Here is a 443415-nt window from a genome sequence, read left to right as displayed (position 1 = left end):
CTGCCGACGGCCTACATGACGGCCTTCCACATGCTCCGGCGGGTCGAGGCCGGTCCGGGCGACCTGGTGTTCGTCCCGGGCGTCACCGGCGGCGTCGGTGTCGCGGGCGTGCAACTCGCCGACGCGCTCGGCGCTGACACTGTCGGCACCTCCTCCTCTCAGGACAAACTGGACCGCGTCGAATCGCTCGGTCTGGACCACGCAATCAAGAGCACCGACCCGGACGAGATTCGGGCGGCAGTCGACGATGTCGGCACAGTCGACGGCGTGCTCAATCACCTCGGTGGTGAGTACACGCAGGTCGGCCTTGACGTGCTGCGACGCGGCGGCCGGATGGCGGTCTGTGGGCGGACGGCCGGCGGCACGTCCGAAATCGACATCCCGGACCTGTTCCTCGGGCATAAACGTGTCATCGGGAGTACGATGGGGACGCAGGGCGACCTAGAGCGACTCGTCGGCCTCGTTGCTGACGGCTCGCTCTCCCCCGAAATCGAGGAGACGTACTCGCTTGAAGAGACCGGTACGGCGTTTGTGGCAATGCAGAATCGCGATAGCGTTGGCAAGCTCGTCGTGACGCCGTAGTCACTCTTGCGACCCGCAAGACTTTCGAAACTAACTCTGGCACAGACGGCCGGTGTCCCGTCGCTGTCGGTGCTTAGGGCAGTCTGTCCATCGGTCGCAGCTGCCACCACTTATCGGGCGATAATGACTGGAACAGGCGAGTTACGGAACACTTTCTGAGCGACGTTCCCGACGACCAGCCGATCGGCTAAGGAGCCGCCGTGCGTTCCGAGTACGACCGCATCGAAGTCGTCAGCTCTATTCAGAATCGCCCGGACCGGGTGGCCCAGTTGCACTTCAGTGGTTATTTCGACATCGTACTCGGCGGCGCGCTCACGAGCCTCGTCGAATACTCCTTCCGCACGCCTCTCGGCAGCCGCTTCGACATCATCCTCAAGAGCAAGTGAGGTGGCCGCTCCCCCCAACGGCGACGGTCCGCCCACGACGTGTAAGACAGTAATCTCCGCGTCAGGATGGTTCTCAAGGGCGTACCCAAGCGCTCGCCGGGCCATTTCCGAATCGTCCATCGGAACGAGAATCCGTGCGATCATATCGTGACTACGGTCAGCCTGTGGATAAAATGGTGGTGCGCCTTGTTCGGAGACACGACGCAGTCCCGTCGGCTGTGAACGCCTCTCGGTCTTGCCGGCGGCAGCTGGTCGGTTCGCCGTCCGTTGACCGAGGCGTGCAAGATGCAGTACACCTACGAGCACAGGGCGGTCGTAAACTCACTCTGCAACGTGGCGGGAATCGAACGTAGTGTTAAATCAATAGCCTGTCAAACCGTGGCTATGAGCCACACGATCAACTCGATTCTCGTGCCGACCGACGGCAGTGACGGGGCACGAATAGGGGCTCGGCGAGCTATCGATCTCGCAGCTACAATCGGTGCCGACCTCCACGTACTGTCAGCAGTTGACGCCCGTGACATCGAACCGGAGCTGAATTCTGACGGGCAGACCGACCGGGAGCGTCTCCTCACGGAGGCGGCTGAACGGGCGGTAGACTCCATCGCGAGACTCGCCAGGGCGCATCTCTCCGGGCAAATCACTACCGCCGTCGAGTCGGGGATTCCGTTTCAGGCGGTCAACGACTACGTCGATGCTCACGACATCGATCTCATTGTTATGGGGACGCAGGGACGGACAGGGTTCGAACGGGTTGCACTCGGGAGTGTTGCAGAAAAGACGCTGCGGACTGCCGCTGTCCCAATCGTCACGGTCACTCCGGATGGGGATATCGTCGAAATCGGCGAGCAACGGTACGAAAACATTCTCGTCCCGACTGACGGCAGCGAGGGGGCAACACTCGCAATCGAATGGGGGGTCACGCTAGCGGAGCTGTATGACGCAACCGTACACACGCTCTACTCTGTCGACACGAGCCGGTTCGGCGGCGCTGAAAGATCAGCAGAGATTCACGAGGCGCTTGAGCAAACTGGCCAGGAGGCACTTGCGACGGTCCATGAGCGTGCCAGCGACGCAGATGTCAGTGTCGCAGGTAACATCGCAAGCGGCCCGGCTGCACGCGCGATTCTCTCCTACAGCGAGGAACACGATATCGACCTCATCGCGATGGGAACACACGGCCGCTCCGGCCTCACGCGATACCTGACCGGAAGCGTCACCGAGACCGTTGTCCGTAATGCGTCTGTCCCGGTCTGCTGTGTCCCGATGCAGTGAGGGGCCTTCAGTCTCCGCTTACGACGCTCGCTGTCGCGATGCCCCGGACGCGTGCTGTTTCGCAGTGGTGTATGCCTCCCGGACGCGCTTGAACTCGTCCTCGTTGCCGCCGTGGTCCGGATGGACCTCCTTGACGCGCTCGCGGTAGGCCGATTTCACGTCGTCCAGCGACGCGCTCTGTGTCAGTCCCAGTTCGCTGAACGCCTGGACTGTCGGGTGTGGTTCCTCTTCGGGATCCGGGCCGAGGTCAACTTCGGGCGTTTCGAAGGGCAGGCGTGCGCCGAGATAGACGCCCGGCATCTCGTGTTCGACCAGTACGGGAATAGTCGGGGACCGCTCGATGCGGTAGTACGCTCGGGCGTCGAACGTGATTGCCACGTCCCGCTTGGGGAGATAGAAGGCGACGTGTTGCCCCTCGACGAAGTGGTTCTCGGCGAACTGCTCGTCGATAGCGGTGAGGTACTCGCGCAGCTCTGCCCGGCGTCGCATCTCCCCGCCGTCTGTCGCCTGCCGGTTCGGCCGCTCGGCCGGAAACACGCGATTCGCGAGGACGAATAGTCCGGCGACAACGAGGGTTCCGGCGATGCCGAGGGCGAGCCCGAGGACCAGCCACTCCGGCGGCATACCCGGTTGTGTCTGCACGGCCACGAATTAGGGTCCAGTGGTAAAGAAATTCCCGCTCTCCGGCAACAGGTGACTGCTTCAGGCGGGCTCCCACCAATCAGTTTCGGAGGGTACCGGCTCCGCCGTCGGTGACAGCCGAGACACGGGGACAGAAATCCGTCTTAACCGATGTATCTGAGGTCCTCGTCGGTGGGCGACGGGGAGTTCTGCTGTTCCATCTCCTGAATCTTCCGGACGACCTCCTCCATCTCGTCGGCGCGGTCCTCCAGCGAACTGTAGTCGACCTCGAACCCGATGACGTCTTGGAGGATTTCGAGAACGGCCTGCGCGCTCTTGGGATCGACCAGATAGCCCGAGGTCTCGCCCATGAGGCAACTGGCCGGCACGTCGCGGCGCTTGCTCAGGCCCAGCAGCAGGCCGGAGACGCCGACGATGCCGCCCGCAGGTTCGTCCTCGCGGAAGGCCACGCCAGCGTCTTCCAGCGTTTCCTTGAAATCCTCGGTTGTCGTCGCGCCGAGCACGTCGTACTCCTCGATGAGCTCGCCGGTCGGGACGCCGCCGAGAGCGAACACCCGCTGAACGCCGAACTCGTCGGCGATGTCGAGGAACGTGTCGGTCAGGCCATAGTGGCCCTGGTTGTCCTGGGCCTGATGATTCCCGGAAAGCACGAGCAGGTCTTGGCCTTCCTCCGGGGTCACGGCGTGGAACTCTGCGCAGGCAAGTTCCGCCTGTCCGTCGTCAATGCTGACCTGTGGCGGGAAATGTGTTGAGTAGACACGCCGAACGAGTTCGCTTTCGAGTTCCTCCAGTAGGTGTTCGGCGGCGAGTTTGCCGACGTGGCCGACGCCGGGCAGCCCCTCGACCAGTACCGGGTCGTCGAGGTCGGGGTCCGCTACAGTCTCGATGTCGAATTCGTCCATACGGCTTATTCGCGGCTGCGGCGCTTAAGAGAACGTCGATACTCGCCGTAGCTGTCTTCAGGCGAGAACGGCGCGGGTACGCTGTTGACTGCTTCGGCCCCGCAGTCCGGACAGGTGTTGTCCAGCGTGTACACCGGCCGGGCGTGCTCGGACTTCCAGGCAGTGCAGACGCGGATATCCGATTTCATCGGTAGTGATTCACTGAACGACAACCGGCTTACTCGTCGTCTTCGCTGCGCTCACGGTGGAATTGTCCCGTTCCACCGTGTTGCTGGACGACCGCCGCGGCGCGGTCCGCGCTCTCTTCGAGCGCGTCCTCGGCGGTCTTGTAGTCGGGCGCTTGCACCTGGATGCGGTACTCAGGTGAGCCGACGTAGGTCACTTCGAGTTCGATTTCGTCGGGGACCTCGCCGTTGCCCTCGGCGGCCTGCAGTGCTTCCTTGATGATGTCGACGCCGTCGCTTTCGGGACAGGACAGGTCGACATAGCCGGTGACCTGAACGTACGGCACAGAGACGTTGTTCCGAGCCGTCTGCACGATGGCGTCGATTTCCTCCTCGGAGAGGTCGACCTCTTCGAGGGCGTCGTTGCCGTGGATTGCCGCTGATTCGAACCCGTCGTACATCGAGCCGAACTCAGCCAGCAGTTCGTTTGCGATGGCGGCGTAGGTCTCGTCGTCTAAGTCCTCGCCGAAGGCCAGTTCCATCCAGTTGTCGGCCTTCTGCTCGTTTTTCCACTCCTGAATCTTCTCCTTTCGCTGGTGGTCGTTGACGTCCTTGATCGAGAGGTCGATCTGCTGGGCGCTCTCGTCGACGTCAAGCACCTTGGCAACGACTGTCTGCCCTTCGTTGACGTGGTCGCGGACGTTCTTGATCCATCCGCTGGCGACCTCGGAGATGTGACAGAGGCCGCGCTTGCCCTCGTACTCGTCGAGGTCGACGAACACGCCGAAGTCCTCGATCTCGTCGATCTTGCCGACGACGAGTTCGCCCGGTTCGGGCCAGCCGCTGTATTTCATCCTATCGGGCCTCGACGACGGCGGTCACTTCGCCTTCGATGTCGGCCTTGCCGCCCGTCGGGCGGGCGATTGTGTGGCCACAGACGGCACACGAAACTTCGCTCGCGGCCTTCTCGAAGAGAGTCTGTTCGTTCTCGCAGTCGGGGCATTCGACGGTAATGAAGCTTCCTGCCATCGTTACTCCTGGAACTCCAGTCGGCCGGCGCGCCATCCCTCGCGGAGGTGGGCCTTCCCACACTCGCCACAGCGGTACTTGAGGTCCGTCTTCTTGGTGGGCTTGTCGCCACCCGGGACCTTCGAGAACTTCCCGTCGTTCCCGATGCCGGAGTTGCGTTCGCGCTGGCGGTCGATCCACTTCATGCCGGTCTGGCGGCCGCTCCGGACTTTCTCGACCTCGTGTTCCTGGTGCTCGTTACAGTGCGGACAGTACGTATTGAATCGTCGTGGCATCTGCATAGATATCGGCCTTACCGAGCGATTTGACGTGACCGCTTAAAACCCGTTTGGTTCGCACCTGCGGTTTGCCCCACTTCCCGCGTCTGTCCGCCCGACCCACCCCATGACAGCCTACTGGAACCGCGCGGCGGGACCGGTCGCTTTGATGCGGACCGCGCCGAACACGTCAGCGGCGTCCGTTCCACCCATGAGTTCGAGATTCACCGCTTCGCCAGCGGAGAGTGACCTCAGTTTCTTTGCCAGTTCGTCGTCGATGTAGTCCACGACCTCGTAGGTCTCGTCGGCTTCGACATCTCGGAGTTCCATCCGTCCGTCGTCGTCCATCGGGCTGACGACGACTGAGGCCCGCTCGCACGACCGCTGGTGTTGTTTCAACATACACGACTGTCATCTACTCGGATATATAAATCTCCGCTATCATGGTGTTAAGCATCTAACCACAATCGGCAAGAATATAAGGACATTCTAGTTACAGGCCGGTTCACGGTCGCTCTCTGTCGGTTGGTGCGCTGTGTCGCAATCGGCTTCGAAGTCACTAAGTACGCTGTTGGCAAAGGAACGCGCATGAAGAAGCTCATTATCCACGGCGACCCGGGGCTGCGCAAGGGCGGCCGCATCGAGTACGACGACGAGGAGTACGAGGTGTTCTCGGTCTCACGGCAGGGCGACTGGCACGGCCCGGACCGGCCACAGCTCTGGTGTACTATCGGCTCGGAGGACGAGGAAGAGACGTTCAAAACCCAGGAGTACATCCCGATGCACCTAGATACAGACGACATTGAGGCAGAAGCCGTCACCGTCCTCCGCGAGCGCGCACCGCCGAACGCCGAGTCCTGATCGGCCCGACACTGCGCGCTGAGTAACTGCCGTTCGCCCGCAGCAATCCGCTCTCCGTTTTCAGAAGTACTCCGGTCGCACCTGATAGATAGTGACGCCGTCGGCCTGTTCCGCCACGGTCACGCCCTGTAGCTGGTCGACAGTTACGTCGCCGTAGCGGGCCCGCTCTGCGGGGCCGACGTAGACATAGCGCACGTCGTAGGCTTCGAGGAGGCGACGCTGCTCGGCCGGCTCGCCCGTGTAAATCGTCGCCACGTCGTCGACGCGGCGGTCGTACACCGTGTCGTTGCGGTACTGGGCTTCGTGGGTCCAGCCCGCGACGGTCGGCAGCCCGGTCAGGCTCGACGGCGCGCTCGCGCCCTCGCCCTCGGCGGCGTCCCACTCGTAGTCAGCGGGGGCGGCCGTGACGATGGTCGGCCGTCCGGTCGTCGTCTCGTCGAGCCACCGGATTGCCTCGGCTTCCGCGGGGTGGTCGTCGTCGAGGTACGCCAGCCCATCCAGCGTCGGGTCGCCGGCGTACTCGACGTGGTTCGAGAGCGCGAACACGCCGTACAGGGATGCCGAACAGACAAGCAGGGCGACGAACGCTCGGACGCCGATGTTGGTCCATTCTCGTGCCTGCTTGCCGGCCGGCCGCCAGCGGGTAAGCAGCCACGCCAGCACGGGGCCGGCGGCGACCCCCCAGAGCACCCACACCTGCATATACGTCTTGAAGACGGTGTTCATCCGGCCGATGTTCTCCCTGACGAAGACAAACTCGACGAGCAGGACCAGACCCGCACCGGCGAGAATCAGCACGGACTCGAAGCCGACAGGTCGGTCGCCACCGTCAGCGAGCGCCGGGACCGCATCGACTGTTCTGGCAAGCGTCGGTGAGCGCGCGAACAGCCACGCGCCCAGCAGTAGCGGACCAAGCAGGCCGACCGCCGCGATGTCAAGCGTCGCCGCCAGCGCCGCCGTGCCAACGGCCACGAGACCGACAATTCGGGCCGTACTTCGCTTGACGGCTCGCCCGGTCTGGGCGTACAGGTACAGCCAGAACGGGGCGACGAACAGGCCGTGGACGGCCAGCAACTCCAGCAGCGAGGTCCGGTCTGGCAGGACGGCGATCTCGCGTCCGCTCGCCGGGCCGAGCCAGAACGGCAGCGACCAGAGCAGTCCCAGCACCAGAACGACAGCAGCGACGCCCAGTCCCATTCCGATCCGGACACCCTCTTGCCCCGACCCGTTCAGCCGGAGTCGCTGTCCGATGGCCTCTGGTAGGAGCGTCGTTGGGTCGGCCGGCGCGACGGTTACTGTCAGCAGCGCCAGCCCGCCCGCCGATGGGAACGACCACGTGTTCGTCACGGCCATGATGCCCGCGACGGCCGGGAGCGCAGCGAAAAGTAGTCCGAGCCGCCGCCGGCGTTCGGCGGCCGGCGTCTGGTAGTAGCTGAAACAGAGCGCAGCAGCAAGTAACAGGAATCCCGTGCTCATCATGTGGGCGTGCATATCGCCGTTGAGCCAGGAAAACAGCGGGAACTCATCGATGACTAGCGCCACACTGGGCTCGTATGTGCCGAAATCAGATGCCGTGTCTTCGATGACGCGGCTCGCGTCCCAGTAACTGAACGAGTCTGGCCCCGCCGCGAGCCCTTTCAATTCGTAGCCGGCCCGTTCGGCGACGCTCTGGCCCAGCCCTCCGGGCAAGAGCCAGATGACGAACTTGACCGGTGTCGATAGGTTGCTGGCAAACCCGACACAGAACGCCGTGAGGCCGGCCGCTAGCCGCCGCGGGAGGCCGCGTTCGCTCGCGACAGCGCCCGCCAGTCCGTACGCCGCTGTGACCAGCGTGGCGTAAAACCCCGCTAGCGCGAGATTGTACGCGAACTGCCCTTCGGTCCCCGTTATCCTGGTGAGAATCGCTGTGATGAGATGCCCGCCGTAGTAGTACGCGACCGGTTCGCCGGCGAACCACATGTCCTCCAGCGGGAGGCTGTCAGCCCGCACGAGCGACTGTAATAGTCCAAAATCGAGGAACTTCTCGCCGCCGATGGGGACGATTGCAGGGTCGAACGCTCGGATGCCAACAAGAAACAGGAACCCGACGGTGAACACGCCCGCCGTTTCGGCGTACGTTCGGAGGTCGAGTGCGCCGTCGACCCGCCGGACAGCTACCGTACTCGTCGCGAGCACGGCGACGCCGAGCCAGACGCCAAGCGTCAGCGAGAGGCGACCGACGAAGTAGGTGACCAGCCATAGTATCGAGACGGCGACCGGGACGCCGAAGGCGAGTCCGCGGTCGGCAAAGCGGGGAAACAGCAGTCCAGCGACGGTTCCGCCAGCGTACAGTAACAGGAGGTAGAGGGCGAGCCAGGTGGCGAGGAGCCCGTATTGCATCAGTGAAGGGACCGGTTCGCTGGCCTATACGCTTTTTTGTTGCTCCCGCGATTATCGACTGGTTAGGAACCGGCAGCTTCGAACTGTTTTTAGTTCCGCCTGTCCCACTATTCGGCAATGTCGCGTTCCGTCGGGGTAGTTCTCCCCGCCTACCGTCCCGACACAGAGCAGTTCGGGACCTATATCGCCGCTATCGACGATGCTCTTGAACCGCAGACTATAGTCGTTGAACTTGATGCACCCCGGGACGGTGTTCCCGCACGGCTCCGCTCGCTCCCAGCCGAAGTCCACACCGTGCCCTATCGCCGCGGGAAAGGTGCAGCTATCACTGCCGGGTTCGAGCGGATGGAGACCGACGTGCTGGCCTTTGTCGACGCCGATGGATCGACACCGGTCGCCTCGCTCGAACGGATACTGGCCCCGGTCACCGAGGGGCGGACGGACCTCGCCGTTGGCTCCCGTCGCCACCCGGATGCCATCGTCGCCAGCCACCAGACGTTCGCTCGCCGATTCCTCGGCGACGGCTTCGCGTGGCTGGCCGGCCAGTTGCTCGACGTACGGCTGTATGATTACCAGTGCGGTGCAAAAGCCATCGATGCGGCCGCCTGGGAGCGCGTCCGCGACCATCTGTACGAACCCGGCTTCGCGTGGGACGTCGAACTGGTAGCCATCGCCGCGGCGCTGGACCTGTGTATCGAGGAGGTCCCCATCGAGTGGGAGGACAAGCCCGGCTCGACGGTGTCGCCGATACGAACGTCGATAGACCTGCTCGAAGCGCTGTTGACGGCTCGCCACCGCTCGAAGCAACTGCGCGACGACGGGTTCCACACCGCCCTAGCCGAGCACCTCGACGAGCCGACCGCCCTCGTCGAGAAGGACCGATGACGGACCTCGAACGGCGGGTCCGACGCCTCGTCCCGGACCGGTTCGAGTCGCTGGTCTCGGGCGTCCGGTTCGGCCAGTTCGTCTCCGTCGGCGTCGTCGGCGGGATAAGCGACAACACCGTCCTCGCCGTGCTCGGCCTGGCCTTCGGCGTCAGCGACATGTGGGCCAAAGCCGCGGGCGTCGAGACGGCGATTCTCGTGATGTTTCTGGTCAACGAACACTGGACGTTCGCGGGTCAGGGTGAGACCGGTCGCCGGTCGTTCGCAAAGCGCCTCGGCAAGTCCCACTTGGTCCGGTCCGGCGGCGTCGCGGTCCAGCTCGCAGTTTACTGGCTACTCACGCAGTGGCTGATGATCGAACTCGTTGTCGCTGGAACTGACCTGTGGTTCATCGCCGCGAGCCCGCTCGCGATTGGGGTCGCGATGCTGGTCAACTATGTCGCCGAGAGTCTCTTCACCTGGCAGGTCCACGCGGACGGGTGACCGTAGCGCGTTACTAACTCACGGACGGCACTCGAATCACAACCCTTAATGAGGGGACCGAACTACGAGAAGGTAGCGGGATGGGATAGCCAGGAGATTCCGGCGGGCTCATAACCCGCAGATCGGTAGTTCAAATCTACCTCCCGCTATCATTTTGCCGAACTCACTCCTCCAGCGAGGCGTTTCATCGCCGAGCGTCGCTGAGTTCGGCAATTATTGGCCAGTAGATTTGAACGAGAGAACGCCGAGCGGTAGCGAGGGGCTCGCGTTGTTCAAATCTACCTCCCGCTATATTCTGTCGCTCATAAATCCGTGAGCGACTGGAGTGGTCCAGTATGCCTGATGCGCCTCGCGAGCTGCTGGAGCGTGTGGCCTGAACGGATTCAAGTCTTCTGTCATACGCTACGACGCTGTCGGCTGCTCTGAGTATCCCGCCGCCGTGTCTCACCGCTCTGGAGGGACGCTCCCACGGCTGTGTGTACTGGTGCGACCTACAGGAACCGTATCAACAGCCGTTCTAGTCGTCGCCGTGCTCGTCGACGATAGTGACCTCGCCGTCGATGACCTGGACGTTGATCAGCGTCTTGGCGTCGTAGCCCGCCTCGTCAAGCTTGTTCGTCCCGTCGGCCTTCTTGATGACACAGACGATGTCGCGGATGTCAGCGCCAATGTCTTCGAGCGCGCCCGTGAGCCCGGCTAGCGTCCCGCCGGTCGAGAGCACGTCGTCGAGCACGAGCACCTGGTCGCCCTCGTACACGTCGTTGACGTACATCTCGCTCTCGGAGTAGCCAGTTACCTGTGACAGTGATACTTCCCCATCAAGCCCGTACTGGCGCTTTCGGACGACGACGAGTGGGATATCGGTCATCAGCGAGACGGCTGTCGAAATATGGATACCCATCGCCGCCGGTGTGACGATCTTGTCGACGTCGTCGAGTTCTGCCTTCCGGATGATCTTGATGACGATTTCACGCAGAAGTTCCGGTCGAAGCATCGGGACCCCGTCGCTGATGGGGTGGACGAAGTAGTGATAGCCTTCCTTCTCGATGATTGGCGCTTCGAGTAGGGACTTCTTGAGTCGGTCCATGCTGGCGGTACTACAAGCCCGTACTAAAATTCTCCGTCACCGACTCAGTAGAGCGTCAGCAGCTCACCGAGTGCTCGCATCATCGGCAGGAGGTGTGCATCACCCAGTGCGTAGTACTCGACGGTGGTTAGGAGTAGAAACACAGCCGCTACACCCGTTGCAGCACCGAGAAGCGCTGCACCGACCTGCCCGGCTCGACCTTTGGAGCGACCGCACAGCGCCCAGATACTGAGTGGGACAGCAACGCCAAGCGCGAGCAGCGCGTGCAACTGGAACGCTTCGCCGATACCGTTCACCGTCAGCGCAACGAACACTACGGTCAGCTGCCCGCCGATCAACACTGTTCCTGCAACTGCCCAGAGGAACATGTGCCAGTGGTCTGCGAGAGTCTGGCGTACCGCTGGAAGCCGCACAAGCAGATACACGCCGAGTGGGTAGAGGGGGAACAGATACCGGGCAGTCACCTGCGCGTGCAGTGGCAAGCGGTTGTTGTACAGCAGGATAACGCCGACGAATGCCGCTATGGCAAACGCGTCCACGACGCGGTCGGCACTGAGTGTTCGGTCAGCTATCGACGATGGCAAACGCAATCGTCGGACGACCGGGAGTGTACCGGCGATGGCGACGAGAACCGGCGCGGATTCGAGCACTGAGAGGTTGACGGATTCCTCGCCGGTCTTATCAAGCGCACCGCCTGCACTTCCTGACCGGACGAAGGCGTGATACACGTCATCTGGTTGCTGCTGGAGCGCTTTGAATCCTGACGCGAGTTCGCCGCCCAGCAACAGCAGTGGACGCATTCCGCTCTCTATGGGCCCAAGCAGCGGTGCCAGCGGTGTAAGCAATCCACCAGAGGCACCACTGCCGCCGCTACCGCCGCCACCGCTTGCACTGCTCGCAGTACCGCCGCCCAGAGAGCCACCGCGGGCAATCAATCGCGGGGGCTTAACCGGAGAGCCCGAGATAACGATGTTAGTGATAACGAACGGCAGCAAGGAGAGGCCGAAAACGACGCCGATACGAGCGAGCGTTCGCGGACTGTTGTCCGGTGCTGTCGGGATATCGACCAGCGCCAGGGCGACACAGAGCAGGAGCGCTTCCGGCGCATGCACCCACGCATACAGTCCTACCAGCGCGTAGGCGAGCGCGCGGAAGGTCTGTTGCTTTGTGATGACTCCCCCATCTGTTGGCTTGCGGCTCCGATAGAGGCAGTACGCGATGCAGACGACCACTGTCCCGGTGACGGCGTGGCGCTTCGGCACGGATGCCCAGAACGCGAGCGGTGTCCCAGCCGTGAGCACCACGGTGTTCAGGAGCCCCAGCCGACGTGTTTGCATCCGGCTCAGGAGCCGATAGAGAACCACCGGCGTGAACGCCGCAATGAGGAGATGCGTGAGTTGCAGCGCGTACAGATGGATTCGACCGGCGTCGAGTGGCTGGGCCAGTATCACGTTCAGCCCGAACAGTCCCAGAACGGCGACAGTACCGCCGTAGAGAATCCAGTCGTCGTCGGTGTAGTAACTGCACTGGACCACCAGCGCCAACAGCGCGAGCGACCAGAGCGCGACCAACGCAATGCGGAGCTCGACGATGGTGGTGAGCAGGTCAAGCACGAACACGAGCGGTAGCGAGAGGACAATGACGCCGTAGTTTCGCGCGTGCCACTGGCCGCCGTAGTTATTTGCCCCCGGCGTGTTGAGTCCAGGGCCGTAGGCAGCTTCAGTCATCGCTAGCTGTCCGTTTGAGAGGCTGTACAGCCCATTCGCCAGCGTGTAGGAATCGTTTATCAGGAACGCCGTCCGCCACACCAGCCCGAACAGCACGACTGTCGCGAGAAACACGATCAGGCCGAGCCGGTCGCCAAACAGCACAGCGTACGCTGTCTCGCGAGTGTTTGAGAGGGCGGGCGTCCGCCGTCGAAGACGTCCGACAAACTCTGTTGCCGTCATTTGACCACCGATATCGTGACGTTGCGCGTCGCCACCACGCCGTGGCCCGCCCCGTCGCGCTTGCTCACGGTCACCGTGCCGTTGTACTGTTCGCGCTTGATCTCCCCGTCGGTGAACGTGTCCGACGCCAGCGTCAGGTCGTACGTGTCACCGGTCGAGTCGTCCAAGAAGTGATTCGTCGTCCGCGTGTACCCCAGTTCCTCGATTGTGAGTTCGTAGACGAGTGTCGGCTGTCCGGTTCGATTCGCGAACTGTATGCGGACCGGTGGCGCATCGAGGTAGTAGCTCGCCGCCCCGTAGGACCCTTTCTCAAGCGTTACTTTCTCAGGCATTTCGACTGCAGAAACCGTGACGTTGCCAGTTTCTAGTGCGACTGGCTCCGGCTCCGTTGCCAGTGTTACGCCGGGGACCAGCGGGCCGGAAAGCAGTGTAACGCCGAGTATAATGGCGATTACACTGGTGGTAATGGCCCGCGTTTTTTCCATTGTTACCAGTCACTAGATATCTGGCAATAAAAGTGTCGTGGAGAGAATGCTGCAGCTTGTTACCTTGATAAAACAAGAATAGAGACGCAGTTATGCGTCAGGTCCGCTGTCGGAACCCAGTGTTGCAGACGAATCGCCTTCAGGTGGTTCATACACGACATTGACATCGTAGTTGCTATACACACCAACATCCAGAGTTGAGCCGGCTGAAACCTCGCTATCCTTGGCACCGTAAGCCGACGTACTGGACCATGCTCCATCATCAGCATCGTAGTCTGCCTGATCCGGGCTGGAGTCTAAGCCTTCAGTTGAGAGGTCTGAGTCTGTCACCATGTTCTCTCCTCGGATATACAGGCTGCCTGCCTCAATGGTATCGCCACCATCATGCGAGACCGTTAGGAGGCCAGAATCGGAATTTGAACCTGCACTTGCGTCATACTCAAAACTGAAACTTGCCTGCGGCGTGGCCTGCTGCGCCTGGTCACCGAGACCAAGCACAAAGGAGGCGATTACTGCGGCCAGAATGACCGTGATTGCGACCATCAGGATGACCCCGATGACCGGCGACACTGCGTCGTCGTCGTGGATGAGTTGTTTGATATCCATGGTTTGTTCGACGCACACCGCGAGCGTGACCCGAGTAGGAAACCCCTATAGTTTGAAGGATTTCCTTACTGGCTCGCGGGGTGTGCTGCTTCAACCACATGAGAGGGACCCACTTATACACACAGCACGTTTTAGCCGTTCAACGTTGCCTTGAAAGCCTTCAAGGGTGGCTGTACCGCCGAAATTTGATATAGCGCTGCATGAATAGTTCAGCGCTAACCAAGACAAACGAAACAATGAACACCGTGAAATAAACAGAAGTTTAGTTGTCGGACTCGGCTTCCTCTGCCACATACTCAGTCAGAGTCATCTCACGACCAGCGTAGGTGTGATAGCCTGCGGAGACGCTGAGCACAATCGCGATCAGCGTGGCCCAGACCAGCGGTGGAATGACCGTGAACGGGTAGACGCCGACCCAGAGAATCGTCACGATTGCTAGACTGACCGCGCCGAGCGAGAGATAGTACTCGCGCCAGGGGAACTCGCTTCCCGGCACGATTTCGAGATAGACAGTGAGTTCCTCCGTGTGTGCCGTCTTGGAGATCGTCCCGTTCTCGTCGTCATAGTCGATGATACCCGTCTCATGCATCCGCGGAAGATGAGACTGCTGTAACGTGGTGTAGACACGCTTCCGTTGGGCGCTCGTGACAGCCGTGTTCGGGCAGTCGTACTCCTGTGCCGCGACGTGTGACGCAAGGTCGCCGAGCTGTACTGGCCCGTCGTGTTCTCGTAGATACTGAAGCGTGTACCGACGCCGCTCATTCTGCAGTACGTCGAATATTTCGCCTTTTGAAAGATCGTCGTCCCCAGCGGAGTCCGACCGTTCTACCTGCTTGCTCATATTATTCTCTCCAGTCCCCACCACCCATCGCAGGGAATACAGCGAACATCAGGGTGTCCATCAATTATAAACTCACGGGTTTCGGTGCCGGAAAAAATGAGATACCGCGGGCTTATGCGTCCGGTCCGGATGCAGTGGCGAGTGTCGCAGAGTTGTCGCCGGTAGCCGACTCGTAGACAACGCTGAAGTCGTAGCTATCGCCAGAGACCATGACAGCGACTCTGTCACCTGCAACGACTTTGCTGTTACTGCTGGCGTTGGCACTCGGCCACTGCTCGTTATTGCTATCGATTTCATTAGTAGCAGCAGCACCGGAGTTGAATCCGCTCCCTCTGAAGTAGAGGTTGCTTGCCTTGATCGAATCACCACCGTCGTGAGTTACCGTAACCTCGCCCTTATCTGAGTCGTAGTCCGTACTGAAGCTAGCCTGCGGTGCCGTGTTGCTGACCTGATCGCCCAGACCGAGGACGAATGTTGCGATAACGGCCGCGAGGATGACCGTAATTGCGACCATCAGGATGACCCCGATGACCGGCGACACAGCATCGTCGTCGTTGAAGAATCGTTTGAGTTCCATTGTCTTGTCCGCACGCATCAACAGGTTCCCCTGTTATGCCGTGCTTACCGAATCGTGGCTATGGAGCTATATAAGTCTGCACCTGTATTATCAGAAACTGTAATTACCCTGTCTGTTAACAGCTATTCTTTGGTGTTTGAAACCAGATACGGCCGATCTAGTACGCAATTATCGCAGAAGATGTTTTTGAATCTTCATGAAAGGGCCAGCAGCGCTACCGTAACGAATACTGCAAGAATGAGGATGCTGAGTCCGATGCCGGCCCGCATCGGATGCACGAGACTATCGTCGTCACGGAGCCGCTGAATAACGTCGTCCGGGGAAGTCACTGTCTGCGTGACGATGCTCGTGGCCCGAACCACTACGCGGTCTACGGCGGCGTACAGTTCGGTCACTCCAACAACGAGACCACGAGACCCGTAGAAGATAGCCGGGTTGTACAGCGAATCGACGTCCGGGACCCGTCCGAGCTTCGAGAGGGGCTTCTTTGTCACCGCGAAGCCGATCAGCCCGAGGACAGCGAGCACGACTCCCTCGATGAGATGGGGAATAGTGTAGGTCTTGTAGACGTGGTCGACGACTGCTCCGCTCGTCACGTCGAACGGAAGGATGGTGAACAGTGCCGTGTCGTACACACCGTAGATGATACAGAGCGCGGCTACGGACACCATTGCGACGCTCTGCAGACGGTTCGCGTCCGGGACGCCGCTGTCGTACTCGCCGTGGAAGAACGCGTAGTAGCCGAACTTGATGAACGACATGAATGTGCCGACGCCGCCCAGCAGCAGCATCCACTCGAGCGTATAGAACTCACCCACCGGGAGCGGTCCTTTGCTGAAAGTATAGTGGCTCCCGGAGATAATAATCCCTTTGCTGACGAACCCGTTGAAGCCGGGGAAGCCAGCGATAGATAGCGCAGCGACGGAGAATGCACCTGCCGTGATTGGCATCTCTCGCCAGAGACCGCCGAGTTTCTTCAGGCTCTCCGTCCCGGTCCGGTAAATAACAACACCGGCGGTCATGAACAGCAGGCCCTTGTAGAGGATGTGGTTGAACACGTGGGCGAACGCGCCAGCCTGAGCCAGTGACGACCCGATCCCGACGCCGGCGACCATGTACCCGACCTGCGACTGGATGTGATACGAGAGGAGCCGCCGCATATCGTTCTGGAACAGTGCGAACAGCGCGCCGAAGATAGCCATCCCGCCGCCCATGTACGCGATGGCTTCGTGGCCGTTGGGGAACGCGCGGTACATCCCGTAGACGCCGGTCTTGGTTGTGAACACACAGAGGAAAACGCTAGCGGCGATGTGCGGGCGCGGATAGGTGTCTGGTAGCCACGCGTGCAGGCCAATGAAGCCGACGTTGACGCCGATACCGATGGCTGCGAGCGCGGCGGCCAGTCCGGACGTGATGCCGGCCGTTTCCGGACCGCCCGGCACTGACGCGAACAGGAACGTCTCCACCGCGACGTAGTGCCGGAGGATAGCGGCCATCAACAGCGTGCCGCCAAGTCCGTGTAGCAGGGCGTACCGGAAGCCGGCCCGGACCGCCCTGCCGCCGTAATGCCACACCAGCAGCGTACTGGTGATGGCCATCAGCTCCCAGAAGAAGATGAGTGTCAGCCAGTCGCCGGCGAAGACGGCTCCAAAGCTGGTCGCGACGTACGAGAGCGCGTACCCCGTCTGTGTCGTGTCCGCCTCGCTGGCGTAGGAGTAGAGTACAGCAACCGCGGCGATGAGCCCGAAGATGATCCCCATCAGCCGCGAGAACGGGTCGACGTTCAGCAGGACGGCTTCGAACCCGAGGAAGCTGTCTACATGGAGATGTGCACCTTCAGGGACCATGACCGCCCACGGCACCGCGAGCGCTGGTACGAGCGCACCGACCGCGTGACCGGCACGCCGCGGGAGTCGGGACACGACGATTGCCAGCGCCAGTAGGACGACGACTGGCGGAACCGCTGTAAGCATCGACATCAGGCCATCACCCCCGGAAGATTACCGACGATGGTGTCGACGATCCGCAGGAAGACAGCGGTGTACGGCACTGTCCCCAGCAGGAGCGACAGCGTGGCCGCAGTGAGAATTGGCCCGAGCATAAACCACGTACTCTCGCCGCCGCGCCAGCCACGGTCGTCCCAGCCCCCTGCGGGGGGGCCGCCGTGATGTTCGTGCTCCTCGTCGTGTTTCCCGAGGTGGTCAACGTGTTCCGGCTTCGGCACCTCGTCCTCGTCGGAGTGACCGCCGGTAGCGTCCGAGTCGTGGTCCTCACCGCCGTCGGCCCGAATCTCGTCTCGTCCGCCGAATGGTCCCTCGATGAGTGGCTTCTCGTCGTGGCTCTCCGGCGACTCGAAGTACGCCTGATAGACGATGGGCCAGAAGTACGCGATGTTGAGGACGCCCGAGACCAGCAACGCAGCGGCGAATACGAGCCCACCGCTTTCGAGACTCAGCGCACCGATGACGAGATACCACTTGCTGACGAAGCCAGCGACCAGCGGAATCCCGGCCATCCCGGCCGCGGCGACGGCGAAGGCGGCCATCGTCAGCGGCATCCGCTTCCCGATTCCGGCCATGTCGCTGATGTCGTCGGTGTGGGTCTCGACGTGAATCGCGCCAGCACAGAAGAACAGGGTGAGTTTCATGAACGCGTGGGCGGGGATGTGAAGCAGTCCACCGGTCAGCGCCTGTCCGTGGAGCAGCCCCAGTCCCAGCACGATATACGATAGCTGGCTGATCGTCGAGTACGCCAGCCGGCGCTTGAGGTTGTCCTGCCTGAGTGCGATGATACTCGCTGTCAGGAGAGTAAAGGCCGCAATCGCGGCGAGCGGGAGGCCGACGCCGAGTTGCTCCATCGTCCCGGTTCCGTACACGTCCAGCACCACGCGAGCGATGCCGAACACACCGCTCTTGACGACTGCGACGGCGTGGAGCAGACCCGACACCGGCGTCGGCGCGACCATCGCGTCCGGGAGCCAGGAGTGCATCGGCATCAGGGCAGCCTTGACGCCGAAGCCGGCCGCCAACAGGGCGAACGCCGCCCGTGCCAGCGTCGGGTCGGCTGTCGCGAGACCTTCGAGCCCGCCCGGCGTGAACGCGGTCGTCCCAGCGAGGACGAACACGAGGACAGTCCCACCGAGGACTGCGACCCCACCGCCGAAGGTATACGCGAGGTACTTCCGGCCGGCGGCGCGGGCCTCGTCGGTCTCGTCGTGGGTGACGAGCGGGTACGTCGACACCGTCAGTAGCTCGTAGCAGACGAACAGTGTCAGCAGGTTCGACGCGAACGCGACGCCGACCGCCGATGCGAGACTGGCGGCGAACGAGGCGAAATAGCGCGTCTGGGCGTGTTCGTCCAGCCCGCGCATGTAACCGATGCTGTAGAAGCTCGTGACGATCCACAGCAGGCTCGCAAGCAGGCCAAAGAGCAGCCCAAGCGGATCGACGGTGAACGCCAGTTCAATACCAGTGGCGAACTGTCCGATGACGAATTCGTACTCCGTTCCGCTCAGGACGCCGGGGACCATGCTCGCAATGATCGCGAACTTCGCAAACGCGACGGTCAGGGTCACCCCCTCTCGCAGATTCGGCCGTCGTTTGAGCGAGAGAATCACGGGGATAGCCACCGCCGAGACGAGGATTGCCAGGATTGGGCGTAGCGACTCAGTCATTGGTTTAGAAGGGGTGGAAGCGTTTCTTCGAGCACTCTCTGCAACTCCGGTACGGCTGCGGTCAGCGCGACTGCGAGTGCGGCCGCGACGACGACGACGGCGATCATCCCGAACGAGACCGCCTGTCCGCTCCCGTCTGTGACGGGTGCCTCGTCGGGTTCCGCGTGGATGGTCGGCTCGGCGAAGTAGAGCCGCTCGACGAGGCGGGCGAAGTACGCCAGCGTCAGGAGCGTACTCGCGAGCAAGACGGCCACGACGGGCCAGTTCTCGGCGTTGACCGCGCCGAGGACGATGTACCACTTGCCGACGAAACCGACTGCTGGCGGAACGCCGACCATCGCCAGCGAAAGCACGGCGAAGGCAAACGCCGAAACCGGGACGCGGCTCCCCATCCCAGCGTAGCCGTTCACCGTCGTCGCACCCGTCTTGCGCTCGATAATGCCCGTCGCAGCGAACAATCCACCCTTCATCACTGCGTGGCCGAGCAGGTGGACAGTCGCGCCGACGACGGCCAGCGGGGTGGCGATGGCGAACCCGGCGACGACGAGGCCGAACTGTGACACTGAGGAGTACGCCAGCATCCGCTGAACGCTGTCCTGCGAGACGGCGAGCGCGCTCCCCGCGATGATGCTCACGCAGGCCAACCCGACCAGCGCCCAGCGAGCGACGGGCACAGCCGTCAGGAACTCAACAGTGAACACAGAGAACAGCAGGCGGGCGAGCGCGTACGCCGAGACCGTCGAGACGAGCGCGGAGATGAACGCACTCACCGTGTCCGGCGCGTTCGCGTAGGCGTCGGGCTGCCAGGTGTGCAAGGGGAACAGGGCGACTTTCACCGTCAGTCCGCCGACCATCAGCCCGAACCCGGTCAGGACGAGCGTCGAGTCGTACGCCGCCATCTCCCCGAGCTTCGCCGCAAGGTCGGCCATGTTGAGCGTGCCTGTCGCCGCGAGCAGGTAGCCGATGCCAAGCAGGTACAGTGAGGCCCCGACGGTCCCGATGATGAGGTATTTCAGCGCCGCGACGGCGGCACTGGCGTCCCGGCCGCTCGCCACGAGGCCGTACGCCGCAAGCCCCGTGATTTCGAGGAACACGTAGAGATTGAACACGTCGCCAGTGACCGTCATGCCCGTCAGGCCGGCGACCAGAAGCAGGTACAGGCCGTAGAAGGGACCCGAATGTGGGCCGGCCTGTCGAGCGTACGCGAGCACGCCCAGTGACACGACGGCCACGAGCACGGCGACGGCCCCTGAGAGGCCGTCGACGACGAGTTCGATACCGTACGGGGCGGCGAAACCACCGACCGCGTAGGACACAGTCCCGCTCGTGCTGACAGTCCACGCGAGCAGTCCGGCCAGGCCGGCCTGGACGACGAGCGTCAGCGTCGCGACTGGCCACCCTGCCCGCTCGCTGACAAGGCTAGCGACCAAAGGTATCGCGCCGCCGACGATGGGCAGGACCACCAGCAACACAGGGATTTGTTCAATCATAGTAGAGCTGTTTGAGTTTGTCTTCGTCCAGCGTGCCGTACTCGGCGTAGATGCGGATAATGAGCGCAAGCGCCACCGCGGTCAGGCTCACCCCGACGACGATAGCGGTCAGAATGAGCACGTGCGGGAGCGGGCTGACGTAGGGGCCACCACCATCCTTGATAATTGGCGGGTTCCCGCCGGCCCGGAACGCGAGCGTGATGAAAAACAGGAAAATGCCTGTCTGGAAGATATTCATCCCGATGACCTTCTTTACTAGGTTCCGAGACTCAATGAGCATATACAGGCCGATGCCAAGCAGCAGCATCACCGCGAAGTAGTTGTAATGTGAGTTCAGCAGTTCAAACATCAGCTCTCATCCTCCGGTGAATCGACGGCGTGGCCGAATCCCGCCGCGAGCAGGAAAAAGAGGCCGATGGCAACGCTGGCGACGATACCACCGATGGCCAGTTCGACAAGCTCGATGGCGTAGGCGACCACATGCGAGATGAACTGCTCGTACAGGTGATACTCGAGGAAGTTCCCGCCCAGAACTATCGTTCCCAGCCCGATGGCTGCGAACGTGAGCACACCACCGGACGCGAGCGCGGCAACGACGCGAACGTCGAGCCACTCTCGAGCCGCGTCAATACCGTAGGCGAAGGCGAGCATCATCACGACCGACCCGGCGATGACTCCGCCCTGGAAGCCGCCGCCGGGGGAGTTCGCCCCGTGGAACATCACGAACAGAGCGAAGGTGAGTACGAACGGCGCGACGACCCGCACCGTCGTCATGATGATGGTACTCTCGACGTAAAGCCCGGTACGCTCGTCGCTACTCATGCGAACACCTCCTGTCTGAGGACGGTCAGCGCCGCGACGCCGGCCGAAAAGACCACCACGGCCTCGCCCAGCGTGTCGAACCCACGGTAGGCCGCGAGCACTGCCGTCACACCGTTTTTCACTTCCGTGTCTTCGTAGGCGTTTTCGAGGTAGTACTGCGTTACGTCGCCGCTGACAACGGGGTTCGCAGCGCCATCCGCACCGACGGCAGGCAGCGACGGCACGGTCGCAACCATGACGATGACGAACGCGCCGACCAGCACGACGGTTCGAACGCTGATCGACTCGAACAGGCCGTTCTCCTGTGGCCGCACGGTGTTTGCCAGCGCCAGGATGAACAGTATCGTCATGATTCCGGCCCCGACAGCCGCTTCGGTCAGCCCCACGTCGGGGGCCTCAAGCATCACCCAGATAATGGAAATACCGAGGCTGTAGGCAGCAAACGCCATCAGTGACGCCAGCACGTCACGGAGTACGGCCGCACCGATAGCACAGCCCAGCACGAACACCAGCAACAAGCCCTCGATGAGTGAGAGTGTCATGACTTCCCCTCCTCATCGCTGGTGGTCCACGGCTCGATACCCTGGTCCTGTGCCGCCCGGGCGATAGCGTGGGCGGCGGTGGGGTTCGTCAGAAACATAAACACCAGCAGGAAGACGGCCTTGATAGTCGCGAGGTCGGTCTGAATCGCGAGCGCGGCGGCAGCAATACTGAGGACGGCTCCCAGCGTGTCGCTTTTCGATGCCGCGTGAGCGCGCGTGTACACGTCAGGCAGCCGCACGATTCCGATTGAGGCGACGCCGCCGAAGAACGCCCCGACAAGCGCGAGCGCGACAATCGCCCACTCTGTCGGCGTCATAGCACACCTCCGTGCTCGACGTTGAACTTCGAGAACGCTATCGAGAGCAGGAAGTTCAGCAAGGCGTACACGAGCGCGATATCGAGGAACAGCGGCTTATCGAGCGCGCCGGAGACGAGCGCAATTGCGATGACGGTGTTCGTCCCCATCACGTTGACCGCGATAACTCTGTCGTGGTCTGTCGGCCCTGCGAACACACGGTACAGCGCCACGATAGCGAACAGGACGAACGCGCCGGCGATAGCCAACAGTGCCGCTTCGAACTCAATCATCGTCGGCCACCTCCGGGTCGCCGATATCGCCCTCGACCGCGCCGTCGTCCCCCTGTCCTCGCTCGCGTGGCGAGGGAATCGCTGCTGCCTCCCGGCCGTAGAAAACGAACCGGACGGCTCGTTCGAGGCCGCCGTCGAACAGGTCCTCTCGGGCACTGCCGGTGAGCGAATGGATATCGAACGCCTGCTCAGAGACGCTGACGGTGAGTGTCCCGGGCGTCAGCGTGATGCTGTTTGCAAGCGTCGTCACTGGTCCGTCTCCCCAGATGGCGGCCTCCAGTTCGACCATCTTCGGGTCGATAGGCAGTGACGGGTGCAAGACGACGTAGGCGATTTCGAGGTTGGCGACGGCGATTTCCTTGAGCAGGTACGGAACGTAAATCGCCAGCCGTGCGAGCTGTCTCGGAACCCGTGTCAGCGACGGCTGGCGGCTGAACGCGATCGGTGCAAGCAACGCAGTGACAATCGTCGCCGTTATCGCGCCAGTGAGGAAATCCAGCGGTTTGTACGAACTCAACAGCATGTAAAACAGATACGAGGTTCCGAAAATGGTGAGATACTTTGGGAGCGTCGCGGCGCGAGCAAGCGCGGTCGACCGCGCTGGCCGCTCGACGGGCGCGGTCTCGACCTCGATATCGCCCCGGACGAGTTCGACTTCGAGCGGCCGAAGCATCGGCGTCGTGCCGCCCGGGTTGAACTCCGGATCGAGGACGACCCGTTCGATGCTGTGTTCGTCGGCGTAGGTCAGAATTGCGTCGGCGTAATCACCGGGGCTGAACAGGTAGCGGTCGGCACCGATGACGCCCAGTTCAACGTCGAGATTCGACGGCGGGACAGCACCCAGGTCTTCGTCGAGCCAGACCTCGATTCGGTCGAGCAGGTCCTTTGCCTGGCCAAGTTCCGTCTGGGCGTCAGGGTCAACAGCGCGCGTGCTTGCGACGGCGACGAGGTGCAGCGATATCTGTTGTTGTCCCTCTTTGGCCGCCGATTCGGCCTGTTCAACGGCGTAGGCGACGGTGTTACGGACCGTCACCGAATCAGCTACTGGCACGAGCAGGCGACGGGGTGGTGGTACAGTCACAGTCTCTGTTTAGAAACTCCGAATAGGCGGTTCGTCGGGCAGTACTGTCGTTATCGGACCGGAGCAACGGAACACGCAAAACTATTTCGTAATCGGTTACGCTCTCAGTCACGACTGGACAGATGGTCACCGAGTTCGTCGGCGACACGGGCACCCAGCCCCTGCTTTTCCCCGATGTACTCCGTGGCCGAGTCTCCGTCGACAAGTATGGCACGCGTCTCGTCGCCACCCATCACGCTCGCGTCGTTAGCGACCACGAAGGTCAGCCCGGTCCGCTCCCGTATCTCGCGGGCGCGCTCGATTAGCGTCCCGTCGTCGCCCTCTGTCTCGACTTTGAACCCGACGATAGGGAGGTCGGGGTGATCCGAGCGAACGGTGTCGATGAGTTTCGGCGTCGGCTGCAGCGTCAGCGTCAGCTCCGCCTGCCCGCTCTTGATTTTCTCGGGGGCCTCCTCGACGGTGTAATCCGAGATGGCGGCCGCGGAGACCAGCGCGTCGGCCGAGTCGGCGACTCGACGGACGGCCTCGGTCATTTCCTCGGCGGATTCGACCTGCTCCACAGTGGCGTACGGCACATCTGACCCGTCGTGAACGAGCGTCACGTCGGCTCCACGAACGTAACAAGCCCGTGCGACTGCCCGCCCGGTCCGCCCCGAAGAACGGTTCGAGAGCGTCCGAACCGGATCGACTGACTCTGTGGTCGCACCCGCAGTCACGACGACGTGCTTGCCTGCAAGCGGTCGGTCGCCCGCTGCCCGGGCGGTCGCCGTGACGATGGCCCCCTCGGTCGCGATTTTGGCCTTCCCCTCCTCGATTCGCGGGTCAACGAACTCGACGCCCCAGGACTCGACGCGGTCGATTGCCTCCAGTACGCCGGGGTGGTCGTACATCGGCTCGTGCATTGCCGGTGCGACGACGACCGGCACGCCCGCGCCGAGAGCGGTCGTCACACACGTCGTCACGGGCGTGTCGTCGATTGCCGCGGCGACCTTGCCGACAGTGTTTGCCGTTGCAGGCGCGAGCAAGAATACATCGCCCCAGCCCGAGCGCCCGCAGAGGTCGACGTGTTCGACGTCGCCCGTGATTTCGGTAATCACCTGATTGTCCGTCGCGAACGACAGCGCCCACGGATGGATGATACCCGTCGCGCTGTCGGTCATCACCGCCCGGACGGACGCCCCCTGTCGTCGGAGTTCGTGTGCGAGTTCAACCGTCTTGACGGCCGCGATAGACCCCGACACCCCCAGAACGACGTTGACTCCGGTCAGCATACCTGCCGGTTCGCGGTGCGTGGGTAAAAGCCCCTGTCTCTCCGGCGGCACTAGTCGCTGTCGCCCGCGATCTGCTCACTCCGATTGCCGCTCTCGTCACTGCTGATACGTGGCCTCCCGTCGTGCGCGTTCAGTGCGAGGCTGAACGCGGCTATCGCCAGCAGAACCAGCCCGAGTGCGACTACCGAACTGAACGAGAGTCCGGTCGACGGAGTCGGAACCGCGACCGGGATGAGTACGTATCGAACGACCAGCACAAGGAGAACGGCCCCGGCGAGGATCGCCGCAGTTCCGGTGACGTGGACGAACTGGCTGTCGGTCGTGTCGGCGTCCCGGCCCAGTTGTTTCCCGATACTGCTTGCGTGCGCGCCGGTGTCCCAGACCAGTAGCGCCGCCGCGCTCCCGACGAGGACGAGTATCGGTGCGAGTCCGCGCTCAGCCCCGAACAACGTCACGATGAACAGGAGCGCGCTTCCAGCTGCGAACCCTGCCGTCTGCCGGGATAGCAACTCTGAATCGACCAGCTCAGCCAGTAGTGTGACGAGTCCACGGAGGACGACGACCGAAATCAAGACGCCGAGGAGCAACACAGTAGCCGAGCCGTAGTGGCCGCCCCCGGCATACGTGGGCGCTATTCGCCGGGTCACGCCAGCGGCTGTAAGGATCAGCGCGCCCAGCAACAGCACCACAGGGAGCACGATACTACCGGTCTGCCGCGCCAGCAACCGTCCGGGGTTGTCCCCCAGCCACTGTAGCAGCCATTGCCGGAGCCGTTCGACGACGAGAATACACAGTACGGCCAGGAGCCCGACTGCAAGGGGGAGATGGAGCAGGCCACTGAAGGCGACCCGCAGAGCCGGCCCGAGCACCGGGAGACTGTGGAGAAAACGGTCGAACAGTCCCTGTGCTGTCGGTATAAACGCCACGAGCAACTGCAGGCCAACGGCGGCTTTGAGCGAGATGTCGATATCCCACCAGCTTCGTCCCAGCAGGTCCAGCCGCCCAAGCGCTCGGTCTGTCGTCGCCGCGGGTGCCGGAATCCACGACTCCAGCGTCTCCTTCGCCCGGTCCAGCAACAACAGGGCGGTCAGGATCCCGGCCTGTAGCGTCACGAAGCCCACGAGCGGATGGAGAGAGAAGCCGGTGACGACATGTACGAGCACCCGGGGCAGCCTGACGGTAGCCGCGACGGCACAGACGATTGTGATGAGGATGCCGGCCACCAGCATCACGAAACTCTCGTCGAGCATTGTCGAGAGTTCGTCCGATGCCTCAGCCGGCGGCACTAACCCGCTACTCGCGTCGATAACGACGAGCGTGGCGGCCAGCGGGAACCCGAGCGCCGCAACGAGTGACCGGTAGTCAGCCGCCAGCAGCGCGGTCCCACAGAACACGCCCGCACCGATGACGATGGCGACGCTGCCGCAGGCGATACGCTTGTGGGCCTCGCTGCGGAGCGCCCAGACTCCGGCCGCGATGCAGAGTCCGCCGACGAAGCCGGCCAGCACTGGTATCGCGTCCGCGACAGCGAGGCCGAGGACGAGCGAAACGAGCACCGCGACTGTCCCGGCCAGCGCCGCGCTCGATGCCGCCGGTCGACTGTCGAGTTCCGTCATGCCCACCGCTCCGTCGCGCGAATGAGGGCTTTAGCGAGCGGTTCCGTGGGCGTCCAGTCGACGACCCGGACTGAGCCTCGAAGAGCGTCGAGGCGGGCTGTTCGGTCGATTTGCTCGACGGTACTTCCCGGACTGTCGCCGGTCGTTATATCGGGACTGACGACCGTAACCGCGTGTCCGTACGCGGCGAGTCGTTTCGCCGAATCGGCCGCCCGGTCGTCGAGCAGGGGTGTACAGAATACGATCTGTGATTCGCTCGGTATCGAGCGGTCGAGCGTCGCCACCGCGTCCCCGCCGTCAGTGATACCGTACCGGTCTGCTGTCTCGGTCGGCGACTGCATTCGCCGAGTGCGGGTGTCGGTGTCGAGCAGCCACGACTTACGGGTCCCCGTCGGCCTGTCGGCCGACCCGTCCACAACCGCTTCCAGAAACGCCTCTAATCGCTGCTCCTGTGCCCGATTAGCCGATGGCTGCAGCGTCTCGCAACTGTCGTAGACGGCGGCCCCGACGCGGTTGTCCGTCGCCAGAAGCGCCGCGCCGACCTGCTGGGCCGCGTAGACGCAGAACTGGACGGCCGTGGGCGCGCCTGCGTTGCCTGCAACGGGATGTCTCGAATCTACCAGCGTGACAACGGTGGCCGCTCGTGTCTCCTTGAACTCGACTGTCGCCAGTTCATTCGTCTTCGCGAAGCGGTTCCAGTCGACGCGGCTCATCGGGTCCGAGGACTGATGCTCGCGGATCGCGTAGAACGCGAGCCCGTTCCCCCCGGCGTCCGTCGGCACACGCCCCGACTGTGAAAGGGTCTGGCCCGAAAGCGAAACGGTGTCCACACTGGCACTGCACGAGAGCGTCGTCTCGGCGGTGACCTGCTCGGCGAATTCGACGGTCCCGGTCAGGTTCCGGCAGGCGATTGCCACGTCGGTGAACGCGTGGTCGCCACGCCGGGCTTCGACGGTGTAGGTGACCGAATCCGACGCACCGGCTTCGAGGTGGGTCCCGAACCGCGGTGAGCCGTCGATGACCTCGAGCCGCTCCGGGACGCCGTCGAGGACGCGAACGTCGGGCAGGGTCGCGCCCCCGTCGTTCGTGAGCGTCAGCGTCACTGTCACCTCTGTGCCGGGGAGCGGGTCGGTCGGCTCGATGCGCCGCTCGACTGTGAGCGTCGGTTCGGGGTCGCCGATAGCCGTCTGATAGGCCGCATACACCAGCGCCACTGCCGCGACCATGAAAACCGCCGGGTTCCCGGTGACGATGCCGGCTCCGCCGGCAACCAGCGCGGCCGAGACGCCGACGTTGCGCTGTGTAGTCTCGCGCGTGCTCACGACTGCTCACCCCGCTGGAGCCGTCGTATCTCTGTTACCGCCGCCTCGACCTTTCGGTCGAACCCCGCACCGCTGGCCCAGTCCCGTAGCTGCATCTCGATAGGTGGGTCAGGTGCGTCCGGGCCGCCGAGGAAGGCTATTGCCCGGCGGTCGTCCGTCCACGACCCAGCCCGAACTTCTCGGGCTGCTGCCTCTGTCGACAGCTCCGCCGTTTCGACCAGCACCTGTCGCGCGGCTTCACGGAGTCTGTTCCTGATTTCCGACGCGTGACTCGCTTCGAGGCCGTTGTAGGGGTCAACACGCCCGTCGATTTTTTCGAGCAATTCGTCGATGTCGTCGCCGACCAGCGCGCCGGAGTCTGCCTGTGTCGCTTTCGGTTCCAGTAGCTCATCGAGCAGCTCTGTCGACTCGTCGCCCGAACCGTCGTGATACGGTTCACGCGGTTGTTTCCCTCGTACCGGCGGCAGCGTCGAGTCCTGTGTCCGAACAACAGTGTACAGGCCAAAAAGTCCGATGGCGGCGGCGCTGACGCTTGCGACGAGCTGTAGTTGCCTGGCCGACCCGCTCCCGACGTTCGGAAGTACTGATGGGAAGGTGACGACGAACACAGCGCCGGCAAGTGCAGCGAGTCCCAACAGGGTGTATCGGACGAACCTGGACCCCGGTGTCGGGCGGTCGACGCTGACATCGATGGTCGCCCGGGCGGTTCCCGCTTGCTCGTTCCGCGATTCCGCGCCATTCATCAGTTGTCACCTCGGTTGAAGAGGTCTCTGAGGGCGTTCCGAGCCGATTCTGTTCGCTCTCCGGTCGCCGACCGCCCGCCGTATTCGACTTCCCGGAAGAGGGTCGTTAGCTGGCGGATGGGCGCTTCCGGAAGCCCGCTGTCGATAGCCCGGCGAGCGTACTCCCCTGGCGTCGCCGTCTCGGGGTCCGGGACTGACACGCGGTCAGCCAGCAGCGCCCATGCCTCCCGCACCGACAGTGAATCGATGTCCGGCCCCTCGTCCGCCTCTGCCGTCGATTCGGCGGCCGCTGTCCGCCCGGACGCTGTATCCGACGACCCAAACAGCGACGGGCTGTCGACGCCACTCCGAACTGAGGCAAGGAAGCCGCTGGACCCACCGAAGCCGCTCAGCGCTCTGAACGGCGCAACTGAGAGCGACCCGAGCGCGCTCGGCAGACCGGCGACGCCCCGCAGTGACATCGTGCCGACCGACCCGAACCCCGTCGCCAGTCCGGACAGGATACCGCCGGAGACGGCAGCGAGACCGGCCCCGACTCGTGCGAGCGCCGACGATCCCGAGAGTAGCGCGGCGGTCGTCACCTTCGGAATCCGGGCGAGAGTCCGCCCCACCGCGCCGTCCGAAACTGCTGAGACCACTGTCCCGAACAGCGAATCCAGAATCGGATGCAGGTGGAGTCCAGCCGCTGTCGACCCGTCACCCTCGGCGTCCGATGCGGCACGAATAACACTGACTGCGACGACGCCAAACCCGCCGATAAGCGCCAGCCCGAGCAGTTTCACCAGCACTGGAGACCCGCTGTCTTCGCCTTCCCCGGCTCCCGGCGTCTCTGTCGCCGTCTCCGTCGGTGTTGGCGTCGCTGTCGCCGATGGAGTATCGCTCGTCGCTCCCGGCGTCGTCTCTGTCCCATCACTGGTCGCTACCGGTGTCGGCCCGCCGTCGACTTCGCCGGGGGCTGTTCCGTCGGGCGTGACCGGCTCGCTCGCTCGACTGTCGAGGGGGCCGCTCGACTCGAATTCGACGCCGAGCGCGCCGGGAAACAGCGCTGTGCCGAACAGGACAGCGACCGCACAGAGGAGGGCGAGGGCGGCACGTACCAGCTTTGTTGACACTACGGCCCCGTTCCCGGCGGCAGAGTAAATACTTTCCCTCACTGATAGACTGTCTGAGCAGAAAACCTTTCATCCGCTGTGGGTATAGCAGAACTACCACTATGCGGACACTGACCCGCCGGATGCTGTGGACCCTCCTGCTCCTCCTTGCCGTCGACATCGCTGTGGTCGCTACCGCGGCGGTGCTTCTGACACCCTGGCTTGCGCCGGTTCGGGACGCCGTTGCCACCTCCCTCCCGTTCGGTGGGGCGTCGGCACGCATCGCCTGGTGGGTGGCTGTTCTCGCCCCCGCACTCGTGGCGTTTGTCTGGGCTCAGCTTCGATACACCAGTGCCCAGACGATGGCTGAAGTCGACGCTCGAATCGTCGGCCCCGAGGAGTACCCCGCCCTCCACGAGCGAGTACAGCGGCTCGCGCAACTGGCCGACCTCACGCCGCCACGGATTGCCGTCACAGACGCCGAGGTACCGAACAGTTTCGCCATCGGAACGCTCGGTGGCGCGACGGTGGTCGTCAGCGAGGGACTGCTGTCGGTTCTTGACGGCGACGAACTCGACGCCGTGCTGGCCCACGAACTCATGCACGTCGCCAACCGCGACGCGACTGTCATGACGCTGGCCAGCTTCCTCCCGTCGCTGACAAACGGCGAGTACGACCCGCTTGCGGACCTGCTCCCGGGCGAGAGTCGTTACGCGCCCGGATTGGTCGCGCTCGGTCTCGCATATGTGTGCAGCGCCCGGGTGCTTGAGGCCCCGTTCGGAAGCCTCTCGTTCACGCTCGGGTTCCTGTTCCTGTTCGCGGTGACAGTCCTGTTCGGCGGCGTCGCGCTGGGCGTGTTCACCGCTCCCGTCGTTGTTCTGGGGCGGTCGCTGTCGCGCGCTCGGGAGTTCGCCGCCGACCGGAGCGCGGCACAGTTGACCGGCGACCCCGCCGCGCTCGTCGGGGCGTTAGAGACGCTCGACGGAGATGACGACCGCCCGAGGACCGACAAGCGCTCGGCGCACGCGGGCGTCCGCGGCCTGTGTTTCCTCCCGTACGGGTTCGATTCCGACGGGCCGACGGACTCGCTGGCCATCGAAACACGGTCCCACCCACCGACAGCCGAGCGGATCGAGCGACTGCAGGCGGTCGCACGCTCGCTCGAACAGGGTCAGTCTGACTCCTGATCGACGCTCGGGTGCATCGTCGGCTCGCCCGGCATCGGCTCCTCGAAGTACCGCCGCATGACCTCCAGTGACTCCTGTTCACGTTGCTTGCGCTCTGTCTCGTCGATTTCTTCACAGCCCGGCGGAACCGGTCGGTCGCGGCCGGTGAAATACCCCTCCGGGGCGGTCCAGTCGTGATAAAAGTCGACGTCGGAGTCCTCTATCAGTGTAAGCCCGACTTGTGCGCCGTGGCCCGCGGCGACGATGGTCTGGTGATGCTGCTCGGCCAGCCGGCCGGCCGCGTACAGCCCCTCGATATCGGTCCGGCCCTGCTCGTCGGTCGAGATGAACTGCTTCGACCCCCGGTCGACGAGCGAGATGTCCAGCCCGTTCAGATACGACGGGTCCGACCAGGACGCAGCGATGAGGTACGTCGCGTCGTATGAGTCGCCACCGGCGCAGGTCACGTCGAACCCTCCCGCAGTCTCCGCCACCTGCTCGGCTTCGCCGTCGATGAACCAGACGCCGGCGCGCCGCGCCTGTGCCCGAATGAGTTCGAGCAGGAGCCGGGGGTTGATTCCCGCCGGGAATCCGGGATAATTCTCCAGATGTGCGTTGCGGTTCAGTATCGACTCGCCGGTCGAGATGATCCGGGTCGACAGGCCGGCGCGAGCGGTGTAGATCGCCGCCGACAGCCCGGCGACGCCCCCGCCCACGATGATGACTTCTTCGCGGTCGGTTGGCATAGACAGATGTTTCCAGTGGGGGCAAAGAAACGTGCCGGTTTGAGACCTATAGACGGGGAGCGGCCAGTAACAGCCCCTACAGGGCACACACCGGGCGGTACAGTTTCTGAGGTGACCCGAAGCCTCATAACGATACACCCACTAAAGGCGTCGTAATGACCGACACCGTCGACGAGGTCGATATGCCGTACGACGATGACGCGTCTCAGCAACAGAAGATCGAGGCGCTGCAGGAGCGGCTAGAGGTGCTCGAATCGCAGAACGAGGAGATGCGCGACAAACTGCTGGACGCGAACGCGGAGAACAACAAGTACCAGCAGAAGCTCGAACGGCTCACACACGAGAACAAGAAGCTCAAACAGTCACCGCTGTTCGTCGCGACCGTTCAGGAACTCTCCAGCGATGGCGTGATTATCAAACAGCACGGCAACAATCAAGAGGCCCTGACAGAGGTCACTGACGAGATGCGGGAGGAACTGGAACCCGACGACCGCGTCGCCGTCAACAACTCCCTCTCTATCGTCAAGCAACTGGACGACGAGACCGACGTTCGCGCCCGCGTGATGCAGGTCGACCAGTCGCCGGACGTGACCTTCGCCGACATCGGCGGCATCGAAGAGCAGATGGAGGAGGTCCGCGAGACCGTCGAGATGCCGCTGAAGAGCCCTGAGATGTTCGAAGACGTGGGTATCGACCCGCCGAGCGGTGTTCTGCTGCACGGCCCGCCCGGCACCGGGAAGACGATGCTGGCGAAAGCGGTCGCCAACGAGACCGACGCCACCTTCATCAAGATGGCCGGCTCCGAACTGGTCCACAAGTTCATCGGCGAGGGCGCGAAGCTCGTCCGGGACCTGTTCGAACTGGCCCGGCAGGAGGAGCCCGCCGTCGTCTTCATCGACGAGATAGACGCTATCGCGGCCAAGCGGACGGAGTCGAAGACCTCCGGCGACGCCGAGGTCCAGCGGACGATGATGCAACTGCTCTCGGAGATGGACGGCTTCGACGACCGCGGCGACATCCGCATCATCGCGGCAACGAACCGCTTCGATATGCTCGACCGCGCCATCCTCCGCCCCGGTCGCTTCGACCGTCTCATCGAAGTCCCGAACCCCGACCTCGAAGGTCGCAAACAGATTTTCCAGATCCACACTCGCAGCATGAATGTCTCCGACGACGTGGACTTCGAGGCACTGGCCGAAGAGATAACGGACGCCTCCGGTGCTGACGTGAAAGCCATCTGTACCGAGGCTGGGATGTTCGCCATCCGCGACGACCGGACCGAGGTCACCATGGCGGACTTCCACGACGCCTGGGAGAAGATTCAGCAGGAGGAGACCGACGACGAGGACGTCTCCCGGACGTTCGCCTGATTTCGGCAGCGTTTCCATCCGGTTCTCCACGCTTTTGTAGGTCTGTAGTCACCGCTGTGACGCGCAACTGCGCTGTCGTCTCGCCCGTTTCAGAACACAGTTACCACTCCGGTCCTGACCTGCTAGTATGGCCGTCGCAGATACACTCCAGTCGCGTGCCCGCGCTCGTCCGCGGCTCGTCACCGCCGTCGTCTCGGTCGTTGGCTACGCGCTCGTGTTCGGCGCGTTCGGTGGCGTATTACCCCTCCCCGAGCTCTCGAACGGCATCGTCATCCTGCTTGGCGACGCAATCGCCGTCGTCAACAGCGTCGCGCTGCTGGCAATCGTCGCCGGCGTCTACTTCATCAAGAACGACCAGGTCCAGAAACACCGCGCGGCGATGCTGACGGCGTTTACCCTCATCATGGTGTTCCTGACGCTGTACATCCTCAAGGTCGGTGGCGGCTTCGAGAAGGAAATCGTCGCCGAAGGGTTCGTCTGGACGGCGTACATCGTGATGCTCGCCGTCCACATCCTGCTGTCCGCGGTGTCCGTGCCCGTCGTCGTCCACGCGGTCGTCCTCGGGCTGACCCACTCCCCGGCGGAACTCAGGGAGACGGTCCACGCTCGTGTGGGCCGCATCGCCGTCTCCGCCTGGGGGCTGAGCCTGTTTCTCGGGCTCGTGACCTACGTGATGTTGAACCACATCTACGGCTGGGTGCCCCGGTAGCGACCCCGCGCCGCGCGTGCGGTGGCGAACGATTTTGCCGGCCGCCGCCGTAGGCCCGGGCAATGACCACAATCAAGGACAGCGTCCACGACCACATCGAGGTCCAGGGCGTCGCGGCGGCGCTGCTCGACACGCCGCCGGTCCAGCGGCTCAGACACATCTCACAGCTCGGGACCGTGACGCTCGTCTACCCCTCGGCGAACCACACCCGATTCGAGCACTCGCTGGGGGTCTATCACCTCGCCGACCGGGCGCTGTCCCACCTCGGCATCGAGGGCCAGCAGGCCGAACGGGTCCGCGCCGCGGCCCTGCTCCACGACGTGGGGCACTCGCCGTACAGCCACAACGTCGAGGCGCTCATCCACCGCCGGACGGGCAAGTACCACGACGACGTGGACGAACTCCTCGGCGACGGCCCGGTCGCGCGGGTGCTGTCCGAACACGGGCTCAACCCCGACCGCGTCGCCGGCCTAGTCGCAGGGGAGGGCGAACTGGGCCAGCTCGTCTCCGGCGAACTGGACGTCGACCGGATGGATTATCTGGTCCGTGACGCCCACCACACCGGCGTCCCCTACGGCACTATCGACCACGAGCGGCTGGTCCGGGAACTGAGCTTCGTCGACGGCGAACTCGTCTTGGACGAGGGGAACGTCCAGACGGCCGAATCGCTCCTGCTCGCGCGGGCGCTGATGAACCCGACCGTCTACCAGCACCACGTTGCCCGCATCGCCAAGTCGATGCTGCGCCGCGGAACCGAGGAACTGCTCGCCGCGACCGACACGACCGCTAAGACGCTGCGCCGGTGGGACGACAACGACCTGCTCGTGGCGCTGCGACAGTGCGACGCAACGGCGGCCTACGCCCGGCGGCTGAGCCAGCGGGACCTGTACAAACGCGCCGTCTGGGCGGAGTGGCAGGCCGTGCCCGAGGAGGTTCTGACGGCCGACCACGAGGCGGTCGGCGCGATGGAACGGGCCATCGCCGACGAGGCGAACGTCGACAGCGACGCCGTTATCCTCGATATCCCGCCGGAGCCGTCGATGACCGAGTCGAGCAGCCGCGTCCTCGTCAACGGCGAAGTCCGCCGGCTCGGCGAGCAGTCGACGCTTGTCAACGCCATCCGCGCCGCCCAGCGCGACCAGTGGCGGCTCGGTGTCTACGCGCCAGAGGGCGAAAGCGAGCGGGTCGGCGCGGCGGCCATCCGCGAACTGGGACTGGACCTCGACGGGGCCAGGGTCCGGGACGTGCGGCCCGGCTTCCACGCGACCCTCGATGAGTTTAACTGAGAGAGCGGGCGAACAGGGAACATGATTGTTGAAGGGACGATTCTGACGGGACGGTCGTTCGAGGCCGTCGAGGGCCGCGTCGTCGTCGAGGACGGCGAGATAGCCGCCATCGAGGAGTCGGCGGTCGACAGCGACGACATCGTGGTGCCGTCGTTCGTCAACGCCCACACCCACATCGGCGACTCGATTGCGAAGGAGGCCGGCGAGGGCCTCTCGCTCGAAGAACTGGTCGCGCCGCCGGACGGTCTGAAACACCGGCTGCTCCGGGATGCCGACCGGGACGAACTGGTGGCCGCGATGGCGCGGTCGCTGTCGTTCATGCAACAGGCCGGGACCGGCGCGTTCGTCGAGTTCCGCGAGGGCGGCGTCGAAGGCGTCGAGGCCATCCGGGACGCGCTGGCGGACGCGTCCCTAGAGAGCGTGATTCTCGGCCGCGAGACGACCGACGCGATGGAACTGGCTGACGGGTTCGGCGCGAGCGGGGCCAACGACAGCGAGTTCGGGGCGGAGCGCCGCGCCACCCGAGCGGCCGGCAAACTGTTCGGCATCCACGCCGGCGAGGTCGACAGCTCCGATATCAATCCCGCGCTTGACCTTGACCCGGACTTTCTCGTCCACATGGTCCACGCCGAACCGCTGCACCTCCAGCGGGTTGCCGACAGCGAAATCCCGGTCGTCGTCTGCCCGCGGTCGAACATCGTCACCGACGTGGGCCGCCCGCCAATCGAGGAACTAGCCGACCGGACGACCGTCGCGCTCGGGACGGACAACGTCATGCTCAACAGCCCGTCGATGTTCCGCGAGATGGAGTTTACCGCGAAACTGTATGACCTCTCGGCCCGCGAGGTGCTGCGGATGGCGACAGTCAACGGGGCCGAGATCGCGGGTCTCGGCGGCGGACTCGTCGAGCCCGGCCACCCGGCGCGCCTGCTCGTCCTCGACGGCGACTCCGACAACCTCTCCGGGGCACGAAACCCCGTTCGGGCGGTCGTTCGTCGGGCAGGGTTGGCCGATGTCCGACGAGTCGTCCATCCGACGACGGACTAATTCTTATCACTGCGGAAATAGTATGTACGGGCAATGCCCTCCACCACTGACCGCGCCCTGAGCACACCGCTGAAGATACTCCTGTACGGGCTGCTAGGGCTTGTCTCGTTCCTCGTTGTTATCGCAGCTGTGAGGTTTGCGTTCGGGCTGTTCTTCGGTCTCATCGGTCTCGTTCTGGGACTGCTCTCGCTGGCCGCCACCATCGGGGTTCTGGCGGCTATCGGCTATGCTGTATACTGGGCCGCGTCGACCGTCTTCAGTCAGGACGAGGCGACGGCGTCGGCGACTGACGCGTCACGAACGCAGGCCGCACACGCAACAGATGCGGCCAGTGCCAGCGAGATAGACCCCGTCGAGCGGCTCTCAGAGCGCTACGCCAACGGGGAAATATCCGAAGCCGAACTCGAACGACGGCTCGAACAGGCTCTCGACGAGCCGTCGCTGGACGGCTCCGGGGCAACAGAGGCCGAGCGGAACCGAGAGTTGAACTGAGCCAGCGTCTGTTCGGCTGTTGTGTGCTACCTGTTACCAAACTATATCTGTTCAGCCAGTCAACAGTACAGTATGTACGACAGGATACTGGTGCCAACGGACGGGTCGCCGGGGACACGGGCGGTGCTCACACACGCTGAAACGCTTGCAACAACTCACGACAGCGAGATTCACGCGCTGTACGTCGTTGATACCGGCCGATTTTCGACGCTCCCGAACGAGCCGACGTGGGAGAGTGTCACCGACTCGCTCCATCGCGAGGGCGAGATGGCGCTGGACATGGTGAAGCGTCTCGTTGCCGACGATTTGACTGTCACACGGGCCACGGCCGAGGGAAGCCCGAGTCGAGAAATCGTCGACTACGCGAGCCAGAACGACTGCGACCTCATCGTAATGGGGACCCACGGACGCGGCGGTATCGACCGCCTGCTACTGGGGAGCGTCGCCGAACGGGTCGTCCGGTCAGCCCACGTCCCCGTTGTCACTGTTCCGGTAGAGACGACGACGCAAGATGTCTCGGAAGACGAGCAGCCTGCCGGCGTCCCACAGTGACCCGTCTTTCGCCGTCGCGCTCACTCCGTAATCGGGCGGAGGTGTTCACAGTCGCCCGCGGAAACGATTTCTGTCCCAGAGTCTGTCTCGATGACGAGCGCACCCGGAAACTGGATGTCTACAGCTTCACCCTCGATGGTGCCACCCGGCGTCTCGACCCGGACCTGTTTGCCCAGCGTCGTGGCGGACTCCCGCCACGCCTCGACGACGTTCGCCGGGTCCTGTCGGAGCGTGTCGAACTCCTCCAGCAGCCGCTGGGTGAACAGCCGTCTGTCGACCGAGTCGCCTCGCTCAGCGAGCAGGCTCGTCGGCTCCGCCTCTGCGGGCAAGTCCGCCGGATCGACGTTCGCGTTGACGCCGATGCCGACGACGACCCACGAGACTCGATCGGCTTCACCTTCCATCTCGGTGAGGATGCCGACCAGTTTCCGCTCCGCGTCGCCGTGGCGGACCAGCACGTCGTTGGGCCACTTGATGCTTGCCTCGACCCCGGCCTCGCGTGCCGCCCGGGTCACCGCGACAGCGGCCGCGAGCGTGAACACCGGCGCGTGGGCCATCGGCACGTCGGGTCGGAACAGCACCGAGAGCCAGACCCCGCCGCTGGGCGAGTGCCAGTCGCGGTCGAGCCGTCCCCGGCCGCCGGTCTGTTCGTCGGCCAGAACGACGGTGTCTGACGCCCCATCTGCCGCACAGTCACGAGCGCGTGCGTTCGTGCTCGGAATGCTGTCGTGGTACTCGACAGAAAACGGTGCGTCCAGGCCGTACTCGACCGCGCTCGCCCCGAACTCCGGCACCGAATCGAGGGTGTAGCCCGCGTCGCTGCTCCCGATTTCGAACCCCTCCTCGCGGAGGGCTTCAACGTGTTTCCAGACCGCAGAGCGGGAGATGTCCAGTTCGTCGGCGAGGGCCGGCCCCGAGACGGGGCCGTCGGCCAGCGCGTCGAGCACCCGGTGGCGCGTCTCGTTCATACCCGGCGTAGCACGGCGAGGGTACAAAGCAGTTGGCAGAGTTGGGCGACTGCTGTTGCAGTAGGACTGCTTTCAGTGTTTGTCGACATCCTCAGCAGCGGATATATCCGGACTCGGTGTGGTCAGTGAAGATAAGACACTTACTGATGACGGGTCATTCGTCAAATGATGAAGCGACGATCACTGCTGTCGCTCTCGGTCTTACTAATTCAATTTGCTGGCTGTTCCACAGAGACTGATCCGGATGTTGCAGAAGACATTTTCGTCGTACTCGATAATGAGAGTCCGGAACAAGCCACAGTGGCGGTATCAGTCGTAACAGGCGACTCAAGCGTGTTTGAAGGCGAAACAGCGGTCAATCCCAGTAACAGGAAAAATGTGTATCCAGGCATCACAGACACTGGCGACTATACGCTCACAATTTCCCTCGGTGATGGACGTGAACAGGAGTATCCATTCAATATCGAAGAGTACGATCTCCGGATGGGATCGAACATCATCGTCTCGATAAACCAGACTGAGATTGAATTCAGTATCCAAGAGTGACTAGCGTCCCGTCTCTTGTCTGTTTGATATGCCAATCAATCCGCAACCCTGATTGACGGCTGTTTCACGCGAGAAGGTGTGTGAAGAATAGGGTTTAAACAGAGCCTTTTTTCCGAAAGCCCCCTCGCTGCGCGCGGCCTGCGGCCGTGCTTGCGTCGGTTCGGCTCACGAGCGCTCGGCCCCTTTTCGATTTCCCACCCTACAGTGGCTAACCAGTCGGTTTTCGCGTAGCTAAAGGCAACCATTGCACAGAGTAGGAGCAGTAGCGGAGCGGTGAGCAGCATACCGCGAGCGCCGACGGCGCTCGGAGCAGTTTTGTACTAAATGTTGCAAGGAGCGGTTCGAGCGCGCCCAAAGAGCGCGACTCGAACCCGACGCAGTAAGATTTAGCCGATAACGAACAGCAGGTCGCCCATGTCGACTGATTCGCCCTCGCTAACGGCCACGTCGTTGACAGTGCCGCCTCGTTCGGCGACGATGTCGTTTTCCATCTTCATCGCTTCGAGCACACAGAGAACGTCGCCGGCCTCGACCTCGTCGCCCTCCTCGACGTTGACCTCCAGAATTGTCCCCTGCATCTCTGCGGCGACTTCCTGACCCTCGGCGGTAGAGGCACTGCCGCCGCCGCTGTCGGAACTACTGCCGCCCCGCGGCCGCTGTGGCTGATTGCCGCCGTCGGCGTCCACGTCGCCGACGTTGATGGGCGGTGCGCCGCGCTCTTCGAGGTCGACTTGGAATCGCTTGCCGTTGACCTCAACGGTGAACTCACGCTCGACGACCTCCTCGTCCTCGTCGCCGTCGGACTCGGTGACGGTGCCCCACTGCTCCTGGGCCTCCTCGATGCGCGAGCGGTCGAGTTGCTCGTCGAGGTACTTCGTGGTGTGGGTGCCGCCGACGAACCGGTCGTCGGTGAGCATCAGGCGGTGGAACGGGATGACGGTCGGGATCCCCTCGATGTCGAAGTCCTTGAGCGCCCGTTTCCCGCGCTCGATGCACTCCGCGCGGTCCCCGCCGTAGGTGATGAGCTTCGCTATCATCGAGTCGTAGTCGGTGACGAGGTCGTCGCCCTGCCGGAGCGCGTCGTCGAGGCGGACGCCGATGCCGCCCGGCGGGTCGTAGGTGTCGAGGCTGCCGCCGGTCGCGGGGGCGAAGTCGTCGGCGGCGTTCTCGGCGTTGATGCGGAACTCCATCGCGTGGCCCTCTATCTCCACGTCGTCCTGTGCGAAGGTTATCTCCTCGTCCATCGCCACCCGCAGTTGCCACTTGACGATGTCGATGTCGGTTATCTCCTCGGTGACGCAGTGCTCGACTTGGATGCGGGTGTTCACTTCGAGGAAGTAGAAGTTCGCGTCCTCGCCGAGCAGTTCGCCGGGCTCGCGGTCGGGGTCTTCCTCGACGAGGAACTCGACGGTCCCGGCGTTGTAGTAGTCGGACTCGCGGACGCCACGGCGGGCGGCGTCACCGATTTTCTCCCGGAGAGCGTCGTTCAGGGCCGGCGACGGTCCCTCTTCGATGACCTTCTGGTGGCGTCGCTGCAGCGAACAGTCACGCTCGCCCAGATGCCGGACGTTGCCGTGGTGGTCGGCGATAATCTGGACCTCGATGTGGCGGGGGTTCTCCAGATAGCGTTCGAGATAGACGGAGTCGTTCGAGAAGTACGCCTCTCCCTCCCGCTTTGCGCTTTCGAGTTGCTCCTCAGCCTCCTCCGGGTCGTGGACGATTTTCATCCCGCGGCCGCCGCCGCCCCCTTCGGCCTTGATGGCGACCGGGAAGCCGTTCTCCTCGCCGAACTCGACGACCTCCTCGGGATCCTCGACCGGGTCGGTCGTTCCCGGGACGATGGGCACGTCAGCCGACTGCATGATCTTGCGGGCCTTCGTCTTCTCGCCCAGTGCCTCCATCGACTCGCTCTCGGGGCCGACCCAGGTGACGCCGTCCGTTTGCTGAACACGCGCAGCGAAGTCGGCGTTCTCCGCGAGGAAGCCGTACCCGGGGTGGATGGCGTCGGCATCGGCCTGTTTGGCGGCGTCGATAATCGCTTCCTGGTCGAGATAGGAGTCGGCGGCACGGGCCGGGCCGACGTTGTACGCCTCGTCCGCGTACCGGACGTGCCCGGCGTGCTTGTCAGCGTCAGAGTAGACGGCCACTGTGCCGATGCCCAACTCCTCGCATGCGCGCATCACGCGCACCGCTATCTCCCCGCGATTAGCGACGAGCACCTTATCGAACATACGCCCTCATACTGAGAGTCGGCCCATAAAACTATGCGCAGATAGCGGCCAATCTTACACATATAATCATGTTAGTATGGAACATGGCCACAAACCCGTTCAGGGCGTCGTCAAATAACTGACGGACGGACTGACCACCATTAGAACCGCTCGGCGCGGCCGGCGGCACTCCAGGGGTCAGTCGGCGCGTCCGAGCGGACTCGAACGGACCGTTTCTGCGTGGCTTCCACGCGCCCGGAGAACGACCACTGCTTGCCGTCCCAGGAGTCGCCGTCGTCTGCCGCTGCAGCCGCCGCGGCCGCTGCCGCCGCGCGCTGGCGGTCGGTGAGGTGTGCGCCGATAGCAACGGCGATCGCAGCCGCCTCGTCCGTCGACGCGTCGTCGAGCTGTGCAGCGATTTCCGCGACAAGTTCGGCGTCGACCGCCGAGTCAGTGTCTGCCGCCATCGTCACAGTGGGATGTTGCCGTGCTTGCGGTCGGGCTGGTCCTTGCGTTTCCCCCGCAGGAGGTCCAGGTCGTCGATGAGCCGCGGGCGGGTCTCCTGCGGTTCGATGACGTCGTCGACGAAGCCGCGCTTGGCCGCCGTGTAGGGGTTCGCGAAGGCGTCGCGGTACTCGTCGATGAGTTGCTGGCGGCGGGCTTCCACGTCGTTGGCGTCTTCGAGTTCGTCGTCGTAGAGGACGTTCACCGCGCCCTGTGGCCCCATCACGGCGATTTCGGCGGTCGGCCAGGCGTAGTTCATGTCCGCGCCGATGTGCTTCGACGCCATCACGTCGTAGGCCCCGCCGTACGCCTTCCGCGTGATGACGGTCACCAGCGGGACGGTGGCCTCGGAGTAGGCGTACAGGAGCTTCGCGCCGTGGTTGATGATGGCGTTGGTCTCCTGGTCCTTGCCGGGCATGAACCCGGGCACGTCGACGAACGTGAGAATCGGGATGTTGAACGCGTCACAGAAGCGGACGAAGCGCGCGCCCTTCCGCGAGGCGTCGATGTCGAGCGTGCCGGCGTTGACCCGCGGCTGGTTGCCGACGACGCCGACGCTGTGGCCGTCCATGCGGGCGAAGCCGATGACGATGTTGCGCGCGAAGTCCTCGGCGACCTCGAAGAAGGAGTCCTCGTCGACGATGCGCCCGACCACGTCCGTCATGTCGTAGGGCTTCTGTGGCGCATCAGGAACAGCCGTCTTCAGCCCCTCGTCCCGGCGCTCGGGGTCGTCCCAGGGCTCGACGCGGGGCGGGTCCTCGACGTTGTTCTGTGGCAGGAACGAGAGCAGGTAGCGGATGTCGTCCATCGCGTCCTTCTCGTCGGCGGCCGTGAAGTGGGCCACCCCGGACTCGGAGGCGTGGGTCTTCGCGCCGCCGAGTTCGTCGAAGCCGACCTCCTCGCCGGTCACCGTCTCGATGACGTCCGGCCCGGTGATGAACATGTGGCTGGTCTCCTCGACCATGTAGACGAAGTCCGTGATGGAGGGGGAGTACACCGCGCCGCCGGCACACGGCCCCATGATGGCCGAAATCTGCGGGACGACACCGCTGGCTTGCTGATTGCGGTGGAAGATGTCGGCGTAGCCCGCCAGCGAGTCGATGCCTTCCTGAATCCGCGCGCCGGCGGAGTCGTTCAGGCCGATGATGGGCGCGCCTGTCTCGATGGCCTTGTCCATCACCTTACAGACCTTCTGTGCGAAGGCCTCGCCCAGCGATCCCCCGAAGACGGTGAAGTCGTGGGCGAAGACGTACACCTGTCGACCGTCGACCTTGCCGTAGCCGACGACGACGCCGTCTCCCGGTACTTTCTTGTCGGCCATGTCGAAGTTCGTCGAGCGGTGTTCACGGAGCGAGTCGATTTCCACGAAGGTGTCGTCGTCGAGGAAGTAGTCGATGCGCTCACGCGCGGTGAGTTTCCCGCGGTCGTGTTGGGCCTCGATTCGTTCTTCGCCACCGCCCCGCTTGGCCTCGGCTTTTCGTTCTCGAAGGTCCTCGACACGGTCGTCGTGGCTCACGCCACATCACTTCTCCCGGACCGGAGCATATCCGACTCCTTGCGGGCATCCGAGAAAAGCGTTATCAAACTTAACCATTATTTCCCGTATTCGGTGGCCGAAACCGGCGGAGTTTTGAGCGGCGACCTGCTGCTATCGCGCGTGAAGAACGTCACGGCCCGCCAGCACAACCCCTTCGGCTTCGACGCCCCGTGTGAGCCGTTTGTACCGGGGTACGGCGATGCCAATGCCCACTTCCACGTCATCGGCGACCACCCCGGCGTCCACGGTGGCGAAACGTCCGGCATCCCCTTTACCGACAATCCCGCGGGCGAACGTCTCCAGCGGGCGCTCGTCGAGGCCGGACTGCTCGCCGAAGTCGGCACTCCGCCGACCGTCGAGAAGACGTACCTGTCGTATCTGTATATGTGCGGCGGCGAGCCGCCGACGGACGCTGACTACGAGGCCCAGGAACCGCTGTTCGACACGGAACTTCGGGCTATCACCGCGCACGTGCTCCTGCCCGTCGGCGAGCGCGCCACGCGGCACGTGTTCGCCAACACGACCTCGGAGCCGACCAAGCCGATAGACATGGACGCCCGCCACGCCACGGAAGTCCCCGGGAGCGGCTGGCTCGTCGTCCCCATCAAGGAGCCGGCGGAGTGGACCGACGACGACGAGACCGCCCTCGTCGACGCACTGACGGCGCTGCTGAAGACCGACTATCGCCGCGAGGCGGACCTCGGGCGGTTCCTGCCGAACGACGACCCGTATCTGGTCCGGTAGCGACTCGACTGATTCTCACACGGCTCTGACAACCAGAAACAGTAGCTACAGCGACCACTCGTCCGAGAGCGGCTCCGCGGACGCCCAGTACGTGTCGAACGTCTCGATCGCCCACTCGCGGACGGCCGGCGCGGTCGTATCGACTGACGCCTGTAGCACGCCGTTGTCGTCCCGCAACAGCAGATGCACAACGTCGTCAGCGATCATCACCGCGAGTGGCACACCGTCGTTTCGTACCCGGACCGACGCGTTCGGTTCGGAACGCAGCGATTCGAACCGACTCCGGAGCCGGTCGTCTGCTGCCAGTGCGTCTATGGCGCTGGGCGAGAACACGCCCGAGAACCGCTGTTCGCCGGCGGTGGCTCGATCCTGAACGACTCGGATCGCCTGGTCATTGAACGCATGGGAGAACGTCCGGACCTCCTCGGCGTCCCGAAGCAGGTCAAGGAGTCGCTGGACCGGCGCGTTCGGGCGCGTCTGGCTCGGGACAGTTATCGTCGCGTCGGCCAGGTGTTGCAGGTCGAAGTCCATCGCATCGGTGGGCAGATACTGGACGATGTCGCGCAGTCGCTGCTCGGTTTCGAGGCTGTCGAGCAGGTCGGTGAACCCGTCAGCGACGATGCGCCCCGTCGCCGTGGCGACGTACTCGCCCCCCGTTCGGCGGATCCACGACCGGTCCTCGAAGTCCGCGATGATACGCCCGAGCGTCGCCTGCGACGCGCCGGTTTCGGTCGCGAGCTCCCCGCGCGAGTGGGGTTCCGCCGCCAGGAGCCGCAAGACCTCGACCCGGTTCGACGAGAGCGCGAGGAACTCGATCTCTTCGAGCGCCGATTCCATACCGCCGCGTTGGGGGTTCCGTGCTAAAGCGCTTTCGTACTATGAAATAATTTCATACCGTGAATATCAGCCACGGGTATTCAGCTGTTTCGCGTCATGTAATATTTTCTAAACGGAACTATACGTCCGGATATCATACTATAGAGTACGATGACTCAGGTCTCTCCCCGTGTTCTCTCTGTCGGCTGTGCAGTTATTTCAGAAAACACATACGAGGTGGTGGCATGATTTCGCGCCGGACGTTCGCCCTCGCTGCCGTTGCCAGTGTCCTGCTTGGCGGGACCTTCGTCGGCGCGAAGGCCGGGCTGTCGTACCTCCCGCCGCTTCTGTTCGTCGCCCTGCGGTTCGATATCGCCGCCGTCGTGCTCCTCGGCTACGTCGTCGTGACGCGGTCCCGGGACGACCTGCTCCCACGGACCCGCGGTGACGTGCTTGGGATTCTCTCGACGGGTCTGTTCGCGCTGGGTCTCACGAACGCGCTGATATTCGTGGGCCAGCAGTCCGCCACCAGCGCGGTCGCCGCTATCGTGTTCAGTCTCAATCCGATACTGACGCCGGTGTTCGCTGCGCTCCTGCTCTCCGACGAGCGACTTTCGGCCCGCGGTGGTCTCGGCATGGTTATCGGCCTGCTCGGCGTCGGCCTCGTCGTCAGTCCCGACCCGGCGATGCTCTTGAGCGGGGGCATCGGCAAAATCATCCTGTTCGGCGGCGCGACCAGTGCGGCGCTTGGCAGTGTTCTCATCCGCTGGTCCGATGGTGGCCTGTCGAGTACGGTCCGGACCGCGTGGGCGCTCCCTGTCGCCGCCGCGTTCTGTCACGCGCTGAGCGTCGGTATGGGCGAATCGGCAGCTACGGCGGTCTGGTCGCCGACCGCGGTTGCGGCCCTGCTGTACGTCGGCATCTTCGCCGGCGCAATCGCCTACATCGCCTACTTCGGCCTGCTCGATGTCACCGGTGCAATCCAGGCCAACCTCATCTTCTACGTGGTCCCCGTCGTGTCGACGCTCGGCGGGTGGGCCTTACTTGGCGAGGCGATCACCCCGACCGCAGTGGCGGGTTTCCTGACTATCTTCACTGGGTTCGTGGTGCTCGGCAGCGAGTCGGTCGACACCCACGCACTGCTCTCGGGTACTACCGAAGAGGCTGACACTGTGTCGGACAGTCTGGGGATTACGGACGAACCGTGCGGGTTCGAATCGGACTGACATATACTCTGGGTGTCGTATGCCTGCTGGCAACCGCCCAGACGATTCGTGAGAGTCGCACCATCCCGTGAAAAGATGGCTGGCCTTCTGATGGGCTACTGTCACTGCGACGACCACACACTGGGCGGTCACTACAGACCGTCGCGAAGAATGTCTGCGGGAAACCGATGTCGTACGTCGGTTATATCGGCGGGATGATTGCGGGGTCCTCAGCGAGGAGGAGCGTCTGTAGTCCGAGGCCCAGCGTCAGGATGACACCGAGGATGACTACTGTCCGGACCATCCAGAGCCAAGCCGGGCCGAACGCCCGGAGCCCACCCGTCCCCTGTCGGAGCTCGGCAACCGCGTTCGAGGAGAGCACCCAGCCGACGAACACGAGGATAAGCAGCACTGACAGCGGGAGGAACAGCTTGTACGCGAGCGTGTCGAACCAGCCGAACCACGCCAGGTCCCAGGCTGACGGGAATCCGAGCACGAACAGCACGGCCCCGAGCATCGCCGACAGCGACACCCGCGAGTAAGGCGTGTTGTCGACGCCGTAGGAGACTGCAACTTCGAGCAGGCTAATGGCAGAGGAGATTGCGGCGATGAGGACGACACCGAAGAAGACGACACCGAGGAGCCGTCCTCCCGGGAGCTGTGGGAACGCCGATGCCATCGCGACGAAGATAGCTGACGGGCCGCTGGTGTCGGGACTGATGCCGATGGCGAAGAGAATCGGGAACACGACCAGCCCCGCCAGCACACCGACGAGCGTGTTCGTCACGACGATGATTCCACCATCGACCGGGAGACTCTCGTCGTCACCGATGTACGAGGAGTACGTAATCATGGCTGCCATCCCCAGCGAGAGGGTGAAAAACGCCTGACCCACTGCGAACGGAATCAGGTCGCCAGCGTTCGCTGCCAGCGTGGAGAAGTCCGGGGAGAGGAAGTAGCTGTAGCCAGCCCCCGCTCCCTCGAGGGTGGTGACCCAGGCCGCCATCCCGAGCATGAGGAGAACGATGCTGGGGACCATCACCTTCGTCGCCTTCTCGATCCCGTCCTCAACACCCACTGCGACGATGCCGACACAGATGAGCAGGAACAGCGCCTGTCCGACGACGGCTTCCGGGCCACTGGAGATGGCTCCGAAGTACTCTGCGGAGTTTCCGAAGTATGCGCCCGTTGCGCTACCGAGAATATACCGCATGACCCATCCGCCGACGACGTTGTAATACGAGAGAATCCAGAACCCCGTGAAGACGCCCAGGCCACCGACGACCCGCCACTGCTTGAATCCGAGTTCAGCGAACGCGTCGACGGCATTACGGTTCGTTCGCCGTCCGATGATGAACTCTGCTAACATTGCCGGGAAGCCGATGAGCAACACGGCGACGAGGTAGAAAACGAGGAACACTGCGCCACCGTTTGTCGCGGTCTTGAACGGGAACTGCCAGATGTTTCCGAGACCGACTGCGCTACCGATCGCTGCGAGAAGGAACCCGAGCCGTGAGGCCCACGTTTCTCTGTCACTCATTGTGATGCGGCATATTATGTTGGGGTATAAAAACCACCGTGATTCCAGTTCGCGATACGGGCCGATAGTGTCTGGATTGAAACACGCCTTCAGAAACTGCGTGGCAGCAACTTGGCGAGCCGTCTTGTTGATTTTTGACTGTTTTTCGGGTGTGTGACCGTGCGATATGAAGGGCTGGCCCGAACCGATTGCGGGTCAGACCTCGCCGTACACCGGAACCGCTGCGCCGCTCGTCACGGTTGCGGCGTCCGAACAGAGAAACAGTATCACCGCTGCGATGTCTCTCGGGTCGACCCACGACTCGGTGTCGGCGTCGGGCATCATCTCGCGGTTCATCGGGGTATCGATGACGCTCGGCATGACAGCGTTAGCCCGGACGGATCCGAGGTTCTCTTCCGCGATAGTCTCGGTCAGGAGTCGGATGCCGGCCTTCGTCGCCCGGTAGATGCCGTCGCCCTCACCACCCTCAAGTGACGTTCGCGCAGACACGGAGACAATCGCGCCTTCTGTGTCCCGCAGGTGCGGAATCGCGTGTTTCGACGCCAGGAACATCGTCTTGAGGTTCACGTCGAACAGGAAATCGAACGTGTCGAGGTCCGTCTCGTGAATCGGCGTGCCGCCGCGCCAGGTGCCGGCGACGTTCAGCAGGTAGTCGAGCCGTCCGTGTTCGTCGACGACCGCCTCGACCGTCTCGGCCACGTCGGCCTCGTCGCTGAAATCCGCCTGGTAGAAGTCGACGCGCTCGGGTTCAGCCAGCAGGAAGTCCTCGGTGTTCGGTTCGATGATGTCGCTGCCACAGACGGTCGCGCCGGCGTCGAGGAAGGCGTCCGCGACCGCGCTCCCCAGCGCTCCGCCGACGCCCGTGATTAGCGCTACCTCGCCGCCGAAGTCAAAATCGGCTGACATGTATGTGACAACGGCTAGCAGGGAAATAAATCTCCGTCCGCGAGGCACCGGGTCCGGTTTCGCGAGCACCAGCGGTCGCTCGGCTACGGTGTGACGACGAGTTTGCCGAGGAAACTGTCGTTCAGTACGTCGTCGTGGGCGGCCGCCACTTCGTCTAGGTCGTAGCGGCGGGCGACGACCGGCGACAGGTCGCCGTCGGCCATGAGGGTCGCTAGCCGGTCCAGTACCGCGCCGAACTCGGGCGTGTTGAACATCGAGACGTGGTGGACGCTGAGGGCCTTCGCCCGGCAGCGCGGGACGTTCTCGAACGTCGCCGCGAGGTCGGTGTTCCCGATGGCGGCGATGCGAGCGCCCTGTGTGGCCACCTCTGCGTCGAACGCGAGGTAGTCGTCGAGCCGGTGGTCGAGAATCACGTCCGGCGCGCCGGCCTCGACCACGGCGTCGCTGAGGTCGTCACGGCGGTAATCGAACACGTCGTCCGCGCCGAGGTCGGCCAGCCGGTCGTGGTAGTCCGGCGACGCTGTCGTCGTCACCTGCGCTCCGTTCGCCGCGGCCAGTTGGACCGCGACGTGGCCGACGCCGCCGCTCCCGCCGTGAACCAGCGCTCGCTCGGCTGGCTCCAGCGAACAGGCTGCGACGAGGGTCTGCCAGGCGGTGACGCCGACGAGCGCGACGGCTGCGCCCGCCTCGGCGGAGACGCCCTCGGGGAGCCGCGCCAGATGCGACTCGGGGACGGTGGCGTACTCCGCGCAGGTCCCCTGGAGCCAGTTGCCCAGCCCGGTGGCAAACGCCCGGTCGCCCTCGGCGAAGTCAGCCACGCCCTCGCCGGTCGCGGCGACGGTCCCGGCGCAGTCGGAGCCGGGGACCCAGGGCAGTTCGCCGGGTTCGTAATCGCCTGTCCGGAAGTACGTATCGACCGGATTGACCGCCGCCGCCTCAACTTCGAGCAGGACCTCCTCCGGACCCGGTGTGGGTCGTTCGACGTCGTCGACACGGAGTACGTCTGTCGGGCCGTATTCGTGGAATCGTACAGCACGCATTGGCGTATGCGTCTGGTGGTACCGGGAAAACCTTTCCCCACAGCCTGGGTGAGTTCAACTCCGGTTCTCTGCACATCGCGGGCCGGGATGCGACATCGCCGACAGCGAACGGGTCAGGTCGGTGCTCAGTCCGGTAACTGCAGTGTACACTATCCAAACGCCAGATCTTACACCGTTAGCTGTGCCGGGGCGACGGATTACCACAGTTGGCCATGTCGTTTATCAACGGTGAAAATTGCGCACCAACCCTTTATTAGGATGTTTGCATAGCATTGGATGATGGAACCAGATAGGGACTCGCCGCTCCCGAGTTTTATTGCTGGCAGTTACGCTGCCAGACTCGGGCTGGCACTTTCATTTGCGATAATTGTCATTATCGCTGTTGGGGTCCTGACAAGCGTGCAGGCGTCCGCCACTCTCGAGGAAGACGTGGCAGACGACATTACGGCGCTGTCAGAGACGCAAGCCGAACAATTGGACGAATGGCTGACAACATCGCGCCGGAATGTCCGGTCGGTGTCACGACTTCCCGTGTTTACTGACGGAACGGCCACGGAGAAACAGCAACGACTGGAGGAGCTCCGGTCCAACGAGGAACTGCCACCCGGTGTCGTTGCAGTGCACTACTTCGACACCGAGACAAACGAGATTCGCGCCAGTTCGAATCAGGACTTCGTCGGGGTCAACGCTGCCGAGCAGGGGGCCCCGTTCGCGACGGACCCGCCACAGTTCAACGACGCCGATGATACCCACGTGACAGAGCCGTTCTCTGTCTCGGTCGTCGACCATCCGATAGTTGCTGTCGTTTCGCCCGTTCCCGGAGACGATGACAGGGCGCTCGTGTATATGATCGACCTCCGAGAGAAGGCCGATCAGATATCGAACCAGCGCGATGGGTCATTTACCACGGTCGTCAACACCGAGGGCGAGTTCGTTTCCCACCCCAACATCTCGATGATCGGGTCGACAGCACCGATTTCACAGATGGAGTCGAACCCGCTGGGGACACTTGAACCCGGCGAGAGCGCCTTCCACGAAACAGACCGTATGTTGATGGGGCTGAACCGCCTCGAATCGAAGGACTGGGTCGTCATGGTCCACTCCGACCCGGAGGTCGCCTACGCGCTGAGCGATCAGATCAACTCCGACCTCATCGCGCTCATACTACTCGCTGTCGTCAACCTCGGGCTCATCGGGGTCACGATCGGTGGAAACACGATTGCGTCGCTACGGCGGCTTTCGGTGAAGGCCGAATCGATGGCCGATGGTGAGCTTGACGTCGACCTCGATACGTCGCGCGAAGACGAGTTCGGAACGCTGTACACGGCCTTCGACAACATGCGGACGAACCTCCGAACGCAGATTTCCGAGGCCGAAACTGCCCGGCAGGAGGCCGAAGAGGCCAAAGAGCAAGCACAGGCGGCTCGCGAGGAAGTCGAATCCGAGCGCAACGAGATGGAGGCGCTGACCGGCCACCTCGAACTCAAGGCCCAGCAGTACAGCGACGCGCTGGAGGCCGCCGCCGATGGCGACCTCACCGCGCGGGTGGACACCGACAGCATGAACGAGGCGATGGCCGAGGTCGGTGAGGATATCAACACCACGCTGGATGCGCTCGAAGACACCATCGCGGACATGAAGGCGTTCGCGGCCAACGTCATCCAGTCTAGCGACCGCGTCAACTCGAACGCGGAACGAGTTGACCAGGCCAGCAAGCAGGTGTCGAAGTCGATAAACGAGATTTTCGAGGGCACGACCGAGCAAAACGAAGGCCTCGAATCGGCGGCTGCCGAGATGCAGAATCTCTCGGCGACCGCACAGCAAGTCGCCTCCTCTGCTCAGCAGGTCGCCGACACGTCCCAGTCGGCCGCAGAGGTCGGCGAGGACGGCCGCGAAGCCGCACAGGAAGCTATCTCGGAGATGAGTGCCATCGAGGACGAGACCGGCGAGACCGTCGCGGAGATCAACGCGCTTGACGAGGAGCTCGACGAGATCGGCGAAATCGTCGGCGTCATCACAAGCATTGTCGAGCAGACGAACATGCTCGCGCTGAACGCCTCCATCGAGGCCGCCCACGCTGACGGAGACGGCGACGGGTTCGCCGTCGTCGCGGACGAGATCAAGGGCCTCGCTGAGGAGACCAAAGAGGCCGCCGCCGACATCGAACAGCGCATCGAGGGCATTCAGGAGCAGGCCGGCGACACCGTCGAGACGATGGAGTCGACCAGTGCCCGGATCACCGAAGGCGTCTCGACGGTCGAGGAGACCGTCGACGCGCTGGAGACCATCGTCGAGTACACCGAGGAGGTCGACACCGGCATTCAGGAGATCGACCGGGCGACCGAGGAGCAGGCCCGGACTGCACAGGACGTGATGGGGACCATCGACGACCTGACGACGATCAGTCAGCAGACGGCGACGGAGGCCGACACCGTGGCCGGTGCCGCACAGGACCAGTCCGCGTCCATCGACGAAGTGTCAAACTCCGCGACAGAGCTCCGACAGCGGGCTGACGACCTCGAATCGCTACTGGACCGCTTTACCGTCGAGAGCTCCGCCGGGACGGGTTCTGATAGCACGGCCGCAGTGGGGGACGACTAACAATGGCAACGATAACGACCTGGTTCACACTGGGACTACTGGGTGAACTGCTCGGGACGGCGGTGCTGGCGTACGGCTACACGCTCGTCCCAGAAGAGACACGGAAGCGGTACCTGCTGTTGATCGCAATCCCGGGTATCGCCATCGTCGCCTACGCGCTGATGGCGCTTGGCTTCGGGTCGATACAGAGTGGTGGCCATACGGTGTACGTGATCCGTTATGTCGACTGGCTATTGACGACGCCGCTCAACGTCTGGTTCCTGGCACTGCTCGCTGGCGCGAGCCGGCAGGACACGGTGAAACTCGTCGTCCTGCAGGCGTTGACTATCGTCTTCGGCTTTGCCGGTGCCATCACTGCGTCGCCAGTGAGCTACCTGCTGTTCGCGGTCGGCGCAGCGCTGTTCGGTGGCGTCATCTACCTGCTCTATGGCAACATCGCGGTGGCTGCGAAGTCGACTCTGTCCGACATCGAGATCAGCCTGTACCGCACGCTCCGGAACTTCGTCGTCGTTCTCTGGCTGGTGTACCCAGTTGTGTGGCTGCTCGGTGCGGCGGGACTGGGGCTAATGGACGTTGAGACTGCGACGCTCGTGATCGTCTACCTTGACGTGGTAACCAAAGTCGGCTTCGGCGTCATTGCTTTGCTGGCGATGATTGATCTCGGCTCAGTCGGTGAGACTGCCGAGGAGCCGACAGCGGTTGCGGGAGACTAGCGAGAGCGACCACTCTGAAAGACACGCACGGAGAACCCGGGAGGCGTGTGCGGTAAACGGCTCCCGAAAATGCGAACGCCGACGGGGTTGTGTGGTCCTCGTTCTGCGAGAGAGTCACTCTACGTCGTTGTAGCGCCTCAGAGTGGGTGCCAGTCAGGATTGCTCCTCACTGACGGTCCCGCTGGTCTCTGTGTCGTCAGTCGCGCCGGCGACCTCGGTCTCGTCTACGGTAGCAAGTGCGTCTGGAAGCCGGTCTTGGATCAGCCAGAACGTCAGCCGGTAGACGCCGTACCCGAGCAGGACGAACAGCACGAGGTCGATAAGATACAACTCGACGAATTCGAGGAGCGAAATATCGCTGAGCGCGAGGTTGCCGGACAGGATGAGAAACTCAAGTGTCGCGAGGACAAACAGCGCGGGTGCAAAGAGGATCACCAGCCCGATGACGAGGAGTGCGATCCGTTTCTGCGAGGGGGAAACAGGCATACCGACAGTTCGCTGCCCAGACAGATAGCTCTACACGTTCCGTGCTACTGTACCGACTGCCTGTGCCGTGCTACAGCTGGCAGTACCGTACGAACAGCGGAAGCGAGACCATCGAGTGAACAGAGCGCGGCCAGTCAGTGGATGCCCATCGCTTCGATCTGCTCCTGATACCGGTTCCGGATGGTGACCTCCGTCACCTGGGCCACGTCGGCGACCTCGCGCTGGGTCTTCTTCTCGTTACAGAGCAGCGAGGCGGCGTAGATGGCCGCAGCAGCGTAGCCGGTAGGTGATTTCCCCGAGAGCAGGCCCTGCTCGGCGGTAGTGTCGATGATTTCGTTGGCCTTCGACTGGACCTCCTCTGAGAGTTCCAGCTCGGACGCAAACCGCGGGACGTACTGCTTGGGGTCGACCGGCTCCATCTTCAGTTCGAGTTCCTGGGCAACGTACCGATAGGTCCGCCCGATCTCCTTCTGCTCGACCCGGGAAACGTCCGACACCTCTTCTAAGCTGCGTGGGATGCCTTCCTGACGACAGGCCGCGTACAGGCAGGCGGTGGCGACGCCCTCGATGGAGCGTCCGCGGATGAGGTCCTCGTTGAGCGCGCGCCGGTAGATGACCGAAGCGACCTCCCGAACCGAGCGAGGAACGCCGAGTGCGCTGGCCATTCGGTCGATTTCCGACAGCGCGAACTGCAGGTTCCGCTCGCCGGCGTCTTTGGTCCGGATGCGTTCCTGCCACTTCCGGAGGCGGTGCATCTGGCTCCGCTTCTCCGAGGAGAGCGACCGACCGTAGGCGTCCTTGTCCTTCCAGTCGATCTGTGTGGTCAGCCCCTTATCGTGCATCGTCTGGGTCGTGGGGGCTCCGACGCGTGACTTGGACTGGCGTTCAGAGTGATTGAATGCCCGCCACTCCGGCCCGCGGTCGATGTTCTCGTCTTCGATGACCAGGCCACAGTCCTCGCAGACGAGCTCTCCACCGCCGTCGCTAGATATGGACTCCGACTCACACTCTGGGCAGGTCTGCTGGCCCGTGCTCTCGGACTCCTCCTCGCGTTCCTCCTGTTCAGAATCCCGCTGGCGCGTCGGCCGTTCCATGTGTTCTTTTACGGAGAAAAGCCAATCACGTATAAATGTTTGGGCGGGCTTGATACTTTTGCCTGATTTGGACGCCGATTGCGAATGCTAGGTCGAATAATTATGTTAAATTTACCTAGAACTGTCTACGTTTCGAGTCACCACAGCGTGTAACCGGTTCGGGCACCCGTCTCACACCCCGGGGCTACGATGGAGCGCGGACGGGCCGGCACTGTTCGTCCGACACATCGCGCTCTTTTAGTCTGGGACTCTCCCATCTTGAGATATGGGCAAAGTCAATATCGGGCTTCGGGGCTGGCGTTTCGACGAGGACGTGCTCGGGTCGGACGGACGGGTCCGGCCGCTCAAGACGATGGAACCGGAGACCCGACAACGGTTGCTGGTGCTCGCAGAACGGGTCGTCGACCCCTGTGACGCCTGCTGGCTGATTCACGGTGACGAAGACATCGAACAGTGCAACGTCGCGGACGCGATTTACGGCGAGCCGATGGGCGAGGTGGTTGTCTGCTCGGACCACGAGACAGACTTCATCTACTGGTTCCGCGAGGCGGGTGGCGAGACCTACGCCGGCGATACTGAGCTGGCCTCGGCCTTCCACGAGTGGTTCCTCGACGGGAATCGCGCCCCGGAGGGGTACGTCGGCCTCGAACACGTCGATGAGGAGCCGACAGCGCTGCCGGAGGCCCCCGACAGGGACGAAGCGATTCCGGGGCTCGAAGAGGAGGTCAAGCAGATGGACGAAGCGGACCTCGACACAATCGACATGGACCTCAGCGACCTGGACGTATGATATCTGTCGCTGTCGTCGACGCGGAGACGCCGGGCAACGTCGGCACCATCGCCCGCTCGATGAAGAACTTCGGCCTCTCAGAGCTGTTGCTCGTTGACCCACCGGAGCTAGACCCGGACGGCGAGGCGTACGGCTTCGCCGGGCAAGCCCGTGACGACATTCTGCCGAACGCCCGGACAGTGACGTTTGACGACATCGTCGAGAACTACCACACTGTCGCCTGCACGGCGACGACGAACGAGGACCCGGCCAACCACGTCCGGTATCCGGCGACGACCCCGGCCGACTTGGCTGACTCGCTCCGGGATGTCGAAGGAGACATCTGTGTCGTCTTCGGTCGCGAGCGTGTCGGACTCTCCAACGACGAACTCGCACAGCTGGATGTTATCTGCTCTATCCCGGCCAGCGCGTCGTATCCGGTGTTGAACCTCGGGCAGGCGGCCACCATCGTTCTCTACGAACTCCGCGAACTGACTGTCGACGCGAACCAGCACCCCGAGGAACTGCACACCCTCGCCGAGACGCCGGCCGTCGAGGGACTACACGAGGAGTTCGACCGGTTCCTGCGGGCTATCGGCCACCCCAGAGAAAAACAGCACAAAGCCCGCCGGCTGTTCCGTCGGGTACTCGGGCGTGCGCAACCGACCGGTCGGGAGACGAAGACGCTCCGGGGCCTGTTTCGGCAGGCCCGGCAGCGAATCGAGCGTGCCGAAGACGACTAATCTTCAGTCGAGTGTCTCGGGGCCGCTTCCGGAGTCAAACAGCGCCCCGATGACGGCGTCGTGGGCTTTCCGCAACCGGTAGTGCAGGGTCGGCGCAGAGATGTCGAGCGTCTCGGCCAGTTCCTCCGCGGCGCTCCCTCGCGGCCAGTCGTAGTAGCCGCGTGCGTAGGCGGTTTTGAGCGCGGCGGCCTGTTTTGGCGTCAGCCGGTCGCGTATCCGTGTCCGGAAGTCCGTCACCGTCGAGACCGGCTGGTCGACGTACTGCTTGCTCCGGAGCTCCGTCCCGGGCGTTACCTCTTGGACCGCTTCAACGACGGCGCGGACGTTGATATCTGGTGCCATCTCTGCTGTGAACTGCAGGTCGCCGTCCGCCGCCACGGCCTGCCGCACCGCCCCGCCGTAATCTATGAGAGTGTCAAGCGGCGATGCGGATATCTTGTCGAGAGTGACTTCAAGCAGGGGCGCTCGGTTCTCCGACGCAGTCTCGACGACGGCACAGGATTCGACCGACGGCAGCCCAGTGAGCGCCTGGCTCACCTGGTCAGTGTCGACCCCGCTGACGCGAACGTAGTGGAGGCTGCGTCCGGAACTGGTCGGGACGCGCCGTTCGAGTGTGAACGAACAGTCAAGCATCGCGGAGAGGCTGGCGAAGATGTCGTCGGAATCTGGCGTCAGGAACTCTAGCTCGACGGTCGTCGCCGACTGCAGCGACTGCTGACTGTGGACGCGCTGGATGGACAGTGCGATAAGCCGCCCCAGATCGCCAAGGATGTCCGACTCACGACAGCCAATCGTGGTGTCGGTCGATGCGTACACCATCAGGACGCCGTACGTGGTCTGGCCAGTTGTCAGGGGAACTGCCGCGACGGAGCAGTGGGCTGCGATTAGCGGGCGGTCCATCTCGGTGTCCGACTGGGTCGACACGTCGGCGATGTCCGCAACGACCTGTACCTCACCGGTCTCGATAGCATCTATGGCAAGACTGTGCTCGCCGGGCGAAATCTGCTCCGGCGTCGCCGTGGCAATCCCAGCGGCGGCACCCAGTGTTATCTGGGTTGCACTCCCGCGGCTTCCGGCCCACACGGCTTGGTACAGGTCTGATTCAGTGAGGTGTGCACACACCGCCGATTCGATCTCCTCGCGCGTCTGTGTGTCCTGTAGCGCTTTCGCAATTTCTCGACCCAGTACGTTGAGCCGCTGTGCCTGTCTGAGTTCGTCACGCTGGCGTTCGAGTTCGGCCTCGCGGTCTTTGTGAGCGGTGATGTCCCGAGCGACGAAGATGACAGTATCGAGGTCGTACGCGCGACTTTGCAGCGGTGCAACCCGCGCTTCGAACCATCGCTTGTCACCGGGAGTCTGCAGTCTGTACTCCACGGACTGAAACGACCCGGTCCGCAGGGCTACACGAACAGTCGCCAGTAGCGAATCAGCGGTGTCGCGGGGAAGAAACTCGTGTAGCGTCTGGCCGACAAGCGTGTCCGTCTCATCTACCTTCAGCATCGTCTCGGGGTCGGTCAGACAGTCGAGAAATCGCCCCTCCGCGTCGATAATGTAACTGGGGTCCGGAAGGGCGATGTTCAATGCATCGCGCTGTTCCGTGTGGCGCTGTCGTTCGAGTTCGTAGCCCGCCCAGTCGGAGAGCAACCGGACGAACGTCAGGTCCCACTGCGTGTACGGCGCCGCGCGCGGCTCCAGTCCGTAAAAGCAGAACGTCCCGTACACGGCCCCGTCAACGACGACGGGCGCGCCAATGTAGTTCTCAATGCCCCACTCCGAGTCAGCGAGCGCCGGGGCGTCCGCTGCAACATCGCCGATAGCGAGCGGTTCGCGGTGTTCGACGACGTGTCTGCAGTTCGGGAGTGTCTCGATGCTGGTTGTTCTGCCGGCTTCGAGGTCGGCAGACGACGGTGTAGTGACTGCTTCGAACACGTACTCGTCGCCGTGGACCCGGGAGAGGGTCCCGAACGGCGAACCGAGCGTTTCACAGCCGAGTTCTAACAGCGCGTCGAGCTGGTCAGTGAACGTCCGGTCCGAGTCGGTACAGACCTCGTAGGCCGATTCGAGGGCCAACTCCCGCTGTTTCCGGGCTGTGATGTCGATATGTGCGATGGACGCAAACGTCGCACCGTCGATAGTGAACGGAGCGGCGTACAACCGGAACCACCGTTTCGCCGACTCAGTGTGACACGGGTATTCAAGTTCGAACGAGGCCTGCTCGCCAGCGAGGACGGCCCTGATGCCGTCCGCCGCCTGTTGCCCGGTCGTATCGTCGGCCGTGTCAGCAACGTTGAGATAGTTCCTGCCGAGCGTACTCGGCGTCAGCCCTGTTCCGTTTGCCCGACCAAACTCGTGCCACGTCTCGTTCGTCGAGAGGATCACCCCGGACGAATCTACAATCGCAAACATGAGCGGCAGTGTATCGATGGCTGGCCCGTACAGGGCAGGGATATCGTGGCCATCCACGACACTTGGAACCATGCATCAACTGTAGCGGCGAGCTACTTAACGCCCGGTGTCTAGTTAGATTGTTAATATTTCTTCCGAACACATGCACGCGATGAATACATCTCGAATAACGGTCTATCGGGCTACGAAAAGCCGTAACTGAATGCCGACCTGACAGAGAAAGTACCACATATTCATATACTAACTACTAATCGAGTGGCCCGGATATATCAGCCATGGTTCGGGTTTGCTCCGATTTATTCTAGGGGCCTAGAGAGAGTACTTAGGACAGTTACCGCTGTAGCGATCCACAGGATACGCACCACCTCACTATGGATTCCACTGTCAATCCTGTTCGCGTCGAACTGTTCTTCCGGTCCCTGTGTCCGGAAGACGCAAGACAACACCAGCACTACGTGCTCGACCGGTTACAGGCTCTCGAAAGCGCTGGCCGTATCGAGGACCTGTCGATACTGATCTGGGGACGCCGGATCGAACCACGACTCGCACAGCGGACTGCGGAGGGCCGACACCTGCTGGAGCGCCTTTCGATGTTCGAACAGTGGGAGCGCGACTCCGATGCCTCGCTTGACGCCTTCGACTGGCAGCACCCGGTGACGAACATGGTTTCCGACGAGTCGGTCAATGTCATCACGCTGCCGACGCTTGCCCTCGCTGAATACGCTGACGGAGACCTCCAGCACGTCGCACCCTGCACGCGAGATGGAACGGTCCACCGCGTCGTCGACCGTGTCAACGCCCTCGCGGATACCGGAGACGTTGCCGACGACCGTGAGCACGAGCGTACCGTGGCCCAATAGCATTCGAACCACTCCAAACCTGACACGATACCTGTCCCCATCCAGTTCCATACCAGACAAAATGAATACGAAACAAACCGAGATTCCCGACTCGCTTCCGCTGGACGACCGACTGTCGCTCCTGTCGTCGCACTATCGGCGATACCTTCTGTACGGGCTGTCACAGTACACGACACCGGTTTCACTGGCTGTGCTCGCGGACACGGTGACCGAGTTCGAACACGGAACACCGGCTAAACAGTACCGCGACGAGCGGCTCACGATTTACACGGCACTCTATCACAACCACCTTCCGCGGCTGGTCGATGCCGGTGTCGTCCAGTACAACCAGTCGGAAGATATCGTCGATATCGGGCCGAACGCGCCGGCTCTCGTTCCGCTGCTCGAATCGACACTCGAGCACGACCTGTCGGCAAGCGGTAACGGACTGACCTCGAACGCCGTCGATATCGACTCCTTGCAGCCCGAGCGAAGCAATTAAGCCCGCTTCTGTATCTCCGAACGCAACACGTCGCTCACCGTATCGCCGTCAGCTTTGCCGCGGAGTGCGCCCATGCACTCGCCCATCAGCGCCGAGAACGCGCCCATTCCCTCCTCAGCGACCTGGTCTTCGTGACGCTCGACGACATCGACAACGGCGTCCCGGACCTCCGACTCGTCGACGCCGCCCAGTCCCTCCTGTTCGACGGCTTCCTCGGCCGTCAGCGACGGGTCCTCGGCGAGCGCCGTCAGCAGGTCCTCGATGCCCTCTCGGGGCACGTCACCGCCGTCGACCAGCAGAATCGCCTCTCGAAGGTGCTCGTCGGTGAGGTTCTCAACGGGCACGTCGTCGCGACGGAGTTCGGTCAGCGTCGACTCCAGCGTGCCGGCGGCCAGCGTCGGGTCGACACCCTCACCCTCGACCAGCGCCTCGAACAGCGGCCATCGCTGGCCGTAGGCGACCTGCTCGGCGAGGCCGGAGCCGAGGTCGAACTCGCTTTCGTACCGGTCGACCTTCTCGGTGAGCAGTTCCGGCGTCTCGACTTCGGTTACGTCGGGCTCGACCGGGGGCACGTCTGTCTCGGGGTACATCCGCGCCGCGCCCGGGAGCGGGCGGAGGTACCGCGACGTGGCGTCCTCGTTCGCATCTCGCGTTTCTTCGGGGACGCCTTCGAGCGCGGTTTCGGCTCGCTCGGCAACGGCGTCGATGGCCAGCTCGGCGGTTTCTGGGTCGTCGGCGACGATGGCGACGGCGTCCTCGGGACCCGCGCCGACGGCGTCCCGCAGGGCCTCGACCTCTGCCTCGGTGACGCCGTAGGCCGGGAGTTCGTCGGTGTGGAAGATGCCGCCCGCGCCGTGGCGCTTGGCGTGGTCGGACAGTTCTGTCCCGAGCCGCCGGTCGGGTTGAATCTCGCGGCCGACGAGGCCGTCAAAGCCCGAAAGCAGGAGGCCCTGTACCTCGCCGCCCGAGGAGAGTGCGCCCTCGATAACGCCTGAGTCCGTATCCTCGAACACGTCGGTCACGTCCTGTGGCTCACCCACCGAAGCGTCGCGCGCAGTGAGTTTCTCGGCGATATCCAGCAGTTCGACCTGCCGGCGGACCTCGTTGCGGACGAGGTCGTCGATGTCGTCGAGGCTCTGGACGCCCTTCAGTTCGATGCGCGCGCCCTCGGCGATGGAGACGTTCACGTCCTGGCGGATGGTCCCGAGGCCGCGCTTGACCTTCCCGGTCGATCGGAGCAACATCCCGATACGCTCGGCGGCCTCGCGGGCCTGTTCGGGCGAACTGATGTCCGGCTTGGTCCCGATTTCGACCAGCGGGATGCCCAGGCGGTCCAGGGAGAAGCGCACGCCGTCGTCGGTCTCCTCGACGCGCTGGCAGGACTCTTCCTCCAGCAGTATGTCCTCGATGCCGACCGGGCCGGCGCTCGTCTCGATGGCTCCGTCGTTGGCGACCAGCATCGAGCGCTGGAACCCCGTGGTGTTCGAGCCGTCGACGACGATTTTCCGCATGACGTTCACCTGGTCGACGACGGACATATCCAGTAGCTGGGCGATTTCGAGCGTCGTCTCCATCGCCTCACGGTCGACGCGGTGGGGTGGCTCGTCGTCCTCCTCGACGAGGCAGGTCGTGTCATAGGCTAGGTACTCGAATTCGCGGTCGACCATGCTCTCTTCTAGCGCCGCCTCGTCTATCTCCCCGAGTTCGCTCTTGGTCGGGTGCAGATAGCGGGTAAAGGAGCGCTCGCTCTCCTCGGGTTCGCGGGTCGTCGTCGGACAGTCACAGAACAGTTTCGTCGCGGTGTCGAGTTGCTGGTGGATCTCCAAGCCGGCGACAAGCCCCAGCTCCTCGTAGTCGTACTCAGTCATTGTCGGGGTGTCCGGGACCGGGGGCCAAAAAACGCACCCTTCCCGCGCTCGCCGCCGCGCTTTTGACCGTGTCTCCCTCACTGTCAGTATGCGCTGGCTGTCGACAGCTGCGGTGACTGTCCTGCTCCTGACAGCCGGCTGTAACGCCTTTGTCGATGCTGACAACGCCGACCGGCCCACTGTCACGCCGGCCCCGGTTCCGACTGCGGCGGAGTCGGACACGGTACCGACGCTGGACCCGCCGCCCGGCGTGACTACCGACCGGCTCGAAAACATCGCCCTCTTGGCGGCGGCTCATCGGCAGGCGGTCAACGGCACTACATACACGCTGAACGAACGCTACAGCGAGTTCAGGATCGGGAACGACAGCAGTTCCGTCCGGCGCGCCGAAACTGTTACCGTCGAATCGCCAACGCGGTACCGCGACGAACTGGTCAGGATGACGACCGACTCGAACGCGACTGTCGAGCGGTACGAACAGTCGACCTACGCCGACGGCACCAACTGGTATGAACGCCGTGACAACGGCACTGTTGAACGCCAGCGCGGTGAGGTGCAGTTCAGCCGAGACAAGTACGCCTACCGGACAGCATTCTACCTGAACCGCTACGCGGTGGTCAACCAGAGTACCACGACCGTCGTCACGCGGGACGGCAGCCGAGCCTACCGGATTCGTGGGTCCGGCGGCGATATTCCGGCGACCGAACAGCTGACGGAGTTTCGTGTCGAACTGCTGGTCGAGCCTGCCGGCCTCGTCCGCCGATTCAGCGTCTGGTACCGAACCGAAGATCGCATTGTCGAATACAGCTTCTGGTACGAGGACATCGGCGAGACGACAGTGCAGCGGCCGACGTGGCTCAACGAATCGACGCCAGCGAACTGAGTGCGGACAGCACCCGACACCACAGCCCAGCGGCTACAGACGGTCTGTCTCGGTTCGAACTTCGTCAGTTCCGGACGTGCTCCCGGCCCGGTCGTCGTAGTACTTCCGGCCGATGAAGTCGTCGTCCAGATTCCCGACCAGAGAGTTGTACAGCCCCTCTGGGGACTGGTAGGTGGCCTCGCTGGTCCGGGCCAATACTTCACTCATTTCGACCGAGTCGCCGTTCTGGGCGACCAGTTCGACGTCGCCGAGTTGCTGAACGACAGCGGCGTGGTCAGCGGGGAACTCACAGGCCTGGTCGAACAGCTGCAACGTTTCGGAGTAACGCATTTGTCCCACAGTTCAGAATCTCTAATCAAAAAACATTATGAATACATATGTCCAGCACCCGGTTTTGCCGACCATACCCAGTCGGTGAGGCAAGACCTGCTATCTCGCACCACTTGACGCGGGAAAACATTTCACAGACTATGACATACGTTTTCACATGACAATCAGACTGGCAACTCCGGACGATGTAACGGCCATCAATCAGGTCGCGACAGCGGCCTGGAAGACGGATTACCCGGATATCCTCACCCGCGAGACGGCCGAGGACGGCGTTCGAGACTGGTATTCGACCGAACAGATCGAATCGGAACTGGTCGAATCGCAAACCATCCTGCTGGTCGCAGAGCGCGAAGAGCGCGTCGTCGGGTTCGCACACGCGACGTGGCACGAAACCGACCGTGCGGGGTATATTCTCCGGCTGTACGTCCATCCCGACTACAGGCGCGAGGGAATCGGCCGGTCGCTGCTAGAACGGACCTGCGAGGAGCTGTTCGAGCACGACATCGAGCGGGTCAACGCGATGGTGCTCACGGCGAACGAGCCGGGAGCCGAGTTCTACGAGGGATTCGGGTTCGAGTTCGCCGACCAAAGCGAAACCGAGATCGGCGGCGAGCGCTACCCCGAGAGCCGCTACGTCCTCGACGACGAGTCCCACGTATAGACATCGGTCGCGGTGGCCCGATGCTGGTTCCCAGCCGTTCGCGTTATCGAGGGCCGCTCCCTCCGGTTGCGCCGCTCGCATTTTCGAGGAAGCTCCCTACGGTCGCTTCCTCGCTACTCGTCGCCGAGGATACCACGCTTCGTCATCTTCTCGGGGTCGAGCACGTCGTCGACCTCGTCCTCGTCGAGATAGCCCTCTTCCAGAACAACCTCGCGGATGGTCTTCTCCTCGGCGAGTGCTTTCTTCGCGACCTTGCTCGCCTTGTCGTAGCCGATGGCAGGGTTGAGCGCCGTCGCCAGCGCCATGCTCTGTTCGACGCGCTCGGCGCAGTGGTCGGCGTCGGCCTCGAGCTTGGCGACGAACTTCTCGCCGAACACCGCGCTGCTGTTGGCGATGAGCTTGGCCGACTGCAGGAAGTTCGATGCCAGCACGGGCTTGTAGAGGTTCAGGTCTATCTGGCCCTCGGCCGCGCCGGCCGAGACGGCTGCGTCGTTGCCGACGACCTGTTTGTGGACCTGATTGACCGCCTCAGCGACGACGGGGTTGATCTTCCCGGGCATAATCGAGGAACCGGGCTGGTTCTCCGGCTGGTCGATCTCGCCGAGGCCGTTACGCGGGCCGGAGGCGAGCAGTCGGAGGTCGTTGGCGATCTTGTTCAGCGAGCCGGCGACCGTCCGGAGCGCACCGTGGGCTTCGGACATTGCGTCGTGGGCGGCCTGGGCCTCGAAGTGGTTGTCCGCTTCGCGGAACTCCAGCCCGGTTTCCTCGCTGATGTACTCGGCGGCCTTCGCCGGGAACTCGGGATGCGTGTTCAGCCCGGTCCCGACCGCGGTCCCACCGAGCGCGAGCTCGGAGAGGCGACCGTGAACGTCTTGAACGCGGGAGATGCCTTTCTCTACCTGCGTGCGGTAGCCGGAGAACTCCTGACCGAGCGTCACCGGGGTCGCATCCTGCAGGTGGGTCCGGCCGGTCTTGACGACGTTCTCGAACTCGTCTTCCTTGGCTTTGAGTTCGTCGCGCAGCGTCTTCAGGCCGGGAATTACGTCTTTCTCGACCGCCTCCAGCGAGGCGACGTGCATCGCCGTCGGAATCACGTCGTTGCTGGACTGGCCGAAGTTGACGTGGTCGTTCGGGTGAATCTCGCGGGTCCCGATGTCGCCGCCGTACAGTTCGGTGGCGCGGTTCGAGATGACCTCGTTGGCGTTCATGTTCGAGGACGTGCCCGACCCGGTCTGGAACACGTCGACGGGGAACTGGTCGTCGTGCTCGCCGGCGATGACCTCGTCGGCGGCTTCAACGATACAGTCCGCTTTGTCCTCCGGAATCGTTCCGAGGTCGCGGTTCGCCTGTGCGGCCGCCTTCTTCACGACGCCGAGGGCGCGGATGAACCGCCGCCCGAAAGTAACGTCGCTGATTGGGAAGTTCTCGACGGCGCGCTGGGTCTGGGCCCCCCAGTACGCGTCGGCTGGCACCTGCATCTCACCGAGGCTATCCTGCTCTGTCCGGTACTCGTCGGTCATACGTCCGGGGGGTGGTCCGCCCGGTCGTAAAACCCACCGGTACGAGTCGGGACAGCACTCGGTACAGCCCCGTAACCGCCGGGACAGTCACTCACGGGCTGCACCGAGTCCCTAGTCAGCCAGCAGAGACCGTGGGGTTCAGAACTCAGGACTTGGATAAACGTGTATTATCATTCGGAAATATTAAGTAGAATCTCTCTCCACTTACCATGAGTTCGACGCCACAGAGACGTTCATGACCGATGCCCCACGACATCCGGTGACTGCAGTGTGTTGCTGCCGTCGTCGGCTGTCGGGGCCAATGGGACACCGACGGACGTGACCCTCGCGATCGCTCGCAGCCGGTGTACCCGCCGCGTTGCAACCGCTCGCCCGTCCGGCACGACGACGGGATGGCACACCCGTCACCCAGCGTACCCACGTCGGCCGCCAGCCTGTGTTGGTGCGACAGGCTGTGCGGATCGCGTGGTTTCCGCGCGTGCTGGCTGGCGAGCCTATGTGACTGACGACACATCCGTCGGGACGATGGACGGCGAACTCACGTCGGCGAACCACTGACAAACCATGCGCGAGATACTCAGTAGACTCCTCGCCACCGGGGGTCGGCTCCGGTCGGCGGTATCGAGAGACGAATCGGACGGCGATCAACTGGCAACAGACGGCGGAGCGACGGTGAAAACGACCCGGAGAGACTCGATCCGGAACTCACTGCCGGTCGAGTGGGAACTCATCGAATCCGCCCCGTTCTGGCTGCCGCCAGTCCTGTTTGCGGGCTTTTTCGTCTACGGCGCTATCGCCTGGAACTTCCTCCTGTCGCTGACTGACTACAACGGTCTTGGCGGTGCGCAGTACGAGACTTTCGACTTCAGCATGTACAGCCGTCTGCTGAGCGATGGGGCGTTCTGGCAGGCGGCACAGAACACGGTAGTGTTGCTTGTCGTGTTCACCGTCCTCTGTCTGGCGCTTGGCCTGTTCGTGGCCATCCTCATCGATCAGCAGATACGTTTCGAGAATACGTTCCGGACCATCTACCTGCTCCCGATGAGCCTCTCGTTCGTCGTCACGGCGACGATGTGGGCGTGGGTGTACAACGCCCGCAACGGCGTGCTCAATCAGTTCCTCCGGTTGTTCAACCTCGAAGGAGCCATCGTGGGACTGCTCCGCCCGGCCGGGGTCAACGCCGAGGTTATTCAGTGGCTCTCCTGGAACACGACCGCGCTGGCGGCGGTCATCTTCGCGCTCATCTGGCAGTTCAGCGGCTACGCGATGGTCGTCTTCCTCGCTGGCCTCCGAGCGATTCCGACCGAACACTACGAGGCTGCGCGGGTCGACGGCGCGTCCACAGTGCGGCTGTATGCACGGGTAATCATCCCGCAACTCCGCGCCTCCGCCGTGTCTGCGTCAGTGGTGCTGATGGTGTTTGCGCTGAAAGCGTTCGACTTCATCTACGCGCTCCGTGGCTCACAGCCGGGGGCGAATATGGACATTCTGGCGACGATGATGTATCGGGTCGCGTTCGACAGCCTGCAGTGGGCGTACGGGTCCGCCGTCGCTATCGTGCTGTTTGCTCTCGCACTGCTGGTCATCGGACCGTACCTCTACAGCGAATACCGACGGGGTGAACTATGAGCATTAGAGACGGAGGTTTCATCGACGAACTCCGAAGTACAGAGAATAGCCGTCTCGGCCTGTATGCCCTCCTGCTGGCGGGCATCGTCTTCTACCTCTTCCCGGTGGAGACGGCCGTGATGACGATGTTCAAGACCGAGAGCGCGTTCGCCCGAACGCTCCCGTTCGCGCCGCCGGGCGGTGACGGCTTCACACTCAGTGCGCTCGCCACTGCCTGGAACACGCTTCGGCCGGGACTGCTGAACTCGCTGCTGATGGCGATTCCCGCGACGCTCATGTCGGCGCTGCTCGGGAGCCTGACTGCGTACGGACTGACGACGATTAGCTGGCGCGGCCAGGTCGGCGTGGTCGTCCTCATCATCGCGGGCATCTTCATCCCCTATCAGGCCGTGCTGGTCCCGCTGTCACAGTTTTGGTTCCAGGTGCTTCCGGGGCTGCTCAACGGCTTCGTCAACACCGTCTTTGGCTTCATCACGGGCGGTAACTGGCAGTATCCGAGCCGTAACGGGTACGTACAGCTGCTGCAGCTGTCGATCACACACGCGGCGTACGGTATTCCGATCTGTACGCTGCTGTTCCGGTCGTACTATCAGACCATCTCCGACGAGATGATTGAGGCCGCTCGCCTCGACGGCGCGAGCGCGTTCAGCATCTACCGCAACATCATCCTCCCGCTGTCGCTGCCGATGTTCGCGGTGACGCTCATCTACCAGTTCACGCAGGTGTACAACGACCTGTTGTTCGCGCTCGTACTCGTCAACGAACCGGCTTCGCAGGTGGCGACCCAGCGCCTCGCGGCGCTCACTGGCGGGGTCGTCCAGTCGTTTAACACCACGATGGCAGGGGCCATCGTCGCAGCACTTCCGACGCTGCTCGTCTACATCCTGTTCGGCGAACAGTTCGCGAAAGGCGTCGCTGGAGAATAATCACGGAGACATTCACAATGGCACAACTCACACTGGACGAGGTAACGAAGACGTTCCAAGACGACGACGGCGAAATCATCGCGGTTGATGAGGTATCGGTCGACATCGAGGACGGCGAGTTCCTCTGTGTCGTCGGTCCATCTGGCTGCGGGAAATCGACGACGCTGCGGATGATTGCCGGGCTCGAAGACATCACGCGCGGCGAGATCCGGCTGGACGGCCAGATCATCAACGACCAGCCGCCGGCCCGCCGGAACGTGGCGATGGTGTTCCAGTCCTACGCCCTGTACCCCCACATGACCGTGCGGGAGAACATGGCGTTCGGGCTGGAGGAATCGACGGACATGCCTGACGACGAGATCAACGAGCGCGTCGAGCAGGCGTGTAAGGACATGGGCATCTTCGACCTCATCGACCGCAAGCCCGGCGAACTCTCGGGCGGCCAGCAACAGCGCGTGGCGCTGGGCCGCGCGATTGTCCGGGACCCCGAAGTGTTCCTGATGGACGAGCCGCTGGCGAATCTTGACGCGAAGCTCAAAGCCGAGATGCGGACCGAACTGCAGGAGCTCCAGCACGACCTCGACGTGACGACGGTGTACGTCACCCACGACCAGACGGAGGCGATGACGATGAGCGATCGCATCGCCATCCTCAACGACGGCGTCCTCCAGCAGTGTGCGACGCCCCTGGAGTGTTACCACGAGCCGAACAACCTCTTCGTCGCCGGCTTCATCGGCGAGCCGTCGATGAACTTCTTCCCGATGACGCTGGAGGGGTCGACGCTCAAAGGCGAGTGGTTCGAGTACGAACTCAGCGACGAGACGGTCGCTCAGGTGGAAGGAACGACTGACATCACGCTTGGCATCCGACCCGAAGACATCGAGTTCGTTCAGAGCGACGCCGGTCCGAACGTGTTCGACTCGACGGTCCACGTCGTCGAGCCACGCGGGAACGAGAACACGGCCCACCTGCAGTTCGACGAGTCGATGGACGACCAGTTCATCGCGACGGTCGGTGGAATGAAACAGCTCAAGGCCGGCCAGCGCGTCAAAGTCCGGTTCCCCGAGAACGCGATTCACCTCTTCGACACGGCCAGCGGCGAGGCCATCCGGAACCGCACGCTCGACGAGATCGAAACGGTCGAATCGGTCGTCTGAACTGAAATCGTCCGGAGTCGTTTTTAGTGCGCTACTGGTCGGCCGTGGCTTTTCGCTGTCACGCCCACCGGTCCAGCCCGGTCTGGACGAGCGATTCGTCGATGCGCTCGAACCCGCGGGCGACCTCGTCGGCGTCGACCTCCCACTGCTCGGTGACGAACGCGCGGGCGGCGTCGACGTCCGGGTCGAGGCTGTCCGGAATCTCGTAGTCGTCGGTGACGGCGGGGTCGAGAAACAGGTCCCGGATGCGGTCGGCGTGGTCGATGTGGTCGCCGCGGGCGTCCAGCACGGCGTAGAGGTCGCCGTGCTCGCGGAGTTCCTTGACCGCAGTCTTCGGTCCGATGCCGGAGATGCCCTCGTTGAAGTCCGTCCCCATCAGGATGGCGGCGTCGACCAGTTGCTCCCAGGTGAGGTCGTGGGTTTCGAGCGTGGCCTCGAAGTCCATCAGCTCCGGGTCGCCCTTCGACGTAATCTGGCGGAGTGTCATCGGCGCACCGAAGAGCAGGGCGTCGTAGTCCTCGGTCCCGACGTAGTCCACGTCGCCCCGCCGGGCCATCACCGACGCCTGCCCCTCGCCTTCCGCCGGAGCGTCGACAATCGGGACATCGAGTAGCGCAAGCAGGTCCCGCGTCGTATCGACGATAGTGTCGGTCAGTCGCTGGGTTCGCGAGTCGAGCTTGGCGACACGGGTGCTGTCACCCGCTTCGCGGGCCGCTTCGAGTTCGGACTCGTACCGCTCTCGCTGTTCGCGGCGCTTCTCGACCTCATCGTCTTTGAGATCGGTGACTGCCCCGTCGAAGACGAACACCGGCGTCATGTCGTGTTCGAAGAACTTCGGCAGGCCCTGAACGACGCCGATGAGGTTTGCCACCTCCTCGCCGTCGCTGGTGGTGTATTTCGACTCACTGGTGAACTTCACTGTCGTCGTCAGATAGCGATAGAGCCAGTTGTGGGCGTCCACCGCAACGACGCTCCCGCCGAGGTCGCCGAACGACACGTCCGACAGCGCCGCAAGCGACCGTAAATCAGCGTTTCCCATTGACTGGCCTTCGGCCGACAGCCGCTTGAATCTCCCGGAGATGGGACGACTCCAAGCCGAGATGATACGGGTCGAGCGGTTCAGTCAGTCCGTGCGGCCGACCGGTCGGCCCAGTCGTCGAGGATAGATGGCGGGTCGGTGTCGGCCTTCGCCGCGAGGAACGACTCCTCTTCTGGAGAGAGGTCGCGCTCGCGGAACAGGTCAAGCCCGGCCTGATACCGCCCGGTACTGCGGTCGCCTGGCCAGACGAGGTCGAGTTCGGCCATCCCCGACTCCGCGCCGCTGAAGCAGAACCCGGCCCGGTAGGCGGCCTGATACGAAAAGGGGTTGTTGACGCCGATGGACACCCGTTCGAAACCTCGGTCCGTGGCCCGTTCCCGGACGAATCGGAGGAGACGGGCACCGAGCCGGTCCCCCTGCCGGTCCTGCCGAACGGTGATGTACCGGACACAGAGCGTGTCGGGGTCCGTCCGGTCGGCATCGAACGCAGCCGCGGCCACGACCCCATCGTCTCCGACGACGGCCTTTCCGGTCGAAGTCATCACGAACTTCCCCGCGTACGCGAACTGCTCGTGGTCCAGTCGGAGTCGGTGCCCGTCCTCGGGCCAACTGAGCAGTGTGAACTCCATGGTACAACTGAACGGCCCGCCCAGTGTAATCAGTACTGGTCCCTATTCCAGGGAACCAGCCGCCGTCGTCGAATCCGGGAGAGCGAAGTGTCCGGAGCCGGAACGTCCTGTATGAGCGTCTCGACGGTGGGGAACGGTCGTATCGAACTGTCCACTCGGACGGCACTGCTCGCTGTCGGCGACCTGCTGGCGATTGCCGTGTTCGTCGGCGTGGGCGAGGTGACCCACGGTATCAATCCGATACTCAATCCCGGTCGGTTCGCCGGGACGCTGACGCCCTTTTATATCGGCTGGCTCATCGTCGCGGGATTTGGGGGACTGTACACCGCCGCCGCAACCGCGACGGTTCGAACCGCTCTCGGGCGCACTATCGTGGGGTGGACGCTGGCAGTTGGGATCGCACAGGGCCTTCGGTCAACGGCGCTGTTCCCCGGTAATGCGGCGCTGACATTCGCACTCGTATCCGTGCTCGTCGGTGGCGTGCTGCTGGTGCTCTGGCGGGGCGCGATTGCAATCGCAAAATAAGGGCTCGCAGCGGAGATGCGGTGCCGATGACGGACTATCGCAGGTCGGTGACTTCAAGCGACTCTGTCGACTGGATCCATGCTTGGTGGTTCTCTCGGTCGTAAATTACGAATTCCTCGTCCCCGATGTTCAGTTCGGCGTATCGTCGTTCTTCGTCGTCGGTCGCGGCGTCCGTCGTGTTGTCCGTTGCGTTCGTGCTCATTGTCTCGTTTGGAATCGGTGTTCCGTTTTTCTCCGATTTAACGTATCCTTGCGTACCTAATAAGCACATGGACCCAGTTATCATCGGAGAAAATAGGCGGCATTATCACGGCACTAATCCGCTAATCTAGTTCTCAAATTCTGAAAAAAGGCGTGTAGGTGGGTTTTATCCCGAGAAACAGATAGCTGGTACAACGGTTACTGTATACTGGTTCGTAGCCACTTAGTTTCGTTTTTGTGTGAAGATACCACTGGCAGACTGTGGCCGCGGACTAGCGATACCTGCCCGCTTTGTCCTTATATTGTGAACCGTACACAGGAATTATAATACATATACTTTCCCCCGCTATCCCACTCATAACTTATGAGATTGTTACCTGACGGGTACTGAGTAAATTTGTAGGGGCCACTGTGTGCATTATCCCGTGTTTTAGGGAAACATTCATATACTCCGCTGCCCTAAAATAGCTTATACTTATGACGGGTTATTACGACATCATTCTCGGGCTCATTCCGCTCGCCATGGCTGGCATCACTGCCTCTCTGCTCGTTGCCGGCTTCGAACTGACGACGGCGATTCCGATGGCGTCTGTCGTAACAGTTGGCCTCATCGGCCATGCGATGTTCGTCCGTGCCCCCGTCGACCCGGTCCCAAGCGACGCGTCGACCCAGCAAGGCGCGCAGTCAGACCCGCTACAGACAGCGGATTAGACGGCACCCCGTCGATAACTTCTCCTGTTTTTGATAGACATCCGCTGACCGTGCGCCGCTCGAACAGATTGGTCACCGCCGGACAGTATAAGAGTCGGTCGCCCAAACGACGGAGTATGACAACAGATGCGACAGCGCTGTTCCTGCAGAGCGACGAGGTTGCCGACCTCGCTGAACCCGCCGAGTACGTCGATGTCGTCCGGGAGGGGTACCGCCAGCGTGGCGACGGTGCCCCGGCGACGCCCAGAACAACGTTGTTTTCGGACGAACCCGCCGGTATGTTGACGGGCTATCTCGCGATTCTCCCCGACACCGGTGCGATGGGTGGGTACACCTACGCGGCCGGCTTCAACGGACGGGATGCACACTTTACGCTCCCGATCTTCGACGCCGACAGCGGCGACCCGCTTGCTGTCCTTGACGGTGCAAGTATGAACCCTCACAAGACCGGCGCAGCCGGGGCCGTCGGTGTCGACGCACTGGCCCGCCGCGACGCCAGCGACCTCGCGGTCATCGGCAGCGGTGCACAGGCCCGCGGCCAAGTCCGTGCGACAGCGACGGTCCGCGACTTCGACCGCATCGAGGTGTACTCGCCGACGGCCAGTAACCGGGAGTCCTTCGCCGCGGAAATGAACGACGCGCTGGACCCGACAGTGGCGGCCGTCGCGTCCCCGGCCGCAGCAATCGAAGGGGCCGATGTCGTCATCACGGCAACCAACGCGAGCGAACCAGTGTTCGACGGCGACCTGCTCGAACCGGGAACCCACGTGACTGCGATGGGCCAGTATCACCCCGAAAAGAACGAACTTGACGCGACGACAATCGAACGCGCCACGTACGTTCCGGACTTGCACGAACGGGTGACACAGGATGCCGGGTCGTTCATCAACGCCCTCGACGCGGGAGTTGTCGACGAAGACCACGTCCATGCTGAACTCGGTGACATCGTTGCCGGAAACGCGCACGGGCGGCAGTCACCTGAGGAGATTACAGTCTTCGACTCCGGTGGTACAGCCATCGAAACCGTCGCTGCCGGTCATCTGCTGTACGAGCGGGCGAAGGCAGAGGGCCGAGGCGAGGAGATCGAATTCGCACCTGCGAGCAAAGCCCTGACCGGTCGGTAACAGTCGCAGGACTTAGAGGTACGGACCAAGTCCGAGAGCGTCGACCAGACTGATGCCGGCGGCGAGTGCGCCGATGACGTAGCCGGCGATAGTTCCACCGTTCAACAGCGGGAGGCCTGCGTGTGCGCGCCCTTTCAGCACCATCCACAGCAGTATCGTCAGGCCGACGTAGGACCCGACCATCGCGGTCAGCGCCGGTAGCGGGATGCCAAGTACCGTCAGTACGTCCGACGAGGCGAAGAACGCGGCGCTGGCGACGAGTATCGACGGGATGATGGCGTCACCGAGACCGATAAACAGCGCGTCGCGCTCCAGCGGGTCGGCGTGACCGTCGGCACTCTCGTCTGCTTCGTCGGGATGTTCCGCCGGCTGGCTCCCATCCGCAACTGCTGGACTATCCGCGCCGGCCCCGGACTCCGCGGTCGCCGGCCCCCCGGCCGTATCGTCCGCCGTTTGGGACCCGTCACTCGTCTCGTCTTCTGCCATCGGGTCCGGTGTCGTTGCGTCGAGATAGGAGTACGACAGCGTCATCGGAATGACGAGGACAACGGGGACCCTGAGGTCCATAACGCCCGAGGCCAGCGTGAGCATGTGCTCAGTCCCGTAGACGCTGATCGCATCGTACACTGCGAGAACAGTTAGCAGGACGAGCGCTGGCAACACCCCGAAACTGATACCGAACAGGCCGGCGGCGCCGGCCCCCATCACCGCACCGGCACCGTTGATGACGTACCACTCGGGATAGACCAGCAGCGCCGTCCCCAGGCCCAGCGCTAACAGGCCGGCAACGACGTTGATGCCGCCGAAGGTGACCACCGGTGGCACCAGCACCTGAAACACGTACAGAGAGAGCCAGGCTGCAGAGAAGATGATAAGCCCGCGGATAAGCTGGTCCACGTCGTAGCGGAAGGCAAGCAACATAACGGCCGTCGCGACCAGAATCGCCCCGATGTACATGAGGCTGTTCGTGGGGTCAGACGGGTCTTCGACGGCCTGGTAACCGGCCGATTCGAAGGGCTGGACCAGCGCCAGCGCACCGAGCTGGACGAACAGGAAGATACCAGCGATGAGGCCACAACCGCCGAGGATTCGCCACCGTCGCTCCATGCACACACGTCCTGCAGGAACCGGTTTGAGCGTTACGAAGCAGGTGTGGACAGGTCAGAAGGTGTCACCTCGCGTACAGGACCGTACCGACCAGCGCTGGAAGATGTACGCCATCGTTCGGCGAAACTGCGAGATACGGGCGTTCGACCGGACCGAACACGTCGACAACGGAGCCAACGGCCTGGAGTTCCTCGTCGACCACGTCGGTTCCAACGGATGCGTACTCGTCGTCAGGTGCCCGGACGACGGCCAGCCCCTGTGCGACCCGCGAAACGGTGCCGAGACGCTTCATTCACGGAGCGCCTGCATGTAGGCTGCCACAGCCCCGAGCAGGTCGCTTTTCGTCGCATCGTCCGCGTCCTTAACGACGACTCGCCCGCGGGCCTCGTACTCCCGTGGATACGCCTTGTCTCGCTCGATGACCGCGTCGTACCCGACCTGCTGGACAGCTTTCGCGATCTCGTCGACAGTCGGCTCCTCGACGGCCAAATCTAGTGCCACACGACGCCCGTCGCTTCGCGAACGGTTGGCGTCAAGCGCCGCCGGCCAGATAACGTTCTCGACCATACCGGCAGTGGCCGCCCGTGGCATATATGGGTTATCGTCACCGCCGACAGCGGGAAGGTGATAATTGAATGAAATATATGAAGAATCAAGCTTACATACCTCTGTAATCTACCCGTGGCATATGGTAAAGAAAGGGTTACTCGCTATTGCTGCCGTGGTGCTCCTCGTGGCTCTAGGGACAGGCGTTCTTATCGGAGCACAGTTTGCAGGCGGGACAGCGGACACACCGACACAGACAACGGATTCACAGAGCGATACCGGGGGTAGTAATGGCGGTAGTTCAACGGCGACGGCGACAGCCGGTAACAGTACGACGCCGACAGCAACGCCGGAATCAAATGGGACACTGACCGAGACAGCGACCCCACAGCAGGAGTCGATCCCGGCACGGGAGTTCAACGAACAGAACGTCTCGAGCTACATCCGGCAGTTCCTCAACGAGGAACGCGAAGCCGCGGGTGTTCCACCGTTCGAATCTGGGCTTCGGACCGAAAACGACCTCAATGAGATGGCAAAGAACCACAGCAAGCAGATGGCCATCGAAGGGAAGGCAATCCACAAGGTTGACGGTGTCTCCAGTAAGGACCGATACGAGAACACCGGCCTCTACGACCGGTGTACGTTCGACTCCGCAGAGGGCGAGTACATAGAGCAACCGGATCGGAACCGGTTCGAGGCGGTTGAGAAGACAGTCGCCGGCCAAACGTACGAGGAGAACGGCGAGGAGCAGTTCCACGCCACCGACAAGGAAGTCGCAAGGCAGATTGTCGATGACTGGATGGCGTGGCCGGACTACCGCGAACGGCTCACGCTCCGCAACGCCAACCTCGTCGGCATCGGCGTGGAGATAACCGACACCGGCAACGTGTACGCGACTGCCAACATCTGCGGATAGAGGCCGGTCTGGACGACCGACGCGGCAATTGTTCTGACCGCCGGGCTGCTCGTGAGTGCTGTCTTGCTGCCACCGTTTCCTCTCTGTTCAGATTCTACGCTTCCGTCCAAATGCAAGCAGTGCCGTCGCTGTCCCGTTGTTCTCTGCGATCGGTTGGGAACTCGCTGGTGGCAGTACTCAATCAGTCTATAGCGTTCCCCGGCATGCTGGCCTCTCATAGCGTGGCTAAACCAGTAGCTGTTCTCCTGCCCCTCACAAGACACTTACACAACCGGTCTCACCAGCTATCATGAATCGCCGACAGTTCCTCTCAATCTCTCTCCGGTTGTGGCGGGTGGACCTTTGACGGTACAACCGAAGACGACTCTTCAGCACCGAAGGCGACAGAAACGCCGAGCAACACCGACACTGAAACCGGGATGCCGCCTTCCGAGGTAGCGACAGCGGAACGCTTACTATCGATGTGTGCCGGATCGAAACTCGTGACAGTCCAAGTCGCAGGTGCTTTTTCGGGCGACGTTGTGCTAATCCGCACCTGCGAAAAAAGGAGGTTTCAATACAGCAAAGCGAATCAGTCCGGACCAACCGCGAGGTAGACACTGAGACCTGTCGAATCAGCCTATCTGCCGACAGCAAGGAAGTAGTCAGTGAGAGGTCACCAGCCACCAAAGCGTGAATCTGACAGCGGACTCAAACGGCGAAGTAACTGAAAGATGGAGCGTTCAGTGACAGAATGGCAGGTCGGCTCAGTCGTCTCTGCCTTCGATTTCGTCTGACCTATATTCACCGTCACCGTGCCGGAAATTCGCGGTTTTTTGGATGAGCGTGATACTCCGTGACTCGGCAGCTCTCGAAACAAAAAGCCGCTCAGTTACCGCGTTACTCGCTGCTGCCTTCGGAGTCGCCGCCGCTCTTTTGTTCTGCCAGCCAGTCCTCGTACTCGTCCTGCGGGACGACCTCAACGGTTCCGAGCATCTGTGAGTGACCCGAGCCGCAGTACTCGGCACAGTAGAGCTGGTATGTGCCGGTATTACTCGCGCTGGTTCGGAGACGGTTGTACTGACCGGGGAACGCATCGGACTTCAGTCCGAGTCCGGGAACGTGGAACGCGTGTAGCCAGTCAGCCGATGTCACGCGCAAGGATACGTCCTGGTTAGCCGGTATCTTCAGGTCCGTTCTAGTGGTCACTTCCGCCTCGCCGTCCCAGCTCGATTCGTTGTAGTAGAACGTCCAGCCGTACCGCTGGGCCTCGACGGTAATGAGCTCAGTGTCCTGTTCCTGCAGTGCAGCCTGATCACCGGCCTCAGCGGTGACGTACGGGCTGGCCATCACCTGATAGGAAGCGACGCCGACGAACAGGAGAATGATTGCCGTCGCGATGGTCCAGGTCACTTCGAGTCGGCGGTTCTCCTGTGTGGGAAGCGCCTCCTCCTGGTTACGGAACCGCCAGACGGTGTAGATCAGAATCCCTTCGACAAGGACCGTAATTGGGATAGCGACGTACAGGAGATTCATGTTCAGCCCCCAGATGAGGCTATCCGTTGTCGAGTCCTGAATCTGTGCGGCGGCGGCCGGCTCGGCGGCGAGTGCGAGCAACGCAGCACCGAACAGAGCGACCAGACCGGCGCGTTTCCGGGTCATGGGTGCGGCTTAGGATTTCGGAGATAAATAACTGCTGTCTTCTCCGTAGCCCCTCGATTTGCAGCAATAGGGAAGCAGCACCGCTCCGGATAGAGACAGCGGAATCGCGAGGTCTAAGTGGCCAGCATCGAAGGATACAATAATGGCAGAGAGCCGGACCTTTACCGGGCTGCTCGCCGCGACCGCTGTCGGCGTGTACTTGTTAGTCCTCGCCGGCGCGACAACAACGCTCACGGACGCGGCAGCAGCCTGTACGACCTGGCCGCTGTGTGACGGACCGGTCGACGTGACGAACACGGCCCTGCTGGTCGCCTGGGGCCACCGACTCGTCGCGGCCGCCGTCGGCCTCCTCGTGGTGGCCGTCGCCGTTATCGGGCTTCGCTCCGGCTGTCGTGGCCGTGTCAGGGCAGCTATCCTCCTCGGCACTGCGCTGTACCCGGTCCAGATTGCGCTGGGAGCTGTCGTCGCGACGAGCACCGAGACGGCACTCCCCGGTGCCCACCTCGCGCTGGGGATGGGCATCTTCAGTTCGTTCGTGCTGGCTCTGGCGTGGCACCTCGAAGCTGAGACGGGCAGTGACGACGAGACTCCGGTGAAGAACCCGACACCTGCGCCGGAACCGACCGGAGGCGAAGCCGCCGGCCGGCCCACGACACTCTCCCTCCGCGAACGCCTCGTCGGGACCGCGTCTGCGTACTTCCGCCTGATGAAGCCCCGGCTGATGTGGCTTCTGTGCTTGGTCGCCGCCGCCGGGATGGCGCTCGCGGCGGGCCAGACGCTCACCGTTCGGACGGTGCTACTCACCCTCGGGGGCGGCGTCCTCTCTATCGGCGCGTCGGGGACGTTCAACCACGTTCTCGAACGCGATATCGACAAGCGGATGGACCGGACCTCGGACCGTCCTATCGCGACCCACCAAGTGCCGGTCCGGAACGCGCTGGCGTTCGGACTCCTCCTGTCGCTCGCCTCGCTGTGGCTGTTCTGGCAGGTGAACGCGCTCGTGGCCCTGCTCGGACTGACCGCGATTGTGTTCTACAGCGTTATCTACACGCTCGTGCTGAAGCCTAACACCGTCCAGAACACTGTCCTTGGCGGGGCTGCGGGTGCACTGCCGGCACTTATCGGCTGGGTCGCCGCCGACGGGTCGGTCGGCCTCCCCGGCGTCGTCCTCGCGGTGGTCATCTTCCTCTGGACGCCGGCGCACTTCTACAATCTCGCGCTCGCGTACAAGGACGACTACGAGGCTGGCGGCTTCCCGATGATGCCGGTCGTCCGCGGCGAGACGGAGACGCGCAAGCACATCGTCTACTATCTCGGAGCGACGCTCATCGCAGCAGGTGTTCTGGGCGTGCTCACGCCGCTGGGCTGGCTGTACGCCGTCACGTCGGTGTTGCTTGGTGCAGTGTTCCTCTGGGCAGTTATCTTACTCCACCGCGAGCAGACTGAAGCGGCGGCGTTCCGAGCGTTCCATGCGTCGAACGCCTATCTCGGAGCGGTCTTGATAGCCATCGTCATCGATGCACTGGCCCTATGAGCACCACGACAGCGACCCTCCGAGACGCGATACCGGACACGCGCTCGCTGGTCATCTTGGCGGCCGTCTTGAACGCGGAGGTCATCCTCATTCTGGGCTATATCGTCAACACGGCTCAGCCCGCGACGGACCCGTTTCTGCTGGCGTTCCCGTTCATCTGGCTCAACATCGCCGGCCTCGTGTTCCTGCGAGTGCGTCCGGAACTGCCCGGCCGCCGTCGGACGGTCGGCAGTGTAGTTATCGCTCTTGGCTATCTGTTCGTGCTGGGGTACGTCGGCGGCGTGTACGGAACGGGCGGTCAGGGAACCGGTCTCCGACTGGTCACGCAAGCCCCGCCCGGGTTCTCGCCGACGGTGGTGTTCAGCGGCGCGACCCTCAGCGTGGTGCTCATCCCGTGGAAGGTCGCCGGCTACCTGACGCTCTCGTATCTGGTATTCGTGACCGCTGTCGACGCGAGCGGCGGTGCGGTGGGCGGCATCGTCGGTCTCTTTTCCTGTGTCTCCTGTGTCCTCCCGATTATCGCGTCGATACTGGGCGGGTTCGTGGGTGTTGGCGCAACGCTGTCGCAGGCGGCGCTGTCTCAGTCGTATGGGCTCTCGACGGTGGTGTTCGTCACCTCGGTCGGTTTGCTGTACGGCGTCCATCGGTTCGACGTGACGCTCGTCGGGCGACTCCGAACGCTGATCGGCCGACGATAGAGCTTTCAGGCCGACAGGCGTGGAAGACGGTATGAGTACTGTCGAAATTGAATACTGCGTTCCCTGTGGCTTCCGTGAGCGGGCAGTACGTGTCCAGCAGGCGATTCTGTCGGGACTCGAGCGGGAACTCGACAGCGTCCGACTGGTCATGGGTGACCACGGCGTGTTCAGGATCAGTGTCGATGACGAGACTGTCTACGACAAGGCCGAGGCCGGCGACGAGTTCGACGTGGACGCTATCGTGCGTGAGATACGGTCGCACGTCACGTAGCAGGCCACAGTAAGACCGGTAATAAACACTGCGGCGAAGCCACCACCTGTTTGTGAAAGAGTGCCACACAACAAGCTATTTATTGTTCTGCTGTGACACTTCCGGCACATGGCGACGAAAACCGAATTCTGTGACCACTGTGAAACCAGCGTACCAGTCGTCACGGACAAGCCGTGGCTCCCCGCTGTCTGTCTGGAATGTGGCCGCAACGTGTAGCCCTTAGTCGCACGAGAACGGAACTGCTTTCGGCCACCCGACCGGACGAGGGCGCATGGACGAGGTACTGGTCGCGTCGGATGTCGGGCGGCGCTACGGCGATACGGTCGCACTCGACGGTGTGTCGCTGACGGCGACCACTGGAGAGGTGCTCGCGCTGGTCGGTCCCAACGGGGCTGGCAAGACCACCCTGGTACGGGCGTTGACCGGAACGACGGACGCGACTGGCGACGTACGACTGTTCGGCCAGTCGCCCAGAACGGTCGCTCGCGACCGAATCGGCCTGTTACCACAGTCGTTTTCGCCCCACGAGCGGCTGACGGCGCGGGAATTGCTGGAATACTACGCCGGCCTGTACGACGGGACCCGCGATGTCGATGCCGTGCTTGACGATGTGGGGCTGGCCGACACCGCCAGCACAACATACGAGAACCTCTCGGGTGGGCAGCAGCGGCGAACCTGTGTCGCGACGGCACTGATAAACGACCCGGACCTTCTCGTACTGGACGAACCGACCACCGGTATCGACCCGGCCGGTCGGCGGGACCTCTGGCGACTGCTGGAAGGGCTCGCCGACCGCGGCGTGACGATACTCGTCACGACACACTATATGGAGGAGGCCCAGCGCCTCGCGGACCGCGTCGGTCTCCTCGCTGACGGGACGCTCATCGCACTCGACTCTCCGGACCAACTCGTGGCCGAGCACGGCGGTGACAGCCAGCTCATCGTTGATGGGTCTTTCGACGAAACTGCCGTTTCAGCCATTGACTACCCAGCGGAGACGGCAATCCGGAACGGTCGGCTGGTCGTCTACGGCATCCGTCCGGAGTCTATCGGAAACATCACCGAGGAACTGGGGCAGGCGGGTATCGAGTACGACAGCCTGACCTGGAAACAGCCTGACTTAGAGGACGTGTACCTCGAACTCACTGGGACGGCCGTCGGCCAGCGCGGTGAACCACAGCAGACGGGACCGGTCGCGGGTGGTGCCCAATGAGCCGACTGGGGCGACTCACAGCGGAGACGCGTGCGGCGTCGCTGGCCTTCCTCCGGCGACGGACAGCCGTCTTCTTCACGTTCTTCTTCCCGGTTATCATCGTCGTCATCTTCGGCGTGCTGGTCCAGACCCAGCCGGGCGGTGGCGGGCTGTTCACCGAGCCGCCGAGCTTCTATGCGCCGGGGTATCTGGCCGTCGTCGTCCTGTTTACGCCGCTGTCTCGCGTCGGAAGCGAGGTAGCCCGTCATCGGGACGGGAACCGCTTCGAGAAGCTGGCGACGACACCGCTGACCCGGACCGAGTGGTTGCTGGCACAGACACTCGTCAACGTCGTCATCATTGGTATTGCCGGTCTCCTGATTCTGGGCCTGATGGTGTGGCTCACCGGCGCGACAATCCGCCCATCCGGTCTGTTGCTGCCCTTCGTCGGCCTTGGTGTCGCGCTGTTCTGTGCCGTCGGCGCGATGCTGGGGAGCCTTGCGGACTCACAGGATGGCGTCATCGCGGCGAGCAACGGTCTCGCGCTCCCGCTGCTCTTTCTTTCGGAGACGTTCGTCCCGCAGACGCTTCTGCCCGCGTGGTTGCCGACGTGGCTCTCGCCGCTGACGTACTTCTCGCGTGGCGTCCGTGCGGCGACGACCGGCACTGGCGATGCGCTCGGCCCGCTGGCTGTTCTCGCAGTCTGTGCCGCCGTCGGCTTTGCGGTCGGTGCGCGTCTCCTTCCGCAGACAGATTGAACTCCGACGCTCTCTTCTACAGGCGTGCGACTGATGATAGCAGATCGGACAGTTCTGCTTCAGTCGCGTTGCCCGATTTAATAGCATCTCTGGGGTCGCGGCCCATCTCCTGTGCGGTCTCGATGGCGCGGTCGGGACCGTAGTCGTAATGATACACCAGCCAGGCAGCGAGTACCTGGCCGGTGCGACCGATACCGGCCAGGCAATGAACGACGACCCGTTCCTCTGTCTCGCAGGCGTCAACCAGGAACGGCAGGATATCGTCGTGGAGGCGGTCTTGAGAAATAAGTCGGTGGTCGGGAACCGGTACGTGGCGGACTGATGACGCTCCGAAGGCCTCCCGATAGCGCTGAATATTGGCCCCAGCGTCGTCGAGTTGTTGCCCGGGAAGCAGACAGCAGACCCGCTCGATGTCGTGTGCCTGCATGTGTGCGACCCACTCATCGAGGGCGTCCTGATGCGTGGCGGCCGTATGCCAGCCCGGCGCACAGGAACCGTAGACGTACTCTTCGTTGGAGGCTGCAGGCGCGAAGCGGTGTGGATTCACGATGGGCATAACACCCGTTACCCTGCCTATCTTACCGACCCTCTTCATTCTACCCACCCAGTTCTCAGCTGTGATTCTCTGAATAGAAGGGTATTCCTAGAAGGTCGCTTTCCAGACCTCATCAGTGTCAGTGACCACGTTTATACTGTCAGTTCCCTCTACGTCGAGACATGGTGACGTTTCTTGCCGGCGGGACGGGAACGCCGAAGCTCCTCGCTGGTGCCGACGACGTGTTTGCGGCGGCGGCGACGACTGTCGTCGCCAACACCGGCGACGACATCGAACTGGGAGGCCACCTCGTGTGCCCGGACCTCGATACTGTCCTGTTCTTGGAGGGTGACGTCCTCGACCGGGAGACGTGGTGGGGTATCGACGGCGACACCGCCGAGACACACGCCGAACTAACGCGGCTCGCTGACGCTGCCGAGCTTGACGGCGGGCCACGATACCTCTCCGACGAGGCACAGACAGCGGGGCGTGACATCGCTCGCTGGCGGCGCTTCTCCGGTGTCGCGGAGTTCATGCACATCGGCGACCGCGACCGCGCGATTCACGTCACGCGCACCTCGCTGCTTGATGAGGGCCGATCACTGACCGAGGTTACGCACACGCTCGCCGACGCGTTCGAACTGGACCGGACGCTGCTCCCGATGAGCGACGACCCGGTCGCTTCCATTATTCACACGCCGACCGGGCCGATGCACTTTCAAGAGTGGTGGGTCGGCCATAACGGGGAACCGCCGGTCGAGGACGTGGTGTTTCGTGGCTCAGACGCGGCCAGCGCGACGGACGCCGTTCTGACCGCGCTCGACGATACTGTTGTCATTGGTCCGTCGAACCCTGTAACTTCGCTCGGCCCGATGCTGGCCATCAACGACATTGAGCAGGCACTCCACGAAACAACGGTCGTCTCTGTCTCCCCATTCATCGAAGACACGGTGTTCTCGGGGCCAGCGGCGGACCTGATGGCCGGCGTCGGACTTGAGCCGAGTACCGCTGGCGTGGCCGAGGCATACCCCTTCGCTGACGCGTTCGTACTGGACGACGACGACTCAACGCCGCTTGACGTGCCGGTCGTTCGGACCGACACCACCCTTGACGACGCGGCCGACGCCGAGCGGGTGAACCGCGCCGTCGAGGAGGCGCTCGCGGAGGTGACCTGATGTTCGAGCCGCGAGTCGCCCTCGCGAGTCTGAGCGGCGAGGCCGACGTATCGTGGGCGTGTGCGGTCGAGTCCCACGTCGGGTGTGCGTTCCTCGGCGGCATCGCACTCGACGAGCAGACCCGCGACGCCGCCCGGGCGATGGTGGACCGCGACCGCTCCGAGTTCCTGCCCGACGACCCGGTTGCGTTTGTCGACGACCAGTTGGCTTCGCTTGTAGACGCACCGCTTCGTCCCGCGTTCAACGTCCGGAGCACGACACTCGGCCCCGTCGAACGTACTGCTACTGTTTGTCAGCGCCACAACGCAATCATCGAGATCAATGCCCACTGCCGGCAGAACGAGATGTGCGCCGCCGGTGCTGGCGAGTCACTACTCCGGGAGCCGGACCGACTGGCGACGTTCGTGGAAGCAGCAGCGTCGACAGGGGCGACGGTCTCGGTGAAAGGGCGTGCAGAACTCGACGGTGTCTCACTCCCGGGTGTTGCACAGGCAATCGAAGAGGCCGGTGGTGACCTGTTCCACGTCGACGCGATGGATTCAGAGTCCGTTATCGACGAGGTGACCGACGCGACCGACCTGTTCGTCGTCGCGAACAACGGCGTTCGTGGGGCAGAAACCGCACGGGAGTACCTCTCGTACGGCGCCGACGCCGTCAGCGTCGGTCGCGCGAGCGACCGGCCGGCGGTCCTCGACGAGGTCCGGGCGACGACAGCGGAGTGGTTCGCATCGGAGGTGTCACCGTGACAGAGCGGTCGGTCGGACAGAACGCCCAGCTGGCGCTGCTGCTGGAGGTCTCCGGCACGCCGAAGCCCGGCAACGTCGACCGCGAGCGGGAGTACGACGATCTCCGGTTCGAGCACTTCGTCGCCGGGGCTGTCGGAGCGCGACCGGGGCTCGACCGCGCGGCCGCGGGCGACCCCATCGGTCCCGCCTTCGAGGCCGCGGTCGAAGGGATGTCGGGCCAGTCCGGCGGAAATACCCAGTTCGGAGCCCTGCTGGTGCTTACGCCGCTTGCCGCCGCAGCCGCGGACGGGCGACTGACGCCGTCGGGCGTCGACGCCGTGGTCCGCGAGACGACCGTCGAGGATGCGGCGGCGTTCTACCGTGCTTTCGAGCACGTCGACGTAGCCGTCGACGACCCGCCGGACGGACTGGAGCCGCTCGACGTTCGCCGCGGAAGCGACGCCGTCCCGGAACTCCGAGCGCGCGAGATGACGCTGTTCGACGTGATGGCGTCCAGCGCTGATGTCGACGGCGTGGCCGCAGAATGGGTCTCCGGTTTCGAGCGCGTGTTCGACGCCAGCGAGACGATACTGGCCGGCTCCGGCCCGGTCGCCGACCGCGCATCCGACGCTTTCCTCGAACTGCTCGCGGCGGACGTAGACACTTTCGTCGTCACGCGACAGGACCGCGAGACCGCCGCCGAAGTACAGCGCCGGGCGCAGGCCGTTCTCGACGGCGAGGAGGACGCCACGGCGCTGGCCGAGGAGTTCGTCGAGCGGGACATCAACCCCGGGACGACCGCCGACATCGTCGCGGGCGCGCTGTTCGTCGCGCTGGAGCGGGGGCTGGACGTGTGACCGGGGAACCGTCGGCGGGTGACGGGGGTGACTCCAGTAGCTCCGTGACGGCATGGCCCGTCGCGCTCGCTGGCGTCTCCGAGACCGTCGTGACCACGCTGGGACCGAACGAGCGCTGGAACGTCGCCGCCCTCGGTGTCCACGCGCCCGACGGCGAAGGGCCCGCCACGGCGACGACGTGGGGCCGGACCCGGACCTGGCGGAACTTCCGGGAGCGTGGCGGCGGCTACGTCCAGTTCACCCGGGACCCGGTGGACTTCGCCGAGGCGGCGCTGTCGGTTCGGGAAGCAGACGAGCCGATTCTGGACAGTGCGGACGCGTGGGTCGAAGTGACCGTCGTCCGGCGAGACGCCGGCACGGAGGGCGACACCCAGTGGGTCGAGTGGGCGCTCGAACCCGTTGACAGCGCCGTGGAGCGACGCGTCGTGCCGACGACGAACCGCGGCCACGCCGCCGTCGTTGAGGCGACCGTCGCGGCCTCGCGGCTGGACGTGCCGAGCTACGACCGCGAGACGCTGCTGGACCGGATCGCGTACTTCGAGTCAGTTGTCAAAACAGCTGGTAGCGAACGCGAACAGGTGGCTTTCGAGCGGGTCCGCGATCTGGTCGATGCCGAGTGGTAGGTGGGCAAGCAGGCGACACACGCTATATCATGACAGGCTGTGTCGCACTTCCGCGGGACCTGCCACGGCGACAGTCAGCGCACGGTCCCGGCTCGCTCCGTTCCTCCTGATAAACGTTCGCGTGCGTGGTCCGTTCCGAACCCTTTTTGAGTGCGACCAAGCAAGTAGCGCGCATGGCAATCAAACCCGCCTACGTCAAGAAGACCGGGACGCTCCTCATGGAGCGATACCCCGACGCCTTCGGCGCAGACTTCGAACACAACAAAGACGTCGTCGAGGAACTGACAAACATCGAGTCCAAGGGCGTCCGCAACCGCATCGCCGGCTACGTCACCCGGAAGATGAACAACCCAGTCGAAGCGTAACTCGGTTCTTTCTCTCTGTCTCCCGCGGCATCTGAGCGGCCGCTCTCTTCAGTTACTGCCCGCTACTGTTCTGGCTGTGCACGCTGGCTGTCACTCTGGCGTTTCCGGTGGATGATGCCCTGCATATTCGCCGTGCGGGCGGCGATATCCCGGAACGACTCGCCGACATCGCTGTTCTCGTCGAGGACCAGCGGCTCCCCGGTCGTGCCCCCTTCCCTGACTTCGGGGTCGAGCGGAATCTCGCCGAGGAACGGCATCTCCGTCTCGTCGGCGAACTCGCGGCCGCCGCCGCTGCCGAAGATGTCGTGCTTGCCGCCACAGTCCGGGCAGACGAACGACGACATGTTCTCAACGATTCCCAGCACGGGAGTTTCGTGGCGGCCGAACATCCGGAGCCCCTTGCGGGCGTCGTCGAGCGCGACCTCCTCCGGCGTGGTGACGATGACGGCTCCTGAGACGGGCACCTGCTGGAGCATCGTCAGTTGCGTGTCGCCGGTCCCGGGCGGCAGGTCCACAATCATGTAGTCGAGTTCGCCCCAGAGCACGTCGTCCCACAGCTGGGTGAGGACGTTGTCGACCATCGGGCCGCGGAAGATGACCGGGTCGTCCTTGCCGACGAGGAAGTCCATGCTCATCAGCTTCATCCCGTGTTTCTCCACAGGGATGATCTCCTCGTCTTCTGTCGCACGCGGCTGCTCATCGGCGTCAAGCATCCGGGGGACGTTCGGGCCGTACACGTCGGCGTCGAACAGGCCGACGCGGGCACCGAGCCGCGCGAGACCTGCAGCGAGGTTCACCGCGACGGTCGACTTGCCCACACCGCCCTTGCCCGAGGCGACCGCGATGACGTTTTTGACTTTCGGAAGTGGGTCCTCCGCTTCCGGGACGCCACGGTCGACGCTCGCCGAGAGATCTATTTCGCGGTCGGTGTCGCCCAGCGCCTCGCGGACCTCGTTCGCGATGCTCGTCTCAGTCGGCGAGTACGGCGCACCGAGCGCCAGGTCGATGCTGACCTCGTCGTCAGTCACGTCGATGCTGTTAATCAGCCCGAGTGAGACGATGTCGGCTCCCAGATCCGGGTCCTCGACCGTTCGCAGGCGCTCGCGTACGTCGTCTGTATTCATGCACAGGAGTAGGTCCCGGAGGTGCGATAAGGATTGTGACACCGCCGGACACGGCAGCCGTCGAACGACGCCAGCGGTGTGACGAACTCTCTATCGCGCATGCGGGCACGCGATCAAGCGGAAACGTACAGCGGCGATGTTGGATCAGGGGCGTCGAAACACGTAGGCGCCGCCGTTGTCAAGTTCTGCGCGTAACTCGCCGCTATCGTGGTTGAACACGAGCCGCTCCGGCATCCCGTCGAACGAGTGTAGTGGCATTCCGGTGTCGATTGCTCCGTCGGGAGTCACTGCGATGTGTGTTCGGCCACTGAACTCAGCCCGGAGCGTTCCGTCGTCTGCCTCGGTCACAGCGGCAGGTCCTGCGAACTGTTCCAGCTGGTCGCGGACCGCCGTTCGGTTGGTCGGGTCGACGGTGCTGCCGCCATCGGCGACGCGCCGGTGCATGTGTGGACGCACGCAGTCCCACGGGGAATATCTTAGGCCGCCGTCTACATGGTGGGACTTGGTATTACATGTCTCAGTGGCCATGTTGAACACTCACGCGGCAGACCACCTTCGTTGCGTTTAAATACAACCCCGGAATAGAATCGGATAGACTCGTGTAGGGGGATTGGCCCCCGAGTCCGCGTGCCGCGGGCGCGAGTGTCATAGAACGCGTGTCGTGGTAGCCAAGCCTGGCCCAAGGCGCAGGGTTGCTAACTCTGTGGCGTACAGCCTCCGGGGTTCGAATCCCCGCCACGACGCTCACCCATCAGTACCTACATATGAGTGCAGAAGACCCCAACGCGGGCGAGGACGCGGATGCCGAAGAGGAGGAAGACATCCGCTATTTCGTCCGTATCGGACAGACAGACCTCGACGGGACGAAATCCGTCGAGCGAGCACTGACAGAACTGAACGGTATCGGCCATCGGGCCGCCCGAATCATCGCCCAGAAAGCGGATGTCGACCGGCGCGCTGTCTTCGGCAAACTCGACGACGACGTCATCGAGCGCGTTGTCGACCACGTCGAGAACTTCGCCGACGAGGTGCCCGAGTGGATGGCCAACCACCAGAAGGATTACTTCACTGGTGAGACCACCCACGAGACCGGCAACGACCTCCAGCTTACCCGCCGGCAGGATATCAACCGCATGAAGATGATCGACTCCTACCGCGGTATCCGCCACAAGCGCGGCCAGAAGGTCCGTGGACAGCGAACCAAGTCCACTGGCCGGACGGAGGGTACCATCGGCGTCAACGTCGAGGCGATCAAAGAAGAGCAGGCCGAAGATGCCGCCGCGGAGGATGACGAATAATGGCACTTGGCTCAAACACGAAGTTCTACGAGACGCCGAACCACCCCTTCCAGGGCGAGCGCATTGCCGACGAGGCCAACCTCATCGGCCGCTACGGCCTGAAAAATAAAGAAGAGCTCTGGCGCGCACAGTCCGAGCTTCGTGGCTACCGTCGTGAGGCCCGGAAGCTGCTGGGCAGCGCCGGCGAGCACGAGACTGAGTCCGAGGAGTTCCTCGCTCGGCTCAAGCGCTACGGCATCCTCAACGAGCAGGACCAGCTCGACGACGTGCTGTCGCTCGACGTGACCGACGTGCTGGAACGCCGCCTGCAGACGGTCGTTTACCGCAAGGGCTACGCGAACACGCCCGAGCAGGCCCGCCAGTTCATCGTCCACGGACACATCGTGCTGGACGACGCTCGAGTTACCCGACCCGGAATGACGGTGGAGACCGCCGTCGAGAGCTCGGTCGGCTTCGACGAGCACAGCTCGCTGTCGGACGAACTCCACCCTGAGCGCGCGGAGGCCCAAGAATGAGCGAAGACACCGAAGACATCTGGGGCATCGCCCACGTGCACGCATCGTTTAACAACACGATCATCACCATCACCGACCAGACCGGGGCAGAGACGCTCGCAAAGAGCTCCGGCGGGACGGTCGTCAAGCAGAACCGCGACGAGGCGTCGCCGTACGCGGCGATGCAGATGGCTGAGGTCGTTGCGGAGAAGGCCCTCGACCGTGGCGTCGAAGGCGTCGACGTTCGGGTCCGCGGTCCCGGCGGCAACCTCCAGACCTCGCCCGGCCCGGGTGCGCAGGCGACGATTCGCGCACTCGCCCGAGCGGGTCTGGAGATCGGTCGCATCGAGGACGTCACGCCGACCCCGCACGACGGTACTCGTGCACCCAAGAACTCCGGATTCTAACCAATGACACAGGACTACGAGGTTGAGTTCGTCGAACGCGGCGAGCGCGAGGCCCGCATCCTCGTGCGCGGCATCACGCCAGCTTTCGCCAACGGCATCCGGCGAGCGATGGTCGCGGACGTACCGACGTTCAGTATCGATACCGTCCGCGTCATCGAGAACACCAGCGTGATGTTCAACGAGCAGATCGGTCTCCGACTGGGACTGGTCCCGCTGACGACCGACCTCGACGACTTCGAGATCGGCGACGAGGTGACGTTGTCGCTGTCCGTCGACGGGCCGGCCACGGCCTACTCCAGTGACCTCGTTTCCTCGGACCCGATGGTCGAGGCCGCTGACGACAACATCCCGATCATCGATCTCAAGGAGGGCCAACGTCTTGAAGTCGAGGCCGACGCCGTCCTCGACACCGGTCGGGAACACGCCAAACATCAGGGTGGCGTGGCCGTCGGCTACCGACACCTCCAGCAGGTGGAGGTCGTCGGCGACCTCGGCGAGTTCGAGGACGACGATCCGAACATCCTGCGTGGCGTCATCGAAGAGCAGGCGGCCGAACACGCCGCCGGCGACGCCACCAACGGCGAACTCGTCGCGACAGACGAGTTCGACAACGACCTCCGGAACCGCTACCCCGGCAAAGATGTCGAGGTTTCAGACGTGCCGAACGCGTTCGTGTTCCACGTCGAGACGGACGGGTCGTTCACCACCGAGGAACTGGTCCTGCGCGCGGTCGAGACGCTGCGTGACCGCGCGACCGAACTGAAAGACGCAGTCCAGCTGTAACGATACAATGCCCCGATACACCCCACCACGGCCGATGACCGCCCGCTCCCCGAGCGCGAGGACCGAAAGGGGTTTTACGGGGCACGCAAAACGAACAATCGCGCGCAGGGATAGCCAAGTTTGGCCAACGGCGCAGCGTTCAGGGCGCTGTCCCGTAGGGGTCCGCAGGTTCAAATCCTGCTCCCTGCACTTTTCCCACAACGGAGGAATCATATGAGTAAGACGAACCCGAGACTCAGTAGTCTCATCGCCGACCTGAAGTCAGCCGCCCGCAGTTCGGGCGGTGCTGTCTGGGGCGACGTCGCCGAGCGCTTAGAAAAGCCACGGCGCACACACGCGGAAGTCAACCTCGGCCGTATCGAACGATACGCCCAGGAAGACGAGACCGTGGTCGTGCCCGGCAAGGTGCTTGGCTCCGGTGTCCTGCAGAAGGACGTCACCGTCGCCGCTGTCGACTTCTCCGGAACCGCCGAGACGAAGATCGACCAGGTTGGAGAGGCTGTATCACTCGAACAGGCAATCGAAAACAATCCAGAAGGCTCCCACGTCCGGGTGATCCGATGAGCGTCGCAGAGTTCGACGCGGATGTCATCGTCGACGCCCGCGACTGTATCATGGGCCGCGTCGCATCACAGGTCGCCGAACAGGCACTCGACGGCGAGACGGTCGCCGTCGTCAACGCTGAACGCGCCGTGATCACCGGCCGAGAGGAGCAGATAACGGAGAAGTACAAGAAACGCGTCGACATCGGTAACGACAACGGGTACTTCTACCCCAAGCGACCGGACGGCATCTTCAAGCGCACCATCCGCGGCATGCTGCCCCACAAGAAGCAGCGTGGCCGCGAGGCGTTCGAGAACGTCCGTGTCTACCTCGGCAACCCGTACGACGAGGACGGCGAGGTTCTAGACGGCACGTCGCTTGACCGACTGTCGAACATCAAGTTCGTCACGCTGGGCGAAATCAGCGAAACGCTTGGAGCGAACAAGACATGGTAACGAACACGTCTGGCAAGAAGAAGACCGCCGTCGCCCGCGCGACCGTACGCGAGGGCGAGGGCCGCGTGCGTATCGACTCGCAGCCGGTCGAACTCGTCGACCCCGAGCTGGCGCAGCTCAAGATGCTGGAACCGTTCCGCATCGCCGAGGACGACCTCCGCGGCGAAGTCGACGTCGAGGTGTCCGTCGAAGGTGGCGGCGTCATGGGGCAGGCAGACGCCGCCCGAACCGCCATCGCTCGCGGCCTCGTCGACCACACCAACGACGCCGAACTCCGCGACGCGTTCATGGAGTTCGACCGCTCGCTGCTGGTCAACGACGTTCGCCAGTCCGAACCCAAGAAGTGGGGCGGCCCCGGTGCGCGGGCCCGCTACCAGAAATCGTACCGCTAAGGTGATACAGGTATGATGGTACCGGTTCGGTGTTTCACGTGCGGTAACGTCGTCGGCGAACACTGGGAGGAGTTCAAAGCACGCACCCGCGAGGCCGAGGAACCAGAGGACCCGGAGAAGGTCCTCGACGAACTCGGCGTCGAGCGGCACTGCTGTCGCCGGATGCTCGTCTCGCACAAAGACCTCGTCGACATCGTCTCACCCTACCAATGAACGCACAGGAAAGCCGCTACGAGAAGGCCCGCAAACTCGGCGCACGAGCGCTGCAGTTGGCCCACGGTGCTCCCGTGCTCATAGAGACGGAACACACCCAGCCGATACTCATCGCCGCCGAGGAGTACGACGCTGGCGTCCTACCGTTTACGGTCAACAGGAGTGACTAACGATGACGCTCATCACTGACATCCGACTCCGCCGCGTCCTCGACTCCCGCGGGAACGCGACCGTCGAGGCCGACGTTCTCACCGAGAGTGGGGGCTTCGGTCGTGGCAAGGCACCGAGCGGCGCAAGCACGGGCGAGTACGAGGCCATCGAACTCCCCGCCAACGAGGCCATCGCCAACGCCCGCGAGGAAGCACTCCCGCGGCTCATCGGCGAAGTCCACGCCGGGAACCAGCGCGACGTCGACGCGGCGCTCCACGCCGCTGACGGTACCGACGACTTCTCCGGTATCGGAGCCAACAGCGCCGTCGCCATCTCCATGGCGGCCGCGAAGGCCGGTGCCGACGTGCTCGGCGCGCCGCTGTACCAGCACCTCGGCGGCACATTCCGGGGCAACGAGTACCCGACGCCGCTGGGCAACATCATCGGTGGCGGCGAGCACGCCGCGGACGCGACCAACATCCAGGAGTTCCTCGCGGCCCCTGTCGGCGCACCGAGTGTCGAGGAGGCCGTCTTCGCCAACGCTGCGGTCCACCAGGAGGTCCACGACATTCTGGCCGACCGCGACCTGCCAGCGGGCAAGGGCGACGAAGGCGCTTGGGCACCGTCCGTCTCGGACGACGAAGCGTTCGAGATCATGGACGAGGCCGTCGAAGCTGTCGCCGACGACTTTGGCTTCGCAATCTCCTTTGGCCTTGACGTCGCCGGCGCGGAACTCTACGACGACGAGGCGGACGGCTACGTCTACGACGACGGCGTCAAATCCACCGAAGAGCAGATCGAGTACATCGCCGGGAAGGTCGAGGAGTACGACCTCGTCTACGTCGAGGACCCCCTCGACGAGAACGACTACGAGGCCTTTGCGGACCTGACCGCACAGGTCGGGGACCAGACGCTCGTCTGTGGCGACGACCTGTTCGTTACGAACGTCGAGCGCCTGCAGGCCGGTATCAACGCCGACGCCGGGAACTCCATCCTGATCAAGCCGAACCAGATCGGGACGCTCACCGACGCCGTCGACGCCATCGAACTGGCGACGGCAAGCGGCTACGAGTCCGTCGTTTCCCACCGCAGTGGTGAGACGGAAGACACGACAATTGCACACCTCGCTGTCGCCACTGACGCACCGTTCATCAAGACCGGCGCGGTCGGCGGCGAGCGCACAGCCAAGCTGAACGAACTAATCCGTATCGAGGACAACGCAGTATGAGCGGCAACGAAAAAGAAGGTCTCGACGCGTCCGATTCCGACTTCGACCCGTCCGAGGAGGACGACGAAGCGGTCGACGCGGAGACCGAAACGGAAGCCGAACAGCCCGCCGACGACGCCGAAGAGGCGACAGAGGCCGAACCAACTGACGAAAACACAGACGCCGACGAAGCGGCTGACGAGGCCGCCGGTCCACAGCTGGACGAGGACGTCATGCCCGACGAGCAGTCGGAGGCCGACCTCCTCATCCCCGTCGAGGACTACCTCGGCGCTGGTGTCCACATCGGGACCCAGCAGAAGACCCAGGACATGGAGCGGTTCATCCACCGCGTCCGGACCGACGGGCTGTACGTGCTGGACGTCTCGATGACCGACGAGCGTATCCGCACCGCCGCGGACTTCCTGGCCAACTACGAGCCGGAGCAGATTCTGGCCGCGTCGTCGCGCCAGTACGGCCGGTTCCCGGCCGAGAAGTTCGCCGAAGCCATCGGGGCGCGCGTCCGCACCGGCCGGTTCATCCCCGGCACGCTGACCAACCCCGACTACGACGGCTACATCGAGCCGGACATCGTGGTCGTCACTGACCCCATCGGTGACGCCCAGGCCGTCAAGGAGGCCATCACGGTCGGCATCCCGGTCATCGCGATGTGTGACTCCAACAACACCACGTCGAACGTCGACCTGGTCGTCCCGACGAACAACAAGGGGCGCAAGGCGCTGTCGGTCGTCTACTGGCTGCTGGCCAACGAGACGCTCGACCGCCGCGGTGCCGAGCCGACGTACGGACTCGACGACTTCGAGTCCGACCTCTAACGTCGCTGAACTGTTTCGTTTTCCGGCCCGCTGACCCACGAGTGACAACGCCGGTGTCGCCAACACAAGACCTACCACGGGGCCCGGAGTACCACCGGGAAATGGGAGAGGGAGACACGTTCGTCAACGCCGTCATCGGTGCCGTCGCGACCGCACTTCTGAGTGGGTTCGTCCCGCTCGCGCCGCTGCTCGGCGGTTGCATCGCCGGCTATCTTGAAGGGGGTGAGCGAGACGACGGAGTCCGCGTCGGACTGCTCTCGGGCGTCGTCGGGCTGGCGATTTCGCTGGTCTTCTTCGTTGTCGTGTTCGTCTTCCTGGCCGCGTTCCTGGCGGTCGTTCCCGAGGCGCTCGGTGTGTTCGGCGCGGCGGGCTTGTTCGTGCTCGTCCTGGGAACGATCACGGCGGCCGCGTATTTCCTCGGATTGAGCGCGGTCGGCGGCTGGCTGGGCAACTACGTCAAGTATGACACGACGTTCGGCGACTGACAGCCCGAAACTGTCGGTAACTACATCAATCGAGAGCGCACTACGAGCAACGCGTATGCGTGAGTCGGTGACCAACGCTGGTATCGGGGCACTCGTCACGATTGCGCTGTCGTTCGTTCCCTTTTCGTCGGTGGCTGGCGGCGCAGTGGCCGCGGCGAACCACGGCAGCGGCGGCTACCGGACGGGGCTCTGGCTGGGAACGCTTGCTGGCGTCTGTGCGATGGTTCCCTTGCTCGCGCTCTTCCTCCCGGCGCTGTACATCGCCGGCCTCCTCGGGTTCGGGATTCCACCCGGCGCACCGGGGTACGACCTGTTTCTGGCGCTCGTGTTCAGCTTCTTTCTGCTGTACACTGTCGGGCTCAGCGCCCTCGGTGGCCTCGGCGGCGTCTGGGTATCGGTACACACCAGCTGGGACATAGACGCCGACCGCTGGCTCTGAACCGCGCGCTTCCAGCCATTTGGCACACCATTCAAGCGTGTTCGACACTAACAGTAGTCGATGTCAAAGACGCCGCCCGGACCGAAGGGCGAACCGCTGTTCGGCAGTAGTCGCACGTACGCTCGGGACCCGTTCCGGTTCATCTCAGCGCTGGAGCGGGCCTATGGTGATGTTGCCCGCTTCGACATGGGGCCGATGGATACGGTCATGCTGTGTGACCCAACGGCAATCGAGCGGGTACTGGTTTCAGAGGCCGAGCGGTTCCGCAAACCCGACTTTCAGGGAGATGCGCTCGGGGACCTGCTGGGAGACGGACTGCTGTTGAGTGAAGGCGAAACGTGGGAGCAGCAGCGAAAGCTCGCCAATCCAGCGTTCTCGATGGCTCGACTTTCGGGGATGGCTGACCGCATCACCGGCCACGCGGAGGACCGCATCGCCGACTGGTCTCACGGCGATGTTATCGACGCCGAGCAGTCGATGACCCGAGTGACGCTGGACGTGATCTTGGACCTGATGATGGGCGTCGAACTCTCCGAACAGCGAGTCCGCACAATCGAGGAACAACTGTTGCCACTGGGCCAGCGGTTCGAGCCCGACCCCATTCGGTTCGCCATGCCACAGTGGATGCCGATGCCTGACGACGCCGAGTTCAACCGCGCCGTGCGGACGCTGGACGAGGTGCTGGACGACATCATCGAGGTCCGCGAGGACTCGGTCGGGACAGCTGAAGACGGTCCGATGGACTTCCTGTCGGTACTCCTGCGTGCCCGCGACGAGGGGAATCAGTCGCCCGAGCAACTGCGTGATGAGATGATGACAATGCTGCTTGCGGGCCACGACACGACGGCGCTGACGCTGACCTACACCTGGTTCCTGCTGTCGGAACACCCTGAAGTCGAACAGCGAGTCCACGAGGAACTGGACGATGTTGTCGGCGACGACCGGCCGGGGATGGAACACGTCCGCGAACTGGACTACCTCGAATGGGTAATTCAGGAAGCGATGCGACTCTACCCGCCCGTGTACACCATTTTCCGGGAGCCGACAGAGGACGTGACGCTGTCCGGCTACGATGTCGAGGCCGGGACGACGCTGATGGTTCCACAGTGGGGCGTCCACCGATCCGAACGGTTCTACGACGACCCCGAGTCGTTCGACCCGGAGCGCTGGAAGCCCGAGCGAGCGAGCGAGCGGCCGCGGTTCGCCTACTTCCCGTTCGGTGGCGGCCCGCGTCACTGCATCGGGAAGCACCTTGCAATGCTCGAAGCACAGCTCATCACCGCAACGACGGCCAGTCAGTACCGACTGGAGTTCCAAGGCGAGACGCCGCTGGAGTTGCTACCGTCGCTGACTGCCCATCCCCGGCAGGAAATGTCGATGCGAGTGCAGGAGCGGTAGCGCGGACTCCGACGGGACTACTCCGACGTCACTGTTGCCTCCCGCAGTGGGCGCTCTACGTGACCGTCGGCGAACTGTCCGGCGGCGGCATCCGCCTCGCCTTCGCCGATGTCGACACCGTTTCTGCATCGTATTCCGACAGCCGTCCTGACCATCGACTCCGAAAACGCCTAACGCCCTGGGTGCACACGGGCGGGTATGGTCACGTCGAGCGCTCCCGGAAAAGTGTATCTGTTCGGGGAGCACGCAGTCGTCTACGGCGAGCCGGCGGTGCCCTGCGCCATCGAGCGGCGGGTGCACGTGACGGCAACTGAAATCGACGAGGGGTTACGCATCCACGCAAATGACTTGCAACTGGACGGTTTTACCGTCGAATACTCCGGTGACGGAGAGAGCCATCCAGACGTGGACGTCGCTGAATCGCTTGTCGAGGCTGGCATGGGATACGTCAACGAGGCGGTGGCACAGGCCCGCGACGCGGCCGACGCGCCGGATGCGGGCTTCGAGATCTCTGTTGAGGGCGACATCCCGCTCGGCGCGGGGCTGGGGTCGTCGGCCGCGCTCGTCGTCGCGGCGATAGACGCGGCAACCAGAGAACTCGGCGTCGAACTGCCGGCGAGCGGAATCGCCGACCGCGCCTACCAGGTCGAACATGAGGTACAGGACGGGCAAGCCTCGCGGGCGGATACGTTCTGCTCAGCCATGGGCGGGGCGGTCCGCGTGGAGGGCGACGACTGCCGGCGGCTGGACGGCATCGACACGCTCCCCTTCGTCATCGGTTACGACGGCGGGGCCGGCGACACCGGGGCGCTGGTTGCCGGCGTCCGAGACCTCCGCGAGGAGTACGACTTCGCCGCCGACACCGTCGCGACAATCGGCGATATCGTCCGCGAGGGCGAGGCGGTGCTGGGAACGGGCGACTACGAACGGCTCGGGGAGCTGATGGATTTCAACCACGGCTTGCTTTCGGCGCTGGGCGTCTCCTCGCGGTCGCTGGACTCGATGGTGTGGGCGGCCCGCGACGCTGACGCACACGGCGCGAAACTCACCGGGGCCGGCGGCGGCGGCTGTATCGTCGCACTGGACGAGACGGACGACGCACTCACGGCGCTGAAGTACACGCCGGGGTGTGAGGATGTCTTCCGGGCCGAACTGGACACCGACGGGGTCCGGCAGGAATGACGGTCGTCCTCAAACTCGGGGGGAGTGTCATCACACAAAAAGACGAGCCCGAGACGGTCGACCGGGCCGCCCTGTCGGACGCGGTGTCTGCCATCGCCGAGTCGGCGGTCGGCGACGACATCGTCGTCGTTCACGGCGGCGGGAGCTTCGGTCACCATCACGCCGCCGAATACGGCGTCAGCACGACCGAAGGGACCCACGACGGTGACGGTGTCCGGGCTATCCACGGGGCGATGTGTCGGCTCAACGCCGCTGTCGTTGAAGCACTCACTGACGCGGGTGTGCCGGCGGTTCCGGTCCACCCGTTCTCGGCGGCCGCACGCGACGCCGACGGCGGCCTCTCCCTGCCGACGGCACAGGTCACGACGCTTCTCGGTGAGGGGTTCGTCCCGGTTCTCCACGGTGACCTCGTCGCACACGCCGGTGCGGGCGCGACGGTCCTGAGCGGCGACGAACTGGTCGTCGAACTCGCGCCGGCCGTCAACGCCGACCGCGTCGGCGTCTGCTCGACTGTTTCCGGCGTTCTCGATGACGACGGGACAGTCATCGACCGTATCGAGACGTTCGAGGCCGTCGCATCGGCACTGGGCGAGAGCGAGGCGACGGACGTGTCGGGTGGGATGGCCGGCAAAGTACATGCGCTGCTTGCGCTCTCCGCCCCTGCCCTCGTGTTCGGTCCCGATGCGTTGCCTGCCTTTCTCGCCGGCGAGAGTCCGGGGACGACCATCGCTGGTGGAGACGCCGACTGACTTGTGGTCAACAGCCCCGTCCCAGAGCACGCTGTAGTCGATGTCGACCCAAGACTTGCTGCTGAAGTGGTATCACTGCTTGACTCCGGAAGACTGGTAGCTTAAATATCACTTCAGCAACTGTCGTAACATATTTGTCCTCTGTTAGCAATTATGCGACTATGTCTGCAGTAGGTCTGACCGACGTCTATCGATACGGAACGAGGTTTCTTGGGACATTGCTTGTCGTCGCCGGCGTCGGTGGCGGCCTCATCGCTGCAGGGTACGTGTTGATACAGAACGGCTCGCTCCGCTCACTTTCGGGGACCGCGGGCTACCGTGCGGTACTCGGTATCGTCGTCGGTGCGCTCGGTGGGCTCCTGTTGCTCTCCGGCTTGCTCGGCCTGACCCACAAGCTCATCGCCGACGCGACGATGGCGGGCACGCTCGCGGTACAGACAGCACAGCGTGATGCGGGCGATGTGCCAGCTGCCAGTTCCTCAGCGAGCGGACAGACAGCGACTGGCACTGTCGAAGGTAACGCTGCGCCCGCTACCGAATCGACTTCGAAGTCCGACGAGCCCACGCCGGAGCCGGCTGAGTCTGATCCGGCGGTTTCACAGAGCACCGGTCCGGCTGCTGACCCGACGGCTGTCGAGCCGGCGACTGACCAGTCCGAAGTGTCGGAACCGGTCGCTGACTCCGAGCCAAACGCCGACCCAGCCGGTGAATCGGGAATCCACGCGCCCGAACAGCACCACTCCCACCAGTCTGACACAGCAGCGCCGTCTGCTACGTCCGAGACTGCGGCGACCGGGACTGATGACACTGCGGTGTCGGCGGCCGACGAGAATCCGCCGGCGGATGCTGACTCGGCGACGGCCGCTGAGCCGGTGGCAGACGATGTGCCGGCGACAGATACGGACCGTCGTGATGCCGATGACACTCCGGAACCACCGTCGGCCGACGAGACGATGGCCCCGGCGACAGATGGAGAGACAGCCCCGGCAGCGCAGGATGACCAGATATCGGAGCCACAGCCAGCTGAAAACGTTGCCGGACCAGAATCTCAGACAGTGGACGACACCACTGCGGAGCCATCTCCGGCGGAGTTCCCCGACGATTCGGATCCGGTCGCACCTCAGTCCGAACCCAGCGAGCAGTCGGACCGTGATTTGCTCGCTGAGGACGCCACCGAAGAACCCGAGCCGAGTACGGAACCACAGGAATGGACGCCGCCGGACCCTGCGGAGTTCGACACGCAGAGCGAGGACCCCGCGGCGGCTGACGACTGGGAAGGGGACGAGCCAGCACCGGCCGACGACTGGGAAACTGAACCCGAAGCCGATACCGAACCCACTGGCGTCGACTCAGCCGGTGCTGACGAAGCGGATCAGCACGACGCCGTGACTCGAGACACCCGACTACTCGATGAAGCTGGTGAGACGGACACGTCCGGTGGCCCACGGACGACGGACGACCTGTTCGGTGGCGCTGATACCGAACACTCTGGAACCGACGCTGACGAGAGCGTGCAGGGCGAGTCGAAGTCACAGGACACAGAGACGACCGCTGATGATGACTCGACGCTCGCGGACGACGGTGTCACTGGCTTCGATGTCTCCGGTGATGACGACCCGCTCTCGGACCCCTTAGACGACGAGTAGCGACGAACCCACACCGTTTTAAGAAGCGCCGTTGTAGACCGACGTAACCGAGCGCACGGCCGCCCGTGGACTGCGGTTCGGCGGCCGGCAGACGGCGGATGTAAGTTGCGGGACGGAAGTCCCTCCCACTGCGGTTGCACAGGCTACGGGCGTACCCGACTGGCCTGGAGCGCCGACGCGGACGAAGTCGCCTACATTGCAGATACCGTCGTTGCCGTGCCCCACCGGATGCCCGCGGCCGGCTTTCCACTCGGAGCTACAACCATGGAAGTCGAAATTGCGACAATTGGCGGTTACGAGGCTGTAGGCCGACAGATGACGGCCGTCCGTGCAGGGGACGACGTCGTCATCTTCGACATGGGCCTGAACCTCTCGAAGGTACTGATTCACGACAACGTCGAGACGGAACGGATGCACTCGCTGGACCTCATCGACATGGGTGCCATCCCGGACGACCGGGTCATGTCCGACCTGGAGGGCGACGTGAAGGCTATCGTGCCGACACACGGTCACCTCGACCACATCGGCGCGATATCCAAGCTCGCCCACCGCTACGACGCACCTATCGTCGCGACGCCGTTTACTATCGAACTCGTCAAACAGCAGATCAAGAGCGAGGAGAAGTTTGGCGTCCAGAACGACCTCGTCAAGATGGACGCCGGCGAGACGATGTCCATCGGCGAGCGCAACGAGCTTGAGTTTGTCAACGTCACTCACTCCATCATCGACGCCATCAACCCAGTCCTCCACACGCCGGAGGGTGCGGTCGTCTACGGACTTGACAAGCGGATGGACCACACGCCGGTCATCGGCGACCCGATCGACATGAAGCGGTTCCGAGAGATCGGCCGCGAAGGCGAGGGCGTCCTCTGTTACATCGAGGACTGCACGAACGCGGGCAAAAAGGGCCGCACGCCCTCCGAGTCCGTCGCGCGTCGCCACCTCAAGGACGTGATGGACAGCGTCGCCGACTACGACGGCGGCATCGTCGCGACGACGTTCTCCTCGCACATCGCCCGCGTGAAGAGCCTCGTCGAGTTCGCCGACGACATCGGACGCCAGCCGGTGCTGCTGGGCCGCTCGATGGAGAAGTACTCCGGGACAGCGGAGCGACTGGACTTCGTCGACTTCCCGGAGGACCTCGGGATGTACGGCCACCGCAAGTCCGTCGACCGGACGTTCAAGCGCATCATGAACGAGGGCAAGGAGAACTTCCTCCCCATCGTCACCGGCCATCAGGGCGAACCGCGCGCGATGCTCACACGCATGGGCCGGGGCGAGACGCCCTACGAGCTAGACGACGGCGACAAGGTCCTGTTCTCGGCCCGGGTCATCCCGGAGCCGACCAACGAGGGCCAGCGCTACCAGTCCGAGAAGCTCCTGGGCATGCAGGGCGCACGCATATACGACGATATCCACGTCTCGGGCCACCTCCGCGAGGAAGGCCACTACGAGATGATCGACGCGCTCCAGCCGAAGAACATCATCCCGGCCCACCAGAGCCTCGAAGGGTTCGCACCGTACGTCGACCTCGCGGAAGACATGGGCTACAAAGCCGGACGGGACCTCCACATCACCCGCAACGGCAACATGATCAAGCTCACCGAGTAAATCGATGTCCGAACGCCATCAGCAGGTCGAAGACGCGATTGTCGCCCGACGAGACCGGGTCAACGACGCTCTCCCGGAGGACCTCCCGGTGCAGAAACCGGACCACCTCTACGAGGCGTCGCGGTACCTGCTGGACGCGGGCGGGAAACGGCTCCGCCCGACGGTCCTGCTGCTGGTCGCGGAGTCGCTGCTCGACGTCGACCCGCTGACGGCAGCCTACCGTGACTTCCCGACGCTCGAAGGCGGGCGGGCCGACGTGATGTCGGCCGCCCTCGCTATCGAGGTCATCCAGACGTTCACGCTCATCCACGACGACATCATGGACGACGACGCGCTCCGGCGCGGGGTGCCCGCCGTCCACAAGGAGTACGACCTCTCGACGGCGATTCTCGCCGGCGACACGCTGTACTCGAAGGCGTTCGAGTTCCTGCTCGATACGGGCGCGGCCCCCGAGCGGACCGTCGACGCGAACAAGCGGCTCGCGACGACGTGTACCCGGATCTGTGAGGGCCAGTCGCTCGACATCGAGTTCGAGCAACGCGACGTGGTCACGCCCGAGGAGTACCTGGAGATGGTCGAACTCAAGACGGCCGTGCTGTACGGCGCGGCCGCCTCGATTCCGGCCACGCTGCTGGGGGCCGACGAGGAGACTGTCGACGCCCTGTACAACTACGGGCTCGACGTGGGGCGGGCGTTCCAGATTCAGGACGACCTGCTGGACCTGACGACCCCCTCGGAGAAGCTCGGCAAGCAGCGGGGCTCTGACCTCGTCGAGAACAAGCAGACGCTCGTGACGCTGCACGCCCGCCAGCAGGGCGTCGACGTCGGCGAACTCATCGACACGGACTCCGTCGAGGCGGTCTCGGAGGCCGAAATCGACGCCGCCGTCGAGCGCCTGCGGGAGGTGGGCTCCATCGAGTACGCCCGCCAGACCGGGCAGGACCTCATCGCGAGCGGGAAGCAGAACCTCGAAGTCCTGCCGGACAACGAGGCCCGCTCCCTGCTCGAAGGCATCGCCAACTACCTCGTCGAGCGCGACTACTGAGGGCCTTCACTGGCCCGTTCTCCGGTCCGGTCGTCTACCCGACCTTGATAGCTGCTGGTCAGCAACTAAGACGCGTCGCTCCCTAGCGACGCCCGTGACTCGATTCGTCCTCTACGGCGGCAAGGGCGGCGTCGGCAAGACGACGGTGGCGGCGGCGACCGGCCACCGGTTGGCAGCGGCGGGCCACGAGACGCTCGTCGTTTCGACAGACCCCGCACACTCGCTTGGCGACGCCGTCGAGGCCGAGGTCAGCGGCGACCCGACGGAAATCCGGCCGGGGCTGTGGGGCGTCGAGGTGGACCCACAGACCGGCATCGACCGCTACCGCTCGCTGTTCGAGGCGCTGGCGGCGGAGTTCTCCGACGCCGGCATCCGGATGGACGAGGACGAGGTCGCGGAGCTGTTCACCTCCGGCGTGATGCCCGGCAGCGACGAACTGGCGGCCATCGAGGGCATGGCGACGTACGTCGAGAGCGACCGCTGGGACCGCGTGGTGTTCGACACCGCGCCGACCGGCCACACGCTCCGCCTGCTGGACCTCCCGTCGGTGCTCGACCGCGGCGTGGCGACGGCGATGGACCTCCGCGACCAGGTCCGTCGAAAGGTCAACACCGCCCGGACGATGATGTTCGGCCCGATGGCGCGTCGCCGCGACGACGGCCCGGACGACTTCACGGCGATGCGTGAGCGGATGGAGCGGGTCGGCACAGTGTTGCGGGACCCCGACCGGACCGCGTTCCGCGTCGTCACCATCCCCGAGACGATGGCCGTCCGCGAATCCGAGCGGCTGGTCGAGCGACTCCGCGAGTTCGAGGTCCCGGTGACGACGCTCGTGGTGAACAAGGTCATCGAGGACGCCGGCGACTGCGAGCGCTGTCGGGGCAAGCAAGCAGTACAGGACGAGGCCATCGAACAACTGCGGACGTCGCTGCCGGACCTGGACCTGTGGACGGTTCCCGACCAGTCCGGCGAGGTGACCGGGGTTGAGGCGCTGGAGAAGATAGGGGCGCATATAGCTGGGTAAAAGAAACGATGGGTGGAGACGAGCATCCGCCGGCGAAGCCGGCGGTTCACGGGCCCGAACAGCGTGGGGGCTCCGCTTTTTCGCCCACGTTTTTCGAGGAGCGGTTCGCGCGGTCAGCGCGAACCCGACGCTGAAAAAGGTGGTCCGACGGCGTTTTGACCCTCCCAGTCGCAGGTCCCGGTAATGGACGACGAGCTGCGAGACCGAATCACGGAGGCGGCGGAGACGAACGCCCTCCTCAACGCGGTCAAACACGATAGCGAGGCACAGGTCGGCGCAATAATGGGCCCGCTCATGGGCGAGAACCCCGAGTTCCGCGAGTACGGCGACGGGATTCCGGGCGTCATCGCTCCGGTCGTCGAGCGGGTCAACGGCATGGACGCCGACGAGCGCCGCGAGCGACTGGCCGAACTCGCCCCCGCGAAGCTCGAAGAACTGGAAGCCGAAGACGAGGGTGAGGACCACCCGCTACCGGACCTGCCCAACACAGAGGAGTACGACACCGTGCGGATGCGGGTCGCGCCCAACCCTAACGGCCCGTGGCACATCGGCCACGCGCGGATGGCCGCCGTCGTCGGGACGTACAAGAAGCGCTACGACGGGGAGTTCATCTGCCGCTTCGACGACACCGACCCCGAGACCAAGCGGCCGGATCTGGACGCCTACGACGCGATACTGGACGCAATCGACTATCTGGGCTTCGAGCCCGACGATGTGGTGAACGCCAGCGACCGCGTCGAGACGTACTACGAGCACGCTCGCGACCTCATCGAGTTGGGCGGGGCCTACACCTGCTCGTGTCCCCAGGGTGAGTTCTCCGACCTGAAAAACAGCGGCGAGGCCTGTCCTCACCGCGAGAAGGACGCCGAGACCACCCGCGAGGAGTTCGAGGCGATGGTCGACGGCGAGTACGAGAGCGGCGAGATGGTCCTGCGGGTCCGCACCGACATCACCCACAAGAACCCGGCGCTCCGGGATTTCGTGGCCTTCCGGATGATCGACACACCACATCCACGCGAGGCGGCCGAAGAGTACCGCTGCTGGCCGATGCTGGACTTCCAGAGCGGGCTGGACGACCACCTGCTCGGCGTGACCCACATCATCCGCGGCATCGACCTCCAGGACTCCGCGAAGCGCCAGCAGTTCGTCTACGACTACTTCGGCTGGGAGTACCCCGAGGTCATCCACTGGGGCCACGTCCAGGTCGATGCTTACGACGTGCCGCTGTCCACGTCGAGCATCGCTGAACTCATCGCGGACGGCGACCTCGCGGGCTGGGACGACCCCCGCGCGCCGACCGTCGCCAGCCTCGAACGCCGGGGCATCCGCGGCGAGGCCGTCGTCGACGCGATGATTCAACTGGGCACGTCCACCTCGAACGTCGACCTCGCGATGTCCTCCATCTACTCGAACAACCGCGACCTTGTCGACGACGCCTCGGACCGGGCGTTCTTCGTCCGGGACGACGAGGCTCACGGCGGCCTCGTTGAGCGCCAGGTCGTCAGCGGTCCCGAGGCCGGTGAACCGCCGCTCCACCCCGACTTCGAGGAGCGTGGCCGCCGCGAGATTCCGGTGACCAGTGGTGTTGCCGTCGAAGGCGACGACTTGCCGGGACACGGCGAACGGGTCTGGCTCAAGGGATACGGCTGCGTGCGCCACACTCGTGACGCCTTCGAGTACACCGGCGACGACATTGACGCGGTCCGCGAGGAGGGCGTCGACGTGATTCACTGGGCACCGGCCGACGGCCCACGCCTCCGCCTCCGGACAATGGACGGCGACGTGTCAGGTGTGGCGGAACCCGGCCTGCTCGATTACGACGCCGACGAGGTCGTCCAGTTCGAACGTATCGGGTTCGCCCGCCTCGACGAGGTCGCGGACGACCCGGACGCGGAGTCCGTCGCGTACTTCGCACATCCCTGACACGCGCGAGTCGCCGGTCCCGCTGGCCTGACTCCGGCCTCTGTACCGTAACGGTTCGCTTACGTTCTAGCTGTTGTGTGTTATCATTTATCAAAATTAGTAAGATTTTTTACGAACCACAACACTAGTGTCAAATGGATACGAGGTGATGGCCAATGGCCCTGCCAACGACCACACCGAGTTCCTGGATGCGCAGCTTTGACCTTCCGTCCCGCTTGTTCGAAACAGGTAGCGACGACTACGAACTGTACGAAGAGGACGACGAGTTCGTCCTCAACGTCGAACTCCCGGGTTTCGACGTCGGGGACATCGACGTCTCCTGGGACGACGGCATGCTGAACATCGCTGCCGAGCGCGAGGACGAACAGCGCGGCGAGCGTCGGACGTACCACCGACGCTTCCGGTTCCCGAAGCGCATTGACGACGAGGGTATCGCTGCGAACTACACGAACGGTATCCTCGAAGTGCGTCTGCCTGTCGAGGCAGGCGCGACGGCCCGCGGCAAGCAGATAGAGGTCGAAGGCTAACCGTCGGGCCACAGGCGTACCGCTCGATAACCGAGTTTTTTTGTTCCACTACCGATGCAACTGACTGTCAAGCCACTCAAGAACAGAGAGCCGGGGAGTGGGATGGCAGTCATCGACCGGCAGGTCCTGGAGGACAGTTCGCTAAGCAGCGGTGACTTCGTCCGCATAGAGGGACGCACAAGCGACCGGTCGGCCATCGCCAGAGCATGGCCGAGTGACCGCAGCGACGCCGGCCGCGGGTACGTCCGTATTGACGGCCAGTTGCGGAACACGGCTGGCGTCAGCGTCGACGACCGCGTGACCGTCGAACCGACCACTGTCAGTGAGGCCGAGCGGGTCACCCTCACCCTGCCCGAGGGGCTCCGGATACAGGGCGACCTCGGTCCCCACGTCCGGGAGCAGCTGGCCGACCAGGCCGTGACTGTCGGCCAGACCATCGCGCTCCCGCTCGGATTCGGGTTGCTTTCCAGACAGTCTAACCGACGGGTGCCCGCCCAGGTCGTCGACACCACGCCGTCCGGGCCGGTCGTCGTGACCGGGTCGACCGCGGTCGACCTCGCGGACCAGCCCGCCGACACCGTCGACGTCGAACGCGCGGACTCGCCCGAACCGGAGATGCCCGGCGTCACCTACGAGGACGTCGGCGGTCTCGACGACGAGCTCGAACAGGTCCGGGAGATGATCGAATTGCCGATGCGCCACCCCGAACTGTTCCAGACGCTCGGTATCGAGCCGCCGAAGGGCGTCCTGCTGCACGGCCCGCCCGGCACCGGCAAGACGCTCATCGCCCGCGCTGTCGCCAACGAAATCGACGCACACTTCCAGACGATATCTGGGCCGGAGATCATGTCGAAGTACTACGGCGAGAGCGAGGAGCAGCTCCGCGAGGTCTTCGACGAGGCCGAGGAGAACGAACCGGCCATCGTCTTCATCGACGAACTCGACTCCATCGCGCCCAAACGCGAGGAGGTCAGCGGCGACGTCGAGCGCCGGGTCGTCGCCCAGTTGCTCAGCCTGATGGACGGCCTCAAAGAGCGGGGCCAGATTACCGTCATCGGGACGACCAACCGCGTCGACAGCGTGGACCCGGCGCTGCGCCGCCCCGGCCGCTTCGACCGCGAAATCGAAATCGGCGTCCCTGACCGCGATGGCCGCAAGGAAATCCTACAGATTCACACCCGTGGGATGCCGCTGGCAGAGAGAATCGACCTCGACACCTACGCCGAGAACACCCACGGCTTCGTCGGGGCCGACATCGAGAACCTCGCCAGGGAGGGCGCGATGCACGCGCTGCGCCGGGTCCGTCCCGAACTGGATTTAGAAGAAGACCGCATCGACGCCTCGGTGCTCGACGCTATCGAAATCACCGACGATGACTTCCGTGCAGCGCTTCGCAGCATCGAGCCCTCGGCGATGCGCGAGGTGTTCGTCGAAGTGCCCGACGTGACGTGGGACGACGTCGGCGGCCTGGCCGAGGCCAAGGAGCGCCTGCGCGAGACCGTCCAGTGGCCCCTGGAACACGGCGACGCCTACGACCACGTCGGCCTCGAACCGGCGAAGGGAGTCCTTCTCTATGGCCCGCCCGGCACTGGGAAGACGCTGCTTGCCAAGGCCGTCGCCAACGAGGCCCAGTCCAACTTCATCTCCATCAAGGGGCCCGAACTGCTGAACAAGTACGTCGGCGAGAGCGAAAAGGGGATCCGTGACGTGTTCAGCAAGGCCCGCGAGAACGCCCCGACTGTGGTGTTCTTCGACGAGATTGACGCCATCGCGGCCGAGCGGACCGGCGGCGTCGGCGACTCCAACGTCGGCGAGCGCGTCGTCTCGCAACTCTTGACGGAACTCGACGGCCTCGAAGAACTGGAGGACGTGGTGGTCATCGCCACCACGAACCGCCCGGACCTCATCGACGACGCGCTCTTGCGCCCCGGGCGACTCGACCGCCACATCGCCGTGGAAGAACCCGACGAAGACGCGAGACGCGACATCTTCGCGGTCCACACCCGCGACAAGCCCCTGGCCGACGACGTAGACCTCGACGACCTGGCCGAGCGGACCGAGGGTTACGTCGGGGCCGACATCGAGGCCGTCTGTCGAGAGGCGGCGGCCGCGGCCGTCCGCGAGTACGTCGGGTCCGACGGCGAACTCGACGACGTCGCTCTGACGATGGCCCACTTCGAGGACGCCCTCGCGGAAGTCGGGGCCGGCGGGGCCGAGGCGTCGCTGGCCGCTGGCGGTGTCGACACAGCATTCAACCCCGACTCAGAGGGGGTCGAGAGCGAATAGCGTCGGGCTTAAGCCCGTGACGGCCCGACCGTTGCCCGTGACAGACCCCGCTCCCGAGTCGGTGACCGTCCAGCGCGACATCCCGTTCCAGGAGGTCGACGGCGAGACGCTGACGCTCGACCTGTACGACTCGCCGGCGGCCAGCGGCCCGAAGCCGGTCGCCGTGCTCGTCCGCGGCGGCGCGTTCGCGTTCGGCGACAAGGGCGAGTTCGCCCGGCACGCGCTCGACCTCGCGGCGGACGGCTTCCTCGTCGTCGAACCCCAGTACCGCCTCGCACCCGAGTGGACCTTCCCCGCGGCGCTGGTGGACGTGAAGGCCGCTATCGAGTGGGTTCGGGCGGAGGGCGAGAGCTACGCCGCTGACACCGACCGAATCGTCGGCGTCGGCCACTCTGCCGGCGCGAACCTCGTCGTCCTGGCCGCGCTGACGGCCGACGAGCCCGGGTTCGAACCCGAGCTGTACCCCGGCGCGTCCTCCCGCCTGTCGGCCGCCGTCGGCTACGCCGGCGTCTACGATTTCCGCGCGCTCGACGCCGAGATGGGGGAGGGACAGCGGTTCCACCGCCAGTACCTCGGCGGCGGGCCCGACGACGAGCCCGCGGCCTACGACCTGGCCTCGCCGGTCGCACAGGCCGACACCGACGCGCCCCCGACGCTGTTGCTCCACGGCACCGAGGACGAGACCGTCCCGCCGTCCCAGTCCGAACTGCTGGCCGACGCCCTCGGACCGATGACCGACGTGGCTCACGAGTCGGTGTCGGCGGACCACGGGTTCCCGTTCCACGGCGCTCACTACGACGACGTATACGAGCGGACCGTCGAGTTCCTCCGGGGAGCCGTCGCCGGGCCGGACGCCGCCGACGCGGTCGACGACACCGGAGTGCCTGGCGGCGACCTGCCGGACCCGACCGACCGCATCGGCGACCCCGGGCCGGCGGGCGGCAGGGGTCTGGATCGCTCCGACGGCCCCGGATTCTGACGGTCAGGTCGAAAAGTTAAGTAGCTTTCAAAAGTGAGATAAGATACCAATGGCCATAGACCCGGAGTTCGAGGAGAACCGCGACGTTGTCGAACAGCACGACGGACACGACGTCTGGGGACCGGTCGACGAACCCGAGGAACTGGGTATCCACGGGACACACGTCGCCGTCGATTTCGACATCTGCATCGCCGACGGCGCGTGTCTGGAAGACTGCCCCGTCGACGTGTTCGAGTGGGTCGACTCGCCGGATCACCCGGAGAGCGAAATCAAAGCCGACCCCGCTCACGAGGACCAGTGCATCGACTGTATGCTCTGTGTCGACGTGTGTCCGGTCGACGCTATCGACGTGGACCCGGGCCGCGCTGGTCGTATCTGAGTTCCCGAATCCGCCTGTTTTCACGGGTTTGTAGTAGCCATGTCATGAACATAAACGGCCCGTAGCTGTCAGTCCGCGGGTTCCTTTGGGTTGCTGGACTCTCTGCCCGCTGAGACCTGTCATCGAGAATTGTAAACATACATTTATTATATATTCTTGTGTGACATTCACTTACGAGGATCATACTGCCATGCACTCAGTCGTTATGACCAAAGGCGTCCCTGATTTCCGCGAGGGACAGGTATCGTTCGACGAAGACGGCCATCTCGAACGGGGCGAGACACCGACGGTGATGAACCCTAACGACAAGCACGCGTTACGGGCCGCGTTCCAGACGAAAGTCCGTAACGGCGGTCACGTCTCACTGATGAGCATGGGGCCGCCGGGGTACAAAGAGGTGTTGCAGGAAGGGATGGCAGACGTGTACGCTGACGACCTGTATCTCCTCTCGGACCGGGAGATGGGGGCGGCGGACACCTGGGCCACCGCGATGACAGTCGCTACCGGCCTGCAGAACCTCGACGAGCAGCCCGATCTGGTGTTTGCTGGATTCAAGACGGCCGACGGCGAAACGGGCCACACCGGCCCACAGACCTGCTGGTGTCTGGACTGGCCGATAATTACCCACGTTCTCTCGCTCGATATCGACGAGGATGGTGGCACCGTCCGGGCGAAGCGGCTGGTCGACGGCGACATCTCCGAAATCGAGACCGTCGAAGCGCCGATGCCGTGTTTCATCGTCGCCGACCCCGAGTTCGAACCGACCTACCGGCGGGCCAGCCACCGGCTGAAACACAAGGACCTCCGCGCCGAGACCAAAGAGCGCGCCGAGGAGTACGAGGACCACCTCACGGTCTGGGACCACACCGACCTCAACCTCGACCCGGACTACATCGGGCTGGACGGGTCGCCGACCATCGTCGCGGGCGTGGACCCGATTCCCAAGGCCCCCTCCGAGCGGGAGGCGACGGTCATTGAGGCAGACGAACGCGAGGCACTGGGACCGGTGCTGGACGAACTCGCGCCGTACGCGGCGGGTGACTGACAATGGTCGAAATCGACCCCACAGAGTACGAAATTGCCGACCTCGGACCGAAAATAAAGGACGTCGACGACGCCGACGAACTGCGGGCGATGCTGGAACTGGAGGAAGGCGGCGAGGACCGTGTGCCGGTCAAGACACTCATCGAGGACCGCATCGAGAAGGTCGAAGACGAGGGCGACGGAGAGATAGACCCGGAGACCGTCGACCTCGGCACGCTGACCGTCGCCGACGTGGCGAACATGGTCCGGGACATCGACGACGCCGCGGTGCTCCGGGACCTCCTGGAGCGCGAGCAGGCCGGCGAGGACCGCAAGACGGCGAAGTCCCAGATAGAGAGCCGCATCGAGTCCGTCGAGGGAACCGACGAGGAAGAGACCGATGAGGCCGAGTACGTCCCGCCGGAGGAGAAGTACCCCGACCTCGACCACCCGACCAACGACAAGCAGTGGGTCGAGGGGACCGTCGGCGCAGAGTACCGCGACATGTGGGTCTACTGCGAGACGCAGGCCGGCGACCTCGTGGACGTGTCAAAGGAGATGCTCGGGAAGGCCCGCGACCTGATGGACACCTACAACTCCGAGTACGATGCCGACGAGCACGTCGTCGCGGTGCTCATCGGAGCCGACGCCAGCGACCACGTCGACGACGTCATCGCCTACGGGGCCGACCTCGTCCTCTATCACGAGGACGACCGCCTCGAACGCTTCCGCCACCAGCCCTACACCGAAATCTTCTGTGACATGGCCCGCGCGGGCGGCGACCTTGCCTCCGAGGGCCGCGAGGAAGTCGACTGGAAGGACTACCACGAACCGCGCTACACGGTCTTCCCGGCCACGAACAACGGCCGCGACCTCTCGGCGCTCGTCCAGGGCGAACTCGACTCCGGACTAGCGTCGGACTGCTCGGGGCTGTACATCGAGAACGCGATGATATCCAACCCCGCGAAGGTCGGCACGGCCGGCGACAAGAAGGAGTTCGAGCGCGTCCTGCACATGAAGCGCCCGGACTTCTCGGGCTTCGAGTACTCGACCATCCTCTGTATCGACAAGCCCAACCGGGATTTCCACCCGCAGGGGGCGTCCGTCATCCCGGGGAGCTTCGAGATTCCCGACCCCGATTACGAGCGCGACAGCGAGGTCGTCGACTACGAGATGGACCTCGAGGATGCGTGGTTTCAGGTCGAAGTCGAGGAGTACGACCGCCTCTCCGGCGGTGTCGACCTCACCGGCCACGACGTTATCGTCGCCGTCGGTCGGGGCATTGGCGACGACCCGACGCGGGGCATCGAGCAGGCGCTGGACCTCGTCGACGCCTTCGAGGACGCCGACCTTGGGCTGTCCCGCGGGGTCATCACCTCGTCGTACTCCTTCGACAGCCACGTCGAGCAGTACGTCACCGAGGAGCGCCAGATCGGCGAGTCCGGCCAGGCGGTCGAACCGGACGTGTACATCGCGGCGGGCATCTCCGGCGCGATTCAGCACAAGGTCGGCTGCGACGAGTCGGACACGATAATCGCCATCAACACCGACCCGGACGCCGACATCCGCGACTTCTCGGACTACCTCATCGAGGGCGACCTGTTCGAGGTCCTGCCGCGCCTGACGGAGGCGGTCGAAGCCGGCGACCTCGGCGCGGTCGTGGGGGAGGTCAGCGATGACTGACGCAGCCGAGAAGTACGAGGCGGTCGTCGTCGGCTGTGGCCCCGGCGGGGCCGCGGCGGCGGCGAACCTCGCGCGAAACGGCGTCGAGACGCTCGTCCTCGAACGCGGCGTCGACGCCGGGTCGAAGAACGTCTCCGGCGGCCTCATCTACGCCGAGGAGTCCGCGCCCTACACCATCGACGGCCTGTTCCCCGGCTTCCGCGAGGCGGCGACCGAGCGGCCGGTCACCGAGAACTACATCCACAACGTTGCCGGCGAGAAGGTCAAGACCTTCGACATCGGCGACCTCCACCACCACGACACGGCGTGGGCCGACGCGGTGCTGCGCCGGAAGATGGATTCGTGGCTCGCCCAGCAGGTCCACGAGCGCACCCGCGAGACCGGCGGCGGCCTGCTGACCGAGGTCCACGTCACCGGCCTGCTGCGCGAGCGGGGGGAAATCGTCGGCGTGACGACGGAGGAACTCGACCCGATCAAGGCCGACCTCGTCGTAGCCGCCGACGGCGTCAACTCCGAACTCGCGCGGGACGCGGGCCTGATGGACTGGGAGGAACCGGAGGAGTGGTTCCAGGGCGTCAAGGCCGTCGTCGACGTGGAGCCGGATGTCATCAACGAGCGCTTCGACGTGGACCCGGACGACGGCGCGGCCCACCTGTTCTCGGGCGACCTCTTCGACGGCGTCCGGGGCGGCGGCTTCCTCTACACCAACGAGTCGTCCCTTTCCATCGGCACCGTGTTCCACCTCGACTCTATCGCCGAGGAGGAGGCCGAGCCCCACGAACTGCTGGACGGCCTGCTCACCCACCCGCTCGTGGCCCAGTGGCTCGGCGACGAGTACGACGAGCGCGAGTACAGCGCCAAACTGGTGCCGGACTCGAAGAAAGCGGCCCACCCCTCGCCCCACGAGGACCGCCTCGTCCTGGTCGGCGACGCCGCCGGGCAGATGCAGGCCCAGGGCCCCATCATCAAGGGGATGAACCACGCGGTCACAGCGGGCGCGCTGGCCGCTGAAGCCTTCGCCGACGCGCGCTCGCGCAACGAACCCCACCGCGCCGGCGAACTGTACGAGAAGAAGCTGCACGACGAGGGCGTGATGGACAAGCTTCGGCCGACCCGCTACGAGGTGTTCGGACGGCTCGGCGAGCTCGGGCCGGTCGACGACTTCTCAAACGCAATCGCCGAGTCCGCCGTCGGTCGCTTCGGCGTCCGGGCCGCGTCGGGCCTGCTCGAACGGGCCTACGCCTCGCCGACGCTGGTGTCGATGATTCCGGACACCAAACTGCCCTACGTGACGCTGCCGACGGTCATCGCCGAGGAACTCGGCGAGCGAGTCGAGGACGAGAACACCGTCTCCCCGCCGGACCTGGCCGACCGCATCGGCGACCTGACCTACGACGTGGGCGACCCACACATCGAACTGGTAGACAAGTCATTCGAGGCGTCGGGGACCGCTGTCACGGCCTGCCCGGTCAGTGCCGCGGACTTCGGCGGGGGCTGTTACCGCGACGAGATGGTCCAGACCAACGGCAGCAAGGAACACCTCGTGAGCCTTGACACCCAGCCCTGCGTGGAGTGTGGGACCTGCGCGGTCGTCGCCGACACCGAGTGGGAACACCCCGCCGGGGGCAAGGGCGTCGAGTTCGAGCAGGGCTGAGAGCCGTGAGCCACCAGTATCACGACCGGATACGCGCGCTTGCCCGGCGCGCCGAGACGGCCCGCGAGTCGCTGGACCCGGACCCGCCGGACGACGAGCGCGCGATGGCCCTGCTCCGGGAGGGTTTCGGTCCCACCGTCGCGCTCTATTGTGAGGCCCGCACCGGCGGCACCTGGGTCCGGTTCACCGAGTCCGAGTTCGAGCGCCTGGAGGCGACGATGAACGACTGGCTGGACTGCTACGCCGCCTGCTACGGCGTGGAGTTAGCCGGTTCCTACGCCATCAGGGAGGCCGCGGAACTGCTCGTCGACACCCACAACGCCCGCGACGTGGCACAGGTGCTGACCGGCGTTCCGGAGCGGTAGCGACCGTTTACCGAGACGTACATTGTTTATGATAAAGGATTAAGTACTGTGTCGTGGTAGCAGATACCATGGAGTTGACAGAGCCACTGCAGTTCGACCACGAGGACCGACGGGATATCTACGAGTACGTCGAGTCACACGGATCGGTGGAACCGAGGGCTGCCCGGTCGGCGCTACAGATGGACCCACGACCGTTCGGCCATCACGTCGCGATACTCAAACGCGACGGCGTACTGGAGGAGATCGACGGCGAACTCCGCGTCGCCTACAACGACACCGTCGAGGAGGAGTTCGAGGCCGACGACATCGAGTTCACCATCCGCCAGGCGCGACAGGAGGATCTGACTGGCCTCGTCGGGGCCATCCGGGCCGCTATCGGCGGCGGCGAGTACGTCGACGCGGAGACCGTCGCCGACGTGGTGGACAGCGAGGGTGTGCTGCTCCGGCACAATGAACTGGAGTCGCGCATCTTCTTTGTCGCCTGCATCAACGACGACGTGGTCGGGTGGGTCCATCTCAAGCACCCGGAGGTCGAGAAGCTCAGTCACACGGCAGAGCTAACGCTGGGTGTGCTCGAACGGTATCGGGGCCACGGCATCGGCTCGCAGTTGCTCGCCCGCGGGACCGAGTGGGCGGCGTCGAACGGCTACGAGAAACTGTACAATTCTGTCCCATCGACGAACGGTGACGCAATCGATTTCCTCGAAGGCCACGGCTGGGACACTGAAGCCGTCCGCGAGGACCATTACAAGTTCGGCGACGAGTACGCCGACGAAGTGATGATGGAGATCGATCTCTAGCTCGGTCCCAGCGCGCGAATCGTCGTCCGAGCCAGTTCCCCGTCGACCTGCTGTGGCACAGTTAGCAGAAGGCGGTCGATGACATCTCTGTCCGCAATGCTATCTCGTTTCTCCCGCGCCTGTGCTGGCGTCCCTGCGATGCCGAGGTCAGTCGTCATTTCGTCGGTGACGAGTTCTGTTGCTTCGCCCCGGTCACCCGCCTGCCAGGCGTCGGCGATGCGTTCCGCCCGGTCCGGATACGTCTCTGCGACCGCCCGGCGGTAGCCCTCGCCGCTGCCGACGTAGTAGGCGATGTGCTGCCGGAGTTCCTCGCGCGCTCGCTCGGACTCCTCGTGGACCACTGCCGGCACGTACGGCGCGACCGTAATCTCGCTCGGGTCGCGGTCGGCATCGCGTGCGGTCCCGGCGATGTAGTCGAACGCCGACTCCAGTTCGGAGAACGGAATCATGTGCGGGAGCCAACCGTCGGCGAGTCTGGCGACGACCCGCCTGTTCGCTGGCCCGAGGGCAGCGTGGTACACCGGCACGTCACGGTCTAGCGGCGGCACGCCCCTGACCGAGACCACTTCGCCGTCGTATGTCACGCGCTCGTCGCTGGTCATGAGGCGTTTCACGATGTCGATGGTCTCGTGGGCGCGACGGACTGGCCGCTCGAACTCCATGCTGTGCATGTTCTCAATGGACCGGGCTGTACTCGTTCCCAGACCCAGCACTGCCCGCCCGTCCGAGACCCTGTCGAGGGTCGTCGCTGTCATCGCCAGTACGGCCGGCGACCGCGAGAAGACGTTGAGTATCGCGCTGCCGATTTCGATGTCGTCGGTTCGGGTCGCGATGTCCGTGAGTTCGACGACGGAGCTAGCGCCCCACAGTTCGTTCAGCCAGACCGAGTCGTAGCCGTGGTCTTCGGCTTCGACGGCCAGGTCGATTGTGCTGTGGTCCTCGACGCGTGGCACGACGACTCCCAGATGCATGGTGTGACCGACTGTTGGAACGCTAATAAAGAATCGTGCTAATACTGTCCCGGCGCTCCACAGCCACCGCCGCGCTTACTCCTGGCCGATCATCCGCTCTTGTTCCTGCCAGTACTCCTCGCGGAGCTCGTATTTCTGGATTTTTCCGGTCGCCGTTTCGGGGAGCGAGTCCCGGAAGTCGATGCCTGAAGGGACCTTGTAGCTCGCGACGCGCTCTCTGAGGAACTCCAGAATATCCTGTTCGGTTGCATCGCTGTCGGCCGTCGGGACGACGATTGCCATCGGGGTCTCGCCCCAGTCCTCGCTCGGGGCCGGAATGACCGCGGCTTTCAGCACATCGGGGTGGTCGTACAGCTCGTCTTCCAGTTCTATCGAGGAGATGTTCTCGCCGCCGGAGATGATGATGTCTTTCCGGCGGTCCATGATCTGTATCATCCCGTCGTCGTCCCACGTCGCGAGGTCGCCGGTGTGGAAGTACCCCTCGATACGGTCGTTGAACGCCTCCTCGGTGATTTCGGGTTTGTTGAGATAGCGGTCCATCACCTGATTGCCCTGCACCACGATCTCGCCGATAGTCGCCCCGTCGCGTGGCACGTCGGTGCCGTCCTCGTCGACGACCCGGATGTCGGTACACAGCGTCTCCGAGCCTTGCTTCACCTTGAGTTCACGGCCCCGCTCGGCGATGCGCCGCGGGGAATTGCTGGTCGTGATGATAGGGGCTGTCTCGGTCAGGCCGTAAATGTGGATGATGCGCCAGCCGAACTCGTCTTCGACGCGCTCGATGGTCGCCGTTGCCGGGGCGCTGCCGGCCGTCGCGATTCGCACGTCGCGGTCGCCCTGTGTCACTACGTCGCCGTCGCTGGCCCGGTAGTGCTGGATGAGTTTGTTCAGCACCGTCGGCGCGCCGCACATGAACGACACGTCGTACTCACGGACCCGGCGGAAGGTGTCCGCGGCGTCGAAGGTACGCTGACAGACGTGGGTCCCGCCGGTCCCGGTGATGGCGTAGGTGTGGCCCCAGCCGTTGCAGTGGAACATCGGCAGCGTCCAGAGATACGTGTCGTCGTCGCGTATCTCCATGTGTTGGTTGAGCACCAGCGCGTGCCAGCTCTCGGTCCGATGGGTCCTGACCACGCCCTTCGGGTCCCCCGTCGTTCCGGACGTGTAGTTGATGCTGGCGTCGTCGTCCTCTGTCAGGTCTGGTCGGTCCGGTTCGGCTGTCGGTTGCCCGTCGAGAACATCGCTGTACCCCTCCCATTCCCCGTCGATACGGTCCGGCTTGTAGCCGATGAACGTCTCCGCTGGGATGTCGTCTCGTACCGGCTGGACTTTCTCCGCGAAATCGTAGTCGGCGATGACTGTTGCGGCTTCGCAGTCGTTCAGAATATACTCGATTTTCGCAGGGTCGAGCCGGTAGTTCAGCGGGACGAACACGGCACCGAGTTTGTTTGCTGCGTACAGCGTCTCGATGAAGTAGTGCGTGTTCGGGGCGAGGAGAGCGACGCGACTTCCCTTCGAGACACCGCGGTCCGACAGCGCGTGTGCCAACTGGTTGACCCGCTCGTTTACCTCCGCGTACGTGTACTCGGTGCCGTCATGTGCGACGATACCGGTCACGTCGTCATAGATGTCCGCTGCACGGTCGATGAAGTCGGTGGTGAGCATCTCGCGTTTCATGATAACACGCCTCACTTGTCGTATTCAAACCCAATTATTATTATATTTTCTTCGAGAACAGTTGACAGCCTGCGAATTAAATACCTTCGTGTGAACTAATACGGCTATCGGGAGAACAACAGTCTACGGCCACTCGTCCTCGTGGCCGTCCATCGGCGCTGGGACGACGCCGTCTTTTTGCGCCCAGACGCGGGCATGGTCCGGACACACCGCTCGGTTCGCGTCCCATGGGATGTGGAGTTCGACCGCGGCCTCGGTTTCGCAACCGTCCACCGCGCACTGTGTCATAGGAGCGCGACAGCGACCATGGTGACCAGTATCGATGCCGTCAGCAGGGCCTGCACAACGCTTGAGGCCAGCATCCCAGCGGTCGTCACGAGGGCAGCCTTCGCGCTCCCGCGAGCGTCCTCTTGCCGGTAGAACTCGACGACGAACACCGTGCCGGCGACGCCCAGCAGGATGCCGAGCGGGCCGGTAACAAAGAAGAGAACGAGTGCGACGACGCCAGCGAGGGCCGCTGTCCAGTTCGACGCCCCGCCGACGCGTGCAGCGACGGCCCCACCCGCGACATCGACAGCCCACGTCAGCAGCCCGACCAGCGTCAGCAGGGCCAGCAAGAGCGCCCCGGGGTCGGACATTCCGCTTGCAATCCAGTAGAGATAGACGCCGGCGAGCGAGACGAGCGCGCCGGGGACCTGGGGCGTGAGACTGCCGACGACGCCCCCGACCAGCAGGGCGAACGCGAGTACGAACAACAGCGTTTCGAGGCCAAGCAGGCTCATTGGTGTCTGTCGAGTTCCTCCTGTACCCAAAGGTCGCCGTACAGACGCGTCAACCTTTCGACTATTCCACCGAGTGTCCGCATGCACTCACGCTCAGAGACGAATCCCAGTTCCTCGGCGACTGTCGGCCACGGCTGTGCTTGCAACACCTTCTTGACCAGCAGGCGTTCCTCCCGCGGCGCGAGCGCGGTCGCGTCGGCGGGGGCCGACAGGTGCCGGCGGGCGAGTTCACGGAACGGCTTCGGATTCGTGTCGAGAACCGACGCGCCGCCGGGGACGCCGGCAACCAGTCGCCACTCCCACTCGGAGAGGGAGAGGGACGGCTCTCCGTGGGTCGCTCGAAGCACTGTTCGAACCACGTCAGGGTCGCAGTCGTCGAGCGGGTCTGACAGCACTGCGGGGATGCGGTCCTGAAACCACGTCCCGTGCCGCGCCGCGAGCGACGCCCCGTCATCGGAACACGGGTCCACCATCACGACAGAGTACTCGCCGCTCGTCGCGTTCCGCGAGGTGGCGAGGTGTACCGTCTGATATCCGTTATCAGCCCAGAAGCGGACGAGTTCCGGCGTCGCGCCGTACCCGACGCCCAGCCAGTCCACGTGGTCGGCGAACTCCGCTCTGATTTCCGAAAGGAGTTGGGAGCCGAGCCCGCGGGACCGGACCGCGGCGTGGGTTGCGATGCGGAGGACCCGCTGGCCGACCGGGATTCCGGCGGCCTCGTCACGGAGCTGCGTCGACAGCACGTCCGGGAGCATATTTCCCCGCACCCGTCCACCCTCGTACATCACAGCTCGCGTATCAGCCGAGAGCCCGCCCTCCTGTGCCAGCAACGCCACAGCAACGACGTGGCCCTCGTGGGTCAGCGCCCGGACAGCGAGATTGGGTGCGTCGAGCAGTCGGGCCAGGTCCGAGGGTTCCGTCCGGTAGTGCGCCAGCACGAGCAGGCCAAACACCTCTCGGAGCAGGTGTTCGTCGGCGAGCAGGTCTGCCGCCGAGAGCCGGCGGTACTCGGCGGTCTCCGGCGTCGAACCGTCGATGAGCTGGTCGACCGGCGGGCGGGCATCCAGCAACAGCGCCCGGAACGCCCACACCTCCACGGGGTCGGCGTCGCCGTACCGAATCGGTGTCGTCATCGACACGTCGGTGACGGCGTGGTCGCTTTCTTCGAGCCGGTCGCGGAACCGGACAGAGAAGCCTCGGCCCGCCCCCTCGTAGCCGTGGACAGTCGTGGTGAAGGCGACTGCCGGGGCGTCGAGGAACTGTTCGAGCCGTCTGACCGGCAGGGCCGCAGCCTCATCCACGATGACCACGTCTGGGCCATCCGGAAGCAATGCAGCTTGCTCCGGCGGCGCATACCGCACACAGCCCGCCCCGGAAACGTCGAGCCGCTGGGGGTTCGACGCCCGGTCTCGCGCGAAGTTACTGCCGAGTACCTCCAGCAGGTGTGCCGCCCGCGTAAACACCTCGCCGGCGCTCCGGTACTGTGGTGCGGTCACCAGCACGTCCCGCCCTTCGACAGCGAGGGTTCCAGCGGCCAGCCCGGCAGCGCTTGACTTTCCCCGGCCCCGGTCAGCCTCGACCACGAGTGCCTCGCTGGCGGTTCGTAGCGACTCGAACGCCCGGACCGCGTCCCGCTGGTCGTCGGTGAGACACTGAGCGTAGGTCTCGGGGCGGAACTGCGCGTCGGCGGGCGGGGTCGGGCTCTGAACCGGACGGCTCGGTGGCGGGTCCGTCAGCCCGTCTTGCTCGACAGTGCCCGTGTCGGCGTCGACGATGGCGATACCCCGGTGTACCCGGAGCGTCTCGACAAACCGACGGCGGAAGTGACCGGTCACGTCCTCGACCTCGAACGGCGGGACTGCGAGCGAGGCGTCGAACCCATCTCGCACCTCGGGCCACGTCTCCAGCGGCGGCGCGAGGAGGACGTAGAGGCCGCCGCCGTCGACGGCACCGACGGTCCGCCCGAGCGCGTCGGGTCGCAGTTCCTCGTGTGCATCGAGGACGACAGCTGTCCGAGTCCGGCCCAGAAGCTCCTCGGCGCGGGACTGTTCGTGCTGCTCACACGCGAGGAACGGCTCCGGACCGACTACTGTCGTCTCCGCGCCGGGAACGTCCGCCGCGTCGAGCGCTGCTCTCGCTCGCTCCCGCGTGCTTTCAGGGTCGCCCGCCAGAACGAGGAGCCGCCGCTCGTTTGCGCGGCGGGCCTCCGCTCGGAGCGACCGCGCGATGTCCATACCGGTGGTGGACGGTGCGCCGACATGGGCCTGACGGTCACAGCGCTCCCCAAGTGCGCTTTTCACTGGACCGGACACAGTCGCCGGTGTGTCTCCCCGCCAGACCCCGCTCTGCCCCGAGCGGGTATCGATTATCCAGTCGTCCAGACAGCGATTGGGCGCGTCTCGACGACGGCCCTGACCGCAGCAGTCGCAGACGTGCGGGCCGTGCTGGCCGACGCGTCAGCGGCCGCAGAACAGGCAGACCCCCGACAGCACCTGTGTGGCGGGCTGGCACGCGATTTCGGCTTCGAAAGCGCTTTTAGGGCCGGTAGCACAGAATGGGGTACAGCCTGCGCCGAGTTGATGATGCTCCCAGCCTTTTCAGGATACACACCACCACGGTGTGACGGGCCTCGCGGCCCGGACACGGCGGGGGAGCCTGAGCTCGCGCGCAGGAGGTGAACATACAAATGCCAGTATACGTAGATTTCGACGTTCCCGCGGACCTCGAAGACGACGCCCTCGAGGCGCTCGAGGTCGCCCGGGACACAGGCTCGGTAAAGAAGGGTACAAACGAGACGACCAAAGCTATCGAGCGCGGCTCCGCCGAGCTCGTCTTTGTCGCTGAAGATGTCCAGCCCGAGGAGATCGTCATGCACATCCCGGAGCTCGCCGACGAGAAGGGCGTCCCCTTCATTTTCGTCGAGCAGCAGGACGACCTCGGTCACGCCGCCGGGCTCGAAGTCGGCTCGGCCGCCGCAGCCGTCACCGACGCCGGTGAGGCTGACGCCGATGTCGAGGACATCGCCGACAAGGTCGAGGAGCTTCGGTGAGGTGACCTCGGATGAGCGCTGAGGAATCCGAAAGCAGCGGTTCCACGCCCGCCGAGGTCATCGAAGTCGTGGGCCGGACGGGGATGCACGGCGAGGCCATGCAGGTCAAGTGCCGCATCCGCGAAGGCGAGAACCAGGGGCGCATCATCACGCGCAACGTTCTCGGCCCGGTCCGCGAAGGTGACGTGCTCCAGCTCCGCGAGACGGCCCGCGAGGCCGACACTATCGGAGGGCAGTAACCATGCCCCGGACACGCGAATGTGACTACTGCGGCGCGGACATCGAGCCCGGCACGGGCACGATGTTCGTCCACAAGGACGGCGCGACGACGCACTTCTGTTCCTCGAAGTGTGAGAACAACGCCGACCTGGGCCGCGAGGCCCGCAACCTCGAATGGACCGACACCGCCCGCGGCGATGCCGGCGAGGACGAAGCCGAAGCCGAAGCCGAAGAAGTCGAAGCTGACGCCGACGAGGCAGAAGCTGAGGCCGAGGCGGCTGCGGACGAGGCTGACGAAGACGCCGCTGCCGACGAGGCCGACGCGGAGGCTGAGGACGAGGCTGACGAAGAAGCTGAGGAGGCTGAGGCCTGATGTCAGAGCACGAACGCACCTTCGTGATGGTCAAGCCTGACGGCGTCCAGCGTGGTCTCATCGGGGACATCGTCTCCCGCTTCGAGGACCGCGGCCTGAAGATGGTCGGCGGCAAGTTCATGCAGATAGACCAGGACCTCGCCGAGGAACACTACGGCGAGCACGAGGACAAGCCGTTCTTCGACGGTCTCGTGGACTTCATCACGTCCGGCCCCGTGTTCGCGATGGTCTGGGAAGGCCAGGACGCGACCCGGCAGGTCCGAAACATGATGGGCGAGACTGACCCAGCCGAGTCCGCGCCCGGCACCATCCGCGGCGACTACGGGCTCGACCTCGGTCGGAACGTCATCCACGGCTCCGACCACGAGGACGAGGGCGCAAACGAGCGAGAAATCGAGCTGTTCTTCGACGAGGACGAACTCGTCGACTGGGACCAGATCGACGCGTCCTGGCTGTACGAGTAACGCCAGGTCGACTGCCGTGTTTTTTCGAGCACAACCACCTTGAGGACAGCGTCCGTAACGCCGGTATGAGCCTGACGCTCTACCAACTCGACGGCTGTCCGTACTGTGAGACGGTCGCGGACCGACTGGACGAACTCGGTATCGATTACGACAGTGTCTGGGTCGAGGCGCTGCACTCGAAGCGCGACGAGGTAAAACGGGTCTCCGGCCAGCGCGGCGTCCCGGTGCTGGTCGACGACGACCGTGGTGTCACAATGGCCGAATCCGGGCGCATCCTCGAATTTATCGACACGACCTACGCGCCAGAGGTCCAGTCGGCGTAGAGATACCGAGCGGCCGCGCCGAGACTCGCAAATACGAGCGGGAAGAAAAACAGCAGGATGAGGAGCCACAGCACTGCCGGTGCGGCCTGTCCCTCGGCCCCGCTGTCGAACATGACCGTCCGGACGAACACGAAGCTCCCCGCGAACCCCGTTGCGACATAACCGAAGCCGATGCTGGTACCGACGAGCGCCGCCTCTTCGAGCATGCTGTCCGACCGGGTATCGCCGCGATAGCGTTCGAACAGCGCGCCGACGACGAGCAAGGCGACAATCGGAATCAAGAAATAGACGAGCGGCGGGACGCTCGCACCCTGTGCGCCGTACAAGACGTTCCGGGCGGCCGAGCCGTACACCTCTGCGTCCGACGCCGTCACCAGCGTCGGCACGTGGTGGGCGTTGTACAGCACGAACCCGTACTGGATTAGCCGGTCCGACAGCTCCGGGAAGTCGACCGACGACGGGCCGACGAGAAAGAGCAGTGCGACGAGCAAATACTCGACAGCGAGCGTCCCGATTGCGACACCGGCCGCGCGGAGCCACGGAAACGTCCGGAGGCTCTCAGCTAGCAAGTGGCTCTCCGGCTGTGGCTGTTCGGCGGTGGCAGTCGGCGGCTCGTCGACTAGCGACTCGTCGACCAGCGACTCGTCGACCGGTGGTCCGGCCCCCTCGTCGCCGGCCTCGTCGGTCCCGTGTTCAGTCACGTCTAGCCGTATCAACTTCAATGACGGAAAAAAGGGTTCCGGTGGTCGCTACTCCGACTCGAAGTCAAGCGCCGCACCGTTGATGCAGTACCGCTTCCCGGTCGGCTCCGGTCCGTCATCAAACACGTGACCCAGATGACCGCCACACTCGGCACAAACGACTTCTGTTCGCTGCATCCCGTGGCTGTTGTCCGCCCGTGTCTCGACGTTGCCTTCCTGATACACGTCCCAGAAGCTCGGCCAGCCGGTCTCTGATTCGAATTTTCGGTCGCTATCGAACAGTTCCGTCCCACAGCCGGCACAGGTGAACACACCCTCGCCTTCTACGTCTATGAGGTCACTGCTAAACCGCGGCTCCGTTCCGGACTCGCGGAGGATTCGGTACTCCTCGTCAGAGAGTATTTCGCGCCACTCCTCGTCGGTGCCCGGCAGTTCTTCTTCGGATTCACTCATACCCTACCGTACGCCCTCCAGCGGTAAAAACGTAGACCCATCTGGCAGTCTCACCCACGCTGGGGGTCCAGCGATGCGACATATCTGGGCCGTCAGTGAAGGCGTACAGTGGTTGCCAGTGTGGCAGTCACAACTTCTCGTCGCGGGGTCCCGTGTCCGGTTCCGGACCGAACTGGCGAAGCCAGGGGTGGGATTTGAACCCACGAACTCTCGATTACAAGTCGAGTGCTTGGACCACCCAAGCTCCCCTGGCGCGGTTGCATACCAGCGTTGTGTGGGGACCATTTAGAGAGTATCGTTTTCGGTCGGCTTTTCGAGCTCGATTCGATGTGGTGTGTAGCCGTGTGCGCGATATAACTGTCGGGCGGACTCGTTGTCCGCCATTGCTTCCAGCGCGAGGATGTCCGCACCAGCCTGGCGGAGTAGTTCTTCCGCCGTATCGAGCAGTTCGCTGCCGATCCCCCGGTTTCTGTGGACCGGTTCGACGAAGATGTTCTCGATGATGCCCCGTGTCTTATCTTGTTCGTACCGGCCGCTGTCGATAGTCACCATGACGAACCCGACGACGTGTCGGTCTATACGGGCGATACAGACGTTTTCGGCGACGATTCGCTGTACGACAGTCTCCCGGACCGCGGTCCGGTTCCGGTCCCCGAACAGATGTGACCCGTGAGCACGCTGGCTCTCCGCCAGTCGGACCCACAGGTCGACGATGGTGTCCACGTCATCCATCGAGGCGGTGGCAATCTCCACGGTAGTACTCCGTGGCGTACGGTCAAAACAGTTCGGCCACGCCGCCGTCTCTGTCTGCTGTGAGCGCAGAGGCCCGCCAGCGCGGCTCAGACATCACGACAGTCCGAACAGAGGAGTTGCCCGTTGAACGACGCTAGATCCCGTGTAAACGTGCTGCAGGCAGAACAGATACCCTGATTATCGAACGAATCCTCGGCGGCGGACTGCATCCCATCGGTGGTGGCTTCTTGACCGGTCGTTGCAACCGGCGAGGGCTGCTCGACAACGCTCGTCGACTCGCTCTCTAGTCTCGCGGTCGAGAGGATGTCATGCTCAGTCAGCGTTCCGAGCGGTTCACTGTCCGCCGTGACCAAGAGGAACTCGGCGGACCGCGTCGCCATTCGGTCGCGGGCCTCCGGAAGCCCGGCGTCAGGGTCAATCGTTGGAATGGACTCGCGCATCACGTCGCCGACTGTGGCGGTGTCCGGGTCGCCCCCATCGACGATGTATGCCAGCACGTCCCTGTCCGTCGCGACGCCGACCGGTTCGTTCCCCCGCAATACGAGAATCGGGTGCTGGTCCTCACGGATCAGCAACTCCGTCGTTTCGAGGAGGTCGTCGGACTCGCTCGCACCGACGTACTCTCGGTTCATAACCTCCCGCACAGTGACCTCACCGTTCATGTGTGCGGTTACCACACGACCGGTCTAAAAGATACCTCCACTACGTTTATATCGCGTGACTCACAAATTACTCAGTTGTTTCGGTTTCGATGGTGACGGCCTCGCCGGTCGCTCGACAGGTCTCTAACGCGTGCTTGGCGTCCATCCCGGCCGTAGCTGCCGTCCGTCCGCGTCCGACGCCGACTTTCAGCTCCACATCGACGGCGTCGCGGACGTGGTTGATTGCATCGTGGTAGTCCGCCTCGTCCAAGTCCGGGCAGACTGCGATGACGTTATCACCGCCGACGAAAAACGATAGCGAGTCGTGGGCCTCACGCATATACTTCATGAGTGCCGCGTACCCCTGCTCTATCTGGATGAAGGTGTCGAACTCATTGAGCTGGTCTGTGTACTTCTCGGTGGCGTCGTCGACATCGAAATGCGCGAGTTGTACGTCTGTGGGCTTCCGGAACTCATCGTCGATCGTCTGGCCGCGTAGCACTTCTCGCCGCCCCTTGTCCTGCGCACTCCCGGCCTCCTGAAGTTGTTCCGTTGCCGTCCCCAGCGCCGAGACGGGTGTCGTTCCCGTCGCGACCGAGAGGCTCATCGTCACCGGGTAGCGATTGCCGACGGACTCCTGAATGAGTGCGTGTGCCGCCTCGTCCAGTCCGTTCGTCACGGCAATCATGTTGTCGAACCGCGAGAAGAAGATGTAGCCGTCGCGGTTCCCGAACAGTTGTGCGAGGTCAGCGTACAGCCGAGATTGGAGTGTTTGAAGATCGACTTCACGGCGAGGTTCCGGCGTCACGGTCCACGGGCCGTAGTTGTCTATCTGTATATGGGTTATCTGGGTGTTAGTCACTGTCCATCGACAGTTTGGAAGCAACGGGTATTGCTCTATCGAAATGTACCGGCAGCGGGGACTGTGATCCGGTCCGATCGGTGTCGGATTCCGGACGCGCAACCCAGTATCAACAGTGGTCAGTCGGTACTACGTCGCGCTGCTGTATCTCGACAGTCCCGACCATTGAGTTGTACGCAACGATGTCTGTCGCCGTCAGCTTTGGAAGGTGTTCGGTGAACAGTTCCTCGGTGAGTTCGGCTCTCGCAGTGTCCGGGACTGCTGTCGGCTCAATGTCACGCTCGGCTGCCAGAACCGCCGCGGCGAGGTCTGACACGACGACCGGCTCATCGCGGTCAGCCAGTATCGACAGCGCGCGACGGCGAGTGTCGTTCGACAACAGGTCAGCAATAACGTCTTCGGGAAGCCCCTGTCCGGTGCGGCCACCGTTTGAAGATGTCGTCGCCATACGCGATGCTACACCGGCCACCCACAAGTATGTGTCGTGCCCACACACTACACAGTCAGGCCTGTTCGAGTCTGTACGGCCACCAGTCCGCCTCGCGCAGCGCGCGCCCGAGCGATTTATGAAAGTCCGGGAAGTCCTCGAACTCCTCTTGGTCGACATATTCGAAGATGTCCGCCACGCTAACGACTGTCTCGTAGTCGATCCGAACCGGGTGGTCGCCGTACTGCTCGACGTATTCCTCGGCGGTCAGTGGGAAGTCCTCGTCCTCATCGACTTTCTTCGCCAGCACAGCGTGACCGTACTTGCGCCGGCCCTCGCTTCCTTCCTCACCGTCCGGATCGTGTGGCCAATCCATACGCGGTTCTCTGGACACTGGCATAAAAAGGGTTTCTCTCCCCGTCTACAGTTCGAAGCCGCTGTCGTTCCGGCTGCCGCTCCGTCGGAGAATCGCGATGACGACGCCGAACAGGAGTAACGCACCGAGCAGCCCGCCGATGATCAGCATCGTACTGATACCCATGACTGTCGCCGGGAGCGGCCCGAGTCCGTCGCCACTACCGACTGCGGGTTCAGTCTGGACTGCTGGCTCCGTGCCTGTCGGTTCCGCCTCTGGTTCGGCACCGCCGTTTCCGTCGGTCTGGACCTCACTCTCAGTCACCCGAATGTCGCCGGCGTTGACATCGTTGAACTTGATCTGGAACTGTCCCGGTGTCGTCACGACCGTCGACAGCGTGACTGTCCGCTCGCCGTCTGCTGGCACAGTTACCGATGTCCGATTGACGACGTCACCGTCCACCTGCATCCGTGCGTCGTAGGTTCCTTCGATACCGCCGCTGTTGGAGACCGTTGCTTCAACGACGACCTGCTGCCCCTCAGAAACTTGCTCGCTGACAACCGCGGTTCGCGTGATGCTGAATGCAGGCTCGATCTTCCCAATCGCGTAGGCCGATGCCCCCGCCGTGTCCGCCTCGTAGACGACTTGCTCGGTTCGCTCCTCGACAACGCTCGTTTCGGCGGCTCGCCATGACCCGTTCACACGGTGATACACGCGGACCGCCGAAGCGTCGATGCCAGCCGACTGGAGATTCGAGCGGTTCAACACGAACTGCATTGACGACGGCTGGACCCCCGCCGACGATCCGACGGTAACCACGCCGAACACTGATGCGTCGTCACCGGATGGCACTGGGATGTTTGCCGAGCTGGGATCGGTGTACTCCGTCACGTCCTGCGTGAAAGCCTCTTGTGACGCGTTGACCGTCCAAGACTGAAGCGTGAATGAGCGATTCGCTGGCCCCGAGACGTTCATCACGTATGGTTCGTTCGTCGGGACCATCCCACCGCGTATTTTGAGTTGCCGTGTAGCCGGGTCCATCCGAGTTGGCTCCACAATTGCGGGCTTGACTTTGACTCGTCCGGCGGACTTCCCCGGGCTCTGGACCTTAATCCTGTACGTTCCAGGACTATCCAACTTCAATGCCTGTGTTCGCTCAACTGAAGAACCGGCGTCGACGACGACTCGCTCAGTCACTCTAGTTGTACCGTTTACTACATACTCAATGTTCATTGCACCGCCCGAGCTGCCGGTGTTTTGGACTGTCGCGGTGACGTTCACCGAGTCACCGGCAAGTATCGTATTTGTACCTTTTGACGCCCCGGACACAAATAGACTCGGTTCAGCAACAGCGGGCCCTGCCGCCGACACTGCGAGAAGGAGAGCGATGATACACACCGTCAAGAGGCCCGAAAAGTGCCGTCTTGTGGACCTATCCTCACGTACCATTATACGGATATAATCCGGACCATCGACATAAAACCGCCCGATTGCCTCGGTTCAGTAAACTGTCCTTACGACTCAGAAAGATGCGACTTCTGTGGTTCCCCGTTGCGGTGTTGTTGCTCGCGCCGTCTGTTGATTCAGGCCCGACGCACTCCAGAGCAAAGCGATCACACTCACTGCGTTCGGGCGACGGGACTTGCAGGGTTCAAATCACAGCTGGCGTACTTGCCACTCACGGTTTGTTCGTGGCAAAATACGGTGGGACTGGGATTTGAACCCAGGAATCCGTGAGGATACCTGCTTTCAAGGCAGGCGCAATAGGCCGCTCTGCCATCCCACCGCAGTCAAGCATATTCGGTGGGCCTTCTAAGGCCTGTCGGTCTCTCGGACCACACTCGGCTCGTCATCGTCGTCGATAACGCGTATTCCGAGGTCGTCGAGAAATGCCATCGTCCGTTGCGGTACGACCCGACCAGCCCGGTTTCGGGCGCGTAGCAGCGGCACGATGGTCTTGAGATCGGCTCGTGTTTCGAGAGTGGGTGTCGATGGGAGAAAGTCTACATCGAGACCGGCGTCGGCAGCACGCTCACCGATAGTTTCGATTGCCGGGGTAGCGTAACTGTCCTCGAAATCTATCGGTTCGCCGAAGCCGGCGTAGTAAACGCGGCCGCTCGAAGCAGGGCCGAGAACCACGCCGCTGGACCGAAGTTTCATCGCCGCACTGTCGATAAGTTGGCGTGTCAACAGCGCCGCTGTCGGTTCGACGGCGGCGACAGTTGCGACGTCTTCCCGGTCAAGGAGGTGCGTCACTGTGTTCCCGACCCGACCCGCGAACGTCGAACCGACCTGTACCTCGAACCGAGCGTTGCCCGGTGATTCGAGCGCCTCCGTCACCGGCTCTCGCACCGCGGCCTCGGGGTCGACGCCGTCCGGGACCTGTTCCGAGGGTCGGTAGTTCACCAACAACTCGGCACCGCTGATCTCCACTGCACGACAGACGTCGAGCAACATGGCCTCGTATAGCTCAGCAGCCTCGGCGTCGTCTACAATGCCGCCAGCCAACTCCTGTAACACGAACCCTTCAACTGGCGGGTCAGCCAGCACAGTTACCGTAGTCATACTGTCTTCTCGGCCCGACTGTGATTAGTCCCTTGTGTTCCCGTGCAGCGACAGAACAATTATAAGATGTGAGTAGTATTTGATAACTAAGAGAAACTATATGGAGCAATCCCAGACCTACAAATGTGATGGATGTGGGTCGGAGTACCGTGTTCTTGGGGAGTCGCAACCGAAGATTGTGTGCCGCGACTGCGAACGCGAAGCCACGCTGTCCGGGACCGCAGCGGCACAGCGGGCGTACCATGTCGGCTACATCCGGTATCGTGAGGCGCGCCGCCAGCTATCCGACGCACTGGAGACCGTCGAAGACGGAGAGATGGCGCTCGCTCGGGGCGGGTTCGACAGTGCCGCAGCGGACTTCGAGGAAAGCGTCGAGGAGTTCACAACGGCTGTCCGTGAAGCAGACGATAACGGGCTGGCCGAGTTGTCGGAACGCGCGCGTAAGAAGGCGACCTGTCTCTGGCAGGCCGCCGAGTGGCTCAGCGGGATGACCTACGCCAGCGAACAGGGTGAGTCGACACAGGCGAGCCAGTACCGCCACGACGCCGAAAACCGGCTACAGGCAGCAACAGAGTACGGGACAGTGTCGAGCCCGGACGAGTTGCTTCAAGACGTTGACACCGAAGTCCGGTCTGACACCTGACTACCGCCCGCGTCGGCCTTTCGTCTGTCGGTAGTCCTGTCCGAGCGTCTCGCTGAAGTGGTCCAGAAATGCCGTCCGTTCCGCGTCGGTCTGTTCGGCGGGCGGGAGCATCGGCAGGATTTCGAACCCGCGACCGCGGATCGTCGTCGCATGCCGGTCTTCAATGTCGAGTTCGTCTTCACTCATCGTCGTGTACTCGAAGGCTAGCTCTTCGAGGGGTCGCTGCCCAACTGGCAGCAGAATCTCGGGGTTTATCATCCGTATCTCGCTGTTGAGATAGGGTTCGCAGTTGACGACCTCCTCGTCGGTTGCCGCTCTGTCTGGATGGCGACAGCGGGTCACGTACGTCAGGAACGTGTTCTCCAGCTGCGGCCTGTCGGCGTCCGGGTCCGAGCACATGTCGACCGCCGCGAGAATGTCGAGCAGTTCGCGCTCGCGCTCGTCGGTGAAGGGGATGCCAGACTCGTTCGTGCCGACCGAGGGCGAGTCACCGAGGACGATGAACTCGGCACCCACGTCGCCGTAGCCGTGGACGACGTTCTCGCGCGTCTCACAGAGTGCGGGGCAGTTCTGGCACTCCTCGTCCATCCCGAACGGGTTCGACTTGGACTCCTGATGTGCGTCCATGTTAGTCGTCGTCGATGGTTTTCGCGTGGGTGTCCGCGTCCTCGGGGTCGTTCTGCGGGCTGGACGGATGGTAGTCGGTGTCGTACTCGCCCGGCCGGTCGTCGAGTCGGTCGGGGTTGATGCGCCCGCCGAGCAGCATGAAGTCCAGTATCGTACAGGCGAGCATGGCCTCCACGACCGGGACCGCCCGCGGCGGCAGAACTGGGTCGTGGCGGCCCGTGACCGTTATCTCCTTTTCCTCGCCGGTCTCCCAGTCGACGGTCTTCTGGGTCTTCGGGAAGGAGACGGGCGCGTGCCAGGTGACCTCGCCGTAGATGGGGTCGCCCGTCGTGATACCGCCCTGGAGCCCGCCGTGGTCGTTGCCCACGGGGACCGGGTCGCCGTCGGCCGAGAACTCCCAGTCCTCGGTGTACTCCGACCCGGTGGCGGTGCGGGCCTCGCGGCCGATGCCGAGTTCGAAGTCGGTGACCGCCGGGATGGAGTACATCGCCTGGCCGAGCCGCGAGGGAATCGAGTCGAAGCGGGGCGCGCCCAGCCCGCGGGGGACGCCGCGACACTCGAAGTAGATGGCCCCGCCGATGGAGTCGCCCTCCTTCTGGTACTTGTCGGCCAGTTCCCGCATCTCCTCGGCGGCCTCGGGGTCGCCACAGCGGACCTCGTTTTCCTCGCTGTGTTCGAGCATCTCCTCGAAGGTCACGTCGTCGGCCTCTACGTCGCCGATCTGGCAGACGTGGGCCTTGATCGTCACGTCGTAGTCGGACTGTTCGAGCACCTGCTTTGCGACGCCACCGGCGGCGACCCAGTTGACCGTCTCGCGGGCCGAGGAGCGGCCGCCCCCGCCCCAGTTCCGGGTCCCGAACTTCGCGGAGTAGGTGTAGTCGCCATGTGAGGGCCGCGGAGCCGTGATGAACGGCTCGTACTTGCCCGAGCGGGCGTCCTTGTTCTGGATGACCATCCCGATTGGCGTGCCCGTGGTGTAGCCGTCCTGAATTCCGGACTGGATGCTCACCTTGTCGGGTTCTCCCCGCGAGGTGGTAATCATCGACTGGCCGGGCTTGCGCCGGTCGAGGTCCTTCTGTATCTCCTCCTCGGAGAGTTCGACGCCCGCCGGGATGCCGGAGACGGTACAGCCCATCGCATCCCCGTGAGACTCGCCGTAGGTCGTCATGCGGAACAGACGACCGAACTCGTTGCCGTTCATTACAGTGGTGTCGGGGTTCAGGGCATTTGAACCTTGTAGATGCGCCCCTCAGTCGTCGAGCCACCTGACGCGGTCGAGTAGCTGTATCGTCCCTGTCGGCTCGACCTGCTTTTCGAGGACCGAATCGAACACCTCGCCCGCGCCGTCTTCTCCGGTCTCCCAGGCGTACCGTACCAGCGACGTGTCGGGATATGTCGCCTGAACCTCGCGGGCGAATCCGTGCGCTGACGTGATGGTGCGCTTGCCACCGACGACGACGTACTCGAACTCGCTGTCGTCCAGCAGCGCCTTCGCCCGGTCGGTATCCGGCGTCGTCGCTAGTTCGATTCCCTCGCGTTCGGCGGCGATGTCGGCCTGCAGGTCGAGCAGCAACTGGTCGTCGTCGAGGTAGAGAACTCTCGTGGTGTCCGTGGGGGAGTGCGCACCGTCGTCTAATTCGTTCACAACGTTCGTTGTAAATATTCTTCGCGGGTGATAAGGGCACTTATCTGTTAGCTACCTACCAATTTTTTATGGCAAAACTCTGTGCGTCCTCAGCCCTGTGATTTACCGCCCGACGGCCGCGCCCAGCGATTCGAGCACGTCGAAGAAGTCCGGGAAGGACACGTCGACGTGTTCCGCGCCGGTCACCGTCGTCTCGCCGTCGGCGACGAGGCCGGCGACGGCGAGTGACATGATGATGCGGTGGTCCGCCCGGCCCTCGACGGTCGTGCCGACGAGGTCGCTGTCCCCGCCGTAGACGACCAGTTCGTCCTGTTTCTCCTCGACCTCGGCACCCATCTTCGTCAGTTCCTCGGCCATCGCGCTCACGCGGTCGGTCTCCTTGTACCGGACGTGCTCGGCGTCGGTAATCCGGGTGACGCCGTCGGCGGCGGCCCCCAGCGTCGCGATGGTCGGCAGGAGGTCCGGCGTGTTCTCGACGCCGACCTCGATGCCGGTCAGTTCGGACTGCGAGACGGCTATCTCGCCGTCGTCCTCGTCCCAGTCGAGGTCGGCCCCCATCCGGTCGAGGACCCCGATGATGGCCGAATCGCCCTGGGCGCTCGGGTAGGCCGACGTGACGCGCAGGCCGTCCTCGGCGGCGAGCGCGCCGGCCGCGAGCAGGTAGCTCATCGACGAGAAGTCGCCGGGGACGCTGTACTCGCCGCCGGTCGGCGCGTAGGACTGGCCGCCCTCGACGGTGAACCCGGCGTCGGTCTTCGCGGCGTCGACGCCGAAGTCGGCAAGCACCTCAAGCGTGATATCGACGTACGGCGACGACTTCAGCTCGGTCGTCAGGTCCACGTCGATGCCCTCCGGCGAAACGGCCCCGGCCATCAGCAGGGCCGTGATGTACTGGGAGGAGACGTCGCCAGGGATTTCGACCGCGCCGCCGTCGACGCCGCCCCCGACCACCAGCGGGGCCTGCCCGTTCCGGCGGGTCGACTCGGCGTCGCCGCCCAGCTGTTCGATGGCGTCGAGCAGCGGCCCCTGCGGGCGCGACCGGAGGGACTCGTCGCCGGTCAGCACTGTGAGATCGTCCTGCAGCGCAGCCGTCGCGGTGACGAGTCGCATCGTCGTCCCGCTGTTGGCACAGTCGATGACGTCGTCCGGGGTCTCCGGCCGGCCGTCGAAGCCCGTCACCTCGACCGACGATTCGTCTTCGGCCAGCGAGACGCTGCCCCCGTAGGCCTCGACTGCGCGCATCGTGGCTTTCGTGTCCGCGCTCACGAGCGGGTCGCGGACGACCGCGCCGCCGGCGTAGCCCGCGGCCAGCACCGCCCGGTGCGTGTAGCTCTTCGACGGCGGCGCTTGCGCCGTCCCCTCGACCGTCGACTCGGCAATGGTGATGTCCATGCCCGGTCGGTAGCGGGCGTTCGACAAGAGACTACCGCTCCCACCCAACCGAGGGTGAGAGCAACGACCTTGTGGCTGGCAGCGGTACCCCCGCTATGGTCCCAGCGATGGACAGCGCAACCGCTGTCGTCACGGGTGCGAGTAGAGGCATCGGCGAGCAGATAGCCCACGCGGTAGCGGATGCGGGCGCACAGACGGTCATCTGCGCTCGTGACGCCGAGGCGCTCGACGCGGTCGCAACCGACATCCGGGACGCTGGCGGCTCCGTGACTGCGATTCGGACGGACGTGCGCGACGAGTACGACGTGGAACGGCTGTTCGAAACTGCCACGCGCGCCGGCAACGGTGCAATACAGTACGTCGTCGCCAACGCCGGCGTCTACCACGGCACCGCCGGCGAGACACCGCTTACCGAGGAGTCCTACGCCGCCTTCGACGACCACCTCCGGACGAACGCCCGCGGCGTGTTCTCGACGATTCGCGAAGCCGTTCCGCACCTCGGTCCCGACGCCCGCATTGTCGTCCCCACGGGCGTCGTCGCCCGCGAGGGGATGCCCGGGTACGGCTCCTACGCCGTTTCGAAGGCTGCTGCGGAGGCTGTCGCCCGCGGGTTCGCGGCTGACCTCGATACGCCGGTCGGTGCAGTCGACCCCGGACAGGTCGCGACGGACCTCTCCGGTGACGGCGGTCGTGACCCGGAGTCAGTCGCCGAAATGGTTCTCTGGGCACTCCGCGAAGCGGACCCGACCGCGCTGGACTCCAGTGTCCTTGACTGGGGCGACTATCGGTCAGCGACCCGATAACCGCCATCGATGGGTTTATTAGCAATAGGCCGGTGATTGTAGATAATGTCTATTAACTCAAACCCGATTTTTAATAACACTGGCAGTGTGTCCGCGACTGGCCTCGCGAGCGTCGTCGGCCTGCTGATCCTGTCGGCTGTCGCAGTCACTGGCGGAGCGAGCAAAGTACTCGTTATCTCCTGGGTTGCGTTCGTTGCAATGGCATTGGGCGCGTGGCTCGGTGCGCGGGCCGACGAAACGAATCCCTACCGACTGGTCTGGGGCTACGGGCTCGCGAGCGGGGCAATGGTCACGTCGGCAGCCATGTTCCTGGTCCCGCAGGCGATGGGGCTTGGCGGGCAAGCCGGTGCTGCGCGAATCGGCGGCGTCGGTATCGCCGCCGGACTGGTCGTCGGCTACGGCACCCACACCATCGGTCACCGGCTCACCCACGTCGAAACGTCCTTCGATATGACGACACTGGCTATCGCGGCCCACGCGCTTTCGGCCGGGCTGGTCATCGGGCTGGTCTACGCCTCAATGCCGGAGCTGGGTATCCTGCTCGGGCTTGCTATCGTCTCGCACAAAGGGCCGGCCGGCTACGCCGCCGCCCGGCGACTCGGACGTAGCGACAAGTCCGCCACGGCACTGTTGCTTCCCGCGGCCGGCGTCGGTCTGACGGCGATCCCGTCCGCGCTGCTTCCGGTTCCGGAGTCTGCGCTCCTCAACGCAGTCATCTTCGGGTTCGCCGCCGGCATCTTCCTCCACGTCGCGATGGATTTCCTTCCGAACTGCGAAGCCGGCAGCGAAATTGACGAAGTCTGTGAACTCCACGACCACTCCCACGACCTCCTCGACGAACTCCGGACGCACGCTGTCGGCTCAACGGCGGTCGGGGCTGCTATCATTGTGCTGGCATGGGTCGCTATCTGACGCCCGCGGTCACCGAACGGGGATAGTCACGGCGATTCTGGTCCCGTCACCATCGGTCTGGATGTCGATATCGCCACCGACGTAGCTGATAAGCCAGTACGCGAACCACAGTCCGAGCCCGGACCCGTGTTCGAGCGGCTTTTCGTCTGCGGCTTCGATGACCCGCCGCTCTTGATCTGGGATCCCCGGTCCGTTGTCCGCAATTGTCACCGTTGCTGTCGAGCCGTTGCGCTCCGTCCGGACGTCGACCCGCGGTGCCGAGGCGTCCGAGTGCTTGATACCGTTCTCGATGAGTTCCTGCAACGCCGGGACGACCTTTGCGTCTATCGTCGGCGGCTCGGAGCCGCTTTCGACGACGAACTCGGCGTCGGGGTACGCTGCGGCCAGCCCGTCCGTGATGTCACTGAGCACGTCTTCGAGTTCCCGTTCGACATCGTTGGTCAGCGAGTCCGCGAGCAGTTCCTGAACATGGTGGGCTTTCTCGCTGATATCGAGCAGGGACTGTACGTTCGCTTTGATCGTCTCAAGATGGCCAAGAGCGTCGTCGTCCTCGACTAACTCTGACAGGATATCTGCGCGCCCGCTGATCGTCGTGCCGTTGTTCCGGAGATTGTGCCTGAGAATCCGATGAAAGACGGTGAGTTGTTGCTCGCGCAGCCGACGACCAGTGATTTCGTCCTGCATCCCGACAAATCCCTGAATCGTTCCATCCGCATCCTGAATCGGGGCGATGGTCTGGTTGATGATGAACCGCTCGCCGGACTTTCGCTCGTTTACGATCTCGCTCGTCCAGACCTCGCCGCGACAGATCGTGTCCCAGAGCCGTTCGTAGAACTGTTCGCCCTGTTCGCCGGATTTGAGTATCCGCGGCGTTCGGCCGATTGCCTCGTCCGCGCTAAACCCGGTGAGTTCCTCGAACGCGGGATTAACGTACTCGATAATACCGTTCGTGTTCGTTATCAGAATCGCGTGGCCCGCGTGTTCGACGGCGTTTCTGAACCGCCGGAGTTCGTTGTTCTGCTCTCTGAGGTCCTCGACGAGGTCCTCAGTGCGACGCCGGCGCGCGAGGAGGTTCACGATGGTTCGAAAGAGCGCCTGCGTGTCAATCGGTGCTGTCACGATGTCGTTCACGACGAGTGGCTGCTCGGCAGCGTCGATGTCTGGGAGGTCAACCCTTGCTCGGGACCTCTCGCGGCGGACCAGAATCACGGGACAGAACACCGGATCTGCCCGGTGTTTGTACGCCTCTATCGCCGCTCTGTACTTTGGAAACGATGACTCGTCGACAATGTGGAGGTCGGCCTCCTGGAATTCGTCGTCCGTGAGCGGCGTGTGGTGTTCGGCGACGACGGAGGCGAGTGCCTCCCGATTGCCGTCGCCAGCTAGTAGTAACTGGATGTCAGCCATCAGTAGTTAGCGAGTGGGCGAGCGTCCGTCGCTGTCTCCGTGCTGTTCAGGAACGCCCTCGAACACGCCGTGCATCCCTGAGACGGGGTCACCGACCTGCAGGCCGTCGGCGGTTATCTCGAAGCGGCGCGGGACCGCCTCGAACCCGCCGACGCGCTTTTTCAGCGCGCCGACGACGCGCTGGAGTTCGCCCTCGACCTCGATGTAGTTCTCAAAGAGGATGTTGTCAGCGAGGTAGCTGACGTTCTCGCTCGTCGGTTCGCGCAGGCCCGTCACATCCCTGCGCTGGTCGATCAGAATTACTGCGGTGTTCCTGCGCGTGAGATGCTGTGTCAGGGCGTGGAGCCGCCGGCGCAGTTCCACGTCGTCATGTCCGTGCTTGATCGCGTTCTTGTAGCCCGCGATGCCGTCGATTACGACGAGTTCGGCTCCACGCTCCTCGGCCTGGGTCTTGACGCGGTTGGCGAACTCCTCGGGTGACAGCGCCAGCGACTCGACCTCCTCGACGAGCAGTGTTCCCTCCTCACGCAATCGCGAGAGCGGCATCCCGAACGTCTCACAGCGGTGCGTGAACGTGTCGATTGATTCGTCGAACAGGTAAGCGAGCGCCGGGGACCCGTCCGCCGCTGCGGAGGCGAGGAACTCCGTCGCCGTCGTCGACTTGCCGACGCCGGAGGGGCCGCTGAGAATCGTCACCGTCCCGCGTTCGAGTCCGCCGTCGAGCAGCGAGTCCAGTTCCGGTATCCCGGCGGAAAACTGCGTTGGGTCGAACGACCGCGTCCGCTGTTCCGGTTCGAGCGCCGGGTAGACCTCGACGCCGGACTCGCGGATTTCCATCCCGTGTGAGCCGTCCTGCTGGCCGATACCGCGATGTTTTCGCAGTCGAATCCGCCGCCCTGCCTTCTCGTCGCCGTAGCTGAGCGAAATGATGCCGTCGCTGAGTGACCTGAGCTGGCTGTCCATCTGATTGCTTGGCGTCTTGGTCGCCAGCACGGTCGTCTCCCTGTCCTGCAGAAAGCGTGCGAAGGAGATGACGCGCTTGCGGAACTGGTACTCGGTCGGTTCGAGGTACTGGAAGTGCGTTATCGGGTCGATGAGAACGCGGTCCGGGTCGACCGTCTCGATGGCCTCGCGGATGTCGGAAATCAGGTGGCCGTCTTCGACATCCCGCGGCTTGACCACGTCGTACGACTCGGCCTCCTCGAAGAACTCCGAGTCGGGGCCGACGTCGAGAAACGTCGCCTCGCTGATGTCGATGCCGAGTTCGGCGGTGTTGGCAAGCAGGTCCGTGGCCGACTCCTCGGCGTGGATGAACAGCACGTCGTCGCCGGCCTCAAGCCCTGCTTCGAGAAACTGCGTGCCCAGCAGTGTTTTACCGGTTCCGGGCGGCCCGATAACGAGATAGAGTCGCCCTTCGACCAGTCCACCCCTGAGAAGCGAATCAAGGCCAGAGATACCGCTAGAAAGCTGCGTGAACTGCCGCTCGAAAGAGGACATAGAAGGAGTATCGGACGGGGAGTAATAAGCATCTCGCGAGAAACCGACGCGTGATAACGGCGGACGCCGCGGCTACGTTAGTCCTCGCCGAGCAACTGCTCGGCCAGAATCGGGACGAACGTCCGCAATCCACCTTTTTCGGCGTCGGGTCGCGCCCGCCGGCCGCGACCGCTCCTTGAAAAACGTGGGCGAAAAAGTCGACCACTCGCTCTGCTCGTGGTCGCGCTACTCCTCGTCGAGCAACTGCTCGGCCAGAATCGGGACGAACGTACCGATGTCCGTCACCATCCCGACGGCCTGCGCGGACCCGCGGTCGAGGAGTTGCGTGACCGTCGCGGGGTTGATGTCGACGCAGACGACCCGCGTCGTCGACGGGAGGCAGTTCCCGACGGCGACGGAGTGCAACAGCGTCGAGAGCATCAGCACCATGTCGGCCTCGTGGGCCTGCTCGCGGATGGCGTTCTGGGCCTCGACGGCGTCGGTGATGGTGTCGGGCAGCGGGCCGTCGTCGCGGATGGACCCGGCCAGCACGAACGGGCGGTCGTTGTCGACGCACTCGTACATGACGCCGGACTCGATGGTCCCCGACTCGACGGCCGCCTCGATGCCGCCCTCGCGGATGACCTCGCTGATGGTGTAGATGTGGTGCTTGTGGCCGTGGCGGGGGTGGTCCAAGCTCTCGGTGTCCATCCCGAGCGACGTGCCGTAGATGTCTCGTTCGATGTCGTGGACGGCGAAGCCGTTGCCGGCAGACAGCATGTCGACGTAGCCCTCGCGGACGAGCCGCGCGAGGTCCTCTCGCGCGCCGGAGTGGATGAGCGCCGGGCCACAGACGGCAAGCACTTTGCCGCCCTCCTTTTTCGTCTCGCGGATGGCGTTGGCTATCTTTCGGATCGTCGACTCCGAGGGCCGCTCGGACGAAACCCCGCCCTGCATAAAGCCGAACGCGCCACCGGCGTCACGGGGCCGCTCCGGCGGCTGGACCTTGATGCCGGTTTCGTCGGTGACGACCAGATCGCCCTCTTCGATAGCGTTGAGGACCTTGGTGTAGGCCCGAGTGGAGTCGCCGTCCTCGACAACGACGGCGCAGTCCATCTCCATGTCCTCGACTTCGACCCACTCGCCGTCGTGACGGATGTATGTGGGGTGGTTCGTCGTCGAGTAGAAGCCATGCGGGACGACCTGGTCGTCGGGCGCGGGGACGAGCGTGGCGTCTTTCGGGTCCGAGGGGTTGACGCCGTGCTGGTGGAGTTCGTGGACAATCGACTGGAGCTGGTCTTCGTCGTCGGCCTCGACGAGCATCCGGGCGTATGACTCCTCGTCTTTGTGACGGCCGATATCGAACTCCTGAACGGAGAAAGAGCCGCCCAGGTCCATGATGATGCCGAAACAGGACTGCATCATCCCGGAGTCGATGATGTGGCCCTCTAGCTCGACTTCGCGAGAGACGGTCATGGCGAACACATGGAGGCAGGTGTGTAAGACGGTTTTGGGTCTGCACTCTCTCGGCCGTCCGGCTACTGCCCGTCGACGTGTCGCTGCACCGTCCACGACCCCTCTGTGCAGGTTTCACACAGGCGCTCGAAGAAGCGCTGTAGCCCGGCAGACTCCGTGGTGGGCAGGACGTGCAGTCGCACCGTCCCGTCTCGGACTGCGACGCGGAACACATCGGTCGTCTCCTCGTCGCGGACCAGCCACAGCGGCATCGGCAGGTCGTGGAAATCACCGAAGCGGTAGGGCCCAGCCTCAAGCATATTGGCGACCGTCTCGGCGAGGGCTGGCGTTGCCCGCTCCTGTTCCGGGATGAGTCGGAACTCCGTCCCGCCCTCGTATTCGACCCCGTTCCCGTGTGGAAAGCGCCGCTGTGGGTGTGCGGGGATGCTGAACGAGGGGTCCGTGGTCATCTGTCACGTAATTGGGCGCTGTCGGATTTAAATTCGCGGGCCGTGCAGCCCTCGGTTGTCTCTGCCCGCCTCGTGGCTGTGGTACCCCCACGCGGTCTAGCATGGCCGGCGGCGAACTAAAGTCATGAGCGTGACTTGACGTACGCGTGAGGAATCAGTATGCGCGTTAGTCTGGCGGTGGTAGACCGTCTCGTCGCGAACGGTATCGATACCGTCTTTGGAATCCCCGGAAAGCAGTCCCTCCCGCTGAACGAAGCCATCGGCAAGCGAGACGATATCCGCTTTGTCGTGGCACGACACGAAACTGCGGTCTCACACCAGGCCTGGGGCTATGCAGAGACGAGCGGAGAGATAGCGAGTACTGTCGTCGTCCCCGGCCCCGGCGATATGAACGCGATGAACGGCCTGAAAAACGCGCTGAACGACTGCACGCCACTGGTGCATTTCGCTATCGAAACCGAGCCGACGCTCCGGGGCGGTGATGCGATTCACGAAACCCCACCGGACACCTACGACAACGTCGTTAAAGAGAACATACTGCTGAAAAACCCCGAAACGACAGCGGCGACGATTGACCGGGCGGTGCAGGTCGCTCAAACACCCCCAAAGGGGCCAGTCAGGGTCGGAATCCCCAAGAATTATCTGCAGATGGACGTGCCGCTCGCTGGTGCAGGCACACCTTCGGCTCCGTCCGCAAGCACCGTTCCGGAACAGGAAGTTTCGACAGCCGCCGAGCACCTGCTCGCGGCCGAGCGGCCGCTTATTCTGGCCGGCGGCGGTGTGCGAGTGGCGGACGGCTCGTCGGCGCTCCGAAGCCTCGCCGAGCGGCTTGCTGCACCCGTCGTGACGACGTACAAGGGTAAAGGCGTGCTCCCCGAGGACCACACCCTCAGCGCCGGCGTGTTGGCCGGAAGCGCGAGCCCAGAGCTACTGGACTGCCTCGCCGACGCCGATGCCGTGCTCGCCGTCGGATCCGACCTTGACGCACACGGGACACGCGGGTGGTCCGTCGAACTGCCTGAGACGCTCGTTCACGTCACCATGGACGCTGACGACCTCGGAACGGGCTATAATCCGACCGTCGGTATCCTCGCGGATGCCGCAGAGACGATGGCGGCGATTGAGGACAAAATTGCGGCGGCTGACACCGCTCCCGCCTCGAAGGCGGACGGCACTGAACGCGCACAGGCTGTCCGTGCTGCCACTGCACGTCGAATCGACCCACTCGTGGATTCGGAACCGCCGTTGACCTCCGTCCACGTGTTGCAAATCCTTCGAGACGCACTTCCTTCTGATGCTATCACGGCCGTCGATGCCGGGGGGTTCCGCGTCTGGGCGCTGAATACGTTTGAGGCGCACGGGCCACGCAGCTACGTCAACCCCGGGTCGTGGGCGACGATGGGGACGGGACTGCCGTCGGCGATTGGAGCACAGCTAGCGAACCCGGACACGCCCGTCGTTGCGCTGACTGGTGATGGCGGTCTCATGATGTGCGTACACGAACTCCATACTGCGGTCGCAGAGGACCTCCCGATCACCGTCGTCGTCCTCAACAACGACGATTACGCGATTATCAGCGAGGAGGCCGGGCGCAGCTACGACCTCGACCAGCAGGCATACGGATGGGACACGACGCCGATTGACTTCGGAACTGTCGCTGCCGGAATGGGGATGGAAGCCATGCAGGCCGACACGCCGTCCGAAATCCACACGGCGGTTCGCGAAGCGGTGCAGACGGACGCGCCGACGCTCGTCGAGGTCAGGACCGACCCGACGGAGCCACAGGCGAGCGAGTGGATGAGCGAGTAGTGGATTTATCCAGTGGGAACGCCAAAAGCAGGTCATGTGTGGCCGCTACAGTTTGTTCTCTCCCCGCGAGGAAATTGAGACGCGGTTCGACGCCGAGTTTTCCTTCGACTACGAGCCGCGATACAACGCCGCTCCGAGTCAGGACCTGCCAGTCATCACCGGCGAGTCGCCCAGCACCATCCAGCGGCTAGAGTGGGGACTGATTCCGAACTGGGCAGACAGCCGAACGGACCATGGACACATCAACGCCCGCGCCGAGACCCTGTCGAAAAAACGCTCGTTCGCTGAGGCCTACGAGTCCCGGCGCTGTCTGGTTCCCGCTGATGGATTCTACGAGTGGGTCGAGACGAGCGACGGCAAGCAACCGTATCGCGTGGCGCTGCCGGACGACGACCTGTTCGCGATGGCGGGGCTGTACGAGCGGTGGGAGCCGCCACAGCGCCAGGCCGGACTAGGTGAGTTTGGTGCAAGCGGCGACGATTCGGGCGGCGAAGACGATCTCGTCGAGTCGTTCACGATAGTGACAACCGAGCCAAACGAGGCCGTCGCTGACCTCCATCACCGGATGGCCGTCATCCTCGACCCCGATGAGGAGTCGACGTGGCTCCGGGGTAGCGCCGGTGACGTATCGGCACTGCTTGACCCGTACGACGCCCCCATGCAGACCTATCCGGTTTCGTCAGCGGTCAACAGTCCGGCCAACGACTCGCCGGAACTCATCGAACCGGCCGGGTGATGACGGCGTTACTCGCTTGGCGTGTTCTGGCGCTTGAACTGGTGCAGCATTTTCCAGAGCGTCTCTTCGTCGACCTGATTTTCCGCGGCGGATAGCTGTCGGTACAGGCCTTCTGAGACGGTAATCTCGGGCATTACTGGACACATCGGACGGGGCCGACATAAGCTTCTGGAGACTCGGAATCGAGTGAATGTCTTCAACCCACAGTATTCTGGGTACTCCGTTACGGGGGCCACTGGCCTTCTCCCGATGTATGCAGTCGTACGCCCAGCGAGATGACGACGGCACTGTCGCGGCCAGCGTGACCGACCTTATCGGCGATACGCCGCTGGTCTGTCTCGACGGCTTCGCAGACAACCTACTCGGGAAGGTCGAAGCGGCAAACCCCTACTCGGTGAAGGACCGCATCGCGCTGTACATGGTCGAGGCGGCCGCGGAGTCCGGGGCTCTCGCCGACGACGGGACGGTCGTCGAGGCGACCAGCGGTAACACTGGTATCGGACTGGCCGCTGTCTGCGCTGCACGGGGGTACGACTGCGTGCTGACGATGCCAGAGTCGATGAGCGAGGAGCGCCGGCAGTTGCTGTCGGGGCTGGGCGCAGACCTCGAACTCACGCCGGCCGACGACGGAATGAGCGGCGCTATCGAGCGGGCGAACGAACTCGCAGACGCCCCTGGCACCGTCCGCGCCCGGCAGTTTGAGAACGAGGCGAACCCGCGCGCCCACCGCGAGACGACGGGGCCGGAGATCTGGTCGGATACGGGCGGTGACGTGGACGCCGTCGTCGCCGGTGTCGGGACCGGCGGGACGATCACCGGCATCTCGGAGTACATCGAGGAGGAGGTCGGTACGGACCTCACCTCGGTCGCCGTCGAGCCGGAACAGTCGCAACTGCTCTCGGCAGATGACCCGGACAGCCACGACATCCAGGGCATCGGGCCCGGGTTTGTTCCGGACGTTCTCCGGCATGACCTCATCGACGAGGTGCGGACCGCGAGCAAGGCGGCCTCCACCGACGCGGCCCGACGACTCGCCAGTGAAGAGGGCATCATGGTCGGTATCTCATCGGGCGCAGCGCTACACGCGGCCGCGGAGTACGCCACCGAGAATCCCGACGAGACGGTGGTCGTCGTTCTGCCGGACACCGGCGAACGATACCTTTCAACGGGTCTCTGGGACTAAGCGAGAAACGTAGCTCCGCCGCGGGGAAAACAGCCGTTATGCGACCCGGCCGAACGCCAGCGTGCCGCTGATGCTCTCGATGTAGGCGTCGACGACCTGCCCTTCTCGCGCTCCGGAGACGAAGATGGTGTACTTCCCTTTCTCGGCGACGCCGTCGCCCTCGCGGCCCGTGCCGGTAATCTTGACCTCGTAGGTCTCGCCCTCTTCGAGCGTGGGTCGGTCCTGCTGGGTGTTCGAACTCGCGCCCTTGGCGACCGGGCGGAACGCACCACAGGCCTGACAGCGCAGCATGTCGACGCCGTCCTCGTTCTTGAGGACGGTGTCGGGCAGGCCACACTCGGAACAGGTGACGTATTCGGCGACGTACGCGTCGATAGCGGCCTCGAAATCAGCGGTGTCGAACGACCCGTTGTAGCGGGCTTCGCCGCCGTCGAACTGGCCGTTGGTCCCGAACTCGCGCTGGATGGCTCGGTGGAGGTGCTGGGCGTCCCGCGAGACGGCGTCAGCGACTGCCTCCAAGTTTGTCAGGCGTGTGAACGCACCGTCAGTTTGGCCTTCGGGGTCCGGAATCGAGAGCCGTTCACCGGCTTCCCGGGGCTGGTCTGGTAGCACGTCATACGCACGCTGTAGGGCGGACTCGTAGTTCATACGTTTTAGACGGCACTGACACGTAAATGGATTCCGTCACATCTGCGATTACCCAGCGGCCAATGACGTTAATACTGAGAGTGGATAATTGTTTGACATGGATCAGCACGAACAGCCTGCGGAGACGCCGGGACTCACGTCCGAGCGACTCGATACGCTATTACGGGCGCTGGCAGCCGAGCCCCGGCGGATGATATACACTTACCTCACCGAACACGACTCGGCCTCGCTCGCGGAACTCACTGATGTGTTCATAGGCTGGACGAAAGCGCGTGGGCGAGCCACCGACGCCTGCAACTGGGACGATACCCGCACGTCGCTCCACCACCGCCACCTCTCGGTTCTCGATGACGCTGGCATTGTTAGCTACGATGCTGACCAGCAGACCGCGACGCTGGTGTCGCTGCCGCCCTCAGCGACCGAGGTTCTTGCAACGATAATCGATCTGGATGGTGGGACAGACCGCGGAGACTGACGAGAGGCGATGACAGTCAGCACGCTTCTTCGACGGTTCGAGCGCTCGGACGTAGCGGTGACTGTGTATGGCCCGTCCGAAGCGACCGCTGTGGTTGAGCGTCTCGAAAGCCAGGGTCTCACCGCCACTTGGCGGAGGCTCCTGACCGGCCAGCAAGATGCGTTTGCCGTCATCCGTCGGGACGGCGTGTTCGCCGAGGCAATCCCCCTCACCGCGCTGCAGGCATTTCTGTGCAAGCTGACGGTCCGCTCCGGCGATAGCGGACCGCCTGACAGTGACCCGGGCCGACAGCTGCTCTACTCGGCGCTTGCGAACACGCTCCTGTCATCGCTCACGCCGGCACAGTTGCTTGAAACGTCCCACGAGTTCGAGGACAGAGCCTACCGTGTCGGGGAAGGTACCCTTCGAGTGAGCTTCCAGTCGCTGTCGATCTTCCGCTCTCAGCGCGCCCGGTATGAGACGCTCGCCAGCGACACGACCCTCGATATCCACGTCTACGGACAGGACGACTGGGAGCCGCCGAGTTGCGGCATTACCTTCCATCCGCTCACAGGCACCGCCCTCGAACAGGTGTGGTTGCTGGCATTCGACGCTGCCGGTGACAACCAGAACAAGTGTGCGCTTGTCGCCGAAGAAACGGATGATGGCCCGTTCCGGGGCCTCTGGACGTACAGCCCACGGCTCGTCGACGAAATAATGGCCGCGGTTGTGGCTGTTGATAGGTAGCAGCCGAACCCGCACCAAGTCGGAAACACACAACAGATGTTATGCCGGACACGACAGCGGAATCCGGAGTCTACGGCCGGCACGGTCGATACGGTCGATAGCTGTTCCGAAGGGCCGAGAGCGCTCTCGTACTGTCTCACGAAGCCACGCCGCTACCGCGCTGTCGGCGCGTCTGACCTGCGTGTACGCGTTCTCGACCGGCGTGAGTTCGAGCGCGGCCAGCTGCCCGGCCTCGATGTGCAGTTCGAACAGGAAGCTCCGGTCGTTGCGATAGCCGTCCTTGACCGCGTAGTCGTCGACGAAGTTGCCGGTGTCGTACATGATGGGGCGACCGCGATACACCTCGATCCCCTGAATAACGTGGGCGCTGTGGCCGTGGACCACGTCGGCCCCGTTGTCAATCAGCCAGCGGGCGAACGCCTGCTGTGTTTCGGCTGGCTCTGTCACCCAGTTTGGTCCCCAGTGGGTAGTGGCGACGAGCAGGTCCGGGTCGGCGTCGCGAGCCGCCGCCAGCGCGCTCCCGACGCGGCGGCGAGTCAGCGGGTGGCTCGGGTCAAGCGGTGCGTAGGCCGTGCCGGGGCTGTCCCGTCCGGCGGCGTAGCTGGGCGACTGGTCAGTGACGGCCACGACGGCGACAGAGAGACCGCCGATTTCGACGGTTGCTGGCTCGAATGCCGTCTTTCTACCGGCCCCAGCCCCGGCTGAGGCGATGCCAGCGTCGGCGAGGTGGGTCGGCGTGTCCACGAGCGCTGCCGGGCCGAAATCGAGCAGGTGGTTGTTCGCCAGTCCGACACACGAGACGCCGACGCGGTCTAGCGCGGGTACGGCCCATCCCGGGCTCGCTCGGAAGTGGAACCTACGGCCGGGCCGCGGTTCGCCACGGTCCGAGAGACAGCATTCGAGGTTCGCCACCAGCCCATCGAGCGACTGGAGCCGGTCGAGCATCGACCCCCAGACGGCGGTCGGTCCGTCGGGGGCATCGCGCCAGCGTTCGTCGACGCTCCGGCCCAGCATGACATCGCCGACGAAGCCGATGCGCAGCGACGCGTCGGTCGGGACTGAGGGCGGACACGACACGTCCGCGTCGCCGGCACCCAGACAGCCTGAAACGGCGGTGAGACTCCCGAGTGCGGGACCACCGCTGGCGAGGACGGTCCGGCGAGTCGGTGCCACAGTGAATAGAGCGTCGGCGGGGACCGTCTTGAATCTCGGTGACATAAAAAGCCACCTGGAGTGTGCCGTGTCGGGACACACTCCAGCTGATTACTTTCAGTTACCGACACTCTGTTAACGTATGTCAAGCGATACTGCACGCGACCACGACAAGGACGAGGAGTGTACGACCACGGAGTCGTTTGCCGATCACGGCCTCAAGGACGGCAGCGTCCTCATCAGCCGGACGTACAACCGAATCGCGGCGGACGGCGAACCCACGTTCGAACCGACCCCGGAGTTCTTCGACACGCTGGAGGCGGCGTTCATTTGGGCCTACATCGGTACGATTGACGAACCCGGAGTTCCGCCGCACGTCGACGCGGCCATCGAAGACGCGCGCGAGTTCACGCGTCAAGAGTTCGCGGACGACCCTGACGCGGACCTTAGAACAGACGTGATTCCGACGTTCTACCAGCAGGTCGCCGGCTTCCACTGCGCCTACCGGGATTAACAAAACAATCGCGAACAGACTGCGTAACGGACCGGCCTATTCGAGGTGGTGGTAGTCGAGTTCGTAGCCGACATCGACTGCCTCGCTGACTTCGTCGCTCGGCTCGCCGACGCCGCGAGTCGTCAGTTCGAGCCCGGTGTCGCCGCGGTTCACGAGGATGTTTCTCCGCCAGTCGGGGTCCACGTCGGAGGCGTCGGTGCGGTAGTGTGCGCCGCGTGACTCGTCGCGCTCGCGCGCGCTCAACAGCAACGCCTCAGCGACCGTGAGGCTGAACGAAAGGTCGACAGCGAGTTCGAACGACAGGCTGGTTCGGTCGCCGTCGACGCCGATGTCCCCCGTCCGCTCGCGCAGGTCCCGAAGTTTCTCCAGCCCGGCCGACAGCGAGTCCTCGGTGCGGAGGATGCCGGCATGCTCCCACAGCAAGTCGCCGAGGTCCGCGAGGAGTTGTTCGGGAGTCTCATCGCCGTCCGAGGCTGCCAGTTCCCGCAGCGACCGGAACTCGCGCTCGGCGACGGCACGCTGTCCGTCCGGCAGGGCGTCGTCGCGGTCGTCATCTGTTACCTGCGCCGCGACGTGGTCGCCGACGAGCGCTCCGATGGCGACCGTCTCCGCAAGTGAGTTCCCGCCGAGGCGGTTCGCACCGTGAACGCCTGCGACTGTCTCACCGACAGCGTAGAGTCCACCAACGCCGGTTTCCCCGGTCTCGAAGTCGATATCGACGCCACCCATCGAATAGTGGGCTGTTGGCGCGACTTCCATTGGCTTCTCTGTGATGTCGACGCCGAGGTCCATGAACCGCTCGTACATCCGCGGGAGCCGCGATTTGATGTACTCGTCGTCACGATGGGAGATATCCAGATAGACGCCGCCGTTCTCCGTTCCACGGCCTTCGCGGAGTTCCTGTGCGATGGCGCGGGCCACCACGTCCCGCGCGTCGAGTTCCATCTGGTCCGGGGAGTACTCCTCCATGAACCGCTCGCCCTTGGCGTTGAGCAACCGACCGCCCTCGCCGCGGACCGCTTCGGTGACGAGTCGGCCGTCCCAGTCCTCGCCGTAGCGGTCGCCGACCATCCCCGTCGGGTGGAACTGGACGAACTCCATGTCCATCAGCGACGCACCGGCGTCGAGCGCCAGCGCCGGGCCGTCGCCGTTGTTCTCCTCGTCGCGCGAGGAGTGGCGGTTGTACAGTGCGGAGGAGCCACCCGCCGCCAGGACGACGTGGTTCGATTCGAAGAGAATGAACTCGCCGCTCTCCATGTCGTAGCCGGCCGCGCCGTAGACGCGGTCGCCGTCCGAGAGCAGGCGCGTAACCATCACGTTGTCGCGGTAGGGAATTTCGAGCGACTGGGCCCTGTCGACGAGCGTGTCCAGCATCGCCTCGCCCGTGCGGTCGCCGACGAAGCAGGTCCGGCGGAACGACTGCGCGCCGAAGTACCGCTGATTTATCTTGCCGTCTTCGGTGCGGTCGAACGGCATCCCCCAGTCGTCGAGTTCCCGGATGCGGTCGGGCATGTGCTTGGCGGTTAGCTCGACCGCTTTCGGATCGTTGATGAAATGCCCTTCGTCCAGCGTATCCGCCGCATGGATGGTCCAGTCGTCTTCGGGGTCCAGCGACCCCAGCGAGGCGTTGATACCGCCGGCCGCCCACGTCGTGTGGGCGTCGCCGTGGTCCCGCTTGCCGATGACCAGCGGCTCGACACCGTTCTCGGCAAGTCCGATGGCAACCCGCGCCCCGGCAGCGCCAGCGCCGATGACCAGCACTGGAACCGACACCGTCTCGTAGTCGACTGCCGGGCCTGCGTCGCTCGCCCGACCGTCGGCAGCCTGCTCGCCGTCAGCGGATGGCTTCTGTGGTGACATCATGTCGTGTAAGGGCTGTGCACTTATCAGGGCTTCGCGCGCACGCGCACGCGGAGCCGCCGAAGCCTGCCCTTACTGTCGGTGGTCAGGGCCGTTAGTCCTCGCCAGCCGTCACCGACCCAGTGCCACCGGACTGCATGGCCGTCTCGTCGGCGTCAGCTCGGTCCGCAGAGACAATCTGCCAGCCGGTGACCCCCATGAACAGCAGTACGAGCGGCGAGAGGAAGCCAAAGAAGTAGTACGGTGCGTATTCAAGCGTCGGGACCCCGAGCGTGCCGGCCATGAACAGCCCGCCGCTGCTCCACGGAATAAGCGCACTCGTCGTCGTGCCCGACGCTTCGATGGCCCGGGAGAGGTTCTGACTATCGAGTCCCTGTTCGTTGTACAGATTCCCGAGCGTCATCCCCGGGACCACGATACTCACGTACTGTTCCGCCGCGAGGATATTCATCGAGACGGCGGACACAGCGGTCACGCCCGTGAGGCTCGCAACGCTGTGGCAGAGTCGGCCGAGATGGTGGGAAAGGACCGCCAGCACACCGGCCCGTTCGAGCAACCCGCCCAGCGCGAGCGCAGCAATCGCAATCGTCACAATCCACGCGCCGCCGGTCAGCCCGCCGCTCTCTAGGAGTCCGTTCACGAGTTCCATGCCTGTTTCTGGGGCCGTCCCGGACTGTGCCGCCGACCAGGCAGCGCCGAATCCGGTTCCCTGCACGAGCATCGCGGTCCCGACGCCCGCGAAGACGCCTGTTCCGAGCGTCGGCAGGGCGGGGATGCCACGCAGCGCAAGTCCAAAGGTCACGACGACCGGCAAAAATACGAGCGGCGAGACGACGTACGTGGTTTCAATGGCCGCCTGAATGGACGCAACGCGGTCCGCGGGAATGGCCCCAGCGGCCCGCAGTCCGAGGCCGGCGTACAGGAGGACGGCAATCGTGAACGCGACGAGCGTGCCGGCCCGCATCGCGTTGATGTGTTCGTACAGGTCCGTGTCTGTCACTGCGGCGGCCAGATTCGTCGTATCCGAGAGCGGGGACTGCTTGTCCCCCGTGTAGGCCCCGCTGAGGATCGCGCCGGCGGTCATCGGTTCTGAAATGCCCAGCCCCGACCCGATACCGATGAGCGCTACCCCGAGCGTGCCGGCCGTTGTCCACGAGGAGCCAACGGCGAAGGAGATGATCGCGGAGAGGATAGCCGCCACCGGGAGAAACACCGTCGGTGTGAACAACTCCAGCCCGAAGTACATAAGACTGGGAATCGTGCCCGCCTGAATCCACGACGCGATGAGCGCGTACACGGTGAACATGATGAGAATCACACGCATGCCCATGAGCAGGCTGCTGGCGATCCCGTCGTACAGGTCTTCCCACGTCAGCCCGAGGTGATACCGTGCGAACAGGCCGGTGAAGGCAATCCCCCAGAACAGCGGGAACTGTGGGTCCAAGTCGAAGGCAATGAGGCCCACACTGAGGAACACAATCATTCCCGCGATTGGCACGAGCGCGGCACCCAGCGACGGGCGCTCAGACGGGTCGATATCGTCGAAAAGCCGGGGTTCGAACTCGACCATCACCGCCCCCCGTCGCGCCTATCCGGCAGGACTCTGGCGTGGCTCTGGTCTGGAACCGGTGCTTCCCGCCAGCCCTGTCGAGACGCTCCGATACGCCCGTTTCGAACAGTTGCGACGGCACCGCGTGTCATACTGATATCGGCGATAGCCACAGGTGGGTTAAAACAGACTTCATTCCGGTGCCGGCGTGTGGATTGGTAGCTTACGACTGCCTGTCGACGATGTGGGTGTCTGTCGGGGCAAAACCGACAGTCACGGTGCCGGTCGGCGGGTCTTCGGCTCGCAACAGGAGTTCTCGGCCCTTCCAGTCGAGGTGCACACGCGTGGTCTCCCCGAGGAACTCCGCGCTCGTGACGGTCGCCGTCAGCGCGTTTCGGTCGGCGTCGACAGCAAGCCGCTCCGGCCGAACGCAGAACGTGAGTTGGTCCCCGGACGAGACCGTCGCCGGGTCGCCGTCACCTTCCAGAGCAACTGCAAGCGTCGTCCCGTCGACCGTCACGTCCGCGATGGGTTGGCCACTCTCAGCACCAGAATCGCCGACGTCATCGGTCGACCGCACCGTGGTTACCGCACCACTGAGAACGTTGTTGTCGCCGACAAAGGTGGCGACGAACTCAGTCGCCGGCTCGCGGTAGATGGTCCGCGGTGGCGCGACCTGTTCCGGTGTCCCGTCGCGCATGACTGCCACGCGGTCGGACACGGCCAGGGCCTCCTCCTGGTCGTGGGTGACATAAATCGTCGTAATACCCAGCTCCTGCTGAATCTCGCGAACCTGCACACGCAACCGTTCCCGGAGCTTCGCATCGAGGGCGCTCATCGGCTCATCGAGCAAGAGCACGTCGGGGCCGGGAGCCAGTGCGCGGGCCATCGCTACTCGCTGTTGCTGACCGCCGGACAGCGTGTCGGGGTCCCGGTCAGCCATCCCGCCGAGGTCCACCAGTTCAAGCAGCTCACGCACCCGGGCCTCGTCGCTGCCGCCGCCCGGCGGGTCGGTGAAGGAGAGTCCGTAAGCGATGTTCTCCCCGACGGTCATGTGCGGGAACAGCGCGTAATTCTGGAAGACGACGCCCACGTCGCGGTCCTCCGGCGGGACGCCGGTGGCTGACGTGCCGCCGAATCGGACTTCGCCCTGTGTGGGGTCTTCGAACCCGGCGATAAGCCGGAGTGTCGTCGTTTTCCCACAGCCGGAGGGACCGACCAGCGTGAAGAACTCGCCGTCCTGAATCGACAGCGAGAGGTCGGAGACGGCGGTCGTCTCGCCGTAGTGTCTGGTGACGCCGTCGAGTTCGACCGCCGGCGGGGCAGTCCGGTTCACGGCAGCACTGTCTGATCGGGGTCCCTTAGAACCCAACGTCGTCACCTCCCAGCCGGTCGATGAGCAGGAAGCTCGCGCTGGTAACCACGAGCAAAACGACACCCATCGCTGTCGCGGGACCGAGGCGGCGACCGATGAACCGCTCGATGGCGATTGGCATCGTGAACTGGTTCGTCCCCGAGGCAAGCACAATCGTCGCCGAGAACTCCCCGATAGAGATAGCGAACGCGAAGGCGGCCCCAGCGATAACGGCTGGCCACACGAGCGGCAGTTCGATGTCCAGCAGCGCTCTGGCACGCGGCGCGCCGAGCGCGCGGGCCGATTCGACCAGCGTGTGGTCGATGCTTTCGAGGCCGGGCGCGACCGTCCGAACGACGAACGGGTAGCCAGCGACGGCGTGGGCGGCGATGATAGCGAGACCGCCACCGACGGCGAGACGGGTGCCGCCGATTTCGAAACCGAAAACGAGGCCCCGGAGCAGGCCGAGGCCGACGACGATGCCCGATACGGCGAGCGGCGCCATCGCGACGGCGTCGACGACCTTTCGGCCGCGGTAGTCCCGCGTCGTCAACACGGCCACGACGACGCCCATCGGCAGGGCGACGGCGAGGGAGGCGACCCCGAACAGCAGCGAGTTCCGAACGGCGTCCCACGGCTGAACCTGGAACGACGCGCCGGTCGTCTGCCGCTCGACGAGGAACCGGTAGTTCGACAGCGTCAGCCCCTCCGGCCCGCTGAGGCTGGCCAGCACCATGCTCGCTATCGGCGCGACGAACACCGCCAGCGCGACGACGGCGTAGGCGGCGAGCCCGACTCTGGGGAGCAGTTCGCGGGGCGAGAGCGACGGCGGGACCAGCGGCCGGCGCGGCAGCGGCCGAATTCCCCGCGACCGGACGGTATGCTTGGCTTCGTACCGGAGATACGCGTACAGCAGGCCCAGCGAGATGCCGAGTTCGATGAGCGCGAGGGCGGCCGCTTCGGCGTACTCCAGATCGCGGATGAGCCGATAGACGAACACTTCGACGGTCGCCAGCTGGAAGCCGCCCAGCGCGAGGACGATGGGAAACGTGCTGAAGGTGAACACGAAGGTAAGCGCCCCGCCCATCAGCACCGACGGGTACAGTTGCGGGGCGACCACGTCGCGGAACGCACGGAGCGGGCTCGCGCCGAGGCTCCGGGCCGTCTCGACCGCGCTGGCGTCGACGGACTCCCAGGCGGCGGTCGTCACCCGTGCCACCAGCGGCGCGTTGTAGAACGCGTGGGCGACGACGACGGCTTCGAGCGTGAACAGGAGATTGACCGGCCCGAGGCCGAGCGCGCCGAGAACGGCGTTGAGCGTCCCCCGCTGTCCGAACGTGGCGACGAAGCCGACGGCGACCATGATGGACGGGAGGACGAACGGGAGGATGGTCAGCGACCGGAGCGTCCGCCGGCCGGGGAACTCGTAGCGGGCCAGCAGATACGCCGCCGGAAGACCGAGTGCAACGCTGGCGACCGTCGACAGCGCCGCCTGGTACGCCGTGAAGCCGATGACGCCCAGCCGTCGGCCCGGCGAGCGGACGCTCTCGATGACGGCTCCGACTGGCTCGCCGGCGAGCACCCGCGCCGGCTCGCCGAGGTAGAACGGGTCCCGGAGTATCGAGACGAACACCCGCGCTGTCAGGCGGCCGTCGACGAGGACGCTGTCGACGAACACCGTCGCCACCGGGTAGTAGAAGATGCCGAGCAGCAGGGCGACGGTCCCCGCCGCGAGCGCGACGAGGGCGCGGCGTTCGACGCTGTCGCGGATAGCGCGGCGCCGAACGCCGTCGCCACTGCCGCCAGCCTCGCCGTCTCCGCCGCCGTCGGAATCTCGGGCCACAGTCCGTGGTCGTTAGTTCGAGGCGAACTGCCGTTCCCAGTCGGAGATCCAGCCCGAGACGGAACCCTTGAGTTCGTCGTAGCCGAAGGTGACCGGCTCCGGGGGCTCCTGTGCGAGCTCGGCGTAGTCCGCGGGGAGTTCGGCGGATTCCGTCGCCGGGAACTGGACGTTCCGGACGGCGATTTCGCCCTGAATCTCCGGCCGCAACAGGAAGCCCATGAACTCCCGGGCGAGGTCGGGCGTGTCCGCGCCCTCGAAGACCGCCATCCCCTCGGGGTTGGCGTAGCCCTGGTCGTTCAGGAAGCGAATCTGGTGTTTCGCCAGGTTGGCGTCGTTCTGGTCGGCAAACACTTGGTCGGTGGAGTAGGAGACGACCATCGGCGCTTCGCCGCCCGACCACGCGCTGTATGCGTCACTCCAGGAGCCAAGCACCCGAACGTCGTTGTCCTGCAGGTCGCTCCAGTAGTCCAGATAGCCGTCCGGGCCGAACTGCTTGATTGTGTGCAGCAAGAACGCCCGCCCGGTCGCGGAACTGGCGGGGTTTTGCGTGATGAGGTCGCCAGCGTGTTCCTCGGCCAGCAGACCGTCGAACGTCTCGGGTGCCGTAGTGGCTGTGCCGTCGAACACCAGGCTGATGTAGCCGGTGTCGTAGGGAATCGCCCGCCCGTTGGGGTCGAACTGTAACCCCGGCTTGATGTCGTCCTGCCCGGCAACGTCGCCGACCTCGGCGAACAGCCCGTCATCGAGATTCTCGTCGACCCGGACGAGGTGGTCCGTGTTCAGTCCGAGGTACATGTCGGCCTCGATGTCGACGCCGGCGTTGCGGCGTTCGATGTAGTGGTTGACCTCGTTGCTCGGCGTCTGCCAGATCAGGCGGGCGTCGAACTCCTCCTCGAAGCGCTGTTTCACCCACGCACCCGGACTCGTCGACGGCGAGTCGACGAACGCGCTGTACGTCCCGACGACCAGCGTCTCGTCGGCACTCCCGGCGTCGCTGGTGCTCGTCTCGGTGCCCGTCGACTCGTCCGTGCTCGATTCCTCGCCACCGCCGCCCAGCCCGGCACAGCCGGCCGACGAAACCGACACCGCCGCGCCGGCCGCTGTCAGGAAGGAACGCCTATCCATTACTCCGTGGTCACACCCAGTGGTACTTAATCTCGGTGTTCCTGAATTCTAAGGTCTCAGACGTTCAAATACCTGCAGCGGCCGTTATTATCCCGCGGTACTGCAGGATGGCGATTGAGTTGTAGGCGACGACCGCGAGCGTCACTACTGCGAACAGGGCGAGAAAGACCGTCGCGTTGCGCTCGGAGAGCAGTCGCCACCCGGCGACCAGCCACAGCATCGCCCCGAACTTCACGACCCAGAGGCCCGCCAGCCCGAACTCCGCAAGCATCGTGCTGACGACGACGTTGCCCTCCTGCAGGCCGACCGTGAGGCCGGTCATCGTCAGGAGGACGTCACCGACTGTTGCGACGAGGATGACTGTCCAGAGCACCGCATGCGTAGGCGACAGGTGGTGTTCTCGCCAGAGTGTCCCCCTCTCACTGTCTGCCTCCGGACCCTCTTTGCCGAGCATCATGGCTATGTTGGGCGGAAATGGCATGAATACTCGGGCCAGATTGTCGGTGCGTGCTGGAGTGGCTTGACTGACCAGAGCCGAACACAGCTTTTTGACGGTCCTCTCCGAGGGTAGAATACGAAATGACACAGGACGTTCTCAACCGAGCGCCTGACGACCGTATACAGGCGCTCGATTCAGAGGGTGAGATCGTCGACCCGGACCTCATCCCGGACCTGTCTGATGAGGAACTGGTGTCGATGTACCGCGATATGCGCTTTGCCCGCCGGTTCGACGAGCGGATGATAAGCCTCCAGCGACAGGGTCGGCTCGGCACCTACTCATCGCTGGCGGGCCAAGAGGGGGCACAGGTCGGGTCGACGTACGCGCTGGCCGACGAGGACACCATCTTCTACCAGTACCGGGAACACGGCGCGCTCGTCGCCCGTGGGCTCCCCTGGGAGTACGTTCTCTACTGGATGGGTCACGAAGCGGGTAACGCCGCTCTCGGCGACGTGAACGTGTTCCCGCTGAACATCTCCATCGGCGCGCATCTGCCCCACGCCGTCGGGTGGTCGTGGGCGGCGAAAAAAAATGGCGACGAGCGAGCGGGCGTCGTCCACTTCGGCGACGGGGCCACCAGCGAGGGGGACTTCCACGAGGCGATGAACTTCGCCGGCGTGTTCGAGACGCCGACGGTGTTCTTCTGTAACAACAACCAGTGGGCCATCTCCGTGCCGCGGGAGCGCCAGACCGCCAGCGAGACGCTCGCGCAGAAAGCCGACGCCTACGGCTTCGACGGCGTGCAGGTCGACGGCATGGACCCCCTTGCGACCTACACCGTCACCGAAGCCGCCAGAGAGCGGGCTGTGGGAGCCGACGGCGGGGAGCAGGAGCCCATCTTCGTCGAAGCCGTCCAGTACCGCTTCGGTGCGCACACGACCGCCGACGACCCGGACGTGTACCGGGACGAGGCGGAGGTCGAGCAGTGGCGCGAACGCGACCCGCTGGACCGCATGGAAGCGTTTCTCCGGAACTGCAGTCTACTGGACGACAGGAAACTCGACGTGATGGACGACACCATCGACGAGCGCCTCGGCGAGATTATCGACAACGCCGAGGCCCACGCCGCGGACCCGACGGACCTCTTCGCCGACGTGTACGCCGAGTCGACGCCGAATATCGACGAGCAACGCGAGTACTTCGAGAGGCTCCGAGAACGCCACGGCGACGACGCGCTACTGGAGTCCGAGTAGCCGACCGAGCCTGTTATTGCCGTCCCCGCGCTCCCGTCTACTGTGACTGAGTGGCCACCGGCGGACCCCGCCGACGCAACGGCCGTTGCACAGCAGCGTGACGAACTGGTCGCGGCGGTCCGCGACCACGCCGGACAGGTCGCCTACCAGCTCGCCCGGCTGGAGGGCGGCGACTACGGACAGGCGGATATCGAGACCGACCGCGGCGAGTGGACCGTAAAATACGAGGGCGGCGACCTGGAGTATCTCCGATTCTCGCCCTCGCGGGGCTCGGACACGTACGTCATCTCGACCAAACAGCCACCGGAGCCGGAGCCGCTGGCTGACGCGCTCGCAGACTACGACGCCTTCGTGGCGGGGTTCAACGACTACGTCGCGTCGCTCGACGGCGTACTCGATGATGTGTCGACAGAGTTCCCGGACATCGCAACGACCGACGGCGTCGTGGCCGAGCGGGACCGTGTCCTCGGGCGAATCCGTGAAATCTGTGACCAGATCGCGCGGGAACTCCAGCGCTACGAGGGCGGCGACTACGGGACCTTCACCAGCCGCATCGGGGGCACGCGCTGGGAACTGAAGTGGGACACCGACGGGGCGTCGTATCTCCGGGTCGGCGGGAGCAGCGGGCTCTATCTCCTCTCGCAGTACGAGCCCCCCTCGGCAGCCGACATCCGCGAATATGCCCCACAGTTCGCGGATTTTGTCGACGCGTACAACGACCACGTCGAGGAACTGGAATCGGACCTCGGAGCCGTCGACCTCTGACCGGCCGGTCCCGCTTTCGACATTGCCTCCGCCGAGCGGCCGGTGTGTCTCTCGATTAACACCAGTCTCGAATAATCGCCATACAGCGACCGGATTACTGCAGAATACCACCGAAAGATATGTCGGCAGAGTTTTCAGGTGGCCTCACCCAAGCCGGAGGTATGAGTTCGACCGAGACCGTCGATAATTCGGCCGTGAGCAAGGGCACGATTGGTGACTACGTCGAGGCGATGGGGCCGTCTTGGATCGCGGGGGCAATTGCCGCTGGTCCGGCGACGATAGCCAGCCTCGTCACCGCGGGCGGCGCGTTCGGCTACAGCCTCCTCTGGGTCGTCGTCCTCTCCGCCGGGGCGGGGGCGCTGGCCCAGTATCTCGCCATGCGGCTGGGACTGCTGACCGAGCGGGGCATCGTCGGCGTCGTCGAGGACCACCTCGGTGAAACGTGGGCGTGGCTGCTTGTCGGCGACGCAGTACTTGCCGCCGGCGTGGCACAGTTGGTCATCATGAAGACCGTCGCCACGGTCTCGGCGACGGTGACCGGTATCGATGCGCGGGTCTGGGGCGTCGTCTGGGCGCTACTGCTCGCCGTGGGGCTGGCCGGCGGCGGCTACCGCTTTCTGGAACTGGGCGCGAAAGTCCTCGTCCTGCTTGTTGTTGTCGCGTTCGTCGCCAGTCTGTTCGTCGTGCCCATCGACGCCGGCGCGGCGGTGACCGGACTGATACCGTCCGTCCCCTCCGGGAGCGCGCTGGTCGCGGCCGGCATCCTCGGCGGTGCGGTCCACATCACGCTCATCACGATGCACTCCTACACGATGCGGGCGCGGGGCTGGACTCGCGAGGACTACGACCTCGCGACGGTCGACGTGGGGGCGTCGATGTTCGTGGCCTTCGGCGTCTACAGCCTCGCCATCTTCCTGGTGACCGCGAGCGTGCTGACCTCCGGGGACCTCACGACGGTCGGCGCTGCGCAGGCGCTGGGCCCACTGGTCGGCGACAGCGCCCGCTGGCTGTTCCTGCTCGGTCTGTGGGGCGCTGCCGTGTCGACCCTCGGCGGCAACACCATCGTCCCGCCGTTCCTGCTGGCCGACAAGCTCGGCTGGGGCACCACCATCGAGGACAGCCGCTACCGCGGACTGCTGGTCGCCGCTGCGCTGCTGTCCGCGCCGGGGGCGTTCATCGGCGGGAACGTGCTGGGCCAACTCGTCCTCGTGCTCGCGCTCGGGACCGTCGGCACGCCCTTCGTAATCGCCGTCGTCCTCTATCTCCTCAACTCCGACGCGGTCCCGGAACCGAACTCGACGCTCGCCAACGTCGGCGGGCTGGCCCTGCTCGCGGTCTCGGGCGGGCTCGCCGGGAACTTCGTCGTCGAACAGCTCGGGGGCGGCGTCGGCCCGCTGTCCGGGTTCGTGCTGGCCTTCGCCGTCGCGCTCGGCCTCGCCATGGCCGGCCTCGGCGGGAAGTTCCTGCGGGAGGAACTCCTCGCGTGACCGGCGTCGAGGTCCCGCTCTCGGGGTCGACGCTGGTCGTCGGCCCGTCGAACGTCGGCAAGACGCGGACGACCGCCAGCGCCCTCGACACCTGGCTCGACCGTGAGGGGTCCGACGGCGTCGTCGTTCTCGATTTTGCGCCCGAACTCCAACGCGACGGGACCGTCCTCGGCGGTCGCCTCGACCGATTCACCACCGTGCCGGAGTCGGTCTGGGTCGGCCGCATCGACGCCAGCGCCCCCAGAGCCGAAAGCGAGACGGCCGACGGGGCGGTCGCGCTCGCCCGGGAGAACGCCCGGCGTGCCAGGCGACAGATGGATGCGCTCCCGGCCAACCCGCGGGCAGTGTTCGTCAACGACGCGACGATTCCGTTCCAGCACGAGGCCGCTGCGGTCGACCGGCTCACCGCGTACTGCGACGGGGCGGACGCCGCCGTCCTCAACGCCTTCGACAGCGACGAACTGGGCGTCGACGACCCGGTCTCGCGGGCCGAGCGGGACGCCCTCAACCGGCTCCGGCGCTGGGCCGACCGGACCGTCGACCTGTCGTAGCGGCGGTCAAAGCCGGACCGAATGGGTTAGCGGCTGGCTACGACCCGCCACGCTTCCGGAACCAGACACGCTCGCCGACCGGGCTCTCGTTGTCACCGATGTCCAGCCGACTGATAAACAGGTCGCGAACGGCCATGGTAACGACGAGTTCAGTTGGCTCGCCGGACTCGTTTTCGACGGTGACGACACAGTGGCCGTCTCGCTCCGCTAGCTCGGCAATTGTGCCGACCGTCCAGCGGTCGCGGTGGTGTGACGGTTCCTGGGCGTGAATTCGGTCGTGATTCATGAGGACTGCTCCGAGTTATCTCAGCGGTTCCACTCGTAGAACCACCATGCTCCACCGAGCACCATCAGGCCGATTCCGAGTGTCGACGTCGCAGGCTCCGGGATGATAAACAGCACGAGTCCGATGAGCACCATCCCGACCGGTTCGAGTTCGTCGAGATACTGGGTGATGTCCATACGCGGTGGTTCACCCGCCTGCCGTATAGAGGTTCGTCTGGCTATCGGGGAGTGAGAATGAACCGGGAACAGCAACTGGCTCAGCGGAAGCGGAACGTTTCGAGGTTCTCCGGCGCGAAGGTCCGAATGTTCTGGTCGTGGTACAGCGACGAGGAGAGGTCCTGTGTCGCCGATTCGTCGCCGTGGACACAGAGGATTTTCTCGGGCCGAGGGTTCATCGTCTTCACGAAGTTCTCTAGCCCCTGGCGGTCGGCGTGGCCGGAGAAGCCGTCGACCGTCTCGACGGTCATCTCCAGCGGGACCGTTTCGCTGCGCCCGCTGCGACCGACGGGCACCTCGTCGACACCGCGCTGGACTCGGTTGCCGAGCGTCCCCTGTGCCTGGTAGTCGACGAAGGTAAGCGCCGAATCCGGGTCGGGGCCGAGCTGTTCGAGCCAGGACATGACCGGGCCGCCGGTGAGCATCCCGGACGTAGAGAGTATGATACAGGAATCGCCGTCAGCGATTTCAGCCCGTTCCTCGTCGCCGCCGTCGATCGGGTTGAACTGGTCTGCCAGAAACGGGTTCTCGTCTTCGTCGAAGATGCGGTCCTGCAGGCCGTCGCGGAGATACTCGGGGTAGGTCGTGTGAACGGCTGTCGCCTCCCAGATCATCCCGTCGAGATGGACCGGCATCTCGGGGATGTCGCCGTTCCGCATTGCCTCTTCGAGGACGAGCATGAGTTCCTGCGACCGCCCCGCAGCGAAGGTCGGAATGAGGACCTTCCCACCACGGTCGTAGGCGTTCTGGATAATCTGCTTGAGCTTTCGCTCCGAGTCCTCCTGGTCGGTTTGGTAGTCGTTGCGGCCGCCGTAGGTCGACTCCAGCACGAGCGTCTCCACTCGCGGGAAATCGTTGACAGCGCCGTCGAACAGGCGCGTGTCGTCGTAGTGGATGTCACCGGAGAAGGCGACGTTGTACAGGCCGTCGCCGACGTGGAAGTGACACACCGACGAGCCGAGGATGTGGCCGGCGTTGTGCAGCGTCAGCTTGATATCGGGCGCGATGTCGGTCACGTCGCCGTACTCTAGTGGGATTGTGTGTTTGATCGCCTCGCGGACCATCTCGGAGTCGTACGGCGGGGTCCGGCCGTCGTCCGCGGCGGTGTCGAGGTAGTCGAGCGTCAGCAGTCCCATGAGGTCCCGCGTCGGCTCGGTACAGTAGATGGGCCCGTCGTAGCCGTACTCGAACAGCAAGGGGACCAGCGCGGAGTGGTCCAAATGCGCGTGGGTCAGGACGACGGCGTCGATACCGTTGGTCCCGGCCCCGAACGCCTCCGGAATGTCCAGATACGGCTGCTCGCCGTTCGCGCCGGGCTTGTTCCCGCAGTCGATGAGGATTCGCGTATCCGGCGTCGAGAGGATAAACGCGGTGCGGCCGACTTCACGACAGCAGCCAAGCGTCGTGATGCGGACGTACTCGTCGTCGGACATCGGCTCGCGGTGGATCTGCCGGCCGACGCGTTCGAGGATGTCACGACGGTCTTCGCGCTCTTGCTTGAGGAAGTTCCGGACGTTCTCGACCGTCGAGGACTCGATTGGTGGCGTTCGAACGACTTCGGGCGTCCACCCGACCTCCTGTGTGATCTCACGCAGGGTCGCGCCGCGCCGGCCGATGACGACGCCGGGCTTCTGTGCCTGAATGACGACTTCGCCGGTATCAGCGTGGAAATTCAGGTCCATGACGCCGGCCTCCTCGGGGATAAGTTCCCGAATCGCCGCCTCGGCCTCGGCTGGCGGGGCCAGAACGTCCGGGTCCGGGCGAACTGTGATGCGTTTGCGGAGTTTCGACGCGAGCCGGCGAACGAGGTCGCTGTTCGCGGCGAACTCCTTCGGGTCCCGCGTGTATATGACGAGTTCCGGTCCCTCGTACGTGACATCCGAGACGGAGATACGGCGCGGGACTTCCTCGTCGATCGTTGCTTTCACGTCTTCGAGTTGCTTGTCTACAGTGCTCATAGCTCAAAACGGGGAGTCATCCCGGTAGCGGGGCCGTCCACGGCTGGCGCGGGCCGACCTGGTGCCGCGGGATGTACGCTCTCTAATAAAGTCATCAGTTATCGGTGAGTTGCCTCCGGACGTGGAGAGATGTCCGGAAAACCGTCCTCTATTTCTCAGTATTCCCCTCGTGTTATAAAAGCCTTCGCAATACGGAGGTCGGACCTGTCCCACAGTCGCCGTTGCGCGCGCCCATAAGCGGTAAGCGGCCTCCACGTCAGATGCCGACATGCGACTGACACCTGAAACCGTCGACGAGGAGTACAAGCGGGTGCAGGACCGGGCCAGCGATGTCGTCCCGCTGATAAACGACACGCGGGCCCACCTGGGTTCGCAGTTCGGCGTCGACGTTGACATGCTCACAGACGACGCTTACACGGCCGCCATTGACGAGGTGTTCGCCGACGGCGACCGGGCGGTCAACGTCGCCGCGCTGGTCCGTTTGCTCCGAACACTGGACGTTACAGGCGATTACCCGGGCTTTGTTATCGACGAACTCCTTGGCCGCGAGTTAGCGGCGATGATTGCCGGCGAGCAGCCGCTCCGACTGCTCGCGGAAGCGACCTTCCACGTCGCGGACGTGCGAACCCACGGAGCCGATACAGCGACCGCAGGCGCTGACGATCTCGATGCCGCGCTCGCGGCCGGGGTCCAGACGCGAGTCCCGGGCTGGCCGTGGCAACAGGCCGAGAGTCCGTTCGGTGTCGAATGAGGTCGGCCTTGTTGCGTGTGTCCCCATCAGGTATTGCCGTCATTTGCGCCGCACGCTACTGAGATTGACTGAGGGAAACTATCTTAGTGATAGCTGAGAATTATATCTCAAACAGATAATAGCCTCTGATGTCTAACTCCAAAATCCCAGGACAGTGCCCGAGGTGTGGCTCGGTGAACGTTACCGTAATCAAGGTGGCACCGTCGGACCACGACCGCGGTGACGGATGGGCGACCCGCACGGAATGCGACGACTGCCAAGACTACGTCGAATGGATTGACTGATTGTGGTCAGGCACCCGAAAATGAGAACGACGGCGTTGTCAGGAACGCCGTCTCGTACCCCTCGTGACGGGACACCTGCGGCGGGGCGACGACGTCGACGCCGACGGACGGTTCCTCCACTGTCGTCTCGACGACCGCGCCGTAGTGGTACCCGAGGTCGGGGTGGACCGCGGCGGTCAGCGCGTCCTCGAACACCGTGTCGCCGTCGGCCTCTACGGTTCCGTCGAGAGACATCATCGGCAGGGGAACGCGGTTGTACGGCGTCCGGGCGGACACGGCGAGATACGACTGCCCTTCGGTGAGGAACGCGGCGTCCTGCAGCCACATGACGGCGTAGACGCCGTCGCTTCCTTTGTTCGTCCCAAGCACGGTCCCGGGCAGAGCAGACACTTCAGGGACCTGCGAGGTTGGCATCATGTCCATGTTCATCAGGTCGACTGCTGCGCGTTCGCCCTGTGAGTCCGGGAACTCATCGAAAGCGAGCTGGTCGCGGGTGCTCTGTGCGAAGTCGAATTCGACTGTTGCCTCGCCGGCCTCGTCGAATCGGCCGTCGAAGGCTCCGAGCCTCCGCTCGTTCATGCCGTTGACGCGGACCGAGAGTTGATAGACGCCGTCGCCGTCGAGCGCGTAGTTGTCGCCGTAGTGAAAGCCCATGTTCTGGGAGATCATCGGCCACGGGGACTTGTCGGTGACCGTCTCGCCGTCACGCTCGATGGTGATGGAGAGGCCGGCGGACACCGGGAGGACCGTCTCCGTCTCGGGGTCCCAGACAGTCGCCATCAGGTGGATGCTGTCTTCGCTCCGGATGGTGACCTTTTCGGCCGTCGTCCCGGTGACCGTCCAGAAGCGGTGAGGAAAAGAGTAGCTCAGTCCGACCATGTACTCACCCGCCTGTGCCATCCCGGCCATTCCCATCCCCTCGGCGTGGGTAGGGCGGTACGTGGCATCGGGTCGGTTTTCGACCAGCGGTGGGGCGCGTGTCGACTGGGAACTCAGCGAACCACACCCCGCCAGGACCGTCGTGCCGGCGAGGCCGGTACTGGCGAGGAACTGTCGGCGATTCATGAACCGCCTTTCGGTCCTCATCTGAAAGACCGTTCTGGTACGGCGGCCGAAAGCCGGACTGTGTGGCTCCGCCTCCCGCTCACGCGTCCGGGTTCGCTGGCGGCAGGGACCGTAGCGACCGCGGCGGGAGCAGGTAGTTCCCGCGCCGCGTGACTGTCATGTACTGGAGAATGCCGTTGTTCACCTGCTGACCGACGGCGGACTCGTTAGCGACGTCCGTTCCGTTCATCGCCTGTTTCGTGGCGACGAAGTCGGCGATAGAGCGCTGCAGCGAGAGGAAGTGCAGTCCCGCTTCGCCGCCGTCGGTCGAATCGAAGTCCCGGCGGAGAATAGTCGGTGTCCCGTCCTCTCTGACGCGGGACATCTTCTGTGCGTGACCGACGACGCCCTTCCGACGGCCGCTGTCGACCACGTCGTCGGGACACTCGCCGGCACCGTTGTCGGTGCCGAGGTTCTCGCCGACGCCTTCGACCTTGTCCTCGGCGGCGTGGGCCGGACAGAACATCTTCGAGACGCGCTGGTCCCGGGAATCCTGTTCGTACCACTGCTGGAGTTGCAGCCGGATCTTCGAGAGGTGCTGTGTCGCACCGCCGGCGAACGGTCCCGAATCGACCGTCACTCGGTCCTCGGAGGCCTGGTTTTCCTTGAACCCGGACTTGAACCCCATGAACAGCGGAGCCTCTTCTGGGACCGGGTCGGAGTCCGGAATCCCGTCGACGTCCTGATTCTCGGCGGGCAGGCCGGCCCCGACGAACCCCGTCCGGCGCTCCGCCTCACCGAGGACGCCCTCGAAGGTCGCGCTCATTTCTTGGTCGTTGGCGCTGTCGCGATTGCCTTTCAGCGCCTCTTCGGCCTCGATGACGACTCGCTCGTCGTCACTGGCGAGATGCAGGAGCGCGTCGGGCGTGTCGAGTTCGGGGTCTTCGAAGGGGGCGAGCGCCATAGGCTCTGGCAGGTCGACGCCAGCCACGTCGGCATCGAAGCGGTCGAAGTAGGCCGGGCTGTACCCGAGCGTGAACAGCAACCCTTCGTTGCTCCATTCGTAGGCCCGCTCGAGGTCCCGAAGCGCCGCTTCGACCTGCTCGCGGTCGCTATCCGACGGTATCCCGTCCTCAGTGTAGTCCAGTAGCAAGAGGACGTGGTGTCGCGACAGCCGATGGTTCCCCGCGTCGTCGGTCGCCAGCGACGCGTCCCATGCGTGCTGGCGGTCCGGAAGCGACGCGGGGTCGTCGGTTCCCTCGGGTATCGTCCCTGACCCGCGGTCGAGACAGGCGGCCAGCGCCGCGGTGCCGCCGATGGCGACGGCGCTCTTGGCGAACTCGCGTCGGGAAATCCCGCGTTCAGTCATCACCCACTCTATGGCCTGCTTGTCCAATTGGATTGTGGTACGGGACTCGAAAGCACCCCTGTCCGGGCAGTTGAGCTAGCCGCCCTCGAAGAGGCGGTCGAGTAACCGGGTGAAGCGGTCCGACAGGCGGTCCGAGGCCGTGGGGTCGACCGCCGCGAGCAGTTCGACAGTCGAGTCCGGCCGGCAGAGCGCCAGCGTCACTCGTCCCTCGCTCCGGCGCTTCTCGACGATATCGTGCTCGGTCAGGCTGCTGAGATGGTGTTCGAGCGTACTCCGCGCGATGTCGAGGTGGTCAGCCACCTCCTCGGGGCGAGCGGTTTCGCACTCCATGAGCGCGACGAGAATATCTCTCGCCGTCTCCCGCTGGAAGAAGGCGATGGCGTGGCGTTCCCAGGGGTCGAACGACGTCGTGTAGTAGTGTGTCCGTCCGTTGACCGACTCGCTGTGTACGCGGTCGAGCCGAGCCAGATGGTACTGTACCTGTCCTGTTGCGAGGTCCAGCGCCCGCGTTAGCTCTCGGAAGTGGACACCTGGATTGGACTTGATATGCTGGTAAATCCGCGCTCTGGTATCGTTCATAACCCCTCCTCGTCGAGGCGCTTCTCGACTGTTCGCGCGTAGTACACTGCACCGAGGACGAGGGCGACGAAGAGGGTATCGAGCACGTGTTCGAGGAAGTGGTGTGTCGGTCCCGAGACCAGCGAGAACCCCGACAGCAACGCGACGAGCGGGCGGGCAAACAGCGCGGTGAGCGCGAGCGAAATCAACAGATACGCACGCGTCCCGCGCTGTCGGTACGCGGCCAGGGCGAGCCCACACAGGACTGCTCCGGCCACAGCAGAGAGGACAACGACGGCGGCGATGTCCCAGCTCCCGGTGCCGAGGTGGCCCCAAGTACTGAGCAGTTGCATCAGATATCCACTTCGGAGCCACGACGCCTCAGTCGTTCGGTTTTGCGCGACTTTTTTATCGGACCGCTGAGATGTGGCGGTATGGACTGCATCGGCTTCATCTGCGAGCCTGAACACCCGGTGTTCGGTGCCGTCGCAGAGCGGCTCTCCGCCCGGGGGTTCGATGTCCAGTTTCTCCGCCCCGGAAATCCGGTGGCCAAAGCCGATATCGACGACCTGGCTGCGCTTGTCAACACGACGCTTCGGCCCGAGTCGTTCAGCGCACTGTGGTACGCTGACAGAACCGGTACCGAGACGTGGAACGGCTTCCTGCCGACGACGGCGCTCGCCTGTCGGCTCGTTGCCCTGCACGGACTGGAGCAGGTCGGCTGTCGGGTCCCGGCCGTCTGGTTCGAGAAGCCAGACTGTGACTACACTGCCCGGACTCGGTACTCGTGGGACGGTGTGCCAGCGGACAGCGACGAGGGCGATTTCTATCAGGCCTGTGTTCGGGAGGAACCGGTCGAGTACAAGTACTTCGCCGTCAATGATGGCCGCGAGACCCATCTGCGAGCGATTCAGGTCCGGTCGGAAGTGTCCGGGCTGGACCGCGTCATCAGCGAGGAGACTGTCGAGGTGACGCTCGCGGCCCGCGTCCGCGAGTTGCTGGACCGCTTTGGCGCGCGGGCGCTCTGCGTGGAGTTCGTCGAAAGCGAATCGGAAGTGTACGCACAGGCTGTCGACCCCGTTCCGGGATTCACCGGGACTGGTATGGAACGCCGCGTCGCCGACTCCATTGCCTCGTTGACGACGATTGGTGCCTGAGCGGGCGGTGGCGCCGGACACATTCGACACTGTCTCCCTGTTATCAAGGCACAAGATTATACAGGCGCACCGACGTGGTAGCGACCGGAGCTTCACATGAGCACGTTCGTTCATCTCATTGCGGATTACGGCCCCGCTGACCCGGCCTTCTCAGAGGTCGTCCACCGTCTCACTGCCGCCGACCCGACGATGACTGTCCAGTCGAGCGAGGTACAGCCGTTTTCGACGGTCGCCACCGGCTTCTGGATCGCGCAGCTCGGTGTCCACAACCCCGCCTTCGACGACCTGCTGATTTACTCGAACACGGCACCGCGAACGACGGAATCAACGCCAGAACGGGCCGATACCGGCGGCCCACTGTGCTATCTCGAACTGGACAACGGCGTTCCTGTCGTTGCCGTCGACGCCGGCTACAACCTCTCGTTTGTCGCCGACCACGCCACGACCTTCCGCGAGGTCGAACTGCCGGCCGACACCGGCCAGTTCCGATCACGAGACCTGTTCCCGCGTCGCGTCGCCGAGATAGCCAACGGGGACCGCTCGTCGCTGGGCGCGGAGCGGTCGCTTGCGGACGTGCCGGCCCCGCCCGAGTCCGTAGTCTGTCACGTCGACGGCTACGGGAACGTCAAGACCTCGATTCGGACCTCGGTGTTTGACCCGGGAAGCGACACGGTCGTCGTCGAACTCAACGGCGAGTCCCGTGAGGTCGTCGTCAGAGAGGCCGTGTCGGACGTTCCGGAGGGGTCCCTCGCTATCGTCCCGGGGTCGGCCGGCGGTGGCGACCCGTATCAGGAGCTGTTCCTGCGCGGCGGCTCCGCGGCGGCGGCCTTTGGCCAGCCGGAGTCGGGCGACGAACTCACAGTCCAGTCGGTGCGGGATTGAACCCTCGCTGGCACACGGCACGGTGCGGACCCGCTCCGGTCGGTGTGCCAGCGGCTCACCACCCTTCGGGGAGTTTATTAGCGCCCTGGGCCAGGACACACCTAATGAGTGGCGAGCAGGAACTCGGTATCACCGAGAGCAAGGAGCATTCACCCGGCGAGTGGTACGCCGAGGTCGTCCAGAAGGCAGGCCTCGCGGACTACGCCCCCATGGGCGGGTTCATTGTCACGCGTCCACGCGGCTACGCTATCTGGGAGCGTATCCAGAACAACCTCGACGGCTGGTTCAAAGACACCGGCGTCCAGAACGCATATTTCCCGCTTTTCATCCCTGAGAGCTATCTGGAGAAAGAGAAGGACGTGGTCGAGGGGTTCGACCCCGAGGTCGCGTGGGTGACCCACGGCGGCCACGACGAACTCGAAGAGCGTCTCGCTGTCCGGCCTACCAGCGAGTCTATCATCGCGCCGTTCATGGCGCAGTGGACCCGCTCGCACCGAGACCTCCCGATGCGGCTGAACCAGTGGTGTTCGGTCGTCCGGTGGGAGGCCACCGAGACCAAGCCGTTCTTCCGCACCAAGGAGTTCCTCTGGCAGGAGGGCCACACCGCCCACGCCGACGAGGACGGCGCGTGGGAGGAGACGATGACCCGGCTGGACCAGTACGCCCGCCTCTACGAGGAGGTCATGGCGATGCCGCCGCTGAAGGGCCGCAAGCCGCCCCACGACAAGTTCCCCGGGGCGCACACGACGACGACCATCGAGACGCTGATGCCCGACGGCAAGACCGTACAGGCGGCCACCTCCCACTACCTCGGGACCTCCTTCGGCGAGGCGTTCGACATCACCTACGCCGACGCCGACGAGGAGGAGAACACCGCCCACACGACGTCCTGGGGACTGTCCTGGCGCGCGATGGGCGCGCTCATCATGACCCACTCCGACGACCAGGGGCTCGTGCTCCCGCCCGCGCTCGCGCCCGACCAGGTCGTCGTCGTCCCCATCTGGCAGGAGGACAACAAGGACGAGGTCGTGGAATACGCCGCGGACCTCGCCGCAGAACTCGATGAGGCCGGCGTCCGCGTCGAACTCGACGACCGCGAACATCGCAATCCCGGCTTCAAGTACAACGAACACGAACTCCACGGCGTCCCGCTCCGCGTCGAAATCGGCCCCCACGAGGTCGAGGACGGCGAGGCGACGCTCGTCCACCGCCCCGACGGCGAGAACGCGACCGTCGACCGCGACGGCATCGCCGAGACGGTCGAGGAGCACCTCGACACCGTCCACGCGAAGCTCTACGCCGACGCCGAGGAGACGCTGGAGGGCGAAATCCGCGAGGCTGAGTCCCGCGAGGAGATTCTGGGGACCATCGGCCAGCACGGCGGCTACGTCAAGTGTGGCTGGTGTGGCGACGAGGACTGCGAGGAGCCCATCAAGGACGCTATCGCGGCCGAAATCGTGATGGTCCCGCTGGACCGCGACGAGGAGCCGATTCACGACGAGTGTGCCATCTGCGGCGAGGAGGCCGAGGAGACGGCGTACTTCGCCAAGAGTTACTGACTAGGCGGTTCAGTTGCGTCTTCCGGCACCTCATCCAGAAACGCGTCGGCTTCGGCGCGGCCCGTTTCCATGAGCTCCTCGATGAACCGAGGGTCGCGGTCGCGTTTCGAGGCCGCTGTCAGCGTCGTATCAAGCACCAGTCGACGTATTTCCACGTGTTTGAAAGCCTCCGGGAGATACCCCTTTTCGACCCAGTCGTTGACTTTCCGGACGAAGAACAGTTCCTGATTCAGCGAGAGATTCCCGGCTAGTTCCTGCCGACGGTCGGTGATCTCTGCCAGCGATGTCGGACGGTCGTTGCGGGTCTGTGGCTCGATCTGGATGACCCAGATCTCGTCCGGTTTCGGTCGGTCGCTGGTCAGGAACTCCCGGATCGGTGGGTTCTGTGAGAACAGGCCGTCCCAGTGCCAGTGACTGTTCAGTTCGACAGCTTTGTACAGCAGCGGGAACGCGGCCGAGGCAAGCACTGCCTTCGACGTGGCGGTAGCATCGGTGAACGTCTCGAACACGCCGCTGTTGACGGTGACCGTGCCGATGGTTACGTGTGGCGGTGCCTCGTCGGTGAGGTTGTCGAACTCGTCGAACGCGATGTGGCGGTCAGCAGTGACAGGTACCAGTCGTGGCCGACCGCGCCAGGCGTCGCGTAGGGCGAGATATCGGCCGCGGGGAGCATCCGGTTCTGCAGTCGCTTGTGCCACACGAGAGATTCGTTCAGCAGGAATGAGGGCGGTGTTGTTGCGGCGACATCACACCAGACATCCTCGAGTAGCTCCCCGGCATGGCCGGGGCCTTCACTGAGCAGGCCGTACCAGGCCGTGACCGCACACAGAGCACCGCCGGAGGTGCCACTCAATCCCACGAGATTGTACTCGGTGTCGACCGCTGGCAGGAGTCGTTGCAGCGCACCGGCGGTAAACGCACTGTGGCTGCCGCCGCCCTGACAGGCGATGGCGACGCTGGGGCCATGACCAGACATGGTTTAATTCATATACGAAGAGCTTGCATAGATAACTGCCGGCCCACCGATACTGCCGGCTGTGTGCCCGTGAAATATGTTGCTACCGAGAGGTGGCACGTCTCTTCATGACGGCACAGCCAGTAGTATGAAGGAAGGATGGGGTCGGGGAGCGTGTGACATTTTCCTCCGTGCCCCCGATGACCACTGCTGGCCCTATGTATATAAATCGCCGTCAGACTAGGGTCATACAAACGCCAAACGGCGAACAGATACCGTCGTGGGAACTACGATTCAGCCGACCGCTTGCGACGGCAACGGGACCTCGACAGCCCCGTGATGGTCGAGCAGTCGGCACGGGCAATCGGAGATAGCTGGCAACTTCTTGAACGGCGGATTCATCGCAGTGACCGAGCATATTAGGACCTTATATATTCCTCAGGTGGTGGAATCGACAGATATCCGGAACCAACACGGTTATATCAAGTCCCATGTTATCAGCTGCCATGGAAGACGTGTTTGTCGGACGAATTATGTCATCGCCTGTCACCACTGTTGCCGCCGATGCGAACGCGAAAGCGGTCGCCAAGCGGATGCTCGACGAGAGCATCAGTTCTGTTGTTGTCGTCGACGCTGACGGAGAGTTGCGGGGGATTCTCACCTCCACAGACTTCGTCGAGATCGCCGCGGAGGGCGGCGATACGACGGGGCTAGCCGTATCTGACTACATGACGACGGACCTGATTACAGTAACAGCAAACGACTCCGTCGAGGCGGCCGCAAGTCTGATGCTGGACCATACTGTCCACCATCTCCCGGTCGTCGACGAGGCGGAAGGTGTCGTCGGAATGTTGACGACAACTGACATGACGGCATACGTTTCGGGCATCGAGCAGTCATCTGCACCCGTGCTCGGTTGAACACCGTGTAAACCGACATCCATCGGACAACGGTTTATAAATGATGATACAGTTCAAACAATCATGACGAATATATACTCCCTAATGTGGGGTTAAACAACACTAATACCATTAGGATTACCCTCTTATAGTGGCATCCCCAGTCGTGAAACACATGGTTGAGCGACAGACAGGTCTCTCTGCAGGCGACGCCGGGCTTGCAGATCCCACGGACGAACGGTCGAACTGTGGTGTCGGGGTCGTCATGGACCTCGACGGCGACAGCGACCACTGGGTTGTATCGGACGGACTCGAACTCCTCGACAACCTCGAACATCGAGGGACAACAGGGGCCGAGCAAGATACGGGCGACGGGGCGGGCATCATGCTCCAGATTCCACACGAGTTTTTCACTGCCGAAGTCGACGCCGACCTGCCGCCCGCTGGCGAGTACGCCGTTGGCACGCTCTTTCTCCCGCAGGACGACGAAGTCGCCGACAGTCTGAAAGACCTCGTTGAGACGGAACTCGCCGCTGAGGGTCTCGATGTCATTGACTGGCGCGACGTTCCCACGGACAACAGCGACCTCGGCGCGACGGCGCTTGAATCCGAGCCGGACATCGTCCAGTTCTTCGTCACCTCCGCGACGGGCAAGACCGGCGACGCCTTCGAGAACCAGCTGTACGTCGGCCGCCGGGCGCTCGAAAACACTGTCGAGGAAGAGAAACCGGCGGGCCACGAGCGGTTCTACGTCGTCTCCCTCGCCACCGACGTCGTCGTCTACAAGGGCCTGCTCAAGGCCGAACAGCTCGAAGACTATTACCCTGACCTCGAAGACGAGCGGATGCAGTCGACGTTTGCGATGGTCCACGCCCGGTTCTCGACGAACACGCTGGGCGCGTGGCATCTCGCGCACCCGTATCGGCGCGTCATCCACAACGGCGAGTTCAACACGATTCAGGGGAACATCAACTGGATGCGCGCTCGGGAGACTGACATCCAGAGCGACGAGTTCGAGGGCGACTTAGAGAAGATCAAGCCCATCATCGACGACCCCGAGCAGTCAGACACCGCGAGCGTCGACAACGCGCTCGAACTCCTGCTTCAGGGCGGCCGCGACCTCCCCCACGCTCTGCGGATGCTCATCCCCGAAGCCTGGCGCGGCGAGATGAACGACGTGACCGGCGACCGGCGCGACTTCTACGACTACCACGCCTCGCTGGTCGAGCCATGGGACGGCCCGGCGCTCGTCGCCGCGACCGACGGCGACCGTATCGGTGCGGTGCTAGACCGGAACGGCCTCCGCCCCTGCCGTTACGACGTACTTGAGGACAACACGCTCGTGATGTCCTCAGAGGCCGGCGCGTTAGAACACGACGCCAGCGAGATTCAAGAGCGCGGCCGCCTCCAGCCGGGCCAGTGCTTCCTCGCCGACCCCGAGGAGGGACGGGTCATCCCCGACGCGGAAGTCTTCGACGACATCACCGACGACAAGTACGGCGAGTGGGTCGCCCAGGAGCAGGTCGACATCGACGACGTGGCCGACCGCGAGGACAACGCGCCCCGGAATCCATCGGACGCGCTCCGGAGCCACCAGGCGATGTACGGCTACACCTACGACGAGGTCGACCACCTCATCGAGCCGATGGCCGAGAAGGGCAAAGACCCCGTCGGCTCCATGGGCGATGACACGCCGCTATCGGTGCTGTCGCAGTTCAACCGCCCGCTTTTCACCTACTTCAAGCAGCTGTTCGCCCAGGTGACGAATCCGCCGCTTGACTACATCCGCGAGGAACTCGTCACCTCACTGGAGTCTCGCCTGGGCCATCAGCGAAACATCCTCGACGAGAGCCAGGACCACGCCCGCCAGCTTGTCCTGGACTCGCCGATCCTCACCGACGAGGAGACGGCGTGCATCAAGGACCTGGACGAAAACGGCATGTCCACGAAGGTCATCGACATCACCTACGAGAAGGGCGGTGACCTCCGCCAGGCCGTCGAGGACGTGCGGGCCGAGGCCGACGCCGCCGCCAAGGAGCACGACGTCCTCGTGCTCTCCGACCGTGGCGCGGACGAGGACCGCGTGCCGATACCGAGCCTGCTGGCAGTCGGTGGCGTCCACCACCACCTCGTCCGCAACGGCCTCCGCAACCACGTCGGGCTCGTCGTCGAGTCCGGCGACCCGCGAGCCGTCCACCACTTTGCGACGCTCATCGGCTACGGGGCCGGTGCCGTCAACCCCTACCTAGCCTACCAGACCATCGAGGACCTGGTGGCCGGCCCGGACGGCGCGGACCTCCCCGACGCCATCGACGCCTACATCACCGCCGTCGAGGACGGCCTCCTGAAGACGATGGCCAAGATGGGCATCTCCACGGTCGAGTCCTACCAGGGTGCCCAGATCTTCGAGGCCGTCGGCCTCTCTTCGGACTTCGTCGCCGAGTACTTCGAGGGGACGACCTGCCGGACCGAGGGCATCGGCATCGAGGAAATTGAGGACGACCTCACCCAGCGCCACGAGGTCGCCTGGAGCGAGGAGGAACCCGACATGCCCCGCCAGGGCGAGTACGAGTTCCGCTCGAACGGCATCCACCACCAGTGGAACCCCAACACGGTCGGCAAGATTCAGCAGGCCGTCCGGATGGGCGACTACGACACGTACAAGGAGTTCGCCGAGCTGGTCAACGACCAGAACGAGGAGCTCCAGACCCTGCGTGGGCTGCTCGAGTTCGATTCCGATCGCGAGTCCATCCCCATCGAGGACGTGGAACCGGTCGAAGACATCGTCGAGCGCTTCGAGACCGCGGCGATGTCGCTCGGGTCGCTGTCGCCCGAGATGCACGAGAACAACGCCATCGCCATGAACCGGCTCGGGGCCAACGCCAACACCGGCGAGGGCGGCGAGCCGCCCGAGCGGTTCGACACCGAGAAGGAGTGTACGACCAAGCAGGTCGCCTCCGGTCGCTTCGGCGTCACCTCGGATTACCTCGCGTCGGCCGACGAACTCCAGATCAAGATGGCACAGGGCTCGAAGCCCGGCGAGGGCGGTCACCTGCCCGGCAAGAAGGTCAACGAGATGATCGCCCACGTCCGGTACGCGACGCCGGGCGTCGGCCTTATTTCGCCGCCGCCGCTGCACGACATCTACTCCATCGAAGACCTGAAACAGCTCATCCACGACCTCAAGGCCTCGAACCCGGAGGCGGACATCAACGTCAAACTGGTCTCCGAGGACGGCATCGGGACCATCGCGGCCGGCGTCGCCAAGGCCAACGCCGACGTGGTCCACATCTCGGGCCACGACGGCGGCACCGGCGCGTCGCCCAAGACCTCCATCAAGAACGCCGGCCTCCCGTGGGAACTCGGCGTCTCGGAGGCCAACCAGATGCTCCGGGCCACCGGCCTGCGCTCGCGCATCAAGGTGACCACCGACGGCGGGATGAAGACCGGCCGCGACGTGGCCGTCGCCGCCCTGCTCGGTGCCGAGGGGTACACCTTCGGGACCGCCTCGATGGTCACCTCCGGCTGCGTGATGGCCCGGCAGTGCCACGAGAACACCTGTCCAGTCGGCATCGCCACCCAGAACGAGAACCTCCGCGAGCGGTTCCCCGGCGAGCCACAGCACGTCATCAACTACATGACGTTCGTGGCCCAGGAACTCCGGGAGATCATGGCCGAACTCGGCTTCGAGACGATCGACGAGATGATCGGTCGGCCGGGCGTGCTGGCACAGCGCGACGACGTGTCCCAGCCGAAGGCCCAGAAGCTCGACCTCTCGTCTGTCATCGCAGAGCCGGCCGACAACGACGGCCGCTACAAGCAACGCGAGCAGACCCACGAGGTCGACGAGCAACTCGACTGGGACCTCATCGACGCCGCCGAGGACGCCATCTACCAGGGCGACCCGGTCGCCATCGACGCCGACATCACCAACGTCGACCGCGCGGTCGGGGCGACGCTCTCGAACCGCATCTCCCGCGAGCACGCAAGCGACGGCCTCGCGGACGACACCATCCGGGTCGACTTCGACGGCACGGCCGGCCAGTCCTTCGGCGCGTTCCTCGCACAGGGCGTGACGATGGAACTGACCGGCACGGCCAACGACTACGTCGGCAAGGGGCTCTCTGGCGGGAAGCTCGTTCTGAAAACGCCGGACAACGCTCCCTTCGACCCGACCGAGAACATCGTCATCGGCAACGTCGCGCTGTACGGCGCGACCCAGGGCGAGGCCTACGTCAACGGGATGGCCGGCGAGCGCTTCGCCGTCCGCAACTCCGGGGTCAAAGGCGTCGTCGAGGGCGTCGGCGACCACGGCTGTGAGTACATGACTGGCGGTGCCATCGTCGTGCTGGGCGAGACGGGCAAGAACTTCGCGGCCGGCATGTCCGGCGGCGTCGCCTACGTTTACGACCCCAACGGCGAGTTCGAAACGAAGGCAAACACCGGTATGGTGTCCCTGTCCGACACGCTGGAGGGTAAGGACCGCCAGATGATTACCCGACTCGTCGAAAACCACGCCGCCTACACCGACTCAGACCGAGCGGCGGAACTGCTTGAGGACTGGGACGCCGAACTGGAGAACTTCACGAAGGTGATGCCCGACGCCTACGCCGAGGTCATCAGCGACCGTGAGCGAGACGACGTGCGCAACGAACCGCCGGCCAAGGCCGCGCCGAGCGCTGAAGCCGCTGAGGCTGACTTCATCGCCTCCACCGACGACTGAAGCGCCGCCGGTCGGCACTTTCGTCCACGCAGTCGCCATCGCTACTTTTCTTGTGATCGCGCTTCGAAGGAGCTCCAGCAGCCGCGATGTGAGGCCGTGGCACGCAACCGCTGGCTCTATAGCTGTCGGGCCAAAGTGCTGGACATGGTCCCCGTACAACCACCCGCCGTATCACATCGGAGCACAGCATGAGTGACATCCCCGGTCCCGATCCCGATTCCGGGTCGGACATCGACGTCGACGTCGGCCGCGGCCTCCGCATCGCCGCCAGTGTCGTTGTCGCCCTCGCCGTCGTAACGGCGCTGTTTGGCGGCTATCACCAGGTTCCCGAAGGCCACGTCGGCGTCCAGAAATCGTTCGGTGCGGTAACCGGCGCTGAACTCCAGCCGGGCGCACACATTATTGTGCCTGTCAAGGACACCGTCCAGGACGTGGAGATCCGGCCACGGACCTACACCATGGCCAACACCGAGGGCGAAGGCGACAGAGCGGCACAATCCGACGCCGTGACGGTCCAGACGATCAACGGAACGACGGTCGATATCGACATCACTGTCCGGTACAAGGTGGACGAAGCAGACGCGTCAGGGTTCGTTATTCAGTGGCGGACCGTCGAACAGGCAGAAGAACGACTTATCCGACCGTCCGTCCGGTCGCAACTCCGCGACGAGGCTGCCGGTATCCAGACAAGTGAGATATACACCAGCAGCGGCCGCGAGCGGCTTGGCGAGGCAGCACAGCAGAAACTTAAATCTGCGTTCGAGGGCGAAGCGCTCGTCCTCGAAGAGGTGCAGGTCCGTGACGTCGACCTCCCGGACTCGTACGATCAGGCGCTCAACGACAAAGAAATTGCAAAGCAACGCGTCGAAGAGAAGAAATTCGAGATTCAACAGGCCGAACGCGAAAAGGAACGACAGGAGATTCGGGCCGAAGCCGACGCCCGGGTCATCGAAATCCGCGGTGAGGCGCTGCGGGACAATCCGGTCGTGCTGAAACAGCAGTACGTCCAGAGCATCGACGACTCGGATAAGGTCATTCTGGCGACTGACGACGAAGGGACACCGATCATCCTGCAGACTGGCAGGCACAGCGGTGGAAACACTTCCAGTGCCGATACTGGGTTCTCGACAAACGTGACGAACGCGACGGGCGGCAACTGACTGCAGACGCGAGGGTACGCCTCGTTTCGTATTTTATTTCGCTGTGTCACCTGTCGTAGAGGACGACCATCCGTGCACAGCATGGTAGCGATATCGGGACAGGCCGTGCAGAGTCCCTGCCGAATCAGGCCGTTAACTGCTGTCGAATAATAACCGCGTTTGATGGGGTGTGCACAACTCGGACGGTCACTGTGTCGCCCGGCCGCAAGTCACAGTCCCCGCCTGCGATCCGGAAAACGATCACGTCTCCGGGGCGGAACTCATCTGTGACCAGTGCCCCGGTAGTATCGGCACCGCGTTCCGTGAGCGAGCCAGTGCTCTCGTCGAAGATATCGTCGCCCTCGATATTGTCACCCTGTGGCCGATCGCCGGATTTCGCTGGGAGATTGACTAACCGCCCGTGCTTTTCAGTTCCGTCGCCGCCACAGTCAGCACTGACAGCCACTTCAATCTCCGAGACACGAATGACATCCCCGGCAACGTGTGTGATACGGACGATGCCTCCGCCGAACCCATCCTGTGGGGTAAACGCACCGTCGGATTGGCCGACCACGGGCGCTGTGTCATCCAACTTCTCTGCGAGGCCAAGCGTCGCCGCTGACAGCACTGCTGTGAGAACGACAGTGACCGCCACGAGGAGGATAACCGAAATCACCGAAGAGACAGCACGGGACTGATCTGTCACTGGGCCTGCTACTGTCTGTGTATACAAAAATATCCGCAACAGGAGCGCTACGAGATGTCGTCCTGAACCATACATGGCCGCCCCTCCCGCCCTGTTCTTCAGCGGGGCATCGGTCGTGATGTATCTCCAGCCAAACACTTGGCGTCAACTGTCGGACCCGCGGCAGACGCCCACGGTGAGCCACACTGTTTTGCGGATTCCGTCCGAGCACGGTGTATGGACAGTGTCCTCGTCATCGGCGGTGGGCGGTTCATCGGCCGGCACACAGTCACAGAGTTCCGAAACGCAGGCTACGACGTGACGATGCTCACCCGCGGCCAGCACCCGAACCCGTTCGCTGACACCGACGTCGCCCACATCGAGGGCGACCGAAACGACCGGGAGAGACTTGAAACCGCACGCGAGCGGGTCGACCCGGACGCTGTCGTCGACTGCGTGGCGTACTTCCCGCGCGACGTGCGAGAAGCGACCGACGTGTTCGCCGACGCCGAGGCGTACGTCTACGTCTCCAGCGGCGCGGCCTACGGCGTCGAGCGGACGCCCAAGCGGGAGGGCGAGACGCCGCTCGCGGGCTGTACCGACGCGCAGGCGACGACCGACAGCCGCGAGACTTACGGCCCGCGGAAAGCCGAGGGTGACCGCGAGGTATTCGCCGCCGCGGCCGACGGCGTGCGGGCGATGAGCGTCCGGCCGACCGTGGTGTACGGCCCCCACGACTACACCGAACGGTTCGCCTACTGGGTGGACCGCGTGGCCGAGTACGACCGAATCGTCGTCCCGAGCGACGGGCTCAGTCTCTGGCAGATGGCCTACGTCGAGGACGTGGCAAGTGCGCTCCGCCTCGTCGCGGAACGAGGGACGGCCGGCGAGGCGTACAACGTCGGCGACGAGCACGCGCCGACGCTCCGTGAGTGGGTCGACCTGCTCGCCGGCGTACACGAGACGGACGTTGAGACAATCGGCGTCGGCGAGCGTGAACTCGCGACCGCGGGGCTAGAGCCAGACGACTTCCCTATGTACCGCGATTCGCCGCATCTGCTATCGACGGCCAAGCTCCGCGACATAGGCTGGTCGTCGACGCCGCATGAGACGGCACTGGCCGTGACCGTCGCTGAACATCGGGAGAACGACCGAACCGGCCGCGAGTTCGGCCCTGACCGGGACACGGAGACTGCGCTCATCGACCGTCTGACCGAGTGACCGCTACGCTCGACGCAGCCGTCGTGTGCTTGACCTCGTAGTCCTCCAGGAACGCGCCGTAGCCGCCGACGGTGATGCGTTCGCGCCCGGTGTCGACGACCAGCGAGTTCTCGAAGCCGAAGTCGCTGTCGTGCGGCTCGGCGAGGTTCTGCCGGACATCGACGATCAAGCCGGTTATCACCCTGAAATCGGCGTCGGACCCCGTCGCCCGGGCGTAGAGGTCGGCGACGAGAGCGTCGCCGGCCCGGAGCGCGAGCGTGGTCGCGAACACGACGGGGCGGAACATGTCGTACCGGGCCGGGAGCGAGGGGGGCCGCGAGACCAGCACCTCCTCGCCGATGGGCCAGTAGTTGCCCAGGTAGGACCCGACGAGCACCGCCGCGACGGCCTCCTGTGTGAACGTTATCGCGTTCGTCTCGTCGTGGTCCCAGCTGGGTATCGTCGCCCGACAGGGTCAGGAGCACGAGGATGCCACGCTCGCGGGCACGGCGGAGCGTGTCGCGGATGTCGGGGAGCAGGTCGGCCGGGACCTGGAGCACGACCTCGCAGTCGGCGGCCTCGATGTGCCGTTTCAGGCGCTTGATGATGGTTGGTCTGGACTTGCTGACCTCGAAAGAGTGGTCGCCGGGCGAGCCGTCCTCGTACCGGGTCTGGACTGCCGTTTCGAGCGTGTCGAGTTCGCGTTTCAGCGCGTCGAAGGCCTCGAAGGAGCTAATCGCCACCTGCGTCATCTGGCCCGCCTTCTGTCCCAGCGTGAGGTCGTCGACGAGCGACCCGATGTCCGGTTGCGCCGCGGCGGTGCCAACACCCGCGCCGGTCGCGGCCGCCGCGCCGGCTACCCCGGTCGCCTTCAGAAATGTCCGTCGAGACGCCCGCATGCCGTCGTCAGTCGTGCCACTCCCATGACAACCCTACCCAAACCCCGACCTTAATAATCGTTTTCGGAAAGCTGGTGTGTGATAGTTGTCAAAACGTTTGCCGGAACATCCCACGCACCTAAACTGTTTTCACGCGTGCCCGGGGACAGGCAACCATGTTCGAGAAACGTACCTGGATTCGCCTGCCCCGAAACGTCGTGGTTGGGCATGGTGTCCTCGGCCGGACAATCGAGGCCGTGAGCGAGCTTCACCTGACCGGTCGGCCGCTCGTCGTCTCCAGTCCGACGCCACACGAGGTCGCTGGCAAGCGGGTCGTCGAACAGTTCGAGGACGCGGGGTACGACCCCTCGGAAGTCGTTATTGAGGAGGCCAGTTTCGACGCCGTCCAGCGGGTCATCGACCACGCCGCCGAGATAGACGCGGGCTTCCTGCTGGGCGTCGGCGGCGGGAAAGCCATCGACATCACGAAGATGGCGGCCGACGACCTGGGCCTGGGCTTCGTCTCGGTGCCGACGGCCGCGAGCCACGACGGCATCGTCTCCGGGCGCGGCTCGGTCCCCGAGGGCGATACGCGCCACAGCGTCGCTGCCGAGCCACCGCTGGCCGTCATCGCCGACACCGAGGTGCTGGCGGAGGCCCCCTGGCGGCTGACCACCGCCGGCTGTGCCGATATCATCTCGAACTACACCGCCGTCCGGGACTGGCAGCTCGCCCACCGGCTCAAGAACGTCCCCTACTCCGAGTACGCCGGCGCGCTCTCACAGATGACCGCCGAGATGCTCGTCGAGAGCGCCGATTCGATAAAAAAGGGCCTGGAGGAGTCGTCCTGGATTGTCGTGAAGGCGCTCGTCTCCTCCGGCGTTGCCATGTCCATCGCCGGCTCCTCGCGCCCGGCCAGCGGCGCAGAGCACCTGTTTTCCCACCAGCTGGACCGGCTCGTCCCCGACGGTGCGCTCCACGGCCACCAGGTCGGCGTCGGCTCCATCATGACCGAGTACCTCCACAGCGGCCAGAAGGGGAAGTGGAAAGACGCCAGGGACGCCCTGGCCGCCATCGGCGCGCCGACGACCGCGGACGAACTCGGCATCGACGACGAGACGGTCATCGAGGCGCTGACGACGGCCCACCAGATACGCGACCGCTACACGGTGCTCGGCGACGGGATGAGCGAAGAAGCGGCGATAGAAGCGGCGACGGTCACCGGCGTTATCTAAACCAGTTCTGCGACCGCGACGTCGCTGGCGTCGTCCCATCGAATCGACGCTTCTGTCTCGTCGACCGCCTCGGTACCATCGCCGTCGTTGAGCGCAGCACCGTTGATTTCGGCGTCGAACACGATACTGAGTCGGTACACCGTCTCGGCGTTCGAGTCCGACTCGTTTCGCACGCCGCAGATGGTCGCCCGAACCGCGTCCCGAACCGTACACTCGACGCCGGCGGTTTCGGTGACGACCCGCCTGACCGCTGCCGCCGGCCGCTCGGCCCCCTGTGTCTGGCCCTTGGGGACTTCCCAGGATCCGTCAGTGTCCCTCAGCAACACGTCACCCGACTCGTTGTGGACGAACGCGTGGACGTCCACCTGCCCCTCTCGTGAGCGCTCGACAGCACGCTGGTACGCTTCCCCACCCACCGAAAAGGTGGTCTGGTCCACCGGTGTCGAGCCGAACTCCTGTTCGAGGCGGGCGAGGCGCTCTCGGACCCGCGCTCGCGAGCGCTCGGCTATCTCCATACGAAACGCTGCTTCGGCAGCATCATAAAGCCGCCTGAACGTTTTCGTCGCTTGAAACGCCCTTTTAAAAACGCCGTGCCGTCGCCGTCGCCGGGTTTCTGTCGTAACGCTCAGACGTGGTCGTCGAGGAATTCGACGACGGCGGTGTACGCTTCGATTCGGTTCTGGCGTTTGCTGATGCCGTGGCCTTCGTCGTCGAAGACGAGTTTCTCCACGGGAACGCCCCGCTCGGCGGCCTGCTCGGCGATCTGTTCGGCCTCGCTGACCGGGACGCGCGGGTCGTTTGCCCCATGGAGGACGAACAGGGGCGCGTCGATGCGGTCGACGTTGTTGATCGGCGAGATGGATTCGAGGAACTCCCGATCCGTCTCGAGAGACCCGTATTCGGCCTCACGGAGTTCCCGCCGCCAGTCGCCGGTGTTCTCCAGAAACGTCACGAAGTTGGCGATGCCGACCACGTCGACGCCGGCCGCCCAGAGGTCCGGGTACTCGGTCAGCGCCGCAAGCACCATGAACCCGCCGTAGGACCCCCCCATCGCCACAATTTTGTCGGGGTCGACGGCCGGCTGGTCGTGGAGCCAGTCGACGCCGGCCCGCAGGTCTTTCACCGAGTCCATCCGTTTTTCCACGTCGTCGAGGTGCGTGTAGGCCTTCCCGTAGCCGGTCGACCCCCGGACGTTGGGCTCGAAGACGGCGTAGCCCCGCGAGAGGAAGTACTGGGTCAGGCCCGAGAACGACGGGCGGCGCTGGCTCTCCGGGCCGCCGTGGATGTCGACAATGACCGGGGTGTCTCCGCCAGCCCCGGTCCCGCCGGCTGCACCGTCCGGCAGCGAGAACAGCGCCGGAATCTCTCGCCCGTCGAAGGATTCGAACCGGACGACGTCTGGCTCGATGAACGTCTCACGCGGGATGCCGGCCGTCGAGGCGGCCGTCCACTGCTCGCTCTCGCCGGTCTCGGCCTCCACGACGAACACGTTAGTGTTGACCGTCCGCCCGGTGACGCTGACGGCGAACCGTTCGGCATCGGGTCCCCAGGAGACGCCGCCGGCCAGCCCGCCCGGCAGGTCCGGCGTCGGGAACGTCTCGACCGTGGTCGGCCCCGTCAGTTCGCCGACGGTGAGTTGGTTGAAGCCGTCGACGTTGCGTGAGTACACGAGGCGACCGCTGTCTTTGTCCAGTGCGACGCCGTCGATGTTCCACTGGTCGTCCGAGCGCACGATGTCGAGGTCACCCTCAAGCGAGAGGCGGGCGAGTTCGAGCGTGTCGCTCTCGGCATCGGTGACGAGATACACCGCCTCGCCGTCTGGTCCCCACGACGCGCTCGTGTAGCGGATCGTCCCCTCGTGTGGCGTGAGATGCGTGAGGCTCTCGCTGTCGATGTCTAGCACGTAGATGTCCTGGTCGAAACTGGACTGGGCTTCGCTGACTAACAGTCGCTCGCCGTCGGGCGAGAACCCCCCCACGGAGAGCCAGCCGTCGCCCTCCCAGACCAGCTCCGCGTCGCCGCCGGTCGCGTCGCGGTCCTGGACGTAGATGTCGAAGACGGACTCGTCGCGGCGGTTCGAGGCGAAGGCAAACTGCTCGCCGTCCGGCGACCAGCCGCCCCAGCGGTGTTTCGCGTCGGGCATCCCGGTGAGTTCGTGGACGCGCCCGTCGTCGTCCAGACGGTACAGCTGGGCCCGCTCGTTGCCGCCCTCGTCCATGCCGAAGACGAGTTCCTGGCGCTCGGGCGAGTAGTCGACGAAGCTCACGGTGTCGTCGTAGAACGTCAACTGTTCGGGCCAGCCGCGGGGCTCCGACAGCGACCAGAGCTGGGCGACGCCGGTCGTGTTCATCAGGAAGGCGAGCGTTCCGTCCGGCGCGAACGAACTGCCGTAGGCGCTCCGGACGTTCAGATAGCGAGAGAGGTCGTACGCGGTCACACCGGGAGGGAGGGTAGCGACCGGCAAAACCCTTTGTGGCGGCCGTGGTCTGATTCAGCTGAACGCGGCGGCTGTTATCCAGAGAGTCGCTTGAGTGGCTCCTCACCCTGCCAGCGGGCGTACGCGTACGAGGCGACGAGGAGGATGCCACCCAGTACGAGGAACGAGAGGGTCCGGGCGAGCGTATCGAGCCCCTGCGTGTCGTAGAGGAACACCTTGGTCGTCACCAGGCCGAGGACGACGACGCCCCGGAGCCGACGACTGCGGTCGTCCAGCGCGAGGCCAACCCCGACGAACGCGAGCCCCAGGACGGCCCACGCAACCGACAGCCCCGCCCCCGAAAGCTCCAGTCCCAGAAGCACCACCGCGAGCCCGGTCGCCGTCCAGGCGTACGGCGCAGCCACCGAGAGTTCGCGGTCAGTGCTTGGCACCGTCGCCGATACGCCGCCGAACCACCGACCGAGCGCGTAGAAGACCGCGATTCCCAGCAGGTATGCGGCTGGTCGCCCCATCGCGGTCGCCAGCGGGTCCGCGAGCGAGAACGGCGGTAATTCGGTCGCGTCCACGGCGAGCAGTTTGGCGACGGTCCCGACGGCGACGAGGTGCCCGCCGAGCCGAACCGCTCTCGCGTCGCGGCGGGACCCGACTGTCAGCGCTCCACAGAGCAGGCCGAGAAGCCCGGCGGTCGCGAGGAACGGGTCGGCCGCGAGGACGACGCTGACGGCGAGTAGCACGACGGCCAGCACCCCAGCCACGCTGTCTTGCTGTCCGAGGCGTGACTCCGTGACGGCGTAGACGCCGCCGAGGGCGAGTCCGACTGCGCCGACAGCCACCCCATCTGGCGCTGTCGGAATGAGTCGACGAACGACGTCTTCCAGCAGGATTACGACGAACACGGCGTTGAGCCCGGTCGTCGCCTCCACCAGTCGGCGGTGCCATCGGTCCGTTCGGTCGCTCGCACGGAGCACGTACACACCAGCGGCGTAGACGGCGAACGTCGCGACGAGAACAGCGGTGGCGACTGCCTCTGGCGGCTCCAGCCGCTCCAGCCACGCGAGGTGGAGCACGTAGGCCGGGAGGACGCTGCCGAGGACGAGCCGGCTCCACGGCCGGACGACGGCGATGGTCACCAGCCCGGCCGTGAGAAGCACGACGTAGGCCGGCGAGACGACGAAGGACGCGGCGTCGAGTCCGACGTAGGCCGTGACGTATCCCAGCAGGAACGCCTCACCGGCGACAGCCGGTGCGTGGTCCCGCACCGAGACAACCGCTGTGGCGGCCACGAGAGCTGTCAGAACCAGCAGAACCACCCACAGCGGCGCTCCGATGGCGGCTCGATACGACTCGAAACCGTAGGCCGCGTAGACGCTGAAATACGCGATGGCGAGGCCGGTCCCCGCGACGAGCCGACCCCATCGGCCGTAGCCCTGCCGCTCGGCGGCGTATCGACCGCCTGCGAGCAGTATGAGCCCGCCTGCTGTGCCGGTGAGCACACGCCCGAGCGGGCCGAGGTAGCCCGCTTCGATGGCCAGACGAATGAAGAAGACAACGCCGACCACCAGCGCGAGCCCGCCGACCCCGCCGAGCCACTTCATCCCGATGTCGCGCTCCCAGTTCCGCTCGTCGACAGGCGCGTCGCTGACGGCTGTCTCGCCGGTCTCTGGCGCTGTCCCCGAATTTTCTGTGGGCTCCGATCCGGGAGCCGCTGTGTCCGCTTCAGTGGTTGCAGTTTCGTCCCCGACAGACGGAGGCGGGTCGGTGTCCAGTTTCGATTCCAGGGCGGTGATGCGTGTCTGGAGGGCATCGACCTCGGCGCGGAGGTCCCGTACTTCCGCTTCGAGGTCGTCATCATCGCTCATACACTGACACGTTGCAGAGTCGCTGTAATAAACATCCAGTCGAACGACAGTTCCGACGGCTAATCCGCCATCTGTCGTCGTCAACCGCGAACGGGTGGATTTTTGAGCGGCCACGTTGTCGCTCCTGTATGCGTGTCGCGGTCGTCGCCATGGAGACGAGTCAGTACCGGGACACAGTGGGCCGGACCCGGCTAGAGCGGGTGGCTACCGAACTCGCCGCTGCCGGCCACGACGTGACAGTGTTCTGTTCGCAGTGGTGGTCGGGATTCGATAATCAGCGCGAGCGCGACGGCGTCACCTACCGTGCCGTCACCGTCTCGCCGACCACCCCCTCCTTCTGTGTCCGCCTGCCGGTCATGCTCGCCCGGTTCCGTCCAGATGTCGTCCACGTCCACCCGACGCCGTCGTCGGTCGCACTCGCGGCCAAGGCCGGTGCAACGCTGTCTCGCGCGCCGCTTCTCACGGAGTGGTATGGGGACGAGGACGTGCCCGAGAGCCGCCGGGCCGACCTCGCGCTCCGCGCGTCGGATTGCCTCGTCACACCGTCCGAACTCGTCCGCACGCGAGTCCGCGAGCGGGGAGCGACGGCGGACCAGACCACGATTCTCCCACAGAGCATCGACATGGACCTCGTTAGAGAGACCGATGCCGGCGAGGAGATCGACGTGGTGTACGCCCACCGACTGGACGGCAGCGCGAACGTCGAGTCGCTGCTGCTCGGGCTGGCGGAACTCAGACAGAAGGGCTGGTCGGCGACGATCATCGGCGACGGCCCCGAGCGAGCGTACTACGAACAGGAGGCCGCCGACCTCCGCATCGACGACCGCGTGACCTTCGTCGGTGCGTGCGACGTAGAGGAGCGCGTCTCGATTTACAAGGGCGCGCACGTGTTCGTCCAGACGGCGTTTCGCGAGTGTTTCGCTACCGACCTCCTCTGGGCGATGGCCTGTGGCTGTATCGGCATCGTGGAGTACCAGGCTGAGTCATCAGCCCACGAACTCATCGAGCAGCGCAACCGTGCGTTCCGAGTGACGAACCCGCAGGAAATCGCCGACAAAATCGCTGAATCAGCCGGATTCGAGCGCCGGACGGTCGACGAATCCTGTGCCGAATTCGACCACGCGCAGGTCCGAGCAGAGTATGAGGACCTCTACGAGAAGCAAATCGAAGATACCGGTCTTTTCTAATCGGAACGTCGCTCAGACGCGCTGGCGACGTGGACAAATTGCCGCCAGTCAGTACGGGATGACGCGGAACCCTTCGGGAAGCACCAGCCCGAACACGAGGAACAACACGGCCGCGATACCAGCCGCGATGAGGGCATAGGGTGCTTGACTTCTGACGTGAACCATGTGGTCGCTTCCGCTCGTCGACGACGCCAGCACGGTCGTGTCGCTGATGGGTGAGGTATGGTCGCCGAAGATGCCGCCGCTGAACACCGCGCCGAGGACGAGCGGGAGGTTCGCACCCGTCGAGAACGCCAGCGGGATGGCGATGGGGAACATGATCCCGTAGGTCGACCACGACGACCCGTCTGAGAAGCTGACAAACGAGGTTACGAGGAAGACACCGACCGGAATGACAAACGCAGGCACGCCGCCGAAGACGTTCGTCACGAACGACGAGATGCCCAGTATCGTCACCGCGTTCTGGATGGAACTGGCGAACATCAGGATGACAGCCGCGAGGAGGATGCCTTTGAAGCCGACCATCATCGCATCGGTCGCGTCGTCGTTGGACGGGATGTCGCCCTTCCAGCGATACAGCAGGAAGGCGACGATGAGCGCGGAGAACGAGGCCAGACCGAGCTGGACGCCGCCGATGTTGAACGCCCACGGCCCGCTCGGCGGCGTGATTAGCTGCCAACTGCCGAGCTGGAGCAGTGTGGTCCCCATCCCTTCCTTCCCCTTGACGTAGATGACGGGGCTGGCTCGCCAGAACATCGCGCCGAGGCCGACGACAATCATCGTGAGGATCGGCCAGGCGAAGTTCCGCCAGTCCGGTGTGGCGGTTTCGGACACCTCGTATTCGTCCATCTCTGCGGAGATCATCGGGTCTGCGTCGTCTCCGACGACCTTCCCTTCGCTTCTCGCCCGGGTCTCTTCGGTCCCCATCCCGTAGATGTTTGGCACGACCTGCCACGCGACAAGGCCAGCGAGGCCGAGCGCAATCCACGAGTAGAAGCCGGTAAACAGCGTGTTGAAAAACAGCGGCCAGACAGCCCCGGTCGCCGCAGTGACCTGCTCGCCGCCGGTGTTGACGAAGTTGGTCATGCCCGACGGGAGCGTTCCCTGCTGCTGTGCCTCGACGAGACCGCCACCGATGAAGCCGACCATCGCCGCGCCCCACGTCGAGTAGAACGCGAGCCGTGACGCTGGCGACCCCGCTGAGTCGACGTAGTAGGCCAGTTTAGCCCGCGAAACGTCGAACTTGTCGGTCAGCGGCCGCATCATCGAGCCGACCACGAGGCAGTTGAAGTAGTCGTCGATATGGATGGCGATACCGGCCAGGAAAGCGGCCTTCTCGGCGTCTGCGGCGGAGTCGGCCCGCGCCACCAGCGACTCCAGCACGCCCTGTATCGCCCCAGCTCGAATCATCAGTCCGATCAGCCCGCCGATGGCGAAGATGGCGAGGAGGACGTTCTTCACGTACCATTCCCCGAACAGCGGGGCCGTGGCGATGATTTCCGGCACGAGCTTCAGCCCGAAGATCGCTCCGAGTACGATGCCACCGACGCCGACTGTCCAGGGACTCCCGTCCTCGGCCTGTGGCTGGACGGTGGCCACCTCACCGCCGGCAGTGATCAGGTCCGACGGGACCCCGACAGCCTGGGGGTGTAATGCGCCGACCAGCACGCCTGTGATGACGATGCCCACGAACAGCCCGATAAGGGCGTCACGGGTGTACCAGGCGAGACCGATGGCGACGAGCGCAGGGACGATAGACCACGGTCCAGCCGCGATTCCCTCAACCATGCCGGCACGTCTAGGTGGCGCTATATTAAGGTATGTATTCGCAGCCGCGTCAGGGATTGTCCAGACGAAACCCGTTTGAGCGTCGGTCCCCTCCACTCGGTAGTGACAGTCGAGGAGCCAGCTGACCGAGACGACGACTCGGATGCCACCACGGAACTCGAACTCGACGCCGTCTACGACGCCATCGATGCTGTCGGCCGCCCACATCTGACGGCGACGGAGCTCTCCCGCAAAACGGATCTGACGCCCGACGAGGCGCGGGCGGCACTGGAGGGGATCGCCGACGACGGCGACATCGAGCGCCAGGACGTGTCCGAAGTCGAGTCTGTATGGTATCCGACGGACATCGCAGAAGTGACCGACCGCGAGCGCGTCGTCCTGTTTCCCGACCGCCGTGAAGTGGTGGTCGAACACCCCGACCAGTTCACGCGTGCGCAACTCTCGCAGTTCGCCCGACTGCAGGACACCAACCGCTCGGGCGGCTACGTGTACGAACTCCGCGAGGAGGACATCTGGGCTGCACCCCACGAGTCTCTGGAGGACCTGCTCGCGACGATGCGAGACGTGCTGGGCGAACGCTCGCCACACCTCGAAGAGTGGGTGACGAGCCAGTGGGAGCGCGCCCGGAAGTTCCGCCTGAAGACCCACGAGGACGGCTACGTCGTGCTCGAAGCCGAAAGCGACGATCTGATGGGCAACGTCGCCCGGCCGAAACTCGACGACGACCACCTCCGAGCCCCCATCTCCGACTCGGAGTCGTGGGTCAACGAGGACGCGACCGCCGAAATCAAGCGCACACTGTACGAGGCGGGCTATCCGGTTCGGGACGACCGCGACCTCGAAACGGGCGACGCTATCGAGATGGATCTGCGCCTGCGCCTGCGGGACTACCAGCAGGACTGGGTGGAGCGGTTCACCGAGCAGGGCTCGGGCGTGTTCGTCGGCCCGCCGGGGTCGGGCAAGACCGTCGCCGCGATGGGTGCGATGGCCGCTATTGGCGGCGAGACGCTGATTCTCGTCCCCTCACGCGAACTCGCGACCCAGTGGCGCGACGAACTGGTCCGGCACACCTCGCTCACTGACGACGACATCGGCGAGTACCACGGCGGCGAGAAGTCCATCTGCCCGGTCACCATCGCCACCTACCGCACCGCCGGCATGGACCGCCACCGGAAACTGTTCGACCAGCGCAAGTGGGGGCTCATCGTCTACGACGAGGTCCACCACGTCCCCTCGCCCATCCACCGGCGGAGCGCGGACCTCCAGACCAAACACCGCCTGGGCCTGACCGCGACGCCGACCCGCGAGAGCGACGACGAGGAGGAGATATTCACGCTCGTCGGCCCGCCAATCGGGACCGACTGGGGCAAACTGTTCGACGAGGGGTACGTCTCCGAGCCGGAGGTCGAAATCCGCCTCGTGCCGTGGGGCAACGAGACCGAACAGTCAGAGTACAGTTCCACGTCGGGCCACGACCGCCGGCAGGCCGCCGCCAGCAACACCGGGAAGGTAGACGAGATTCGCTACGCGCTGGCCGAGAACCACGCCGCGAAGGCGCTGGTGTTCATCGAGTATCTCGATCAGGGTGAGGCCATCAGCGAGGCCATCGACGCACCATTTATCAGCGGTGAGACGCCACACGCCCGCCGAGAGAAGCTGTTCGACGAGTTCCGCCGCGGGGAGCTGACCACGCTGGTCGTCTCCCGCGTCGGCGACGAGGGTATTGACCTGCCGGACGCCGAACTCGCCATCGTCGCCTCCGGGCTTGGCGGGTCCCGCCGCCAGGGCGCACAGCGGGCCGGTCGAACGATGCGCCCCGCCGGCGACGCCCGGATGGTCATTCTCGCGACGCGAGGGACGACTGAAGAGGACTTCGTCCGCCGGCAGATGCGCCACCTCGCTTCAAAGGGCATCCGCGTGACAGAGACGGAGGCCGAGGCCGTCGAGCCGCCGGCCGAGACGGAGTGAGCAGAGATGGGACTACGCTCGCGCCCGGAAAAACGCGAACACCCCACCGAGTTCGTCGTCGACGGTTTCGACACCGGTGACGGAGAAGCCGGCCTCAGTCAGTAGCTCGCGATTGCGACTGCGCCCGTAGAAGCTCCAGGCCATCTCGGTATCGGTCCCCAGCCAGTTCTCGTTGGTGCCCGCCCACTGTTCGTCGCCCAGCGCGGCCAGGAGTCGACCGCCCGGCTCGAGCACGCGTTCGAACTCGGCGAAGACGGCAGCGTGTTCCGCTCGCGGAACGTGGATGACCGCGTGCAGTGAGACGACCGCATCGAACGTGTCTGCTGGGAACGGCAGCGCTGCCAGGTCCCCCTGACAGAGCCGCGGTCCGGGGACCCGCTCGCGCGCCGTTCGTAGCTGCTCGCGAGAGATGTCCAGTCCGGTGACAGTGTGCTCGGCTGCGAGACTGTCCATCGCGGGCGTTCCGGCGCCACAGCCGGCATCGAGAACCCGGCTTTCGGCAGGCAGGCGATCCGCGAGGCTTGCGACCAGATCGCGCTCGCGACCCTCACCGTCACGCTCGGTCGCGTAGGTCGCGGCGATATCGTCGTAGCCCTCGCGGACGATGTCGCGTCGATTCATACGCGGTGCTCTCGACAGTCCGGAATAGCTCTTTGGGTGGTGTGGGAGCGGGTACAACCCGGGCACCACAACACTACGTGGCTCAGCGGGAATCGAAGTTGCGCCGTTCGGTGTCGAGTCGACGAGCGGTCTCGGCCACGTCCTGTATCTTCTCTGTCTGCCGTTCGTTCGTCGCTGCAAGGTCGTCGAGCTGTGCCGACATATCGTCGATACCGCTCGACAGCTCGTCGATCATGCTGGCGACTTCTTCTGTCGACGCCGCCTGGTCATCGGTCGCCGCAGAGACCTCCTGAATGCCCTGTGACGCCTCGTTGACCGCCGAAACAATCTCTTCGAGCCGTTCAGCTGCCGTCTCGACCTGATCGATGCCCTCCGTCACCTGTTCGGTCACGGTTTCGAGGCTCTCGACGGCGTCGACGGTCTCGTCCTGAATCTCCGTGACGGTGTCTTCGATCCGGTTCGCGTGTTCCTGTGAATCCCCGGCGAGCGTCTTGATTTCGTCGGCGACGACGGCGAACCCATCGCCCGCCTCGCCGGCGCGTGCGGCTTCGATGGAGGCGTTCAGCGCGAGCATGTTCGTCTGGTCCGCGATGTCGTTTATCACTTCGACGATGTCATCGATTTCGTCGGCCTGCTCCTGTAAGCCCGCGATATCTTCCGAAACCGTATCGACGGCGTCGTCGACGTCGTTCATCATGGCCGCAGCCTGCTGTGCGGCTTCGTTCCCACGTGCAGCCTTCTGTTCAGCTGACGTGCTGGTACTCGCGACTTCCTCGGCGGTCGACGCAATCTCCTCGATGGTCGCGCTCATATCCGCGACCTCGCCCGCCACCTCGTCCATCGACTCGGATTGGGTCTCGGCTGTCGCAGTGATCTGCTTGTTCGTCTGAGCGACCGCCTCAGCGGAGGTGCTCAGTTCGTCGATAGGTTCCTGGAGCCCGCTCTCGACCTCCTCCATCAGCGCCTGCTGGTCATCGATTGCCGATTCGAGCCGCTGGCTGTACGAGTCGATGTAGGTGTCCATCGCGACCTGCTGGTCGAGATTGAGGAGTTTGAACACGGAGAGCGCCCGCGACTGCATTTCTTCGAGCGCTTCGTCCCGGGCAGCGTCGCCCGATTGCAGGTCCTCGACAATTGTCCGCAAGAAGTGCTCGAAATAGATGCTGTAGGCCCCGAGATAGATTTTCGGCCCGAGGTCGAGCATATCGTGAATCTTCCCGATACGGGCCCGGTTCTCGAAGTACTGTTTGTCGTAGCTCCCGGCGACGAGGTCCCGGAGGTACTGCGTCTGCGTGTTCTTGAGTTGGTCGACTGACTTGGTGGACCGCCCGAAGATCTCGACGGTTTCATCGTACGACTGGAGATGATCGTAGAAATCGTCGACGACAGATTCGGCCCGGGCGTTCGTCTCGTCCGCCATCGCGGTGAGATTGTCGACATCCGACTCGTCAAACCCAGTGAACTCCTTTCGCCAGCGTATCTCCCCGGCGTCCAGTCCGATACGGTCTGTCAGTGTCCCGCCATCGACGCCAGCCCTATCAGATTTAGTGATCCGTTTTCGAGAGCTTGTACTTTCGCTCTGAAATGCCATGGCGAGGAGTCAACCGACATAAGGGTTATATGTTCGCCCCTAATTCTCATCGTTGAGAAACATAAATAATTGGAGGGAATATCCGGGTATGGCGGTATAGTCTGGCGGTTGTCCGACTGTCTGTTTGGCTGGCCGACTCAGTCCTCGAACTTCTGTGGATCACGGGCCGCCTCGGCGACGCGAACGGCAGCAACGTTCTCCGGGACGTCGTGGACACGAACGATATCGGCCCCTCGTTCGGCCGCCAGCGTCGTCCCGGCGATGGTCGCCTCCAGACAGTCGCCCGCTTCCTGTCCGGCCAGCCTGAACAGCGACTTGTGAGAGTGTCCGACCAGAATAGGGCAGCCAAGCGCCTCGAACTCTGGCAGTCGGTCGAGTAGTTCGAAGCTCTCTGTGGCCGACTTTCCGAAGCCGATGCCCGGGTCGACGATAATCTGGTCGCGGTCGAGTCCGGCCTTTTCGGCGAGCAAGACACGCTCGGTCAACTGGTCAATACAGTCCTCGACCACATCGTCGTAGTGGATGTCGCTATCCGGGTCGACCGGCGTCTCGATGGAGTGCATCACGACCACCGGCACGTCGTACTCGGCGGCGACGAGTCGCATCTCGGGGTCTTCCAGCCCGGACACGTCGTTCAGGATGTCTGCCCCGGCGTCGAGTGCCGCCCGCGCGACGGGGGCCTTCCGCGTGTCGACGGAGATGGCGACGTCCAGCTCCGAAAGCGCCTCGATAACCGGGACGACGCGGTCAATTTCCTCCTCGACCGGGACCGGTTCGGCACCGGGTCGGGTCGACTCCCCGCCGATGTCGAGAATGTCCGCGCCGGCCTCGACCATTTGCTCGGCGCGGGCGACAGCGTCCTCGACGGCGTTGTACTCGCCGCCGTCGTGGAAGGAGTCCGGCGTGATATTGCAGATGCCCATGACTGCCGTGCTGTCGTCCCAGGGATACACTGTCGACGTATCCGGCTCGGGCTGCTGGATAGACAGCGCGGCCCGTAGCTCGTCGGCGAACGACGCGAGCCCGTCGGACTGGCCGTCCAACTTCTCCGCGAGGCGTCTGTACTGCGCCATCGTCGCCATCATGACCACATCGATGGCTTCCTCGTCCTGACCGCTCAGGCCGGAAATCGCACATTCGCCGCCCAGCGACAGCAGTTCCTCCTTGAGATACTGGGCCTGTCGCGGCTGGACGCGGGTGCGCAGGACGCGGTGGACGCCCTTGCCTCGCATCCGCTGGGTCCCGGCCGCGGTAACGTGGGCGCTCTCCATGGTCTCGCGGGCCTCGGCCAGCGAGTCGACCTGTTTGGGGACCAGCGAGCGCGACCAGTTGGTCCGGGCCTCCCGCACAGCGTACAGCGACCCAACCACGAGGACCGCATCGCCTGCTTCCGCGGCGTCGAGTGCGATATCCAGCGCCCCCGCAACGTCGCTGCGCGTCTCGACCGTCGCGTCGGTCGCGTTCTCCACTGCGGCCGCGACAACGCGGTGGGACTCCGCCCGGTCGATGTTAGGCCGGCAAGCGACGACGTGGTCCGGGTTCGGCAGCGCCGCGGCGATACGCTCGTGGTCCTTGTCGACCATCGCGCCGATGACGACGTGGAGGTCGTCGTAGTCGAACGAGGACAGCGTCTCCGCGGTGCGCTCGATGCTCCCGGGGTTGTGTGCCCCATCGAGGACGACCAGCGGCGACTCATTCATCACCTCGAACCGACCGGGCCAGTGGGCGTTTCGCAGGCCCCGTTCGAGGTCCGTCTGTGAGATGTCCGCGACTTGCTGGCACAGCGTGGCTGCGATTCCGGCGTTCTGCGCCTGGTGTGCGCCCAGCAGCGGGAGGTAGGTATCGACGCTCCAGTCGGAACCGTCGACCGAGACCGACCCTTCCAGTCCCTCGCGGCCGTTATACGTCGCCGTCACGTCGTCGTCGCCCTCTCCGACAGTCACAACATCGCCGGCAACCTCGCGGACGGCCGCGAGCGCGTCGCCGGTCGTTCCGGTCACCAGTGGAGCGTCTTCGGGGGCGACGTGGGCCTTGTCGTGGGCGATTTCCGCGACAGTATCGCCGAGAATGTCTGTGTGTTCGAGCGTTACGGACGTGACAGCGCTGGCGACTGGGTCGACCACGCTTGTAGCGTCGTACCGACCGCCGATACCGACTTCCAGCACCGCGACGTCTACGTCCTGACGGTCGAACTCCCACAGCGCCATCGCGGTCATCGTCTCGAAGAAGGTAGGCGAGTCGTTGGCCGCGCCCTGTTCGGTCACGTACGTCCGGATCGCTTCAACGAACTCGACGAGGGCGGCCTCGGAGAGTTTCCGGCCGTTGATACGAATCCGCTCGCGCACGTCGTCGAGATGCGGCGAGGTGTACAGCCCGACATCGAGGCCGGCTTCCCGCAACGTTCGTTCGACCATCCGCGCGGTGGACCCCTTCCCGTTGGACCCCGCAATCTGGACGCAGCGAAGTCCCTCCTGTGGGTCACCGAGCGACGAGAGCAGGTCCTGCGTGGCATCAGTACCGGGTCGTGGGGCGAACCGGCGCAACTCGAAGAGGAAGTTCGCGGCCTCGTGGAACTCCATGGTCGGGCTATCAGAGCCGTTCGCTTTAGCCTGTCGGACTGTTGCGTGTCTCCGGCGCGAAGACGCCCCGAACGCCCGCTTCCCAGACTAGCGCCACGGCCTCGCAGCGACAATTACGCCTGTTCGCTCCGGTCGCGCGTGGCCCACCGACCGAGCGCGCTCGACAGAATCAGGAACGCGGCACCCAGCAGCGGTGCCGGGTCGATCTTCGCACCTGGTCGGTCTGCCGTGTCCGTCTCCTCTGGCTCCCCCTCCGCTGGTGTCTGGGTCTCCGGGCCGGTGACGCCAGCCGGCTCGGTCTCTTCCTCGCTGTACTGCTGCCGGTACCCGGACTCCGTCTGTGGCTCCTCTCCGGCCAGCGCAGTTTCCTGTGTCTCCGGAGTCGGCGTGTCCTCGGCTTCTGCGACCGCTGCTGGCGGCTCGAACTCCGTGTCGACCGGCGATGGCGTGTCGACGGTCGGCTCAGCCGGTGGTGGCGTCTCGCTTGCACGTTCCGCGGCCCATCCCGACGTGTCCTCATCGGTGCTCTCGACAGCAGTTTCATCGGCATTTCGGCGGCGGTACCACCAGAGCCCGGCCGTCGCTGCGCCGAGCGCGATAAGCGACACCCCAGTGCCGAGCAGCCCCCACTGTCGCCATAGCGACCCGAGACGGTCCGTGAGACTGGGACCGGAATCCTCGGCTCCATCCGGCCCTTCCAGTCCAGATACGGGGACAGCAGTGGCGTCGTCGACAACAGCGACGCCGGGGACGGCGTCGAGCACCGAGGCGACGGCGTCCCGCTCCACCTCGACTTCGAGAAACGTAGGTGTGTCCATATTCGACCAGTCGTCGGGCGAGCATGTAAAACCCGCTCAGTATTATTCCCGGGCCGGTTCGTACTCGGCATCGGTCGCCGTGGTCCGCGATAGGTCGGTTTCGATACCGGCGGCGTCTTGCGGTTCCCTCCCCGGGTCCTCGTCTTCGTCGAGAAGCGTCCGCAGTTCCCGTTCGTATTCGGCCTCAGAGAGTTCCCCCTCGACGTACCGGCGCGTCAACGCCTCGTGTCGCTCCTCGACGGTCGGCTCCGGCGGCGCGAACACGTCCGAGAGACTGAACGACGCGAGCGGTGGGACGACGGCTTCGAGACGGGCGAGTCCATCAGCGACGCGCTGGCTCTTCGGCACCGACGCCCGCCGGGCCAGCGCACGGACCAGCGCGACTGAAAAAACGATGTCGACACCCACAAGTAACAGTGTGCCAAGCAAGAATCCGGCGACGGTCTGGACAACCGCGCCGCCGCCGAGAAGCGCTCCGACTGTCGCGACGACACCGACGATTCCCAGCCCGACAGCCCCCAGTGTCGTCAGAACGACAGCGGCAAACAGAAGCAGCAGGCGGTTATCTCTCACCCAGTTCACACATACGATAGCCGGAGGGCGTTGAAATGGTTTGTGTCAGCGCTCGTTCTCTCGCGATTCCGGATCGCTTCGGGGGATCTCCTCAGTTGCCGGCACGTACGAGCGGCCAGAGGCGGACCATCCGCCCCATATCCACTCCCGGATAGTGAGCTGGCGCTTGGACCCTTCATCCCGCGCCGTTTCGAGTCGTCGCTCGGTCGTGTGGAAGTAGTTGACGACGGTCACGAGGACGACACCACCGACGGAGTTACCGATGAGTACCGGCAGGACGAACTGCCAGAGACCGACGGACAGTGCCAGTTCGCCGATGAACACCAGGTAGAACATCTCCGTCGCAGAGACGACAACGTGGTAGAGGTTTCCAAACGGGATCGCAAGGAACGAGATGTAGATCAACATGAGCCGCGAGATGCTGTCCCGTAGCGAGTAGTCGACCCAGACGACGCCAGCGACGATGAGGCCGGCAAACACCGCCTTCGAGAACAGTGTTATCTGGGATGTCTCGATGGCCTTCTCCGCGAAGCCGGCGGCGGCCGCCGCCGCGTCGGCGGAGAGAACGTTCGTCGTCGCCAGTGCGAGTGCGCCGAGCATGCCGCCGAAGACGTTTGAAAGCAACACGACACCCCAGATGCGAAGCAGCGACGGGAGGCTCGATAGCCGCTCGAGGACGAGCGCGACCGGCGGGAGCGTGTTCTCGGTGTACAGCTGGTAATCCCCGAGAATAATAAATATGAACCCGAGTGGGTACAGCAGCGCACTTAGTATCGGGTCGCCACCGGTCGTGCCGTACAGCGACGCGTACAGCAGGAACGTCACTGTGATAGCGAAGCCGCCGGCGAGTCCGCTGAAAAAGAGCTCCCGGGTTCCGGACGTCACCTCCTCGTCGGCCGCGACGATGATACGCTGGAAGATTTCGTCGGCGGAGAACCGGTCACGGATGACGCTGCCACCTGCCGGCGCACCGCTTCGAGAGACGTCCACGGCATCGCGGACAGCCTCCTCCCTGTCGTCGTTGTCTGCCATCAGTCGCCCGTTCAATAGCCGGTATGAAACCTCTTTCGTTGCCGACAGTCAGCCCGGCGACACATCATAAAAAGTCCGCCCTCAGCCGTGAGCCGCCGATAGCCTTGCAGTACTTGTCACTGAGGTTCAGACACTCGTTTCTCTTGGTCAGTCGTGTCTGAACGACCGCTGACCGGTGAACACCATCGCCATGTCGCGTTCGTCCGCGGCCTCGATGACGCTCTCGTCGTTCTTCGAGCCGCCGGGCTGGATAACCGCCTCGATACCGGCGTCGGCGGCCTCTTCGATACCGTCAGGGAAGGGGAAGAAGGCGTCGGAGGCCATCACCGCTCCGTCCGCGTCTTTCCCTTCGGCGTGTTCGTCGGCTTTCATCGCGGCGAGTCGGACGGCGTCGACACGGGAGACCTGCCCCATGCCGATGCCGACCGTCTCCGTCCCGTCGGCGAAGAGGATGCCGTTCGATTTGACGTGTTTGAGCGTGTGCCAGGCGAACAGCATCGACTCGATCTGCTCGTCGGTCGGCTCGCGCTCGGTGACGACTTCGAGGTCGTCAGCCGAGAGGTGCTGGGTGTCACGCTCCTGGACCAGTCGACCCCCGACGAGGGGCTTCTCAGTCAGCGTGTCCGTAACCTCGAAGTTGTCGTTCACGTCAAGAACCCGGAGATTCTCCTTCTCGAAGAGGACGTCTAGCGCGGCGTCGGTGTAGCCGGGCGCGACGACGACTTCCTTGAAGGAGTCGATAATCTGCTCGGCGGTGGCGGCATCGCATTCGCGGTTCAGCGCGACAATACCTCCAAAAGCGCTCATTGGGTCCGTCGACAGCGCCTTCGCGTAGGCGTCGGCCACGGAGTCAGCCGTCGCACAGCCGGCCGGGTTGGTGTGCTTGATGACCGCCGCGGCGGGCTCCTCGAACTCCTTGATGAGGTTCAAGGCACCGTCAGCGTCGTTGTAGTTGTTGTACGACAGCGCCTTCGCGCCCTCGTTGAGCTGGTCGGCGTGGACGACGCTGGCTTCTGAGACGGTCGTATCAGTGTACAGCGCGGCGTCCTGATGTGGGTTCTCCCCGTAGCGCAGGCTCGCGGCGAGATCGTCTGAGACGACGCGGCGGGCGGGGAAGTCGCCGCCGTCGTCGCCCTCGACTGAGACCGTGCCCTCGTCCCAGTCGATACTGACGCGGCCCTCCGCGAACCACTCGATGACCCGGGGGTAGGCGGTGAACTCACCCTCGTAGAGCACGCGCTCTTTGAGGCTGTCCTCGTCGTCACCTTCGAAGACGGGAATGGGTTCCTGCGTGACGATGGGGCCGCCGTCGACGCTCTCGTCGAGGACGTGGACGGTACAGCCCGTCACCTTCACACCGGCGTCAAGGACCTGTTCGTGTGCGTTCGCTCCGGTGAAGTTCGGCAGGAGACTCGGGTGGATGTTCAACGCGGTCGGTGTCTCGTCCAGGAACGTCTCGCTGAGGACGCGCATGTAGCCGTCCAGCGTGACGAGGTCGAAGTCGTACTCCGAGAGCGCGTCGAGAACGCGCTCTTCGTGGGACTGGCGCGACTCGTCACCGTCGCGCTCGACGACCTCGGTTGGGATGCCGCGCTCGGCTGCTGCTTCCAGTACTGGCGCGTCCGCGTCGTTCGTCAGAACGACAGCGAAGGACGCCCCACCCGGGGCGCGGTCCGCGATGTTCATGAGGTTCCGGCCGCGGTTGCTGGCCATACCGGCGAGTTTCATGTGCGACCGACGGACCGGCCGGTGCAAAGTTGTTGCGAAACCCCCTTCGGAATATTGTGGTATGCGACCGAGCCACGCTATTTATGTCCATGGTGTCGGTGTCTATCGGTCCGGTGCGCATTTGTAGCCCGCCGCCAACTCGCCCGTATGGCGAAGCTTCGGTGTCAGCGCGCTGGCGCGGTCGCTGCCGTTGGCGGTATCGTCTGGATCGGCTGGGCCGCGGCGCTGTCCGCGACCGGCCAGACAGCCACGAGCCTGCCGATTATCGCTGGAACCATCGTCTCCGCACTCGGCGTCGTGGCCGGCCACTATGCCATCGAGGACTTCTACGGTGCACGGATGAAACGACCCGGGACCGTCGGCGCGTGGGCCGGCGGCCTCGGCGGTCTCGTCTTCGCGGCCGGGCAGCTGGTCCGTCTCCTCTCCGGCGACGGCGAGGCAATCATCGGGATCGGCGTGCTCGTGCTGGTCAGCGGGTCACTGCTGGTCGCCGCCGGTCTCGTCAGGACGCGGATTCAGCCGCCGTGGCTTGGCGTGGCGCTGGGCCTCGGGACTATCGCGTTCCTCGGATTCGAGGTCCAGCCTGCGACGGCAACTGCATACGGCCTCGCGTGGGTCGCACTCGGACAGGACCTCTACCGCTTCGATCCGCCGGACGGCCGCTTTGGCGATGCCGATGGCGACTACGGCTGGCTGAGTTGAAGCTTACCCGCTAGTGGGACCAGGTCCTCACTCTCTCGAAGGTATTTCGGCGTGAGCGACCGTCGAAACTCCTGACACGTTGTATCGGAGCTGGCCGTTGTATGCGTAGAAGTAAACGGAAATTAGACTTATTTATAGAGCACTATATTCCTCAAAACTGGCGCTTCAGTAGCTCCGTCGCACGTTAGTTATGTAGTTTAAAACCATAATGTTCATTAGTAAGATACCCAATGTTAATACTGTAATGCAGGCAGTACTACTAGAAGAGTTTCAGGAGCCGCTAACAGTACAGGACGTCGACCGCCCCGAGCCGGAGCCGGACGGCGCTGTCGCAGAGGTCATCGGCTGTGGTATCTGTCGGTCCGACTGGCACTGCTGGCAGGGGGACTGGGACTGGTTCGGCTACCGGCCTGACCCGCCACACGTCCTCGGTCACGAGCCGACAGGCCGAATCGTCTCTGTCGGCGAGAACGTCGAAAACATCGAGGAAGGACAGGAGGTCGCGATCCCGTTCAACTTCGCCTGCGGGAGCTGTGACCTCTGTCGGAACGGACGCGAAAACATCTGTGAGAACCACATCGGTCTCGGATTCATGAATCAGGCCCCCGGCGCATTCGCCGAGGAGGTCCACATTCCCAACGCCGACCTCAACGCCGTTCCGCTCCCGGACGGTATCGACGCCGAGTCGGCCGCCGGGATGGGCTGTCGGTTCATGACCTCGTTCCACGCGATGGCCCACCGCGCACCGGTCAGTGCCGGCGACGACGTGGTTATCCACGGCTGCGGCGGCATCGGGCTCTCGGCGGTTCACATCGCGAACGCCCTCGGCGGCAACGTCATCGGGGTGGACCTGATGGACGAGAAACTGGAGCGCGCGGAAGACCTCGGCGCTGTCGCCACTGTCAACGCACAGGAGGTCGATGACCCCGCGAAAGAGGTCAGAGATATCACTGACGGCGGGGCCGACGTATCCGCAGATGCCCTCGGTATTGCAACGACGTGTCAGAACGCGGTGAACTCGCTCCGGAAAGGCGGTACGCACGTCCAGATCGGACTCACTACCAGCGAGGAGGAGGGGATGGTGCCGCTCCCGACCGACGAGTTCGTCGCCAAAGAAATCGACTTCAAAGGGTCGCTCGGCCTCCAGCCGTCGCGGTACAGCGAAATGCTCGATATGGTCGAATCGAGCAAACTCGACCCGACCGCGCTGGTCGAGGACACGGTGGATATCCATCAGGTGCCCGACGAGCTGGCCGCGATGAGCGACTACAACACGGTCGGTATCCCGGTCTGTAACGAGTTCAGCAACTGACGGCGCGACTGCCCCCTCACCCGAACCCCGACTCTCTCTTTTTCGCCGTCACGCGTCGCTGCCGCAGCGCGTCACGGTTGCAGGAGAACGACACGCTTTTTCGCGCCTCCCGCGCACACTCGGGTATGACCGACAGAGGGCCACTGGCCGCCGTCTCGCCGCTCGACGGCCGATACGCCCGCTACACCGAACCGCTCGTCCCGTACGCCAGCGAGCGGGCGCTGATGTCCGCCCGCGTGGAAGTCGAAGTCGAGTATCTCATCGCGCTCGCGGACCTCGACGCCACGCCGCTTTCCATCGACGACGACCAGCGCGCGACGCTCCGGGCGCTGTACGAGGAGTTCGACGACGAGGACGCCGCCGTCGTCAAGCAACTGGAGACGGAAGGGTACGGCGAGTACGCGGCGACCAACCACGACGTGAAGGCCATCGAGTACTTCATCCGGCTGGGCATGCCAGAGGGGCTGGACGCCGACAACTGGATTCACTTCGGGCTGACCAGCGAGGACGTGAACAACCTCGCCCAGCGGCTGCTCGTCAAGCCCGCCGCCGAGGACGTGCTCGTCCCGGAACTCCGCGAGATTCGGGACGCGCTCGTGGAGATGGCCCACACCTACGCCGACGTGCCGATGCTGGCCCGCACGCACGGCCAGCCCGCGACGCCGACGACCTTCGGCAAGGAGATGGCTGTCTACGCCTCCCGACTGGGGCGGGCTATCACCCGCGTCGAACGCGCTGCAGAGGGTCTTTCCGGGAAACTGGCTGGCGCGTCGGGGACCTACGCGGCCCACGTCGCCGCCTACCCCGACGTGGACTGGCCGGCGTTCGCCGAGGACTTCGTCGCCGACCTCGGCCTGGAACACGAGCCGCTGACGACGCAGGTCAACCCCTGTGACGACCTCGCGGTCCTGTTCGACACCCTCCGTGGCGCGAACAACGTCCTGCTGGACCTCGACCTCGACGTGTGGCTGTACGTCTCGGACCGCTACCTCGGGCAGGAGGCCGTCGAGGGCGAAACGGGGTCCTCGACGATGCCCCACAAGGTCAATCCCATCGACTTCGAGAACAGCGAGGGGAATCTCTCGAAGGCGAACTCCGATCTCGTGTTCCTCGGGGACTACGTCACGAACTCCCGGCTCCAGCGGGACCTCTCGGACTCGACGGTCAAGCGCAACATCGGGGCCGCCTTCGCCCACTGTCTCATCGGCTACAGTAAGTGCCAGAACGGGCTGGCGAAGGTCGTCCCCAACGAGCAGGTGATGGCCGACGACCTCGCGGCCACGCCGGAAATCATCGGCGAGGCTGTCCAGACGATCCTCCGGCGCGAGGGGTACGCCGACGCCTACGAGCAGGTCAAAAAGGCAACACGGGGCCGGGAGGTTACCATCGAGGACTTCCACGACATGTTCGCGGACCTCGACGTGAGCGACGACGTGCGGGCGGAACTGGAAGCGCTGACGCCGACCGACTACACTGGCATCGCGGAGCAGCAGGCCGACGACAGCTGAGAATCGCTACTCTGCCGCCGTTTTCATGTTGTCACGTCCCATCGCGGCGAACGCAACTATCACGAGTGTGGCCGCCTTCGTCAGTGATAGATGGTTCTCGGCACTGGCACGCGGGTCCTGACGCTGGCGTTCGCCCGGATGGCAGACGCGCTCGGCAACTCGTTTCTCATCATCGTCCTCCCCCTGTACATCGCCAGTGGTCAAGTGTCTCTCGCCGGCATTGCCGGCCAGCAGATATTCGGATTCACGCTCCAGACAGAGACGCTCATCGGGCTGGTGTTGTCTCTGTTTGGCCTGCTGAATAGCTTCGGCCAGCCCGTCACCGGGCGGCTCTCGGACCGAACCGGCAAGCGCCGGGTGTTCGTCCTCACCGGACTGGTGCTGTTCGCCATCGGTAGCGCGGCCTACCCGTTCCTCTCCTCGTACTGGACGGTGCTTGCCGCGCGGGCGTTCCAGGGCCTCGGTGCAGCCTTTACGATTCCGGCGACGGTCGCACTGGTCAACGACTACGCGGCGAGTGACGCCGAGCGCGGCGGGAACTTCGGCGTGTTCAACACTTTTCGGCTCATCGGCTTTGGCTTCGGACCGATTATCGCCGGTGTCGTCATCACCGGCGGACTCGCGGCGAACGACGTGGTGACCTACCGAATCGCCGGCACTGCGGTATCTGGCTTCACCGCCGCCTTCGCTATCGCCGTACTGGGCGCTGTTGTGAGCTTTGCCCTCGTCTGGGCGCTGATTCGGGACCCGCCGTTCGAGGCCGACGCGGGCAAGGACCTCTCGATAGCCGTCTTCGACCGGGAAGGCGAGGGGCTGGATTCGGTGTTCGTCCTCGGCGTCGGCACGTTCATGATGGCATCCACTATCGCGCTGTTTGCCACCCTCGAAGGCCCGATTCGGATGCGACTGGACGAGTCGACGCTGTTCTTCAGCGTCCAGTTTGCTGCCGTCGTCATCGCGAACGTCGTCTTTCAGGTCCCCATCGGCCGAGCGAGCGACCGGTTCGGTCGGCGACCGTTCATCGTCGCCGGGTTCGTCATCCTTGTTCCGTCGGTGTTTGCACAGGGTGTCGTGACAGGACCGTGGAGCATGCTCCTGGCGCGGTTCGTTCAGGGCATCGCCGTCGCGCTCGTGTTCGCTCCGTCCCTTGCCCTTGCCGGTGATCTGGCCGGCGCACGCGGGTCCGGAACGACGCTGTCGGTCCTGACGATGGCGTTCGGCCTCGGCGTCGCTATCGGGCCGCTGGCGTCGGGCCTGCTGTACAACGTCGGCTCGTTCAGCACGCCCTTCACCGCCGGGGCCGCGCTCGCGTTCGTTGGACTCGTCCTGACGTACACACAGGTCGATGAGACGCTAGACCTTGGGCCGGAGTCAGACCAGCCGGCACCGCAGGACTGAGCCCGAGAACGCCACTGACTGCTCACCCGCCAGTCACGGTGACCACTGACCGGAATGATTAGGATGTACGACTCCATATGATGGGGTATGTTCACAGACCGCTCGGATGCGGCGCAACAGCTCGTGGCTGCGCTGCGCCGGCGGGATGCCGTCGCCGATATCGTCGTCACGCTCGCACCGGACGGTGTCCCTGTCGGCACCGTGGTCGCTGACGAAACTGGGCTCCCGATGGACGTCATTGTAATACAGCGCATACGGGCCCCAAACCATCCAGAACTGACTATCGGGGCCGTTGCGCCGGGTGGCTTCTCGTGGATCAACAGCCCGATGATGCGGTTTCTGGACGTGAACTGGGAGTACATTCAGGAGGCGAAGATTCACGCGAGCGACACTGTCGAGTCACGAGCGGTCGACTACGGCGAGACGTGGGGGCCGCTTGACGTGGCCGGCAAACGGGTGTTGTTGGTCGATGACGGGATTCCGACGGGTGCGGCGATGCGCGTCGCAATCCAGCGTCTCCGGAAAGGAGGTGCGAACGAGGTTATCGCCGCTGCCCCTGTCGCGCCGCCGGACGTGCTTGAGGAGGTCCAGCGGTGGACGGACGACGTCATCGTCCCGCTGAAACCGACAGCGTTTCAGGCTACTTCAGACTACTACGAAGAGTTCGATAGCGTGACAGACGAAGACGCGACGACAGCGCTCCCTGACCTCGTCCAGCGACGGTCGGCGTAGGTCCTAATTTGCCGCCTCAGACAAGTCGTTCGACCGTCTCCCGCACGGTTCGTGCGGCAGTTCGCACATCGGAGAGGCGGACGTACTCGCGTTTCGAGTGAGCGACAGCACCCAGTTCGTCGCCCAGGTCGCCGGGGCCGAACACCACGGTCGGGCCGTGTTCGGCGAAGTACGAGGCCTCCGTCGCGGCCCCGAACTGCCGAACTGCGCCGCCGCTGGCGTCCTGTAGTGTGCGGACCAGTTCCGCATCGGTGTCGGTCGCAAACGCCTCGGGGAACGGCGTGTCCGGGCGGATGAGGTCCACGGTGAGGCCCATGGACTCCGGAAGCCACTGTTCGAGGTGGGCCTGCAGGTCGCCACAGAAGGTCTCGCTCGTCTCCGGCGGGACGCTGCGCCGGTCGAATGTGATGGTACATTCGGCCGGGACCTGATTGGTCGCCTCGCCGCCCTCTATCATCGACGCCGTGAGGATGGGGTGGCCGAGCGTCTCGTGTTCACCTGGCCCTTTCTTTTCATCGTATGCCTCCATCGCCTGCAGAACCGGCGCGGCGGCCCGAATCGCGTTCTGCCCGCTGCCGGGGTCGGCGGCGTGGGCGCTCTCACCGTGGATAGTGACGGTCCCCTCGAACTGCCCGCGGGCGGCCGTACACACGTCGAGCCCGGTCGGCTCGCCGACGATGTAGCCGTCGGCGTCGACGGTCTCGGCGAGGTGTGCCCCGCCGGTCTGGGTGGTCTCCTCGTCTGTCGAAACCGCCAGCGTGACCCGGCCGTCGTCGGGCGTGACGGTGAGAAACCCGTCCAACAGGGCCGTGAGTGGCCCTTTCGCGTCACAGGCCCCGCGGCCACAGACGATGTCGCCGTCACCGTCGCCGCCGGTGCCGTCGACGGCTTCGCCCGGCCCCGGCGGCTCCGTCCGCCGCTCGTAGGGCAGATGCGGCGGCACGGTGTCGATGTGCGTGTTGAGGAGGATGTGGGTCCCGTCGGGATCGCCTCGCGAGGCGATGACGTTGCCGAGGTCGTCTATCTCCGGGTACTCGCCGGCGTCTTCCAGCGTGTCGACCAGCAGCGAGCGCATCTCGTCGACGCGCTCGTGGGAGGGCGTTTCGACGGCCCGCCGGTGGAACGAGGGGATGTCGAACGACATTACTGTTCCATGCGGGTCACGTCCGCCAGTGTCTCGCGCTTCCTGACAACTCGCGTCTCGCCGCCCTCGAAGCCGACCTCCGCTGGCCGGGGCTGGGAGTGGAACTGGTTCGCCAGTTCGTAACCGTATGCGCCGGCGTTGCCGATTGCCAGCAGGTCGGTCCGCTCGGGTCGGGCGACGGGCCGGTCAGTGCAGAACACGTCGGCGCTCGTACAGCAGGGGCCGCCCACGGACACCGGTTCGGCCTCGCGGTCCGGCGCGGTGACGTTCCGGATCGGGTGGTAGGAGCCGAACATCGCCGGCCGGATGAGCGTCGCCAGCGAGGCGTCGACGCCGACGACCGTCGCCGCGGGCGTCTCCTTGATCGTGTTGACCTCGGTCAGAATCAGTTCGGCGTCGGCGACGACGTAGCGGCCGGGTTCGAGTTTGACCTGCGCGTCGAGATCGCCGACGGCCTCGCGGACCTTCTCGCCGACCACGTCCATGTCCAGCGGCTCGGTCGTCTCGCGGTACGGGACGCCGAAGCCGCCGCCGAAGTCGACAAAGTCTAGCGCCGCGCCGTCGGCGATGACCTCCCGACCCATGTCTGCGACCTTCCCGATGGCCCGGCAGTGGTCGTCTAGGTCGTCGTGGAGGACGCCGCTGCCGGCGTGGGCATGCAGACCGACGAGATCGAACCGTTCGCGTACGTCCGCGGCGACCTCGGGGACCTCGTCGTAGGGGATGCCGAACTTCGCGTCCTTGCCGGTAGCGACCTTCTCGTGGTGGCCCGTGCCGATGCCGGGGTTGATGCGGATGGCGACCCGTCCGTCGTAGCCCCGCTCTTCGAGGCGGTCGAAGGTGTCCCGCGCACCTCCTGTAATCGTCAGCCCGGGATTCTCGGTGGCCAGCTCGACGGCACGGTCGAGGTCGCGATCCGGCGGGTTGACAGCCGTGTACTGGAGCGTATTCGGGTCCGCGCCGGCGTCGATGGCCCGCTGGAGTTCGCCCCAGGCGGCACACTCGATGTCGGCCCCGGCTTCGAGCAGTTTCGAGAGGACGGCCTGCCCAGTGTGGGCCTTCGCGGCGTACATTACGTGGGCGTCGGGAAACGCCGCAGCGAACCGCTTGTAGTTTGCTGCGACCCGGTCGAGGTCGACGACGTACAGCGGCGTGCCGTACTCGGCGGCGACTACCTCCAGGCGCTCGTGGTCCCAGTCCGCGAGACGGCGGACTGGCGGCGAGTCGTGGGTCATTGAGGAAACAACGGTGTCGGCGGCTAACAAGGGTTCCGTTTCGAGACCCAACGACGCCGGCCAGCGGCGACGAAAGCGGCGACGCGCCGGCTTCGTGCCCGTCGGCCGACGGCACGTCGGCCACTGTCAGGCCCCGCTCGCCACGCGCTCCGGGTCGTCGCGCGCCCTGACCGCGGTGTAGGTCTAGCCGAGCAGCAGGCCGTACACGAGATGGGCGACGCCACGACGAGGAAGTTCCCGAGCAGGCCCGGCAGCGGGACCAGCGGCTCGGTAAACGACTGGATCCCCAGCGCGCTCATCGACACCGGAAGCAGGAGTCCCGTCGAGAGCAGGCCGATGGCGGCGGCGAAGACGACGCCGGCCGCGACGCTCTCACCGACGGATGCAATCTGGCCGTGAAACACCGGCCGGGAGACGACGAACGCGAACAACAGGCCCGCGAAGACGCTGTGCAGCAGGTGGACGACCCACCCGCCGACGACGGTCGGCCAGCCGTACAGCGCCCCGACGAACGGCATGAGGTTCGCCCCGCGTGGAACACGACCCCATGCCGACGCCGGCGACCAGCCCGCTTGCACTGCCAGCGACCCATCTGTACCTCGCCACCGCCGAGACGCGAGAGACGGTGTGTCCCTGGCTCATGCGACAAAGTTTGTAATATGGTACCAAATATACAGGCGATTGTTCACGCCGCGGTAACCGGTGCTTGTTCGCATGGCCACAGCAGCACGCCCGGTGAGGGTACCCACCCTCACCCAGATACGGCACGTCACGGCTCACGATGGTCGCCCGTCGTCTACCGAGAACCGCTCCCGACGGTCGCGCCTCACGGCTTCGCCGTTCATCCCGTTACTCCACGGTTCGCTTCGCTCACCGTTCCGTCGAGGCTCGCTCACTGCGTTCGCGCGCCTCGCTACTCCCGAAGCGCGTCCTCTCGCTCCGTCGCTTCCAGCGTCTCCTCCTCCACGTCAGTCGCCACGACAGCGGGCTTGTACGCGCCCCCGGGGATGAGGTCGTTCTCGCCGACGGAGGAGTCGACGAACCGCTGGAATGCGCGCCGCTCCGGCGGGAGTTCGCCGTACAGCACCTCGCCCTCGACGAGGTCGTACACCGGAATCCGCGGTGTCAGAAGCGTGTTCTCGCCGACAATCGAGCCCTCACCGACGACAAAGCCGCTGGTGACGCGACAGCCAGCACCCAGCGATACTTCGTCCTCGACGATGACCGGCGCGTTCTCGACCGGTTCGAGGACGCCGCCGATGAGCGTGTTTGCGCCGAGCTTGACGTTCTCGCCGATCTGGGCGCAGGAACCGACGGTGTCACAGGAGTCGACGAGCGTGCCGTCGCCGACGTAGGCCCCGATGTTGACGAAGGAGGGCGACATCATGATGCAGTCCTCGCCGAGGTACGCGCCCCGGCGGATGGCGGTCCCGTCCGGCGTGTTGCGGGTCCCGCGCTCGCCGAGGTCCGCGGTCTCGCGCAGCGGCAGTACGTCGTGGTAGTCGACGCCGCCGTACTCGCGGGCCACCGTCTCGCGGAGGCCGAAGTTCAGCAGAATACCCTGCTTGACCCAGGCGTTTGCTTCCCACTCGCCGCCGGACTTCTCCGCGGCGCGGACCTCGCCGGCTTCCAGGGCCGCGAGGAACTCGTCGAGGATGGCGAGGTGGTCGTCGGTCGCGTCGGCCGCTGAGAGGCCGTCCTGTTTCCGTTGCCAGAGGTCGTCGATATCGGCTTTGAGGCTCATGAGAGTCACTATTTCTCGGATGGTATTACTTGTCGGGGTTTCGACTCGGGGCGACCGCTTCTGCACAGTACTGCCGGGGTCGGAAAATGGTTTTAATGTAACATAACCGCCAGGATGCACGACTGTCAGCTGACCTGGAAAAAAGTTTATTAAGATTATTGTAAATTTACAACCCGGATGACTGACGACGATTGGCACGATCGTTCGGTGAATCGGCGTGACTTCCTCAGCGGTCTTTCAGGGCTGGTGGCAGCCGCAGCGTACTCCAAGGAGGTCCCCGATGCGGTGGCAGCGCAGGTAACCGCTGGTGACGCTTCCGATACCCAGCAGGTGACATCTCCAGATAGCACTATTACGGTGACTATCGATGTCTCCTCGGGCGTCCCGCAGTACGAGGTTGCGTTCGGCGGGACGACGTACATCGCTCCGTCCCCGATCGGGTTCGAGTTCGCGGACCAGGCGGCCTTTGGCACAGCCGTCAGCGGGTCTGGACCGGACATCACTGTCACGGGAAGCGAGAGCGGAACCACCACAGAGACGTGGGAGCCGGAATGGGGTGATTTCGCGACAGTCTCCGAGGAGTACAGCTATCTCCGGGTCGGCCTGGAAGAAACGGCGAGCCCCGGCCGGTCGGCGAACATCGAAGTGCGTGTGTTCAACGACGGCCTCGGCTTCCGCGTCGCGTTCGACGACGACTTCGGCGACTTCACCATCAGCAGCGAGACGACGGAGTTCAATTTCAGCGGCGATTACACCGCGTGGTGGATCGAGAACGAGTACGTCAATCCCCGCTTTGAGCAGGAGTACACCGAAAGCTCGCTCAGCGACATTCCGGCCGGGAATAAGACGATCCGTCCCAACGACAACGTCGTTCGAGCCGGTGCACACACCCCGCTGACGATGGCGGCCGGCGACGGGACGTATCTCAGCGTTCACGAGTCGAACCTCGACGACTACGCGTCGATGGCACTCGCCTCCCAGTCCGACAGCGGGAGCAAGGAGATGGCCGTCGACCTGGCCCCGCTCCCGGACGGAAACAAGGTGTCGGCGTCGGCACCGCACGTCACGCCCTGGCGGACTGTCCAGATCGGGACCTCGCCCGGCGATCTCGTCGAATCACAGCTGGTGCCACTGCTCGCTGACCCGCTGGATGAGAGCGTGTTCCCGACGAATTCGGACGGTACAGCCGACACCAGTTGGCTGGAAAGTGGCCGGAAGTACACCGGTATCTGGTGGACCATGATCGCAGGCAGCGCCAACTGGGAGTACAAAAGCGACAGTGAAATCGAGAGCAACGGCAACAACCCCGCCGAATACGTCCACGGAGCGCGGACCGAGCGGATGAAGCGGTACATGAAGTTCGCCGACGAGCACGGCATCGACAGTGTGCTCGCCGAAGGGTGGAATCAGGGGTGGGACACCTACCCCGGGGACGGTACCGGGCTGGAGATGGCCGTCGACGAATCCTATCCGGATTTCGACGTTCAGGAGGTCACCGACTACGGTGCAAGCCGCTCGAACCCCGTCGAGATGACGATGCACAACGAGACGGCCGGAAACATCGTCACTTACGAGGACGAAATCAACACCGACAACATCTTCTCGGGCTACGAGAACGCCGGCATCCGGTCTATCAAGAACGGCTACGTCTCGGACCCCGGACTGGGCTTCGATGGCGACGGCTCGACCCCGTCGCACAACCAGCACTGTCAGACTGCGGTCAACCACCATCGCTTTGTCATCCAGCAGGCCGCCGCGAACCGGCAAATGCTGGAGATTCACGAGGGCATCAAGCCAACCGGGGAACTCCGGACCTACCCGAACGTCGCGGCCCGCGAAGTCGTCAAGGCGCAGGAGTACGACGGGTTCGACTCGCTGGGTGCGAACGTCGGTCGGGACCACCACGTCCTTCTCCCCTTTACCCGGATGCTGGCCGGTCCGACGAGCTACCAGCCCGGCATCTTCGACATCACGTTCAACGACAGCGAAGGCGACCAGATTCAGACCACGCGCGCCAAACAGCTCGCGATGTACCCGAACTATCTGGGCGGCATCCAGATGGCCGCCGACCGGATGGAGGCATATATCGACGAGTCGTTCGGAGTCGGTGAGTTCGTCCAGGCCCAATCAGGGACACTGAACGGCATGATTACTGCCGACCGCTGGCGCAATGCCTTCGGCGCGCACTACGTTCCAGTCGATCCGAACCGCGAGCCAGAGGGCGCGACGGTGCGTTTCACCGTCACAGATGTCCCCAGTGCCGGAACCTACGACCTCCACTTGCGCTATGCCGCCGACCAGGAAGACAATTCGACAGCGGTTCAAAACAACGGGAGTCCCGAAGCAACCCTCGTCGTCAACAGCACAGAGCAGACACTTACGCCGTCGTTCACCGCGTACTGGGACACCTGGGACATCCACACAGTCTCGGTCCAACTCGACGCGGGCACGAACAGGCTCGCTATCAAACTCGGGCCGAACGATGTCGGTGGCTTCAACCTCAACACCGTCGGCGTCACCGAGCAGGGTGCCGGCGCACCGTTCCCGGCTGCCTACACCGACTTCACCGACAGCGTCGCCGCCGCCGAGAACTACGACACCGAACCGGAGTTCGACTTCATCGAGACCGTCCCCGTGAGCTGGGACGAGACGGTCGCTGTCGACGGCCAGGTCGGGGACTACGTTGTCACGGCCAAGCGCAGCGGCAGCGAGTGGTATCTCGGCGCGATGACCGACGGAACTGCCCGCGACGTAACCGTCTCACTCGATTTCCTGTCGAGTCAGACTGACGGCTGGACTGTCACCGAGTACGCCGACGCTGCCGAGGCTGGTGTTGACAACAACCCGACAGCGGTCGTCATCAGCGACTACGACGTGACCGCAGGTGAAAGCGTGACCCTCTCGATGGGCGCAAGCGGCGGGACCGCGATGCGAATCGTCCCGTCCGACGGCAGTGACACGAACGACATCGTCTCCGGTGAAGCGTACGTCCTCCGGAACGAGAACAGCGGGAAAGCGCTGGATGTCGAGTTCGCTTCGACCAGTGACGGCACGAACGTCCACCAGTACGAGTACAGCGGCGGTGAGAATCAGCAGTGGGTCGTCACTGACCTCGGCACCGGCTACTACAAACTGGAAGCCGTCCACAGCGGGAAGGCGCTGGACGTCGAGGCGGCTGCGACCGGCGATGGCGCGAACGTCCACCAGTACGAGTACAGCGGCGGCGAGAATCAGCAGTGGGCCATCACGGAGAACGCCGACGGCACCTACCGACTGCTGGCACGCCACAGCGGAAAGGCGCTGGATGTCGAGGCAGGCGCAACGTCTGACGGCGCGAACGTTCAGCAGTACAGCTACGTCGGTGGTGACAACCAGAAGTGGACGTTCGAACAGCTGTAACCCTCGTATCGCCGCCCGCCGACACGTAATCGTCCTGTTCGCAGTTCTGTTTCGATGCGGTCGACCGCGAGCAGTGCAACCGAACCGGTTCGCGGCCAGGTACCAGGACCTCGGCGCGAGCTAATCCCGCTTCAGTCGGCCCCGTGGCCGGGAATGTAGCCGCACTCCGGGCACATACTGATTCGCAGAGCCGTTACTTCGAACGAGGTTGCACATCGGGGACAGTCAGACGCGGGGAGTCGAACGGATTGGTTCGTAGCCATGCGAAATTGTCGCACAGACCTACATATAAGTATGCTTCTAATATTTATCGCAGTGTACTAGTCCATATAATTAGATATGTACTGTGCAGCGTAGCCCGTATTACGCGTCTACAACGTCGCCGAAGGCGTACCAGCCGGCATCACGGCCGACGAGCCACGCCGCCGCATCGAGTGCGCCGGCGGCGAACACGCCGCGGTCTTCGGCCCGATGCGAGAGCGAGAGGACTTCGTCGTTACCGGCCAACACGAGTTCGTGCTCGCCGCGGACATCGCCGGCACGGCGGGCGAACACGCCGATTTCGTCCGCCTCGCGCGGGGCGTGTCCCTCCCGGCCGTACACCGGCTCAACGTCGCGCTCTTCCTGAATCACGTCGAGGATACTGGTGGCTGTTCCCGACGGGGCGTCGACCTTACGGTTGTGGTGGGTCTCCATGAGTTCGAGGTCGTAGTCCTCGAGCGTGTCGACAGCCTCGCTGACGAGGCGCTGGAGGACCTGAATCCCCTGCGAGAAATTGGTCGCCTTCAGCAGCGGAATCACCTCGCTTGCGTCTTGCAGGCGAGCCAGTCCGTCCTCGTCGAAGCCGGTGGTCCCGACGACCATCGGCACGCCTGTTTCGGCGCAGGCCTCGGCGACGGTCAGCGCGCCCTCGGGGACGGCGAAGTCGACGACAACGTCCACGTCGTACTCCCGGAGCGCTGTGGCGGCGTCGGCCGGGTCGACGACCGGGACGCCCTCGACGGCATCCGTCTCGCTGGTGGCGAAGCCGACCACGACCTCGCTGTCGGTGGCGGCCTCGATGACAGCGCCACCCATCTGGCCGGTGACGCCGTTGACCGCCACCCGCGTCATCGCTCGGCCTCCGCGTACTCGTCTTCGAGATCCTCGGTTTCGAGCGTGGCGAGTACGTCACGCAGGTGGTCGAGGTGTTCGTCCGAGAGGCGAGTCAGCGGCGAGCGGAGATGTGCCGGGCCGTAGCCCCGGATCCGCATGGCCTCCTTGACCGGAATGGGGTTGGTCTCGACGAACATCGCGCGGAACAGCGGACCGAGTTCGTGGTGGATCTGGCGGGCGCGCTCGAAGTCGCCAGACAGCGCTGCGCCGACCATCGCGCAGGTGCGCTCCGGTTCGATGTTGGCCGAGACGGAGATACAGCCGGTGCCGCCGACCGACAGCATCGGCAGCGTCATCCCGTCGTCACCGGACAGCACCGCGAAGTCCTCGTCCCGGGTGCGCTCGATGATCTCTGAAATCTGGTTCATGTCGCCGCTCGCGGCCTTGTACGCCCGGATGTTCGGATGCGACGCGAGCTCGACCGCCGTCTCGGGTTCGATATTCTGGCCCGTCCGCGAGGGGACGTTGTAGACGATCTGTGGCAAGTCGACGGCGTCGGCCAGCGTCGTGTAGTGGTCGATGAACCCCTGCTGTTCGGGCTTGTTGTAGTACGGCGAGATAAGCAACAGAGCATCAGCACCGGCTTCAGCGGAGCGCCGGGATAGCTCCAGCGCTTCCTTGGTGTTGTTCGAGCCCGAGCCGGCGATGACTGGCACGTCGTCGACGGCGTCGATGACCGCCTCGACGACCTCAATGTGTTCGTCGTGTGAGAGCGTCGCCGACTCGCCGGTCGAGCCGACAGGAACGAGGCCGTCGACACCAGCGGATTCGAGCCGCTGAGCGTCCTCTCTGAGTGTTTCGAAGTCAATACTGCCGTCCTGGTGAAACGGCGTGCACATCGCCGGGAACACGCCGCGGAAGTCGATAGCTGTCATTGCTGTGTGTCGAGTGTCGCTGTGGGTTCGGTTCTCCGGTCGGAAACGGTGCGACGGCCGACCGAGACGGCCGGCTGTTGGTTGTCAAACGACCTGACCCGAGACGGAGTCGCCACGTCCGCCACGAGTCACTAAAACGTTGGCTTGCGCTTTGCGCGGACGACGCCCTCACCGGGGAGCCATGAGGCGGTTCCGGACTGAAGGCGTTGTCGCATGGTCGAGTAACTGCGTGTGACCGACTTAGCTTTTGTGTTCTCGCTGCCGCCGTTCACGGTCCAGCTAAAGTGCTATCGGGGCGTTGACGGAGCGACTACGGTTTAGTTATCTCACTGTTGTCTGAAACAACCGGTCAGTGGGCAGGTATCTTACTGAAACCCGATTACTCGCGTTCAACCCCAGATTGATTCTGGAACAGAGACGAGGAGAATCACGAAGAGAACGAGGGTGCCGAGACCGAGGGTTCGCAGCGCGCCCGCTGCACGCCGTCGGTCCGGGGGCAGGAACTCAGCGAATCCAGAGAGTCCGAACGCGATGCCTAAAAAAAGCATATTGTGAGGGCCGTCGAGTACAATCCCGAAATACACCCACCCAAGGATGCAGATGAGTGAGAAGAGTGAGAAGAGGAGACCCTGCTGCCGCCCCTCTGGCTCACGAAATACCATTCGTTGAATTGTCACCATACGTACTGACAGACGGTTGACCCAATAAATCGTTCGGCTGCACTACCGTATATCCGGTCCGTAGATTGATACATTCGGGCCGCGAGTATAACTGCTGAATCTACAACAACTGGGTAGTTGGGGCATAAATGCGCCGCTGTTTCACGTTTGTATCCCGAAAGCATATTCGGGCCGATAGCCAATACCTGATATGACAGTTTCCCAGCCGGGACAGCGCGTGGCCGTACTGGCCGACGCGCAAAACCTCTACCACACTGCCCGGAGTCTTTACTCGCGGAACATCGACTACGAGGCACTACTGGAAGAGGCCGTTGACGGCCGCGAACTGACTCGTGCTATCGCCTACGTCATCCGGGCAGACTCGCCCGAAGAAGAGACGTTTTTCGAAGCGCTCGTCGACATTGGCTTCGAGACGCGCATCAAGGACATCAAGACATTTCAGGACGGGTCGAAGAAGGCGGACTGGGATGTCGGAATGAGCCTCGACGCGGTCTCGCTGGCGAACCACGTCGATACGGTAGTGCTCTGCACCGGTGACGGGGACTTCGCCCGTGTCTGTCGGTATCTCCGCCACGAAGGCTGTCGCGTCGAAGCGATGGGCTTCGAGGAGTCGTCCTCCGAAGACCTCAAAGCGGCCGTTGATGGGTTTATCGACATGAGCGCCGATTCCGACAGGTTCCTGCTATAGCTACGCCAGCATGTGGGCTGCCGCTGTGACCACTGCTGGTTCACCCACGAGCGACATGCCCTCCCGCGGCTTCCCGTGGCTCGACAGACTCACAGCTACGGTGTTTGGGTTGTTATCGAAAAAATCGGCGGTTAGACCGGGCGACCGTCTTCTGACGTTCCAACGAGGAGGGCACCGGCGGCCAGTCCCAGTGCAGCAAGCGCTCCGGCGGCGGCCGGGATGCCGATGTCGATTGCCCCTGTACCAAGGATGAGCACAGTGCTGATCACCAGCAGTGCAGCACCCAGCATCACTTTTCGCGTGTCAGTAGCCATATCACCCGTTTCTAAGAAGTCATCCGGTATAAATTTCCCCAAAACCGACGGAGGAAAGTATGGCACAAGGCAGCAATGCACATTTTTCTGCGATATCGCCGCCGCTCTAGCATGATAATTTCGGCCCACCTTCATGACTGAAGCAGCAAACACATCCCCTTGTAGTGCCCCCAACCAGTTGGGTCACAGAGACGGTATGTTGCCACGCGCTGAGGATAGTCGAGACACCTCGCGGCTGCTCGTCACGAGCCAGGCGCGAGACGGAGACCCACTGCAGTTCCAGGCATCGTAGTCGGTCCTCCGACCACGGATTGGATACAGAGGCACGCGCCCCGTGTACTCGGGCCGGGGCGACTGACGGAGCGAACCAATGGCATTCCGGTTCGGGGCCGTCACCCGTCGGGCTGGACCGTTGATTCGGAACGGATCGGGGGGAGTGGCATTCTCATTGCCACACGATTTTGCCGGCCGTGGTCCGGGCAGCCACGGTCGGGCACACATCTCATTTCGAACTGCGCCGGATAGTGGGGCAGACAGAACCGAAAGGCGGTTTATGACCCGGCATCGAACACGAGCAATGAGTGACGACGAGTTCCGGGGGCTCCGGCGTGCGGCCGACTACCAGTTCGGCGGTGGCGGCGGGACGGCGCTGTTCGCAGGCCCTGACGCCCTCGACGTAACACACACCAGCTCCGGCCGTCCGCGACAGGTCCATGCCACGGACGGCCGCATCGCCACGTACGGTGCCGACGGCCGCTTTCGACTCGGGCTTGCCGGCGGGACCCGGCTCCTCGATGCGTTCGACACGCCGCGACACCGCGTGGTCGTCGGCGACGAGAGCGAGCCGTTCATCCGCGAGGGCCGCAACGCCTTCGCCAAGTTCGTCCAGTCGGCCGACCCGACGCTCCGACCGGGCGACGAGGCCCTCGTCGTCCACGAGGACGGCTCTCTGCTTGCCGTCGGCCGCGCGGAACTGCCCGGCAGCGGCATGGACGACTTCGAGACGGGGATGGCCGTGAAGGTCAGGCAGGGCGCAACGGACTGAGACGGAGTCTGTAGCGCCTCCCGGTACGTGTCGACCTTGGAGTTGGCACGCTCCGGCCCTGCTCGACACCGTCTCGTGTGACAGAAAGCATTTGCTGCTCCCGTCGGGACGAGCGATATGCGCCGCCGTACGCTCCTCGCCGCGCTCGCGCTCTCCCCAGTCGCCGGCTGTGTCGCACCCGGTGACGACACGGCGATGAACGGCTCGACGCCATCGACAGCGACAGCGACGCCAACAGCACAGTCGACAGCACCGACGACTGGAACATCACAGGACACACCGACAGTAACGCCCGCTCCTGACGACCCAATCCTGTTTGTCGTCGACAACGACACGGGCAATGAGCAGACCGTCACGCTCACGATCACACGCGACGAAACGACGCTCCTCGATGAGACGGAGACGCTGGCCGCTGGCGACTCGGTCGAGTACGACCCGATGATCGGTTCGACCGGGACGTACACGATTACCGTCGCGGTTGCTGGCGGTCCCAGCCGGACTCTCGAACGGACTATCGGCCGGTTTGCGGTCAGCAGCGGCTCGAACCACTTCGTTGACATCACCGCTGGCGAGATCAGGATATACTGGGAGGAGTAGTCACAACACGAGCCCGGACTGCAGCAGCCACACCAGCAGCGTGACTGTCACCGCGCTGGCGACGGTCGTCAGGAACACCGTCGCGCTGACGAGCTCACCCGGCGAACGGTCCCCGGTCCCGTGGCTGAACGCACCGACGAGGATGATGGTCGTCACGCCGGTTGGCGTCGCGAGCAGGAGCACGACCACCCGCGCGACTGTCTGGTTCTGGAACCCGACGGCAAGTACTGCGGCGAACGCGAGCACCGGGGCCAACAGGAGTTTCAATGCGCTGGCGATACCGACGGACTGGAAGTCGCTGTTCCCGTCGACGTTCGAGAGCTGTATCCCGAGGATGAGCAACATCACCGGAATCGAGGCGTTGCCGAGCAGTTCCAGCGTCTGCATCACCGTCGACTCCGTCGGCGGGACCGCGCCGAGCCAGCGGAGGCCGAGCGCGACGACGACGGCGTAGACGAGCGGCACACCGAACACGCGACGCATATCCGCCAGCGGACTGCTCGCACTGCCTCGGGCGGCGATGTAGATGCCGACGGTGTAGAGCAACACGCCCTGCAGCGCGGTCACGAGGACGGCGGTGCTCCGTCCTGTCGCACCAAAGGCGAAATCCGCCAGGGGAATGCCGTAGTTCCCAGTGTTGGGGAAGATAGAGACGAGGACGAACGCGCCCAGCAGCGGTTCGGAGTGTCCGGTCAGACGGCCGACGCCTTCCGCGAGGAGGAGCATCGCGGTGGTAAACAGCACGACAGCGAGGACGACGCTCAGAATCGTCCCGCCGGCCAGCGTCGACGTGGCCAGGCTATGGACCACCAGCGCCGGCGCGAGGACGTACACCGTGATGGTGTTGAGCGCGTCGGGGTCGGTGTCCTTCACCCGACCGAGTGCGAAGCCGGCCCCAGCGACGGCGACGACCGGGAGGATCGCCGTGGCGAAGATAGACAGCAGTGACACGGCGGGGATGCACGGGCGAGCCTTAGAACCGTTACGAAGCCGTGTGCGCGTGCCGGTTTTGTCCGGTCCGCCGGCCTGTCCTGTGACGAACACCTGTCCGGGTCCGGGTCGCTACGCTTTTCTGCCCTGCCCCGCCAGTCCTACGTATGTTTGGCGGAGGCGGCGGGATGAACCCGCGCAAGATGAAACAGATGATGGAACAGATGGGCATCGACATGGAGGACATCGATGCGCAGGAAGTAATTATCCGCACACCCGACGAGGAACTCGTCTTCGACGACGCGGAGGTCCAGCTCATGGAAGCCCAGGGCCAGAAAACGTACCAGGTCGTCGGCGAGCCCGAGAGCCGCGAACTCGACGCCGGTGAGGGCTCGGCCGCGGCCGACGACGCTGATGAGTCCGAGAACGATTCCGGCGTCGACGAGGACGACGTCGAACTCGTCGCCATGCGTGCTGGCGTCGACGAGGACACCGCGCGAGAGGCGCTCGAAGCCAACGACGGCGACCTCGCGGACGCGGTCGACCAACTGGAGTAACGTGGCGTACCTCTTCGTCCACGAAGACCGCGAGTACCTGCTGGACCCCGGCGAGCGGTTCGAATCCGACCTCGGTATTTTGGAGGTGCCCGAAGACGTTGAACCGGGCGATGTCGTCGAGACCCATCTGGGGACCAGCTTCACCGTCCGTCGGCTGCGCGGCCCGGACCTGTTCACCCACCTCGAACGCACTGGCGCGCCGATGATGCCCCGCGACGTGGGGCTGGTCGTCGGCAAGACCGGCGTGGCAGCGGCAGATCGCGTCCTCGACGCCGGTACCGGAACAGGCATCCTCAGTGCGTACATGGGCCGTATCGGCGCGGACGTGGTGACCTACGAACAAGACCCCGAGTTCGCGGAGGTCGCGCGCCAGAACATGGCGGTCGCGGGCGTCGCGGACACTGTGGAGGTCCGGACCGGCGACATCACCGATGACCTCGACGAGCTCTCGGGCTTTGACGTGCTGACCCTTGATACCGAGGATGCACCGACCGTGGTCGAGCGAACGCCCACGCTGCTGGAACGGGGCGGGTCACTGGCGGTGTACTCCCCGTTCGTAGAGAACACGCGCGAGGTCGTAGAGACGGCCACCGAGGTCGGCCTCGACGGCGTCGAGACGCTCGACACCATCCAGCGGGAGATGGACTTCGACGACCGCGGCTCCCGCCCCTCGACCGGCGGCGTCGGCCACACCGGCTATCTGACGTTCGCGCGGCGTCCCTGACAGAACCTGTCAGTTCTGCCGAACCCCTGTTGTTGGGGTCGACTTTAAACATGTATGAGTACGTATGGGATACTGCATGAGCGAATCAGAGACGCCGATGGAGACGACAACCTGGCCAGACCTCGCAATCGGTCTCTACGACCGCCTGACCGGACGCAATGCGGAAATAACGTACGACTTCGACGACATGGAAGTCGACGTCCCGAGCAAGGCCGGCGAAGACGCCGAGCACGCTCGCTGGCGGGTCGACGGCACGCTGACTATCACGACACGCGATAACGACTGACAGTGGCCACGACGACGAAGGCGGTCGGCGATCTGTTCGACCTGCTCGAGCGAAAGCCAGACCTCCTCGTCGACGCCGATCTGACCGTCGAGCGGGACGGGGTCGCGTTCACCGTCCGGGGATACGACGACTTCGTCGCCGTCGACCTGCCGTCACTCGGGGCGGCGGTCGCCATCTGGCGGGACCGGCTGGTCGGAGGACCGGACGCCGCCGCGGCGCTGGCTGCTGCCGGACTGACGGCCGAAATCCGGGTCCGAGGCGCACCCGTCGCCCGCCTCGGTGTGGACGCCGTGCCGAGTTCGCTCGCGAAGCGACTTGGCCTCGGGCCGGTCCAGCTGTTCCTCGACGGCGCGCTCCTGGCGATTACGCCACGGCGCGGATGAGGGCAAGCAGTTCGGTCCGGTAGTCCGACGGCGACCGCCGGAGCCGCTCCGGCGGGTTTTCGACGTTCAAAAGTGTCGCCAGCGACCGGTCAGGGTATGCGCCGGCGGCGATGCGGAACCCATCGCCGTGCCAGACGCCGACCCAGCCGGTAATCGACAGCGTCGCATCGACCGGTTCGAGGTCGAGTTCGGCGCTGTAGGTCCGGAGCCGCGCCCGGTCGCCGCTGTCGACGCGGACCCGTTCCCGCCGCCCGCGCTCGATGGATTCGAACCCTCTGTCGGCCAGTTCCTCGGCGAAGGCCGACTGTGCTTCAGAGCGGACCGTCGGGAGAATCATCGCCGGCCCGACGCCGGGCGCAAGCGGCGGTGTAAACGACAGTGCGGTGGCGAAAAAGAACCGCCACTGGTGGTCGAGTCCGATTGCTTCCCGGACCGCCGCGCGTGTCTCGGCGGCGTCGTACACTTTCGTCGCTCCCTGGACGCGCGCCGTCGGTAGCTGAAAGACCGTTTCGACGCTCTCGTCGACGAGCTCCCAGCCGCCGTCGCGTAACTGGTCGGCGGGCACATCCGGGAACGCGGGGTCAGTGGGCACGGTCCGGCCTCAGTGGTCGTCCTCTCGCCACTTGTGTTCGCACTCGGTGCAGGTGAAAAAGCGTGTTTCGGACTCGTCGGCCGCGCGTATCTGCTTCATCTCGTAGAACGCTCGCTCGTTGCCACACTCTGGACAGCGTGCGCCCGTCGTCGGCCCCATGTCTTCGGCATCGACTTCGGAGGTGTCGACGACTTCCGACTCCTCCTGGCCCTGCGTGGTGACGGCCATTTCCTGTTCGGTCTCGGCGTTTCGAGCCTTCTCGTAGCCGCAACTGCCACAGACCCAGCGCTCGTCGTCCGTTTTCATCATCGAACCGCATTCGTCGCAAAACTCCATTGTAGTACCACCATTTGCTTGCCGGCCGTGTTAAACACCCGGTTTTGACCGAACCGCTCTGTCTCTCCGTGTCGCCGTACGCTGTGAGACGAACAGCAAAATCGGACTGGCGACCGTCTCAGTCGTTGCGAACCCACGCCGAGCAGGCTTCCATGTCGTCCATGACCTCACCGTGGAACGAACAGTACGGCTCGATGTCGCCGTCCTGCATCACGTACTCGAAGTGTCGGCAGTTCCCGCAGTAGGTGTCTGGCTCGCCCTGATGGACCGCCGTCTCGGTAATTGCGTCGTGCCCCGTCGTCGCCGTGCCGCCATCGGTCGACGGCGAGGCTTCCGGGCCGGCCTCAGCTATCCTCGGGTCGAGCGCGTTCTCAGAGGGCCCACTCTGGTCCCTTCGACGCGACGCGGTGTTTTGCTGCCCGGTGTTCGAGCGCGCGTTTGCCTGGCGGCCCGACTCCGTCGCTGCGCCGCTGTTCGACCGTCGCTGGGACCGCGTGTTGCGGTCAGACTGCGTGTCGGTCGACGGTTGGCGGTGGCGGCCGTTGACCGTGCGCGCATCATCCGAGGGCTGTCCGGTCCCGCCGTCGCTGACAGCACCGCTCGCTCCCGGTCTATTCGTCTGCGTCTCGACTGTGCCCTCCGGGTCCTGTCCGAAAAACCCGATGCCGCCCAGCCCCGGGAGCGTTCGGGCTTCCTCAACGAGGCGAATCGTCCCTTCCTCGGTCACTTCCATGCGTGCCGTCCCACCGGGGTCGTTTCGCGTCTTGAACGTCGCGAGCGACGCGAACAGACACCAGAACGTCGTCACGATGCCGGCGAAGTAGACGACGCCGGTAAGTAGTGCCAGCAGCGGGTCGCTGCTGGTCCAGCTGTAGGGATACAGCGACTGGAACAGCCAGACGCCGACCGCAGCGACGCCTGTCCCGCCAAGGGCAGTCAGCCGGATTCGTCGACTGGCCGGCAACACTGCGAACACGCCGAGGATAACCGACGGCAGCCCGAGGCCGGCGATGATGCCGGCGATTTGTCTAGCTGCGTAGGCGTCCAGCCCGTATCTGTTGCCGACGGTGGTCGTTGCGAGTGCGATTGCCCCGACGAGTCCGGCAACACCAACGAGAAACAGGGCTGTCCCGACGAGTTGCTGGCGGCGCGATGCGACGCGCCCAACCTCCCCTTCGTACACGTCGGTGAGACTAGTCATGCAGTATACTACTGCTACATCCGATAAAACTACCCGTCAGACACACGCATGACGCGGGCACGCGCGAACGCGGCTCTGAGGGACACGCGAGCCGTTCCGAAAGCACTAATCGGACCCACGGGCACTGTTCGGGTATGAGCGACGACGAAAGCGAGGACGCGGAGGAGCCGGCTGTCGAACTCGGCGACGGACCTGACGTTGCCGGTGCGCCGCTGGCCCGCGTCTCGGCCCGGCTCACCTGGGGCATCGAACATAGCACTATCGTCGACCGCGAGGGGGACACGACGATCCGGACGCCGGACGGCCCGCAAAAACTTGAAACGGTACTCGAGGACGTCGACGTGCCGTACTTCGCTGAGCGTCAGGAGTTCGAGAGCGCAGTCCGGGACGTCATCGGGACGGGCCCCATCCCGACCGAGTAAGCCGGGTAGCGGACTTCTGTGGCACCAGCACGACCCATCCTAGTTACAGCTGCTGTGATCTGTATGGCGTGTGTTATTACTTCTCACACTCGCGGTCCGATATCGCGTCGAACCACAGGCTTTGATACCGTCTGTTGCGGAGACAGCGTGTGTTCCACAGAAGTGGCCTCTCCTGGAAAGAGCGGACCGCATTCGCGATCTGGGGACTCGGGGTTATCATCGTTCTCCGAACCCTGTATGATGTCTTCGGCGTGGAGGGGCGCGAATTAGCTATCGTGGCTGTTGTTCTGTTCTTTGGCTCGTTCTACGGCGTGTTCATGCCAGTCTGGCGACGGCTCTCTGCGGAGTGAAGCACAAGAAGAGCGTCTGTGCGGTCACAGCGGGTCAGCGGTCCGACGCAGTACGGTTCGCTACCGTAGCGCCACAACACAACAGCGTACAGTTACCGCATATTTTCGAGCGCACACACTGTGTCGGAGATAATCCACTCCGTCTCACAGTCGGCGTGCTCGATACTGAGCGCGTTGAAGGTCTCTCGTCCGTCATCGACCGTTATTTCGAACGCTCGGCTACGAAGCGACTCCGGGTGGGGACTCGGTGGGGACACACATCCCCCTCATAGGGTGGGACCGATAAACGAGTCGATTCGCGGCGAGAGGGCCGTAACACGCCGATTGGCCGCTGTCTGGCGATTGGTCAGGATTCGGTTCGGTCGCTCACTTCGGCTCTGCCGCGGCGCTTCCCAAACAGGTACGCGGCGACAATGAGCGCCAGGGGGACAACGAGAAACAGCCCCATCATGATGAGGAGGATGACCAGTTCGATAGCCCCGGGCATACCGGGAAACAGGAGGAGGGCCACATCCGCCGTACATCCGCCTGTCGCAAAAAGCCACCTGCCAGGCGAGCCCGGGGACTCGCTCCTGCGGTGTCCGATTCAGACGTGTGGCTTCGGCAGGAGGTCGTCGAACGCTTGCGCGTCCAGCCACTCACAGAGCCTGACGAGCTGTTCGGTCGCGGCCTCGAACATCTCCGCGCCCTTTTCGGCCGTGGCATCGGTCTGGTCGCCCAGAACACCGTTATCGGTGTTATCAGCGGCGTCGTAGAAGGTTCGCGAGCCGTACTTCTTTGTCTCGGCTGCCGCAACGCTCGGAATCCCACCGTCCCGTGCGTCTTCGAGGCGGTCGTCGTGAACTAGGTCGGAGCGCAGGTGTTGAATCATGGCCGTTTCTTTCGGGCCGCCGTGTGGTCCGTTCTGTTCGAACAGGTCGTCCACGAGGTCTGGGATGCTCTCGTCCCACATCCACTCGATGGCGTACAGCACTTCGTCGTCCCGGAGCCGACGGCCGACCTCACGGAGGTGCTCGACGTTCCCACCGTGAGCGTTCACGTAAATGACCCGGTCGATGCCGTGGTAGGCCAGATTCCGTGTGAATGACTCGACGTAGTCGCGAAACACCGGCGCGTCGACCCACATCGTCCCGTTGAACTGTCTGTGATGGGGGCTCACGCCGACGTTGATGGTCGGGGTGCAGAGGTAGCCAGTCCTGTCGGCGGCTTCTCTGGCGAAGGCTTCCCCGATGAGGTGGTCCGTCGCCAGCGGGAGATGCGGCCCGTGTTGTTCAGTCGACCCCAGCGGCACGAGCGCGAGCGACTCCGTCTCGAAATAGTCACCGAGGTCCGGCCAAGTCTCGTCGGCAAGGTACATACCACTGCTGGTGACGGGCGCGTCTTGAATCTGTGCCTCTTGATGACCGTTTCGGTGGGAGTGCCATAGGGCGACGGTTGTCAGTCGAATAGCTCGTAGACGCGAGCCTCATACGGTGCAAGCGTCACCGTTTCCGGATCTGCGTCGTCGCGGTCGTAATTGCCCTCGAGCAGCGTCGCATCGGCGTACTCGACCGGGAGTGCAACGGTTTCGCTCCCGTCATCGAAGTGCAAGACGACCAGAACACGCTCGGTTCCCGCGTCCGTCGACAGCGACCGCGTGAACGCGAAGACGGTTTCGTGGTCGGGGAGCAAGTCGGTGTAGTCTCCGTACACCAGCACGTCCCTGTCGGAGCGCAACTGGATGAGTCGCCGGTAGTAGTTGTAAACGGAGTCTTCGTCCGTTCGCTGGGTAGCGGCGTTGATATCCCTGTAGTTCGGATTGACCTTTATCCAGGGGTCACCGTCGGTGAAGCCGGCGTTTCGGGAGTCGTCCCACTGCATCGGTGTCCGGGCGTTGTCGCGGGTCCGGTAGCCGACGACCTCTCTCACGTCCTCGTAGTCCTCGACATCGTCTTGCCCGAGGAGTTCCCGCGCGTGGTTGATGGCGTCCACGTCACGGAGGTCGTCCATCGTCTCCCAGTCGGCGTTCGTCATCCCGAGTTCCTGCCCCTGGTAGATGTAGGGCGTGCCACGGAGCATAAGGACGAACGTCCCGAGCAGCGTCGCGGATTCCCGGCGGTAGTTCTCGGGGTCGCCGTAGCGGGAGACGCTCCGCGGCTGGTCGTGGTTCTCCCAGTACAGGGCGTTCCAGCCGTCCGCCGCCAGCCCGTCCTGCCAGCGGTCGACGATGGTTTTCAGCTCCGGCAGGCTCCAGTCGCCGACCGACCACCGCTCGCCGCCGTCGTAATCGAGTTTCGTGTGCTGGAAGTGAAACGCCATGTCCAGCGGGCCGTCCGTGCCGGCGTACTTGCGGGCCGACTCGACAGTGAGCTGTGGCATCTCGCCGACAGTCATCACGTCGTAGTTCGACAGCACCGACTCGTCCAGTGCCGTCAGATACGACGACAGCTCCGGCCCGTTGATGAAATGCTCGGAGCCGATCCATTCGCTGTCCGGCTCGCCGTCGGGCAGCCCCTCGACTTTCGACAGAAGGTTGATAACGTCCATCCGGAAGCCGTCGATGCCCCGCTCCAGCCACCACTCGATGGTGTCGAAGACGTCCTGCCGGACGGCGTCGTTGCGCCAGTTCAGGTCCGGCTGTGAGGTGTCGTACAGGTGGAGGTAGTACTCGCCGCGCTCCTCGTCGAACTCCCAGGCGGAGCCCCCGAAAAAGGACTCCCAGTTGTTCGGCGGCACGGGCTCGCCGTCCGCGTCAGTGCCGCCCTCGCGCCAGATGTAGTAGTCCTCGTACCCCGGGTCGCGCTGTCGGGACTTCTGGAACCACTCGTGTTGGTCTGACGTGTGATTGACGACGAGGTCCATGACGAGCCGCATATCTCGGTCGTGGACTTCCGCGAGCAGCGCTTCCCAGTCGGCCATCGTTCCGAACTCGTCGTAGATTGCCTGATAATCGCTGATGTCGTAGCCGTTGTCTTCCTGTGGAGAGTCGTAGACTGGATTGAGCCAGATAACGTCGACGCCGAGGTCGGCGACGTAGTCCAGTCGGTCGACGATGCCCTGCAGGTCGCCGACCCCGTCGCCGTCGCTATCGCTAAAACTGCGTGGGTAAATCTGATAGACGACTGCTTCTTTCCACCATTCGCGGTCCAGTTCGCCGTCGGAAAGCATCTGCGATGACATCATTGTTGCTCTGAGAGTTCGTAGAGGCGCGCTTCGTAGGGCTGCAGTTCCAGGTCTGTGCCGTTGTGGCTGCTGGATTCGACCGCCGCGTCCAGTTCGTTCCCGAACAGCGGTGTTGCCTCGGCCTCGACCGGGACCGAGACGCGTGTGGCCGTCGGTGAGACGTTCAAGACGACCAGCACGTCGTCGACATCGACCGCCGGGTCGTCGAGCGTGCGCCGATAGGCGTACACCGTCTCGTGGTCGGGCAGTAATAGTTCGTATTCGCCGTACACGAGCACGTCCAGGTCGCTCCGGAGGTCGATGAGGTCGCGGTAGTACGACAGAATACCGTCTTCGGTCGCCTCGGCCGCAGCGACGTTCACCTCCTCGTAGTTTGGATTGACCTTTATCCAGGGGTCACCGTCGGTGAATCCGGCGTTCCGGGAGTCGTCCCACTGCATCGGCGTCCGGGCGTTGTCCCGCGAGCGGAACTCGACAACGTCGCGTGCCTCGTCGTAGTCGTCGATATCACCCGACTGCAGGGCGAGTTCGACGCGGTTGGACGCGTCCGCGTCCCGGATCTCCTCGACTGACTCCCACGGGCAGTTCGTCATCCCGATCTCGTCGCCCTGGAACAGGAACGGCGTCCCCTGATGTGTGAGCAGGAAGGTCGCCAGCAGCGTGGCCGACTCCTCGCGGTACGCCTCGTCGTCGCCGAAGCGGGAGACGATTCGTGGCTGGTCGTGGTTGCCCAGGTAGACGGTGTTCCAGCCGTCGAGTTCGGTCTGCCACTCGGCCATCACCGACTTCAGCTCGGGCAGCGACCAGTCTTCGATAGTCCACCACCCTTCCTGCTGGTCCAGCAGCATGTGCTCGAAGTGAAACACCATGTCCAGCGGTCCGTCGGCGCTGACGTAGTCACCGGCGGTGTCGACGTCGATATCGACGCACTCGCCGACCGTCATCGAGTCGTAGTTGTCGAACGTTTCGGCGGCCATTTCTTCGAGGAACTCCTGTGTCCGAGGCCCGTTAGCGAACTGCTCGATACCGACCCATCCGGTGTCCGGGTCGCCGTCGGGCAACCCTTCCGGCTTGGATATCAGGTTGATGACGTCCATCCGGAAGCCGTCGATGCCCTTCGCCAGCCACCAGTCGATCATCTCGTAGATGTCCGAGCGGACCTCGGGATTCTCCCAGTTCAGGTCCGGCTGGCGCTCGTGGAACAGATGGAGGTACTGCGCCCCGACCTGCTCGTCGTAGGTCCAGGCCGACCCGCCGAAGCCGGTGGTCCAGTTGTTCGGGGGCGCGGGGGTACCGTCCTCGTCGGTGCCGCCCTCGCGCCAGATGTAGTAGTTGCGGTAGCCATCCTCGTCTCGGCGCGAGCGCTGGAACCACTCGTGGTCGTCGGAGGTGTGGTTGACGACCAGGTCCATGACGAGTTTCATGTCCCGGGCGTGAATCTCCTCGAGTAGCTCCTCCCAGTCTTCCAGCGTGCCGTACGCCTCGTGGATGGCGCGGTAGTCACTGATGTCGTAGCCGTTGTCGACCTGTGGTGACTGATACACCGGGTTGAGCCAGATGATGTCGACGCCGAGGTCAGCGACGTAATCCAGTCGGTCGATGATACCCTGCAAGTCGCCGACGCCGTCGCCGTCGCTGTCGTTGAAGCTCTGTGGGTAGATCTGGTAGACGACCGCTTCCTTCCACCAGGCGCGCGCTGCGGTCATACACAGGGGTAGCCTGAGCCGTTCCTTAAACCCACGGATTCATACAACACCTGTTGTAAACACTCTCTCCACAATCGGAAACAGTGTTCCAGCGCCGCTACAGCTCAAGCACCGTGTGCCGCGGCAGTTCGAGGTCGTAGCCGACCGCCGAGACCGTCTCAGTCGGCCAGTCGCCGGTCCCGGACAGCAGTTCGACGTCGTCTGCAGAGACGAGATACGTGTCCTCGCTCTTCGTACCGGCGATAGTCGGATTCCAAGCGTACCCGTGTGGCAGCGCGACCTCACCCTCGTGTCCGGGCGTGGCGATCCATTCGCGACCGGCGAAGCCCGTCGCACCGCCCTGATGATGATTCTGCCACTCGCCCTCCCAGCCGACCTCGGCGTAGGCGTCCTGTATCGCGCCGAATACGTCGCCCGCTGTGCCGCCATCTCGGCCAGCAGCCTGTGTCGCAGCCAGCGCAGTGGTTTCGACGCGGGCAGCCTTGCGGGTGCGCTCCATGAGCCACTCCGGCGGGTCGAACGCGACCGCTCGGGTGGTGCTGACGTGGAGGCCGTTCCGCTCGACGGTCACCGACATGAGCGCGTAGTCACCGAGTTCAGCGTCTGTCGGGGTGTAGTGTCGGTAGGATTGTGCTCGCTCGGCGCTGCCGACGAGCACGACGGGTGTGGCGATGCCCCGGCCTTCGAGCTTCTGTCGGAGCACCGCGGTCACATCAAGCTCGGTGTGCGACGGCTCGACGTTCCGCGCGACAGCCTCGACTGCTTCGGCCGTGTCTCGCGCGAGTTCGCGGCACTGCTCAATCTGGGTCTCGGTCAGTGGCTGACGGAGACGCGCGGCGTCAACTGATTCGAAGCCGGGGACATCGAAATCAGCCGCCGCCGGGGTCGGACTCGCTTCAGCGACGGCTTCGGCCAGCGACTGTGCGTGCCAGTCGAATGTCTCGACGGCCACGTCGCTGTCGAGTTCCTCGTCGCGGAGCCGCGGCGCTTCGATGTTGTCGGTGACGACCCGTACCTCGTCGCCGTCGTAACCTGCGGCGGCGACGCCAACGCCGACCTCCCGGTCGACGACGTTGTCACCACCGCCGGTGAGCCACGCGAAGGAGTTCGGTCGGGCGAACCAGACGGCTTCGAGCCCCGCTGTCCGGAGGTACCGGTCGAGACGGTCTGTAAGCGTCATACCCTGACATGCCGCCGGCCCCCAGTAAAAACCAGGGACAACACGCGGCACCGGGACTGGTGCCACAGGTCTCACACAGCGGCAACGACGACACACCGTCCGTTACTCTCGTGTTCGCCTCCGCTCCTGACTCACTCGGTGATGCCGCTGTCGGGGTCTCGGGACTGGAGCAGCGAGTACATGACTGACTGGAAGGCGTCGCTATCGACGGACTCTACGACGTGGGTATTCGGGTCGCTGTCGGTCACACCGTTGACATCGACGCTGGTGTACCCACGGGTGAGTCCCTCGCGGTCGTCCACCGTAACGTGATACGTCGACACCGCCTCGCGGAGTTCCGGGTACGCAAACAGCGCGGCGGTGACACTGTCCGGGAGTGCCGTCCACCCGGGGTCATCAGGGCCCTCACTGTTGAACGCCCGGGCCTGCGCTGTCACCGACTCGAAGAACGACGCCAGTTCCGTGTCGAACGCCGATACCGCCTCGAACTCGGGAGTGCCGAACACTGCGTCCCGAAGGCACACGCCCCAGTCGACGAGCGTCACCTCGAAGGCGTCGAACACACGCTTGGCGGCGTCGGGATCGACCCACAGATTGAATTCCGCGGCGGGGGTGACGTTCCCTGCACAGTTGACGTTCCCGCCCATTACCCACACTTCATCGACGAGGTCTGGCAGCTCGGGCTCGCGGGCGTACGCCAGCGCCAGATTGGTCAGCGGGCCGATACAGAGCAGCGTGATTTCGCCCGGGGCCGCCCGACAGCGGTCGACCATCTCGTCGGGGCCAAACCCCGCCGCCGATTCGATGCCGGTGTCGGGGAACACGTCCCCGCCGAGGCCGTCCTCGCCGTGAATGTACGTCGCGTGTTCGAACTCCTTGAGAAGCGGCTGTCTCGCCCCTTCGTAGACGGGCACGTCGAGTGAATCGGCGAGTTCGAGCGTATACTTCGCGTTCTCGACTTCTCTGTCGAATGGAACGTTGCCGGCAACGACCGTGATTGCGTCGACAGTAATCCGGTCACTGAGACAGGAAAGCAAAATTGCCTGTGTGTCGTCGCCCGCGGTATCCGTGTCGATGATGACGCGTCGCATACCCCCTCGTCGGATGGCACATACAAATGATACCGGGCCACAACTGCGTGCCACATCGACACTTCGTCGCTCGATACCACTGTAGAGCGACTACCGGTGCTGTAGACCGGCGTACTTACACCATTTCGAGGCGGTGTCCGCTGTCGTCACCGAGCGATTCGTACACGATACGTGCGGCAGCGATGTCCTGAATCGCGAGGCCGGTCGAGTCAAAGACGGTATTCCCGGACAGGTCCTCGCGACCCGACGCGCTCCCGACGACAATCTCGCCGAGTTCGGCGTCAATATCCGACTCGTCGATATCGCCTGTGCTCCATGGAACGTTTATCTCGCCGGAGTGGGTCGTCTGTTCGAAGTCGTCGATGACAAGTGTCGCCTCGCGGATAACATCGGTGTGGAGTTCCTGCTTCCCTTCGGCGTCGGCACCCATGGCGTTGACGTGGGTGTGCTCCCCGAGGTCCTCAAGCGTGACGATGGGGTCTTCGACCGGCGTGACCGTCGACAGGACGTCACACTGGGCCGCCTCAGAAATCGTGCCGGCGCGCACGTCGAACTCGTCGCCGAACGTGTCGATAAACCGCTGGACCCGGTCGTCATCGAGGTCGCTAACGACGACGGACTCGATCGGTCGCACCTGCGAGATGGCCTCCAGTTGCGTGTAGGACTGGACGCCGGCACCGATGATGCCCAGCGAAGATGCCCCCTCGATAGCGAGGTGGTCCGTCGCCACGGCGGCGGCCGCACCGGTTCGCTTCATCGTCAGCGTCGTCGCGTCCATCACGGCAAGCGGGAAGCCGCTCTCGGGGTCCGTGTATACGAGTGTCCCCATCACGGTCGGTAGGTCGAACTCGTCGGGGTTGTCCGGGTGCACGTTCACCCACTTGATGCCCGACGCCTCCCAGTCGTCCGTTTCGAGGTATGCCGGCATCGACCGGAAGTCCCCGTTGTGCTGTGGCAGGTCGATGTAGGACTTCGGTGGCATCTGCGCCGTGTCGTTTTCGTATGCGGCGAATGCGGCCTCGATGGCCGGGACGAGGTCCGCCATCTCGACGGTCGCTTCGATGTCCGTACTGGGAACGATAGTCGTCTGGTTGTGCTGTCGTGCTGTGGAATAGAGTGAATTGCTCATATGCTGTGAATCTCTTATATCGGTTTTATCGGTCGCGCTATACTGGCTCGCTGCACTGTTCGGCACTCTGTGGCACTGCTAGAACGACCCCTGCGACAGCGTCTTCCGGTGAGTGACCCGGCCGCGGTGCTCGGCGTCGTCGAACGACTCGACCGTTGCGAGCACGCGACAGCCGACGATATCCGCCTCACCGTTTTCGAAGTAGAGGCGGGTCTCGCCGACCTGTGCGACCAGCTCGCCGGATTTCTCGTCGAGTTCCGTGACGTACACTTCTATTTCTTCGCCCGCCTCGAACGTCGGCGTGGTCGACCTGAAGGACATCCCGGTGAGGAACTTGCTGAGCATGCTCATAGACGGGTCACATCCTTGGATTTGCGGTCAGTGGTGTACTCAAGGCCGAAGCCGGTCAGCGCGGAGAGGAGGAACACACCGAACAGGAACCAGCCGTGGAAGACGTACGGCCACACCTGGACGGGGTTGACAATCATCGCGCTGGTGAACCATTCGTACTGCTCCGGGAGGCCCTGTAGCGTCGCGAAGCCGATGAGAACGCCGCCGCCCCACGGGAAGATGTACCCGAGCGCCGAGGTGTTCGCGTCGAGGATATTCGCCCGTCGGTAGCTATTGATGTTGTACCGCTGGCCGATGCGAGCGATGTACGGCGCAATCGCGATCTCTGCTGCCGTGTTGATCGTAATCATCGAGTTGACGAGGGCGGTCCCAACCACCATCGTCGTCTCGGCTTTTCGGACGCCCGTTGCGACATTTTCGAGAAGCCATTCCTGTATCGCTTCGAAGCCACCGCCACGGATCATGATCTCCGACCCGGCGACGATGAGCAACACGAGCACGATAAGCGGGAAGAAGCCGGCTGCACCGTTGTAGATCGAGCCGGTCACGCCGGCGTTTTGCGGCGCGACCACTTCGGCAACAGGGAGCGCACCGGCCCAGCTCGCGGCTGCTGACGTTTCGGGAACTTTGAACAGCAACACGTCACTCAGCGGTGCGAGATCGAAGATGACGTTGAACACAACCGCAACGATGAGTCCCCACGAAATGGCCTCGACAATGTGTCGGCCCATGACCGCCGTCACGATGACGACGAGCATGGAGATGAGATGCAACAGTCCCGCTGGTTCGCTGTTCTGGACGAACAGGTCCTGTGCTTGCTGGGAGATGTCCAGCCCGGCCATCGCGTTTCCGGCGAAGACGTACGCCGCAAGCGCCAGTATCGCTGCGATAACAGCGTACTTGAACCGCGACGCGACGACGCCGCCGATATCGGCGTCCTGCGTCACTGCGCTCACGATCGTCGTATCACTGACTGGCGCGAGGTTGTCCCCGAAGACGGCCCCGGAGAGAATTGCTCCGAACAGCAACACCGGATTCGCCCCGAGCAGGATGCCGGCCGGGAAGAAAAGCGCCGAGAACGCGACTGCCGCGCCGTAACCAGTACCGATCCCGGTCGTGAACAGCGCTGCGAGGATGAACGTGGCGGCTGGGAACAGTGCGCCCCCGACGTCGGCCGCGTTCGCTGCCCAGACGAGTCCGCCGACGAAGCCGCCTGCCTGGAGCGTGCTCGAGAACATCCCTGCCCAGAGCCATGCGACGACTGCTGTCGCGGCGACTCGCTTCGTCATCCCATCGAAGATGGTGTTCGCGTAGTTCTTCCAGTCTCCTTTGGCGAAGAACATCCCGACGATGAGCGCCACGAGCATTCCCGCGACAAGACCAGTCGTATCCCCGATTCCGAACAGGCCACTCTGGACAATCGCCCACAGGATAAACAGCCCTATGGGAATAACGCTCATCCACCGTCCGCCGTAGAACTCGATTGCTTCGACATCTGGGCCAGAGATCTCCTCGATCTCAGTCCCATCGCCGCTATCCGTGTCTGACATGCATTCTGTGCCTCGTCAAATACACACGCAAAAGTTCATGATAATAGCTAACTCAGCGGTAACAAATCATCGGAGCCGCCTCTGGTAAATTCTCATCCCGTCGCCGTCGCTGTAGACATATAAAAATCCGCTAGGATTGGAATTCGAGTGGTGTATTACCCCTGAATATCGTCCAGATTGAACTGAGTGGACACAATTTCAGACATGTACTCTAAAAATATAACCCGTGGCAATCACTAGGCCGAGTACTATCAGCGAATGGTATAATATCGACAGAACCTGTTCCACTATGACCGGACTTTTTTATACTGGTGTCGAGTCCACTGTGGTATGGACAGCTCTAGCGGTCGTCGTCTCCAGACGACCGAAACCTCCCTCGCGATCATTGATGCGGTAAACGAGCTGGGGGAGGCGCGAATGAGTGAGCTTGCGGACCGGCTGGACCTCTCGACGAGCACCATTCACGTTCACCTCAGGACACTCCTGGATCAGGAGTATCTGGTCAAGCGGGGTGAGCAGTACCGACTCGGCATGAAACTGTTCCACCTCGGAGAGGGCGCCCGGACCCGAAACGAGTGGTACGAGGTCGCCCGTCGCAAAACACACGAACTTGCCGATAGCTGTGGTGAGGAAGTCACGTTTGCCATCGAAGAGTACGGGCGTGCGATAACGTTGTTCAACGTCGTCGCTAACGTCCCGTCGAAAGGGTTCCAGGTGGGACGGTACTACTACCTGCACAACTCGGCAGTCGGGAAGGCGATCCTCGCCGGGTTGCCAGAAACCCGTGTCAACGAGATTCTCGACCGGTGGGGACTGCCCGCCGAGACGGAGTACACAATCACCGACCGCGACGCCCTCATGGAAGACATCGAACGCACGAGCGAGCGCGGCTATTCGGTGAACGATCAGGAGGCAGTCGAGGGGCTTCGGTCCGTCGGCGTGCCGGTCACCGCCCCACACGGCGGCGTTCTCGGCGCGCTCGACATCTCCGGTCCGCTGTATCGGCTCCCACCGAACGAGGAACTCGCATCGATGTTGCAAGACGTCGTCGAGGAGCTGGAATCGGAACTCGGAGTCCAGTAGCGCTCTGTCGCGCCTGTCGTCGCAAGCTTGGAACGCTGCCACCTGCTCTGTGACAGGAGACACGACAACTGGCAAGTGGGCCGAGACGCTGTGTTGTCGTCAGCCCCGGTCGGCGTCTCTCGGACCGAGAAGCGTGGCCTCGACTTTCCGGAGGTGTTCGTGAAACGTCGTCTTCGCGATACCGAGCTCGTCGGCTAGCTCGCTCCCGCTTACCTCTCTCGGGTAGTCGTAATAGCCGCGTTTGCGGGCCAGTTCGAACACGTCGCGCTGTCTGTCGGAAAGCTGTCGGACCGCCAGTTCGTCCCGCTCCCTGCTTCCGGTGGTCGCGGACGTAATCTGGGTCACGGTGATCGTCGCGTCTTTCTGTGCGCACACGGCGTCGAGCTTCTCCTGTATTGTCGTCCGCGATTCGTCGATAGCGACCGTCCAGTACTCGGTCCCGTCGCGGATTCGGATCGGCTCTTGATTCATGAACCCGTGTGAGACCAGCGCGTCGTGGATGCTCTCTTCGGGGCCGTATTCGACGAGAAGCGTGCGCGTCGCTTTGTTTACCGGTGCCGATATCCCGCCGAAGCTACGACGAGTATCCATTTCTGTGACTGCATGGGTGTGGTCGGATGCCCGGGTCGCCGCAACGAGCGCCTCGACCGCGGCCGCCGACTCAGCGTATGCGACGACGTGGGCTTTGACCTTCCCGTCGACCAGATACGCCGCGTTGACCAGCAGTTTGGCTGCAGTGGCCGCCGTCACTTCCCGCATCCAGCAGTCGGGATGCTCCAGTTTGAGTGTCAACTGGAGACCGCCGCTGGACGGGGACGCGGCCATATCGGAGCCGTCAGTGGCCATCGTTCTCTCCGGGTTCTGTGACGCGATAGCGCTCGCCTGTTCTTGCTTTCATTACCGGTTGTCGTCCTCCAGTACTCTCAGTGGAGGCCACACATGTAAGGCTCTGGTTTGTCAGTCACGCCCGCAGTGTCCTTCAGTATGGACTTGCGGCGAAAATACGACGAAGGCACGCCCGCCGTTGTGCTCGCGGAGGGGGAGTTCGGACAGCCGGAAGGTAAGACGGCCAACGGTATCGTTATGCACGGAGAGCTGTTCGACGCGCAGGCCGTCGTGGACTCGACGTGTCCGAGCCCTCACGCCGGAGCGGCTCTTGAGTGGCCTGCTGCCGACAGCGTCCCGGTCGTCGAAACCGTCACCGAAGCGCTGGATCGGGCCCCGGACGCGGCCGTCCTTGTCATCGGCGTCGCGCCCGCTGGTGGTGACCTCCCGGAGTCATGGGCCGAGGCAATCAAGCACGCGATGGAGCGGGGCTGTGATATCGTCTCTGGCTTGCACGTCTTTCTGAGCGAGCGCCCGGCCTGGACCGAGCGCGCACAGCAACACGGTGTCGACCTCGTTGACGTTCGGAAACCTCCAGCCGTCACCGATCTGACGCTCGGTGACGGCCGCGGGGCTGCGGCCGACGCAGACGTCGTCCTGACGATGGGGACTGACTGTGCAGTCGGGAAGCGAACGACGACCTTTGAACTGTACCGGGCCGCGACCGATGCCGGACTCGACGCCGGCTGGGTCGCGACGGGACAGACCGGCATCCTCGTCGGCGCGGACCGCGGCGTCGTCATCGACCGGGTCCCGGCTGACTTCGTCTCGGGCGTCGTCGAGGACATGGTGCTCGACGTTGCGACGGACCACGACATCGTGTTCGTCGAAGGGCAGGCCGCCCTCACGCACACCGCATACGGCGGGGTGACGCTCGGACTGCTCCACGGAGCGGCCCCCGACGCAGTCGTACTGGCCGATGACCCTTCTCGGGAGGCCCGGTCCCACTTCGATGACCTCACTGTAGCCGGTGTCGAGGCCGAATGCCGCGCGATTACCGCCCTCACAGAGACGACAGTCGCCGCCCTCTCGACCTGGGGGGACCCGGAGGCGGAAACCGCCAGAACAGGGCTTCCGGCGGCGAACATCTACGACGATGACGGCCCGGAGACACTCCTCACAGCTGTTCTGGAGGCGCTATGACCCGTATCGACCGTGTCTCTGTCGAATCGCTCGATCGCGAACTCCGCGAGCCGTTCGAGATCTCGCTCGGAACTCGTGAGAAAGCGCGGAATCTGGTCGTTCTGGTCGAGACGGACTCGGGCGTCGTCGGCCACGGGGAGGGGTCCCCGTTACCGCCAGTGACCGGCGAGACGCAGCCGGCTGCCGTGGCGACTGCCCGGTCGGTAACGTCGATGCTTGAGGGAGCGTCCCTCGCCGACTACCGCGAACTCGCCGGTGAGGTGCGGGCCGCAGTACCCGGAGCGGTTACGGCACTGTTCGCCGTCGAGACGGCGCTGCTCGACGCGTACTGTCGCGACCGCGGTATCCCGCTCTCGGAGCTGTTCGGCGGAGCGCCGACCCCAGTTACCACCGATATTACCGTTCCGATAGTCGCGCCCGACGCGGCAGCCGAGCGAGCCACCCGTGCCGCGGCCGCGGGCTTCGACCATATAAAGGTCAAAACCGGCGGCGCGATTGACGACGACGTGGCCCGAACCGTTGCGGTCGCAGACGCCGCACCCAACGCAACGATTACCGTGGACGCGAACCAGGGCTGGACGCCGAAGGCTACAGAGCAGTTTGTCGACGAGGTGGCGACGGCTGGGGTCGACCTCGCTCTGGTCGAACAGCCGACGCCGAAGGACGATATCCGCGGTCTTGCGAGGACCCGCGACAGACTCTCGGTCCCCGTCGCCGCGGACGAGGCCGTATTCACGCCCGCGGACGCAACTACCGTGGTTCGCGACGGGGCTGCCGACGTGATCAACGTCAAACTCGGGAAGTCCGGGCTCCTCGGGGCAGCGGCAATTGCGGCCATCGCTGAGGCCGCCTCGCTCGATTGTATGCTCGGCTGTATGCTCGAAGGCGCGACCGGGATTGCGACGAGCGCTCACCTCGCCGCTGGGCTCGGTGCCTTCGACTACGTCGACCTAGATGGCCACCTGTTGCTCGACGAAACGCCGCCATCGATGGCGTTCGGTCCGGGCATCGATATCGACGGGCCGGGCCACGGAGTTTCGCTGCCGGCGGCTGTGAGTGGTGCGACTCAGAGCTGATGCTGTGGCGGGACGGTTCTCACGCAAAATAGCGTCCGGGCAGTTACTCTGCGGACTCCGCCGCCTCTTCGACGTCGGAATCGGCTTCTGAAGCATCGCTGCCAGTCGGTGCGCCAGTCCCATCGCCGCCGTCGGTTGCCGCGCTGTCCGCAGTGGCAGCGGTATCGTCCGCTGTTACATCAACCGCCGGATCGGTATCGTTGGACTCGCTCTCTTCGGTGGCTGGCTCCGTAGTGTCAGTATCAGATTCAAGCGATTCGGCCATTTCCGCCATCGCCGCAGCGGACTCGTCCGGCCGGTCCAGAACCGCTTCGGTGTGCATTCGCATCTCTTCGCTGGCCCGGATCGTCCCGTCGACCGTCGCGTTCTCGTGGAGTTCGACGGTCGTCCCCGAGATGTCGCCCCAGACCTTCGCGCCCGGGCCGACGCGGACGGTCCCGTTGCGGGTCGTTACGTCCCCTTTGATCTCTGTGCCCCGGCCGACCACGATGTCGGCTTTCGCGCGGAGGCTTCCGAAGACAACCGTGTCACGGCCGACTTCGAGTGATTTTGCACGGATATTTCCGTGGAGCCGGCAGTCGTCGCCGACCGTCGCTGGCGTCGACACGCGCCAGGCGTCATCCGAGACGCTCGCGCCGCGTGGAATCAGAACCGGGTCGTGCTCGTCACTGCCGTCGTCTAGCATCTCGTCGATTACTTCCTCGGCCGCGTCTTCCTCGCCGATGCGGAGGAGTTGTGAGAGGTAGACGAACAGGAAGACGATGGTCGGCATCGGATTGCGGATGACGATCCAGCCGTTCGCCTCGAACCCGTTCTCGATGTCCACGTCGTCGCCGATATCAAGGTCGCCCGCGACACGGAGTTCGCCGCCGATGTGTACTCGTTCGCCGATGTAGGCGTCCTCGCCGACCAGCACGTTGTCCGCCACGTCACACCACATATCCAGCCGACAGTCACCTTCGGCTTCGATGTGGCCGCCAAAGCGGACTCGCTCGTCGGCAATGACTGTCCGCCCGCGCACACCGAACTCCACGGTTGACTGGCCGCCGACGATGACATCACCGTCGGTCACCAGGTCGTGTTCCTCGACGGTTGTTCCGTCGGGAATGTCGAGTTCGGACAGCGGGTCGGAGCCGAGTGGCACGGTTCCTATAGCGTTTTCGTTCGTATTAAACCCTCATGACGTGCATGACGGGCGTCTGACGCGGGTCGGACGGGACCGGCATCGCCGCAGTCTCGCGACGGCAGCGGGACGGTCATCGAGTCCGTGTATACCCTGAAGCCGGACGGAATCTGACAGCTGAACGGCCATAACGAACTAACCCACTGATACAGTGGCACCGATATGTCTCTCGAACGCCGTCATCTCTCGCTTGCACTCGCGGTGCTACTGATAGCGTCCGCTGGCTGTAGCGGGCTGTTGGGCACTGAATCGGGTACAGCTGGAACAGACACCGAAATAACATCGACCTCGGCTGACGTCAACGGCCCCGCACCCGGCTCGTCCGGCTTCGATGCGGCGGCTATCGAACGCGGACACTTCGAGCGGCTGTCGAACTCGTCGTTTACCACGTCGCTGTCGTTCCAACTTTCGACGGTCCGCGACGGCGAGAACCGGTCGGTGTTCATCAACCGAACCGTTGCTATCGACCGTGCGAACGACCGGTCGCTAGCGCAGGGCGAACTGGTTCAGGCCGGCGGCGACACACTGGTGACAACGACGTACACCGCCGATGGAACCACCACACAGCGCCGTGTCCTCACCCGCGGTGAGGAGGCGATGACGGAGATCCGGGCTGCGTCACCGCCGTACGACGGGTCGGTCCAGCCGGTCAACGAGAGCAGTGTCATCGACCGCTCGTTGCTCCAGTCACTGGGGTCGGACATCAACTGGACGTACGCCGGTACCGAGACGGTCGACGGTGACAGGGTCTCGCGGTTCGAAGCGACAGGGGGTAACGTTACTGGCTTCGCGGCCGACGACGCTGTCTCGACGACCGTCTCGGCCAACGGGACGACGGACTCGGCCAGTGCAACCGTCCTTGTTGACGAGGATGGCGTCATCCGGTCGTTCCAGTACCGGGTGACCACTGAGCGGGACGGCCAGCCGGTGACGGTGACGCTGTCGCTTTCCGTTTCGCAGGTCGACGATACCACCGTCGCGGAGCCGGACTGGCTGTCGAACGCGTAGCGCCGGTAACTGACGGCCCCCTACGGTGACTGCCCGGGGCTGAACTGTCTGGCGACCCACTGTGAACTGTCGAGCGCTTCGGCGCTTTGCTGCAAGCGCGCCAGCCGGTCTGCTCTGTCCGCTTCCTCCAGTTCCAGCGCCCGCTCGATGGTGTCCGCAATCGCACCGATATCGTGCGGATTGACTGTTAGCGCGCCGTCGAGATGGGTCGCCGCGCCGGCCAGTTCACTCAGTACGAGTGCGCCGTCACCATCAACACAGGCGACCGGATACTCGTGGGCGACGAGATTCATCCCGTCGCGGTGTGGCGTCACGACCATGACCTCGGCAGCCCGGTACAGCCCGGCCAACGTCTCGTTGTCGAGGGTGGCTTCGGTGTAGACGATGGGCTGCCAGTCATCGGTCCCGAAGCGGTCGTTGACGCGTTCGACGGCATCGACGACGTCCGCTCGGTACCGTCGGTAGGCGGCAATCCCCTCCCGCGTTCGACTTGCCTTCTGCACGTACGTGAACTCCCCTCGCAGGTCCGGTCGCCGGTCCCAGAGGTGCGCCAGCGCCTCAATCCGCTCGGGGATGCCCTTCGAGTAGTCGAGCCGTTCGACGCCGAGCGCGAGGCGGATGGACGTGTCCGAGCGACTGCCGCCCAGCACGGTATCGCGGATACTGCCCACGTCGGCAGCACGCGCTCGGTCCCGGACCCCCTCGGCATCGATACCTAGGGGGTTCGCGACGACTCGCGTCCGCTCGTCGTTCCGGGTGACTGTCCCGGTGTCCGTGTCGATGGTTGCCGCGGAGAACGCACTATCGACGCAGTGCAGGAACTGCTCGGCGTACCCTGCTGTGTGAAAGCCGATGACGTCACACGCCAGCAGTCCGTCGAGTAGCGCGTCGCTGTGGGGACAGTGCTGGAACACCGACGGCGCGGGCCAGGGGATGTGCCAGAACTGCAGTAGCCTTGCCTCCGGCCGTCGCTCCCGGAGCAGTTTAGGGGCGAGCGCCAGATGATAGTCCTGGAACCAGACCGGCTGGCCCGCGTCAGCGACCGTGTCGACGGCCTCGGCGAACTGCTCGTTGACGGCGCGGTACTGCTCCCAGTAGGCTGGTTCGGCCCACATCCGGCCCGTATCCTCGTGACAGAGGGGCCAGAGCACTTGATTGGCGTAGCCGTAGTAGTAGCCCTGGACCGCCGCGTCGGAGAGCGGGACGCGTTTCAGGTCGTAGGCCGGGTCCGACGGCGGCACTTTGACAATACCCTCGTGGGCGACAGCCATATCGGCGTCGCCGCTGCCCCAGGCGACCCAGGTGCCACCCCGTGACTGCATCACCGGGTCGAGTGCGCTCGTCAGGCCACCCGCGGCGGACTGGACCCGTATCTCGCCGTCGTCGCCCCGCTCGTGGCTATACGGTTCGCGGTTCGAGACGATCACCAGCGAATCCGGAACTGCACCGTCTTGCGCATTCACCGACAGTTCCGGGACCATTTGTCCTCCGTAAGGACTGCCCCGTCTTGAGGCTGTCGCGGAGTGCTGGCGTAGCTACGGGGTGGAACAAGTTATCGCTGCCCGTGAGGTCCGCCATTCGTGTCTGACGGTAAGAGAAAACTTATACCGGAGGCCTCGAAAGAAAGGGGTGAAAGCCGAAAGGGCACCCGGGTAGGGGTACACGGACGTGCCATTTCGGCTCAACTCGGTTTATCTGGCCACGAATCCGGTAGCGACAGCAACGCTCCGGGCCAGTGACAGCGTCGTGCAGTGTGACTGACCGGGGAAACAAGACAGAAGCATGTCCACTTCGTGGCGTCTGATAACAGATGGAATTTCACACCTGGGAGCCAGTGTATTCGGACATTCTCGACGACTTCGGGTACCCTCGTGACGGCGACGAGCTCGCCTGTGACCGCTTCGTCGAACTGCTCGGCGACGATAGCACATACGACCCGACGACCCTCGGACTCGACGGTGCATCGGTGGCTATCGCCGGAGCCGGCCCGTCACTGGAAACCGAGGCCGACCGTGCAGCCGACGCCGACGTGGTCCTCGCGGCGTCCACTGCTGCCGACCGTCTCCAGGCGGCAGGCGTCGCCGTCGACTGTATGGTTACGGACCTGGACAAGAACGCTGATACCGGGCGGAAACTGACTGCCGCCGGGACGCCGGTTGTCGCCCACGCCCACGGTGACAACATCCCCGCACTGGAGACACACATTCCGGCCTACGACAGTGAGTTCGTTGTACCGACGACGCAGGCGACACCCGCCCCGCCGGTCCGCAACTACGGCGGCTTCACCGACGGCGACCGCGCCGCGTTCCTCGCGGACCACTTCGGCGCTGCCTCGCTGGTATTCCCCGGATGGGACTTCGAGGATCCGTCCGTCACTGCTGAAAAGCGGCAGAAGCTTCGCTGGGCCGAGCGCCTGCTTCGCTGGCTAGAACAGCGCCGTGGCGAGCGCTTCAACGTTCTCGATGGCCGTCGCGACGCCATCGAGCCGGTAGTGACCGACTGAAAGCCACTCCCCACTTCAGGGTGCTAACACGTCGATGGTCGCGTCGATAGTGTCCCGTTCCGCAGCGCGGGGGAACGAGATGTTAATCGCGTCCACGCCATCGATAGTCTCGAACTGTGCGATACGGTCACGACATTCTTCAGGTGTCCCGGCAACGGCAATGCTGTCCAGTAGCTCGTCACTGATCGCGTCGACGGCGGCCGCTTTGTTGCCCGACCCCCATTGCTCGGCGATCTCGTAGGCGGTGTCCTCGTACCCCTGCCGGGCCAGCGCGTCGCGGTAGAACGTCCCCATCCCGCCGATGTAGAACGCGACGTGCTGACGGGCCAGTTCGCGGGCCTGCTCCCGGTCGTCCATCGCACAGCACGTCAGCGACAGCGTTACCCGCTGGTCGGCGCGGTCGCGGTCGCCGAGGTCCGCGCCGTGCTCGAAGTCTTCGAGCCGGTCCCGAAGGCCGTCAGCGGTCAGCATGAGCGCGTGCCAGCCGTCGGCGAAGCGACCGGCGAGTTCGACTGATTTCGGTCCGAGACCGCCGGCATCCACGGGGGGCGCGGGTTCGGGCGGTTCACAGCGCAGCCGGAACCCGGACAGCGAAAAGATGTCTCCGTCGTAGTCGACGGTCTCCCCGGAGAGTACCAGTTTCATGATGTCGACTGTCTCTCGGGTGTACTTGAGGGGGCTCTCGAACTCACGGCCGTGCCAGCCTTCGATGACGATGGGCCCGGACGGGCCGACGCCAGCGCGGAAGCGGCCGTCTGAGACCTCCTGCAGTGTCGCTGCGGTCTGGCCGAGCAGCGCCGGCGACCGCGAGTACACGTTCAGAATCGATGAGCCGAGGCCGACCGCCGACGTGTGTTCGGCGATGCTGGTCAGCGTCGTCACTGCGTCCCGCCCCCACGTCTCCGGGAGCCAGACCCGGTCGTAGCCGCTGTCCTCGGCCTGCTGGCTCATCCCGACAAGCGTGTCGACCGACGGCTGGGCTGCGACCGGGAGATACACGTCTCGCGCTGTCATCTGTCGCCCTCCACGCGTCGAGCGGCGACCGGCCGTACTCCTGTCGGCTGGAACGTATGTACCTGAAACATGGCTCGCAGTGCGGCCGCACGGGAGATAAAGCCACATGAGAGGGGGAGTGTCGCCCGTTGTCCGCGGTTTATTCACAGGACGGTCAACTGGGCCGGGAGCGTCTCGGAAAGGGGACTGGTGAGGTGACGACAGTCGAAATGTATCGTATCTGTCCACAATTCTCGACGAGTGAACCCATACGCCTTCCTCGGAGCCGTGATTGTGTCCGAACTGCTCGGGACAACGTCGCTGAAACTCTCAGAAGGGTTCCCACGTCCCGTTCCCCGTCTCGGCGTCGTCTACGGCACCTGGGCCGCGCTGGGAATCGTCGGTGTCGTGGCGATCGGGACTGTCGTGTTCGACCGGCCTATCGACCTCCCCGGTGCCGTCGGGATATTGCGCATCATCATCGGCGTGTACTGTGTCACCGTCCTCTCGGAGACGTCTGCGCACTGAGCGGGAACCGGCCACAACACGCCCAGCGTCGTGAGTCTGCCCGTGCCGAACAGCTGTGCGTCCGGCTCGGCGACCGGCTATATGAGGCACCCGGTTCTACGGGGGCCTATGTCGTTCGACCCGGACCGCGTAACGACGATTACGTTCGACTCGTACAGCACCATCGTCGACGTTGAGGCGGCTCAGAAAGCCCTCGCCGACCGGGTAGATGACCCCAAACCGGTATCCCGGCTCTGGCGCTCTCGTTCACTGGCGTACACGTTCCTCGCTAACCAGATCGACGCCTACAAGCCGTTCTACGAGATGAACCGCGACGCGCTCCAGTACGCCCTCGATGTCCACGGCGTCGACATCACTACCGAGGAGCGCGACGAGATTCTCGCCGTCTACCACGAACTCGACGTGTTCGACGACGTTCGTGACGGCATGAACAAACTCTACGACGCCGGCTACGACCTCTATGTCGTCTCGAACGGGAACCCCGAGATGCTCGACTCCATGGTTGATTTCGCCGGTATCGGCGGCCTGCTCGAAGACACTGTCAGTGCCGACGAGATCCAGACGTTCAAGCCGGCGGCGGAACTGTACCGTCACGCATCGGACCGGACGTCGACTGAGATCGAGGAAATCGCCCACGTCACTGCAGGGTATTTCGACGTGTACGGGGCGATGCACGCCGGGATGCAGGGCGTCTGGGTCAATCGCGATGACGGCCCCTGGGACTCGTTCGCCGGCGAGCCGGATCTCACTATCGCGTCGTTCCACGACCTTCACGATGAGCTGATGTGAAGCGTCGAAAAGGCATGTCGCGGTTCTGGTTCCGCGGATAGTCAGGGAAGTCAGGAGATGGCGTCGCAGGAGTCTCAGAAAAAATACCGGCTACTCAGAACAGCCGCTCAAGCAGGCCGCGGTCGCGGCGTTTCTCCGCCAGCAGGACGGAACACTCCACGTCGTCGACAACGTCCAGCACGAGCGACTTGGAGACGAGCCGGCGAAGTAGACCCTCCTCGGTCGCGCCGATGAGGAGCAGCGTCGAATCGGTGGCAGCGTTCCGGATCGCGGTCTCGACATCGCCGGATTTGACGAGGCGCTCCGCGTCTTCAAGCCCCTGCTCGGCCGCCCATTCCCGCAAGAATTGCTTGCCTGCCTCGCGGTCGTCGTCGACGTTAAGCAGCGTCACGTCGGAACCATATTCGGACTGTAACAGTTTCGCGATGGCGGCCGACAGCTCGGAGTCCGGCCCACCGGCTGTCGGAAGCAGGATACGCGAGGGGTCGAACCCGCGGTCACGGAGCACGAGGAAGTCACAGGGAACTGTCTCTGTGAGTTCGTCCATGGCAGACTCCGCCCGCCCGGGCGAGCCGTGCGCGTCTGGCCCCCATCCCATCACGACGAGGTCCGCCGTCTGCGTGCGGGCGGCGTCGAAGATAGCCTCGTAGGACTTGTGCGAGAGGACGGTGTGTGTTTCGACATCGACGCCGAACGTCTCGGCGTCCTCGCGAGCTTTATCGAGCAGTTGCTGTGAGCTCTTGTCGATCTCATCGGATCGGTCGGCGGCAGCCGAAAGCGCCGTCTGGTCGGGGACGGTGACGATGTGGGTCGCGATTACGGTTCCGCCGCGCTGTTTGGCGATGGCGCTGGCGAGCGTAATGAGGTCCTGTTCGTGTGCAGGATTGGCTAGTGGGACCATCACGCGGTACTGCCCGCCATCGGGCTGGACGCCGGCGGCCGCGCTGACGGCCGCGTCCGGCATTTCGTCGGACCGCGAGATGATGTGTTTCGACAGGATGCCCTGTTTTTCGGTGCGCGACCGAGCGTAGAACCCGTACCACAGTATCGCTGCGGCGGCGATGCCAAAGGAGAGCAACAGGGCGTCGCTGGCAACGAACACCAGTAGGGCAAAGGAGAGCACGACTCCCAGAATCGGCAGTAGAGGATACAACGGCACCACGAAATCCGGTGCGTACTCCTCCGGATTCACGTACCGCATGACGATGAGTGCGACGTTGAGTAATCCGTAGATGATGAGATGCAGGCCCGACGCAGCGCCCGAGAGCAGCGTCAGGTCCCCGATGATGATAAACAGGAGAATCAGGCCGCCGGTAATGCCGATTGCTCTGTACGGCGTCCCGTAGCGGGGATGTATCTCGTTGAGGGCCGGCGTGACGATCCGGTCACGGCCCATCGCGAAATTGATGCGTGACGACGCGAGGATGGAGGCGTTCGCGCTGGACGCTGTAGCGAGCAAGCCGCCGAACAGGAGCGCACCCCCCATTACAGCCCCCTGAATGTAGCTCCCGACCTCGACGACGGCGATCGGGTTCTCGGCGTCGGAGCTGATGATGTCCGCGATGAACCCCTGCGGAACGGCCGCGCTCATTATCACGAGGACGAGCGCGTAGATGACAGTCACGATGACGACGCTGCCGATAACTGCACGCGGAAGGTTCTTTCCGGGGTCTTTGATCTCTTCGGCCACGCTCGTAATCTGGACGAAGCCGAGATAGGAGACGAAGATGAGTCCCGTCGTCTCCAGAGTCGTAACCACGTCAGTAGCGGCCGGCAGGTTCGACGGCTCTGCCCGGAGCGTTCCGAGGAGTGTGAACACGGAGAGAATGGCGATAAGCAGGACGACGATGATGTTCTGCAGTCGCCCGGTTTCCTTCGCGCCGACGTAGTTGATGAGGACGAAGAAGGCCCCGCCGACGAGTGCGATAAGTTTCACGACGGTGAGCGATATCGGACCGACGCCGACGCTGCCGGAGAGACCGAAGATGCGGGCGATGTACCGGCCAAACCCGACCATGTAGAACGCGCTCGCGAAGGCCAGACCGAGCCAGTTGGCCCAGCCGGCGACCGAGCCAAACATCGGCCCGAGCGCGTGGTTGACGTAGTAATAGGCCCCGCCCGAACGCGGCATCGCTGTGCCGAGTTCGCTAGCCGACAACGCCGTGAACATGGCGATAACGCCGCCCAGAATGAACGCCACGGACGCCAGCGACCCGGCCTTGAGGATGGCCTCGCCCGGGAGGACGAAGATCCCCGCGCCGATCATCGTCCCGACGCCGATAGTCAGCGCCGCCAGCGGTCCGAGGTCCTTGGCAAGGTCTTCCTCGCTCATGTTCCATCCTCTCGGGGGAGTGCAATGACGGGCCGGTCCGAATTTGTCACCAGTTTCAGGGAGACGTCACCGGAGAGAAACTGCATGAGTCGGTTCCCGCCACGGGACCGATAGGCAATAGCGCTGGCGTCCACTTCTGCAGCGGCCTCGAATATCGTCTCCGCGACATCTCGGCCGTACGCGGTGTGTTCGCTGGCGTCAGGGAACACTGTCCGGACGGCAGCGTACGCCTCTGTGGCCAGTTCTTCGGACTGTTCGACCGGCGTCTTGTCCGGAACGCCACCGCCCTTTTCGACGACATGCAAGGCGGTCACGCTCCTTGGTTCGTACGGTTCGAGCGCCTTCGCCGTCGCCAGCGCGTCATCCTCGTCGGTGACGGGAAGAAGTACGTGGCCGAGGAGACCCTCGTCCGTGGGCTCACTGGTCATAGTGGTGGGAGAACCTACTCGCTGTTAAGCGTGTGTATCCGCTTTCTCGCATACGAATAAATAATAAGAGATGCTGACTATCAGGCTGACAACTCGGTCTGTTACCCGCGCATGAGATTCAACACTTCGTCGACGACATCGGTTTCGACGGCGAGAATATACTGCTCGTCAGGCTCCAGCACCGTCTCAGCGCCTGCGAGTTCCGTTCGGTCGGCCGTCGAAATCAGGAGACTGCCAGCCGGAAGCGCGATCTCGTCGAGACGACGCCCTGCAACGGGGGCCGACGGAGCAACACTCACCTCGATGATATCGAGGTCAGCGGTTGGGTAGACGAGCGTTCGGATATCCTCACCGGTCAGTATATCGGCCGCGTAGTCTCCACCGAGATATTCGGGAAGTAGCGTTGCGTCGACGACTTCACCGTACTCCTGGTCCGTCTCCGTCTCTGCTCTCGCGATGGTCCGAATCGAGGGTGCGTACTGCTGTGCCTCCATACAGATGGCGAGATTCGTGCCCGGTTCGTCAGTGAGTGCGGCGATAGCGTCAGCCTCCGACAGGTCTGCCTGTTCCAAAATTGACGGTCGCGTGGCGTCCCCGTGGATAACTGGGCCGATATACGCATCCGATAGCGCCTCGACGCGTTCCGCATCGGACTCGATCAGTAGGACGTCGTGCCCCTGTTCAACGAGGTTTTCGGCGGTTTGTTTCCCGACGCGGCCGCCGCCGGCGATGACGAATCGCTTTGTCCGGGCCATTGTTGTACTGTTATCGATGTGTTATCTTCAATGCCCCGCCAGTTCTAACCGAGCGGGAACGCAACTGGCTGAATCGGCGGTCACGCGGCAGAAGGCTTAATGAAATCCCATCACAGTTCTTACAATAGGAGAACTCCCCCCGGTACTCAAATGGACCGAGCGAAGCACATACAGCGTACGATGGACAGCGCGCCAGTTACAACCAGAACGCAATGAGCAAGAGCCAGACGCGGTCGCCCGAGGCTGAACTCGGACTCCTCGACGCGACGATGATCGGGATGGGTGCGATGATTGGGGCCGGTATTTTCGTGTTAACGGGACTGGCCGCCGAAATCGCTGGCCCAGCCGCGATTCTCGTCTTCGCACTGAACGGCGTCGTGACGGCGTTCACAGGACTTTCGTACGCGGAACTCGCCGCTTCGATTCCAAAGAGCGGCGGTGGATACGCGTTCGTGCGGGAGATATTCGACGACTTCGCCTCGTTCATCATGGGCTGGATGCTCTGGTTCGCCTACATGATTGCGGGAGCGCTGTATGCACTGGGATTTGCGCCGAACTTTCTCGAACTGTTGCACGTCTACGGCGTGGTCCCGTCACCGGACGAGGTCGGCGCCGTTGCAGTTCCGGTCATTGATACAGCGCTCCCGCCGGCCTTTTTGCTGGCGTTTATTGCAGTCCTTGGTCTCGTGGCGCTCAACGCCGTCTCGACGGCCGCCAGCGGTAGTGTCGAGACGATTTTCACAATAATCAAAGTGTCTATTCTGGTGGTATTCGTCGCGTTCGGGTTCGCGTCACCGATGTTTTCGGGAGCCGAATTCCAGCCACTGTTCCCGGAGGGGAGCGGAGCGGCTGCCGTCTTGCCGGCGATGGGGCTCACCTTCATCGCCTTTGAGGGGTACGACCTCATCACCACTGTCACGGAGGAAGTACAGAACCCGCGGGAAAACATCCCGAAAGCGATCTTTATTAGCCTCGCTGTGACTGTCGTCGTCTATCTGGCAGTTGTGACAGTCGCTATCGGAACGCTCGGAGCCGAGGGACTCGCCGACGCTGGCGAAGCCGGTATCGCCGCGGCCGCGACGTCGTTCATGCCGACCGGGCTCCCGGTTATTCAGAACGGTGGGGCACTCATCGTCTTCGGGGCTGTGTTCTCGACGCTTACGGCCCTCAACGCCGTCGTCATCGCGTCGTCGCGCGTCGCGTTCTCGATGGGGCGCGAAGGGCAGTTACTCCCTTCGATTGGCCAGATACACCACCGCTACGGGACGCCCTTCGTTGCTATCCTCACCAGTGCCGTCGTGATGCTTGGCTCAGTTGCACTGCCGACACAGAGCGCCGGCAATATGTCGAGCCTGTTCTTCCTGCTCTCGTTTATCATTGTCAACGTCGCGGTCATTAGACTCCGCAGGGAGCGACCGAACATGAATCGGCCGTATGAGATGCCATACTACCCGGCACCACCGATAATCGGTATCGCACTCAATCTGATTCTGACCGGGGTGCTGATAGAGTTTCTGCTCCGGACGGATCCACTGGCACTGGCACTCAGCGTCGCATGGATCGTGCTCGGCGCAGTCGTGTATTTCGCCCTCAAACGGGTAAAACAGCAATCGGACCGCGAGCAGGCGACTGCCGCCAGCGAAATAACACCTGAGGCTGAAGACTAACTCATGACCCGAACACTTGACATTATCATCGCAGGCGGTGGCCGCGTCGGCTTCCAGACAGCTGAGATACTTGCCGACCGCGGGCACGACGTGACGATCATCGAACGGGACGAACGGATGGTCTCGGAAATCGCCGATCAGTGGGTCGCGACGGTTATCCGAGGCGACGCGACGAATCCGGAGATCATCGAACAGGCAGGTATCGACCGAGCGGACGCGATTGCCGCGCTCACGGGTGAAACCGGGCTGAACCTCGCGGTGTGTTTAGCTGCGTCGGAATTGACACCAGATATTCGGACGGTCGCGCGAATCGACCGCACAGCCGGTAAGGCGTACACCCGATTTGTCGATGCGGTGGTCTTTCCCGAACGGGCTGGTGCGAGGGTGGCAGCGAACGAAATCCTTGGGAGTGATGTCCAGACGCTTGCCGACGTGACAGGCAACCTCGATATCATGCTCGTCCGCGTCGCTGACGGTGCTCCAGCCGCCGGAAAAGCACTCACAGACGTACGCTTTCCCGAGGGGACGCTGGTTGTCTCCGACGATAACGGTGAGCGGATCGCCCGTGCCGACACGACCTTGACGCCAGGAAGCCGCTACGTTATCGCGGTTGAACCTGATGTTGTCGATGAGGTCTTGAATTTGATGCGCGGCTAGTGACTTTTTCGACTCGCAGACCGCTCCGCGTAATTCGCTCGTCTCCACGGACAGCCACTGTGGGACCGCTGCGGAGTAGTCTATGAAAATCCCGTCACTTGCAAGTACGGACCAGCCGCGGTGCCTACACCCGCCGGGACAGCGAGGCCCGTAGTTCGCCGGCAAGCTCCCGGTGTCCGTCCTCGGCGAGGCTGTCGGTGACGACCTTCAGCGCAGCCGCGGCACCACCGACGTAGAGGCTGCCGCTGTCTTTCTCGACCACCACTACGTCAGTCACCTCGGCGACAGCCCGGATACTCGAGCGGGCGTCGTCGGTCAGGTCGCCGAGCAGGAACGTGAGCGTCGCGCCGTTGTCGGTGCCGCCGGCGACCGTCTCACCGAGGGCCTGATGGCGCGCGACCTCACGCAGAGACACGTCTGTCAGTTCCGACACGGTGGGGCCGGAGTCGGTCTCAGCCCGCGTCGTCCGCTCGTCACCGAGCGCGTCGGCCACTTTGACCACGTCATGTGTCTCTTGCGTATCGTGTGTTCGGATGATGTGTGCGCCGCGTTCGACTTCCATCGTCGCTGCGGCCAGCGAAACGGCGAGCTGGTTCTCCGTCTCGGGCTGGTCGGCCAGATCGCCGAGGAAGTCCTCACGGTTGGTCGCGGTGAGCATCGGCCGGTCGAAGGCACGGAACTCCCGCAGCCGACGGAACATCTCCCAGTTGTCCTCGAACTCCTTGCCGTCGTACCAGCCGCCGAAGGCCGGGTCGATGATGGTTCTATCCGTGAACCCGTCTCGCTGAAGCGCCTCGAAGATGTCGTCGATAGTTTTCAGTGCGCCGGGTCGCGAGAGGTCCGGCGGGCTGGCCATCTTGACGACCGGCATATCGTGGTCCTCGACGACGCCTTTCATCTCCGGGTCGGCGAAGCCACACACGTCGTTGATGAGGTCGAAACCGTGGCCGATGGCCTCTTCGGCCACCTCAGCGTAGCGCGTTTCGAGCGACAGCGGCACATCGGCGTCGAGTTCGTCGACCAGCGGCGCGACCTCTTCGAGCCGGTCTTTCTCCATCTCGACCGGTTTGGACTCGTATTTGGGGTTCGCCGACTGAAGGCCGACATCAATGATATCTGCCCCAGCGGGGACGAGGTTCTCCTCGATAGCGTCGGCGGCTTCGGCTGGGTCCAGATACACGCTCGGTTTGTACCCGGAGTTCGAACTCATATTCAGCACGCTCATGACGCGCGTTGGGTGGCCATCACCCACCGGGAGGCCGTCGATTTCGACCGTTCGCATACTGCTTCCTGAGGACTGTGCATACATAGGTCCCGCGACATCGGCGGACTGGCGACGCCGTGTAACGTATCACTGACACAGAATCACCGAGTTTTATATACTGAGTTGCATGATTTGTACGGGATGGGTGGGGAGTTAACCGTTACATTCGATCTCGATTCGTTCGAGGCTGTAACACGACAGCTGATGGCTGCGGAGTCCGAGCGAGAGATCTGCGAAATCGCAATGTCGGGGATTTCGTCTGTGTTTGACCTGCCACTCGGAGCACTGTGGCTGTATGACAGCGACGCGACGGAGCTACAGCTGGCCGCGTCGACGGAGCGGGCGGACGAGGTGTTCGACTGGCCGGTTACCTACCGACCCGGCAACAGCCTCTCGTGGGAGGCGTTCGAGCAGGACGAAGTGCGGACGTACTCGGAACTCGACGACGAGCAGCGCCAGTACAACGAAAACTCCCCCGTCAGCAGCGAGATCATCCTCCCGCTTACCGAGTACGGCGTTATCAACATTGGGTCGCTAACCCCCGTTACGTTCGACGATGAAACGGTTCGACTCGCGAGGATGTACGCGACGCACGTTCAGGCGGCACTACAGAAAGCCGAGCGCGAGCATGACCTCCGCGTCCAGCGCGACCGGATGGAACAGTTCATCGGTGTCGTCTCACACGACCTCAGAAACCCGCTTCACGTTGTCGAGGGACGCATTGAACTCGTCCGAGAGAGCGGTGACCTGTCCCACCTCGACGACGCGGCGGAAGGCGTGGCTCGCATGGAATCACTCATCAATGACTTGCTAACACTTGCCAAGGAGGGGTATGCAGTCGAAGACCGCACTGCCATATCGCTTGACACCATTGTCGAACAGACATGGGAGATGGCCCGAACAGCCGACGCGACGTTGCAGATCGAAGGGTCCGCCCCGGTGTTCGGTGATCAGAACCGCCTCAAACAGGTGTTCGAGAATCTCTTTCGGAATGCGGCGGACCACGCGGGCGACGACGTGACCGTCTGGGTCGGCCCACTTGTCGACAGCGGGGCAGCCGATATCGGCAGTGCGGATGCGCGGAACGAAGGCCGAGTAATCGGCTTCTACGTCGCCGACGACGGACCAGGAATCTCGCCCGACAAACTGAACGACCTGCTCTCGGTCGACGCTCTCTCAGGCAGTGACAGCGGCCTCGGCCTGTCTATCGTCGCACAGATCACTGATGCCCACGGCTGGGACATCTCTGTGACCGAGAGCAGGGCCGGCGGCGCACGATTCGAAGTGACCGACGGGACGAAACCGGTCTCACCGTTTCACTCCTCGTAGCGTAGAGATGGCCACCGACGGCGCTTGAACCGGGTGCCAGTGCTGTCCGTGGCGGGATTGACAGATTTATTTGCTCGCCCACTAGATGGTATGGCAGTGCAGACCCCGGAACAGGACATCGAAGCCGTGCTGAAAGAGTCAGGCCCGGACTACGAGGGGTTCCAGTTCGAGACTCCGGGTGGGGGCCACCAGAGCGATGTCTACATGGTAACGCTGCGCCACAACGGTGAGGCGTACGAGGTCGTCGTGAAGTTCAAGCCACAGGGCGATGTCCCGTTCGCCGTCGAACCCTGTCTCCACGATTTCGTCGCCGCCCGGACCGATGTCCCTGTTCCACGCATCCTTGTCTACGAGGACAACCCCGACGCCGATGTCCCGCCGTATTTCGTCACCGAGCGCATCCACGGCGAGAATCTCGCCGAGGAGTTCGCCGGGCTTTCCACTGACGACCGACAGCGGGTGCTGGCACAGTCCGGTCGGATCCTCGGAGATATGCACTCCGAGATCGGATTCGAGGCGTTCGGCCGACTCACGCTCCACGACGACCGGATTATCGTGAGTGACTGGATGGGCAACTGGCGGGAGTACTTCGAGAGTCTCACCAGATCACATCTGTCGCACCTTGCCGGGACGCCCTTCGAGGACATGACAGACCGAGCGTGGGACTGTATCGAACCGGCACTGAGTATGGTGCCCGAGGACGGCGTTCCGCGACTGGTTCACGACGATTTCAGGCCGGCGAATCTGATGTTCGAGCAAACGGCGGACGCGCCGATCACGGCGGTCCTCGACTGGCAGGACGTGCTCGCGGCACTGCCGGAGTACAACCTCGCACAGACGGAGTTTCTCTTTATCGACTCGTCGTTTCAGGACCCGGAACTGCGCGACTCGCTCCGGACGGTGTTTCACGAGGGGTATCAGGAGATGCGCCCGATGGAGTTCGACGAGGGGTACGAGCAGCGACGCCCCCTCTATCAGCTCTCGACGCTCCTGTGGCGGATGGCCGGCTTCGAGGCCGCCTTCGCTGACGAGTCCGGCCTCGCCACCGCTCGTGCCGAAGCCCAGTACCGCCAGCAGTTCGAGCGCCTCGTCGAAGAGATACAGGCGAACTAAACTGGGTCCGGTGAGTGCCCGCTGTCGACGAGGGCCCACACCGACTCCCAGTCGAGCGTCGTCTGTGCGCCGGGTGACTGCGCCGCGAGTGCACCACAGGCATTGGCGACTGCGAGCGCGCGCTCTGGGCCGCTCTCCTGTGCGCTGGCGAGCAGATACCCGGCAGCGAACGCGTCGCCCGCGCCTGCAGTGTCCACAGAGTCTATCGGATACCCGGCGTTCGTGACTGTTCGGTCACCAACATATGCGGTCGCGCCGCAGTCCCCGTGTTTGACAACAACTGTCGGCACTGTTTCGAAGAGCCCGCTGTCTCTGGCGTGGTCGGCCTCCCGGTCGTTGCAAAACAGGATATCCGCATGTGAGAGTACCGACGAGTAATCGCGGTACGGGAGCCGGCGGCCGGGGTCGAAGCTCACCGGAACATCCGCGGCCGTGGCATCGCGTGCGAGCGCTGTAGCCGTCGTCGGATCCTGTCCGGTCAGGTGGAGATGGTCCGCCTCGGCCAGGGCCTCAGCTGGGAGGTCCGACGCGCCGAACGCCTCGTTGGCCCCGTCGTTTCCAAGCACTGCAACGTCGCCGCTCTCGTCCACGATGAGGTACTTCACGGCCGTCGGCTTGTCCGATTCGATCAACACCGTCTCGACACCGGTGGCCGACAGTTCGCGCCGAGCCATGGTTCCGTGGTCGTCCCGCCCGACGCTGCCGAGGACTAGCGGCTCCGCATCGAGCCCGGCCAGCGCGACGGCCGCGTTCGATGCGCTCCCCCCGCTAGACTGTGACCGGTCGGTGATACGCCCCTCGCCGTCGGGTTCCGGGAGGCGGTCGACGTGGAGCGTCACGTCCCAGTTGACGTGGCCGGCACAGATGACGCGCATATCCACCGCTGGGAGGGGCGCTATGATATCAGTTTCCCACTCAGATATATGCAGCATGTTTAACATTGACCGGAACGGACCGGCGCACATGGCAACGGTCCCCGATAGCGTCCTCCCGATGAGTTGTCGGACCGGCATACGAGTACCACAGCCAGAGGTGACCGCCTGATGCGTCACAGTGTGGCTGTACTGGCCTGCTTAGTCGTCGTCGGCTCGCTTCCGCTGTCAGTCGCCGGCGCGAGCGTCAACGCGTCGATCTCGAACGTCGAGGTATCGCCGTCATCACCAGCACCGGGTGAAACCGTCACGTTCGACACGACTGTCCGGAATCTCCAGAGCAGCGATTCACCGCTCGAAATCAACGACATTGCAATTCGGAAATCGGGTGGGAGAGGAATCACCGAGTACGAACGCGTTTCGAATCTGGGCTCGATTTCCCCGGGCAGCACACTGGAGGTACCCTTGACCGCCTCGTTTGATTCGTCCGGAAGCAAGGACCTCCGCGTCATCGTGTACGGCCGTGACCGTGGCACAGGCGACAACGTCGAGCTCAGATACCCGGTGAAGCTAAACGTCGAAGAGCGTCACCCGCAGATGGATATCACGGCTAACGACTCCGTCGCCGGCGTTGAATCGACCGGCCAAGTCACCGTCGCAAACGGACTCGATTCCCAGATAACGAACGTCGAAGTCGTCGTCGAGGGCGATGGCGTCGAGATGACAAAGAGCCGGACGGTACGGTCAAGCATCGCCCAGAACGGGTCAATAACCGCACCGTTCCGGTTCCGACCTGAATCTGCCGGCGAACACTCGCTGACCGCAACGGTCAGCTACACAGTCGCTGGCGACACCACGCGCACCACAACCCGGTCAAAAGTCATCGAGTCGGACCCGCTCCGAAACAGCGTGGAACTCGATACGACTGCGGTCGGTAGCGGCACTGACCGCGCGTTGCGGGTCGCCGTCTCTAACGGGGCCAACGCTCCGCTTTCGGATGTCATGGTCAGTGCAACGTCGGAGAACGCGTCGTTCCAGCGCGTCCTGCTTGAGAACATCTCAGCCAGCACGACCCGGCAGGTGCGACTGAACGCCACGATGAACGAACCCCGCGCTGACGTTACTGTCACGGCCACCTACGAACTCGGGACTGAAACGGAACAGACAACAACCGAAACGACGCTTCGATCCGTCCCGGGAACGATAGACCTCACCGGTCTTGACGTGGTCCGACAGGGCGGGCGCCTCCAGATCTCAGGGAGCGCGAGCAACGTCGGGTCGACGGATGCGGACAGCGTCCTCGTCAGCGTCGTCGATACCGAGCGCATCACCCCGGCAACTCCGAACCGCGATTACTTTGTCGGCACGGTCCCGGCCAGTGACTTCGTCTCCTTCGACGTGTATGCCCGGACGACGGGGAACGTCACGTCGGTGCCGCTGGAGGTGACCTACCTCGTCGACGACACGCGCAAGACACAGCGCTTCGACGTGGACATCAACCAGATGGGCAGTGCGGCACAGCAGCCGGAGCAGGACGGCGGCAGCGAGGGTGGAAACCAGAACAGTATGCTGCCGGTGTTCATCGCCGGCGGCCTGGCGCTACTGGTCGTCGTCGGTGTCCTCGTACGCCGCTACCGCCGCAGTGACGACGATATCGAGGTATGACGGTCATCGACGCACAGGGACTGGTCAAGCGCTACCGGACCGGCGGCCAGACCCTCTACGCACTGGCGGGCATCGACTTCGCACTCGAAGCCGGTGAGTTCGTCTCGATTATGGGCCCCAGTGGCAGTGGCAAGACAACTCTGTTGAACATCCTCGGGCTGCTGGATACGCCGACGGAGGGAACCGTCTTGCTGGAGGGACAGGATGTGACCGGACTCGGCGACAGCAAGCGGACGCGCCTCCGGAAGCAAACAATCGGGTTCGTGTTCCAGCACTTCTATCTCCTGCCGACACTGACTGCTGTCGAGAACGTCGAGGTACCGCTGCTGTTGGACAGTGATCCGAAAGTCAAAAAGCGGGCCAGAGCGCTCCTGGAGCGGCTTGGGCTCGGTGACCGACTGGATCACAAGCCCGACGAACTCTCCGGCGGCCAGAAGCAGCGCGTCGCTATCGCACGCTCGCTCATCAACAGCCCGAAGGTCGTTCTCGCCGACGAGCCGACGGGCAACCTAGACAGCGAGACGGGCCGACAGATACTCGATGAGTTCCGCCGCATCGCCGACGAGGACGACGTGGCGATCGTCGCGGTCACCCACGACGACCTCGTCAACGAGTACGTCGACCGAACCGTCCATCTGGTCGACGGCACCATCGGGAGGGAGCGGAAGAATGGCGGGTAGGTTCTTCCCGGCCGCGCTGATGGCGCGGCGCAACCTCACGCGGACGAAGATGCGGTCATTGCTGGCGTCGCTGGGTATCGTCATCGGTGTCGTTGCCATCGCTTCGCTGGGGATGTTCGGCGTCGCGCTCCAGTACTCGTTTACCCAGAACCTCGGTAACGTCGGCAACCAGCTCACGGTATACCCGAACTCCGGCGAAAACATCACTGAACTCACCGAACGCGATATCCGTACGATTCGCAGAGAGGCAAGTCCGACAGCGACTGTGTCGCCGGTAAAGACGCGCGTAGAGCCGGTGTCGTACAACCGTGAGGACGCGGTCAGGGAAACGATCTACGGCGTGGAAGACCCTGCAGCGTTGTACGAGGCCAAGGAGGGACGGGTATCGCCGTTCCGGTCTGGTGCACTCGTCGGTTCAGATGTCGCGGAAGAGCACGAACTGCATCCCGGGAGCCAGATTACCGTCAACGGGACCAGCGTCCGCGTCCGGGCCGTCCTCGAAGAAGGCGACCCGTTCTCCTCGACAAACCCCGATAACCGAATCATCATGCCGGCTACTTCGTTCAACCAGCGCGGTTACTCAGAAGTGTACGTTATCGAGTCGACCGGGACACAGGCCAACGAAACGGCGATTGGGATCCGCGACGCGCTCAACGACCGCGAGCAGCGAGTCTTCGTTCAGGAACTCGGCTCGCTCGTCGACACTATCGAAGAGCAGTTCCAGATCATCAACACTGTCCTCGCCGGCATCGCATCGATTTCGCTGCTCGTGGCTGGCATCTCCATTCTCAACGTCATGCTGATGTCCACCGTCGAACGACGGGAGGAGATTGGCGTCCTCAGAGCGGTGGGCTACCAGAAGCGGGATGTCCTCAAAGTGATGTTGATGGAAGCGACGCTGCTCGGCTTCCTCGGTGGCATCGCTGGTGTCATTCTGAGTCTCGGTGCCGGGTTGGCGATAAACCACTACGCCGTCGGCGATGCCATGGCTGTCTTCAGGCTGCCAAACGCCTGGTACGTCGGTGCAGCGTTCTCCTTTGGGGTGCTGACGAGCATCGTCAGCGGGCTGTATCCGGCCTGGAAAGCAGCGAGCGAGGAACCGGTCGAAGCGCTGCGCGGTTAAATCGTCGCGTCGACGCCCGGTTCCAGCAGCGGGTCGGTCCGGTCGACCGAGAGCGAGTCGAACTGTGCAAGCCAATCCTTGTCGCCGCGCTCGAAGGCTTCTAGCGCGTCGCCAACCGTGTAAGTCCGTTCCTCGTCCGAGCACGGGAACACGCCTTCTAGGTCGTCGCCGTCGTAGATCGCCAGCGAGACGACCGGGAACACGACCACATCGTCGATGCGGTCCATCCCGACGTAGCTCCGGTTCCGTCGCTCGAATGCCGGTTCGAGCGAGTGACCGTTCCGGGCCGCCCAGCCCGTGAACTCCTCGTAGGTCTGGATGGCTTCCGACCGTTTGTCCTCCGCCATCGTCCTGATCCGTTGCCACTCGCCAGCGACCATCGACTCGCTGAACACGCCGTTGGCCTCCAGCCGCTTCACCCGATTGAGCACCTGCTGTTGTGCATCGAACGTGCCGTAGGTATCTCCGCGAAGATACAGTTCCGCCCGAAGATGTGTGTCCCCTGTCATAGCTTTCTCATCGCTAGCTTCTCCAGAGACCCTCAAAACTCTTTCCCAGATTTGCGTGCCAACACACCACACGAATCTGGGAGCGGAAATTAGTGGTATGAGGCGCTCTATATCCATAATATAGAATATTTACCTGAATACAGCATCCCCCAATATTATTAGTTCAATAACAATTATTTTCCCCTTAGGTCGATGTTAGGTTCGATATTTGTCGAACAAACTACTGGCAAATAGCTTCCAGTTTAGCTGATGGATTCGAGGATACATAAGAAAATTAATGACTTTATGCCGGGAGCCTTTGTGCTCAGGCAACCTCGTGATGGCCTGTTCGAGATACTGCTAGCCAGCGGTTCCACAGGTCTCGTCTGATTCCAGTTCCGGATAGCCGCTGTACCTGTCTGCGACATTTGCCGGATTCGGGTGCGGTGCGCCCGAGAGAATTCGATAGTTGCCGAAATCGTAGCCAACTTTCGTCGAAATACGGTCAGTCATACCACAATCCGAGAGCCCCCTTGCTGCGTTCGGATACTCGCTACTCGTCCGCTACAAAAACGGTTGCCAACTCGTGGTCGATCCTTCTCGCCGATTCAGTCGTCTGCGTGCGCTTGTGCACCACTCGCAACAATATCGATCTCGCCGGCGTCCAGTTCTTCCTCGATTTCGCGGGCGGCCTGCACCATGTTCTCCATCTTGCCGTAGGCGACCTCGCGCGGCAGGAGCTTCACGCCGCAGTCCGGCGAGACGGTGAGGCGCTCCGGGGGTACGACCTCTAGTCCTTTCTTGATATTCTCCTTGATTTCCTCGACAGGTTCGACTTCGGCGACGTGGGCGTCGACGACGCCCATCGCGAAGTCCTTCGTGAACTCGTGCTCTTTGAAGACGTCGAGCTGGTCGTAGTCGCCGTTGGCGAGTTCCAGGTCGTACTCGTGGACCGGATAGTCCAGAATCTCGGGGTAGATACGCGAGTAGTCGCCGTAACAGACGTGTAGCCCGAGGCGCACGTCGTCGGGAATCTCGTCGACGATGCGCTCCAGACACTCGCCGACGATGGCGTGGTCGTCCGGCGTGGTGGCGAGCGCAGGCTCGTCTATCTGGATGTAGCGCGCGCCGGCCTCGACCAGCGCCTCGATTTCCTCGTTGACGAGTTCGGCCAGCTCGTAGGCCAGTTGCTCCTCGCTGTCGTAGACCTCGTTGAACGACCAGTTGGCGAGCGTGTACGGGCCGGTGATCGGGACCTTGACCGGTCGCTCGGCCACCTCGTCGGTGAACTCGAACTCCTCGACGAGCCACTGCTCGCCGTACTCGACCTCGTCGGCGACCGAGGGCTTGTCGAAGTAGTTGTGGCCCCACACCTTCACGCGGCCGTTGAACTCGTAGCCGTCGATGCGGTGGGCGAAGTACTCGACCATCTCGTTGCGGCGCATCTCGCCGTCACAGATGACGTCGAGACCCGCGCGCTCGTGCTCGTGGGTGATGAGCCGCGAGGCGTCGTCTTTCGATTCTTCCCACTCGTCCTCGCCGAAGTCGGCGTCCTCGTCCTCGAACAGCTCGCGGGCGCGGTCGTGCCATTTGGGCTTGGGGTAGGAGCCGACGACGGTCGTCAGCAGGAAGTGGTCGTTCGGGTGATCCGCCGGTTTAAACTGGTCTCGTGGTCCTGTCATCGTTTTATGCCTCCGCCGCCTCCAGGTCTGCGGCGTTTGCGAGCGCTTCGAGCTTGTCTTCGAACTTGTTCACCGGGAGATAGAACGTTTCCGTGTTCGCCGTCGCGTAGACGGTGTCGTAGGCGGTGTTGGTCTGCTGTTCGAACCAGTCGATGCGGTCGCGGATGGTCTCGGGCGACTCGACGAGCGTGTTCTGGCCGTCGACGACGCCAAGTGCCACGTCGTCCTTGGTGCCGTACTCCTGTACGTTGTAGACCGTCTGATCGTGGTTCGCCACGAGGTCGAAGCCGATGGCATCCACGTCAGCGTCCATCAGATGCGCGTAGGCCTTCTCTTCGATTGCGCCCCAGTAGGTGTGGGCGACGACTTCAGCGTCGGCAGCCGAGGCGATGGCATCGATTGCCTCGGCGGCGCGTTTGTCCTCGCCGTCCTCTGGCGTGTTCTCGACCAGCGACGGTTCAAGCAGGAACAGGGTCTCTATCTCGGGGAACGACTTCACTTCCTCGACGAGGAAGTCGGCGACCGCATTGAGGAACTCGGCGTCGTCGCCGTAGTGTTCGTCCGTGGCGAGGTCCGCGAGCGAGTACGGCCCGGGGAGGACGGCCTGCAGTCCCGAATCGACGTGGTCGGCTGCGGCACCGAGGTCCGCGGCCACGTCGCCGCCGTCGGCGGAGAGGTCGCCCTGCACGACTGGCTCCCGATAGAAGTTGTTGTTGTCGTAGTAGCGGACGATGCCTTTCGTCTCCACGTTGTCGTGGACGGCCAGCGGGTGCGCGAGCATGTCGTCCCAGCGGAACTGGCCCTCGACAACGCGGTCAAGGCCGGCGTCCTGCTGGACGCCGATGACTTCCTCGCGGGCCTCGTCGTAGGCCGCAACGACCTCACCGGACTCGTCGCCCGAGATGAGGTCGGTCTTCTGATGACCTTTCAGATCTGCCAGTTCGTCCTTGGCCCAGTCCGGGAGCGGAAAGAGCCCAGGTGTCGTGGCGATTACCTGTGTCATTGCCCTGGGGTATGAAATGACGGGCTTTAATATTTCCTATTCGATCAAATGCCCAACGGTAATTACTCGGCGGAGAACCGCAGGACGACGAGCACTTCATACGGATGTTTCTCACTCGCCACGCGTTCGCTTGCCAGTCCGTGGTCGCTCGCGTACGCTCGCACCGCATCCGGGTCCGTGAGGCTGCTAACGAGCACGAGCGCCTCGCCGCCCGGGGCCAGCACGCGCTCGACGGTTTCGAGGAACGGGTCGACCAGCCGGCGACCGTCCTCGCCGCCCGAGAGCGCGTGTTCCATCCAGTCGTCCCACTCCTTCTCGGGCGGCGTCGGCAGATACGGGGGATTGAACGCCACGAGGTCGAAGGCGTCCGCCCGGAACGGTTCGACGAGGTCCCCGCGGACGACCGGGACGCCGTTGCCGGCGGCCTCCCGACACGCGAGCGGGCTCACGTCGACTCCGACCGCCCGCGCGCCGGCCTCGGCGAGCGTCGCGGCGACGTAGCCCGACCCCGTCCCCACGTCGAGGACGGTATCGCCCGCCCCGACTCGCTCGCGGGCCGTCCGGGCCAGCAGGTCCGAGTCCTCCGCGGGCTGGTACACCGATTCCACGCCGCGCTGGTCGGCCAGCGAGGGGCGGTCGCCGTCCCCGCCAGCGTCGGCCGCGTCGCTCGGCTCCTCGCCCATCTCAGACCTCCGGCTGGCCGACCTCGTAGGCGAGCGTCGCCAGCGTGGCGAAGTCGGCCGGCGTGAGCTTCCCGGCGCGGGCGCGCATCAGGTCCTCGTCGGCCGCCTCGACCACCGCGTCGGGGTCGCCCAGCCCGGAGATGTGGGCCGTGTTGCGGACGGCGTTTCGCATCGTCTTCCGACGCTGTGTGAACACTGCCTTCAGGAAGTCCATGAAGAAGTCGTCGCTGGGGACGGTGTAGTCCGGCGTCCGCGGCGTCGTCCGGACGAGCGCGCTGGTGACCCGTGGCTGGGGGTCGAACGCTTCCGGCGGGACCGTCTCGACGACTTCCACGTCCGCGTAGTGGCCCGCTGTCACCGAGAGCCGCCCGTAGTCGTCGGTTCCCGGGCCGGCGGCCATCCGCTCGGCGAACTCCCGCTGGAACATCAACAGGAGCGGCCGCCCCTCGGGCAGTAGGCGGAACGCGATTTCCGAGGACGCGCCGTAGGGCAGGTTCGAGATGCTGGCGGTGAACTCGGGGAGGTCGACGTCGAGCGCGTCGCCCTCGACGACAGTGAGCCGGTCCGCCGCGACCTCCTCGGCGAACTCCTCGCGGAGATGCGCCGCGAAGTCCGGGTCGCGCTCGACTGCGGTCACACGCTCGGCCGCCGCGAGCAGGCGGTCCGTCAGCGCCCCTGGGCCCGCGCCGATCTCCAGCACGTGCGCGGTGTCGATATCGGCCTCGGTCGCGTACTCGGGAATCCGGTCCAGCACCCGGTCGTCGACGAGAAAGTGCTGGTCCTGTCGGGTGTCGGCCCGTTTGCCGGCCCGCCGGACGAGCGCGTCGGGGTCCCGACTCCCTGTCTCGATCGTAGTCATTAGCGAGCCGTAGCGGGTCGCGGTAGAAAAGGGTCGCCTTATACTGTCGGCTGTCGGGTTCGCTGCTTGCAGCTGACAGGCTTAGGAGGACTGTTCTTCACGCCGGACGAACAGCCGGTACTTCAGGTCGTCGTCCTGTAGCTCTTCGAGTATCCGCTCGACAAGCGTCTCTTTTGGACTGTGGAGGCCGTTGACGCGCTCTTCGAGGTCGTCGAAGCTCTCGAAGGGCTTTCGCTTTCGCTCGTCGAGAATCGTATTGCGGAGCTTCTTGCCGATTCCCGGCAGGAGGTTCAGCTGGTGGAGCCGCAGCGTGATCGGCTGGGCGTCGTTGTAGAAGTCGACGAACCGCTGCTCGTTTGCCTCGACGACTTCCTCGACGGCGTAGTCGAGCTCCGAACGGGCGCCGCTCGGAATATCTTCGAACTCAACTTCCGTCACGCGGCCGAACTCCGTCAAGTCAACGCGGTCGCCAAAGGCGATGTCAGCGTCCTTGTCCGCAAGCTGCAACTCGTAAATATAGAACTCATCGATGTCGAGCGCGTACGCGAGCGGCTCCTTCTGGTGCTGCGGCCGGTCGTCGCCGGGCCGTCCGTGCGGGAGCACATCGAGGACAGCTGCCATCATAGTGTCGCCGCCGCTCTCCGATTCAGTCATGTCAGGCAGTACGAGCACAGCATACTTAATGCCGGTGGATGCCCCGAACCGCTTCACGGGACGCCGGCGCTCCCTTTGTGTCCGTTTGGCGGCAACTGGAACGAATCTGTTCGCGTGGCTGCTCGTCTGTAAACGTAGAGAGAGCGGCCGAGAACCGAGCTGACGAGTTCCTCGTTATGCGTACTGCTTGACGATGTTGAGTATCTCGTCGAGTTCGTCACCGTCAAGCGTGTACCGCTCCTGAGCGAACACGGCCCGGAGCTCGTCGCGGTCCAGCGGCCGCAGGTTCGCGATCTTGTAGGCCGTCGGCGTGTCGACTTTCTCGAGTTCTTCGAGGTCTTCGACCAGTTGTAGCGACTCCTCGGGGTCGAGAACGGCAAAGCGGTTGACGTGCTCGATGGCCCGCTTGAGCTCGTAGCGCATCTCGCGGTCCTCGTCCGCGGCCCGCTCCATCTCGAGGTCTTCGAGTATCTCCTTGGTCTCTGCGACCGTCAGGAACTCCTCGCTGACTTTCTCTTTGAATATCGTCATTCTTGCCGGCGCAGGTGCGCAGCGGTGACAATGATGGTTTTCGCCTTGCCACCGTCGACGATGTCGACCTTGTACGCGTCACCCTGCTTCCCTTTGACGGTCCCGGTCTGACCGTCGAACCGTGGGTGGAAGCGCCCGTTGGGCACGGACGGGTCGATCTTGAGGTGAACCTTCTCGCCGTCGTCGAACTCTTCGACGGCGCGCTGTGGCGGCGAGGTGCCGCGGTCACGGGGCTTGTTCTTGAGCTTGTCTCGTGTTCCTTCGAGGGGTCCGTTTGAACTAGGCATTCTTGCTCCTCGCTAATCCGGTCGCCCTAATAAAACGTGCGTTCCGCGACTGTCGCTGGTCGTGCTCTTGCAGTCGCTACAGACTCAACTAGAAAACGACGGCGGCGAGTCGATTACAGGCGACCGGTGCTCTCGACGGAGACCGACTCGACATCATCGACGTTCGCGAAGGCCTCTTCGACGGCTTCCGTGCCGCCAGTGTCGTCGGGGACGATGACCGTCGGCGTCAGCGCGACGAGACCGAAGGCGACGTCCTCGCGCTCGAACCCGTTGATCTTCGTTCCTTCGGGAAGCACGCCCTCGAGACGCTCCTGCAGGTCGTCGAGGTCGACTTCGGGACTTTCCGGCATGACCTTGATCTTGGCTGCTACTTTCCCCATTGTTATGGCCCCATGAAGCCGCAGTCCGGGCATTTGTAGAGGTTGCTCTGCTTCCGGCAGGTGGCACAGCGGTAGATCTGCTGGCCACAGTCCGGGCACTTGAACGCGGCGGCGTTCGTGCCGGCGATGTTGATGCCACACGAGACGCACTTGCGCGCCTGTTTCTGTTGGCTCTCGCTCATACCTCTCCGTATCCGACCGCGGCTTTTAACGATTGCCAAACGCGACCGCCACCGCGAGAGACTGCCATGGCCCTAGTTCCCGGGCAGAATGTCCCCGAGCGCAGCGCCGATCGCCATCGGAACGAACGCCACGGCACAGATGCAGGCCGATTCGTAGACGACTGCGGTGTCCGCCGACCACTCGACCAGCCCCCACCCCGTGAGCAGGGCCACGGAGACGACTAGCGCTGTTCCGGTGACGCCGACGAGTCGCCGGGGAATCAGCCCGAAAATCGGGTTCGCCACCCGCACATCCTGAAAGTCGGCCACGTACAGAATCGAGATGACCAGCCCGATGGCGATGACGACCGTCGCCGCGAGATACAGCGGATGCTGGGCGATGTGACGGCCGGCGTCGACTGTCCCGCCCTCGACGGCCATCGGTATCCCGAACAGCAGCGAGCCCAGCAGCGCCTCGGCGAGGTCGGACCGGCCGAAGCCCCAGACGACCCGGCCGAAGGTCGCAGGCTCGTGGTCCTGGGAATCCGCGGCCGCGCGCATCGCATCTCGGACCTGCTGGCGCTCGTGTTCGGAGTCAACAAGCTGTTCTAACTCCTGCAGCTCGTCGAACAGGGTCGCGAACTCATCGTCCTCTCTCTCCGGTTCGGCCGGGGTGTCCTCCTGCGTGCTCATCTGAGATCTGGGTCGCTGTCTCGCGTTGGTACCTCCGGGTCCGGGGCGGCTCCGGTCGTCGGCTCGCCGTCTTCCCAGACGTAGAACCCCTCGCCGGAGACTGCACCGCGTTGTCCATCCGCGAGCTTTTGACGGAGCAGCGCCGGCGGCTCGAACCGCTCGTCGAGCCGCTCGGCGAGGTCTTCTAGGGCCGTCAACACCGTTTCCAGTCCGTGCTGGTCAGCGCGAACGAGCGGCCCGTCACGGTCCGAGCCGCCACGCTCGAACGTCCGGTCGATATCACGAACGCCGGCGACGCCGTCCTCGAGCATCCGGATCGCTTCGGCGATGGTAGCGAGCTCGAGTCGGAGCGCGGCAAACCCCGGCGTGTCGCGGACGACGACCGGTGAGGCGTCCAGACTCTCGACGAAGTCAGTGACTCTGTCGCGGGTCGCCGCTGTCGTTTGTTCGGCGATGACGACCTCGACGATAGCGCCGTCCGGCGGGTCGACAAGGTTGAGACCGACGGCCCGGTCCGGGCTCCGCAGGCCGGTCGCGACCGCAGTCACCGACAGCGACGTGTCGCTGACGGCGATGAGCGTCTCATCTTCGACCATGGTCTCCGTTTCGGCGACCACTTCTCGGTGGCTGTCCGTCCCGCCGTCGGTTACGTCGATGCTGATGTCGCTGCCGCTGACGGCGCTTTCGAGCCCGGTGGTTCCGTCGATACTGGCCGAGACGTCATCGTTTAGCGCCCGCCGAATCTCGTCGACTCGGTCCATCACGTCCGTCGCATCTGTTCCCCGAAGACGCACTTCGTGGCCCGCACGGACACACCGCTGTGCGATATCCCGCCCCCGCTGTCCGGTTCCGAGTACGGCCACAATCATGACAGAACCACCGCACTCCCGGCGTTAATCCTTTACGCCGACCTGTCCCCTCGGTGTTCTCTTTCCGGTCTGTATCGCTTGCTGGCCGGACAGCGAGACCAGCGCGTCGGCAGTACGCTTTTTTTGACACCGGCTGTATCGCTGGGTATGGATATCGGCGTACTGACGGTCCCTCTGGGCGGACAGTCACTCGACGAGGCACTGGCGTATCTCAGCGACCTGGGCGTCGATGCAGTCGAACTGGGGTGTGGCGGCTTCCCCGGTGACGACCACCTTGACCGGCAAGCGTACCTCGACGACGAGGACAAGCAGGCCGAACTGCGGGCGCTCCTTGACGACCACGACCTCTGGGTGAGCGCGCTGGCGACACATAACAATCCGCTCCACCCCGACGATGAGCGCGCCGCTGAGGCCGACCGGGAACTCCGGGAAGCGATTCGGCTGGCCGACCAGCTTGACGTAAACACCGTCACGGGCTTTTCTGGGCTGCCTGCCGGCGGCCCCGACGACGAGGTTCCGAACTGGATTACCGCCCCCTGGCCGACCGAACACGCCGACGCCCACGAGTACCAGTGGCGCGTCGCCGACGAGTACTGGTCGGACCTCGCGGCCCACGCCGGCGCACACGACGTGGACGTCGCCATCGAGATGCATCCCAACATGCTCGTCTACGAGCCCCGCGGCCTGCTCGAACTGCGCCGCCGGACGAACGACCGCATCGGCGCGAACTTCGACCCGTCGCACCTGTACTGGCAGGGCATCGACGTGACCGAGGCGATCCGCCTGCTCGGTGAGCACGACGCCATCCACCACGTCCACGCCAAGGACACGAAAGTGTACGAGTCAAACGCCCGCGAGAAGGGCGTACTGGACACTGCGCCGTACACGGACGAGGCAGACCGGTCGTGGCTGTTCCGCTCTATCGGCTACGGGCACGACGAGTCCCACTGGAAAGACGTGGTGTCGACACTGCGGATGGTCGGCTACGACGGCGCGCTTTCTATCGAACACGAGGACTCGCTGACCAGCGCACGTGAGGGGCTGGAGAAAGCGGTCGACGTACTCGACCGCGCTGTCTTCGAGACTCGGCCCGGCGACGCTTACTGGGCTGAGTGACCGGTACAACGAGCGACGCGGCTTTCTCGGCACGTAGGCTTATATAGTGTCTGTGAGATAATACGACCGGATTCCCGTATCCAGTGACACTCTATGGATATCGAACTTACACACAAGCCCTCGTACACGCACGTCCGCGCCGCCCTCGACAGCGGCGAGTCGATACTCGCCGAACCCGGCGCGATGGTCAGCCACTCCCCGACTATCGACATCGAAACCACAACCAGCCGGGACGGCCTTCTTAGCTCCGCGAAGTCGATGCTTGGCGGTGAATCGCTGCTCGCAAACGAGTTCACTGCCACGGGCGGTCCCGGCACCGTCACCCTTGCCCCGCCGACGCCCGGCGATGTCCATCACCACGAACTCACCGGCGAGACGCTGTACGCCGTCGACGGGGCGTTTCTCGCGGCCGACCCCAACATTGATATCGACTCGGAGTTCGGCGGCATCCAGTCGCTGCTGGCCGGCGCGAGCATCACGCCGCTGGCGCTGAAAGGGACCGGGAACGTCCTTATCGAGGCCTTCGGCGGGCTGGAGACCGTCGAACTCGACGCTGGCGAGTCCTACACCATCGACAACGACCACGTCGTCGCCTGGGAGGAGTCGGTCGACTTCGACGCCCACCGCGTCGGCGGGCTGAAGTCGACGCTGCTCAGCGGCGAGGGGCTGGTGATGGACTTCACCGGGCCGGGGACGGTCTGGTACCAGACCCGCGGCCTCGACTCGTTCACCTCGGCCATCGCCGACGCGCTGCCCGGCACGGGCGACAACGGCGGTGACGCGGCCGGGCTGGACGATTTCATATAGCCGGCGACGCGGCGCCGAAAAGAGCCGCAATTCAGGACAGCGCCTGCGTGATGTCCGTCGAGGACACCATGCCGACGTAGTCCTGGTGTTCGTCGATGACCGGGAGGTGCTTGATGTCGTAGGTCGTCATCATGGCGGCGGCCTCGCCCAGTTCCAGCGAGGTCGTCACCCGCTCGACCGGCGAGGTCATCACGTCGCCCACGGTCGCCGTCGAGAGGTCCTTGCCGGCCGCGACGGCGTCGACGATGTCGGTGGTCGTGATGATGCCCGCTTGCGCCCCCGGGACGAAGATGCCGTTGATGTTCTGGGCCTGCATCTGCGTCGCGGCCGCTTTGACGGTCTCGTCGGCGGAAATCGTCTCTAGCGGCGTCGACATGATGTCCTCGATGCGGACAGTCGTTTCAGTGGCCATGCAGGGTCAACGCGCGCATCCGGTTTTGGCTTTTCCCTCGCGGCGGTCCGCCGCCCTGCCGTCACCCTGAGCGTTATTTCGGCCCCGGGTGAACAGCCGTGTATGACCCTCGATATCGGCATGCTCGGCTACAAGTTCATGGGCAAGGCCCACGCCAACGCGCTGGACCGCCTGCCCATGTTCTTCCCCGAAGCGCCCGCCGTCAACAAGGACGTGCTCGTCGGCCGCGACGAGGACGCACTGGCCGACGCGGCCGACCAGTTCGGCTTCGACCGGACTGCAACGGACTGGCGGGATATCGTTGACGAGGTAGACGTGTTCTACAACCTCGGCCCGAACCACGTCCACGCCGAGCCGTCCATCGCCGCGCTGGAGGCCGGGACGCCGACGTTCTGTGAGAAACCGCTCGCGCCCACGCTCGACACCGCCGAGGAGATGGCCGAAACGGCCGCTGACGCCGACGTCCCCGCGGGTGCGGCGTTCAACTACCGGTTCGTCCCGGCTATCCAGTACGCGAAGGGACTCATCGACGACGGCCAACTCGGCGAGATTCACCACTTCCGCGGCCAGTACCTCCAGGACTGGCTGGTCGACCCCGACGCGCCGTGGTCCTGGCGCAACGACGAGGAGATGGCCGGCAGCGGGGCGCTGGGCGACCTCGGCTCCCACACGGTCGACCTGGCCCGGTTCCTGCTCGGCGACGCCGCCGGCGAGATAACGGACGTGAGCGGGCACCTCCGGACGTTCACGGACGAACGTCCCGTGGAGGGCAGCGACGAGACCCGTCCGGTGACCGTCGACGACGCCTACAGCGCCCAGATTGCCTTCGAGAACGGGGCGATGGGCACGCTGGAAGCGTCCCGGGTCGCCAACGGCCACAAGAACGCCCACACCATCGAAATCGAGGGGTCGAAGGGCGCAATCAAGTTCGACCTCGAACGGCTGAACGAACTGCAGGTGCTCACGGAGGGCGACCGCGGCTTCCAGCAGGTGCTGGTCACGGACGCCGACGACCCCTACGTCGACCACTGGTGGCCCCCCGGCCACGTCATCGGCTGGGAACACACGTTCGTCCACGAGAACTACGAGTTCCTCACGGCCGTCGCCGAGGGCGGGACGCAGGAGCCCTCTTTCGCCGACGGGCTCGCGGCACAGCGGGTCCTCGACGCCGTAGCGCGCAGCGACGAGCGCGGCGAGTGGGTCAGCCCGTAAGGCCGAACCGAAACCCCCTTTCGACGGCCACTGGTAGGGGCTGACATGCTCTCTATCGCGCTGGCCGGCAAACCGAACGCCGGCAAGTCTACCTTCTATAAGGCGGCGACGATGGCCGACGTGGACGTTGGGAACTACCCGTTCACGACCATCGACGCCAACCGCGGGGTCAGCCACGTCCGCACGGACTGTCCCTGTCTCGACCGGGAGGAGCGCTGTGGCGACGACAACTGCCGGGCGGGCAAGCGGTACGTCCCGGTAGAACTCATCGACGTGGCCGGCCTCGTCCCCGGGGCTCACGAGGGCCGTGGCCTCGGGAACCAGTTCCTCGACGAACTGTCGACCGCCGACGTGATTCTCAACGTCGTCGACGCCTCCGGCGGCACCGACGCCGAGGGCGAACCCGTCGAGGTCGGCGAGCACGACCCCGTCGAGGACGTTCACTTCGTCGAGGAGGAGATGGATCTGTGGCTCGCCAGCATCGTCGAGCGCAACTGGGAGTCAATCGAGCGCCAGTCCCGTTCGCCGGATTTCAAACTCGACGAGTCGCTCGTGGATATGCTGGCCGGTGTCGGAGCCTCTGAACTCGACGTGGCCCGCACCCTGCGGGACCTGGAGTACCCCGAGGACCCCATCGCCTGGACCGACGAACACCGCGAGGCGCTGGCGACGGAGATCCGCCAGCGGACGAAGCCGCTCGTCGTCGTCGCGAACAAGGCCGACATCGCCCCCGAAGGGAACATCGAGGCCCTGCAGGCGGCCGCCGACGTGGTCGTGCCGGCGACGGCCGACGGCGAACTCGCGCTGCGTAACGCCGCGCAGGCCGGCGTCGTCGACTACGACCCCGGCGACCCGGACTTCGACATCGTCGGCGACGTGAGCGACCAGCAGCGGGAGGGGCTGAACCGCATCCGCGGCGTCATGGAGGAGTGGGATGGCACCGGCGTTCAGGGCGCGCTCGACACTGCCGTCTACGACCTGCTGGACCATCTGACCGCCTACCCCGTCCAGAACGAGACCCACTGGACCGACGGCCAGGGGAACGTCCTCCCCGACGCGTTCCTGCTGCGCAGCGGGTCGACGCCGAAGGACCTCGCCTACGCCGTCCACTCGGACATCGGCGACGGCTACATCCACGCCGTCGACGCCCGCGAGAACCGGCGCATCAGCGACGAGACGGAACTCGAAGAGGGAGCGGTCGTCAAAATCGTCAGCGACGCGAACTGAGCGCCGTCGCCCGCACTCACTCCGGCAGCAGGTCCCGCAGCGTCGCCCGAACCCCCTCGCTCCCGGGGCTCTGTGGCACTTGTCCGAGTACGTCCCGGCCGAGTCGTTCCGTCGCCGCACCGACCGAGAGTTCCTCAAGGAGCGCCCCGTACTTCAGCGCCGGCCGCGGCGACACGTCGAACAGCAGGTCGCGCTTCCCGATGAGCGAGTGGGTTATCGACAGGATTTCGACGGCGTTGTCGACGTACTGCTGTCTGGCGTCGTCGCTACCGCGTTCAGCCAGCGCAGCCAGCAGGAACTGCTTAAGTTCGGCCTCGCGGTCGTGGAGCGCTGGCGGGTCCGGAAGCACAGTCGTTCCGTCGGGTCGTTCCGGGAGCATACTCCAGCGAGGCGCATATGAGAGGACCGCGCCGGTGGTGGGCGTCGTCGCGGCGGGCAGCGGCACGGATAGCCGCTTCGAGGGGTTGGTGTCAGTGAAGACGACGTGGAGGTTCGCCGGGTCGCCGCGAACCGGCTCGTCCCAGCTGTCAGGGGTATGCGTGTAGTCACGGCGGAGCGCCTCCCGAAGCGTGCGTACAATCCGCCCGCCCTCGCCCTGCAGTTCCAGGTGGAGCACGACGGGGCCGCGCCCGCTCTCGTCGACGACGGACCACAGGGCCGGAAGCGCGTCCGCGGCCCCGGCCGAGAGTTCGTAGCAGGGTGCGCCCGCCTCCGCGGCCAGCAGGCGGGCGAGCGTACTGCCGCGCCAGCCGGTCAAGTCGGCCACGTAGAACCACGGGAGGGCGTGTATCGGGCCGACGGCGGCGTCCCCGGCCGCCGCGTCGATGGTCGCCGGCACCGTGTCGAGATAGCTGTCGAGAGCGTCCAGTTCGGGCGCGAAGTAGTCGGTCGCCGCCGCTGGCAGGTCGGTCGTCCGGCGACGATGGTCGTCGGCTGAAGCCATACCGCCCGTAGGCCCGAGTGTCGGAAAACGGTGACGAGAGGTCGACGGGACGCGGCGCGTCTCCCCCACGCCGCGCTCGCGGCCGCCCCCGGCCGACGAAGGGAAACCCGTTTTTTGCCCCGTCCCGAACCAGGCGTATGAACGTACGGCCGATAGCCGACTTAGGTCCCGACGAACGGGCCGCTTTCTTCGACCGCGACGCCGGTGTCGACGCCGTTAGAGACGATGTCAGGGATATTGTCTCGCAGGTCCACGAGGAGGGTGACGTGGCGTTGCGGCGCTTCGCCGAGGAGTTCGACGATGTCTCGGTGGGCAATATCGACGTCACGGACGCCGCCGAGCGAGCCTACGAGGAGGTCGACGACGACGTGCGCGCGGCCATCGAGGACGCCGCGGCGAACATCCGCGCGTTCCACGAGCGACAGGTCCCCGAAGACTGGCGCGACGACTTCGACGGACGGGAACTCGGCCGTCGGTACCGGCCGCTCGATAGCGCTGGTGTGTATGCGCCCGGCGGCACAGCGGCCTACCCTTCGAGCGTGCTGATGGGTGTCATCCCGGCGAAAGTCGCCGGCGTCGAGCACGTCGCCGTCGCCACCCCGCCGGCCGAGGAGGTCAATCCCGTCACGCTGGCGGCTATCCACGTCGCCGGAGCCGACGCCGTCTATCAGGTCGGCGGCGCACAGGCCATCGCGGCGCTCGCCTACGGGACTGAAACCGTCAGCGCGACCGACATTGTCGTTGGCCCCGGCAACCGCTGGGTCACGGCGGCGAAGGCCGAGGTCCGTGGCGACGTTGCCATCGACTTCCTCGCCGGCCCCTCCGAGGTTATGGTCGTCGCCGACGGCGACGCGGACCCGGAACTGGTCGCAGCGGACCTCGTCGCACAGGCCGAACACGACGAGAACGCCTCCGTCGTCGCCGTCACCGACGACGAGACCCTCGCCGAGCAAGTCGTCGAGGCCGTTGACGAGCAGGCCGACGGCCGGGAGCGCGAGGCGGTCATCCGCGCCGCGCTGGACAACGACGCGTCCGGCGTCCTCCTCGCTCGCTCGATGAGCGAGGCTGTCCTCTTCGCCGAGGAGTACGCCGCCGAGCACCTCTCGATTCAGGCCGCCGACGACGAATCGCTCCTCGAACGGATTCCCTCCGCCGGGTCCGTGTTCCTCGGCCCGTACAGCCCTGTTGCGGCCGGCGATTACGCGACCGGGACGAACCACGTCCTGCCGACCGGCGGCAGCGCACGAGTCTCCGGCGGCCTCTCCGTGGACACGTTCGTCCGGTCGACGACGGTCCAGCGACTCTCGAAGGACTCGCTGGACGATATTTCGGACACGATTACAACCCTCGCCGAAGCCGAAGGGCTGGAAGCCCACGCCCAGAGCGTCCGCAAACGGTTCGAGGAGTAACGCGGTTCCCGGTGGCCGTCCGTCTCTGACGCTTGCCACGGTGTTCCACCGGCGTCACTGTTAACACGTTCGGGCGTGGATACTTGTGTATGAGCAGCACAGCGGACGACGGCGACCCGAACCTCGGGGGCGAGGACGTAGCCGTCACCGAGCAGGCAGCGGGAGAGGCACTGGACCTTCTCGAAAGCGAAGGCATGGACGTCGAGGAGTCCGGGCTCCGCCTGTACGTCCAACAGGGCGGTTGCGCCGGCCTCTCATACGGGATGCGGTTCGAACACGAACCGGAAGACGACGACGAAGTGTTCGAGCGCAACGGGCTTCGCGTGTTCGTCGACGACGCCAGTATCGACTACATCGAAGGGTCAGTACTCGACTATGAGGGCGGCCTGCAAGGGGCCGGGTTCCACGTCCAGAACCCGAACGTGGTCAGCGAATGCGGCTGTGGCGAGTCCTTCCGGACGTAGCTACTCTTCGAGTTCGAACGCTACGACGACCTCGGCCTGATACTCGCGACCTTCGACGCTGGCGATTTCGACGCCGAGTTCTTCCACTTCGACCCATTTGAGATTGTCCAGTGTCGCCTCCGCGCGCTCGATGGCGTCGTCGGCGGCTTTATCGAAGCTTTCCGAACTGGTTCCGATGAGTGTGATCTTTTTGAAAACCATCTTCGTGACATTTGTTCACACACCGATGTGATAAAAGTACGGACAGGTCACTGCGACTGGCGGTTCAACAGTGCCTCGACGTGACCGACAGCGTCGGTGAGATGTGCGGTCCCCCAGATAGCCACAATAATGGCGCCGATACCATCGAAAACGAGATCGAGCATCGTGTCGCTGAGCCCGAACTGTGTCAGAATCGTGTCGTTCCCGGTCGCCGACGCGGCGAGGCTGATCGAGAACTCGATAACCTCCCAGAAGACGCCGAATGCCATCACGAACAGGAGGAGGAACACGAACATGAACCGCGGGGGAATCGAGATCTCATCGGTGTGTTCGTCGAGCGCGCGAACCGTCGTGTACCCGACCGCGGCGACGACCGACGACGAGAGAGCGTGGGTGAAGTGGTCCCACCACCAGATGGTGACATAGAAGTTCTCCTCGGCCCCCGGGAGACCAACGGTCCCGAGTGCATGGAAGAACGCCGCTGAGGTGATCCACAGAGTCAATGCTGGGTCGAGCGCGATGCCGTAGTCCCGTTCCAGCAGCGCCGGGAGTTGCGTGACGAGGATGGCGACGCCCGAATTGACGATGATACCGACGTTGCCTCGCTCGATCCCAACCGCAAGCAGGCCGATGAGTGCGAGTGACAGGGCTCGCGAAAGCCGTTGCTGTGTCGCTGTGCTGATGCTGAAGCGGTCACGGACCCTCATACGTCCGACTGGACCTCCTCGGGGACGCGGCTGATCCCGGCCTGCCGGCGGACGTAGTACGCGAAAACCACGCCGGCACCGATGCCGGCGATAGTCGACGCGACGAACTCCCACATCACCGCTTCCTCGATGACGTGTTCGGACACCGTCGGATCGAGGATGAAGGTGGTCCCGAGAAACTGGTCGGCTACCCAGCGGACGACGGCCCAGACGCCGGCGGTAGCCATCGTGGTTATGGCGACGAAGACGACGGCGAACCGGGGCGTCATCCGGACGGGCGTAAAGAGCTGGAGTTCGACGGCGAGGATGAGCGCGATGGCGGCAACCGAGAGGTAGGTCGCGAGATTGCCGGTCATCGAGAGCGTTGCAAACAGACGGCCAACGACGGGCGACGCCGCAAGCAAGAGGATTTCCCAGGGGAGCATGGCGTCCCGGTTGCGCAATAGAACCGGCGGAAACAGCGCCAGCGCCGCAACGGCCGCCGCGAATCCGGCCCACAACAGGTCGGCCTGAACGGCACTTGTCACCGAAACGGCCGCCAGCATAGCGACGATGCACCACGCCGCGAGGGCGTTGACGCGCCTGTCCCGGAGCAACCGCGCCACGTCTCGGCTCATATTGTCTGGTGAGCCCGGACTGGAAAAACCCTATCGACCGATATCGGCGGGGACTGTTTCAGACAGCCCCATATGCCATGGCGTACGCGAGTGCGGCGATGGTCACCGCTGCCAGCCCCGTCACGACTGTCTCCAGCCAGTCGACACCGTCACTGAAGGGCCGAGTCGGTGCACCGACGACGCCCAGCGCGAGGACGCTGAACACGAAGTGTGCCGACTTTTCGAGCGTCGGTGCGGGCAAGAACAGGACAGCTGCCCCGTAGCCAATTCCCAGCGCTGCCCGGGGACGGACGAGTTCGGTCAGCACGTATCCGCGGAGGTGGGCGTACGTCCACACGGCGAGCCACACCGTCGCGAGTTCGATGGCGAACGCCGCCAGGAGGTGCGTCGTCGGGTCGGGGTGGAGTATCACCCGCTCGGCGACGAGGCTCACGTCGAAGGGGTAGAAGAACGGGGGCGGGCCGCCAGTAAAGAGGTCACCGAACGGGTGGGTAAGCAGTCCCAGTAGGGCCAGCCCGGCCACCGTCCGGGAACTGATGTCGCGTGACTGTGCGACTGTGGCGACACCAAGCACGGCTACGATGAATACGAGCGTCACGAGTCCTGCGACGGGACCGCTAAGTGTGCCCGTGAGAACAGTCAGTGCGACGCCGATGGCCAGCACGAGGGCTCGGCCAGTCCGAGAGTTACTTGCCCAGAGGCCGGCCGCGGCGGCGAGTACGACCCCCAGCACGAGCGAGTGTGTCGGCCCGCGGTGGACGACGTTCGCTGTCTCCCAGAAGCCGTCCGCTGTCAGGTTCTCGGCAGCCCCGACGAGGAGTCCGAAGGGGGCGTAGACGATGTCAACGTCGGGAGTTGCGGCGAACAGGCCGGCCACGACGCCCAACTGGACCGCTCGCTCGCGCGAGAGTCCAAGCCACCACGCGGCGAGGGCTCCGAGGGCGAACGCAAACAGCGCATGCCCGACGAACATACACCGAATATGATGGCGAGAGGCTTAAACACCTCGTGTGAACGGGTAGCGCGGGACTCGCCCTCGTTCAGGACTCGGCGCTGACTTTCGTCCAGCGTTCTTCGATGGCCGCGTTAGCTCTGACGACGGTGTCACCGTCGACACGGAACCGCGTCTTCCGGAGTTCGATGGCGGCCACCTCGCCGGTGGTGTCGCCGGCTTTGACCGTGTCACCGGGGTTGAAGTCGGGGTCGCGGAGGAGATAGACGCCCGCGACGGCGTCCTTTATCATCTCCGAGAGCGCGTACGAGACGCCAAGTGCGAGGAATCCGGTCGCCGTTCCGAGAGATGCGGCGATGGCGGTCAGGCCGACGATAGAGAGGAACGAGAGCGCCACGCCGAACCACAGAAACACGAGTACGATCACCGACAGAAACTGTCGGTACACGGGTGATTCGCCGGGCAGCGACCGCTTCAGAACGGCCTGGACGACGAACATGATTGCCTTGATGCCGACTGCAGCGATGGCGAGAAAGACGAACGCGGTTATAAGCCGCGGGAGTGCGTCGACGACGTTCGTGACTAGCTGTTCGAGTGCTCGATTGATGACACCGACTTGCACGCCGGATGGTGAACGGAGAGACTCCTAAGTGTTGGCGTCAGCCGACATGGCTGTGTCGTCGGGGTGACGAACCACCTCGTAGTCGCCATCTTCGGTGATTTCAATGACGGCCCAGTCATATGATACGTCTAGCCGATTGAGACGGCGGCTGAGGTGTGTTGCCTCGCCAGTGCGTGTGACGAAACAGCGCAGATCGCCGCTCTCTGGTATTGGGTCCTGCGAGTCGAGCACTGAGACCGTGACGACCCGCCAGTCGTGTTCCGCTCGCAGTTCGGTGCCAGTGCGCGACACGGTGTATCCGAGGTCGTCGAATATCGACCGGGCCTGCTCGTCGAGTGATGTGGTAACGGCCCCCATCTGAGAGTTAGTATCATTGGCTATCACATAAACGTTCCCACTAGCCACCTAGCTGACAGTTCACTGGGACAGACGGCGGCTGCGCTGAGCGGGTGGATCGGTACTGGCAGGGGACCGGTTCTCTGAGCGACTGTCCGACTCACCGAGGCGGTCAGAAGGGAAAACAGTCCGGTCGCCCGGGTCCGCTGTCACTCGTGGGCGGCGTCCCACTCCTCGGCCTTGCGGAGGTTCGAGCAGTCGTTACAGCGGATGCGCCCCATCGAATCCATCGCGTTGTTGAACGTCTCGCAGTTGCTACAGAAATAGCCCCAGCGCCGCTCGCGGTCGGCGTCGCGGTAGACGACGTAAAACGCGCCTTTCGTGCCGATGTCGCCGTCGCTGCGGTCGACATACAGTGTCTCCCCGTCAGGACCGTCGAGTGCGTCCATACGTGATCATGACAGGCCAGCGGCTAAATCACTGCGGAAACCATTAGTGACTGGTTCCCCTGCACTGTGGGTGTGAGTCCCCGGCTGATTCAATACTCTGACGTGGAGAAAGCGTACGACACACCCGAGCGAATCGGTCGATTCGCGGGGACAGTGGCCGCCGCTGATGGCTCGGATGCGCTGGTGGTCGGCACCGGGGACAACACCGGTCCGGGGGTGCTGTCGCTGGTCACCGACGGCGAGCAGTCGCTCGACCTCTTTACCGCGCTGACGCCCGCGTTCGAGACGCTGGGCAACCACGATTTTGACCACGGACTCGATGCGACGCGGGCGATTATGGCACGGTCGCCACAGACGTGGCTGACTGCGAACGTCGAACAGGACGGCGAGCGGTTCGCTCGACGGGTGACCCGACCGTGGGCGAGTCGGGCCGTCGACGGAGTGCAGGTCGGTTTCGTCGGCGTCACCAGCCCGGACACGGCCTCGGCTAATCCACAGGCGACGACGCTGACGTTCACCGACCCTGTCGAGGCCGTCAGCGAAGCGGCCACAGCGCTTCGGAACGACGGGGCGGCCGTCGTCGTCGTGCTCTCACACCTGGGGCGGGCTGACGAGAAACTGGCCTGCGCTTGCGACGTAGACGTAATCCTCGGCGGGCACGTCCACGAGCGCCGTATCGACCGCGTCGCCGGGACGTTGCTCACCAGACCCGGAGCCAACGGCCAGGCCGTTGTCGAGGTGGACCTCACCGGGCCGAAACCGACTGCGCAGTTCCGCGAGGCCGCCGACGGCCCTGTCGACGCCCGACTCGCGGCAGCTATCGAGGACAGACTCTCCGCAGCTGGACTGGACGAAGTCGTTGGGCATGTCGCCGAGCCTCTCGACCGACGGCAGGCGACGACCTACGGCGGCGAGTGTCGGCTCGGCAACCTCGTCGCGGACGCGTACCGGTGGGCGACGGGCGCAGATGTGGCCCTCCAGAACAGCGGCGGTCTCCGGAACGACACGGTTCCGCTCGATGGGGCGCTGACGGTCGCCGATATGATTTCTGTCGTTCCGTTCGAGGAACCGCTGACTGTCGCCGAACTGACGGGCGCGGAGCTCCGGACGCTGTGTCGACAGGGAAGCGGACAACAGGTCGCGTTCGGCGACCAGAGCTGGTGGCACGCTCATTTCAGCGGCGTCGAACTGATCTGGAACGATGAGACACAAACCATCGAGCGACTGCGGGTCGACGGAGAGCCGGTCCGCGACGACGAGACCTACACGCTCGCGACGAGTAACTACCTCTACTACACCGAGCTGGAGTTTCCGGTCCTCACCGAGTCCCACCGGGTCAGCGTCGCCGACGTACAGTACGAAGCGCTGGCCGACTACGTCCGCGAGACGGACATCGACCCGGCGGTCGATGGGAGACTCACTCGCCGCTAGCGATTTAAACCTCGGCACGGTACGTTCGGCCGATGCCACAGGTCGTCGTCCCGGTCAGATACCCGCTCTCGGAGAACTCCCGAGCCACGCTCGCGGAGGCCATTCAGATCGCCGACGAGGAAGACGCGGACCTCACCGTCCTGCATGTAAACCTATACCAGAACAGCCACCGTGTCGACCGGACAGAACTCAAACGTGCCGTCGAGCAGTCGTTCGGCCACGTCCCGCGGACGCGGTACGTCGTCCGGTCGGGGATGCTCGTCGAAGAGACTATTCTCGACGAGGTCGCCGCACAGGACGCCGACATCGTCGTCATCGGGAGCAAACAGGCGAGTCGCTGGCGACAGATGATCCGCCGGCTGGTCGACGACCCCGATGTCGAACAGTTCCTCCGCGAGGAACTCGACTGCGAAATCGTCACCGTCGAGCCGGATGCCCAGTCTAGCCGTCACTCGTCGGCGAGGTCATCAGGGTCCTGATGGGGTGGGACGGGTGAGTCACCGGTGGCCGTACGGGTCCGGTCAATGCCGTCTATGGCATCAAACCCGTTATTGAGTGAGACGTTCATTTCACCGCTGGTGTCGTCGAAGTACAGGTGCGAGTGGGGATAGGCGATCTCGACGTCTGCATCTTCGAGCCGCTGCCAGACGTTTGTCTGGACCTTCGAACGGACAGCGAGCAGTTTGTACGGTTCGGTCACCCAGTACCGGAGTGTCAGCAACACGCCGTGGTCGGCGAAATTGTTGATATACACTGTCGGCGAGGCGGGATATCGGGCCGCACCGACGCGGATGTCCGGCCCGCCGGAGATGACGTTGTCCACTTCCCGGGCCGCCGCTTCGATAAGAGTCCGCGCGACAGCGATGTCGCTTTCGTAGGTGACCAGCACATCGAGGGACAGCCGCGTCCGTGAGTCCTCCGCGGAGTAGTTGACGACATCCCGCTGGCGGATCTCCCCGTTGGGGATGACGAGAAACGTGTTGTCGAGGGTGAACACCTTCGTGTGTCTGAGCGTGATGTCCTCGACGAACCCTTGCTGGCCAGTGTCGGCGAGTTCGATCATATCACCGATTTCGTAGGGCTGGTCGGCCAGCAGGAACACCCCAGAGATATAGCTGCCAAGGATCGGGGCGAGCACGACACCGACCACGGCCGTGAACACGGTGACCGAGAGGGCGATGTCACCCAGTTGGAGGCCGTAGATGTTCAGAATAGTCAGCAACGCGAAGACGTACACGCTGACACGGATGCCGCGCAGAACCGTCCGGGTGAGGCTCGGCCGCCGGAACTGCCGAGCGACGCGTCGACCGAGAAGACGGACGAGAAGACGGGAGACAACGATTGCCAGCCCGATGACAATCAGAGACCGCCCGATGTTCGCCACCCACACCGGAATCGAGAACGGGAGCAACCCACCGATGTCAGTCGCCACTTCTGTCGCCACTTCCGTCGCGGCTTCGGTCGGCGTCGGAGTGGGCGTCTGCAACGGCCAGACAGGGCCAAAACGCATGCCAGGGATTCAACCCCGCCACGAGAAAAGGATTCCCCTCCCGAACTACTTAGCCCTCGCACTCCGACTGACCGACTATGTCTTCCGATGACATTTCGGTGGTCCTCTCAGATGACCGGCAACCGGTCGATACGCTGGTAATCGGTGTCTCTGAGTACGGGCTGGCTGGCCTCACCGCCGTCGATTATCTCGCCGACCAAGACTCGATGCACAAGGTCGGCCACCTGCGGACGACGGAACCGCCGTTCATCACGCCCTTCGAGAACGGGACCCCGAGACACCACACGCGGCTGTACGCGGACGAGGCAGCGTCGTTTGCCGTCGTCGTGGGTGAGCGGTTCGTACCGCCGGCCCAGGCTGGAGCGCTCGCCGCGGCAATCACGACTGCTGGGAGAAAACTAGATGCTTCGAACATGACGATGCTCACCGGCGCTCCCGTCGCACACGGCCCGGAAGACCACGTTCCGTTCTACATCGCAACGCCAGCGTACCGGGACTCGTATCTCGACGACACCGACATCAGGCCGATGGGGAACGGATTTCTCGATGGACTGAGTGCGGAGCTAGTCGCGCGAGGCATTGATGAGTCGTTTCCGACCGGCGTGTTTACGACGCCGACTCACCCGCAAGCGCCCGACGCGGCCGCCGCAATCAGACTGCTCACCGCGCTGGGAGCGGCCCACGCAATCGACATCGACACCGGGCCGCTGGAAGCCTTCGCCGCGAACATCGAAGCCCACTACCAGGCGCTCGCAGAGCGGATGGAGGCGGCCGATTCCGAGCAGTTCCTAGATGACCGAATGTACATGTAAAAGGCAATATCTGGAACAAATATCCACAATTCGGGGAATTTAAACTATGGTAATTCCACATCGTGCGTGAACAATCAAACATTCTGCCGACACATTTTTCAGCCTACAGCGCATTCTTTTCTTTGATGACCTCCACCGAAATCTACACGACCAGTGCGGTCGATTCAGACCCACCACCTCAGACACGGTCCAAGACATCGCTGTTCTGTCCCGACTGTGGGCACGAGAGCGCAGTGACTGGCGACTGGACAGCCAAAGCAACCGAGAACAGTTTGGAGCTCCGGTGTCCGGACTGTGACGCTGTCGTCCAGCAGCGGTAGACTGCGTACTTACCTCTCATCCTCTGTCGAGGAGGAATGACTGGCGTTCTCAGCAGTCGGATTCACCCTGATGAACTCAGCAGCGAGATACACCACTGCGCCAGTGGCCAGTATGAGCAAGTAGCTCGCTTCTGAGGCACTCTGCAGGCTCACTCCAACAGTGGCAAGCGTTACAACAAGTACCGCGGTACACCGACGGATCGTCTGGCGGAGGAGGGCAGTGTCGTCCATACGTGGCTTCTTCACTGCCAGCAACAAGAATCTTCGACCTCGCTTTTCGGTACTAGAACCCGCCCTGCTGGCTCTCGAACGAACGTACAGCGCCCCGTCTCAGTACTCGTGGATCCCGTCGTCAGTGACGACCGTATCCAGCAGCTGCGTCGGCGTCGCGTCGTAGGCCGGGTTTGCGACCTCGAATCCGTCTGCGGGCTCCCGGAGTACTTCCGACGGCGACCGAATCTCGTTCTCGAAGGCGAAGGCCCCGTCGACGTATTTCGCGGCAGCCCCGACCACCGTTACCGGAACGTCGTTGTCCGCCGCCGCCGTCACAATCGGATACGTGCCGATGCGGTTGTACAGCGTGTCGTCGACGATGCAGTCCATGCCGACGAGCACGCGATCGACCTCTGACATGAAGTGGCCGGCGGCGCTGTCGACGATGAGCGTCACGTCAACCCCGTCCCGGTCGGAGAGATGGCGCGTCATCTTTCGGCCGAGGAAGCGCGGTCGTGACTCCGTAACGTACACCTCGAAGCTGTGACCGGCTTCGATAGCATCGTCGATGGCCGCAAGGACCGTCGAGGAGAAGTCATGTGTCAACAGCACGTCGTCATCGGCAATCTCCGACACGGCGCGTGCCGCGGCGCGGTCTTTCGACGACTCTACAGAGTCGATAACGTCGTCGATAGCCTCGTTCGTCAGTTCCTTGGCGGCCGCCACGTCGTCGGGCTCCGCATCTGAGACGGTGTTCACGATCCGGTGCTGGGTCGTATGGAGGGAGGCATGCGAGGGGTTCGCTCGTCGGAGGGCGCTGCTGTTCCGGTCGAGCGAGCGGAGGTAATCCTCGACCGTCGGGTACTCCCTGTCAGTCAGGTCCCGGAGTGCCTGGGCAGCTTTGACTGCGACCACGGAGGAACTGTGGGTCTGCATCTCCGAGATCTCCTCGACAGTCTCGTCTATCATACCGGTGGCTGTGAGTTGGACCGATATGTGTCTTCCCCTCGCCGTCGAACAGCATTTAACGCCGTCTCACATTAGGGGTGATAGACGCCTATGGGACGGCTCAGCACTGACACGGTCGGGATGACAGAGGGCATCGGCGTCGCCGTACTCGTCGGGATGACGCTACTCGTGACGGCGATTGTCGGGCTGAACGTCCTCGTCATCGAGGACGATGACGGCGGCGGCCCGCAGGCGAACTTCAGCTACGACTACGTCGAGGACAACGAACTGCTCATCGTCACACACGAACGCGGCGACGAGTTCGAAGCCGGGAACGTCGAATTCGAAGGGCCGAGCCAGACAGTCACCTGGGCCCAAGTGGCGAGCCGCGAGCCCGACGCGATGATCGGCCCGGGCGATATCGCACAGTTGAGCAGCGGCAACGCCTATGGGCGGCGCGTTGGCGCTCGTGACACGATCACGATATACCACAACGCGAGCGGGAATCGGACTCAGTTGGACCAGTGGGACGGCGCGAACTGACCTGCGGGACTGCTGTGGCCTGCTCAGTCAGCCGACACGACGGTCTCCCGGTCGCTCTGTGCCGGCCGACCGAACCAGTCATCGAACGAGAGCGGCCCAGCACCCATCGTGAACACCGCCGAGGCCATCCCGAACAGCGTGATGTGCGCGAGTACCGGGTCGTCCGGGAGTCCGAACAGCGTCGTGGTAAACAGGACAAAGGACACGGCCGCGGCCCCGCGAGTCATGAAGCCGAGTATCAACACCAGTCCGACCAGCATCTCGGTCAGGCCGGCCCCGAGCACCCACATCCCGGGGTCGACGGGGACGACGGCAGTGAGGTCGTACTTTTCTACGACCAAAAGCGCCTGACCGGGTTCGGCGAGCTTCTGGAACAGTCCGAGATAGATGAACGTCACACCCATGCCGATCCGGACGATGACCGGGACGTACTCGCGGTACGGTGCCGTCGCCGAGTCGAGAAAAGCCTTGAGGTAGTGGACCGGGTCGACGCGGCCGTAGTAGGTCCCGTCAGTGCTGGCGACCTGCTGGAGCATATGGTCCGCGCTCGGGCGACCACCGCCAAGAATCAATAGCGCCAGAAACGCCGGCACGTACTCCATAGCGAGAATGACGCCGAGGTCGACGCTCAGCGCCCAGCCGTAGGTCATTAGCCCGACCGCCGTGACGATACGGGTCGCGAGTCCGAACAAGAGCGTGAAACCCAACCCGATGAACAGGATGCGGACAGCCGGGCTCGTGGCGGGGTCAAACGTCACTGTCGGGGCGAACAGATACCCCTGAAAACCGGCACCGACGAGTGGCAGTCCAACGCTGAGTCGGAGCATCCACGGGACGAGGTCCGCGTAGCCGACGAGTACGTCCCGGAGGATGACGATGTCCGCAATCGTCGGCCGGACCCGGAGATACGCTACGAGGCCGACAGTCACGGCCACGCCCGAGACGCCGAAAACCGCCGCGTTCACCGGATTAGACAGCACGGATATCGCAAACGCCACCGCGTCAAGAGCCTCGCCCGGCCCGTCTGTCACGTAGTCGACGTGTGCCGCCACGGGTCGCGACAGGAGAGCGAGCGCGAGGACGGCGGTGCCGATAAAACTCGGTACGCGTGTGTCCATACCTAAGAATTCGTGTGCTATCCACCTAACCCTGTTCGTCCGGTTCGCGGCGCTGGGCGTTGAGATACCCCTCTCTGTAGGCGGTGGAATTATATCCACGCCTCTACTACTTATACGGCAGTGAGCGTCAATATCGAGACACAGATCGTCGAACGCGGGGACGACGAACACGTCGACGCGGCGTGGCGGCTCAAGGAGGACATCCGCGAGGCTGACGGCGTCCTCCGGCAGCGACGGGGGTTCTTTCGTGATGCCTACCGACGGTCGACCACCTATCTCTACATCGACCGCTCCAGAGACCGCCTCATCGGCTTCGCCGCAGTTCGACGCGACGGCTACATTCTCTTTCTCGCAGTCGACGACGAGTACAGGGGCCACGGCTTCGGCAAGCGACTCGTCGCTCGCGTCGCCGAGGACTACGGCAGCGTGACCTGCCACGCCCGGGCGACGAATCGGGAGGCACTCGGCTTCTACAAACACATCGGCTTCGAGATTACACGGCGCATCGACAACTACTACGAGGACGGCGGCGACGCATACTACCTCAAACTTGGAGAGGACTCGATTACGGACAAACTGTCGAAGTTCCTGCGCGGTTAAGCGAACGCTTTTCAAGGGACCTCCCCAAGCAGGTAGCCGATGGAAGAGCGGACCCGCGCGTACCTCCGTGGCCGGTTCGGCGACCACTACCGCCAGGCATCCGTAACGCCGCCGCCGGCCGCAAACGAACGCGAATGGGGGTTCATCCCGTGGACTGAGGGCCCCGGCGAGACGATGGTCCGCCATCGCTCGCTGCTGGACCTCGGCGAAATTGAGGACTTCCTCGGCCGGCGGAAGCCCCGCCACGTCTACTTCTCCGCGGGCCGCTACGACGAACCGAGCGCCTCCACGATGTCGGACAAGGGCTGGCGCTCCTCGGACCTCGTGTTCGACCTCGACGCCGACCACCTGCCCAGCGTCGTGCTGGGCGAGGACAGCTACGCCGAGATGCTCGAAAAGTGCAAGGACGCGCTGTTGCGGCTGCTCGACTTCCTGGAGGACGACTTCGGCTTCGAGGACCTGACGGTCGTCTTCTCCGGCGGTCGCGGCTACCACGTCCACGTCCGCGACGAGCGCATCCGCCACCTCGAACGGGACGCGCGCCGGGAAATCGTCGACTACGTCCGCGGCATCGGGCTGGAGTTCGACGAACTCGTCGACGAGGAGGCCGTCGCCGGCACGGCTGGCCGGTCCAGCCCGGCCCAGAAGCGGACGCTCTCGACGGAAGGCGGCTGGAGCGCTCGCGCCCACCGCCACATGCTCGCCGTCGTCGACGACCTGCTAGCGATGGAGGAGGCCGACGCGCTGGACCGACTGCAGGAGTACGACGGCATCGGCGAGGGGAAGGCGACGGCGGCGCTGAACGCCGCCCGGTCGAACTACGAGCAACTGGAGGCCGGCAACATCGACGTGCATCCGGCGTTCTACCAGTTGGCGAAGATTCTGCTCCACGAGGTCGTCGCGGCGGACAACGCGCCGATAGACGAGCCGGTGACAACGGACACGAACCGACTCATCCGCCTGCCTGGCTCGCTACACGGCGGCAGCGGGCTGGAAGTCCAGCGTATCGACCGCGAGGACCTCGACGCGTTCGACCCGCTGGTCGACCCCGTCCCGGAGACGTTCCGAGGTCACGACATCACCGTCGAGGTGACCGACGGCGGGCTTGTCGAACTGGATGGCGATAGCTTTACACTGGAGGCGGGTAATCAGACTGTACCAGAGCACGTGGGCGTGTTTCTCATGGCCCGCGGGCGTGCCGAGAAGGGGAAGGAATGAACGTAGACGAGCTCCAGTCCGTCCAATCGCGCGAACGCCAGACAGATCAGCTTCAGCAGCTGCGCGAGACGTTCTACGAGGACGCCGGACAGTTCATTCAACAGCTCCGGACCGAGCGCGAGCGCGCGGCCGAGCGCGCCGAGGACCCGTTCGACTCCCCCGAGGTCAACCGCCTGACCGACGACATCAAGACCGCCGAACAGACTGTCGAGGCCGTCTACGAGCGCCGCGTCGGCAAGATAGTCAAGATGGCGTCACTGGCCGCGGCGGACATGCCGACCGAGGACGACGGCCTCACGCGGGAGGAGCGGGACCTGTTCGAAACGATGGTCGATGCTATCGAATCCAATCGGGGTCACGTCCTTGACGTGATCGCCGGCGAGGCCCCGACCGGCGCGGTCGGCGACGAGCCGAAATCCGATGAGCGACAGGCCCCCGATCCGGAGCCACACCAGACGGCGAACGAACCGGCAGCCAATGAGTCCGAGCCGGTATCGACACCGGACTCGGGCGTCGACGCGGCTGACATGATGGGCAGCGGCGGAGACCAGTCGCCGCCAGCGGCGGACTCCGACCCACCGACGCCGCCGCCCGAGCTAGACACGGACAGCAATCCCACTGCCGCCGGACAGTCCAACCCGGCGGACGTGCCGGCCGAAGACGACGTTCCGGTCCCACCGGCCGAAGCCGGCGCTGAGTCCGACCCCGAACCGGGAACGGACCCGACACAGGCCGACGGCGGCCGGCAGTCACCAGGCGGTTCTGATACGTCCGGGGCCGCCGACGTGGACCGACGAACGGTGCGCATTACGGACGACGTGGGCGAGATATTCGGCGTCGACCAGCGCGAGTACGACCTCTCGACCGACGACGTGGTGACGCTGCCAGCCGACAACGCTGACCCGCTGGTCGAACAGGACGCTGCCGAGCCGTTAGAGTAAGCCGGCCGGTGGAAGGAACTGGCCGCTGTACGAAGCGCCGCCCGACGAACTGCTTCGTGGCGGCGATGGGCTATTTATATTGAGTCGTCAAGCTGATACGTATGAACACGCACGTCCGAATCGTCGTTGCCTTGCTTCTCGGTGCACTCGTGTTCGCAGTCACAACCGTCGCAGTGACCGCCGGCTTCGAACCGGGGATAGAGTTCTCGCTGCTCATCGGGTTCCCTGTGGGCGTTTCAGCCGGTCTGACGGCGCTGTTTGCCGGCTACGTCCTGCTGTGGTACCGCGACCTGGCGGCCGCGGGTACGGTCTCCGAGCGCGCGGTTCGCCTTCGACTAGCCGCGCTGGCGACCGTCGCTGACTTATTCGTCGTTACTGCGGCCGGCGTTACCATCTACACACTCGCGGATGGCAGTACAGGTATCGGACTGCTGGTCGCGGGACTCCCGGTGACACTTCCGCTGGCTGCCGTCGTCGGGTATCTCACCGCCGGTCGCAGGCGTCGCGGACAGGGTTGGTTCCGAACGTAGTGACGCGCGCTGCCACAACCGCTGAACCGGCCTACGGCTCTGGTCTGGTTCCGAGCGTGAGTGCGACTGTCTCCTGTGCCCCGTCGCGCTCGACCAGAACGTCGACCGTCTCGCCGGGACTGGTCTCCAGTGCGAGGAAGCTTCCGAGCGCCTGTCGCGTCGGCGTCGGGGTGTCGCCCATCTGCCTGACCACGTCACCGCCAGTGGGAATCGCCGCCCCCGAAATCATCGTCTCCCCGTCACTTCCCTGCAGAACGCCCGCCGCCGGGCCGCCCTCAAGGATGCTGTCGATGTACACGCCAGAGGCCGGGTCTAGGTCGTTTGCCTCGGCGAGTCGGGGCGACACGCCCCGGAGGCCAACACCCATATACGAGTGATCGTAGTCGCCGGTCTGGATGAGCGACGGCACGACACGCTGAGTCAGCGGGGCCGAGATGGCGAATGCGACGTTGTCGCCGCCGCCCGAATTGATGACGCCGAGTACGTCGCCGTCTAGCGTGACCAATGGTCCGCCGCTGTTGCCTGGGTTGACGGGGGCGTCGGTCTGGACCGCGTCTGCGATGGAGAAGTTGTTCGCGCTCTGGAGCGTGCGGTCGACGCCGCTGACGATACCCGCAGACACTGACCCGGACAGCCCGAACGGGTTCCCGATAGCGACGACTTCGGTCCCGACGGTGGGCTCAGTCTTGGCAAACGAGAGTGGTGTCACGGTCGGCGTCGCACCGACACGGAGGACCGCAAGGTCGCTGTACACGTCCGCACCGACCACGGAGGCGGAGCGCCAGCCGGTGTCTGCGAAGCGGACGTAGTATTCGTCTCCGCCCGCGACGACGTGTTCGTTCGTGACGATATGCTCGTCATCGATGAGGAAGCCGCTCCCCTGCCCACCACGGGCGTCTTCGGCGTACACCCTGATTGAGACGACGGCATCGGCTACCGCCCGGTACACGTCGGTGTAGACACTGTCTGACTGTGCGAGTGCGTCGGCCGACCCTGACTGATCCCCGGTGTCACCGCCAGAGGTGCTGTCTGTCCCGGGACTCTGACAGCCAGCCGTGGCCGCGACAGCTGTCCCGAGGGCTCCCAGCATCGCCCGGCGAGTGAGAGACTGTTTCATACTGGAGCGTGGGTCTGGGCTGCGAAAAAGGCACGGTCAGGGCTATTTATCGGAATCGGAGTGCTTGATTGCTGTGGGCTGTGGCTTTCAGTTTGACCCGGAGAGCGGGCACAAACTACAATCGTCCCGATAGCATACGGGGGCGCATGGCAGAGGATTCATCGGGAACGAACACGCCGACACCGGGGTTCCTGTTGCCCGGACTGCGATGCGGTGTCGAGATGGCACTTGTCGGGACAATCGTGTTGCTCATCGGCCTCCCGACTGAGGAACCGATACGGCTTGGAATCGTCTTCCTGTCGGCGCTACTGGCGATGACTGTCGTACTGTTCTGGGCCGTCGGTCGACACATGCGGCGCTGGATCCGGTACGCACAGGGGAAACCGACGCGGACGACACCGTTCGAGTGAGTGACGGCTGGCAATGCCAGCTACACGGTCGATACTGGCTGGGTTAATAATAAGCCCGCACTTATTTATTAACTAATCCCAGTTTGTGGGCCATATTTAGCAGCTGGATTAATAAGACCGGGTAGCCTAGCACCGGTAATGACGGAGTCCGACAGCTGTTCGGATGGTGGTGCGTGTGTCGGCGCGGGTGACGACGGCCCTCCGACAGTGACAGACGGAGAACGGACGCCGCAGGTCGCACAGCTGTCCGTCCCGGAGATGGACTGTGCCTCCTGTGCCGGGAAGGTCGAGAATGCGCTCGGGGCGGTCGACGGTATCAGAGCCGTCGAGACGCGCCCGACCACAGGAACGGCCGTCGTCACGTACGACCGGACGGCAGTGACAGAGCGGGACCTCGTGACGGCCATCGAGAGCGCCGGCTACGAGGTCACGGAGACGGCGGGGGAGGACGACACGGGGACCGGACAGTCGGACGAGAACGACTCGATCTGGACCAGTTCACGGGCGCTGAAGACGTGGGTCAGCGGCGTGTTCGTCGCCTTGGGCCTCGTTTTCTTTCTGGAGTTCTTGCTGCCCGGCGCGAACGCGCAAGTCGGCAGCGCTCTGGGGACGCCGCTGTACGTCGACGACGTTCTGTTTCTCATCGCGGTAGCGACGGGCGGTCAAGAAATCCTGCGCGGGGGCTACTACTCCCTGAAAAACCGGAATCTGGACATCGACCTGCTGATGTCCATCGCCATTCTGGGCGCGCTTACTGCCAGCTTGGCTTTCGGCGAGGCGCTGTACTTTGAAGCCGCGACGCTCGCGTTCCTGTTCAGCGTCGCGGAACTGCTGGAACGCTACTCAATGGACCGCGCGCGGAACTCGCTGGAAGAACTGATGGACCTCTCGCCCGACGAGGCGACAGTTCTGCAGGACGGCGAGGAGACGACAGTCCCCGTCGACGAGGTACAGGTCGGCGATGTCGTCGTCATCAGGCCCGGCGAAAAGATTCCGATGGACGGCGAGGTCGTCGATGGGACCAGCGCAGTCAATCAGGCTCCGATCACCGGCGAGAGCGTCCCGGTCGACAAGACCGAAGGTGACGAGGTGTACGCCGGGACGATCAACGAGGAGGGGTATCTGGAAGTGCAGGTCACAGCGGCGGCCAGCGACAACACGCTCTCGCGCATCGTCCAGATGGTCGAGGACGCACAGTCCAACAAGACCGAGCGCGAGCAGTTCGTCGAGCGCTTCTCTGCGTACTACACGCCCGTCGTCGTCGCCTTCGCCGTCCTCGTGACGCTTGCGAGCCCCGCGGTGCTGGGCGTAGCGTGGTCGACCGCCGTCGTGCACGGGCTGACGCTGCTGGTGCTGGCCTGTCCCTGCGCGTTCGTCATCTCGACGCCTGTCTCAGTCGTCTCCGGCATCACCAGCGCCGCGAAGAACGGCGTTCTCATCAAGGGCGGGAACCACCTCGAAGCGATGGGCGCGGTCGACGTGGTCGCCTTCGACAAGACCGGCACGCTGACGAAAGGCGAACTGACCGTCACCGACGTGATTCCGCTGAACGGGAACACCGAGGACGAGGTCCTCCGGTGTGCCCGTGGGCTCGAACAGCGGAGCGAACACCCCATTGGCGAGGCCATCGTCGCAGAGGCGGGAACGACCGGCGTCGAGAGCGCCGACGTCGATGACTTCGAGAGCATCACTGGGAAAGGCGTCCGTGCAGACCTCGACGGGACGCCCCACTACGCCGGGAAACCGGGCCTGTTCGAGGAGCTCGGCTTCGACCTCTCGCATGTCCACGCGACCACCGATGGCGGTGTTGTCACCAAAACGACCCAGCAGCTCTGTGAGCGCAACAACTGTCTGGACTTGCTGGAAGATGCCGTGCCTGAACTTCAGGCCGAAGGAAAGACGGTCGTCATCGTCGGGACAGAAGACGAGATCGAGGGTATCATCGCCGTCGCCGACGAGGTGCGCCCGGAGGCAAGAGCCGCCATCGCCCGGCTCCGTGACCTCGGCGTCGAGCGGACGGTGATGCTCACCGGCGACAACGAGCGAACGGCGGGGGCTATCGCACGGGAAGTCGGCGTCGACGAATACCAGGCCGAACTCTTGCCTGACGAGAAAGTCGCCGCTATCGAGGACCTCGTCGAGGAGCACGACGGCGTGGCGATGGTCGGCGACGGCATCAACGACGCGCCGGCGCTGGCGAGCGCGACTGTGGGAGTCGCCATGGGAGCAGCCGGCACGGACACGGCGCTTGAAACGGCTGATATCGCCCTCATGAGCGACGACCTCTCGAAACTCCCGTACCTGTACGAACTGGCGAACGACGCCAACGGCGTCATCCGGCAGAACATCTGGGCCAGCCTGGCGGTCAAAGCTGGCCTCGCCGTCGCTGTTCCGTTCGGTCTCGTTCCCATCTGGGCGGCCGTGCTCGCGGGCGACGCCGGGATGACGACGGCCGTGACCGGGAACGCGATGCGGCTCTCACGGGTCCGGCCGGAAAGCGGTGTCGACGAGCCGTAAGTTCGTTCGGCTCTGCCGTTTGGCGCCCACTCACTGTAATATTAAGTAGACGCCGCGAGTAGCGTGCATCCGGTATGGAACTCACATGGTACGGCCATTCGACGTGGCACGTGACAGTCGACGACACCGAGTTGCTCATCGATCCGTTCTTCGATAACCCCAAGACGGATACGGACCCCGAGGAACTGGACCCCGATTACGTGCTGTTGACCCACGGCCACGCGGACCACATTGGCGACGTGGACCGCTACGAGGGCAGTGGGCTCGTGGCGACGCCGGAAGTCGTCGAGTACTGCGAGGACAACTTCGGCGACTTCGACGCCGTCGGCGGCATGGGGATGAACCTCGGCGGCACCGTCGAAATCGGCGACGCCTTCGTCACGATGCACCGGGCCGACCACACCAACGGGATGGACACCAGCTACGGCACCAGCGGCGGGATGCCCGGCGGGTTCATCATCTCCGATACGAAGCCGACGCAGGTCAGCGACGCGGAGTCGACGACGTTCTACCACGCCGGCGACACCGGCCTCATGACGGAGATGCGCGACGTCATCGGGCCGTTCCTCGAACCCGACGCCGCGGCGGTCCCGGTCGGAGACCACTTCACGATGGGACCCATGCAGGCCGCCGTCGCCGTCGACTGGCTCGATGTCGACCACGCGTTCCCGATGCACTACGACACGTTCCCGCCCATCGAAATCGACACACAGGACTTCGTCAACGAGGTGGCGGGCACCGGCAGTGACGCCGAGGTCCACGTCCTCGACGGCGACGAGACTTTCGAACTCTAGTCCGGTCGTTCCACGTCGGTCACGGTGAACCGCGCGCCGCCCGCCTCGCTGTCATCGACGGACAGCGACCAGCCGTGTTCTTTTGCGATCCGGTTGGCGATGTAGAGTCCGAACCCACTGTTTTGCTTCTCTGATGCGTATCCCGCCTCGAACACCCGCTCCGGCGGCGAGACGTCGACGCCGGGCCCATCGTCCGCGACGAAGAACCCCGAAGACGTGGCACCGACCCGAATCGCCACGTCCGGCCCGCCGTGTTCGACGGCGTTCGAGAGCAGGATTTCGAGAAACAGGCGCATTGATTCCGGGTCCGCCAACAGCCGCCTGTCTGATGTTACTTCGAGCGACGCGGCTTCGAGCGACAGCGAACTCCATACGTCCCAGGCGACCGTCGAGAGCCACTGTTGCTCGGGTTCGAACTCCGGCGAGTCGCTCGACGCCAGCGAGACGACTTTATCGACGATACTGGAGAGTCGGTCGATGGACTCCTCCACAGCGCCAATGTGCTCGTCGTCGGCCTCAATCTGCGAGAGGTGGCCGGTCGACACCTGGAGTTCGTTTCGGAGTTCGTGTGCGGCCAGCAGTGCCACCTTCCGGAGACGTTCGTTCTGCTGTCTGAGAAGACGTTCGCGTTCCTTCTGGTCGGTGATGTCCTGTGTGATCCCAATAAGGCCGGCCAGCTCGTCAGTTTCGTCGTACCATGGGACCTTCGATGTCCGGAGGTGCTTTCCCATCGACGGCGAGAACTCGTGGATGTCGAGGATGTCGGTCTCGTCGTTGATGACCTGTAAGTCGTCACCGCGCGCCGCATCCAGATACGTCGCCCCCGCGGGGAGCCCATCTTCGTCCCGCCGGCCGAGCAGTTCCGGGGGCGCGTACGAGGAATCGTTGAGCAGCAAATACTGCCTGTCAGTGTCTTTTACGTACAGGTGTTCGGAGTTCCGTTCGAACATCGTGGCGAGAATCGTCTCCGGCCGGGAAGCCGGCCGTGCGGCCATTGTCTCACTGTTTTCGAGCGCCTCACCGACTGCGGCTGCCAGTTCCGGCGACCCAAGGTCGTCGTCGGCGACCGCCTGAATGTGCTCTCCACGGTCTGCCTCAGAGCCGTACATGATTACTGGGAGGGTCGGGTAGAGACCGGTAGCCGCCTCCGCCAGATGTCCGCCGGCCATACCCTCACACGTCACCGGAACGACGAGGCAGTCAACCGCAGTACGTAGCAGTGTCGTATCGACGCATTCGGGCTCGGTCGTCTCAACCGTGGCGTCGATTGCTGCCTGTTCAAGTGCCGCCTGTAACCGCTTCCCGGCAGCAGTCTCGGCGGTGATGAGGAGGACGGTCGGCGGGGACATCAACACGCCCACGGTTTGTACTGGGATTGTAAATAGGTTTAGTAGTCATGATGAAAATAAAATATGACGTAGTAGCGGGATGCGCTCCCACGGCTTATATCGGACACTGCCGTCCGCATCGACCGGCCGCCGTCTGAATCGTCCCGGCAACTGCGCTCAGTGGCCGCTATACGGCAATAACACATCACGGGAGCTATTTCCCGCCCAGAGAACTGTGCGGTAGTCGACGAGTGCCGTCGATAGAAACAGTCCATAGCCGGTCATGATTCCCAGATGAAATGTTTCACAACACCCGAGTATCCGGACGGCGTATAGTCAGGTGTGTCCGAAACGTACGTGTGTGCCCGATGCCAGGCCGGCGTCGAGCGGGACTTCGAGGTTCGGTCGATAATCAAGACCTGCGATGACTGTGGCGAGAACGGACGGTTCCTCCACAGGTCGCTGGTCGAGTCGCTCGCTGAGATTGCCGCGGAGAATCGGCCAGACGGCTGGGAGCAGATGACGCTTGACGAGCGGTTCGAAGCGGCACTGAAAGAAGGGCTTATCACGGTCACGCGGACGTGAATCTTCGGGGCGGGTCCAGCGGGGCCGTCGCGGGCGGTTCGTTCCGCGCGCCGAAGCTGTGATCCGGTCTCAGTCCCACTTCGCGCCGGGGTTTGTCACCGCACCGTTGGCGGCGGAGCCGAAATCGCTGTGGTACTTCGCCAGCACGCCGCTGTCGTACGTCGGCTCGGGGTCGTAGTCTTCGAGGCGCTGTTGCATCTCCTCGTCAGTGAGATCGACCGACAGTTCGTGGTTGTCGATGTCGATAGTGACGGTGTCGCCGTCCTCTAGGGCGGCGATTGGGCCGCCGACGAACGCTTCGGGCGCGACGTGGCCGATGGAGAAGCCGCGGGTCGCGCCGGAGAAGCGGCCGTCGGTAAACAGCGCCACGTCCTCGGCGTGGCCTTGCCCGGCGACGGCCGAGGTGACGCCGAGCATCTCGCGCATGCCGGGCCCGCCCTGGGGACCCTCGTTGCGGATGCAGATGACGTCGCCCGACTCGACGTGCCCCTCTTGCACGTACTCCATGGCTCCTTCTTCCTGCTCGAAGACGCGGACCGGCCCCTCGTGGTGGAGGTGGTCCTCGCCGGTGATTTTGATGACTGCGCCGTCGGGCGCGAGGTTGCCCGAGAGGATGCGGATAGCCCCGCGCTCGTGGATCGGGTCTTCGACCGGGTACAGGTAATCCGCGTCGAGGTCCTCGATGGCCGGCGGGTCGATGCGGTCGAGTTCCTCTGCGATGGTGTTGCCAGTGACAGTGAGTTCGTCGCCGTGGAGCAGGCCGGCGTCGTTCAGCGCTTTCAGGACGACCGGGACGCCGCCGACCTCGTGGAGGTCGTTCATGACCTTCTCGCCGCCGGGCTGGAGGTCGGCAATCTTGGGCGTCCGGGCGCTGATGTCGTTGAACGTCTCGATGTCGAGGTCGATGCCGGCCTCCGCCGCGAGCGCGAGCAGGTGGAGGACGGCGTTGGTCGAGCCCCCGACCGCGACCTGCAGGGCGATGGCGTTCTCGAAGGACTCGCGGGTGAGGAAATCCGAGGGGCGGCGGCGTTCTTGGACCACCTCGACGGCGAGTTCGCCGGCCCGGCGGGCCTCCTCGTAACGGGACTCGTGTTCGGCCGGCGGGGAGGCCGACCCAAGCGGCGCGAAGCCGAGCGCCTCGGAGATGGAGGCCATCGTGTTGGCGGTGAACATCCCGCCACAGGAGCCCGCGCCGGGGCAGGCGTGGCGTTCCATCTCGTCGAGTTCGCCCTCGGTCATCTCTCCGTCGGCGACCGCGCCGACGCCCTCGAAGACGTTCTGGATGGTGACCTCGCGGCCGTCGTGCTCGCCGGGCATGATGGAGCCGCCGTAGAGGAAGACGCTCGGCAGGTCCGTTCGGATAGCGGCCATCATCATGCCGGGCATGTTCTTGTCGCAGCCGCCGATGGTGACGATGCCGTCCATCCGCTCGCCGAAGGTGACGAGTTCGACCGAGTCGGCGATGATTTCGCGGGAGATGAGCGACGCCTTCATTCCCTCGGTCCCCATCGAGATAGCGTCGGAGATGGTGATGGTCCCGAACTCGATTGGCATCCCTTCGGTATCGTCGATACCGTCGTAGGCAGCATCGGCCACGTCGTCCAGATGGACGTTACACGGGGTGATGTCGGCGGCCGGGTTCGCGATGCCGATCATCGGCGAGGAGAGGTCCTCGTCGTCGTAGCCCATCGCGCGGAACATCGCGCGGTGGGGGGCTTTCTCGTATCCCTCCGTCACCTCGGTACTCCGCAGGTCCGGGTCTTTTTCCGGACGTTCTTGCCGCTCCTGATTGCTCATATTTCACCGAGGCCATGGGCAACCTTAAATAACTTGTACTCGCGGTACCGTCTCACACGGAGCACGGCGAAACCGACCGGTGACAGTACCTTCTTTTCCGTCGGGGACTTCCGCCGCCGTATGCCGACGGTCACGACCGCCGCGCGACTCCACTTCGGCTTTCAGAACCTCTCGCTCGCCCACGAGCGCCTCTACGGCGGCGTCGGGCTCGCGCTCGATGAGCCGCGGCTGACCGTCGAGGCGTCCCGGGCCGAGACGGTCCGGTGTGACGACGCGGCGACTGAGCCGTACGTTCGGCGCGTCGTCGACGCGCTCGACGTGCCCGGCGCGGCCGTCGCCGTCGACGAGCGGTTCCCGCGACACGTCGGCCTCGGGAGCGGCACCCAGCTCTCGCTGGCGACGCTCATCGCCGTCGTCCGGGCGTACGACCGGACTGCCGACGCACGGACCTACGCGCCGCAACTGGGCCGGGGCGGCCGGAGCGGCGTCGGCGTGGCCGCGTTCGAGTCGGGCGGGTTCGTCGTCGACGGCGGCCACCCGACGGAGCGGTTCACTGCCGAACCGCCAGCCGAAGGTGACTGGGACGTGCCGCCGGTGCTGGCCCGTCATGACGTCCCCGCACACTGGCGGTTTGTCATCGTCGTCCCGGACACCGACCCCGGACAGAGCGGGAGCGCAGAAGACCAGAGCATGCGGCAAGCCGTCGAGCGCGCCGACCCCGGTATCGCTGACGAGATCTCGACGTTACTGACCCGGCGGGTCCTCCCCGCGATTGCGACCAGAGACCACAGCGACTTCGGGCAGGCCGCGGCGCGGCTGGGCCGGCTCAACGGCGCGTGGTACGCCGACGAGCAGGGTGGCGTCTACCGCCCACCCGCTGGCGAACTCGTCGACTCGCTGTCGAGCGCCCCGGTAATTTCGGGGGCCGGCCAGAGCTCGTGGGGGCCGACCGTCTGGGGGCTGACGACGGCGGCCCACCAGTCCGAGGCCAGGGAGGCTGGCGTCCTAGCTCTCGACGAGGCCGGCGTCGAGGGCACAGTCACCGTCGTCGCTCCCCGGAACACCGGTGCCTCGCTGACCGAGTAGGGCGCTGGCGGCGAGACGCCAAGGTGACGACGGAAACCGCCGGAACTAACCACGACTCTTGCAGCCGCCAGTGCGGTTATCCGTCTCGACGGCAAACTCCCGTCGATGACTGCACTGTTCTCACCGCTGGAACTCCGTGAGACGACAGTCCCGAATCGCGTCATGGTGTCTCCGATGTGCCAGTACTCCTGCGAGGCTCGTGACGGCCTCGCCACCGACTGGCACCGCACGCACCTCGGTTCGCGTGCCGTTGGCCGCGCAGGCCTGGTCATGACCGAGGCGACTGCTGTCGAAGCCCGTGGCCGTATCTCTCCGGAGGATCTGGGTATCTGGAGCGACGAGCACGCGGCAGCGCTGGAACCGATTACGGAGTTCATCACCGAACAGGGAAGCGTGCCGGGCATCCAGTTAGCCCATGCTGGGCGGAAAGCCTCCATCGAACGACCGTGGGATGGCCACGACCCGCTCCAGCCCGACGACGGCGGCTGGGAAGTCGTCGGCCCGAGTGACGACCCCTGGCCATACGAAGACGGCGAGGCACCGCCGACAACGGCGCTCGATCAGGGCGGCATCGAGGCTGTCATCGGCTCGTTCCGCACCGCCGCTGAGCGCGCGCTCGACGCCGGATTCGAAGTCGCAGAGGTCCACGCCGCCCACGGCTACCTCTTGCATCAGTTCCTTTCACCGGTGACGAACCACCGCGAAGACGACTACGGCGGCGACTTCGAGGGCCGCACGCGGCTGGTCCGCGAAATCACGACCGCCGTCCGCGAGGTCTGGCCCGACGACAAGCCGGTGTTCGTCCGTATCTCTGCGACGGACTGGTTCCCCGACCGCAATTCCTGGACCGTCGAGGATTCCGTGCGACTGTCGGACCGGCTCGCCGACATCGGCGTGGACCTCATCGACGTAAGCGGCGGCGGCATCCACCCCGAGTCCCGCCCCGACTACGCCGGGCCGAACTACCAGCTCCGGTACGCCGAGCGGATCCGAGAGGAAACGGAGTCGGACATCGCCGTCGGCGCTGTCGGCGGCATCACGACGCCCGAACAGGCCGAAGCCGTCGTCGCCAACGACCGGGCAGACATGGCCATCGTCGGCCGCGAACACCTCCGGGACCCGTACTTCACGATGAATGCCGCGAAGGAACTCGACGCGACCGACGAGATAGAGGGACCGCCGCAGTACCGCCGTGCCTGGGGCTTCTGAACCTGTTTAGATCTTATCCAGGTCGAGGTCGACGGCGTACCAGTCGAGGGCGAGCAGGAAGGCCGCGCCGACGGCACCAGCGGCGACGAACGCGATGAGAACGTCGGTCGAAAAACCGACCTTCTCCTGTACTTCCACGACAGGGGCACGCAGTGCACCGACGACGAGCGCGACGAGGAAAGCCAGTGTCGCTCGGCGGTTGTAATCAAGCGCCCGCCGGACGACGCGGGCGATGGTGAACAACCCGACAAGTCCGCCGAGGATGAACGTCACGACCGGCACGGCGGTCGTGGTCACGTCCTCGACCGTGCCGCCGGTGGCGAGCGCGATGAGCGCGTCGACGAACTCGCTGAGCGCCGTCGACATCCGGGTGTACTGCCCGAGGATGATGAGCAACAGCGACCCCGAGATGCCGGGTAGAATCATCGCGCTGACGCCTATCATGCCGGCGACGAAGACCAGCATGAGACCGCCCCCGTCCGCGGCCGATGTCGACACGCCGGAGACGTAGAACGCGAGGACGAAGCCGACGACGCCGGCCCCTATCTGGAACGGCGACTCGACGGTGAGGCTGCGCAGCAAGACGACCGCCGAGGCGGCGATGAGTCCGAAGAAGAACCCAAAGAGTAGCGCTGGCGTCTCCTGGCTGGCGACGTGGACGATTCGCGTCACGATGACGACGGCAGTCCCGACGCCGGTGACCAGCGCGACGAGGAACCAGACGTCGAGTTCGAGCAGTTCCGCGAACGCGCCGCGGGGGTCAATCCCGCCGTCCAGCGGCGTGAGCGCGCGGAGAAATCGGAGTATTCGGCCCGGCGTGACGGCGGTAATCGCAGCGATGAGCCGCTCGTAGACGCCGGCGATGAGCGCTATCGTCCCCCCGGAGACGCCGGGGACGCCGTCCGCACTGCCCATACAGAGGCCGATGAGAAACGTTCGAATCCACGCACGAAGCGGTGGCACCGAGCCCCGAATCGTCGGCGGGTCCCGGTCGGGAGGGGTGGTCATCACTGAACGCTTCCAGCATCACGCTCAAATTCCTTGTGGAGTCGTATCGTGTTGTTGGGCTGTCACAAAGGCAGGGTATGGCTAAAAAGTAGCCCGCGACAGCGCTAACTTCGCTGCGAGAGCGTGAGCACGCCGTTTCTGAGTGTCTGGACTGCCCCGGCAGCCGGTAGATCGATGTCGAACTCCGTCTGGAGGTGCGGGGCGTCGACGGCAACGATGGCTTCTGTTCCAATGACGTCGACTGTGACGTGGTCGTCGCTAACCTGAAGCGAGTCGAGGTCGACGGCGACCGTCCAGCCGTCGTCGTGGTCGGTGTGCGAGACGTGTAGCGGCGACCGCTCAGTTTGTGCGTCCATTCGTCAATCATGGGTACGTGTTACACACATAAAGGTCCGCGTTCGGCGCGTGCCAAAGCTCGGTCACACGGGAACGCTATCCTGCACGTCGCTAGACGGCAGGGCCGAGATAGCCCCACGCCTGCAGGCGGTCCCCGTCGCCGTCGATCCAGCGCTCGCCGATGTCGTCGCGGTAGTAACAGTTCGGGATGAGGATATCGTCGATTCGCTCGTAGGCCTGCTCCCGTGCCGCCTGCATCGTTTCGCCTTTCCCCGTGACGACTAGCGGCATCCCGCTTTCACCAGCCACACGCCACTGCCCGTCAACAGCCGCTTCCGGCTCGCTTCTCTCGCCAGCCGAGCGTTCCGCACCCTCAACGGGTACACGCTTCGCGTCCTCGATGTGGATGCCATCGCGGCTGTCGGATTCGAAGACGACTGCGGCGTTGCGGGAGTTCTCGTCGTACGTCTCTTGATCGTCGAACGGGAACGGCGGGAGGACGACTCGAACCGCGATCTGATACCCCCGGTGGACCTCCAGCCCGGGGTCGCGCCCGTTCGCCAGATCGAGGAAGAACTGCCCTGTCCCCGACTCAAACGACTCCTCCTGCAGCGTGACTGTGGGGTACCCGAACCGCGGTGTAAATTCCAGCGGATAGATACCGTCCTCGTTGACGATGCAGTTGATGTCGATGCTGCCGACGTACTCCTCGCCGGCGAGCCAGCCCTCCAGTTTGCCGAGCGTCTCGGTGAACAGTTCGTTGCGCCCCGCCCAGAACATCGAGGTCCCCATCTCGCCGGTCGAAGGACCGATGTTGCCCGGGAACAGTTTCTTGTGCTCGAAGTTGAAGTTGATCGGTTCGACGAACAACTCGCCGTTGAAGAAGCCACAGACGGCGACTTCGACGCCCTCGACCTTCCGCTGGAGCTGGAAGCCTTTCATCCGGTGCCCCCACGCTTTTTTGTAGGCACGAAGGACGTCAACGACGTCGCTGCCGTCGTCCTCATTTCCGACGTAGAGGAGTCGCTTGACGTTCTGGACCTCGCCCAGCGGCTTGATTACATAGGGTGCGGAGTCCTTCTGGACGTGCCGGATGCCGGCGTCGAAGTCCTCGAAGACGTGATGTTCGATAGTGTTGACACCGTGTTCTTCGAGGATCGCCATCGCGTAGCCGCGGTCCTCTTCGAGCCGGTCCGTGTTCGGAGTGCCTCCGACGACGGCGTGGCCCTCGGCCCGGAGTTCCCGCGCGAGTTCGCCGGTGCCGACATCGCTGCCGACCCAGATGTCGTCGAATATAATGACGTCGGCCCACTCGACTTCGGTGCGCCAGTCGTCGGTCTTCGGCACGAACCCGTCGGCGATTTCCCTGTCGCTGTCGGCCTCGATGTAGTACTTCACGTCGTGGCCCTCTCGAGCGACCTGCCAGGCGATGTCGCCGACGAGTGCCGCATCTAGCGAACAGAAGAGGAAGGTTGCCATGCCCGGTCTGGGAGCGGGGACTGGGTAAGCGTTGCGCGGCCTCCGGCCGCTGTTTATTTATAACAATCCTGCTCGCGTAAGCCGAACCGTTTTAGTCCCCATCTGTAAACTTCCACGTATGACACGCGACGAACTCGCATCCGCAAGCGAACTGCTCGAATCGGCGTCCGAAGACACTAGCAGCGACGAAGCGAGCGAGCGCCTCGCCGAACTCGCCGACCAGCTCGACACCCTCGCGACCGCCGAACGCGGCCCGGACCACGGTCGGCTCGCCCGCATCCAGTCGGCGCTCAACGACCTGAGTAGCGGTGACGCGGGAGACGTAGCCGGTGTCATCGAAGACGCCGACGACGCGATCAACGAGTACCGGTCCGACCTGGAAGGGGTCTGAGGCGGCGCTCCTGTGCCAGCGTCTGACTGTTTGCTGTCGTCTCGATGCGCACAGGCGGCTCTCGAATGCGATGGATTTCTATGATTCGGTCGTAGCTTCCTCATCGACCGGTTTGATTCGGTGTGTCGCGTCGTTGTGGTCTTCCGAGGCTCGCAGGTGATACGTGACTTCGCGCGGTTCCGTCTCGTCGACGTAGGGACTCTTGCCATCGCGTGTAATGCTCTCTGTTTCACCCGGCGCCAGCTCACCGTCAAACCGTCCGACGGGCGTGTAAGCGACGCGTGGACCGGTTCGGTTGAGTGCGAGGACGTACCGACCTGCGGTGTCGCCCGTGTTCGTGACTGTTATCTCAAGCGTCGGCACGGCTGGCTCAGTGACGCGCCCCGGTCCGTCGAGAGTGACATCGAATGACGGCAGCGGCGCTTTGAGCCTGTTCTGGACAGTCTCTGGCGGTGTCCACTCCCCGCCGGGCCAGGAGAGTCGGGCGTCGCTGGCTGTGCCGGTTTCAGGGAGATCAAAGACCAGTGGTCCACCGGCCTCGGTGAACTGTTGGCCCCACTCACCGTCGCGATACAGCCCGTTCCTGAAGGTCTGTGGGCTGTACGTCGACCCGTTGAATCTGAGCGAGAACGCGGCGCGGTCTACTCCGGAGCCTTCGACAGTCACTGTGAGCACGAGGTACTGCCCATCGGCTGACTGGACATTGATAGAGTCAGTTCCCGGGACCACGACGCCGGGCATCACTACTGAGTCCGTAATCGTCACCGCGGGCAGCGGCCCGGTGTCAGTTTCGCTGATGGCCGGCGACGGGACCGGCGTCACTGTTTCGGTGTCAGCAGTCTCACCCTGACATCCTGCACCGGTGAGAGCCAGTCCACAGAGTGCCAGAACACGACGACGGTACATGGCTTTGCGTTGCCCTGCCCTGAATAAATGCCTTCAGAAGGCTCAGGTTCTGTTTTGACCAACGGTGCCCTGTCCGGCCCATAGATCGGTCCCCCCGCTCTGCATAGTTTGTATCATTAGCATTCAGGCGCTGGCTGCGTAAATAACATATTAATTAATGTTTGTGTCTAACCAAAAGCTTTTGACAATTCCATTGGTTTCAGTCAAACGTATATCAGGTCGGGGGATTGGGTGGCGGTACCATCCCTATGTGGTGATATCAATGAGCAAATCAACGAACGGCCGAACGGCCCCCAAATCGATGCGTCACAAACAAATACTCGACGTAGCGGCCGAGAACCCTGAGGCGTCCATCGCAGAGCTTGCGTCCGAAGTGCCGAGCGCGACAGCGGAACTGGTCGAGCGGGTCCTCGAAGAACACGGCGACCCAGCCGAGGCCGACGAGACCGACGAGACCGACGAGTCTCCGAGTGAATCGTCCGCGGAGACGCAGTCGCATCCGGCCCCGGAGGACCTCTCCTCGACAGAACGAGAGACGCTCCGGGCGATTCGGCAACACCCCACCGCGTCCCAGCGAGACCTCGCAGAGAAGCTCGATGTGACTGCCTCGACTGTGAGCAATCGTGTCAACGGTATCGACGGGTTCGACTGGGCGAACCGCGAAACGTTCGCAAACGCTGTGTTTAGCGACGAACAGACCGATTCAATGTCCTCTGACGAGACTGAAACACTGGCATCCGAGAGCGAACCCCCGGAGTCACCGGACGCCCCCGACACCGGGGACGAACAAGTGTCAGAGACCGATACCGAGCCCGACGACGGCGACCGCTCGGCAGCGGTGGTCGAGACAGCGGCCGGCGAGGTGAATACCACGCTGACTACGTTCCAGTCGACTGTCGAGGACCTCTCCGCACAGCTGGCCGAGCTTGAAGGGCAGGTCGAAACCATCGCGGACGGTGGCGGCTCGCTGCAATCCAATCCGTTTCAGGATCCCGAGCTCGTCCATAAAGTCGTCCACGCGTGTATGAACTCCGAGCAGATATCCGAGGAGGAAGAGCTCCAGATTCTGGAGTCGCTGCTCTAGTTGTACTCACGCCACCGGTGGCCACACTCCTGGCACTTGAAAAACCGCGTCGGCGGTTCGTCGGCTGACCCGGTCTGTTTGATCGTGTACCACGCTTTTCCGTGCCCGCATTCCTCACAGGTCACGTCGTCGGCCGTCGGCTTGCCCTCGAAGTTCGAGCCCTCTTCGGTCTCTATCAGTTCGTCGCCGCTCTGTTCGTCCGTGGTGACGAACTCAGCCGCCCGGTCCTCGTCTTTCGCGACCCGTGCGCCACAGGACTGACAGACCATCTCGTCACCGTCGGCGTGCATCATCGAACCACAGTCGTCGCAGAACTGCATACACGCCCGTCCGACACCGAGGCAAAAAGCCGTTACTGCTCGTCCTCGATTTCGTGTTGCTCGGCGACGACCGGACAGTTCAGGAGCCGGACCGTCTCCATGTCGAGGAACTCCACGATTTCAGTCCCCTCGTTCGTGCAGTGTGCGTTCGGCGGTTCGGAGAAGTGTTCACACTGCTCGCAGTAGCGATGTTTCGACACCTCCGCGTAACGGCTCTCTGGCGCGGTCTCGCTATCGTCGTCGTCAGCGATTTCTGCCCACACCTTGTCGGCGTCGATGTGGTCGACATCGACCCGCTCGAATGCGCTGTCACCGCTGCCGAAGGGGTCTTCGCCGCGGTCGTCCATCCCCGAGAACGGGTCGTTCGGGCTATGTGCCGACTCTGAAACAGGGCTGTCCGATTCAGCCGCCGAATCCGAACGGAACTCCGCCGTGTCGACAGCCGAGAGCAGGTCGTCAGCATCGGTTGCAGCGGGTTCACCGTTGGACCCGCTGTCGGCCGGTACGTCGCTCGATTCGCTGCCCGGCCAACCGTCGTCGGACGGCTGGCGTGTGTCTGTCGAGGTGTCCGCGTCGTCAGGTCCCGACCCGAGTCGCTCGAACGGGTCGCCCTCGCGGTCGTCACCGGAGTCGAGCGCTTCGAAGGGGTCTGGCTCGTCGTCACTCATTGTTCTCGCCCGGTTCAAGCTGTGCTGCGGCCACCAGCCGCGCCTTCGAGCGGATGATACCGCCCTCAGGCCGCACGTCCGACACCGTCGTGTTGCAGTGCGGACACTGGGGTTCGGTCAGGAGCCCGATCTCGACCTGCTCGTCACAGTTCGAACACCGTGCCGCTGAGATGTTCTCCTGTGCCGCGGCGCGTTTCAGGCGGTCGACCGCTTTTTGATTCTGGTCTCGGCCACCCTGGTCGTCGCGAAGGTCGCTGACGACCCAGGCGACGCGGGTGAGCTTGTCTTCGACATCATCGAGACGGTCGTCGATGTCGGCGATGCGCTCGTCCTGCGTTTCGAGCGAGTCAGTCACGTCACTTCGAAGCGCGGCGAGTTCCGTCTCTATCTGTTCAATCTCCTGTGTGAGTGCATCGATGCGGTCGAACTCCTCGTGGCTGTGGTCGGCAGGCGCTTTGGCGTCGGCCTCCCGTTTGACCTGTACGACGCGCTCGCGGACGTCTTCGATCTTCGTCTGGAAGTCTGCTTCCAGCGCCTCGAACCGATCAGCAAGCTGGCGTTCTACCGTGTCGACGATGTCCGGGACACGAGCGTTGACGGCGCTCTCGGTCGCCGCTTCGACTGAGCCGTTCAGCTTCTCGTCCACGGTCGCGGCGACGACGGCATCCAGTTCGTCCGACGACGGCTGGATGTGATCGCCCATCTCGCTGTCCGAATCGACCGTCGTCATGTATGCGGCCAGCAGTTGCTCCATGACGGCATCGCGAGACACGTCGAGTGTCTCGGCCTGCTCAGTCAGCCACTCGTCTAGATCTGCAGATAGCTCGACGTACACTCCCCCGTCATCAGTCGACTCGGAGGACATTACGACACCCTTGACGAACAAGACTGATAAGGGTTTACCGCCGATTTCAGATACCGAGAGTTGAAGCGATTCCGAAGCGCCGTTCTCGTTGTTCCCTGCCGACAGCTACTGCCGGCTGTCCCGCCGACTATCGCTATCGAATCTTGCGGACGTCGCTGATATCGAAGCCGGCATCGCCCAGTTCCGTCTCGAACTGAACGATGTCCTCGTCCTCGATCTGTGAGAGGACGCCACGGAACTGTTGAACGACGAGGGTTCGAGCCCGGGTGGAGCCGCCGGACTCCCACGCGAACTCCATCGTTCCGTGGGATGCGTCGACGAGTTGCCCGTATCGAACCGCCGACAGCGTCTCGGGATTGATGTGCAAGAGGAGCAGACAGCGCCACTGATGGGCCGCCTTCTGGAGCCCCTGGACGAGCGAGCTGATGTCCGCCCAGTCAATCTCCTCACCCATGGCGCTGACGAGGTCCGAAAGCGAGTCGATGATGACGAGGTTGTTCGCCGCCACCTCGTTCAGAACCATCCCGAGTGTGCCGAGCAGGTCCTCTCGCTCGTGGCGCGCCCGGAGGTCGGTAATCGACGCGGTTTCGTCTGCGTACCAGTCCCGAGGGACGGGGCTGATATGGAAATACCGCTCCGAGAGGTCGTGGAACTCGACCGCTTTGCTCCCTTTTTCGACTACGTTGTCGTCCATCGCCAGCCGCATCTCGCTGACCAGCTGTGTCTCGCTTGCGGTAAAGGAGATGTAATGGACTTCCTCCGGCGCGACGGCGTCGGCCGAGCGGTCGCCGTAGTAGAGGTCGTGTAGCTCCCCGTCCACCTGCTCGAGCCCGTTGATGAGCGCGCTCGTGTGCATGAACTCCCGGGAGCCAGCACCGGCCTCGCCGGAGAGCAAGACGACGCTCCCGGCGGGTGCCCCACCGTTGATGATGGAGTCGAGCTGGCGGATTCCGAACGGGATTCGCTCCATACGTCCACCTTCCTACGCGGTTGCTTAAACGCTTGGCTGTCGCAGCGTCGTCGGCAGCGCGGCAGCGAGCCTGCAGACCGTCACCGCCAGACGGCACGGCCGACCCGAGTCTCCGAGAGGTCGAAGTCAAAGCGGTCCGTCCAGAGAAGGCCCGCTCCCAGCAGCGCGGCGATACCGACCGGCACCCAGTTCGCGTAAAAGAGGTTGATACCGCCCCACAGCAGGACAAAGCTCACCAGGTCATCGAGCATGAACGGACACGCTTCGAGCCGCTGTCGGAGCCCCGCACGGTCGAACCCGAGGTCGAACAGCAGGACGGCAACCGAGCCCGACAGGAGCCAGCCAGCGTAGTTCTGCCACGGAACGCCGTAGAACTGGGGCACCTCGTAGGTCCAGAACCCGATGGCCACGGCACCCGGATCAAGTACGAGATCGATAAGCATGACCGTCGAAAGCGTCGCCAGCAGCCGAACCGCGGTTGACGCCGCTCTGTTGCCGAGCAACAGCAAGACGAGCAGGTAAGCGTTCAGGACCAGCGGGAAGAAGAAGACCGGGAGGCCGAACGGTACCTCACCGAGCAACATTGGACCGAGGTCGACACCGTAGGTAAATTCGCCGTAGGGCCACCCGGTCCTGACACCGACAAGCTCGATGCCGTAGGAATACAGCGTCAGCGCGACCAGCGCCAGCCCGGCCCGGCGGTCCACGAGCGGGAAGACGCCGGCCACGAGGGGTAATCGCATCACGAACGTGCCAAAGAGGACGAAGTAGGGATTGAACGCGAGCGGATCGGGCAGGACTCCCTCAGCGCTGGCAAGCAGGGTGACCGCGCCGACGAGCGGAAAGACGACGGCGATGGTAAACCGGTTCTCGGTGACGAACTGGTCGAACTGCGCGGTCGCGTCGGTCTTTGTCTCCGGGAGCGTCCAGCCCGGTCGCGTCCGGTCTTTGCCGCTACCCATACAGCATCACCCACAGCGCGATGAGCGTGAACACCATGCCGACGATGGTGTTGATCGCGGGGTACCACCAGTAGGCCTCGTCGATGTCGACGCCGACGCCGAGAATCCCGAAGACGAGGCCGGGGTAGACGAGCAGTAGCAGGCCGAAGACCCAGTGCGTGAAGTTGAACGCGAACGACGCCATGAGCCAGCACATCACGCAGTAGTAGTAGGTGTTTGACTCGCCTAGGAACGTCGCCGTCGTCTGAATACCGGCCTCGCGGTCGGGTTCGATATCGGGAATCGCCGAGAAGGTGTGCATCCCCATCGCCCAGAGCCACGCGCCAACCACCGCCGTCGCCGGTGGGGCGACGCCTTCGATAGCGGTGTAGCCGATGACGCCGGGCAGGATGTACAGGCCGTTCGAGATGGAGTCGAGGAAGGGCGTCGTTTTGAACCGCAGTGGCGGGGCCGAGTACTCGACAGAGAGCGCAATCCAAGCGAGCAGGGCTACGACCCCGAGCGTCGGCAGCCCGAGCATAAACAGCAACGCGAGCGCGCCGCTGACAACGACGATGGCCGTGACAGCGCTGTCCCCGCGGTAGCTGACCTCGCGGCCCTCGTCTTTCTTGGGATTGTGTTCGTCGATGTCGGCGTCGAAGATGTCGTTGACGCCGTACAGGAACACGTTCCCGGGGATGGTGAAGTACAGAAACAGCGCGATAGCCAGCGGCGAGAACAGTTCGCCCGGGCCGTCGGCCGCATAACTGACGCCGACGATGACCGGGCCACCGAGGTACAGCCAGAACCGCGGCCGGGAGAGGCGCAACAGGTAGCCCACGAGCGTCTCTTCCGGCGGGATAACGGCGGTAATGCGGTCGGTCGGAAGTTCGGGCATTACTCAGGCGATATCCTCGATGAGCGCCTCTGCAGTGTGTTCGCCGCTGATGAGACACATCGGCACGCCGATGCCGGGCGTCGTGAACGACCCCGTGAAGTAGAGGCCGTCGACGGCCGACGAGCGGTTGTTGGGCCGCAGCAGGGCCGTCTGGCGGAGCGTGTGGGCCAGACCGAGGGCCGTTCCCTCCGTGGCGTTGTACCGCTCACCGAAGTCGGAGACGGCGAACTGCTTCTCGTAGACGATGCGGTCGCGCAGGTCGACGCCGGTGTTGTCGGCGATGTCGGCCAGCACCTTCTCGCGGTACTCCTCACGTATCTCGTCGCCGTCGTGCAGTCCCGGCGCAATCGGGACCAGCACGAACAGGTTCGAGTGCCCGTCTGGGGCGACGGTGTCATCGGTCTTCGAGGGCACACAGAGGTAGTAGGCCGGGTCGTCGGGCCAGGCCGGCTCCTCGAAGATGTCGTCGAAGTGAGGGTCCCAGTCCGTCGGCAGAACGAGTGTGTGGTGTTCCAGCGGCTCCACGTCACCCTCGACGCCCATGTACATGAGGAAGGCAGACGGCGCGTACGTCTTGTCGTCCCAGTAATCGTCGTCGTACTGGCGTTCGTGGTCCGGGAGGAGTTCACGCTCGGCGTGGGCGTAATCGGCGTTGACGACCACTTCGTCGGGGTGGGTCGTCTCGCCATGAACCGTCTCGACGAGGAATCCCTCCTTCCGTCGGGAAATCTCCGCGACCTCGGCGTCGGTCTCGTAGGTGACGCCGAGTTCTTCGCCGAGTTCGACCAGACCGTCGACGACTGCACCGACGCCGCCGTCGGGGTAGTACACGCCGAGGTTGAAATCGACGTGGCTCATCATGTTGTACAGCGCTGGCGTCGTTCGAGGTGAGCCGCCGAGGAAGACAAGCGTGTACTGCATTATCTGCTGGAGCTTCGGGTGCTCGAAGTAGTCCTCGACGTGGCTCTGCATCGAGCCGACGAGCTGGAGGCCGACCGGGGCGGCGGTCATCACGTCGAGGTCGACCCAGTCACGGAGCTTCGAGCGGTCCTTGTAGACGAACTTGTTCATCGCCGTCTCGTAGTGGCGTTCGCTGGTCGACAGATATTCTTCGAACGCCTCGCCCGCGCCAGGTTCGTACGCCTCGAACTTCTCGCGCATCTCGTCGTTGTTACCGGTCACGTCGATCTGGTCGCCGTCCTTGAAGAAGATACGGTAGTGCGGGTCGAGCCGCTGGAGGTCGTAGTAGTCGCGTGGCTCCTTGCCGAAGTACGCAAAGAAGCGCTCGAACACGTCGGGCATCAGATACCACGACGGCCCCATGTCGAACCGGAATCCATCCACCTCCAGCCGGGAGGCGCGGCCCCCGAGTTGCTCGTTTTTCTCCAGTAGCGAGACGTCCGCGCCTGCGTCCGCCAGGTAGCACGCGGCGGAGAGCCCACCGATGCCGCCACCGACAACGGTCACGTCTTCACCGGACAAGTCACTCATTACTAGAACTGAGGGGCTGGAACGTCAATAAATGAGCGGCCAAACTGCATCGGTATGGTATTCGTGGCCATATGTCGGGCCGCCGAGCGGCGCAGTGGGAGACGTATATGGGGATGGGGGCCAATCTGACACGTATGGAACCTGCTCTCTCAGCACTGGACGCATATCTCGACGATGCCGGCGTCGATGGCTACCTTCTCGATGCGGATTCCGAGGTGTCAGACCAGTACTATCTTTCGGGCTTTGACGCGCCGGACCCGTTCATCACGCTGTACGACGGTGAGACACGCCTTCTCTTCCCACGGAGTCTGGAGTTCGGCCGAGCCAAGCGCGAGTCGCGGGCCGAGACTGTCGAACGGTATGTCGACTTCGACCACCAGCAGAAAGTCGAGGAGTACGGCCCGGACGAAGCGGTCTCGCACGTCCTCGCGGACTTCCTCGCGGCTTACGACGTCGAGAGCGTGGCCGTGCCGCCGCGGTTCCCCCTTCGGACCGCGGACGGCCTGCGCGCACGCGGCGTCGACGTGACGGCCGACACTGACGGCATCGTCACGGAGATCAGAGCGACGAAGACAGAGACGGAAGTCGACCACATCCGGACGGCACAGCGGGCAAACGAAGCGGCGATGGCGGCGGCCGAGTCGCTGCTTGACGCGTCGGACATTGCGGAAGATGACACGCTCGAAGTCGACGGCGAGACGCTGACGAGCGAGCGGGTGAAAGAGGAGATCGAGGTGACGCTGCTCCGCAACGGCTGCTCGCTGGACGAAACAATCGTCGCCTGTGGCGCGGACGCTGCGGACCCTCACGACCGCGGGAGCGGGCCGCTCCTCGCTCACGAGCCGATTATCATCGACATCTTCCCACAGGACAAGATGACGAAGTACCACGCCGACATGACGCGGACGTTCGTCAAAGGCGAGCCAAGCGAGACGGTGCGTGAGTGGTACGACCTCACTGAACGCGCGGTGGACGCTGCGTTCGACGCGCTGGAACCCGGCGCGACCGGTGCAGACGTACACGACGCTGTCTGTGACGTGTACGAGGACGCCGGCGAGCCGACGTTGCGTGACGACGACCGAACGGAGACTGGGTTCATCCACAGCACGGGCCACGGCGTCGGGCTGGATGTCCACGAGCTTCCACGGCTGGCACCGAACGGGGGGGAGCTCGAACCCGGGCACATCGTCACCATTGAACCTGGCCTCTATGATCCCGACGTGGGTGGTGTGAGAATCGAGGACATCGCCGTCGTCACCCCCGACGGATACGAAAACCTGACTGAGTACGAGATTCAGTTCGTCGTCTGAAGCAGTCGAACAGACGCGAGAGGCACGGTAGCAGTTGTAATCTGGCTACTGGCCAACGCTGTGTTACCTATTACCAAAACACTTGTTACCATGAGACAGTATTTTCCACACCTACATCATGAACATTTATGATGGATGGGGCAAAAGGTGGTGGTACCCAATGCTTGTATCCGACGTACGCCCCGCACGCGACCCACACACTGCACTGCCCACGAACCACAGACGCCGGCCGACACCACCCCCAGGATGACAACACGAATCACGACCCCTCGAAACGACGACTCGTACCCGACAACCACGCTGCCATTCGACAGCGCGGACGACCAGTCCCGGTCCCGCCATGCGCCGAAGATGTTCTCGCCGACCAATCACGCGACGATGGGCCAGTTCGACACTGAGGCGACGGACCCGCGCTGAACTGGGACATAACGCATATCCCGACGGCCCGCCTCCGTCCCGATATGGCTGACTACACCACAGTATCCATCCCGAAGGACCTCGCGGAGCGCGTCGAAGAGACTATCGAAGGGACGAGTTTCTCCAGTACGTCCGACCTCGTTCGGTTCCTGCTCCGGAGTATCGTCGTCGAACACCAGCGGGAAGGAGAACTGACCGAAGCACAGTTTCAGGATATCACCGACCAGTTGCGGGACTTGGGCTATCTGGAGTAGTCGGGCCGCTACTGCGGATACTTCTCGGGCGGTTCGACGTCGAGAACCGTAATCTCCTGTGCCTGCCCGGCTCTGTCAAAGGCCCCGAAGGCGTCGATATCCCACGGCGGGATGCCGACGAAGACCACCTCGTGGAGGTCGTCGGTCTTGCTGACTCCCATGTAGCCGTCGGGATGGGAGACGAACCGGCCCTGCGTCTGGCCGGCCGGCGTCCCCAGATCAACGCCGAACACCGCCTTCACGGAGGCCCCGGCTGAGGGGAGGTAGAAGTCAGTAAATACCGGTGTTTCGTCTGGTAGGTCCGCATCGGGAAGGTCCCCTGCAGGTGTGACGGCCAGCGAAATCGTCACGTCGTCAGGTTCGGCCTCGCTGGCGAGCCGTAACAGCGTCTCGACGAGTCCGCGTGTGACGTAGACCACGCCATTCTTTCGCACGGCCCGGGTAAAACGGCGTCGCTTGCCCCGGTTCAGCCGAGCACGAGCGACTTGAGGTTCTTCGCGTACAGCCCCGGCGTCCGGCCGCGAGACCCGCGAAGTGCGTAGGCGATGGCCTCAGCGGCGTCCTCCATCACGCCCTCTCCGTGTCCGACTAGTACTCGCTCGGGGTCGAGGCGGCTGAGCTTCTTCGGCGGGAACAGGCGCAACATCGGGTGGACGCCGAGCCGCTCGTCGCCGGCGAGGAAGTAGTCCGCCGCCCCGACCGCTTCGGGGACGACTAACGTGTCGTCTGCATCGCCATACAGCGCGGCTTCTTGCCAGAACGTGTTATCGATTATCTTGTGGACGCCGTAGTCCGTGTCCGGCAGTTGTCGATGCATGCGTTCGACCGGCGCGTCGATATCCTCTTCGACGCCAGACATCCAGTCGGGGATGTACACTGATACGTCGTGTCGGTTTGCAACGGCGGCGCTGTCACGTTTGTGCCGATCCAGCAGAATGACGACGCCGGCAACCGCGCCGAACTCAGCGAATAGCTCGTCGATACCGTCGACGTCTATCGGGTCGACGACGAACACACCGGCTTCCGTTTCGAGAACGTGACTCGCCCGGACCATCATTTCGTCGGGATACGGAATGTAGCTCACGCCGCGCTCCCAGCGGTTCGTCTCTAGCCACTCCGTTGCCTCGCCCTGGCCTTTCATTGGCATACGCTTCCGTACGAGCCTGAGGTGAATAAATGGTCGAGAACGGGAAACACGCGTGCTGGGGTTGTTTCGCTCCCGAAACGGGTCCACAGCGGCTTTGTCGGTGGCGGTCGAAGCGCCGATTATGCTCTCATCGCCCGCCTGGCTCACGCTAGAAGTGAAGTATCCAGACCGTGCCACAGCGTTCTACGAGGCCTTTCTGGAGCTCGACATCGTTTCAGAGGGGCCAGATGAAGCCGTACTCGCGGCCGGCGATACCGAGCTTAGACTCCGTGCACCGGGAACAGTGCCGCGCGGTGGGCTCCACACGCACTACGCACTGACAATCCCCGAGCGGGAGTACGACGACTGGTACGACCGGCTGGACGAGCGCTTCGACCTGGTCGAACACACCTTCGGCGACGCGCGCTCGCTGTACTTCTACGACCCGGAGGGCAACTGCGTCGAACTCGGGGAGCGTGCGATCGACGGCACTGGCGTCACGGGCCTGTTCGAACTCGTCCTTGAAGCCGAGGAGCTGTCCTCGGCGATGGAGTTCTACACCACGCTCGGGTTCGAGGTGGTCGACGACGGCCGTGACGAGGGCCGGGTCAGACTCTCGACTGGCGAACTCGATCTGGAACTGTGGTCGCCGCGGCTGGGCATCGCCGACGCCCGCGGCGGTGTCCACGTCGACTTCGGCGTTGTCGCTGACGACCCGAAATCGACGGCCAGGGAGGTCGCCGACGACGCGCTTGCGGTCACGTCGGTCGATGACGGCGTCCGAATCCGGGACCCGGACGGCCACTACCTGACGCTGGTATCCGCGCAGGTAGCCGCGGGTGTCGGCGCGGCCGACTAGCGGTACCGGGGGAGACACTCGCTGGACGCGAATATAATGACCTCCCCTGTACTAGTAGCCGTATAGACCCCTCATAGGCAGGTTCTTTTCCAGTCGATAGCCACCGTCTAAGTGAGGATGTCCCCAACTGACTCCCGGACCGAGCACGGTGGCCTTACAAAGGCGACACTGTTCTGTCCGGACTGTGGGCACCAGAGCAGGTACGACGGTGACTGGGTCGTGGTCGAGCAACGCGGTAGCACGCACTATCGCTGCCCGGAATGCCACGCTCAGATTGCGACCAGACCGAGCCACACTGACTGTGGAGCGTCCCGGTTCTTCGACACCTACTGGCAAGCGTGGAACCACGGCATTCGAGCGTGGAACGGACTGTTACAGCGCCTGCTCTCCCCCTGAACGGTCGTGCTAACTGTGGTGGTGTCGATCAAGATCGCTACGCTTCGGGTTCGGCGAATGGCCGCAGAAACGCATCGCCCGCGACAGGACTGCTCGGTGGGGACCGGCTGTTCTGGCGCTCAATCTAGGCGTTCGGAGTCGATGCTGACTCCCGGTGGCGTCACAATCAGGAACCCACGGAAGTGCATCAGTTCGCCACCGGCCTCCCGGACCGGGCGGGCGAATCCGGCGGCGAGCTCGTTCAGATCGCCCTCGACGTTGAGAACCAGCACTGACCCACTCTCGATGGTCTGAATCCACTGTTCGGGCGGCTCCGACCCATCAAGGACCCCAAGCACGACGCGGTTGCTGCCGGCCCCGTCACGGTCTTCGTCCATCTGGTCCTCCACGGCCTGCAGGTCCAGGCCCTCGAAATCACTCATAGCCACATCCATGCGCGGACGGAGCAAAAATCCTCCCCACCTGTCTGACGCGCGGCAGTCGCGCTGGCTGCAATACCCGGCTTGCAGCTGTGTGCCGTGTGGACGTGCCACCGCCTTATGGACAAGTATAAATAGTGGAAGCATCCAGTTACGGGTGCTTATGTCCAACAACGAGGGCACGTCGGAATCTCCGGCGGATCGAGTTCTTCCAGGGCACACTGGATTCCACGTCTGAGATTACAGACGCACGGATTTTCGACACCACGCTGCGCGATGGTGAGCAGTCACCACGTACGTCGTTCAACTACGAGGACAAACGCGAGATAGCCGCGCTGCTCGACGAGATGGGGACCCACGTCATCGAGGCCGGGTTCCCCGTCAACTCCGACGCGGAGTTCGAGGCAGTGCGCGATATCGCTGAGTCCACGCGAGTGACGACCTGCGGACTGGCGCGCGTGGTCGAGAAAGACATCGAGGCGGCTCTGGATTCGGGTGTGGACATGGTCCACACCTTCGTCTCGACGTCGGATGTACAGTTGCAGGATTCCATGCACGCGACCCGTCAAGAGGCGCTCGACACTGCCGTCGACTGTGTCGAGATGATCAAAGATGCGGGCGTCGAATGCATGTTCTCGCCGATGGACGCCACGAGGACCGACGAGGACTTCCTCGTCGAAGTCATCGAGGCCACGTCCGCGGCGGGGGCGGACTGGATTAACATTCCGGACACGTGTGGGGTCGCCACGCCGCGGCGGTTCTACGACCTCATCGAAATCGTCGACGACTGCACCGACGCCTACATCGACGTGCACACGCACGACGACTTCGGGCTGGCGTCGGCCAACGCCATCTCCGGCTTCGAAGCCGGAGCCAGTCAGGCGCAGGTGTCGGTCAACGGCATCGGCGAACGCGCCGGCAACGCGGCCTACGAAGAGGTCGTGATGGCGCTGGAGTCGCTGTACGACGTCGACACCGGAATCGACACCACCCGCATCACGGAGCTGTCGCGGATCGTCGAGGAGAAATCCGACATCGGGGTGCCGGCGAACAAGCCCGTCGTCGGGCGCAACGCCTTCTCCCACGAGAGCGGCATCCACGCCGCCGGTGTCATCGAGAACTCCGACACGTTCGAGCCGGGCGTCATGACCCCCGAGATGGTCGGGGCCACGCGCGAACTCGTGCTCGGCAAGCACACCGGGGCCCACTCGGTTCGGGAGCGGCTCGTCGACGCGGGCTACGACCCGACCGAGGCGGAGGTCAGAGAAGTGACCCGCCGCGTCAAAGAGTACGGCGCGGAGGAACAGGTCACCCTGTCGGTGCTCGAACGGTTCGCCGAGGAGATCGGCGTGACCGAGGAGAGCGAGGAGGTCCGGGCGTAGGCCAATGACCTCGCTTCCGGCCGTCACTACGAGTGACCAGCCACCGGTGAGTACCCGGTTTCGAGCGGCTGCCCGCCAACAGCTATCACAGAACGTTTATTATTCGGGACGAACTGCATTCGGGTGTGATGACCGCGGCTGCTGGACAACAGGTTCGAACCCCCGCCAGCACCGCGACCGCTATTCTCGGCGTGCGTATTGTAGGGGCACTATAGCCCCTCTCTTCACCTTTTCACCCCCGGCCGAATCGATTCGTCATACCACCACAGAGTCATCAGTCATGCACGCAGCACACACATCACCGCGGTATCGACCCCGAACACGAACAGACGGAGGGCTAACACGATGAGCGAACGCGCATCCGTCCCCAAGGAAGAGGACGACACGGAGCCAGAAACCGAACCGGACCCGGTCACAACGGGCGCACAATCGGTCATCCGTGCGCTTGAAAACGCCGGGACAGACTACGTCTTCGGCGTTCAGGGCGGCGCGATCATGCCCGTCTACGACGCGCTGTACGACTCAGACATCAACCACGTCACGATGGCCCACGAACAGGGGGCCTCACACGCGGCAGACGCGTACGGCATCGTCACCGGCGACCCCGGCGTCTGTTTCGCCACGTCCGGGCCCGGCGCGACGAACCTCGTGACCGGCATCGCCGACGCCAACATGGATTCGGACCCGGTCATCGCACTGACCGGCCAGGTCCCGACGGAGTTCGTCGGCAACGACGCCTTCCAGGAGACGGACACGGTCGGCATCACCCAGCCCATCACGAAGGAGAGCTACTTCGCCGCCGACTCCGATACAGTCGGCGACGATGTCAGCGAAGCGTTTGCGCTTGCCGACGCCGGCCGGCAGGGACCGACGCTGGTCGACCTGCCGAAGGACGTGACGCAGGGCGAGACCGAGGTCGAACCCGGCACGCCGGAGACGCCGGAGACCTACGAGGTGCCCGAGGAAGCCGACGACGAAAACGTTCAGGAAGCCGCAGAGGCACTGGCCGCTGCCGACCGCCCGGTCATCCTCTCGGGCGGCGGCGTCATCAAGGCTGACGCCTCGAACGCGCTCCGTGAGTTCGCCACGGAGTACGAGATTCCGGTCATCACGACGATGCCCGGTATCGGCTCCTTCCCCGAAGACCACGAACTCTCGCTCGAATGGGCCGGGATGCACGGCACCGGCTACGCCAACATGGCGATTAGCAACACCGACTGCATGCTGGCTATCGGGACGCGCTTCGACGACCGCCTGACCGGGGGCGTCGACTCCTTCGCCCCCGACGCGGAGGTCATCCACGTCGACATCGACCCCGCCGAAATCAGCAAAAACGTCTACGCTGACTACCCACTCATCGGGGACGCCCGGAACGTGCTGCGGCAGCTGTTCGATGCGATGCCGCGCGCACCGGACGCCGACGAGTGGCGCGACCAGTGCCAGACCTGGAAAGACGAGTACCCGATGGAGTACGACACGCCCGACGACGAGCCGTTGAAGCCGCAGTACGTCGTCGAGCGCTTCTCGGACGTGACACCTGACGACACCATCGTCTGTACCGGCGTCGGCCAGCACCAGATGTGGGCCTCCCAGTTCTGGGAGTACACCGAACCCCGCACGTGGGTGTCTTCGCATGGTCTCGGGACGATGGGGTACGGCGTGCCCGCCGCTATCGGCGCGAAACTCGCCGCCCCGGACCAGGAGGTCGTCTGCTTCGACGGCGACGGCTCGTTCCTGATGACTGTCCAGGGCCTTTCCGTCGCCGTTCGAGAGCAACTGGACATCACCTACGTCGTCCTCAACAATGAGGCGGTCGGGATGGTCCGGCAGTGGCAGGACGGCTTCTACGAGGGCCGCCGGATGGCCTCGGAGTACCCGTGGATTCCGCAGTTCGACAAGCTCGCTGAGGCCTTCGGCGCACGCGGGTTCACGCTCGAATCCTACGAGAACGTCGAGGAGACGATACAGGAAGCACGCGACTACGACGGCCCGAGCGTCATCGACGCCCACATCGACCCCGGGGAGAACGTCTTCCCGATGGTCCCCAGCGGCGGTGACAACGGCCTGTTCGCGCTCAACGAAGACCATCTGGACATGATCTAACAATGACTGGAGGAATGCCAGGCCCCGCGCCGGACGAACGGATGCGCCCGAAGGGCCGACGCAACACGCAGGGAATCCGCGTCGACCCCGAGGCCGAAGTGACACACGAACCGCGCCAGGCGGTGCTGTCCGCGCTGGTCAAACACCGACCGGGCGTGCTGTCGGAGGTGTCGGCGCTGTTCAGCCGGCGGCAGTTCAACATCGAAAGTCTCACCGTCGGGCCAACAGTCGACGAGGACACAGCCCGGATGACGATCCTCATCGAGGAGCCGGACCCGGGGATCGACCAGGCGAAAAAGCAACTGCGGAAGCTCGTTCCCGTCATCTCGGTCAGGGAACTCGAAGGCGAGGCCGTCCGCCGGGAGCTCGCGCTGGTGAAAGTCAGCGGCGAGAAGCCCGACGACGTCAACGCCGTCGCCGACATGTACAACGGGCAGGCCGTCGACGCGTCGACCGACTCTGTCACCGTCGAGATTACGGGCAGCAAGCAGAAGATCGACGCCGCCATCGAGGCGTTCAAGCAGTTCGACGTGCAGGAGATTGTGCGAACCGGGGCCGCCGCACTGGAACGCGGCCCGAAAACATTAGAGAAAGATGTCTGACGAACTTACCACAACAGTCTATTACGACGAGGACGCTGACGTATCGACTATCGACGACGAGACCGTAGCCGTGCTGGGATACGGGTCGCAGGGCCACGCCCACGCGCTGAACCTCCACGAGTCCGGCGTAGACGTAATCGTCGGTCTCCGGGAGGATTCGTCTTCCTGGGCCGACGCCGAGGACGCCGGCCTCCGGGTCGAGACCCCCGACGTGGCCGCCGGTGAGGCAGACCGCGTCGTGATGCTCGTCCCCGACACGATTCAGCCGGCCGTGTACGAGGCCATCGAGGACGAACTCGACGCCGGCGACACGCTCCAGTTCGCCCACGGCTTCAACATCCACTACGGCCAGATCGAACCGCCGGAGGACGTGGACGTGACGATGGTCGCGCCGAAGTCCCCCGGTCACCTCGTGCGCCGGACCTACGAGCGCGGCGAGGGAACGCCGGGTCTCATCGCAGTGTATCAGGACGCGACCGGCAACGCCAAGGAGGAGTCCCTGGCCTACGCCAAGGGCATCGGCTGCACTCGCGCCGGGGTCATCGAGACGTCCTTCCAGGAAGAGGTCGAGACGGACCTCTTCGGCGAGCAGGCCGTCCTCTGTGGCGGCGTCACCGAGATGGTCAAGGCCGGCTTCGAGACGCTGGTCGATGCCGGCTACGCCCCGGAGATGGCCTACTTCGAGTGTCTGAACGAACTCAAGCTCATTGTCGACCTGATGTACGAGGGCGGCCACATGGGCATGTGGAACTCCGTCTCCGACACCGCCGAGTACGGTGGGTTGACCCGCGGCGAGGAAGTCATCGACCGCGAGGGTATGGAGAAGATTCTCGAAGAGGTCCAGAACGGCGAGTTCGCTCGCGAGTGGATCAACGAGAACCAGGCCAACCGACCCGCCTACAAGCAGTATCGCGACGCAGAACAGAACCACCAGATCGAAGCCGTCGGCGAGAACCTGCGCGAACTGTTCGCGTGGGGCGAGGACGCCGACGCAGAGAAGACAGAAGCTCCAGCAGATGACTAACGAACGCACGGATACGACGGACGGCGAACAAAGCGAATCGCGCACAACGATGGGCAGCATCGAGCACACCCACCCCGAGACGAACGGGACCTTCGGCGCGGTGTTCCGCCGCGGCCCGGTTGTGGCTGCCGACGGCGGCGAACGCGATGCGGAGGAGGAGACTGACGAGACGATGGAAGACATCGACCACGAAGCTCCCGACGAGGGTGTCACCCGCGCGTACGAGCGCGGAACTGAAGGACGGGACGAGACAGTATGAGTTCGGGAACGCTGTACGACAAGGTATGGGACCAGCACAAGGTCACAACCCTGCCGAACGGTCAGGACCAACTGTTCGTCGGGCTGCACCTCATTCACGAGGTCACCAGCCCGCAGGCCTTTGGTATGCTCAAAGAGCGCGGCCTCGAAGTCGCGCGCCCGGACCTGACCCACGCGACAGTTGACCACATCGTCCCAACCGCGAACCAGGACCGGCCCTACAGCGACGACGCGGCCGAGACGATGATGGCCGAACTCGAAGAGAACGTCCGCGACGCCGGCATCCAGTTTTCCGACCCGACGACGGGCGATCAGGGGATCGTCCACGTCATCGGCCCGGAGCAGGGCATCACCCAGCCCGGCAAGACTATCGTCTGTGGCGACAGCCACACATCGACTCATGGTGCCTTCGGTGCGCTCGCCTTTGGTATCGGGACCAGCCAGATTCGGGACGTGCTGGCCACCCAGACCATCGCGATGGAGAAACAGAAGGTCCGCAAGATAGAGGTCTCCGGCGAACTCGACGAGGGCGTCGAGGCCAAGGACATCATCCTCGAAATCATCCGCCGGCTCGGCACCGAGGGTGGCGTCGGCTACGTCTACGAGTACGCCGGCGAGACCATCGAGAACCTCGACATGGAGGGGCGGATGTCCATCTGTAACATGTCCATCGAGGGCGGCGCTCGCGCGGGCTACGTCAACCCCGACGAGACCACCTACGAGTGGCTGGAGCAGACGGACTACTTCCAGGAGCACCCCGAGAAGTTCGAGGAACTCAAGCCGTACTGGGAGTCCATCCGCTCGGACGACGACGCCGAATACGACGACGTCGTCGAAATCGACGCCAGCGAACTGGACCCGGTCGTCACCTGGGGAACCACACCCGGCCAGGGCATCGGCATCGACGACCCGATTCCGGAACCCGAGTCGCTGGCCGACGACAAGGTCGACACCGCCCGCCGCGCTCAGGAGCACATGCGCGTCGAGCCCGGCGAGACCATGGAAGGCTACGACATTGACGTGGCCTTCCTCGGCTCCTGTACGAACGCTCGACTCCCCGACCTGCGACGCGCGGCTCGCATCGTCAAGGGCCGAGAAGTCGCCGACGACGTGCGCGCGTTCGTCGTCCCCGGCAGCCAGCGCGTCCAGCGCGCCGCCGAGGAAGAAGGGCTCAAGGACATCTTTGAGAAGGCCGGCTTCGAGTGGCGAAACGCCGGCTGTTCGATGTGCCTGGGCATGAACGAGGACCAACTGGAGGGCGACGAGGCCTGTGCCTCTTCCTCCAACCGGAACTTCGTCGGTCGGCAGGGCAGCAAGGACGGCCGCACGGTCCTGATGAACCCCCGGATGGTGGCCGCCGCGGCCATCACTGGCGAGGTCTCTGACGTGCGCGAACTGAAGGAGGTGAATTTAGCGTGAGCGACCCCACTGAGGACATCCCGTCGGTCGATTACGTCGAGGGTTCCGGCATCCCGATTCGCGGGAACGACATCGACACGGATCAGATCATCCCGGCGCGGTTCATGAAGGTCGTCACCTTCGACGGGCTGGGCGAGTTCGCCTTCTTCGACCTGCGGTTCGACGACGAGGACAACGAGAAGGACCACCCGTTCAACGAGGAGCGGTTCCAGGACTCGAACGTGATGGTCGTCAACAACAACTTCGGCTGTGGCTCCTCCCGCGAACACGCGCCCCAGGCCCTGATGCGTTGGGGCATCGATGCCATCATCGGCGAGGGCTTCGCAGAGATCTTCGCCGGGAACTGTCTCGCGCTCGGCATCCCGACGGTCACCGCCGACCACGAGACCATCAACGCGCTCCAGCAGTGGGTTGATGACAACCCCGACGGCGAGATTGAGGTTGACGTGCGAGCGGAGACTGTCACCTACGGCGACAACGAGATCGACGTCAGCGTTGACCGCGCCCAGCGCGAGGCTCTCGTCGAGGGCAACTGGGACACGACGGCGCTGATGAAGGCCAACAAGAACGCCATCGAAGAGACGGCCTCACAGTTGCCGTATCTCGACCAGACGCGGTCAGATATCGAAGCGGACGACTGAGCGACGCCCGCTATTTTGGATTTCGGACGATACCGCCGTAGCGGTCGTCCAGTGATCTTCTGTCCCGGAGATGGCAAGACCAATAGCTGTGCGGGGCGCGTTCTTCCCGCATGGACCAGATTCGGGAGATACACATCGCGCCGCTGGGACACGAACGCGACCGGGTCACCGAGCCGATTCACCAGCACAACGCTGACGACGTATACCTCCTCACGGCGACGCCGGAGCTGTCACGGTTGACACCGTATCAGCAAGCACTTATCGAAGAACTGGACGCCGACGGTGTCAGCGTCGAACTACGACAAACAGATTTACACGACCTGTATGATGTGCTGGCCGAGGTCACGACACTGACCGCCGACCATCCCGAGGACATCGTACGCGTCAACGTCTCTACAGGACCCAAGGTGGCAGCTATCGGGAGCGCAATCGCATGTATGGCCACAGCGGCGACGGCCTACTACGTCCACCCAGAAGAACACGTCCCACCGATTTCAGCGAAGCCTCTCACACGCGGGATGGACCGCGCGGAGGTCCTCCCCTCGTACCCCATCGAAGCCATTTCCCGTGACCAGGTCGCAGTGCTGGACTATCTCACGCGGACAAATACAGACAAGTACACGGCAAAGAAATCGGACCTCATCGGGTTCGCTGAGGACGCCCGGCTTTCGTTCATCGACGATGCGGACCCGGCAAACGAGAAAGCGAAGTTCGCGCTGTTGAACGCCAACATCGTCGACCCGCTGGTCGAAGACGGCTACATTGAGGTCAACGATGTCGGTCGGACGAAGCAGGTGGAACTGACCGAGACCGGAGAGAACGTCCTCCACGCGTTCCGACACAAGCTCTGAGCTTCTGTTGTCTCGATTGTCATACCATCTAAAATACAACCCAACGCTTTCGTGGTTTCACACGATACCTGCATACAGTTGGGAGACGCCCGCATGGACCACTTCTCGATAGATAACATCAGAGTGCTCCACGTTGACGACGATTCCGGCTTCGCCGATATCGTCTCGGAGTTCCTCGAACGGGAAGACGACGCGTTCTCCGTTGAGACCGCGACGAGCGTTGATGACGCGCTGACAGTGCTTCAGGACGCCCGGGTCGATTGCGTCGTCAGTGACTACGATATGCCGCAAAAGGACGGGCTGGACTTTCTCGAACTGGTCAGAGACGACTATCCCGGACTCCCGTTTCTCCTGTTTACCGGCAAGGGCTCGGAAGAAATCGCAAGCCGAGCGATTTCGGCCGGGGTCACCGATTACCTCCAGAAGGGGACCGGGACAGAGCAGTACACCGTGCTGGCAAACCGGGTCAGGAACGCGGTCCGGAGCAGTCGAGCCGAAACCGCGGTGCGGCGCACGGAAGACAGATACCACAATCTCGTCGACACTGCACCGATCCCGATCCTCCTCTTTGATCATAACTGGGAAGCTCTGTACGCTAACGAGGCGGCCGTCGCATTTCTCGATGCGGATTCCTTCACCGAGATTGCTGGGAAGAAGGCGAGCGACTTTTTGCACCCCGACGACCGGGAGGCGGCTCGAAAGCGGTTCCAGCGGCTGATGCGTGAGGACATCTCGGTTCCGGAACGGGAGTACCGCGTGGTGACCGTCGAAGGAGAGACGAAGACAGCGACAGTTGCCACCGCACCCGGCTACTACCGCGGTGAGAAGGTCGCGCAGGCGATGCTGTACCGATAGCTGGCGGGCGGTTGCGAGGACCGTATTCGTAGATGACTCTGGTAGTCTGTCTCAGTCCATGGCGTACACCAGTAGCACAGATTGTATTGTTAGTATACATAGTATCAACTGTGTTCGTAGTATTGAGATAGAACATACATAGCCACCATCGCTACGAACAGTTGCGCACGGGTCGCCAGCGATCACCCCTGATTCGCTTCGGCCCTCCACACGCTCACGTCGTCCGCTGGTCACCCGTGCCATTCCCCTGAGCGTGTCCACTGTCTGTCGTTTTCTTCGCTGCCGCGCCGATAGCGCGAACCGGTCACTCGCATGTGGTGCACCGGCGATTCGCAGGAGATAGTTGGAACCGAACCACTTTCACCGGGCGGGTACGTCCCTCCCGCCATGACACACGAGATAGCCGTTATTCCCGGCGATGGAATCGGACAGGAGGTCACACCCGCTGCGGTGGAAGTGCTGGAGGCCATCGATACCGTCGACTTCGACTTTATTGAGGGCGAGGCCGGCGACGCAGTGAAGGAAGCAACCGGCGAGGCGCTCCCGCAGGAGACGCGTGACTTGGCGGCTGACGCCGACGCGACGCTGTTCGGCGCGGCCGGTGAGACGGCGGCCGACGTAATCTTGCCGCTCCGGCAGGTTGTCGGCTCGTTCGCCAACGTCCGCCCAGCCCGTTCGTATCCTGGTCTAGACGCCGTCCAGCCCGACACCGACATCGTGTTCATCCGGGAGAATACCGAGGGCGTCTACAAGGGCATCGAGAGCGAAATCGCCGACGGCGTCACCACCTGCACGCGTGTCATCACTGAGGACGCCTCGGAGAAAATCGCCGAGTACGGCTTCAGCTACGCGAAGCAAAACGACTACGACGATGTGACTATCGCCCACAAGGCCAACGTCATGCGCACCACCGACGGCCTGTTCCTCGATGCGGCCTCGGCGGTCGGCGACGACCGGGGGGCGTCCTACGACACCGCGCTGATGGACGCGCTGGCGATGCACCTCGTGATGAACCCTCAGGACTACGGCGTCGTCATCTGTCCGAACCTCGCCGGCGACATGCTGTCGGACCTTGCTGCGGGCCTCGTCGGCGGCCTCGGCCTGCTGCCGTCGGCCAACATCGGCGAGGAGAACGCGCTGTTCGAGCCGGTTCACGGCTCCGCGCCCGATATCGCTGGTGAGAGCATCGCTAACCCGTCAGCGATGATTCTCTCCGCAGCGATGTTGCTCGACCACCTCGGCTACGACGAACAGGGCGATGCAGTCCGAACGGCTGTCGAGTCCGTGCTCGACTCAGGCCCTCGAACGCCGGATCTGGGCGGCGACGCGTCTACTGCGGACGTAACCGCCGCGGTTATCGACGAACTGTAAGCAGTTTTCTCGCGTTCTATCTGGGCAGAAACAAGCACGGTCCAATAGAAAGAGGTAAAACCGAAGCGAAACAATCACGCCCGAAAGAATGCTCCCGGCCGAGCGAAAGCGCACTATCGTCCAGTTGGTGACAGAGCGAGACGGCTGTTCAGTGTCGGAGCTGGCCGCGGAACTGGAGTTCTCGAAGGCGACGATACGCCGCGACCTCCGGGATTTGGAATCCGAAGGCCGGATCGAGCGATCCCACGGCGGCGCGGTACCGGCGTCCTCTGTCGGCACCGAACGACCCTACGGCCAGCGTGAGGTCGACCACTACGCCGAGAAACAAGCGATTGCGGAGCGAGCCGCGCAGGAGGTCCGGGAGGGACAGGTCGTCTGTTTCGACGCGGGTTCGACGACAATGGAAGTGGCCCGTGCGGTTCCGGACAGTGATTATGTCGCGGCGACGAACATGCCGGACCTCGCGACAGAACTGGCCGAACGGGACGTTGACGCCAAACTCACCGGTGGCAGTCTGCGGCCCCGAACCCGCGCGCTCGTCGGCCCGACGGCCGAGCGCGCCATCGAGCGGATGAACTTCGACCTGCTGTTCCTGGGGACCAACGCCCTCGACAGCGCTGCCGGGCTGTCGACGCCAAACGAGGACGAGGCGGCCGTCAAGGAACTGATGGTCGAACGCGCCCGCAGGGTCGTGCTGGTCGCCGACGCGTCGAAGTTCGGCGACCGGAGCTTCGTCAGTTTCGCCGACCTGGACCAGGTCGATTTGCTCGTCACCGACGCCAGCCCGTCGGGGGCACTCGCCACAGCGCTCGCAGACGCCGACGTGCCCGTTGAGGAGGTCAGCACATGATTGTCACCGTCACCTACAACCCTGCAGTCGACCAGACAGTCCAGTTCGAGGAACAGATGGCCCCCGACCGCGTCATGCGGGCCGACAGCGCGCAGTTCGACGCGGGCGGGAAGGGTATCAACGCCGCGCAACTGCTCACCGCGATGGACCGGCCCTGCGTCGCGACGGGACTGCTGGGCGGGTTCACCGGCTCGTTCATCCGGGAGACGCTGCAGGGCGACGGCGTCGAGACGGCCTTCGTCGACGTAGACGGGACAACCCGGATCAACACCACCGCCATCGCGGCCGCGGAGGAGTACAAACTGAACCAGGCCGGGCCGACCGTCGAGGAGGCTGTCGCCGACTCGCTGCTCGAACGGGTGCGAGCGCAGTCTCCCGACCGCGTGCTCGTCGGTGGGAGCCTGCCGCCGGGGCTGTCCCCCGAGGCCATCGACCGCATCGCGGCCGGCGGCGACTGGGAGACCGTCGTCGACACCGGCGGCGACGTGCTCCGGGCCCTCGACGCCCAGTACGGGCTCTGCAAGCCCAACCGCGCCGAACTCGGCGACGCGACCGGGGCCGACGTGTCCACCGTCGAGGGGTGTGCGGACGCGGCGGACACGTTCCGTGAGCGGGGCTTCGACCGCGTGCTGGCCTCACTCGGCCCGGACGGCGCGGTCCTCGTCGGCGACGCGGGCCGTCTGTACGCCGAGGCGCTCGACGTCGACGTCGTCGACACCGTCGGGGCCGGCGACGCGCTCCTCTCGGGCGTCCTGAGCGCCTGGGAGGCCGGCGCGGACGACGAGACGGCGCTCCGGACCGGCGTGGCCGTCTCCGCGCAGGTCGTCCAGCGGGCCGGAACGGCCGTCCCCGACCCAGCGGATATCGACTCGCTCCGAGACGGTGTGACGGTACGGCGGCTCTAAGACGGGGCTTCGCGCAGAAATAGAACTCCAAGCGGGGCGCTCAGAACTTCTCGAGGTAGTCGTCGACGAACGCGCGCACGTCGGCCAGCGACGGCTGGTCGGCGGTCCGGACGAAGTAGCCGGCGACGGCGTTGCCGACGACGACGGCGGCGGCGGACGGGAGGCCGGCGATGCGGGCGAGGCCGAGCCCGGCGTTGAAGTGGTCGCCGGAGCTGGTCGTCAGTTCCGGGTCAGAGACGGCGGGGACGGCCACGCTGTCGGTGCCCGTCTCCGAGACGACGACGGAGCGTTCGACGCCGTGGCCGACGAACCAGGTCGGCGCGAGCGCGTCGTACACCGCCTCGGCGTCCTCGGCGAACGAGCGCTCCCCTTCCCCTGCGTAGGCGTCGGCGAGCACGCCCGTCTCGGCGCGGTTCGAGGTGACCACCACGTCGGTCACCTCGTCCAGTCGGCCGATGGCCTCGCGGCCGGCCCGCAGGCGGTCGGCGTCGAGTTTGCGCACGTCGCCGGGGTCGACCAGCACCGTCCCCGGCGGGTCGTCGATGTCGCCCCAGAGGTCGCGCAGACCGTCGAAGACCGTCGGCAGGTCCGGCGTCTCCGACCAGTAGCCGGTCCCTAACAGGCTCGCGCCGTCCAGCGTCTCAGCCAGTCGGTCGTGGCCGAAGGCCGCGTCGAGTTCGGCCCAGTCCAGCGTCATCGTGTCGCCGATTTCGGTGAGCATGAGCTTCCCGTCGTCGAACTCGACGGCGTCGGTGACGCCGGGTTCGCCAAGCGAGTGGAGTTCGTAGTCGCCGAACTCCGACTCGAAGGCCTCGTGGACCGGGTCGCCGTACATCCCGACCATCACCGGGTCGAACGACCAGCCGCCGAAGGCCCGCGCGAGGTGGCTGGTGTGGCCGCCGGTCCGGTTGCCCTGCTGGAGCCACTCGAAGGAAAGCGAACTGTCGGCGGCGACGGACCGGTCGATGCGGTCGCCGAAGCCCTCCAGCGTGGCGAGGCGCTCGTGGCTCTCGGGGTCGATGCGGTCGGCGACGACCTCCCGGACGCGGTCGAGGTAGCCGTCGAAGCCGAAGACGACCCGGCCGGTGTCGATAGTGTCGGGGAGCGCGTCGCTGTAAGGCAACGCCTCGTCCGCCGCGGCGACGGCTCGGCGCGTCTCCTCGTCCATGGCCTACAGGACGTCGTCGGCGGTCGCGTCCTCGAAGATGACGCCTTCGAGCTTGTCGAGGATGTCGTAGGGGTCGTCGCGCTGCCAGACGTTGCGGCCGACGGCGAGGCCGGCGACGCCGACGTCCATGCAGTCCTCGACGAGTTCGAGGAAGTCGCGGTCGGAAGTCTTCGACCCGCCGGAGAGCAGGACACGGTTGTCGGCCGCCGAGCGGACGGCGTGGGCCATCGCTTCCTTGTCGCGGGGGTATTTCACCTTCGTGAAGTCAGCGCCCAGTTCCAGCCCGATACGGGCCGCGTAGGCGATGGTCGAGGGACTGCGGTGCTCCTTGATGGCCTGTCCGCGTGGGTACGACCACATGGCGATGGGCAGGTCGTGGTCGCGGGCGTTTTCCTGCACCGGGCGGAAGTCCTCGAACATGTCGGTCTCGCGGTTGACGCCCGGATAAATGGTGTAGCCGACGGCGTCGGCACCGAGTTCGGCGGCGTACTCGACCGACCAGTTCTGGGGCGAGTACGGGTCACCCATCCAGAGGTCCGAGCCGCCGTTGAGCTTCGCAAGGAGATTCACGTCGTCCTCGTAGCTCGGGTAGTACGTCTCGGCGAGGCCTTTCCCGACGGCCAGCGCCGTCACGGCGTCGTGGGTCGCCATCTCGAACACCTCACGCGGGTCGAGGCGCTCCTCGACGCCGCTGAACTGCTTGGGACCGTGTTCCAGTCCGTGGTCGTGGGCCAGCACGAGCGTCTTGTCGTTCCGTACAAGCGGTGAGTCACCCAGTGGTCGCATGTGTCGTGTTTCTACCGAGAACGACCATTAACCGTTTTCGGTTCTGATTTGTTACTACTGTTCGCGTTTGTTTTTGATTGTGGGCGGGAATTAAGTGTGTTCCACTGAAAGGTTCAGATATGCCATCCGTGGAACTGGATGCCGAGACAGTGGAGCGCCTCGATGACCTTCGCGTCGAGGACGAGTCGTACGACGACATCGTGACGGAACTTATCAACATCTACGAGGCCGAGGAGCTAACACTGTTTCACAGCGGCGACTAACCCTGTGCCTGCTCGCAGACAGACTTCCAGCGCCCGTTCGACTCCAGTTTCTCCTGTAGTTGCTCAGCGTACGCCTGTGCGAGCCGGGCCGCCTCTTCTTTCTGTTGCTTGTCCCCGCCACCGGACCCGCCCAGTCCAAGCGCGTCCTTGACGCCAGAGAGGAGGCCGCCGCCCGAATTCCCGGACTGGTCGCCCCCGGGACCGGCCATCGGTCCCTGGTTGGCGACCCGTTCCATCTCCGGCATGACGCTGGAGAGTTTCGACGTATCGGCGACGATCCGAGCGGCGTCCGGGTCCTCCGGGTTCTCGATCTCGAACTCGACGGCAGTCATCACCAGCCCCCACTGCTGGCTGGAGAACGACGACGCTTTGACCTGTTCGTTGAACTGCTGGTCGACCGTCATCCGTTCGCCGGCGATGCGGTCGGTCCAGTCTGAGTCACTCATGGACTGGTGTTTGCGGGCCGACGGTATGAGCGTTTCCCGCTCCGTGTGGTGGTCTACGATAAGGCGTACCGCTTCTGGAGCGACTCCCGGGCCTTCGAGTGACGCCACTACCCTGCCTTGTTATTTTCAAAACGGTTCCAATATGTTAAGTTAGCCCACGATATACTTGCATCTCAATGACTACTGAGTTTGGGACAGGGCAGGCGACGGGAGACTCGGGCGATGCCGCAGCGATGGACGCCATACGGGATGCCATGGCCGGTATATCGGCCAGCGAACCGGACTTCTGTCAGATTTTCTGCTCTCCGAGGTACGATTACGAGGCGGTGCTGTGGGGTGCTCGGAGTGTTGTCGGTTCGGACACCGAAATCGTGGGCTGTTCGTCCTCCGGAGAGTTCACTGAATCCGGTTCGGGGAACGGAACTGTCACAGTCGGTGTCGTCTCGTCGGACTCGATGCGGTTCTTTTCCAGCCTGTCGACCGAACTGAGCGCTGACCCCGAACGCTGTCTGTTCGAAGCCGTCCATGACCTCCCTGCGAGCGAGGACGCCACTGTCGAGGGGTATCCGCATCGGACGGTCATCAATCTCCACGACGGCATGGCCGGAATCGGAAACAAAGTCACTCGGCTCACCGAGCAGTACCTCGACGATGAGGAGACGCCGGTTGTCGGCGGGTCTGCGGGTGACGACCTCCAGTTACAGCAGACCCACGTCTTCCGGAACGACCGCGTCGAGACGGACGCCGTCGTCCTCGCGCTCATTGCCTCAGAGGACCCGCTTCCCGTGACAGTCAACCACGGCCACGAACCGATCTCCGAGGCGATGACGGTAACCCGAGCAGAGGGCAGCACCGTGTACGAACTCGACGGCAGGCCCGCGTTCGAGGCCTGGCGGGACGCGATTCGGGAGGATGCGATGGAGACGTACGACATCGATGTCGACGAGTTGGAAGCAGGGTCCGAGGACCTCGTCATGTTGCTCGGCCGCTACGAACTCGGTATCGAATCGGAACCTGATGCCGACGCGGACGGACTCGCCTCACGAATCAAGACCTTCATCGAGAGCAAACTCATCTCGACGACGGGATACAACATCCGATGGCCGGGCCATACAACCGACACCGATGGGCCGCTGGATTTCGCCGTCGCTGTCTCCGAGGGGACGGAAGTGCGGGTGACACATAGCAACAAATCCGACCAGGTGTATGCGGTCCGGAACGCCGCCACCAACGCCGCCAATGAACTCCGCGGTGGAAATGTCGCGGGCGGATTCGTCTACGATTGCGCCTGCCGGGCGATGATTCTCGGCGACGACTTCGACGACGCCGTCGAGACGATTCACAGCGCTATCGACGCGCCCTTCGCCGGCTTCGAAACCTACGGCGAAGTCTGCTCGGCCGACGAGGACTACACCGGCTATCACAACACGTCCTCGGTTATCCTGCTGTTCCCGGAGTAACGACGACGGGGCTGCTACCAGCGAAAATAACCCCGGCCCTTGCCCGCTCAGACGCCGGACTCGATAGTGATTTCCGCGTGTAGCTCGTCCTGCAGCGCCGAGTGGACGTGGCAGATGTCCTCGGCGAGTTCAACGATGTCCTGTTCCTCGTCTGCGAGTGACTCCTCGACCTCGACATGGAAGTCGATATACTCTAGGTCGTCATCCTCGTCGAGACCTGCGGCGACTTCGACGTCGACGCTGCCGATGTCTTCGTGGCCGTACTTGTCGGCGGCGACGCGCAGCGCCGGGATATAACAGGAGGCGTAATCGGCGGCCAGAACCTCGTTCGGCGACGGGCCGTTCTCGCTCAGCGCGTCGACGATAAGCTCCCATTCGCCGTTGATGACGCTTTCGACTGTGTATCCTTCCTCGCACGTACTCTCGATTTCAATATCTGCCATAGCAATTCTGTGGACACGGCCCTGACCCTAAACATTTCCTGCATGGCGTTTCTACCGGCGAGGCACTGCCGAAAGGTAATACACCTCCAGTCCCTACAAACGACCAATGGAACACCTCGCACCGTCGAACGTGCCGGTGTATGCTACGCGGGACCACCAGCGCGAGATCTGGGAGCGCTGTCGGGACCGGGGCCACCCGGTCCTCGCCGTCCGAGACGCGACGCGGGGATTCATCGTTCGATACGACCTCCAGCATCTGTCATACGAACTCTCGGACGCTACCGTTCAGGAACTCCGGGACCGCGTCCGGTCCCGCCGACCGTATCCGACGACGACGGACCCGATCTCGGAGACGGAGGGCGTCGGCGGCGAAGCCGGCCCGGTGTCCGGTGAACTCCACGCGGACAGCGAACAGGCCGCCAGAGAACTGGCCTCGCACATTTCTGGCTTCGTGCTCGACCGCTCGAACTGGCGGTAGTACCGAAACAACGCGGCTGGGGATTTTTGCCACAGCCGTACCTTGAGTCCGTATGGCAGTCGCCCGACACGAGACCGGTCCGCTCGCGACCGTGAGTGCCCTGGCCTCGCAGGTGCACCCGGTGTTTATGCTGCCACCGCTTGCGACCTCGCTGTTCGGGGGGTTGCTTTCCGGTGGGTTCTGGCCCCCGGTGGCCGCACTTCACGCGAGTGCGATGTTCTTCGCCGTCTACACGGCCCACGTCAAGGACGGCTACGTCGATTTCCACGTCCGCGGCGAGGACGACGACCACCCTCTCACTGGCTCGGGGTGTCGCATGGCGCTGGTCGGCGCTGGCGTCGGCTTTGCGCTCTGCACGGCAGCTATCTGGCTGTTGGTCGGTCCCGGCGCGGCGCTGCTGACGCTACCGACATGGGTTATCGGCTACACCCACGCGCCACAACTGGACATGAACCCTATCGGTGCGACGATGGGCTACCCGACGGGTATCGCGCTGTCACTGTTGGGCGGCTACTACGCACAAGTGACGACGCTGACGCCGCGTGCTGTCGGTCTCGCCGCCGTGTTTCTGCTGTTGCTGACCGGCATCAAGATAATCGACGACGAGCAGGACTACGACTACGACCGGTCGATACAGAAACGCACCGTCGCCGTCGTACTTGGCCATCAAGACGCCCGGCGACTCGCGCTCGGTCTGTTCGGAGCGGGCCTTCTCGGAATCGTTGGGCTGTCTGTGGCATTGCCCGGGGTCCCGCCGAGTGCTGCGGCGGCTGCGGTCGTCTTCGGGACGGTCGCGGCTATCGCCCAGCGGGGCGACCCTGAAACTGCGACGATGCTGCTGATCCGCGGCTCGTATCTTCTGCTGGCCGTCCTCGTTACCGCTGTTTGGTTCCGGCCGCTGTCGTGAATGTGGCTGTGCTGCCGGCTTCGCGTCTGCTGGCTCTCGAAACTGCCGCTGTGCGAACCGCTCCGTGCCAGTCAGCCCGAGATGTGTGTGAGGACATGGGTCGCCGAGACGGCGAGCGAGATGGTCACCATCGAGGCTGCCATGACACCGGCGACGACCGGTGAGAGGTCTCCAGTGAGGCCACCGACTGCGAGCAGTACGGCGGCAATGATCGTACAGACCAGCAGTGCCAGATGGACGAACAGCCACGGCCCGACACGTCGCAGTGACTCGAGCAGTGTCTCGACTCCCGACGGCTGTGCCGGCCGAACCCGCTCGCCGGGCCGGTAGTACTCCGCGGCAGTCCCGTAGCCCGTGCTTCCACCGCGGGTCTGGGTTGGCCGCTGTGTCGCTTTCGCCGTTGTCTCGCCTGCCGTCTCTGCGTCGGCTCGCTGGTCGACGTACTGCTGTGCGATGTCACTGACACCGCCCGTGGCTGTACCTCCGTCCGCGACGCTGTCGACGTGCCTGTTGACGTATGCGTCGTGGCCGAGCCGGTCGTATCGCGCTCGCTCGGCCTCGTCTGTGAGCACGTCTTTCGCCTGCGTGAGGCGCTTAAACCGGTCTCTAGCGGCAGGGTCGTCACTCACGTCCGGGTGATGCGTTTTCGTCTGCTCCCGGTAGGCGCGGACTATCGTCTCTTCGGTGGCATCTGGGTCTACCCCCAGAATACCGTAGAACGTCGCTTCCATACACACCCCTGTGTAGTTATCGAGTTGGACTATACGTATAATAAGGTATTCACTCCCTCACGACACGATATTGCCGAGCTGTCGCTGAGTCGCCGGACTGAAACTGCGTGGCCACCACCGTCTCAGTATGGACGAAGACACCGAAGACTGGGCAGCGCAGTTGGAGGCCAACCGGGCCGAGAAAGACCGCTTCTTCGCAGAGCATCGCCAATCACCGATTCCGCCCGAGGAACGCGACGAGTTCGACGGACTCAGTTACTTCGACCCGGACCCCGACTATCGGGTCGAAGCGACCGTTACCGTTCACGAGACACCGGAGTCGGTCGATCTGGAGACGAGCGACGACCGGACGGTGCGCTATCTCCACGTCGCAACACTGTCGTTCGACCTCGACGGCAAGTCCCGCGAACTCCACGCGTTCCGGCAGGCCGCCGACGAGTCACGGACGCTCTTTGTCCCGTTCCGGGACAAGACCACCGGCCAGCAGAGCTACGACGGCGGTCGATACATGGAGCTGGAACCCGACCGCGACCTGAGCGACGGCGACGAGATTACGCTGGATTTCAACCTCGCCTACTCGCCGTTCTGTGCCTACAGCGACACGTTCTCCTGCCCGTTGCCGCCGGAGTCGAACTGGCTCGATGCCGCAGTGACGGCCGGCGAGCGGATCGACTGAACGCGGGTCGCGACACCGATACCAAACGAATTGTTTACACATCGCCACGACCAAGGTAGCGTATGGCAACGGCGACCCGCGACCGTCCGGTTCTACAGGCCTTCCAGTACGGGTTTACGCTTTTTTCGGCGCTCTCGCTGGGTGTGATAGGACTCGGGTTCGGCTCGATCCTGCTTCTCAGCATCGCTTTTTTCCTCTCACTCGGTGCCGGAGTACAGATAACGCAAGTACAGACGCTGGTCCTCGGACTGATAACAGTTCAGGGAATCGGCTGTCCGGTCATCGCGTACACGTACATCAAACTCAGACCGGTAATCAGAGCGAAAGTCCGCGAGGTGTTCTCCTATGCACCGGACACCGGCGCATTCAGTATCGGCATTGCTGTACCGAGTCTCCGTGAGGCCGGCATCGTCGTGCTGGGCTACGTCAGCGCGATGGGCGGACTCGTGGTGGTTGCCACCATTATCACGACACTCGTCTCGCTGTTCGGGATCGAAACGGCAACCAATCAGGCGGCTGAGATTGGCATGGAAAACCCTGATGTCCTCCTCCTGTTGATTCCTGCCTCCTTCCTCCTCATCGGCCCGGGCGAGGAACTGCTGTTCCGCGGTGTCGTTCAGGGCCGCATTCGGGACTACTTCGGCCCGATCTCGGGCGTCACTATCGCGAGCGTCATCTTCGCCGGCATTCACTACCCCGCCCTTAGTGGCGGATCGGTCACGGGGAAACTCGTCGGGGTGGGTGCCCTTCTCGTTCCGTCGCTCATCCTCGGCGCCACCTACGAGTACACGGACAACATCGTCGTCCCGTCACTCATCCACGGCGCGTACAACGCGACGCTGTTTACTGGCCTGTACGTCTTCGTGAAATTCAGCGGGGACCTCTCGTCCGCTCCGGCCGTGCTCGGTATCAGCGGCTTCTGACCGGCCTATCCCACCAGGTCCGCAATCTGGCAGGTCCGTACCTGACTTGAATGATTTCCTGCCCTGTATTCGCAAGGGATACCAGCGGCGACCTGTCTCTCACCGCCCGGCGATAGCACATCTTCGTCTCACCCCTACTGCCGAAAATCGGCGAATCCGACGGCCTGCTCTCCGTCTACAACACTGAGCAGCAAGGGCTGGATGCCGACGCTGCATACCAGCGGTGGAGTAGCAACTGGTCCATCGATGCGAAAATCGAACTCAACGGTAGGCTATTCGAGACAGCCTGTTTCGTTGCCCGTCCACCGGTCAACTACGTTCAGAGAGGACGAACAGGCCTTCGTCGAACTGCTTACCCGCTGGCCCAGATACGAACTGAGCCGATGCGACGGGCAGAGCCAGTGGCCGCCACAATCCTGCTCACATCGAGTGTTGCGTAGCCGGCTCGCAGAACGATTTCCGACGCTCTCGGGACACACCTCCGTCTCCAATTAACAGTAGCATGTCGCCCGGAACACTAACGTCCGGCATCATCCTCGGCGGTGTGCCACGTCAGCCGGCAAACCCTCGTGCCGGGCGGGTCGTCCACAGACGACCAAGTGCGCGAGCGGCGTCAGCCGCGAGCGCGGGTGATTACGGCGTAATCACCGAACGCCCAGACGGTGCAACCGTCTGGCGGGTCGCCGGATACGGCGACCAGATGCGGTGTGAACCGCGGTCATGTCGCGTGCCCGGGTTCTCCGGGTCGTCATTGTCCCGGTGACGGGTCTCAGCCGGGGATTAAAGGCACGCAGATGCATTTCGCCGGTGGGACACCTAAGGGTGACGTTCAGACGGCGTAGTCGTCCTCGCGCAACTGGACGTACTTGCCGTTACGGTAGGAGAACTTCCCCCATTTGTAAGCCAGAACCATCTTGATGCCGTTGAAGCCGCCACGGAGCGCTGCGTCGGCCTTGATGCCGCGGGCGTCCATCAGGTCGTTGGCGGTGGTAAAGGCCCGGTCCCAGTCGCCGGGCCGCCAGTCCCGCACCATGTCCGCGAAGGTGACGTTCCGGAGGATTTCGTCGCCGATGGCGTCGTGCCAGGCGTCGTTGTAGCGTTCGAGGCGGTCGTTCGCGGCGAGGCGGCCGGCGATCTTCCCAGTGCGAACGGCGACGTGGTCGCCGCCCTCGTGGAACGCTGACGTAGTCCCCATTGCCCCACCGGCCACGGCAATGCCGGCACCAACTGGGGACTCTATCGGGCGGGTCGAGGAGATAGGGTACGTCTCTGTGCCCTTCGATTTTCCCCGGTCCTCGACGAGCGGGAAGTCGTCGAGGTCGTACGCCTGAAACTCCCGTTCGAGCAGCCGTTCGATGTACTGCCGTCCCTGCGGGATGCTGTCGTCGCTCGCTTTGAGCAGGTCCCACTCGCTGCGGTCGTACGCGTCGATATTCAGCCCGATAGGCATCGTCAGACCGATGCGGGCGACCGGGGCGTCGTTTGGGAAAATCCACGGATACGCTGTGTGGCCGGGCATGATGCCCCACCAGAACTCGATGAACTCCGGTGTGAACAGTTCCTCCGGCATCCGGCGGTGCTCTTGATAGGCGATGTGATTGACCTTGTTCGACGGCATGATGTCGGCCATCGTCTGCCCGTCTGGGAGAAACTGATCGAGCGTCCCGCCGGTGACGGTTCGCTGGGGGCCATCCGCGAGTATCACGTACTCCGCAGCGATGTCCTCGCCGTTGGCCAATCGAACGGTGTGTCGCGGCGAACTCCGCAGGTCGGTCTCGACGCCGGTGACGCTGACACCGACGCGGTAGTCCGCGCCCGCTTCCGTCGCCCGTCTGCGGAGCCAGTCGTCGAACCGCGCTCGGTGAAACGTGATGCCAAAGCTGTCGGCGCTAGAACTAATCCCGGTCTCCGTGAGCGTCATCTCCGTCGAGGGACCATAGAACTTCGCCCCGTCGAGTTCGCTCAACACCACGTCCTCGGGGAACTCGGACCGGGGAATACCCATGATGTCGAACCAGTAATCGAGCAATCCGGCGGCATCTGTCGAGTCCGGTCCCGCCCCCTCGCGGTCGGCTCTGGGGACCCCCTTTTCGAGGAGGACGGCGTCGGCCCCGTGGTCGGCTGCGGCCTCGGCCGCCGACGAGCCGGCCGGGCCACCACCCACAATGGCGACGTCTACGTGTTCCATACCCGCTACGGTGTCCCGCGCCCGCTAAAACCTATTGTCTTGCATCGAAACTACGGTGTGACGCGCTCACCGGACTGAACTGGAACGCCCTGCGCGCTACGGTCCGGACACTGCGCCGCCGAGTGATACGTCGTGTCGCTCCAGCCGCTTGACGACCCGCTGGTACGCGTCGCTCTCAGCGAGCGCTGTGGCCCGGACAGCGTCGGCAACTGTTGCTCGGCGGTCGGCGAGGCCCAGGAGCTCGCGGCGTTTCGCCTCGTACTCACACCGGGTACGAACGGTCGAAAGAACCGACAGCAGAGTGTCCCGGTCAGCGGGCTTTCTGAGATACGAATCCACGGGGATATCCAGAATATCCACGTCAGGCTTGACGCTACTGATCATGACGACCGCAGGGGTAACTGTCCGCTGTTGGAGTTTTTCCGCGACCGTTGCGCCGCTCAGGTCCGGCATCTGGCGGTCCAGCAATACCGCATCGGTTGTGTCGTCGATGCACTGTAACCCTGTACGGCCGTCTTCCGCTTCTATAACCTCGTATTCGTCCGGAAGCCAGAGCTTGTAGAGCTGTCTGTAGTCCTCGTCGTCATCGACCACCACAATGCTCGTCGGTCTCCTCATCTCTTGGAACTCATACGCTGGTCATCCTACAAATATGCTAAGATATCGGTGTACTATTACTACAAATTTTACTAATTCAGGCTGGTAATTCTCCTACTCTCTAGATGTAGAAATACCAACACCAGCCTTGGCGTGCGACCAGCGGTCTGCCGGCACCGTTTTGAGGCCCCCGCGTGGAACAGCCGGTATGGCTCCGCACGCCACAGGAGGGGTTCAATGGCCGATATCGTCGTGATGAGATACGACGTTCATGGGATGCCGGTCGACCAGTACGCGACTGCGCTCCGGGACCGACTGCCCGAGTGGGACATCACCGTCGCGGAGACACCAGACGCCGAGCGCGACCTGATTGCGGAGGCGACAGTCCTGACCGGTAATGATGTTTCGCCGAAACTGGTCGATGCGGCCGACGCCCTGGAACTGTTTGCAGGGACGTACGCTGGATACGACCACCTTCCGCTGTCGGAGTTGGCAGACCGCGACATCGCCCTGACGACGGCCTCCGGGGTCCACGGCCCGAACGTCGCCGAGAACGTCGTCGGCTCGTGGCTCGCCTTCGCCCGCGGTTTCTTCACCGCCCGCCGCCACCAGCGCGAGGGCGTCTGGCAGTCGTTCCACACCGACGACTTCGCTGGCAGCCGCGTCTGCGTTGTCGGCCTCGGCGAAATCGGGCAGGCCATCGTCGACCGCTTGCAAGGGTTCGACGTGGAGACCGTCGGCGTCCGCTACTCGCCGGAGAAGGGCGGCCCCACCGACGAGGTGTACGGCTTCGACGAGATTCACGAGGCCGTCGCCGATACGGAGTACGTCGGACTCGCCTGCCCGCTGACCGACGAGACACACCACCTCGTCGACGAAGCGGTGTTCGACACGATGCCCCCCGAAGCGGTGCTCACCAACGTCGCCCGTGGCCCCGTTGTCGATACCGACGCGTTGGTCAGTGCGCTACAGCGCAACCACATCGGCGGCGCGGCACTGGACGTGACCGACCCCGAACCGCTGCCCGGCGACCACCCGCTGTGGGACTTCGAGAACGTCCTCATCACGCCACACAACGCCGGCCACACGCCGAGCTACTACGATCGACTGGCCGATATTGTGGCCGAAAACGTCAGGCAGGCCGAGCGAACCGGCGAGTGGGACGGGCTCAGAAACCAGATCGAACTGTAGTCACTGCCGGCTGGCGAGATGGCCAGCGCGGGCTTCGTACACCAGATACGAGACGACGGTCACACCAAACACGCCGCCGAGTAGGTGCGAGACTGTAACGCTCCCGAGGCTAGTTCTCCCGACGGTACCCTGCAGCAGTTCGACTACGGCCACTACCGCCGCGAGCCCAATGTACCGCCAGCGGGCCGCGACCGGAAGCGTCTCGCTATCACCTGCCAGCGCGAGATACAGGTGTGTGCCAGCCAGAACGGCGAAGTACGTAGCTGCGACGAGCACGACCGAGGCAACAGGGCCGAGTGGAACCGCCCGGAACAGGAGCGCCCAGACGAGGACGACAGCGCTCACCACCCCGATCTGAAGCTTCGTATCGCGGGAGACCATATGCCAGAAGTCGAGTCTGGCCGTGAAAAAATATCGGATCGCCTAGCAGTTCTCGTGCGACTCGGAAGAACGGCGCTCGGCGAGCGTGACCGTTACAGATAGCCGCGCTTGTTCAGCAGTTCGCCGTTCAGCACGCTCGCACCGGCGGCACCGCGCATCGTGTTGTGCGCGAGGCAGTTGAACTGGACGCCGTCCGTCGTCTCGCGGAACCCGCCGACTGCGACGCCCATGCCGTCCTCGACGTTGCGGTCGAGGCGTGGCTGTGGGCGGTCGGGTTCCTCGAACACCGTGATGAGTTTCTCCGGCGAAGACGGCAGGTCGATGCCGGTAACCGACTCCATCGCGGCCTCGGCGTCGGCCGCAGAGATGTCCTCGGCGGTGTCGGCCCAGACGTTTTCGAGGTGGCCGTCGAGCGTCGGGATGCGGTTACAGGAGGCGGCCACGTCCATCTCGTTGAGGTGGACCTCCGCGCCGTCAAACGAGCCAAGCAGTTTGCGCGATTCGGTCTCCATCTTCTGCTCTTCGCCGCCGATGTGCGGGATGGCGTTGTCGATGATCTCCATCGATGTGACGCCAGAGTAGCCCGCACCGGAGACGGCCTGGAGCGTCGAGACGCGCACGTCGGTCAGGTCGAACTCGCGGTCCAGCGCGGCCAGGGGCGGGACCATCGTGATCGTCGAGCAGTTCGGGTTCTTCAGGAGCGCGCCGTCCCAGCCGCGCTCGTCACGCTGGACTTCCAGGAGGTCGACGTGGTCGGCGTTGACCTCGGGAATGATGAGCGGCACGTCCTCGTCCATCCGGCCGTTGGAGGAGTTCGACGAGACTGTGTAGCCGGCCTCACAGAACTCCGGTTCGACTTCCGCGCCGACGCTCGACGGGAGTGAGGAGAAGATGAGATCGACGTCGTCAGGCACCGAATCCGGGTCGGTGGCGCGGACTTCTAACCCGGCCACGTCTTCGGGAATCGGGGAGTTGACGCGCCACTTTGCGGCGTCCTTGTATGTCTCGCCAGCGCTTGCGTCGCTGGCGGTCAGTGCTGCGATCTCGAACTCGGGGTGGGGGTCAAGCAGTTGGATAAGTCGCTGCCCGACCGCGCCAGTCGCACCGAGCACACCTACGCGTACAGTCATCGGTTGACACACGGCTACGGGTGGTCAAAACAGTTTGGATACGGGGCCATGCCGCTGCCTTCGTCGGGTTACTCGCGCTCGGTGTCTTCGAACACCCATTCGATAACACGGGCCTCCACGAGATCCCGCTCCTCGACGTATGGGTCGTCGCGGTTCGCCAGCGTCTCCGCGGCCTCAGCGCGCATTTCGGCTTCGATTTCCGTATGGTCCGGTTCGTCTCGGATGTCATTCAGCAGTGCCTCGAAATCCTCACGGAGATCGAAGGAAGCTCGGGCGGCGTTACACCGCGACAGCGGGCTCATTCCGGTCTCTAACACGAGGTCCCGCACCGTCTCCCAGTCGGAGCCACAGAAGTAGATGGACACCTCGCCGACGATGTCCTGCCAGGCGATTGGGTCTGCGTGCTTGAGCAGCGGGACCGCCCGCGGCGGCAGATCGAGACGGGTCTCAGTGTCGGGATTCCCGCACAGACAGCATGCCTTCTCGGTCTTCCCCGTGTACATATGAGACAGTTGTGTCGGACGTATTTGGACCCATCGCAGTTGTGCGGTCGCTGGCCGGCTACACCGGAATGAATTCGGGGTCCACGTCGTTCAGGCGGTCGGTGTTCGAGACGAACTGGTAGAAGTCGCTGTAGAGATCCGTACACTTCCCGTCGGCGTCGTAACGGAGTGTGTGCCAGTCGGCGACGACGGCGCAGTAGCGCTTGGCCCGCGTGAGCGCGACGTTCAGCCGCCGGGGGCCGTCGACCGGCCGCCCGAGGAACCCAACGGTTCCGTCGGCGTTGCTCCGGACGAGCGAGAGGACGATGGCTGTCCGTTCGCCGCCCTGAAACGAGTCAATGGTGTCGACAGTCACTCCGTCTCCGGCGTCGGTTCGCTCTGCGAGCATCTCCCGGATGCGTGACACCTGCGCGCTGTACGGCGTGATGACACCGATTTCCTCGGCAGGTACGTCTGCCAGCAGGTCCTGAACGAGATGCGCGACGAGGCGGGCTTCGGTGGGATTCGCCTTGGAGTGCCCGGCGGTTTCGACCCGACCGCCGACGTTGTACCCTTCAAGCGCCGGCCTGTCTGGGAGCGGGTCGACGGCGCGACCGTTCCGTAGCGTCCGGTCGTAGAACCGACGGTTCGGGAAGTACGCGATGTCGCGGTGCATTCGATACTGGGTCTGTAGCTGGAGGCCGACACCCTCGTAGATGCCGCCGTCAGCGTAGAGATGCTCGAACAGCGAGTGGCCGTAGCTCGACGCCGGCGGTTCGTCGCTGGCGCTGTAGGGCGGGAGCTGTCGGTGGTCGCCTGCGAGGACGGCGCGGTCGGCCCGGACCAGCGGGATACACGACGCTGCGCAGGTTGACTGCGTTGCTTCGTCGAGGACTACCAGGTCGAACTCCCTGGCGAGCGTCGCGGCGCTGTTGTTCGTTACCGCCACTACGTCAGCCCGCCCGGGTACGTCGCTGTAGGCGCGCCCCACAACATCGTTTGCTGACTGGCTCGCGTTCACGCGGTCGAGGGTGTAGTCGCCGTCGCCGTGCTGGCCATAGGCGTGCAGCGACTGCGGGTCGGCCCCGTCACCCGTCGACGACCCTGCCACGAGGTTGTCGACGGCCTGATTCGAGTCCGCACACACCAGCACATCCTCACCGGCCTGTGCGGCCCGCCGGACGATTTCGACGAGCGTCCGCGTCTTCCCTGTCCCCGGTGGGCCGTGGATACAGAACAGGTCGTCGGCCAGCAGCGCGTGCTCGACAGCCAGTTGCTGCTCCTGGTTCAGTTCCCCGTCGAACTGGTCGCTCCGGGCGGCAGCCCCGTTCGAGAAGGTTATCGGCCGGTCGCCGGCGAGTACGGCCCGAAATCGGTGGTCGGTCAGCAACTCAATCGCCGCACGTTCGCGGTCGAACGGAACGGGATTGAGCAGCGCCGTGAGCCCGTAGGTGGCATCACTGTCAGTGAGTGCGCTTTCGAGTGTTGTCGCCCCGTCGACCTCGCCCCAGTCCACCGCGAGCCAGACCGAACGCCCGCGGATGCGCTCGACTGTCGCCGGGACAGGGAACGGGTCGTCGCCGCGTCCGCGCTCCCTCTCGGCGTGAATCAGCACCTCGTTTCCCTCGTGAATGCCGAACACGGATTCGACGACAAACGCCCAGTCACCGTCCCACTCGGCGGCGATGTCAGCGGGTGGGTCGACGCGAAACCGATACGCTCCGTCATCTCGGCCGCGCGCGTGCAGGTCGGGGACTGCATCACCACCGGCCCCGTACACCTCGGCAGGTGAGCGCCGTTCGGCGCGCTCTCGGTTTTGCTGGCGAGTCGCCGCACGTTCGCGCTCGACGTGAGACCGCAAGCCGTCGATCAGTTCTGCCGACGGGATCGGATTTCGGGGCGGTTCGCTGTCGTCTATCGGTGCGTCGTAGGAGGGTGGGTACGTTTCCGGGACGTAGTCGGAGTGCCAGAACCGGAGACGGTCGGCCAGCCTCGTGGCTCCGAACCCGTCCGCATCGACGAAGTCCCGCTCGCCGTCGCGCTCGAAGACGAAAATCTGTCCGTGTAACGAGTGGTCAGTGAAGGCGACGTACTCTCCCGTCGGTCGCGCCGAGTCTGGTTCGTGTAATGGGATACAGACCCAGTCTTCCGCGGGATGGGCGAGCTCGTCGTGGTGGGCCGCAAACTCGGCAACGGGCCGCGCGGGGACGACATCGCCGCTGTCGTCGAGAGCAGCGTCGGTAACGGCACACAACGACGCGTCGTCGAGGGCAAACGACCCGATGACGTGGTCGAACAGGAGGGACATCTATCGCCGATTGTGCGCCGCTGTGGTAAAACAGTACGGCCCACCTCGACAGCGCGTCACACCGGACAGGAACGTTTTAATCGCCGGACCGGCCACACTGCGGTATGGATACCGCCGAGCGACTCGATCTGGTGACGCGACACACCACAGAAGTCGTCACCGAGGACGAACTGCGGACGCTGTTCGAGGAGAGCGACCCGTCGGCGTACATCGGCTACGCGCCGACCGGCGAGATGCATATCGGTCACTTCACGACGATGCGAAAGCTCGCGGATTTCCTGCGGGCCGGCGTCGACGTGACGGTCCTCATCGCGGACCTGCACGCCCACCTCGACGACAACAAATCGCCCTTTGATCTGCTGGATGCCCGCTCGGCCTACTACGAAACGGCCATCGAGGGGATGATTGAAGCGGCCGGCGCAGACCCCGAGGACGTGGAGTTCGTCCGCGGGACTGACTTCCAGCTTGACGAGGAGTACACGCTGGAGATGTACCGGATGGCCGCCGAAACGACGATCTCCCGCACGCAGCGTGCGGCCAGCGAGGTCGTTCGCGAGTCCGAGAGCCCGAACCTCGGCGGGCTCATCTATCCGCTGATGCAGACGCTTGACGTGAAGGCGCTGGACGCCGACATCGCCTACGGCGGCGTCGATCAGCGTGGCATCTACATGCTCTCGCGTGAGATTCTGCCGGACCACGGCGGCGAGTCGCCGATCTGCCTGTTCGCGCCGCTCCTGTCCGGTCTCTCGGGCGGCAAGATGAGCGCATCCGACGAGGCGTCGAAGGTCAACCTCACCGACAGCCCCGACGAGGTTGACGAGAAAATCGGGCAGGCGTACTGCCCGGCCGGCGAGGTCGAGGAAAACGGCGTGCTGGAGTACCTCGAACACCTCGTGTTCCCGGTGCTGGACGTCCGCGACGAGTCCTTCGTCGTCGAGCGCCCCGAGGAGTACGGCGGCGACCTGACCTACGAGAGCTACGACGAGGTCGAGGCGGACTTCGTCAGCGGCGAACTCCACCCCGCCGACCTGAAGCCGTCCGCCGCAAGCGCTATCTCGGACGTTATCGACCCGGTCCGGGAGCGCCTAGCCGACGAGGAGGACCTCCTCGCCGAGGCCTACCCCGAGAAGTACGGCGCGGAGTAACGCCGCGTCGCGATGCCCCCCTCCGACCCGAGCGCCGACAGTGAGGAACCCGCGCGCTCGCGGGCCGCCGTTCGCCGGACGTACGAGGACATCGGCGATCACTTCTCGAAGACCCGCGAGTACGCCTGGCCAGAGGTCGAATCGTTCGTCGACGAGTCCAGCAGTGCTCGAACGGCGCTCGATGTCGGCTGTGGCAACGGCCGCCACGCGGAACTGCTCACAGAGGTCGCTGACCGCGTCGTCGGCCTCGACGCCAGCCGCGCGCTCCTGCAAGCCGCGACCGACCGCGTCGGCGACAGCGTCGCGCTGCTGCAGGGCGACGCGACGCGGCTCCCGCTTGCTGCCGGGTCCGTCGACCTCGCGGTGTACGTGGCGACGCTGCATCACCTCCCGTCGCGGTCCGCCCGCCGCGCCAGTCTGGACGAACTGGCTCGCGTGCTCGCGCCGGGCGCTCGCGCACTCGTCAGCGCGTGGAGTACGGCCCACGACCGCTTCGACGCCGACCCCGACGCGGACGCGGGCTTTGACACGACAGTCGACTGGACGCTCCCCGGCGGCGAGACAGTGCCGCGGTTCTACCACATCTACGCGCCGGCCGAATTCGAGCGTGATGTCGCCGACAGCGACCTCCGGCTCGTCTCGATGGAACTCTCAAGCGGCAACTGTTACGGGGTTGTCGAACCAGAAGGGAAACGCACTTAATTGCCTTCCATCTATGAGTGTATACGTTCGCACTCGGGCGGTCCCGATTCGAGAGAATCAGGGCTGCATGAGTGAGCGGTGGTGGTGAGCAAATCCAACGGATTTGCGAACGACGCCGCGAGCGAACGGCGTGAGCGAGCGGCGGTGGTCTAGTGGTAGGACCTGAGCCTTCCAAGCTCATGGCCCGGGTTCAAATCCCGGCCGCCGCATTCTGCGAGGAACGGACGTGACGAGCGAAGGCCGTACGGCGGGATTTGAATCACGCGAGACGAGCGCAGCGAGTCTCGCCATCGGGTTCAAATCCCGGTCGCCGCACTTTTTCGACGAACAATTCGTGAGTCGGAAATGCGGAATGGCGGATTTGAACTACGGAAATCCGAGCGATAGCGAGGATTTGCAGTCAAGTTCACTCCCGGTTGCCTAATTCTGGCGTGACACCAGCGACCGACTGAAGCGGTAGCAGGCGGTCTTGCCTTCGAGAGCCATTCAGCCGCCGCGACCAATCGACACCTCACTCCGGTTCGACGGCCGCTTCCTCGAACTCCTCCCAGTCGTCGCCCATCCACTCCTGCAGGCGATCAGTAACGCCCGCGAAGTCCTCGCCGTCTTCGAAGGACTCGACGACGACCCAACCGTCACCGTCGCGGTCGTAGCCGAGGCTGTAGCCCCGGTCGCCGTCGATGATGACGACGAACGCGGCCACCACGTCGAGGTCGGGGAAGAACCCGACCGGCGCAAATCCGTAGTCGTCGTGCTGGGCTTCGAGGGCGGAGATTTCGCTCGTCGAGAGCGGTCTGTCCGGCAGCGAGTCGGTCAGTTCCGTCATTACGTCGCAGTCATGTGGAGAGAACTGAAAACGTTTCGAGCGGAACGAACGCAAGGGACGTGCCGGAGAGGACTGCAGCCAACATTGAAGTGTTTCCATGTGTTTTGTTAACATGGAGCTTCCGACGCTCCCGGCGGGAACGACCGTCGTACCATCCGGGATTGGCATCGGCGGACGACCACTCGCCGGTGGAGCGATGGCCACTCCACCGGCCACGTATCGCTTTGCAACCAACGGCGTACGGAGCACCTGACACCCAACCCCCACCCACCCCCACCACTTTCCCTGCTCCCGCCTTTCGAGGTGTTTTCGATACATCGGACAGTACCCTGACCTGATGCGTTCGGCGAGGGCCGGTGGGGTTTTCTGCCAGTACACGTAGCGTCGAGTATGGACGCTGCGCGACTCCCCGGGACCAGCGGCCCCGAGCAGATCGTCGCGCACGTCGACATGGACTGTTTCTACGCCGCCTGCGAACAGCGGCGGGAGCCGGCGCTCCGCGGGGAACCACTCGTCGTGGGAATGGGCTACGAGAACGGCACGACACACGGGGCCGTCGCGACGGCGAGCTACGAGGCGCGGGCGTACGGCGTCGAATCCGCGATGGCCATCTCGGAGGCCCTAGAGCGGCTCCCCCGGAAGGTCGATGCCGTCGAGGACCCGGACCTGGACGTCGAGGACGCGGGGTTCTACCGCCCCGTCGACATGGACTTCTACGAGTCCGTCGCCGCGGACGTCCGGGAGATACTTCACGCTGAGGCAGCGGTCGTCCGCGAGGTGAGTATCGACGAGGCGTACCTCGACGTCACCGACCGGGTCTCCTGGGAGACCGTCGACTCGTGGGCGCAGGACCTGAAAGACACAATCGAGTCGGCAGTCGGCGTGGTGGCCAGCGTCGGCGTCGCCCCGACGATGAGCGCCGCGAAGGTGGCGAGCGACCGCGACAAGCCCGACGGGCTGGTCGTCGTCGAACCCGGAGATGTCCGCGAGTTCTTCGCCGACCTGCCCGTCGAGGACGTCCACGGCGTCGGCCCGGTCACCGCCAGCGAACTCGATTCGCTCGACATCGAGACCGCAGGAGACCTGGCGGCCGCCGACCCGGAACTACTGGCCGACCGCTTCGGCGAGCGCGGCCGCGAGATACGCCGCTACGCCCGCGGCGAGGACGAGCGGTCGGTGACCCCGAAAGGCGACCCCAAGAGCCTCTCGCGGGAGTCCGCGTTCACCGAGGCGACGACCGACTCGGAGGCCAAGTGCCGGCAGGTCCGCACGCTCGCCGAGGCCGTCGCCGACCGCGCCCGGCGGAAGGGCGCGCGCTACCAGACCATCGGCATCAAGGTCGTGACGCCGCCGTTCGACGTGAACACGCGCGCCCGGTCGCTCCCCGGCCCGGTCGAGGAGCCCGATCTGGTCAAGCGCGTCGCGCTGGACCTGCTTAGTGAGTTCGACGACGACCCGGTGCGGAAAGTCGGTGTCCGCGTCTCGAACCTTGATTTCTCGGCCGGCGAGCAGGCCAATCTGGACGGGTTCAGCGGCGACACTAGAACCGAGGAGACGAGCGATAGCTCCGTCGCCGACAACAGCTCAGAGAGGGCCAAAGAACAGAACGAGGAAGGACAGGTCGGACTCGGAACGTTCGGTGAGAACGACGAGGGAAACGAAGCTGCGGGAGATGCGGTAAACGAGGGAGAAGACACCGTCAGTACCAACATTTCGCTCCCGCCCGGCCAGACCACCCTCACAGATTTCTAACGGTGTTCAGGCGACACCGTGTTCCAGATTCTCCAGCAGTTTCCCGACGAACAGGCCGGCCCGCGGCGAGATGGTGTCATCGGCCGCAACTGCTGTTGGATGCGCGGCCAGCGTGTCGACGAACCGTTGGCTGTGGGTCATTGCGTGTAACATATCGACCACGTCGACCACTAGTCCCTCGTCGCTGGTGTCCATCCCGGCGTACCGCTCCTTCTCGGCCTCGGAGTAGGTGATTGTCCACGCCGGGCCGCCGGCAGCGGCGACGATATCCTCCAGCGGTGCCACTTCGAGCGGGCCGTCGTCACTCCCGACGTACACCGTTCCGTCCTCGACGAACGTCTCGTATCTGTCCATGGACAGCCCTCAGCGAACGAGTGTGTCAAGGTGTCCCACCACAATAGCCGTTGCCCCGTCTCGGACTGACTGGCAACGATCACGGTCGGCTTCGCCTTCACATCCTACCGTACTCGGGACACTGTCGGTCAGCACAACCGGTTTACAACTGTCGTCTGTCAGTGAGGATATGGTTGAGTTCGGACCACGCGACCGCGAGGCGGTCTACAAGTCCATCTATTCGCGACGGGACATCAGACGATTTGCCGCGGACTCCGTTCCCGAGGACGTACTGGCACGGATCCTCGATGCCGCACACAACGCGCCCAGCGTCGGGTTCTCGCAACCGTGGGATTTTGTCGTGATCGAGGACGAACAGACGAAGTCAGCGGTCGCCGCGATTGCCGAACGGGCGATAGCCGCCGCACGCGAAGGCTACGAGGAGCCGCGCAAATCGGATTTCGGCCAGTTGAAACTGGAGGGGATAACCGATGCCCCGGTGAACATCTGTGTTACCTGTGACCCCACGCGCGATGCGCCACACGTCCTCGGCCGGAATACGATGCAGCGAATGGATGTCTATTCGACGTGTCTCGCCGTACAGAACCTCTGGCTCGCTGCCCGTGCCGAGGGCATCGGTGTCGGCTGGGTCTCGTTTCTGTATCCCCACGAACTCCGTGAGGTGCTGAACATTCCACACCATGTTCAGCCTGTGGCCTACCTCTGTGTCGGCTACCCCGAAGACGGCTTCCCTGCGGAACCGGTACTGCAACAGGAAGGCTGGCGTAGTCGCATCGACAGAACGGAACTGGTCCATTACGGCGAGTGGGACTCCGGTCGGACGCCCGAAACGAAGTCCCAGCGGCGTCGGTAACCGAAGCCGCGTCGGTAGCACACGAGAATTTGAAGCCCGAGCGAGCGAAACCTCGGACTGGCTTCGAACTGTTTGCGTTGCGTCCAGACCTGTTCCACAGTTGATGGGCGTCTGACGGAGAGTTATGGGGTGTGAGCGTCTCCGTTCCGACAGTAACGCATGGCAGAGACCGAACAGATAACTGTCGCGACGACGAGCGCGGGGCCGGGTGGGACCGGGGAGCCGGGCGAGACGGTCAATCTCCCGGTGGTGGAACTGCTCACCGGCCGGGGGTTCATCACCGGCAAGAGCGGGTCCGGGAAGTCGAACACGGCGAGTGTCATCGCCGAGAAACTGCTGGACAACGGGTTCGGCCTGCTTATTGTCGACATCGATGGCGAGTACTACGGCCTGAAAGAGGAGTACGAGATCCTCCACGTTGGCGGTGACGAGGAGTGTGACATTCAGGTCACGGAGGACCACGCCGGCAAGATCGCCTCGCTGGCGCTGGAACAGAACGTCCCCATCATCCTCGACATCTCGTCGTTTCTCGACGAGGAAGAGGCCGAGACGCTGCTGACAGAGGTCGCAAAGCAACTGTTCGCCAAGGCCAAAAAGCAGAAACAGCCGTTCCTGATGCTCGTCGAGGAGTGCCACGAGTGGATGCCCGAGAAGGGGTCGATGGGCGAGGTCGGGAAGATGCTCATCAAAATCGGGAAGCGCGGCCGGAAACACGGGCTTGGCATCGTCGGCATCAGCCAGCGCCCCGCCGACGTGAAGAAAGACTACATCACCCAGTGCGACTGGCTCGTCTGGCATCGCCTGACCTGGAACAACGATACGAAGGTAGTCGGGCGCATCCTCGACAACAAGTACGCCGACGCCGTCGAAGACCTGGACGACGGCGAGGCGTTCATGATGAACGACTGGGCTGAGCAGGTCCGCAGGGTGCAGTTCCACCGCAAGCAGACCTTCGACGCCGGCGCGACGCCCGGCCTCGACGACTTCGAGCGCCCGGAACTCAAGTCCGTCAGCGACGACCTCGTCTCCGAACTGGAGACCATCAGCGAGGAACAACAGGAGACGGAGAACCGCATCAAGGAGCTCCGGGAGGAACTGGACAAGAAGAACTCCCGCATCGCCGAACTGGAGGCGGAACTGCAGGACGCCCGGGACCTCTCGCGGATGGCCGAGCAGTTCACCGAGGCGATGGTGGAGCAGGCTGAGGACTACAACCCCGGCCGGACGGAACAGGAGAACATGCGCCGCAAGCGCGAGCGGTTCGCCGACCAATCTCCGTCGGACGGCGACGCAGACGCCGAGGATGAGGCGGACGCCGACGGTCCCCGCGACGAGCCCCCCGAACCAGACGAGACGGCCGATGCCACGTCGGGCGGCGGGTTCGGCGACGCGTTCAGCGCCTTCGCCGCGGACGACGCTGCGATGAACGGCGGCAGCGCCAGTGGCGGCGCGGACGCGACTGGGAGCAGCGCGGACGCTAAATCGGTGTCGGCTGCCAGCAATACGGACGCAGAGCCGGCGTCAAATGGCCACGCTGACAACGCTGCTGTGGCGACGAACGGGGACAGCCCAGACAGCAGTGCGGCGGGCGTACCAGTCAACGGCCGGGCTGAGACGGACATTGCTGAGGCTGACGACGACGCTCTGAGAGCGGCCATCGCCGAGGCCGTCGAAGCTGAGCAGTCGGCGGAGGTGACCGGAGCCACCGACGACGAGATGCCCTCAGATGTCGACGGTCCCGCCGTCTACGCTGACCTTCGAGCCGACATCGAGGAATTGGACCGAAAGACCTGCCGGATGCTCGCGTACTACCGGGAGCAGGGACCCGGGACGCCGCTAAACGCCCACTTCTCGGCGGGCGGCTCCGGCGACCGGACGGCGGCCTACGCGCGGAACAGGGAACTCCGGCTTCGCGGGCTGGTCGAACACGTCGGCCGTGGAAAGTACGACGCCCGGCTGGCGGCACTGGTCCGAGAGGAGAGCGACCGCGGACTCGACGACGACGAGGTCGAGTCGGTGATCTCTCGACTCGAATCGGCGTTTCTGGACGGAGACAGCGAGTGAAAAGTCCGCACTTCGACGACAGCGATTCTACAGCAGCGGTTCGACGAGGTCTTCGAGCGCCGCGCGCGGGTCGTCAGCTTTCGCAACGCCGCTTGCCAGCAGGACGCCGCTCGCGCCGAGGTCGCTCGCCGAGACGAGGTCCTCGCCGGTCGAGATGCCGGCCCCACAGAGCACGTCCACGTCGCCGTTGACGCGGGCGGCGGCGTCGACTGCGCCGGTCACGATGTCCGGGTCGGCCTTGCTGACGGGCGTGCCGGTCCCGATGAGTTCCGGGGGCTCGACGGCGACGCCGTCGGGGTCGAGCGCGGCGGCCGCGCCGATCTGTGCGGGGTTGTTCGCACAGACGATGGTTTCGAGGTCCGCGCGGTCGGCGGCGTCGAGCGCGCCGTCGATGTCCGCGAGCTTGAGGCGGTTCTCGGAGTGGTTCAGCAGCGTCCCGACAGCACCGGCGTCCGCAGCGGCCTCGGCGAGGGTGCTGCCGGTGTGGCTGCCGTGTTCGACGGCGCTGACGTGCTGGGCCCACGTCTCGACACCAGTCTCCGCCACAGCGCCGATCTGTGCGGCCTGTGGCGCGACGGCGACACGGACACCGGAATCGTCGCTGACGTCAGCAGCGGCGGTCGCTACTTCGACTGGATCACACGGGTACGCCTTCAGATTGACAAGGACGAACATACGAAACGCACCGGTTGCTGTGGGGAAATAGGTTGCGAAGCCGCCGTTTGGCGTCCCTACCACTCCGCCTTCGATTCTCCCGAACCACGGCTCGGGGATGACAGTTATTACGGTTCAGCCGAGACAAGAAACGAGACAAGCCGTGACAGCAGGGGATGATGACACACCGACCGTTCTGATAGTCGAGGACGAACAACATCTGGCTGACCTGTACACCGACTATCTGTCCGACCAGTATCACGTCCAGACGGCCTACAGCGGCGAAGAGGGCTTGGAACTGCTGTCGCCCGACATCGATGTCGTGCTGCTCGACCGCCGGATGCCGGTCGTCTCCGGCAACGAAGTGCTTGCACAGATCGAGGAGAAGGGGCTTCGATGCCGCGTCGCGATGGTGACCGCCATCGACCCCGACTTCGACATCATCGAGATGCGCGTTGACGACTACCTCGTCAAGCCTGTCACCCGGGACGACTTGCAGGAGGTCGTCGACCGACTGTACAAAATCCGGGAGTACAACAACCGACTCCGGACGCTCACGTCGAAAAAGCTCAAGCGCAATGTTCTCCGGGTCGAGAAGACCGACCGTGAACTCCAGGACAGCGAACGGTATCAGGCACTGCAGGACGAGATCGAGCGGATCTCGTCGAACGTCGAGTCACTCGCGAACGAACTCGATGTCGAGAAAGACGACCTCCAGCTGTGACCTAGTCCTTTCGTTTCACGACGTCGCCGAGCGTGTACTCGCCGTCACTGCTGCCGCCGGACCACTCCGTTTCGTCAGCGCTACCGCCGGCGCTCAGAGAGATTTCGAGCGCGCTTTCGAGCTTCTTTTGTACGTCGTCGCTGGGCAGCGAGTTGCCCTGTTCGAGCTTCCGGATGAGGCTCGCCTTCTCGTTGAGTTGCTTGGCGAGTTCCTCCTGGCTGAGGCCCTGTGACTCTCGGCCTTTGCGGATCCGGTCGTCGTAATCCTGTGCGATCTCGTCCATCTCGTCGAACATATCTCGGCGGCGGCCACCGGATCCGCCACCACCCGAGGAACTCGATGAGGAGGACGAACTCGACGACGATGACGAGGAGGACGACGTCGAGTACTTCGTCGACGTGGACGACGTCTCCTCCGTCTTGACCTCGGTGCCGAAGTCGGTACACTCGTCACAGACGTCGAGTTCGGCGCCCTCGATTTTGACGCGGTTCGGAGACGAAACCTCCGTTCCGCACATCTCGCACTGAACCATACCGACGGCTTGGACGGGGCGCGGTATAAATGGTGCGCTGGCTACTCCAGCGCGACCATCGCGTGATAGAACCGCTGGACGGCGGTAACGTGCCCAACGACGGCGAACACGACCAGCAACCAGCCGACCAGCGTCAGGCCGGCCAGTGCGGTCGGGACGAACGCCGCGACGCCTGTGACGACACCGACGAGCGCAAGCCGGTCGGCCCGCCCGAGCAGGCCGCCGTAGACGCGGTCGAGGCCGACCGCCTGAGCCTGCGTTCCGAGATAGGAGGTCATCAGGACGCCGGTAACAGCGGCGATGCCGAGCGCCCACTGGCCGACACCGGCGGCGAGGCCGATGATGATGCCGATATCGGCGTAGCGGTCGAGCACGTGGTCCAGCAGGTCGCCGCCCGAGGACGCGACGTTCAGTTCTCGCGCGAGCGCCCCGTCCACGAGGTCGAGCCAGCCGTTCAGGAAGACGAGAACGGCACCGCCGAGATACAGCAGCGGCTCCCGCGTTGCGGCGGCGTACACCCCACCCGCGCCGAGCGCCAGCAGGAAGGCGATGACGCTGACGCCGTTGGGCGAGAGGCCGGCCACCTTCGCGGCGCTGACGAACGGGCCCAGCGCGCGGTCGGCCAGCGGGCGGAACTTGTCGAGTGTCATAGCCAGTCGATGTAGGAGACAGTGCCCGCGCTCGGCTCGCGCTCGCCAGCCACGACGGCCTGAATCTCTTGTGCCACCGCGTCGGGGTCCCGGTCCGTTGTCTCTATTTCGTAGACGGAATCCACGCCATGCTCTTCTACGGCTTCCCCGAGAATGACGTCGAGCGCTTCTGACTCCGCGTTCTCGTAGGCCTTCGAATCGTCGTCGCCGCGCTCTCGAAGTCGCTCGACGATGGTTTCGGGGTGCGCTCGCAGCACAATCACGCGGTCGGCGTCGAAGTGATGCGCGAGGTGGGATTCGAACAGCACGTCGTCGCGGCCGTCGAGCCACTCGGACAGCCTGTCGAGGTCGGCGACAAGGCTCCCACGGTCTTCGTCGATGCCCGTCGAGAACCCCTCGGCCTTGATGATGTCGTTGAGGTGGAAGACATCGAAGTCTGTGTCGAGGTGTTCCGCTGCCGTGGTCTTGCCCGTCCCCGGCGTGCCAGTAACGGCGACCCTCACGGCTCGACCACCTCGATGACCTCGTTCAGTACCGAGACGGCGCGCTCCGTGTCCTCGCGCGTCCCGCAGGTGATACGGATGCATTCGGGGAGCCCGAACGAGGAGCAGTCGCGGATGATGACGCCCCGTTCCTGGGCGGCGTCCGCGACGGCCGACGCGTCGCCGACCTCCGCGAGAATGAAGTTCCCCGCGCTGTCCCAGGTCGGCGCGTCGAGTTCCTCGGCGAGGTACTCCCGGGCCCACGCGGCAGTATCGACGGAGCGCTCGACGTGCTCGTCGTCGTCGAGCGCCGCCAGCCCGGCCCGGCAGGCGAGTTCGCTGGCTGAAAAGGGCGTGTTGATGCGGGCGTAGGCGTCGGCCCAGTCGTCCGGGACGACCGCGTAGCCAAGGCGAATCCCCGCGAGGCCGTAGGCCTTCGAGAACGTTCGCAGGAGCGCAACGTCGTCGCGGTTGTCCAGTAATGGCCGCTTGCTCGGTTTCTCGGTGAACTCCCCGTAGGCTTCGTCGACGACGACCAGCGTCTGCTCGTCGGTTTCCTCTGCGATAGTCCGGACCGCGTCGGTCGTGAACTCCGCGCCGGTGGGGTTGTGCGGGCTGGTGAGATAGACGATCCGCTCGCCGTCGTAATCTTTCAGGACGGTGTCGGCGGTCTGAGCGAAGTCGTCGGCCTTCGAGAGCGTGTACTCGTTGACCTCGCCGTGGTGATAGCGTGCGCTCATCGCGTAGTACGCGAAGCCCGGTGACGGGACGAGCACGTCCTGGCCGGGTTCGAGCATCGCCCGGGCGAGGCAGTCGAGCGCGCCGTCGCCGCCGTTGCTCAGCCACACCTGTTCGGGCGTTACGTCCCACATATCCGCCAGCTCGTCGACGAGGTCGGCGTGGGAGGCCTTCGGATAGGAGTGCATTCGCTCGGCCGCCCCGCGAATCGCCTCGACGGCTCTCGGGCTCGGCCCGTACATGTTCTCGTTCGACGCCAGCTTCACCATGTCGTCCGGGTCGAGGCCGAGTTCCCGGGCGACTTCCTCGATACCGCGACCTGCCCGATAGACAGTGTGAGCGGAGAGGTCCCGTGGTTCCATGGCTGTGCAAAACGGACGGGGCGGCTTAAGCGTGCTCACATCGGGCGTGGCCGTGGCTTCCCCAGTCAGTGTCGCACAGAAATCCGCTGGCGGCTTCCCGTGAGAAACCCGTCGATGACGGGTACGACACGGAATAGCACGCTCCCCACCGAAACCCTGTCAGTCAGTGGTAATGAGCGTTACGGTGACCCACCGTGCAGCCCCGGGACGCCGTCCCCACCGAAAACGGTAACATACCATAGGTCCTGTTAGCCTGCAATGCCGCTTCTCATCGATATTCGGAAACTCACGCTCATCACCAGACTCATTCAGGATGGGGCCGAGCAGGTCGCTGATTCGCTGGCGACGCTGGCCGGCGTCGACGCGGCCGTTGAGATCAAGAGCCTCTCGTTCGTTCAGCCGGAGGACATCGCCACCGAGATGGGCGGCGGGAATATTTACAGTGCTCGCGTCCGGTTGACAGAGCCGCCGTACGGCGTCTTCCTGATGACGTTCGAGACGGAGACAGCCGCGGAGATTGCGGAGTTAATGACCGGCTCCAGTGTCGACGATGGGTTCACACAGCTCCACGAGTCCGCGCTCCAGGAGATGTGTAACATCCTCACCTCGGGCTTTATCGACGGCATCGCGAACACGCTGGACGCGACCATCAACATGGGGACGCCGACGGTCGTCCAGGACGACGCGACCGAGATCGCCGACAAGGCCCTCTCGCACGTCCGCCGGGACTCGCTGACCATCGTGCTCGACTCGCTGGTCGACATCAAGGAAAGCGACGTGGCGTTCTCGCTTCGTATCTTCCTCATCCCCGACCCCGGCTCGTTCGTCCACCTTATCGACCAACTGGACTACGACACCGACCGCGAAACCCACATCTCCGCCGACACTGACGCGGTCAAGGAACTCGATATGTCGGGTGATGCGGACGCCCTCGATGCCTTTGATTCCTCGAAGTAGCCGGACCAAACCCACGACGTTGAAGAGGGTCGCGTCCAACCGCCGGATATGAGTGTCGTAAACGCGGCTGTCTTCGGGGTACACCTGATATTCGCCGCGCTGTGGGCTGGAACCGTGTTGTTCATGACCTATGCCGTGCTCCCGACGGCGCTGAACGGCGACTCCTCGCCGGGGCCGCTGTCGGCGATTACCGCGAAGCTCCAGACGGTGTCGCGTGCGAGTGCGACGCTCCTGTTTCTGACGGGGGGACATCTGGCAGCGACCCGCTACACCGCTGAGTCGCTGACTGGAACCGGTCGCGGCCACCTCGTCATTACGATGATCGTCCTGTGGTTCATTCTGGCCGGCCTTGTAGAGGTCGGCGCATCGAAGCTCAGCGATGGCTTCGCCCAGCAGAAGGTACGCGAACCGGCCCGGAACGCGCGCCCGTTCCTGCTGGGGGCGTCTCTCGTGTCGATTTTACTTCTGCTTGACGCCGGCGCTATTCTCGGCCTGTACTGAACAGCCGGCATCTCGGTCCCCGGGCTCGACTCACGGACACCTGTATCAGCAGATACAAATCACAATCCAGCATAGCACGACACAATGTGGCCGTGGGGACATCTCGCCGTCGCCTACCTCGTCTACGCTGTGTACACTCGGTTCGACCCGACCCGTCGCCAGACAGCGGCCACGCTGACCGCGCTGGCGGTGGGGTCGCAGTTCCCGGACCTGATCGACAAGCCCTTGGCCTGGACGTTCGGCGTCTTGCCGTCCGGTCGGTCACTGGCACATTCACTGCTCTCACTTCTCTTCATTGCCGTAGTCTTGCACCGGCTCGCCGCGCTGTATCGCAGAACGGACCTTTCGACGGCGTTCACGCTCGGTGCGTTCGCACACACGCTGACGGATATGAGCCCGACGGCGGTGGGCGGGGTACTCGGCGGTGACCTGACACAGCTTCAGTGGCTGCGCTTTCTGGTCTGGCCCCTGCAGCCACCGCCGCCGTACGCCAACGACGCCTCCTTCGTCGAGCAGTTCGCGTCGCTCTCGCTCGAGCCGTACGTCCTGTTTCAGTTCGGGCTGTTCGGCCTTGCCGTCGCCGTGTGGCTCGTCCATGGCGCGCCCGGGCTTCGGTCGGTCACTCGCCGGAGCAAGGCCGTGTTCACCGACTTCGCCGATTAAAGCCGCTCGGAAATATGGTCGGCACATTTCAACGCCAGCGCGGCGATGGTCAGCGTCGGGTTCATCGACCCGGCAGTGACGAACACCGACGAGGACGCGATAGCGAGGTTCGCCACGTCGTGAGTCCGTAGCTGTGGGTTCACGACGCTCTCTGCGGGGTCCGTCCCCATCCGCGTCGTCCCCATGTGATGGTACGCCGGGCCGGTGTTTTCCGGCCCGACCGTCCAGGAGACGTCGACGCCGAGTTCGTCCAGAATCGCGTGCTGAATCTCGTTCGCCCGCGAGAGCGACCGCTCCAGCCGGTCGCCCCACGACCACTGGATGTCCGGCACCGGGTTCCCGTGGTCGTCCGTCGTCGAGGTGTCCAGCGTCACGCGGTTCTCCTTCCGCGGCGGCTGGCCGACCAGCCCGCCCATGGCGATGCTGTTGCCGTAGGCGTCCCGCAGACTCGACAGCAGGGTGTCGCCCCACTCCTCGCCGGAGAGGGCGAGTTCGACCGGCGACGGGCCGGCGTAGTTCAGGAACTCCAGTTTCAGCGGCGACAGCGCCCCGTCGGCGGCCTCGACCACCGTCTCGCCGTCCGCGACCCGCTCGACCGGCTGGCCGGGGTCGTCGTAGAACTGGTGGCACTCGCTCGTGAGGAAGCCGACGTGATTCTGGCGCGTCTCGCGGTCGAGCGTGCCCCCAGCACCGGCAAACAGGTGGTCCATGAAGTAGCGCCCGACCAGCCCGGACCCGTTCGCCAGCCCCTCGGGGTGGTCCTCGTTCGCCGACAGCAGGAGGAGCCGCGGCGTCTCGACGCCGCCCGCCGCGACGACGAACTCGCGGGCCGTCTGGCGGTGTTCGGTCCCGTCCGGCGTCGCGTATACGGCCGCCTCGACGCGCCCGTCGCCGTCGGTTTCCAGTCGCTGGACCGGCGCCCGGTCGATAACTTTGGCCCCTTCGGCTTCGGCGTCTTCGATGTGGACGCTGGCGTCGTATTTCGCTCCGGAGGGACAGACCGGCTGGCAGGTCCCGTAGCCGACGCAGGGGCCTCGGCCGTCGTAGGGCTCTGAATTGCGGGCGTTGGGGACGGAGTGCATCGTGATGCCCAGCTGCTCGCAGGCCTCGGCGAACAGCGAGTCGCTGTACGACGGCGGGAACCCGGGCAAGGGGTACGCGCCGTCACGCGGCGGCGCGAAGGGGTTGTCCACGTCGCCGGCGACCCCAAGCGCCCGCTCGGCGTCGGCGTAGTACGGCCGCAGGTCGTCGTAGTCGATTGGCCACGCGGGGTCGTCGGTGTCGTGGCTCCCGTCGAAATCCGAGGGGTGCAGCCGCATCACCATCCCCTGCCAGTGCAGCGTCGACCCGCCGACGCCTTTGACCCGTGAGATGTTCAGCGGGTAGTACCGCTCGCCGCTCGCACTGAACGCGTCGCGGTCGCCGCCCATTTCCCAGACGGAGCCGTGGTCACCGGGCCGAATCGTCTCTTCCATCTGCTGCTCTCGTTTCGACCTGTCGAACCGCGGCCCGGCCTCTAGCACCACGACCTTCTGGCCCTCGCTAGCGAGCTGGCTTGCGATGAGTGCCCCTGCCGGCCCGGCTCCGACGACACAGACATCCGCCCGCTCGGACGGCTCCCGGTCCATTTCAGCAGGAGTTAGGCAAGCCTAAACTTATACGTTGGCATCTCAGGTGCTGTGGGCTGTCTGCACACCGGCGCGATGGGGTCTCGTCGTGTGGCAGGTAAGTCATCAGCCCGGCTCCGCTCTCAGCGGTGACTGCACGGGCGTGGCGGGAGTGAGCGAAACCGCAGGTTTCGCGAGGGTCGCCACGGCCGCGAGTGTGTTTCGAGCGAATGTGAGAAACCACGAAGCGGGCGTGGCGGGATTCGAACCACGGTCGGACGTGCTCGCTTCGCTGCGCGCGACCTCCCTGATTAGAATCCCGCCATGCCGGTTCGCTCCCTTCGGTCGCTGCACGGGCGTGGCGGGATTCGAACCCGCTAACCCACCTTTACGCCCTTCCCAGCCGCTAACGCGGCTGTTCAGGTCGCAAAGCTGGACCAAATACTAACGCCTCATAGCGGGCGGATACTGGCCACAAATCGGCGCGTAGGAGTGCGGTCACCTCGAACATGACCGAACTAGAAGCCCTACAACCGGCAGAAGCCGTAGAGATGTATCTCACCGATAAGGACACCGAATACACCGAGGCTACACTCGACAGTCATAGACGGCGAATCAAGTGGTTCAGACGGTGGTTCGACACGGAGACCGAGTACGACTACCTCCGAGAGTTGTCCGGTCTCGACCTTCACCAATTTCGGGTGTGGAGACAGGGGGACCTCGCACCCGTCACGTTGAAAACGCAGATGGACACGGTGCGAGTGTTCCTCTACTGGTGTCGCAACATCGATGCTGTCTCGCAGGACCTACCCGAGAAGTGCGAGTCGCCCCGAGTGAGTGGAGACCAAAACCAACGGTCGGACATGCTCCCCGTGGACCGCGTTGAGCACATCATCGACTACCTGTCCCGCTTCCATCACGCGAGTGTTCAACACGTGCTGTGGGTACTCCTTTGGCGGACAGGCATCCGTGTGGGAGCGGCCCGTGCAATCGACATAGAGGACTACTACCCTGATGAGCAGTACGTCCAAATCAATCACAGACCGGACGAAGATACACCGTTGAAAAACCAGTACCGAGGTGAACGTCCCGTCTCTCTTCGACCGGACACGTGCGAGGTGCTGGACGACTACATCCGCCACAATCGCCACGAAGTGCGGGATGAGTACGACCGCCGCCCGTTGTTCACCAGCCGACAGGGACGCCGAGCGATCTCGAACCTACGCGAGATTATGTACCGGTGGAGTCGGCCGTGTCGCGTCGGTCGAGACTGCCCCCATGGCCGAGACCCCGACACCTGCGATGCCAACAAGAGCACGAACGTGGCGAGTCAATGCCCGTCCTCGAAGGCGTGTCACGCGATGCGTCGGTCGTCAATTACCCACCATCTCAGACAAGACGTGCCCGTACCGGTGCTCTCTGACCGAATGAACGTGTCTGCGGACGTGCTGGACGATCACTACGACCAGCGAACTGAGCGCGAGAAGATGGAGGTGAGGCGCGAGTACCTCGACTGGGACTAGCTCTGTCTCTCTAACCGTTCCTGCACCCACTCATCCCGGAACGACTCCGTGATCGCGGTCTCATTCATCTGAGCCGCGTCAGGCGCATGAGTCACGCACAACGTAATCAGGTTCGACACCTGAAACCCATCCTCTCGCTCGTGCGGATGCTCGTCGAACAGCACGAACAACTCCGTCTGCCGCCCGCACTCCCGGCATCGGAAATCATCACGCTTGAGCGTCTTCTCCTGAAGCTCATCCCAGTCCAACGGGAAGCCGCGATCCGCGTACTCTGCAGGCGATAGATTGGACATAGGCTGCTCCCAGTTGAACACACGAACGTATATGGGTCGGCGTTGATGGCTGCATCATCGCGAGGCTGCTCCTAGCGTCTGATACAGTCCCTTATCCGTCTTCAGCCGATGTTGTCTCGTCAGATGTCGGGTACAAACACCGTGCTCCTACGGCGGAACAGGACCGCGAAAAAAAGAGAGGTGAGTTTAGAACGTCCGCATAATATCTTGGTCAAGGTCATCACCCCGCCCAATTTCATCGGCTTCAAGCCGTTCAACGATACTATTCCACCGCTCGATAGCACCGCCCACCAACTTGTAGTCGTCGCGGAACGGTGCTAACGCCTCGACAGTCTGGACTGCCCACCGGTGCTGACTGGTATACACGACATCCCCGTTCACCAACTTAGGCTCCAGATCGTCAAGATGAGCGTGCAAGACAGCGGCAGCACGCTTCGGATCGGCAGTCATCACACCGTCGTCCTTGAGTTCGAACAACTCGTGTTCCATGGTCTCTCGGATATAGTCGGCCATCTGGTCAGACTGGCCAAACTGTTGCTCAACGAAGTCCTCAATGAGCCGCTTGCGGATTTTGCCCTCAGGGTAGCGATAGCGGATCATCGCTCCGAGCAGTTGGCGCTTCTCAACACGGTCACGCGGCTTTTTGCTGACGTGGTCAGGGTTGATTTGGGCGTCTGGCTTGACGATTATTCGACGGATGGTGTCGGTGTCCAGCGTCCCGATGATTTCTTCATCAGGATCGTATTCGGCAGGGTCGATACCGCCCGACTTTCCCCCATTCACGTGAGCGCCGTCCAACAGGACCTCGACAGGGTTGTCGTAGTCTGACTCGTGCTCGCGCATGTCGATGTCGCCGATGTGTTCGACGAAAATCTCGTGCATGAACTCCTTCTTCGATTCGTAGTCGTACTCGTCGTAGATGTGGTCAATGACTTCTTTCGTATCCTCGTCGATGCTTGTTCGTGACATTCTTACTCTTACTTGACACCTCACACGTATATATCACTCGGGAGACTGGACACCCCCTAATCCGCAATATTCAGCCAGAAGGCGGTTTGAAGGCGGAGATTGCGGGCATCAGTCCAAAAATAGATCGTTTTCTTTCCCTAATTTGGTGTGGTATCTGTCAGGACTAACCGCGTAGGGGTGGATAGGGATGGACACCACATGTGGACACCCACTATTTGAGGGTTTGAGGCCGTGAGACACACGTTATCAGCAGAATAGGGAGCACGGTCGAACAGAAAGGCTGTCGACTCTCTTCGCTCAGAAAACGGAAGGGTGGGGGGGTAGGGGGACAGCCGTGTCTGGTCAGGGATGGATAGGGATGGACGGGTAGGTGGACACCCGTTATTCAGCCGATAGACAGCTTGAGGCCGGTGTTAACTGGGTTTTCGCGCTTTGGACGCTAAAGGTAGTCGCCCGTCTCTTCTCGTTGACGAACTCGATGGGTGGGGGTGGTCGTTGGAGTCGGGGACGCTTGGGCAGGTTGACGTGTTGCCGTCCGGTGCCGTTCCCGGAACACGTCCGGTTGATTACACACATACGTTACTTGAAGTAACGCAATAAACATAAACACTTATATACATATAACTCTAAGATACCGTAAGCCACTCTTTTGGTGCAAGGATGGGTCGGTTCACCGACCCGACGCCGCACCCCTCCCCCCACCCCTTCGGATTCTTCAGCGAGAAGAGGTGGCGACCTTTCTTCCGACGGCCAACGTCAATTCTCCCGTTGACAACCGACACAGCGACTCTAACGGCTGTTTCGGGGGTGTCCAGAAGGGTGGATAGGGATGGACACCCCTACGACCGGTCACGACGCTGTTGCATGGTTTCGGGGGTGGACACTCGACGGTAACACGACTGGTTGGCTGACGTGAGTTGTGAGCGACAACTGGTTGAGCGTGACGCCTGACACCCGACTGGGAACAAAACGTCTGTGCGACCGCGAGAATCGGGTTGCTATCGACCGTGGCCTGTACGTGCCCACACACGGGCGGGCGTTCAGGTTCGACTACGTGTTGCGCCTGTTCCGTGTTCGGTACTCGACAATTTTGGACGTGGCTCACGAAGCGTGCTGTATGGGCGACGACGAACACGACCTGCCAACGCCGGGAGAGATCGTTGACGTGACTGGCGGTGACCCGGCTAAGATTCGTGACGGGATGCGGGCGTTCGGGTGGGTGAATGGTGAATGTCCGTCTGCGTCGGAAAATATCGACGTGACTCCGGGGGTTGGTCGGGATATTCGAGCGCCGCCACGCGATTACACCGGACAGGACTGGCACTTCGAACAGGAATTCGGGGATGAAGCTGGTGAAGGGGAGTAGGAGTGGAAACTCGGGGCGGAGGCCCGCGAGTAGGATCGAACAGGTTCCGTTCGGTTGGCCGGGGATTTTTCCCCGTATTCTATCTACCTGCCTGACAAGTATAAACGACTCGTGGGACTACGCGGTCAAAGCGTGTCGCGGGTAGTCAGGGTCAAGAAGCCGCAATGTGGGCAGTCCCAACCGGAGATGTATCCGGTGGTTTCGTGCCGCATCAACAGGCCGTGGCAGTCGGGGCAGCGTTCGTCGCTGATGGTCCCGCCGCCGATGATGCCGGGGTTCAGACCGGGCGGGATCGGTTCATCTAGTCGTCGGGTCATGACCATAACACCCGATAAATGATGTGCTCGGGCAATTCGCGGCGTCGTGTGCCGCAGTTGCCGCACGAGTACGTCGGCCATCGGGGGGTGGGTTCCCATGTCATGCGGTACATCATGTCCCGGTTGCATGTCGGGCACATGACCGGCTCAGACATCGCCCCCACCTGACACGAGGTCATGAACTTCGGGGCCGTACTGAGATCGGTCCGTCCAATACTCGCGGCAGGACGGACATCTGAGGACTTGCGCTTGACCCCACTCATCGGGGTAGTCTCGTGATCGGATGTATAGCGTGACGTGCGGGTGGCCGCACTCGGGACACGCTTCACTCATCGTTCTCACCCGTGAGTGCGTCGCGTTGTGCTTCGATGTAGTCCTCGAATGGGTGGACGGCGATCTCGTACCCGCATTGGCAGTTAAACGGTGTCTCAGTCGTCATAGCCGCCATGAGCGGTACGTCCCCGCACTCGGGGCACGGGTGGATGTCGTCGGTTACGTCTTGTATGTCTATTTCTTCTGGTACTTCCATGTCAAAAACTAGAAGTTACGAGGGTATAAGGGCTGCCCGCAAGTGCTGGATTCAGAGGGTAGCGCCGCCCATCTCGTCGAAGTAGAACTCTTCACCACGCCTCGATTTTCTCGTGTTGCAAAGGGTCACCGACTAACTCCAGACTGTATAGGGTGATCTCGTTGGTGTCTTCGGGATTCTGGCTATACGGTACAAGATACAGCGTTGTGTCCTGATGTGAAGGGGCATACTTCCCGAAGGTACTGTATCGACTATCGATACCGAACGCCTCAATCAGTTTTCGTCCCTGTGTGAGACCGGCTTCTGTGTACGTGTGACAGTCTTCGCACCCGACATCGGCATAACCAAACCAGACCTTCGGTTCAATTGAACCGCAGAGTGTAGGGGTTTTCTCGGGTGTCCCTGATGGGTTCCACCACCGGTTGATTGTGTGCCCGGACTGTTCAAGGAAGTCTGCGGTTTGGAGCTTCAACCGGGTATGGCGGGGATTTTCGTGACCGGAGTATCCCGGTGCGCTTGGTGCGTACTTCCGATGGTCGGTGACCTCACCTTCGCTGATGGCACGGGTGTGGTGTTGATGAGTTCCTAATTGAATGATACCGCAGTCGAGAAGTTCTTGAACAAGACCGAGTTCGACACGGTGATCGCTCCAACCACCACTCCCGTCGAATGCGCTGCAAAGGCGGTCTCGCGGTTCTGTATCTATCTCTTTACGCATTATCACCACCGTGGCGCAGACCGTATAGTGCAGGCGAGTCGAGTGCGCGGTAAATGCTTTTGCGGCTGGTGTTCAGTTCATCGGCAGCGGCTCGTTTTGAGAGTGACCCGTCCTGAACGAGAGAGAGCACCGTCGCAACCCGGTCGAATTGATCAGTTGGGACAAGCTCTCCGCTATCCTTATTGAACCCAAGGGGAGCAGGTCCGTGATGGTAGTCAGGGTTCTGACGGCGGACTGCAATTCCTTCCTTGGTTCGCTGTTGAGCCAACTCGGCTTCTAACTGAGCGAACACACCCATGAGACGCAGCATGGCATCTTGGAAGGGGTCCCGTTCACCCGGAACAAGCTCAAACCGCTCCTTCACGATGTGGAGTTCGGTGTCATTCTCACGGACCACGCGCTCAACGGTGGCGTCGAGGTCTCTGATGGAGCGAGAGATGCGTGAGACGGCGTGTGTGACTACTGCGTCCACTTCACCGGATTCGACGAGTTCCATCGTCTCGCGGTAGCCTGAGCGGTCTGTGTTGGTCCCCGTGGACTTGTCGCGTTTGACTTCGATGTCAGCGAGTTGAGCGCCGAGTTGGTCTTGTGCGTAGTTGGTTGTCGATTCGATTTGTCGTTGGGGGTTTTGGTCCTCGGTGCTGACGCGGCAATAGCAGATTATCATGGTTTGAGGGGCGGGTGACTGCACAGGTCGGGGTTGATATAAATGACCCCGTGACTCGCACAGACTGTGCGAGAACGGATGTTCCAGCACACCCTTGTCAGAATATTGATGTCTGGTGAACAAAAGGGCTGCCCGAGACTGTGGCCAGCAGCTAAAACAGATAGAGTGGACTCAGTCGAGGTCGTACGCTTCGAATCGGTTCTCCAGCGTCGCAAGCCGTTGTTCAAGATCGTCCTGTAACACGTCTTGTGTTTCGCCGTGGAGGTCGGGGGCGACTGCCTCTAACGCTTCCATTTCTTCTTTGAGTCGGGCGATTCTGTCGCGGATTTTTGACCTGACGACGTAACGGTGATTGTCGCTGCCTCGACCCTGCAGGACCTCTATCTCCCGGTCGGTCGCAAGGACTCTGTTTACTCGTTTGTTCTCTTCTTTTTCATCCTGTTTTTCGGACATACTCTATCTTGGACGCGCACGTATAAATGACTTAACCAGATTGTTTAGAACCTTAGTAACTGAGTTAAGTTTATATGGATACATCGTTTAACTCTATACATGACAGAATCAAAATCTGAGGGAGGTGTAGAACAAATTGAACCGACAACAGTCGTGCAGTACGACGACGCCACAACCGGCGACATCGTGCTGATCCAGCAACCCGTGTTTGGCCACGGACTCGTCTGGGACGACTCAAACGGCGAATTAGTGGCCGTAGACGACTCATACACTGTGCTGGACCGCATCCCAGTAGACGTAGACGAATGCGTTGACATGCCCGACTACACGACGGATGTTACTGCGCTATGGATGCCAGACATCCACGTCACGAGCGTTCGCAACGGGTCTGTGACCATCATGGACGACAGCGGTCGTGTGGGTCGTATCGTGCCAGCAGGCGACTAAGTCGGTCTCACGTCCTCTATCAAATCTATCTAGCTCGGGCCGCGAGGCCCACAGAAAAATATGACAGAAGAAGAAAATCTGCAAAGAATCGAGAACGTGGTCGCAGGCGAAATCCGCCCCGGCCATCTGCGATGCACAGTTTGCGGCGGCGACGTGACGCGGGACACCGCGTACGCACACCGGATCGAACAGAGGGTGAACGTCCACTACCGATGTCAGGGCGACTGCTCCGTGTCGGGTCACATCCAGCGTATCACTCGCTCTGAGGGTGGCGTCGAACACGAGTTCAACAATCTCCAGCAACTCGGCGACAGTCACCTCACGTACGCACAGAAGCACGAACGAGCGGCGTTCCAGACCGGTAACGAACTTCGGGGGGACGGCGGCGTGGCCACCGAGCAACCCGTCGAAGACTCGGAACCAGAGCAGTACAACGAGTACGTGAGCGACCGCACAGAGGACCTTCGACCCGGCGACAGGGTGGTCATCAGCACGTACCGTGACGACCACTTGAACGTGGTCCCAGCCGACGTAATCGCGGCAAGTCACCGTTGTATCAAACTCGACGTTCCGGCTGACGCACCACTCGACAAGTGGGTGTTTCGAGAGGAGGATTCTGAGTACCTGTTGGCCATCGTCGGCCCTGACGTTCAGGCCGTCGACGTGTACCGGCCAACAACGACCACGGAGGTGGGTGGTCGTGAATGAGTTGCGCGTACTGCGGCGGTGTCCTTGAACAGACGGCGTTCAAGGCCGTATCTGACCGGGAGTGCATCGATACATTCGAATGCATCTCTTGTGGCCGACTGGGAACGCTACACGTCCGGCCCGGAGACCTCCCAGACCGCGAAACCGGGGTCTGCGCAGGTGATGGCCGATGACCTGTCCAGACTGTCCTGAGTCGACCGGAACCTACGCGGTTGAAGAGACCTACCACGGCATCGACACGACCACTATCAACGTGACTGTCTACTGCCGGGGTTGCGACGCTGAACTGCACACTGAGACCGAGACACGACGCGCAAAACACCGACTATACTAACAATGCACTACGAACCAAAATTCGAGACCGAAGTAACAGACGAAGAGCACGACAAAGTAACCGAAACCATCCAATCCCTTGACCTCCCCGACGAGATTCGCGGAGTCCAGCACACCACGGCGATGCTGGACTTGATTGACTTCCTTCGGGATTTCGACGCTGATACCCTACCAGACACAGACCGGTGCCCGGAGTGCGGGTCACCAGTCGTGATTGGATTGACTGGCACAGACCGGATTGATACGGACATCATGACCCTCACATGGAGGATTGGGTGTACGGATTGTATGACCGAGATCGATGATATCGAGACATGTATCTGGCAGCCTCGTGGTGGGCCAGTGTTTGACCCGGGATACCTCTAATCGGGACACCGGGGTTCCAGTTTTTTCTTTTTAGCTTACTGAGGAGTCTTCTTCTGCTGATTCTTTCTGCTGTATTCTCTGCTGTTATGATGTAACCGCTATACGGGGCTGAATCTATAGTATAGACGTGACAGTTCGTCCCGGTAACTGCACGGTTGTGTGTTCCGGGGTTTGTTCCGGAGCAGGTGCTTTAAGACTCGGTTCTTACTCGTGATTGATGACTGATACAAGAGAATGGAACGGGGTTGAACTCCGTCCGCATGAGTGTGAACTTCTGACTGTATTGATAGAAGAGAACCCGCAATTTCACAACGCTTCCCGTGGCATGACGAGCACGGAAGTAATGGAATACTTGACGGTGATTCAGCATCGAAGCCAACTATCCAGAAGCCGGAAACGACTGAAGGAAGCCGGATTAATCGAAGTCGGCCAACAGCAGAATGATGGCCCACTCCAACCAGTCAAGATTATGGCGGCCACCGACGACGCAGAAGAGCATCTGGACTATCTCCGCTGGGAGTCGGAGGACACATTAGAGGATCGGGTTGAACGCTTGGAACGCATCGTAGAGTCAGAACTTCTGAACGAGTAGACCACAATCGGGGGAATGACCCCCGGAAAGAGACCGCAACCAACGACCAAAACATGATGGACGGCTTCTATTGGGGCCGCTTGCTTGGTGGCGGCTTCCAGCTATACACTCGGGTCAGCTCCAGTACCGTTCGAGTGCGGTCGGGGCATGATGCACTCTTAGGTAGGGATGTTTCCCGTAAGTGGATATGTCCGGGGCTGCTCAGGCTGCTCTCAAACACCGAGTGTGAAGGACTATAACCCATTAGGAGCGATTCAATCATAACATGGTCAACCCGGTCCTCAAGTGGGCAGGAGGCAAGCGTCAATTACTCGATGAACTCTACTCACGCTTCCCGACCGAGTATCAACACTACCACGAACCCTTCTTTGGTGGCGGGGCGGTGTTCTTCGACCTTGAACCGGTAGACGGCACTATCAACGACACAAACCCCCGACTAGTCAATTTTTACGAGCAGGTTCGAGACCACCCGGAAGACCTAATCGACTTACTGCGGGCGTTTGAGGACCCGGAATCCGACCCCGACTCCGGAAAGGACCACGCCGACGAGAAGAATTACTACTACCAACACCGGGAGTTGTTCAACCGTCGCCCGAGAGACCGTGAGCACGGTGAACTGGAAGAAGCGGCGCTCCTCCTCTATCTTAACCGGACGTGCTTCAACGGCCTCTACCGGGAGAACAGTAGCGGCGAGTTCAACGTTCCCATCGGACGGTACGCGGACCCGGATTGGGTCAGGAGTGAGCAGATACGGGCGGCCAGCACGGTCCTCAATGACACTGAAATACACAACGACGATTTTGAGTACGTTCTGAACGCCGCAGAGGAACGCGACCTCGTGTATTTTGACCCGCCGTACCAGCCGATGAGTCCGACCGCTAACTTTGCTGAGTATTCCGCAGATGGGTTCGGAAAAGAGGACCAAGAACGACTACTGGACACGGCTAAAGAATTGGATGAGATGGGTGTCTACGTCGTTCTGAGCAACAGCGGTGTCATGTACGATTTCTACGACGGGGAGGGGTTCGACGTGGCTGTTGAGGGCGCGACACGCTCGATTAACAGCGATGCAGACAACAGGGACGAAGTGGACGAAATCATCGTCACGAACGTCCCAGAAGAGAAGCGAGATTCCTCGGGCCAGATGAAGCTCGGCAACTACTGACTGTTAGCTGTTTTCCGGAACTCAATAATTTCACCGTCCGGTTCGTACTCCATCACGCCTGCTTCCGGGATCGAGTCACCCTTCTCTATCCCGCTGAAGTTCTCCCGCACCCATTCCTGAAGTGGCGCGTCGAACGGTTTAGGTAAGTCTGCACGGTGCTCGCTGGCCACCCCGAACACTTCAGGTTCATCACTATGACCAACGTCGCAGTACACCTCGATATTGACCGTGCGACTCATCGTACCCTATACCTCGCCCGTGTGAAAGAATCTCAGCACATCATCCATCCACTCGTCGTCCATCATGTGGAGATTGTAGATGTCGGTCAGATCGTCGTAGCTCTGTCGCAAAACGTTCGACAGCGGCCCGTCCCATGCTTGTCCATCCGTCACCCATGTAAAGGCGACACCATCGTTGTACATCCTCCCACCTACGTGGTTGTAGGACCGACGGATTTCAGACGGTTTCGACCCCCTGCTCTTGTATGCGTTCGCTTCCACAGTCAGGCGAAGCTCGCCGTCCTCGAACAGTGCATAGTCTACCTTCTTTTCCTGTCCGGTGTCGTCTTTGTACGCGGTCACGTACTCCTTCTTATACGAGACATCGAACCCGTCGTCCTCAAGTTCACCGACTACAGTATTCAGACGTTCTTCGACTAGTGCCTCAAATCCGGTTCCTTGTCGGTTCTTGCGTTTGTTCGGTTCCAATCCTACCAGTAGCCCACGATAGTGTGATTCGATCCTGTCAGTGTCGTCAACGATCTGCTGAAGGTCGATGTCGCAGAGTAGTTCGGCGAGTTCTGCCGCAGCGTCACGGTTCCCGGAGTCAATATCCTTCTTGTACGAGTGGAACTTCCACGTCCCTTCTGCCGAAGAGTACCGTATCCCGGTCTCACCAACGAGTTCAAACAGGAAGTCAATCCACTCACGGGTCTCGTTCGTATCCATGAGTGTGCCCGTAATCTCGGTCTCGAATTCAGCACGTGACAACCCGCTCCATGATTGAACCGACCGAATGCGGTTCCGGTTAGCGTCCAGTTTGTCTTCGATACGCTCGTAGTCAATGAACATCTCGTTGGGTATCGCAGAAGGGATGACAGTAGACTGGAACTCCTCCACGAAGTCGTCCGTTGGTGGACGACGTTGACGGATAGGCATGTGTCACTCTTCGACGAAATACGTATAATTGCACTGGTTCCATCGTGAACTATGACCAGTTTCGACACCGGCGACTGCATTAGGATCGACATCCCAGACGAAACGGACCCGGATCACCACCTACACGGCCAACACGGTGTCATCCAGTCGGTCTTTGAGGATGATGCAGGGCAAGCGACGGGCCGTGACGTGGACTCGACACTCTACACGGTTGAGCTTGACAATGGTGAGGAAGTCGATGTCAGAGGCCGTGATGTTCGGCCACCTATAGAGGACTAGTACCCACACCCCCACACCCCCCTTCCAATCGCGGCTGAGCGCCCGCACGTGCGTACGCGACCCCCTACTCACCGCCGTCAGGATCGTGCTGGTCACGATGATACTGACAATACCCATTCGGGCCGAGCCGTGACGGGTCCGTGATACCGCACCTGTTCCCGTTCTCCTTCTCACCCTGACATCGGTCGTGGATTGGTGAAGAATCGTTCTCAGAGCCGTCTGCGTCCTCTTGGAACGCCTCCCAGCCGTCAATGAGTTGGCCGCGTTGAATCTGCTTCGCGGGGTCGTCAAGGTCCCAGACAAAGTTAGCGAAGTAGTCGGTGTCAGCCCGCCATCGACGCGGCGACTGCGGGATGTCCTTCAACACGAACCACTTGTTGTCGTCCTCGTACTGCTCCCACGCGCTGTTTCGTTCGTCTGACCGGTACACGATGGCCCGCTTCTTTTTCGACCCTTTCCCCGCTTTCTTCACTACCAACTGCACGTTCTCACGCACAATCGGGTGAACGTCGGCGTGACCACGGTGGCCAATCCAGATCGTCCGAGTGCTTCCGTCCGGGTTCTTCCTGAAGGCGTTGATTGTCTTCTGCAGGGCCTGTTCTACGTCGATGGCCCCGCTTCCGGCGTAGCCGGTCCCCTTCGTCGAGAACTCGTCTACAACAGCCACGCGGTCACCGGGCTGTTTGGCGAATTCAAGCAGGCTGGAGAGTGTTTCGCCGAACTCGCTGTCGGAGTGGTTCACTGGGACGTTCTGCCAGACATCAAGGCCATTCCCGTACAATTCGCTGATAACGCGCTCCACGAAATCGGTCTTCCCACTCCCCTTCGCCCCGATGACCAGCATCGAGTGCGCAGGCTGCATCATCTCGCTCATGAGCGCATCCATACCGTACGTCTCGACGCTGCTGGACGGAGCGCCCTTCCGGTACGAAATCCGGCTCAGGTTGCCCTCCTCCACGTCACGAGCCATGGCCATCCCGGAGCCGTGACTCTTGATGAGACGGTAGAGTGGTGTTTCTTCGAAGTCACGGTAGTCGTCCGCAATCCCTTCATCGTAAGCAGTGATGATTTTCGCAACGGCTGACCGGGCAACTGGATCGTCTATCTCTCCGAGAATTGGGTGCGGGGCCGCCTCGTTGTTCTCACGGTCGCGCTCCAGCTTTTCGCGTAGGAACGCTTCATTTAGCCCGTCGCTATTGTCACTCATCGGAATCACCCGCGTTGTCTGCGGATTCTTCGGCGTCACCCCCACGGTTGCCTCGCGTAAGTTCGCCCGCGTAATCGTCAAGGTCGCCGTCGAGATCGGTTTCACGAGCGAACTGGTCTTCCAGTTCGTCCTCCTTGGATTCGTAGGAGTCAATCATATCGTCGAGGATGGCTTCGACGGAATCACCGGACACCGCACGATTCAGTCCAATAGCGATGTTCTTGGCTTCGTCGAGTGCTGTCCGTGCTCTGACGAACGGGAAGGCAGACCGCAACTGCTTGCCGTTCTTCGCCTCCGTGAGCATATCCTTGATCACCATCGCGGCCTTCTTCCGGTCGGCCAGAATCTGGTCGATGCCGATGAGTTGGCCGTTGATGTACTCGACTTGCTCACGTTCGATTCCCTCGATGTCTTCGACAGTCTCGACCTGCCAGTCGAACGCCGCTTCGACACGTTGTTCACCACGGTTGATAGACTGAACGAGATACGCCGTGTCGCCTGTTTCCGTGTCCCGAGTGGGTGGGTAGCGGTCGTACTGGTAGTCCTCGGAGAACGTCCCCTTGCGTGCCCAATACCCGGCCACCTTCCTGCCGGTCTCGTCCAGCACTTGGATTTTTTCGAGTGAAGGGTTGTACGCCGCTCGAAGAATCGGCTTCAGCAGCGCCGGACCGAAGAAGATCATGGCGAACAGGATAGACCCAATCACGAGTTTCGCTTGGTCGCCAATATCGGGCAACGGCAACGCAATCAACCCAACCATGTCCACGAGGTACAGGATGGCCCCAAGTTTGACCGCGTTCACGACGACACTACGGATGTTTGCGTACCTTTGGAACAAGCCCCTCAGACCGTCGTCGTACTCCTCCGGTTCTTTCTGACTGTCGGTGAACCGGTTTAGCAGGCTCTCGCGCTCAACTTGACCGGCAATAAGAGCGGCTGCCGGTCGGAATCGCTGGAAAATCTGCTCCCGACCGAGGAACCATTGTAGCGCGAACAACGCCATCCCAGCCGACCCGCTGACGAGCACAATCCACAGGTACTCGGAACGCATATCGCTCAGGAACGGTGGCTCGATCTCTCGAAGGACGACACCAGTATCCCCCGAAGCGAGAGTGATGAGTTGGATGCCTTCGAACTCACCTGCCGGGAGTCGAATCGTGTGCGTACCCGGCTCCAGTTCAACGGATTGAGCCGTGTAACGGCCTGTTGACGCCATGCTGCCGAAGTCAACGTACTGGACGCTCTCCGTGGTCCCACCGCTGACACGGATGATGCCCGTCCACGCATTGTCGCTCTCGTCGAAACTCCACGCAACAACCTCCACGTCGGATGTGATGCGTGTACCTTCGCGGTCGAGATCGCTGGCCGTGATGTTACTCCCATCAATCAATCCGTAGGCGTTCTGAGAGTTCTGTGAGGCGTTCTGCAACTCGTTCTCTGCCTCTGTGATGAGTGATGGATGAAGGCCCTCACCGGGCTTCTCGCCGGTCTCATACCAGTCTATCCACGCTTCAACGTACCGTTGCTCCACGTCGCTAAACTGGTCTTGGTTGTCGAGATACCACGTCTCCATTGAGTCCACGTCAATCGTGCTATGGCGGCTGATTTGATCGTCCACAATCGACAGGATACGGGCCTTCGACCAGTTACTGGGATCGTTGGTAGTGTTCGAGTCGTCTGAATTGGCCGAGTCACCCCCTTCTGATGTAGGCGTTGAGGTTGGTGTCTCGGTCGTGTTTCCGTCCGGGGACTCCTGTTGCTGGTAGTAATGGTCCCCCGGGTCGGTCGTCACCGATGCCGCGACGACGCCAACACCAGCCGTCGATGTCAGGACACTCACCACGAGTAAGACAGCAACGAAAGCGCCGTAGGTAGTTGAAATACTATTCATCATGTTCACCGTAAATGTAGAAGCAGTACCCGCACGAGTCGCAGACCACCCGCCGAGTCCCTGTCGGGACGTACGGCAGGCAATGGTCGCAATCCGGGCATTCGGTTAGCTGCTGTGCTATTCGTTCTGGTCGCATACCGCAAGCCGCCGCCGGGAATCGAACCCGGCCAAACCCGTCCAAGGGGCGGTTCAGCGGCGTGACGTGCCGCTACACGTGATTGGTTAGTCGAGGAACCGGCGACTAGCAACGACACCGCCACCCCCACCGCCAAGCAGGAGCACCGCTGCCCCTGCAAGCGCGAGAATAATGACGATACTACCGTTGCCACCAAGGTCGAAGCCACCGAAGCCGGGGATAATGCCCGAACCCTGACGCTGCTCCTGCAACTGATCAATCCGCTCGTTCAGGCGGTCCATTTCAGCCTTCAGGTCGCTCGTATCGCTGGTGTTGACCTGAACGGACTCGTGTCCGACGGACTGCACTTCGGTTCCGTCGGTCTGCTGGAGCGTGCTGATGGTGAATTCACCGTCGATACGGTGGAGTTCACCCGTGTCGGTTACGAAGTACGTCAGTCCGCTAGAGCCGTTGTACGTCTCACCGGACTGCCACGTGGCGTTACCGGAACCGTCCGTGGTGTTCGGCGTCCACGACGTGTACAACTGCCCTTGAGCGGTCTGCGTGTTGTTGTTGGAATCAGTCCACTCGATGACAACGGTCGTGTCAGCACCGGGACCGTCCATGTTCACGCCGAGGACACGGTTATAGTAGTCCTGCGGGTCGCTCGTGGTCTCGTTGACCGGGACCGGATCGTAGGCGCTGATCAGGTCAGTCGCGTTGTACGAGTTGTTGGACAGCGCGACATCGAGGTCAGCGAGGTAGCCTGAACTCGCGCTTCCAAGCGTCGATTGCACGCTATCGCGCTGCGTGCTGATGCTGGTCATCACATTGACATATTGGCCATTGTCCAGCGCAGTTACGTACGACGACGTATCCGGATCGAGGACCTCCACTCGGACGCCTTCGTCCATTGTGGTCGTATCGGGGTCGATTTCAACGCCCTCATAGGTACTGTAAGTGACATTTGTCCCGTTTGCGAGGGTCATCGTCGCGTTCCCGAATGTGATGTCATTGTACGAACTGCTGGTATCGGAGCGGTAGTACCGCACATCACCTTCACGACCGAGGTTGTCTGTCTCGGTCTCCATCGCTTCGATGCCGCCACCGGAGACGATCTGTGTCTCGTACTTCTTGAGGAGTTGCTTCTGCTGCGCGGCGTAGAGTCCGTCTACACGGTTCTTAGCGGCTGTCGTAGCCTCGCTGTGTGTTGCCCCGTTGGCACGCTCTTGGAGGTACGTCAACCGAGCCTCCCGCAGCGCGTTCGCCCGACTGAGTTCGAGCGCGTTCTGCGAGTCTGTGATGTAGTTCTCCTGCTCCTGCTGCATTGAGTAGGCGTCTTGCGCGATCAAGCGCCGGAACTCTGAGTCGCTATACGCGGACGAGTTCCGCTCTTCAGACCCGAGTATGTAGCCACCGACAGCGGCGCCGCCGACGGCAGCACCCACGACACCGATAGCGACGGCGGTCGTGACCGCGATTGCGTCGGCTTCACCGACCGGGCTGTGCTGCTCAATCGGGTCGTTTTCGTACCCGACGAACGGCACGCCAACGGTGGTGACGACAAGAATCGCCATCACCACGCTGAGGGCTTTCAATAATGTGTTTCGATTCATATTTTATTCACCTTGGTTAGTTGTACTTCGCGACGATGCCGTACGCGGCGGTCGCATCAACGAGCGACACCGCTGTCTGCCAATCAGCGCCAGTTACGAACGCATTCACTTCACCCACGAACGGGGTCAGGACCATGAGTCCAACACCCGAGACAAGAATGAATTGCTCAACCGTGGGGAGGCGCTGGAGGTCGCTCAACGTGAAATTAGAGGTGCCGACGTTGTACGCGAAGACACCTGTACCAAGCACGGTTGCGAGGGTAATACTACCACCCGCGAGACTGAAGAGTACCTCACCCATGCTGATGTCAGCGAACAAGGAGAGGCTGATCGTTGCGGCCCCGAACTGAGCCAGCGCAGCCACCGTGAAAACGGTGGACAGCACCGCCTCGTCGAGGGAGACGTTTCGAAGGTCGATGATGTTATCTAGTACCATCATTTACAAGTAAATATTGCCGCCTTTTACGTCACTCGGGCTTGTGAGTTTTGGCGCGAAAACCGAAGCTGCTCGGGCTGCCTCCAGAACCGGCCGTTATACGGGACTACCGACTACAGAATATTGGGTCGTGCCACCCACCCTACGACCCCGACATCGTGAGACTGCTTACCTCACACGCCGTTTTCTTCGACACCCCTGAAGCCACGGAGTACGCTGCCACGGTAGGGCTAGCTCCCGCTCACCATCGCCCCGCTCCGTCCATCCGTACAGCGCCGAAGCTACCGTGTGAACCTCACCGACCGGCACGACCGCGTCGTCCACCACATCGTAGTCATCTCCATCAGGCCTGAGTACGACCAGCCCGTAGCGTCGCTCCCCGTACTCTTGTTCACCGTTGAGCCATAGGTTGGCGAAGTGCTGGGACTCGCGGAACCGAAACCGTCCATGTCTCGCGGTGCAACCCTTGATTTCCTCGGAGTCCAACCCATCAGTCAAGTCGTTCAACGGCGACCGGACCACTTCGGTAGGGTACTCTGCTTTGATGGCCATCCAACGTTCGGCCAGCGAATCGATCTTCTTCGCCGGTTCACAACTCGGCTTCAGTTCGATACGGTCTTCGTCGATGAGGTAGCGGTAGCGGTCTTCGACGTTCATGGGATAGACATCAACCAAACACCACTTATTTGTTACCTCCCTATTCCACTTCAGGAAGGCGTAAAGTGGCTTAGAGTCCCTAATAATACTTCTGCGTTAGTCCTTATTATCAAAGAGAGTCAACACACTACGCTTCGAAAATGAGTGGAATAGAACCGGAGCAGAACGAGTCGAATCGAGACAAAGACCAACCACGCTACACCCGCGACGAATACAACGAGTGGAAGCCGAACGCGGACATGCCCGAGTACGAGGTGGCCATCCAAGAAGCGATCCGTCGCATCGAACAGGAAGGCGCACTCGTGCGTGACGAACTAAGCATCGGTGTGCGCGTCCACCTCAAGCCGATAGACAACCCGGACATCACCGTCAGCCTCGTTGACGTAGCAACGGCGAAACTGGTCGGGAAAGCCGTCGACCGCGACGACGAAACAATCAGCGAGAAAGAAGTGGTGAAGCGGCTGGAGGCACTACTCGAACACGAACGGAATCAGTAGCGAAAGGACACCGAGTTCTCGGGCGCGATCTCGACAGTCACCTTCCCCAGATTTTTGTGGTTCAGTCGCGACGGTTCTGGGAGACCGCATGACAGCGCCGTGGCCAACCCGCGAAAAGTCGTGTTCACCCATACGTGGAGCGACACGATTTATAAGCATCCCCTCGCCCGCAAGCGGTTCTGGAGTATGCTGTGCTGAAGCGGGCGTGGCGGGATTCGAACCCGCGTTCTAGGGGTTAGGAACCCCTCGCCCTGGTCCACTAGGCCACACGCCCTACCGAGTGGTTGATTGACCGGCGAAAAATCCTTTCGTTATCACTAGCGCCCGCTGAAAACGGAGAAGTGGTCGAGATTACGTCTCGGTTTCCGTCGCCGTCTCGGTCGACTCGGTCGAGTCCACAGTGGACGCGTCGGTCCCTTCTGCAGCGCCGCCCTCACGCATCTCTTCGAGTTCCTGTTCGACTTCTTCTCGCCCCTTCTGGAACTCGCCCATGGCTTCGCCGGTCGACCGCGCCAGTTTTGGAATCTTGTTCGCCCCGAACAGCAGGACGGCGATGAGGAGGATGACCATCATCTCCGTCGTCCCGGGCATTCCCGGGAACAGTACTCCGGATGTCCCTAACATTGTGTCCGAAGGTTACGTGGTTGCTATTATAACCTTTTTGCTCAGGATGGCCTGCTGGGTGATTCACCGCTGTCGGGACTGTGTTGGGGCGCTGTATCGGCCTCTTGGCAACAAAACGAGAACACAACTGAGACAGACTTGAGCAGCCTGTGGCAGTGGCCTCGCCGGGGACTGCCGACGAGGCCCGACGTCAGGGGGTTGTGGATCGGACGGAGCGCCACGAGGCACCAGGTTTCCGACTGTTCCATCTCGATGGGCTGGGAACTCAACAGCGAGACCACACCGTGAGCAGCGGACTCCGCCGCCCGGGGATATAACTACTGTCGGGCGCTCAGAGATACCAGATGCCGGCTGATAGCCACACGATGGAAGTCAGGAGCGGACAGGAGGTAACGATTCGACCGATCAAACCCGTCGGGGAGGACGTCGTTCGGGTCGACATTGAGGCCGATGGGGTGTGGCGGCTCGATATCACGCGCGAGGGCGAGATTGCGGATGTCGTCACGACCCGGGACGCAGACGGGACACTCGCGGACCGCGAGCTCCCGGAGTGGATCGACGAGGTCACGGCGAAGTTCGCACAGTTCTGACAGCCGCTGTACTCGCCCGGGTCGGAAAGGGTTTTACCTGCCACGACCCAGGTCGCCACTATGGTATCAGTCGGCGACGCTGCGCCCGATTTCACGGCACCGATAGCAAATGGCGATATCGACGAGATAACACTGTCCGAGGCGGTCGCGGACGGCCCTGTCGTCCTCGCGTTCTTCCCGGGGGCGTTCACCAGCGTCTGCAGCCACGAAATGAACACGTTCCAGGACCGACTGGATGAACTCACCGATGCGGGAGCGACGCTGTACGGCGTCAGCATCGACACGCCGTTCTCACAGAACGCGTTCCGTGACGAACTGGGACTCGAATTCGACCTCGTGAGTGACTCCGGGCGGGAGATAGTCGACGCCTACGACATCTCGATGGACTTCGAGGCACTCGGCGTTCCGAACGTCGCCAAGCGAGCGGTCTTCGTTATCGACGAGAACCAGGAAGTCACGTACGCCTGGGTCAGCGACGACCCTGGTGTCGAACCGGACTACGACGAAGTTATCGACGCCGCCACCTGAGCGGTGGGGGATTTTTCGCGGTGGGCCGTCTGGGTAGTCGTATGAGCGTCGACAGAGACGATACCGGCGGCCGTATCTACGACCCCGAAGCGGACCATGCGTTCCCGGACGGACGACTGAACGCGGTTCTCGACACGATCACGACTGACGAGGAGATTCAAGCGTATCTCGAGGCCCAGAACATCAATCCCGTCGCGCGCAAGCGGTACAACGACCACGGCGCGAAACACATCGGCATTGTCCGAAATCGAGCGCTGTGCCTGTACGACCTCCTCAAGCAGGGGGGCGTCGAGTTCAACGGCGCGGCGGACCACGGCCTCGACGAGGCAGACGAGGCCGTCATCATCGCATTCGCAACGACGCTGCATGACATCGGACACGTCGTCCACCGCGACTCACATCCGTATTATTCGATTCCGCTTGCGGCCGACATCCTTGATGACATCCTCCCGGAGTTCTACGACATCCGTCAGGCGGTACAGATAAAAGGTGAGGTCCTCCATGCGATTCTCTGCCACCACACCGAAGAAAACCCGCTGACGCTGGAAGCCGGCGTTGTTCGGGTCGCTGACGCGCTGGACATGGAGCGTGGCCGGTCGCGGATTCCGTACAAGCGCGGCGGCCGCGGCATCGACACCGTCTCCAGCCAGGCCATCGAGACGGTGACGCTGACCACGGGCGATGACTACCCTGTCCTCGTTGAAATCGCGATGAACAACGCGGCCGGCGTCTATCAGGTCGATAATCTGCTGAAAGCCAAACTGAAAGACTCCGGTCTGGAGGAACACGTCCGCATCGTAGCGCTCAACACCCGAGAGGACGGCAACCAGATCGTCGAACGAATCGAGCTCTAACCCGGATCGACACAACGGTTTTGTACCGTGGTTCCCTAGCTATGACCATGAGTCTCATACCCATGGATGAGCCACGGGGTGCCCGGGGCAACACGGATGACGGCGACGTGCCGTCGCCCTCGCTTCTGGACCGGGTCAGGTACCGCGTGCGCTCAGCCATTGAGACCATTTCAGTTGGGGAGCGATGCTCTGCATGGCTTGATAGACGTGGTCGAGACAAACCACAGTCACAGATTCACACCGATGGGTTCGCTGACGATGTCGTTGCGCCGCCGGAGTGCCCGTCGATCAGCGACCTGCCGACGCGGTCACGACCGTTTACATACCCGACGCGGAATCACACGGAGAGCAACACTGTCGACCTGATCGCAGTTGAGGGCGGAGACCAGCTCACGATGACGCACCCAGACAACTCGGACGCGAAAATAACATCTGATATGTGGATGGACGTCGATCAGTAACCGCAGAACACCGCCTCCTTTTTAATCCGGCATTGCCACTCCCCGCTCACTGGAATGGTTTCAGATCGCTTCGGATAGTGAAGCTGTAACCCGTTCTTTGCCTGTGTAGAACTCGTTATTGTGTACTGTTATTATGTGTGACTAATTGTGGATATATAACGCTGAGCGCGCGGTTATTATCGATTTTGATGCCTCGGGCGAGAACCTTTTTTAAATCCAATGGCTTGACCGGGTATGGCTGGCATTGGCCCATTCGGAACACTGGAAGTTGTAGGTCTGCTCGTTGCAGTAATCGGCTTAGTACCCGTTCTCTCACAATACCGGGAGGAAACTCGGTGGTTCACTGCCGGGTATGTCCTCCTTGTGGTTGGCATGGTCGCAACGAATCTTGAAGCGGTCGTTCTCGGTGACGTCCTAAATTTCGTTGAGCACGGCGTCGGAATCGGTGTTGCCGGACTTACCTTCTTCCTGGCCGCCTATCTTCGTCGGGAAAACCGGATCAAGACTGAGGGATAACGATGGTCGGAATTGCACCTATCTTTGATGGGCTGGGCGCGCTGGGGTTTATTGCTGCGACGGCGCTCGGCTGGCTCAATTATCGAGACACGGAGGCTGAATCGGCCTTCTGGCTGACGTTCAGCTTCGCATCCACGCTTGGTGCTGTCTGGACATTCAGCCTTATGCTGGAGAAGGCCGGCATCTACGAGGAGGTGTTCAATCTGGCAACAGGGCCGTTGATGACAGCAACAGTTGCTGTCTTCGCAATCGGGGGCACAGCGACTCTCTCGCTGGTCACAGAGATGCAGGAACTGGTCGACGAGGCAGAGACGAAACGACAGGAAGCAGAGAAAGCGAAACAGAAAGCGGAGGAACAGCGCAAGCAGGCGAAAGACGCACAGCGCGAATCTGAGGAGGCGCGCGCAGAAATTGAGGAACGCGAGGCGGAGCTCGAGCAGCTGACCACGGAGCTTGAATCAACTGCCACGTCATACGGTCAGGCGATGGAACGAGCAGCCGCCGGGGACCTTACTGTCCGGGTAGATGCGGACAGCCAGAACGATGCGATGGCAAGAATCGGGTCGGGGTTTAATTCGATGATGGACGAACTCCAGACCGTCATTGCCGAGATTCAATCGTTTGCACAGCAGGTTGATACGGAAAGCACAGAAGTCACGGGTGGTGCCTCGGATATCCGGTCCGCCAGCGCAGAAGTCGCGGAGAGCACTGAAGAGATTTCGGCCGGAACAGAAACACAGAGCGAGAAAATCAACGAAGCGAGCAGCGAGATGAGCGACTTATCGGCGACGATTGAAGAGATCGCCTCCTCATCAGAAGAAGTCGCTACCCAGTCACAGCAGGCCGCAGAACTGGGTCAGGAAGGCGAAAAAGCGGCCGAAACAGCCGTCGACAAGATGGCTACGCTTGAAGCCCGGACTGACGAAACTGTCTCAGAGGTGGCAAACCTCCAGAACGCTGTCGAGCGAATCGAAGAGGTCGTGAACCTGATAAACGACATCGCGGAACAGACGAACATGCTCGCCCTCAATGCGTCAATTGAGGCTGCGCGTGCCGGCGAAGCGGGTGAAGGATTTGCTGTTGTCGCATCCGAAATCAAATCGCTTGCCGGTGAGACCGCCGACGCAACTCAGGAAGTCGAAACGCTCATTGAGGGCATCGAGAACTCGACCGAAAGTGTCGCCGACGATATCTATGACACGCAGTCAGAGGTCGAGGAAACGCGTGAGACAATCGACGAGACAGCCACCGTACTGAACCGGATTGTCACCGAGGTCGAGGAGGCCAGCAGCGCGATCCAGTCGATCAGTCAGGCCACCGACCAGCAGGCTGATTCCGGACAGAAGGTCGTCACGATGCTGGACGAGGTAACATCGATCAGCGACCGGACAGCCGACCAGGCACAGGAAGTGTCGGCGGCGACGGAGGAGCAGACCGCGACGATTCAGGAAATCGCGACCAGCGCTGAGTCGCTGTCGGACAGTGCAGATCGACTACTCTCTCTCGTCGCCCAATTTGACGTTCAGGAGCAACAGGCCCGGCCGGGGACTGTGAGTGCGGAGGTGACGACGGACTAACTGAGCGCCGACGGCTACAGATCGTACCGCGCGATAGCACTGGAGTCACAGACCGGGCAGGTCGTCGCGTCCGTTTCGAGGGTCGTTCCACAGCGTCGACACTCCAGATGTGACTGCTTTCGAGCCCCTACGACCCGGCGTAATCGCTCCATCATATTGCCAGACAGGACACCAAGACTCATATCATCAGTCAATCCACGGTGAAAGTGAAAATCGCAAGACATAGGGTCGATTCGGATGGGCGTCAGCCGAGCGTCAGACGCCGCTAACAGACCGTCCAGCCTATACAGCCACCCCTGTTACGCCCGGACCTGCTCCCGATCCTGCTTGCCGGACGCATACAGAAGCGCCAGAACCAGTCCGACTGCAAACAGCCAGACCACCACCAGCAAGAGCACTATCGACTGGACCCCGGTCCCGAGCATGAACGGTACGCGTCACTGTCGGTACTTAATTAGGAGCTCTGTATCGGGAACGGGGACAGTGCCACACAGCGGATTATGCCGTCGATAACGGTGCAACCGGCGTCGGTCACTCTACAGCCGAATCGACTCGGTGCGCATGAACACTGCGCTCCTGTCGATTGGGTGGTCCCAGATGCCTGCCCGTCCAGGGCACGCCCAGACGTTTTTGTGCACGCCAACGTAGCCACCTCCGATGACGGGAACAGCCGCAGCCGAGCCCACTGTGACGACGTTTACGTCGACCGTCGACCGTATCGATTCGACCGCCGTCGTGCTAACGGAGACGTACTTTTACGCCGAAGGCGGTGGCCAGCCGGCGGACCGGGGGACGCTCGGTGGTGTCGAGGTTGTCGACGTGCAACACCGGGACGGGGACATCGTCCACGAACTGGCCGAACCGCCGTCTTTCGAGCCGGGCGAGTCGGTCGAAGGCGTCGTCGACGCGGCGTTTCGGACCTACTGCATGCGCGCCCACACGGCCAGTCACGTCCTCTACGGCGCTGGCCGCCGGGTGCTGGCGGACCTCGGCTACGGCGGCTTCGACATCAGCGCGACGGTCCCAGACGATGCCGGTGACGACGACTTCGGGCCAGCTGTCAGCGGGAAGGTGCGGGTGGACTTCGAGACGACGACCGAAATCGACGACTCGACGCTCGCGGAACTCGAACGGCTGACCAACCGCGCCGTCTGGGAGTCCTACGACGTGACCTGGGAGCAAATCCCGCGCGAGGAGGCGCTGGGCCGCGAGGACATCGCGTTCAACACGAAGACCGAGGAAGGTATCCAGGGCGAGACGGTCCGGGTCGTCACCATCGAGGACTGGGACGTGGCGGCCTGTGGCGGGACACACGTCGGGAACACGCGGGAGATCGGACCGGTGACGGTGCTCGGCCGGTCCAACCCCGGCGAGGGGTTGACCCGCGTCGAGTTCGCCGTCGGCCCGCGGGCGATTCGCCAGCGCGCGACCGAACACGAGCAGTCCAGACGGGCCGCACGGGCACTGGATACGAACGTCGCCGAACTGCCGGACGCCGTGGCGGCCCTGCAGTCAGAGCGCGACGACCTCCGGGATACCGTGGCGACGCTCCGGGAACGACTCGTCGACGCCCGCATCGCCGACCTGCGGGACGACGCCGTCGAGGCGGACGGACGGCGGTGGCTCGTCGGCACCGTCGCGGGACTCGACGCGAACGGGCTGGCCGACCGGGCGGAAGGTGCCGTCGGCGACGCCGTCGACGTGGCCGCGCTGGTGGACGACGACGGCCAGTACCTGGGCGTCGCGACGACCGGCGACGTCGACGCCGGCGAGGTGGTCGACCGCGTGACCGCGGAGTTCGGCGGCGGTGGCGGCGGCCGGCCGACCGTCGCGCAGGGCGGCGGGCTCGACGCCGACGGGGACGACGTCGTCGCGTTCATCCGTGACACGACGGCCGGCGGCGACTGACTTCAGTCCCCCCGCCTCGGCGTCCCGCCGAACCGCGCGACCTCGTTTCGCAGCGCGTCCCGCTTCAGCAGGCCGAATCCGATGAGAATACAGCCGAACCCGACACCAGTGTAGACCGTCGGGGTCTCGCCAAGGAACAGCAGTCCGGTGGCGGCGGCGACGACCGGCGCAGCGTAAGAGACGAGATTGATCTCGATAGGTCCCAGCCGCTCCAGCAGGTCGAAGTAGATGAGAAAGCCCAGCGCGCTGGCGACGACGACCAGATACAGCAGGGCCAGCACGGCTTCACCAGTCCACTGAACATCGGCTATCGATTCAGCGGCCCCGAGGCTGACACCGTGCATAAGCACCGCACCGAGCAGCATCGACCACGCTTCCATCGTCTCTATCTCCAGATCGTCGTCGACCCGACGGGTCAGCACGCTTCCGAGAGCGAAGGCCGTGGCCGCGAGGAACACCAGAACCAGCGAGACAGTCCGGGGGTTGAGGAGGTTTCCCGGGTCGGGGTTGCTGAGGACGCCGACACCGACGAATCCGACGAGCAGGCCGACGATGCCCAGCGTCGTGAGCCGTTCGTCCGGCAGGAACGCCCGCGCGAACCCGGTCGTGAGAATCGGCGAGAGGCTGACGACGATAGCGGCGGCGGCGCTCGTGGTCCCCTGCTCGCCGACGAACAGGAAGATGTGATACGCCGCAATCATGAGTGTGCCGCCGATCCCTATGACGATCCAGTCGGAGCGGCCCTTCGGGACCCACTGGTCGGTAGCGTACACCGCGTAGCCGAGCATCAACACCCCGGCGAGGTCGTACCGGAACGCAGCAAACAGGATCGGTGGGAAGTACTCCAGCCCGGCTTTGATAGCGGTGAATGCGCTGCCCCAGGCGACTGCGAGCGCGACGAAGAGGATTGCGTTACGGAACCGCATCGTCCGCTCAGTCGGCCGCCTCGTCGCCCGGCTCGTAGGTCTCCGCGATAGCGTCGAGCGCCTCGTGATGTTCCGTCGTGTGTGGCGCAGTCAGCGGCGAGACACTGACTTTTCCGTCGACGACGGCGCGGCGGTCCGTCCCCTCGGGGTCGGGGATGTCGCCCTCGGCCATGTGCTCCCAGATGCGGTCGTGGAGGGTCACGGCGTCGCCATCCTGCACAGCGTCCATCTCGTAGAGGTGAGACGGTCGTGTGACCGTCATCTGTGCGTCGCCCCACTCGGCGACGGGGGCGTTGATGTTCAGGTAGTCGCACTGTTCGAACACGCCGGCATCGACGGCGTGGTCGGCGAGGTAGGTCGTCGCTTTCGCTGCCTCGCGGTAGCTGTCGCCGTTAGCTTCGATATCGGCGAACGCAGCGTCCTCGCGGACCGGGATGTACATAGAGACGGCCATCGCCGGCACGTCGAAGAAGGTAGCCTCGACGGCGGCGCTGACGGTCCCCGAGCGGCCGAGAACGTACGCACCGAGGTTCGCCCCGCGGTTACAGCCCGCGACGACGAGGTCAGCGTCGGTGACGAGCGCTTCCAGTCCCGCCACGACGCAGTCTGAGGGCGTCCCTTCGACGGCGTAGCCGAGTTCGTGCTCGTGGACGGTCACTTCGTGGGAAATAGCCCGCCCGACCGCGCTCTGGTCTTCCGCCGGGGCGACAGCGGTCACGTCGCCGACTGTCGAGAGACCGTCGTACACCGCCCGGAGGCCGGCGCTCTCGATTCCGTCGTCGTTCGTCAGCAGAATCGTCGGCTCGTCCATACGTTCCGTGGGGCCGTCTGCGAGAAAAGCCCACCGCTAGCGCGCTCGGTCGACAACCGTCTCGCCGTCGACGACGACGTTGTACGCCTCCTCGTCGTCGTTCCACAGGACCAGCGCGTTCTCGAAGGACAGCAGGTCGCCGTAGTCGGCTTTCCGGAGGTCTTCGTTCAGTATCGACGCCTCTGTGAGGACGGCGAAGTGGTCGACCTGCTGGCTCCCGTCTCCGAGCAAGTACAGCGGGTTTGCGCCCTCCCGCTCGGCGAGGTCGTGGCTGAGCTTCACGCCCAGAAAGTTCACCCGGTCGGTGACGTAGTTCTCGGCGTCGGCCATCGGTGCGTGGATGCCGCGGTCCGGCGTCACGTCGTGCGTTCGCTTCCCGTCGGTTCGCAGGACGCTGTAGGCGAACTGCACGTCCGTGTTGACGAACTCGCCCGTGCCGCCACCGGCGTCGTCGAGCCGTTTTTGCATCGTCGGAACCGCGATGTCCGGCTTGCGGTCGAACGACCACGACTCGCTGTCGGGGGACTGGTGGGGCCAGAGCCGCACCGTCGGCCCGTACACCGTTGCTGGGCCGCCGTCGGCCACCTCCCGTTCGACGGTTCGGAGCTGTATCGCCGTGTTGCGGTCGGCCGGAGCCAGCGCCAGCAACGTCCCGTCGTCGGCGATCGCCTCGACGTACCGGTAGAGCGTCGCCGCCGCGTCGTCGAGTTCGCTGAGGACGTTCCCGAAGATGACGAGGTCGTAGCCGGCGTCGCCGTTCCCGTCTCCGGTCCCATCACTGCCGTCGCCCTCGAACGGCGACGCCGGGTCGAACGCCTCCGCCGTCTCCCGGTGAATCTCCCAGCGGACGTTCCCGCTGCTGTCCTCTAGAAGGTGTTCCAGCACGTCCGCAGCGGCGCTGGGTTCGACCGCGTGATAGTCGAGCAGGGCGTCGTCGGGGAGCAGGTCCCGCAGGGCCAGCGCCGGGCCGCCGACGCCGGCCCCCACGTCCAGCACTCGAAGCTGTGACGGGAGCAGGCCGTCGGCGGCGAGGTCCGCGAGGACGTACTTCGCCACGGCGTAGTAGTCCGGGAGGTGGTAGACGGCGTAGCCAAGCGCCGTCAGTTCGTCGTACTCGACGGCCTGCCCGCGGAGGTACCGCTCCTTGATGTCGCGGATGCGCTCGCGGAGCTGGTCGCCGCTGTCGCCGCTGTGCCACTCCAGCCCGCCCCACTCCGTCAGCAGGTCGATGACCTGCTGTTCGTAGCGGTCGGGGAACCGGTCGACGCCGTCGAAAGTCACCGAGAGCCGTTCCTCAGGTGCCGGGACGAAGGTCCCGTCCTCGCGCTCGACGAGTCCGAGGTCGAACGCCTCCTCCCGGAGCACCTGCCTCACGACGGCGGGGTGGGGCTGGCCCTCGACGTACTCGTGTAGCTCCTCGGGGTCCAGTGGCCGGACGTTCCGGAGGTACTGGGCGTTGTCGCGTATCTGCTTTCGTGTGTCCTGGTTCATGAGAGTCGCTCGTACAGCCGTTCGAAAGTGTCAGCGTCGGCATCGGCGAGTTCCCTGGCCGCGTCGGCCACGGCGTCCGCGCCGTCGAAGGCGTCTTGGATGTCAGCGTACACCCGCGGGTCGCCGCCGGTGACCTGCTCGACGAGGTCGAACAGACCAGCCGAAATCGGCGTCTGGAACCGGTCCGGCACGTCGGCGGCGGCCATCGCAAACGCGAGCACCGCTGCATGGGCGCTGGCCTGGACCGTCTCCATGGCTTCGTCGTGTTCCGCCGCCGTCGTCTCGAAGCAGTTGTTCCCGGCCGCGGCGAGGGCGTCGACGACGGCCTCGGTCTCTGGCCCCGGTGCGTCGGCGACGACGGCGACGTTGCCGGGCGCGTTCTCGGGGGCGAAAAGCGGGTGAAGGCTGAGTCGCTGGCCGTCGGGCATCGCGTCCTGCATCGCCGCGACGGGGCCGGCCATGCTCCCGGTCACGTCGACGATTGCACCCGTGGCAAGCGGCGCGAACTCGTCGATGGCCGCCCCGGCGACGGGCATCGGCACGGCGACACAGACCACGTCAAAAGTCTCGGCCGCGTCGCTGGCAACAGCGCGGCCGCCGACCGCGTCAGCGGCGGCTTCAGCGGCCGACTGGTCGAGGTCGGTGAAGGCGACGGACGCGTCGGCGTGAGTCCGGACCGTGCGGGCGAACCACCGGCCCATCGCGCCGGCACCGACGACGAGGACGTTCATCGGCCCAGCGTAGCCCGTCCCGTCTCAAAAGCCGTTCGGTCACGCTTCTGCTCGCCGCGACACCGCAGGTGACGATGGACGGGTAGACAGCCGTCGAACAGCCCGCTGTAGTCCGGTTTCCCCCTCCTAAACGCTTATCTGTCGGCCCTGAGAGAACGGTGACATGAAGCGCGTTCGATTCCGTGATACCGCGGGGAACGTCCGGGGGGGTCGCTGGACCGTCGAGGACGGTGAGCCCGTCGTCACCGCCGCCGCCGGACCGTACGGCCGTATCGCCTTTGGCGACGAGTCCTACGACCCCGACGAGGTGGATATCCTGCCGCCCTGCGAGCCGACGAAAGTCGTCTGCATCGGGCGCAACTACGCCGACCACGCCGAGGAGATGGACTCGGAGCTCCCGGACCGGCCGATGCTGTTTCTCAAAGCGCCAAACGCCGTCGCCTCGCACGGCAAGCACCTCACGATGCCCTCGGGGAAGGAGCGCATCGACTACGAGGCGGAACTCGGCGTTGTCATCGGCGAGCAGTGCCGGAACGTCAGCGAATCGGGCGCGATGGATGTCGTCGCAGGGTACACCTGCGTCAACGACATCTCGAACCGCGACGACCAGCGCCAGGAACAGAACTGGGTCCGCGGGAAGGCCTTCGACAACGCCTGTCCCATCGGCCCACTCGTGGCCACCCCAGAACACGTCCCCGAAGACGCCAGCATCGAACTCCGTCTCAACGGCGAGACGAAGCAGTCCTCCTCTCGCGACCACCTCATCTTCTCCGTCCCCGAACTGATCGCCGAAATAACGTCATACATGACGCTGGAACCCGGCGATGTCATCGCCACGGGGACGCCGGAGGGCGTCGGCCCGATGGAAGACGGCGACGAAGTCGAAGTCGAAATCGAAGGTATCGGGACGCTCAAACACAGCGTCAAGATTCCGTAGGCGACCGACATGTCCGTTCCGACGCGGTTCGACGACGATTACTATTCGACAATGATTGCGCCTCTCATCCCCAGTCCTTGGTGCGGTTTACACGAGTACAGGTAGGTCCCGGTTTCCTCGAAGGTGTGCTGATAAGCGCTTCCGTCTTCGGCGACGAGTTCCGAATCGAGCGGCCCATCTCCCTTTGAGACGATGTTGTGGGGACCCCCCTCGCCGGTCCACTCCCAGCGGACGGTCGTCTCAGTCGAAACCTTCAGCGCCGGGGGGTCGAACGCGAACCCCCCGCCGTTGCCTTCCGCGCCGGTTGTGACAGTTGCCGTGTCAGTGCCGGTCCGATCGATAATGGTGCCGTCGAAGTTACTGGATTCTACGAGCCACTCGTCGACCTCTGTGTTGCCTGAAGACGGTGGCTCTTTCACGATAATCGCACCCTTCATCCCATCGTCGCGATGCGGTTCGGAGACGTAGCGGTACTCGCCGGTCTCCTCGAAGAAGTAGTGATACCCCGTCCCGGGCTGGGCGTTTGTTCGGCCGCTGTCAAAGGTACCGTCTACGGCGACTACGTTCTGCTGACCGCCGTGCCCAGTCCAGTCCCAGCGGACTATCGTCCCCGGTGGGACTTCTATGGCCGGTGGGCTGAATGCTAGTCCGCCATCCGTCTCCTGTCCAACCAGGATTGTCGGCCGGGACTCGGGGCCGTACCTGTGGGGTTCGCCGTCGTAGCCGTTGGCATCATCAAGCCAGTCGTCAAGCGATTCAGGCGTCGGTTCAGGCGTCGGTTCAGGCGTCTGTTCAGGCGTCGTGGTTGGCGTCGCAGTTTCGGTCGCTGTTCCGGTTTCGGCCGCTGGTTTCGAACTACTTCCCGAGGACACGCACCCAGCGGTAACGGCGAGCGCTGTCAACCCTGTGCCTGCGAGAAACTGTCTGCGAGTGGAGGGCCGTTGCATAGCAAGCTAGCTGTTGTCATTCGATGATAGAAAAGGGAGTGTGCCCTTTCCAGATTCTGGAAACAAACGGTCGCCCTTTATCTGAGGGTGTTTTATATTTCCGACACTGACAGGAAACTGCTACCGGGGTACCGCAGGACATCGGGTCGAAGTATCCCACAGGATTCCCGTCGTTGCCCCGTCATATCGAAACCGAACCGTCCACAGAACCACCTCCACCCGTTCCCTGAGAGGGCCCCTCCGTGGCACACAACGACGCGAGCGAGACACAGGCGCTGTTCGACGCTCTCGCCGACCCTGACTGTCGCGACATACTCAGGGTGCTCGACGAGCCGTTGCCAGCCAAGGAGGTCGCCTCGGTCTGTGATCTTCCCCAGACAAGCACCTACCGGAAGCTCGAACAATTGAGCGAGGCCGAACTGGTCGCCGAGGAAACAGAGGTGCGTGCCGACGGCCATCACGCGACGGCGTACGTCCGGGATTGTGACGGTGTGTTCGTTGGTATCGACGCCGACGGCGCGTTCGAGGTCGACGTTCTGCCGACCGAGGAGCGGCCGAGTGATCGGCTCGCCCTCCTGTGGTCTCGTGTCAGCGAGGAACTATGAACGCAGATATCCCACTCATCGTCATCGGATTCAAGACTGTGACAGTGTTACTCGGTGGGCTTATCACCTACTTCGCTGTTCGCGCAGCAGTGAAAACGAGGGCCACCGGACTCACGTATCTCGCCGTCGGATTCGCGACGATTACTGTCGGCTCGTTGCTCGCCGGCGTCGCAGACCAGCTGTTTGGCTTACCGACCGACGTCGCGCTGATAGTCGAGAACGCGCTCACCGCGGTCGGCTTCGCGGTCATCGCGTACTCGCTGTACGTCACCAGCCGCTCCGCGCTGGTAACACGATAAAAATCTGCCAGACAGCGATCCGTTATTCGACGACGACTGCGCCGACCATCCCGAGCGCCTTGTGCGGGACGCAGTTGTAGAGGTAGGTGCCGGTTTCTTCGAACGTGTACTCGTAGGTGGTCCCTTCCTCTGCGACAGCCGAGCCCGAGTCGAGCGGGCCGTCGCCCTCGGATTTGACGTTGTGGCCGGCTCCTTCGCCGGTCCACTCCCAGACAACCGTCGTTCCGGTCGAGACGTTGACCGCTGGCGGGTCGAAGGCGAACGCGCCGCCGTTGCCCTCGGCCCCGACAGCGACTGTGACCTCGTCCTGGTCGGTCATCACGACCATGGAGCCATCGAAGTTCGACGAGTCGCCGACGTAGTCCGCGACCTCGCCCGGCGCTTCGGCGGTTTCCACTCCCCCGCTGCTCTCGGTGTCCATTGACTCGGCATCAGTGGTTTCCATCTCCTCGGCGTCGGTGGCCTCCGTTTCGTCGCTGCCACCATCGCCGCCACTGCCGCCATCGCCGCCGGACCCGCCACAGCCAGCGAGGAGTCCAGCGCCTGATACGGCTGCCGTCGTGCGGATGAACGTCCGCCTGTCGAGGTCGTCTGTCATGCATTTAAACTTATGACTGTGCACGTATAAGCGAGTCGTTTCTGTCGTTTGTCAAGAAACAATAATTGAGGTTTTGACCGCTCCGCTGTCCCGGAATACCAACACAGTTCGGACGGGGATTGATGCTGATACAGGCCCGTAGTGGAACTAATGGGAGTGTCTGTTTGTCGATGACTGTCTGGCTTCGCGGAGACCACCTTGTCCGGCGGTCCGGTCCCGTCGCTCGACGACCTGACGAACCGGTGCTTCTGATAGAATCGGAGTCGTTCGCTCGCAAGTTACCGTACCACCCACACAAGCTGATTCTGCTGTTCAGCGCGATGCGGCATTTCCGCGACGAACTGCGCGACGACGGCCGACCGGTCCGCTACCAGCGAGCAGCGACCTTCGAGGACGGACTGGCAGCACATTTCGAAGCCACCCCTGACGACACGCTCGTCACCCACCGACCACAGACTGAGTCTGCACAGTCGCGTCTCGAATCGCTGGTCGCTGATGCCGGCGGAACTGTCGAGTTTGTCGCCGACGAACGCTTCCTCTGCTCACCGTCACAGTTCGACGACTGGTGCAGTGACGGTCGCTACCGTCACGAGGACTTCTATCGGTTCATGCGCCGTGAGACGGGCTACCTGATGGCGAACGGCGACCCCGTCGGCGGCGAGTGGAACTACGACGACCAGAACCGTGAGACGCCGCCCGATGGGTGGACGCCAGCGGACCCCCCGCAGTTCGAGCCCGACGACGTGACCCGGAACGTCGTCGAGTGGGTCGAAACGACCTTCGAGGGAAGCTACGACGAGCGGCCCTACGGCGGTGACTGGGCTGACCCAGACCCGTTCCGCTGGCCGGTCACTCGTCGGCAGGCCGTCCGCGCGCTGGACCATTTCGTCACGAACCGACTGCCGGAGTTCGGGCCGTATCAGGACGCGATGCTGGAGGACGAGTGGGCGATGAGCCACAGCCTGCTTTCCACGTCGCTCAATCTGGGACTCCTCGGCCCTGCGGAGGTCATCGAGCGCGCTATCGCCGCCTACGAGGACGGCGACGCGCCGCTCAACAGCGTCGAGGGGTTCGTCCGGCAGGTGCTGGGCTGGCGTGAGTTCCTCCGGCACGTCTACCGCCGAGAGATGCCCGACCTGAGCGAGGCGAACCAGCTCGGCGCGAGCGAGGCCCTGCCGGATTTCTACTGGGACGGTGACACCGACATGGCCTGTCTCTCCGACGTGGTCGACGGGGTCCGGGAGCGCGGGTACTCACACCACATCGAGCGGCTGATGATTCTCGCCAACTTCGGGCTTATTTACGGCGTCGAGCCGGCACAGCTGAACCGGTGGTTCCACGCGGGCTACGTCGACGCCTTCCACTGGGTGACGACGCCGAACGTCGTCGAGATGGGACTGTACGGCGCGGGCGTGTTCGCCACCAAGCCCTACGCCTCGTCGGCGAATTACGTGGACAAGATGAGCGACTACTGTTCGGGCTGTCCGTATTACAAGACGAAGACCACCGGTGACGGAGCCTGTCCGTTCAATGCGCTGTACTGGGACTTCCTCGACCGCAACGAGGAGACGCTCCGGTCGAACCACCGGATGGGGCTGATGTACAGCCACGTCGACAACAAAAGCGACGAGGAACTCACGGAGATCCGCGATCGGGCCACGGAAATTCGGGACATGGCGGCCGAGGGCGAACTCTGAGCGCCGCTGCGGCCTGAACGCGGGTTTGGGGGCTACTCTTCTCCCTCTGTACCGTCAGTCGCCTGCCGCTGTCGCATTTCGTGGCGAGTGAACTGCGGTGACGACAGCGCCGGTCCGCGACTCCGGCGGAACGACCACGCGAGAACTCCGACCACCGCTGCGCTCCCGCCCAGTGCGAGAGCTGCAGGCTGAAGCCCGCTCACGGTGTAGAGGTAGGCACTCACCGGCACGCCGGCACTGGCGACGATACCGAGCAGAAGCCGCTTGGCGAGCACCCGGCTCAGTCCGTCGGAGTCTTCGAGGACGGTCTTGACGAGCAGTTCTTCGCGCTCGACTCTGTCAAGTGTGTCCTCCACCTTCGGCGCTGTCCGCACCGCTGATCGGGTCGACGATGTCACCGCGTCCTCTAGCTCTGTTTGCACCTGCTCTCGCACGTCGTTCACAGCACCTCGCTCCATGACGTACTCGGAAATGATTTCGATGAAGTCGAACTCGGGGTCGAGCGTCCGACAGACGCCTTCGAGGACCGTCGTCACCCGAACCACCAGCGCCAGGTCCTGCGGGAGCCGCATCGGAAACTCGTACAGTTGCGTCTCAAACTGGCCCACTAGCTGCTCGATGCGGTACTCACTGATGTCTTCCCCGCGGAACTGTTCGATGACGATGTCGAACGCCTCCCGCATCACCCCGCGGTCGGCCATCGGGTCTAGCGCGCCCATCTCGACGAAGGCGTCCATCACGCGGTCCACGTCATCAGTCGCCAGTCCGACGTAGAAGTCAAGCAGTTGGTCCTGCGTCCGGGGACCGAGGTAGCCGGTCATCCCGAAATCGTAGAACACGAGCGTCCCGTCTGACTGGACCGCCAGATTCCCGGGATGTGGATCGGCGTGAAAGAGGCCGTCCTCGACGATCATCTGGATGTACACCTCTTCGAGCCGCCGGACGAGTGCCGGCCTGTCGATGCCGAGGTCGTCCAGCCGCTCCACGTCGTCGATCTTCACCCCGTCGAGGTACGTCATCGTCAGCACGCGGTCCGTCGAGTGGCTCTCGACGACATCCGGGATGGCGATGTCGTCGTCGTTTGCGAAGTTGTCGCCAATCTCCCGAAGCATCCGCGCCTCGTGGCCGTAGTCCATCTCCCGGCGGACAGTCGTTGCGAACTCCTCGGTGAGGTTTTCCAGCGTGAACGCCTGACCCGGGTCCGCGCCGTAGGTGAGCACTGGTAGCAGCGTCGACAGTACGCGCAGGTCGGACTCGACGCGCGTTCTGATGTTGGGTCGAAGCACTTTCACAGCGACCCGCTGGCCGTCGACGCGTGCTTCGTACACCTGCCCGAGCGACGCCCCGGAAATCGCCGTGGTGTCAAACTCCTCGAACAGCGCGTCGATATCGTTGCCCAGTTCCCGTTCGATGACGGGCTCGATGGTCGCCCACGCGTCCGGTGGGACGTTGTCCTGCAGTTCAGAGAGCACGTCGACGTACGCTCGCGGCAGCGCGTCGGGCCGGGTCGACAACATCTGTCCGAGTTTGATGAACGCCGGGCCGAGGTCGACAAAGGTGTCTTTCAGGTAGCGTGCGCGCCGCGTCCGGGTTTCGGGGGCCACTGTCCGGGACCGTCCGAACAGAAGGTACCGCTTGCGGTCCCGGCCCCACTGCCAGAGCAGCGGGACGAACTGCCAGACGATGACCAGCGCCCGCCAGAGCGCCCGGAGCCGAACGCCGACGCCGCCTGGCTGTGACACTGTCTGTCCCGTCGGCTCGTCGGCGACACGCTCCTCAGCAGTCACTGTTCGCAACTGAGGCCCGGCGACAAATGAGTCTGCTGGAGACGGTCCTCGCTCAGCGCCGGAGGAAGCCCAACAGCCGATACGCCGAATCCGGCGTGTACCGGCGGAATGCGAGGCTGTTCGCGAGAACGGACACGGACGAGGCGGCCATCGCGGCGGCGGCGAGCACCGGCTGAAGGAGTCCCAGCGAAGCCAGCGGAATCATCACCGTGTTGTACCCCAGCGCCCAGAACAGGTTCTGCTTGATCTTCTGGAGCGTGGCCTCGGAGATTCGGATGGCCTTCACCACGTCGGCGGGGTCGTCCCGGAGCAGCGTCACGTCCCCGGCTTCGATTGCCACATCGGTCCCGGAACCGATGGCACAGCCGACGCTCGCGGCCGCCAGCGCGGGCGCGTCGTTGACGCCGTCGCCGACCATCATCGCCTGGTCGCCGTCGCTCTGGAGGTCGTCGACGGCGTCGGCCTTGTCTTCCGGCAACACGTCGGCCATCACGTTGTCGGGGTCGATGCCGACTTCCTCGGCGACAGCGCGGGCAGTCCGCTCGTTATCGCCGGTGATGAGCCAGACGCCAAGCCCCCGCTCGCGCAAGCCACTGACTGCAGCTTTGGCGGATTCTTTAACCGTGTCTGCGTCGGCGACGATACCGATGAGGCGGTAGTCCGGGTCGCCGTCGCCCTCGATGCCGTCATCGCCTTCGTCCTCGGCCAGCGCGACCAGCATCGCCGTCTTCCCTTCTCGCTCGAGTGTGTCCATCCGGTCCTCTGCCGGAGCGGTGTCGACGCCGGCCTCGGACAGCAGTTTTCGGTTGCCGACGAGGACGCGACCGTGGCGCGTCGTCGCTTTCACGCCCTGGCCGGGGATGTTCTCGAACGCGTCGGGGTCCTCGACCTCGATGCCCCGGTCGCGCGCGCCCTCGACGATAGCCTCGGCCAGCGGGTGCTCGCTGGCGTGTTCGGCGCTGGCTGCGACTTCGAGGACGAACTCTTCGGTCAGCTCGCGCCCGGGCTTGAGCGTCCCGCCGTCCGTAGCGGGACCGACGACTTCCACGTCCGTGAGTTCCATTTCGCCTTTCGTCAGCGTCCCCGTCTTGTCGAAGACGATGGTGTCGACCTCGTGGACGCGTTCGAGCACGTCCCCGCCCTTGAACAGGACGCCGTTGCGCGCGCCGATAGCCGTCCCGACCATCGTCGCGGCGGGCGTCGCAAGTCCGAGCGCACAGGGACAGGCGATCAGGACGGCAGAGGCGAACACGACGACCGCGAACTCGCTCACACCGACGCCGGCCGGGCCGCCCGCGGCCAGCCCCCACAGCGGGAGCGCGTCGACGACGGCCGCCAGCGTCTCCGGCACGACCGCCCACAGCACTGCCCAGAGGACGGCGTTGCCGATGACCGCCGGGACAAAGTACGCCGAGATGCGGTCGGCGACGTTCTGGATGTCGGGCTGGCGTGACTGGGCCTGCCGGACCCGCTCGGCTATCTGCTGGATGGCCGTCTCGGAGCCGACCTTCGTCGCCTCGATTTCGAGGACGCCGTTCTGGTTCACCGTCGAGCCGATGACCTCGTCGCCCTCGCCTTTCTCGACCGGGACGGACTCGCCGGTCACCATCGACTCGTCGACCGCCGAGTCGCCGTCGACGACGACGCCGTCGGTCGGCACCTTCTCGCCCGGCCGGACCTTCAGCCGGTCGCCGACCCCGACCTCGTCGATAGGAATCTCTTCCTCGCTGCCGTCCTCGCGGACGACCGTTGCCGTGTCGGCCTCCATTTCCAGGAGCTGCTGGATGGCGGCCCCGGCCTGACTTTTCGAGCGGGCTTCGAGGTAGTTCCCGAGCGTGATGAAGACGAGAATCAGCGCGGCCGTATCGAAGTACAGCCCCGTGCTCGCGATGAGGTCCGCCAGCGCGGCCACTGAGTAGAGGTACGCCGTCGAGGACCCCAGTGCGATGAGGACATCCATGTTCGCCCGCCCGTTATTGACAAGCGCCTTGTAGGAGTTCTCGTAGAAGGGCTTGCCAAGGAGTATCTGGACCGGCGTCGCCAGCGCGAAGGCGACCCAGCCCTGTGGGACGCCCAGAACCGTCTCGCGGAAGAGACCGAGCGAGAACAGGTGGTCCGCCATGAACAGCAAGAGCGGGGCCGAGAGAACCGCTCCAAACAGCGTGAGCCGAAGTTGTCTGCGCGTCTCCTCGTTGCGCGCGGCGGCGCGGCGATCAGCGCCGGACTGCTCACCGCCGTCGCTGTCGTCGGCGTTTGCACTCTCCCTGCTCTCTCTTACGGGTGTGTAGCCGGCGGATTCGATAGCGTCGTAGAGGTCCGAACGCGACACGTCGGCCGGGTTGTAGGTGACCTGACCTTCGTCGGTGGCGTAGTTCACGCTGGCTTCGATGACACCTGCAGTCTCCTCCAGCGCCTCCTCGTTTGCCTCCGCGCAGTTCGCACACGACATATCGGTGATGCCGATGGTCACCGTCTCCGTCGCCACGCCGTAGCCAGCGTCCTGTACGGCCGTGACGATATCAGCTAGCGATACCACATCGGGGTCGTACTCGACGCTCCCCTCGTCGGTGGCGTAGTTCGCGTCGACGGATGTAATCCCGTCCAGTTCGCCCACCGACTCTTCGATGGTGCCCGCGCAGTTGGCACAACTCATTCCCGTCAGTTCGAGCCGGGTGGTCCGGTTGCTCATCTTGTCTTACTGTACGCCCCCCGTATTCATGCGGTTTGTCCCTTTGACTCGAAGGTCAGACCCGGCTGCTTAATTTAGAACTAAACTCGAATAGCCGATAAGTTTCCATTCTGAACCCCGAACCGGTTCAGGCCCCTTCTTTGAGCGATTCGTACTGGTCGACGAACCGCTCGGCACAGGAGCCACAGCAGAAGTAGTACCGCTCCCCGCCGAGCGTTCGCTGTTCCCCCTCCTCGTCGACGGAGTTGCCACACTCCGCGCAGTCGGGCGCGAACTCCGCCGCACCCAGCCCGGCGGTCCATTCGGTGTCCGCAATCATCCGGACCTCGTAGCGATCCACGTCCCCGAGGTCGACGTGTTGGGAGAGGAGGTCGCTCGCGTCGGCCTGAGAGACGTTCGCCACCAGTACGACTCGGCCACCAGCGGTCCGATAGATCCGCTCGACGGCGTCTGCGTCGCTGACCGCTGTAGCGATGTCGGCGGCCCGACCCGGCTTCGCAGTGACTTCGATCAGAACCGGCACGCCGGCCTGTAGCAGTGAGCGGTCGATATCGACGGTAAATCCCTGTATCAGTCCCATTTCGACGAGCCTGTCGACCCGATCGGAGACGGCAGGGGCCGAGAGGTCAACTCGTTCGGCGATGTCGCTGTATGGTCGCCTCGCGTCTTCGAGTAGCAGTCGGAGAATTTCGTGGTCCGTGTCGTCGAGTCCGGGCATACCGGACCAACTTCCAGCGCCGGTTTATGTGTTGTGTCCACCCGCGTCTGTGCCACAGAGCTGCCTTCAGGTACGAGCTGGCTTGTGAATTAGACTAGTCTAATACTATAGTTAGATGGAAACTGTTATATTCTTCTCCGACAGCAAGCCACACATGGAAACTAACCAACCCTGCGACGAGCGGCCGTATGGAGTCACCCGCAGGCAGGCACTCAGTGCCGGAGCCGGAGCCCTTGCGACCGGCTTTGCCGGCTGCCTGACCGGCGGCGGGAGAGAGGCGGCATCGACTAGCAGCGGCGGGACGGACGGTTCGGACGGACCGGTTGCGGTCGCGTCGTTCTTCAGCTTCTACGACTTCGCCCGCAAGGTCGCACGCGGGACGCCGATAACGGTCAAGAACCTCATCCCGACTGGGTTGCACGGCCACGGCTGGGAACCGGACGCCGGGATCACGCGAGATATCATCGACGCGGACGCGTTCATCCACGTCGGCCCGGACTTCCAGCCATGGGCCGACCGCGCGATTCAGACGCTCAAAGACGACAACGTCGATACCGACCTCATCAATGTCCGCGAGGGTATCGAACTCGAATCGCTCGCGGCGAGCCTTGACCGCGACGAAGAGGGCGTCGGGCAGAACAGAGCCAGCGACCCTCATTTCTGGCTTGACCCACAGCGCGCGAAACAGTCGGTCGACAACATCACCGAGGGGCTGGTCGCGCTCGCCCCGGACGCTGAAGACACGCTCCGGGACAACGCCAATACGTACAACGCTGAGGTCCTCGACCGCATCGACGCGGACTACGCCGATATTTTCGACCGGGCCGACAGAAACGTGGTCCAGCTCGCGGCGCACAACGCATTCCAGTACATCGGAACGCGCTATGGCGTCGAGATGCGCCCGCTTGTGGTTAACCTCGCTGCCAGCGGTGACGTGAAACCCTCTGACATCACTGAGGCGAAAGCGGTCATCGAGGACAACGATATCCGGTACATCGGAGCCGGCGTCTTCGAGACGCGCAAACCAGCGAAGCAGCTACTCGCCGAAACACCGGTCGAAGCCTACTACCCGGTGACGCCATATGCTGGCGTCCGTGAGGAGTGGGTCGAAAACGGCTGGGGATACGAGGAAATCGCTTACCAGATAAATATGCCGACGTTCGAGGTCGTTCTGGGCAACACGGCTCCTGAAGACGCGGGCCCCGACGGCTGGAGCGAGAAGTGGCGGAATTTCGAATAAAGATGGCCATGCGCTCACACCACCGAGACGATACCGACGAAGCGACGACCGACTCGAACGAAAGCAGGTCATCAGTCGTCGAACTCACAGACGTGTCGTTCGGGTACACGTCCACGCCTGTCGTCGAAGACATCACTGTCAGCATCGACGCCGGAGAGTACGTCGCCGTTGTCGGCCCCAACGGGTCCGGCAAGTCGACGCTCATGCAGTTGCTGCTCGGCCTGCTGGAGCCAGATAGCGGGACTGCAAAGCTGTTCGGCGTCGACGCGACGGCGTTCGACGACGGAGCCAAGGTCGGCTACGTCGCACAGCGTGCCGGGGCGAGCCGGGAGATGCCCATCACAGTCCGCGAAGTGGTGAAGATGGGCCGGTTCCCACACGTCGGGTTCGGACGTCTTTCCGCAGCCGATTGGCGTATCGTCGACAGGGCCATCGACACGGTCGGGATGTCTGCCTTTGCCGACCGGCGAATCACCCAGCTTTCCGGCGGGCAGCGCCAGCGTGCGTTCATCGCTCGGGCGCTCGCGGGTGAGGCTGACCTGCTCGTGCTGGACGAACCGACCGTCGGCGTGGACACCGAATCAGTCGACGCCTTCTACGGACTGCTCGAATCGCTCCACGCCGAGGGCATCACCGTCCTGCTTATCGAACACGACCTGCAGGCCGTCATCGAACACGCGGAGCGCGTCATCTGTCTGAACCGGGAGATCTACTTCGACGGGCCATCGGCGGAATTCACCGACAGTGCGGCGCTGGCCAGAGCGTTCGGGACGGGTGCACAGTCGTTGACCGGAGGCAACCGATGACGTTCGCGTTTGCGGCCGGCGGCGTCTACGAGGCGTTCGTCCCGATCCTCGACGTGTGGTACTGGCTTCTGGCACTGCTCTACCACCTGACCGGACTGGAGCTTATCAACCCCGAATACACGTTCATGTACCGGGCGATACTGGTCGGGCTGTGCGTCGGTGTTATCGCACCACTCATCGGAACTTTTCTTGTCCACCGCCAGCTCGCCCTCATCGGGGATGCACTCGCCCACACGGCTTTCGCCGGCGTTGCCGTCGGGCTGTTTCTCAACGCCGTCCTCGAACTGAGCGTGTCGCCGTATCTCGCCGCTGTCGTCGTGGCCGTCATCGCGGCGCTGCTCATCGAACTAATCTCCGAGGCGACCGACGCCTACAACGACGTATCGATGGCGATTGTCCTCTCAACGGGGTTCGCACTTGGGACGGTTCTCATCAGCCTCAACGCTGGTGGGCTGGCCGTGGGTATCAATCAGTACCTCTTTGGTAACCTCTCGACGGTGTCTGCCGAGAACGCGGTCATCATGCTCGGGCTGTTCAGCGTCATCGTCGCAACGGTCGGGATCACCAGAAACCAATTGCTGTACGTCACGTTTGACGAAACCGCCGCCGCCGTCTCCGGACTGCCGGTCGCCTGGTACAACCGGATTATGGTGATGCTGACGGCGCTCGTCGTGGTCGGCGCGATGCAGATTATGGGCGTCATCCTCGTCGCGGCCATGCTGGTCGTCCCGGTTGCCGGCGCGACGCAGGTGTCCCGGAGCTTCTCGGAATCACTGCTGGTCTCGATTGTGCTGGCCGAACTCGCCGTCCTGCTCGGCATCGGTATCTCGTACTACGTCGGTGCAACAGCCGGCGGCGTCATCGTACTCGTCGCAGTCGGGATCTACGTCCTCTCGGTTCTCGTCGGGAAGGTCCGACAGAGGGGCGCGCCGGACGAAGCGCGGGAACTTGACAGCATCAGTCAGGACTGAACGCCGGTCTCGACTGGGGGCGGTGGGTGCAACTGAGAGCCACGGCTGGCGGCGACACGCTGGCCGACGGGCGAGTCACCGGAACGCATCACAGTCGCTGCTCGCGCTCTGCCAGTGGACGACGTCGTCCCCGGTGTACTCGACAATGATGTCGTAACACGCGTCGTCGTCGAACGTCGTCTCCGCCGACACATCGGTCCCGGCGATGGCCGTCGCTATCGTTATTTTGCCCTGTCTGTCCGGCAGCGCATCGTCCAGTTCCACTGCACCGTCTGCCCCAGCCCTCACAGTGTGTGTCTCCTCGTACACCGTCTCGCGGTCGACCGTGACCGTGAATTCGAACTCATGTGTCGCTGAACCGGTGTTGGTTAGCCGTACGCCGGCAAGTCGAGCGCTCGCAGGACTGAGTGCTACACACCCCGAGAGGGCAGCGAGTGTTGCTGCTGTGAGGATACTCCGTCTGGAGGGCATCACCCGGGGTTGGTCAACCGTTTAGCAAAAGTCTTCTGTCGGCTCAAGACAGCCAAACTGCTCGTCTCAGACACCCGCCTGCGCCGCGATGGTCGAGACCATCGTTTCCCACAGCGAGAACCCCATCGTCACGCTCAGGGCGAAGTCCGCGGCGAAAAACAGGAACAGCCCTGCGCCGAGGAAGTGCGCTTTCCGCAGGTCGAAACGGTGGGTGAACCGGTGGAAAAACAGCGCGTTGACGAGGCTCACTGGAATGATGGCGAGCATCTCCCCGGTCCAGATAGCGCTGGCGTGGGCGCTGTACTGAGCGGCAAGCGTGATGGTGATGAGTTGGGTCTTGTCCCCGAACTCGCCGAAGGCCATCATCGCGAAGATGGGCAGGAAGCCGCCGAGCTTGTTCGGCACTTGCCAGTCGACGACGGGAACGCGAACGTCTAGCTGTCCGCCGTCAGTGGTGAACCCGGACGCGGGTTCCTGCTGCTCTGTGTCGGCTGCCGGGGCACTGCGGACCAGCAGTATCGCGAACAGCAGGAACATCCCGGCGGTGAGGCTTTCGAGAACGATACCGGGTAGTACCGCCGTGATTGCGGAGCCGAACCAGATCTCCAGTGCCGTCCAGCCGGCGAAGGCGGTGCCCGCGGCGCTGACGACGAGGAACGGATTGAACCGCGTCGACAGGCCGGCGATGATGAATTGTACTTTCTCGCCGGGGAGGACCGCAAGCTGTGCACCGGCTGCTATCGCGACCACTGTCAGCCACGTCGCGTCGCTCACGCCTGACTCACTCCGTCCTCGCCCTGCGTATCCGGTGCGCGGACCTGAATCGCATCGGCGATGTGGTCCGGGAGCGACACTGACGACCCGCTCTCTAGCTGGACCGTCACCATCCCGATGGGCGCGACCTCCTCGACAGTCAACACGGTCCCCGGCGTGACGCCGGCGTCGGAGAGATACGTGAGTTCGTCGGGGTCGCGGTCCCGGACACGTGCGACTTCGAGTCGCCCACCTTCGCTGTGCTCTGACAGCGCCGTCGCGGACTCGTCGTCAAGGGGGTCGAGCGAATCGCTGGGAATCGGGTCCCCGTGGGGGTCAAACTCCGGTTCGTCGAGGACCGCCGCAACTCGGCGCTCGAACTCCTCGCTGATGTGGTGTTCGAGTACCTCCGCTTCCTCGTGGACCTCGGCCCAGTCGTACCCCAACTGCTCGGTGAGAAACGTCTCGAGCAGGCGGTGATGGCGGATGATCTCGAGGGCGACTGTCTCGCCTTCCGGGGTTGTCTGTACGCCCTTGTACTTCTCGCGTTCGATCAGCCCGCGGTCGGCCAGTTTTTCCACCATGCTGGTGACGGTCGGTGCGGTCACGTCCAGCATCTCGGCGATAGTAGACGGAGCAATCGGCGGGTCGCCGTCCCGCTCGAGGCGATAGATGGCTTTCAGATAATCCTCCATCTTGGCACTCAGCATACACCGGATTAGACGAATCTAACGCAAAAAATTGACGGTTCCAACAACTTCGTGCGCCCGGCCGCCTGCTGTCACTCGTCGGCGGCGTATGTTTCCCGTCGGTTCCGGGTCAGGAGCCACAGAAACAGATAGCCGATGGCACCCAGAACGAACAGCGTTGCGGGGATGAGAAACGGTCCGAACGTCCGAACGAGCGTCTCGATCCCCGACAAACCGACCATACCCTAGGTAGGGACGTTGCCCTGATAAACCTCAAGGGTACGCGGAGACGGCGACCGGTGCCCTCTGCGGAACCCTGTGAGTTGTGGCGCAAAAGCGGTACCGCAGTCGGATTCAGTGTGGTCTGTTTAGATGAGGTCCTGATCTTCCAGCGAGGCCATGACGTCGTCGACGAAATCGTCGACACTCTCGTACGGGAACTCCCCGTTGAGCTTCGTGTTCAGTTCCATCGCTGTCATCGAGAAGTCACCGGACTCGAACTTCGTCGACGGGCCGCCCGGAAGTGCCGGAACGAGGTCCATCGGACTGGAAATCGGGTAGTCAGCTTCCTCGAACGCATCAACGAACTGTGATCTGAGGTCTTCTTTGTCAACCATGGTCGGACGTTGTGCGAGTGTTATGATAAAAGGTTCGACATCGGTACACTTTCCCATTGTTTTGAGTTTATTCGAACCTTGCGCCGTTCTGACAATCGTGGTGCTGTATCACTGTGTGAACAACTCGCCGCTGCGGTCGACGAGACGGCCCGGGCCACTCACCGGGTTCGACCCTCGTCGTTCGTATCGCGGCGGGCAAGCCGTTCGGCAGTCTCCCGGTCCGTCTCGACCCGCTGGTCGTGTTCGCTTCTGACCAGCGCGTACAGGGCCAGCGGTGCAACCAGTGCGAGTAACACGACCACGACGAACAGTCCGCTTACGGCGGCCATCGTCACCCGAGGAAGATGTCTGCCAGGTCACTGCCAGCGGACCCGGTGTCACGGTATAGTTCAGAGTAGCCGCAGTTCGTACACGTGACGACCTGGAACTGGTTCGTCTGGATGTCGAACATCTTCGAGAGACCGCCGCCGGTGGTTGAGATGCTACCCACGTCAGTGCCAGTGTGGCCGCACTTCGGACAGCCGCGGTCGTCGTTTCGGGAGGTGTCGGAGGGCATTACACACGACTGTTCTCTCCCCAGCATAACAAATCTGGTGGCACTGTGACACGCACTCGGTCCCTTCTTGGCGGTGGCAGTTCGTTACTGGAATCTGTTATATTTTGTAATTGTGGAAAACGAGGCGGGCGAACGTAATGGTGCACTATGCCAGTTCCCACCCGCCTCAACGAACGGAAACGGTCCGGTTATTTGTTTGTTATGAATTCGTCTACTCGTGTGTTGTCTCAGTCGTCGGCGGGGATGGGTTCGCCGTGGGACACGTCGTCCCCGAGCAGGGCGATGAACTGCGCGAGCCACTCGGGGTGGTCGGGCCAGGCCTGCCCGGTGACGAGGTTGCCGTCGGTGACCACTTCGTCGACCCACGAACAGCCGGCGGCCTCACACTCTGCGCGACAGGCCGGGTACGATGTCATCTCGTAGCCGTCCAGTACGTCGGCGGCGGCGAGAATCTGTGGACCGTGACACAGCGCCGCGACTGGTTTGTCTTCCTCGAAGAAGTGCCGTACAGCGTCAAGCACCTCGTCATACGTCCGGAGATACTCGGGGGCACGCCCGCCGGGGACGACGAGCGCGTCGTAGTCGCTGGGATTCACGTCGGCCATCGTCGCGTTGAGGACGAAATCGTGGCCGCGGGACTCCATGTAAGTCTGGTCGCCGCGGAAGTCGTGTATCGCTGTTTTGATCGTCTCTTCGGCCGCTTTGTCGGGACACACTGCGTCGACCTCGTGGCCGACCATCTGTAGCGCCTGGAACGGCACCATTATCTCGTAGTCTTCGCCGAAATCACCGACGATCATGAGGATGTCTTTGCCCATTGGAAACACCACTGAAAGCTACTGCCGCAGTCAAAATAAAGCCGCAGGTGAATTACCAGAACGGTGTCATGCGTCGAGCGCCACCAGCACGTCCTCAATCTCCGCCAGCGAGTCGATGACATAGTCAGGTGTCACAGCACTCCGTTCCAGCGACCGCTCGTTGGACACGCCGGTCCGGACAAGAACGGTCGTCATTCCGTTCCGTTCGCCCATTGCGATGTCCGTCTCCAGCCGGTCGCCAACGACCAGACAGTCCGCTGGCCCACAGTCCAACCGTTCCAGGGCCGCCTGGACGGCAATCTCCGAAGGCTTCCCGAGTATCCGGTCCGGGTCCCGTTCGATGACGCCAGCGACGGCGTTGATTATCGCTCCGGAGCCCGGAACCGGGTCGCCGTCTTCGCCAGGGAACGTTCGGTCCGGGTCGGTTCCGAGGAAGACGGTGTCGTCGTCGACGGCCCGGAGCGCGTCGACCATGTCGTGGTAGTGGAAGCCGTCCGTCCAAGAGGCCAGTAACACGTCTGTCTCGGCTGGGTCTTCGGACAGCCGTGCCTCTGTCCCCGTGACCATGCTGCGGAGCGGCTCACTCCCGATGACGAACACGTCGTCACCCGCATGAGATCCGTTGAGGTACTCGCGGGTGACGACGCCGGAGGAACAGGCCTCGCCCTCGCGGGCGTCGACACCCAATCCCTGCAACCGCTCGACATACTCGCTCCCGTCGTGGATGGGGTTGTTCGAGAAGAAGCAGATTCCCAGACCACGCTGCCTGAACGTATCGATTGCCGACGCCGCGCCCGGCAACAGCGTGTTTCCGTGGTACACCGTTCCATCGAGGTCGATGATAACCCCCGCAACTGTCATTACCACTGCTCGGGTCCCAGCAGTGAAAAGTCCGTCTCAGTTGTGCAGTTCGACGCCTGCCACTTCAAAACGCGCCCCGCCGCTGTCACTCTCGGTCAGAGACACTTCCCAGCCGTGGGCTTCAGCGACTTGTTCGACGATAGCCAGGCCGAATCCGGTTCCGTCCTCCGTCGAGGAGTAGCCCATCTCGAACACGTCCTCAGCGTCGCCCTCGACACCTTCGCCGTTGTCTGCGATGTAGAAGCCGTCGTCGGACCCCAGTAGTCCGACTTCGATTTCCACGTCGCCGTCGTTGTGTTCGATGGCGTTCCGGAACAGATTCGCCAGCATGTCCTGGACACGCCCGCTATCGGCGTTGAGCTCCGTGCTCGACTCGACCGACATGGAGGCCTGCTCAGCCTCGATCCATGTCCACGCGGTCGACGCCAGCGTCGACAGCTCTGTCTCCTGTGGGTCACTGACCGTCTGGCCTTGCCGCGCCAGCGTGAGCACGTCCTCGATAATACAGCCCATCCGGTCCAGTGACCGGTCGATCTTGGCGACCAGTTCGGCTTCCTCGCTATCGGCGGGCTCCTCAAGCAGATCGACCGCGCCCTGAGCGACGTTCAGCGGGTTCCGCAGGTCGTGGCTGACGACGCTGGCGAACTCTTCGAGTCGCTCGTTCTGGCGTTCCAGTTCGCGCTGGCGTTCGACGCGTTCCGTGATATCGCGTGACACCAGCTGGAAGGTATCCGCCTTGCGGTGGCTGTCGACAGGGATGTACTGGTTGTGGTAGTGTCGTCCCCCAACGGCGTCCTCGGAGCGAGTCGCAGTCCCGTTTTTGACTGCGCTTTTCCCGGCTTCGAGACGCTGATTGGCCGCTTCGCTGTCCATCACGTCGCTCAGTTGTTGTCCGACGAGCGTGTCGGGGTCGCTACCCAGTCTGCGTGCCATCGAGGGGTTCGCTGAGAGGATGGTCCCGTCAGTCGTCAGGTGGACGATACCGTCCGGCGAGTCCGACACAAGCGATTCGAACTTCTTGCGGGTCCGCTCTTGGGAAACAACGTTCTCGATTCGGTTCGCTAGCCGACCGTACTGCTTGTCTTCGACGACTTCCAGTTTCAGCAGGTAGTCGGCGACGCCCGCCGCGATAGCCGCGCTCGCCGTCTCTTCGTCCCCGCGGCCGGTCAGCAAAATGAACGGGATAGACGGGTTCGTTTCTCTGATTGCCTCGAGCAGTTCCAGCCCGTCCATTTCGGGCATTTCGTAGTCACTGACGACGCAGTCAAACCCGCCCCCGTCAAGTCGTTCCAGCGCTTCCATGGCGCTGTTTGCAGCAACGGACTCGATGCCGTGTTGTTGCGTGAGCGTATCGGCGGTCATCTCCGCGAAAAAATCGCTATCGTCAACAACAAGCGTTCGTATATTAGTTTCAGCTGTCATATGGGCGGCAGGGTCCTTGTTCCCCCAACGGTCTGTCCGTACTTATATTTCAAGGGAGCCAGGTTGCCCGCTGGTCACGGCTCTGGCGGTACCGGTGGGGCCACCGAAACCCGAAGCGCAGGGCTGTGGTGGACCAGCGGGTCCGAGTTAGGAGCCGATATATCAACTATCGAGAGCACAGATCCGGTCACAGTAGCGTCAACGCGGTCGAGTCGCCACGGGTCGTGACCGACGCTGCCGACGAGGTGCGTCCCGAAGCGCCCGGTCGTGAAATATCGCTGCCGGTCGACGAGGAAGGCGGCCAGCGAGTCCGGTGGAATCGCCACTGGCTCACCGCCGGAGGTGTACCGACACTCGAACAGTCGTCGCTCCCCGGCGTCAAGGACCCGGCGACGGTCAGCCGTTGAGAGCGTCCGTGGGACGGCATCACCAACCGTAATGCGAAATAGTTCCGAAACCGCCGTCGCTGTCCGCCTGTCGTCACCGAACAGCCCGAGCACACAGACCCCGCGCTGGCCGGTCGGCCCGCGGACGTAGGTTCGAACCGTGAGCAACTCAGACGGCCCAGCAACCTCGATACCAAACGTCTCGACGCGGTCGACGGTCGCTACAACGGCCGACACCCAGGCGTCACCGTCGGCCGTCTCGACGGTGAGCCAGTCGGGGACCGCCGATCGTACCGCGGCCTCGGAGACCGGCCAGTGACAGAAGCAGACGTCATCAAGCGTGACCTGCAGCGGACGGAGGGCGACCACATACTCACTGGGGCCGACACGCTAATCAGTGTACTGGGCACCCCCGTCGAGCCGGTGAAGCCGACCCGCAGTCACTGGAATCTCGGCGCAGTAGTGGACGAGCGGGTCGCCATCGGGGTTCTCAAAGCCCGACGCGGCGAACAGGCCGTTCGTCCGAATATCTGCGTGTCCTCTCTGCAGTGGCCACGGCTCGTGGTCGATGTCGGCGTAATACACCGTCCCGTCGTCACTCGCGGCATAAAAGCGGTACCGCTCTACTAGGAACGACTCCACCGAGCCCGGTTCGGGCGGCGACGGCGGTTCGGTCGGCTCGTATGTGGCGTGGAAATCCGCCGGTGGCGCGCGCGAACTGGTCCGGCGACTCCGGAACTCGACGCTGTCGCCGTCAGTCCGGACCTGCATCGACGCCTGGTAGTAGGACAGCTGGAACAGCTGCCGTGCCAGCGTGACGCTGAGGCGGTCGTCAGCGTCGAGGTTGTAGAAGTACACCCCCGGCGTCCCGTCGGCGACTACGTAGGTCCGGAGATTTAGCTCGCCGAAGGACCGCCCAATCGGACTGCCTCGCGGTCTGATGTCCGCCATCTGGAACGGGACCACGCTGAGCCACGCCTGCCCGTCGTACGTGTCGACGTCGAGCTGATCCGGCAGTGTCGTCTGGATACTGTCGGGCTCGATCGGCCAGTGTATGAACCCCACGTCTCGCCACGTCATCGTCAACAGGTCCATACCTGTTTGTAGGGACCAGAGGGGTTTTTGCCTGCTGTGGGGTTCGGTGACAGGTACCAATGAAACCGCTCGGTCGCGCTGGCGCTAAAACTTTGTCAGTGCCGCTCCCAGCGTCGCGTATGGAGTTCGAGGTGATCCAGGGCGACATCGCTACACAGTCGGCGGACGCACTGGTCAACGCGGCGAACACGAGCCTCCGGATGGGCTCCGGCGTCGCCGGGGCGCTCAAGCGCGCTGCCGGGTCGGGCCTGAACGATGAAGCCGTCGCGAAAGGCCCGGTCGACCTCGGCGGTGTCGCCACGACCGACGCCTACGACCTCGACGCCGAGTACGTCATCCACGCCGCTGCGATGCCACCGGGCGGCCAGTCGACCGCTGAGAGCATCCGCACAGCGACCCGGAACGCACTGGCAGAAGCTGACGCGCTGGACTGCGAATCAGTCGTCCTCCCGGCCATCGGCTGTGGCATCGCCGGGTTCGAGTTTGAGGCGGGTATCAGGGTTATCTGTACTGTTATCGACGAGTACCAGCCCGACTCTCTGACAGACGTGCGACTCATCGCTTACTCCGACGACGACTTCGCGGCAATGCAACGGGTCGCGGCCGACGTTCGCAGCTGACTGCCCGCTACAGCAGGTGTATCCGGCCGGCACGCCACTCCCAGGCGAGTTCCAGTGCGATCCAGCAGACGAGCCATATCGCAGCGAAACTAAACACCAGCCACGTCGAGCCGAGATACGTCGTGGTCCCGGTGACGGACTGGAGCCACGGATACGCTTGCACACCGACGATGAGCGTCGCGGCAAGTCCCAGTATCCCGGTCACGTAGTGCTCAATTGCGTTCCGTACCGGACACACGCAGGCGTCACCGCCCGTCGGCTCCTCGAACGCCTCGTTGCTCGGCCCCCGAGCATTGGTCATTGTTACCTTTCCTCAGTGTCAAGCTTCACCATACAGCGCAATAACCGTTTCGGCGGCTTACTCGTGGCCCGACACCCGAACTGGCTCGTATGGCTCTTCCAGCCACTCTACGTCGCTCGCCGTGAGGTCGATCTCCAGCGCCGAAACCGCTTCTTCGAGGTGTTCGAGGCTACTCGTCCCGATAATGGGTGCGTCGACCCACTCCTTGTCGAGCACCCAGGCCAGCGCGATCTGTGCCATCGAGGCGTCGTACTCGTCGGCCAGTTCCTGCACGCGCTCGTTGATTTCGCGGCCGTTGCCCTCGAAGTAGGGGTGTTCACGAGCGTAGTCGTCTGTCTCGCCCCGGACCGTCTCCTCGACCTGCTCGTGCGGGCGGGTAAGATAACCCCGGGCGAGCGGACTCCACGGGATAACGCCGACGGCCTCCTTCTCACACAGCGGGAGCATCTCGCGCTCCTCCTCGCGGTACAGCAGATTGTAGTGGTTCTGCATCGTCTCGAACCGCTCCAGTCCTTCGCGCTCGCTCGTCCGGAGCGCATCCGCGAACTGGTGGGTCCACATCGACGACGCGCCGACGTGCCGTGCCTGTCCCCGTCGGACCGCGTCGTCCAGCGCCCGGAGCGTCTGTTCGATAGGTGTGTCGTAATCCCAGCGGTGGGTCTGGTAGAGGTCGACAGTGTCCATCCCGAGCCGGGACAGCGAGTTCGCCAGTTCTTGCTCGATGGCCTTCCGCGAGAGCCCCCCGGAGTTTGGGTTGTCCTCGTCCATCTGGAAGTATCCTTTCGTCGCCACGACCTGTCCGTCGCGGTCGTAGTCGTCGAGGACGGTTCCGAGAACACGCTCGGACTCGCCCATCGAATACATATTGGCCGTATCGAAGAAGTTGATGCCGAGGTCGATGGCCCGCTCGATGACCTCGCGGCTTTCCGCTTCGTCGAGCACCCAGTCGCGCCACTCCGAGGTTCCGAAGCTCATACAGCCCAGACAGAGCCGGCTGACTTCCATGCCAGTCGACCCGAGTGTCGTGTACTCCATGCTCAGGTTCGCGTCCGCGCTGGCGAAAAAGGTTCGCCGCTGGTTACAGTGATTCCGCCGCGACCCGCCCGATGTATAGTCTGGCTACGACGTAGCCAGCGACCGCCAGCAGGACCGCCCCACCGACGTGGCCGTAAGTCAGTAGGGTCGGGCTATCCACTGCAAGCTTCGCCACCGTCGTCGCCGGGTGTTCCGGGAGGACGACGGCCCCACCGAAGAGGACGAGGGTGAGCACGGAGAACAGCAACTGCGCCGGGCGACGGTTCTGGAGCGTGACGCCCAGCACGACGCCGAGCGTCACGACGACGACGGTGACGGCGGTGATAAACAGCAGAATCGCGGCCGGGTTCGAGACGGCGATACCGTTCGTCGACAGCAGGGCGAGCCACAGGAGCGCCTGTGCAGGGGCAAGCAACACCATTCCGAGGGCTTTCCCGTCGATGATGTCGAGCAGCGACACCGGGGCCACGCGGAGTAGTTCCATCGTCCCGCGTTCGAGTTCCTCGGTGACGGTGTCGACGGCCACCGAGCCGCTGATGAACGGCGGCAGGAACAGGAGCAGTGGAATCAGGATGGTGTAGGTGAACCCGAAGTACTGGCTCGCACTGACGGTCTCAGGCAGTGGTACGGGGGGCGAGTCGAGATACGGCGTCCGCTCCAGCCGCTCCTGACGCTCCAGCGCGCTGAGGACCCGGCGCACTTCGACGACGATGAGCGTCGACCGAATGCTCCCCTCCGGCACGATAGCAGTGACCGCTATCTGCTCTCCTGGCCCGCGCGCTGACGGCACGTAGTCGCCGCGCAGTATCGCGTCCACCTGGCGCTGGTCGAACGCCCGCTGTGCCGCGCTCTCGTTCTCGAAGGCGGTAACGCTGGTTCCGTCCTGTTCGGCGGCCGCGGCCACCAGTTCCTCCCGGGCGTCGCCGGTGACGGCCATCTCCACCTCGCCGGCTGCGACCGAGCTGGGGTCGTACAGCGACGTGAGGCCGACGACGAGGAACGAGGAGAACCCCGCGACGAACAGCTGAATGAGCAACGCCAGCACGATGGTCTTCTCGCGGGACAGCGACCGAATGTCACGCCGCGCGATGACGATTCGCGGGTCGCGCCAGACCGGACGGTCTTCAGACAAGGGTACTCACCACCGCGAAGTTGTAGGCGAAGTGGACGACGATGGCCACAGTCAGGGCAGTCACGTAGGCGCGCCGCCCGCGGCTCGCGCCAACCGACGAGATGGCTGCCGTCACTGTGTGCAGTGCCAGCGGGAGCAGGAACAACAGGCCCGCGACCCACAGCGGCAGGCCGGCCGGCAGGGTCGCGCCCTGCAGGGCGGCTTCGCCGATGGGGAGGCTCTCTAAGTCTGACAGCCGTGCGATAAGCAGCCCTTTCTCCCCGATGAAAAAGCCGAGTCCGGAGAGCGCACCGACGCCGAGCGCCGACCGGAGCGTCCGCTCGTAGCGGGCGTGCTCGTAGCCGGCGTAGACGTGCAGGCTCTTGGCCACCTCCTCGATAACGACGATGACGCCGAGCACGAGCACGATGCCCAGCGACTGGTTCGTCCCGAAGACGTTCAGCGACACCGAATCGAGGACAAACAGGAACGCGATGGCTGCCAGCTCGGCGACGATGACCAGCGGCAACAGAACGACGCTCATCTTCAGCGCGCTCCGGCGACCAGTGATACCGCCGGCCAGCGCGTCGAGCACCTTCAGCGGAATCGGCCGCTGGGTGAACATGTCCTCTTCTCGATAGAGACCGGCCCCCAGACCGAACAGCACCAGTCCGGTCAGCAGCGGCGGTGCCGTCGAGAAGACGAACGACGAGAGCCCGATCGGCTGGCCGGTGAGGTCCATCACGACGAGCGTCAGCGGCGAAATGAGCGCAATCGGCGTCACGTCGGTGAAGATGGCCGGCACGAACGCGTAGGAGGTCAGCGTCACCGTGATTGTCACCGTCACGAAGGTGAGTTCCTTGAACGAGCGGGCGAACATCGCCCCGCAGAACGTCGCCGAGAGGAAGAGGACGACGAGTGGGACCACCGCCAGCACCGCGACGTAACTCCCCGCCGGCGCGATGTTCCCGAACCGGAGCGCCGCGGTGATGAGCGCCGCCACGCCGACAGCGCCCGCGAGGTACGGGAGCGTCTTGCCGCCGATGATGTCGCCCCGCGAGGCTGGCGTCACCAGCAGGAGTTCACCGCGGCGGTTCAACCGTTCCGAGAGCATCGACGAGCCGTAGGCCTGGATGACGAAGTTCATCGGCACGATGTAGAGGAAGGCGAGCACGAGCGACTCGAAAGGGAACGGTGGCGAGATATCAGAGGGGGTGCCGCCCTGGACATCGCCGGTCAACCGCGCGCCGATAGCGCCGAGGTTCGCGCCGCTGCCACCGGCGGTTCCGCCGTTACCGACGCCACTTGCCGTTGCGCCGCCAGTGCCGCTCGTACCTGAACTGTCACCACTGTCGCCGGTGCTCGTCTTATCGCTGTCCGAAGACTCGGAGCCCGACTCGCCACCGTTGCCGCCGCTTCGGGGGTCAAACTGACTACTCCCCGACTGCTGCTCGTAGATGAGCGTCACAGAAACGGGAAACGCGGCGGTCTGGTTGTCATCCCGGGCGAGTGTTCGGTCGTTGTACTGCGCCGTACTGTCGCGTAGTTCGGCCAGTGCCGCCCGCTCTTTGGCTGTCTGTGGAACGCTCTGGAGCTGTGTCCCCCGATACAGGAGTTCCTGCTGGCGTCGCTCGATGGCTGCAGGATCCGGCTCACGGACGCCGAAGGTCGAGTCATTAGCTGCCACGTCGTAGTACGGGCTGCTCTCGTCGACGCCGATCCGGTAGATGCCGTCGTCCATGCCCGCGCCGGTACCACCGCTGACGGCTATCGCGGCGACCGCGCCCATCGCAACGAGGGACAGCGCCATCACGACGATGGTCCGCTTGTCGACACCGCCGGCGTTTTTTGTCACCTCCCACTTCGCGACGCGCAGGAGCTTGTCGGGTTGCATCTACTCCGCGTCCTCCCCGACGTATCGCGTGCCGCGGGTCCCGGCCTCGGCGACGTTGAGGAACACCTCCTCAAGGCTGGACTCCTCCGTTCGTATGTCGACTACGTCTCCGCCGTTTTCTTCTGCCTGTTCGCGTGTCGCTTCGACGGCGTCCATGCTCTCGACCACCCGCTTGTACGATCCGTTTTCCTGCACCGCGTCGGGCACGTCGACGGTCGTATAGACGTGATACCGCGTGTGACCGTACTCGGCCTGAAGTTCGTCGAGGTCGCCGCGAGCGACGATTTCGCCTTCGTTCATGATGACGACCCGGTCGCAGATAGACTCGACGTGAAAGAGATTGTGTGCAGAGAAGACGATGGTTTTGCCCTCTTTCGCCAACTGCTCAGTGAACTCGATGACGTAGTTCGTCGTCAGCGGGTCTAGCCCCGATGCCGGCTCGTCGTAGATGAGCACGTCAGGGTCGTTGATGAGCGACCGGGCGATGGCAACCTTCCGTTTCATCCCCTTGGACATGTCGCCGAGCTTCCGGTCGCGGTGTTCGAGTTCGAGTTCGTCCAGTGTGTCGTGCATCCGTTCCTCGGCCACGTCCGGATTTACGTCGTACAGATCGGCGAAGAACTTCAGATAAGAGACCGGCGTCATCTCCTCGTACAGCGGCGACTCCTCGGGCAGAAAGCCCAGTTGTTGGCGCATCTCCGCGGTCTCGGTGTCGAGGCCCGCTATCTCGGCCGAGCCGCTCGTCGGCTCCAGCAGGCCCGCGAGCATCTTCAGCGTCGTCGTCTTGCCGGCCCCGTTCGGCCCGATGATACCGAACACCTCGCCGCGGTCGACCGAAAACGAACTGCCCTGTACAGCGACGAAACCGCCGTACTCCTTTCGAATATCCCGGGCGTCAATCATCTGGCGATTGGTTGTGAGTGAACTAACCTATACCTTGGCTCCGGCCTATTGCTTCTGATAATGGCACTCGAACTCGGCGCGAGTAGCATCTCACTCGAACGAACACCGGACGGCCGACGCCTGCTCGTCCGCCACGACGCCGATGCGTCGGTCGACACCGTGTGGGATGTTCTGACCGACACCGACTGCTGGGCAGACTGGGGGCCGTCTGTCACAGCCGTTGAGACAGCGGACCGGTACATCACCGCGGGGACGACCGGTCGCGTTCGCGTCGCCGACGCGGTGTGGCTCCCGTTCGAGGTGACGGCGTGCGCGCCGTATCGCTGGACGTGGACCGTCGCACGGCTCCCCGCGACCGGCCACTTCGCCGAGGAACGGACCACCGGCTCCGTCGTTGGGTTCGAGATTCCGCCGCTGGCGACTGGCTACGCCTCGGTGTGTGCCCGAGCGTGCCAACGGATCGCCGCTCTGGGAAAGCAACGCGAGGCGTAGGTAGCGCCGGGCCGACCCGTCAGGGCTGTACTGGCGTCTTCGAGCGCGTGCGAGTGTCTTCCTCTGGGTCGTCCGTCCTCGCGATGCCCGTTATCTCGAAGCGCGTCCCACCCTCGTCGCTTTCGGTCACGTCGATTTCCCAGCCGTGAGCTTCGACGATGCGCTGGACGATTGCCAGCCCCAGCCCGCCTTCACCGTCGGTGGCAGTATAGCCGTCGTCAAGCACCGCATCACGCTTTTCCGGCGGAATTCCGGAGCCGTCGTCGGCGACATAAAACCCCCCAGACAGCTCGCCGACACGAATCGTCAGGTCAGCACTGCCACGTTCGAGGGCGTCGTCGGAGTTCACACTGCCCGTGGAGCCATGCTCCACGGCGTTCCGAAACAGGTTCTCGAACAGGTGACGGAGCCGATCCGGGTCGGCGTCGATGACGGCTGTTACTTCGTTTGCTAGTGTCGCATCCGCCGTCGGCACTGCCTCCCAGCAGCTCTCGACCAGTTCTTCGAGGTCAACGGGCTCAGTCTCGCTGATGACGTGTCCGCTTCGGGCCAGCGTCAGCGTCCGGTCGATGAGCGTTTCCATCCGGTCCAGCGCTGTCGCAGCCGTTTCCAGGTGTTCCGAGTCGCGGTCCATTCGTTCGAGTTCGAGCTGACCGGACGCGACGCTGAGCGGGTTTCGGAGGTCGTGTGCAACAACGGCCGCGAACTCGTCGAGGCGTTCGTTGCGCTGCTCGACGGCCCGCCGCTGGAACCGCTGTCGTTCGGCCTCGACGGCTCGCGAAATCGCTCGCGCTTCAAAGATGCCCGCGACCAGACCACCGGAGCCGCCGACACCAATCGCAAACAGCGCCCATCCGATAGTCCACCGGAGCGACCCGGCGGGCCAGGTCCACATCATAACCAGGTTCAGTAACAGGAAGCCACTGAGCCCGCCGGTGAACCAGATTCCGACCCGCTGGTACCGTGACGAAGTCAATGCTGAGTTTCCTAGCCAGAACCCACCGACGATAATCACCGCGGCAAACGGCACGACTGCCAGCATACTGACGACGAAATCGGCCGTGAGGACAGCCGGAATTCCAGAATCAGAAAAATAAAAGTAATTGCCGATAGTCCCGAGCAGAAGAGTCCATCCAACCCCCTGAATAAGGGCTGGCAGGCGATCTGGGTCTGTCACTTCTGCATCAGTTTGTTAGGTGGGCATTTACTGCTACTGGCCAACGGAACAGGTGTGTGTCGAGTTCTCCGCGCTGCCGTCCACCGGATTGCTAACCTGGCCTGTCCTTCCCGATGCTACTGTTTGGTTACGCGTGCGTCAGATACCTTGTGGATGTCGTCGTCGATCCCGGTGCCGTCACAGTCGTCATTCGGACATCGATAGTGCCAGCCGTCCTCCGTCGCCGCTCGCTCGGTAAACCGGTCACCACATTCGTCACAGTAGAGCTGCCCGTCCGAACACGTGTCGCGGTGGAGTTCGAGTTCGAGTTCTGTGCCGAAGGTCCGCTTGCAGTTCCGACAAATATGAGGCATATTCGAAGATACAGATTCATCCCTTATAGCGATACCGGAACGTTCACGCCCGCTTCTTTCCGTTGACGGAGGGTTCGGGTCGTCCGCCGTCCGTCGATTTTCGATATCTCATACACCTCATATCTTGGACAGTAATGGTTCCCAACGCTGACTACCAACGTACACATCTCGGCAACAGCCAGTTCGAGAGCAGACACGCAAGCTACCGTTCCAAGCGGTCCACGGTTATCGTCTGTCACGACGCCGCTAGACTGTTGTCACGTCAATCCGCGTGCCGCCGGATTCGCTGTCCCCGACCGACACCGTCCATCCGTGTGCCCGCGCCGCGGTGTCGACGAGGAACAGTCCGTATCCTTCCCCTTCCCGCGTCGTCCCGAAGCCCTGTTCGAACACTTTGTCGCGGTCTGATTCGGGAATCCCCGGGCCATCATCGGCCACGTAGAATCCCGACTCGGTGTCACCGACGCTGACAGTCACCGGTCCCTCGGTGTGAGCGACGGCGTTGTCAAATAGCTCGCGAAGGAGCAACTGCAGTCGGTCGTTTTCGGCGTCGATAGCCGCGTCTGTCGTCACTTCGAGCGTCGCGTCCTCGTAGCTCGCTGCGGCCCAGACTTCGGTAGCGACGTCAGAAAGCGAGAGCGAGTCGGGTTCCGAAACGGGGCGTCCGATGCTTCCGATACGAGACAGGTCGGTAAGGAGCGACTCGACCCGGGTGACGGACCGAAGCAATGCGTCTTCATGCGGCTCACCGATATCGAGTAGCTCTAACCGGCCCATGACGACGTTCAGCGGGTTCTTCGCGTCGTGGGAGACGCCGCTGGAAATATCGTTCCACTGGCTGGCACCGACCCACCAGTCAGTCGGCCACCGGGTCGCGTACGCTTCGAGCTTCGCGGCCAGCAGGGATGCCGGCGTTGCTGCGGTCACGTAATCACTGACGCCGGCCCGGAGCGCCTCGGTGACCCGGTCCGGTTCGGGGTCGGTTCCGACGAGTACTATCGGAATATCGGTACCCGCTGCCCGTAGCCCCTCGAATACCGCAACCCCGTCACAGTCGCCGTCGTCACTGATGACGACACCCCTGATATTCCCGTCACTCAGCCGGTTCTGTACGTCGCTCGTGTCTGGGACCGCCTCGGCTGTTGCCCCGTCCGTGGTCAGCGCTTCGGAAAGTGCCTCAGCTAGATCAGTCACTTCGCGCCCGGCGACGAGATAGACGGTCCCACGAGCAGGCGTCATCCCGTGATATTACGAAAACGGGTGATAAGAAACCGACGGTGCCCTACAGCAGGTCCTCGACGTGATCGGCGACTTCCTCTGGCGTGTCACCGACCGGGACGCCGTTGTTCTCCAGCGCGTTGATTTTCGACTCGGCGGTCCCGGTGCCGGAGCCGGAGACGATAGCGCCGGCGTGGCCCATCCGCTTCCCGGGCGGTGCGGTGCGGCCGGCGATGAAGCCGGCGACCGGTGTGTCCATGTGCTCGCCGATGTAGCGGGCGGCCTCCTCCTCGTCCTCGCCGCCGATTTCGCCGCACATGACGACGGCGTGCGTGTCGGGGTCGGCCTCGAACTGCTCCAAGGCCCCGATGAAGTCCGTCCCGATGATGGGGTCGCCGCCGATGCCGATGGCCGTCGACTGGCCGATGCCGCGGTTGGTGAGGTTGTCGACGACCTGGTAGGTCAGCGTCCCCGAGCGGGAGACGAGACCGACGTTCCCGGACGAGAAGATGTTGCCGGGCAGGATGCCGAGCTTGGCGACGCCGGGCGTGATGACGCCGGGGCAGTTCGGCCCGACGAGATGCGTGTCGGTCTCCTGCAGCTTGCGGTAGACCCGCGCCATGTCCTGGGTCGGGATGCCCTCGGTGATGGCGACGACGAGGTCGATGCCCCTCGCGTCAAGGGCCTCGAAACAGGCGTCGCCGGCGAAGGCCGGCGGCACGAACACGACGGCGGCGTTGGCGTCCTCCTCGCGGGCGGCCTGCTGGACCGTGTCGTAGACCGGCACGCCGGCGACCTCCTGCCCGCCGCGGCCGGGGACGGCCCCGGCGACCACGTTGGTGCCGTACTCCAGCATCTGTTCGGTGTGGAACTTCCCTTCACCGCCGGTGATTCCCTGTACAACGACGCGCGTGTCTTCGTCGACTAGCACACTCATGCTTCCACCTCCTTCGCGTACTCGACTGCACGCTGGACGGCGTCCTCCAGCGTGTGTTCGACCGTGACGAGGTCCTCGTTCAGAATCTCCATCCCCTCCTCGGCGTTGGTGCCGGCGAGGCGGACGGTGACCGGTTTCGGAATCTCGTCGAACTGCTCAAGTGCCTGGTTGATGCCGTTGGCGACCTCGTCGCCGCGGGTGATGCCCCCGAAGATGTTGAACACGACCGAGTCGACGTTGTCGTCGGAGAACACCATGTCGAGGGCGTTCGCGATGCGGTCGGCCTTCGCGCCGCCGCCCACGTCGAGGAAGTTAGCCGGCTCGCCGCCGTAGTAGTCGACGAGGTCCAGCGTCGTCATCACGAGGCCCGCACCGTTACCGATGATGCCGACGTTGCCCGAGAGCCGGACGTAGTCGAAGCCGTACTCGTCGGCCTTCTGTTCGAGTTCGTCGCCCTCCGCCGCTTCCTCGCCCATCTCCGCGATCTCGGGCTGGCGGAACAGGGCGTCACCGTCGATGTTCATGACGGCGTCGGCCGCGATAACCTCGTCGTCGCCGGTAATCATCAGCGGGTTGATTTCCGTGTCAGCGCCGTCACGGTCGTCCCAGAGCTGGTACAGCGTCGTGAGGACGCTCGCAACGTCGTTTGCGACCTCGCGGTCGACGCCGGCCTCGTAGACGACCTTCCGGGCCTGGAACGGGTGCATTCCGAAGGCCGGGTCGATGTGTTCACGAGCGATGGCGTCAGGGTCCTCCTCGGCGACCTCCTCGATGTTGACGCCGCCCTTCGTCGAGACCATGGCGACGGGGCGACCCTCGCCACGGTCCATCGTCACGCCGACGTACAGTTCGTTGACGAAGTCGACGGCCTCCTCGACGAGCACCTTCGAGACGTGGTAGCCCTTGAGGTCCATCCCGATGATGTCCTCGGCGGCCTCGCGGGCCTCCTCCCTGGACTCGACGAGCTTGATGCCGCCGGCCTTGCCGCGGCCGCCCACGTGGACCTGTGCCTTGATGGCGACCGGATATCCGATTTCCTCGGCCGCGTCGACGGCCTCATCTACTGTCTCGGCCAGCTGCGAGGCGGGCGTCGGGATGCCCGCGTCAGCGAAGACTTGCTTCGCCTGGTATTCGTGCAAGCGCATGTCATGCAGAAAGGCGAGCGGTGGCGATTTAAATCCGTCCGTTTCTCTTCTTGCGACCAAGCGGAGAGCGTCCCAGTTCATGTGGAAACCGCAAACGAGCCCGAAGGACGCTGTGCGTGGTACGGGACGGCGACTCAAGATGTGGGGACACGTCCACGGTCGTCGGGTTCGAGCCGATAGACCCACAGCGTCGCACTCCGAAGTGAGCGCATGGCCGACGATAGGCACGGACTCGGCGACGTTGACAGTGAGACGCTCGATGCCGTAGCCGAGGCGCTTCGGACCGCTGAAACCGGCGTCGCGCTCACCGGCGCAGGCGTCTCGACGGCGTCGGGGATTCCCTCCTTTCGCGGCGACGACGGTCTCTGGGAGCGCCACGACCCGGCAGACTTCCACCGCCGCCGGCTCGACGCCGACCCGGCGGGCTTCTGGGCGGATCGAATCTCGCTCCGGGAGGCCATCTACGGCGACGTAGGCCCCGAACCCAACGCTGCTCACGAGGCACTGACGGCGCTCGAATCCGCGGGCCACCTCGACGCCGTGCTCACACAGAACGTCGACGGGCTGCACGACGCCGCCGGGACGGACCGGGTCGTCGAACTCCACGGCACCCATCGGCGCGTGGTCTGTGACGACTGTGGCCACCGGCGGGACGCTGAAGCAGTGTTTGCGGAAGTCGCTGAAGGTGGCGACTTGCCCCCGCGATGTGACTGCGGTGGTGTCTACCGGCCCGACGTGGTGCTGTTCGGCGAACCGATGCCCGACGTGGCGATGAACGAGGCCCAGCGTCTCGCACGGGACAGTGACGTGTTTCTGGCGGCTGGGTCATCGCTGTCGGTCCAGCCGGCGTCGCTCCTGCCGAAGATAGCGGCTGAGGCGGGGAGTACACTGGTCGTGATAAATTACGATAAGACGCCGCGTGACGCGGCTGCGGCGCACGTGCTCCGTGCGGATGTCACGCAGGTGCTCCCGGCGATTGTCGAGCGGCTGTAGCGGGCTACAGCTCGACGCCGCCGGGGATGAGGCTCTGTCCGCGCAGGAGGCTCCCGTCGTGGTCGTAGACGAGCAGCGTCCGCAACTCGTAGGCCCGTGACTCGCCCTCGCCGTCGGTGAGACGGACCCTAAACTGTGGGTCTTCTTGGGCGTCCGCTGTGGAGACGAGCGCGTCGACATCCGCTGTCGGTGCTGTCGCCTCGAAGACGTACTCACCGGTGAGTCGGTTCGTTAGCGAAAGCACACCGTCGCTTTCAGGCTGGCGGCGGAAGGTCACGTCAATGTCCTCGCCATCGAGTGTGCCACCGTCTACTTTGGTGAGGCGCTCGCGAAGCTCTCCTGTCGGCCCATCGTATACAATCGCGATCGTCGGGTCGTCGTTGTCGGTGGCCGAAGCCTGGATGTCGACAGTGAAGTAATCACGCCTCATTCCGGTGTTTACTGGTACGTGTCCCGGCCAAATGAACGTAACGGCGCACCGACTGTCGGTATCGGTAGCTTTTACGGGACCGGCCCACCCTCTGACAGTAGCATGGTCTGGGTGAAGTCAGAGTACGCCGGCGAGTTCGCGGTGCTTTCGACGTGGCTCGTGGGACTGGCCCCGTGGTCGGTGTCGCTGTTCGAGATTGAGGGGGTGACTGTCGTCGGGCTTCGGTTTCTCCCGTTCCGGTTCCAGTTCATCTTCGGTGCGACGCTCCCCGGAGAGCGGCCGTTTCTCTGGGCCTGGGAGGTCGCCACGTTTCAGGAGTCGGAGCCGCTGGCGCTCGCCGGGACACTCGGGGTCACAGCCCTCGCTGTTTTCCTGCTGCCGCTCGGCCTCAGCCTCTACTACTACGCCGCTGAGGAGCGTGTCGAGGCGGCGCTCCCTGTGGACCCAGTCCGACTGTTCGGCGGACTGCTCGGCCTTGTGGGCGTTCTGACGCTCGCGGCCAGCGGGCTGTTCATCACGTCGTTTCCCGGCATCACCGTCCCCGTCGGAACGCTCGTCGCCCTCGTGTTCGCCTTCTTCCTTCTGACCGTCGACCGAGCGTGACTGCCAGCCGGTCTCGTTCGTCCGACCGCTGGCGATTATACTCCTGATAATTTGGCGAGCGAATTTAAGTAGGTGGATACGATAGCAGAGGTATATTCCGCGGAGCACCGTGTGCTCCCCACTACACTACCGATGTCGAATCCAGAATCTCCCAAACCCGGTGACATCGTTTCGGACCCGCTCGGCCACATCCAGTCGTGGCTCTCACGGACCGCGACGGTGTTGAGCGGGGCGGCGGTTCCGACGGCGAACTACGACCCCAGCCGCCACGGGACACTGGTCGAGTTCGACGGCCTCGACGGCTACAACGAGGTGGAACGCTACTGGCTGAACGCTCCCTTCGCCTTCGCCTCTATCAACCACGACCCGGACCGTGACGAGCACCTGTATCACGTCGTCGAGCCGTCGCTGACCGATATTGAGCGAGAACTGCTCGACCGCCTGTTTGAAGACATCCGCATTCCACTCATCTACCGCGACGACGTCGACACTGACCCGGAGCGTGTCCTCGCCGAGGAACTCGAAGCCAGGCTGGAGGAGTACGGCGTCGTCATCGAGCCGGAGACGTTCTACCGGCTGTTTTATTACCTGCATCGCTCCTTCCAGGGCTACGGCCACATCGACCCCCTGATGCACGACCCGGATATCGAGGACATCTCCTGTGACGGGGCGAACCTCCCCATCTTCGTCTACCACGACGGCTACACGGATATCGAGACGAACATCACCTACGACGCCGACGAACTGAACGACTTCGTCATCCAACTGGCCCAGCGCTCGGGCCGACACGTCTCTGTTTCGGACCCTGTCGTCTCCACGACGCTCCCCGACGGCTCGCGCATCGAACTGGCCCTTGGCGAAGAAGTGACCCCGCGCGGCTCCGCGTTCACGATCCGGAAATACGCCGACGAGCCGTTCACGCCCATCGAACTGCTGGAGTACGGCACGTTCTCCGTGGAGATGCTCGCCTACCTCTGGCTGGCCATCGAGTCCAACAAGTCGCTCATCTTCGCGGGCGGGACGGCGGCCGGTAAGACCACGTCGATGAACGCGCTCGCGATGTTCCTGCCGCCCCGGTCGAAGGTGCTCTCGATCGAAGACACCCGCGAGCTATCCCTGTACCACGATAACTGGCTCTCCTCGGTCACCCGCGAGCGGCTGGACGACTCGGACATCACGATGTACGACCTGCTGCGGTCCGCGCTCCGGCACCGCCCCGAGTACATCATCGTCGGCGAGGTCCGCGGTGAGGAGGCCATCACGCTGTTCCAGGCGATGAACACCGGTCACACGACGTTCTCGACGATGCACGCGGACTCGGTCCAGACCGTCATCAACCGGCTTGAGAACGAGCCGATCAACGTCCCGCGGCCGATGGTCCAGAGCCTCGACATCCTCTGTGTGCAGGTGCTGGCCCGCTCGGGCGACGAGCGCGTCCGCCGGGCGAAGACCCTCGCCGAAATCGAGGGGATAGACCAGCGGACCGGCGAACTGGACTACTCGACGACGTACAACTGGCGGGCCACTGAGGACCGATTCTCCGAGAACAACAGCGAGCTACTGGACGAGATCCGCGAAGAGCGCGGCTGGACACAGTCGGAACTGCTCACCGAACTCCGCAACCGCCAGCGGTTCCTTCGCTATCTCCAGTCCGAAGGCATCACCGACTACCGGAAGTTCACGGCGATGGTCAACAAGTACTACGCGGACAAAGAGCAGGTCATGGCGAACATCGACGACGAGATAGCCTGACATGGCGCTGAATCCGCTCGGTCTGGCACCGCTCGCCGTCGTCGTTGGGATTCTCGGGCTTATCGGCTACAGCACGGTCAACGAGCGCTTCGACCGCAACGTCACGCGGCTGTCCCGACGGCTTTTCGGTCGGTATGTGGGACAGTCGCCCAAGCGGGAACGCCAGCTCGAAGCCGCATACGTCGACGAGACGTACCGCGGTTACGCCGCCAGAACGCTGGTGTACGCTTGTGTGGCGGCCGTCGCGGGAGCAATCACTGGGGCATACGCCATCGGCGGCCTGCTGCTGGTGCTGCCGGCGCTGGTGGAGCTTGCGCAGGGACTCCCCTCGACGATGGTGACCGCCTTCGGCCTGCGGACGTTTGAGCTCGTGTTGACGCCGACACAGACGCTGTACATCCTCATCGGCGGCGGCGTGCTTTCCGGCGCAGTAACGGCCGGACTCGCGTACCTCTACCGCTGGGAGCGGCTCAAGAATCAGGCGGATGTGCGGAGCCGGAACATCGACGAGGGGATGGCCCGCACTATCGCCTTCATGTACGCGCTGTCCCGTGGTGGGTTGTCCTTCCCAGATGTTATGCGTGTACTGGCCCGAAATCAGGAAATCTACGGCGACACGGCGAGGGAAGTCGGTGTCGCCGTCAGGGAGATGGACCTGTTCGGCCGGGACATGATCACGGCGCTCGAACATGTCTCCCGGCGGACCCCCAGCGAACAGTTCAAGACGTTCACCGAGAACCTCTCCAGCGTCCTCCAGAGCGGCCAGTCGCTGGCCCCGTTCCTCCGCGAGCAGTACGAGCGCCATCAGGAGGAGGCCGCCGAACGCCAGGAGGATCTGCTCGAACGGCTGGCCACGGTCGCCGAGGCGTACGTCACCGTGTTCGTCGCCGCCGTGCTCTTCCTGATGACGATTCTGCTCGTGTTCGGCCTGACGACGACGGACACCCTCTGGCTGTTACAGATGATGGCGTATCTCGTCATCCCGCTCGCCAACGTCGGGTTCATGGTGTACTTGGATATCAAGCTCCAGTCGCTCGGCATCGGGAGCGCCGGCACGACGGACGTTCTAGAGCGCTACGAAACGGCGTCGCTCGGCAAGCCCAGTTTCGCCTCCGGCCGTCTCGGCCTGCCCGACGGCGGCGTCGTCCCGGCCGACGAAGCGAACTGGCTCCGACTGCGGTTCTACGACCGCGTCAAATCGCTTCGGGACCTGCTCAGCTCCCCGATCCAGTCGCTCGTCTGGAACCCGGTGTACGTCCTCTACCTCGCCGTCCCAGTCGCTGTGGTGCTACTGCTCCTCCGCGCCCCCGCGGCGTTTCAGACCTCGTCTGTCAACGTCCGCATTCTCGACGATCTCGTTATCCAGTCGCTCCTGCTGGTTCTGGGGCCATTTGCGCTGGTGCGGTTCGTCTACACCCAGCGGCTCTCACGTATCGAGAACGCGACACCCGACCTGCTCGAACGGCTGGCGAGCCTGAACGAGGCGGGGATGACCGTCGTGGAGAGCCTCCGACGGGTCCGGGGCAGTGACATCGGCGTCCTCACACAGGAGATGCACCGCATCTGGGCCGACATCCGGATGGGCGCGAACGTCACTGACGCCTTGGTCCGGTTCGGCCGCCGCGTCCAGACGACGGCGATAACGCGCATCGTGACCCTGCTGACTCACGCGATGCACGCCTCGGGCCAGCTCGGCCCGGTGTTTCGCATCGCGGCGACCCAGTCACGGGCCGACCTCCGGCTGAAACGGCGGCGACGCCAGCAGATGCTCACTTACCTCGTCGTCATCTACGTCGCCTTCCTGGTGTTTCTGGTCATCATCGTCGCTGTACAGGAAGTGCTCGTCCCGAGTCTGCCCTCCAGCGTGCCGACGCCGGCCGGCGAGTCGAACCGCCTCGGCGTCGGCGTCGACCAGTTCGCTCGCTTCGGGCGCGTCGACAAGGCCGCGTACACGCTCGTGTTCTTCCACACTGCTCTCATTCAAGCAGTTCTCACCGGCTTCATCGGCGGCCAACTGGGTGAAGGGACGCTCAAGGACGGCGCGAAACACGCCGCGATTTTGCTGGGCGTCGCCTACGTCGCCTTCATTCTCCTCTCCTCGCCGGTTGCGTCGATGACGGTCACCAGCCCTGCTGTTTCCGGTGATCAAATAACGGTCGAATCGGCATCGCTGTCAGAGGGCGGGTTCATTGTTGTCCGGGAGTTCGAAGCGGACGGTAGAGTGCTCGGGACCTCTGAGTATCTCTCGTCGGGGTCCCACAGCGATGTCCAGATAACGCTGGACAGGCCGCCGTCGACCGGCCAGTCGCTCGTGCTCGTCGCCCATCAGGACACCAACGGGAACCAGCAACTCGACTATCCCGTCAGCGACACTTCGGGGTCGCCGGACCGACCGTATGCGTCGTCGACGGCCGGCGAGAACGTCACCGTCGAGTACACGGTCGAGTGACGCTGGATTTACGGTGCCCAATCGGGTAGGAGGCGCTGATGGAGTTTGCCGCCTTCGCCGACCGGGCCGACGCAATCGAAGCCGAGAGTGCCGATACCGCGATTACGGAGGCGGTCACTGACCTGTTCACCGATGCGGGATCGGACCTCTCGACGCTCGCTCGCTTCGTCCAGGGCCGGGTGTTCCCGGCCTACGAGTCGCGCACGCTCGACATCGGGCCGCGGCTTTGCTACGAGGCGATTGCCCGAGCAGCGGGCCAGAATATCAGCGCTGACGACGTGGAGGAACGCCTCGCCGACATGGGCGAAATCGGGGCCGTCGCGGCCAGCTACGACCTCGGCGGCCAGCAGGGCCTCGCCGCGTTCGGTGCCGGCGGGACCGCCGCGCTGACCGTCGCGGAACTCGACGCCGAGCTACGGGACCTGGCCGCCGTCGATGGCAGCGGGAGCCAGGGGACGAAAGTCGACATCCTCTTTGGCCTGTTCTCGCGGTGCTCGCCGACGGAAGCGAGCTACCTCGCCCGGCTCGTCCTCTCGGAGATGCGCATCGGCGTCGGCGAGGGGACCGTCCGGGACGCCGTCGCGGCCGCCTTCGACGTGCCGGTCGACGCCGTCGAACGGGCCGTCCAGGTGTCGAACGACTACGGCACGGTCGCCGAGATGGCCCGCGACGAGGGCGAGGCGGGACTGGCGACCATCACGCTGGAAATCGGCCGCCCGGTCCAGGCGATGCTGGCCCAGGCCGGGACAGTCGCCGGCGCGCTCGAAGACTGGGACCGCGCCGCCGTCGAGTGGAAGTACGACGGCGCTCGCGTGCAGGTCCACTTCGACGGCGAAACCGCCCGGCTGTTCTCGCGGAACATGGAGGAGGTCACCGACCCGCTGCCGGAGGTGGTCGAAGCCGTCGAGGCGGCGCTCGACGCCCCGGCAATCCTCGACGGCGAGGTGGTCGCGGTCGACGCCAACGGCGACCCGCTCCCGTTTCAGGAAGTGCTGCGGCGGTTCCGCCGGAAACACGACGTGGCCGCGGCCCGCGAGGACGTGGCGGTCCGCCTGCACGCCTTCGACTGCCTGCACGCCGACGGTGAGGACCTGCTGGACGCGCCGCTGGAGACGCGCCACGACCGCCTCGAATCGCTGTTCCCCGACGGGAGCGACGCCGTCTCTGAGATGTGGCTGTCCGGCGACCCCGAGGAAATCGAGGACCTGGAGGCCGCGGCCCTCGCCGCCGGTCAGGAGGGCATCATGCTGAAGGACCCGACGGCGGCGTACTCGCCCGGCAAGCGGGGCAAGCACTGGCGCAAGCGCAAGCCCGACGTGGAGACCCTGGATTGCGTCGTCACCGGCGCGGAGTGGGGCGAGGGCCGCCGGGCGAACGTCCTCGGGTCGTTCGAACTCTCGGTCCGGACCGACGACGGCTACGCCACCGTCGGCAACGTCGCGACCGGTATCACCGACGAGGAGCTGGACGACCTGACCGAGCGGTTCGAACCACACGTCCGCGCCGAGGACGGCCGCGACGTGGCGCTTACCCCGGCGGTCGTCTTCGAGGTCGGCTACGAGGAGATACAGGTCTCCCAGTCCTACGACTCGGGCTACGCGCTCCGGTTCCCCCGGTTCCTCTCGGTCCGCGAGGACAAGACGCCCGCCGACGCCGACTCGCTCGAACGGGTCGAGCGGCTGGCCGAGTCCCAGTAAGACCGTCGAGACTGGGACGGACCGACACGCGTAATGGGCCGCTCCGAGAACGCCCGTACATGACAGTCAGACACGACGGCATCACCGCCGAGTGGCTCGGCTACGCGACGCTGCGGCTGGAAGGCGATGACACGGTCGTCTACTTCGACCCCGGCCGCTACGGCGTGCTCACCGGCGAGTGGGAACCGGACACGCCCGGCGTCGGCCATCCGCCGACGCGGGACTACGCCCCGAATGACGGCGACATCGTCTGTGTGACCCACATCCACCACTACGACCCCGACGGCATCCGCCGCGTCGCGGGCGAGGACGCCACCGTCGTCGCCTTCGAGGGTATCAACGTCCACGCGACTGACCGCGACCTCGACCGCCTCGCTGACCTCGACTACGAGGTCCGCAAAGTGTCGATGGAAGCCGACGTGTTAGTCGACGACGTGCCTATCTGGACCATGCCGGCGTACAACCACGAGGACGGCCGGAATGTGAAAGACGACGGCAACCCGATTCACCCGAAGGGTATCGGCTGTGGGTTCCTCGTCTCGCTGGACGACACGCGCGTGTTCTGGCCCGGCGACACCGACGTGCTGGACGGCCACGCCGAACTGGACGTGTCGCTGTTCGTCCCCTCCATCGCCCAGAACTACACGATGAACCGCCACGAGGCCGCCGACCTCGCCGAGGCGATGGACCCGGACCTCGTGCTCCCGATGCACTACAACACGTTCACGTCGCTGGAAGCCGACTCGGGCGCGTTCGCCGAGGACGTGGCAAAGCGCGGCGTTCCGGTCGTGCTGGACGAGAACTGACTGGCGAACCCGTCTTCGGCGACCCGAGACGGTGGTTTCCCGGTCCATCTGTCAGTCAAAACAATATTGGGGCGTTCAGCAGAACACCACCGACATGGAACGCGCCAGTGACCGAACAGGGGAAACACGTTCCCCAGCCGAACGAACGCCCTCGTTCGGTCACCTACTGCTTGTCTGGCTCCTTGTCGGGCCGTCGCTGTGGTCCCTCGGTTCTGCCGTGGCCGATGCGATTCAGGCCGAACTGCCGCTGTCGACGATGGGAGCCGGCCTGCTGTTCGGAACGATAGTCGTCGTGTCGTTCTGGACCGCCGGCTTTCAGCCCTCACTCAGGGCCAGTTTCGGCTATTTTGTCGCGGAACTGAGTATCTATCTGGTCTTGGCTGTCGGGGTCGTTACGGTCTTCGTTCCGACCTTTACACCGTGGGTTACGATTGCTGTCCAACTCGTCTCAATCTGTCTCGCCGCGACGCTGGTGTTCACCCCGGTCGGTGCGAACATACGGAACTGGTTCCGGCGACATGTCCGCTCTCTGCTGAAACTACCGCCACAAGACCGGTCAGTCGATCGCGACTGATGGATTCTCGACCGAGCAAACGCGGATTCGCTTTGTCGGTCAGTCGTTCCGGGTAGTACACTAATTGCGCACCGGTCTCACCACGACTGTTCCCATTTTCCACTCGACAGAAAACACTTACCGAGAGACAGGAGATGGACTCCTAATGCCCTCCTCCCGTCGGCGATACCTTCGTGGCTGTGTCGCGACCCTCGGACTGGCGTCCGCTGGCTGTCTCGGTTCGAACGGGTACATAGAGACTTCACCGATTGGAACTGAGACGACACCGGAATCAGGGGCTGGGACGCCCGCCCACAAGCGGACCGGGGAAACGGAACCGTTCGTCGCCTGGCAGCAATCACTCGACGCAGAGATCACAGCGCCTCCAGTGAGTACGGGTGAGCGCCTGTACGTCGGGACGGCGTCGGGAACGGTCGCAGCACTCGCAACTGCTGACGGGAGCCAGCAGTGGTCATACGACGCGAGCGACCCCGTCAGTTCACAGCCGAGACGCGTCGGGGACACCGTCTTCGTCGTACGCGGGAAAGAAGGACTGTACGAGGACCACAGCGTCGTCGCACTCGACCCCGAAACCGGCGCGAAACAGTGGACGTTCTCGCCCGGAGAGTGGTGGCTGGAGTTACTCGACGTAACCGAGGACACGGTGTACGTCGGGACGAACACCGACGCCCCGTCGAAGCAGGGGCGAACGCTCTACGCGCTCGCCGTCTCTGACGGGTCGGTGCAATGGTCCGGGGAAACCGGCGACCAGTACGAGGGAGCGGTGCGCAACGGGGCGATATACGTGGCGTCGTACGGGCGGTTCTACGCGTACGACGCTGAGACCGGTGAGCAACGGTGGACCAGTGACGTTTCGGACTACTACTCCCAGACGATGGTCGCTACCGACGACACGCTTTGTTATGCCGCCGACGTGGACGAGACTCACGGTACGCTCATCGGCGTCGCCGCCGACACCGGTGCGACCCGCTGGACCCACAACGACGGGTTCGTGACATCGACGACGCTCCACGACGGGACGCTCTACGTCGGTGGCACACACGTCGCCGCGCTCGATCCCACGACCGGCGAGCAACAGTGGCAAGCGGACCAGTCCGGGTACGTCCAACGGGCCTCGGTTCAGGACGGGACGCTCTATGCGGGTGGCGACGCGGTTCGCGGTCACGACAGTAGTACCGGCGAACTCGACTGGTCGTGGGAGCCGGACGTGAACGTCGAGGGACTGATGCCGGCGGCGGCCGTCTCCGATACCCTATACGTGAACTCGTGGACGGACGGCGACCCGCGGAACCGATTCAAGTTCGCGGTCGAGGCGACGGCTGGAACGAAACGGTGGACGTTCGACGCCGAGCGCGACCTGACCGATCTGTCTGTCGACGAACATCGGGCCTACGTCGCCGCTGACGATACCGTGTACGTGCTGGAATAACCGAGAACGCTCCGTCGATGCCGTGCCTACAGTATGCCCATCTCGTCCAGCCGCTCGGGCAGGTATGTCTCCGTCACGAAGTCAAGCCCCCGAGAAGCGAGCGCCTGCTGCTCGGCCTTCTTGTTGATGTCGAGCTGGAGCTCGATCTGTTCTTCCCAGAAGTCAGTCTGGAAACGCGGGTCCTCAAGTTCGCTCTCTAAGGCGTTGACGTCGGAGTCCGACAGCGGGTCCGTCGGCAGTTCGTACTCGACGATGTCCTCCGGGCGGATGCCGATGAACTGGGCTTCGGGGGTCGCCAGGTACTCCGAGAGGTGGGCCGATTTGATGGAGCCGTAGGAGACCGACCCGAAGATGCGGTACGACCACGGGTCACCGTCAGTGAACACCGTGACCGGGAGGGCCAGTTCGTCGTGGAGCCGTTTGATGAGCCGCCGGGTCGCCCGCGCGGGCTGGCCGCCGAGGTGGACGACAAGGGCGTCGTACTCGTCGTCGAAGCCGTTCTCGACGAGTCGGTCCCGCATCCCGCCGGTCTCCACGCAGAGGACGAACTCCGCGTCGTTGTCGAGGAACTCGATGGTGTCGGGGTTGTTCGGAATCTGGTAGCCGCCCTGCCCCACGTCGTCCTGACAGTGAATCTCGCGGTCGCCGCGGTTGGTCTGCTCGCGGAGGAGCAGCGGCCCCATCACCTTCGCGCCGGATTCTTCCGGGCGCATGTGGAAGTCCTCGCGTTTGACGTCGGAGACGATTTCGAGGTCCTCGATGAGGTTGTTCGACTCGTCCTGCGTGTTGAACTGGGCCTCGTCGAGGTCCCAGGACTCGGAGAGGTAGTACAGTTCACGCAGGGTCGACGAGCGGTCTTCCTCCAGTTGCTGGGAGAGGAAGTCGATGGTGTAGACGGCCTTCAGAATCTTCTCGGCCCCGGAAATCGTCTTCGCCGACCGGGTGGAGTTCCGGTCGCCGTACACCCAGACCTGTTCGTCCTCGTCGAAGACGATGTTCGATTTGGTCCGGGTGGGGATGGTCATCGTCGGCACCTCGCCGTCGGCGAACTGGTCGTAGAAGTCCGCCGCGAGGTCGATGAGTTGCTCGCGCGCTTCCTCGGTGTCGGGTGTGGTGTCTGAGTCGGTGCTCATATCAGGCGTTCACCGTGAGTTTCTCCTCTTCGACGCCGTCGACCGAGACGGTGAACTCGGCCTCTTCGGGGACGCTGTATTCGAGAACAGCGGTCTCGCCGGCCGCCACCGTCGGCGACCACTTGACGAACCACTCGCCGTCCATCTCGACGACGGTCGCGCCGTTCGTGTCCTGTGGCTCGGCGGTGACGATGTCGGTCAGGTCGATGTCGGCGTTCGTGTCGTCGTTGTTCTCGACGGTCACGCGGACGGTGCCGTCCTCGATTTCGCGCTCGACGAGCACGTTGTTCATGATGCGGGCCAGCGAGTCGTCGATGTGCAGGTCGTCGTTGCCGGTCACTTCGGTGAGCTTCTCGGCCATCTCCGGCAGGATGGTCGCCAGTTTGTCCTGTTTCTCGCGGCGCTGTTGCATCGACTGGCGCTTGTTCAGGTAGCTCTTGAGTTCGCGGGCGGCCTCCCGGATGGCGAGTTCGATTTCGTCTTCCATCTCGGGGACGTTGGCGATGGCGTCCTTGGACTCACTGGTGAAGGGCACGTTCGTCGAGGCGACGTGGACCATGATGACAGCCGGCCCCTTCGGGATGCCGGAGCCGCCGGGCTGGTCGAGGTTGTAGTTGCGCCAGCGGATGGACTTGACCACGTCTGTGGTTGCACAGGCACCGCGCTGGTACACCAGCGGTACGCGGTTGGCGAAACGCATCACGTCGACGCTGCCCTCGGCCTCCAGTTCGCCGCCGTAGGCGATGCCGGCCTCGACGATGAACGGGTCGCCGCCGTGGACTGACGCGTCACGCGTCGAGGCGGCGTAGAAGTCCGCGTCGAACTCCTTCCGGAGGCCTTCCTCGACGAGTTCCGCGCTGATGGGGGAGAGACAGTCCGTCGGCGGCGCGATGATGTCCGTCTCGCGCATCGCCGACAGCAACTGACTCGCAGTATCGCGGTCGGCGGCGATGTCGTCTACCTTCGGCGGGTCCTCCGGGATGTTCACGGCCGCGGTCCAGAGTACCTCCAGCACGTTCTCGCGGGCCGTCTCGCCGAAGGTGGCGTCGTCCTGCTCCTCGGTCATGTCGGCCGCGCGGTCGACGTACTCCCGGAGTTCGTCGCGGGTCAGTCGGTGGCGGCCCTCGTCGGCGAACTTGTCGGCCAACCGGCTCGCCAGCCCCTCGATTACCGCGTCGTCTTTGCGTTTCGTCGTTACGTCGTCAATGAGGGTGTAGAGGTCGCTCGACAGGGTATCACTGACGGCATCCCAAGCGGCCTCGACGGCGTTTTCTCGAACTGTCGCGCCGAACGTGGTGTCGCCGTCGGCCTCGGCGTCTTCGGCCGCCGAATCGACGATGGCTTCGACCTCGTGGTACGCGACCCGGGCGCGGTCGTGAATCGCCTCGGAAACGGCGGCGGCGAAGGTCGCCGTGGTTTCAGCGCTTTTGTTCGCCACGGCGTCCTCGACAGCGGCCTCGATGTCCGCGTCCTCGCCGACTTTCGGCGGCTGCCAGGCCATGCCGCGGCCGTAGTGGCGGTCGTTGAAGTTCGCGATGACGCTGTCGGCGGTCTTGCCGCCCACGCGGGTGAACTCCTCCTGCATGAACCCCGAGACGGAGTAGGAGTCGGTGGCTTCGAGCATCTTCAGCAGGGTCCCGAGTTCGACGCCGTGGGGGTGCGGGCGGATTTCTTCGGTCTCGTCGGGAAGGTCCGCACCTTCCGCGCGCTCGAACTTCAGGGACTCGTCCAGCCCCGGTTCGTCGAACTCGATGCGGGCGTGAGGGTTGACGACGGCGGTGTCCTGGATGTAGTCCCGCAGCGTCGAGCGGGCGCGCATGTTGGCCTCCATCTCCAGTTCGATCCGGGTCCCGTGAGGGCGCTCCCACGTCGTCGTCTCGTCGACGCTGATCTCGGGTTCGTTGGTGTCCGTGTCGACGATGAGTTCGAAGTACTGTGCCTCGTCCTGGCCCTTCGGCCGGGAGGTTATCTTCGCGGGCTTGCCGGAGGTCAGTTGCGAGTAGAGGACCGCCGCAGAGATTCCGATCCCCTGCTGGCCGCGGTTCTGCTCTCTGGCGTGAAAGCGGGAGCCATAGAGGAGCTTCCCGAAGATTTTCGGGGCCTGCTCTTTCGTGATACCGGGCCCGTTGTCCTCGACGACCAGCCGGTAGTAATCCCCGGCCTCCTGAATCTCGACGTAGATATCGGGGAGAATACCGGCCTCCTCGCAGGCGTCGAGCGCGTTGTCGACGGCTTCCTTGACAGCCGTGACGAGCGCCCGGGCCTCCGAGTCGAAGCCCAGCATGTGTTTGTTCTTCTCGAAGAACTCGGCGATGGAGATGGCCCGCTGGGATTCGGCCAACTCCTCGGCGATCTCCTCGCCCTCGCCGAGTCGCGACTGATACGAGGTCATTGTCGTGCGGTACGTACCCGCGTCGGGGTTAAAAGGTAATCGCCACCGGAGTGAAAGTGAACGCTGTCCCCGAAACCGCGGCCCCGCGCGCGTGCGGGAGCTTTATACGTGCCCCTCTATTAGAACTGGTAAGTTCCTATGTCAGGAGAGTCTGATGAGTACGGCGCAAAGTCGATCCAGACCCTCGAAGGGCTGGAAGCCGTCCAGAAGCGACCCGCGATGTATATCGGGTCGACGGACGCTCGCGGCCTCCATCATCTCGTCTACGAGGTGGTCGACAACGCGATCGACGAGGCGCTCGCCGGCTACTGTGACAACATCGACGTAACGATTCACGACGACGGCTCCGTCTCTGTCAGCGACGATGGACGAGGCATCCCCGTCGATACCCACGAAGAACACGGCCGTCCGGCCGTCGAGGTGGTAATGACGATTCTCCACGCTGGTGGAAAATTCGACAACAAGTCCTACCAGGTCTCCGGTGGCCTCCACGGGGTCGGGGTGAGCGTGGTCAACGCCCTCTCCAAGTGGCTCGAAGTCGAAGTCAGGCGCGACGGCGCGCTCTGGAAGCAGCGTTTCGACCACGGTAAACCGGAGTACGACCTCAAGAAGGTCCGCGACCTCGAACCCGACGAGGAGACGGGCACGACGGTCCGGTTCTGGCCCGACGACGAAATCTTCGAGACCGGCGAGTTCAAGTTCTCGACGCTTTCGTCCCGACTGCGGGAACTCGCTTTCCTCAACTCCGGCGTCGCCATCTCTATCCACGATGAACGCGACGGTGACACGGAGACGTTCGCCTACGACGGCGGTATCCGCGAGTTCGTCGAGTATCTGAACGAGACAAAGGACCCGCTCCACCGAGATATCATTTACTTCGAGGACGAAGAGGAGATCGCGGAAGGGCCGGTCCAGGTCGAAATCGCCATGCAGGGGACCGACGACCTGCAGGGTTCGATTCACGCCTTCGCCAACAATATCAACACGCGCGAGGGCGGGACACACCTCACAGGATTCAAAACCTCGCTGACACGGGTGGTCAACGACTACGCGACCGACAATAATCTGCTGAAAGATCTGGATGATACACTCAAAGGCGACGACATCCGCGAAGGGCTGACGGCTGTCATTTCTGTTAAACACCCTGACCCACAGTTTGAAGGGCAGACCAAGACCAAGCTCGGCAACAGCGAGGTCCGCGGCATCGTCGAATCGGCGATGCACGACGGACTTGCGACCTTCTTCGAGGAAAATCCCGACACGGCCGAAGCCATCGTCGGCAAGGCCGTCGAGGCCGCGAAGGCACGGAAGGCCGCACAGAAGGCCGAGGAACTCACCCGCCGGAAGTCTGCGCTCGACTCGACCGCACTGCCCGGAAAGCTGGCCGACTGCCAGACGCGGGACCCCGAGGAAGCCGAACTGTTCATCGCCGAGGGTGACTCCGCGGGTGGCAGCGCCAAACAGGGCCGCAACCCGGATTTCCAGGCCATCCTCCCGATCAAGGGGAAGATTCTGAACGTCGAGAAACACCGGCTAGACCGGATTCTTGAGAACAACGAGATACGGAACCTCATCACCGCGCTGGGGACCGGTATCGGCGACGAGTTCGACATCGACGACCTGCGTTACGAGAAGATCATCCTGATGACGGACGCGGACGTCGACGGAGCACACATCCGGACGCTCCTGTTGACGCTGTTCTATCGGCACATGAAGCCGCTGCTGGAAGCAGGCTACGTGTACGCCTCCCAGCCGCCCCTGTACCGGATTCGCTACCGCGGGAACACCTACGACGCGATGACGGACGCGGAGCGCGACACAATCATCGAGGAGAAGTGTGACGGGAACCCCACGCAGGTCCAGCGGTTCAAGGGCCTCGGTGAGATGAACCCCGACCAGCTCTGGGAGACGACGATGAACCCCGACAACCGGATTCTCAAGCAGATAACCATCGAGGACGCCGCAGCCGCGGACAAGATGTTCAATATCCTGATGGGCGACGCCGTCGAACCGCGCAAGGAGTTTATCAAGGAGCACTCGCCTGAAGCGGAGTGGGTCGACATATGAGTTCCGACGCTAACGACGCGAACGCCCCGGCAGAGCAGATCAAGCACGTCCGCATCGAGGACGAGATGGAGCAGTCCTACATCGACTACGCGATGTCGGTCATCGCGGGTCGGGCGCTCCCAGACGTTCGGGACGGGCTCAAACCCGTTCATCGGCGTATCCTCTATGCGATGCACGAGATGGGCGTCTCCTCGAACACCGCCCACCGGAAGTCCTCCTCGATTGTCGGGGACACGATGGGTGACTACCACCCACACGGCGACTCGGCCATCTACGACACGCTCGTCCGGATGGCACAGGACTTCTCGATGCGATATCCGTTGATAGACGGCCAGGGGAACTTCGGCTCGATGGACGGCGACCCGGCGGCCGCCATGCGGTACACGGAGGCGCGGATGGCGCCCATCGCCGAGGAACTGCTTGAAGACATCGAAAAAGACACAGTCGATTTCTCCAGCAACTACGACGACCGCCTGCAGGAACCCGACGTGCTGCCGTCGAAGGTCCCGAACCTCCTGCTCAACGGGTCGTCCGGGATTGCCGTCGGCATGTCGACCAACATCCCGCCGCACAACCTCGGCGAACTGGTCGACGCGACGGTCCACCTGCTGGAAAACCCCGACGCCACCGTTGAGGACCTGATGGAGCATGTCAAGGGGCCGGACTTCCCGACCGGCGGCAACATTGTTGGCCGCGATGCCATCTACTCGGCGTACGCGACCGGCCGGGGCCGTTTGCGGGTTCGCGCAGAGTACGAGGTCGACCCCGAGGAGGGTCGCATCGTCATCAGTGAACTCCCCTATCAGGAGAATAAGGCCCGCGTCGTCGAGCGAATCGCCGACGACGTGAACGAGGGGAAAATCGAGGGCATCTCGGACCTGCGCGACGAGTCCGACCGCAACGGCGTCCGCATCGTCGTCGAACTCAAGCGTGGGGCAAACATCGACGTGGTCGAGAACCGGCTGCTCGACCATCATCTGGAATCCACCTTCGGCGTTATCAACCTCGCGCTGGTCGACGGTCAGCCGAAGGTCCTCTCGCTGAAAGAGAGCCTCCAGCACTACATCGACCACCGCCGCGAAGTCGTCCGTCGGCGCTCCGAGTACGACCTCGCCGAGGCAGAGGAGCGCGCCCACATCCTCGAAGGCCGGCTGAAGGCCCTGAACAACGTCGAGGACGTGGTCGAACTGATCCGCGACAGCGAGGACCGCGATGCCGCTCGGGCCGGTCTGCAGGAGTCCTTCGAGTTCTCCGAAGAGCAGGCCGCTCACATCGTCCGGATGCAACTCGGCTCGCTCACCTCGATGGAAGCGGCTGAAATCGAGGAGGAGTACGAGGACGTACAGGACACGATTGACTACCTCGAATCCGTCCTCAACAGCCGCGAGAAGCTCGACAGCGTCATCGCTGACGAACTCCAGGAAGTCAAAGACGAGTACGACGACGACCGCCGAACGAGTATCATTGAGGACGAGGGGCAGGTCACTCACGAGGACCTCATCCCGGAAGAAGACTGCGTCGTCGTCATCACCGAAGACGACTACATCAAGCGGATGCCGGTCGAGAACTTCGACCCCCAGAATCGCGGCGGCAAGGGGATCATCGGAGCCGACCCCAAGGAGAACGACCGCGTCTCGAAAGTGTTCCGGGCCAACAGCCACGACTACCTGCTCTGTTTCACCAATCAGGGGCAGGTCTACCGGCTCAAAACCTACGAGATCCCGGAGATGTCTCGGACTGCGCGGGGCAAGTCCGCTATCAATCTCATCGACCTGGACGACGACGAGGAACTGACCGCCGTCGTCTCGACCGACGAGTTCGGCGACGACGAGTGCATCACGATGGTGACCCGGAACGGCTACGTCAAGCGGACCTGCTGTTCGGAGTTCGAGAACATCCTCTCGACGGGAATCATTGCCGCTAAACTCGAAGACGGCGACGAACTCATCGACGTCGATGTCACTGACGGCACCGGCGACCTCGTCATCGCCACGGAGGCAGGGATGACCATCCGTTTCAGTGAGAGCGAAGTCAGCGAGATGGGTCGTTCGGCTCGCGGTGTCAACGGCATCAAACTACAGGGTGACGACAAGGTTGCGGCGATGGTCGCCACTGACGACGACGACCCCCGGTCGCTGCTGACCGTCACGAAACACGGCTTCGGAAAGCGGACCAAACTTGACGAGTACCGCACGCAGTCCCGATACGGCAAGGGGCTCATCGACATCAAGACCGACGACCGCAACGGTCGGGTGTCCACCGCCAAAGCCGTCACCGACGAGGACCATCTGGTCATCATGTCCGAACAGGGCCAGATCATGCGTATCCGCGCCGGCGACGTGTCCCAGGTCGGTCGGAACACCAAGGGTGTGACGATTATGGGACTCGAAGAGGATGACCGCGTGGCGAGTGTGACAGTCGTGCCGGCTGTCACGGAAGAATAGAGTCAGATTTCCGGTCGCACGGTCTGGAGCGTTTTTTGTCGTCTAAACAGTTACAGTACGCGCTTGCCAAAGGCGCTGGCGACGAGCTCACAGGCCAGTTCCGCAGTGCGGTTGTGTTCGTCGAGAATCGGGTTCACCTCGACCAGTTCCATCGACCGCAGCTGGTCGTGCTGTTCAGCGACGTATTCCATCGCAATGTGAGCCTCGCGGTAGGAGACGCCGCCACGAACCGGTGTCCCGACGCCAGGGGCCTCCGTCGGGTCGAGCCAGTCGAGGTCGAGTGAGACGTGAATCCCATCTGTCCCGTCGGTCGCGATGTCCAGTGCCTCGTCGACGACCGCCGGTGCGCTCCGGGCGTCGATATCCGACATCGTGTACGCCGTGATATCGCTGTCTTCGATCAGCCGACGTTCCCTGTCGTCCACGTCTCGCAGCCCGACGATGACGACGTTTTCTTCGCTCACGGCTGGCGTGTGCGCCCACTCGTGGTCGGAGAACACACCGAGACCGAGGACGGCCGCCAGCGACATCCCGTGGATGTTTCCGCTGGGTGTTGTCTCCGGTGTGTTGAAATCACCGTGTGCGTCGAACCAGATGACGCCCAGCTCCTCGTCGTCGCTGGCTGCGCCGGCCATGGTTCCGATACCGATCGAGTGGTCGCCACCCAGAACGAGCGGGAACCGGCCTTCCCTGCGCGTCGCATCGACCGCCGTCGTCACGTCCTCACAGACTTCCTTCGTCTCCCTGAAAAACTTCGCGTGACCGCTTTTCAGGCCGCCAGCGTCGGGGTCGCGTTCCTCCGGCCGCGGCACGGCGATGTCGCCGCCGTCGACGCAATCGATCCCGATATCTGTCAGCTGGTCAGCGAGGCCGCCGTACCGTATCGCTGACGGCCCCATGTCGACGCCACGCCGGTCGGCCCCGAGGTCCATTGGGACGCCGAGGACACGAACCTGTTGTTGCATACCGTCGCCTCCACGGGCGGCGAATAAAGACCCAGCGTTGGGCAAGCGATATTCAGCGGCCCCTACGTGTAGGGTGCACAGACTAGTTCGATACCTTCTTCGAAACGTATCTCAGGTTCCCAGCCTGTCGCCTCGTGCATCTTCGAGAAGTCAGCACAGGTGTCGTGGACGTACACGTCCTCAGGGATCGGGTTCTCGACGTAGTCCGGTTCGATGTCCGTTCCCAGTTCATCGTTCAGCATTTCGACGACCGTGTTAAAGTCGTAGGCCTCGCCGGTACCGAGGTTGTACACGCCGTTTAGTTCGTGTTCGGCGGCCAGAACAAGCCCGCGGACGATGTCGTCGACGTGGGTGAAATCCCGGGTCTGCTCGCCGTCACCGTACAGCTTCGGTGCGTCACCGCTTGCCAGGTCGTCGGCGAACTGCGCGATGACGTTGGCGTACTCCCCTTTGTGTTCCTCTGCGCCGCCGTAGCCCTGATACACCGAGAAAAAGCGCATCCCGGCCAGTGTCAGGTCGTAGTGGTTCTGGAAGTACTCCGCGTACGTCTCCCGGGCCATCTTCGAGGCCTCGTAGCCGGTGTTGACCGTCACGTCCATGTCCTCTGGCGACGGGTCGGTCCGGCTGCCGTAGATGGAGGAAGTGGAGGCGTAGACAACGGTGTCACAGCCGTCGTCCCGGGCCTGCTCGACAGTGTTGACGAACCCCTCGACGTTCACGCGAGCGCCGTGGGTCGGGTTGTCCTCATGCATCGCGTAGGAGGAGAGCGCTGCGAGGTGAAACACCACGTCCACGTCAGTCGGCAGGTCGTCATCGAGGACACTCTTCTCGACGTACTCTACGTCTTCTGATACGTTTTCCGGCGTGCCGAGGTAGCCGTCATCCAGGGCGACAACGTCGTTGTTTTCGGCCAGTTTGTTCGCGAGGTTTGCCCCGATAAACCCCCCACCGCCGGTCACCAAAACGCGATTATCTTCCATATCTATGTCAGGTCAGCGATGCAATAAAGTACTAACGTTTTCCGCGATTCTAAGACGGTTCCAGACGGTTTACCGTCGCATTTAAGGACGGCTGTACCGAACAGGACATTATGTCATCTATCGAACTGACACCCAGTCAAAAGAACATTCTGCAGGAACTGGTAAATCTCTATCGGGAAAGTGAAAGCGCTGTCAAAGGCGAGGATATTGCCGAGAAGGTCGACCGAAATCCCGGTACGATTCGCAACCAGATGCAGAGTCTCAAAGCCCTGCAGCTTGTCGAGGGCGTCCCCGGCCCCAAGGGAGGGTACAAGCCCACCGCCAACGCCTACGACGCGCTCCAGATCCAGGACATGGACCAGGCCGCGGAGGTCCCGCTTCGGCACAACGGCGAGCTTGTCGAACATTCAAACGTCGAAGAGATTGACCTGACCAGCGTCCACCACCCCGAGGAGTGCCGTGCGGAGATTCAGCTGCAGGGCACGATGTCCGAATTCCACGAGGGTGACTCAGTGACAGTCGGTCCGACGCCGCTATCGAAGCTCCAGATTATCGGGACCCTCGAAGGGAAGGACGACACCAACAACAAACTCATCCTCGCTATCGACGATATGCGGGCACCGGCGGGCGAGCCGGAACACTAGTCCGTGTCACTGGTCTTTTGAATTGTTTTCCTGCGGTCACCGGGATCGCATCATTTTGCATGGCGGCGAGTCTCACGGGAGAATCCTGTCCCCGCTGAGAGGGATTTCAAAGGGTTTGTATCAGTTGGTTTCGGAGTCCTCGGTATGACAGAGAACGTGGTCGTGCTCGGGTCGGGGTATGCCGGCGCGGGGGCGATAAAGAGTTTAGAGGACGAGTTAGACGGTGAGACGGACGTTGATGTCACGTGGGTTTCTGAGACGGATTATCATCTGGTCTTGCACGAGTCTCATCGGTGCATTCGGGACCCGAGTGTCCAGGAGAACATCGCTATCCCTGTTCACGAGATCAAGCAGCCCTCGACCGCCTTCATTCAGGACGAGGTCGTCGGCATCGACACCGACGCTCGGGAGGTCGCCCTCGCCGACTCCGCTGCTGTCGAGT

Annotated in this window: 474 protein-coding genes, 7 tRNA genes and 3 pseudogenes (1 of these 484 only partly in view); 229 read left to right on the top strand and 255 right to left on the bottom strand. The window is 63.7% G+C overall.

Annotation, left to right across the window (positions count from 1 at the left end):
* Positions 1-582: the 3' portion of an alcohol dehydrogenase catalytic domain-containing protein gene (locus DVK00_RS09965; protein ID WP_121536471.1), read on the top strand. 432 nt of this gene lie to the left of the window's left edge; 582 of the gene's 1014 nt are visible here — the last part of the coding sequence; the start codon falls outside the window, past its left edge; it ends in the stop codon at positions 580-582.
* 110 nt (positions 583-692) lie between these two features.
* Here the strand turns inward: DVK00_RS09965 and DVK00_RS09960 are convergent, their stop codons facing one another.
* Positions 693-1112 carry a universal stress protein gene (locus DVK00_RS09960; protein WP_101349428.1) on the bottom strand — a complete coding sequence of 140 codons (420 nt, stop codon included), beginning with the start codon at positions 1110-1112 and terminating at the stop codon, positions 693-695.
* 240 nt (positions 1113-1352) lie between these two features.
* Here DVK00_RS09960 and DVK00_RS09955 point away from each other — a divergent pair, with 240 nt between their 5' ends.
* Positions 1353-2243, top strand: coding sequence for a universal stress protein (locus tag DVK00_RS09955; protein ID WP_121577661.1), 891 nt, complete (start codon positions 1353-1355; stop codon positions 2241-2243).
* Positions 2244-2261: 18 nt separating this feature from the next.
* Here the strand turns inward: DVK00_RS09955 and DVK00_RS09950 are convergent, their stop codons facing one another.
* The 7 genes from DVK00_RS09950 to DVK00_RS09920 form a co-directional block, all read right to left on the bottom strand.
* On the bottom strand, positions 2262-2885 hold the full coding sequence (locus DVK00_RS09950; protein WP_101349430.1) for a J domain-containing protein: 624 nt from the start codon (positions 2883-2885) through the stop codon (positions 2262-2264).
* A 143-nt stretch (positions 2886-3028) separates the two neighbouring features.
* Entirely contained in the window at positions 3029-3787 is a 759-nt protein-coding gene (locus DVK00_RS09945) for a proteasome assembly chaperone family protein (protein WP_101349431.1), read from the bottom strand.
* Positions 3788-3792: 5 nt separating this feature from the next.
* Positions 3793-3975, bottom strand: a complete 183-nt coding sequence (locus tag DVK00_RS09940; RefSeq protein ID WP_101349432.1) for an RNA-protein complex protein Nop10 — start codon at positions 3973-3975, stop codon at positions 3793-3795.
* A 29-nt stretch (positions 3976-4004) separates the two neighbouring features.
* A complete protein-coding gene (locus DVK00_RS09935; protein ID WP_064288280.1) occupies positions 4005-4805 on the bottom strand; it encodes a translation initiation factor IF-2 subunit alpha in 801 nt (266 codons plus the stop codon).
* Position 4806: 1 nt separating this feature from the next.
* On the bottom strand, positions 4807-4980 hold the full coding sequence (locus DVK00_RS09930; protein ID WP_004518703.1) for a 30S ribosomal protein S27e: 174 nt from the start codon (positions 4978-4980) through the stop codon (positions 4807-4809).
* A 2-nt stretch (positions 4981-4982) separates the two neighbouring features.
* The gene (locus DVK00_RS09925) at positions 4983-5261 is read right to left on the bottom strand and encodes a 50S ribosomal protein L44e (protein ID WP_004593654.1); all 279 of its coding nucleotides are present in this window, start codon (positions 5259-5261) and stop codon (positions 4983-4985) included.
* A 111-nt stretch (positions 5262-5372) separates the two neighbouring features.
* The gene (locus DVK00_RS09920; protein ID WP_101349433.1) at positions 5373-5639 is read right to left on the bottom strand and encodes a hypothetical protein; all 267 of its coding nucleotides are present in this window, start codon (positions 5637-5639) and stop codon (positions 5373-5375) included.
* Between the two features lie 186 nt (positions 5640-5825).
* Between DVK00_RS09920 and DVK00_RS09915 the strand changes: the two genes are divergently transcribed.
* The gene (locus DVK00_RS09915; protein WP_064288282.1) at positions 5826-6098 is read left to right on the top strand and encodes an HAH_0734 family protein; all 273 of its coding nucleotides are present in this window, start codon (positions 5826-5828) and stop codon (positions 6096-6098) included.
* 60 nt (positions 6099-6158) lie between these two features.
* Here DVK00_RS09915 and DVK00_RS09910 read toward each other — a convergent pair whose 3' ends face one another.
* Entirely contained in the window at positions 6159-8477 is a 2319-nt protein-coding gene (locus DVK00_RS09910) for a DUF2298 domain-containing protein (RefSeq protein ID WP_121577660.1), read from the bottom strand.
* A 117-nt stretch (positions 8478-8594) separates the two neighbouring features.
* Between DVK00_RS09910 and DVK00_RS09905 the strand changes: the two genes are divergently transcribed.
* The 3 genes from DVK00_RS09905 (at position 8595) to DVK00_RS09895 (ending at position 9993) form a co-directional block, all read left to right on the top strand.
* Positions 8595-9362 (top strand): glycosyltransferase, encoded by a 768-nt coding sequence (locus DVK00_RS09905; protein WP_101349435.1) that lies wholly within the window; start codon positions 8595-8597, stop codon positions 9360-9362.
* The gene (locus DVK00_RS09900; RefSeq protein WP_121577659.1) at positions 9359-9844 is read left to right on the top strand and encodes a GtrA family protein; all 486 of its coding nucleotides are present in this window, start codon (positions 9359-9361) and stop codon (positions 9842-9844) included. The genes DVK00_RS09905 and DVK00_RS09900 overlap by 4 nt, the downstream gene beginning before the upstream one ends.
* A 74-nt stretch (positions 9845-9918) precedes the next feature.
* A tRNA-Met gene (locus DVK00_RS09895) sits at positions 9919-9993 on the top strand.
* Between the two features lie 368 nt (positions 9994-10361).
* On the opposite strand, the gene hpt is transcribed toward DVK00_RS09895, so the two are convergent.
* From hpt to DVK00_RS09795, 20 genes are all read right to left on the bottom strand, one after another.
* Positions 10362-10931: a hypoxanthine/guanine phosphoribosyltransferase gene (gene hpt / locus DVK00_RS09890; protein ID WP_004518711.1), complete on the bottom strand. Its 570-nt coding sequence runs from the start codon at positions 10929-10931 to the stop codon at positions 10362-10364.
* Between the two features lie 44 nt (positions 10932-10975).
* Entirely contained in the window at positions 10976-12880 is a 1905-nt protein-coding gene (locus DVK00_RS09885) for a hypothetical protein (protein ID WP_121577658.1), read from the bottom strand.
* Positions 12877-13365: a hypothetical protein gene (locus DVK00_RS09880; RefSeq protein WP_121536485.1), complete on the bottom strand. Its 489-nt coding sequence runs from the start codon at positions 13363-13365 to the stop codon at positions 12877-12879. The genes DVK00_RS09885 and DVK00_RS09880 overlap by 4 nt, the downstream gene beginning before the upstream one ends.
* 90 nt (positions 13366-13455) lie before the next feature.
* Entirely contained in the window at positions 13456-13971 is a 516-nt protein-coding gene (locus DVK00_RS09875; RefSeq protein ID WP_121536487.1) for a type IV pilin, read from the bottom strand.
* A 262-nt stretch (positions 13972-14233) separates the two neighbouring features.
* Entirely contained in the window at positions 14234-14812 is a 579-nt protein-coding gene (locus tag DVK00_RS09870; protein WP_101349440.1) for a hypothetical protein, read from the bottom strand.
* A 112-nt stretch (positions 14813-14924) separates the two neighbouring features.
* On the bottom strand, positions 14925-15389 hold the full coding sequence (locus DVK00_RS09865; protein ID WP_064288288.1) for a type IV pilin: 465 nt from the start codon (positions 15387-15389) through the stop codon (positions 14925-14927).
* Positions 15390-15583: 194 nt separating this feature from the next.
* Positions 15584-17368: a Na(+)/H(+) antiporter subunit D gene (locus DVK00_RS09860; RefSeq protein WP_121577657.1), complete on the bottom strand. Its 1785-nt coding sequence runs from the start codon at positions 17366-17368 to the stop codon at positions 15584-15586.
* Positions 17368-19062 carry a cation:proton antiporter gene (locus tag DVK00_RS09855; protein ID WP_101349442.1) on the bottom strand — a complete coding sequence of 565 codons (1695 nt, stop codon included), beginning with the start codon at positions 19060-19062 and terminating at the stop codon, positions 17368-17370. The genes DVK00_RS09860 and DVK00_RS09855 overlap by 1 nt, the downstream gene beginning before the upstream one ends.
* Entirely contained in the window at positions 19059-20552 is a 1494-nt protein-coding gene (locus tag DVK00_RS09850) for a monovalent cation/H+ antiporter subunit D family protein (RefSeq protein ID WP_101349443.1), read from the bottom strand. Before DVK00_RS09850 ends, DVK00_RS09855 begins: the two co-directional genes overlap by 4 nt.
* On the bottom strand, positions 20545-20901 hold the full coding sequence (locus DVK00_RS09845) for a cation:proton antiporter subunit C (protein WP_053966163.1): 357 nt from the start codon (positions 20899-20901) through the stop codon (positions 20545-20547). Before DVK00_RS09845 ends, DVK00_RS09850 begins: the two co-directional genes overlap by 8 nt.
* A complete protein-coding gene (locus tag DVK00_RS09840) occupies positions 20901-21374 on the bottom strand; it encodes a Na(+)/H(+) antiporter subunit B (protein WP_053966162.1) in 474 nt (157 codons plus the stop codon). The genes DVK00_RS09845 and DVK00_RS09840 overlap by 1 nt, the downstream gene beginning before the upstream one ends.
* Positions 21371-21916 carry a DUF4040 domain-containing protein gene (locus tag DVK00_RS09835; protein WP_101349445.1) on the bottom strand — a complete coding sequence of 182 codons (546 nt, stop codon included), beginning with the start codon at positions 21914-21916 and terminating at the stop codon, positions 21371-21373. Before DVK00_RS09835 ends, DVK00_RS09840 begins: the two co-directional genes overlap by 4 nt.
* Entirely contained in the window at positions 21913-22233 is a 321-nt protein-coding gene (gene mnhG / locus DVK00_RS09830) for a monovalent cation/H(+) antiporter subunit G (RefSeq protein WP_101349446.1), read from the bottom strand. Before mnhG ends, DVK00_RS09835 begins: the two co-directional genes overlap by 4 nt.
* Complete coding sequence (locus DVK00_RS09825; RefSeq protein ID WP_004518724.1) at positions 22230-22505, bottom strand: cation:proton antiporter; 276 nt, start codon at positions 22503-22505, stop codon at positions 22230-22232. The genes mnhG and DVK00_RS09825 overlap by 4 nt, the downstream gene beginning before the upstream one ends.
* A complete protein-coding gene (locus tag DVK00_RS09820; RefSeq protein ID WP_232794549.1) occupies positions 22498-23538 on the bottom strand; it encodes a monovalent cation/H+ antiporter subunit E in 1041 nt (346 codons plus the stop codon). The genes DVK00_RS09825 and DVK00_RS09820 overlap by 8 nt, the downstream gene beginning before the upstream one ends.
* A 152-nt stretch (positions 23539-23690) precedes the next feature.
* Positions 23691-24857, bottom strand: coding sequence for a bifunctional phosphopantothenoylcysteine decarboxylase/phosphopantothenate--cysteine ligase CoaBC (coaBC, locus tag DVK00_RS09815; protein WP_121577656.1), 1167 nt, complete (start codon positions 24855-24857; stop codon positions 23691-23693).
* A 50-nt stretch (positions 24858-24907) separates the two neighbouring features.
* A complete protein-coding gene (locus DVK00_RS09810) occupies positions 24908-26473 on the bottom strand; it encodes a hypothetical protein (RefSeq protein WP_121577655.1) in 1566 nt (521 codons plus the stop codon).
* Complete coding sequence (locus DVK00_RS09805; RefSeq protein ID WP_101349449.1) at positions 26470-27795, bottom strand: DUF58 domain-containing protein; 1326 nt, start codon at positions 27793-27795, stop codon at positions 26470-26472. The genes DVK00_RS09810 and DVK00_RS09805 overlap by 4 nt, the downstream gene beginning before the upstream one ends.
* Positions 27792-28538 carry a hypothetical protein gene (locus tag DVK00_RS09800; RefSeq protein ID WP_121577654.1) on the bottom strand — a complete coding sequence of 249 codons (747 nt, stop codon included), beginning with the start codon at positions 28536-28538 and terminating at the stop codon, positions 27792-27794. Before DVK00_RS09800 ends, DVK00_RS09805 begins: the two co-directional genes overlap by 4 nt.
* On the bottom strand, positions 28538-29650 hold the full coding sequence (locus DVK00_RS09795) for a DUF4129 domain-containing protein (RefSeq protein WP_121577653.1): 1113 nt from the start codon (positions 29648-29650) through the stop codon (positions 28538-28540). The genes DVK00_RS09800 and DVK00_RS09795 overlap by 1 nt, the downstream gene beginning before the upstream one ends.
* Before the next feature lie 101 nt (positions 29651-29751).
* Here DVK00_RS09795 and DVK00_RS09790 point away from each other — a divergent pair, with 101 nt between their 5' ends.
* Positions 29752-30816: a M48 family metalloprotease gene (locus DVK00_RS09790; RefSeq protein ID WP_121577652.1), complete on the top strand. Its 1065-nt coding sequence runs from the start codon at positions 29752-29754 to the stop codon at positions 30814-30816.
* On the opposite strand, the gene DVK00_RS09785 is transcribed toward DVK00_RS09790, so the two are convergent.
* Positions 30801-31541 (bottom strand): NAD(P)/FAD-dependent oxidoreductase, encoded by a 741-nt coding sequence (locus DVK00_RS09785; protein ID WP_121577651.1) that lies wholly within the window; start codon positions 31539-31541, stop codon positions 30801-30803. The genes DVK00_RS09790 and DVK00_RS09785 overlap by 16 nt on opposite strands.
* A gap of 155 nt (positions 31542-31696) precedes the next feature.
* On the opposite strand from DVK00_RS09785, the gene DVK00_RS09780 reads away from it, so the two are divergent.
* The 6 genes from DVK00_RS09780 (at position 31697) to DVK00_RS09755 (ending at position 36997) form a co-directional block, all read left to right on the top strand.
* A complete protein-coding gene (locus DVK00_RS09780; protein ID WP_101349454.1) occupies positions 31697-32911 on the top strand; it encodes a proteasome-activating nucleotidase in 1215 nt (404 codons plus the stop codon).
* A gap of 127 nt (positions 32912-33038) precedes the next feature.
* Complete coding sequence (locus tag DVK00_RS09775) at positions 33039-33620, top strand: DUF420 domain-containing protein (protein WP_121577650.1); 582 nt, start codon at positions 33039-33041, stop codon at positions 33618-33620.
* 62 nt (positions 33621-33682) lie between these two features.
* Positions 33683-34906, top strand: coding sequence for an HD domain-containing protein (locus tag DVK00_RS09770; protein WP_121577649.1), 1224 nt, complete (start codon positions 33683-33685; stop codon positions 34904-34906).
* Positions 34907-34927: 21 nt separating this feature from the next.
* Positions 34928-35953, top strand: a complete 1026-nt coding sequence (locus tag DVK00_RS09765) for an amidohydrolase family protein (protein ID WP_121577648.1) — start codon at positions 34928-34930, stop codon at positions 35951-35953.
* Positions 35954-35986: 33 nt separating this feature from the next.
* Positions 35987-36445: an SHOCT domain-containing protein gene (locus tag DVK00_RS09760; RefSeq protein ID WP_101349458.1), complete on the top strand. Its 459-nt coding sequence runs from the start codon at positions 35987-35989 to the stop codon at positions 36443-36445.
* Between the two features lie 72 nt (positions 36446-36517).
* Positions 36518-36997: a universal stress protein gene (locus DVK00_RS09755; RefSeq protein WP_101349459.1), complete on the top strand. Its 480-nt coding sequence runs from the start codon at positions 36518-36520 to the stop codon at positions 36995-36997.
* Between the two features lie 20 nt (positions 36998-37017).
* Here DVK00_RS09755 and DVK00_RS09750 read toward each other — a convergent pair whose 3' ends face one another.
* The gene (locus DVK00_RS09750; protein ID WP_121577647.1) at positions 37018-37965 is read right to left on the bottom strand and encodes a biotin--[acetyl-CoA-carboxylase] ligase; all 948 of its coding nucleotides are present in this window, start codon (positions 37963-37965) and stop codon (positions 37018-37020) included.
* A gap of 168 nt (positions 37966-38133) precedes the next feature.
* On the opposite strand from DVK00_RS09750, the gene DVK00_RS09745 reads away from it, so the two are divergent.
* Positions 38134-38511: a hypothetical protein gene (locus DVK00_RS09745; RefSeq protein ID WP_147435881.1), complete on the top strand. Its 378-nt coding sequence runs from the start codon at positions 38134-38136 to the stop codon at positions 38509-38511.
* Positions 38512-38897: 386 nt separating this feature from the next.
* On the opposite strand, the gene DVK00_RS09740 is transcribed toward DVK00_RS09745, so the two are convergent.
* The 3 genes from DVK00_RS09740 to DVK00_RS09730 all read right to left on the bottom strand — a co-directional run bounded on the left by DVK00_RS09740 (position 38898) and on the right by DVK00_RS09730 (position 42741).
* On the bottom strand, positions 38898-40742 hold the full coding sequence (locus DVK00_RS09740) for an acetyl-CoA carboxylase biotin carboxylase subunit (protein ID WP_121511071.1): 1845 nt from the start codon (positions 40740-40742) through the stop codon (positions 38898-38900).
* Between the two features lie 140 nt (positions 40743-40882).
* Entirely contained in the window at positions 40883-41188 is a 306-nt protein-coding gene (locus tag DVK00_RS09735; RefSeq protein WP_101349462.1) for an acc operon protein, read from the bottom strand.
* 2 nt (positions 41189-41190) lie between these two features.
* Positions 41191-42741, bottom strand: a complete 1551-nt coding sequence (locus DVK00_RS09730; protein WP_121577645.1) for an acyl-CoA carboxylase subunit beta — start codon at positions 42739-42741, stop codon at positions 41191-41193.
* Between the two features lie 141 nt (positions 42742-42882).
* On the opposite strand from DVK00_RS09730, the gene DVK00_RS09725 reads away from it, so the two are divergent.
* A complete protein-coding gene (locus tag DVK00_RS09725) occupies positions 42883-43506 on the top strand; it encodes a uracil-DNA glycosylase family protein (protein WP_101351405.1) in 624 nt (207 codons plus the stop codon).
* A gap of 45 nt (positions 43507-43551) precedes the next feature.
* On the opposite strand, the gene DVK00_RS09720 is transcribed toward DVK00_RS09725, so the two are convergent.
* Positions 43552-44343: a winged helix-turn-helix domain-containing protein gene (locus tag DVK00_RS09720; RefSeq protein WP_101349464.1), complete on the bottom strand. Its 792-nt coding sequence runs from the start codon at positions 44341-44343 to the stop codon at positions 43552-43554.
* Between the two features lie 224 nt (positions 44344-44567).
* Between DVK00_RS09720 and DVK00_RS09715 the strand changes: the two genes are divergently transcribed.
* The gene (locus DVK00_RS09715; RefSeq protein WP_121577644.1) at positions 44568-45548 is read left to right on the top strand and encodes a DMT family transporter; all 981 of its coding nucleotides are present in this window, start codon (positions 44568-44570) and stop codon (positions 45546-45548) included.
* A 181-nt stretch (positions 45549-45729) separates the two neighbouring features.
* On the opposite strand, the gene DVK00_RS09710 is transcribed toward DVK00_RS09715, so the two are convergent.
* The 3 genes from DVK00_RS09710 to DVK00_RS09700 all read right to left on the bottom strand — a co-directional run bounded on the left by DVK00_RS09710 (position 45730) and on the right by DVK00_RS09700 (position 49013).
* A complete protein-coding gene (locus tag DVK00_RS09710) occupies positions 45730-47067 on the bottom strand; it encodes a sodium-dependent transporter (RefSeq protein ID WP_101349466.1) in 1338 nt (445 codons plus the stop codon).
* 195 nt (positions 47068-47262) lie between these two features.
* Positions 47263-47973, bottom strand: coding sequence for an SDR family oxidoreductase (locus DVK00_RS09705; protein ID WP_101349467.1), 711 nt, complete (start codon positions 47971-47973; stop codon positions 47263-47265).
* A gap of 83 nt (positions 47974-48056) precedes the next feature.
* A complete protein-coding gene (locus DVK00_RS09700) occupies positions 48057-49013 on the bottom strand; it encodes an NADPH:quinone reductase (RefSeq protein ID WP_101349468.1) in 957 nt (318 codons plus the stop codon).
* A gap of 399 nt (positions 49014-49412) precedes the next feature.
* On the opposite strand from DVK00_RS09700, the gene DVK00_RS09695 reads away from it, so the two are divergent.
* Positions 49413-51614 carry a methyl-accepting chemotaxis protein gene (locus DVK00_RS09695; protein WP_121536841.1) on the top strand — a complete coding sequence of 734 codons (2202 nt, stop codon included), beginning with the start codon at positions 49413-49415 and terminating at the stop codon, positions 51612-51614.
* A gap of 2 nt (positions 51615-51616) precedes the next feature.
* Positions 51617-52327 carry a sensory rhodopsin II gene (gene sop2 / locus DVK00_RS09690; RefSeq protein ID WP_121511067.1) on the top strand — a complete coding sequence of 237 codons (711 nt, stop codon included), beginning with the start codon at positions 51617-51619 and terminating at the stop codon, positions 52325-52327.
* Between the two features lie 153 nt (positions 52328-52480).
* On the opposite strand, the gene DVK00_RS09685 is transcribed toward sop2, so the two are convergent.
* Complete coding sequence (locus DVK00_RS09685) at positions 52481-52813, bottom strand: hypothetical protein (RefSeq protein ID WP_101349470.1); 333 nt, start codon at positions 52811-52813, stop codon at positions 52481-52483.
* A 134-nt stretch (positions 52814-52947) separates the two neighbouring features.
* The gene (locus DVK00_RS09680) at positions 52948-53907 is read right to left on the bottom strand and encodes a transcription initiation factor IIB family protein (RefSeq protein ID WP_004518753.1); all 960 of its coding nucleotides are present in this window, start codon (positions 53905-53907) and stop codon (positions 52948-52950) included.
* Between the two features lie 265 nt (positions 53908-54172).
* Here DVK00_RS09680 and DVK00_RS09675 point away from each other — a divergent pair, with 265 nt between their 5' ends.
* Both DVK00_RS09675 and DVK00_RS09670 read left to right on the top strand, forming a co-directional pair.
* A complete protein-coding gene (locus DVK00_RS09675) occupies positions 54173-54697 on the top strand; it encodes a hypothetical protein (protein WP_101349471.1) in 525 nt (174 codons plus the stop codon).
* A complete protein-coding gene (locus DVK00_RS09670; protein WP_101349472.1) occupies positions 54694-55419 on the top strand; it encodes an RNA methyltransferase in 726 nt (241 codons plus the stop codon). Before DVK00_RS09675 ends, DVK00_RS09670 begins: the two co-directional genes overlap by 4 nt.
* A 3-nt stretch (positions 55420-55422) precedes the next feature.
* Here DVK00_RS09670 and DVK00_RS09665 read toward each other — a convergent pair whose 3' ends face one another.
* Entirely contained in the window at positions 55423-57897 is a 2475-nt protein-coding gene (locus tag DVK00_RS09665; RefSeq protein WP_121577643.1) for a bacterio-opsin activator domain-containing protein, read from the bottom strand.
* A 299-nt stretch (positions 57898-58196) separates the two neighbouring features.
* Between DVK00_RS09665 and DVK00_RS09660 the strand changes: the two genes are divergently transcribed.
* Complete coding sequence (locus DVK00_RS09660; protein ID WP_101349474.1) at positions 58197-58685, top strand: HTH domain-containing protein; 489 nt, start codon at positions 58197-58199, stop codon at positions 58683-58685.
* 61 nt (positions 58686-58746) lie between these two features.
* Positions 58747-59166 carry a hypothetical protein gene (locus tag DVK00_RS09655; RefSeq protein WP_101349475.1) on the top strand — a complete coding sequence of 140 codons (420 nt, stop codon included), beginning with the start codon at positions 58747-58749 and terminating at the stop codon, positions 59164-59166.
* Here DVK00_RS09655 and gatE read toward each other — a convergent pair.
* Positions 59163-61034, bottom strand: a complete 1872-nt coding sequence (gatE, locus tag DVK00_RS09650) for a Glu-tRNA(Gln) amidotransferase subunit GatE (RefSeq protein WP_101349476.1) — start codon at positions 61032-61034, stop codon at positions 59163-59165. The genes DVK00_RS09655 and gatE overlap by 4 nt on opposite strands.
* 88 nt (positions 61035-61122) lie before the next feature.
* Here gatE and DVK00_RS09645 point away from each other — a divergent pair, with 88 nt between their 5' ends.
* Entirely contained in the window at positions 61123-61917 is a 795-nt protein-coding gene (locus tag DVK00_RS09645; RefSeq protein ID WP_101349477.1) for a hypothetical protein, read from the top strand.
* A gap of 33 nt (positions 61918-61950) precedes the next feature.
* Here DVK00_RS09645 and DVK00_RS09640 read toward each other — a convergent pair whose 3' ends face one another.
* Positions 61951-62247, bottom strand: a complete 297-nt coding sequence (locus DVK00_RS09640) for a hypothetical protein (RefSeq protein WP_101349478.1) — start codon at positions 62245-62247, stop codon at positions 61951-61953.
* Between the two features lie 157 nt (positions 62248-62404).
* Here DVK00_RS09640 and DVK00_RS09635 point away from each other — a divergent pair, with 157 nt between their 5' ends.
* Positions 62405-62908, top strand: a complete 504-nt coding sequence (locus DVK00_RS09635; RefSeq protein ID WP_101349479.1) for a GNAT family N-acetyltransferase — start codon at positions 62405-62407, stop codon at positions 62906-62908.
* Positions 62909-63021: 113 nt separating this feature from the next.
* Here DVK00_RS09635 and DVK00_RS09630 read toward each other — a convergent pair whose 3' ends face one another.
* The gene (locus tag DVK00_RS09630) at positions 63022-64428 is read right to left on the bottom strand and encodes a class II fumarate hydratase (protein ID WP_101349480.1); all 1407 of its coding nucleotides are present in this window, start codon (positions 64426-64428) and stop codon (positions 63022-63024) included.
* Positions 64429-64698: 270 nt separating this feature from the next.
* Between DVK00_RS09630 and DVK00_RS21170 the strand changes: the two genes are divergently transcribed.
* Genes DVK00_RS21170 through DVK00_RS09615 form a run of 4 tightly spaced genes read left to right on the top strand, consistent with a single transcriptional unit; the run spans position 64699 to position 68140 of the window.
* Entirely contained in the window at positions 64699-64986 is a 288-nt protein-coding gene (locus DVK00_RS21170; protein WP_147435160.1) for a hypothetical protein, read from the top strand.
* Positions 64987-64992: 6 nt separating this feature from the next.
* Positions 64993-66057: a carbohydrate ABC transporter permease gene (locus tag DVK00_RS09625; protein WP_121511063.1), complete on the top strand. Its 1065-nt coding sequence runs from the start codon at positions 64993-64995 to the stop codon at positions 66055-66057.
* Positions 66054-66983, top strand: a complete 930-nt coding sequence (locus DVK00_RS09620) for a carbohydrate ABC transporter permease (RefSeq protein WP_101349482.1) — start codon at positions 66054-66056, stop codon at positions 66981-66983. Before DVK00_RS09625 ends, DVK00_RS09620 begins: the two co-directional genes overlap by 4 nt.
* Positions 66984-67000: 17 nt before the next feature.
* Positions 67001-68140, top strand: coding sequence for an ABC transporter ATP-binding protein (locus tag DVK00_RS09615; protein WP_121577642.1), 1140 nt, complete (start codon positions 67001-67003; stop codon positions 68138-68140).
* 58 nt (positions 68141-68198) lie between these two features.
* On the opposite strand, the gene fen is transcribed toward DVK00_RS09615, so the two are convergent.
* Both fen and DVK00_RS09605 read right to left on the bottom strand, forming a co-directional pair.
* Positions 68199-69179: a flap endonuclease-1 gene (gene fen / locus DVK00_RS09610; protein WP_121577641.1), complete on the bottom strand. Its 981-nt coding sequence runs from the start codon at positions 69177-69179 to the stop codon at positions 68199-68201.
* An 80-nt stretch (positions 69180-69259) separates the two neighbouring features.
* The gene (locus DVK00_RS09605; RefSeq protein WP_121511060.1) at positions 69260-69808 is read right to left on the bottom strand and encodes a GNAT family N-acetyltransferase; all 549 of its coding nucleotides are present in this window, start codon (positions 69806-69808) and stop codon (positions 69260-69262) included.
* 111 nt (positions 69809-69919) lie between these two features.
* Between DVK00_RS09605 and DVK00_RS09600 the strand changes: the two genes are divergently transcribed.
* Positions 69920-70333 carry a DUF3054 domain-containing protein gene (locus DVK00_RS09600; protein WP_101349486.1) on the top strand — a complete coding sequence of 138 codons (414 nt, stop codon included), beginning with the start codon at positions 69920-69922 and terminating at the stop codon, positions 70331-70333.
* Between the two features lie 34 nt (positions 70334-70367).
* Here the strand turns inward: DVK00_RS09600 and DVK00_RS21695 are convergent, their stop codons facing one another.
* Positions 70368-70535: a hypothetical protein gene (locus DVK00_RS21695; protein WP_199722452.1), complete on the bottom strand. Its 168-nt coding sequence runs from the start codon at positions 70533-70535 to the stop codon at positions 70368-70370.
* A 476-nt stretch (positions 70536-71011) separates the two neighbouring features.
* Between DVK00_RS21695 and DVK00_RS09595 the strand changes: the two genes are divergently transcribed.
* Positions 71012-71245 carry a hypothetical protein gene (locus DVK00_RS09595; RefSeq protein WP_101349487.1) on the top strand — a complete coding sequence of 78 codons (234 nt, stop codon included), beginning with the start codon at positions 71012-71014 and terminating at the stop codon, positions 71243-71245.
* 116 nt (positions 71246-71361) lie between these two features.
* The gene (locus DVK00_RS09590; RefSeq protein WP_121577640.1) at positions 71362-72369 is read left to right on the top strand and encodes an ornithine cyclodeaminase family protein; all 1008 of its coding nucleotides are present in this window, start codon (positions 71362-71364) and stop codon (positions 72367-72369) included.
* Positions 72370-72381: 12 nt separating this feature from the next.
* On the opposite strand, the gene DVK00_RS09585 is transcribed toward DVK00_RS09590, so the two are convergent.
* From DVK00_RS09585 to srp19, 3 genes are all read right to left on the bottom strand, one after another.
* Positions 72382-73476 (bottom strand): presenilin family intramembrane aspartyl protease PSH, encoded by a 1095-nt coding sequence (locus DVK00_RS09585; protein WP_121577639.1) that lies wholly within the window; start codon positions 73474-73476, stop codon positions 72382-72384.
* Positions 73477-73540: 64 nt separating this feature from the next.
* A complete protein-coding gene (locus DVK00_RS09580; RefSeq protein WP_101349490.1) occupies positions 73541-73768 on the bottom strand; it encodes an H/ACA ribonucleoprotein complex subunit GAR1 in 228 nt (75 codons plus the stop codon).
* On the bottom strand, positions 73765-74043 hold the full coding sequence (gene srp19 / locus DVK00_RS09575) for a signal recognition particle subunit SRP19 (protein WP_101349491.1): 279 nt from the start codon (positions 74041-74043) through the stop codon (positions 73765-73767). Before srp19 ends, DVK00_RS09580 begins: the two co-directional genes overlap by 4 nt.
* Positions 74044-74164: 121 nt before the next feature.
* Here srp19 and DVK00_RS09570 point away from each other — a divergent pair, with 121 nt between their 5' ends.
* Entirely contained in the window at positions 74165-74938 is a 774-nt protein-coding gene (locus tag DVK00_RS09570; RefSeq protein WP_101349492.1) for a CAP domain-containing protein, read from the top strand.
* 879 nt (positions 74939-75817) lie between these two features.
* Here DVK00_RS09570 and coxB read toward each other — a convergent pair.
* Positions 75818-76579: a cytochrome c oxidase subunit II gene (gene coxB / locus DVK00_RS09565; protein ID WP_053966110.1), complete on the bottom strand. Its 762-nt coding sequence runs from the start codon at positions 76577-76579 to the stop codon at positions 75818-75820.
* A gap of 142 nt (positions 76580-76721) precedes the next feature.
* Here coxB and DVK00_RS09560 point away from each other — a divergent pair, with 142 nt between their 5' ends.
* From DVK00_RS09560 to DVK00_RS09540, 5 genes are all read left to right on the top strand, one after another.
* On the top strand, positions 76722-78113 hold the full coding sequence (locus tag DVK00_RS09560; RefSeq protein WP_121511053.1) for a heme o synthase: 1392 nt from the start codon (positions 76722-76724) through the stop codon (positions 78111-78113).
* Positions 78110-78811 carry an ABC transporter ATP-binding protein gene (locus DVK00_RS09555; protein WP_101349494.1) on the top strand — a complete coding sequence of 234 codons (702 nt, stop codon included), beginning with the start codon at positions 78110-78112 and terminating at the stop codon, positions 78809-78811. The genes DVK00_RS09560 and DVK00_RS09555 overlap by 4 nt, the downstream gene beginning before the upstream one ends.
* Before the next feature lie 31 nt (positions 78812-78842).
* Complete coding sequence (locus DVK00_RS09550; RefSeq protein ID WP_121536527.1) at positions 78843-79082, top strand: Rdx family protein; 240 nt, start codon at positions 78843-78845, stop codon at positions 79080-79082.
* Between the two features lie 271 nt (positions 79083-79353).
* Positions 79354-80295 (top strand): ABC transporter ATP-binding protein, encoded by a 942-nt coding sequence (locus DVK00_RS09545; RefSeq protein ID WP_101349496.1) that lies wholly within the window; start codon positions 79354-79356, stop codon positions 80293-80295.
* Entirely contained in the window at positions 80292-81032 is a 741-nt protein-coding gene (locus tag DVK00_RS09540) for an ABC transporter permease (RefSeq protein ID WP_101349497.1), read from the top strand. The genes DVK00_RS09545 and DVK00_RS09540 overlap by 4 nt, the downstream gene beginning before the upstream one ends.
* A gap of 16 nt (positions 81033-81048) precedes the next feature.
* Here DVK00_RS09540 and DVK00_RS09535 read toward each other — a convergent pair whose 3' ends face one another.
* Complete coding sequence (locus DVK00_RS09535; protein WP_121511050.1) at positions 81049-81588, bottom strand: dual specificity protein phosphatase family protein; 540 nt, start codon at positions 81586-81588, stop codon at positions 81049-81051.
* A 161-nt stretch (positions 81589-81749) separates the two neighbouring features.
* Between DVK00_RS09535 and cofD the strand changes: the two genes are divergently transcribed.
* The 5 genes from cofD (at position 81750) to DVK00_RS09510 (ending at position 85312) form a co-directional block, all read left to right on the top strand.
* Positions 81750-82742, top strand: a complete 993-nt coding sequence (cofD, locus tag DVK00_RS09530; RefSeq protein WP_101349499.1) for a 2-phospho-L-lactate transferase — start codon at positions 81750-81752, stop codon at positions 82740-82742.
* On the top strand, positions 82742-83488 hold the full coding sequence (locus tag DVK00_RS09525) for a tRNA-dihydrouridine synthase (protein WP_121536529.1): 747 nt from the start codon (positions 82742-82744) through the stop codon (positions 83486-83488). The genes cofD and DVK00_RS09525 overlap by 1 nt, the downstream gene beginning before the upstream one ends.
* On the top strand, positions 83461-84324 hold the full coding sequence (locus tag DVK00_RS09520; RefSeq protein WP_101349501.1) for a triphosphoribosyl-dephospho-CoA synthase: 864 nt from the start codon (positions 83461-83463) through the stop codon (positions 84322-84324). Before DVK00_RS09525 ends, DVK00_RS09520 begins: the two co-directional genes overlap by 28 nt.
* Positions 84321-84947 (top strand): DUF447 domain-containing protein, encoded by a 627-nt coding sequence (locus DVK00_RS09515; RefSeq protein ID WP_101349502.1) that lies wholly within the window; start codon positions 84321-84323, stop codon positions 84945-84947. The genes DVK00_RS09520 and DVK00_RS09515 overlap by 4 nt, the downstream gene beginning before the upstream one ends.
* Positions 84948-85120: 173 nt before the next feature.
* On the top strand, positions 85121-85312 hold the full coding sequence (locus DVK00_RS09510; RefSeq protein ID WP_004516807.1) for a 30S ribosomal protein S17e: 192 nt from the start codon (positions 85121-85123) through the stop codon (positions 85310-85312).
* 62 nt (positions 85313-85374) lie between these two features.
* Here the strand turns inward: DVK00_RS09510 and DVK00_RS09505 are convergent, their stop codons facing one another.
* Both DVK00_RS09505 and DVK00_RS09500 read right to left on the bottom strand, forming a co-directional pair.
* Positions 85375-86436 carry an Mrp/NBP35 family ATP-binding protein gene (locus DVK00_RS09505; protein WP_121577638.1) on the bottom strand — a complete coding sequence of 354 codons (1062 nt, stop codon included), beginning with the start codon at positions 86434-86436 and terminating at the stop codon, positions 85375-85377.
* A 144-nt stretch (positions 86437-86580) separates the two neighbouring features.
* Positions 86581-86880, bottom strand: coding sequence for a hypothetical protein (locus tag DVK00_RS09500; RefSeq protein ID WP_121511047.1), 300 nt, complete (start codon positions 86878-86880; stop codon positions 86581-86583).
* Between the two features lie 214 nt (positions 86881-87094).
* On the opposite strand from DVK00_RS09500, the gene DVK00_RS09495 reads away from it, so the two are divergent.
* The 32 genes from DVK00_RS09495 (at position 87095) to DVK00_RS09340 (ending at position 114409) form a co-directional block, all read left to right on the top strand.
* A tRNA-Ser gene (locus tag DVK00_RS09495) sits at positions 87095-87179 on the top strand.
* A gap of 21 nt (positions 87180-87200) precedes the next feature.
* Positions 87201-87734: a 30S ribosomal protein S13 gene (locus DVK00_RS09490; RefSeq protein ID WP_053966998.1), complete on the top strand. Its 534-nt coding sequence runs from the start codon at positions 87201-87203 to the stop codon at positions 87732-87734.
* A complete protein-coding gene (locus DVK00_RS09485; RefSeq protein ID WP_004593562.1) occupies positions 87734-88249 on the top strand; it encodes a 30S ribosomal protein S4 in 516 nt (171 codons plus the stop codon). The genes DVK00_RS09490 and DVK00_RS09485 overlap by 1 nt, the downstream gene beginning before the upstream one ends.
* Complete coding sequence (locus DVK00_RS09480; RefSeq protein ID WP_005535604.1) at positions 88246-88635, top strand: 30S ribosomal protein S11; 390 nt, start codon at positions 88246-88248, stop codon at positions 88633-88635. The genes DVK00_RS09485 and DVK00_RS09480 overlap by 4 nt, the downstream gene beginning before the upstream one ends.
* Positions 88636-88638: 3 nt before the next feature.
* Complete coding sequence (locus DVK00_RS09475; protein WP_004593560.1) at positions 88639-89418, top strand: DNA-directed RNA polymerase subunit D; 780 nt, start codon at positions 88639-88641, stop codon at positions 89416-89418.
* A gap of 104 nt (positions 89419-89522) precedes the next feature.
* Positions 89523-89607, top strand: a tRNA-Leu gene (locus DVK00_RS09470).
* Positions 89608-89631: 24 nt separating this feature from the next.
* Entirely contained in the window at positions 89632-89982 is a 351-nt protein-coding gene (locus DVK00_RS09465; RefSeq protein WP_004516800.1) for a 50S ribosomal protein L18e, read from the top strand.
* Entirely contained in the window at positions 89979-90416 is a 438-nt protein-coding gene (locus tag DVK00_RS09460; RefSeq protein WP_008310363.1) for a 50S ribosomal protein L13, read from the top strand. The genes DVK00_RS09465 and DVK00_RS09460 overlap by 4 nt, the downstream gene beginning before the upstream one ends.
* On the top strand, positions 90410-90808 hold the full coding sequence (locus tag DVK00_RS09455) for a 30S ribosomal protein S9 (RefSeq protein ID WP_004516798.1): 399 nt from the start codon (positions 90410-90412) through the stop codon (positions 90806-90808). The genes DVK00_RS09460 and DVK00_RS09455 overlap by 7 nt, the downstream gene beginning before the upstream one ends.
* 12 nt (positions 90809-90820) lie before the next feature.
* Positions 90821-91021 carry a DNA-directed RNA polymerase subunit N gene (locus DVK00_RS09450; protein WP_004516797.1) on the top strand — a complete coding sequence of 67 codons (201 nt, stop codon included), beginning with the start codon at positions 90821-90823 and terminating at the stop codon, positions 91019-91021.
* On the top strand, positions 91018-91191 hold the full coding sequence (locus DVK00_RS09445) for a DNA-directed RNA polymerase subunit K (protein ID WP_004516796.1): 174 nt from the start codon (positions 91018-91020) through the stop codon (positions 91189-91191). Before DVK00_RS09450 ends, DVK00_RS09445 begins: the two co-directional genes overlap by 4 nt.
* 2 nt (positions 91192-91193) lie before the next feature.
* Positions 91194-92399 (top strand): phosphopyruvate hydratase, encoded by a 1206-nt coding sequence (gene eno / locus DVK00_RS09440; protein WP_101349505.1) that lies wholly within the window; start codon positions 91194-91196, stop codon positions 92397-92399.
* On the top strand, positions 92396-93211 hold the full coding sequence (rpsB, locus tag DVK00_RS09435) for a 30S ribosomal protein S2 (protein WP_101349506.1): 816 nt from the start codon (positions 92396-92398) through the stop codon (positions 93209-93211). Before eno ends, rpsB begins: the two co-directional genes overlap by 4 nt.
* Before the next feature lie 101 nt (positions 93212-93312).
* Entirely contained in the window at positions 93313-93696 is a 384-nt protein-coding gene (locus DVK00_RS09430) for a DUF5518 domain-containing protein (RefSeq protein ID WP_101349507.1), read from the top strand.
* 55 nt (positions 93697-93751) lie between these two features.
* Complete coding sequence (locus DVK00_RS09425; RefSeq protein ID WP_101349508.1) at positions 93752-94135, top strand: DUF5518 domain-containing protein; 384 nt, start codon at positions 93752-93754, stop codon at positions 94133-94135.
* A gap of 60 nt (positions 94136-94195) precedes the next feature.
* Entirely contained in the window at positions 94196-95533 is a 1338-nt protein-coding gene (locus DVK00_RS09420) for a cytochrome P450 (protein ID WP_101349509.1), read from the top strand.
* Between the two features lie 198 nt (positions 95534-95731).
* Complete coding sequence (gene mvk / locus DVK00_RS09415; protein WP_101349510.1) at positions 95732-96715, top strand: mevalonate kinase; 984 nt, start codon at positions 95732-95734, stop codon at positions 96713-96715.
* Entirely contained in the window at positions 96712-97464 is a 753-nt protein-coding gene (locus DVK00_RS09410) for an isopentenyl phosphate kinase (RefSeq protein ID WP_121577637.1), read from the top strand. Before mvk ends, DVK00_RS09410 begins: the two co-directional genes overlap by 4 nt.
* A gap of 161 nt (positions 97465-97625) precedes the next feature.
* Positions 97626-99110: a hypothetical protein gene (locus tag DVK00_RS09405; RefSeq protein ID WP_121577636.1), complete on the top strand. Its 1485-nt coding sequence runs from the start codon at positions 97626-97628 to the stop codon at positions 99108-99110.
* Positions 99111-99374: 264 nt separating this feature from the next.
* Entirely contained in the window at positions 99375-100721 is a 1347-nt protein-coding gene (locus DVK00_RS09400; protein ID WP_101351407.1) for a ribonuclease J, read from the top strand.
* A 4-nt stretch (positions 100722-100725) separates the two neighbouring features.
* On the top strand, positions 100726-101766 hold the full coding sequence (gene idsA3 / locus DVK00_RS09395) for a geranylfarnesyl diphosphate synthase (RefSeq protein ID WP_121511041.1): 1041 nt from the start codon (positions 100726-100728) through the stop codon (positions 101764-101766).
* Positions 101767-101860: 94 nt separating this feature from the next.
* Positions 101861-102790 (top strand): ArsA family ATPase, encoded by a 930-nt coding sequence (locus DVK00_RS09390; RefSeq protein ID WP_121577635.1) that lies wholly within the window; start codon positions 101861-101863, stop codon positions 102788-102790.
* Positions 102791-102973: 183 nt separating this feature from the next.
* Positions 102974-104713, top strand: coding sequence for a glutamate--tRNA ligase (locus tag DVK00_RS09385; protein ID WP_121577634.1), 1740 nt, complete (start codon positions 102974-102976; stop codon positions 104711-104713).
* 155 nt (positions 104714-104868) lie between these two features.
* The gene (locus DVK00_RS09380) at positions 104869-105240 is read left to right on the top strand and encodes an Hsp20/alpha crystallin family protein (protein ID WP_101349516.1); all 372 of its coding nucleotides are present in this window, start codon (positions 104869-104871) and stop codon (positions 105238-105240) included.
* 54 nt (positions 105241-105294) lie between these two features.
* The gene (locus DVK00_RS09375; RefSeq protein ID WP_121511037.1) at positions 105295-107526 is read left to right on the top strand and encodes a CDC48 family AAA ATPase; all 2232 of its coding nucleotides are present in this window, start codon (positions 105295-105297) and stop codon (positions 107524-107526) included.
* Between the two features lie 37 nt (positions 107527-107563).
* Positions 107564-108505, top strand: coding sequence for an alpha/beta hydrolase (locus DVK00_RS09370; protein WP_121536541.1), 942 nt, complete (start codon positions 107564-107566; stop codon positions 108503-108505).
* Between the two features lie 49 nt (positions 108506-108554).
* Complete coding sequence (locus DVK00_RS09365; protein WP_101349519.1) at positions 108555-108884, top strand: ferredoxin family protein; 330 nt, start codon at positions 108555-108557, stop codon at positions 108882-108884.
* Positions 108885-109074: 190 nt separating this feature from the next.
* Complete coding sequence (locus DVK00_RS09360; RefSeq protein WP_121577633.1) at positions 109075-109929, top strand: electron transfer flavoprotein subunit beta/FixA family protein; 855 nt, start codon at positions 109075-109077, stop codon at positions 109927-109929.
* 2 nt (positions 109930-109931) lie between these two features.
* Positions 109932-111590 carry an electron transfer flavoprotein subunit alpha/FixB family protein gene (locus DVK00_RS09355; protein ID WP_121577632.1) on the top strand — a complete coding sequence of 553 codons (1659 nt, stop codon included), beginning with the start codon at positions 109932-109934 and terminating at the stop codon, positions 111588-111590.
* Positions 111583-113244 (top strand): FAD-dependent monooxygenase, encoded by a 1662-nt coding sequence (locus tag DVK00_RS09350; protein WP_121577631.1) that lies wholly within the window; start codon positions 111583-111585, stop codon positions 113242-113244. The genes DVK00_RS09355 and DVK00_RS09350 overlap by 8 nt, the downstream gene beginning before the upstream one ends.
* A 5-nt stretch (positions 113245-113249) precedes the next feature.
* Complete coding sequence (locus tag DVK00_RS09345; protein WP_101349523.1) at positions 113250-113609, top strand: hypothetical protein; 360 nt, start codon at positions 113250-113252, stop codon at positions 113607-113609.
* Between the two features lie 68 nt (positions 113610-113677).
* Positions 113678-114409, top strand: coding sequence for a GNAT family N-acetyltransferase (locus DVK00_RS09340; RefSeq protein ID WP_101349524.1), 732 nt, complete (start codon positions 113678-113680; stop codon positions 114407-114409).
* On the opposite strand, the gene DVK00_RS09335 is transcribed toward DVK00_RS09340, so the two are convergent.
* The 5 genes from DVK00_RS09335 to tmcA all read right to left on the bottom strand — a co-directional run bounded on the left by DVK00_RS09335 (position 114406) and on the right by tmcA (position 120073).
* Positions 114406-115380, bottom strand: a complete 975-nt coding sequence (locus DVK00_RS09335) for an LLM class flavin-dependent oxidoreductase (RefSeq protein ID WP_101349525.1) — start codon at positions 115378-115380, stop codon at positions 114406-114408. The two genes, DVK00_RS09340 and DVK00_RS09335, sit on opposite strands and share 4 nt — an antisense overlap.
* A gap of 75 nt (positions 115381-115455) precedes the next feature.
* Positions 115456-117057, bottom strand: a complete 1602-nt coding sequence (locus tag DVK00_RS09330; RefSeq protein ID WP_121577630.1) for a class I adenylate-forming enzyme family protein — start codon at positions 117055-117057, stop codon at positions 115456-115458.
* Positions 117058-117180: 123 nt separating this feature from the next.
* Positions 117181-117345: a hypothetical protein gene (locus DVK00_RS21690; RefSeq protein WP_199722322.1), complete on the bottom strand. Its 165-nt coding sequence runs from the start codon at positions 117343-117345 to the stop codon at positions 117181-117183.
* Entirely contained in the window at positions 117342-117839 is a 498-nt protein-coding gene (locus DVK00_RS09325; protein ID WP_121511029.1) for a DUF456 domain-containing protein, read from the bottom strand. The genes DVK00_RS21690 and DVK00_RS09325 overlap by 4 nt, the downstream gene beginning before the upstream one ends.
* The gene (tmcA, locus tag DVK00_RS09320; protein ID WP_121577629.1) at positions 117836-120073 is read right to left on the bottom strand and encodes a tRNA(Met) cytidine acetyltransferase TmcA; all 2238 of its coding nucleotides are present in this window, start codon (positions 120071-120073) and stop codon (positions 117836-117838) included. The genes DVK00_RS09325 and tmcA overlap by 4 nt, the downstream gene beginning before the upstream one ends.
* Before the next feature lie 452 nt (positions 120074-120525).
* Between tmcA and rpl7ae the strand changes: the two genes are divergently transcribed.
* The 5 genes from rpl7ae (at position 120526) to DVK00_RS09295 (ending at position 122267) form a co-directional block, all read left to right on the top strand.
* A complete protein-coding gene (rpl7ae, locus tag DVK00_RS09315) occupies positions 120526-120888 on the top strand; it encodes a 50S ribosomal protein L7Ae (protein ID WP_101349529.1) in 363 nt (120 codons plus the stop codon).
* 11 nt (positions 120889-120899) lie between these two features.
* Positions 120900-121127 (top strand): 30S ribosomal protein S28e, encoded by a 228-nt coding sequence (locus DVK00_RS09310; RefSeq protein ID WP_004516764.1) that lies wholly within the window; start codon positions 120900-120902, stop codon positions 121125-121127.
* A 2-nt stretch (positions 121128-121129) separates the two neighbouring features.
* Positions 121130-121480, top strand: a complete 351-nt coding sequence (locus DVK00_RS09305) for a 50S ribosomal protein L24e (RefSeq protein WP_121577628.1) — start codon at positions 121130-121132, stop codon at positions 121478-121480.
* Positions 121480-121944 carry a nucleoside-diphosphate kinase gene (gene ndk, locus DVK00_RS09300; RefSeq protein ID WP_101349531.1) on the top strand — a complete coding sequence of 155 codons (465 nt, stop codon included), beginning with the start codon at positions 121480-121482 and terminating at the stop codon, positions 121942-121944. Before DVK00_RS09305 ends, ndk begins: the two co-directional genes overlap by 1 nt.
* A gap of 65 nt (positions 121945-122009) precedes the next feature.
* The gene (locus DVK00_RS09295) at positions 122010-122267 is read left to right on the top strand and encodes a glutaredoxin family protein (protein WP_101349532.1); all 258 of its coding nucleotides are present in this window, start codon (positions 122010-122012) and stop codon (positions 122265-122267) included.
* Here DVK00_RS09295 and DVK00_RS09290 read toward each other — a convergent pair.
* The 11 genes from DVK00_RS09290 to DVK00_RS09240 all read right to left on the bottom strand — a co-directional run bounded on the left by DVK00_RS09290 (position 122240) and on the right by DVK00_RS09240 (position 129024).
* The gene (locus DVK00_RS09290) at positions 122240-122968 is read right to left on the bottom strand and encodes a hypothetical protein (RefSeq protein WP_121577627.1); all 729 of its coding nucleotides are present in this window, start codon (positions 122966-122968) and stop codon (positions 122240-122242) included. The genes DVK00_RS09295 and DVK00_RS09290 overlap by 28 nt on opposite strands.
* Before the next feature lie 48 nt (positions 122969-123016).
* On the bottom strand, positions 123017-123421 hold the full coding sequence (gene msrB, locus DVK00_RS09285) for a peptide-methionine (R)-S-oxide reductase MsrB (protein ID WP_053966068.1): 405 nt from the start codon (positions 123419-123421) through the stop codon (positions 123017-123019).
* Positions 123422-123600: 179 nt separating this feature from the next.
* Positions 123601-123674 (bottom strand) — tRNA-Thr (locus DVK00_RS09280).
* 32 nt (positions 123675-123706) lie between these two features.
* Positions 123707-124174 (bottom strand): N-acetyltransferase, encoded by a 468-nt coding sequence (locus DVK00_RS09275; RefSeq protein WP_198560222.1) that lies wholly within the window; start codon positions 124172-124174, stop codon positions 123707-123709.
* Positions 124175-124260: 86 nt separating this feature from the next.
* Positions 124261-124836, bottom strand: a complete 576-nt coding sequence (locus DVK00_RS09270; protein ID WP_101349534.1) for a CBS domain-containing protein — start codon at positions 124834-124836, stop codon at positions 124261-124263.
* Positions 124837-124903: 67 nt separating this feature from the next.
* On the bottom strand, positions 124904-125677 hold the full coding sequence (locus DVK00_RS09265; protein WP_121511023.1) for a GTP cyclohydrolase III: 774 nt from the start codon (positions 125675-125677) through the stop codon (positions 124904-124906).
* A gap of 109 nt (positions 125678-125786) precedes the next feature.
* Positions 125787-126125 (bottom strand): hypothetical protein, encoded by a 339-nt coding sequence (locus DVK00_RS09260; protein ID WP_121577626.1) that lies wholly within the window; start codon positions 126123-126125, stop codon positions 125787-125789.
* 55 nt (positions 126126-126180) lie between these two features.
* The gene (locus DVK00_RS09255; RefSeq protein WP_004593490.1) at positions 126181-126480 is read right to left on the bottom strand and encodes a DUF5785 family protein; all 300 of its coding nucleotides are present in this window, start codon (positions 126478-126480) and stop codon (positions 126181-126183) included.
* Positions 126481-126525: 45 nt separating this feature from the next.
* The gene (locus DVK00_RS09250; RefSeq protein ID WP_121536561.1) at positions 126526-127788 is read right to left on the bottom strand and encodes a PGF-pre-PGF domain-containing protein; all 1263 of its coding nucleotides are present in this window, start codon (positions 127786-127788) and stop codon (positions 126526-126528) included.
* A gap of 373 nt (positions 127789-128161) precedes the next feature.
* Positions 128162-128245: transfer RNA gene (locus DVK00_RS09245), tRNA-Ser, on the bottom strand.
* 26 nt (positions 128246-128271) lie between these two features.
* Positions 128272-129024, bottom strand: a complete 753-nt coding sequence (locus DVK00_RS09240) for a hypothetical protein (RefSeq protein ID WP_101349538.1) — start codon at positions 129022-129024, stop codon at positions 128272-128274.
* A 100-nt stretch (positions 129025-129124) separates the two neighbouring features.
* Between DVK00_RS09240 and DVK00_RS09235 the strand changes: the two genes are divergently transcribed.
* A complete protein-coding gene (locus DVK00_RS09235) occupies positions 129125-129667 on the top strand; it encodes a hypothetical protein (protein ID WP_101349539.1) in 543 nt (180 codons plus the stop codon).
* Here DVK00_RS09235 and DVK00_RS09230 read toward each other — a convergent pair whose 3' ends face one another.
* The 4 genes from DVK00_RS09230 to aroA form a co-directional block, all read right to left on the bottom strand.
* Positions 129668-130294 carry a uracil-DNA glycosylase family protein gene (locus DVK00_RS09230; RefSeq protein ID WP_121577625.1) on the bottom strand — a complete coding sequence of 209 codons (627 nt, stop codon included), beginning with the start codon at positions 130292-130294 and terminating at the stop codon, positions 129668-129670.
* A 1-nt stretch (position 130295) separates the two neighbouring features.
* On the bottom strand, positions 130296-131495 hold the full coding sequence (gene aroC / locus DVK00_RS09225) for a chorismate synthase (protein WP_101349541.1): 1200 nt from the start codon (positions 131493-131495) through the stop codon (positions 130296-130298).
* A gap of 48 nt (positions 131496-131543) precedes the next feature.
* On the bottom strand, positions 131544-131939 hold the full coding sequence (locus DVK00_RS09220; protein ID WP_101349542.1) for a hypothetical protein: 396 nt from the start codon (positions 131937-131939) through the stop codon (positions 131544-131546).
* A gap of 102 nt (positions 131940-132041) precedes the next feature.
* Positions 132042-133331 carry a 3-phosphoshikimate 1-carboxyvinyltransferase gene (aroA, locus tag DVK00_RS09215; protein ID WP_121577624.1) on the bottom strand — a complete coding sequence of 430 codons (1290 nt, stop codon included), beginning with the start codon at positions 133329-133331 and terminating at the stop codon, positions 132042-132044.
* A gap of 95 nt (positions 133332-133426) precedes the next feature.
* On the opposite strand from aroA, the gene DVK00_RS09210 reads away from it, so the two are divergent.
* Together DVK00_RS09210 and DVK00_RS09205 are read left to right on the top strand one after the other, a co-directional pair.
* Positions 133427-134134, top strand: a complete 708-nt coding sequence (locus DVK00_RS09210) for an SDR family NAD(P)-dependent oxidoreductase (protein WP_198560223.1) — start codon at positions 133427-133429, stop codon at positions 134132-134134.
* A 45-nt stretch (positions 134135-134179) separates the two neighbouring features.
* Positions 134180-135046 carry a ZIP family metal transporter gene (locus tag DVK00_RS09205; RefSeq protein WP_121536567.1) on the top strand — a complete coding sequence of 289 codons (867 nt, stop codon included), beginning with the start codon at positions 134180-134182 and terminating at the stop codon, positions 135044-135046.
* 9 nt (positions 135047-135055) lie between these two features.
* Here the strand turns inward: DVK00_RS09205 and DVK00_RS09200 are convergent, their stop codons facing one another.
* Positions 135056-136453 carry a PAS domain S-box protein gene (locus DVK00_RS09200; protein ID WP_101349546.1) on the bottom strand — a complete coding sequence of 466 codons (1398 nt, stop codon included), beginning with the start codon at positions 136451-136453 and terminating at the stop codon, positions 135056-135058.
* Between the two features lie 6 nt (positions 136454-136459).
* A complete protein-coding gene (locus DVK00_RS09195; protein ID WP_121536569.1) occupies positions 136460-137950 on the bottom strand; it encodes an ATPase domain-containing protein in 1491 nt (496 codons plus the stop codon).
* 50 nt (positions 137951-138000) lie between these two features.
* Between DVK00_RS09195 and DVK00_RS22255 the strand changes: the two genes are divergently transcribed.
* On the top strand, positions 138001-138129 hold the full coding sequence (locus DVK00_RS22255; protein ID WP_255410814.1) for a hypothetical protein: 129 nt from the start codon (positions 138001-138003) through the stop codon (positions 138127-138129).
* Positions 138130-138175: 46 nt separating this feature from the next.
* Here DVK00_RS22255 and DVK00_RS09190 read toward each other — a convergent pair whose 3' ends face one another.
* Together DVK00_RS09190 and DVK00_RS09185 are read right to left on the bottom strand one after the other, a co-directional pair.
* Positions 138176-139405, bottom strand: a complete 1230-nt coding sequence (locus DVK00_RS09190) for a TIGR00300 family protein (RefSeq protein ID WP_101349548.1) — start codon at positions 139403-139405, stop codon at positions 138176-138178.
* A 62-nt stretch (positions 139406-139467) separates the two neighbouring features.
* Positions 139468-139854 carry a hypothetical protein gene (locus tag DVK00_RS09185; protein ID WP_101349549.1) on the bottom strand — a complete coding sequence of 129 codons (387 nt, stop codon included), beginning with the start codon at positions 139852-139854 and terminating at the stop codon, positions 139468-139470.
* Positions 139855-140013: 159 nt separating this feature from the next.
* On the opposite strand from DVK00_RS09185, the gene DVK00_RS09180 reads away from it, so the two are divergent.
* Together DVK00_RS09180 and DVK00_RS09175 are read left to right on the top strand one after the other, a co-directional pair.
* The gene (locus tag DVK00_RS09180; protein WP_121577623.1) at positions 140014-141663 is read left to right on the top strand and encodes a thiamine pyrophosphate-binding protein; all 1650 of its coding nucleotides are present in this window, start codon (positions 140014-140016) and stop codon (positions 141661-141663) included.
* 34 nt (positions 141664-141697) lie between these two features.
* Positions 141698-142399, top strand: coding sequence for an SOS response-associated peptidase (locus tag DVK00_RS09175; protein WP_101349551.1), 702 nt, complete (start codon positions 141698-141700; stop codon positions 142397-142399).
* Between the two features lie 8 nt (positions 142400-142407).
* Here the strand turns inward: DVK00_RS09175 and DVK00_RS22250 are convergent, their stop codons facing one another.
* Positions 142408-142533 (bottom strand): hypothetical protein, encoded by a 126-nt coding sequence (locus DVK00_RS22250; RefSeq protein ID WP_255410214.1) that lies wholly within the window; start codon positions 142531-142533, stop codon positions 142408-142410.
* A gap of 119 nt (positions 142534-142652) precedes the next feature.
* On the opposite strand from DVK00_RS22250, the gene cysK reads away from it, so the two are divergent.
* A complete protein-coding gene (gene cysK, locus DVK00_RS09170; RefSeq protein WP_121577622.1) occupies positions 142653-143582 on the top strand; it encodes a cysteine synthase A in 930 nt (309 codons plus the stop codon).
* A gap of 36 nt (positions 143583-143618) precedes the next feature.
* On the opposite strand, the gene DVK00_RS09165 is transcribed toward cysK, so the two are convergent.
* Positions 143619-144230 carry a translation initiation factor IF-2 subunit beta gene (locus DVK00_RS09165; protein WP_121577621.1) on the bottom strand — a complete coding sequence of 204 codons (612 nt, stop codon included), beginning with the start codon at positions 144228-144230 and terminating at the stop codon, positions 143619-143621.
* Positions 144231-144327: 97 nt separating this feature from the next.
* Between DVK00_RS09165 and DVK00_RS09160 the strand changes: the two genes are divergently transcribed.
* Complete coding sequence (locus tag DVK00_RS09160; protein WP_121577620.1) at positions 144328-144705, top strand: helix-turn-helix transcriptional regulator; 378 nt, start codon at positions 144328-144330, stop codon at positions 144703-144705.
* 9 nt (positions 144706-144714) lie between these two features.
* Positions 144715-145431, top strand: a complete 717-nt coding sequence (locus DVK00_RS09155; protein WP_121577619.1) for a DICT sensory domain-containing protein — start codon at positions 144715-144717, stop codon at positions 145429-145431.
* 39 nt (positions 145432-145470) lie between these two features.
* Here DVK00_RS09155 and DVK00_RS09150 read toward each other — a convergent pair whose 3' ends face one another.
* Positions 145471-146649, bottom strand: coding sequence for a CapA family protein (locus tag DVK00_RS09150; RefSeq protein WP_232794522.1), 1179 nt, complete (start codon positions 146647-146649; stop codon positions 145471-145473).
* A 76-nt stretch (positions 146650-146725) separates the two neighbouring features.
* Between DVK00_RS09150 and DVK00_RS09145 the strand changes: the two genes are divergently transcribed.
* A complete protein-coding gene (locus DVK00_RS09145; protein ID WP_101349556.1) occupies positions 146726-147097 on the top strand; it encodes a hypothetical protein in 372 nt (123 codons plus the stop codon).
* A gap of 36 nt (positions 147098-147133) precedes the next feature.
* Here DVK00_RS09145 and DVK00_RS09140 read toward each other — a convergent pair whose 3' ends face one another.
* The 6 genes from DVK00_RS09140 to DVK00_RS09115 form a co-directional block, all read right to left on the bottom strand.
* Complete coding sequence (locus DVK00_RS09140; RefSeq protein ID WP_121577618.1) at positions 147134-148957, bottom strand: L-aspartate oxidase; 1824 nt, start codon at positions 148955-148957, stop codon at positions 147134-147136.
* A gap of 94 nt (positions 148958-149051) precedes the next feature.
* Positions 149052-150527, bottom strand: a complete 1476-nt coding sequence (gene nhaC / locus DVK00_RS09135; RefSeq protein ID WP_121577617.1) for a Na+/H+ antiporter NhaC — start codon at positions 150525-150527, stop codon at positions 149052-149054.
* Positions 150528-150729: 202 nt separating this feature from the next.
* The gene (locus DVK00_RS09130) at positions 150730-151842 is read right to left on the bottom strand and encodes an ABC transporter ATP-binding protein (protein WP_121577616.1); all 1113 of its coding nucleotides are present in this window, start codon (positions 151840-151842) and stop codon (positions 150730-150732) included.
* A gap of 25 nt (positions 151843-151867) precedes the next feature.
* Positions 151868-153703, bottom strand: coding sequence for an iron ABC transporter permease (locus DVK00_RS09125; RefSeq protein ID WP_101349560.1), 1836 nt, complete (start codon positions 153701-153703; stop codon positions 151868-151870).
* A 12-nt stretch (positions 153704-153715) separates the two neighbouring features.
* The gene (locus DVK00_RS09120; protein ID WP_121577615.1) at positions 153716-154828 is read right to left on the bottom strand and encodes a thiamine ABC transporter substrate binding subunit; all 1113 of its coding nucleotides are present in this window, start codon (positions 154826-154828) and stop codon (positions 153716-153718) included.
* A gap of 64 nt (positions 154829-154892) precedes the next feature.
* A complete protein-coding gene (locus DVK00_RS09115) occupies positions 154893-155285 on the bottom strand; it encodes a hypothetical protein (RefSeq protein ID WP_101349562.1) in 393 nt (130 codons plus the stop codon).
* A 122-nt stretch (positions 155286-155407) separates the two neighbouring features.
* On the opposite strand from DVK00_RS09115, the gene pdhA reads away from it, so the two are divergent.
* The 4 genes from pdhA to DVK00_RS09095 all read left to right on the top strand — a co-directional run bounded on the left by pdhA (position 155408) and on the right by DVK00_RS09095 (position 159323).
* Positions 155408-156520, top strand: coding sequence for a pyruvate dehydrogenase (acetyl-transferring) E1 component subunit alpha (gene pdhA, locus DVK00_RS09110; RefSeq protein WP_121536581.1), 1113 nt, complete (start codon positions 155408-155410; stop codon positions 156518-156520).
* A gap of 42 nt (positions 156521-156562) precedes the next feature.
* Entirely contained in the window at positions 156563-157285 is a 723-nt protein-coding gene (locus DVK00_RS09105; protein WP_101349564.1) for a hypothetical protein, read from the top strand.
* Positions 157286-157446: 161 nt separating this feature from the next.
* Complete coding sequence (locus tag DVK00_RS09100; protein ID WP_121577614.1) at positions 157447-158772, top strand: divalent metal cation transporter; 1326 nt, start codon at positions 157447-157449, stop codon at positions 158770-158772.
* Complete coding sequence (locus DVK00_RS09095) at positions 158769-159323, top strand: hypothetical protein (protein WP_121511001.1); 555 nt, start codon at positions 158769-158771, stop codon at positions 159321-159323. Before DVK00_RS09100 ends, DVK00_RS09095 begins: the two co-directional genes overlap by 4 nt.
* 37 nt (positions 159324-159360) lie before the next feature.
* On the opposite strand, the gene DVK00_RS09090 is transcribed toward DVK00_RS09095, so the two are convergent.
* The 3 genes from DVK00_RS09090 to DVK00_RS09085 all read right to left on the bottom strand — a co-directional run bounded on the left by DVK00_RS09090 (position 159361) and on the right by DVK00_RS09085 (position 161782).
* Positions 159361-159609: a hypothetical protein gene (locus tag DVK00_RS09090; protein ID WP_101349567.1), complete on the bottom strand. Its 249-nt coding sequence runs from the start codon at positions 159607-159609 to the stop codon at positions 159361-159363.
* Positions 159610-159629: 20 nt separating this feature from the next.
* Positions 159630-159785 (bottom strand): hypothetical protein, encoded by a 156-nt coding sequence (locus DVK00_RS21685; RefSeq protein WP_170083780.1) that lies wholly within the window; start codon positions 159783-159785, stop codon positions 159630-159632.
* An 80-nt stretch (positions 159786-159865) separates the two neighbouring features.
* The gene (locus DVK00_RS09085) at positions 159866-161782 is read right to left on the bottom strand and encodes a beta-CASP ribonuclease aCPSF1 (protein WP_101349568.1); all 1917 of its coding nucleotides are present in this window, start codon (positions 161780-161782) and stop codon (positions 159866-159868) included.
* 268 nt (positions 161783-162050) lie between these two features.
* On the opposite strand from DVK00_RS09085, the gene DVK00_RS09080 reads away from it, so the two are divergent.
* Positions 162051-162533 carry a hypothetical protein gene (locus tag DVK00_RS09080; RefSeq protein WP_101349569.1) on the top strand — a complete coding sequence of 161 codons (483 nt, stop codon included), beginning with the start codon at positions 162051-162053 and terminating at the stop codon, positions 162531-162533.
* A 290-nt stretch (positions 162534-162823) separates the two neighbouring features.
* Here DVK00_RS09080 and DVK00_RS09075 read toward each other — a convergent pair whose 3' ends face one another.
* The 4 genes from DVK00_RS09075 to DVK00_RS09060 form a co-directional block, all read right to left on the bottom strand.
* Positions 162824-163882: a hypothetical protein gene (locus DVK00_RS09075; protein WP_121536589.1), complete on the bottom strand. Its 1059-nt coding sequence runs from the start codon at positions 163880-163882 to the stop codon at positions 162824-162826.
* A 79-nt stretch (positions 163883-163961) separates the two neighbouring features.
* On the bottom strand, positions 163962-165230 hold the full coding sequence (locus DVK00_RS09070) for a Tat pathway signal protein (protein WP_121577613.1): 1269 nt from the start codon (positions 165228-165230) through the stop codon (positions 163962-163964).
* A gap of 75 nt (positions 165231-165305) precedes the next feature.
* Complete coding sequence (locus DVK00_RS09065) at positions 165306-165809, bottom strand: helix-turn-helix domain-containing protein (RefSeq protein ID WP_101349572.1); 504 nt, start codon at positions 165807-165809, stop codon at positions 165306-165308.
* Positions 165806-166141, bottom strand: a complete 336-nt coding sequence (locus DVK00_RS09060; RefSeq protein ID WP_121536593.1) for a hypothetical protein — start codon at positions 166139-166141, stop codon at positions 165806-165808. The genes DVK00_RS09065 and DVK00_RS09060 overlap by 4 nt, the downstream gene beginning before the upstream one ends.
* Positions 166142-166222: 81 nt before the next feature.
* Here DVK00_RS09060 and DVK00_RS09055 point away from each other — a divergent pair, with 81 nt between their 5' ends.
* The 3 genes from DVK00_RS09055 (at position 166223) to proS (ending at position 169386) form a co-directional block, all read left to right on the top strand.
* A complete protein-coding gene (locus DVK00_RS09055; RefSeq protein WP_121510996.1) occupies positions 166223-166945 on the top strand; it encodes a hypothetical protein in 723 nt (240 codons plus the stop codon).
* A gap of 96 nt (positions 166946-167041) precedes the next feature.
* Positions 167042-167827 (top strand): S-adenosyl-l-methionine hydroxide adenosyltransferase family protein, encoded by a 786-nt coding sequence (locus tag DVK00_RS09050; RefSeq protein WP_121577612.1) that lies wholly within the window; start codon positions 167042-167044, stop codon positions 167825-167827.
* A gap of 104 nt (positions 167828-167931) precedes the next feature.
* A complete protein-coding gene (gene proS / locus DVK00_RS09045) occupies positions 167932-169386 on the top strand; it encodes a proline--tRNA ligase (RefSeq protein WP_121577611.1) in 1455 nt (484 codons plus the stop codon).
* Here the strand turns inward: proS and DVK00_RS22455 are convergent.
* A pseudogene (locus tag DVK00_RS22455) lies at positions 169380-170362 on the bottom strand (patatin-like phospholipase family protein). The gene proS and the pseudogene DVK00_RS22455 overlap by 7 nt on opposite strands.
* 485 nt (positions 170363-170847) lie before the next feature.
* Between DVK00_RS22455 and DVK00_RS09035 the strand changes: the two are divergent.
* The 3 genes from DVK00_RS09035 (at position 170848) to DVK00_RS09025 (ending at position 177123) form a co-directional block, all read left to right on the top strand.
* Positions 170848-171261, top strand: a complete 414-nt coding sequence (locus DVK00_RS09035) for a CBS domain-containing protein (RefSeq protein WP_121577610.1) — start codon at positions 170848-170850, stop codon at positions 171259-171261.
* A gap of 154 nt (positions 171262-171415) precedes the next feature.
* A complete protein-coding gene (gene gltB, locus DVK00_RS09030; RefSeq protein ID WP_101349578.1) occupies positions 171416-175963 on the top strand; it encodes a glutamate synthase large subunit in 4548 nt (1515 codons plus the stop codon).
* A 188-nt stretch (positions 175964-176151) separates the two neighbouring features.
* Positions 176152-177123, top strand: a complete 972-nt coding sequence (locus tag DVK00_RS09025; RefSeq protein ID WP_101349579.1) for a prohibitin family protein — start codon at positions 176152-176154, stop codon at positions 177121-177123.
* 124 nt (positions 177124-177247) lie between these two features.
* Here DVK00_RS09025 and DVK00_RS09020 read toward each other — a convergent pair whose 3' ends face one another.
* Positions 177248-177808, bottom strand: a complete 561-nt coding sequence (locus DVK00_RS09020) for a type IV pilin (RefSeq protein WP_232794524.1) — start codon at positions 177806-177808, stop codon at positions 177248-177250.
* A 216-nt stretch (positions 177809-178024) separates the two neighbouring features.
* Here DVK00_RS09020 and DVK00_RS09015 point away from each other — a divergent pair, with 216 nt between their 5' ends.
* A complete protein-coding gene (locus tag DVK00_RS09015) occupies positions 178025-179008 on the top strand; it encodes an NAD-dependent epimerase/dehydratase family protein (protein ID WP_101349581.1) in 984 nt (327 codons plus the stop codon).
* On the opposite strand, the pseudogene DVK00_RS22450 reads toward DVK00_RS09015, so the two are convergent.
* Positions 178986-179886, bottom strand: a pseudogene (locus DVK00_RS22450) (TrmB family transcriptional regulator sugar-binding domain-containing protein). The gene DVK00_RS09015 and the pseudogene DVK00_RS22450 sit on opposite strands and share 23 nt — an antisense overlap.
* A gap of 155 nt (positions 179887-180041) precedes the next feature.
* Between DVK00_RS22450 and DVK00_RS09005 the strand changes: the two are divergent.
* Positions 180042-181100, top strand: coding sequence for an NAD(P)-dependent glycerol-1-phosphate dehydrogenase (locus DVK00_RS09005; RefSeq protein ID WP_121577609.1), 1059 nt, complete (start codon positions 180042-180044; stop codon positions 181098-181100).
* Here DVK00_RS09005 and DVK00_RS09000 read toward each other — a convergent pair.
* From DVK00_RS09000 to DVK00_RS08990, 3 genes are all read right to left on the bottom strand, one after another.
* On the bottom strand, positions 181097-181615 hold the full coding sequence (locus DVK00_RS09000; protein WP_121577608.1) for an NUDIX domain-containing protein: 519 nt from the start codon (positions 181613-181615) through the stop codon (positions 181097-181099). The genes DVK00_RS09005 and DVK00_RS09000 overlap by 4 nt on opposite strands.
* A gap of 110 nt (positions 181616-181725) precedes the next feature.
* Positions 181726-183537, bottom strand: a complete 1812-nt coding sequence (locus tag DVK00_RS08995) for a S9 family peptidase (RefSeq protein ID WP_121577607.1) — start codon at positions 183535-183537, stop codon at positions 181726-181728.
* A 74-nt stretch (positions 183538-183611) separates the two neighbouring features.
* Entirely contained in the window at positions 183612-185396 is a 1785-nt protein-coding gene (locus tag DVK00_RS08990; RefSeq protein WP_121536607.1) for a DUF2339 domain-containing protein, read from the bottom strand.
* A gap of 128 nt (positions 185397-185524) precedes the next feature.
* Between DVK00_RS08990 and DVK00_RS08985 the strand changes: the two genes are divergently transcribed.
* A complete protein-coding gene (locus DVK00_RS08985; RefSeq protein ID WP_121536609.1) occupies positions 185525-186583 on the top strand; it encodes a glycosyltransferase in 1059 nt (352 codons plus the stop codon).
* Between the two features lie 48 nt (positions 186584-186631).
* On the opposite strand, the gene DVK00_RS08980 is transcribed toward DVK00_RS08985, so the two are convergent.
* The gene (locus tag DVK00_RS08980) at positions 186632-188371 is read right to left on the bottom strand and encodes a Na+/H+ antiporter NhaC family protein (protein WP_121510986.1); all 1740 of its coding nucleotides are present in this window, start codon (positions 188369-188371) and stop codon (positions 186632-186634) included.
* 102 nt (positions 188372-188473) lie between these two features.
* Here DVK00_RS08980 and DVK00_RS08975 point away from each other — a divergent pair, with 102 nt between their 5' ends.
* Entirely contained in the window at positions 188474-190339 is a 1866-nt protein-coding gene (locus DVK00_RS08975; RefSeq protein WP_121510985.1) for a DEAD/DEAH box helicase, read from the top strand.
* Positions 190340-190351: 12 nt separating this feature from the next.
* Here DVK00_RS08975 and DVK00_RS08970 read toward each other — a convergent pair whose 3' ends face one another.
* The 7 genes from DVK00_RS08970 to purH form a co-directional block, all read right to left on the bottom strand.
* On the bottom strand, positions 190352-190960 hold the full coding sequence (locus DVK00_RS08970; RefSeq protein WP_101349589.1) for a class I SAM-dependent methyltransferase: 609 nt from the start codon (positions 190958-190960) through the stop codon (positions 190352-190354).
* Positions 190961-191042: 82 nt separating this feature from the next.
* Positions 191043-192551: a globin-coupled sensor protein gene (locus tag DVK00_RS08965; RefSeq protein WP_101349590.1), complete on the bottom strand. Its 1509-nt coding sequence runs from the start codon at positions 192549-192551 to the stop codon at positions 191043-191045.
* A gap of 137 nt (positions 192552-192688) precedes the next feature.
* Positions 192689-195130, bottom strand: coding sequence for a dihydropteroate synthase (gene folP, locus DVK00_RS08960; protein WP_121577606.1), 2442 nt, complete (start codon positions 195128-195130; stop codon positions 192689-192691).
* A 113-nt stretch (positions 195131-195243) separates the two neighbouring features.
* Complete coding sequence (locus tag DVK00_RS08955; RefSeq protein ID WP_101349592.1) at positions 195244-195948, bottom strand: hypothetical protein; 705 nt, start codon at positions 195946-195948, stop codon at positions 195244-195246.
* A gap of 42 nt (positions 195949-195990) precedes the next feature.
* Positions 195991-196530: an SHOCT domain-containing protein gene (locus DVK00_RS08950; protein ID WP_121577605.1), complete on the bottom strand. Its 540-nt coding sequence runs from the start codon at positions 196528-196530 to the stop codon at positions 195991-195993.
* Between the two features lie 36 nt (positions 196531-196566).
* On the bottom strand, positions 196567-197553 hold the full coding sequence (locus tag DVK00_RS08945; protein ID WP_101349594.1) for a formate/nitrite transporter family protein: 987 nt from the start codon (positions 197551-197553) through the stop codon (positions 196567-196569).
* A gap of 147 nt (positions 197554-197700) precedes the next feature.
* Positions 197701-199281 (bottom strand): bifunctional phosphoribosylaminoimidazolecarboxamide formyltransferase/IMP cyclohydrolase, encoded by a 1581-nt coding sequence (gene purH, locus DVK00_RS08940; protein ID WP_121577604.1) that lies wholly within the window; start codon positions 199279-199281, stop codon positions 197701-197703.
* A 147-nt stretch (positions 199282-199428) separates the two neighbouring features.
* Here purH and DVK00_RS08935 point away from each other — a divergent pair, with 147 nt between their 5' ends.
* The 5 genes from DVK00_RS08935 to DVK00_RS08915 all read left to right on the top strand — a co-directional run bounded on the left by DVK00_RS08935 (position 199429) and on the right by DVK00_RS08915 (position 204933).
* Positions 199429-199983, top strand: coding sequence for a hypothetical protein (locus tag DVK00_RS08935; RefSeq protein ID WP_121577603.1), 555 nt, complete (start codon positions 199429-199431; stop codon positions 199981-199983).
* 244 nt (positions 199984-200227) lie between these two features.
* Positions 200228-201295, top strand: a complete 1068-nt coding sequence (locus DVK00_RS08930) for a zinc-dependent alcohol dehydrogenase family protein (protein ID WP_101349597.1) — start codon at positions 200228-200230, stop codon at positions 201293-201295.
* A gap of 125 nt (positions 201296-201420) precedes the next feature.
* The gene (purB, locus tag DVK00_RS08925; protein ID WP_121577602.1) at positions 201421-202803 is read left to right on the top strand and encodes an adenylosuccinate lyase; all 1383 of its coding nucleotides are present in this window, start codon (positions 201421-201423) and stop codon (positions 202801-202803) included.
* 90 nt (positions 202804-202893) lie between these two features.
* Positions 202894-204201 carry an MFS transporter gene (locus tag DVK00_RS08920; RefSeq protein ID WP_121577601.1) on the top strand — a complete coding sequence of 436 codons (1308 nt, stop codon included), beginning with the start codon at positions 202894-202896 and terminating at the stop codon, positions 204199-204201.
* A gap of 87 nt (positions 204202-204288) precedes the next feature.
* A complete protein-coding gene (locus DVK00_RS08915; RefSeq protein WP_121577600.1) occupies positions 204289-204933 on the top strand; it encodes a phosphoribosyltransferase in 645 nt (214 codons plus the stop codon).
* Between the two features lie 16 nt (positions 204934-204949).
* Here the strand turns inward: DVK00_RS08915 and DVK00_RS08910 are convergent, their stop codons facing one another.
* The 3 genes from DVK00_RS08910 to DVK00_RS08900 are packed head-to-tail and all read right to left on the bottom strand — an operon-like array spanning position 204950 to position 207830.
* Positions 204950-206077 carry a M20 family metallopeptidase gene (locus DVK00_RS08910; RefSeq protein ID WP_121577599.1) on the bottom strand — a complete coding sequence of 376 codons (1128 nt, stop codon included), beginning with the start codon at positions 206075-206077 and terminating at the stop codon, positions 204950-204952.
* Positions 206077-207312, bottom strand: a complete 1236-nt coding sequence (lysA, locus tag DVK00_RS08905; RefSeq protein ID WP_121510974.1) for a diaminopimelate decarboxylase — start codon at positions 207310-207312, stop codon at positions 206077-206079. The genes DVK00_RS08910 and lysA overlap by 1 nt, the downstream gene beginning before the upstream one ends.
* A 23-nt stretch (positions 207313-207335) precedes the next feature.
* Positions 207336-207830, bottom strand: a complete 495-nt coding sequence (locus tag DVK00_RS08900; protein ID WP_233560779.1) for a hypothetical protein — start codon at positions 207828-207830, stop codon at positions 207336-207338.
* A 14-nt stretch (positions 207831-207844) separates the two neighbouring features.
* Here DVK00_RS08900 and DVK00_RS22235 point away from each other — a divergent pair, with 14 nt between their 5' ends.
* Positions 207845-207970 carry a hypothetical protein gene (locus tag DVK00_RS22235; protein ID WP_255410215.1) on the top strand — a complete coding sequence of 42 codons (126 nt, stop codon included), beginning with the start codon at positions 207845-207847 and terminating at the stop codon, positions 207968-207970.
* Between the two features lie 255 nt (positions 207971-208225).
* Here the strand turns inward: DVK00_RS22235 and DVK00_RS08895 are convergent, their stop codons facing one another.
* Positions 208226-209056: a 2,3,4,5-tetrahydropyridine-2,6-dicarboxylate N-succinyltransferase gene (locus DVK00_RS08895; protein ID WP_121536629.1), complete on the bottom strand. Its 831-nt coding sequence runs from the start codon at positions 209054-209056 to the stop codon at positions 208226-208228.
* A 177-nt stretch (positions 209057-209233) separates the two neighbouring features.
* On the opposite strand from DVK00_RS08895, the gene DVK00_RS08890 reads away from it, so the two are divergent.
* Positions 209234-212455, top strand: coding sequence for a glycoside hydrolase family 97 catalytic domain-containing protein (locus DVK00_RS08890; RefSeq protein ID WP_101349604.1), 3222 nt, complete (start codon positions 209234-209236; stop codon positions 212453-212455).
* A 363-nt stretch (positions 212456-212818) separates the two neighbouring features.
* Here the strand turns inward: DVK00_RS08890 and dapB are convergent, their stop codons facing one another.
* The 3 genes from dapB to DVK00_RS08875 form a co-directional block, all read right to left on the bottom strand.
* Positions 212819-213568, bottom strand: coding sequence for a 4-hydroxy-tetrahydrodipicolinate reductase (gene dapB / locus DVK00_RS08885; protein WP_101349605.1), 750 nt, complete (start codon positions 213566-213568; stop codon positions 212819-212821).
* Positions 213565-214485: a 4-hydroxy-tetrahydrodipicolinate synthase gene (gene dapA, locus DVK00_RS08880; protein WP_101349606.1), complete on the bottom strand. Its 921-nt coding sequence runs from the start codon at positions 214483-214485 to the stop codon at positions 213565-213567. Before dapA ends, dapB begins: the two co-directional genes overlap by 4 nt.
* Positions 214486-214874: 389 nt before the next feature.
* Entirely contained in the window at positions 214875-215165 is a 291-nt protein-coding gene (locus DVK00_RS08875) for a hypothetical protein (RefSeq protein WP_233560778.1), read from the bottom strand.
* Positions 215166-215355: 190 nt separating this feature from the next.
* Between DVK00_RS08875 and DVK00_RS08870 the strand changes: the two genes are divergently transcribed.
* On the top strand, positions 215356-215853 hold the full coding sequence (locus DVK00_RS08870; protein ID WP_053968536.1) for an NYN domain-containing protein: 498 nt from the start codon (positions 215356-215358) through the stop codon (positions 215851-215853).
* A 131-nt stretch (positions 215854-215984) separates the two neighbouring features.
* Here DVK00_RS08870 and DVK00_RS08865 read toward each other — a convergent pair whose 3' ends face one another.
* Entirely contained in the window at positions 215985-216167 is a 183-nt protein-coding gene (locus DVK00_RS08865) for a hypothetical protein (protein ID WP_053968535.1), read from the bottom strand.
* 577 nt (positions 216168-216744) lie between these two features.
* Between DVK00_RS08865 and DVK00_RS08860 the strand changes: the two genes are divergently transcribed.
* Positions 216745-217212, top strand: a complete 468-nt coding sequence (locus tag DVK00_RS08860) for a PUA domain-containing protein (RefSeq protein ID WP_101349607.1) — start codon at positions 216745-216747, stop codon at positions 217210-217212.
* Between the two features lie 117 nt (positions 217213-217329).
* On the top strand, positions 217330-217809 hold the full coding sequence (locus tag DVK00_RS08855; RefSeq protein WP_121536635.1) for a hypothetical protein: 480 nt from the start codon (positions 217330-217332) through the stop codon (positions 217807-217809).
* Here DVK00_RS08855 and DVK00_RS08850 read toward each other — a convergent pair whose 3' ends face one another.
* Positions 217810-218760 carry an AEC family transporter gene (locus tag DVK00_RS08850; protein WP_101349609.1) on the bottom strand — a complete coding sequence of 317 codons (951 nt, stop codon included), beginning with the start codon at positions 218758-218760 and terminating at the stop codon, positions 217810-217812.
* Between the two features lie 146 nt (positions 218761-218906).
* Between DVK00_RS08850 and DVK00_RS08845 the strand changes: the two genes are divergently transcribed.
* From DVK00_RS08845 to DVK00_RS08830, 4 genes are all read left to right on the top strand, one after another.
* Positions 218907-219296 (top strand): nascent polypeptide-associated complex protein, encoded by a 390-nt coding sequence (locus tag DVK00_RS08845; protein ID WP_101349610.1) that lies wholly within the window; start codon positions 218907-218909, stop codon positions 219294-219296.
* Position 219297: 1 nt separating this feature from the next.
* Positions 219298-220020, top strand: coding sequence for a methyltransferase domain-containing protein (locus DVK00_RS08840; RefSeq protein WP_121577598.1), 723 nt, complete (start codon positions 219298-219300; stop codon positions 220018-220020).
* A gap of 76 nt (positions 220021-220096) precedes the next feature.
* Complete coding sequence (locus DVK00_RS08835; RefSeq protein ID WP_004962941.1) at positions 220097-220306, top strand: hypothetical protein; 210 nt, start codon at positions 220097-220099, stop codon at positions 220304-220306.
* 2 nt (positions 220307-220308) lie between these two features.
* Positions 220309-220689, top strand: coding sequence for a hypothetical protein (locus DVK00_RS08830; RefSeq protein WP_101349612.1), 381 nt, complete (start codon positions 220309-220311; stop codon positions 220687-220689).
* On the opposite strand, the gene DVK00_RS08825 is transcribed toward DVK00_RS08830, so the two are convergent.
* The 3 genes from DVK00_RS08825 to DVK00_RS08815 all read right to left on the bottom strand — a co-directional run bounded on the left by DVK00_RS08825 (position 220670) and on the right by DVK00_RS08815 (position 222818).
* Positions 220670-221281: a hypothetical protein gene (locus DVK00_RS08825; RefSeq protein ID WP_101349613.1), complete on the bottom strand. Its 612-nt coding sequence runs from the start codon at positions 221279-221281 to the stop codon at positions 220670-220672. The two genes, DVK00_RS08830 and DVK00_RS08825, sit on opposite strands and share 20 nt — an antisense overlap.
* A gap of 9 nt (positions 221282-221290) precedes the next feature.
* Positions 221291-221617 (bottom strand): transcription factor S, encoded by a 327-nt coding sequence (locus tag DVK00_RS08820; RefSeq protein WP_005535365.1) that lies wholly within the window; start codon positions 221615-221617, stop codon positions 221291-221293.
* Between the two features lie 118 nt (positions 221618-221735).
* On the bottom strand, positions 221736-222818 hold the full coding sequence (locus DVK00_RS08815) for a hypothetical protein (protein ID WP_121577597.1): 1083 nt from the start codon (positions 222816-222818) through the stop codon (positions 221736-221738).
* 134 nt (positions 222819-222952) lie between these two features.
* Between DVK00_RS08815 and DVK00_RS08810 the strand changes: the two genes are divergently transcribed.
* Both DVK00_RS08810 and DVK00_RS08805 read left to right on the top strand, forming a co-directional pair.
* Entirely contained in the window at positions 222953-223240 is a 288-nt protein-coding gene (locus DVK00_RS08810) for a DUF5789 family protein (protein ID WP_121577596.1), read from the top strand.
* Positions 223241-223389: 149 nt separating this feature from the next.
* Positions 223390-223590, top strand: a complete 201-nt coding sequence (locus DVK00_RS08805) for a hypothetical protein (RefSeq protein ID WP_121536641.1) — start codon at positions 223390-223392, stop codon at positions 223588-223590.
* A gap of 92 nt (positions 223591-223682) precedes the next feature.
* Here the strand turns inward: DVK00_RS08805 and DVK00_RS21680 are convergent, their stop codons facing one another.
* The 10 genes from DVK00_RS21680 to DVK00_RS08765 all read right to left on the bottom strand — a co-directional run bounded on the left by DVK00_RS21680 (position 223683) and on the right by DVK00_RS08765 (position 233759).
* Positions 223683-223847 carry a hypothetical protein gene (locus DVK00_RS21680; RefSeq protein ID WP_004962921.1) on the bottom strand — a complete coding sequence of 55 codons (165 nt, stop codon included), beginning with the start codon at positions 223845-223847 and terminating at the stop codon, positions 223683-223685.
* Positions 223848-223936: 89 nt separating this feature from the next.
* On the bottom strand, positions 223937-224101 hold the full coding sequence (locus tag DVK00_RS21350; RefSeq protein ID WP_158598762.1) for a hypothetical protein: 165 nt from the start codon (positions 224099-224101) through the stop codon (positions 223937-223939).
* A 75-nt stretch (positions 224102-224176) separates the two neighbouring features.
* Positions 224177-224947, bottom strand: a complete 771-nt coding sequence (locus tag DVK00_RS08800; RefSeq protein ID WP_101349616.1) for a creatininase family protein — start codon at positions 224945-224947, stop codon at positions 224177-224179.
* An 80-nt stretch (positions 224948-225027) separates the two neighbouring features.
* Positions 225028-226752 (bottom strand): alpha-glucosidase, encoded by a 1725-nt coding sequence (locus DVK00_RS08795; protein ID WP_233560777.1) that lies wholly within the window; start codon positions 226750-226752, stop codon positions 225028-225030.
* On the bottom strand, positions 226749-228458 hold the full coding sequence (locus DVK00_RS08790) for an alpha-glucosidase (protein ID WP_121577594.1): 1710 nt from the start codon (positions 228456-228458) through the stop codon (positions 226749-226751). The genes DVK00_RS08795 and DVK00_RS08790 overlap by 4 nt, the downstream gene beginning before the upstream one ends.
* A 97-nt stretch (positions 228459-228555) precedes the next feature.
* Positions 228556-229638: a Xaa-Pro peptidase family protein gene (locus tag DVK00_RS08785; protein ID WP_101349619.1), complete on the bottom strand. Its 1083-nt coding sequence runs from the start codon at positions 229636-229638 to the stop codon at positions 228556-228558.
* Positions 229639-229769: 131 nt separating this feature from the next.
* Positions 229770-230729, bottom strand: coding sequence for a nucleoside hydrolase (locus DVK00_RS08780; protein WP_121577593.1), 960 nt, complete (start codon positions 230727-230729; stop codon positions 229770-229772).
* A gap of 115 nt (positions 230730-230844) precedes the next feature.
* Complete coding sequence (locus DVK00_RS08775) at positions 230845-231858, bottom strand: ornithine cyclodeaminase family protein (protein ID WP_101349621.1); 1014 nt, start codon at positions 231856-231858, stop codon at positions 230845-230847.
* A gap of 78 nt (positions 231859-231936) precedes the next feature.
* A complete protein-coding gene (locus DVK00_RS08770; protein ID WP_101349622.1) occupies positions 231937-232209 on the bottom strand; it encodes a hypothetical protein in 273 nt (90 codons plus the stop codon).
* Positions 232206-233759, bottom strand: coding sequence for a Na+/H+ antiporter NhaC family protein (locus tag DVK00_RS08765; protein WP_121510957.1), 1554 nt, complete (start codon positions 233757-233759; stop codon positions 232206-232208). The genes DVK00_RS08770 and DVK00_RS08765 overlap by 4 nt, the downstream gene beginning before the upstream one ends.
* Before the next feature lie 330 nt (positions 233760-234089).
* Between DVK00_RS08765 and DVK00_RS08760 the strand changes: the two genes are divergently transcribed.
* Positions 234090-234842, top strand: coding sequence for an IclR family transcriptional regulator (locus DVK00_RS08760; protein ID WP_101349624.1), 753 nt, complete (start codon positions 234090-234092; stop codon positions 234840-234842).
* Positions 234843-234941: 99 nt separating this feature from the next.
* Here the strand turns inward: DVK00_RS08760 and DVK00_RS08755 are convergent, their stop codons facing one another.
* Positions 234942-235688: a helix-turn-helix domain-containing protein gene (locus DVK00_RS08755; protein ID WP_101349625.1), complete on the bottom strand. Its 747-nt coding sequence runs from the start codon at positions 235686-235688 to the stop codon at positions 234942-234944.
* 138 nt (positions 235689-235826) lie between these two features.
* Here DVK00_RS08755 and DVK00_RS08750 point away from each other — a divergent pair, with 138 nt between their 5' ends.
* On the top strand, positions 235827-236870 hold the full coding sequence (locus DVK00_RS08750) for a DUF1611 domain-containing protein (protein ID WP_101349626.1): 1044 nt from the start codon (positions 235827-235829) through the stop codon (positions 236868-236870).
* Positions 236867-237946, top strand: coding sequence for a dipeptide epimerase (locus tag DVK00_RS08745; RefSeq protein ID WP_121577592.1), 1080 nt, complete (start codon positions 236867-236869; stop codon positions 237944-237946). Before DVK00_RS08750 ends, DVK00_RS08745 begins: the two co-directional genes overlap by 4 nt.
* A gap of 43 nt (positions 237947-237989) precedes the next feature.
* Here DVK00_RS08745 and DVK00_RS08740 read toward each other — a convergent pair whose 3' ends face one another.
* Complete coding sequence (locus DVK00_RS08740; RefSeq protein ID WP_121577591.1) at positions 237990-239090, bottom strand: polymer-forming cytoskeletal protein; 1101 nt, start codon at positions 239088-239090, stop codon at positions 237990-237992.
* A 201-nt stretch (positions 239091-239291) separates the two neighbouring features.
* On the opposite strand from DVK00_RS08740, the gene DVK00_RS08735 reads away from it, so the two are divergent.
* Positions 239292-240137, top strand: a complete 846-nt coding sequence (locus DVK00_RS08735; RefSeq protein WP_121510953.1) for a hypothetical protein — start codon at positions 239292-239294, stop codon at positions 240135-240137.
* 20 nt (positions 240138-240157) lie between these two features.
* Here DVK00_RS08735 and DVK00_RS08730 read toward each other — a convergent pair whose 3' ends face one another.
* Positions 240158-241618 carry a trehalose-6-phosphate synthase gene (locus tag DVK00_RS08730; RefSeq protein WP_121577590.1) on the bottom strand — a complete coding sequence of 487 codons (1461 nt, stop codon included), beginning with the start codon at positions 241616-241618 and terminating at the stop codon, positions 240158-240160.
* 329 nt (positions 241619-241947) lie between these two features.
* On the opposite strand from DVK00_RS08730, the gene DVK00_RS08725 reads away from it, so the two are divergent.
* Complete coding sequence (locus tag DVK00_RS08725; protein WP_121510951.1) at positions 241948-242640, top strand: 6-hydroxymethylpterin diphosphokinase MptE-like protein; 693 nt, start codon at positions 241948-241950, stop codon at positions 242638-242640.
* Between the two features lie 15 nt (positions 242641-242655).
* Here the strand turns inward: DVK00_RS08725 and DVK00_RS08720 are convergent, their stop codons facing one another.
* Complete coding sequence (locus DVK00_RS08720; RefSeq protein WP_101349632.1) at positions 242656-243654, bottom strand: TIGR04024 family LLM class F420-dependent oxidoreductase; 999 nt, start codon at positions 243652-243654, stop codon at positions 242656-242658.
* Positions 243655-243894: 240 nt separating this feature from the next.
* Between DVK00_RS08720 and DVK00_RS08715 the strand changes: the two genes are divergently transcribed.
* Entirely contained in the window at positions 243895-244161 is a 267-nt protein-coding gene (locus DVK00_RS08715; RefSeq protein WP_101349633.1) for a multidrug efflux SMR transporter, read from the top strand.
* Positions 244162-244269: 108 nt separating this feature from the next.
* Positions 244270-244950 carry a haloacid dehalogenase type II gene (locus DVK00_RS08710; protein WP_101349634.1) on the top strand — a complete coding sequence of 227 codons (681 nt, stop codon included), beginning with the start codon at positions 244270-244272 and terminating at the stop codon, positions 244948-244950.
* A gap of 94 nt (positions 244951-245044) precedes the next feature.
* On the opposite strand, the gene DVK00_RS08705 is transcribed toward DVK00_RS08710, so the two are convergent.
* The 3 genes from DVK00_RS08705 to DVK00_RS08695 all read right to left on the bottom strand — a co-directional run bounded on the left by DVK00_RS08705 (position 245045) and on the right by DVK00_RS08695 (position 248465).
* Positions 245045-247282 carry an amino acid permease gene (locus DVK00_RS08705; RefSeq protein WP_101349635.1) on the bottom strand — a complete coding sequence of 746 codons (2238 nt, stop codon included), beginning with the start codon at positions 247280-247282 and terminating at the stop codon, positions 245045-245047.
* On the bottom strand, positions 247279-247710 hold the full coding sequence (locus DVK00_RS08700) for a universal stress protein (protein ID WP_121536653.1): 432 nt from the start codon (positions 247708-247710) through the stop codon (positions 247279-247281). The genes DVK00_RS08705 and DVK00_RS08700 overlap by 4 nt, the downstream gene beginning before the upstream one ends.
* A gap of 101 nt (positions 247711-247811) precedes the next feature.
* Complete coding sequence (locus DVK00_RS08695) at positions 247812-248465, bottom strand: TrkA family potassium uptake protein (RefSeq protein ID WP_101349637.1); 654 nt, start codon at positions 248463-248465, stop codon at positions 247812-247814.
* Between the two features lie 212 nt (positions 248466-248677).
* Here DVK00_RS08695 and DVK00_RS08690 point away from each other — a divergent pair, with 212 nt between their 5' ends.
* Positions 248678-250132 carry an APC family permease gene (locus DVK00_RS08690; protein WP_101349638.1) on the top strand — a complete coding sequence of 485 codons (1455 nt, stop codon included), beginning with the start codon at positions 248678-248680 and terminating at the stop codon, positions 250130-250132.
* A gap of 3 nt (positions 250133-250135) precedes the next feature.
* Entirely contained in the window at positions 250136-250789 is a 654-nt protein-coding gene (locus DVK00_RS08685) for a TrkA family potassium uptake protein (protein WP_101349639.1), read from the top strand.
* A 124-nt stretch (positions 250790-250913) separates the two neighbouring features.
* Here DVK00_RS08685 and DVK00_RS08680 read toward each other — a convergent pair whose 3' ends face one another.
* Positions 250914-252071 (bottom strand): dihydropteroate synthase, encoded by a 1158-nt coding sequence (locus tag DVK00_RS08680; RefSeq protein ID WP_101349640.1) that lies wholly within the window; start codon positions 252069-252071, stop codon positions 250914-250916.
* A gap of 123 nt (positions 252072-252194) precedes the next feature.
* On the opposite strand from DVK00_RS08680, the gene DVK00_RS08675 reads away from it, so the two are divergent.
* Together DVK00_RS08675 and DVK00_RS08670 are read left to right on the top strand one after the other, a co-directional pair.
* Positions 252195-253382, top strand: a complete 1188-nt coding sequence (locus tag DVK00_RS08675; RefSeq protein ID WP_121577589.1) for a HAMP domain-containing sensor histidine kinase — start codon at positions 252195-252197, stop codon at positions 253380-253382.
* Between the two features lie 96 nt (positions 253383-253478).
* Entirely contained in the window at positions 253479-254495 is a 1017-nt protein-coding gene (locus tag DVK00_RS08670; RefSeq protein ID WP_101351411.1) for a phosphotransferase family protein, read from the top strand.
* Here the strand turns inward: DVK00_RS08670 and DVK00_RS08665 are convergent.
* Positions 254492-255370, bottom strand: a complete 879-nt coding sequence (locus tag DVK00_RS08665) for a carbohydrate kinase family protein (RefSeq protein WP_121577588.1) — start codon at positions 255368-255370, stop codon at positions 254492-254494. The two genes, DVK00_RS08670 and DVK00_RS08665, sit on opposite strands and share 4 nt — an antisense overlap.
* 168 nt (positions 255371-255538) lie before the next feature.
* On the opposite strand from DVK00_RS08665, the gene DVK00_RS08660 reads away from it, so the two are divergent.
* Genes DVK00_RS08660 through DVK00_RS08650 form a run of 3 tightly spaced genes read left to right on the top strand, consistent with a single transcriptional unit; the run spans position 255539 to position 258835 of the window.
* Positions 255539-257032 carry a hypothetical protein gene (locus DVK00_RS08660; protein ID WP_121536657.1) on the top strand — a complete coding sequence of 498 codons (1494 nt, stop codon included), beginning with the start codon at positions 255539-255541 and terminating at the stop codon, positions 257030-257032.
* Complete coding sequence (locus DVK00_RS08655; RefSeq protein ID WP_101349644.1) at positions 257029-257712, top strand: ABC transporter ATP-binding protein; 684 nt, start codon at positions 257029-257031, stop codon at positions 257710-257712. The genes DVK00_RS08660 and DVK00_RS08655 overlap by 4 nt, the downstream gene beginning before the upstream one ends.
* Positions 257702-258835: an ABC transporter permease gene (locus tag DVK00_RS08650; protein WP_101349645.1), complete on the top strand. Its 1134-nt coding sequence runs from the start codon at positions 257702-257704 to the stop codon at positions 258833-258835. The genes DVK00_RS08655 and DVK00_RS08650 overlap by 11 nt, the downstream gene beginning before the upstream one ends.
* On the opposite strand, the gene DVK00_RS08645 is transcribed toward DVK00_RS08650, so the two are convergent.
* The 13 genes from DVK00_RS08645 to DVK00_RS08590 all read right to left on the bottom strand — a co-directional run bounded on the left by DVK00_RS08645 (position 258832) and on the right by DVK00_RS08590 (position 267125).
* Positions 258832-259344 (bottom strand): HTH domain-containing protein, encoded by a 513-nt coding sequence (locus tag DVK00_RS08645; protein WP_101349646.1) that lies wholly within the window; start codon positions 259342-259344, stop codon positions 258832-258834. The two genes, DVK00_RS08650 and DVK00_RS08645, sit on opposite strands and share 4 nt — an antisense overlap.
* 339 nt (positions 259345-259683) lie before the next feature.
* Positions 259684-259836 (bottom strand): hypothetical protein, encoded by a 153-nt coding sequence (locus DVK00_RS21345; protein ID WP_157829428.1) that lies wholly within the window; start codon positions 259834-259836, stop codon positions 259684-259686.
* 95 nt (positions 259837-259931) lie between these two features.
* Positions 259932-261005 (bottom strand): methionine synthase, encoded by a 1074-nt coding sequence (locus DVK00_RS08640; protein WP_101349647.1) that lies wholly within the window; start codon positions 261003-261005, stop codon positions 259932-259934.
* Between the two features lie 4 nt (positions 261006-261009).
* The gene (locus tag DVK00_RS08635) at positions 261010-262008 is read right to left on the bottom strand and encodes a 5-methyltetrahydropteroyltriglutamate--homocysteine methyltransferase (RefSeq protein WP_121577587.1); all 999 of its coding nucleotides are present in this window, start codon (positions 262006-262008) and stop codon (positions 261010-261012) included.
* Positions 262009-262070: 62 nt separating this feature from the next.
* Positions 262071-262691, bottom strand: coding sequence for a HemK2/MTQ2 family protein methyltransferase (locus DVK00_RS08630; protein ID WP_121510938.1), 621 nt, complete (start codon positions 262689-262691; stop codon positions 262071-262073).
* Between the two features lies 1 nt (position 262692).
* On the bottom strand, positions 262693-263550 hold the full coding sequence (locus DVK00_RS08625; RefSeq protein ID WP_121577586.1) for a 16S ribosomal RNA methyltransferase A: 858 nt from the start codon (positions 263548-263550) through the stop codon (positions 262693-262695).
* 81 nt (positions 263551-263631) lie between these two features.
* On the bottom strand, positions 263632-264204 hold the full coding sequence (locus DVK00_RS08620; RefSeq protein WP_101349651.1) for a DUF655 domain-containing protein: 573 nt from the start codon (positions 264202-264204) through the stop codon (positions 263632-263634).
* A gap of 174 nt (positions 264205-264378) precedes the next feature.
* Positions 264379-264735, bottom strand: coding sequence for an RNA polymerase Rpb4 family protein (locus tag DVK00_RS08615; protein ID WP_121510936.1), 357 nt, complete (start codon positions 264733-264735; stop codon positions 264379-264381).
* Positions 264732-265022 carry a 50S ribosomal protein L21e gene (locus tag DVK00_RS08610; protein ID WP_101349653.1) on the bottom strand — a complete coding sequence of 97 codons (291 nt, stop codon included), beginning with the start codon at positions 265020-265022 and terminating at the stop codon, positions 264732-264734. Before DVK00_RS08610 ends, DVK00_RS08615 begins: the two co-directional genes overlap by 4 nt.
* A 113-nt stretch (positions 265023-265135) precedes the next feature.
* Positions 265136-265402, bottom strand: coding sequence for an elongation factor 1-beta (locus DVK00_RS08605; RefSeq protein WP_004593354.1), 267 nt, complete (start codon positions 265400-265402; stop codon positions 265136-265138).
* 2 nt (positions 265403-265404) lie between these two features.
* Positions 265405-265584 (bottom strand): HVO_2753 family zinc finger protein, encoded by a 180-nt coding sequence (locus tag DVK00_RS08600; RefSeq protein WP_004516620.1) that lies wholly within the window; start codon positions 265582-265584, stop codon positions 265405-265407.
* Between the two features lie 72 nt (positions 265585-265656).
* Positions 265657-266256 (bottom strand): DUF2391 domain-containing protein, encoded by a 600-nt coding sequence (locus DVK00_RS08595; protein ID WP_101349654.1) that lies wholly within the window; start codon positions 266254-266256, stop codon positions 265657-265659.
* The gene (locus DVK00_RS08590; protein ID WP_101349655.1) at positions 266253-267125 is read right to left on the bottom strand and encodes a 3-hydroxyacyl-CoA dehydrogenase family protein; all 873 of its coding nucleotides are present in this window, start codon (positions 267123-267125) and stop codon (positions 266253-266255) included. Before DVK00_RS08590 ends, DVK00_RS08595 begins: the two co-directional genes overlap by 4 nt.
* 147 nt (positions 267126-267272) lie before the next feature.
* Here DVK00_RS08590 and DVK00_RS08585 point away from each other — a divergent pair, with 147 nt between their 5' ends.
* Complete coding sequence (locus DVK00_RS08585; protein ID WP_121510934.1) at positions 267273-268241, top strand: sugar phosphate isomerase/epimerase; 969 nt, start codon at positions 267273-267275, stop codon at positions 268239-268241.
* 93 nt (positions 268242-268334) lie between these two features.
* Positions 268335-269048 (top strand): TIGR00266 family protein, encoded by a 714-nt coding sequence (locus DVK00_RS08580; protein WP_101349657.1) that lies wholly within the window; start codon positions 268335-268337, stop codon positions 269046-269048.
* Between the two features lie 31 nt (positions 269049-269079).
* On the opposite strand, the gene DVK00_RS08575 is transcribed toward DVK00_RS08580, so the two are convergent.
* On the bottom strand, positions 269080-269460 hold the full coding sequence (locus DVK00_RS08575; protein ID WP_004516615.1) for a cyclic nucleotide-binding/CBS domain-containing protein: 381 nt from the start codon (positions 269458-269460) through the stop codon (positions 269080-269082).
* Between the two features lie 102 nt (positions 269461-269562).
* On the opposite strand from DVK00_RS08575, the gene DVK00_RS08570 reads away from it, so the two are divergent.
* Positions 269563-270672 (top strand): Gfo/Idh/MocA family protein, encoded by a 1110-nt coding sequence (locus DVK00_RS08570; protein WP_121577585.1) that lies wholly within the window; start codon positions 269563-269565, stop codon positions 270670-270672.
* 45 nt (positions 270673-270717) lie between these two features.
* Complete coding sequence (locus DVK00_RS08565) at positions 270718-271899, top strand: redox-regulated ATPase YchF (RefSeq protein WP_121577584.1); 1182 nt, start codon at positions 270718-270720, stop codon at positions 271897-271899.
* Positions 271900-271915: 16 nt separating this feature from the next.
* On the opposite strand, the gene DVK00_RS08560 is transcribed toward DVK00_RS08565, so the two are convergent.
* Positions 271916-272842 carry a hypothetical protein gene (locus DVK00_RS08560; protein ID WP_121577583.1) on the bottom strand — a complete coding sequence of 309 codons (927 nt, stop codon included), beginning with the start codon at positions 272840-272842 and terminating at the stop codon, positions 271916-271918.
* Between the two features lie 137 nt (positions 272843-272979).
* On the opposite strand from DVK00_RS08560, the gene hisD reads away from it, so the two are divergent.
* Together hisD and DVK00_RS08550 are read left to right on the top strand one after the other, a co-directional pair.
* Positions 272980-274251: a histidinol dehydrogenase gene (gene hisD, locus DVK00_RS08555; protein ID WP_101349661.1), complete on the top strand. Its 1272-nt coding sequence runs from the start codon at positions 272980-272982 to the stop codon at positions 274249-274251.
* 89 nt (positions 274252-274340) lie between these two features.
* The gene (locus DVK00_RS08550) at positions 274341-274715 is read left to right on the top strand and encodes an iron-sulfur cluster assembly accessory protein (RefSeq protein WP_053968479.1); all 375 of its coding nucleotides are present in this window, start codon (positions 274341-274343) and stop codon (positions 274713-274715) included.
* Here the strand turns inward: DVK00_RS08550 and DVK00_RS08545 are convergent, their stop codons facing one another.
* The 7 genes from DVK00_RS08545 to DVK00_RS08515 all read right to left on the bottom strand — a co-directional run bounded on the left by DVK00_RS08545 (position 274716) and on the right by DVK00_RS08515 (position 278599).
* Positions 274716-274916 (bottom strand): dodecin, encoded by a 201-nt coding sequence (locus DVK00_RS08545; protein ID WP_004516608.1) that lies wholly within the window; start codon positions 274914-274916, stop codon positions 274716-274718.
* 47 nt (positions 274917-274963) lie between these two features.
* Positions 274964-275623, bottom strand: a complete 660-nt coding sequence (locus DVK00_RS08540) for a hypothetical protein (protein WP_101349662.1) — start codon at positions 275621-275623, stop codon at positions 274964-274966.
* Positions 275620-276240 carry a hypothetical protein gene (locus tag DVK00_RS08535; RefSeq protein ID WP_101349663.1) on the bottom strand — a complete coding sequence of 207 codons (621 nt, stop codon included), beginning with the start codon at positions 276238-276240 and terminating at the stop codon, positions 275620-275622. Before DVK00_RS08535 ends, DVK00_RS08540 begins: the two co-directional genes overlap by 4 nt.
* A 58-nt stretch (positions 276241-276298) precedes the next feature.
* Complete coding sequence (locus DVK00_RS08530; RefSeq protein WP_101349664.1) at positions 276299-277213, bottom strand: metal-dependent hydrolase; 915 nt, start codon at positions 277211-277213, stop codon at positions 276299-276301.
* Between the two features lie 67 nt (positions 277214-277280).
* Positions 277281-277814 carry a mechanosensitive ion channel domain-containing protein gene (locus DVK00_RS08525; protein ID WP_101349665.1) on the bottom strand — a complete coding sequence of 178 codons (534 nt, stop codon included), beginning with the start codon at positions 277812-277814 and terminating at the stop codon, positions 277281-277283.
* 24 nt (positions 277815-277838) lie between these two features.
* Positions 277839-278171, bottom strand: coding sequence for a hypothetical protein (locus DVK00_RS08520; RefSeq protein ID WP_121577582.1), 333 nt, complete (start codon positions 278169-278171; stop codon positions 277839-277841).
* A gap of 188 nt (positions 278172-278359) precedes the next feature.
* Entirely contained in the window at positions 278360-278599 is a 240-nt protein-coding gene (locus DVK00_RS08515; RefSeq protein ID WP_004516602.1) for a DUF5816 domain-containing protein, read from the bottom strand.
* 72 nt (positions 278600-278671) lie between these two features.
* Here DVK00_RS08515 and DVK00_RS08510 point away from each other — a divergent pair, with 72 nt between their 5' ends.
* On the top strand, positions 278672-280030 hold the full coding sequence (locus tag DVK00_RS08510; protein ID WP_121577581.1) for a bifunctional UDP-sugar hydrolase/5'-nucleotidase: 1359 nt from the start codon (positions 278672-278674) through the stop codon (positions 280028-280030).
* Positions 280031-280062: 32 nt separating this feature from the next.
* Positions 280063-280509, top strand: a complete 447-nt coding sequence (locus DVK00_RS08505; protein ID WP_101349668.1) for a universal stress protein — start codon at positions 280063-280065, stop codon at positions 280507-280509.
* Here DVK00_RS08505 and DVK00_RS08500 read toward each other — a convergent pair.
* Positions 280479-281540: a mechanosensitive ion channel family protein gene (locus DVK00_RS08500; protein ID WP_121577580.1), complete on the bottom strand. Its 1062-nt coding sequence runs from the start codon at positions 281538-281540 to the stop codon at positions 280479-280481. The two genes, DVK00_RS08505 and DVK00_RS08500, sit on opposite strands and share 31 nt — an antisense overlap.
* Before the next feature lie 77 nt (positions 281541-281617).
* On the opposite strand from DVK00_RS08500, the gene DVK00_RS08495 reads away from it, so the two are divergent.
* Together DVK00_RS08495 and DVK00_RS08490 are read left to right on the top strand one after the other, a co-directional pair.
* The gene (locus DVK00_RS08495; RefSeq protein ID WP_121577579.1) at positions 281618-282352 is read left to right on the top strand and encodes a proteasome assembly chaperone family protein; all 735 of its coding nucleotides are present in this window, start codon (positions 281618-281620) and stop codon (positions 282350-282352) included.
* A gap of 125 nt (positions 282353-282477) precedes the next feature.
* On the top strand, positions 282478-282672 hold the full coding sequence (locus DVK00_RS08490; protein WP_101349671.1) for a hypothetical protein: 195 nt from the start codon (positions 282478-282480) through the stop codon (positions 282670-282672).
* Positions 282673-282681: 9 nt separating this feature from the next.
* Here DVK00_RS08490 and DVK00_RS08485 read toward each other — a convergent pair whose 3' ends face one another.
* On the bottom strand, positions 282682-282903 hold the full coding sequence (locus DVK00_RS08485; protein ID WP_121577578.1) for a hypothetical protein: 222 nt from the start codon (positions 282901-282903) through the stop codon (positions 282682-282684).
* A gap of 99 nt (positions 282904-283002) precedes the next feature.
* On the bottom strand, positions 283003-283854 hold the full coding sequence (locus DVK00_RS08480; protein ID WP_121577577.1) for a translation initiation factor eIF-2B: 852 nt from the start codon (positions 283852-283854) through the stop codon (positions 283003-283005).
* Positions 283855-283944: 90 nt separating this feature from the next.
* Between DVK00_RS08480 and DVK00_RS08475 the strand changes: the two genes are divergently transcribed.
* Complete coding sequence (locus tag DVK00_RS08475; protein WP_101349674.1) at positions 283945-284376, top strand: type IV pilin; 432 nt, start codon at positions 283945-283947, stop codon at positions 284374-284376.
* Positions 284377-284399: 23 nt separating this feature from the next.
* Here the strand turns inward: DVK00_RS08475 and DVK00_RS08470 are convergent, their stop codons facing one another.
* Positions 284400-285494 (bottom strand): DoxX family protein, encoded by a 1095-nt coding sequence (locus DVK00_RS08470; RefSeq protein WP_121577576.1) that lies wholly within the window; start codon positions 285492-285494, stop codon positions 284400-284402.
* A 120-nt stretch (positions 285495-285614) separates the two neighbouring features.
* On the opposite strand from DVK00_RS08470, the gene DVK00_RS08465 reads away from it, so the two are divergent.
* From DVK00_RS08465 to DVK00_RS08450, 4 genes are all read left to right on the top strand, one after another.
* Positions 285615-286094: an N-acetyltransferase gene (locus tag DVK00_RS08465; protein ID WP_004516592.1), complete on the top strand. Its 480-nt coding sequence runs from the start codon at positions 285615-285617 to the stop codon at positions 286092-286094.
* A gap of 39 nt (positions 286095-286133) precedes the next feature.
* Positions 286134-287312 (top strand): DNA primase small subunit PriS, encoded by a 1179-nt coding sequence (gene priS / locus DVK00_RS08460; protein ID WP_121577575.1) that lies wholly within the window; start codon positions 286134-286136, stop codon positions 287310-287312.
* A complete protein-coding gene (locus DVK00_RS08455; protein ID WP_121577574.1) occupies positions 287309-288253 on the top strand; it encodes a DNA replication complex GINS family protein in 945 nt (314 codons plus the stop codon). The genes priS and DVK00_RS08455 overlap by 4 nt, the downstream gene beginning before the upstream one ends.
* Before the next feature lie 101 nt (positions 288254-288354).
* Positions 288355-288783: a hypothetical protein gene (locus DVK00_RS08450; RefSeq protein WP_101349678.1), complete on the top strand. Its 429-nt coding sequence runs from the start codon at positions 288355-288357 to the stop codon at positions 288781-288783.
* 31 nt (positions 288784-288814) lie between these two features.
* On the opposite strand, the gene DVK00_RS08445 is transcribed toward DVK00_RS08450, so the two are convergent.
* Complete coding sequence (locus DVK00_RS08445; RefSeq protein ID WP_121577573.1) at positions 288815-289900, bottom strand: S1C family serine protease; 1086 nt, start codon at positions 289898-289900, stop codon at positions 288815-288817.
* A 146-nt stretch (positions 289901-290046) separates the two neighbouring features.
* Between DVK00_RS08445 and DVK00_RS08440 the strand changes: the two genes are divergently transcribed.
* The 3 genes from DVK00_RS08440 to DVK00_RS08430 all read left to right on the top strand — a co-directional run bounded on the left by DVK00_RS08440 (position 290047) and on the right by DVK00_RS08430 (position 293621).
* Complete coding sequence (locus DVK00_RS08440; RefSeq protein WP_053968458.1) at positions 290047-290310, top strand: hypothetical protein; 264 nt, start codon at positions 290047-290049, stop codon at positions 290308-290310.
* Positions 290311-290448: 138 nt separating this feature from the next.
* On the top strand, positions 290449-292827 hold the full coding sequence (locus DVK00_RS08435; protein ID WP_121577572.1) for a cation-translocating P-type ATPase: 2379 nt from the start codon (positions 290449-290451) through the stop codon (positions 292825-292827).
* Between the two features lie 74 nt (positions 292828-292901).
* Positions 292902-293621, top strand: a complete 720-nt coding sequence (locus DVK00_RS08430; protein WP_101349681.1) for a metal-dependent hydrolase — start codon at positions 292902-292904, stop codon at positions 293619-293621.
* Here the strand turns inward: DVK00_RS08430 and DVK00_RS08425 are convergent.
* Entirely contained in the window at positions 293618-294970 is a 1353-nt protein-coding gene (locus DVK00_RS08425) for a hybrid sensor histidine kinase/response regulator (RefSeq protein ID WP_101349682.1), read from the bottom strand. The genes DVK00_RS08430 and DVK00_RS08425 overlap by 4 nt on opposite strands.
* A gap of 321 nt (positions 294971-295291) precedes the next feature.
* On the opposite strand from DVK00_RS08425, the gene DVK00_RS08420 reads away from it, so the two are divergent.
* Positions 295292-295534 (top strand): hypothetical protein, encoded by a 243-nt coding sequence (locus tag DVK00_RS08420; RefSeq protein WP_053968454.1) that lies wholly within the window; start codon positions 295292-295294, stop codon positions 295532-295534.
* Positions 295535-295603: 69 nt separating this feature from the next.
* Here DVK00_RS08420 and ilvD read toward each other — a convergent pair whose 3' ends face one another.
* A complete protein-coding gene (gene ilvD, locus DVK00_RS08415) occupies positions 295604-297331 on the bottom strand; it encodes a dihydroxy-acid dehydratase (RefSeq protein WP_101349683.1) in 1728 nt (575 codons plus the stop codon).
* 120 nt (positions 297332-297451) lie between these two features.
* Here ilvD and DVK00_RS08410 point away from each other — a divergent pair, with 120 nt between their 5' ends.
* Together DVK00_RS08410 and DVK00_RS08405 are read left to right on the top strand one after the other, a co-directional pair.
* Positions 297452-298417 carry a beta-ribofuranosylaminobenzene 5'-phosphate synthase family protein gene (locus DVK00_RS08410; RefSeq protein ID WP_121577571.1) on the top strand — a complete coding sequence of 322 codons (966 nt, stop codon included), beginning with the start codon at positions 297452-297454 and terminating at the stop codon, positions 298415-298417.
* 105 nt (positions 298418-298522) lie between these two features.
* The gene (locus tag DVK00_RS08405; RefSeq protein WP_121536689.1) at positions 298523-299626 is read left to right on the top strand and encodes an NADH:flavin oxidoreductase/NADH oxidase; all 1104 of its coding nucleotides are present in this window, start codon (positions 298523-298525) and stop codon (positions 299624-299626) included.
* A 6-nt stretch (positions 299627-299632) separates the two neighbouring features.
* Here DVK00_RS08405 and DVK00_RS08400 read toward each other — a convergent pair whose 3' ends face one another.
* From DVK00_RS08400 to DVK00_RS08390, 3 genes are all read right to left on the bottom strand, one after another.
* Positions 299633-300634, bottom strand: coding sequence for a DUF368 domain-containing protein (locus DVK00_RS08400; RefSeq protein ID WP_121577570.1), 1002 nt, complete (start codon positions 300632-300634; stop codon positions 299633-299635).
* A gap of 104 nt (positions 300635-300738) precedes the next feature.
* The gene (locus DVK00_RS08395; RefSeq protein ID WP_053968449.1) at positions 300739-300990 is read right to left on the bottom strand and encodes a hypothetical protein; all 252 of its coding nucleotides are present in this window, start codon (positions 300988-300990) and stop codon (positions 300739-300741) included.
* Positions 300991-301081: 91 nt separating this feature from the next.
* On the bottom strand, positions 301082-302449 hold the full coding sequence (locus DVK00_RS08390; protein WP_121577569.1) for a phosphoribosylamine--glycine ligase: 1368 nt from the start codon (positions 302447-302449) through the stop codon (positions 301082-301084).
* A gap of 118 nt (positions 302450-302567) precedes the next feature.
* Here DVK00_RS08390 and DVK00_RS08385 point away from each other — a divergent pair, with 118 nt between their 5' ends.
* The gene (locus DVK00_RS08385; protein WP_101349688.1) at positions 302568-302840 is read left to right on the top strand and encodes a hypothetical protein; all 273 of its coding nucleotides are present in this window, start codon (positions 302568-302570) and stop codon (positions 302838-302840) included.
* A 78-nt stretch (positions 302841-302918) separates the two neighbouring features.
* Here DVK00_RS08385 and DVK00_RS08380 read toward each other — a convergent pair whose 3' ends face one another.
* Positions 302919-303746 (bottom strand): hypothetical protein, encoded by an 828-nt coding sequence (locus DVK00_RS08380; protein ID WP_101349689.1) that lies wholly within the window; start codon positions 303744-303746, stop codon positions 302919-302921.
* Positions 303747-304047: 301 nt separating this feature from the next.
* Between DVK00_RS08380 and DVK00_RS08375 the strand changes: the two genes are divergently transcribed.
* Positions 304048-304830: a winged helix-turn-helix domain-containing protein gene (locus DVK00_RS08375; protein WP_121536848.1), complete on the top strand. Its 783-nt coding sequence runs from the start codon at positions 304048-304050 to the stop codon at positions 304828-304830.
* On the opposite strand, the gene DVK00_RS08370 is transcribed toward DVK00_RS08375, so the two are convergent.
* The 7 genes from DVK00_RS08370 to crtD form a co-directional block, all read right to left on the bottom strand.
* A complete protein-coding gene (locus DVK00_RS08370; protein ID WP_101349690.1) occupies positions 304827-305150 on the bottom strand; it encodes a transcription factor S in 324 nt (107 codons plus the stop codon). The two genes, DVK00_RS08375 and DVK00_RS08370, sit on opposite strands and share 4 nt — an antisense overlap.
* 32 nt (positions 305151-305182) lie before the next feature.
* Complete coding sequence (locus tag DVK00_RS08365) at positions 305183-305818, bottom strand: hypothetical protein (RefSeq protein WP_121577568.1); 636 nt, start codon at positions 305816-305818, stop codon at positions 305183-305185.
* A complete protein-coding gene (locus DVK00_RS08360; protein WP_101349692.1) occupies positions 305811-306683 on the bottom strand; it encodes a hypothetical protein in 873 nt (290 codons plus the stop codon). Before DVK00_RS08360 ends, DVK00_RS08365 begins: the two co-directional genes overlap by 8 nt.
* 133 nt (positions 306684-306816) lie before the next feature.
* Entirely contained in the window at positions 306817-307653 is an 837-nt protein-coding gene (locus DVK00_RS08355; RefSeq protein ID WP_121577567.1) for an HTR-like protein, read from the bottom strand.
* Between the two features lie 80 nt (positions 307654-307733).
* Positions 307734-308615, bottom strand: a complete 882-nt coding sequence (cruF, locus tag DVK00_RS08350; RefSeq protein ID WP_101349694.1) for a bisanhydrobacterioruberin hydratase — start codon at positions 308613-308615, stop codon at positions 307734-307736.
* Positions 308608-309492 carry a prenyltransferase gene (locus DVK00_RS08345; RefSeq protein WP_101349695.1) on the bottom strand — a complete coding sequence of 295 codons (885 nt, stop codon included), beginning with the start codon at positions 309490-309492 and terminating at the stop codon, positions 308608-308610. Before DVK00_RS08345 ends, cruF begins: the two co-directional genes overlap by 8 nt.
* Before the next feature lie 3 nt (positions 309493-309495).
* Positions 309496-310983: a carotenoid 3,4-desaturase gene (crtD, locus tag DVK00_RS08340; protein ID WP_121510897.1), complete on the bottom strand. Its 1488-nt coding sequence runs from the start codon at positions 310981-310983 to the stop codon at positions 309496-309498.
* Between the two features lie 134 nt (positions 310984-311117).
* Here crtD and DVK00_RS08335 point away from each other — a divergent pair, with 134 nt between their 5' ends.
* The 3 genes from DVK00_RS08335 (at position 311118) to DVK00_RS08330 (ending at position 312964) form a co-directional block, all read left to right on the top strand.
* Positions 311118-312293 carry a Xaa-Pro peptidase family protein gene (locus DVK00_RS08335; RefSeq protein WP_101349697.1) on the top strand — a complete coding sequence of 392 codons (1176 nt, stop codon included), beginning with the start codon at positions 311118-311120 and terminating at the stop codon, positions 312291-312293.
* Between the two features lie 246 nt (positions 312294-312539).
* Positions 312540-312710, top strand: a complete 171-nt coding sequence (locus DVK00_RS21675; protein ID WP_198560224.1) for a hypothetical protein — start codon at positions 312540-312542, stop codon at positions 312708-312710.
* 44 nt (positions 312711-312754) lie between these two features.
* The gene (locus DVK00_RS08330) at positions 312755-312964 is read left to right on the top strand and encodes a ribbon-helix-helix domain-containing protein (RefSeq protein ID WP_004593281.1); all 210 of its coding nucleotides are present in this window, start codon (positions 312755-312757) and stop codon (positions 312962-312964) included.
* 8 nt (positions 312965-312972) lie between these two features.
* Here the strand turns inward: DVK00_RS08330 and DVK00_RS08325 are convergent, their stop codons facing one another.
* Together DVK00_RS08325 and DVK00_RS08320 are read right to left on the bottom strand one after the other, a co-directional pair.
* On the bottom strand, positions 312973-313383 hold the full coding sequence (locus DVK00_RS08325) for a hypothetical protein (RefSeq protein WP_101349698.1): 411 nt from the start codon (positions 313381-313383) through the stop codon (positions 312973-312975).
* A 47-nt stretch (positions 313384-313430) separates the two neighbouring features.
* Positions 313431-314105, bottom strand: coding sequence for a hypothetical protein (locus DVK00_RS08320; RefSeq protein WP_101351413.1), 675 nt, complete (start codon positions 314103-314105; stop codon positions 313431-313433).
* A gap of 127 nt (positions 314106-314232) precedes the next feature.
* On the opposite strand from DVK00_RS08320, the gene DVK00_RS08315 reads away from it, so the two are divergent.
* Both DVK00_RS08315 and DVK00_RS08310 read left to right on the top strand, forming a co-directional pair.
* Positions 314233-314949: a VOC family protein gene (locus tag DVK00_RS08315; protein WP_121536850.1), complete on the top strand. Its 717-nt coding sequence runs from the start codon at positions 314233-314235 to the stop codon at positions 314947-314949.
* Between the two features lie 117 nt (positions 314950-315066).
* Complete coding sequence (locus tag DVK00_RS08310) at positions 315067-315345, top strand: hypothetical protein (RefSeq protein WP_121536697.1); 279 nt, start codon at positions 315067-315069, stop codon at positions 315343-315345.
* A gap of 119 nt (positions 315346-315464) precedes the next feature.
* On the opposite strand, the gene DVK00_RS08305 is transcribed toward DVK00_RS08310, so the two are convergent.
* Positions 315465-315767, bottom strand: coding sequence for a DUF5779 family protein (locus DVK00_RS08305; RefSeq protein WP_121577566.1), 303 nt, complete (start codon positions 315765-315767; stop codon positions 315465-315467).
* Positions 315768-315901: 134 nt separating this feature from the next.
* On the opposite strand from DVK00_RS08305, the gene DVK00_RS08300 reads away from it, so the two are divergent.
* The 12 genes from DVK00_RS08300 to pfkB all read left to right on the top strand — a co-directional run bounded on the left by DVK00_RS08300 (position 315902) and on the right by pfkB (position 328025).
* Entirely contained in the window at positions 315902-317146 is a 1245-nt protein-coding gene (locus DVK00_RS08300; RefSeq protein WP_101349702.1) for a LeuA family protein, read from the top strand.
* A 345-nt stretch (positions 317147-317491) separates the two neighbouring features.
* Positions 317492-319249, top strand: coding sequence for a biosynthetic-type acetolactate synthase large subunit (gene ilvB / locus DVK00_RS08295; RefSeq protein ID WP_121577565.1), 1758 nt, complete (start codon positions 317492-317494; stop codon positions 319247-319249).
* 14 nt (positions 319250-319263) lie between these two features.
* The gene (gene ilvN / locus DVK00_RS08290) at positions 319264-319851 is read left to right on the top strand and encodes an acetolactate synthase small subunit (RefSeq protein ID WP_101349704.1); all 588 of its coding nucleotides are present in this window, start codon (positions 319264-319266) and stop codon (positions 319849-319851) included.
* Positions 319844-320875 (top strand): ketol-acid reductoisomerase, encoded by a 1032-nt coding sequence (ilvC, locus tag DVK00_RS08285; RefSeq protein ID WP_121577564.1) that lies wholly within the window; start codon positions 319844-319846, stop codon positions 320873-320875. The genes ilvN and ilvC overlap by 8 nt, the downstream gene beginning before the upstream one ends.
* A complete protein-coding gene (locus tag DVK00_RS08280; protein ID WP_101349706.1) occupies positions 320868-321134 on the top strand; it encodes a hypothetical protein in 267 nt (88 codons plus the stop codon). The genes ilvC and DVK00_RS08280 overlap by 8 nt, the downstream gene beginning before the upstream one ends.
* Complete coding sequence (leuC, locus tag DVK00_RS08275) at positions 321131-322552, top strand: 3-isopropylmalate dehydratase large subunit (RefSeq protein ID WP_101349707.1); 1422 nt, start codon at positions 321131-321133, stop codon at positions 322550-322552. Before DVK00_RS08280 ends, leuC begins: the two co-directional genes overlap by 4 nt.
* Entirely contained in the window at positions 322549-323193 is a 645-nt protein-coding gene (gene leuD, locus DVK00_RS08270; protein WP_121510892.1) for a 3-isopropylmalate dehydratase small subunit, read from the top strand. Before leuC ends, leuD begins: the two co-directional genes overlap by 4 nt.
* Before the next feature lie 110 nt (positions 323194-323303).
* On the top strand, positions 323304-324044 hold the full coding sequence (locus DVK00_RS08265) for a DUF6293 family protein (RefSeq protein WP_101349709.1): 741 nt from the start codon (positions 323304-323306) through the stop codon (positions 324042-324044).
* A 93-nt stretch (positions 324045-324137) separates the two neighbouring features.
* Positions 324138-324899 (top strand): response regulator, encoded by a 762-nt coding sequence (locus DVK00_RS08260; protein WP_101349710.1) that lies wholly within the window; start codon positions 324138-324140, stop codon positions 324897-324899.
* A gap of 387 nt (positions 324900-325286) precedes the next feature.
* Entirely contained in the window at positions 325287-326270 is a 984-nt protein-coding gene (locus tag DVK00_RS08255; protein ID WP_101349711.1) for an isocitrate/isopropylmalate dehydrogenase family protein, read from the top strand.
* 88 nt (positions 326271-326358) lie between these two features.
* A complete protein-coding gene (glpR, locus tag DVK00_RS08250; RefSeq protein ID WP_101349712.1) occupies positions 326359-327120 on the top strand; it encodes an HTH-type transcriptional regulator GlpR in 762 nt (253 codons plus the stop codon).
* Complete coding sequence (gene pfkB / locus DVK00_RS08245; protein ID WP_121577563.1) at positions 327117-328025, top strand: 1-phosphofructokinase; 909 nt, start codon at positions 327117-327119, stop codon at positions 328023-328025. Before glpR ends, pfkB begins: the two co-directional genes overlap by 4 nt.
* A gap of 40 nt (positions 328026-328065) precedes the next feature.
* Here the strand turns inward: pfkB and DVK00_RS08240 are convergent, their stop codons facing one another.
* Positions 328066-329193: a hypothetical protein gene (locus tag DVK00_RS08240; protein WP_121536707.1), complete on the bottom strand. Its 1128-nt coding sequence runs from the start codon at positions 329191-329193 to the stop codon at positions 328066-328068.
* Between the two features lie 3 nt (positions 329194-329196).
* Positions 329197-329979 (bottom strand): class I fructose-bisphosphate aldolase, encoded by a 783-nt coding sequence (locus DVK00_RS08235; RefSeq protein ID WP_101349715.1) that lies wholly within the window; start codon positions 329977-329979, stop codon positions 329197-329199.
* Positions 329980-330098: 119 nt separating this feature from the next.
* On the opposite strand from DVK00_RS08235, the gene DVK00_RS21670 reads away from it, so the two are divergent.
* Positions 330099-330242, top strand: coding sequence for a hypothetical protein (locus tag DVK00_RS21670; protein WP_170083691.1), 144 nt, complete (start codon positions 330099-330101; stop codon positions 330240-330242).
* On the opposite strand, the gene DVK00_RS08230 is transcribed toward DVK00_RS21670, so the two are convergent.
* A complete protein-coding gene (locus tag DVK00_RS08230; protein WP_121536852.1) occupies positions 330239-330688 on the bottom strand; it encodes a DUF5799 family protein in 450 nt (149 codons plus the stop codon). The two genes, DVK00_RS21670 and DVK00_RS08230, sit on opposite strands and share 4 nt — an antisense overlap.
* A 176-nt stretch (positions 330689-330864) precedes the next feature.
* Here DVK00_RS08230 and DVK00_RS08225 point away from each other — a divergent pair, with 176 nt between their 5' ends.
* A complete protein-coding gene (locus DVK00_RS08225) occupies positions 330865-332148 on the top strand; it encodes an FIST signal transduction protein (protein WP_121536709.1) in 1284 nt (427 codons plus the stop codon).
* A gap of 47 nt (positions 332149-332195) precedes the next feature.
* On the opposite strand, the gene DVK00_RS08220 is transcribed toward DVK00_RS08225, so the two are convergent.
* Complete coding sequence (locus DVK00_RS08220) at positions 332196-332591, bottom strand: OsmC family protein (RefSeq protein ID WP_121536711.1); 396 nt, start codon at positions 332589-332591, stop codon at positions 332196-332198.
* Positions 332592-332697: 106 nt separating this feature from the next.
* Here DVK00_RS08220 and DVK00_RS08215 point away from each other — a divergent pair, with 106 nt between their 5' ends.
* Together DVK00_RS08215 and DVK00_RS08210 are read left to right on the top strand one after the other, a co-directional pair.
* A complete protein-coding gene (locus tag DVK00_RS08215; RefSeq protein ID WP_121536713.1) occupies positions 332698-333069 on the top strand; it encodes a hypothetical protein in 372 nt (123 codons plus the stop codon).
* Positions 333070-333121: 52 nt separating this feature from the next.
* Complete coding sequence (locus DVK00_RS08210; protein ID WP_101349719.1) at positions 333122-333976, top strand: UbiA family prenyltransferase; 855 nt, start codon at positions 333122-333124, stop codon at positions 333974-333976.
* 71 nt (positions 333977-334047) lie between these two features.
* Here the strand turns inward: DVK00_RS08210 and DVK00_RS08205 are convergent, their stop codons facing one another.
* A complete protein-coding gene (locus DVK00_RS08205; protein WP_101349720.1) occupies positions 334048-334707 on the bottom strand; it encodes a DnaJ domain-containing protein in 660 nt (219 codons plus the stop codon).
* Between the two features lie 127 nt (positions 334708-334834).
* Here DVK00_RS08205 and DVK00_RS08200 point away from each other — a divergent pair, with 127 nt between their 5' ends.
* Complete coding sequence (locus tag DVK00_RS08200) at positions 334835-335383, top strand: DUF1684 domain-containing protein (RefSeq protein ID WP_101349721.1); 549 nt, start codon at positions 334835-334837, stop codon at positions 335381-335383.
* Positions 335384-335445: 62 nt separating this feature from the next.
* Positions 335446-336306, top strand: a complete 861-nt coding sequence (locus DVK00_RS08195) for a CPBP family intramembrane glutamic endopeptidase (RefSeq protein WP_101349722.1) — start codon at positions 335446-335448, stop codon at positions 336304-336306.
* Positions 336307-337135: 829 nt separating this feature from the next.
* Here the strand turns inward: DVK00_RS08195 and DVK00_RS08190 are convergent.
* Both DVK00_RS08190 and DVK00_RS08185 read right to left on the bottom strand, forming a co-directional pair.
* On the bottom strand, positions 337136-338494 hold the full coding sequence (locus DVK00_RS08190) for an NAD(P)/FAD-dependent oxidoreductase (protein ID WP_101349723.1): 1359 nt from the start codon (positions 338492-338494) through the stop codon (positions 337136-337138).
* A gap of 96 nt (positions 338495-338590) precedes the next feature.
* Complete coding sequence (locus DVK00_RS08185) at positions 338591-339112, bottom strand: response regulator transcription factor (RefSeq protein WP_101349724.1); 522 nt, start codon at positions 339110-339112, stop codon at positions 338591-338593.
* 216 nt (positions 339113-339328) lie between these two features.
* Between DVK00_RS08185 and DVK00_RS08180 the strand changes: the two genes are divergently transcribed.
* Positions 339329-340282: a D-2-hydroxyacid dehydrogenase gene (locus DVK00_RS08180; RefSeq protein ID WP_101349725.1), complete on the top strand. Its 954-nt coding sequence runs from the start codon at positions 339329-339331 to the stop codon at positions 340280-340282.
* Here the strand turns inward: DVK00_RS08180 and DVK00_RS08175 are convergent, their stop codons facing one another.
* The 4 genes from DVK00_RS08175 to DVK00_RS08160 all read right to left on the bottom strand — a co-directional run bounded on the left by DVK00_RS08175 (position 340283) and on the right by DVK00_RS08160 (position 344583).
* Entirely contained in the window at positions 340283-340663 is a 381-nt protein-coding gene (locus DVK00_RS08175; RefSeq protein ID WP_101349726.1) for a hypothetical protein, read from the bottom strand.
* A gap of 92 nt (positions 340664-340755) precedes the next feature.
* Positions 340756-341793, bottom strand: a complete 1038-nt coding sequence (asd, locus tag DVK00_RS08170) for an aspartate-semialdehyde dehydrogenase (protein WP_121536715.1) — start codon at positions 341791-341793, stop codon at positions 340756-340758.
* Between the two features lie 68 nt (positions 341794-341861).
* Complete coding sequence (locus DVK00_RS08165; RefSeq protein WP_053968407.1) at positions 341862-342296, bottom strand: hypothetical protein; 435 nt, start codon at positions 342294-342296, stop codon at positions 341862-341864.
* A gap of 58 nt (positions 342297-342354) precedes the next feature.
* A complete protein-coding gene (locus tag DVK00_RS08160; RefSeq protein WP_121577562.1) occupies positions 342355-344583 on the bottom strand; it encodes an AAA domain-containing protein in 2229 nt (742 codons plus the stop codon).
* 104 nt (positions 344584-344687) lie between these two features.
* Here DVK00_RS08160 and DVK00_RS08155 point away from each other — a divergent pair, with 104 nt between their 5' ends.
* From DVK00_RS08155 to DVK00_RS08145, 3 genes are all read left to right on the top strand, one after another.
* Positions 344688-345728: a tyrosine--tRNA ligase gene (locus DVK00_RS08155; protein ID WP_121577561.1), complete on the top strand. Its 1041-nt coding sequence runs from the start codon at positions 344688-344690 to the stop codon at positions 345726-345728.
* A 12-nt stretch (positions 345729-345740) separates the two neighbouring features.
* A complete protein-coding gene (locus tag DVK00_RS08150; RefSeq protein ID WP_121536719.1) occupies positions 345741-346430 on the top strand; it encodes a class I SAM-dependent methyltransferase in 690 nt (229 codons plus the stop codon).
* Positions 346431-346568: 138 nt separating this feature from the next.
* Positions 346569-346639: transfer RNA gene (locus tag DVK00_RS08145), tRNA-Gly, on the top strand.
* Positions 346640-346941: 302 nt separating this feature from the next.
* Here DVK00_RS08145 and DVK00_RS08140 read toward each other — a convergent pair.
* On the bottom strand, positions 346942-347256 hold the full coding sequence (locus DVK00_RS08140; protein ID WP_101349731.1) for a hypothetical protein: 315 nt from the start codon (positions 347254-347256) through the stop codon (positions 346942-346944).
* A 390-nt stretch (positions 347257-347646) separates the two neighbouring features.
* Here DVK00_RS08140 and dinB point away from each other — a divergent pair, with 390 nt between their 5' ends.
* Complete coding sequence (gene dinB / locus DVK00_RS08135) at positions 347647-349008, top strand: DNA polymerase IV (protein WP_121536721.1); 1362 nt, start codon at positions 347647-347649, stop codon at positions 349006-349008.
* Positions 349009-349014: 6 nt separating this feature from the next.
* On the opposite strand, the gene DVK00_RS08130 is transcribed toward dinB, so the two are convergent.
* Positions 349015-349362, bottom strand: coding sequence for a hypothetical protein (locus DVK00_RS08130; RefSeq protein WP_101349733.1), 348 nt, complete (start codon positions 349360-349362; stop codon positions 349015-349017).
* A gap of 169 nt (positions 349363-349531) precedes the next feature.
* Between DVK00_RS08130 and bluB the strand changes: the two genes are divergently transcribed.
* Positions 349532-350215, top strand: a complete 684-nt coding sequence (bluB, locus tag DVK00_RS08125) for a 5,6-dimethylbenzimidazole synthase (protein ID WP_101349734.1) — start codon at positions 349532-349534, stop codon at positions 350213-350215.
* Between the two features lie 159 nt (positions 350216-350374).
* Positions 350375-352279, top strand: a complete 1905-nt coding sequence (locus tag DVK00_RS08120; protein WP_101349735.1) for a helicase HerA domain-containing protein — start codon at positions 350375-350377, stop codon at positions 352277-352279.
* A gap of 27 nt (positions 352280-352306) precedes the next feature.
* On the opposite strand, the gene tpiA is transcribed toward DVK00_RS08120, so the two are convergent.
* Complete coding sequence (gene tpiA / locus DVK00_RS08115; RefSeq protein ID WP_008309909.1) at positions 352307-352954, bottom strand: triose-phosphate isomerase; 648 nt, start codon at positions 352952-352954, stop codon at positions 352307-352309.
* Positions 352955-353051: 97 nt separating this feature from the next.
* Here tpiA and DVK00_RS08110 point away from each other — a divergent pair, with 97 nt between their 5' ends.
* Positions 353052-353657, top strand: a complete 606-nt coding sequence (locus DVK00_RS08110; RefSeq protein ID WP_101349736.1) for a response regulator — start codon at positions 353052-353054, stop codon at positions 353655-353657.
* A gap of 1 nt (position 353658) precedes the next feature.
* Here the strand turns inward: DVK00_RS08110 and DVK00_RS08105 are convergent, their stop codons facing one another.
* From DVK00_RS08105 to hisC, 4 genes are read right to left on the bottom strand one after another with little or no spacing between them, the layout of a single operon-like run.
* Positions 353659-354189 (bottom strand): multiprotein bridging factor aMBF1, encoded by a 531-nt coding sequence (locus tag DVK00_RS08105; protein WP_004515642.1) that lies wholly within the window; start codon positions 354187-354189, stop codon positions 353659-353661.
* Positions 354190-354230: 41 nt separating this feature from the next.
* Entirely contained in the window at positions 354231-354839 is a 609-nt protein-coding gene (locus tag DVK00_RS08100) for a CDP-alcohol phosphatidyltransferase family protein (protein WP_101349737.1), read from the bottom strand.
* Positions 354836-355342: an adenylate kinase family protein gene (locus DVK00_RS08095; RefSeq protein ID WP_121510874.1), complete on the bottom strand. Its 507-nt coding sequence runs from the start codon at positions 355340-355342 to the stop codon at positions 354836-354838. The genes DVK00_RS08100 and DVK00_RS08095 overlap by 4 nt, the downstream gene beginning before the upstream one ends.
* The gene (hisC, locus tag DVK00_RS08090) at positions 355339-356421 is read right to left on the bottom strand and encodes a histidinol-phosphate transaminase (RefSeq protein WP_101349739.1); all 1083 of its coding nucleotides are present in this window, start codon (positions 356419-356421) and stop codon (positions 355339-355341) included. The genes DVK00_RS08095 and hisC overlap by 4 nt, the downstream gene beginning before the upstream one ends.
* 258 nt (positions 356422-356679) lie before the next feature.
* On the opposite strand from hisC, the gene DVK00_RS08085 reads away from it, so the two are divergent.
* The 3 genes from DVK00_RS08085 to DVK00_RS08075 all read left to right on the top strand — a co-directional run bounded on the left by DVK00_RS08085 (position 356680) and on the right by DVK00_RS08075 (position 358542).
* Entirely contained in the window at positions 356680-357378 is a 699-nt protein-coding gene (locus tag DVK00_RS08085) for a chemotaxis protein CheC (RefSeq protein ID WP_101349740.1), read from the top strand.
* A gap of 48 nt (positions 357379-357426) precedes the next feature.
* Complete coding sequence (locus tag DVK00_RS08080) at positions 357427-357879, top strand: transporter (RefSeq protein WP_101349741.1); 453 nt, start codon at positions 357427-357429, stop codon at positions 357877-357879.
* Positions 357880-357963: 84 nt separating this feature from the next.
* On the top strand, positions 357964-358542 hold the full coding sequence (locus tag DVK00_RS08075; RefSeq protein ID WP_121536727.1) for a metal-dependent hydrolase: 579 nt from the start codon (positions 357964-357966) through the stop codon (positions 358540-358542).
* On the opposite strand, the gene DVK00_RS08070 is transcribed toward DVK00_RS08075, so the two are convergent.
* Positions 358539-360170, bottom strand: coding sequence for a GMC family oxidoreductase (locus tag DVK00_RS08070; protein WP_121577560.1), 1632 nt, complete (start codon positions 360168-360170; stop codon positions 358539-358541). The two genes, DVK00_RS08075 and DVK00_RS08070, sit on opposite strands and share 4 nt — an antisense overlap.
* 488 nt (positions 360171-360658) lie before the next feature.
* Between DVK00_RS08070 and DVK00_RS08065 the strand changes: the two genes are divergently transcribed.
* Positions 360659-361672, top strand: a complete 1014-nt coding sequence (locus DVK00_RS08065) for a site-specific integrase (RefSeq protein WP_121536731.1) — start codon at positions 360659-360661, stop codon at positions 361670-361672.
* Here the strand turns inward: DVK00_RS08065 and DVK00_RS08060 are convergent.
* Together DVK00_RS08060 and DVK00_RS08055 are read right to left on the bottom strand one after the other, a co-directional pair.
* A complete protein-coding gene (locus DVK00_RS08060) occupies positions 361669-361965 on the bottom strand; it encodes an HNH endonuclease (protein WP_121536733.1) in 297 nt (98 codons plus the stop codon). The genes DVK00_RS08065 and DVK00_RS08060 overlap by 4 nt on opposite strands.
* Before the next feature lie 186 nt (positions 361966-362151).
* Positions 362152-362934: a hypothetical protein gene (locus DVK00_RS08055; RefSeq protein WP_121536735.1), complete on the bottom strand. Its 783-nt coding sequence runs from the start codon at positions 362932-362934 to the stop codon at positions 362152-362154.
* A 1117-nt stretch (positions 362935-364051) separates the two neighbouring features.
* Between DVK00_RS08055 and DVK00_RS08050 the strand changes: the two genes are divergently transcribed.
* Positions 364052-364300 carry a hypothetical protein gene (locus DVK00_RS08050; protein WP_121577559.1) on the top strand — a complete coding sequence of 83 codons (249 nt, stop codon included), beginning with the start codon at positions 364052-364054 and terminating at the stop codon, positions 364298-364300.
* A gap of 125 nt (positions 364301-364425) precedes the next feature.
* Here the strand turns inward: DVK00_RS08050 and DVK00_RS08045 are convergent, their stop codons facing one another.
* The 5 genes from DVK00_RS08045 to DVK00_RS08025 form a co-directional block, all read right to left on the bottom strand.
* Positions 364426-364617, bottom strand: coding sequence for a hypothetical protein (locus DVK00_RS08045; protein WP_147435880.1), 192 nt, complete (start codon positions 364615-364617; stop codon positions 364426-364428).
* Between the two features lie 325 nt (positions 364618-364942).
* Positions 364943-365146, bottom strand: coding sequence for a hypothetical protein (locus DVK00_RS08040; RefSeq protein ID WP_121536739.1), 204 nt, complete (start codon positions 365144-365146; stop codon positions 364943-364945).
* A 91-nt stretch (positions 365147-365237) separates the two neighbouring features.
* Entirely contained in the window at positions 365238-365864 is a 627-nt protein-coding gene (locus DVK00_RS08035) for a hypothetical protein (protein ID WP_121577557.1), read from the bottom strand.
* Complete coding sequence (locus DVK00_RS08030; RefSeq protein ID WP_121536741.1) at positions 365857-366531, bottom strand: recombinase family protein; 675 nt, start codon at positions 366529-366531, stop codon at positions 365857-365859. The genes DVK00_RS08035 and DVK00_RS08030 overlap by 8 nt, the downstream gene beginning before the upstream one ends.
* 171 nt (positions 366532-366702) lie before the next feature.
* Entirely contained in the window at positions 366703-366984 is a 282-nt protein-coding gene (locus tag DVK00_RS08025) for a hypothetical protein (protein ID WP_121536743.1), read from the bottom strand.
* Between the two features lie 99 nt (positions 366985-367083).
* Between DVK00_RS08025 and DVK00_RS08020 the strand changes: the two genes are divergently transcribed.
* The 6 genes from DVK00_RS08020 to DVK00_RS08000 all read left to right on the top strand — a co-directional run bounded on the left by DVK00_RS08020 (position 367084) and on the right by DVK00_RS08000 (position 370595).
* Positions 367084-367431, top strand: a complete 348-nt coding sequence (locus DVK00_RS08020; RefSeq protein WP_121536745.1) for a hypothetical protein — start codon at positions 367084-367086, stop codon at positions 367429-367431.
* Positions 367432-367491: 60 nt separating this feature from the next.
* Positions 367492-368139 (top strand): hypothetical protein, encoded by a 648-nt coding sequence (locus DVK00_RS08015; protein ID WP_121536747.1) that lies wholly within the window; start codon positions 367492-367494, stop codon positions 368137-368139.
* A gap of 169 nt (positions 368140-368308) precedes the next feature.
* On the top strand, positions 368309-368473 hold the full coding sequence (locus DVK00_RS21340) for a hypothetical protein (protein ID WP_158598764.1): 165 nt from the start codon (positions 368309-368311) through the stop codon (positions 368471-368473).
* A gap of 2 nt (positions 368474-368475) precedes the next feature.
* Positions 368476-368838 (top strand): hypothetical protein, encoded by a 363-nt coding sequence (locus DVK00_RS08010; protein ID WP_121536749.1) that lies wholly within the window; start codon positions 368476-368478, stop codon positions 368836-368838.
* 217 nt (positions 368839-369055) lie between these two features.
* Complete coding sequence (locus DVK00_RS08005) at positions 369056-369430, top strand: hypothetical protein (protein ID WP_121536751.1); 375 nt, start codon at positions 369056-369058, stop codon at positions 369428-369430.
* Between the two features lie 265 nt (positions 369431-369695).
* Positions 369696-370595, top strand: a complete 900-nt coding sequence (locus DVK00_RS08000) for a Dam family site-specific DNA-(adenine-N6)-methyltransferase (protein ID WP_121536753.1) — start codon at positions 369696-369698, stop codon at positions 370593-370595.
* Here DVK00_RS08000 and DVK00_RS07995 read toward each other — a convergent pair.
* Both DVK00_RS07995 and DVK00_RS07990 read right to left on the bottom strand, forming a co-directional pair.
* Positions 370589-370834 (bottom strand): hypothetical protein, encoded by a 246-nt coding sequence (locus DVK00_RS07995; RefSeq protein ID WP_121536755.1) that lies wholly within the window; start codon positions 370832-370834, stop codon positions 370589-370591. The genes DVK00_RS08000 and DVK00_RS07995 overlap by 7 nt on opposite strands.
* 6 nt (positions 370835-370840) lie before the next feature.
* Positions 370841-371713: a type II restriction endonuclease gene (locus tag DVK00_RS07990; protein ID WP_233560775.1), complete on the bottom strand. Its 873-nt coding sequence runs from the start codon at positions 371711-371713 to the stop codon at positions 370841-370843.
* A 90-nt stretch (positions 371714-371803) separates the two neighbouring features.
* Between DVK00_RS07990 and DVK00_RS07985 the strand changes: the two genes are divergently transcribed.
* Entirely contained in the window at positions 371804-372031 is a 228-nt protein-coding gene (locus DVK00_RS07985; protein ID WP_121536759.1) for a hypothetical protein, read from the top strand.
* A 64-nt stretch (positions 372032-372095) separates the two neighbouring features.
* On the opposite strand, the gene DVK00_RS07980 is transcribed toward DVK00_RS07985, so the two are convergent.
* The 5 genes from DVK00_RS07980 to DVK00_RS07960 form a co-directional block, all read right to left on the bottom strand.
* Positions 372096-373238: a hypothetical protein gene (locus tag DVK00_RS07980; RefSeq protein WP_121536761.1), complete on the bottom strand. Its 1143-nt coding sequence runs from the start codon at positions 373236-373238 to the stop codon at positions 372096-372098.
* On the bottom strand, positions 373231-375129 hold the full coding sequence (locus DVK00_RS07975) for a hypothetical protein (RefSeq protein ID WP_147435161.1): 1899 nt from the start codon (positions 375127-375129) through the stop codon (positions 373231-373233). The genes DVK00_RS07980 and DVK00_RS07975 overlap by 8 nt, the downstream gene beginning before the upstream one ends.
* 222 nt (positions 375130-375351) lie before the next feature.
* Positions 375352-376860 (bottom strand): hypothetical protein, encoded by a 1509-nt coding sequence (locus DVK00_RS07970; RefSeq protein ID WP_147435879.1) that lies wholly within the window; start codon positions 376858-376860, stop codon positions 375352-375354.
* A 16-nt stretch (positions 376861-376876) separates the two neighbouring features.
* The gene (locus DVK00_RS07965) at positions 376877-377296 is read right to left on the bottom strand and encodes a hypothetical protein (RefSeq protein ID WP_147435878.1); all 420 of its coding nucleotides are present in this window, start codon (positions 377294-377296) and stop codon (positions 376877-376879) included.
* Between the two features lie 168 nt (positions 377297-377464).
* Positions 377465-377953: a hypothetical protein gene (locus tag DVK00_RS07960; RefSeq protein ID WP_121577554.1), complete on the bottom strand. Its 489-nt coding sequence runs from the start codon at positions 377951-377953 to the stop codon at positions 377465-377467.
* A gap of 140 nt (positions 377954-378093) precedes the next feature.
* Between DVK00_RS07960 and DVK00_RS07955 the strand changes: the two genes are divergently transcribed.
* Positions 378094-378450 carry a hypothetical protein gene (locus tag DVK00_RS07955; RefSeq protein WP_121577553.1) on the top strand — a complete coding sequence of 119 codons (357 nt, stop codon included), beginning with the start codon at positions 378094-378096 and terminating at the stop codon, positions 378448-378450.
* Between the two features lie 200 nt (positions 378451-378650).
* On the opposite strand, the gene DVK00_RS07950 is transcribed toward DVK00_RS07955, so the two are convergent.
* Positions 378651-378724: transfer RNA gene (locus DVK00_RS07950), tRNA-Arg, on the bottom strand.
* A gap of 77 nt (positions 378725-378801) precedes the next feature.
* On the bottom strand, positions 378802-379041 hold the full coding sequence (locus DVK00_RS07945; RefSeq protein ID WP_053968390.1) for a twin-arginine translocase TatA/TatE family subunit: 240 nt from the start codon (positions 379039-379041) through the stop codon (positions 378802-378804).
* A 377-nt stretch (positions 379042-379418) separates the two neighbouring features.
* On the opposite strand from DVK00_RS07945, the gene DVK00_RS07940 reads away from it, so the two are divergent.
* The 6 genes from DVK00_RS07940 (at position 379419) to DVK00_RS07915 (ending at position 383600) form a co-directional block, all read left to right on the top strand.
* A complete protein-coding gene (locus DVK00_RS07940) occupies positions 379419-379664 on the top strand; it encodes a hypothetical protein (RefSeq protein ID WP_101349745.1) in 246 nt (81 codons plus the stop codon).
* A gap of 60 nt (positions 379665-379724) precedes the next feature.
* A complete protein-coding gene (locus DVK00_RS07935) occupies positions 379725-380192 on the top strand; it encodes a peroxiredoxin (RefSeq protein ID WP_101349746.1) in 468 nt (155 codons plus the stop codon).
* Between the two features lie 41 nt (positions 380193-380233).
* A complete protein-coding gene (locus DVK00_RS07930; protein ID WP_101349747.1) occupies positions 380234-381046 on the top strand; it encodes an HD domain-containing protein in 813 nt (270 codons plus the stop codon).
* A 62-nt stretch (positions 381047-381108) separates the two neighbouring features.
* On the top strand, positions 381109-381507 hold the full coding sequence (locus tag DVK00_RS07925; protein ID WP_121577773.1) for a hypothetical protein: 399 nt from the start codon (positions 381109-381111) through the stop codon (positions 381505-381507).
* A 234-nt stretch (positions 381508-381741) separates the two neighbouring features.
* A complete protein-coding gene (locus DVK00_RS07920) occupies positions 381742-382023 on the top strand; it encodes a hypothetical protein (RefSeq protein ID WP_101349748.1) in 282 nt (93 codons plus the stop codon).
* Positions 382024-382025: 2 nt separating this feature from the next.
* On the top strand, positions 382026-383600 hold the full coding sequence (locus tag DVK00_RS07915; RefSeq protein ID WP_121536777.1) for a methyl-accepting chemotaxis protein: 1575 nt from the start codon (positions 382026-382028) through the stop codon (positions 383598-383600).
* Positions 383601-383614: 14 nt separating this feature from the next.
* On the opposite strand, the gene DVK00_RS21665 is transcribed toward DVK00_RS07915, so the two are convergent.
* A complete protein-coding gene (locus DVK00_RS21665) occupies positions 383615-383782 on the bottom strand; it encodes a hypothetical protein (RefSeq protein WP_199722451.1) in 168 nt (55 codons plus the stop codon).
* 117 nt (positions 383783-383899) lie between these two features.
* The gene (locus DVK00_RS22230; protein WP_255410216.1) at positions 383900-384025 is read right to left on the bottom strand and encodes a hypothetical protein; all 126 of its coding nucleotides are present in this window, start codon (positions 384023-384025) and stop codon (positions 383900-383902) included.
* A gap of 232 nt (positions 384026-384257) precedes the next feature.
* On the opposite strand from DVK00_RS22230, the gene DVK00_RS07910 reads away from it, so the two are divergent.
* Positions 384258-385508 (top strand): DHHA1 domain-containing protein, encoded by a 1251-nt coding sequence (locus DVK00_RS07910; protein WP_121577552.1) that lies wholly within the window; start codon positions 384258-384260, stop codon positions 385506-385508.
* Positions 385509-385510: 2 nt separating this feature from the next.
* Here DVK00_RS07910 and DVK00_RS07905 read toward each other — a convergent pair whose 3' ends face one another.
* The 4 genes from DVK00_RS07905 to DVK00_RS07890 are packed head-to-tail and all read right to left on the bottom strand — an operon-like array spanning position 385511 to position 389467.
* The gene (locus DVK00_RS07905) at positions 385511-386434 is read right to left on the bottom strand and encodes a DMT family transporter (RefSeq protein WP_101349751.1); all 924 of its coding nucleotides are present in this window, start codon (positions 386432-386434) and stop codon (positions 385511-385513) included.
* A gap of 7 nt (positions 386435-386441) precedes the next feature.
* On the bottom strand, positions 386442-387245 hold the full coding sequence (gene surE / locus DVK00_RS07900) for a 5'/3'-nucleotidase SurE (protein WP_101349752.1): 804 nt from the start codon (positions 387243-387245) through the stop codon (positions 386442-386444).
* A 36-nt stretch (positions 387246-387281) separates the two neighbouring features.
* Positions 387282-388736 carry a small ribosomal subunit Rsm22 family protein gene (locus DVK00_RS07895; protein WP_121577551.1) on the bottom strand — a complete coding sequence of 485 codons (1455 nt, stop codon included), beginning with the start codon at positions 388734-388736 and terminating at the stop codon, positions 387282-387284.
* A complete protein-coding gene (locus DVK00_RS07890; RefSeq protein WP_121536785.1) occupies positions 388733-389467 on the bottom strand; it encodes a prephenate dehydrogenase/arogenate dehydrogenase family protein in 735 nt (244 codons plus the stop codon). Before DVK00_RS07890 ends, DVK00_RS07895 begins: the two co-directional genes overlap by 4 nt.
* Before the next feature lie 163 nt (positions 389468-389630).
* On the opposite strand from DVK00_RS07890, the gene DVK00_RS07885 reads away from it, so the two are divergent.
* Positions 389631-390404, top strand: coding sequence for a fumarylacetoacetate hydrolase family protein (locus tag DVK00_RS07885; RefSeq protein ID WP_101349755.1), 774 nt, complete (start codon positions 389631-389633; stop codon positions 390402-390404).
* 41 nt (positions 390405-390445) lie between these two features.
* Here the strand turns inward: DVK00_RS07885 and DVK00_RS07880 are convergent, their stop codons facing one another.
* A complete protein-coding gene (locus DVK00_RS07880) occupies positions 390446-391276 on the bottom strand; it encodes a halocyanin domain-containing protein (protein WP_101349756.1) in 831 nt (276 codons plus the stop codon).
* A gap of 317 nt (positions 391277-391593) precedes the next feature.
* On the opposite strand from DVK00_RS07880, the gene DVK00_RS07875 reads away from it, so the two are divergent.
* Positions 391594-391956, top strand: coding sequence for a helix-turn-helix domain-containing protein (locus DVK00_RS07875; RefSeq protein WP_101349757.1), 363 nt, complete (start codon positions 391594-391596; stop codon positions 391954-391956).
* On the top strand, positions 391953-392255 hold the full coding sequence (locus tag DVK00_RS07870) for a hypothetical protein (RefSeq protein WP_101349758.1): 303 nt from the start codon (positions 391953-391955) through the stop codon (positions 392253-392255). Before DVK00_RS07875 ends, DVK00_RS07870 begins: the two co-directional genes overlap by 4 nt.
* A gap of 22 nt (positions 392256-392277) precedes the next feature.
* Here DVK00_RS07870 and DVK00_RS07865 read toward each other — a convergent pair whose 3' ends face one another.
* Complete coding sequence (locus tag DVK00_RS07865) at positions 392278-392853, bottom strand: halocyanin domain-containing protein (protein WP_101349759.1); 576 nt, start codon at positions 392851-392853, stop codon at positions 392278-392280.
* A 170-nt stretch (positions 392854-393023) separates the two neighbouring features.
* Here DVK00_RS07865 and DVK00_RS07860 point away from each other — a divergent pair, with 170 nt between their 5' ends.
* The gene (locus tag DVK00_RS07860; RefSeq protein ID WP_121577550.1) at positions 393024-394550 is read left to right on the top strand and encodes a cryptochrome/photolyase family protein; all 1527 of its coding nucleotides are present in this window, start codon (positions 393024-393026) and stop codon (positions 394548-394550) included.
* 32 nt (positions 394551-394582) lie between these two features.
* Here the strand turns inward: DVK00_RS07860 and DVK00_RS07855 are convergent, their stop codons facing one another.
* The 3 genes from DVK00_RS07855 to DVK00_RS07845 all read right to left on the bottom strand — a co-directional run bounded on the left by DVK00_RS07855 (position 394583) and on the right by DVK00_RS07845 (position 399744).
* Complete coding sequence (locus DVK00_RS07855) at positions 394583-396337, bottom strand: AarF/ABC1/UbiB kinase family protein (RefSeq protein WP_101349761.1); 1755 nt, start codon at positions 396335-396337, stop codon at positions 394583-394585.
* 52 nt (positions 396338-396389) lie between these two features.
* Positions 396390-399026 (bottom strand): heavy metal translocating P-type ATPase, encoded by a 2637-nt coding sequence (locus DVK00_RS07850; protein WP_121577549.1) that lies wholly within the window; start codon positions 399024-399026, stop codon positions 396390-396392.
* Between the two features lie 127 nt (positions 399027-399153).
* Entirely contained in the window at positions 399154-399744 is a 591-nt protein-coding gene (locus DVK00_RS07845) for an Lrp/AsnC family transcriptional regulator (RefSeq protein WP_121577548.1), read from the bottom strand.
* Positions 399745-399898: 154 nt separating this feature from the next.
* On the opposite strand from DVK00_RS07845, the gene DVK00_RS07840 reads away from it, so the two are divergent.
* From DVK00_RS07840 to DVK00_RS07830, 3 genes are read left to right on the top strand one after another with little or no spacing between them, the layout of a single operon-like run.
* The gene (locus DVK00_RS07840) at positions 399899-400984 is read left to right on the top strand and encodes a metal ABC transporter substrate-binding protein (RefSeq protein WP_121577547.1); all 1086 of its coding nucleotides are present in this window, start codon (positions 399899-399901) and stop codon (positions 400982-400984) included.
* A 2-nt stretch (positions 400985-400986) separates the two neighbouring features.
* Complete coding sequence (locus DVK00_RS07835; RefSeq protein WP_101349765.1) at positions 400987-401790, top strand: metal ABC transporter ATP-binding protein; 804 nt, start codon at positions 400987-400989, stop codon at positions 401788-401790.
* Positions 401787-402761 carry a metal ABC transporter permease gene (locus DVK00_RS07830; RefSeq protein WP_121577546.1) on the top strand — a complete coding sequence of 325 codons (975 nt, stop codon included), beginning with the start codon at positions 401787-401789 and terminating at the stop codon, positions 402759-402761. Before DVK00_RS07835 ends, DVK00_RS07830 begins: the two co-directional genes overlap by 4 nt.
* Before the next feature lie 75 nt (positions 402762-402836).
* Here the strand turns inward: DVK00_RS07830 and DVK00_RS07825 are convergent, their stop codons facing one another.
* From DVK00_RS07825 to DVK00_RS07780, 12 genes are all read right to left on the bottom strand, one after another.
* On the bottom strand, positions 402837-403232 hold the full coding sequence (locus DVK00_RS07825) for a hypothetical protein (protein WP_101349767.1): 396 nt from the start codon (positions 403230-403232) through the stop codon (positions 402837-402839).
* Between the two features lie 66 nt (positions 403233-403298).
* Positions 403299-404006: a TMEM165/GDT1 family protein gene (locus tag DVK00_RS07820; RefSeq protein WP_101349768.1), complete on the bottom strand. Its 708-nt coding sequence runs from the start codon at positions 404004-404006 to the stop codon at positions 403299-403301.
* On the bottom strand, positions 404003-404695 hold the full coding sequence (locus tag DVK00_RS07815; protein WP_198560226.1) for a metal-dependent transcriptional regulator: 693 nt from the start codon (positions 404693-404695) through the stop codon (positions 404003-404005). The genes DVK00_RS07820 and DVK00_RS07815 overlap by 4 nt, the downstream gene beginning before the upstream one ends.
* Before the next feature lie 71 nt (positions 404696-404766).
* The gene (locus DVK00_RS21660; RefSeq protein WP_170083661.1) at positions 404767-404916 is read right to left on the bottom strand and encodes a hypothetical protein; all 150 of its coding nucleotides are present in this window, start codon (positions 404914-404916) and stop codon (positions 404767-404769) included.
* A 126-nt stretch (positions 404917-405042) separates the two neighbouring features.
* On the bottom strand, positions 405043-405291 hold the full coding sequence (locus DVK00_RS07810; protein WP_004515677.1) for an MTH865 family protein: 249 nt from the start codon (positions 405289-405291) through the stop codon (positions 405043-405045).
* A gap of 158 nt (positions 405292-405449) precedes the next feature.
* Entirely contained in the window at positions 405450-405620 is a 171-nt protein-coding gene (locus DVK00_RS21655; RefSeq protein WP_198560227.1) for a hypothetical protein, read from the bottom strand.
* 2 nt (positions 405621-405622) lie between these two features.
* On the bottom strand, positions 405623-405847 hold the full coding sequence (locus tag DVK00_RS07805; RefSeq protein ID WP_101349769.1) for a zinc ribbon domain-containing protein: 225 nt from the start codon (positions 405845-405847) through the stop codon (positions 405623-405625).
* A gap of 227 nt (positions 405848-406074) precedes the next feature.
* Complete coding sequence (locus DVK00_RS07800; RefSeq protein WP_121536795.1) at positions 406075-406665, bottom strand: DJ-1/PfpI family protein; 591 nt, start codon at positions 406663-406665, stop codon at positions 406075-406077.
* A 66-nt stretch (positions 406666-406731) separates the two neighbouring features.
* Entirely contained in the window at positions 406732-407526 is a 795-nt protein-coding gene (locus DVK00_RS07795; RefSeq protein WP_101349771.1) for an HAD-IIA family hydrolase, read from the bottom strand.
* Between the two features lie 36 nt (positions 407527-407562).
* Positions 407563-408948, bottom strand: coding sequence for a response regulator (locus DVK00_RS07790; protein WP_121536797.1), 1386 nt, complete (start codon positions 408946-408948; stop codon positions 407563-407565).
* Positions 408949-409022: 74 nt separating this feature from the next.
* Positions 409023-409703, bottom strand: coding sequence for a DUF2071 domain-containing protein (locus DVK00_RS07785; protein WP_121577545.1), 681 nt, complete (start codon positions 409701-409703; stop codon positions 409023-409025).
* A 21-nt stretch (positions 409704-409724) separates the two neighbouring features.
* Positions 409725-410429: a YqjF family protein gene (locus DVK00_RS07780; RefSeq protein ID WP_101349774.1), complete on the bottom strand. Its 705-nt coding sequence runs from the start codon at positions 410427-410429 to the stop codon at positions 409725-409727.
* A 119-nt stretch (positions 410430-410548) separates the two neighbouring features.
* On the opposite strand from DVK00_RS07780, the gene DVK00_RS07775 reads away from it, so the two are divergent.
* Positions 410549-411049, top strand: a complete 501-nt coding sequence (locus DVK00_RS07775; RefSeq protein WP_121577544.1) for a macro domain-containing protein — start codon at positions 410549-410551, stop codon at positions 411047-411049.
* A gap of 7 nt (positions 411050-411056) precedes the next feature.
* On the opposite strand, the gene DVK00_RS07770 is transcribed toward DVK00_RS07775, so the two are convergent.
* From DVK00_RS07770 to DVK00_RS07750, 5 genes are read right to left on the bottom strand one after another with little or no spacing between them, the layout of a single operon-like run.
* Positions 411057-411350 (bottom strand): hypothetical protein, encoded by a 294-nt coding sequence (locus tag DVK00_RS07770; protein ID WP_101349776.1) that lies wholly within the window; start codon positions 411348-411350, stop codon positions 411057-411059.
* Positions 411351-411407: 57 nt separating this feature from the next.
* Entirely contained in the window at positions 411408-412385 is a 978-nt protein-coding gene (locus DVK00_RS07765) for an aldo/keto reductase (protein WP_101349777.1), read from the bottom strand.
* Positions 412386-412428: 43 nt separating this feature from the next.
* On the bottom strand, positions 412429-413517 hold the full coding sequence (locus DVK00_RS07760; protein ID WP_101349778.1) for an ABC transporter permease: 1089 nt from the start codon (positions 413515-413517) through the stop codon (positions 412429-412431).
* Positions 413510-415390, bottom strand: a complete 1881-nt coding sequence (locus tag DVK00_RS07755) for an ABC transporter permease (protein WP_121536801.1) — start codon at positions 415388-415390, stop codon at positions 413510-413512. Before DVK00_RS07755 ends, DVK00_RS07760 begins: the two co-directional genes overlap by 8 nt.
* Complete coding sequence (locus DVK00_RS07750) at positions 415391-416293, bottom strand: ABC transporter ATP-binding protein (RefSeq protein WP_101349780.1); 903 nt, start codon at positions 416291-416293, stop codon at positions 415391-415393. It lies immediately after the preceding gene.
* A 60-nt stretch (positions 416294-416353) separates the two neighbouring features.
* Between DVK00_RS07750 and DVK00_RS07745 the strand changes: the two genes are divergently transcribed.
* Entirely contained in the window at positions 416354-416785 is a 432-nt protein-coding gene (locus DVK00_RS07745) for an SRPBCC family protein (RefSeq protein WP_121577543.1), read from the top strand.
* 19 nt (positions 416786-416804) lie between these two features.
* Here DVK00_RS07745 and DVK00_RS07740 read toward each other — a convergent pair whose 3' ends face one another.
* The 5 genes from DVK00_RS07740 to sucC all read right to left on the bottom strand — a co-directional run bounded on the left by DVK00_RS07740 (position 416805) and on the right by sucC (position 421615).
* Positions 416805-417827, bottom strand: a complete 1023-nt coding sequence (locus tag DVK00_RS07740) for a HAMP domain-containing sensor histidine kinase (RefSeq protein ID WP_121577542.1) — start codon at positions 417825-417827, stop codon at positions 416805-416807.
* A 251-nt stretch (positions 417828-418078) separates the two neighbouring features.
* Positions 418079-418315 (bottom strand): hypothetical protein, encoded by a 237-nt coding sequence (locus tag DVK00_RS07735; protein ID WP_004593153.1) that lies wholly within the window; start codon positions 418313-418315, stop codon positions 418079-418081.
* Positions 418316-418561: 246 nt separating this feature from the next.
* On the bottom strand, positions 418562-419554 hold the full coding sequence (locus DVK00_RS07730; RefSeq protein ID WP_121577541.1) for a hybrid sensor histidine kinase/response regulator: 993 nt from the start codon (positions 419552-419554) through the stop codon (positions 418562-418564).
* Between the two features lie 43 nt (positions 419555-419597).
* Positions 419598-420470, bottom strand: coding sequence for a succinate--CoA ligase subunit alpha (gene sucD / locus DVK00_RS07725; protein WP_101349783.1), 873 nt, complete (start codon positions 420468-420470; stop codon positions 419598-419600).
* Positions 420467-421615, bottom strand: a complete 1149-nt coding sequence (gene sucC, locus DVK00_RS07720) for an ADP-forming succinate--CoA ligase subunit beta (RefSeq protein ID WP_121577540.1) — start codon at positions 421613-421615, stop codon at positions 420467-420469. Before sucC ends, sucD begins: the two co-directional genes overlap by 4 nt.
* Before the next feature lie 210 nt (positions 421616-421825).
* Between sucC and DVK00_RS07715 the strand changes: the two genes are divergently transcribed.
* Complete coding sequence (locus DVK00_RS07715; RefSeq protein WP_121577539.1) at positions 421826-422608, top strand: NAD-dependent protein deacylase; 783 nt, start codon at positions 421826-421828, stop codon at positions 422606-422608.
* 4 nt (positions 422609-422612) lie between these two features.
* Here DVK00_RS07715 and DVK00_RS07710 read toward each other — a convergent pair whose 3' ends face one another.
* Positions 422613-423038, bottom strand: a complete 426-nt coding sequence (locus DVK00_RS07710) for a DUF5793 family protein (protein ID WP_064288494.1) — start codon at positions 423036-423038, stop codon at positions 422613-422615.
* Between the two features lie 102 nt (positions 423039-423140).
* Here DVK00_RS07710 and DVK00_RS07705 point away from each other — a divergent pair, with 102 nt between their 5' ends.
* The 7 genes from DVK00_RS07705 to DVK00_RS07675 all read left to right on the top strand — a co-directional run bounded on the left by DVK00_RS07705 (position 423141) and on the right by DVK00_RS07675 (position 432348).
* Positions 423141-423641, top strand: a complete 501-nt coding sequence (locus DVK00_RS07705) for a TIGR04206 family protein (protein ID WP_121577538.1) — start codon at positions 423141-423143, stop codon at positions 423639-423641.
* Between the two features lie 132 nt (positions 423642-423773).
* Positions 423774-425393, top strand: a complete 1620-nt coding sequence (locus DVK00_RS07700; protein WP_101349787.1) for a type II/IV secretion system ATPase subunit — start codon at positions 423774-423776, stop codon at positions 425391-425393.
* A gap of 1 nt (position 425394) precedes the next feature.
* Positions 425395-427842, top strand: a complete 2448-nt coding sequence (locus DVK00_RS07695) for a type II secretion system F family protein (RefSeq protein WP_121577537.1) — start codon at positions 425395-425397, stop codon at positions 427840-427842.
* A gap of 38 nt (positions 427843-427880) precedes the next feature.
* Positions 427881-429539 (top strand): ATP-dependent DNA ligase LigA, encoded by a 1659-nt coding sequence (gene ligA, locus DVK00_RS07690; RefSeq protein WP_121577536.1) that lies wholly within the window; start codon positions 427881-427883, stop codon positions 429537-429539.
* 59 nt (positions 429540-429598) lie between these two features.
* The gene (locus DVK00_RS07685; protein WP_101349790.1) at positions 429599-430345 is read left to right on the top strand and encodes an MBL fold metallo-hydrolase; all 747 of its coding nucleotides are present in this window, start codon (positions 429599-429601) and stop codon (positions 430343-430345) included.
* Positions 430346-430439: 94 nt separating this feature from the next.
* Positions 430440-430919 carry a hypothetical protein gene (locus DVK00_RS07680; protein WP_121536819.1) on the top strand — a complete coding sequence of 160 codons (480 nt, stop codon included), beginning with the start codon at positions 430440-430442 and terminating at the stop codon, positions 430917-430919.
* 145 nt (positions 430920-431064) lie between these two features.
* On the top strand, positions 431065-432348 hold the full coding sequence (locus tag DVK00_RS07675) for a PQQ-binding-like beta-propeller repeat protein (protein ID WP_121577535.1): 1284 nt from the start codon (positions 431065-431067) through the stop codon (positions 432346-432348).
* Between the two features lie 26 nt (positions 432349-432374).
* Here the strand turns inward: DVK00_RS07675 and DVK00_RS07670 are convergent, their stop codons facing one another.
* Together DVK00_RS07670 and DVK00_RS07665 are read right to left on the bottom strand one after the other, a co-directional pair.
* Positions 432375-433481 carry a DNA topoisomerase IV subunit A gene (locus DVK00_RS07670; protein ID WP_121536823.1) on the bottom strand — a complete coding sequence of 369 codons (1107 nt, stop codon included), beginning with the start codon at positions 433479-433481 and terminating at the stop codon, positions 432375-432377.
* Between the two features lies 1 nt (position 433482).
* Positions 433483-435873: a DNA topoisomerase VI subunit B gene (locus DVK00_RS07665; RefSeq protein WP_121577534.1), complete on the bottom strand. Its 2391-nt coding sequence runs from the start codon at positions 435871-435873 to the stop codon at positions 433483-433485.
* Between the two features lie 138 nt (positions 435874-436011).
* On the opposite strand from DVK00_RS07665, the gene gyrB reads away from it, so the two are divergent.
* The gene (gene gyrB / locus DVK00_RS07660; protein ID WP_101349794.1) at positions 436012-437940 is read left to right on the top strand and encodes a DNA topoisomerase (ATP-hydrolyzing) subunit B; all 1929 of its coding nucleotides are present in this window, start codon (positions 436012-436014) and stop codon (positions 437938-437940) included.
* Positions 437937-440384 carry a DNA gyrase subunit A gene (gene gyrA / locus DVK00_RS07655; RefSeq protein ID WP_121577533.1) on the top strand — a complete coding sequence of 816 codons (2448 nt, stop codon included), beginning with the start codon at positions 437937-437939 and terminating at the stop codon, positions 440382-440384. Before gyrB ends, gyrA begins: the two co-directional genes overlap by 4 nt.
* Before the next feature lie 50 nt (positions 440385-440434).
* On the opposite strand, the gene rocF is transcribed toward gyrA, so the two are convergent.
* Both rocF and DVK00_RS07645 read right to left on the bottom strand, forming a co-directional pair.
* Complete coding sequence (rocF, locus tag DVK00_RS07650; protein WP_121510833.1) at positions 440435-441349, bottom strand: arginase; 915 nt, start codon at positions 441347-441349, stop codon at positions 440435-440437.
* A 62-nt stretch (positions 441350-441411) separates the two neighbouring features.
* Positions 441412-442329 (bottom strand): NAD-dependent epimerase/dehydratase family protein, encoded by a 918-nt coding sequence (locus DVK00_RS07645; RefSeq protein WP_101349796.1) that lies wholly within the window; start codon positions 442327-442329, stop codon positions 441412-441414.
* Positions 442330-442439: 110 nt separating this feature from the next.
* Between DVK00_RS07645 and DVK00_RS07640 the strand changes: the two genes are divergently transcribed.
* Both DVK00_RS07640 and DVK00_RS07635 read left to right on the top strand, forming a co-directional pair.
* Complete coding sequence (locus DVK00_RS07640) at positions 442440-442973, top strand: Rrf2 family transcriptional regulator (protein WP_004515710.1); 534 nt, start codon at positions 442440-442442, stop codon at positions 442971-442973.
* Positions 442974-443117: 144 nt separating this feature from the next.
* Positions 443118-443415, top strand: a pseudogene (locus DVK00_RS07635) (NAD(P)/FAD-dependent oxidoreductase); the annotation flags it as partial.

The sequence above is a fragment of the Haloarcula sp. Atlit-47R genome, assembly GCF_003665985.1.
GTDB lineage: Archaea > Halobacteriota > Halobacteria > Halobacteriales > Haloarculaceae > Haloarcula > Haloarcula taiwanensis.
Note: the sequence above shows the minus strand (reverse complement) of the source record. Positions and strands in the feature narration are given on the sequence as shown.

Coding starts and splice junctions, on each gene's coding strand:
- DVK00_RS09115 (WP_101349562.1), bottom strand. CDS start 155,285: ATGATGCTCGGCAAAGAGGGTCCGGAGGCAGACAGTGAGAGGGGGACA.
- cysK (WP_121577622.1), top strand. CDS start 142,653: ATGCAGTCGTACGCCCAGCGAGATGACGACGGCACTGTCGCGGCCAGC.
- DVK00_RS09140 (WP_121577618.1), bottom strand. CDS start 148,957: ATGTCACCACAGAAGCCATCCGCTGACGGCGAGCAGGCTGCCGACGGT.
- DVK00_RS08965 (WP_101349590.1), bottom strand. CDS start 192,551: ATGGCATTTCAGAGCGAAAGTACAAGCTCTCGAAAACGGATCACTAAA.
- DVK00_RS08710 (WP_101349634.1), top strand. CDS start 244,270: ATGTCGTTCGACCCGGACCGCGTAACGACGATTACGTTCGACTCGTAC.
- DVK00_RS09635 (WP_101349479.1), top strand. CDS start 62,405: ATGACAATCAGACTGGCAACTCCGGACGATGTAACGGCCATCAATCAG.
- DVK00_RS09845 (WP_053966163.1), bottom strand. CDS start 20,901: ATGTTTGAACTGCTGAACTCACATTACAACTACTTCGCGGTGATGCTG.
- DVK00_RS09930 (WP_004518703.1), bottom strand. CDS start 4,980: ATGGCAGGAAGCTTCATTACCGTCGAATGCCCCGACTGCGAGAACGAA.
- DVK00_RS09710 (WP_101349466.1), bottom strand. CDS start 47,067: ATGAGTGACAGAGAAACGTGGGCCTCACGGCTCGGGTTCCTTCTCGCA.
- DVK00_RS07795 (WP_101349771.1), bottom strand. CDS start 407,526: ATGACAGTTGCGGGGGTTATCATCGACCTCGATGGAACGGTGTACCAC.
- DVK00_RS08550 (WP_053968479.1), top strand. CDS start 274,341: ATGAGCAGCACAGCGGACGACGGCGACCCGAACCTCGGGGGCGAGGAC.
- DVK00_RS08760 (WP_101349624.1), top strand. CDS start 234,090: ATGGACAGCTCTAGCGGTCGTCGTCTCCAGACGACCGAAACCTCCCTC.
- DVK00_RS08445 (WP_121577573.1), bottom strand. CDS start 289,900: ATGAAACAGTCTCTCACTCGCCGGGCGATGCTGGGAGCCCTCGGGACA.
- DVK00_RS09735 (WP_101349462.1), bottom strand. CDS start 41,188: ATGGCGGCAGACACTGACTCGGCGGTCGACGCCGAACTTGTCGCGGAA.
- DVK00_RS08600 (WP_004516620.1), bottom strand. CDS start 265,584: ATGAGCGAGAGCCAACAGAAACAGGCGCGCAAGTGCGTCTCGTGTGGC.
- dapB (WP_101349605.1), bottom strand. CDS start 213,568: ATGACGCGGGTGGCGGTCAACGGCGTCACCGGCCAGATGGGTGGCGCT.
- DVK00_RS09005 (WP_121577609.1), top strand. CDS start 180,042: ATGTTCGAGAAACGTACCTGGATTCGCCTGCCCCGAAACGTCGTGGTT.
- DVK00_RS08775 (WP_101349621.1), bottom strand. CDS start 231,858: ATGAGCAATTCACTCTATTCCACAGCACGACAGCACAACCAGACGACT.
- DVK00_RS08470 (WP_121577576.1), bottom strand. CDS start 285,494: ATGGACACACGCGTACCGAGTTTTATCGGCACCGCCGTCCTCGCGCTC.
- DVK00_RS08685 (WP_101349639.1), top strand. CDS start 250,136: ATGACCCGAACACTTGACATTATCATCGCAGGCGGTGGCCGCGTCGGC.
- DVK00_RS09940 (WP_101349432.1), bottom strand. CDS start 3,975: ATGAAATCGGATATCCGCGTCTGCACTGCCTGGAAGTCCGAGCACGCC.
- DVK00_RS08335 (WP_101349697.1), top strand. CDS start 311,118: ATGGAACCTGCTCTCTCAGCACTGGACGCATATCTCGACGATGCCGGC.
- DVK00_RS08920 (WP_121577601.1), top strand. CDS start 202,894: ATGGTTCTCGGCACTGGCACGCGGGTCCTGACGCTGGCGTTCGCCCGG.
- DVK00_RS09195 (WP_121536569.1), bottom strand. CDS start 137,950: ATGTCCTCTTTCGAGCGGCAGTTCACGCAGCTTTCTAGCGGTATCTCT.
- gltB (WP_101349578.1), top strand. CDS start 171,416: ATGGTTGAGCGACAGACAGGTCTCTCTGCAGGCGACGCCGGGCTTGCA.
- DVK00_RS08315 (WP_121536850.1), top strand. CDS start 314,233: ATGCTCTCATCGCCCGCCTGGCTCACGCTAGAAGTGAAGTATCCAGAC.
- DVK00_RS07960 (WP_121577554.1), bottom strand. CDS start 377,953: ATGAACGTCGAAGACCGCTACCGCTACCTCATCGACGAAGACCGTATC.
- DVK00_RS08770 (WP_101349622.1), bottom strand. CDS start 232,209: ATGAGCATGCTCAGCAAGTTCCTCACCGGGATGTCCTTCAGGTCGACC.
- DVK00_RS09190 (WP_101349548.1), bottom strand. CDS start 139,405: ATGACCGTCTCTCGCGAAGTCGAGCTAGAGGGCCACATCATCGACTCC.
- DVK00_RS09355 (WP_121577632.1), top strand. CDS start 109,932: ATGGTCGAAATCGACCCCACAGAGTACGAAATTGCCGACCTCGGACCG.
- DVK00_RS21695 (WP_199722452.1), bottom strand. CDS start 70,535: ATGAGCACGAACGCAACGGACAACACGACGGACGCCGCGACCGACGAC.
- DVK00_RS08545 (WP_004516608.1), bottom strand. CDS start 274,916: ATGGTTTTCAAAAAGATCACACTCATCGGAACCAGTTCGGAAAGCTTC.
- DVK00_RS08220 (WP_121536711.1), bottom strand. CDS start 332,591: ATGGCAGATATTGAAATCGAGAGTACGTGCGAGGAAGGATACACAGTC.
- ilvD (WP_101349683.1), bottom strand. CDS start 297,331: ATGAGCAATCAGGAGCGGCAAGAACGTCCGGAAAAAGACCCGGACCTG.
- DVK00_RS09905 (WP_101349435.1), top strand. CDS start 8,595: ATGTCGCGTTCCGTCGGGGTAGTTCTCCCCGCCTACCGTCCCGACACA.
- aroC (WP_101349541.1), bottom strand. CDS start 131,495: ATGAACGGCAACGAGTTCGGTCGTCTGTTCCGCATGACGACCTACGGC.
- DVK00_RS07995 (WP_121536755.1), bottom strand. CDS start 370,834: ATGAGTCGCACGGTCAATATCGAGGTGTACTGCGACGTTGGTCATAGT.
- DVK00_RS08765 (WP_121510957.1), bottom strand. CDS start 233,759: ATGTCAGACACGGATAGCGGCGATGGGACTGAGATCGAGGAGATCTCT.
- DVK00_RS21345 (WP_157829428.1), bottom strand. CDS start 259,836: ATGACTGACCGTATTTCGACGAAAGTTGGCTACGATTTCGGCAACTAT.
- DVK00_RS07920 (WP_101349748.1), top strand. CDS start 381,742: ATGGCTGGCATTGGCCCATTCGGAACACTGGAAGTTGTAGGTCTGCTC.
- DVK00_RS07815 (WP_198560226.1), bottom strand. CDS start 404,695: ATGCTGAGTGCCAAGATGGAGGATTATCTGAAAGCCATCTATCGCCTC.
- DVK00_RS09080 (WP_101349569.1), top strand. CDS start 162,051: ATGCGACTGACACCTGAAACCGTCGACGAGGAGTACAAGCGGGTGCAG.
- DVK00_RS07680 (WP_121536819.1), top strand. CDS start 430,440: ATGGAACGCGCCAGTGACCGAACAGGGGAAACACGTTCCCCAGCCGAA.
- DVK00_RS09465 (WP_004516800.1), top strand. CDS start 89,632: ATGAGTAAGACGAACCCGAGACTCAGTAGTCTCATCGCCGACCTGAAG.
- DVK00_RS09850 (WP_101349443.1), bottom strand. CDS start 20,552: ATGATTGAACAAATCCCTGTGTTGCTGGTGGTCCTGCCCATCGTCGGC.
- hisD (WP_101349661.1), top strand. CDS start 272,980: ATGAACGTACGGCCGATAGCCGACTTAGGTCCCGACGAACGGGCCGCT.
- DVK00_RS09600 (WP_101349486.1), top strand. CDS start 69,920: ATGAGCGTCTCGACGGTGGGGAACGGTCGTATCGAACTGTCCACTCGG.
- DVK00_RS08580 (WP_101349657.1), top strand. CDS start 268,335: ATGGATATCGAACTTACACACAAGCCCTCGTACACGCACGTCCGCGCC.
- DVK00_RS09295 (WP_101349532.1), top strand. CDS start 122,010: ATGAGCCTGACGCTCTACCAACTCGACGGCTGTCCGTACTGTGAGACG.
- DVK00_RS09550 (WP_121536527.1), top strand. CDS start 78,843: ATGAGTACTGTCGAAATTGAATACTGCGTTCCCTGTGGCTTCCGTGAG.
- DVK00_RS09150 (WP_232794522.1), bottom strand. CDS start 146,649: ATGTCACCGAGATTCAAGACGGTCCCCGCCGACGCTCTATTCACTGTG.
- rpsB (WP_101349506.1), top strand. CDS start 92,396: ATGAGCGGCAACGAAAAAGAAGGTCTCGACGCGTCCGATTCCGACTTC.
- DVK00_RS08855 (WP_121536635.1), top strand. CDS start 217,330: ATGCGCCGCCGTACGCTCCTCGCCGCGCTCGCGCTCTCCCCAGTCGCC.
- DVK00_RS07730 (WP_121577541.1), bottom strand. CDS start 419,554: ATGACGCCTGCTCGTGGGACCGTCTATCTCGTCGCCGGGCGCGAAGTG.
- DVK00_RS08865 (WP_053968535.1), bottom strand. CDS start 216,167: ATGGCTACTGACACGCGAAAAGTGATGCTGGGTGCTGCACTGCTGGTG.
- DVK00_RS09145 (WP_101349556.1), top strand. CDS start 146,726: ATGTCAAGCGATACTGCACGCGACCACGACAAGGACGAGGAGTGTACG.
- DVK00_RS07860 (WP_121577550.1), top strand. CDS start 393,024: ATGACTGTCTGGCTTCGCGGAGACCACCTTGTCCGGCGGTCCGGTCCC.
- DVK00_RS09255 (WP_004593490.1), bottom strand. CDS start 126,480: ATGGATTGGCCACACGATCCGGACGGTGAGGAAGGAAGCGAGGGCCGG.
- DVK00_RS09455 (WP_004516798.1), top strand. CDS start 90,410: ATGGTAACGAACACGTCTGGCAAGAAGAAGACCGCCGTCGCCCGCGCG.
- DVK00_RS09485 (WP_004593562.1), top strand. CDS start 87,734: ATGGCACTTGGCTCAAACACGAAGTTCTACGAGACGCCGAACCACCCC.
- DVK00_RS07940 (WP_101349745.1), top strand. CDS start 379,419: ATGCCGGCTGATAGCCACACGATGGAAGTCAGGAGCGGACAGGAGGTA.
- DVK00_RS07695 (WP_121577537.1), top strand. CDS start 425,395: ATGGCGCTGAATCCGCTCGGTCTGGCACCGCTCGCCGTCGTCGTTGGG.
- DVK00_RS08410 (WP_121577571.1), top strand. CDS start 297,452: ATGCCGACGGTCACGACCGCCGCGCGACTCCACTTCGGCTTTCAGAAC.
- DVK00_RS08320 (WP_101351413.1), bottom strand. CDS start 314,105: ATGAAAGGCCAGGGCGAGGCAACGGAGTGGCTAGAGACGAACCGCTGG.
- DVK00_RS08870 (WP_053968536.1), top strand. CDS start 215,356: ATGACAGTTTCCCAGCCGGGACAGCGCGTGGCCGTACTGGCCGACGCG.
- pdhA (WP_121536581.1), top strand. CDS start 155,408: ATGACACAGGACGTTCTCAACCGAGCGCCTGACGACCGTATACAGGCG.
- DVK00_RS09085 (WP_101349568.1), bottom strand. CDS start 161,782: ATGAGCACTGTAGACAAGCAACTCGAAGACGTGAAAGCAACGATCGAC.
- DVK00_RS09425 (WP_101349508.1), top strand. CDS start 93,752: ATGCGTGAGTCGGTGACCAACGCTGGTATCGGGGCACTCGTCACGATT.
- DVK00_RS08390 (WP_121577569.1), bottom strand. CDS start 302,449: ATGGCAACCTTCCTCTTCTGTTCGCTAGATGCGGCACTCGTCGGCGAC.
- DVK00_RS07770 (WP_101349776.1), bottom strand. CDS start 411,350: ATGACCAATGCTCGGGGGCCGAGCAACGAGGCGTTCGAGGAGCCGACG.
- DVK00_RS08260 (WP_101349710.1), top strand. CDS start 324,138: ATGGACCACTTCTCGATAGATAACATCAGAGTGCTCCACGTTGACGAC.
- DVK00_RS08160 (WP_121577562.1), bottom strand. CDS start 344,583: ATGTCCCTCCTGTTCGACCACGTCATCGGGTCGTTTGCCCTCGACGAC.
- DVK00_RS09090 (WP_101349567.1), bottom strand. CDS start 159,609: ATGAATCACGACCGAATTCACGCCCAGGAACCGTCACACCACCGCGAC.
- DVK00_RS09400 (WP_101351407.1), top strand. CDS start 99,375: ATGGAAGTCGAAATTGCGACAATTGGCGGTTACGAGGCTGTAGGCCGA.
- DVK00_RS07930 (WP_101349747.1), top strand. CDS start 380,234: ATGAGCGTCGACAGAGACGATACCGGCGGCCGTATCTACGACCCCGAA.
- DVK00_RS09240 (WP_101349538.1), bottom strand. CDS start 129,024: ATGACTACGGTAACTGTGCTGGCTGACCCGCCAGTTGAAGGGTTCGTG.
- DVK00_RS07890 (WP_121536785.1), bottom strand. CDS start 389,467: ATGAACGTCCTCGTCGTCGGTGCCGGCGCGATGGGCCGGTGGTTCGCC.
- DVK00_RS07895 (WP_121577551.1), bottom strand. CDS start 388,736: ATGAACCAGGACACACGAAAGCAGATACGCGACAACGCCCAGTACCTC.
- DVK00_RS08045 (WP_147435880.1), bottom strand. CDS start 364,617: ATGACCCGACGACTAGATGAACCGATCCCGCCCGGTCTGAACCCCGGC.
- DVK00_RS08875 (WP_233560778.1), bottom strand. CDS start 215,165: ATGGTGACAATTCAACGAATGGTATTTCGTGAGCCAGAGGGGCGGCAG.
- DVK00_RS09800 (WP_121577654.1), bottom strand. CDS start 28,538: ATGAATGGCGCGGAATCGCGGAACGAGCAAGCGGGAACCGCCCGGGCG.
- DVK00_RS09545 (WP_101349496.1), top strand. CDS start 79,354: ATGGACGAGGTACTGGTCGCGTCGGATGTCGGGCGGCGCTACGGCGAT.
- DVK00_RS09330 (WP_121577630.1), bottom strand. CDS start 117,057: ATGAAACGCGAGATGCTCACCACCGACTTCATCGACCGTGCAGCGGAC.
- dapA (WP_101349606.1), bottom strand. CDS start 214,485: ATGACAGCTATCGACTTCCGCGGCGTGTTCCCGGCGATGTGCACGCCG.
- DVK00_RS08440 (WP_053968458.1), top strand. CDS start 290,047: ATGGCAGAGGATTCATCGGGAACGAACACGCCGACACCGGGGTTCCTG.
- DVK00_RS09055 (WP_121510996.1), top strand. CDS start 166,223: ATGGACTGCATCGGCTTCATCTGCGAGCCTGAACACCCGGTGTTCGGT.
- DVK00_RS09230 (WP_121577625.1), bottom strand. CDS start 130,294: ATGGACGCACATCAGGAGTCCAAGTCGAACCCGTTCGGGATGGACGAG.
- DVK00_RS07740 (WP_121577542.1), bottom strand. CDS start 417,827: ATGCTGGCAGTCGTGCCGTTTGCCGCGGTGATTATCGTCGGTGGGTTC.
- DVK00_RS07775 (WP_121577544.1), top strand. CDS start 410,549: ATGGAGTTCGAGGTGATCCAGGGCGACATCGCTACACAGTCGGCGGAC.
- DVK00_RS21675 (WP_198560224.1), top strand. CDS start 312,540: ATGACAACACGAATCACGACCCCTCGAAACGACGACTCGTACCCGACA.
- DVK00_RS09025 (WP_101349579.1), top strand. CDS start 176,152: ATGAGTGACATCCCCGGTCCCGATCCCGATTCCGGGTCGGACATCGAC.
- DVK00_RS08345 (WP_101349695.1), bottom strand. CDS start 309,492: ATGCCCGAACTTCCGACCGACCGCATTACCGCCGTTATCCCGCCGGAA.
- DVK00_RS08375 (WP_121536848.1), top strand. CDS start 304,048: ATGCGTCACAAACAAATACTCGACGTAGCGGCCGAGAACCCTGAGGCG.
- DVK00_RS09410 (WP_121577637.1), top strand. CDS start 96,712: ATGACGGTCGTCCTCAAACTCGGGGGGAGTGTCATCACACAAAAAGAC.
- DVK00_RS09000 (WP_121577608.1), bottom strand. CDS start 181,615: ATGGAGATAGCCGAGCGCTCGCGAGCGCGGGTCCGAGAGCGCCTCGCC.
- DVK00_RS07780 (WP_101349774.1), bottom strand. CDS start 410,429: ATGGACCTGTTGACGATGACGTGGCGAGACGTGGGGTTCATACACTGG.
- lysA (WP_121510974.1), bottom strand. CDS start 207,312: ATGACCCACGACTCGCCGCCAGTCCGCCGTCTCGCGGACTGGGACCAC.
- tmcA (WP_121577629.1), bottom strand. CDS start 120,073: ATGGACATCGCGCGGTCGCTCCGAGCGGAGGCCCGCCGCGCAAACGAG.
- DVK00_RS21340 (WP_158598764.1), top strand. CDS start 368,309: ATGACCTGTCCAGACTGTCCTGAGTCGACCGGAACCTACGCGGTTGAA.
- DVK00_RS08735 (WP_121510953.1), top strand. CDS start 239,292: ATGTCTCTCGAACGCCGTCATCTCTCGCTTGCACTCGCGGTGCTACTG.
- DVK00_RS09165 (WP_121577621.1), bottom strand. CDS start 144,230: ATGAACTACGAGTCCGCCCTACAGCGTGCGTATGACGTGCTACCAGAC.
- DVK00_RS08355 (WP_121577567.1), bottom strand. CDS start 307,653: ATGGAGCGAATCCCGTTCGGAATCCGCCAGCTCGACTCCATCATCAAC.
- DVK00_RS08565 (WP_121577584.1), top strand. CDS start 270,718: ATGCTCTCTATCGCGCTGGCCGGCAAACCGAACGCCGGCAAGTCTACC.
- gatE (WP_101349476.1), bottom strand. CDS start 61,034: ATGACTGAGTACGACTACGAGGAGCTGGGGCTTGTCGCCGGCTTGGAG.
- DVK00_RS07975 (WP_147435161.1), bottom strand. CDS start 375,129: ATGAATAGTATTTCAACTACCTACGGCGCTTTCGTTGCTGTCTTACTC.
- DVK00_RS07840 (WP_121577547.1), top strand. CDS start 399,899: ATGGAAACTAACCAACCCTGCGACGAGCGGCCGTATGGAGTCACCCGC.
- DVK00_RS09260 (WP_121577626.1), bottom strand. CDS start 126,125: ATGGCGACGACATCTTCAAACGGTGGCCGCACCGGACAGGGGCTTCCC.
- DVK00_RS09620 (WP_101349482.1), top strand. CDS start 66,054: ATGAGCATTAGAGACGGAGGTTTCATCGACGAACTCCGAAGTACAGAG.
- DVK00_RS09235 (WP_101349539.1), top strand. CDS start 129,125: ATGGAGCAATCCCAGACCTACAAATGTGATGGATGTGGGTCGGAGTAC.
- DVK00_RS08990 (WP_121536607.1), bottom strand. CDS start 185,396: ATGAGCGATGATGACGACCTCGAAGCGGAAGTACGGGACCTCCGCGCC.
- DVK00_RS09935 (WP_064288280.1), bottom strand. CDS start 4,805: ATGAAATACAGCGGCTGGCCCGAACCGGGCGAACTCGTCGTCGGCAAG.
- DVK00_RS08180 (WP_101349725.1), top strand. CDS start 339,329: ATGGCCGATATCGTCGTGATGAGATACGACGTTCATGGGATGCCGGTC.
- DVK00_RS07700 (WP_101349787.1), top strand. CDS start 423,774: ATGTCGAATCCAGAATCTCCCAAACCCGGTGACATCGTTTCGGACCCG.
- DVK00_RS09405 (WP_121577636.1), top strand. CDS start 97,626: ATGTCTGCAGTAGGTCTGACCGACGTCTATCGATACGGAACGAGGTTT.
- DVK00_RS09525 (WP_121536529.1), top strand. CDS start 82,742: ATGTTCGAGCCGCGAGTCGCCCTCGCGAGTCTGAGCGGCGAGGCCGAC.
- leuC (WP_101349707.1), top strand. CDS start 321,131: ATGAGTTCGGGAACGCTGTACGACAAGGTATGGGACCAGCACAAGGTC.
- DVK00_RS08255 (WP_101349711.1), top strand. CDS start 325,287: ATGACACACGAGATAGCCGTTATTCCCGGCGATGGAATCGGACAGGAG.
- DVK00_RS09505 (WP_121577638.1), bottom strand. CDS start 86,436: ATGAATACAGACGACGTACGCGAGCGCCTGCGAACGGTCGAGGACCCG.
- DVK00_RS09185 (WP_101349549.1), bottom strand. CDS start 139,854: ATGACCACGGACCCCTCGTTCAGCATCCCCGCACACCCACAGCGGCGC.
- DVK00_RS07905 (WP_101349751.1), bottom strand. CDS start 386,434: ATGCGGTTCCGTAACGCAATCCTCTTCGTCGCGCTCGCAGTCGCCTGG.
- DVK00_RS07955 (WP_121577553.1), top strand. CDS start 378,094: ATGAGTGGAATAGAACCGGAGCAGAACGAGTCGAATCGAGACAAAGAC.
- crtD (WP_121510897.1), bottom strand. CDS start 310,983: ATGAGTGACTTGTCCGGTGAAGACGTGACCGTTGTCGGTGGCGGCATC.
- DVK00_RS08380 (WP_101349689.1), bottom strand. CDS start 303,746: ATGTACCGTCGTCGTGTTCTGGCACTCTGTGGACTGGCTCTCACCGGT.
- eno (WP_101349505.1), top strand. CDS start 91,194: ATGACGCTCATCACTGACATCCGACTCCGCCGCGTCCTCGACTCCCGC.
- glpR (WP_101349712.1), top strand. CDS start 326,359: ATGCTCCCGGCCGAGCGAAAGCGCACTATCGTCCAGTTGGTGACAGAG.
- DVK00_RS09175 (WP_101349551.1), top strand. CDS start 141,698: ATGTGTGGCCGCTACAGTTTGTTCTCTCCCCGCGAGGAAATTGAGACG.
- DVK00_RS07750 (WP_101349780.1), bottom strand. CDS start 416,293: ATGATTGACGCCCGGGATATTCGAAAGGAGTACGGCGGTTTCGTCGCT.
- DVK00_RS09825 (WP_004518724.1), bottom strand. CDS start 22,505: ATGATTGAGTTCGAAGCGGCACTGTTGGCTATCGCCGGCGCGTTCGTC.
- DVK00_RS09615 (WP_121577642.1), top strand. CDS start 67,001: ATGGCACAACTCACACTGGACGAGGTAACGAAGACGTTCCAAGACGAC.
- msrB (WP_053966068.1), bottom strand. CDS start 123,421: ATGAGTGAATCCGAAGAAGAACTGCCGGGCACCGACGAGGAGTGGCGC.
- DVK00_RS09555 (WP_101349494.1), top strand. CDS start 78,110: ATGAGCACCACGACAGCGACCCTCCGAGACGCGATACCGGACACGCGC.
- DVK00_RS08195 (WP_101349722.1), top strand. CDS start 335,446: ATGGCAACGGCGACCCGCGACCGTCCGGTTCTACAGGCCTTCCAGTAC.
- DVK00_RS08625 (WP_121577586.1), bottom strand. CDS start 263,550: ATGACTACGATCGAGACAGGGAGTCGGGACCCCGACGCGCTCGTCCGG.
- DVK00_RS07670 (WP_121536823.1), bottom strand. CDS start 433,481: ATGAGCACCGACTCAGACACCACACCCGACACCGAGGAAGCGCGCGAG.
- DVK00_RS08165 (WP_053968407.1), bottom strand. CDS start 342,296: ATGTACACGGGGAAGACCGAGAAGGCATGCTGTCTGTGCGGGAATCCC.
- DVK00_RS08780 (WP_121577593.1), bottom strand. CDS start 230,729: ATGCGACGCGTCATCATCGACACGGATACCGCGGGCGACGACACACAG.
- DVK00_RS09960 (WP_101349428.1), bottom strand. CDS start 1,112: ATGATCGCACGGATTCTCGTTCCGATGGACGATTCGGAAATGGCCCGG.
- DVK00_RS09885 (WP_121577658.1), bottom strand. CDS start 12,880: ATGACGGCAACAGAGTTTGTCGGACGTCTTCGACGGCGGACGCCCGCC.
- DVK00_RS09640 (WP_101349478.1), bottom strand. CDS start 62,247: ATGCGTTACTCCGAAACGTTGCAGCTGTTCGACCAGGCCTGTGAGTTC.
- DVK00_RS08705 (WP_101349635.1), bottom strand. CDS start 247,282: ATGAGCGAGGAAGACCTTGCCAAGGACCTCGGACCGCTGGCGGCGCTG.
- DVK00_RS08000 (WP_121536753.1), top strand. CDS start 369,696: ATGGTCAACCCGGTCCTCAAGTGGGCAGGAGGCAAGCGTCAATTACTC.
- ilvC (WP_121577564.1), top strand. CDS start 319,844: ATGTCTGACGAACTTACCACAACAGTCTATTACGACGAGGACGCTGAC.
- DVK00_RS08620 (WP_101349651.1), bottom strand. CDS start 264,204: ATGACTGAATCGGAGAGCGGCGGCGACACTATGATGGCAGCTGTCCTC.
- purB (WP_121577602.1), top strand. CDS start 201,421: ATGACCGACAGAGGGCCACTGGCCGCCGTCTCGCCGCTCGACGGCCGA.
- DVK00_RS08590 (WP_101349655.1), bottom strand. CDS start 267,125: ATGATTGTGGCCGTACTCGGAACCGGACAGCGGGGGCGGGATATCGCA.
- DVK00_RS09855 (WP_101349442.1), bottom strand. CDS start 19,062: ATGACTGAGTCGCTACGCCCAATCCTGGCAATCCTCGTCTCGGCGGTG.
- DVK00_RS09075 (WP_121536589.1), bottom strand. CDS start 163,882: ATGAATCGCCGACAGTTCCTCGCCAGTACCGGCCTCGCCGGCACGACG.
- DVK00_RS09785 (WP_121577651.1), bottom strand. CDS start 31,541: ATGCCAACCGACCGCGAAGAAGTCATCATCGTGGGCGGGGGCGTCGCC.
- DVK00_RS08690 (WP_101349638.1), top strand. CDS start 248,678: ATGAGCAAGAGCCAGACGCGGTCGCCCGAGGCTGAACTCGGACTCCTC.
- DVK00_RS08100 (WP_101349737.1), bottom strand. CDS start 354,839: ATGACACTCGACAAGTTCCGCCCGCTGGCCGACCGCGCGCTGGGCCCG.
- DVK00_RS09665 (WP_121577643.1), bottom strand. CDS start 57,897: ATGGTTCCAAGTGTCGTGGATGGCCACGATATCCCTGCCCTGTACGGG.
- DVK00_RS08515 (WP_004516602.1), bottom strand. CDS start 278,599: ATGGACGCACTCGACGGTCCTGACGGGGAGACACTGTATGTCGACCGC.
- DVK00_RS09660 (WP_101349474.1), top strand. CDS start 58,197: ATGGATTCCACTGTCAATCCTGTTCGCGTCGAACTGTTCTTCCGGTCC.
- DVK00_RS09460 (WP_008310363.1), top strand. CDS start 89,979: ATGAGCGTCGCAGAGTTCGACGCGGATGTCATCGTCGACGCCCGCGAC.
- DVK00_RS07765 (WP_101349777.1), bottom strand. CDS start 412,385: ATGGAGTACACGACACTCGGGTCGACTGGCATGGAAGTCAGCCGGCTC.
- DVK00_RS08695 (WP_101349637.1), bottom strand. CDS start 248,465: ATGGCCCGGACAAAGCGATTCGTCATCGCCGGCGGCGGCCGCGTCGGG.
- DVK00_RS08040 (WP_121536739.1), bottom strand. CDS start 365,146: ATGGAAGTACCAGAAGAAATAGACATACAAGACGTAACCGACGACATC.
- DVK00_RS08660 (WP_121536657.1), top strand. CDS start 255,539: ATGCGTCACAGTGTGGCTGTACTGGCCTGCTTAGTCGTCGTCGGCTCG.
- DVK00_RS08530 (WP_101349664.1), bottom strand. CDS start 277,213: ATGTTCGTCGGGCATGCGCTGTTTGCGTTCGCCCTCGGAGCCCTCGCC.
- nhaC (WP_121577617.1), bottom strand. CDS start 150,527: ATGGTCGAGTTCGAACCCCGGCTTTTCGACGATATCGACCCGTCTGAG.
- sucC (WP_121577540.1), bottom strand. CDS start 421,615: ATGCGCTTGCACGAATACCAGGCGAAGCAAGTCTTCGCTGACGCGGGC.
- DVK00_RS08615 (WP_121510936.1), bottom strand. CDS start 264,735: ATGACGATATTCAAAGAGAAAGTCAGCGAGGAGTTCCTGACGGTCGCA.
- DVK00_RS08790 (WP_121577594.1), bottom strand. CDS start 228,458: ATGACCGCAGCGCGCGCCTGGTGGAAGGAAGCGGTCGTCTACCAGATC.
- priS (WP_121577575.1), top strand. CDS start 286,134: ATGGAAGAGCGGACCCGCGCGTACCTCCGTGGCCGGTTCGGCGACCAC.
- DVK00_RS08450 (WP_101349678.1), top strand. CDS start 288,355: ATGAACACGCACGTCCGAATCGTCGTTGCCTTGCTTCTCGGTGCACTC.
- DVK00_RS09900 (WP_121577659.1), top strand. CDS start 9,359: ATGACGGACCTCGAACGGCGGGTCCGACGCCTCGTCCCGGACCGGTTC.
- DVK00_RS22230 (WP_255410216.1), bottom strand. CDS start 384,025: ATGCTCGGGACCGGGGTCCAGTCGATAGTGCTCTTGCTGGTGGTGGTC.
- DVK00_RS08120 (WP_101349735.1), top strand. CDS start 350,375: ATGGCAGAGACCGAACAGATAACTGTCGCGACGACGAGCGCGGGGCCG.
- DVK00_RS09790 (WP_121577652.1), top strand. CDS start 29,752: ATGCGGACACTGACCCGCCGGATGCTGTGGACCCTCCTGCTCCTCCTT.
- DVK00_RS21655 (WP_198560227.1), bottom strand. CDS start 405,620: ATGGCCGCCGTAAGCGGACTGTTCGTCGTGGTCGTGTTACTCGCACTG.
- sop2 (WP_121511067.1), top strand. CDS start 51,617: ATGGCAACGATAACGACCTGGTTCACACTGGGACTACTGGGTGAACTG.
- rocF (WP_121510833.1), bottom strand. CDS start 441,349: ATGCAACAACAGGTTCGTGTCCTCGGCGTCCCAATGGACCTCGGGGCC.
- DVK00_RS09755 (WP_101349459.1), top strand. CDS start 36,518: ATGTACGACAGGATACTGGTGCCAACGGACGGGTCGCCGGGGACACGG.
- DVK00_RS09780 (WP_101349454.1), top strand. CDS start 31,697: ATGACCGACACCGTCGACGAGGTCGATATGCCGTACGACGATGACGCG.
- bluB (WP_101349734.1), top strand. CDS start 349,532: ATGGTTGAGTTCGGACCACGCGACCGCGAGGCGGTCTACAAGTCCATC.
- DVK00_RS08080 (WP_101349741.1), top strand. CDS start 357,427: ATGAGTGTCGTAAACGCGGCTGTCTTCGGGGTACACCTGATATTCGCC.
- DVK00_RS08265 (WP_101349709.1), top strand. CDS start 323,304: ATGGACCAGATTCGGGAGATACACATCGCGCCGCTGGGACACGAACGC.
- DVK00_RS08310 (WP_121536697.1), top strand. CDS start 315,067: ATGTCCCCAACTGACTCCCGGACCGAGCACGGTGGCCTTACAAAGGCG.
- DVK00_RS09065 (WP_101349572.1), bottom strand. CDS start 165,809: ATGAACGATACCAGAGCGCGGATTTACCAGCATATCAAGTCCAATCCA.
- DVK00_RS07830 (WP_121577546.1), top strand. CDS start 401,787: ATGACGTTCGCGTTTGCGGCCGGCGGCGTCTACGAGGCGTTCGTCCCG.
- DVK00_RS08890 (WP_101349604.1), top strand. CDS start 209,234: ATGACTGACGACGATTGGCACGATCGTTCGGTGAATCGGCGTGACTTC.
- DVK00_RS07910 (WP_121577552.1), top strand. CDS start 384,258: ATGACGGGAACAGCCGCAGCCGAGCCCACTGTGACGACGTTTACGTCG.
- DVK00_RS07665 (WP_121577534.1), bottom strand. CDS start 435,873: ATGACCTCGTATCAGTCGCGACTCGGCGAGGGCGAGGAGATCGCCGAG.
- DVK00_RS09680 (WP_004518753.1), bottom strand. CDS start 53,907: ATGGAACGGCCGACGCGCCAGCGGGATTCTGAACAGGAGGAACGCGAG.
- DVK00_RS09715 (WP_121577644.1), top strand. CDS start 44,568: ATGATTTCGCGCCGGACGTTCGCCCTCGCTGCCGTTGCCAGTGTCCTG.
- DVK00_RS08425 (WP_101349682.1), bottom strand. CDS start 294,970: ATGTCCCCGCCGACCGTCCTCCTCATCACCGCCGAGACTGCTGCCGGG.
- DVK00_RS09480 (WP_005535604.1), top strand. CDS start 88,246: ATGAGCGAAGACACCGAAGACATCTGGGGCATCGCCCACGTGCACGCA.
- DVK00_RS21685 (WP_170083780.1), bottom strand. CDS start 159,785: ATGGACATCACCCAGTATCTCGACGAACTCGAACCGGTCGGGATGGTG.
- DVK00_RS08020 (WP_121536745.1), top strand. CDS start 367,084: ATGACAGAATCAAAATCTGAGGGAGGTGTAGAACAAATTGAACCGACA.
- DVK00_RS08820 (WP_005535365.1), bottom strand. CDS start 221,617: ATGGAGTTTTGCGACGAATGCGGTTCGATGATGAAAACGGACGACGAG.
- DVK00_RS08305 (WP_121577566.1), bottom strand. CDS start 315,767: ATGAGTGATTTCGAGGGCCTGGACCTGCAGGCCGTGGAGGACCAGATG.
- DVK00_RS08650 (WP_101349645.1), top strand. CDS start 257,702: ATGGCGGGTAGGTTCTTCCCGGCCGCGCTGATGGCGCGGCGCAACCTC.
- DVK00_RS08745 (WP_121577592.1), top strand. CDS start 236,867: ATGACCCGTATCGACCGTGTCTCTGTCGAATCGCTCGATCGCGAACTC.
- DVK00_RS09870 (WP_101349440.1), bottom strand. CDS start 14,812: ATGAGCAAGCAGGTAGAACGGTCGGACTCCGCTGGGGACGACGATCTT.
- DVK00_RS08665 (WP_121577588.1), bottom strand. CDS start 255,370: ATGCGCGTCATCTGTGCCGGCCACGTCAACTGGGACGTGACGCTCCAC.
- DVK00_RS09050 (WP_121577612.1), top strand. CDS start 167,042: ATGAGCACGTTCGTTCATCTCATTGCGGATTACGGCCCCGCTGACCCG.
- DVK00_RS07825 (WP_101349767.1), bottom strand. CDS start 403,232: ATGCCCTCCAGACGGAGTATCCTCACAGCAGCAACACTCGCTGCCCTC.
- DVK00_RS07850 (WP_121577549.1), bottom strand. CDS start 399,026: ATGAGCAACCGGACCACCCGGCTCGAACTGACGGGAATGAGTTGTGCC.
- DVK00_RS09765 (WP_121577648.1), top strand. CDS start 34,928: ATGATTGTTGAAGGGACGATTCTGACGGGACGGTCGTTCGAGGCCGTC.
- srp19 (WP_101349491.1), bottom strand. CDS start 74,043: ATGGTCGAGAACGTTATCTGGCCGGCGGCGCTTGACGCCAACCGTTCG.
- DVK00_RS09100 (WP_121577614.1), top strand. CDS start 157,447: ATGAGTTCGACCGAGACCGTCGATAATTCGGCCGTGAGCAAGGGCACG.
- DVK00_RS09910 (WP_121577660.1), bottom strand. CDS start 8,477: ATGCAATACGGGCTCCTCGCCACCTGGCTCGCCCTCTACCTCCTGTTA.
- DVK00_RS09835 (WP_101349445.1), bottom strand. CDS start 21,916: ATGACACTCTCACTCATCGAGGGCTTGTTGCTGGTGTTCGTGCTGGGC.
- DVK00_RS09445 (WP_004516796.1), top strand. CDS start 91,018: ATGAACGCACAGGAAAGCCGCTACGAGAAGGCCCGCAAACTCGGCGCA.
- DVK00_RS09645 (WP_101349477.1), top strand. CDS start 61,123: ATGCGCTGGCTGTCGACAGCTGCGGTGACTGTCCTGCTCCTGACAGCC.
- DVK00_RS08985 (WP_121536609.1), top strand. CDS start 185,525: ATGCGTGTCGCGGTCGTCGCCATGGAGACGAGTCAGTACCGGGACACA.
- DVK00_RS09305 (WP_121577628.1), top strand. CDS start 121,130: ATGCCCCGGACACGCGAATGTGACTACTGCGGCGCGGACATCGAGCCC.
- DVK00_RS08230 (WP_121536852.1), bottom strand. CDS start 330,688: ATGAGTGACTCAGACTGGACCGACCGCATCGCCGGCGAACGGATGACG.
- DVK00_RS08085 (WP_101349740.1), top strand. CDS start 356,680: ATGCCGCTTCTCATCGATATTCGGAAACTCACGCTCATCACCAGACTC.
- DVK00_RS09340 (WP_101349524.1), top strand. CDS start 113,678: ATGGAGTTGACAGAGCCACTGCAGTTCGACCACGAGGACCGACGGGAT.
- hpt (WP_004518711.1), bottom strand. CDS start 10,931: ATGGACCGACTCAAGAAGTCCCTACTCGAAGCGCCAATCATCGAGAAG.
- DVK00_RS09270 (WP_101349534.1), bottom strand. CDS start 124,836: ATGAACGGTGAGGTCACTGTGCGGGAGGTTATGAACCGAGAGTACGTC.
- DVK00_RS07925 (WP_121577773.1), top strand. CDS start 381,109: ATGGATGAGCCACGGGGTGCCCGGGGCAACACGGATGACGGCGACGTG.
- DVK00_RS09205 (WP_121536567.1), top strand. CDS start 134,180: ATGTCTATTAACTCAAACCCGATTTTTAATAACACTGGCAGTGTGTCC.
- surE (WP_101349752.1), bottom strand. CDS start 387,245: ATGGACGAGCCGACGATTCTGCTGACGAACGACGACGGAATCGAGAGC.
- DVK00_RS09720 (WP_101349464.1), bottom strand. CDS start 44,343: ATGGAATCGGCGCTCGAAGAGATCGAGTTCCTCGCGCTCTCGTCGAAC.
- DVK00_RS08240 (WP_121536707.1), bottom strand. CDS start 329,193: ATGGACGAGGAGACGCGCCGAGCCGTCGCCGCGGCGGACGAGGCGTTG.
- ligA (WP_121577536.1), top strand. CDS start 427,881: ATGGAGTTTGCCGCCTTCGCCGACCGGGCCGACGCAATCGAAGCCGAG.
- DVK00_RS09685 (WP_101349470.1), bottom strand. CDS start 52,813: ATGCCTGTTTCCCCCTCGCAGAAACGGATCGCACTCCTCGTCATCGGG.
- DVK00_RS08980 (WP_121510986.1), bottom strand. CDS start 188,371: ATGGTTGAGGGAATCGCGGCTGGACCGTGGTCTATCGTCCCTGCGCTC.
- DVK00_RS07805 (WP_101349769.1), bottom strand. CDS start 405,847: ATGCCCTCCGACACCTCCCGAAACGACGACCGCGGCTGTCCGAAGTGC.
- DVK00_RS08475 (WP_101349674.1), top strand. CDS start 283,945: ATGGGACGGCTCAGCACTGACACGGTCGGGATGACAGAGGGCATCGGC.
- DVK00_RS08030 (WP_121536741.1), bottom strand. CDS start 366,531: ATGATAATCTGCTATTGCCGCGTCAGCACCGAGGACCAAAACCCCCAA.
- DVK00_RS08495 (WP_121577579.1), top strand. CDS start 281,618: ATGTCTTCCGATGACATTTCGGTGGTCCTCTCAGATGACCGGCAACCG.
- proS (WP_121577611.1), top strand. CDS start 167,932: ATGAGTGGCGAGCAGGAACTCGGTATCACCGAGAGCAAGGAGCATTCA.
- DVK00_RS08010 (WP_121536749.1), top strand. CDS start 368,476: ATGCACTACGAACCAAAATTCGAGACCGAAGTAACAGACGAAGAGCAC.
- DVK00_RS09120 (WP_121577615.1), bottom strand. CDS start 154,828: ATGGATAGGCGTTCCTTCCTGACAGCGGCCGGCGCGGCGGTGTCGGTT.
- DVK00_RS08330 (WP_004593281.1), top strand. CDS start 312,755: ATGGCTGACTACACCACAGTATCCATCCCGAAGGACCTCGCGGAGCGC.
- DVK00_RS08755 (WP_101349625.1), bottom strand. CDS start 235,688: ATGGCCACTGACGGCTCCGATATGGCCGCGTCCCCGTCCAGCGGCGGT.
- DVK00_RS08605 (WP_004593354.1), bottom strand. CDS start 265,402: ATGGGGAAAGTAGCAGCCAAGATCAAGGTCATGCCGGAAAGTCCCGAA.
- DVK00_RS09675 (WP_101349471.1), top strand. CDS start 54,173: ATGGGCAAAGTCAATATCGGGCTTCGGGGCTGGCGTTTCGACGAGGAC.
- DVK00_RS09630 (WP_101349480.1), bottom strand. CDS start 64,428: ATGACCGACGAGTACCGGACAGAGCAGGATAGCCTCGGTGAGATGCAG.
- DVK00_RS08455 (WP_121577574.1), top strand. CDS start 287,309: ATGAACGTAGACGAGCTCCAGTCCGTCCAATCGCGCGAACGCCAGACA.
- asd (WP_121536715.1), bottom strand. CDS start 341,793: ATGACTGTACGCGTAGGTGTGCTCGGTGCGACTGGCGCGGTCGGGCAG.
- DVK00_RS08370 (WP_101349690.1), bottom strand. CDS start 305,150: ATGCAGTTCTGCGACGACTGTGGTTCGATGATGCACGCCGACGGTGAC.
- DVK00_RS08005 (WP_121536751.1), top strand. CDS start 369,056: ATGACTGATACAAGAGAATGGAACGGGGTTGAACTCCGTCCGCATGAG.
- DVK00_RS09570 (WP_101349492.1), top strand. CDS start 74,165: ATGGTAAAGAAAGGGTTACTCGCTATTGCTGCCGTGGTGCTCCTCGTG.
- folP (WP_121577606.1), bottom strand. CDS start 195,130: ATGGAGTTCCACGAGGCCGCGAACTTCCTCTTCGAGTTGCGCCGGTTC.
- DVK00_RS08585 (WP_121510934.1), top strand. CDS start 267,273: ATGGATATCGGCGTACTGACGGTCCCTCTGGGCGGACAGTCACTCGAC.
- DVK00_RS08815 (WP_121577597.1), bottom strand. CDS start 222,818: ATGACTAGTCTCACCGACGTGTACGAAGGGGAGGTTGGGCGCGTCGCA.
- DVK00_RS07715 (WP_121577539.1), top strand. CDS start 421,826: ATGGCCGACGATAGGCACGGACTCGGCGACGTTGACAGTGAGACGCTC.
- DVK00_RS08150 (WP_121536719.1), top strand. CDS start 345,741: ATGCCCCCCTCCGACCCGAGCGCCGACAGTGAGGAACCCGCGCGCTCG.
- DVK00_RS08050 (WP_121577559.1), top strand. CDS start 364,052: ATGGGCGACGACGAACACGACCTGCCAACGCCGGGAGAGATCGTTGAC.
- DVK00_RS09200 (WP_101349546.1), bottom strand. CDS start 136,453: ATGGCTGACATCCAGTTACTACTAGCTGGCGACGGCAATCGGGAGGCA.
- mvk (WP_101349510.1), top strand. CDS start 95,732: ATGGTCACGTCGAGCGCTCCCGGAAAAGTGTATCTGTTCGGGGAGCAC.
- gyrB (WP_101349794.1), top strand. CDS start 436,012: ATGTCAGGAGAGTCTGATGAGTACGGCGCAAAGTCGATCCAGACCCTC.
- sucD (WP_101349783.1), bottom strand. CDS start 420,470: ATGAGTGTGCTAGTCGACGAAGACACGCGCGTCGTTGTACAGGGAATC.
- DVK00_RS08845 (WP_101349610.1), top strand. CDS start 218,907: ATGTTTGGCGGAGGCGGCGGGATGAACCCGCGCAAGATGAAACAGATG.
- DVK00_RS09880 (WP_121536485.1), bottom strand. CDS start 13,365: ATGGAAAAAACGCGGGCCATTACCACCAGTGTAATCGCCATTATACTC.
- DVK00_RS08635 (WP_121577587.1), bottom strand. CDS start 262,008: ATGACACAGGTAATCGCCACGACACCTGGGCTCTTTCCGCTCCCGGAC.
- DVK00_RS09500 (WP_121511047.1), bottom strand. CDS start 86,880: ATGCACCGGCGCGTCGCCGATGGCGGCAGCACCGTCGACCCGACCAAC.
- pfkB (WP_121577563.1), top strand. CDS start 327,117: ATGATTGTCACCGTCACCTACAACCCTGCAGTCGACCAGACAGTCCAG.
- tpiA (WP_008309909.1), bottom strand. CDS start 352,954: ATGTTCGTCCTTGTCAATCTGAAGGCGTACCCGTGTGATCCAGTCGAA.
- DVK00_RS08200 (WP_101349721.1), top strand. CDS start 334,835: ATGGACGAAGACACCGAAGACTGGGCAGCGCAGTTGGAGGCCAACCGG.
- DVK00_RS09070 (WP_121577613.1), bottom strand. CDS start 165,230: ATGACTGAACGCGGGATTTCCCGACGCGAGTTCGCCAAGAGCGCCGTC.
- gyrA (WP_121577533.1), top strand. CDS start 437,937: ATGAGTTCCGACGCTAACGACGCGAACGCCCCGGCAGAGCAGATCAAG.
- DVK00_RS22250 (WP_255410214.1), bottom strand. CDS start 142,533: ATGCCCGAGATTACCGTCTCAGAAGGCCTGTACCGACAGCTATCCGCC.
- DVK00_RS07800 (WP_121536795.1), bottom strand. CDS start 406,665: ATGGGCAAAGACATCCTCATGATCGTCGGTGATTTCGGCGAAGACTAC.
- purH (WP_121577604.1), bottom strand. CDS start 199,281: ATGAAACTCGCCGGTATGGCCAGCAACCGCGGCCGGAACCTCATGAAC.
- DVK00_RS09670 (WP_101349472.1), top strand. CDS start 54,694: ATGATATCTGTCGCTGTCGTCGACGCGGAGACGCCGGGCAACGTCGGC.
- DVK00_RS09590 (WP_121577640.1), top strand. CDS start 71,362: ATGACAACAGATGCGACAGCGCTGTTCCTGCAGAGCGACGAGGTTGCC.
- DVK00_RS07865 (WP_101349759.1), bottom strand. CDS start 392,853: ATGACAGACGACCTCGACAGGCGGACGTTCATCCGCACGACGGCAGCC.
- DVK00_RS08575 (WP_004516615.1), bottom strand. CDS start 269,460: ATGGCCACTGAAACGACTGTCCGCATCGAGGACATCATGTCGACGCCG.
- DVK00_RS07685 (WP_101349790.1), top strand. CDS start 429,599: ATGACAGTCAGACACGACGGCATCACCGCCGAGTGGCTCGGCTACGCG.
- DVK00_RS08540 (WP_101349662.1), bottom strand. CDS start 275,623: ATGAGGGTCCGTGACCGCTTCAGCATCAGCACAGCGACACAGCAACGG.
- DVK00_RS09365 (WP_101349519.1), top strand. CDS start 108,555: ATGGCCATAGACCCGGAGTTCGAGGAGAACCGCGACGTTGTCGAACAG.
- DVK00_RS09740 (WP_121511071.1), bottom strand. CDS start 40,742: ATGTTCGATAAGGTGCTCGTCGCTAATCGCGGGGAGATAGCGGTGCGC.
- DVK00_RS09560 (WP_121511053.1), top strand. CDS start 76,722: ATGGCAGAGAGCCGGACCTTTACCGGGCTGCTCGCCGCGACCGCTGTC.
- DVK00_RS09430 (WP_101349507.1), top strand. CDS start 93,313: ATGGGAGAGGGAGACACGTTCGTCAACGCCGTCATCGGTGCCGTCGCG.
- ilvB (WP_121577565.1), top strand. CDS start 317,492: ATGAGCGAACGCGCATCCGTCCCCAAGGAAGAGGACGACACGGAGCCA.
- DVK00_RS08910 (WP_121577599.1), bottom strand. CDS start 206,077: ATGTCGTTCGACATCCCCTCGTTCCACCGGCGGGCCGTCGAAACGCCC.
- DVK00_RS09360 (WP_121577633.1), top strand. CDS start 109,075: ATGCACTCAGTCGTTATGACCAAAGGCGTCCCTGATTTCCGCGAGGGA.
- DVK00_RS08535 (WP_101349663.1), bottom strand. CDS start 276,240: ATGAGCCGAGACGTGGCGCGGTTGCTCCGGGACAGGCGCGTCAACGCC.
- DVK00_RS08630 (WP_121510938.1), bottom strand. CDS start 262,691: ATGGGCGAGGAGCCGAGCGACGCGGCCGACGCTGGCGGGGACGGCGAC.
- DVK00_RS07640 (WP_004515710.1), top strand. CDS start 442,440: ATGTCATCTATCGAACTGACACCCAGTCAAAAGAACATTCTGCAGGAA.
- DVK00_RS08190 (WP_101349723.1), bottom strand. CDS start 338,494: ATGGAACACGTAGACGTCGCCATTGTGGGTGGTGGCCCGGCCGGCTCG.
- DVK00_RS09510 (WP_004516807.1), top strand. CDS start 85,121: ATGGCAATCAAACCCGCCTACGTCAAGAAGACCGGGACGCTCCTCATG.
- DVK00_RS09475 (WP_004593560.1), top strand. CDS start 88,639: ATGACACAGGACTACGAGGTTGAGTTCGTCGAACGCGGCGAGCGCGAG.
- mnhG (WP_101349446.1), bottom strand. CDS start 22,233: ATGACGCCGACAGAGTGGGCGATTGTCGCGCTCGCGCTTGTCGGGGCG.
- DVK00_RS07935 (WP_101349746.1), top strand. CDS start 379,725: ATGGTATCAGTCGGCGACGCTGCGCCCGATTTCACGGCACCGATAGCA.
- DVK00_RS08655 (WP_101349644.1), top strand. CDS start 257,029: ATGACGGTCATCGACGCACAGGGACTGGTCAAGCGCTACCGGACCGGC.
- DVK00_RS08945 (WP_101349594.1), bottom strand. CDS start 197,553: ATGGCAGACAACGACGACAGGGAGGAGGCTGTCCGCGATGCCGTGGAC.
- DVK00_RS08025 (WP_121536743.1), bottom strand. CDS start 366,984: ATGTCCGAAAAACAGGATGAAAAAGAAGAGAACAAACGAGTAAACAGA.
- DVK00_RS08895 (WP_121536629.1), bottom strand. CDS start 209,056: ATGAGCCTCAAAGCCGATATCGACGACCTCTGGCAACGGAAACAGGAC.
- DVK00_RS08930 (WP_101349597.1), top strand. CDS start 200,228: ATGCAGGCAGTACTACTAGAAGAGTTTCAGGAGCCGCTAACAGTACAG.
- DVK00_RS08405 (WP_121536689.1), top strand. CDS start 298,523: ATGACTGCACTGTTCTCACCGCTGGAACTCCGTGAGACGACAGTCCCG.
- DVK00_RS08225 (WP_121536709.1), top strand. CDS start 330,865: ATGACTACTGAGTTTGGGACAGGGCAGGCGACGGGAGACTCGGGCGAT.
- DVK00_RS08430 (WP_101349681.1), top strand. CDS start 292,902: ATGGAACTCACATGGTACGGCCATTCGACGTGGCACGTGACAGTCGAC.
- DVK00_RS08065 (WP_121536731.1), top strand. CDS start 360,659: ATGACCGAACTAGAAGCCCTACAACCGGCAGAAGCCGTAGAGATGTAT.
- DVK00_RS09860 (WP_121577657.1), bottom strand. CDS start 17,368: ATGTCGATGCTTACAGCGGTTCCGCCAGTCGTCGTCCTACTGGCGCTG.
- DVK00_RS09925 (WP_004593654.1), bottom strand. CDS start 5,261: ATGCAGATGCCACGACGATTCAATACGTACTGTCCGCACTGTAACGAG.
- DVK00_RS08185 (WP_101349724.1), bottom strand. CDS start 339,112: ATGAGGAGACCGACGAGCATTGTGGTGGTCGATGACGACGAGGACTAC.
- DVK00_RS21670 (WP_170083691.1), top strand. CDS start 330,099: ATGCCATCCGTGGAACTGGATGCCGAGACAGTGGAGCGCCTCGATGAC.
- DVK00_RS08210 (WP_101349719.1), top strand. CDS start 333,122: ATGGCAGTCGCCCGACACGAGACCGGTCCGCTCGCGACCGTGAGTGCC.
- DVK00_RS09540 (WP_101349497.1), top strand. CDS start 80,292: ATGAGCCGACTGGGGCGACTCACAGCGGAGACGCGTGCGGCGTCGCTG.
- DVK00_RS08750 (WP_101349626.1), top strand. CDS start 235,827: ATGGACTTGCGGCGAAAATACGACGAAGGCACGCCCGCCGTTGTGCTC.
- DVK00_RS07985 (WP_121536759.1), top strand. CDS start 371,804: ATGACCAGTTTCGACACCGGCGACTGCATTAGGATCGACATCCCAGAC.
- DVK00_RS08205 (WP_101349720.1), bottom strand. CDS start 334,707: ATGGAAGCGACGTTCTACGGTATTCTGGGGGTAGACCCAGATGCCACC.
- DVK00_RS09210 (WP_198560223.1), top strand. CDS start 133,427: ATGGTCCCAGCGATGGACAGCGCAACCGCTGTCGTCACGGGTGCGAGT.
- DVK00_RS08640 (WP_101349647.1), bottom strand. CDS start 261,005: ATGACAGGACCACGAGACCAGTTTAAACCGGCGGATCACCCGAACGAC.
- DVK00_RS09865 (WP_064288288.1), bottom strand. CDS start 15,389: ATGGAACTCAAACGATTCTTCAACGACGACGATGCTGTGTCGCCGGTC.
- hisC (WP_101349739.1), bottom strand. CDS start 356,421: ATGGAACCACGGGACCTCTCCGCTCACACTGTCTATCGGGCAGGTCGC.
- DVK00_RS07870 (WP_101349758.1), top strand. CDS start 391,953: ATGAACGCAGATATCCCACTCATCGTCATCGGATTCAAGACTGTGACA.
- DVK00_RS07710 (WP_064288494.1), bottom strand. CDS start 423,038: ATGAGGCGTGATTACTTCACTGTCGACATCCAGGCTTCGGCCACCGAC.
- DVK00_RS09945 (WP_101349431.1), bottom strand. CDS start 3,787: ATGGACGAATTCGACATCGAGACTGTAGCGGACCCCGACCTCGACGAC.
- DVK00_RS09605 (WP_121511060.1), bottom strand. CDS start 69,808: ATGGAGTTCACACTGCTCAGTTGGCCCGAGGACGGGCACCGACTCCGA.
- DVK00_RS07675 (WP_121577535.1), top strand. CDS start 431,065: ATGCCCTCCTCCCGTCGGCGATACCTTCGTGGCTGTGTCGCGACCCTC.
- DVK00_RS08915 (WP_121577600.1), top strand. CDS start 204,289: ATGTTCACAGACCGCTCGGATGCGGCGCAACAGCTCGTGGCTGCGCTG.
- DVK00_RS08360 (WP_101349692.1), bottom strand. CDS start 306,683: ATGTCCTCCGAGTCGACTGATGACGGGGGAGTGTACGTCGAGCTATCT.
- DVK00_RS08935 (WP_121577603.1), top strand. CDS start 199,429: ATGGCGAAGCTTCGGTGTCAGCGCGCTGGCGCGGTCGCTGCCGTTGGC.
- DVK00_RS08505 (WP_101349668.1), top strand. CDS start 280,063: ATGCCACAGGTCGTCGTCCCGGTCAGATACCCGCTCTCGGAGAACTCC.
- DVK00_RS09015 (WP_101349581.1), top strand. CDS start 178,025: ATGGACAGTGTCCTCGTCATCGGCGGTGGGCGGTTCATCGGCCGGCAC.
- DVK00_RS08235 (WP_101349715.1), bottom strand. CDS start 329,979: ATGCGACCACTGGGTGACTCACCGCTTGTACGGAACGACAAGACGCTC.
- DVK00_RS09580 (WP_101349490.1), bottom strand. CDS start 73,768: ATGAAGCGTCTCGGCACCGTTTCGCGGGTCGCACAGGGGCTGGCCGTC.
- DVK00_RS09750 (WP_121577647.1), bottom strand. CDS start 37,965: ATGAACGAGACGCGCCACCGGGTGCTCGACGCGCTGGCCGACGGCCCC.
- DVK00_RS08810 (WP_121577596.1), top strand. CDS start 222,953: ATGAGCGACGACGAAAGCGAGGACGCGGAGGAGCCGGCTGTCGAACTC.
- rpl7ae (WP_101349529.1), top strand. CDS start 120,526: ATGCCAGTATACGTAGATTTCGACGTTCCCGCGGACCTCGAAGACGAC.
- DVK00_RS09375 (WP_121511037.1), top strand. CDS start 105,295: ATGCAACTGACTGTCAAGCCACTCAAGAACAGAGAGCCGGGGAGTGGG.
- ilvN (WP_101349704.1), top strand. CDS start 319,264: ATGCCAGGCCCCGCGCCGGACGAACGGATGCGCCCGAAGGGCCGACGC.
- DVK00_RS08610 (WP_101349653.1), bottom strand. CDS start 265,022: ATGCCTAGTTCAAACGGACCCCTCGAAGGAACACGAGACAAGCTCAAG.
- DVK00_RS09810 (WP_121577655.1), bottom strand. CDS start 26,473: ATGACGGAACTCGACAGTCGACCGGCGGCATCGAGCGCGGCGCTGGCC.
- DVK00_RS09535 (WP_121511050.1), bottom strand. CDS start 81,588: ATGCCCATCGTGAATCCACACCGCTTCGCGCCTGCAGCCTCCAACGAA.
- DVK00_RS08070 (WP_121577560.1), bottom strand. CDS start 360,170: ATGGACCGGGAGCCGTCCGAGCGGGCGGATGTCTGTGTCGTCGGAGCC.
- DVK00_RS09385 (WP_121577634.1), top strand. CDS start 102,974: ATGGACGACGAGCTGCGAGACCGAATCACGGAGGCGGCGGAGACGAAC.
- DVK00_RS08645 (WP_101349646.1), bottom strand. CDS start 259,344: ATGACAGGGGACACACATCTTCGGGCGGAACTGTATCTTCGCGGAGAT.
- DVK00_RS09625 (WP_121511063.1), top strand. CDS start 64,993: ATGCGCGAGATACTCAGTAGACTCCTCGCCACCGGGGGTCGGCTCCGG.
- DVK00_RS09380 (WP_101349516.1), top strand. CDS start 104,869: ATGGCCCTGCCAACGACCACACCGAGTTCCTGGATGCGCAGCTTTGAC.
- DVK00_RS08015 (WP_121536747.1), top strand. CDS start 367,492: ATGACAGAAGAAGAAAATCTGCAAAGAATCGAGAACGTGGTCGCAGGC.
- cruF (WP_101349694.1), bottom strand. CDS start 308,615: ATGGGTAGCGGCAAAGACCGGACGCGACCGGGCTGGACGCTCCCGGAG.
- fen (WP_121577641.1), bottom strand. CDS start 69,179: ATGGGAAACGCTGATTTACGGTCGCTTGCGGCGCTGTCGGACGTGTCG.
- DVK00_RS07755 (WP_121536801.1), bottom strand. CDS start 415,390: ATGCAACCCGACAAGCTCCTGCGCGTCGCGAAGTGGGAGGTGACAAAA.
- DVK00_RS08560 (WP_121577583.1), bottom strand. CDS start 272,842: ATGGCTTCAGCCGACGACCATCGTCGCCGGACGACCGACCTGCCAGCG.
- DVK00_RS08215 (WP_121536713.1), top strand. CDS start 332,698: ATGGAACACCTCGCACCGTCGAACGTGCCGGTGTATGCTACGCGGGAC.
- DVK00_RS09760 (WP_101349458.1), top strand. CDS start 35,987: ATGCCCTCCACCACTGACCGCGCCCTGAGCACACCGCTGAAGATACTC.
- DVK00_RS08800 (WP_101349616.1), bottom strand. CDS start 224,947: ATGTACCTTGCCGACGAGACTTGGCCGGACCTCGGTGACTATTTCGAG.
- DVK00_RS08175 (WP_101349726.1), bottom strand. CDS start 340,663: ATGGTCTCCCGCGATACGAAGCTTCAGATCGGGGTGGTGAGCGCTGTC.
- DVK00_RS08970 (WP_101349589.1), bottom strand. CDS start 190,960: ATGAATCGACGCGACATCGTCCGCGAGGGCTACGACGATATCGCCGCG.
- DVK00_RS21660 (WP_170083661.1), bottom strand. CDS start 404,916: ATGGTCGGTTTGTCGGGGATCGAGACGCTCGTTCGGACGTTCGGACCG.
- DVK00_RS09770 (WP_121577649.1), top strand. CDS start 33,683: ATGACCACAATCAAGGACAGCGTCCACGACCACATCGAGGTCCAGGGC.
- DVK00_RS07945 (WP_053968390.1), bottom strand. CDS start 379,041: ATGCCCGGGACGACGGAGATGATGGTCATCCTCCTCATCGCCGTCCTG.
- DVK00_RS08055 (WP_121536735.1), bottom strand. CDS start 362,934: ATGTCACGAACAAGCATCGACGAGGATACGAAAGAAGTCATTGACCAC.
- DVK00_RS08155 (WP_121577561.1), top strand. CDS start 344,688: ATGGATACCGCCGAGCGACTCGATCTGGTGACGCGACACACCACAGAA.
- dinB (WP_121536721.1), top strand. CDS start 347,647: ATGGACGCTGCGCGACTCCCCGGGACCAGCGGCCCCGAGCAGATCGTC.
- DVK00_RS09585 (WP_121577639.1), bottom strand. CDS start 73,476: ATGGAGCGACGGTGGCGAATCCTCGGCGGTTGTGGCCTCATCGCTGGT.
- DVK00_RS09180 (WP_121577623.1), top strand. CDS start 140,014: ATGCGCGTTAGTCTGGCGGTGGTAGACCGTCTCGTCGCGAACGGTATC.
- DVK00_RS08900 (WP_233560779.1), bottom strand. CDS start 207,830: ATGCCGTTCGTCGGGGCGCTGTACGGCTGGCCGACCGTCGTCGGCGGG.
- DVK00_RS08480 (WP_121577577.1), bottom strand. CDS start 283,854: ATGATAGACGAGACTGTCGAGGAGATCTCGGAGATGCAGACCCACAGT.
- DVK00_RS08675 (WP_121577589.1), top strand. CDS start 252,195: ATGGGTGGGGAGTTAACCGTTACATTCGATCTCGATTCGTTCGAGGCT.
- DVK00_RS08110 (WP_101349736.1), top strand. CDS start 353,052: ATGACAGTTATTACGGTTCAGCCGAGACAAGAAACGAGACAAGCCGTG.
- DVK00_RS08700 (WP_121536653.1), bottom strand. CDS start 247,710: ATGACCAGTGAGCCCACGGACGAGGGTCTCCTCGGCCACGTACTTCTT.
- DVK00_RS09655 (WP_101349475.1), top strand. CDS start 58,747: ATGAATACGAAACAAACCGAGATTCCCGACTCGCTTCCGCTGGACGAC.
- DVK00_RS08140 (WP_101349731.1), bottom strand. CDS start 347,256: ATGACGGAACTGACCGACTCGCTGCCGGACAGACCGCTCTCGACGAGC.
- cofD (WP_101349499.1), top strand. CDS start 81,750: ATGGTGACGTTTCTTGCCGGCGGGACGGGAACGCCGAAGCTCCTCGCT.
- DVK00_RS09490 (WP_053966998.1), top strand. CDS start 87,201: ATGAGTGCAGAAGACCCCAACGCGGGCGAGGACGCGGATGCCGAAGAG.
- DVK00_RS09705 (WP_101349467.1), bottom strand. CDS start 47,973: ATGTCAGCCGATTTTGACTTCGGCGGCGAGGTAGCGCTAATCACGGGC.
- DVK00_RS08955 (WP_101349592.1), bottom strand. CDS start 195,948: ATGGACACACCTACGTTTCTCGAAGTCGAGGTGGAGCGGGACGCCGTC.
- DVK00_RS07745 (WP_121577543.1), top strand. CDS start 416,354: ATGGCACTCGAACTCGGCGCGAGTAGCATCTCACTCGAACGAACACCG.
- DVK00_RS08280 (WP_101349706.1), top strand. CDS start 320,868: ATGACTAACGAACGCACGGATACGACGGACGGCGAACAAAGCGAATCG.
- DVK00_RS09060 (WP_121536593.1), bottom strand. CDS start 166,141: ATGCAACTGCTCAGTACTTGGGGCCACCTCGGCACCGGGAGCTGGGAC.
- DVK00_RS09700 (WP_101349468.1), bottom strand. CDS start 49,013: ATGCGTGCTGTACGATTCCACGAATACGGCCCGACAGACGTACTCCGT.
- idsA3 (WP_121511041.1), top strand. CDS start 100,726: ATGTCCGAACGCCATCAGCAGGTCGAAGACGCGATTGTCGCCCGACGA.
- DVK00_RS07810 (WP_004515677.1), bottom strand. CDS start 405,291: ATGGTTGACAAAGAAGACCTCAGATCACAGTTCGTTGATGCGTTCGAG.
- DVK00_RS08725 (WP_121510951.1), top strand. CDS start 241,948: ATGGAATTTCACACCTGGGAGCCAGTGTATTCGGACATTCTCGACGAC.
- DVK00_RS09775 (WP_121577650.1), top strand. CDS start 33,039: ATGGCCGTCGCAGATACACTCCAGTCGCGTGCCCGCGCTCGTCCGCGG.
- DVK00_RS07835 (WP_101349765.1), top strand. CDS start 400,987: ATGGCCATGCGCTCACACCACCGAGACGATACCGACGAAGCGACGACC.
- DVK00_RS09350 (WP_121577631.1), top strand. CDS start 111,583: ATGACTGACGCAGCCGAGAAGTACGAGGCGGTCGTCGTCGGCTGTGGC.
- DVK00_RS09160 (WP_121577620.1), top strand. CDS start 144,328: ATGGATCAGCACGAACAGCCTGCGGAGACGCCGGGACTCACGTCCGAG.
- DVK00_RS09840 (WP_053966162.1), bottom strand. CDS start 21,374: ATGAGTAGCGACGAGCGTACCGGGCTTTACGTCGAGAGTACCATCATC.
- DVK00_RS07915 (WP_121536777.1), top strand. CDS start 382,026: ATGGTCGGAATTGCACCTATCTTTGATGGGCTGGGCGCGCTGGGGTTT.
- DVK00_RS07965 (WP_147435878.1), bottom strand. CDS start 377,296: ATGGTACTAGATAACATCATCGACCTTCGAAACGTCTCCCTCGACGAG.
- DVK00_RS09155 (WP_121577619.1), top strand. CDS start 144,715: ATGACAGTCAGCACGCTTCTTCGACGGTTCGAGCGCTCGGACGTAGCG.
- DVK00_RS07735 (WP_004593153.1), bottom strand. CDS start 418,315: ATGCCTCATATTTGTCGGAACTGCAAGCGGACCTTCGGCACAGAACTC.
- DVK00_RS08400 (WP_121577570.1), bottom strand. CDS start 300,634: ATGACCACCCCTCCCGACCGGGACCCGCCGACGATTCGGGGCTCGGTG.
- DVK00_RS08105 (WP_004515642.1), bottom strand. CDS start 354,189: ATGGTTCAGTGCGAGATGTGCGGAACGGAGGTTTCGTCTCCGAACCGC.
- DVK00_RS08435 (WP_121577572.1), top strand. CDS start 290,449: ATGACGGAGTCCGACAGCTGTTCGGATGGTGGTGCGTGTGTCGGCGCG.
- DVK00_RS07790 (WP_121536797.1), bottom strand. CDS start 408,948: ATGACAGCTGAAACTAATATACGAACGCTTGTTGTTGACGATAGCGAT.
- DVK00_RS08395 (WP_053968449.1), bottom strand. CDS start 300,990: ATGGACGCACAAACTGAGCGGTCGCCGCTACACGTCTCGCACACCGAC.
- DVK00_RS21665 (WP_199722451.1), bottom strand. CDS start 383,782: ATGAGTCTTGGTGTCCTGTCTGGCAATATGATGGAGCGATTACGCCGG.
- DVK00_RS08130 (WP_101349733.1), bottom strand. CDS start 349,362: ATGGACAGATACGAGACGTTCGTCGAGGACGGAACGGTGTACGTCGGG.
- aroA (WP_121577624.1), bottom strand. CDS start 133,331: ATGGACATCACCATTGCCGAGTCGACGGTCGAGGGGACGGCGCAAGCG.
- DVK00_RS07645 (WP_101349796.1), bottom strand. CDS start 442,329: ATGGAAGATAATCGCGTTTTGGTGACCGGCGGTGGGGGGTTTATCGGG.
- DVK00_RS09920 (WP_101349433.1), bottom strand. CDS start 5,639: ATGTTGAAACAACACCAGCGGTCGTGCGAGCGGGCCTCAGTCGTCGTC.
- DVK00_RS09955 (WP_121577661.1), top strand. CDS start 1,353: ATGAGCCACACGATCAACTCGATTCTCGTGCCGACCGACGGCAGTGAC.
- DVK00_RS07705 (WP_121577538.1), top strand. CDS start 423,141: ATGGTCTGGGTGAAGTCAGAGTACGCCGGCGAGTTCGCGGTGCTTTCG.
- DVK00_RS08835 (WP_004962941.1), top strand. CDS start 220,097: ATGAGCGAATCAGAGACGCCGATGGAGACGACAACCTGGCCAGACCTC.
- DVK00_RS08570 (WP_121577585.1), top strand. CDS start 269,563: ATGACCCTCGATATCGGCATGCTCGGCTACAAGTTCATGGGCAAGGCC.
- DVK00_RS07845 (WP_121577548.1), bottom strand. CDS start 399,744: ATGCCCGGACTCGACGACACGGACCACGAAATTCTCCGACTGCTACTC.
- DVK00_RS08720 (WP_101349632.1), bottom strand. CDS start 243,654: ATGACAGCGCGAGACGTGTATCTCCCGGTCGCAGCCCAGCCGTCGGTC.
- DVK00_RS09450 (WP_004516797.1), top strand. CDS start 90,821: ATGATGGTACCGGTTCGGTGTTTCACGTGCGGTAACGTCGTCGGCGAA.
- DVK00_RS09595 (WP_101349487.1), top strand. CDS start 71,012: ATGACGGGTTATTACGACATCATTCTCGGGCTCATTCCGCTCGCCATG.
- DVK00_RS07980 (WP_121536761.1), bottom strand. CDS start 373,238: ATGAGTGACAATAGCGACGGGCTAAATGAAGCGTTCCTACGCGAAAAG.
- DVK00_RS08385 (WP_101349688.1), top strand. CDS start 302,568: ATGACACGCGACGAACTCGCATCCGCAAGCGAACTGCTCGAATCGGCG.
- DVK00_RS09915 (WP_064288282.1), top strand. CDS start 5,826: ATGAAGAAGCTCATTATCCACGGCGACCCGGGGCTGCGCAAGGGCGGC.
- DVK00_RS07970 (WP_147435879.1), bottom strand. CDS start 376,860: ATGAATCGAAACACATTATTGAAAGCCCTCAGCGTGGTGATGGCGATT.
- coaBC (WP_121577656.1), bottom strand. CDS start 24,857: ATGCTGACCGGAGTCAACGTCGTTCTGGGGGTGTCGGGGTCTATCGCG.
- ndk (WP_101349531.1), top strand. CDS start 121,480: ATGTCAGAGCACGAACGCACCTTCGTGATGGTCAAGCCTGACGGCGTC.
- DVK00_RS08785 (WP_101349619.1), bottom strand. CDS start 229,638: ATGACGCTTACAGACCGTCTCGACCGGTACCTCCGGACAGCGGGGCTC.
- DVK00_RS08860 (WP_101349607.1), top strand. CDS start 216,745: ATGAGTGACGACGAGTTCCGGGGGCTCCGGCGTGCGGCCGACTACCAG.
- DVK00_RS08490 (WP_101349671.1), top strand. CDS start 282,478: ATGACCTCCACCGAAATCTACACGACCAGTGCGGTCGATTCAGACCCA.
- DVK00_RS08500 (WP_121577580.1), bottom strand. CDS start 281,540: ATGCGTTTTGGCCCTGTCTGGCCGTTGCAGACGCCCACTCCGACGCCG.
- DVK00_RS08595 (WP_101349654.1), bottom strand. CDS start 266,256: ATGAGCACGCAGGAGGACACCCCGGCCGAACCGGAGAGAGAGGACGAT.
- DVK00_RS09745 (WP_147435881.1), top strand. CDS start 38,134: ATGAAGCGACGATCACTGCTGTCGCTCTCGGTCTTACTAATTCAATTT.
- DVK00_RS08060 (WP_121536733.1), bottom strand. CDS start 361,965: ATGTCCAATCTATCGCCTGCAGAGTACGCGGATCGCGGCTTCCCGTTG.
- DVK00_RS08795 (WP_233560777.1), bottom strand. CDS start 226,752: ATGATGTCATCGCAGATGCTTTCCGACGGCGAACTGGACCGCGAATGG.
- DVK00_RS08730 (WP_121577590.1), bottom strand. CDS start 241,618: ATGGTCCCGGAACTGTCGGTGAATGCGCAAGACGGTGCAGTTCCGGAT.
- DVK00_RS08075 (WP_121536727.1), top strand. CDS start 357,964: ATGTGGCCGTGGGGACATCTCGCCGTCGCCTACCTCGTCTACGCTGTG.
- DVK00_RS09310 (WP_004516764.1), top strand. CDS start 120,900: ATGAGCGCTGAGGAATCCGAAAGCAGCGGTTCCACGCCCGCCGAGGTC.
- DVK00_RS08035 (WP_121577557.1), bottom strand. CDS start 365,864: ATGCGTAAAGAGATAGATACAGAACCGCGAGACCGCCTTTGCAGCGCA.
- DVK00_RS08680 (WP_101349640.1), bottom strand. CDS start 252,071: ATGCGAACGGTCGAAATCGACGGCCTCCCGGTGGGTGATGGCCACCCA.
- DVK00_RS08485 (WP_121577578.1), bottom strand. CDS start 282,903: ATGGACGACACTGCCCTCCTCCGCCAGACGATCCGTCGGTGTACCGCG.
- DVK00_RS09335 (WP_101349525.1), bottom strand. CDS start 115,380: ATGCATCTGGGAGTCGTCGTGCCACGCGTCGAGGACCACAGCACAATC.
- DVK00_RS09875 (WP_121536487.1), bottom strand. CDS start 13,971: ATGGATATCAAACAACTCATCCACGACGACGACGCAGTGTCGCCGGTC.
- coxB (WP_053966110.1), bottom strand. CDS start 76,579: ATGACCCGGAAACGCGCCGGTCTGGTCGCTCTGTTCGGTGCTGCGTTG.
- DVK00_RS09325 (WP_121511029.1), bottom strand. CDS start 117,839: ATGAGCCTGCTTGGCCTCGAAACGCTGTTGTTCGTACTCGCGTTCGCC.
- DVK00_RS07885 (WP_101349755.1), top strand. CDS start 389,631: ATGAAGCGCGTTCGATTCCGTGATACCGCGGGGAACGTCCGGGGGGGT.
- DVK00_RS09035 (WP_121577610.1), top strand. CDS start 170,848: ATGGAAGACGTGTTTGTCGGACGAATTATGTCATCGCCTGTCACCACT.
- DVK00_RS08365 (WP_121577568.1), bottom strand. CDS start 305,818: ATGAGTGACGACGAGCCAGACCCCTTCGAAGCGCTCGACTCCGGTGAC.
- DVK00_RS21690 (WP_199722322.1), bottom strand. CDS start 117,345: ATGACACAGTGCGCGGTGGACGGTTGCGAAACCGAGGCCGCGGTCGAA.
- DVK00_RS08520 (WP_121577582.1), bottom strand. CDS start 278,171: ATGGGGGCCGTTACCACATCACTCGACGAGCAGGCCCGGTCGATATTC.
- DVK00_RS09420 (WP_101349509.1), top strand. CDS start 94,196: ATGTCAAAGACGCCGCCCGGACCGAAGGGCGAACCGCTGTTCGGCAGT.